The organism is Reichenbachiella sp. (assembly GCF_965223055.1).
In the GTDB taxonomy this organism is placed as follows: Bacteria; Bacteroidota; Bacteroidia; order Cytophagales; family Cyclobacteriaceae; genus Reichenbachiella.
The window spans coordinates 288,357-749,729 of sequence record NZ_CBDCVM010000012.1 but is presented as its reverse complement, the minus strand read 5'-3'; the positions used below and the strand labels follow the sequence as shown (position 1 = coordinate 749,729).

The window sequence follows — 461,373 nt, the reverse complement described above, 5'->3', positions numbered from 1 at the left end:
CATGGCTGGCATGGAGCCTAATGCCATTATGGATTCCATAAAAACCGGCATGGGAAATACGCTGGGCTTTGTAGCGACAGTGGTGGGTCTAGGTGCCATATTCGGCGCTATACTAGAGCAGTCCGGTGCGGCCAATGCACTGGCCAACTTCTTCTTGGAGAAAATGGGTGAAGAAAAGGCCCCCTGGGCCATGACCATCACTGGATTTGTAGTGGCTATTCCTGTTTTTTTCGATGTAGCATTTATCATACTCGTACCACTCATTTATTCACTTCAGCGGAGATCCGGGAAGTCATTGTACCTATTTGCCATCCCGCTATTAGCAGGCTTGGCGGCTACCCATAGTTTTATTCCTCCTACTCCTGGCCCAGTAGCTGTAGCGGATATATTGGGTGCTGACCTTGGGTTGGTTATTATGTTTGGATTCATTATTGGCATTCCGGCTGTCGTTATCAGCGGACCAATGCTGGCGAAGCGTCTGACTGCACACACTTTTATCGCCGCTCCGACAATTGAAAGTACCGAAGACAGCCATTCTATCAATCCCAAATTGACACCTGTATTAATCATTATCGCGGTTCCAATTCTACTGATTGTACTTAATACCATTTCAAAAACCTGGATTGAGGAAGGTTCAATCAAAATTTGGTTAGAGTTTTTTGGACATCCTTTTTCCGCATTGATCATAGCCAATTTGTTGGCCTGGTATTTTATGGGGATAAAAAACGGTTTCTCTAAAGAGGCATTATCTGAAATGAGCACCAAATCATTGGCACCAGCTGGTATAATTATCCTTCTGACGGGTGCCGGCGGAGTGTTCAAGCAAATACTCATGGATACTGGCACAGGTCAAATGCTCGCAGATGCGTTTGCAAATAATTTGTCATCGCCCTTTATTTTCGCATTCGTGATGGCGGCTTTGATGCGTATTGTACAAGGATCCGCTACGGTCGCAATGATTACCTCTGCAGGCATGACTGCCGCACTTATCGCGTCGGCCAATTTGTCTTCTGCCCAACTGGCCCTTTTAGTGATAGCTATTGCCTCTGGAGCTACAGTTCTTTCGCATGTGAACGATAGCGGCTTTTGGTTGATCAACCGTTATTTAGGTTTATCTGTGAAGCAGACCTTTAGATCATGGACGATAATGACAACTTTGTTAGGGATTTCTAGCTTCGTTTTCACCCTTATACTGGCTTATTTCGTATAAAATTGAAAATTAGGTAATTCTCCTACAGTAATAAAGTACAATTATTTATTGATTTTATCATATATTTGGAATTCATAAAATCAGCAGCTATGAAAGATTTATCAACTAAGGACCTGGTCTATATGGCCATGATTGCACTTATTTCATTGTTTTATTTCTTCCAAGGATCGATCAGCCTGGATCTACTCAAATAAGTGCTAACGTTTCTTCTTTTTCTTCTTAGGCTTATGTGGATTTGCCTCAGCTTCTTTGATTAATTGTTTCCAGTTGTCTGTAGTATCCGCTGTGAGATCGATAGTATCCTGATAGGTATTCCATTCGATATCCATCACTTGAATGGGTGTATGAGTATATTTTTCTACTTCAATTAAGAGTGACTTTTCTTCAGGGCTACAAAAGCTGACAGCTTGCCCCTTTTGATTACCTCTACCTGTTCGCCCTACCCGGTGCACATAGTTTTCCGGCTCATCGGGCATGTCATAATTCACCACGAAATCTACATTTGGAATATCTATCCCTCTGGCACTGACATCAGTAGCAATGAGTATTTTATTTCTACCGGCTCGGAAAGCACTCATCACTCGATTACGTTCATCCTGATCTTTGTCTCCATGAATAGTCTGTCCAGAGATTTCGACTCTAGCCATGGCTGCTAGCACGCGCTCTGCTCGCACTTTGGTTCTTACAAAGACCAATATTTTCTTGTCCGGATTCTCTCCAATCAACCTTTCGAGGAAGTATCGCTTATCATCCATCTTAATGAAAGCCACTGCATGCTCTACGTTTTTTGAGACCGGGTCTTTAGGTGAAATTTGAATCCTTATTGGTTTGTGCACCAAGGAATAGGCTACCTTCTTTATCTTCTCATCAATAGTAGCTGAGAAAAACAGGGTTTGTCTTCGCTTCGGTAGAAATTTCACCAAGTCCTGAATATCCTTTATAAAGCCAAGGTTGAGCATATGATCGGCTTCATCCAATACTACTGTTTCTATATGGTCGAGTTTGATAAACCCTTGACTTACCAAATCAAACATTCTCCCTGGAGTAGTCACGATAATATCGACGCCCTTGGCCAATTTAGCTATCTGTGGATCTTGTTCTACTCCACCAAAAATGCTCAAGGCTTTGACTTTTGTACCTTTCGATAGTTCATCAAATGCTCTGGTAATCTGAATGGCCAACTCTCTGGTCGGAACCATCACAACGCATCGGATATCATCTCCACTCCTATGCTTCTTTGAACGCTGCAAGCGGTCTATGATTGGAATGGCAAAGGCCGCTGTCTTTCCAGTCCCTGTTTGGGCTATAGCCAATACATCCTCTCCCTTCAATATTGCCGGTATTGATTTGAACTGGATATCTGTGGGACGTTTAAAGCCTTGAGTTTCAAGGTTTCGTTTCAGTTCGGGACTAATATTGTAGGCTTCGTATTTCATTGGCAGCAAAGGTAGTCCAAGAATCGGCAACATGTTTATAAAATAAAAAATCCCGATTGTCTGGTAAACAATCGGGATTCAACTCCTTTTGGTGTGAAGCTAAGGGTTATACCTTGTACACCCAACCATGGGTATCTTCTATTTCACCTAACTTAATCTTGTCTAAGGTATCGAACAATTTGTCGGCCAAAGGCTTTTCTTCCGGCAAGACGTAGTCCGTACCGTTGTATCCAATCTTATGAATTTTGGCAATAGTTGCGGCAGTACCAGCTCCAAATGCTTCTTTCACTTCTCCAGCCTTCAAAGCAGCCTCAAGATCTTTAACGCTTAATCGTTTTTCTTCCACCTTCATGCCCCAGTCTCTGGCCAAAGTCAATACGCTGTCTCTCGTGATTCCATTCAGGATAGAATCGCCTGTAGGTGCGGTCACCAAAGTTTCATTGATTAAAAACAACAAGTTCATCGTACCAGCTTCCTCTACAAACTCATGTGTTTGTCCATCCGTCCAGATCAATTGATGGTATCCTTCTTTCTGTGCTTGCAAAGCTGGGTACAACGAAGCAGCATAGTTGCCTGCTGTCTTTGCATATCCTACACCACCAGCTACTGCTCTGGTGTATTTCGTTTCAATTTTCACATTTACCGGTTCGGAATAGTACGCTCCAACAGGCGCTGTAAATATCAAGAATTTGTACGTTTCAGATGGTCTAATACCTACATAAGGATCATCCGCAAATACCACAGGTCGGATGTACAAAGAGGTGTTTTCTTGTCCTGGCACCCAGGCGCTATCTACCTTGAGCAAGGCACTCAGCGCAGACATAAAAAACTCCTCAGAGATTGGAGGAATACACATGCGCTCCGCGCTCACTATCATCCTTTTGGCATTAGCCTCAGGTCTGAAAATCAAGATTTCTCCTGCTTTATTCTTGTAAGCTTTTAAGCCCTCAAACACTGACTGTCCATAGTGCAATGTGGCATTGGCTGGACTTATTGCTAAGTCTCCATAAGGCTCAATTCTCATGTTTTTCCATTCGCCATCTTCAAAGTCTGCCACGAACATATGATCCGCGTACACTTTACCAAATGGAATGTTATTGAAGTCAACTTCACTAATTCTAGACCTCTCGATCTTCTTGATTTCAAACTCTGCAGTTTCAGTCATTTGTTAAGCAATTTTGTTTTGGGTAATGAAACGCAAATTTAATGAAAATAGTCATGGAAAGCACTCCTCAAAAGCAATTTGAAAAGACAATCCAGCTATTTATTTAAGGTTTCCAAGGTACCTCTTCAGCCTTTAATTCTTTTGTCATCCATCTACACAAAACGAAAAGATAGTCTGAGAGCCTATTCAAGTATGTTGTGATGTTTGCGTGAACTTCTTCTGTTTCGGATAATGCGATCGCTAATCGTTCGGCCCTCCTGCAAACACATCTAGCTATGTGACCTGCAGATACAGATACATGACCTCCCGGCAAAACAAAGTTTCTCATTTCTGGTAATTCGCCGTCCATTCGATCGATGGCCGTCTCAAGCATTTTAATAGACTCATTAGTGATATCTGGTATCACCACTTTCGATTTTTTAGGGTCTGAAGCCAAATGAGAACCTATGACAAATAGTGTATTTTGAATTTGGATCAATTCATTGACAATAGGTTCATTTACTTCCTGATCACGTACCATTCCCATGTGACTATTCAACTCATCAATAGTTCCATACGAGTCTATTCTTAAATCAGCCTTGGAGACTCTAGTTCCTCCTAGAAGCCCTGTCGTACCTTTATCACCAGTTTTTGTATACACCTTCATAATTGAGTATTACCGTTGCCAAATATTTTTTTGATTATTAGCTACAAAAATGGTAAACTTAATGTTCTAACCGGTTTGATTAATTCAATTTTTAAGCAGCATAATGCGCTCTACATATTATCTCCTGGCCCTTGCGGCTATCATTCTGCAATTTTCTTGTGCAGACAAGCACCCAAAAGCTGATTTGGTTCTCTTTAATGGAAACATTTATACCTTAAATGAAACCGAGCCAAAAGCAGAAGCCGTAGCGGTGACAGATGGAAAAATCGTATATGTAGGAAACAATGTAAACGCCAATCAGTGGGTAGCAGATACCACTCAAATTGTAGATTTAGAAGGCAAAACTCTGACTCCGGGCTTTATTGAAGGCCATGGTCACCTGATGGGTATTGGAGAAAATCTTATCAATCTGGATTTATTAAATACCAAAAGCTATGATGAAATCATTGAAATGGTAAAAAACAAGGTGAATGAAGTAGAAGATGGTGAATGGATTTTAGGCAGAGGCTGGCATCAGGACAAATGGTTCGTGTTACCGGAAAATATGATAAATGGCTTTCCTTCACATAACAAATTGTCAGAGATATCTCCAAATAACCCAGTAGTACTTTCACATGCGAGTGGACACATGGTATTGGCCAACGATCAGGCCATGAAGATAGCAGGTATAAACAAGGATACTCCAGATCCTGAAGGAGGTACTATTTTCAAGGATTTAGGTGGTAACCCTACAGGTATTCTAAACGAAACAGCAGAATTACTCCTTGAGGATGTGATACCAGAAGATTCCGACGAAAGAAGAATTCAAATACTAAACATGGCCATCGAAGAGTGTTTAAAAAATGGAATCACCAGTTTTCATGATGCGGGTGCTGGTCAAAAAACAATTGACCTTTATGAATCATTTTTAAAAAATGACCTGTTAAAAATCAGACTCTATGTGATGTTGGATGGACTCGACGAAGAATTACTGAGCAACTGGTATACCTCAGGTCCTCGCATCGGTTTAGGAAATGACTTCTTAACTATCCGAGCTATCAAATTATATGCTGATGGGGCTTTAGGTTCTCGTGGGGCGTTGCTGCTTGAGGACTATGAAGATGCTCCCGGTGTTCAAGGACTAAGACTAACTCCTGCGGATTATATCATGAGAGTAACCGAACAAGGCACAAAAAACGGTTTTCAAATTTGCACGCATTGCATTGGCGACAGGGCTAACCGAGAGGTTTTGGATATGTATGAGATAGTATTGAATGCAGATACCACGAAAGCCAATCCGCGATTCAGAATAGAGCATGCTCAGCATATTGCAGGTGACGACATTCCAAGGTTTGGTCAACTTGGTGTAATTCCATCTATGCAAGCCATCCACATGAGTTCTGACCGACCATGGGCCATAGATCGCCTAGGAGAGAAAAGAATTGTTGAGAGTGCTTATATGTGGCAAGATTTAATATCAACAGGAGCGAATGTTATGAATGGGACTGATGCTCCTGTGGAACCTGTGAATCCACTGGCTAGTTTTTATGCCTCAGTAACAAGACAAACTTTAAAAGGTAAACCAGAAAACGGATTTGAGCCTGACCAGCGAATGAAAAGAGAACAAGCGCTCCAGGCCTACACTATCAATAATGCTTTTGGAGCTTTTGAAGAAGACATCAAAGGAACCATTGAGATTGGAAAAGTGGCAGACTTTACTGTATTGTCTAAGGATATTATGAAAATTGAGGCCAAAGAAATACTCACAACGGAAGTCGAATACACCATTGTGAATGGTCAGATACTTTATCAGAAATGAAAAAAGAGGCCGAAGCCTCTTTTATGAATACTCGCTTAATATCCCTAAAATCTATCAACCAAAAATCAAAGGGCTCTTAATAATGATCAATTCTCAACTCTTGCTAAGCAGCATTCGCTTACATAACATCCCATAGATTCTCAGCCCCTAATTTTTTAGGAATTGTTTTATAAAGACGACATAAAATTCAAACTGAAACTTTTTCAGCCATCGCTATGTTGATCAATTATGAAAACGCTCATAAAAATTTTCCTCTTATCTTTTATGGCATTATCCTGTCAGGAAGATCCGATCAGCAGTGGGGTAAACGCCAATGATCCATCCAACAAAATCAAAGCATTCTTATCTAATAATAACGACGATACTTATGTGGTCGTTAGTAAAAAAGCCGATGATCAAGTGTTTAATGAAGGTGTGGTGATTTCAGCTGGCAATACAAATGAACTTGAACTCTCCTCCTGTTGCTCACATGTCATTCGTGCCTATATCAAAAGCGATTTGGTGAATCATAAATATGAATGGTATATCAACTTAAGGGACGAAGATATATTTATAAATTTTTAAGCGCTCTTCAACTCTAAAATAGTAATCTCAGGCAATATCCCAACCCTCCCAGGATAACCTAAAAAACCAAAACCTCGGTTGACATACAAGTGCTGATTTCCTTCTGTATACAAATCGGCCCACTGCTTGTACAGGTACTGAGACGGACTCCAACGAAAATTGCCTATTTCCACTCCAAATTGAAAACCATGTGTATGACCCGAAAGCGTAAGGTCTATATCGCTATGGTTTGGTCGGATTTGAGCATCCCAATGACTCGGATCATGTGAGAGTAAAATTTTGGTATCAGCTTCTACATTTTTTGCCGTTTCTTCCAAATTTCCATATTTAGCAAATCCTCTCGCTCCCCAGTTTTCCACCCCCATGATGGCCAATCTCTCTCCATCAACCTCCACATATCTGTGTTCGTTGAGCAATATATCCCAGCCCATATCTTTATGGGATTGTACCAATTGTTCTAGATTCTTTTTCTTCGCTTGTTGAGATCCCCAAGCTTTGTAATCGCCATAATCATGATTTCCTAAAATCGAAAACTTTCCCGCACTCGCTTCTACCTTTGAAAAAATATTGAGGTAATCCTCTACTTCTTTGGACTCATTGTTTACCAAATCACCAGTAAACAAAAAGAGATCGGGCTTCTCTGCGTTAAGCAGATCAATCCCTCCCTTAACTGCCGTCTTGTTATAAAAACTCCCACTATGAATATCAGAAAGTTGGGCTATTCTAATTCCATCAAATGCCTTAGGTAAATTTTGAAGTGTAATTGTTCTACGTCTTACTCTGTAATCGTATGCACCAGACAAAATGCCATAGCTCATAGCAGCCATTGGAACGGCACCTGCTATGAGTGCAGACTTAGAAAGAAATTCAGATCGAGATATCCCATTATCCGTCGTTGGATTTGGTACGCCATTTTGAAATAACCCTTGGTAGGCGTATTTCCCTAAACGAACAATATCATCCGCAAACACGAATAGTCCTGCCGTAAGTTTACCAAGGATATTCATAAAAACTGCTGTGGCTAGGAAAGTACGCAGGTTGTGATATTTGGTAGGGTCTACACTACCAAAAACCACTAAAGCAAAAAATGAAAATACAGTTAAAGACCAGTAGATTATCGAAACAACCAACTTTCCCGTATTAGAGAAACTACTAACAACTACTTTAACCGCCTGAAAAACGTAATAGTCGAGAAATGAATAAACAATTAGGAAAAGAATAAAAAAACTCAATCTGTGCATAAGAACCCTCATACGCAGATTGAGCTGTTGAGTTGTGTCTGATTATCTAAAGCGGATATCGCCGTAGCTTGTGTCTATGTTTACGTAACCTCCTTTTCCACTACCCATTTTCCCCTTGTACCGCGAACTAAAATCTTCTTTGACCTTGTAATCAAAGTCTAAGGGCAATCCGGAATAACTAAAATCACTAAAGCTTAGCTCTGTATCAAAAGTAAAGTTAGCGCCCTCATCAAAGGAAATTCTGTAATCTCCAAATTTGCCATCTATAATGATTTTGGTAAAATCCTTTGCTACTTCGTCTATAGTAAATCCGCCACAATACTGAGCTTTCATATCCAATTCAACTTCCAAACGATCAATTGAAAATTCCGAATACCCCACATATCCTTTGATGCCTTGAACCGTTCCAATCTCCACATCTCCATATTTACTGCTTAAATCTATCGTTCCGATTTTTTCTATTTCAACATCTGAAAATCCTTGTTCCATCTTTACCACGCCAAGTTCATCGATTTCAACATCTGAATACTTTATATCTATTTCACCCTCTTTTACCAATTGTATTGCTCCATCACTAAAAGAAATCCTCATATCAGTCAGTCCATAAAGTTTTTCAATCCTGAAGTCACCATAAGAGATATTAATCTCGCTTTCACCCATCAAATCCCCGATAAAATTTCCTCCAAAACTATTTTTTAGTCTCAGCGCATTTTTCTTAGGCATATTGACTTTGTAATTGATTTCAAACTCTTCTCGATCGCGATTTTTCAAATTACTCAATCGGGTCTCAAACGAAATCTCTGAACTGCTTTCTTCTATCTCCACTTTGATTTTGTCCAATAAATCCTGGGCTCGATTTTCATTATTCATTCTGGCAATGATTTCAATATCCACCGTCATCTTATTTTGATCCCAAGTGTTGATGTGGACGCGACCGAAACTATTTTCTATAGATAGCCTTATGTTCGAATTCACATCAAAGCTCTTCGATATTTTTCGACTTTTTTCATAATCCAGCCCCTTGTCTTTTCCTAATAGTTCTCTTGTTTGCAGACCAACTAAAGCCAACAATACGATCAGGTTATACACTAATTTTTTCATCTTGCTCATGTTTACTTATCCGTTCTAAAATCCTCAATTGTTTATTTAGAATTTCGACTCTCAATTGTAGATTTTGAATCATGGCGTTGATCAGCCTTTCATCATTTTGATTTCTTTTCAAATCCTTTTTTAGCTTAGCGTACATGTTGTCTAATTGCTGCATATCCTCAAGCAATTCCACATCTACCAAGCCTTTCTTATCTATCACACTTTTAATTTCCGAGCGCTTCTGCGAAATCAGTTGGGTATAGTAGCCTTCCACCTCTCTTAATTCTGATGATCGACTTTTCTGCGATTGATTGACCGCTGCTACTTCTTCAATATCAGCGTTCATCGTGCGATCCACAGCCAATCCAACTGAAATACATAAGAATATTACAGCTGCTGCTTTCCACAGCCAGGTATAATCCTTCTGTTTGTTTTCCTGCAACAATTCTTGTTGAATTTTCGACCAAGTGTCACTCCTTGGTTCCAAATCATCAAAACCTTCTCGATTCGATTTGATAAAATCTTCTAATTTATCTTTCATATTGATACCTTTCTTTTAGAATCTCTCTTAATTTTTTCTTAGCTCGATTGAACTGAGATTTTGAGGTCGATTCTGTAATACCTAATACTGTTCCTATTTCATTGTGATCATAACCTTCCAACAAATAGAGGGTCAATACCGCTCTAAATCCTTCTGGCAATTGCATGATGGCTGATTTGATGGCTGGTAAACTCAACGATTCTTCATCTTCTTCAAATGACTCATCGATCTTTCCTCCAGCTTGATCCATTTCTACCAAATCCAACTTTCTCTTCTTGAGCACATTGATAGAGGCATTCACCACAATCCTTTTTACCCAAGCGCCAAAAGTGGATTCCCCTCGGTATTTGTGGATGTTTTTAAACACATTCACAAATGCTTCTTGAATCACATCCTCAGCTTCATCACGATCATTCACTATGCGAAAACTTACGTTCAACATGGCTTTTACATACAAGTTGTAAAGCTCAAATTGAGCGTTCTGGTCATTGCGCTTCGCTGCTTCGACCAAATGATAATGAATGTCCTTATTTCCTATTTCCAACGATTATCGAAATTCTGTACAAAAGACCAATGAAAACCACGAGGGTTGCATCATAATTGAAATTAGTCTGAATATTTATAATTTCAATACTTTATATACAGGAGAGGTATAAAATGAGTAATTTGACAATAATCATTAATAACCTTTACTTATGAGAAATCAATTTATTGGACTCTCCATTATCACTTCCTTTGCCCTCATTGTTCTTTCACTTTATTGGCCTTGGGTCTGGTGGAGTTTTGCAATAGTCGCTCCCATCATATTCCTTGGTTCTCTAGATGTACTAGATAAAAAGCACACGCTGAGAAGAAATTTCCCTCTATTAGGTGCTTTTCGGTATATCATGGAAGACCTTCGCCCGAAAATCTATCAATATTTCATTGAGTCAGAAACAGATGGTGCACCAATCAATAGAATGTTTCGTTCCATTGTCTATCAGCGGGCAAAAGGGGCGCTTTCTACCAACCCATTTGGGACCAAACTAGATGTTTATGTAGATGGCTACGAATGGGCCAATCATTCCATTCATCCTATCAACCATCATGACTTGGACGATCACCCAAGAGTTTTAATTGGGGGGCCAGACTGTAAACAACCATACAGCTCCAGTATTTTCAATGTGTCAGCCATGAGCTATGGTGCTTTAAGTGACAGGGCAATTGAAGCATTAAATGGTGGCGCCAAAATCGGGAATTTTGCTCACAACACGGGTGAAGGAAGTATTAGTAAATATCATTTGAAACATGAAGGTGATTTGATATGGCAAATTGGAACTGGCTATTTTGGATGTAGAAATAAAGACGGCTCTTTCAATGAAGACATGTTCAAGGAGAAATCCGCCCTTTCTCAAGTAAAAATGATTGAAATAAAAATGTCTCAAGGCGCCAAGCCTGGGCACGGTGGTATATTACCTGCCATCAAAAATACTGAAGAGATTGCGGCTATTCGAGCAGTAGATCCGCATACTAGAGTTGACTCTCCTCCTGCCCACAGCGCATTTCGGAATCCGGAAGAATTGATGCATTTCATCAAAAAATTGAGAGACTTATCTGGGGGAAAACCTGTAGGATTTAAACTTTGTGTAGGCAACAAAATTGAATTTACGGATTTGTGTATTGCTATGCAGAACACGGGTATCATCCCTGATTTTATTACTGTAGATGGTGGCGAAGGAGGAACAGGAGCTGCTCCTCTCGAGTTCTCCAACAACATTGGGATGCCTTTAAGAGATGGACTAGCCTTCGTTTGTGATTCCCTGAGGGGATATGGATTTAAGAAAGATGTGAGGGTAATCGCTTCTGGTAAAATTCTAACAGGATTTCACATCTTTAGAGCATTTGCTCTCGGTGCAGATGCTTGTTACAGTGCTCGTGGTATGATGCTGGCCTTGGGCTGTATTCAAGCTTTAGAATGCCATAGCAACAATTGTCCCACAGGCGTAGCTACTCAGCAGCAACATTTGGTCAAAGGCTTAAATGTGGAAGACAAGATCAAAAGAGTCGCAAAATTTCATAATGAAACAGTGATGAGTTTTGTAGAATTCATGGGAGCGACGGGAGTAGATTCAATTTCCAAAATCAAAAGGCATCATGTTTATCGACGGCTGGATCAAGAGCACATTAAAACCTACGCGGAAATTTATCCAAATATAAAAGTTGGTGAATATACCTAGACCTATTACATTTGTAGGGTATTCATTTTTTCAGTTGTTCAAACAATTGAATATCAATACAGTAGCAGCATTTCAGAGAAGTATATCTTAAAGAGTTAATTATTTTGTATTAAACCTTTTAGAATCTCAAGATTCTAAGTGAGAAAAGGGTAGTTAAGAATAATTATTAAAAAATGAAGAAATTAATAAGATATAAGCGATTCGTTTTTAGTCTTACTTTTTATTTATTCTTCCTAAGTCTCTTAGGGTGTCAAGAAGAACTCGTATCTCTCAACCCGTTTAAAACAGCGGATCAAATCTATGCCAAGTTAGATATGTCGAACGAATAGTATTCGTATGAATTTCCAGATTCATATAGCTGTTGTCCTGGTGGTAAGAAAAGAAATGCGTGGCTTTTAGCTAAGTTGGCCAAATCACCCGAACCATTTCCAGTCTCTGGATATACCTCAATCAAACCATCACGCCCTATCTCACTCCTTACTTGAATAAAATAACCTAAATCTGGTTTAAAAGTTACAGCCTCTCTTAGTATGGCCGTGCGCAACTCCACCTTCCTTCCTAGGTTTTGCATCAACCAAGGGATAAAAAAAGCTCTAAAACACATATAAGTAGAAATGGGATTGCCTGGAAACGCAAAAACTTGCTTCCCGGATTGATTGGCTCCAAACCAAAATGGTTTTCCTGGTCTTTGTGCTACTTTATGAAACAATTTTTCAACTTCCAACTCTTCTAAAATTTCGGGCAGAAAATCTGCCTTCCCTTTAGATACTCCTCCACTCAAAAGCACCACATCAAAATCATTTAAAATGGTAGCGATTTTACCTCTGAGTTCTTCTTTATCATCTAGCAAATGGAAGCACTGATTAGGAACTCTCAATTGATTTAATGACGTCTGAATAGCAATAGAGTTGGATTTCCTAATCTGATGAGGTAAGGGCACTTTATCCACGTCTACCAGTTCGTCTCCAGTCGAAACGATAGCCACCTTAGGCTTATTATTGATGCGCACTTCGTGGTGTCCCACTGTGGCCATGATAGCAACTTCAGCCGCTGTGATCACTACCTCCTTTGCGATTAACAATTCTCCTTTGTTCTGATCACTCCCCTGTCTGTGAACATTCTTCCATCGATCAGCTTCATCCAAATTTATTTTGACCCATTTCTCATCGCCTTCCTCATAAAACTCAAGGTCCTCATATCGAATAATCAAATCACAGCCTTCACTCAAAATTGCCCCCGTCATGATTTCTATGGCGTTCTCGTTACTTTTCAGGCTGGCAGCAGGTACACCAGCCAACTGCACTTCTTGAACTTTGAACTCTCTTTTGCCTTTATCGAATGCATCAAAACTTAATGCAATACCATCCATGGTTACCCGATCAAATGGTGGGAAATCTCGATCCGCTTTGATGTCTTCGGCCAACACCTCACCCATACTCTCTTCCAATGCAACCTTCACTATTCCCCAATTGGCTTGCTGTGACTGAACGATATTTTTAGCTTCTACGACTGATATCATACTAGATTCTCTAATTTTATCATCTCATTGTAAAGTAAAAACAACTCTTCTCCTATCACACACATAAATATGAAAAACGATAAATTTTCTCATATAGATTCAGGAAACAATCCTGCGATGGTCAACGTATCTGACAAGCAAGTGACTGTTCGCACAGCCACGGCCAGAAGCACAATTGAACTGACCGAAGAAATTATGTCAGGGCTGGAACAAGGAGAGATTCACTCTAAAAAAGGTCCGGTTTTTCAAACAGCGATAATAGCTGGAACAATGGCCGCTAAAAAAACAGGTGAACTGATCCCACTCTGTCATCCGATTGGTTTGGACGGGTGTGATTTCACTATAGAAGTAAAAGGTCTGGAAGTTGAAATCGAATGCACAGCGACCATTGCAGCCAAAACCGGAGTGGAAATGGAGGCATTAACCGGAGCTTCTTTGGCAGCATTAACTATTTATGATATGTGTAAAGCTTTGTCGCACAACATCATCATCAAAGAAACCAGATTGACAGCAAAGACAGGAGGAAAAAAAGACTTTAAATACAATGGCTAAGAAACACCAAAAACACGCAAAATTGACAAGGCCTGACATCGGCCATTTTGGACGAAACGAATTAGCCATATTAGGGACTCCTTGCGGTGAGATTAAGAATTTAGCTCGAACAATAAGCGAGCAGCTTTCTGCTCAATACAAAATAGCCTATGTGGATGCTGATCACAAAAGTGCCGATGACGAATCAAATCTTGAAGGCAGTTCGCTGGCCTACGGCAATCAACTAGAGTATGTGGACAAAATAGATTTTCATCGATTTGATCAAATGGGTGAATTCAATACGTTTGATTACAAAATGAAATTTGTTGACCAAGATCTGGTACTCGTCAATGGCAACCACTTTGAAGGTAATCGTCAAATACTGGTCATTGATTCCAGAAAGTCATTGGAGAAGAAATTGCACAAATTGACTCATGTATGTCTCATATTGTTTCAAACTAACGAAACCGAAGTTCCTGAGTATTTAAAAGCACATATTCCAAATTGGAGTGAGATACCTCAATTCCAATTAAATGATATCTCGTCTATTTCGTCCTTGATTCAAAAAATGCAGCAGCAAAATCTACCAGCTATTAACGGTCTGGTACTGGCTGGAGGAAAAAGCACACGCATGAATCGCGATAAGAGTGAAATCGAATACTTCGGCAAAAGCCAAAAGGATTTCATGTTCGATTTGTTGGCGAGTGTATCTGATCAAACGTTTTATTCTGTACGTCAGGATCAAGCTAAAGATGACTCTAGCAATCAGGTGATAGATACTTTTACCGGGCTTGGACCTTACGGGGCCATTTTATCGGCATTCAGATCCAATCCCAATGCGGCCTGGTTAGTGACTGCCTGCGATCAACCTTTTCTAACCAAAGAGACGTTGGAGTTATTGATCTCCAAAAGAAATCCTTCAAAAATAGCTACTGCATTCTACAATCCTGAAACAGAGTTTCCTGAGCCACTGATTACCCTATGGGAACCCAGGGCTTATTCGCACCTTCTGCATTTCCTAAGCTTAGGCTACTCTTGCCCAAGAAAAGTGTTGATTAACACAGATATAGAACTAGTACATTTGGATGATGCGACGGTACTGAAAAACGTGAATACACCAGAAGAATACGAAGAGGCTATTAGGATTTTAGGAGATTAGTTATTGGTTATTTAGTTAAATGAAGTATTCCTAAGCCCAACACTGTCGATGGACTATTAACTTATAACTTTTAACCAGTCACGGGTGTGCAGCCACCCACACATCTCCATCTTGAAATATTTCTTTTTTCCAGATAGGCACGGTCTTTTTGAGTTCGTCAATGATAAACTTGCACGACTCAAATGCTGCTTGTCGATGTGGAGTGGATACAGCTATCACAACTGCTTCTTCTCCTATCTCCACCACCCCTATTCGGTGTGAAATGGCATATTTCAGAATTGGCCATTGAGACTTCGCTCGATCTACGATCTTTTGGAGCTCTTTGATCGCCATCGGCTTATATGCTTCAAAATCAAGCCTCACTACAGCTTTATCGGAAGTCTTGTTTCTTGTAGTTCCGATAAATACATCAGTAGCCCCAGCTCCTTCGTGTGAAACTGCGGCAATTAGAGCTGCAACATCAATTTTTTGTTCTGTAATCTTAATCATAACTATCAACCTCCACTTACAGGTGGAATAAGGACTAATTCATCTCCTTCCTTGATCACATGGTCATCATCCACATATTCTTCATTAATGGCCAGTTGGAGAGAGGTAAGCTGTTCGAAAGCAGGATATTTAGATTTCAATTGGTGCATAGCCTCACGAGCTTTGACACCTTGCGTCAATCTCAAATCCAGTGCTTTACCTCCTATGATATCCCGGGCGATTCCGAATGCTACCACCTTTATTTGAATTTCGCTCATAATTTTCAAAGTTATCCAAACAATAGAAATCCATTCCGATCAGTCTAATAAATATTCCAGTTCTTTAGTGGATTTAGTAGGTTCAAACTCTATTACCTCATAATCGGCCAACTGATGAATGTGAAACGGATCCTTTTCGATCCATTGGCTTACTTCTTCTTTACTTTTGGCTATAGCCAATATAATACCTCCAATTCGAGGAATTTTCTTTCCAGACATTAGGAAATATCCTTGCTCATATTGAGCATTCAAGAAGGCCACATGATCTGCCAGGTGTTGATCTATATTTTCCAAGGGAACCTTGTAAGTCAGGGATATGATATACATTTATAAAAGGATTTAAAATCTTCATAGACATACGGAAATGAGCACGGTTGGTATAGCAACATCTGAAATTTTAAAGATTAAAAATAGGGGAAGTGAATTGACCAATGACCTTTTGGTCAAAGAAGAGCCTCTGGAAATCAGAGTTGGCTATGGACAAGAAACCAAAAGGAAAGAATTTTCGCTCGCAGTCACCATGCGAACGCCTGGAGCGGACGAAGAATTAGCCCGAGGCTTTTTACTATCAGAAGGAATCATCTATTCTCCCACAGACATTCTATCTGCCAAATATTGCATGCAAGCCAAGCAACCGGAGAATACATTGAAAGTAGAATTGGGTAACGATGTAGCATTTGACCCTGAAAAATTCAAAAGGAATTTTTATGTCAGTTCTAGTTGTGGGGTGTGTGGAAAAGCTGCAATTGATGCATTGGAAGCTGAATTATCAAATAAGCAGTACCCAAACCAATATGTTACTCAAACAGCCATTCTATCTCTTACAGATCAGTTGACCCCTCATCAAAACACTTTCAAATTTACTGGGGGCCTTCATGCAGCTGCCTTGTTTGACCCCAACGGGAAGTTGCTGATCATAAGAGAAGATATAGGTAGGCACAATGCATTAGATAAACTCATTGGAGTGAGCGGATTAAAACAAATAGACCTGTCTGACAAAATACTTTGGCTCAGTGGAAGATTGGGGTTTGAGATGATTCAGAAATCTGCTATGGTCGGCATCAGAACAATTGCAGCGCTCGGTGCTCCCTCAAGTCTTGCAGTAGAATTATCCCAAAAGCAAAGCATTACCCTTATAGGCTTCCTAAAAAAAGAAGCTTTCAATATCTACTCAGGAAAAGAAAATGTAATTTTGGATACTTAATTACTAAGCAATGAAAATCAGAATCAACGGAAATTTTGTACGACTCAGATTGAGTCAAAGTGAAGTAGATCAATTTGCGTCGAAAGGCCAAATAGGCGACGCCATTCAATTTGGTACTCGATCATTGACATACCAGCTGGTAACTTCACAACAAGAAGAGGTTTCTGTAGACTTCGATGGCACCAAAATTTCTGTACAAGTTCCAAAAAATATGAGTGAGCAATGGACCGAAACTGATTTGGTCGGATTTGAAAATGCAGATCAAACCCATGTCAGAATCTTAGTAGAAAAGGACTTTCAATGCTTGCATAAAAGACCTGGGGAAGACGAATCAGACAACTTCCCCCATCCAGCTGCCGACTAAGCGCAAGACACCGTAATGCTGTGAGTATGGCCATCCCCTGTCGTGGAATCAATATTCACACTACTATTGTCTTTAAGAGATGTAAAGTTGGTGCTTGAGACTGTCACGCTGTGAGAATGACCACTAGATCCTGTAATATCATAGGTCTTTGCAGTTCCTGCGTCAACATCTGCTTTTGATACAGTCAGGGAGTGCCCGTGATTACTTCCTATTGATACTGAGGTTCCATTCTCCAAACAGTTCTTTGAGGAGTCTCCATCCATATCCATGTCCATATCATCTTCTGAGCTATCAGCACAATTCCACAATGACAATAAAGGAATACCGGCTAGAAGTGCAGCGCTTACCTTGGTTAAGAATACTTTTCGGTTCATGGTTGTTTTTGGTTTTAATGTATATACATATAATTTAGCGAAAAGCTTGAAGATTATTAATTACTCCTGATCCAAAATGTCTTCACGCAGACATTTTACATTCACATTGGTTGAAGAAAGTATGATCTACGCTTTGCTTCTCTCTAAATATTGAGAGAGCTTAAAAAAGTGTTTGTGCATCATTTCGGTCGCTAATGAGGCGTTGCTTGCTTGAATCGCTAAAAAAACATCTTCATGCTTTTTAATCTCTGCATGCGCCTCGTCTCCCTCACAAACTTCATCACGTTCGTAGCTGGAAAGAATCGGTGGTATCAATAGAAGCATAAGTGATATCATCGTGCTATTCTTGCTGGCTTTGGCTATGGCTAAATGAAAAAGTAAATCCTCTTCCAGGTAGTTTTCTCCATTAGCAAGTTTCGCTTTGAAAGCATCTAGCGCATCCTTGATCTTTTCTAAATCCTGATCGGTTCGTCTTTGTGCAGCCAGCCCTACCATCTCCAGTTCCAGGGATATTCTCGTTTCTACAAGCTCCTGAAAGGAAGGTGCATTGAGAGAAATAATTTCATCCACCATACCATTGAAGCCGGTTAACCCAATGGCCAGTATAGTACCGCTCTGAGAGACTGATTTGACCACACCATAAAATTCCAACTTTCTGATAGCCTCTCGGATGTGATTTCTTTTTACCTCGAATTTTTCGGACATCATCCGCTCAGAAGGTAGTTTATCTCCTCTTTCCAGATTTCTTAAATTGATCAGGTCTCTGATTTTACCGATCACTTCGTTCTGCAAAATCTTATTCGAGTGCTGATCTATCAAACTTATCTTCACCTCAATAAATTTTTATATAGGTTCAAATTACATTTCAAAAATAAGCCAGAAGTGCACCAATACCATTGTAGGAAATCACTAATGAAAAAAACAAAGCAGCATATAATCCTACATAGACTCCGAAGTGAGTTTTATAATCTTTCATCACCTTTTTGTTCTTCAACATGAGAATAATTCCTAACACTACCAACGGCAAAACAAACACATTAAAGACTTGAGATAAAATTTGAATTTCAATCGGATTGGCTCCAAAAGCTGGCCCTATCAATGCCACCATACTGGCGATCGCTGTGATGACGCGAAACTGCTTTGAGCTAGTATCTAAAACTCCGGATTGATAATCTGCGATAAGCAATGGTGCTATCAACAAACAAGGAAAAATAGAAGACAAACCTGCACTCAAAGCCCCGCAAAAGAATATAGTCACAGCCCACTTTCCAGCTACTGGCTCAAGTGTTCCTGCCATATCCATGACTTGATTCACTTGCTTTCCTTCATAAAACAAAGCCCCGGCTGCCACAGCCATGATCACCCCGCTGATGACAAATATTAGTATAGCAGCTGTGATAGAATCCTTTTTTTGTTGGTCCAAATTTTTGATGGTCCAGCCCTTACCTTTCACAAACAAAGGCCGAGACAAAAAAGTAGCTGCTGCCATAGTGGTACCGACAAAAGCCGCTACCAACATTTTCCCACCTGGCACATCAGGAATGGTCGGAATCAAACCCTTGATTACGTCTATGCCGTGAGGTTGCACAAAAAAGAAAGAAACTATAAAAGATAACCCCATCAAGGAGACGAATACAACCAATATCTTTTCGAAGAAGGTATATTTTCCAACCAGCATCAAAGAGTAAAACGTAAGGATGATGATTACAGCTATGGCTAGCACTATTTCATATTGGAATGGTGCTAACCCTTCAAAGTTGAGCGCCAATATTTCGAACAATATATTCGATGATATGCCCAAAATCCCCATCAGGGAATTCCACTGTCCAAAAGAGATGCCTACTATGATTAATATGGCCATCACTTTACCCAGCCTAAAATGTTTTTTGAAGCCAAAAAGAGCCGTCTCTCCAGTAATCAAGGCATAGTTGCCATAAGCAAACATCAGCACACCAGAAAACAAGCAACTTAGAAAGAGTACCCATAGCAATTGCATCCCGAACTGGCTTCCCGCCACGATCATGGAGGTCACACTGCCCGTACCGATGGTGTACCCAATAGCGAAAATACCCGGGCCAAACCCCAGAATTATGGCAATGATTTTCTTAAGTAGTGACTGATTTTTGTCTGATGCTGTCATGCTTGTTTGTTTTATGTATTACTTGATAAGCCATTCGGTATGATAGAATTTACCGGAGGGATCGTCTTTTCTCTGATAAGTATGAGCGCCAAAATAATCACGTTGGGCTTGGAGCAAATTGGCGGATGAATCAGCTAGAGAAAAGCTATTCAAAAAATTGACGGAATCACTCAGGTTAGGAATGGCCAATTCATTCAACACGCAGTCTGCTACTACTTCCAGCGCACTCGTCTTCAGGTTTTTCAGTCTTTCCGTTATTGTTTTATCCATCAAAAGATGATCAGCTTCTTTAAATACAGACACCAATTCCACCATAAGATCAGATCGAATGATACACCCATTCGTCCAAATTCTAGCTAATTCACTTAAATTCAATTCCCAGTTGAAGCTATTTGATGCCTCAAGAATCAATTTAAACCCTTGATAGTGATTGATCAATCTGGCGAACTGATAGGCTTGTAGCAAGTCTTCTATCTGAATTTTTAAATTGGCCTGACTTTGAGTGAGAAGGCTTTGACTGGCAGCTATTCGTTCGTCCTTGAAAAACGAAATATAGCGGGCATAAAGCGCAGACGTAATCATGGTGCTCGGCATCCCCAGCTGCGCCGAAGCTATGGCTGTCCAGTTGCCGGTTCCTTTGTTTCCGGCTTTGTCCATGATTTTATTGACAAGCCAGTCATCCCCTTCTTTCTTTCTGAGTATATCAATGGTAATCTCCAACAAGTAACTGTTTGAAGTAGTTTTCCACGACTCTAGAATATCAGCCATTTGGTCGGGGTTGTTGCCCATAGCTCGTAGGGCAGTAAATATTTCAGCCAAAAGCTGCATTTCTACATATTCGATACCATTGTGAACCATTTTCACAAAATGACCACTTCCACCCGTACCAATCCAGGCGCAACATGGCAAACCATTGGCATCTTTGGCTGCAATGGACTCCAGAAAAGGCTGCACTTCCTTGTAAGTCTCCTGCTCACAACCCGGCATAATCGAGGGCCCTTTGAGTGCACCTTCCTCACCGCCAGATACGCCAGTTCCAACAAAACGAATGTCCTTTGATTTCAAATACTCGACCCTTTTGTTGGTATCATTATAATTGGAATTGCCGCCATCTATCAAAATGTCTCCGGCGTCCAAATGAGGGAGAAGGTCTTCAATCACAGCATCTACAATCTTGCCGGCATTCACCATCAGCATGATTTTTCTTGGTTGCTGCAGAGAACCTACAAACTGCGCTACATCGTCGAATGGAGCGGCTGACGACAATTCTGAAAACTCACTTTGGAATTTTTTGGCCACATCCACCTCTTGCCCATCCACATGTCTGTTGAACAAAGAAATATTGAATCCCCTGCTCGCTAAATTTCTAGCCAGGCTCTTGCCCATCACGCCTAATCCAAACAGACCGAATGCTGACTTTTCTAATTGATTACTGATCACTTCTACTATTTTTTTAGGTGTTAAATTAATATCTACATGTATGGCCTCCACAGGCTCTTCCAACGTATCAAACTGAGACTGCAACAATCCGGATCCCATAAAATGACCTTCCCGGTTTCCAATCCTTTCTCTTATTTCTTCAAAGGATCCTTTGAGAAATACCCAGTGTACTTTACCCAGAATACCAGTACTTAAGATTTCGCGGTAAGATGTTTTCAATGCCGAACAGGCTATCACAGCACCCGATCTTTCCAATTCCTTTTTGGCCAGATCATTCACTGTATGCAACCAACCCCTTCGGTCTTCATCATTCAATGGCTCACCATTAGACATTTTCCGGATGTTCTCATCCGGGTGAAAATCATCCCCATCAAAAAACGGCATTTCCAATTGCTCTGAAAGTAAGGCTCCTATCGTGCTTTTCCCCACGCCAGAAACCCCCATGATAAAAATAAGATTGTTTTTTTTGTGTTTCATAATATTTGGGCACCCAAATTGGGCACCCAAATATATATTTTTTTATATTTACAAAAAATTGAATCGTGTACTAATTGAGATTTACCATGACAGACAATAATAAAATAGTTGGAAAAAATGTCCTAATCACCGCCGGTGCCCAAGGCATCGGCGAATCCATTACCAGACACTTTATAGATAGCGGTGCTCATGTTGCGATCCATTACTTTTCCAGTGCAGACACTGCCAATCAACTGGTGGATTATGCCACCAGCAAAGGTCAAAAAGCCATTGCCATTAGTGGTGACTTAACCAAGGAAGCAGAGGCCAATGCCCTCATTGAAAAAACGGTAGATGCCCTGGGTGGATTGGATATATTGATCAATAATGCAGGATCGCTAGTGGCCCGCAAGATGCTCAATGAAATGGAGTCTGAATTTTGGCACAAAGTGATGGACATCAATCTTACTTCTATGATGTATGTTACCCGAGCGGCCACTCCACATTTAGAAAAGCATGAGCATAGCAGCATTGTGAATTTAGCTTCTTTGGCTGGCAGGAAGGGTGGTCACCCTGGTTCGCTCGTTTACTCTACAAGCAAGGGTGCGATTTTGACTTTCACCAGAGCCTTGGCTTCAGAGCTGGGCCCAAAAGGCGTAAGAGTAAATGCAGTAGCCCCGGGACTCATTCTCGGCACTTCCTTCCACAATACACATACAAGTAAGGAATCGGCAGACAAAACCACCGCTGAAATTCCTATCCAAAGAGCGGGCAATGCGGATGATGTGGCCAGAGCAGTTTTGTATTTGGCTTCTGAATATGATGGTTTTATCACCGGCGCCACGCTCGACATCAACGGTGGCGTTTACAATATGTAACTTGGCATCATAGTCCATACCCCATAAACACAAAAAGAAGATGTCTCAAAAGTCAATATATACGTCATCACGAGTGGAACGAAGTGTTCTTATTGTTCGGACACTGATCGCATCATAAGATTGCTTCACGATATTCGCAATGACGAACTACTTTTGAGACAGCCTCTTTTTTAGAAGAATAAGGTATGCTCCTATTTAAATCCTTTCTTTTCTAAGAGAGGATCGATTTCAGGCGTCTTGCCTCTAAATTCAACATACAGATCCATACCTGGCTCAGATCCTCCTTTGCTCAACATGGTTCTATACTTTTGTGCTGTTTCCTGATCAAAAAGATCACCAGTTTCTTTGAAGGCCTGAAAACAATCTGCGTCTAACAGTTCAGACCACAAATAGCTATAGTAACCCGCAGAGTAGCCGCCTGCAAAAATGTGATTGAAATAACCACTTCTATATCTAGGTATGATTTGATCAATCAAGCCAATTCTATCCATGGCCTCTTTTTCAAAAGTTCTGGCTTCTATACCATCAGCGCTAGTAAGTGTATGCCAAGACATGTCCAAATAAGCTGCTGCCATGTACTCCACCGATCTGAATCCTTCGTTGAAAGCATTGGCGTCATTCATCTTTTTAACCAATTCATCCGGTATCACTTCACCAGTTTCATAATGCTTAGCATATAGTTTCAATACTTCCGGTTCGCTCATCCAGTTTTCCATTACTTGCGAAGGAAACTCTACAAAATCCCTTGGCACGTTTGTGCCTGATTGAGAAGGATAAGTCACATCCGAAAGTAAACCGTGCAGTGCATGCCCAAATTCGTGAAACATCGTTTCTGATTCTGAAAATGAAAGCAAAGAAGGACCATTCTCTGTAGGTGCTGGGAAGTTGAAATTATTTGTCACAATCGGTGTCACCGTGCCATCCATTTTAGATTGTGATCTCAATGCATTCATCCAGGCGCCACCTCGTTTACTATCTCTGGCAAAGAAATCCATGTACAGGATACCAATGTGTGTACCATCTGCTTCCAGCACTTCAAAGACTTGCTGATCTTCATGCCACTTAGGCATATCCTTCAATTCGTTAATTTGAATACCAAAAAGTTTAGTAGCTAGCGCAAAGGCTCCATCCCTTACCGCATTGACTTCAAAATATGGACGCATGGCATCCTCATCAAAGTCATATTTGGCTTTTCTCACTTTTTCCACATAGTACCTCCAATCAGACCCTCTCAATTCTTCTTCTATTCCATCATTTTTCATCTCCGATGCCAGGGCATCTCTTTCAGACTTAGCCATATTCAAGGCAGCTGGCCATACTTTATCCATGAAATCCATCACTGCTTTTGGGGTTTGAGCTACACTGGATGACAGTTGAACATCGGCGTGCGTTTCATAACCCAAAAGGTTAGCTCTCTCTATTCTTAGCTTTACAATTTCTTCAATGATTTTCTTATTGTCATTTTCATTGTCATTGTCGGCACGCATCGCGTAACCTTGAAAGAGTTGTTCTCTCATTTCACGATTTGGAGAGTACTGCAAGAATGGGTTGATACTTGGTCTTTGTAAAGTGAATGACCATCCTTCCTCGTGACCTCTTTTCTTCGCCTCCTCTGCAGCCAAAGAAACCAAACTGTTAGTCAAGGTTCCATAATCTTCAGGATTGGTGGTATGTGCTTCGAAGTTATTAGTCTCAGCCAACACATTCTGTCCAAACTTGGTAGTCAATTCAGAAAGTCGGCTGTTGATTTCCTGCAGCCTCTCTTTTTGTTCGCCCTCTAATCCGACACCAGATCGAACGAAACCCTTGTACGATTCCGTCACCAATCTCCTTTGTTGTGCATTGAGATCACTGTTTTCTAATTCGTTATAAATAGCCTCCACTCTTTCGAATAAACCTTTATTCAAATTGATGTAATCATAGTGCTTCGAGAGCATAGGAGACACAACCGTTCTCACCGAATCCAATACATCATTGGTATGCGCCCCTGCTACTGCATAAAATACTCTAGTGGTATTGTCCAATATAGCACCAGACCTTTCCAATGCTTCCATGGTGTTTGCAAATGTGGGAGCCTCCGAACTGTTTACTATAGCATCAATTTCAGCTTTGTGTTCGCTCATACCTTGCTCGAATGCCGGCAAGTAGTGCTCGTTCTCTATCTGATCAAATGGAGGTACTCCAAATGGGGTATTCCATTCAGATAGCAATGGGTTATCATTCATTGGTTGTTCGTTCGTTTGCGGAGTTTGACAACTGGCAAAAGCCATCACACTCGCAGTAAACATAGCTATGGTTTTTCTCATTGGGTTAACTTTTAGGTGTTAAAATGGAAAAGCGATGATATCCACATCGCTCCTCCAAAGAATTTCAATTTAGCAGACTTTTCAGCCCCATTCAATATATTTCTGTTGATTGGTATTATTAGTTTATTGCTGGCCTTCTCGAATCGCTTTAAACTCTGAACCCTCTTTCCATTTTGGGAAAGCGGACTCATTAGCTAACGTATAGCCAATATCGAACATTACCTGCATATCCAACTTAACTCCTTCTGCATTGAAATCTTCAGAGTACTCATCAGAAGGCTTGTGATAGTTTTCGCTGGTGTATTTCTTGTACTGCTCTTCTCCCCATTCTTTTCCATGGGCATCACTATCAGTCGCCCCTTTTCCATAAAGGGCCGGGATACCAATACTGGCAAAATTGAAATGATCTGATCGGAAAAAACCACCCGACTCAGGATGTGGATCTGGCGTGATGTATCTGCCTTGCTTCTCCACCGCTCTCTGAGCATAATCATCCAATTCAGATTGACCATATCCTACAATCGAAAAGTCATTAACTCTTCCAATTGGACGTATGGCATCCACATTCAAATTGGCCACCGTTTTGGCAGGATCATAAATAGGATTGACTGAATAATGTGCAGAACCTAGCAACCCTTGCTCCTCAGCAGTAACTGCCATAAACACGACAGATCGTTTGGTTGGAATGTTCAATTTGGTAAAGGCCTCGGCCACTTGTACAATACCAGCTACGCCTGTACCATTATCTACAGCACCATTATATATAGAATCACCATCCACAGGTTTTCCTATTCCAAAATGATCCCAGTGCGCACTATAGATGATTGTCTCATCTGGTCTTTCTGAACCTTCATATCTTGCAATCACATTATTGGATTTTGATCTTTTGATGCTATTAGTAAGTCCGACTGACAATTGTTGATTCATAGAAAAAGACTTGAACTCGCGTTTGCGTGCTTCTTCATAAAAATCATAACCTTTCATACCCATGTTGGCAAACATCTGATTGGCACTTTCTTCTGATATCCAGCCCTCAATCACACATCGAGACATGTTGTTATCCGGATTTTCAAGATACAAATTGGCTCCAGACCATCCGCCTTGCACTACTTCAAAAGGATAGCTGGCATGTGCCGTTTCGTGCACGATGATAATTCCAGCAGCACCTTGCCTGGCTGCTTCTTCATACTTGTAAGTCCATCTTCCGTAATAGGTCATTTCGTTTCCCTTGAAGAAGGACTTGTCTTCGGTGCCAAATCCAGGATCGTTGATCAGAACCAAAACAGTTTTTCCTTTGACATCTAATCCCTGATAGTCATTCCAATCATACTCAGGAGCGATCGTACCATATCCTGCAAATATGATCTCAGAATTATCTATTCGTACGGAATCGGTTACCCTTCGGGTCAAGGCTACAAAATCATCCCAGTAGTTTAGGTTGATTTCATTATTCCCGCCAGTAATTTTCATTTGAGGATCGACCTTAGCGGTCAATTCTACTAGAGGAACCTCCTGGAAGTAGCTATCTCCATTACCAGGTTTCAGACCCAGCTTTTTGAACTCATCTCTGAGGTAGTTGATCGTTTTGGTTTCCCCTTCTGTGAAAGGCATTCTGCCCAAAAACTCATCTGAAGCCAAGGCCTTAATTCGAGTTTTTAAGCCCTCTTCATTGATACTATCATAAGCTTCCTGAAAGTTTTCCTTAGGTCCACAAGCAAAAGCTAATATGGCAATAACAAGCGCGTTTATAATTTTTTTCATTGGATTAATTAGATTAATAAATCACCAATTTAATTAATCCCAATGAAGCAAAAGTGGATTACAAACTAAAATCGCAATAAGTGTTCGCCTTTCCTAAATCAATTTCCTTCCAAACCGCTCAAAAGCTGCTCGATCCAACGCTTCACGATGATCTGGATGGGCAATATCGATCAACAACTTGGCACGTTCCTGCAATCCTTTTCCATACAAATCAGCTATACCGTATTCCGTGGCAATGTAATGAACATTGGCTCTTGTTGAGACAACACCCGCACCTTCCTTCAATGTTGGCACAATCTTAGACAAACCTTTACTAGTGGCAGATGATAAGGCTATTATTGGTTTCCCTCCTTCAGAGTAGGACGCTCCTCGGATAAAATCAATTTGGCCGCCCACACCTGAATATTGTCTGGTTCCAATCGAATCTGCACAAACCTGACCTGTCAAATCAATTTCTATGGCACTATTGATCGAAGTCACTTTATCGTTTTTCCGAATAATGGCGACGTCATTCGTAAAGGCGACATCCATCATCATGACACCAGGGTTATCATTTACAAAGTTGTAGAGCTTTTCAGTTCCCATGATAAAGGCAGACACAATCCGACCTGGGTAGAGCTTTTTCATCTCACCGGTGATAATTCCTTTTTCCACTAAAGGAATCACCCCATCAGAAAACATTTCGGTATGAATGCCTAGTTTCTTGTGGTTAGTCAAACTGGAAAGCACAGCATTTGGAATGGCGCCAATCCCCATTTGAAGGGTTGCACCGTCTTCCACCAAGCCAGCCACATAGTTACCAATTCGTTTTTCTATATCTGTAGGCTCTGGCACATCTACGGTGTAGATAGGGCAGTTGTGTTCGACAAGAATATCAAAATTACTGATGTGCATCATGCCATCACCATATGTACGAGGCATATTCTCATTTACTTGAGCAATAACCAATTTGGCGCACTCCACGGCCGTATGAGAAGCATCTACAGAGACACCCAGCGAACAAAAACCATGTTTGTCCGGTGGTGACACTTGAACCAAAGCCACATCCAGTGGCAGCGTCTCCCTAATCATTTTGGGAATCTCACTAAGAAAAACTGGAATGTAGTCAGCAATTCCCTGCTGAGTGGCTTTACGTACATTAGCCCCTACGAAAAACGATTTTACTCGGAAACTACCTTGATATTCTTCCTTTAAATATTTGGCTTCGCACTCTGTATGGAGGTGTACAATTTCTACGTTCTCCAAATCCGAAGCACGATCCGTTAATGCGTCAATCAAAATTTGAGGAGCTGCGGCTACACTGTGAATGAAAATTCTATCATTTGATTTTACATATTCCAGCGCCTCTTTGGCAGACAAATATTTACTCATGGTGTCTTTTTTTGTTGTAAAAGTAGAAGGGTGAAAATATTAAATTCATGACCTAAATCATCTTTTGCAGTAGTTCTTATCATTGGCTGATCTAGTCAGCTAACATCAACTTTTTTCACTGATAAAAGATAAATTAATTCTTAAATCATTATAAAAACATAATTTAGACAACTCTTTCCCTAAACGGGAGTACATCGTACTGAAAACAATACAGATTCTAAATATATGCTGGACAAAAAATCGTTTAGAAAAGAAGCCCACAAGCTCGTCGACTGGATGGCTGATTTTTATGAAAACATAGAAAATCTCCCCGTCAAGTCATTATCCAAACCGGGAGAAATCATCAATCAACTACCAAAAAACCCTCCAGCTAAAGGAGAGTCATTTGATCAAGTTTTTAAGGATTTTGAATCCATCATACTTCCTGGAATGACGCAATGGCAAAGCCCTAAATTTCACGCTTACTTTCCTGCCAATTCAAGTTATCCATCTGTACTTGGTGAAATGCTGACAGCTACATTGGGAGCCCAATGTATGATCTGGGAGACTTCCCCTGCAGCAGCAGAATTAGAAGAACTTATGATCAATTGGCTCAAGCCGCTAATGAATATTCCGGCAGAATGGACTGGCTGTATTCAGGATACTGCTTCCACTGCTACCTTGGCTGCTATGATTTCGGCCAGAGAGAAAAAATCCAATTGGTCAATCAATCAAAGCGGATTTGACAATCAAAAATTAAAATTTTACTGCTCTGCAGAAACTCACTCTTCTATAGATAAGGCCGTAAAAATTCTTGGTGCCGGCGTAGAAAATCTGGTGAAGGTAGAGGTTGATGAAAGTTTGGCAATAATCCCTTCTTCCCTCGAGTCTGCGATAAAGAGTGACATTGAAAATGGATTTATTCCATGTGCCGTGGTAGCTGCAGTAGGCACTACCGGTACGCTCGCCATTGATCCAGTGGATGCTATTGGAGACATCTGCAAAAAATATGACGTTTGGCTTCATATCGATGCGGCGTATGCTGGCACGGCGCTTATGCTTCCGGAATATCATTCGATGATTACAGGAATAGCGAAGGCAGATAGTTTCGTATTCAATCCTCACAAATGGATGTTTACCAATTTCGACTGCACGGTGTACTTCATCAAGGACGAAGAAGCGCTCATTAAGACCTTTGAAATTTTACCTGAGTACTTGAAAACAAGCACTCGAGGACAGGTCAAAGATTATCGGGATTGGGGAGTACCTCTCGGTAGAAGGTTTCGTGCACTCAAACTTTGGTTTGTCATTCGTGATTTTGGCATAGAAGGTATTCAAACGAGACTTCGAGAGCACATGAGCTATGCGAAGTGGTTCGCCAACCAGGTAAATGAAAACCAGCATTTTGAGCTTGTTATTGAGCCTAAGCTAAATGTAGTTTGCTTTAGAATAATCGGTTCGGAAAAAAATGAAGAACAATTGGATGAGCTGAATGCAAAACTAGTAGCAGCAATCAATAATTCAGGAGAAGCATATTTGACACACACGAAAGTAAAAGGCAAGTATGCGCTTCGCATGGTCATCGGCCAGACCTATGTTCAACAACATCATGTGGAAGAGTCCTGGCAATTGATACAAGACAAAGCCAATGAGTTGCTTTAGTTATCTTTAAACCCGAAAAATGCCATTGCATTTTCAGGAGATAATGAAAAATAGTTATTGAGTTATTAGGGAATTGTTTGAGTGTTAAAACGGTGATTTATAAAGTTACCTAATAGGTTTCTAGCCAGTATTTGATATTTTATTAATTGAACCTGATAATCTTTCTATTAACTAATTTAAAATCACTATTAACTTCTGAATTGCATGATTCAGGTTAAATCAAAAAAATTGAAAAAGATAGTAGTACTCACCGGTGCAGGAATTAGTGCTGAATCGGGCATCAGTACCTTTCGCGATGCTGATGGTCTCTGGGAAGGTCATGATGTGATGGAAGTAGCCTCACCGCAAGGCTGGGCTGCCGATCGTGACTTAGTGTTGGATTTTTACAATCAAAGAAGAAAGCAAGCACTTACAGCCGAACCAAACAATGGTCATCTAGCTCTTGCTGAATTGGAGAAAGATTTTGAAGTGGTTATTGTCACACAGAACGTAGACAACCTTCATGAAAAGGCAGGGTCTTCGCAGGTAATCCATTTACATGGAGAATTATTCAAATCAAGAAGTACAGTTGACGAATCTTTGGTCTATGACATGGAAGGTTGGGAACTCCATGTTGGAGATAAGTGCGAAAAAGGTTCTCAACTTCGTCCACATATTGTTTGGTTTGGCGAGATGGTTCCTATGATGGATGTGGCCATCAAGGAGGCAAGAGAAGCAGAAATCTTCCTCATTGTAGGCACTTCGCTTGCCGTTTATCCGGCTGCTGGACTGATGCACCATACTCAACACCACGTGCCTAAATATATCATAGACCCTAATATGCCTGAAGTTCCTTCGGAATCCAACCTTCATTTGTTTGAGGAAAAAGGTGGCACTGGAGTGCAAAAAGTAGCCAACATTCTCAGAGAAAAATACCTATGAGTCATAAAAAGATCATCAGTGCTGAAATTGCCAATAAAACTACTGCCTCTATCATTTGTACTAATTCTGATACTCAGCTGGATCAGCCATTATGGGCTATTAATTGGTTTGACCTAAAAAGAGGTTGGCTCTATGAGTTATATAATCGCCTCGCTTTCCAGCATGTGAAAGGTGTAGGAGCTTACCCCATTTTTAAGGGGCAGTTAGAAAAGGTATTGTTGAGCAATGAGCGGTTGCAAAGAGACATGCTGTTGGTGGTGCGATACCCAAAAGCACAAAGCCTTTTGGACATGCTATCTGTAAAGCTCTTTCAACTCAAAAGCCTACTACGAAATGCTGCTGTCAGACATTTTCAGTTTGGCTTTATGAAACAAGGCAACCAACCTAAGGAAGAACCTCCTTCATTGAAATATATGGGCAAACTGAAATTCATGGTTCATGTTTGTGAAAACGAAGATCATCGGCAGATTGATCAGTTAGTAGCTTATGCGAATTCTAACGAAGTCTTTCCTTATTTCATTGGCAGTAAATCGGCTATCATGGGTTTACAACAAGGAAAAGGAAGGATAAGAACCATCGACTTTATACTTAGTCATGTTTTGATCTTCAGCGCCTTCGATGATGAGACTCTGGAAGCTTTTGTGAACTCAGCCCCATACCAACAACTCATTCAAAAGAGCGAATCGAGTTTTTCTGGGATTTATCGAAGAAAAATATGACTCCGGAGCATTGCTCCGAAGCCATCGTTTTGGGTTATGCTAAATCTAATGCCGTTGCCAATGCCTGCTCAATATCCCAAATCAAATCTTTCGGATTTTCAACGCCTACCGACAGTCTGATCAAGTTTTCTTTAATCCCAATTCTCAACTTCTCATCAGGGTCTACTCCAGCATGAGTCATGGTACCGGGATGCTGTATCAAAGACTCCGTACTGCCCAAACTAACTGCTAGCTTGATCAATTTCAATCTATTCATAAACTGAAACGCCTCTGCTTCACCTCCTTCGATTTCAAACGAAATCATCGCACCTGCTGCGCTACACTGTCTTCTATAAATTTCATATTGTTCAGGGTCATCTTCCTCAAGAAACCCCATGTAATACACTTTCCTGATAGAGGAATGACCTTTTAGGAACTCGGCCACTTTTGAAGCGTTCAATGCCTGTAACTCCATCCGAGCCTTCAGAGTCTCAAGACTTCTCATCAGTAGCCATCCTGTCCACGGCCCTGCCATATTCCCAAGGAAAGTCCTCAGCCCTTTAATTCGTGCCATGTTCTCTTTTGAACCTAAACATGCCCCTGCTATGACATCACTATGCCCACCGATATACTTAGTGGCTGAGTAGAGCACAAAGTCAGCGCCATGCTTCAAAGGATGCTGCCAAAGCGGTCCCATATAGGTATTGTCTACTGCCAGATAAACGGGTTGATCTTCTTTGGAATACTGATCTGCAAGTTGTCGGCACATTTGCATGTCAATCAAACTATTCGTAGGATTGGCTGGAGTTTCGATATAAATCATTGCTAATCGATCCGCATGACCTGAGTCCTTTATAATATTTTCAATTTCTTCCTGTGTACTGTCAGGATAAAACCCAACTACATGAATACCAAATTTGGTTAGTATATGATTGATGAAATGATCCGTACCACCATAGACCGGTGAACTATAAAGCAAAAGATCACCAGGCTTTAAAAATTCCATCAAACAGGTAGAAATGGCCGACATACCACTTTCAAAAACTGCACAGTCCTCAGCTCCATCCCAAAGGCACAACCTATTTTCCAAAATTTCAAGATCAGGATTATTTAGCCTACTATAAATCAACCCTAATTCCTCACCTTTTTCTTGTTCTCTCAAGCCATAGGCTACTTCAAAGAAGGCCTTGCCCTCTTCCGCTGAGTTGAATACAAAAGTTGAAGTTTGAAAAATTGGACACTTGATGGCACCTTCAGATAATTTGGGGTCGTATCCATGGGACATCATCAGACTTTCGGGACTAAACTGTTGTTTCATTGTTGCTCTTTATGACAATAATGAATAATCAATCTATATTTATTATATCTTATAGATTATAAATCTACATATTAGGCTAATAGTAGATAATATATCTAAATACGATGCATGTTTGACTACACAAGAGAAAAAATGATCATAGACAACACAGACATTCAAATATTGGAAATCCTGCAAAGGGATTCTAAAACCAAAATGAAGGATATTGCCAACAAGGTCGGCATGACTATTACCCCTGTATACGAAAGGATAAAAAAGATGGAGCGAAATGGGATTATCGAAAATTATACGATCACTGTTAATCCCAAGAACTTAGGATTTCAGTTAGTGGCCTATTGTAGTGTAACATTAAAAGAGCACTCAAAGGAAAATCTCAAGAAATTTGAGGAAGGAGTTCAGGACCTTCAACCTGTATTGGAGTGTAATCATCTATCTGGAAATTTTGATTACCTTCTCAAAGTTGTGGTGAAAAATATGGAGGATTATCAAGTCTTCATTTCCGATCAATTAGCCGCGTTAGACAACATTGGTCAGGTTCAAAGTTACTTTGTCATGAAGGCGATCAAAGAAAGTACTTTCTCTTGTAAAAATGCAATCTCAAGCAATACGTAAATTACCTACGTATTCAGGGTTTTACCTAAATTTTGTTCGGCAATACACTTAATCTCATCCGCCCAATTCATAACACCCTGATATTAAGGTGTTTCAACTTGCATATTTAAATTAATTTTTACAACTTACTAGTGCTATTGAGAAAAGTTAAATTGATTGCTCTCAGCAATTATCAACCAGAATCCACTATGTCACGAAATTTAGAATTACGTAGCACTTTCCAATTTTCCGGAGAAGGGCTAGGTACACTAGCCCAACCACAGGAAAGCCTAATGAATTCCAAATCACAGGCTTCAGAATCAACAGAACATATCAACAAAAACAACTATGGTGTTGCTACTTTAATGAGCAAAGCCATTTTTTCTTCCCTAGGTCCGGAAATGCAGAAAATGACCGAGTCTTACTGTTCCAAGCGATTAGCCTCGACAATAAACAAAGGATTTGACTCTTCTAATAATTTGCTTTCTGTAAGAGGTGCTAAAGAGTCGCTAGAAAACTTTGAGTTCAATACTGAGAATGCCTTTACAGCGGGAGTTACATCTAAATTTTATTTAAGAGAAGGTGCTCATAAGGGTCATGTGATTTTACATGTGCCGGCTTTTGTTCCCGAGCAAGAATTGAACATTCCAAAAGACGCCACTAATTTCAAAATTTGTGCGCGTTTGATATCAGTTTCTGATTATGAAAGAAATGGAGAGCATGTAGCCATCTGCAACAAAGTACAACACACGAAAGTGGGTATATATGAAACCACCATGTTGCCTGTACTTAGAATTCCAACGCAGCCACTAACGGCTCCTTTGACTATACCCACTGAAACTTCCATCCAAAATGACGTTTCGGCTGTTTTAGTCCTTGGCATTAAATTCTATGCATACGAAAATTCAAAATTCAGCTTCAAGCCAGAGCATGGTATGATGAAGATCATGACAGTGCATTGATCAACCGCCAATAGAAGACATAGATTCAGATATATTCTTATCTACTCTCCTGTTTCGTTCCGCTGCAAAACCATCCTTTTCTCTTTTTTGCACCGTTGAAATCAAAATCTCTCGGAGATCGTCATCACTTTTATTATTTCTCAATAAGCCTTTTATATCCAAAACCCCTTCGTCGTACAAGCAATTTTTAATAGTTCCTGTAGCCGTCAGGCGAATTCGGTTGCATGCACCACAAAATGTTCGTGAAAATGCCGGAATGATACCAAGGTTGCCGCTATGGCCTTCCACCTGATACAAAGTGGCCGGATTGCTTGGGTGGGAATCTAGTTTTTTTAAGGAAGGGAATGCTTCTTTAAGTTCTTCAAGAATACGTACGTGACTCCAGTTTTTCTGAGAGGCTGACATATCGGATCCATTGAACGGCATTTCTTCAATAAATCTGACACTAATTTTACGATCTCTTGCCAAGTGGGCCATGTCAATTACTTCATGGGTATTTTTCCCATGCATAACTACCATATTGATCTTAGTATTAAAACCACGAGCTGTCAGACCATCCAGTGTCTTCATTACCGTTTTGAATTCATCTCTCCTAGTAATTTTATGAAAGTTTTCTCTGTTCAAACTATCCAAGCTTAAGTTGACCCCATTTACCCCTATCGTTTTCATCTCTTCTAGATAAGGTTGAGTCAGCACACCATTGGTGGTAATATGAACTGCTTCTATCCCAGGAATTTCTTTAAGATTCTTAAGTAATGAAATGAAGTCCTTTCTTAAAAATGGTTCTCCTCCAGTCAGTCTGATTTTCTTAATTCCTAAGGAAGCAAAAATGGTTGCTAACCTTATAATCTCTTCGAATGTCAGCAACTCTTTCTTTGGCAGATAATCAATTCCCTCCGCCGGCATACAATAAAAACATCTCAAATTACATCGGTCTGTAACAGCAATTCTGAGGTAATCAATCTCTCGATTCCATGAGTCCACCAGTTTAGTAATAGGATAATTTGTCATTTATTAATATTTGATTGGAGTCATCGGTGTTGACCTCAAAGATAAGACGGATTATCTATGAAATTGGTTGAATGGCAAATCTTCAGTACTTATTTTTAAGGATGCGCCAAAACCTATTCTTATTTGTTATTACTCTTCTTGCCACTGAGCTAATGGCTCAGCAACATAAAATAGATAGTCTAGAAAATGCGGCTGTCTCACATCCTTTCCAAGACTCTGTCAAAGTAGATTTATACAATCTCTTTGCCTTCGAAGTCATAAATACCAATCCAGATAAAGGAAGGAAATATGCTACGATGGGATATGAGTTGGCGAAACAAATAGGGTATCAAAATGGATATGCACGCGGTCTAAATCTTGTAGGTAGTTCGTTGCTCACCATAGGAGAATACGACACCGCACTTGAATTTTATCTGGCCTCGCTGAAAGTCTACGAACAATCACAGTATCAAATGGGCATTTTCATTACTTACAATAACATTGGTGAGCTATATGAAAAGAAATTCCAATACCAGGAAGCGTTACAATATCATAAAAAGTCTTTAGCCCTAAAGAACAAATATCTGAAAGGCAGAAAACCAATAATGTCGTACGTCAATCTTGGGCAGATATACTTCAGACTGAATTATCTGGATTCGGCCATCAGTCATTTACAGATTGCAGAACAAATGGCCAAAGAAGAAAATAGGATTCGTTTGATTGCCTATGCTCAGACAGGATTAGGAAAAGTATTCGCCAAACAAAAGAGTTACACTACTGCGCAAAATTATTTCAATAAAGCGGATCAAGTGTACAGACAATTAGAAGACTATCCAGGCATATCTGGTATTGCATTGGAAAGAGCTAAGATTGCTATAGCCAATAGAAATTTTGATCACTCAAAAGCCCACTTGAAAGAGGCCATTCAGTATGCTGAAAAAGTAAATGCAAAGGAACTAAAACTGGAAGCATTGGCTTTGCAGTATAAAACAGACTCGACACTTAACGATTTTAAAGCTGCTTTCGTCTCGATGAGAAAAATGCATAAACTTTCCAGTGAGATATTCAATTTGGCAAAAGAAAAGCAGCTGCAAACTATTCAGGCCAAATTTGAATTTGAAGAAAATCAGCGACTTCAAAAAGAATTACAAAAAGAAAAAGAAACCAGTCAGAAAATCGTGCAATATCAGCGGACAATTATTGCAGGCATAGTCGTCATTTTAGTTCTAATTAGCATCATTGCCATTTTGTTTTATTACCAAGTCAAAAAACAGTCTCGTCTGAATCGACTACTCAAAGACAAGAATCGTGAAGTCAAAGAAAAGGCGCTTGAACTGGAAATCCTCAATAATAATCTTGAGCAAATTGTGGAAGAGCGAACCAATGTAATTCATAAGAAAGATGTAAAACTCAAAGAATATTCCTTCCTGAATGCCCACATCGTAAGAGGTCCATTGGCCAACATCCTCGGCCTTACCAAACTCCTGAAGGGCGAAATTGAAGAAAATGAAAAAAGAGAAATGATTGATCACCTCTACTATTCCGCAGACAAGCTAGATGACGTACTCACCGACATCAAAAAGAAGCTGGAAAAAGGAGAAATGATCAATTAATCAATCTACTCTGATTGGAATCAGCTCATCGAAGAAAATATCATCGTTGGGTACATCAAAGGTCATCCGTTCGATCATAAGATTGTTATCCATATTGAATTGTACAGTTCCAAAACTGAACCACGCATGTTCTATGTCCCAGTCGATTTCCCACACGTCATAGTGCCAATGCTTGAGTGTAGCTGAAAGAGCTTTGGCATTTGGAAAGTTCAAACGCAACTCCCCATTCTCGAGAGTTACTTTGATATCACCATAAATGTTTGCCTTGTAAGTTCCTGCGTACTTATTCAAATCAAGTGAAGGCTTCGTTCCTTTCACACGTTTAGCCTTGCGCTCTGTGATTCTTGGATCTTCTTCAGTTGCTCCCATGGCATTTAGATACCGCTCCGACCAATCCGGTCCATTAATACCTAAGAATTGATCCAAAGCGTAATACGTCGCCGCCATCATTGGGCTTTTCATTCCATTGGTCAAGACTATTACACCTAGTTTTTGGTTGGGTAGCATATTGAAAGCTGTGAGCATACCATCGTAGCCGCCAGTGTGCCCAATTCTCAGATTATTGTGGTAATCACTAATTCCCCAGCCCAAGCCGTATCCACTAAAGTGACGACCAAAATCGTTGGTTTTGGTATGATCCACTACAAAATTATTGTGGGGTGTCCACATGAGATTTCTGGAGCTTGCGTTAAAAAGTGTATCGGACCCACTCACGCCATGGTTCATATTTGTTATCATCCATTTAGACAGATCTTCCACACTTGAGATCAATCCTCCCAAGGCGCCAATTTCTTCCCAGTCCTCCCAAACAATGGGGATGTTTTTTTCATCATTTCGTGCATGCGGTGTGGCGTAGTTTCCAACAGATTCTAATGCGCTCGGACCGGTGATGGTACGATCCATACCCAATGGCATTAATATTCTTTCTTTCACATTCTCCGACCAGCTTTTGCCTGTTACATTGCGAATCACTTCGCCGGCCGTGATATACATGAGATTGGAGTATCCATATCCTGCTCTAAAATCAAATGAAGGAGGTATATTCTTGATTCTGGCTAGGATTTCCTCATTGGTAAAATCGCTCTTGTACCATATCACATCCCCACTAAAAGTCCCCAAACCTACACGGTGGCTCAAAATATCTCTAATCGTAGTATGTGCAGTCACCCATGGGTCATACAACTCAAATTCAGGATAATAATCCTTCACTTTACCGTTCCAATCCAACTTGCCCTCCTCTACCAACTGAGCAATAATAGTTGCAGTAAAAGCTTTTGAATTGGAGGCGATGGCATATAATGTATTTTTATCAGGAGCACCTTTTCTGCCTACTTCTTTGACGCCATACCCTTTCGCAAAAACCAATTCACCATCTTTCACAATGCCGATGCTCATGCTGGGTACATCCCAGTCTTTAGTCATCTTTTCGAAATAAGCATCAAGTGCTTTCAGATCAACATCCGTAGTCTGAGCGAATGATTGAAGGCATATAAAAAGAGTAAGTGCCAATGAAAGGAAGGACTTTTTCATGTGTTTAATTTTAGTTTGAGCCGAAATTATGAAATCTGGAAATCAAATTCCAAATGAGACGTGAGTTCAGGTGTGGATACAGGATGAACGGTTGCCCTTTTGAGCGAATAGTTGAAGACAAAAAGTCAAAAGGTTAATTTATTCTGCAATCTCCACCGAATAAACCATAGGCAGGTCGGAGGAAAGTTGCTTCCAATTTTCTCCGAGGTCATTTGAGTAATACACGTTACCGGTAGTGGTACCAAAGACCAAACTACCTCCAGATATATCCAGACAGTGTCTATAGACAATATCAAAACAATTTTCTTGCGGTAAGCCTGCTCTTTGTTCCTTCCATGTCACACCCCCATCATCCGTTCTACAAACCACCAAGGCTTGATCCACCGCCACCCGTATTTCATCACTGATGCCTGGCACTACCCAAGCCTGATCGGGGTTATCGTGCTTGATAGCTACCGCAAAGCCAAAATTGGCAGGGCCTTCTTTTTGACTCACCTCTTTCCAGTTTTTTGCACCATCAGTGGATACAAATATACCACAGTGATTCTGCTGCCATAGTACATCAGGATTAGTCGGGCAAGCTTTGAGTATGTGAGGGTCCTGGCCGATTTCTGAATTCGGATCAGGCAGGAAGTCTGCTTTCAATCCCTTGTTAGCCGACTGCCACGTCTCCCCCGCATCAAAAGATTCGAACACCCCGGCACAACTTACCGCTACGTAGATATGATTAGAGTCCCGCGCGTCAACTACTATCGAATGAATACCTGGATTGTCGCGACCTCCTCCAAACCACTTCTCTCTGGACGGATGATTCCACAGAGACTCCACGAGCTGCCAGGTATCACCATGATCCGTAGACTTAAATAAAGCTCCCGGATCAGTACCAATATATAAAACTCCTGGTTTATCCTCACCTCCATGTGCCATGGCCCAGAGATACTTTACAGCCGCCGGCACTCCCTCCTTCACTTCCATGCCTTCAACAAACTTTGGTGCTTCTATTTCTTCCCAGTTTTTTCCTTGATCTGTACTTCGATGCAACTTACACCCCCAGTGTCCGTGATCTAGGCAAGCCCACCAGGTGTCCGAACGTTCGTCCACCAAAGTGAGCGAAACTGGGATGCCTAAGAAATGGGTAGACTGATGAGTCCAATCCTCCCCATTCTGTTGATAAATGATCAATCCTTTTCGTGTTCCGAGTAATAAGTTAGTTTTTGACATGGGTTTAAGTTTTTGGTTTAGCCGCCGGATAAGGCCTGCATAATATAGATTTCGTCCGTAGGTTTTACAGTATCGCTAAGCTTGATGCGATCCTGAATCAATTCATCTCCGATAAAAATATTGACATGCTTGCGCAATTGGCCTTGCTCATCTACCACATAGTCCTTGATCCCTTTGAACTTACTTTCTAGCTGATCGAGGATTTCATTGAGGTCCAATGATTCCAGTTCTATCTCTGAAAGTTCAGGATAAAACCGTTTAAGGTTCGCGGTGAATTTGATGGTAGGCATTGTACGTTAATGTTGCTAATTGTCTGCTTCGAGTACCTCAGCATGACAATACAATTTAATAAAAGACGAATGAAAGGTGAAATTGAGGATATGATAGACGAAAAAATGACCTCAAGACATGGTATTCCTTACAGTAACAACCTAAGCCAAGTTTAGATATTTTCATTTTTTGGCTTGTTCCAAAAAACGAAACAAAAAAGAACAAGGCGATGAATAAATTTCTGAAAATCAGGTTGTTCTATATGTTGAAATGCAAACTCTCCCGATTGGCATCGTGATCAAACAATGGATTTCATTACGATATTCAATGCCTGAATTTCTTAACAAAATTTATTCAAGGCCGGAGTTAGATACTACCTCAAACTCAAATGCAGAATAGGAAACGGTTCTCCCTGGCCATCGAGGGGTGAGCGTCAGCGATTTTAAAGCCCATGTAAAGGTAGAAATCTACCGCTTGTTTGTTTTGCTCATTCACATCCACTTTAGTACAATTCAACTCTTCGATGGCGTGTAAAAGCAATGCTTTGCCGACGCCCTTTCCCCTGGCTTCCGGATGGGTAAAGAGCATTTCTATATCTACTTCATGTATCCCCAGAAAACCTAGTATTCGTCCTTCTTCTTCGATACCAAACAACTGTACCGCATCAAAATACTGATCCAAAATCAGTGGTTTTAACTCCAGGATTCTGGACTCTGGTAAAAAATCATGAGTAGCTCTGACAGAACCCTCCCACAATTCTATCATTTCCTGGTAATCGGACTTGTCTAATGGGCTAATGGTATACATGCTGCAATATTAAAAAAGATTATTTCTTTGTGAATAGCACGCTTGAACGAAATAGATCTGTAATAGCCACCTGTATGAAGATTAAAAATCCATTTGATTTGGGTAATACATAATGGATATATAACACACTATGTTGCATATTAATATGTTTCATGAAATGAGCAAACTTGCGCATTGTACCATTTTTTGGTACTTTTAAGTATGAGTAAAAACACATCCATATCGCTTGGCAACTATTTCGATGAGTTTGTTCAACATAGTATTTCAGAAGGAAGATACAAAAACGTAAGTGAAGTTATTCGAGCTGGACTTAGGTTACTCGAAGAGGAAGAAAGAAAAATCAGTGCTCTAAAGGCAGCTATACACAAAGGATTGGAAAGCCCAAGAATAGAAAACTTCGACTTTGATCAACACTTAACGTCATTGAAAGACAAGCGAGCAAAAAATGGCTAAGCTTATATTGAGACAGGAAGCCATCAATGACCTTTCTGATATTTGGGAATACACTTCTGAAACTTGGTCTGAAAATCAGGCAGATAAATACTATCAAGCAATTAAATCAGCTTGCTTAGACATTTCTAACGAACCTCACATTGGAAGGCTGTATGATGAAATTTCATCCAAGGTTTTAGGCTACAGTATTAACAAACACATTATTTTTTATCACAAGATCACAGCAGAAGAAATTGAGGTAGTGAGAATCTTACATGAAAGGATGGATTTGAAACGTCATTTGTAATAAATCCATATATCAAGACGTTCCATGAATAACGATTACACTATCTATGACTAGTCCTAAATAAGCGTTACAGATTTTAGGATAAAATATTTAGATAGCGTCGGGTTTTAACCCGATGCTATTTTTGTTTCTGTAGTTTCTGATCCTGACCTTGTCTTGCTGGTGCATAAATTCTGGTGTATTCATTCAACAACTCCAATGGATAGCATACTTTATAGCTAAGGTTTATCAGAAGGTGTATCGCGCGCTCAAAATGCCGTTGATACCTGGGGCACTAATGCCCGAGGAATATGGACGATAGTGCTTGTCTAGAATGTTCTCTAAAGCAGCAGTGGCACTCAGCCGCTCATTGATCTGATAGGAGGATCGAATATTCAAAGTGTACCAAGCCAGCGAGCCCTCAGGGGTGTAGAGATGGGTTTTGGCTTGTTCGCTAGGTGCTAAATCCTCCCAGGTTCTTTTGCCCTGGAAGTTGGAATAACCTTCCAGAGTCAACTTGTTCGTTCGATAACTCAAAGACACATTACCAAACAAAGGGTTGGTATGACGTAAGGGCACATGCTCTATTTCGTCTTCTCCATCATTGTTATTTACCCGAGCCTTAAGTACCATTCGATTCGTGAGATTGGCAGAAAGCCCAATGGAATAACCCCAAATATAAGCCTCCCCTACATTGACCAAAGCTTCTACTTCACTTACTACGTCATCGTAGATAATAGTGGATTGTCCATCGAAAGTAAAGGGTCTTCTTACCATAGCATCTCTGAGTTGCGTATAATATAAACTTCCTTCTATCGTAATTCTATCTGCAATTTTCCAATTGACTCCCGTTTCGTAATTGAGGGTATACTCAGGTGACAGGTCTTCATTGGGCACCACCACATGACCAGGCTCGGAATCGAAAACCTTTCCTACATCATCTACATTGGGTGATCGAAATCCTGTAGAAAAAATCAAATTCCACCTCAAACTGCTAACTGGACTCACAACCAAACCAACTGAGCCACTCAAAGCATCATTATTCAATTCAATCTTGTCGTAAGGAAAGTCGAAAAATGTCTTATCCTCAAACTTAGCTTGGAGATGTACAAAGGTATATCGAAGGCCTCCGGTAAATACTACCGACTCACTCAAGCGGGATTTGAAATTACTATAGGCAGCTGCAGAGGCATATGTACTACCACCATCAGGGTAGCGAGTGGATGCCGGAGACACTACCTCAGTAACTATGTCTTTTTCAAAAGCAGAAGAGGCTACATCATTGTACAATAACTCAAGGCCATAGTACAGTTCACTTTTTGTCGACAACTTTTTATCCAGGTCTATATTCAATGCATATACTTTCACTTTTTCAGTTCTGGATCTAAAAGTATTGGATTGATACTTCCTATCATTTCTACTTTCCTCTACTAATTGGTTGGAGAATATTACTTTCGCTGCATCATAAAAGGCATTAGCACTATAGTTGGTGAAGGTGAGCGCATTCAATAAGAATTGCTGAGGACCGTAGTACCATTCTGCATTTTTTAGCACTCCATTTTCATCCCTTTCTATCAATCGATCATATCGAGGAATATCTGAAGAGGTCGTAATGTAAAACGTATGCATCAATTCCGATTCCTTTGAAATTCTATAACTCAGCTTATTCATTATGTTGTACTGATGATAGCCAGAGAACCGCTGCTTGTTTACATTATCATTTTCTACAATTACATCCTGGCCTGCCATTCGTTCTATGTATTCTATTCGTTTACCAAAATCAGGGTAGTTGGAAGGACGGTTACTTCCCGCTCTCAAATCTTCATAATCGCTATAGGTCACCCCCAAAGTGTTACTCCATTTATTGTTTTGTAGATTCACATGGAAGTGGCTTGTTTTTTCAAGGTTGGCAGTGGAAAAACGCATCATCCCAACGCCATGCGCTTCCAGTGTTTTACTATCAGTATACGCGGGCCTAATGGTATGAAAATCCATCACTCCTCCCAGGGCATCACTACCATAGACTGAAGAGCCGGGCCCAAAAATGACCTCTGAACCTGACAGCAAATTTGGATCGAGCATAATGATATTTTGCAGATTGCCTCCTCTATAAATAGCATTGTTGATCCGAATGCCATCCAACATAATGAGTACCGCATTCGCCGAGAATCCACGAATCATCGGGCTTCCTCCTCCGAGCTGACTCTTTTGAATAAACACCTGCCCGGATTGCCCCAACATATCTGCGGAAGTCTGTGGATTGTTCCTTTCGATTTGCTTCGCTGAGATAGTCAGTATTTCATTCGGTACTTCTTCTCTATCTTGCTCCCATTTATTTGCAGAGATAACGACTTCGTCAATTTCAATAATTTGTTCGGTGAGGTATATGATGGTATCTGCAGTAATCCCCACAAGTAGCACAGGCTTGTAGGATGGATGATCCACAATTAGTCTTTCATTAGCCACTTTAGTCTCTAAAGTTACCCGACCTTGATCATCAGTTGTTAGGCTATTTTTTGAATTCTGGGATAAAATGGTAGCCTTTGAAATCCCAAGCTGAGTAGCCTTATCACGTACTGTGAGCTGCTGGGTATGAGCTATAAAAGCGCTTAATAAAAGTAAAATCAGCAGGGGTAATCTTGCCATCATAAATCATTGTAATTCCAGCCCGCTAAAAGCAAAAATTACGCCAAGCTTGTATCCTTATTTTTTTGAAAATTCTTCCCATCCCAATGCCCCGGCTCCAAGGACAGCGGCATTCTTATCCATAAGGGAAGACGGTAGAAGTTTTACAGTTTTTTTGAAAGGTTTGAACATGAATTTTTCCATGTAGTATAGTGCAGGGTCGAGTAAATAATCTCCGGCATTCACTAATCCTCCAAAAAGGAAAATGGCCTCTGGACTGGTATGTACGACCGTATCGGCCAATTTCTGTCCAAAAATCTGACCTGTGTATTCAAAAGCTTTGATAGCAATATAATCATGTTCCCTAGCCGCATTAGTGATCATTTCAGCTGTCATGTCATTATAACTGACATCTCTCAACACGCTTGGTCGAGTATAGTCAGCCATCATTTTGAAAACTGTTTTTTTGATGCCGGTAGCAGATACGTAGGTTTCCAGACATCCTCTGCGGCCACATCCGCAGTATCGACCATCTGGATTTACTCCAACATGACCAATCTCCCCTGCAAACCCACTGTGGCCATAAACAATTTCACCGTTGACTACGAAACCACTTCCCAGGCCAGTACCTAGAGTAAAAACGACAAAGTCCCTCATGTCTTTGGCTCCACCGAATTTCATTTCACCAATCGCGGCAGCACTGGCGTCATTAGTCAAAATGGTGGGTAAATTGAATATCTCTTGGATAAGCTTGCTCAAGGGCACATCATCTCCCCATGAAATATTAGCGGCTTGTTTGATTGTTCCATCAAAATGATTGGCATTAGGTGCACCGACTCCGATTCCTAAAACGGATTTTCCATCAAGTGCCGGAAGCACCTGTTTCTTCAATTCATCTAGAAAAATTTCAACCTTCTCATGTGCATGAGTATTAAAAGAACCTTCGCTAGTGACATTACCTTTTTTATCCACTAGACCAAATTTGGTATATGTACCTCCTATGTCAATTCCAAGAATATAATCAGCCATGTTTTTTCCTTTAAGCTCTCAAAAATAGAGTATGATAAGATGACTAGAGTCAATAAAATATACTTTTTTAACTGAAAAATGGAAGATATCGTAGAGTTGAATGACCAAACCGTTAATCCTCTATCAATTTATTTGATATAGCTAACCAACTTTGTATAAATTGTATTGAGAATTATGTCTATACTCGGTTACTCCTCATACAATTCCCCCAGGGATTTCTTCAAAAATGGCTACTTACAGACCATTATCCCTAGCCTATTCCGAAAAGTAAAAGGGGTCAAATATGATCGTGAAAGAATTGACACGCCTGATGGGGATTTTTTAGATTTAGATTGGATTCGTTCCGGATTCGAAAGATTAGTGATCATTTCTCATGGCTTAGAAGGAAATTCGAATCGCCATTATGTGAAGAGCTGCGCCAGACACTTCAACCAAAATGAATATGATGTTTTAGCGTGGAATTATAGATCATGCAGCGGTGAAATCAACAGAAACCCTCGACTATATCACCACGGAGATACGGAAGATCTCGAACAGGTCATTACGCATGCCATCGACACCCGAAAGTATAAAAAGATTGTATTGGTTGGTTTTTCCATGGGGGGCAGTACTACTTTAAAATATCTTGGAGAATATGGACCTAGCGTTCCTAAGCATGTTGTAGCTGCAGCCACTTTCTCTGTGCCTTGTAATCTTTGGGACAGTGCCCACCAGCTAACGTTCCGCGAGAACTGGTTTTTCAAGCAGCGCTTCCTCAAAAAAATGATCAAAAAGGTCAAGCAAAAACACAAACAATATCCAAAAGAAGTGAATATTGATGGTATTGATGAGATTGTTTCTTTTGGCCAATTCGATGAACGGTACACCGCACCTTTGCATGGCTTCAAAAATAGCAGGCACTTTTATCGAACGGCCACTTCGGATCTCAATTACCCAGGCATTCGATTACCTGCGCTGATAGTCAACGCAAAAAACGACCCCTTGCTCGGCGAAAAATGTTATCCATACAAAGCCTGTAAATATCATGAATACCTACATCTTGAAACTCCACGAGCAGGTGGCCATGTAGGCTTCTTTAAATTAGGTTCTAAAAATTCTTGGATGGATGAACGGGCCCTCGAGTTCGTCAAAAACTACGCCAGATTGTAATACTAATCTTCTGGTTTTGATAATTGAGCAATCTGTTTGTGCATCACCAAAAACCACAATGGCGGCACCATAGACAGCAACATCATGCCTGGATACCCTGTTGGCATTTGGGGACTAGCTTCATGATGCCTCAATATTTGATATTTCCGTACCGCCAAATAATGATGATCAGAATGTCTGGATAATTCAAAAAGGAATAATCGGCCAAGTGTATGATTCGAATTCCAAGAATGCCAGGGTTGCACTCTTTCGTATTGTCCAGAATCCTTTTGTGTACGGCTCAATCCATAATGTTCAATGTAGTTGACAGTTTCTAACTGGATGACACCGATCAGTGCTGCAGCTAAAAAACACAACATTGGCAGCCATCCAAATACCCAATATATCAGTGCCAGAAATGCCAATTGTATGAGTTGAAATCGGAGCATTTCATTTTGAATGCTGATCGGGCTTAAACCTTTCTTTTTTAATTGACTGTATTCAATCTTCCAAGCTGAAATATATCCCATGATCATTGAACGAAACCAAAAGAAAAAGACCCATTCTCCGCGTCGAGCTGAAGATGGATCTTCATGCGTTGATACATTCTTATGATGCCCCCTGTTGTGCTCTATATTAAAGTGCATATAGAGAGAGGTTAAAAGCAAGGCCTTGGCGAGGAATTGCTCGAACTTACTTTTTCTGTGACCCAACTCATGGGCTACATTAATTCCCAATGCACCACAGGTGATGCCCATGGACAATACCCTTCCGATCAACTCTACATTGGTGCTTTCTATCACTCCTATAACAGAAATGAAGTAATACAAGAGACCAAATTGCACAGGAACAACCAAATAAAGTAAATAATCATAAACCCGATCGTTGGCAACCAATTCTTCTTCTGCCTTTTTCAAATTTTCCTTGCTAGAAGAAAAGAAAAACTCAAACAACGGCAGCAGAATGTAAACCAATATCGCTGTGCCAAAAGTCCACCATCCAGAGGCATTGATAGAAAAGTAAGCTACTAAAGGAATAATAAAAACAATGGTGTACTTAAGAAATCGAATATTCATATGGCGGGTTGTGGTATGTATCACCCATAAATATAAAACTGAGTATTGAAGAATCCTATAATTCGCCGAAGGAGAACATATAAGCTACTGAAAATCCTACAACAATGTTTTTTGATGTGTTAGGCACACCTGTATCTAAGGACCCAAACTCAAGAATATCACTCAAGCTATAAGTAATGCTGGTCTCTACAAGTAGTGTTCCAAAATCGAAATCATAAAAAGTTCCTACTCCACCTCTAAAACCATAACCTAACTTATGATCTCTAGATTCGTCAAATGCATATACATTGGATTGGTAATCCGGAGTTTCACTTTGTGATGAGCTGGCTAAATATTCAAAGAAACAGCCCCCATTTGCAAAAAAGTGAAGCTTGTCCTTTCCTGTGTGGATATTCACCAACAATGGCAATTCTATATAATTTAATTCTGTATTTAAGTTTGGAGACCCATCATCAAATTCTTGAATCCATCCTTTTTGAGTGAAGTTAAGTTCGGCCTGCAAGCCAATATGATTCCGGATATAATTCATGGCAATGATGCCTCCCTGAAACCCGCCTATCATTTTAGTATTGATATCAGAACCGAAAAATGAATGAAAGAAATAGGCCGTCGACAAATTATAACCTGCCTTCAATCCTACGTAGGTTTTTCGCTGAGCATTAGCCTCTGCAACCAACAGGATACTCACAATTAGGAAAAATAAGAAAATTGATTTTTTCATTGGGATTCTTTCGAACCGCTAAATTATGAAAATGGATTGGATTTGTGAGTGGGATAAAAAAAATCCTGTCCCGATATCCTGATAATTATCGGGACAGGGAACAGGATTATTTTTTCTTTTTGGCTTTCGACTTAGCCTTAGGAGCCGGTTCGGCAGCTTTCGTTTTATGCGGTCTGCTTACACCATAAGATCCTTTACTAATCTTGCCTTTTTTTGTTTTTACATCTCCTTTACCCATGGTCTTTGTGGTTTTGTTGTAAAGGAAAAACTAAAAGAAAATTAACGGTTTACCAAATATCGACTCGTTCTTCTTCTGATCTCCACAACGAATCTCCTTCTTTTATTCCAAAAGCTTTGTAAAACTCCGTCATACTAGACACTGGACCATTCACTCTAAACTTGCCTGGTGAGTGCGTATCCTGAATTAATAATTGCTGCTCTAGCTGTGGACGATACTTACCTCTCCACAAGGTTGCCTGTGACATAAAGAACCTTTGTTCTGGAGTCATTCCATCAATATCTTCAGGACGTCCGTTCTTTTCGAAGTTCATCTGAAGCGCATCATAAGCGATTAGCATTCCTCCCAAGTCAGCGATATTCTCCCCTAATGTCAGTTTTCCATTCACATTGAGTGTGTCTTGTACTTCGAAGCCATTGTATTGTTCTACCATCACTTGCGCCCTTCTTTCGAATTCAGCGCCATCTTCTTCCGTCCACCAATCTTTCAATTCACCTTCGTGATTGTATTTTCGGCCACTGTCGTCAAATCCATGTGTGATTTCGTGACCGATCACAGCTCCTATCCCACCGTAGTTTACAGCATCGTCTGCTTTGTAATTATAGAAAGGTGGCTGAAGAATGCCAGCAGGGAAAACGATCTCGTTGGCCGGAGGATTGTAGTAAGCATTCACTACAGAAGCCGCCATATGCCACTCGTTCGGATCTATGGGTTGACCCAATTTACTCCAATTCTGTTGATTGTCAAAGGCACTTGTATTCCATCTGTTTTGAATGTAGCTATCTTTCGTCACCTCTATACTGCTATAGTCTTCCCATTCATCTGGATAACCAATTTTCACTTTTAGTTTAGTCAATTTGGTGTGTGCTTCTTTTTTAGTTGCCTCACTCATCCAGGTCAATTGATCAATACGCTTGTGCATAGCCTCTTTGATGTTGTTCACCATTTCCAAGCATTTCTCTTTTGCCTCAGGAGGGAAAACTTCATCTACATATAATTTGCTCAATGCATCTCCTAAATTATTATTGGTTGAGTTAACCATCCGTTTAGCTCTTGGCCTCATCTCTTGCTGACCCGACAATTGTTTGTTGTAGAAGTCAAATGCCGCCATCACAAAATCATTAGACAAATAAGCTGTATTAGGACTAATAAATCTCACTTTAAGATAATCCTTAATATCATCGAGTGCTGAGCTATTGATCACCTCTGACAATTGAGAAATGTATTCCAATTGATTCACATTGATCTCATTAATTTCTTCTACATTAATGCCAGCAAAAAATGAGTCCCAATTGAGCCAACTACTTTTTTCTTGCAATTCAGCAAGTGATATTTTATTGTAATTGGTTTCTGGATTTCTTCTCTCCAATCGAGTCATCGAATTGGCTGCCAGCTTGGATTCCAATGCAAAAATATTTTCAGCTTTTGCAGCTGCCTTTGCCGAATCCTCACCCACAAGGACAAATAATTTGGTCATATAGGCTTTGTATCCGGCAATGATATCCTGCCCGGTTTGATCTTCTCTGAAATAGTAATCTCTATCAGGAAGTCCTAATCCCGACTGAGTCACATTCATGATATACCTATCTGTTTGTTTATCGTCGATTCCAACAAAAACGTTAAAGAAAGGGGTGACACTAATTTTTTGTAATGAAGATAGAATATCACTAAGTTCTTCTTTCCCCTGCAACTCATCAATCTTTGCCAGCATGGGCTTAAGCGGCTCGGCACCTTGAGCTTCAATTCCTAAAGAATCCATTCCGGACGCATAGAAATTAGCAGCTTTAATTTCATTTGAGTTCTCATCGTACAATTCACCCTTAGTCGCTTCCTCAAGCACGAAGCTCAGGACTTTCTCATTGTATTCAAATAGTTCGTGAAAGCTACCCCAGGCTGATCGGTCGGAAGGTATTTCCGTTTTGTCTAACCAGCCACCATTCGCATATCTATAAAAGTCGTTGTTGGGAGCTACAGTTGTATCTCTAAGGTTAAGGTCTAGGCTTGCCACCTCAGGTTCTTCTTGAGCAGTGTCCTGAGTTGGCTCACAGCCCATCAATAAGCCCGCAGTAGCCACTGCTCCTGCAAGCATATAATTTTTGAGTTTTATCATTTTCAATTAGTTAATTAGTTCAATCCGCCAAGATAATTTAAAAAACACCTTTGTGGTAAATAAAATACATAATCGGTCTTATTCAGACATAAAAAAGCCGCCCTAATCTTCCATCAGGACGGCCATCTAACCCAAATTCTTTATTCTATTTCTTTTAGCTTTTCTTCAAGCCAATTTTATGCCCGGAGAAAGCATAGAATAATATCACTGCGTAGCAGGGCAATAATATCCAATAACTGCCAGTAGCTGCTGTGGCCGCAGCATCAGCCGCTCCTTCCGCTGTTAAAGCAGCCTTCTTTGCATCTTCAAGTGCACCATACAAGGGAGGAATAATCGCACCACCTGAAATACCCATCACTAAGAGCGCTGAAGCAGTTTTGGTAAACTTTCCTAAACCATTGAGTGCAAGTGGCCAAACTGCTGGCCAAACTAATGCATTGGCTATTCCTAAAGAGGCCACAAATAGCACAGAAGTAAAACCAGAGGTAAATAGTATACAAAAAGAGAAAACAATACCCAGGCCTGCACTGATCTTTAGTGCTGTCTCCTGACTGATATATTTCGGAATCAATACCACGCCAAGTAAATATGTCAATATCATAGCACCTAAGGTGAATGAAGTGAAAAACTCAGCATTATCTAAACCTAGTGTAATGCCATATTTGATTATCGAATCACCAGCTATGACTTCTGCACCTACATATGTAAACAATGTCAATACACCCAGCCACAAATGTGGAAATTGAAAAATACTGGTTTTGGCTTCTCCAGAATCTGATACATCCTCTGACTCCGGCGCTTCGATATCTGGTAAGGGTGCCAAATTGATCAGTACTGCTAGAAGTCCTAACACACAGGCGATCACAATGTAGGGTGTCACCACACCACTCGCCATGGTATTAAGTAAGGTTTCTTTCTCAGCCTCTCCTACTGAAGCAAGCAATTCGTTCTTTTCGTTAATTCCAGATAGTAAAAGTGTGCCTAGAATAATAGACCCTAATGCACCAGCTGCTTTATTACAAATTCCCATGATAGAGATTCGTTTTGCAGCGCTTTCCATAGGCCCTAAGATTGTGATGTATGGATTCACAGCTGTTTGCAAAAGTGTCATACCAGCCCCTTGGATAAAGATCCCTGTAAGAAACACAAAATAAGTTCTTGAAGAGGCGGCTGGAATAAATACCAACGCTCCCGCTGCCATAAGAAGTAACCCTAAAGACATTCCTTTTTTATATCCAGTTTTTTGAAGAATAAATGAGGCTGGTAATGCCATCACACAAAATGAAATATAGGAAGCTGAAGCCACCAAGAATGACTCCGCATCGGTCAATTCACAAATAGATTTCATGAAAGGTATCAAAGCACCGTTCACCCAGGTAACAAATCCTAACGTGGCAAACAATCCTGCTACTATGGCGATCGGAACGATCATACTCCCTTTTTGCTCTGACATAATCTTTCTTTAAATTATTTTAAATTATTCGGCACTTTCGTTAAAAAAATATACCGTACACTCTTTTGAGTTTGCCAATATAGCAATTATTCTAAATCGGAAAACTTTTATATTCCCTCCCATTTTATTTTTTCGCTAAAGCGTTAAGGTTAGTCTCTTAAATGCAAGCAGAGTTTTGTTTGAAATGTCAATATTGCTCGTTTCTTTGTAGCGAATTTGTGAACCAAAAAACAAATAATGATTAATACAGAAAATATCAAAATGCTGGTACTGGATGTAGATGGCACCATGACAGACGGGCGTATCAACGTCACCGAAGAGGGCCATCAGTTCAAGCAATTTCATGCCAGAGACGGACTAGGTATCCGTATGCTTATCAAGAAAGGCATAAGAGTAGGCATCGTCAGCCACAGTTTTTCGGGTGGAGCCATTCAGGCCAGAGGGAAAATGTTGGGTATCTCACATATCTATACAGGACTCGAAGAAAAGGATGTCATTCTTGCCAAATGGTGTCAGGAGCTTGATTTAGAAATGAATGAAATTGCCTTCATTGGTGATGACTTGAATGATATACCGGCCATGAAAAAAGTGGGGATTTCTGCCTGCCCTGCCAACGCTGCCGATGAAGTAATTAATTATGTAGACATGGTTTTGACTAAAGATGGTGGAGAAGGTTGTGTTCGAGAATTTATCGATAAATATATGTCTGTCAGATATACGAAAACTGCCTGATTATTAGATGATCAGTTATCTAATAATTAAAAGGCCAACATGTATCTCCAATTAATATTCAAACCTTGACCTCAACTCTGCTTTAACCTTTGGTTATGCCATATATTATCCTATTTTTGCACCAAAATTGAAATAGCATGAGCGTATTAGTAAATAAAGATTCAAAAATCATAGTTCAGGGCTTTACAGGCACTGAGGGTACCTTTCACGCAACGCAGATGATCGAGTACGGAAGTAATGTTGTAGGTGGTGTGACACCAGGTAAAGGTGGTCAAAAGCACCTAGACAAACCCGTTTTCAATACGGTAAAGGAAGCGGTAGACCAGGCCGGCGCTAATGTTTCAATTATTTTTGTTCCTCCAGCATTTGCTGCTGATGCGATTATGGAAGCAGCTGACGCTGGAATTTCAGTGATCATTACCATCACAGAGGGTATTCCAGTGAAGGACATGGTAGCTGCTAAAAAATATTTAGAAAACAAAGATGTGACTTTGATCGGACCTAACTGTCCAGGTGTAATCACTCCGGAAGAAGCTAAAGTGGGGATTATGCCAGGTTTTGTTTTCAAAAAAGGAAGAATTGGTATCGTATCTAAGTCTGGTACTTTGACTTACGAAGCTGCTGATCAAGTAGTAAAAGCTGGTTTGGGAATTTCTACTGCTATCGGTATCGGTGGTGATCCAATCATCGGCACTTCTACCAAAGCGGCTGTTGAGTTATTAATGAATGACCCTGAAACTGACGCTATCGTGATGATCGGTGAGATCGGAGGAAACTACGAAGCTGAAGCAGCCCGTTGGATCAAAGCTGGCGGCAACAAAAAACCTGTCGTAGGGTTCATTGCTGGACAAACTGCACCTAAAGGTAAAAGAATGGGACACGCCGGTGCGATCATCGGTGGAGCCGACGATACAGCAGAAGCTAAAATGAAAATTATGTCAGAATGTGGCCTACATGTAGTAAGATCTCCTGCAGACATAGGGGAAACTATTGCAAAGGCGATTGGCTAATTCTAGCTATCGAACAATAAAGTAACAAAATAGGCCTGAAAATTCAGGCCTATTTTGTTTTCATGCCTACTTTGAACATTTTTTTGCCCACAAAAGACCTCGCTACACAATATTTTTTATGAAGATAGGGGAAACCGTATTGGTGACTGTTAGCAAGTCATATTAAGTATTATTCGAGAAAGACCCGCGCCTTAGTCAAGTGTGGGTCTTTTGATTTTAATGGGTAATAAGGTAGTCTCATAAAACACAAATATAGTGCATCCATTCACCACGCCCCCCTATATAGAATATTTCAAAACCACCAATAGGGGTGCTGATATTGAGCGTTGTTTGTTTATTATATTATTCTAAGCATTCAAAAATCCGCAAACCTCTCAATTGCGGATTTTTTTATTTGGCTTTTCAAACACCCAAAAGTCTAGCTAATACGAGAATTTTCTTGCAATCGCGTTTATCTTGCGGCTCAAATACAATTTGAAGCTTTAATAATATCCATGATTACCATCATCTCTAGCACCAACCGCAAAAATTCTGTGTCAAAAAAATTGGCCCATATTTATCGGGGTATATTAAATGATAAAGGCGTAGATACAGAAATGATCTATTTGGATGAGTTGCCTGCAGATTTTACTGCCACGGCTCTTTATGATCAATCTGGAAAAAACGAGTTGTTCAACACCTTCCGAGAAAAAATGGTAAAGGCTGAAAAGATGGTATTCATTGTGCCTGAATATAATGGTTCATTTCCAGGCGTGTTGAAAGCTTTTATTGATGGACTGGCTTTTCCACATACTTTTAGAGATAAGAAAGCGGCGTTGGTAGGCATATCGTCAGGGGTACAGGGCGCTGGATTGGCCCTGAGCCACCTAACAGATATTTTCAACTATTGCGGGACGCATGTGCTTGCTCAAAAGCCCAAACTATCCCGCATAGAAGAAAATTTGACAGAAAATAATCTTTCAGAATTGTATCACAGTCTGCTCGAAGAGCAGGTGGATAAATTATTAGACTTTTAGTATTGAGTATCTAGTATTGAGACTAGTAGTAATTGTCTCAATACACATTACTAACTACTCAATACTAACCTCAATCCGGTCTATCGTGTAGAAATTTGTTGTTTCCCAATTCGCTCTCGTCGTCGAGGTTGTATTTGGACACCAGACTCTCTGAAGAAGCAGGCACATTTTTCAAATTCACCTTTTTTCGTTGATATGCAGGCACATCGAACTTCTCTTTGTAGCTATTTGCATCTACACTGTCTTCATTATTAATACCATCTAACCTTCGACGTCTCTCTTCAGATTGCTCCATTAGAAGAATCTTTTTTGAAGGAGGGTGGGCCATACCATCCAATTCTTCCAAAGGCTCATCATAAGACACTTTTTTAGATTCTTCGAAGAGTTGTCTCATTTCGATTTCGAATGGATCCTCTTCTTCTACAGTTTTTTGATCCGGTTCAGGGGCTCTCTCCGGTTTCTCGAAAGAAAATGACTTCATTTTCAATTGGAAATCCTCTTCGAATGTATCCTCCTTTATTTCCTGTGGTTCGCTAGTGAAAAGATTGGTTTGAACATCTTTATCCAAATCAAAAACCGTTCTTGAAGGTACTTCAGTGGAATGATTGGACTGGTCGGACGACATTTCAGTCTCTTCTTCTTCATTTTCAAATCCCGTGGCGATAATTGTTACTCGAATGCTATCTCCCAACTCAGTATCCACACCGTGGCCAAAGATAACCTCGGCATCATCACCAGCTAATTCTTGCATGAAATCTGTAATTTCAGTCAATTCATCCATTTGAAGCTCTGCCTGATCACCAGATATGATGGAAAGTAAAATCTTCTCAGCCCCTTCGATATTCTGATTGTTCAACAGTGGTGAATTGATCGCCTCTTCGGCCGCTCTCCTAGCCCTACTATCTCCTGAAGTCTCTGCAGATCCCATCACAGCTCCACCTGAGTCTTTCATAACTGTTTTAACATCTTCAAAATCGACGTTTACATAGCCCGGTACTGTAATAATTTCAGCTATGCCTTTAGCCGCTGTTGTCAATACATTATCCGCCTGAGCAAATGCTTGATTTACAGATAAACTTCCGAAGGCCTCAGTCAATTTATCGTTGAGGATCATAAGCACTGTGTCGCAATTGGCTTTCAGTGCATCTACACCTTCCATCGCTTGACGCATCTTTTTCTTTCCTTCAAACTTGAAAGGAACAGTAACGATACCTACGGTCAGAATGCCCAACTCCTTAGCCACTTGAGCGATGACCGGAGCTGCACCTGTTCCGGTACCACCACCCATACCAGCAGTAACGAATACCATCTTAGTATCCTCGCTGAGCATGTTTCTAATTTCTTCTTTGTTTTCAAGTGCCGCGTTTTTTCCTTGCTCAGGATTTGCGCCTGCCCCCAGACCTTCCGTCAGGTTTACTCCTATTTGGAGCTTATTTGGAATCGGACTGGTATTCAAGGCCTGTGCATCTGTGTTGCACACGATGAATTCAACACCGGTAATGCCTTGGTTATACATGTGGTTGACGGCATTACTACCGCCTCCGCCTACACCGATCACCTTGATGATCGACTTATGATGTGTAGGCAAATCAAATTTAAAACTACTTTCTGTCATGATGTGTTTTGTTTAATCTGTTTGAAATAGCCGAACCAACGGCTACCTACTGTTTTCTATTTTCTTTTCTGTTTGTCTTCACTATTTGTCATTTCGACTTTTTCTTTTCATTTCGACGAAAGGGAGAATTCTTAATGTCACTTTTTAACCTCAATGAGATTTCTCCTGCGTCGAAATGACAAAATAGACGTCACTCGACAACTGAATCAGATTCTTATTATCGAGCCGAACCGTCTTCAAAATCATCTATTAAAATGCCCTTGGTTTTCTCCAAAATCTTCTTCAAGATGTTGTCTGAGCTCCCCGCTGGCTTCTTTCTCTTGTCATAATCTTTCACCACAGAATCCTCCAGGAAGTATCTGTTGTCTCTGTCGTCCAATGCTTTGAATCCACAAAGCACCAATCCTACGGAAGTCGCAAACATTGGACTCTTGATAGTTTCTACTTTACTCTTTCCTAAATGCTCGTTAGGGAAACCTACACGTGCATCCAGTCCAGTCATGTATTCAAACAATTGTTTGATAGACACCAGCTGCGAACCACCGCCTGTAATCACTATACCTCCAGCCAGTCTGTTTTCATAACCACTAGTAATGATCTTAGTATGAACCATCTCGATAATCTCTTCCATTCTGGCTTCGATCACTCTGGCCAGATTTTTCACAGAAATCTCCTTCGGATCTCTGTTTTTCAATCCTGGAATAGAAACTACCTCGTTTTCATTGGCCATTTCGGCCAAGGCCTGACCAAACTTGGTTTTCAAGATTTCCGCCTGATGGTTCAGGACGTTACAGCCATCTTTGATGTCTGAAGTGATGATGTTGCCCCCGAATGGTATCACAGAGGTGTGACGGATAATGTTTTCGTGAAAAATGGCGATGTCTGTAGTTCCGCCTCCAATATCCACTAAGCACACGCCAGCTTCTTTCTCTTCGTCGCTCAATACCGACAAGCTTGAAGCCAATGGCTCAAGAATTAAATTATCAATCTCCAAACCAGCTCTTCGAACACACTTATTTATGTTTTGAATCGCATTGGTCTGCGCCGTGATCACGTGAAAGTCCGCTTCTAATCGAACCCCCGACATGCCTACAGGATCTTTAATTCCCTCTTCATAATCTACGATGTAGTCCTGCGGCATCACATGAATGATTTCACTCCCAGGTGGGATTACGATCTTATACATATCATTCGTGAGTCTGTTTACATCTTCGATGGTAATCTCATCATCAGACGAATGCCTGATGATCGAACCGTGATGCACAGAACTCTTGATATGCTGACCGGCGATCCCTACATTCACCACGCGAATGTCGATGCCTGATTGCTCTTCAGCTTCAGTGACGGCTTTCTTAATTGCATTAATAGTTTTATCAATGTTCGTTACAATGCCTCTGATCACTCCATCAGAGACAGCTTTTCCCATTCCTAAAACTTCGAGTTTTCCATACTCGTTTTTACGCCCAACGATAGCACAAATTTTGGTTGTACCGATGTCGAGACCTACAATGATTTCATTTGTTTCCATACCATTTATCATTTACAGACGATTTGATTCTTAAATTTGAGGTTGACCGACTCATAAGTATTCCAGCCCTTGTAGGGCAAGATTTGCTTATAAAAGGTCATTAATTTTCTAAATTTCTTTTCGATATCTTCAGGTTTACCGAAGATGATTTCTTGTTTGGTCACTTGTGGCTCCAACACGACTTCTTGATTCTTTTCTACTCTGATAGCCGATATCTGCGCACTCCAAAATTCATCCTGACTGATGAACTTCAGCAGTTCATATATTTCCAATCCTTGTTGAGAGTTTTTGACATTACCTTCATTGATCCAGTTGTCTTTGGCCAAATGCATCAATACCACTCGAGCGGTGTAGTGATCAGACTCTGGTAAAATATCGCCTTCCACACCGATGTAATAATCCGGACCATTATTTACTATAACCCGAGCAATCGGACGATTTTGAGTAACCTCAATGGACATGTTGCCTTCTAGGTCAATATATGCTTGAGCATCATTCACAAATTGATGAGATTCAATTCGATTCTCTAATTCCTTAAGATTGAGGCTTCCAAAGTCGCTACTCAACAAGTAATCTTCGCCTCGATCATTGATCAAACTCAATACATCTTCCTGATTGATGAAATAGTTTTCAAACTGATTATCAATCAAAATATGCACATCATTGATGTAGCGATCGTTTTGACGAGAATTGGTAAACCCAATAATGATGGCCAAACCGAACAGCACCAAACCAATCTTAAAAGTCTTCCATATGTGAATCAGCCATTTCATTTATTTTCCAATAGGTGTTTAATCGGTGAAACCAGCGTATCTATATTTCCTGCACCTATAGTCAATATAACCTCCGGTGTATTTTCTTCGAAATGACCTAATACATCATCTTTAACATATCTTTTGACATTTTTCAAAGTCATTTTTTCTTTAATTAAATCAGAAGAGACTCCCTCAATTGGTAACTCTCTAGCTGGGTAGATGTCCAGCAAAATCACTTCATCGGCCATAGAAAGGCTATCCGCAAAACCGTCAACAAAATCTCGTGTTCGAGTGAATAAATGAGGCTGAAAAACAGCTGTAATCTTTTTGTTAGGGTAAAGCGCTTTGACTGACTCAAGTAGTGCTTTAATCTCTTCTGGATGATGGGCGTAGTCATCTATAAATATGAGATCCGTAGTGTTAATGATGTACTCAAATCGACGCTTGACACCACGGTAAGAATTCAGCCCATTCACTAAAGCGTCATTGTTATCAATAGTTTGACTCACAGAGGCCAGTGCTGCAATCGCATTAGACACGTTGTGATAACCAGGCAGCGCCAGTTCAAAACCTTGAATGCTTCTTTCCTCACTTTTGTATGTGAAATTGAATTTGGCCTCCGCTACTTTTAAATGGTCGACTGTGATATCGCCACCATTCAATCCATAAGTTTCAACCCCAATGTTTCCATTGGGATTGAGTTCCAATTCGTGTGCTACCTTTTCCTCAATAAATAGCTTTCCATTGGCTTTAATGTTTTTAATGAAATCATTGAATGAGTCTTTCAATGATTGTTTAGATCCATAGATGTCCAGATGATCTGCGTCGGTGGCGGTGATAATAGCCACATCGGGATGAAGAGTGAGAAACGAACGATCAAATTCATCAGCTTCTACTACCATCACTTCGTTGTTAGTTCCAATCAGCAGATTCGAATCATAGTTGGTCATGATACCTCCCACAAACGCCGAGCAATCCACACCAGCAGATTTGAGCAAGTGAGCGATCATGGATGAAGTAGTGGTCTTGCCGTGGGTACCTGCTACAGCAATCGTAAACTTCGACTCCGTGAGCATGCCTAAAACCTGAGACCTTTTATACAGCTCATATCCATTTTCAATGAAATACTGATATTCACTTAAGTCTTTGGGCACGGCTGGAGTATAAATGATTAGAGCTCCCGCCTTCTCATTTTTCACCTTTTCAGGAATGAGATTAACATTGTCTTCAAAATGAATGGCGATGCCTTCTTCAATGAGCTTTTCAGTTAAAGCCGTTGAAGTTTTGTCGTAACCTGTCACGGTGTAGCCATTAGCATGGAACCATCGCGCTAGGGCGCTCATGCCGATTCCCCCAATCCCAATAAAATAGACGCTATGTATATGCTCTAGCTTCATTGGATCATGGTTATGATTTCGTGAGCAATATCTTTAGCCGCATTGGGCTTAGCCATTTCTTTGATGTTGGCACTTAAGTTCTTTTGTTGCTGCTCGTTACTCAGCAACTTTAGCGTTTCATCGATCAGATGTTCACCAGCATCTTCATCGTGGATCATTTCAGCAGCTTCTCTGCTTACAAGGGCCAAAGCATTTTTGGTTTGATGATCTTCAGATACATTCGGTGACGGAACAAAAAGTACTGGTTTGCCCACCAGACAAAGTTCTGAGATAGACAAAGCTCCAGCTCTGGAAATCACTACATCAGCAGCTCCATAAGCACGATCCATTTCTTTTATAAATGGTACAACTCTTAGCTTCTCAGAATCGATATGAGCAGTACGCTCCTTCATCTCTTCAATGTAAAATTTACCCGTTTGCCATAGCACTTGTACATCTGCAGCTAGCAGTTTTTCAACTCCATCGGCCAAAGTATTGTTGATTGTACGCGCACCTAGGCTTCCACCAATAATGAGTACAGTTTTCTTATCACTTCTAAAACCAAAATGTGAGAGTCCTTCCAGCCTCACCTGATCAGCATTCATGATATCTGTACGTACTGGGTTTCCAGTTTCAATGATCTTTTTCTTATCAAAAAAGCGTTCCATTTCAGGATAAGCGACGCAAATCTTGTTGGCCTGCCCGGCCAATAATTTGTTTGTAATTCCTGGATAGGAATTTTGCTCTTGAATCAAGGTTGGAATTCCTTTTTTATTGGCAGCAAAAAGTAAAGGCCCACTGGCATAGCCACCTACACCTACCACTACATCTGGTTTGAATTTACTTAGCAGTGCAAAAGACTTCCACACACTAGAAATTACTTTGAAAGGAAAGGATAGATTACTAAGAGAAAGGCTTCTTTGCAATCCACTAATCCATAGACCTACAATATCATAACCAGCCTCAGGCACCTTCTCCATTTCCATACGCCCCTTAGCTCCTACGAAAAGAATTTCCGTATCCAAATGGATTTCTTTAAAGGCATGAGCAATCGCTATCGCAGGATAAATATGTCCTCCGGTTCCTCCTCCACTGATCATCAAACGATATGTTTTCTGCTCCTTCATTTATGCGTATGCTGCTTCTGAATCTTTTCTATATTCGTTGGAACCAGACGTTCCCATTTCTTCTATTTCTCCTCGACTTACACTCAAAATGATGCCGATGGCAACACCCACAAACAATTGAGAGGTACCACCCATACTCACAAGTGGTAAAGTCAAACCAGTAATGGGCACTAATCCCACGGCTACGGCCATATTGACCAAAGCCTGCATGACCAAGGCAAAACTGAGCCCTGCAGAAAGTAATCCTCCATAAGTTCGTTCGCTGGTAGCCACTACACGTGTGCCACGATATAGCAAGGCGAGATATAAAAAGAGCACCACTACTCCACCTACCAGACCATATTCTTCGATTATAATCGCATAGATAAAATCTGAATAAGGATGTGGTAAAAAGTTCTTTTGTTGGCTTTTGCCTGGTGCAAAACGCACTGTTCCTCCGTTCGCAATGGCGATAAAAGACTGCTCCGCCTGAAACGGAATGTCATCATCCGACATGAATGATTCAATCCTACTGATGGCTGTACCGGCGCGCTGCCCAATGGCTAAAGCGGCTGCACCTGCTATGGCTCCAACTAAAACCAACATGGCCAAATATTTGACAGGCACCCGACCAATGAACATGACGACCATACAAGTCACAAAAATTAACGCTGCACTTGAAAGATTGGTCATAGCGATCAAACCACAGATTAAACCAATCCACAACAACATAGGAATTAACGATTCCTTGATGTTATCAATATTTTCTTGTCGCTTGGCCAGCATAGAGGCTAGCGTTACAATTAGTGCAAAATTGGCTAGATCCGAAGGCTGAAAAGCCTGATTGATAAATGGCACGGTAATCCATCGAGAGGCCTCATTGATATTCACCCCGAATTTCCAAGTAATGAAAAGTAAAGGCACAGAAATGTACAATGCTAGTTTTGAAAGCTTGGCGTAGTACCTATAATCAATTTTGTGCGCCACCCACATTGCAAACCAACTCAAAAGCACCAGTGAAGTGTGCTTAAATAGATAATGTTCGGTATTGCCCTCCATTTGGTTGTAAGCCAAAGTACCCGTGGCACTATACACCACCAAAATACTGAGCGCAGACAAGGCGATGACTATGAACCAAATCACTGGATCTCCATGCAGGTTTCTATGTGTCCAATCTCTGATCATGCTTTGATTACCTCCTTATTCTTTTTCAACTTCAATACTTCTTCTCTATATGCATCTCCACGGTGCTCATAGCTATTGAATAAATCGAAGCTTGCACAGGCCGGTGACAACAACACCACTTCTCCTGGTTGAGCCAACTCATTCGCACGAGTAACAGCTTCTTCAGCGCTTTTTACTTCTATCAGAATAGTGACGTCGTTTTTAAACTCGTCAATCAAATGCTTATTATCATTACCTAAGCAGATCAAGGTGTTTACTTTGTTTTTGACCAATGCCTTGATCTGAGCATAATCATTGCCCTTATTCACTCCGCCAGCTATCCAAACGACCGGCTTGGTCATGGCATCAAGTGCGTAGTAGACAGCATCCACATTGGTAGCTTTTGAATCATTGATATATGGGATATCCTGAACATAGCCAACCAACTCCATACGATGTGGTGCATTTTGGAAAGTCGACAACCCTCTCATGATGTCTCCGAATGCTACATCCAGTTGGATCGCAGACAAAATAGCTGCCATCTGATTGTATTGATTGTGTCGTCCTAAGAGCGGCAAATCCTCGATGGGCACAATTTGAATGAGTTTTTCGCAATCGAAAATCAAATAGCCTTCGAGGAAATATGCTCCGTTACTGGTTTTTGATCTAGTGGTAATTTGAATTTTGTCGAAAGGCAAATCATTACGATCCACCCTTTTGGTAATCATCTCATCATCTGCGTTGAAGATGAAGTGACTGCCCTTTTTCATATTTTGTACGAGTCTCCATTTGGCATCAGCATACAACTCCATGTCATGATCGTATCGATCCAGATGGTCAGGTGTAATGTTCAATATCACGGCGATATCCGGTTTAAAATCGATCACTCCATCCAACTGGAAACTGCTTAATTCCAAAACGATTACCTCTGGAGTATCGTCAATTAGTAAGTCTGAAAAACTGTTTCCTACGTTGCCAGCACTTGCTACATTCAACCCTGCTTCTTTTAGAATATGCGTGGTTAGCAAGGTTGTCGTGGTCTTGCCATTAGACCCTGTAATTCCGATAATCTTAGCGTCGGTATATCTACTTGCAAACTCTATTTCGGAGATAATTGTCTTACCTGCCTTTTTTAGTTCTACAATAACTGTAGCTGTATCGGGAATTCCCGGACTTTTGATGATTTCATCGTATTTCAGCAATTTATCAAGGGTATGAACACCTTCTTCACAACTCGCCCCCATTGATTCGATCAATCGCTGCTTGTGTACCGGAATAGTCTTCGAATCTGAAAGGAATGCTTTCAAACCATGCTTCACGGCTAGACGCAACGCTCCCATGCCGCTTTCGCCGCTGCCTAAAATTGCTACACTATGGTTTTTATTGCCTTTCAATTATCTCAGTTTCAATGTCACTAGTGTGAGAATGGCCAACAGAATCCCTGTTGTCCAGAATCGGGTAACGATTTTGGTTTCGTGCACACCTTTTTTCTGATAATGATGATGGAGTGGAGACATTAAGAATACTCTTCTGCCTTCTCCGTATTTCTTTTTTGTGTATTTGAAATAGCTCACCTGAATGATTACAGATAAGTTTTCAATGACGAAGATTCCGCACAGGACTGGAATCAATAACTCTTTTCTAACCACCAAGGCCAACACGGCAATCACTCCTCCAATAGATAAACTGCCGGTATCCCCCATGAAGACTTGCGCTGGGTAGGAGTTGTACCATAGAAAACCGATACAAGCACCAACAAACGCCGTACAGAATATCACCAATTCACCAGAACCGGGGATGTACATGATGTTTAGATATTCGGCAAAAATGAGGTTACCCGATACGTAAGCTAGAATCGCTAGTGTAATTCCAATAATCGCTGATGTTCCTGCTGCTAGTCCATCCAATCCATCGGTAATATTGGCTCCATTGGACACGGAAGTGACAATAAAAATGACAGCAAGGATGTACAAAATATTGGTGTAATCTTCCAAGAAGTCCGGCAACAACCACTTGTAATTGAATTCATTGTTTTTGACAAATGGTATAGTGGTGATGGTACTCTTTACGTCCTGATAATCTTGAGACTCGACAATTGCCGTTTCCACCGTCTGATCTGAACCGCTAAAATCGCGAACGACAATATCCTGATGAGAAACCATGACAATTCCCACAATCAATCCTATGCCAACTTGGCCTACGATTTTAAATTTCCCGGAAAGGCCTTCTTTGTTTTTCTTTTTGATCTTCAGATAATCATCCAGGAAACCAATCAAACCCATCCATAATGTGGTTACGAGTAAAAGAATGACATATATGTTGTCAAGTTTTGCCACTAACAAAGTAGGGATCACAATGGCGCTAATGATTATAATTCCACCCATGGTCGGGGTGCCTTTTTTCTCCATTTGCCCTTCCAAGCCTAAATCTCTAATAGACTCTCCCATTTGCTGCTTTTGAAGCAACTTGATGAAGTGCTTTCCAAAGAAAATGGTAATCAGAAGCGACAGGGCAATACCAACACCTGCACGGAAGGAAATGTATTGGAATACACCTGCTCCAGCGAGATTAAATTGTTGATCTAGATATTCAAATAAGTAATACAGCATCGCTTAACTTCTAAACAGTTCTAACATTTCCTTCAAGATCTTTCGATCATCGAAAGGCATTTTCTTTCCCTTTATTTCCTGGTAATCTTCGTGCCCTTTTCCAGCTACTAAAATGATATCGTGGTCATTAGCCATGGAACAGGCCGTTTTTATGGCTTCTTTTCTGTCAGGTATCACCAATGTTTTCTTCACAAATGATTTCCCTACACCTTTCATCATATCATCAAGGATGTCCTTGGACTCTTCATCTCTTGGATTGTCATCGGTGAATATTACCTTATCGCTCCATTTTACAGCAATAGAGGACATGACGGGTCTTTTATCCTTGTCTCGATTACCACCACAGCCTACCACAGTAATCACTTGCTCGTTTCCAGACCTGAAGCCATCGATGGTTTGCAAAACATTTTCTAAAGCATCCGGAGTATGGGCATAATCTACCAAGGCAATGATGTCGGAACCTGCTTGCACCACTTCGAAACGGCCTGGAGCAGGTTCCAATCCAGAAAGCATCATCAGCACTTCTTCTCGATCTTCATGCAGCAATTCGGCAACCGCATAGGCCGCCAGTAGATTGTAAGCATTAAATTTTCCTATCAATCTGAACCAAACACTCTGACCATTGATATCCAATTCCAATCCCTGATAGCTGTTGGTCACCACCTTGGCTTTGTAATCAGTCATGAATTTCAAGCCGAAAGAATAGTGAGTTGCTTTTGTATTTTGGAGCATGATTTGGCCACGCTTGTCATCCAGGTTGACAAGGGCAAAAGCAGACGCTGGCAATTCATCAAACAATCTCTTCTTGGAATTGATGTAATTCTCAAATGTGGTGTGATAGTCCAGGTGGTCATGACTAATATTCATGAATACTGCACCGTCAAACGAAAGTCCTGCAATTCGATTTTGATCGATCGCGTGAGAACTCACTTCCATGAAAGCAAACTGACATTTTTCTTTGACCATCTTCGCCAAAAGCTCATTCAAACTCAAGGCATCTGGCGTGGTATGACTAGATGGAATAATATTGTCATTGATCACGTTTTCTACTGTAGACAACATGCCGACATGGTAGCCTAATGATCTAAAAAGCTTGTATAATAAAGTTACTGTTGTCGTTTTTCCATTCGTACCAGTTACCCCTACCAACTTCAATTTATCCGATGGATTGCCATGGTAATTGGAAGCAATAATTCCGAGTGCATGACTAGAGCTTTTGGTTGCCACGAAGGTCACCTCCTGAGAAGGCTCGAAAGGCATGTCCTCACATACTACTGCTACCGCTCCACTCTTTATGGCCTTGTCGATATATTCATGACCATCTACCTGTGTGCCCTTTACGGCCACAAACAAATTTCCTTTTTTGACTTTTCGCGAATCAAACTGTACACCGGTGACTTCCAACCCCATGTCGCCTGCGACTGAGGTCAAATTCACTTTGTACAATATGTCTTTTAAGAGCATTTTCATCCGAGGGTTAGGTTTATTTCATTCGCACTATTGGTATTGGCTCCTGGCACCACAGATTGCTGTGTCACACGTCCGCTACCTGAGTAAGTCACTTTCAAGTTTTTATTTTCCAAGAGATACAGCGCATCTCTCAGCGTCATACCTCGCACATCTGGAACTACAGATTCTTTGGTATCCAGTTTCGACCAATCAATAGAATTGTTATTGATTCTTGCTTTTACCCATTTCGACTCTTCGGTCAAGTGATTAGAAATCCCTATCTCGTTACAAATCATAGAAAGGTCCTCATGCTCGCCCGCTCTGATCACGGGAAAAATGCCTTCAACTATTTGTTGTCCTTCAAATGGATCGTTCAATTCCATATCCAACGCATAGATTTTATCCGCGATTTCCTTGAAAACCGGTGCCGAAACATCACTGCCATAGATTCTGTATTTCTTTGGGTTGTCGATCACGACGATACAGCTATACTTGGGATTGTCAGCTGGAAAGTACCCGGCAAATGACGTATAGTATTTATTAATATATCGACCGTTTTTTACATGCTTGGCTGTCCCTGTTTTGCCAGCAATTTGATAATAAGAATCATTGATGTTTTGAGCAGTACCTCGTTCTACTACGCCTTCAAGCATTTCTCTCACTTTATTCAAAGTGATTTGAGAACAGATCTTTTTGTTGATCACTTTTGTTTCAAAAGTCTCGATGGTTTTGTCCGCAGACATCACATGTTTCACCAATATTGGTTGGATCATTTTGCCATTATTAGCTACGGCATTGTACAAGGCCAGTGTGTGCAATGGTGTCATCGTCAGCTCATAACCATGCGACATCCAAGGCAACGAAATCCCACTCCAGGTTGAGTCTGATGGGCTTTTGATATAAGGCCTACCTTCACCAATCAACTGAAAACCAAGCGGTTTGGTCAACCCCATACTAGTGAGGTAGTTGATGTACGTTTGTGGCTTATCGCCAAATTCATCTACTATTAGTTTGGCTGTGCCGATGTTAGACGATTTTTCGAAAACCTGCTGCACGGTCAACGTACCGTATCCCCCGGGTTTATGATCTTTCATGACCTGATCATAGAATTGCATTTTACCATCGCCTGTATAGACCGAATCATTGAGCCCAACACTCGACTCTTCGAACAAAGCGATCATACTGGCTAGCTTGAAAGTAGATCCCGGCTCTCTTGATCCCTGGCTTCCTACTGCATAGTTGTAGTTTTCGTAATATCCTCCACCGTTTCTCTTACTAAGATTTGAAATGGCTTTGATTTCTCCGGTTTCCACTTCCATGACCACCACACAGCCATAATCCGCATCATTATGGGTCAAGGCTTTGAGCAGCGCAGACTCTGCTACATCCTGCAAATCCACATTGATGGTCGAGACGATATCCAATCCATTTTGCGGTTTTACTTCTGTGCCGTCATAAACTGGTTTCCAGGTACCTCCAGATATTTTTTGATACAATGCTTTTCCATTGCGTCCCATGAGGTCTTTGTTGAAGCTATATTCCAACCCGACCACTCCTCGGTCGTCCTCATTGATCGTTCCGATGGTGCGATAGCCTAAATAAGAAAAAGGTCGAAACCTTTTGTCCACCTTTTCAAATATTACCCCACCTTTCATTCGCCCTTCTTCGAAGATGGGCCATTGGGACATCTGTTTTTTGGTTTGATAATTTATCTCTTTCCGGTTTAGTGCCAGATATCGCCTACCAGACTGCCTGGCATCTATAATACGACGTTTATAATCTGTAGCCGAGTAGTCTCGGAAGTGCCTGGCCAGTCGCTGCGACAACTCATCTATACCACTATTGAATATCCGATCACTAGACAGAGATGGATCAAAAGCTACCTTATAAAAGGGTAGTGAAGTAGCCAACAAACTACCGTTGTCAGAATATATATTGCCCCGCGTAGCTTTTACATTTCTGTATTGTAGTCCGATACTCTCTGCTTTCTTTTTCCACTTGCCACCATCCAGATTCTGGATTTCTACTATTTTGTAAATAATAGCAACGGAAAAAAGTAGCGCTACCAAATAGGCTACCCGAACTCTGAGCAATATGTTTGACTTATGGCTCATTCCTGATGTTCGACAATTTTAAATGGAGGTTCGATGCTTTCCTTCAAGCCCAGTGTCATGGCCTTTTTCGCCACTTCAGATTGCTTGCTGGTATACATATAATCTGCCTTGAGCGTGGTATAATCTGCCCTTAGGTCTTCTACAGCTACACGTAGTTTCGCTGCTTTTCTGATATTCTTTTCTGCGTAATGAAGGTTGCCTATGTAGATAATGCAAAGCACCGTACTGAATAGAAACGGCATCAAAAACTGCACAGGAAGTCCTTTGTCGAAGAATTTTTCGACGTTGATGAGGTTTTCAAGAAGAGAAAAAAAGCTCCTCCGACTTCCGCCGGTGCCCTGGGAGTGTTTGTAAGTGTTAGATGCCATGGTCAGATTTTTTCTGCTATTCTCAATTTTGCACTTCGTGCACGGTTGTTTTCATTTATTTCATTATCGCTTGCCGTTACTGGTTTTCTGGTGATTGCCTGAAATGGTTTATCTACATTTCCATACAAATCCTTTTCTAGCTCACCATAAATCTTTCCTTTGTTTATAAAATTTTTTACCGGCCTGTCTTCCAACGAGTGGTAGGACATAATCACAAGTCTTCCGTTTTCATTCAATACTTCCGCACTCTGTTCCAGCATCTCTTCCAATGCCTTCATCTCTTCATTCACTTCTATCCTTATCCCCTGAAAAACCTGAGCGAAGTATCTGTTCTCTTTTCTTCGAGGCGCAAACTTCCGCAACACATCGAGCAATTGCTCTATGGTTTCGAAAGGAGCTAAATGCCGTTCTGAACACAACGCTGCAGCCAAGGTCTTTGCATTTCGCACTTCGCCATATTGCCCCAAAATCCTGTGCAACTCACGTTCCTCGTAAGTATTCAAGATTTCAGCGGCAGATACGCCTTGTTGCTGATTCATACGCATGTCCAAAGGACCGTCGAATCTTGTGGAGAATCCTCTCTCTGCGGTGTTGATCTGATGAGATGAAACACCTAAATCTCCCAAGATGCCGTCGACCTTCTTCACGCCATGGAGGCGCAAATATTTTTTCAGGTTTCTGAAATTGGCTTGAACAAATGTGAAAGAACGATTGTCTATAGCTTCAGCATTCAATCGGGCCTCATCATCCTGATCAAATGCGTACAACTTCCCTTTCTCGCCTAAGTGCTTTAGAATTTCTTTGGAATGACCACCACCACCAAAGGTGATGTCCACATAGATGCCGTCCGCTTTGATCGCCAACCCTTCAATACATTCTCTCAGCATTACGGGGTTGTGATATTCACTCATTCATCTAAAAATTTCTTGGCCAAATCCGAATATTCCTCATTGTCCTCGATCAAGTATTCTTCATACAAGCCAGGACTCCATATCTCTATCGTATTGCCTGCTCCTACCACCATCACGTTTTTTTCAAGTTTGGCGTGATCTATCCAGCCTTTAGGTATCAAAAAACGGCCGGCACTGTCCAATTCGACCGGGGCGACACTACGAAAAAAGTTTCTTTTCAATTTTCTCTGGGCGGCATCAAAATCACTCAATGAAGCGAACTTGTTGTGTATTTTCTTGTACTCCAGCATGGTGTACAAGACCAAGTTGGGATCAAATCCCTTCATGACAACGAGCTCATTGCCAGACACTTCGGGCAGATTGGCTTTAATCTTTGCAGGTAAAACCAATCTACCCTTAGCATCTAACTTACACTCATATTCGCTTGTAAAAAAAGCCATAGAGTTATAGAAAAATATAAACCACCGATACAAACTTAATGAAGTTTTGGAATAATTCACCACTTTCCTCCACTTTTTACCACAAGATGGAAAAAAATGAATTTTTATGGGTAATTCAGCCAAAAAAGGGCATAAAAAAACCACCCATTGGGTGGTGGTTGGCTGGGGATACAGTGGAAATTTTGTGATTGCATGGTTCGTGAGTACACGAACCAGAACCTAAAGACTCGAACTAGGGCTTAGAGTAAAGAGGTTACTTCAAGTAACCTCTTTACTTATTCCCATCAATCCTCCGCCTTCTCCACGATGCCGGAGCTTGTCGCGTTGACTTTCAATTTAGGATCGCCCCTATAAATCACTTTTCCCTCACTTACTACATTGGCTACCAGCGATTCAGAAACCGATACCTCAGCACGGCCATTGCCATGCGCCTGGGCTGTCAAGGACTTGCACTGCAAACCAAAACCCTTGTATACGCCCGAAGAATTAGCATTTACCTTAAGAATCTCAGCTTTACCGGTAATCTCTAATTTTCCTTTTCCTGAGGTGGTGGCGTCTAATTTAGTCGCTTCAATAGCCAATTGAGCTTTTGCTGATCTGCCTATAGACACGATGGCCGACTGGGTTTTGGCAGTCATATCCAGCCTGGCACCTGTAGTTGCCACTAACTTCAAACTGCTTGCTGCCGATACATCTTTCACACTAAGGGAGGACTTATTTCTGACAGTAATTCCTTCTATGGCACTCGCGGTGTAGATTTTGGCACTGACAGATACCCCTTCGAGCTTCTTTGTGTTTTTAAATGTCACAAGCAGCTGACCTGCTTCGACCTCAGTGATGACATTATTTTCCTTAGTGCCACTGATGACCAGTACTACTTTATTGGAAGTGCCCTTGAGCAACTCTGCCTGGATACCATAGTCTACAGAAACGGCTTTAAAATCTCCTAATGCTCTCTCTACTTCCTGCTGAGCAAATAGCGGGGTGCTGCAGGAAGCGATCAGAAATGCGAATAGTACGATGATGTTTTTCATAATTGATAGAGGTTGATGTAAATAATTTTCTTGGTTAACGACAATTTAATCTAAATATTTTACAACATTAAAGTTCGTAGGTTTGTGCAGAGCTTTGTTGGGGACAGCTGACTACCAACAGGCAGAACTCCAACAAAGGCAATTGATTGTGGGTTCGTTGAGATACGAACCAAGGCTTAGTATCCATTGGTAGGTTTCGTTGAGACACGAACCTGGGCTGGAGTGGGTTATTTAACGGCATAATGATTCCTGCGTAAGTAGAGACACGAACTTGGGCTTAGATTTATAAACTAATTAAACCAAACTGCATATCGTTTTCTACGCAATTCCAAAGCCAACTTTTCTTCCATCTTTAGCGCTTCAGTTCTGGTTGCCATGGGCGCAATATGATTGTATAAATTTGGACGAAGGTAGGCGCCATATTTCTGAACGATACTAGAGGATAACTTATGACCTTTCTTGCTTAAGGTTCCTTTTTTATGTTGTTCAAACCGTTCCTTTGGGTCTTTGCTTGTCATCCCAACATACAAGCATTCTAGCACCCCATTGAATTGTGGGTTGGCCGTACGAAACCGCGCATTTTCGGTAAAAACACGCTTGGACAATTCTATCACATATACGCGGTATGTTAATCGAGGCATAATTCCTTCCTTTTACGAGGCTCATTAATATGAACTATATAAAATAAAAGCATGACTTATCCTGTTTATTCATGTTATTCTCTTGAATGCTATGGAATGTCATATTGTTTTTGGTGCAAAACAGCTGCAAAGGTTTGTTGGAGACAACTCCAACAAAGGCGGAGATTGTTAGGTTCGTGAGGACACGAACCAGAGCCTTAGCGGAATTCTATTCTCTCAATTCTACCTTCTCCTGACGCGTCCAATAGATGTTTTCACTCAAATTTCCTACGAGATTGAGATATGTATCTCCATATCTCATTTCAGTTGTGGACTTAAACTCATTTCTTGAATAAACAATTTTATAGTAGCCAAATTCATCATGATAATAATCTGCATAGATCAGGCCATTGTCATTCTCTATTTTATGCCCAAACTTATGAATCAAAGCTAAAAAACGAGTAAACTCAGCTGCATCCATATCTAAAAAACTAGCAACTGACTCTGGTATTTGATTAGCCTGTACTCCACTTAAATTATAAATCCACCTTATGTTATATGGATGATGATCAAAACCGGCCTTGATTAATTTCCCATCAATAATTTTATCATGATTAGCGACTCTCTTAGTGCCATATCCTCCATTGAATCCTAAATTAAAAACTTTACCAGAAACCTTAGATGTATCCACAGATGGGTGCTGGATTCTCAAATCATATTTACCAGACCATTTGTAATATTCTGCGCTTATAAATTTACCTGAAATTTGTTCTATTTGATGAAATAATGGGGCTAGGTATTTTAAATCTTTGATGTATAGTTCTCGAAAATTCTCTTCTTCAAATTTTTCTTTTCGATAATTATCATATGGTTCTTGTAGAAAGACCGCCCAGACAATACTAATGCCAATTATAATAAAGCAACAAATTCTAAGAATCCGATAGATTTTCGATTTATAAAATGGCTTGTATGTATGCTTTTCATAAGATATTGGAACCTCATTGGACTTCGGAAGATTGGACTTTGGAAAATCAGGTTTCTGACCATACACCTTTTTCAAAATTTTGAACGCCTTTTTTGGCTTCCTGGTGTAATTCTCTTTTCTCATCCCAAAAACCATGTACCCCATACGACAATATTTTAGCTTCTATAAAACAAAAAAATCAATATCAATTCTTTACTTGTTCCCCTCCCTCAAAATCTTCTCGATCTTCTTGCCTCTGGCTAGTTCGTCGACAAGTTTGTCGAGATAGCGGACTTCTTGCATCAGAGGTTCTTCGATTTCTTCTACACGGATGCCGCAGACGACGCCTTTGATCAGTTTGCGGTTGGGATGTAACAGCGGTGCCTCCTTGAAGAAGTCCTCGAAGTTGGTTTTGTTTTCGATCACCTGCTTCAGCGCTTTTTGATCATATCCAGTCAGCCAGTGGATGATTTCATCCACCTCGGCTTTGGTTCTTCCTTTTTTCTCTGCTTTGGTCACGTAGTGCGGGTAGACTCCGGCAAAGCTCATGGTATAAATTCGGTGTTTAGACATTGTAATAGCTTACTCGATCTAACCTAAACTTAACCATGATTTGTCAGTTAAGCAATTGCACAAGGTAAGATCTGTAGCTCACAGTTGAACTAAACATAAACCTCAAGAACTATTTCTTTGTTATTTTGAAGCATGAAAAAATCAGACAAAATCTTTTTGATCGCAGCGTTCGTGTCGTTTCTGCTATCAGTTTCCTTATGGTTCAACGGACAATCTGAAGCAGGAATCTTCGTAGGACTCTGGGTACCTTCCATCATCTGCAGTGCCAATTACATCAAACTTATTAGCAAAAACACGGACCAATCATGATCATCACTGGCGAATTTATATTTATTGTGGGCGTGGTTGTTTTTAGTCTATTCGTATATGCGGCCAATGTAGAACTGAACAAAAAAGAGGAGAAATGATTTGTAGAATTGCACCGTAAGACGACGTACTAGTACAATTCACAGTAGTTTTCAGAAAAACCGGCTGATTGCTTTTTCTGCTAATGAATCTTTAGGAATTTACTAGAACTAACTTTTACCTACTTGTTCATGAAGAAAAAATTGGTGCATATTCTAATTGCCTTTTGGTGCATTGGATACTGTCATGCCGAACAAGTAGATGCCTTAAAAGTCAAGCTTCAAAACAGCACTTCAGACACAGCTCGTGTAAAGCTCCTTGCGAAACTGGGCTTCGAATATGCTTTTATTCATCTCGATTCCTCCAGGCGGTATTGCGAGCTGGCGGTACAACTTGCTGATGAAATTACTTTTAACCGGGGAAAGGCAGATGCACTCAATAATCTGGCCATTTCATATGACGTGGAGGGTAATCACGAAGTGGCCATTACCTATTTCTTGATGGCGCTGGATATTTACGACGAACTGGGAGCCAAAGATGGACAAGCAAGGATATACAACAACTGCGGCATGGTCTATCAGAGCTTGGGTGATACTGCCAAATCACTTGAATTTCATAAGCGCTCTCTTCAAATTGAGAAAGAATTGGGAGACTCTCTGGGTATTGCCTACTCCATGACCCAGGTGGCCGCACTACATCTGATGGTGAAAGATTATGAACATGCTCTCCCCCTCTATTTGTCCGCGCTGAGCATACTCCAGTCTGAAAATGATATACAAGGGCTGGCTTATGCACATTGGGGATTGGGTGAACTATACATGGAAACAGGACCATCTAATTTGGCCTACAGTCATGCCAAAGAAGCCTTTTCATTTTTTGAAAATGAAGAGAACAAAAAAGGAATGTCTGAGACCTCACTTATTATTGGCAAAACATATTTCAATGAAAATCAATTAGTGGAAGCTGAAGAATACTTACTCATGGCCCTCACTCTTAGTCAAGAATTAGGTACTCAAAATGTCACGCTGGAGTGTTTGTTAAATCTCACAGAAGTACATAAGGCTCTGGGTAATTACGAATCAGCACTTGGCTTTCAAGAAGAATACTCAAGGTTGAGGATTGAAATTCGCAAAAGCGAAATGACCAGCAACATCAAAGAAATAGAGTCAAAATACAACTTTGAGCGGCAGCAACAGGAAATAGCTCTCTTGAATAAAGAAAACGCCCATCAAACCACTGTCAGAAATATCATCATTTGTGTGCTCGTTGCAATTGCTATTCTTCTGCTATGGCTGTACTGGGTTTACTTGTCTAAAGCGAAGACCATGGAGGTCTTAGCTGATAAAAACGAGGAAATTATGCGCAAGAATGAGATCATCGAAAAAGAGAAGCAAAACGCGCTGATTGCTGCAAAAGCAAAAGCTGACTTCTTATCGGTGATGAGTCATGAAATTCGTACCCCCATGAATGTAGTTCTAGGCTCTATTCATTTGCTTCTGGAAGACAGGCCCAAACCGCACCAGATTGAGACGCTCAACATGCTCAAATTTTCTGCAGAAAACCTGCTCACGCTTCTCAATGATATCCTTGATTTGAATAAGTTGGAAACGGGAAAATTGAAGCTAGAATCCACAGCGTTTGACATCAACATGCTCTTAAAGGGAATTCAAGATGGGTTTGGTGAAGAGGCGAAGAAAAAAGGTATTGACCTGAAACTGGATGTAAGTAAGGATGTACCCCACCAACTCGTTGGTGACCCAGGAAGATTGTCGCAAGTATTGAACAATCTACTGAGCAATAGTATAAAGTTTACGGACTCAGGTTATGTAAAACTTAGGGTGGAAGCACTAAAAAAGGGTAAGAAAAAAACCAGTTTGAAATTTGTGGTAGAAGATACAGGCATTGGTATCGAGCCAGAGAAACAAAGCGTTATTTTCGATAAGTTTATTCAAGTCGATTCAGCTACGACCAGAAAACAAAGTGGAACCGGTCTTGGCCTGTCTATTACTAAACACATATTAAAGCTTTTTGGAAGTGATATGAAACTGAAAAGCACACCCGGCAAAGGGTCTAGGTTTTCTTTTAAATTGAAATTCCAAACCGAACTTATTCCCATTATAGACTGCTCTTAATATAAGTCTTTACCTTCAACTCAAATGAGGAAAATGCTCCACATTCTTCAAAACACATTGTTGATCATTCAGTAACAGCTATCTGTCGGTTGTCACTTCTATAGATTCCACCTATGCTATATTTTGAATGTATCAACCATACGATGACTATGAAAAATGTAATACGCACATTTGCTCCGATACTGATTTTATTGTTAACTACAGCCTTTCGAGGTGATGATAGATTAAAGTTTTACTGGGGTGAAATGAAAATTGAATTCGAGTCTGGCATTAGCCTATCTAAGGTCATTCAATCCAAGCCTACAAAAAAGTTGCATTACATCATTCGAGAAGACTTGATCCAAGAAGTTGGGAAGCGAACAACAAAATTAGAAATCAACCTTGTCAGAAGGGGGACGAGCATTTACGCCAACCGGTACGACGATTTATTGTCTGATCAGACCTTAATGTTTGATGATATTTACTCCTCCTTGCGTGTAGGAGATACTATTCTGCTACAGTTCACAGGAGTGGAAGGGATTTTACCTCAAATCGTAGGACTCAAAATCAAAGAGTAATAAATATCTTCTCCGATCCATGCATATTTGCGCCAGACTATTCGCGTCAAAATTATGCAGAACAACCATCGTCACTGGAATATCAAATTAGCGAAAGCCCCAGAACGCCAACCATTGCTATCTGGCTTGTTGGACAAAAAGTATAGCGAGGAATTTCAATGGCTACAGGATAAAAAAGTCCATATCCTGTCTCCAAAGACTATTCTTCGATTCGTAGATGAAGAACTCATTCATGACAACGACACTATTCTCAAACAAAGTGGACAATTTCTCCACTCCATGTCTTCAGGAGAGCGCAAACAGGCTTTTCTGCAATACTCACTTGGTCTCCGGCCTGAGGTAATCATATTTGACCATCTATTAGACAATCTGGATGTAGCTGCCAGAAAACGAATTGTGGATCAGCTAGCCTTTCAGTCTGAAACTTTTAGCATCATCAATATTTATTCTCGCGATGATGATGCACTGCCTTTTTTGTCAACACAATATATCTACGAAAACGAATCCCTCTCTTTAAATGATGGGACTGCAGCAGTGCATTCACCTTCTAAAAATCAACACCCCCTACCTCCACCACTACATCCAGTTACTGAATTTGAAAATCCGTTGGTATCGTTCAATCAAGTGAATGTTTCCTATCTGGATAAAGGCATCCTAAAAAACATCAGTTGGGTGATCAACAAAGGCCAATTCTGGCACCTCTATGGCCCAAATGGCAGCGGCAAAACTACCCTACTCACCATGATTACAGGAGATAATCCCAAAGCCTACGGACAGGACATCAAGCTATTTGGAAAGCAAAAAGGTAGTGGTGAGACGATCTGGGAGATCAAGCAAAAAGTAGGCTACTTCACCACCAATATGACTTTTCAATTCAAGAAAAGACAAAACGCCAGAGATATGATAATCTCAGGTTTTTTTGATTCCGTCGGTCTTTATCACATCCCCTCAGATCAGCAGATCAAACTGGCCAATGAATGGCTGGCATTTATAGGTCTAGCAAAGATAGCAGACAAGGCCTTCATAGACTTGTCTATGTGCCACCAACGCATGGTGATGATCGCACGTGCGATGGTGAAGCACCCTCCGCTACTGATCTTGGACGAAGCTTCTGTGGATTTAGACGACGAGAGTACCGCACAAATGACCAATCTCATCAACAGAATCGCGCATGAAGGAGATACCACCATGATATATGTATCGCACAGGGTTGAAGCAGGGCTATCACCCACACATAGTTTTGAGCTAGTGCCCGGAGATGGTGGGTCTCAAGGCATTGTTCATAGCCTCGGTTAGCATCTAGAAAGAGCATTCGGGGAATCGGTACCAGAGGTACTACTAGTCAATAACCGTACTGTCGATTCGTTTGCTAAATGAGAAGCGCTTAAACAGTTGAATCCGTTAAAGAAGAGTCGTTCCTCCACACAAAGCTTAGCCAAGAACTATTCATCAATGGTCATTTCGTAGCAATAGCAGAGAAAGTCCTCAATATATGGCACTGCAGCTTAGAGAAGTTGAGTATGCCTCAAAAGTCAAATCATTCGTCATCACGAGTGCAACGAAGTGATCTTATGCTTCGAATACGTATCTATTCATAAGATTGCTTCACGATGTTCGCAATGACGAACAACTTTTGAGACATACCAATGTGGATATCTGCATGGTGACTATCTTTACCCCCAATGAAAGGCATACCGGTATATAGCATCGACAAGTTTAAGGCAGAAGGAGAAAAACCATATCAGGTCGAAGTATTCGATGCCAATCGACACTTTGAGGTGGAGTACCCTCATTGTCATGATTTTTTCGAAGTGCTTTTTCTGACCCGGGGCTCTGGTGTGCATATCATCGACAACAACAGCTATGAGATTCAGCCGCCTTGTATTTTCTTTTTGAGTCCGGGGCAGGCACACAAACTGGAGCTTTCCGAAGACGTAACAGGTTATATCTTTTTGTTTACCGGCGAGTTTTATTTGCTCGACAAGAGCAATCAGAATAAACTACTGGAGTACCCCTTCTTCTTCAACGTGAAGCAGGACAATCCTCCACTTTTGATCAAGGACAAATCAGATCAACTCTTCTTAGAGTCCCTATTCAAAAAAGGATGTGAAGAGATGAATAAGCCGGACCAGGGCAGCTATGAGTTGTCTCATGCGCTGCTGGAACTGATCTTGTGCAGCTGTGAACGATTGTATCCTCCAGAACACCTAAAAGGAGTCAAGCAGAAAGGTCATGTGTTAGTCAAACGCTTTCGAGAACTCATCGAGGAAAAATACCAACAAAACCTGAGTATCAAAGACTACGCAGATTTGCTCAATGTCAGTGAAAACCATTTGACGCATTTAGTCAAGGAAAGAACATCAAAAACCTCAAAAGAGCTGATCCGAGAGAAACAAATCATAGAAATCAAGCGACTTTTGAAGTATTCAGACTACTCTATCACGCAAATCGCTGATCACCTCAATTTCAAGGACCAGTCTTATTTCACGAAGTTTTTCAAGAAATCAGAAGGCATCACTCCACTCGACTACAGAGAGAATCGTTGAAAAGTACCTAAACTTTTCATTTTTCCACCACAATTGTTGGCGAAAGCTCCATCATCTTTGTAATGTGAGAAATGTCGCTTGCATTAGGCTTGTTAGTGACGCCAATGGCATCCCTTCGGGACAACACCAACAAGGGCATGGAGCGTTCTCTCCGAGTAACTCTGATGGATCCAGAAAATAGGATTCTTTGTCATTTCGAGCGATAGAGAGAAATCTAATCGCGACTGATTAAAAAAAGATCGATAGGGTTTCTACTGATGTCGAAATGACAAATGAGGGAAACAGCACAGAATAAAAGCATTTAAAAAAGAAAAACGATATGGGAAATTATTTTAACACATTACCGCTAAGAGAGCAACTGAATCAGTTGGACCAGGCGGAGTTTATGGACGGATCTGAATTTGCAGACGGCGTAGACGCACTCAAAGGAAAGAAAATTGTAATCGTAGGTGCTGGCGCACAGGGATTGAACCAGGGATTGAACATGAGAGATTCTGGTTTGGATATTTCTTATGCACTTAGACAAGCAGCAATCGATGAGAAGAGAGCTTCTTATGTGAATACCACTGAGGCTGGATTCACCGTAGGCACTTACGAAGAGTTGATCCCTTCAGCTGACTTGGTAATCAACCTGACACCTGACAAGCAGCACACCAACGTGGTTTCTGCTGTGATGCCTTTGATGAAAAAAGGTGCTACGCTTTCATATTCTCACGGATTCAATATCGTGGAAGAAGGCATGCAGATCAGAGAGGATTTGACGGTAATCATGGTGGCGCCTAAGTCTCCTGGCTCAGAAGTAAGACAAGAATATTTGAGAGGATTTGGCGTACCGACTTTGATCGCTGTACACCCAGAAAACGACCCTGAAGGTAAAGGATGGACGCAAGCTAAGGCTTATGCTGCTGCGACAGGCGGACACAGAGCAGGTTGTTTGAAGTCTTCTTTCGTAGCGGAAGTAAAATCTGATTTGATGGGTGAGCAAACGATCCTTTGTGGATTGTTGCAAACTGGATCTATCCTTTGTTTCGACAAAATGGTAGCTGAAGGCGTGGACGCTGGATGGGCTGCAAAATTCATCCAGTACGGATGGGAAGTAATTACTGAATCTCTGAAGCACGGTGGTGTGTCTGGTATGCTAGACAGACTATCGAACCCGGCAAAAGTAAAATGCTTCGAGGTTTCTGAAGAATTGAAGCAAATCATGCGACCATTGTTTCAGAAGCATCAGGACGACATCATGTCTGGAGAGTTCTCCTCTACGATGATGGCTGACTGGGCCGATGACGACAAAAATCTATTGGCATGGAGAGCCGAAACAGGCGAAACTGCCTTCGAAAAAACGGCTCCTTCTGATGCCGACATCTCTGAGCAAGAGTACTACGATAAAGGTTTGTTGATGATAGCGATGGTGAGAGCGGGTGTAGAGCTAGCTTACGAAACAATGACTGAAGCAGGTATTCAGGGTGCTTCTGCTTATTATGAGTCACTTCACGAGACGCCACTGATCGCTAACACTATCGCAAGAAAGAAATTGTTCGAAATGAACCGAGTGATTTCTGATACGGCTGAATATGGATGTTACCTATTCGATCATGCTTGTAAGCCATTGTTGGCCGACTTCATGAAAACGGTTGACACCAATATCATCGGTAAAGACTACAACGAAGGCATCGACAACGGTGTGGACAACGTAACATTGATCCAAATCAATGAAGTGCTAAGAAGCCACGACATCGAGTACGTGGGCGGCGAGCTAAGAGGTGCGATGACTGCCATGAAGCAGATCGCTCTGGGATAAGACTAATTGAATATTAAATGGATTAAACCCCCAAGGTTTTGAAAACCTTGGGGGTTTTTCTTTTTTATATCCATAACAATTTATTTTGAATTCCGTTCGCAATAACGTACGTTTATGATATGAAAACACTGTCTGCCACCGAAGCACGTAAGAATATTTACAAATTGGTTGATGAAGCTAATGAAACGCATGAGCCTATTCAGATTTCAGGTAAGCGAAACAATGCAGTATTGGTAAGCGAGGAAGACTGGCGATCCATTCAAGAAACTCTCCACTTGTCTTCCAATCCAGAATTGAGAAAATCAATCATTGATGGACTAAACACTCCTCTGAGCGAAACTTCTGAAAAACTAGAATGGTGAAGTATAAATTGGTTTACACCAATCAAGCTTTAAAGGACGCTAAAAAAATCTCTTCGTCGGGCTTAAAACAAAAAGCTGAAAAACTGCTTGATCTACTAGCCAACAATCCTTTTCAAGATTACCCCCCATTCGAAAAATTACAAGGCGACCTCTCAGGTGCTTATTCTAGACGAATCAACATTCAGCACCGACTGGTATATCAGGTCTATCACGAAGAGAAAATCGTGAAGGTCATTAGGATGTGGACGCATTATGAGTAGCATTCAAACTAATAAGTTTTGAAAACCTTATAGGTTTGTAACGGGTTACTTCGATCTTAAGACATCCACAAGATTGATTCTCTTGATAGTTCACTAGAAAAATATTTTTAAACAGGACAAAAAAAGGTTCGGGAATATCCCGAACCTTTTACATGTTCATCAATCATTTATCTTTTATTCATATCTAAGTGCTGTCACAGGGTTTACCTGAGCGAACTTAAGAGTTCTCAAACTTGCTATAGTCAGAGAAACCAGTACGATCGTTGCGATAGGTGTTGCAAAAGTGAGAACATCCATGTTTTTGTAGTAGGTGAAAATGGACGCTATCAAACCATCTATTAGAAAATATCCTAGCGTGACACCTAAACAAGAAGAAATCAAGAGCAACAAGAAATAATCCTTGTTGATTAGATACACGATATGTCCCAGTTCACCACCTAACACTTTTCTTACACCAATTTCTTTAATCCTTTTAATAAGATTGATAGAAACAAGCGTGAACAACCCTAAGGATGAAAGGATAAAGGCAACAATTCCTAAAAATGTAAATATGGTAGTAATATTACCATTCACCTCTTTGGCCTGTTGCAAGATCCGGTCTTGATAAAAGCCTGAAAATACCTTAGTAGTAATCTTACCATTCCACTCCTTTTCAAGATATTCATACACCTCAGTCACTTTATTGACGTTCACTTTGGCTACAATATAACTCTGCGAAGTATCATCCGAAAAAACAAGACTTCTCAGGCGGAATCCAACCGGTTCTATAGGTCCCCAAAAACCATTTTTGTAGAAATTTTTCACCACGCCTACTACAGTCAATGTGGTAGAATCATCAATAGCCAACCGTTGGCCTATGGGATCACTCCAATCAAATGCTTCGACTAATTTTTCATTAACTACAATGGACCCATCACTGTCCGAAGCTTCCAGTTCTTTTAAGAAGGATCTTCCTTCTATAATTTCAAGATCCATCGTCTCCAAATAACCGATACCCACGTCGAGCATGTCAACATTTACATCCACGTCCTGATTTTTGATTGTCAATCCATAATTCCCAAATCCGATATTGTTTTTTGCACTAGCCACAGATACAATATCAGGATTGGCCATCATCGAACTGAGTGTTTTTTGGTATTCGTTGTCGTTCAGGATACTGACTCCAATGACCTGGTCTACATTAAAGCCCATATCCAGGGTGTCTTGATATTTTGCATTTTGGACGAAGGCCACACTAGCAAAAATGGCGATAACAGTAAATGTATATTGACAAGCCAATAAAAATTTGGTGAGTCTACCAGAACCACCAATGCTCAGACTTCCTCTTAGTATACTTACTGGCTCATATTTACTCACATATAGCGCTGGGTAAAATCCAGCTAGCAGAGTGGTGAAAATCAGTAGTCCGATTAAGAAAAGGTACAATTGATAATCTTCGACGAAGTTCATTTCAAGTTCCATTCCTCTCCACATAGCAGCGTATGCTGGTATTAAATAAGTTGCAATACCAATAGACATGATCACCGCTAAAAAGCAAATGGTAAGATTCTCAGCCATAAACTGCGCAATGAGTTGTCGACGACTTCCTCCTAAAACTTTTCTTACACCTATTTCTTTTAGCCTTCTATTGGAAGTCGCAATGGCAGTATTTGTAAAATTGAAGCAAGCTACGAGCAAGATAAGTAGTGCCATAATTTGTGGCGTGAGTATCGCAGCATCATCCATAGCATCATTGAGTCTGTCCCATCGGATATCATTTGAAATTTGCGCGTGATTGTCCATTGGACTCAGTAAAAATCCTGTTGTCTGATGCTCAGGATTGGCTTCATTCTGCAAGCTGATATATTTATCCATGAGCTTAGCAACTTCTCCAGCCCTACTGGGGTCATCTAGGTATACGAAAGTATTAGGAGTGAAATACGACCAATTTCCTTTGGCGTTATCCTCGTACATTCTAAATCTATTTTCGAAACCGAGAAGAATTTCAAAATGTAAAGATGAATTTTGAGGTGCTCTCTGCACCACACCTGCAATTACATAGTTGAAGCTTACGCCTTTATCGTCAAAAACGGTTAAAATCTTACCCATTGGATCCCCGTCACCATAAAATTTTTGGGCGTATTCCTCAGTGACAACCGCCTGCTCCAAGTTGTGGTAGGCAGTCAAGTCTCCGTGTACCAAAGGAAATGTGAAAGATTCGAGCAAACCAGGATCTGCATACGATACTGCGGTTTGGAAAACTTTATCTATCTGTACATCCCTAACAGTGAAGGTGTGGTTTTCGAATCGAAAGATCTTATCTATACCTACAATATCACTTTTCACCCTATCGGCGATCGGCATAGGAACCATACCATATTCACGTACGTCACCCTGATTTTCTCTCATCTGATGAAGATGAAAAACATGATCAGCCTGAATATGATTTTTATCAAAATCCCAACTGTATTTGGAATTGAGATAAGCCACGATACAACAGGCCAACGCTAAACCTAGGCCTACAATGTTGATAGAAACAAAAACTTTGTTTTTGAGAAGGTTACGCAGGGTAACCTTAAGATAATTTTTGAACATGAGTATTGAGTTTTTTGACTTTTGGTTTTTATTATGATGAATGTCAACTCAAAAAAGTTGCAGTCAATTATAATTTAGTCAAAAAATAATCCTCAAAAAAGGCAAAATGGCCGAATAACGAGGTTCAGCACCTAGAAACCCAAACTCAATGAAACAATGTGCGGTTTGTCATGAAGCCAAAAGCAACAAAACAGCAGCCACCACCATCAACCAAAATTTGTATGCGGCCAGAAATGGAATAATAATAAAATTTAGCTGCATGGCTACCATAAGCAACACGATTACAATGGCAATTAATTTTAAAGTAGACTTAGTACTTGCACTCATACTGATTGTTTTTTTGAATTGAGCATCAATGTTAATGACTTTTTAAGAATTATAAAATCCCTCTTCATCAAGACCTTATGCTCTTTCCATTTTTTAGGCAAAATACACTAAATTCGAGGTTGCAATTGAGAATAGTTTTAAGGTTGGCATGAATAGGTCTCTGGTTATATTTGGATGGGTAGCACTACTTTGTCTATGGACAAATGTAACACTAGCAAAAACTGCCCAATCCCAAAAAAGCATAGACAGTCTCAAAGACTCGCTTGGCATTTCTTCTGGCATCCAAAGAGCTGAAATATTAGCTCAGCTCAGCTGGCAATACCGAAATGTAAATTCTGATTCAGCGCTTTATTTTGGTGAGCAGGCATACGAACTCTCAAAAAGTCATAATTACGAAAGTGGCATCATCAAAAGTCTCAACTTCCAAGGCATTGCCTATCGTAATAAAAGCGACTACTCCAATGCATTTAAGTACTTTGTTGAAGCGCTCAAAGCTGCTGAAGAGGCCCAAAATCTAGAGCAGATTGGTTATTCCAATATCAATATTGGTAACATCTACATCTATCAAACCAACTATGAAGGAGCGTTAGAGTATTTCGAAAAAGCGCTCATTCCTGCTCAAGAGCTCAATGACCAAAACATGCTCGCCTATGTTTATCTCAATCTCGGACGTACCTATTCACGAATGGATGAATATAGTCGTGCAGAAGACAACTACCTCAAAACTCGAGCTATTCGCAAGAAACTGAAAGACCAGGAGGGCTTGGTGACTATTGCTGTTGACTTGGCTGAATTGACCATGAGGAAAGGAGATCTCGATGGATCATTGAAATATTTTCATGAATCAATCGACGCCATCAATCAAATCAAGAACAAAGGTGCATTGGCTTTCAGCTTATACAACATTGCCGTTATTCATCGTCAAAAAGGGAATTTGGATTCTGCAGAATATTATTCAAACAGAAGTCTGGAAGTAGCTAAAGCCAACAACCTCAAAAACGATATTCGAAAGATTCATGAAAACCTGTCGATCATTGCCGAAGGTCGAGGCGACTATGAAAAAGCCTTGCATTATTTCAAGTTGAATCAGGAAAATGAAGATTCCATTTTCAATGAACAAACCACCCGTACCATTGAAAGCTTGAAATCTCAATATGAGGCCGAAAAAAAGGAAGCTGAAACCATGTTTCTCCGTGAAATCGTAGAACGCCAGCAAACGATCATAATTCTGGCAGCGGCTGCTTCATTTTTACTTTTGGTCATTGCTATTATCATATACATGAGAGCAGTTGAAAGAAGGAGGCTGAACAAACAAATTTCGACTCAGGCAAAAAAGCTAGAAGAATTAGATTTTGCGAAATCCAGGTTTTTCGCCAATATCTCACACGATCTACGCAGCCCTTTGAGTCTGATTTTAGGCAACTATGATCAAATCAAACAAGACAGCGAAAGCTATTTGACTACAGATTCAAAGCAAAATCTGGAAGTGGCCAACAAAAATGCGCAACGATTATTATTCCTAACCGACGAGATTAACGAATTAACGAAATTAGAAGAAGGTAAAATAAAGCTTAGCCTCAAAGACGTTCCTGTCAACCCTTACCTCTCCACCCTGGTTGCTTTGTTTAAATCCTCTGCCGAATTTAAGTCAGTGAATTTAAGTTTTAATTCTAGTGTGCCGGAAAACGTAGCCATCTCGATTGATCCTAATCAATTTGAAAAAATCATTTTCAATCTGATTACCAACGCGTTGAAACACACACACAAAGGTGACACCGTAGTAATCAACACTGAAACCCAGCAGCAAAATTTAATCATTTCCGTGACCGATTCTGGAGAAGGTATACCTGAGAAAAGTCTGCCCTATTTATTTGACCGATATTACCAATCACCAAAAAACAATTATCATGTCTACGAGGGACTGGGCATAGGTCTTTCACTTGTCAAAGAACTAGTAGACGTACATGGAGGAGAAATTCAGGTTACATCTAAGGAAGGTGAAGGCTCTACTTTTATACTGACTATGCCATTTATGGTACTAGAGCATTCGGATAATCAAATCCCTGAGACCTCCGATTATATCCAAACTAAAAACAAACTTTGGGGAGAGTTGTGGGAGAAAACATACAACCCTGACCCTAACATTGAACTGACCAGTAATGGTCAGGACAAGGACAAGCCAAAACTACTCCTAGTCGACGACCACCCTGAGGTTCGAGAGTTTATAGCTAAACTTGTGCAGTCGGAATATCAAGTTACAGAAGCTGAAAATGGAGTAATGGCCCTCAAAATTCTGAAAAATCAGCCGATCGATTTAGTCATTACCGATTTGATGATGCCCTGGATGGACGGATTTGAATTGTTGGAAAAAATGCAGGAAAACGAAGATTGGAAATCCATTCCAGTTCTCGTTGTCTCTGCCAGAAACACTGCCGATGACCAGCTTCAAGTGCTGACACGGGGGATAAACAACATTTTGCAGAAACCTTTTAGCAAAGAAGACATTCTACTGAGAATTAAAAATTTGCTCGATCAAAAAGAGAGATGGGTCAAGGAGAACGGCAATTCGATTATAGTAAATGATAAGCCATTGATCAATGACATTGAAAAGGAATTGCTTGAAAAAGTAAAGAATTTGGTCATTGAACAAATCGACAACCCTGATCTTACGGTTTTGGTATTAGCAGATGCTATGGCAGCCAGTGAGCGAAAAGTATACCGTATGATCAAAAAACTTACGGACCTCACTCCTCACGAATATATCAAAGAAATCAGGTGGCACTATTTAGAGAATCTGATTAAGAACAAAAGCCTCAAAAACCCAACAGAGGCCGCCAAGGCTATTGGAATGAAAAACGTGACCAATTTCAAAAAACAATTCCATAAAAGATTTAACCGGAGTATTGAAGAAATGATGGCCAAGAACGCTTAATTTTTTCTTATCTTCAGGCCATGATTCTAAACGACAAAAAGACGATCAATGCCTGGTGTTCGTATGACTGGGCCAATTCAGTTTACAACCTTATCGTAACCACTGCCATTTTTCCTATTTATTACAATAGTGCCACCAAGGCGGCCTTTGATGGAGAAATAGTTAGTTTTTTTGGATTCTCGATTAACAGCTCAGTTTTATACTCCTACGCCATCTCTTTTTCGTTTTTGATCGCTGTTATTCTCTATCCTATTTTATCCGGAGTTGCTGATTACAGAGGCTCAAAAAAGGCCTTTATGAGGTTCTTTACCTACCTTGGTTCATTGGCTTGTATTGGACTGTACTTTTTTGAGGGAAGCAATATTGAATACGGAATTTTACTAGCCATCACAGCGAGCTTAGGCTACGCTTCCTCAGTCGTTTTTTATAATGCTTTTCTTCCCGAAATCGCTTCAGAAGATCAAATGGACAGAGTCAGTGCCAGGGGGTTTTCTATGGGATATATTGGCAGTGTATTGCTCTTGATTGTCAGCTTGGTCTTAGTATCCATTCCAGAAACCTTTGGCTTTGATGGTGCAGGCAGTGCCACTCGCTTCGTGTTTTTGTTAGTGGGTATTTGGTGGTTTGGGTTTGCACATATTGCCTTTGCTGCTTTAGAGGACAAACGCACCCATGGTAAAATTACAGGAGAAGTGCTCAAATCTGGCTTCAATGAATTGAAAAAAGTCTTCAGCAGTCTCAAAGAAAATGTAAACTCTATACGTTTCTTGTACTCATTCTTTTTCTACAGTATGGGTGTCCAAACGGTCATGCTTCTTGCTCCTTTGTTTGCCGCAGAAGAAATAGGCATGGAATCCAGTGAAATGATTATTGTGATATTAATCATTCAATTGGTTGCAGTAGGAGGCGCTTACTTGTTTGCTACCATTTCCGATAAAAAAGGCAACAAAAAATCTATTTCGTTAGCCATCGCTATTTGGTTTACGATTTGTATTCTTGCCTACTTCATAGGCGATAAGACTGTATTTTATGGATTAGCCGGATTACTTGGTTTGGTGATGGGCGGCATTCAATCGATTTCCAGATCTACTTATTCTAAGCTGATCCCTGAAGGCACAAAAGATACCGCATCCTATTTCAGCTTTTATGACGTGACAGAAAAGTTCGCTATTGTATTAGGGACCATGGGCTTTGGATATATTCTTCAGCTTACTGGCACGATGAGAAATTCCATGCTTTTCATGGGGCTATTTTTCATTATTGGATTTTTCATATTATCTAGAGCAAAACTGAATAAAGGCAACACTTGATTTACAATTTTCTCAAAATAGTAGTACAAGTAGCCCTACGGATTTTTTTCCGTAAGGTAACTATTCATAAATCAGTAGAATTGCCAAGCAAAGGGCCACTGATCATTGTAGGCAACCATCCGAATACATTTATGGATCCTTTGATTCTGGCTACGCTCTTCAAGCAACGAGTAGGCTTTCTGGGCAATGCATCCATTTTTGTGCACCCCATTGTAAATGCCATTTTCGCATATTTCCGAGTCATTCCTGTCTATAGGGACAAGGATGTTGCACCTGGAGAGAAAATAGACAACGAAAAGACTTTTCGGGATTGCTATAAATTCCTGGAAGGCAATAATTCATTGATGCTCTTCCCAGAAGGAACCAGCTACCACGAATTGAAACTTCGCAAAATCAAAACTGGAGGTGCCCGTATTGCACTAAGTGTCGAAAAGAAAAATGACTTTGAATTAGGTGTGAAAATCATTCCTATTGGCCTGTACTACAGCAACCCATCCAAGTTTAGAAGTAAGATTTACGTGAATACCGGGCAGCTGATAGATGTACGAGATTTTAAGGAAGCTTATGAAAAAGATGAAGTAGTGGGCGTTCAGGCATTAACACGAAGAATCAAAGAATCCCTCGAAAGCCTTACCATTACAACAGGAGACAAAGAACAAGAAGATCTCTTCTTCAAGATAAAAAGAATCTATAAAGACCAATTGGTCAAGCGATTAGATAGCAAAGAAGAAGAATTTCAGCTTACTAAAGAGATCGCTAATGCCATTCAATATTTCAAGGTTTCATTCCCAAATAAGTTTGAAACCATCAAAACCAAGATTGACAGATGCAGTCAGCTGCTCGATGAATTTCAGACAACCACCAATAGAACAAAACCACTCCAAAGCAGACTAAAAAAAATCAGCATTTTAGTCTCTGGCTCGCTGTACTTGATGGCAGGTTTTCCATTATATGTTTATGGGTTAATTCAAAACCTCCTTCCTTTCAGGGCTCCATATTGGCTGGCGAAAGTTTTCACTAAAGAAGTCGAGTATTACGCGCCAATCATGATGAGTCTCGGTATTGTAATATTCCCTGCTTATTATGCGTTGTCAGTGTTTATTTTTGATTTAAAACTCTCCCCTGATCCTATATTTCTTAGCTTGTATTTCGCTACCCTTCCAGTCTCAGGCTATTATGTACTTCATTACTACAATTTCTTTCGTTCCGGTCTCTCATTTCTAAAAATTCACAATTTCATCAATCCGAAAAAGGACTTGTTAAAAGAGCTTGAAGAATTGAAAATTTCTATTTTTGAAGAACTGGATCAAGCCAGAGAAATATATCTAAAACGACTTTAGTGAAATGACCAAAATATATCACAATCCCAGATGTACTAAAAGTAGACAGACCCTTGCGCTACTCGAAGAAAAAAACGAAGAAATCGAAATTGTAGAGTATCTAAAGACGAATCCTACCAAACAAGAAATTACAGAGCTGGTGAGTATGCTTGGCATCAAACCGCTTGAGTTGATACGGAAGGGAGAGAAAATTTTCAAAGAAGAATTCAAAGGCAAAGAAATGAGTGATGCACAATGGATCGATGCCATGGTTGCTCACCCAATTCTCATCGAACGCCCTGTAGTAGTAAAAAATGGAAAAGCAGTTATTGGCCGTCCCATCGAAAATGTGATTGACATTCTATAGAATAAATTTTCTCAACCAGATTTTACATCGAAAATCAACATTCCAGAAAATATTTCAATTTTCTAATGCTTTTTTCAAAGACCCGTTGGAGTTCTAAAATATGTTATGCTATATTTGCATCTCGTTTTTGAGGAGCACCAAAAAAACGAGGGGAAAAACGTTCCGAAGAGATGAGATTTCGATCCATTTCTTGTAGTTTGGTATCCACTGGAGAGGTGGGTGAGTGGCTGAAACCACATGTTTGCTAAACATGCGTGCGAGAAATCGTACCGGGGGTTCGAATCCCCCTCTCTCCGCAAGAAAGAAGAAAAAGTCTTCTTAGAATATTGATGGTCTGCTAGCTCAACTGGATAGAGCAACTGCCTTCTAAGCAGTAGGTTTCAGGTTCGAGTCCTGAGCGGATCACAATAGTTATCGTCAATACCGGAGATAACTTAGAGTACGGGGTGTAGCGCAGCCCGGTTAGCGCACCTGGTTTGGGACCAGGGGGTCGCAGGTTCGAATCCTGCCACCCCGACACAAGAAAGCCACTTTTAGGAGTGGCTTTCTTATTTTCCAGCCCTTCAACACTTACTTCTAAAGAACTCCCCAAAGCATTCTTCTCTACTCTTTTTAAACACGCTCCAAATGGGCTTGGCGAGCGATAGGTCGAGTTCCAAAATATGTTATATACTACTCTCATTTCTTCCTGTACCTAACCCACGTAATAACCCTCCCCATTTCATACTCTTTTAGGTTATAGTTCTTGTTCAACTCTGATAACTCCTCTATAATCCACTTTAGCAAATCAGGACTTATATAAATGGGGTCTAATAAGAGCCAATCTGGTAAAAACTTAGATAGCGCAACTTTTTCTGTCCTTCTATAGATATCTAGATAGGTGGAGAAAAACTCCCATACTTCATCCCATGTACTGTGATAGGTTTCCTTATAGATTCCCATAGTTACACCATCCCGAAGATCAAATAAGTTGCTGGTGTTTGTATAGTACTTCACAATCCCATTATCCTCTGTGATTGCATGGATTTTACAAAATCTATCTTTCCTCCTCACATTTAGTATGAGCTTGCTGTCCATAATTTCGTTTCCCCTTGTTTCTTAGGTACAAAAAAAATTATCCGAAGCTCCACGGACAATACTTTAGCATAGTGGATGAATCCCTCAGGGATACATAAAAAAATTGCGGTCTTGCAAGACCGCAATCCTCATAAAACCATTTGGAACGAACAAAAATATTGTTCGGGGACACTCTTTGTATTTTCTTTGTAATGGGAGCAGCTTATGGACTTTCAGTATTTTGAAAGTAACTTGAGTGCATGGAAGGTATCTTCCTGTGTTTCGGAAATATATTTTGAACTAAACGAGAATCTATAGAAGTAAACTAGAGATTATAAAGACATATTAAGAGAAGCGTAGCTTGTCATTTCTGCACTGAAAAACGCCAAAATTTTTGCACAATAGAAATGATCGAAGTTCACGCCCCACATGGGGTGTGTCCTTGGTATTATTCTAATTGTGCGGGCATTGGCGTGCCTTCAGTGATATGAATATAAGCTGAGGTTCACGCCCCTCTTTTTTTTTGCTAATCCTGCCTTTTGAACCTCAAGGCCATTTAAACCTTGAGACATGAAAATCAAACTAATTACATTATTCGTCCTATTATCAGGACACCTTGGAGCCCAGCAGCTCGTTGAGAAAAAAACATATTATGATTATTACGGAAAGTATCTCCACGAAGTATATCACGTTTTAGCAGGTACACCGACCAAACACGGGAGCTATAAAGAGTATGACCAGAATGGTGATTTGCTAGTAGAAGCCAGCTTCAAAAACAATAAATTAAATGGTCTCCTAACTAGATATTATTCGACCTCTACCTATGATTCAAATCCGATTAGCACAGGGGTCATTAAGGAGAAACTATCATATAGTGATGATGAGATTATAGAAGAATGGTCATTTACAGAAGATGGCAAAAAATTATTCCACCGGAAGGTAACTGGTCAATGTACCTACTGGCACGCTAATGGCGAAATTTCTGCAATTGCCTTATTGTACCCTAACGAAAGATGGCCATCTGGCACAGGCCGATTGCCCAAGACCAAGGAGTTCTTCAAGCAAACTACTTGGGGTAACCTGACGAAGTTTAAAGAAGTCAAGTGGTATTATGAAGATGGCACTTTGGGTATAGAAAATTACTTCAATGAAGATGGCGTAAGTACAACCTATAAGGAATATGATCCATCTGGTAAAATGACTTTCGAATGGTATTCTGAAAATGGTAAGTATACTCAAGTCTTGTATTATGAAACAGGGGAAAAAGTAATAGCCTATGATTTCAAACTTGAGCCGAGAGGTGAACAATTACCTGATTATCTCAATGCAGTATTCGAAGGAGTTTCTACCTTGTGGGATACAAATGGGAATATATTAAATCAAGGAGAATACCATAATGGCTGGCGTGTTGGAAAATGGACTGTCTATTACGATAGTGATTTCTCCAAAGAGGTAGATTTTCCATCCGAGGCAAGCTACTACAGGGTGGTAAACTATGATGAAAATGGCAAGCCAGTTGGTATAGTCAAAGACCATTCTATTTCAGGTCAAATACTATGGGAAGGTGGATTAAAAAGTGAAACGCCTGATCGGCCTATTGGAGAGTGCAAAAGTTATTATCAGAATGGTCAGTTAAAGAAAATAGGAAACTATAATGCGAATGGTGAAAATCATGGTGAATTTCTTGAATACACAGAAGATGGTGTTCATTCTTTGACTGATTTGTACAACACTGGACAGATAACGAACAGAATCATGTATTACGAATCAGGAAAAATAAAAGAAGAACAGATTTATGAAGAAATCGAATATGTTGATCCAGCTTTTACTAAGATGTATGGAAATTCAGCCCCAAAAACCAAAATGCGTGTAGCCAAAATTAAAGCATATTATGAAAATGGAACTCTCTCCACTACAGGCACTTGGAGATTAAGTTCGGACTCTTCAACCAAACTTGGGGAATGGATTTTCTACTATGATAATGGGGAGTTTGGCAAGAAGGAGGTTTATGATGCTTCTGGACTATTGCAATAAAATGATCAATCGCAGGCTATTAGCTGGTAGCCTGCTTGTATGTTTCTTCGGAAGTATTTTTAATCTTCCCATAACACACTCATCACCAAGTTTTGCGTGTCTGCATAAATGCATTTTTCATACAGCGTCCTATTATAATCTTCCCCAATCTTATACCATTCCTTTGCTTCAACTTCCTCCTTGTCTGATATCCGCTTTATTTTTTTAGTATAATACTCACCTGCAACAGTCCATGGAGATATATTTTCATCATATCCTTTCAAATATTTAAAACCAAAATCATTGCTTGCTCTATGCCATTTTACTCGCCCATTTTGAGAGCAAATAATACAAATTGGATGATTAGAGTTGATGGAAGCATAGCGAATCAAGGTAGCGGATAAACTTGTATTAAACTTTTTACTTATCATATCAACAAGGTTAAAGCTAAATATCTTTTTTTCTGATAATTCAACAAACCTTGACTTTGGCATCAATAGACAGGCAGCAAATAAATCTGCTTCCAATTCGATTGGATTATTAGATTGAAAATTATTGTAGCTAGGATGAGACGGCGTTTTACCATTTTTTAAACTAACCCGATGTTCATCTATGAAATAATGCCCAAGTTCATGGGCAAACGTAAATCGTGTTCTAGGCGAAGATTCATGTACCAACCTATTATTTAAGCTAATGAAAATATGAAATTTACCAAACCTGTGTTCTAACATTCCATCAAAACATAACCCATAATTATTATAGCTATAGGTAATACCATTTTCATCAGCAATTATTTCTGGTTGAATTACATTCTTTGGACAATAATCCTCTGCAACACTTTCAGCAAGTTCTTCGATAAATTCCTTCCTAGATTTCTGGATTAGAGTTCTTCCTGTCATTCTCCATTTTCTTTTTTATATCGGCAGGAACTTCTCGACCTTCTCTTGCAGCTTGAGCTAGATTTTCTTCAGTACCTGAATAATTTTCATGATGGTTATTATTTTTATACTCGGCTCTTTTTGATTTTGAATCAATATTGAGCTCAAACTGTTCCGGCAATTGCTCAATTTTATTACTCTTCAGATAAATCTTGATCTCCTCGATTGTAGACGGAACAAGGTTACCTGTTTCCACTAGAGATTTGGTCAGTCGTTTGTTAAATTTTTCCATGATTTATCTATTTAACTACTTTTAACTTTTCTGATTGATCAACGTACTCCATTATTTTCTTCAATGCCCGTTCTTTAATTTTTCTAAGGGCTTGTTTGGTTGTATCATAATAGTTGCACATTTCAGTTAATGCCTCTGGAGGAGTCCAATTAGCCTTTTCGAAATTTATGTTTTCATGTCGGTAGAAATCCAATAAAATGAATCTATTTCGATCACTCAGAGAGGCCAATGCTTTCTCTAATGTTTTTCTCTCAATAGATTGATGCTCAGATAATCCTTCTTCTGGAACATCATTTAATAATTCGTCAGTATAGCTTATTTCCAAAGAGGAATTTTTAGAACTCTTTAAATAGGTTAACCCTTCATAATTCACAAAGCGACTAATTATTTTTAGAATAACAAATTCTTTTTCATCATTAGGCACTGAGCTATCAATTGAAATATCGCCGGCTTTCTCATATATTTTCAAGAGCACATTGTGAAAAAAACTTTTTAAATCCTCTTCGTCAAATCGATTTCTACTTATAAAAAAATCCCTGCACACTGAAAAAGTGTAATTCTTGAAACGTGAATAAAACTCATTAAAGGCCAAGTCAGCAGTTGTAGGATCTTCATCTCTACACGCCATATAGAAGAACAACTCTTCGTCACTAACATTTTGAAACGACTCTTCTTTTTCTTTCTCCATCTATATAAGATAAAATGTATAAAGTGTGACAGGATCTAAGTGTCACACTTTGAGCATTATGTAAGTAAAGAAAGGAAAATTTTGTTTAATTAAAAGTAATACCATGTTAATCACATCAGATTCACACACACAACTAGAAGACACCTTGGCCAAAATGGCAGAGGCTGCAGAGTTGGATCAAACTCGCTGGAACAGATTGAAAAGTGCCTACGAAGCAATAAGTAAATGGCTCAGTGAAGATCCTGATTTTTTCGGTGATGCTGAGATCGAAATATACCCTCAAGGATCTGTATCCATTGGGACTACCACGAAACCAATTGGTAAGTCAGAGTTTGACTTGGATGTGATTATCCACATCCAATTGCTTTCCTCAAACTACGAACCTGAAACTATTTTTAATGAAGTGGTTCGTAGACTTAACGAAAATGAGACCTATAAAAAAATGAGTGAATCTAAATCCCGATGTGTTAGACTGAATTATAAAGGAGACTTTCACCTTGACGTTGTTCCAGGGTGTATGGTTGTAGTTTATGATAAAAACCTGATTGATATACCTGATCAAAAGCAAAAAATATGGTTAAGGTCATGTCCAAGAGGGTATCAGGCATGGTTTCTAGATATCGCTAATAGGGTTCAGATGACGTTTCTTGAAAAAGCCTTTTCAGCTAGCAAAATTGAAATCGAAGAATATGCTAGGAAGAAGCCACTTCAAAGGGCTGTACAATTGATAAAAATGAGAAGAAACATCTACTTCAATGAACAACTTGAAAATGCACCAACTAGCATAGTCCTTACAACATTGGCAGCACATTTTTATGAAGGGCAATCATCCATTTCTGAAACGTTTGAAGGAATCTTAACGCAGATACAAAATCATATCGAAACACTATATCCTAACAAACCATTTAAACTCCCTAACCCTGTAAACGCCGAAGAGAATCTTGCAGATATGTGGGAAGACAAACCTGAACTATATAGACACTTTATTGCCTTTATTCAACAGCTTAGTATTGATTGGCAAGAATTAAAAGCATCGCATGACATAGTAGACGAAAGTAAACTCATGAAAGGCATGTTCGGTGAAGAGCCATACATCAAGGCTATGGACGCGAAGGCTAATGAGGTAAATCACAGGAGAGGTAACGGACTTGGAATACTTCCTTCGGGTATCATGGTCGGAAAAGAATCAAAAGAAAGTCTTCCAATAAAACCAAATACATTCTATGGAGATTAAAGATATTCCAATACATCTTCAGCAAGCAGCATTGAAGTCAAAAATTCCCGAGTGCGATCTTTTTTTAGATAAGAATTACCTAAGAGCAAGAGGGCAACTAAAACCCTCTCCCAGAAGCTGCTGGTACAGCTATGAAATCAAGTATAGATTTCGAGATAATATCAAAATATTCATTTTAAACCCTAAAATAAAAATGGAAGTAAATGGCAAGAAGGCAGAGCACCTATATAAGGATGGAAGCCTTTGCCTATTCTTTCCTAAGGCAAAAGAATTTAATTCAAAAAAACTAATAGTTGACTACATCATTCCTTGGGTTTCCTTGTGGCTGTTTTTCTATGAAATATGGTTAGTAACAGGAGAATGGAAAGGAGGAGGTATTCACCCAGAACAATAAAACTTATGAACTCAAATAGAAATCATATAGCTGGTAGAGCTATCACACTTATATTATTACTTCTTTGGTTTTTTTATCCAGAACTGACACAATGGGAACCTATTATTGGTGTTTGGGTGGTACTACAAGGAGCCGTGATTTATTTTCAAAAGCGTCGAATAGAGAAGTTAGAATTCTCCCCAGCAATTTCTTTGGCTCATGGCTATGTCAATAATTTCTTAGAACCAGCGATTAGTGAACTCCTCCAAAAAAACGGATCCTCTAATCTAGATTTCAAAGTATATATCCCAAGTGAACTAGAAGAATTATCAGATCAGCAGATAGAGCGAATGAAACTTCAAATACAATCCAAAGGATATCAACTGAACCAAATTAAGCTGAAAAGAAAAACAGGAAGACCACACGATATATTGACTGTTGAAAAGCAAGAAGGGTCAGTTTCTTATTTTGATTTCCCAAGAACATTATTGTCCCTACAGTCTTATATAGATTATAAAGTGGCATCCTCACGTAATGAATCTACAGATTTTAAAAAGCAGGTACTAGGTAATAAACTAATAGAAGCCTTCAATAAGGAAGTACGACGACTGATCGAGAAAAAGAACTTGACCGATGCAGTGAGCTTTACAGAGAAGTCTTTGTCTTTTTAGTTCTGACTTATCGATACAAGGTGGAATAGCTGACCCTAGAATTCGCTCCAATTGAAATGACCATAAATCAATTTATAAACCTCCCCTCATGGTTTAAGCGGATCATGAGGGTATAAACTATAATTTATTATGAATAGTAATATTTTCAAGGTCGATAACCTTCTTAAGGTTATCCCTGGTGTAATTATTTTTTATGGGTTCATATACGCAGATGATTATTACGGTTACTTTCACATTGGAATTAGAAGCATTTATACTTTTGAAGAAATAATACTCGGATTCTTACCAATAATACGCCCATTGTTTATTCTGACCTTCATTGTGTTAATAATTCCTTTGATGATGTATTTGATACCTAAGTATTTTGATATGAAATATCATTTTAACCAGATTGAAGTGTCATGGGATGACGCTTACGAGATAAGAAATGCAAAGTCGGTTTTAGCCTTCATATTTTCCTGTATTAAACCACCTGTTATAGTATTTTACCTTGTTGGCAAAATCCTTTCAGCTTATCGGGACAATTCGAACTTAGACCCTTTTTTCGATTTGTTCCTAGGTTACACCATCAACATCATATTTATATTATCAGCTTATCAAGCCCTAATCCTAGTTAAACATTTGTATTTCAAAAGAAAGCCTATTCCACTAACGACTTTTTTCTTGATAATCACATTCTTTATAGGCGCAAAGTTCTTTTCAGAATTAGGTATTGTTGCTGCACAAAACATGAAGTACGATTCTATAGTTTCATTTAGCTATGAAGGTGAGTGTATTATAACTGGCCAAGAGTTAATAAGCCTTGGTGATACTAAAAAGTATATTGTTTTAAGAGATACAACCACTTCAACTAACTACTTCTATGAAAGAGACAAAATCACTCAGCTGACAATTAAAAAACGGAAAGTTAATCTGAAGTAAAATAGAGAGTGTTTCACTCTATATTCTCCCTAATCAAATGAGTTAGTAGCTCCTCTCTTTTCTCAATAAACTCTTTGAAATTTGACCAGTCCAAATCAATATTTTCAGGAATATACAACTCATTCCGGATTCCCTTGTTGTGTTTCTCCTGCTCTTCGATCCATGGCTTTAAAGCAGAGCTATTCTTTGATTTGTTCTGTTCTTCTGACAATAGGGCAAGATTCAAAACCGTATTCCAATGTTTCTGATAAAACTCTAATTCTTCTCCCTCCAAAGTATCATAGGCATCTTGATTAAAACTTGATTTTGGATGTAAGTGATCTAGATTTGGATTTTTGAATTCAAAATTGAAATTTGGAAAAAGCAGTGAAAGGACATAAAAGCTATCCAAACTGTCATATGATGTCCTTAATACTGAAGCGATTCTTTCTTCATCCATGGACAAACTTCTGTTACCACCACTTAGATCTTCTCGTATTGCCACAAATGGAAAGTCACCTTGTAAATTCTTGTCCAGTACATTTTTCAATTTCTTCAAAAATCCATCTGAACTTCCTCCAAACGATTTTTTAAGTAAGGTGATGTGTAAAAATCTTTTTATTAATCTTCTATTTTCAACATGTTCATTATCCTTATTAATGGTACGAAAAGCATCAGTTTTATACAAATAATAAATGATAGGTATAGCCGCGTTTTTAGCTCTTAAAGCCTGATTTGTAAATGATAAAGATTTTATCAGCTCAAAGCATGACTTAATACTTAGACTAATTTCTGACCACTTTACCCTTATCCTTTCAATTAAATTTGCGTCAAAATTTTTCAGAGAAAATCGAATGTCATCTGAGAAAAGCACCAAACATGTTTTGAGAACAAAATCCTGATTTACGCCAAAGCCCATACCACCTACTTCTTTGATCAAAGCATCTATTTTTTCTCTAGCCCCGTCATTTGTTGAACCACTCTCCCATGAAGCAGTAATAATAGACATTAGTAGATCAGCAAATGACAAAGTGGTTCCACCCGAATTAGTACGTATAAATTCATATAAAACCTTATCAAACTCCTGTTCCTTCTCTAAATAGAAATTAATAATCGGCTTTTCATTAATCAATTTATACAGCCTCAATAGTGTCTTTCGAGTATACCCTTTCACACTTAACCCTTGTTCTTCAAGGTAAGTAATTACATCCTCCTCGTCTTTAAACCCTAAAACCTCTTCCATTGGAAACCAAAAACAATCCGTTTCAACAAGTTGTCCATTTACAGACTCAGTTTGCTTAATCTTTTCTAGACCTTCATTCTTATGCTCATTATGAATCAAAAATCTGAAATCATAAACTTTCTTTTGCTCATTATCTTCTAAAGGATTTAACAGGTCTAAAAAAAGCTTCCGACTAGGGAAATCCTCCTCATTCTCTTTATAGTTCCTTTTACGGTAGACATATTGTTTCATGGCATAGCTACCTTTCAATCCAAGATATAGACTATTCAACCTTTGTTGCCCATCAATAACTGCTCTAAAATTTTTATACCCTTTAGTAACTAAATGTTCATTATTTCCTCCTTTATACTCAATATACTTTCTAAGAAATGAATAAAATCGAAAGTTATCTTTTAGGGCATCTTCATTCACTTCCCAGAACATGAAAGTATTTATGGGGTAATCTTGCATTATTGAATCAAAGAGGAATTCTATTTGATCAGTAGTCCATACAAATCGTCTTTGAATTGACGGGAGCAGCAAATCCCCTCCATCAATCATTCGAATAGCGTCATGCACCGTTATAGACTTTTCTAATTCATTTGCCATAACATTTAGTCAGTTTAGTTTGGTCGAATTGTTAGTTTGATTCATCCCACCCCTGCATTTTCATTAATCCCATCAATGATAGAAATAATCTTGGTGGCTTGAGCATCATCAAATACACCTACCAATCCCTCATCATTGATATGGGTAAAAGGTGGTTCAAAGAGCATACTCTTATCAATGGTTCCGTTGACAGTCAAGTATTGAATAATGGTATTTAGGAATGTGATTTGATCAGCTTTTAGACTTCCTGTACGAATGAAATCACCAAATGCTTGATTCGCTGCTTCTACTTCCAACCCTAGGATGCTTCTTATAAATTTTTCTAACGGCTCATCGCCATAGGCAGCAATAAAATCTTCCTTGGTGCCACGTTCAACCCCATCAAATAAGATTTCTTCTAACCTTTTTAGTTCTTCTTGGGTGATCTGCTCATTAGCATGTAGTTTGTGAATAATTAGTTGATCCTTATTCTCTCGAACAAACCGTTCTACTCGACTTCTGTAAGGCTCAAGTCCATTTGCAGATAGCGACTTACCAACTGACATTTCCACATCTGCATCTAGGATGTCGGTATAAATTGGCCTAATTCCTTCAAATTCTAAATATTGAATCAAATCACGGATTTCAGTTCGAATCTCTTCCAATTTCTTCTGCTTTAGATTAGCATAGAAATTAGGGTCTTTCATACTATCAATTAATTTCTTTGATGCTTGCACCTGAGGTATGGTGTATTTCTTACTTAGCAAAGTCGCAGTATTCATGAGTTTGTCACTATACGCTTGTCTTGATGAAAGCCCTTCTAAAATTGATATTTGTAGATTTAGCATCAGCAGATCAAATCGCCTAGCCCCCTCATCAATTCTCTCAGGTATAGGCAAGCCTGACAAATGTGAGGTAATCTCATGGACATCATCTGCGCTAAGGTTATTCCATTTATCTCTTTCTTTAAATTGCTCGACTTGACGAAGATGCATTTTTACCTGAAACCTTTGATCATCCAATGCACTGATTGCTGAATGTAGTATATCAAGTAGCTCTACAGAGAGCTGTAAATTTTCTTCTTCGCCAGTCTCCGCTAATAATCGACTCAATTGAAGTCTGGCCTCAAATATCTTTTGTGTAATCGGTTTGACTACACTACTTACTTTACCCTTGGTATTAACACCAAAGAATTCAAAATTTTGGCAAACATCAAGTATGAGAAACTCCTTTTTGTCTTGATCTGGACCAAATACATTTGGACATAATCTAGTACCACGACCTATCATCTGCCAAAATTTAGCATAAGATCTCACCACTTTAAAGAATACAAGGTTCAATACCCTTGGTGCATCTATACCAGTATCCATCAAGTCAACAGAGACAGCTATCTGCGGATTGTTCTCTTTGTGATGATCACAGAATGCATCTATCAAACTTTGCTTGTGCGAGACCTTATTGTGTATCATGCCAATAAATCCTGAAGGCTTATCCGGATATCGATCATTGAACTGATCAACAATAAACTTGGCATGACGTTGATTGACTGCAAAGATGATGGTACGACCTATTTTATCTCCTCCTTCTATCTTCAGACCATCAGTCATTAGTTTGTCCAATACCTTGTTGACCGTATCCTTATTAAAGAGCCATTTGTTCATGGCGCTCGATTCTATTTCCTCAGGAAATAATCCAGTCGCCTCATCCTGAAATGTTTCCTCATATTTCACCTGCTCATCCTCAGATAAATCAGCATACCGAATACCTTCTCTGAGAAACTTGGTCGACACATCATAGTTTTGATAATCCACCAAATAACCGCCATCTACTGCTGATTTCAACTCGAATGAAAAAGTAGGGTCCTCATCCGCACATTCGAACAATTCAAAGGTATTGTGATCGATGCTGTCTTTGGGAGTGGCAGTCAGCCCCACTAGCATTGCGTCGAAATATTCAAAAATTGCTCCGTACCGATTGTAAACAGATCGGTGTGCCTCGTCTATAATGATGAGATCAAAATGACCTACACCATAAAATCGTTCCTCGGCATTTCTAGCTGTGTCAATGAGATTCATCATTGTCGGATAAGTACTAAATACCATACGAGTAGTATCATTTTCCTTTTCCTTGGTAAGATCAACAGCAGATACTGATGGCAAATGTTCATTGAAACTATTCTTGGCTTGTGTAACCAATGCATTTCTATCTGCGAGAAATAAAACGCGCTTCGCCCAATTGTTTTTCATCAAAACATCTACTAAAGCAGCAGCTGTTCTGGTCTTTCCACTACCAGTAGCCATGACTAACAATGCACTTCGTTTGTTTCCTCTCAGCCCTCCTTTCGCAGCATCTACGACAAAGCTCTCTGCAACTCGCTGAATAGCCTCTGACTGGTAAGGTCTCCCCGCAATGTCTTTATTAATCTGGGCTTTTCGAATGTCTTTTCTTTCTGATCTATGCTGAATAAGTAACTGTAACTCATCCTTAGTATAAAATCCATGTACACGCCTACTCGCACTATAAAACGTATCATCCCAAATATGGCTTTCAAATCCATTGGTATAGAATATGATTGGTCGCTGACCATGCATGATTTCCAAACAATCCGCGTATAAGAAGGCTTGATGCTTCCCTTCCTCGGCATCTTTTGAGGTTCGTTTAGCCTCTATCACAGCGAGTGGCTTGCCATCATCACCCCAGAGCACATAGTCTGCAAATCCATTGCCGTGAGGATTGTCATTGGTTTGAGGCATACCCTTGACAGGGTATTCAATCTCATGATCTTGGCGTAAATCAAACCATCCAGCTTCGTTCAAAGCAGCATCGATAAAGTGTTGACGGGTTTCATGCTCTGTGTATTCAGAAGCAGGCTTATAGGCTCTAGTTTGACGCTGGAATTGCATCGTGTCTCGTGCCTGATTGATTTCCTCTTTATATTTCCTGAAGGACTCCTCACTTTGCAACGCTGCTTCTGCTTGCTGTCTGTTTTGTTCCTTTAATTCTTCAATTTGCTTGAGTAGCTTGGCTTGCTCTTTTGCACTTTCTTCTTGAAGTAACTTGACTTGTCTCTGTTGTGCACCTACTTTAGGAATGTAAGTCTCATCAAATCTATCAGGCAACCCTTCTGGTTCATCGCTATAATTTCCTGCAAACCATTTGAGAAAAGTATAGATATGCTTGATGCTAACCAATGCATCATATTTTGTAACACGGTTTCCATGATGTACTGCCTTGTTACCAGTTTTTCTGACTACATGAAGGCCATCAAGAATATGATAGGGAATGATACTTTTGATTTCTTCCTGTGTCATCAAGTTGGCCAGCTCAGTATTATAAGGCAACTCGATATAATCCTTCTCATACAGGACATGAATAGCTTCCTCAAGTGCCATACGACAATAGGTCGCAGTGGAGACTGGTTCATTATTGACCCGCTCCTCAGCCTTCTTCATTTTTGCATGAAGATCAGGCCACTCGTTATGAAGGAAGGTAAAGTTGGACATGCTTTTTGCTTACGCCATTCTATTTCTTTTATCTAATGTTTGAATATAACATGATATTTTCACTATCAACTGACCAATTCTCCTTTAAAAGCACGCTGAAGTAAACAATTGAATAATTCTTCTGATTTATCTAAGCTTCTTTGCGTGTCCTTCTTCAAACGTTCTACTGCTCGCAAACGCTCAACAAATTTCTGTTGTAATTTCAACGGCGGCCATATAATGGGAAAGTCTTCCAGATGATCTTTGTTAAGTTGACGCTTATCGATCCCGCCCACACAGACTCTCCTTATATGTTCTCTATATTCATTAGTCGTAAGTATGAATAGAATAAACTCATTGATCACATGCTTTTGAAGCCTAATCAAATAAACATGGCCATTTAGATTTGCCTTATCATCCTCACCCAAATACATTGCAGCCCTGCCTAAACTACTATTTTCGGTATTAACCCTTCCCGTTTTAGTCATCAGTATATCCCCATTCTTAAGACTACTTTTTCTCATATTTTGATGAGTGCCTTCGTCTATATAAGCCACATCATCAAGCTCTAACCTATTTTTCCAGACGTTCTGGCTTCTAAAGAAGGCTATTCCTTTCTCCACATAAATCTTACTTCCTCCTTTGGGTGTATTACCACTTCCAATTTGGGTTGACAACTCCTCTAGTCTTTTGACTTCCCATCCATTGGTATTTCTAATCGGATCCCCAAACATGTCTAAAAAAAGTGAATGAGACAATTCATTGTACTTAGCTATGAGTTGCTTATTGAACTGATGTAAATTATCGGCTTTGTCCAAAATCGCTGCTATCTTTTGCTGGATTTGCAGCTGTGGGAGAGGGATTTTGAATTTTTTTACATTCGATGCAGACAGGTTTGGTTGAGTCGTACCATTATCAGACTTAATTACTAACCGTTGACAATTATCACTATTAAGGTAATGTGCTAAATATGATTGATCTATTTTTTTTCCAGCTCTTATAATTACTAAAGAAGAGGCAATAGCACCCCTTTCAAATTGAGTATTGACGCCAATTTTACCAAGAGAACCTCTTAAACAGAAAAGAATGTCACCTATTTTAATTTTTCCACTTCCAAGTTTATCATATGTCTCAACTGATATGTAGTTCAGTTTTGAGATTGATATCAACTTGTTTGAAAGGTCTCCTGCATTAATGAAAGGAATTCCAATATTTAAAAATGACCCTTGGGATGGGTAATTTTTGCCTCTATCACCATTAATAAACTCACATACACTACCTAGCTCAACAGATTCAATCATTTCAGTAATCCCTCCAGAGTTTTCAATGCATTTTTCCTTTGTTCATCCAGCTTTTTGATGTCGGCAATAATGTCTCTGGGCTCCTCGAATTCAACTTCGTCATAGACAATTTCTTTATAGCTTTTGATACTCAAATTCCAATCATTTGCTTTTATCTCATCTAACGGCACCATAAAACTACAATCCGTTCTATCTCTACCCGTTTCCTTATCAAGTGTCTGAAATCTTTTAATTATGTCAGGTATATCACTGCCCTTAATAGCACTTCTCTTATCGTCTAGACTGTAGCCGTCTGCCTTCATGTCGTAGAACCAAACATGATCCGTACCGCCACTGCCAGTCTTAGTAAAGAAAAGCACTGCCGTACTCACCCCAGCATAGGGTTTAAATACCCCACTTGGCATAGACACTACAGCATCCAATTTATGGTTGGCTATAATTTCTTCTCTGATCTGTTTGTGCGCCTTACTACTCCCAAATAGTACTCCATCCGGAATTATCACAGCACATCGTCCTCCTTTCTTAAGCATTCGGAGCATCAATCCTAAGAAAAGCAATTCTGTCTTTTTGGTCTTGACTGTTTTAAGTACAGAATCCTCTACTGAGTCATAATCCAAACTACCCTTGAATGGTGGGTTGGCTAAGATCAAGGTGTATTCATCTCGAATGTCTTTGTTGCTTTCACTCAAAGCATCTTTGCCAATCAGATTGGGTGTTTCGATTCCATGCAACTGCAAGTTCATCGCTCCTATTCGTAGCATGGTCGAGTCAAATTCGATACCATTGAACATCTTTTTATTGAAATGTTCACGAAAAGAATTATCCATGAATAGATCCTTGTGGTTTTCTTGAAAGTACTCGCCAGCAGCTACCAAGAACCCTGCAGTACCACATGATGGGTCACAGATGATTTCGTCTTTACTTGGCCTGATCATATCCACCATCATTTTGATGATATGTCTCGGGGTGCGAAACTGACCGTTAGTTCCAGCAGTAGCAATCTTGGACAACAAATACTCATATAAATCCCCCTTCGTATCTCTATCCTTCATATCGATCTTGTCGATCATCTGCACTACCTGATCAAGTAGTCTTGCCGTAGGGATCATAAAAGTAGCTCCTTTCATATGTTCAGAAAAAACACCTCCAGTATCCCCTACCTCTTTCATATGATCAAAGACTGTCAAAGGTCTATCCTCAGTCGTCTTGGTAAATAGCTCGAACATTTTTTCGGCATCTATGTTCTTGAAGCGACTCCATCTTAGCTCTTGCTGCTTGTCAGTAAATACTGGGCTCTTTATGGCTATTTTGGCCACATTCGCTTTCTTCTCTTCCAATAGCTGCTTTTCGTCCAACCTCCTCAAGAAAAGTAAATAGGTGAACTGCTCGATCACCGTTAATGGATTTGCTACTCCACCAGACCAAAACGCCTCCCAAATCTTATCTACCTTGGATTTTAATTCTCCTGTTATCATATACTTTCTCCTACACTTTTATAAACACTCAGCAAGCTAAATAGCGATACACTTGAAACATAATTTATATCCAACAAACCATAAATTTTATGGGTTTAACCACTCCCTATCTGGTTTGGCCAATAACCGAGCATTATTGTACGCCTGATCCAGCGTAAGTACTGTATGTGCCTGATAAACATGTTCCTCTTTATTGACTACTAATGCTAAATCAGCATCTTTCTTGGAAAGCATACATAACGGCAATAGAAACTGAATCTTCCCTTCATATGAGTGGGGAATAGCCGTTTTATAATTCCTTTTGATACGTTTAACAGCAAGCTCAATAGACTTTTCTATGGCATCAAAAAAGTGTTCATCATCTAGCTGATTAATTTGATCTGGAAAACGAGCCTTTCTATTCTTGATGTGTTCCTTATCAATAATCACTTTGCCGGTATTCAAGGAAGTATCGAAAATCAACTCATGAACTTCTGCCTCTGAAAAATATGATGCAATTGTTGGAGAATTAGGAAAGTACTTTCTATATCTCGATTGGTCGGTTTCAAATTCTAAGAATTTATAAACTGGCTCAGATAGCCCCCACTCTTCACTTGGGGTGATTTGTATTTTCTCAAAATACCCATAGATTTCATCTTGATAGGGTGTTACCAATCCAGTATTGAAATATAAGTACTCAGAAGAGTCTTTCGAGCTTTTTCCTTCAACCCCCTTATTCTGTTCCATGATTCTTTCGAACGTATGGTTTATATAGCTATAAATTACTGGTATACCTTCAGTAGGTTTTGTGATATAATCCCAATTCTCAGGTTCAGCCAAACTCTTGAGATCATATAATGACTGTCTGAAATCATCAAATTCCGCAAAAACCTCTAACGGACATCTTGTATCGATTTTCACAACATCGAGGGCTTCCTTTCCTTTTTCATTTTCAGATGGAGTAAATACCACCGGATCATTTGCTCCGACTGATATAAACTTTCCCATAGACCCTTTTAGTTTTGAATGATGCATAAAATACATTTCATCAGAACCATACTCTTTAATCCATCCATATCCTTTATCGAATTCAGTGATATGCCCAACACTTCTAGAGTTTAAATCCAGATTAACATCATAGGCTTCAAACTGTCCAGGTTTCTTTTCTGAAGGTCTGGCTTCAAATGATACAGGTTCATCCTCATACTTGTAAGCAGCGAAAAGCTCTGACAATTCCCTTTTAACATCGCTAATATGGAAAAAGTATGCTTTCTCAGGATCATTTGGATTTTCTATATACCCATACCCTTTTTTAGTGTTGTAGAATTTTAATTTACTGACCATTTTAATCGGTTATTTTATTGTTATGAATTTAGAAAATAACATCGCCAATGCAATATGTTTCTTCGATTAACTGATTCCATAATTGACCATGCTATTTTCTGATAATATTTAGATCAGGCCGCTTCACTACCATCTCCAAGTTCAAGGCCGTTGATCGGACCAAGTGCATTTCCCGAAAGACCATCTATCGACCCTATGACATCTAACATCATAAAATTCATTTGATCAATCTGTACCTCTTGCTTCTTCCAAAAAGCTAACATGGACTTTCGTTCCTTTTCGACGTTAGTTTTCATATTGCTCGCTCCTTGAATTATACCTTCTACACGTTGTTTAAATTCATGGCTCATGAGGTAATTATAAAGCGCATGAACTTTACCTTCTTTGTTTTCTTCTGAAGCTTTTATTGTGGTTTCTGTGATGCAAACCTGACGTATTGCTGCTGTCAAACCTATGACCTCCTTGAAAGTACAAACCCAGACCCCATCTCGCAAGCCAAAAACAGGCATGTCTTTAGGCATAGTCCCCGTTACAATGATTCCATGTTTCGCTCCATGAGTTCTCATATCATTTTTTAATTTCAATACCCACTTTTCATCAAACCGCTTTGCATTTTTACTTTCAAAAGCAATCATACCACATTCTTTCCCGTACTGAGTTCTTACGGTTTGCAAGGTATCGGCTCCACTCGTCCCTTTTGGTACTTCTTGAATTGAATCAAACCGAAACACACTTTGTAATTCCTCCTCCAAGGCCAACTCTTGTACTTCACCTTGTGTTTGCATTGACCCTTGCTCCGCCTTGCGTCGTGCTTCATCAAGCTGCTTCCTAAGATCAGATAGCTGTTTCTCTTTTTCCGCCAACTTCATATCTTGGCGCTGACCTTCTCTTGCAATGATCTGTTTTTCAAGTTCAACAGCGCGATTCTGCATTTCCTTTTCCACTTGAAGGCGAATATCAGCTTCTTTCTCTTTTGCTTCTCGCTTCAATCGTTCATTCTCTATTTCTATTTGCTTTGATTTATTTAAATTAAGCTGCTTTTCCTCCAATTCGGATTTAAGTTGCAATAGTTCAATATCCACGTCCTTCTTTGCTTTGACAACAGCCTTCTTTTCTAAAACCAGTTTTTCTGATTCCAGCTTTTGTTGTACTATTTCGTCGACGGATGCTTCTTTCTTTTTTAGTTCTTGCTGACGCTCAACCATAGCATTCTCCTTTTCAATAAACTCTTTTTCAAGTTTGGTTTTTTCAATTTTCAACAAATGATCCATTTGATGTCTAAGTGATTGATCAGGTGAAAACTCGTGGTGGCACTCTGGGCATTGTATCATTCCTTTTTCCATGATTTCTGTTATTTAAATTTTTCTATGATACAAGTTTACTTTCCACCAGTTCACTCATTGTGAACTGGTGGAAAAACTTTATATTAGCTTATGCCTGTTAACAAAAATGCCTACGTGAGGTACCTAGCTTATGACAAATGTTTGAGAAATAGAACAAGAAAGTATAATTGGAAAGATCTTCGGAGTGCCGCTAACCGTTCTTTGGATTCTCAATTTTCAGATGCTATCGGAAAGACTCAATTTTTTAAGGACATGAAAGCACTAAAGGGTCCACCTTGGAATGCTCCTATTATTAGTGAAAAATCATACTATAGGTATACCGACCCCGCGTACTCCATAGTAAATCAACCTTTAAATGAATCTGAGGCCGAACAAATCAAATCCGCGATACTTGTCCTAGGTCGCTTCAAAGGTCTTCCTCAGTTTGAATGGATTCATGAGATAGTACCCAAAATAGAAAAGGAGTTCGGCCTAGAGTCTCAAGAAAATGAAATCATAGGTTTTGATCAAAACCTTGATCTCAAAGGACTTGAGCACTTCAACGATCTTTTTAATGCAATCAGCAATAAACAAGTATTAGAAATCAATTACCAATCGTTCAAAAGTAAGGATCCAGTATCGATTAACCTTCACCCATATTATCTCAAACAATATAATAATCGATGGTTTCTATTTGGGTTTAATCCTCTATACAGCGACTTAAACAATTTGCCATTAGACAGGATCAAGTCCATTGAACCCATTATTACTGAAAAATTCATAGACAACACTACCTACGATTTTGAGGAGTATTTTGATGACATTATTGGTGTGACAAAATTCAACAATGTGGATAATCAGAAAGTCAAATTGTGGTTTGCACCAATGCAGGCACAATACATTGACACAAAACCATTACATGGAACACAAAAGCTATATTGGCAAGATGATGGTTCAGCTCATGTGACTATAGAAGTAATTCCAAATGTAGAACTAGAACACCTCATTTTGAGGTTTGGAGAAAGTTGTAAAGTTTTGGAACCTACCTCTCTAGAGGAAAATATCAAGACTAAAATAAGTCTCAGTTTAAGCAACTATACTAGTTGAGCTATCAGTTCCTCGTCCTACAATTTATAGACTTTATTCTATGCACTATTTCACCTCTTCACAAAACCTTGAGCTTGCAAAAATAATTGAACAAGAGAACCCAAAAGAGCTTATGGTCTCCAAGAAGCTAATCCAGCCACACCCTTTGATCAAGGAAGCTCAGACATATTACCGTGTCAATAACAAAGTGAAAAGGTGGCAAGGAAATACAGTTGATTTAGGAGAACAAAATCTTTCAATACATGTAACCAAGCCGGTCCTCAGCAGAGCGATTATCTTGTTTGATGCACTTATCAAATTGGCCATAGTCAGAAAACACAAAGTTTATATGGATGGGACGAAAACCATAATTTCCATACAAAACATACCTATGAACATTCATCTGAGGGAAAAAAACAAAGCAAATTACGACAATGCAGATCGATACAACTCCAGAACCTTAGAGCCAACAGGGATTTTATGCATTAACCTTTACTCATATTATACAGAGAAAGAATGGTATGATGCAAAGACTATCAAACTTGAATCAAAGCTGGCGACTATAATGGCATTCCTAGAGTTAAAGTCAGATGAGGAAGTCCAAAGCAATATTCGAAGGGAGGAACAAGCTCGCATAAGAGAAGAGGAAATAAAGCAAAAACAAGATCAAGCAAGACTAATAGAGCAAGAGCAAAAGAAATATCAAGACCTCTTAAACAGAGCAGACCGTTGGGATCTACATCAAAAAGTTATCAAGTACATTTCCATGATAGAGCAACAAAAACTTGAATCACCTGCATGGATCGACTGGGCTAAAAGAAAAGCTGAATGGCTTGATCCTAGGAGTGACAAACAAGATCAAGTATTAGGAGCTTTCAATAATTCTAATGAATAATTTTCACGCTTCGGGGTTCCTCTGAAGATATGAAACTCAGCCCTCTCCTGTCCAAGAAATGCAGCTTTGAAGTATGTATAAATAAGCTTGGCGATTCCCAGACCGAGTAGAAGTACATTTCTACAGAACTTCATTTCATCTGAACGAAGAAAAGAGGTCAACCAGAGTATGAGCATTTAAGTCCTTTTTATTGAATGGTGTTCAAAGTAAGGAATATCTTGAATTTCTTAAATTCTCTTGTGAGTTCGGGGCTAAGGTCGGTGTGCTGAAAAAAAGGGTGAACTCTATTTTTGCATAATTAAGTTCACCCCACATAGCATTACTTCATAAACTTCAAGTCTAATCGCGGTGATAAGAACTCAGAGTCTCTTCGATTTCTGTTGAGAAGGATAAACGAATTTTTTCATCATAATTTTCCACCTTGCTCTTTGCTCTCATCATCATTTTCTTTGCTTTATTAAACCTACACCAAGGATTCGAAATGCCATTGTGTAAATCCCTCAACAAGGTCTTCAATACGAAATATTGTGCATGGACATTTGTTTCTTTTGTCAATTCCCTGCACATCATATTGACCGTTTCGTCAAGGCTCTTCGAATACATTTCATCTTGACATGCTTCAAAGAGCCTTGCATGCAACTCAGCACTAAAACTTTTTTCAGACATAACTTTTAGAATTATCGTTAAACTTTTCATTTAGTAAAGATTCCACCCTAAGGATTCCATTCACCCAACCAGATAGCCAAAATACTTTAAATGACTCTCCTTTAATTTTTTCTCGACTCATGGCCATCAGCAGATAATAAACGAACGCTATTACTTCCATCCTTATCTCATCTGGGAGCATCTCAGCAAAATCCAAGTAGTCATCAACTACGCATGAAATGACTTCTGATAAATGATCTTGCAGTCGATCACTATCAAGATCTCGCCAATTGTCATTCCCATGAAATTTTCTTATCGGTAAATATTCTAATTTATATAACTTCTCCTGCATGATGTCCTGCAGCGGAGACAGCGTTCCTACCATATATTTTGTTACAGTTTCCATAGATCCTTTTATTTATAGGTTTCCAACAATTCGCCAAACACATTTTTGTACACAGGATCCGACATTTTTGAAAGACTCCTTAGCTGAATATCTGACAAACAATGCTCAGTAGTAGTCACTTCTCGCTGATATGTAATTCGAGCATCCACCAACATATTAGCATACCTCCAACCAGGCAAAAGACCTGTCATGGAGGACCCCGTGAAAGGTTGAGAATCATACATGTAACGTAACATATCCCTAGCTTTCATCAACGCCGATAAAACCCTAACCTGAGGCAAATGCACGTGAGTTTCTCGAACTATACACATCGCTGCTAACTTGATTGCATTTGATGTAAAATTATCTGGGTCGTATTTCCTTGATTTCAGAAAATCCTGATAATACTCCCAGTTGCAGTCACAGGTATCACGCTCTGTTGCTATTTCTATGAATTGCAGAACTGCTCGATCAGCATATGATGGCTCTTTACACTCCTCTCTCATTTATCTGTTTTTTTATATGAATCAAATAATTCAATCGTAGCAAGGTCTATAAGTTCATGTACTCCTTGAATTTCACATTGCTCATCCCACAAAAGGCTGGTTAATATGTGGTATAACTCTCCAGCTTTCATGAATCGATGGTAAGGAGAATTACAGTTAGCACTAATCACATGATTAGTGATATAAACGTCCAACTGTTGCTCTGAGACTGGCTCCTTACCAACAAATTTGCTTCTGTAAGGATACCGGTGCCCTGAAAAAAGTTGAGGAATAAATCTTTGATCTCTTTGTCCATCCATATAGAGATCAGTTTCCTCGTTAAAATGTAAGTGTGACATAATATAAATATTTAATTATTGATTGCTTTATGGTTATCGATTAAGCCGGAATATCTCTCATTCAATTTGAATAGAGAGAGTAGAATACTTTACATTTATTCGACTTGTAAGGCATTACTTCACTACTCTTCACCCAGCCTTCTTAGCTTGAAATCCTTGGATTTGAGAAACTCATCTCGTCTGTATCGTGCTTTACTCAATTCTTGTTTTAAAATCGATCTAGCTTTCTTCCAACCAGCCAATCGATCCATGGTCTTCGTTGTGGTGAACATTTTTTCACCCTCACATTTTCCTAGTGACTCAAGGAGGTATTCCAACCTCTGGACGTGACCTACAACTTCATCTCGTTTTATTTCTAGAACTCCATCTTCTACTCTTTTCAATATTCGCTTGGATAGATACTTATCAAGGTCTTCTGGTTTATCAAAATACTTGTCTCTGAGATAATTCCCCAAATAAGTGGAATTGTAGAGTCGAATTGGTCCAATGAAGGATAGTGTCCTACTGTAATCATCGAGGCTTTCTGGAAAATCTATTGCATCTTTTTCTTCAGGTGTCCTGTCTAAGAACCCTGATTTGAATGATTGATTTGTTTCTTTTTGTTCCATTTTTACATTTTATCCTAATTGTAAGATCAGTACAAGCCGAATGCATTTAGTTATTTAAAAGCTCTTCACACTTCTCCTTTAGCAGTCTATTCATTTGGTTTTTGATACACTCCTCATTTGAGTATCGCTTGACTAACCTTCGAAAACGCTTGTATTCTATATTAAATACCTCTGGGTCATTTCTAAGAAGTTTTGCTGTATACCTTGGGTTATACCAATTAATAATGAACTCTTTTTGATCTTCTGTTTTAAGGAGGCTAAGTAGACTGTCATCGGCTAAATCGACATAATTCCAAGTTTTTAGCAGACGATATTTAAGACCGCTATAAAATGATTGGTCCAGTAGCAAATCCAAGGTCAAAATTCCCCCACCAGTCAGATATTGCATACGCATAATCTTCACCTCGAAACGTATCAAGGGATGGTCTTCTGGAAAATTGCTCTGAGCCCCTTTGTCGTACATTTTTAGCCCCATTTGTGAGAGAAAGACAGAGCGACCAATTTCATTTTTCGCACTCTTAGAAAGTGACATAAAAAGTCTTTTCTTATAAAAAAGGACACTTTCCAAAATAACCTTAGGTGAAAAAGGGAGTTGAATGTTTGATCCAAATTCTAAGTTTGCAACTTGAACGTCCTTTGGATTCACTCTTAATTCAAGACACAACTTCCTCACGGTTTCGATACATTCTGAAACGGTAAAATCATCGTAATTATTACCGTTCCAATGTTTATGCAAGGACCCTCGGATTTCGATAAAACACCTTGCGATTATTCTAATGACTAATGATCTCCACTTGACGGTTTTGGTATCATATTCTTCACCTGTCTTCTCGTTTACCCTTAATTCGAATTCGAATTTCTCCTCTAAATAGATCAGGCAATAAAGGGGCAACCTTAGTTTTACATAATCAATCATACGTCAAATTTTAGTAACTCATTACCATCTATATTTCTCACAGAAATGCAGTTTCCAGAAACTTCATCAAAAACTAATCGCACACGTGCTCCTATACCAAAAACAAAACCATCAAGTACGTTCCGATAAATGCAGTCCCAAAAAAGCTGTTTAGAAAGAAATTCACCTTCTTCACCTTTAGCTTCTATGTAAATTTGGACTTCCTGAATAAAATCCATTAAAACGCCCTTTGCCTCATCAATACTCCCCTCATCAACTCTTGATTCAAGTTTGGTAAGAAGTTCTATTTCTATTTCATGCTGCATTTCATGCGATGCGCCTAAACTAAGTGCCTCTATTAGAAGAATTATCTCTTCAATGCACATCTTACTATTGATATGTCCTATCATTTTTTACTGATTTTAGTAAGAAGTCTCATCAGTGCTGAGTATTCCGAACGTTCAATCCAAGAAGAAATTAAGACCCTGCCATCTTGAAACTGCCTTATTAAAATGTTCGATTTTTTAGCTCTAAATATTTCTTTTTCAGTACTTCGAACAATTTGGTACTTATGATCCTTAAAAAACTGCTTCAGTTCTTCAGACCTCTCTGGATTTATTTGTATCAACATATTTCAGAATATCTGTGCGGACAATATTCAAATGCCATGTACCACAATTTTTTATAAATGTTTTTCCATGAAGCAGGTAGTTCTCCAAAGCGATAAGTATGAGCCTTTATTTCATTGCAAATTGCTCTAAGAACAAGTTCTGGATCTTTTGCTGTCGGCACCCCTTTGATTTGTTGCTCCAAGTAAGCCTTAGATAGCTTGCGATTTGATGACCTTCTTTTCATAGATCCTCCTCCTGACTCAAAGAGTCAATGTATGCAAGCACATCAGATCTCTTAAACTTAAGAGTTCCATGTACCTTGCAAGATTTAAGATTTCCCGAGGATTTCAGGCGATGCAGAGTGCTTCTAGAAATACCCCCAAGTTCCTTTCTGACTTGGTTGGAGTCTAGTAGCAAATTACTATTGCGATCATCTAAAATATCTTTTAGGATTTCAGGGAGACGATAATTCAAATAATCGTCAAGTGCTTCTCTTATAGCGGCCTTAAAGAAGAGACCTAATGAAGCTATGTTTTTTGATATATTATTGAGATTCATACTATCCTTAACGACAGCATTTTCTCAAAGACGAAAGGTGGGAAATGGTATTTAAAATACCTTTTAACAATCTGATTTTCAGAATAAAAATCACTGAAAGGTTTTCGTATTTCTCAGTCAGTCATCAAAATTACTATGATGATTTTTGGTGATTCTTTTGGAAATAATGAGTACATCTCTATCCACTCTAGACGATCCTGACGATTTACCTGAATCTAAAAAGTTCATCCAGCTAGAGCATTTTTCCAAGGTATCTAAATTAATCGCCTCATTTGAGGCCGAAATAACAAAGCACTTTATCTTTTCATTGAACACTTTATGCTCATCTTTAACTAAACCTAAACGGCAAAAAAGACTAACTATACAAAAGAACTTTTGCTGTTCCTGTCTTTTAATTTTAACACGAATTTTGGGTTTGTTTTTTGATAAAAAAGCCAACTTTAAATCTTCAGGGTTCTTTACATATGACCTTAAACACATCAAAATTTCCTCAATAGAAGAATTAAATTTAGGGTAATAGTTAAGGTACCCAGCAACCCCATTATTAGAATTGGTACTTAATTTTTCATTGTGAAACCGATAATTATGATATGCCTTGATCGCAGATTTCAACAACTTTACTTTTTTAACCCAATACTCAGATAAGTCATACGCCATCCCATTCAAATCTCCACCTTCATCCTTATAGTAACAATCCTCAACCAAACTATTAACTTCGCTCAAAGAATAATCTTTAAGCCATTTCTTCACTACAGTTTCGGCAAAAAGGACGTCTTTATTCTCTTCAATATTATCAAAATGAAATTTTATCGCTTCCAAACAATCTGAAGAGTTGCAAAAAATTGCGAACTCCAAAAATGCCATTCTTAGATCAGAATTATAAATGGGTGCTCTTTCTACTCGTAGATAATAGCCTTTGGTATCGTCTTCATAAGTCTCGTTTAGAAACTTATATTGAAATAGTATTATATTTTGATTATCAGACTGCATAACTACTTGATTTTCCATACTTCTGATTTCTGCATTTCTTCGATTAAACTATTTGAGTTTAGAGCATTATATTGGGATGTTACTGATAGGTCAGAATGCCCTACAAGGTCAGCCACTATTTTAGGAGACATCTTCACCAAATTCATAGAAATGAAAGATTTTCTCGCTGTCTTACTAGAAATTATTTCATTCATCTCTACTTCAGAAGTAGAATCAACTCTTCCCTTATATGTGGTTACACTTCTTTTATTATTTAATTTCGCCTTTTTTGCAGCCTTTTTTAATTGCTTATTAAAATTTTGATTCGAAAATTTAGGCAATTGGTAGTCATATTTTTCAAGAATAAACTTAGAATACTCATTTAAAGGAACGCGGACAATTTTTTTAGTCTTAGCCATTTTAATTTGAAGAATACTACCCTGAATATTACTCTTTAAAACCCTCGTAAAATCAGAATACCTAAGACCTGTCGCACACGCAAAAACAAACAAATCCCGAACTCTCTCTAAATGAATATCTGATGACAGGTTAGCACTAAATAACTGTCGAAATTCACTTTCATCCAAGGCTACTGGTTCAGATGACGATCGGGGTTTTACAAAATATTGATATCTATCATTGTCAGAGTAGCCCTGTTTTTTACAGTATGACAGGTAGGCCTTTAAATTTTTAATGAGAGCTCCAGCTGTAGAAGGACTTACCTCCAAATAATCAAAAAGATAGTTCATCAGATCATCGTAGAATTTCTCATCAATACTTTCAAACTTGACTTTTCTTTTTCTGTATCTCTGAAAATCTTCTATTCGGTTAAAAAATGATTTTATATGACGAATCGTACCATTTGCGAGCCCTTGTGTCTTTTCCTTATATTCAATGTACTCACCTTGGAAATCGAAGAAATCAAGATTACTCGGCTTTTTCGGTTTGAGACTATCTTCATATTCATTCTTCACAGATGAAACAGATTCTTCTCCTGTTTTCAAATAAAGTTGCCTTCGAAGCTCGTCTATTTTAGACTTCTTCAATTCCAGCACTTTGTTGATTGTACTAAAACCTTTATAGCTACCTTTAATCCTACATTTTACTTTATCCCAATATTTAGGATGGATTTTCTCCCCAGTTGAAATGTAAATTGATTGGCTCCAGTGCGTGTAGATAATATATATTACACAGATTCCTTCTTTATTAGCCTTTTCAGCACGAATCACCAACTTTGTACTTGCCATTATAAGTAAACGATATAAAGTGAAGATTGTTAAATTCTTTTTGAATGATTTTGCAAAACTCTTCTTGCCGATTTCTAGGTCGAGCTTCAGTATGTAGCGACCAAATTCTAGCATTTTTACATGGTATATTTGATGTCCCAAAAAATACCAAGAAGTGCCTTTCTGTATTTCTCGTATTCAAAATTTTCCTTCCTGAGCGGATCACAAAGATTGTCAATAGTACCGGTGACAGTTTAATTGATCGGGATGTAGCGCAGTCCGGTAGCGCACCTGGTTTGGGACCAGGGGGTCCCAGGTTCGAATCCTGGTATCCCGACAAAAGAAAAGCCACTCAAATGAGTGGCTTTTTTGTTTTTGGGTTGGATGAGCAATGCTTGCATTAGCGAAAACAGCGTGAAAACAAAAAATGACTGCGTAACAGGCTTTTCTTTTAAACCCCCTTAAAGGATCAGAGAACATCGTGAGGCAATCCCACTCCAAAGTGCCATTCGATTAAAAAAGCAGAATTTCATTTACTTAAAGCATATCTAGTAACAGGGCCCTGGCGGTCTAACGATTCGATAGACAACCGACGCTGTTGAATCCACTGGCCGTGCACTTGGCATCCTGACATCGAAAAGCTCAGCAGTTTTACGGGCTTTTTTACTTCATTGGTTGAGCAAAATCAAAGTGGTATGATAAATGAGCTTGCAACGACCAATCAAAGCCCTGTAGTTTATTTGATCAGATGTATCGGTTGTTTTATGATATTCATCATGAACTCCTCCAAAATAGAAAATAGATGGCACACCCTTCTCAACGAAACTCCATTGATCTGAGCGCTGATATATCTGAAGCGGATGAGCCACGTCATTGTAGGTATAATCCAACGTAAGCTGAGTAAATGTTGTATTGGCGTATTCGCTGGACTCATGTAATTCCGGGGACATTTGATCAGAACCAATCAAATAGACATAATTCTCATCATCCTCATACTCAGGACTTACCCGGCCTATCATATCTATGTTCAGTTCATATTTTACATTGAGTTCGCTGAAGATCCCAGAGTTAACAAAATACGCCGAACCCAAGAGCCCTTGCTCTTCTCCGGTGAAAGCTATGAACAAAACCGATCGTCTCGGTCGATACCCTAAATTTGAAGCCAGCCGAATAGCTTGGGCTATTTCCAGCATCGCCGCCACACCAGATGCATTGTCATCCGCACCATACATGATTTCACCATCCTCAATACCTAAATGATCGTAATGAGCAGAAATAACAATCCATTCATTTTCTAATCCTTCACCCTGAACATAGCCTAACACATTCTCTGTCTGAACCAGATCTTCTTTCCTTTTGATTTCAAAGGATGCACGAACATTTTCACAAGAAGCTTTATCTCCAATCAATTCAGACCATCTATTCTCATCCATATAGAAAATCCCAAATTCTCTTCTAACCCCAAATTCGAACCGCAAGTACTCCCCCCTTTCCCCACTGATTTTTTGATGTGTATTCAGCCCCTTATACTTTTCACTTTCCATTAAAACCACAAACATCGTGAAGCCATTCTTTCGTAATTTTTCTATTGTTAGATGAATATCTGTATGATCAGTCAAGAGCAAAATCTCGTTTCCAATAGCAGGCACTAATGTTTCTAAGTCTCTTTTTCTTATATCCAGAAGATCAATTTCAAGTTGCTCTGCCGAATTTAACTCCCCTAAGAAAACATAATCTTTGTCTCTTTCGAGGGTTATGTCGTTGACTATTACCTGATGATAATCAGGTACAGATTTCACAAGATTAAAAGTTTGCATGTAGTCCTTATACTCATCAAATGCAGCTAGACCAAGCTGCCCAAATTGTCGAGCAACAAATTGAGCAGCTAATCGCTGGCCAGGCTCACCGGATTTTCTGCCTGCCATTTTTTCAGAAGCTAAGGCCGACACGATAAATTGCAAATCAGTTGAATCTATAGCTTCTACAAATTGATGCCCATCAGCAAGCTTCTGAGCATGACTCAAACTCGACCACTGTACCAGAAATATCATTAAAAAGACCCTCATCAAGATTTCTTTTAGCCCTGATCACTTCTTCACTCTCATCCTCATTCGCATTGAATAATAAACTGATGATCTTATTTGTTTTCTTACTTCTTGTGAAATGTACTTTGATGAAAGGATTTGATTCAACATAAAATTTGTCCGGATATTGTGGTATAAGCGTGGATTGCCTGGTGACTTCCATATCTCCCTCTAATTGCTCTAGATCAGGTATAATGATTACCATACGGTCCGCAGATAACTCGACTGAAATCTCAAGTGATTTTTCTATGTCAAATGAATACTTCCCACAGTATTCATTGAGTTTTTCAGTTGGCACATCAATTGACATTAACTTTTCCATAACCACTTGGGCTTGAACTATGGTCGTATTTAATATGACCAGAATGAGAATGATCTTTTTCATTTTATTAATATTTAGTTTCCCAAATCATGGAAATAAAAGATCATTAAGGAAGTAAATAGAGCATACAACTCAATTTGTGAATTGAACTACATGTTTTCGCAATTCGGTGGTCAAATTGCCGTTTAGGGTCATTCATAACATAAAACCGCCATACATCACACAGTTCATACATTTTAGCCCGAATCGATTAACTTCCTGCATGCGAAAGAATTTTCACAAATACACCGAGCCCCTCATACATATTGTCGTTTGGGTTGGAATTATCACGATCAACACTCAAGGTGAAAATGAATTATTAAGTGTAGAGCAACATCAGACGCTTATAGAATTCAATGTAAAAACACTCTCTCTATTTGCCTTTGTAGGCAGCGCAGTATTATTCTATGTGAATATTCTGCTATTGAATCGTTTCTATTATCGTCGTGAAAAGTTCTTAGCATTTACCTTGCTGATAGCAATCGTATTTATAGTATTCTATGTTTTAGAATATTTTATACTCCATAGTTTTCTGGGCCCAATTGCCTCTGTGTTTCAAAAAGATTTAATCATCAATCACTTTGTGTTTCTCCTATTTTCTATCATCTATATCGTTGTTAAAGACAGATTTAGAATTGAGTCACAGAATAAATTAGCCACAGCCGAACAATTGACCAATGAACTTCAATTTTTAAAATCTCAACTTAACCCTCATTTTCTGTTCAACTGTATCAATAACATTTATGCCACTTCTGTAGAAAATGGTGATGAAGAAGTAGCCAAGCAAATTGCAGATCTCACAAAAGTCTTACGATACACATTGTATGAAAGCAACCAATCCAAGGTACCTCTTGATCATGAAATTCAATTTTTGAAAGGCTATATTGATCTGAATTTATTGAAATTCGAAGTAGGTGAACTGGATTTTTTATTCGACATATGTGGTGAGACTTCACAAATTAAAATTACTCCATTGGTGCTTGTTCCACTGGTAGAAAATGCATTCAAGCATGGTACACATCCAGACAACAAAAGCCATATTCATATTGACTTGTCTATTAAAAAAGGCATTTTACTTTTGAAAGTAGAAAACTCCATTTCAAATGGAAAAAATAAGCCAGAATCAAAAGATGGTGGAGTAGGATTAATCAATTTGCGACGTAGATTGGAACTGCTTTATCCCGATGCACATAAACTAAAAATCAAAAAAGATACTGACTTTTACCAAGTTAAACTTCAGCTAAGATTAAATACTACAGATGAATAATCTAAATGTCATAGCAGTAGATGATGAATATAGAGCTTTGAATTTGATTGAGAATTACTGCAAGCGCGTTCCTTTCATCAATCATATTAAGAGTTTTAAAAACCCTCTGGAAGCCATTGATTTTCTTGGTAAGAATTCCGTTGACCTTATTTTACTTGACATCAATATGCCTGATCTTTCAGGTATTTCTTTCACTAAACTTATCGGAAAGCAACATCAAATTATTTTGACTACAGCTTACTCGGAATATGCTGTTCAAGGATTCGACCTAAAAGTGACTGATTACCTCCTAAAACCTATCACATACGAACGTTTTTTACAAGCTTGCCTGAAAGCAAAAGAATTATCCAACCAAGTTCAATTCTTTAATACAGACCCTACGACATCAAAAAAGCTACAAATCAAAAGTGGTACAGACATTCATTTCGTTGATCTGGACAAACTCCTAGTAATGGAAAAACAAGGAAATAATATGCTATTTCATTCAGAGAATCAAACTATTTCTAGTAGAATGAATATGAAGGAATTACTAGAACAATTGCCAGTTGAACTATTTATTCGTGTACACAAATCTTTTGTAGTGGCCATAGAAAAAATAGACCAAATCAGCTCATTTCATGTAATTGTAGGTAAACATGAAGTACCTATTGGTAGAATGTATAAGGAGGATTTTATAAGAACAATTTCGTAGTGAAGCTCAAACAAAAAAACCGAAGCTTTCACCTTGGTTTTTATTTACTATTGTGAAATATTCTATTATTCTATCCGAACCATATACACAGCGGCATCATCGTCTAGTGGTCTTCCATCCTCATAAGCCACAAGGACATCATCTTCAAATATCCAATATTCATCATTTCCCATCTGAAATGAGTCCGAATCATCTATAAACAACTCCCCCTTTCCATTGATATACCATTCAGAGTACTCTACCTCTTCTTCACCGAAAGCCGAAACATATATCCTACATTCGTGATCATCACGAAATTCCATTTCAATGTCAATTTCATCAAGTATCCCTTCGACAAGATTCCCTGTAGCACGAAGAATCAGTCTTGCAAACGCATTATCTTCATCGTTCAGTTCTTGTTCGAATACATCTTCATCCAAATTAATTTTCATTTTCCACACACCATCCAGGTCACGCTCGCGCACCCTTCCATTTTGTGCATCGGCTGATTGAAATCCTATCAATAAGCCAACAAGTAATATGAGTTTATTCATGAGTTTTTGATATTTGGTTTCACTAATATGTTATACAAGGTACAATCTTTAATATAATACTGCCTCAGGTCTAAAAAAGTTACATTCCTTAGTTATTTATATTCACTACTTACCTTTCGATCATTGCAAGGGAATCATTAGCTTTGCAAAATATTTAATACGAATCAAGAATTATGTTTGATAATCTTAGTGTAAAGCTCGATAAGGCCTTCAAAACACTGAAGGGACAGGGAAGAATAACTGAAATTAACGTGGCAGCGACCGTCAAAGAGATTAGACGTGCACTTATTGATGCCGATGTTAACTTTAAAGTTGCGAAAGAGGTCACCGATTCCATCAAAGAAAAAGCCCTTGGTCAGGATGTATTAATTGCTGTTTCACCTGGGCAGTTACTCACAAAAATTGTTTCTGAGGAATTGACAGAATTGATGGGAGGAAGCAGTGAGGAAATCAACCTCAAAGGCGATCCAAATGTCATTCTGATTTCAGGTCTTCAAGGCTCGGGTAAAACTACTTTTTCTGGAAAATTAGCCCGTCACCTTAAAGCTCAAAATAGAAACGTATTACTTGTAGCCTGTGATATTTATAGGCCAGCTGCGATCGATCAGTTGAAGGTGTTAGGAGAGCAAATCGAGGTGGATGTTTATGCGGAACCTGAAAATAAGGACGCACTGAAGATTGCCAAAAATGCACTTAAATACGCAAAAGAAAATAACAAAAAAACAATCATCGTCGATACTGCTGGTCGTCTAGCAGTAGATGAGCAGATGATGAATGAGATAGAGGCCCTCAAAAAAGGCCTCAACCCTGCAGAAACACTATTTGTAGTGGATTCTATGACTGGTCAGGATGCCGTGAACACTGCCAAAACCTTCAACGACCGCTTGGACTTCAATGGCGTCGTACTAACAAAGTTGGATGGTGATACTCGTGGTGGAGCTGCCTTGACTATCCGAAAGGTTGTTGAAAAGCCAATTAAGTTTATTAGTTCTGGGGAGAAAATGGATGCATTGGATGTATTCCACCCTGACAGAATGACCAATAGAATTCTCGGCATGGGTGATGTGGTTTCTTTGGTAGAGAAAGCTCAAAACACCTTTGACGAAGAAGAGGCTAAAAGAATTCAAAAGAAAATCCGCAAGAACCAATTCGGATTTGACGATTTCCTTTCTCAGCTGGAGCAAATCAAGAAAATGGGTAACCTCAAAGACTTGATGGGTATGATTCCAGGCGTAGGAAAAGCCATTAAAGACATTGATATAGATGACGACTCTTTGAAGCCTATCGAAGCGATCATCAAATCTATGACGATGAAGGAGAGAGAAGAGCCAGATATTCTTAACGGCAGTCGTAAGCAACGTATTGCCAAGGGAAGTGGCACATCGATCCAGGAAGTCAATCAATTACTCAAACAGTTCGATCAGATGCGCAAAATGATGAAGACCATGAACAAAATGGGCGGAGCCAAAAGGGCGCTATCTGGTATGAACATGTTCAAATAGAAATTGAAAGACGTACACGGAGAAGCCATATTTGACTTTTATAAAGGAGACCATTCGGTAGTCCTAAAAACCTACAACTCCTATGGCGAGCCAGAAGAAATGCCTGTAGAGGTATTCTTTAGAGACCACCAGGACTTTACTGACCTAGAAAATTTGGCCATCACTTCCTGTGAAGGCGAAATTTTGGATGTAGGTGCGGGTGCCGGAGCTCATGCCCTTTTCATGCAAGCCTTCGAAATGGATGCTACTGCTTTAGAGAATTCACCAGGATGCATTGAAACTTTACGACATTCAGGAATGGAAAAGATCGTGGAAGAAGATTTTTTCGCACATCAAGGCAAATATGACACCTTACTTTTTCTAATGAATGGTCTCGGTTTGGCAGGCAAACTGGACGGTCTCCCCTATTTTTTTAAACATTGTGAAAAGCTATTGAATAAAGGCGGCCAACTGATTCTGGACTCTTCTGACATTTCTTATTTGTACGAAGATGGTCTTGAAAAGCCTGAACATTATTTTGGTGAAATACAGTACCAATACGAATACAAAGGCAAAAAAGGAGACTGGTTCGATTGGCTGTATGTTGATCAAGAGTTGCTTATCAAAGAAACTGAAAGCCTTGGGTTAAAAACAGAGATACTTCTCACCGATGAGTTTGATCAATACCTGGCCAAAATCACCGGTTTTTAAAAATATATCGATTAGATAAGACATGAAATCTGGCGAGGTGCAAAATCGCCGCTAGCGTGAGACCTATTAATAGAGCAATCCATATCCCTTTTGCTCCCCAACCCAAATAAATACCTAAAAAATACCCTAACGGTATGGCCATAAACCAATAAGCAAACAAGGTCACATAAGTTGGCACTTTCACATCGGCTATTCCTCTCAACACACCTAGTCCTACAGCTTGTACTCCATCTGAAATCTGGAAGAACGCAGCGATAACCAATAAGTTTCCAGCCATTCCTATCACTACTGGATCATTGATGTACCAGGTGGGTAAATAGGTATTCCCAAAAATAAATCCAGCTCCAAACATGGCCATCATACCGGCTGCCATAGCAAAACAAGTCATACCAGCTGTTCTAAGCGTTGGATAGTCCTTTCTCCCCAGTTGATTTCCTGTACGAATGGCCCCAGCAGCCGAAATGCCCGTAGCAATCATATAAGTAACAGCTGATAAGTTGAGTGCAATCTGGTGCGCAGCCAAAGCCTCCGCTCCAATCCAACCAACCATTACAGCAGCCATGCTAAACGCTCCAATTTCAAAAATGTACTGCAAGCCAGAAGGCACACCAATATTCAGAATTCGTCTCATCACAAATGGTCGTAATTTGATCTTTGACCAAAGCACTACATATCTTTTCAAAGGCTTATACGTCATTACAAAGACAACCATAGCCACAGCCATAATAATTCTGGAAATCAAGCTGGCCCATCCAGCTCCAACTAGTCCCATTTCCGGCATACCTAATTCTCCATAGATCAACCCATAATTGAAGAAGATATTTAGAAGATTGCCAGAAACAGAAATATACATGGCTTGACGTGTCATGGAAAGCCCTTCCGCAAACTGACGAAAAGCTTGAAAAACCATAAGTGGTATGAGACTAAACACTAACGTATTGAAGTATGGCAAGGCACCAGCTAATACTTCCGGGTCCTGATCGAGTAAGAACAAAGATTGACCTACAACCAATCCAACCAACATCAGTACCACACCCAAAGCAGAATTGAGATAAACTCCATGCTTAAAGAATTTGGCACCCATTCGTTTGTCGTTGGCTCCATCCGCTGAAGCAATCAAAGGGGTCATGCCATATGAGACACCAAGGCCAAAAAGCATGATCACAGAAAATACACTATTCGCCAGGGACACAGAAGCCAAAGGCACGGTACCTAATCGACCCACCATCATACTATCAGCGACAGCCACAAGTATATGGCCCATTTGGCTGAGCATGACTGGGTAAGCCAAGGTAATATTCGTACGGAAGTGTTCTTTTAAAGTCAAGGGTTTGGGGTTAATGTTTTATCTAGTTGGCGTTAGTCAAAGCTTTCCTCCATCAATTAATAATTTAGCTTTCAGCAAGCCGGCAATACTTAAGCTGTCTGTGATTTCATTATTCATCACCAGCCTAACGGCATCTTCCAACTTGAGTTTTCTTATTTTTAAATCTTCAGTTTCTTCAAACGATGTTTCTCCGTATGTTAAACCTCTGGCCACAAAAACAAACCCCTCCTCATCAGTAGCCGAGTTTGATGTGTGTATGCGCAAAATATTATCCCAACGCTGAGCGGAAATACCAGTTTCTTCTTTCAATTCCCTTTGGGCCGAAGACAATATATCATCCTCTAATGGCCCACCTCCCATGGGGATTTCCCATGAATACTCATCCAAAGTATATCGATATTGACCTACTAGCCAAGTGTTCATTTCTTTATCCAAAGGCACTATACCGAGAGCCTTATTTTTAAAATGCACTTTCCCATAAATCCCTTCATTTCCGGAAGGATTAAGCACTTGATGTTCTTCTACAGATATCCATGCATTATTGTATACTTCTTTACCAGAAATTTTTTTCCACGGGTTGTGAGGTTTTTCGTTTTTCATAGCTATAAAAAAATCCCGTCCCGATGAGCATCGGAACGGGATTTCAATTTTTTCAGTTAGAAATTATTAAACTTCCTCTTTATGCTCTTCTTCGTGTTCCTCTTCTTCTTCATGACCGTGTCCGGTTAATCCGTGAGGATAAGAATGAATGATTTTTTCGGTATATCCTAGCAACAGTGCAGAGAAGATGAATACCATGTGAATAACGATTTCAATGATGATTCCTTCAGAACCGGCTTTCTCAGCTGCTTCCCTGTAATTCACAAAAGTCTTCAATAACTGCACCCCAGAAATAGAAGCTAGTGAAGTTGCCAATTTGATCTTTAGCATACCTGCATCTAAACCTTCCAACCAGAGTGGCTTATCGTCATGCATATCTACATCTATCTTACTGGTAAATATGGAGTACCCACCGATAGTCACCATGACTACAAGGTTCATTACCATAGAGATATCTACCAAACTCAACAGCGTAAGCATTACTTTTGATTCAATATCACCGCCAATTACTTGATGATACATGTGCGCCAATTCCTGGAAAAATTTCCACATGTATAGAAATGCTCCGATTATCAGGCCACCATACATGGGAGCTTGTACCCATCTACTCCAAAAAATGAAACCTTCGAAGAAATTCTCAAATTTGTCAAAAAATCTTTTCATACCTGATTTATGCTAATGCGAGTTGGTTTTAATACCATTTAATAACAAGTGCTAAAATTAAAATTAATTTCCATACCGCACAGCGAATAAGTCACATTTTTTAACGCTATCGTATTAATTATGAGTTTTACCTATCTCTTATCATGTTAACCCCTATCAACCACATAGGTTTTGGCCACTAAGTCATGTAACCCTTTTCTGTCTCTTCTGAAATAGATCATGAAAAAACCGCCAAAAAATAGCAATAAAGACAGATATTTTGTAACAATTCTTAGCAATGACTGGCCAAAAGAAAGGCCATCTCCTTGCTCATTCACCACTTCAATATTGGAGTATTTTTTACCAAAAGTTGCACGCCATCCCGAACCCTCTAAAATCGCATGGTATAAACTAACTAGGACCAAAACCACCCCCCCAAAAGTTAGATCATCTTCAATCAGATAAGATAAAGGAGCCATTAGGATTAGAATGAATAAAAAGTCGATATTGAATGCAAATAGTCGCTGAGGAAAGGTGGCAAATTTAGTTTCTGAAGGTAAACTCATATGATTGAATTAGTTGATGATAGAGCAGGCTGTATCCTCTTGCGCCTTTGAACGGAAATTACATTTTATTAACTTGTCTAGACAAAACTAAAACACTAAACTATGAAAATACTAAAATCAGCGCTTTTGGTAGTCGTCGTTCTGATCGTACTACTACTTGGTATTGGGTTCGTCATTTCAAGCGAAGTTACACTCAAACGAAATACCGTCGTGAATGCTAGTCCATCTTCTATTTATGAAGAAATCTCAAGTATGAAGAGATTCAATAAATGGTCTCCATGGTATCGCATTGACCCTGAAGGTACCACCTACATCTTTAGTGGCCCCGATTCGGGCATAGGCAACAAAATGGAATGGGCCAGCGAACATCAAGACGTAGGCACAGGTTCTCAAGAGATTGTTGAGGCAGTAGAAGGACAAAAAATCAGATCCGAAATGTATTTTGGTGGATTTGATGAGCCTGGTTATGCAGATATAATTCTGGAAGAAACTGATGGTGGAACTAATGTGACATGGACTTTTGAAGGAGATATGGGAAGCAACCCAATATTTAAACTAATGGGATTAATGATGGAATCTATGCTTGGACCAACATATGAAGAAGGTCTAGCCAATCTTAAAGAAAGAGTAGAGTCAAAGCCACTATTTTCTGTAGAAATCAATGAAATCAATGTAGAGCCGATCAACTACCTCGCTATCAGAGAAACGTTTGACACTACAAAACCCGAAACTATTGGCCCACGGATGGGAGAAATTTACGGCCAGTTGTTAGGCTATATCAACACCAATGGTGTAATGGGAGCCGGTCAACCGATGTCTGTGTATGTAGACTATAGTGATACAGGCTGGACAGCAGATATAGCCATACCCGTGGCCGAGACTGGTGAAGTAAGCGATGAAAGTATTATGGCGGGTCAAACCGTATCAGGAAAAGTGGTGCAAGGCATCCACATGGGTGATTATCACAACCTAGATGATACGCACAAACAACTTCAAGCTTATATGCAATTCAACGAACTAGAGGCTAACGGAAATGGCTACGAAGTGTATGTCACAGACCCAACACAAGCCGATACCGCCCAATGGAGAACTGAGGTTTTCTACCCAATTAAATAATTAATTTTATGACAACCATTAAAGCCATCCCGATAAGGATCGAGATGGCTTTTTTGTTTCACTCCATTAAATCACAAATTACATGGCTGTAAGAGGAAATTTTTCAAGTAGACTAGGCTTCATAGCCGCAGCAGCAGGTTCCGCGGTTGGACTGGGTAATATATGGGGATTCCCGTATGAGGCCGGCGCAGGAGGTGGTGCCATATTCGTGTTGGTTTACCTTTTCTTCTGTTTTGCACTGTGTTTTCCTGTCATGCTCACCGAATTAGCCATTGGCAGAAAGTCGGGGCGAAATGCGGTAGGTGCTTTTGAAGCACTAGGCCACAAAAAATGGAACTTTATTGGAAAGTTGGGGGTGCTCAGTGGTGTCCTCATCCTTTCTTTTTACAATGTAATTGCTGGCTGGGCCTTTGGCTATACCTTCGAAATGGCAGCTGGAAACTTCGAGGTAACCGAACATTTTAGCGCATACACCACTGATGTCTTCGCGGTAGGGAGTTATGGCTTGTTATTTATGGTAGTCACCGCATTTATTGTTTCTAAGGGTGTATCTGGCGGCATTGAGAAAGCTGCTAAAATATTGATGCCCTCGCTCATTATCATGATGTTTTCGCTGATTGTTTATTCCTTATTCCTTCCAAATGCTATGGCTGGGATCAAATTTTTTCTACTTCCAGATTTCAGCAAACTGACACCTAATGTCGTATTTAACGCCATGGGACAAGCATTTTTCTCCTTATCCTTGGGCATGGGTACATTCATCACCTATGGCAGCTATATCAAAAAAGGCGATAACTTGATTGGGTCTGCTGCTTTAATCACCTTGACCGATGTAGGTATAGCCATCACTGCTGGTTTAATGATCTTTCCATTAATCGGTTTTATTAGTGGCGGGTCACTTTCAGGTGTAGGTCGCGGTCCCGAACTTATATTCGTTACCCTCCCGCATATCTTTGGAGAAATAGGACCTACAGCTGGTGCTATTGTGGGAATGGTATTCTTCCTTTTACTCTGTTTTGCGGCACTGACTTCTACCGTTTCATTGCTAGAAGTTCCAGTGTCTTATGTAATAGATGAATTTAAACTTTCAAGAAAAAAGGCCGCTTGGCTGATGTCCGGGATCATCTATCTCATAGGAATTCCCTCTCTGCTGGGCAACGGCTACTCATCCTATTTCACAGCGTTTATCACTTACATAGGAGCTGATCAACCAACCGATTTTCTCTCTTTTATCGTCAACATAGCCAATGATTCCTTTCTTCCACTAGGCGGGGCGCTGATGGTGTTTTTTGCCGTTCACATTTGGAAAAAGGAAAATCTGGAAGCTGAGATAGCGGTCGGCTTTGAAAATTATGAAAAATCCTGGGTTAGAAAGTACTTACGGTTTGTAATGCCCGTCTTGCTTCCAGGGGCACTGTTCATCATATTTAGTATGATCGTCCTGTCTACTTTCTTCGGATTTTAGATCAGTAACTCATTTCATCTACCGACTGTAGAAGCATTTTGATATCATCGGCCTTTTTGTATTCTCCCAATTTCTCAAAAGAAGAAATCAAATTTCTCAATGCACGTGCTACAATATCCACATGACTACACGGCTGGTAATAAATGTCATTCTTTTCCAGCTTCAGCTGATCAATATAATTATTGATATCATCGGTAGTAAAAATGATACCATTATTGAACACATTGATGTAGAACTGAGTGTCTTCTGTTTTATAGGTCACAATAAACAAGTTGGGTAAGTTCACCCCATAGATTGGCATCTTCAGTCGCTGAGCCAAGAGCATATAAACTACACAAAGACTCAGTGGATTACCACGCTTTGATTCCAGCACCACGTTGATCATTCCATTGGCAGGCGAATGAAAATTTTTGGCATTGGGTCTAAACTTCATCTTGTTGAAAAAGACGTCATTGAGCACTTTGATTTGCTCCATGGGGGACAACTCTTCTGAAAACTCGCGCCATGCATTGTGGTAGTACTGCTCGAATTTTCTGGTCAGAAATTTCAGGTTGAGATCTGGATATTGATAGTTGGCTACCAACATCATACCTTCTAGTAGATCTTCTGCTCCGCCTTCCTTCCAGGCAATCAACTTCTCGCTTAAAAGGTCATATTGAAGGTTGTGAATGATGTCCTCAATTTTTTCGCGAACGCTAGGAATCAAACTGTTATTCATCCATTCCTTTTCCAAAAATGGAATCACCTCTGTTCCCAAAGAAAGCAGCTTTTCTTCGACATGCACGAGAATTTCATGATCGTCATCTTCCAATAATGAGATCAAAGCCTTGAGTTCTTTTTCGTTTATTTTCTCCAATGTTGTTGATTCAGAAATCGAAATACCAAAATAACTAGTTGTTAAATTAATATACGAAAAAAGGCACTCAATTCATATCGACTTGAACAGAATAATTTGATTTAGGTCTGAATCACCCCCACATTGAATGGTTTTTCTATAGGTGCATGATTGGCTGCTTCTATACCTGCAGAAATGATCTTTCTCGTTTCCAACGGATCTATCACGCCATCGACCCAAAGCCTGGAGGCCGCATAATAAGGGCTCAATTCTTCATTGTACTTGTCAGTGATTTCTGCCAAAAATTTCTTTTGATCTTCTTCAGACACTTCTTGTCCTTTGGCTTTCATAGCAGAAACTTTGATTTGCAACAAAGTCTTAGAAGCTGAGGCACCGCTCATTACCGCCAGTTGAGAAGTAGGCCAGGCGTAAATCAATCTTGGATCATAGGCCTTTCCGCACATCGCATAGTTACCTGCTCCATAAGAGTTTCCAAGAATGAACGTGAATTTAGGCACCACCGAATTGGCCATGGCATTCACCATCTTGGCACCATCTTTAATAATCCCTCCATGTTCAGACTTGCTACCAACCATAAATCCACTCACATCATGCAAGAACACTAAAGGAATCTTTCGCTGATTGCAGTTCATGATAAAACGAGCTGACTTGTCTGCCGAATCGGAGTATATCACCCCTCCCATTTGCATTTCGCCTTTTTTGGTCTTTACCACCTTGCGCTGATTGGCCACAATTCCCACAGCCCAGCCATCGACACGTCCATATCCACAAATAATAGACTGACCATAATCCGCCTTGTATTCATCAAATTCAGAGTCATCTGTCATCCGCTTGATGATGTCACGCATCTCGTAGGGCTTCACGCGATCTACAGGAAGCAGACCATAGATTTCCTTTTCGTCTAGTTTAGGCTTCTTTGGCTCTTCGCGGTTGAATCCAGCTTTATCGAAGTCACCGATTTTATCAAAGATCTTTTTGATCGCCTCCAGGCAATCCTGATCCGAATCGTACTTATTGTCGGTTACCCCTGAGATTTCACAATGTGTAGTCGCACCTCCTAATGTTTCATTATCTATGGTTTCACCAATTGCGGCTTTTACCAAATAGCTTCCTGCCAAAAAGATCGAACCGGTCTTGTCTACTATCATGGCTTCGTCCGACATGATCGGCAAATAAGCACCACCTGCTACACAGCTACCCATAATAGCAGCTACCTGCACAATACCCATAGAGGACATTTTGGCGTTGTTTCTAAACTGTCTACCAAAATGTTCCTTGTCAGGGAAAATCTCATTTTGCATGGGTAGATACACCCCCGCACTATCTACCAGATAGATAATTGGCAATCGATTTTCCATAGCAATTTCCTGTGCACGAAGGTTTTTCTTGGCTGTGATGGGAAACCAGGCTCCCGCTTTTACGGTGGCATCGTTGGCCACTACCACACACTGCCTGCCTTGCACATGGCCTATCCCCATGACCACACCACCGGAGGGGCAGCCACCTTGCTCGGCATACATGCCATCGCCTACAAAAGCACCTACCTCAACAAAACCTTTCGGATCATCGATCAAATAATCGATACGCTCCCTCGCGGTCAACTTGCCCTTAGCATGCTGCGCTTCGATCTTCTTTTCTCCTCCTCCGAGTTTTACTTTTTTGAGCTTGTTTTTCAGCTGTGAAACCAGCTGCTTGTACTCGTCTTCGTTTTTGTTGAATTCTAGGTTCATGGGGTATGTTGTTTGTAACAAAAATAGAAAAACCAAACATTTAGTTCTTGTTTCCCAATACTTTTAAGACGCTGATTGTCAATTATTAAAAAAAATCTCTTTGGACATGATTCCGAAGAATTCCCTCCCAAAAAGCACTTCTTTCCAAATAATATTCTTGAGGCGAAATAGTCAACCAATCCAAACTATCGACTTCGGGCTTTAACCTCAAATAAGATTTTTGTGCAAATCCATAAAGCAGGACTATCATTTTTTCATAACGCCATTGATCTGACGCGTGAATCTGATATTTTTTATCCTGAGTAACAGTCAACTTAGACTTAAAATGCAATGCGCTAATCATAACAATATCCTTCCATTGGCCCTCATTTCTCCACAACATAGAAAGCACAGCCAATTCATCTGCCAGCAATTCTAGCGACTTTCGGTCTTCGTTCGACCCTAATCCATATTGATCCATCAGGGCATGAGCCATCTCATGCCAAAAAGTGAACATAACATTCTGATAGACGCGACGGACAAATGCCTTTTTGGAGCTAGCCCTTTCGGGATAATCGTAGATTTTCTGATAAAGAGATTCATAACAAATGACGATCGAGTTTTGATCCGGCAAATACCGGGAGTCTACTGCACCACACTCGGTGACCAAAATATTAATATCACTTTGCCATTGATACAAACCATTCAGGTAGGCGATAGATTCACCATAAATCAGGCGATGCTTTGACTTGAGTACTTTGTAGATCTCGAGATATTTAGATGAATTGGGCTTTACGTATTCAATAGAAACTTTAGCTGCCAACGAATTACCCATCAAGCCGAAACTTATCCATGCGAAAAGCACCCACTTTATCCTATTATTTACTATCAAATTGTACACCTTTGTATAAGAAAAATGCAATATATTTCGGATTCGTAGAACGAAAATACCAAAAGCCTAAATGTTTGAAGCCCAAACACAAACCAGAGTAAGATACTCTGAAACTGATCAGATGAAATATGTGTACTATGGCAACTATGCCATGTATTACGAAATTGGAAGAGTAGAAACACTTAGACAGCTGGGGTTTTCCTACAACGAAATGGAGAAAAGTGGAGTGATGATGCCAGTCATCAACATGCAAACCAACTATTTGCAGCCTGCGAAATATGACGAGTTGCTTACGATTAAAATCAAAATACCAACATTCCCTAAAGCTCGAATCCAATTTGAATACAAAATCTTCAATGAAGCTGAAGAATTGATCAATACTGGTGAAACCACGCTGGTATTCGTAAATATGGAAAGTAACAGACCATGCCGAATTCCTGATACACTAGCTAAGTTCTTGGAGCCCTATTTCGCATGAAAAGAAAAAACCTTCATAAGCACCTCCTCTATTACGAGTGGTATCTAAACCTGATCAAAAAACTCAAGTTGATCAAGCTGAACAAGCGGCAAACCAACTTGTACAATACACTGGACTTGTTTTTTGAAAACACAGGCAAACATGGCCTGATCAACAAAGCGAACGGTGTTGCCTTCAGTTTTACACTGGCTATCTTTCCTTCGATCATCTTTATCTTTACGCTGATCCCATACATTCATTCGATAATCCCTCATATCGATACGCAGAGCATCATGAACTTTCTAGCCACTGTGATGCCAAAAGCCATGTACGAAGCGGCGGATGGAACTATCCATGATATTGTGAGTAATAAACGTCAGGGGTTGCTCTCTTTTGGTGCACTCCTGGCTCTGATTCTAGCCACCAACGGCATGCACAGCCTCATGGCCACCTTCAATAGCATTTACAAGACCAATGAAAAAAGAGGTTTTTTTAGAACCAGAATTATTGCCACTGGCCTGACTCTGGTGCTTTCTTCTGTCCTGTTCTTTTCTATCATCCTGATGGTAATTGGAAAACTGGTGCTTAATTATCTATCGACCGAAGGGTTTATCACACAGGATTACATCATTTATCTACTGACTGCCCTAAAGTATGTGGTGATTGTCATCGCATTTTTTATTGCGATATCCACGATTTATTACTTTGCACCGGCCATTCACGACCGTTGGACTTTCTTTTCATCAGGAGCTGTGTTTTCTGCAGTGGCCTGTGTGGCTACTTCCTATGCCTTTTCCTTTTACATCAACAACTTTTCGAATTACAATAAATTCTATGGTTCGTTAGGGATGTTGATTGCATTAATGGTTTGGTTGTACTTGCTGTCATTAATTTTGCTCGTAGGATTTGAGTATAATGCCAGTGTAGACCGGGCGGTAGTATCGGATAAAATTGAGACGACGACATCAATTTTTGAAGAGTAAAAAATATTTTCCAGCTCAGCCTTGTCAAAAAAAATTATTATTCTACATTTGCACTCCCATTCAACGGAATGGAAATAATTACGACCTAGAGAAGTGCCCCAAAGGGATCCCTTCGGGAGCAGAGTGGTCGTCGCTTAGCGATCCCTTCGGGAAATGCACTGGTCTTGCCACGTAGTGATCCCTTCGGGAAAAACCAGCGTGCCGCAAGGTACTGGGGATTGTAAAAGGAAAGAAAAATGTTCTTTACCTATATTTTGAAAAGTGAGATTGACTGTAGTTATTATTACGGTCATACCAAAAATATTGAATCACGGCTTCAACGTCATAACAGCGGAAAAGTCAGATCAACAAAAGCCAAAAGACCTTGGATACTTCATTATCAAGAAGTGTTTGAAACAAAGTCTGAAGCTTATCGTCGCGAGATGTTTTTTAAATCAATCGACGGATACAATTTTCTCAAAAGTGAGAAAATTACATAACGACCTAGAGAAGTGGCAGAGTGGTCGAATGCACTGGTCTTGAAAACCAGCGTGCCGCAAGGTACCGGGGGTTCGAATCCCTCCTTCTCTGCAAAACAAAAGCCTCGTACATTGTACGGGGCTTTTTGCATTTATAGCCGACCGAAACTTAGTTTCGGGGAGGTGATAAATGAAAAAAGAGCCAGCGAGTGAAGCGAGCGTAGGCTTTTGGTTTGAGCCTCCCCCAATCGGGATCAGCGAAGCTAATCCAATAAATCATCAAGCAGAGTCGTCGGACCACCCGCAACCTGGCCCATCGCTAGATAATTTGGAATTATCCTGAACGCTCTGTCCCCTTCTCTACAAAAGCCTTACACAAAAGTGTGAGGCTTTTTTTATGTTCAAATTCAGCCAGTGTGTCGCAAGGTACCAGGGGCCGAGGGTCGGTCCCATCGAATCCCTCCTTCTCTGCAAAACAAAAGCCTCGTACATTGTACGAGGCTTTTTGCATTTATAGCCGACCGAAACTTAGTTTCGGGGAGGTGATAAATGCAAAAAGAGCCAGCGAGTGAAGCGAGCGTAGGCTTTTGGTTTGAGCCTCCCTCAACTAGGATCAGCGAAGCTAATCCAATAAATCATCAAGCAGAGTCGTCGGGCCTCCCGCAACCTGGTCCATCGCTAGATAATTTGGAATTATCCTAAACCCTATGTCCCTCCTTGCAGGATAACCGATAGTAAATTCTTTATCCATCGCCATTCTGAATGAAGTAGCATATACTTGTACTTATGATAGCAGTCAACATCGTAGGTGCAAGTGTGTTGTGTATTATGCTTTTGTTCGTCTTTACGAAGAAGGGTAAAAATACCAGCGACTATTGGTTGATCGCCGTCATTGGTCTACTGGCCTCTTACTTCCTGATCGATCTTTGGATTCAACATGGTCTGACACATACCAATCTGATCATCCGTAGTTTACTCGCTCCTTATCTTTTCGCCTCCTTTCTGACCTATGCCGCTTTGCTCCTGGATGAAGGTCACCGGCTGAGAAAAAAATGGTGGTGGTTTGGTTTGTACGCAGTAATCTGGACCGTAATTTTATTAACAGATTTTAGTGTGTCTGACTATACGCTTGCCGATCTTAAAGAAATTTATAACACGCCAACTACTGCCAATAAAATTCTTTTCATTATCCACGACGTCTTCAATGTTGGCGCACTCTTCTGGCTTTTATCGAAGACCAAGGATTACGACCAGACCCTCAAAAACAACTACTCAGACATCACACAAGTCAATCTTCAGTGGCTCAAAAACTTCATCTGGACTTATCTCATGCTCAAATTCACGGTCTTTTTAGCTTGGGGTGCCTTGGGTTTAGGCATAGCTACAAGTATTGCGGATATCCGTCCGGTTTTCAATATCTGGTTTGTAGTGCTCATGATTTATCTCAGCTATCATGGTATTCGACAATATGCAGTGGCTGAATTTTACGATTATGATCCAGCTAACAAGTCTGTCGTTTTGAAAGCAGATAAGCCTGGTCAAAAGTATCAATCTTCCACACTGAGCGATGATGACCTGAAAGAACTTCAAACTCAAATCAATCAGCTATTCGAAGAAGAGTTGCTCTATCTCAATGCAGAGTTGAAAGTACATGATCTAGCCAGGAAACTGGAAGTCACTACACACAAAATTTCACAGACATTGAACAGCCAAGCTGGACTTACTTTTTATGACTATGTAAATCAATACCGTGTCAATCATTTCAAAAAGCTGCTGATCGACCCTACCAAACAAAAATTCACTATTCTCGGATTAGGATTTGATAGTGGCTTCAATTCCAAGGCTTCTATGAATAGGATATTCAAACAACTGGCTGGCATCACGCCCAAAGAATATCAGTCTCAATCCTCCGCTTCAAGTGAAGAAACATCGCAAGGCTGATATAAAATCAAAAGCTTGTAACCAGTTATAAAGCTTATTACTCGACAATAGAAAAATAATGTCTCATATCATCGCATGAGTCGCTTGGGGTTCATGAGCCCTACATATTTGCTCTCAACTTATGAATCATGTGATCGCAAGATCCATTCATTTAACTCAAATAAAAACCAAAATTATTTCACTCATGAAACAACAATTTTCTATTAAACTACGACTTTGTTTTTTTCTACTCAGCCTAACTATAATTAGCTGTTCCGAAGATGCAGGTATAGCCATCGACAAAAGCCTACTCGAAGAAAAAGTTGAAGAAGCCACCTCTATCTTAACTGCTAGTCAAGAAGGTGACGCAGTAGGTCAGTTTCAGTCTGGCTCGAAAGATGAACTCAGCGCAGCTATCGACGAGGCCCAATTGGTCTTGCAAGATGAAGAAGCTATTCAGACCATCGTAAACAGTGCCTATCAAAGTTTAGATACAGCCATAGATCAATTTCGCCGAAAAGGAAATTTTGAGGTACTGACGAATTGGGAATTCATTCGAGATTTAACCGGTGATGAACTATATGACTTGGTGCAATCGGATGAGCCTGATATTTTTTCTATCATCGATGGTGCTACGCTTAAAGATGTCAAAATATACAAAATCGAGTATCAGACCAATCATGTGGACGGCACAAGTGTCGTAGCTTCTGGTGCTATACTATATGCCGACCACGACGCCAGTCATCCCCTGGCTTCTTTCCAACATGGTACCATCTTTACTCAGGATGATGCACCTTCCAAATTCAATACCGAAAGATTATCCGCAGTATTTGGTGCTGTGCTGGCAGGATCGGGCTATGCAGTAGCCATGCCTGATTATTTGGGTTTTGGATCTTCGAGTCAGGTGCCGCACCCTTACGAACATGGCAAAACACTCGGTTCGGCTTCCTTTGACATGCTCCGCGCAGCGAAAGAGTTTTATGCCGTCCACCAGCAGACGCTATCCAGCAAACTATTTATCACTGGCTATTCAGAAGGTGGCTATGCGACCATGGCGCTACATCAACACATCGAAGCCCACTCCGATTGGCAGGTGACTATGAGTGCCCCAGCTGCTGGTGCTTACAACAAATCCGCCTTTTTCAAAGAAATGATGAGTATGACCGCAGACTACGATTTCCCTGGCTCACCGATGTGGGTAGTGGATGCCTACGACTGGATCTACGATTTCAACAAGGATTGGGATGAATACCTCAACGAACCTTATGCCACCACCATGAAAGGTATTTCGAATCCATTCGACTTTATCTCTGCAGACTTGGCCAAGAGTCCAGAAAAACTTTACACAGAGAGCTACCGATCCTCTATTGCTGAAGGCACTGATGCCACGTACCTTGCAGCCATCGCAGCAAACGACTTCTTCGATTGGAGCCCAAAAGCACCAATCACCTTATATTATGGCACGAAAGACAGTTGGGTATTTCCACTGAATAGTACGTCAGCGTATGAAGCCATCATGGCGAATGGCGGAGAAATAGAAATTGTGGCTTATCAGGGAGAAGATCATTTCACTTCAAGCAATATTTATGTACGAGATGTCTTCGAACTATTCGAATCACTGAGATAAAACCAAAAAGAGAAAAACCAAAATATAAAGCAATGATTAGAGCATATAAAACAACAGATACTGATTCCATCGTCAATGTATGGTTTCAGGCCTCCTCACTGGCCCATCCTTTTTTGGAGTCGGACTTTATGGAGAATGAAAAAAAGAACGTCCGGAATATTTATTTGCCCAATACCGTCACCTGGGTAATATCAACCGGTGAAGAACTAGATGGGTTTATTAGTATGATTGGTAATGAGGTGGGTGCCATTTTTGTTCATCCGGACAAACATGGACTAGGGCTCGGCAAGCAACTCATGGATCATGTGAGTAATAGCCACCCAGAACTCGAAGTTGAGGTGTTCAAAGAAAACAGTATAGGCCGAGCCTTCTACGACCGCTACGGATTTGAAGCCATCTCTGAATCTGTGCATGAACCCACCAATCAAAAGCTCATCCGCATGAAATACAAAAAACAACAACCATGAAAAAGATGATCACTTATATCATAGGCGTCGTAGCGGCTTTCATAGTATCCATCGCGATATATAGCCGATCGCAACCGAAACATGTATCTGCTCAGATCTTTATCAACGCTCCTACCGATCAGGTTTGGGCGCTCTGGTCAAAGTTCGACAACGTGGCTGACTTTGTACCCATGGTGCACGAATCGCATACTGTGGGTGATATCACCGAAGGCCTGGGACAAGCCCGACGGTGCAACATCCAACCGGGCGTTTATGTAGAAGAGCGGATCACTGCCTGGGAACCGGGCAAAGCCTACGCCATGGAGGTTTATCAATCGGCCGGCGTGATGATCGACCAAATGCTGGTAGACTATCAGGTGAAACCTTCGGGTACGGGTACCCTAGCTTTAGTACACATGAGCTATCAGATGCAAGGCCTGGCTGAATTCTTACCTGTCTATGACCTAATGAAGAAACAGGCCATCGATCAACTAGTCGGCATCAAACACTTGTCGGAGACCGGAGAAAAGATCACAGCCGAACTACTGGAAATTCTCAAAAAGAAATACTTCTCCGACTACAGAATATTACCCTAAGGTCAAACAAAAGCGGTTTGGTATCAGTGCCAAACCGCTTTTCATTTAATACTGGCAAGAAAAATTTTATTCCACCAAATTAGGCACTCCTTTTCCTGTTTCTAGATACTGCTTTAGGCTAGTACAGATAAAATGAGTCCAGCCTGCATCGCATATTTCGTAGCAGTTCAGCTTTGGTGTAAGCCCTTGGTGTTCAAAATTCAATTCAATTGTGTCTTTGTCCAAATCCTTGAATAGGAACACGATTTCACTATCCAACCATTCTTCTTCAATGTCTTTGAGATTAGAAAAAATGGTGGTTGGCGTAGATACATTTCCAACGCACCTCATTGTATTGATCTAGAACGGTGGCTTCAAAACGCCATTCTGTTTCTTCTTCAAAAAAGATCGAAAATTGATCTCCTACTTTTGCTATGGTTGCGTTGCTATTGCCCCACCAGTTTCTGATGCCGCTCGTCACTGCATCATAAGCTTGTTCTTTGGTAGCTCGTATTTTTACAGCCTTATTGAAATTCATCTTATTTCTTGATTTACTGGTTCTACATCATTTCCAAGACCTCTCTGATCTCCAATTGCCAACTGGCATCTTCGAAACGAGGGTCCTTTTTCAAAGTCTCGATCAGTGCATCCTGATCGTTGGCTTGAAGTGTATAAAACCCGGCGATGTCCACTTGATCTACAGTCTCTGCGGCCAATGAAGTTTTATTTCCAGAAAGCAGCGTACCGAAGGGCTGCAAGGGTTGTGCATCCAGCAAGAGTCCCTTTTCTTTTAACTCACCCAGGTAAGCCCCTACTTTATGCATGTGCTTTTGCTGGGTTTCTTCAGGAAGACTAAAGATTGATTCACCCTGAGGGTAAATGAATACCATGAATTTTTTCATTTTTTACGTTTTTAAGTTTGTACTATTTATTCTTTAGACTTCAGAACAATCAAAAACGGTTGTGAAAAATGAAATTTTATAAATCTTTACACGCTTTATCTACATTGGGGTAGGTCTTGCCGTTGGCATGATCGGTTTGATTCAACAAGAAATCGTGGAGTTGAAAATTACTGCTTTGCAAAGGATCAATGCCTTTGATCAGGGCCGTTCTCATCTTGTAGAGCTTTGCGGCGTTGGCCTGTTCTTTTGCTTTTACTAGTTCCAGTGCTGCGATTTTTCTTTGGGTTTCGGCTTTTGAATTACCCGTATTGCTCATTTCAGAACATTTCCAGCAAGCACCGGTTTTATGAATCAAGGTGCAGTCTTCATCAAACACCTGCTTCATGGTTTTGCGTGAGGTGAAGAGCATGTGCTTGACGCTGCCCAAGGACTTGTCCAGCACCTCTGCAATTTCATTGACCTTAAAATCATAGATGTCTGCCATCATGATGGCAATGTGCCGCTCGAGCGGTAGGTATTTCATCACACAGGTAAAACAATAATCGATGTGGTTCTTGATTTCAAAGTCATCCTTAAAATACACCTCCATGACTTCTTGCTGCAGTTCCGGAGCATTTTTGATAGATTGGCTGCAGTTGTCTTGCGCATTTCGAGTCCATCTTTTTTGGGCTTTGAAATGGTCTTTGATCAGATTATTAGCGATGGCAAACAACCAGGTTTTGAAAGAAGACTTTTCTTGAAAGGAATGAATGTTTTTGTAGGCCTTGATAAAAATCTCCTGACTCAAATCTTCCACATCTTGTGTGTTGGTCACCAAGCGATAGATGAATGATTTCAGCTTAGGCTGGTTTTCCTTAAACAAACGATCAAACTCGGCGTCAGTGATTTTCATGATAACTTACTTTGACACTTGAAACGGAATCAAAACATACTGGTTCTCAATTAAGTATTTGAAGGCAATAAGAAATACCGGTAAAGGCGCATTTCAAATGCTAAACAAGGTTTCAGTCGCATTGGGAAATGCGACCAAGCGGGGCGGGTTATTATGAATTTTAGCCTTTGTTGAATGTAGTTATTATTATTCATTTTCTACCCAACTAAATCATCGAATGTTTGACCACCTTTCCATTCTTCACCAAGGTCAAGGGTATATTTTTGATTTGCTCCATTAAAATCAAAAAAAGAACCAAGGCTCTCATGAACAACCTTATCCTTTTCAACAAAAACTTTTACAAGTGCATATGGTTTCACATTATCACTTTTAGTGATTACAAATAGTTCTTTTTTGTTCTCTTTTACTTCTGACTTTTCAACAGTTGATACTCCATATTGATTCATTGAGAACACAGTTCCTATCAAGAGCCTTTCTTCATAATTTCTTAATGTTTCTTCTGTCAATGATGATGGGCAATTTGGAAATTCATTTGGAGTTTTCCAGTTTTTTTGAATCGCAATTGGAGTAAGTGATTCTGTTATCAGGTTTTTTTCAGTGTCATTGACAAGTTCATTTCTAATATTTGAAAATATCCACTCTCCTAATTGACCACCTTCTGGAATGTTACCTTCTCGTGACCACTTTATTAAATTCTTCCTAGTACTGTCTGATTCTTCTTTTGTCACTGTCCTCATCCAATCAAATTTTTGTTCAAGCTCTCCATTCAATGGTTTAGATGGATTTTCAAGAAAATTATCAATACTTCCATACTTGAAAATAACTCGTGAAAGAGTGATTGGATTGAGCAAAATGTTTTCCAATCTTGTTAACCATCTTAAGTTTTCTGGTCTATTGTTTTTTTTGTTAGTGTCAATATGGTCTACAATATGTTTTTCAGATGGTTGCTTTCCATGAAAAGCGGTAGCCACAATTCTATGCACAGTTTCTGAAGAAAAATTTAAATAACCTTTTTGAACATCGGGTTTTCCGAATGTCCATTTTTCATCCAATGGTCTTCTTCTTTTGTTTTCCTTTCTGCACCTAAGAATGGCTCCATTATCTCTAACGTGATATTCTTCACCTCGATAAATACAAGTCTTCTCAGTTTCAAATATTTCAAGTAATTCATTCAAATTTTATCCTCTCTTTAACAATTAGTCAGAACGCCTATGTATCAATCGTGGCGTGTGATTTAGATTACGTTTCAGCTACAAGATACCTAACCTCTGATTTAGTCCGAGACACGCGGTCTATTCTTTTTTTGATTCCACAGAGTTACGCTTTATACCAAAAATGGCTAGACGCTTTGTCGTAATACAAACGTATTTTCAAATGCTAAATAAGATTTCAGTCGCATTTGGAAATGCGACCGAGCGGGGACTCTGTTAGAAACTTTACTTCATGAGTTGTCAATTAAACTGTGCGTAATACAGCAATAGACTCTCCAAGGCTCCGGCAAAAACACTGATTAGAATTTCCTTTAATGACAGTTTTTTAGACTTAAATGAATTCGCATGAGAAATCCAGAAGGCTGCCAGGCCACTACCTATAAACATCAGCGTTGGATAGGTTCCTAAACTATTAGGAACAATGCCCAGCCAATCTAAGACAGTTATTTCTAACATCGTATACCCGAAAACCGCCAACGCGAAATTCAATTTCGGATTCTCCCTAATGAGATACACGCCCCCATAAAAAAGCATGATGCTTATGAAGTATGGGGCAAACTGCATGTAATATTTGAAGCTTAACCAGGCTTGGAGTTGAAAACTAAATTCAGTTCTGGTAATAAAAATACCAAGCGTGATCAGGGCTATCGCAGAGAATACTATTCCAATGATTTTTCTTACTTGCATCTTAGAATTTTAATAGAGTAATATACAAAATTTCAATGCGGTCAAGTGGCGAATGATAGTCATCAAAATGCATACTGTGCTTGATGCCGTTTTAGCTATTGTTCGTGATTGATGATTTTTTTTCTGAAGTTACGCTAAACAGTTCTTCTTTCTTATTTCTTCCTTTCAGTTCTATCTCTCCTTTAGAACCATATTGATATTCAGTTTGGGGTAATAATTCTTTGACTGCACCTGAGATCAGTAAGTCAGATTTTAGTTCATTGCAAAGACTTTGGATTCTAGCCGTTGTATTTAAGACATCCCCCGTAAATACGATTTCCTTTTTTAGGGCACCAATTTCTCCAATAGTGACTTCACCGAAATGAATCCCTGCTTTGAATCCAATTTCAAAACCAAATTCACGCAATAAATCTTCTTTTTGTTTATTGAGGTGATCTCGTATATCAAAGAAGCATTTGATGCAGTTGGCTTGGTTGATTCCTCTATCGGGTTTCCATGATATCACGATTTCATCTCCGATATACTGGTAGACTTCACCAAATGAATTGATGATCGGGTCTGACATGATATTGTAATAAGCGCCCAATAATTTGAAGTATTTGATGTGACCCAGCTTCTCGGCTATTGTTGTTGAAGATTTCATATCTAGAAACATGAAAATCCGCTTTTCAATTTTGGGTTGATGGTATTTCCCGGAAAAAAAATTTAAAAGCACCTGATGTCCTAAGCTTTCACTTATAGCTGAATATATCAAACTAACCATAAGTTTTACAGACAAATGAAATAAAGTAGTAAGGAAAGAGATGCTTATTACGAATCTACCCAATTTTTGCCAAGCATCAACTTCAAGTAAACTTATGCCTGTTTCGAGCGAAAATGCCACAGGAAATAAGAGGACTATAATGATAATGAATAAGGTAAGGTAGGTTAAGAATTTGTAAAAAAATTTGGCGCGCAGTGTTCGGTTTGAGAATCTCTTTTCTAAATAAACCACTTCTAAAACCCCTACAATAAGTCCTACCAGGACATTCGCCAGGCTAGCAAAAATCAGTACTGGGATGGTGAAGGAAATATCAGTATCTGGATTGAGGTTTTGGTTACGTGTTACATCATACACTGTAATATCAATGATCCACCCAATCAGTAACCAGATAATCGCGAAAGGAATAATCCTTGAAATGTTTCTTTTCGCTTTTGGAGTTAATTTCACGTTACGTTGAAAATGTTAGTTTAAATGTAAGGAATGATGATTTATAATCACTTACGTTCAACTAAAAAGAGTATGTGATTATATCGTTAGAAGCCCTGCCTGGCGCCAGTGGGGGTCATAGAATGCGCCAGTGGGCGTCCGTTTTTATTCAATTATATTTTCGATATCAGAATCTGTCAAGTTCTGAATATTCCTTGTGATTTTTTCTATATCCCAATTCCACCATTGAAGCTCTAAAAGTTTTGTAATTACCTCTTTTGAAAATCTCTTTTTAATTTCTTTTGCTGGATTTCCTCCAACAATCGAATAAGGCTCAACATCTTTAGTAACTGTCGAGTTTGTGGCAATAATTGCTCCGTCTCCAATAGTCACCCCAGCCATAATAGTTGCGTTATAGCCAATCCAAACATCGTTGCCAACATTAATATTTCCTTTTTTCGGATAGTTCTTTCCATCCATTGCATTTTCCCAACCGTTCCCAAAAATTGCAAAAGGATAAGTGGACAACGAGTCTGTCAAATGATTTGCTCCGTTCATGATGAATTTAACGTCAGAAGCAATCATGCAGAATTTCCCAATGATTAATTGGTCACCCACAAAATCAAAGAGGTATTTTACGTTTTTCTCAAAGTTTTCTACATTTTCAAAATCATCATAATAGGTATAGTCACCTACGATGATATTGGGGTTCTTCACCACATTTTTTAAGAAACAGAGCCTGTCATAGTTCTCAAGTGGAAATTTTATGTTTTTATCTGGTCCTGTCATTCAGCTATAGTCTATTTAATTGGAAATGGTCTTTAATTACACCACGCCAAGATATGGTATCGTGGCGCTTGATAGAATTTAAGTCTCGGCTACAAGATAGCCAAATCTCTGATTTGAGTCAGGACGTACTATCCATTCCTTTTATGAAAATTGAGTGGCGTGATATACCAAAAATGACTAAAAACGTTGTCGGGATACAAACGCATTTCAAATGCTAAACAAAGGTTTCAGTCGCATTGGGAAATGCGACCGAGCGAGTAGACCTCCTCCAATAATTACAATTTGCGTTTTTGTCTATTTGAAAAATATAAGATCACCAGAAGTGGTTGATTGTCCTAATTTAGTTAGGCCCCCAGTCTAAAACATTTTCATCGATTAAAATTGATAAACCAGACCCAGATTCACATCTATGGCATCATTTACTTTTTGGCTCGTGACAAGATCTCCGAAATCGACATATATCCCACCAACCATCAAGCTGACATTGAGTTTTTCTCGAATCACCCGCTCTATGCCCAGCCCATAACGCAAAAAATATTGTCCATCCTTCTGATGATGGGTAAACCCTGTATCTTCAGTGAAGGTGATGTCGAAGGAGCGATTTGTGGCTCTGCCATAGGTATACACCAATGTGTTTTTCTTCGTTCCAAGTACCACTCCAGCAGACAGACCATAGCCATGCTGAAAGCTATTTTCATATCTCACCTCCCACTGATAGCGGGGGTTGTAGGTCGTCATGTCTCCAGCTGCAAAACCAAATTGCAACTCAAAACCGATCATCATTCGATCATTGAAGAGTTGCTTTCTAAAGCCCGGATAAACCTCCAATACAAATGTGTTTTTCTGCGCCAATAGATCGAGGTCATCGATATGAGCTCCTCCGAAAATATTTTGAGAACCTATACTTACACCGAAGTACAGGCCATCAAAATATTTGTTATTGTCCTCTCCTTGAGCCTTGGCATTTCCTATAAGAGACAAAAGGATGAATGAGGTCAATATTGCTTTTTTCACGAACATCATTTGGCCGATCAGAAAGTCAAAGAATAGCCTACGCTTACATTGACAATGAATGGCGAGTTGGCAATACCAATATTCATGGCCTCATGCGTTTCTGCCTGGTTAGTGTTTCTGTTTTCGTACTCAAACGCATCCCCGTCCAGACTGGTACTCACGTTTGGCCAGTAGCGCAAGCTTGGCGCGATCATAATACCTCTAAGAAAATTGTCCTTGTTTTTGAATGGTAGCCAGGTGACATAGGCACCCAATCCCAAAGTGAAGGTATTGTATGCACCCACTTGATTGGCTTTGGTCTGTGCGTCTCCATCGTAGTAAATTTCGAATCTATGCCACTTCGGCTCTACACGTAGATTGAACCATTCAGTAAAACGATAGCCTACCCCAAATCCGGTAGAATAAGGCAGATGCACCGCCAAGCCCTGATCCGCTGGGTCCCCGGTGAGAAGATCATTGGAAAAGTCCAACGAAATTCCATGCGAATAGTCAAAGGCCAGTCTTTTGTAAAATACATTGCCTTCTACATTGAAACCACCTACCATCAGTTGGTTGACCCCAAAAAGCAGGTTGACACGGTTTGTCAGTTCTGTTTGACTAGACTGACCATACGCCATAGTACCTAGTATCATAGCGATGAATAAAGTTGCGATTGTTCTCATTTGTTTTGTGTTTTTTTAGCAAATGAGTTCAATCCAGGTGTCTCAAACGCCTCATACGTTAAGTTGAGACTACTTTGTTCTGAAAAGTTTCGTCTAGGCTATTGGGTCAAGCTTTCCCTTTTAATCTTTTACTTTCTGGCACTCTGGATATTTAGTTGTATATTACAACTAATAAACTGACGCGTAATCAAAAAAGAACAATACCATTCATCGTCCAGATTGATCAGTGTGGCTTCACGTCTTTTGGCCGCTCGATTAGAATCTTCGCTCAAACGGCCAAGCTTGAACATGACCGTAGAAGAGTGGCGCATCCTATTCTATCTATGGAATGAAGATGGCATCAATCAACAAGAACTGGCCAAACGAGCCAATAAAGAAAAGAGCACTATCACGAGACAAATAGAGGGATTGGTCAAAAAACAGCTCGTCATCAAGCAAAATAGCGGTACTGACAAAAGAGACAAGCTCCTCTTCCTCACAGAAAATGGAAAAAAGGTAGAAACGGAAGCGCTGAGCGCAGCAGCAGACATCACCCATGAGGCCGAACAAGGAATTGAAAAAGACGAGTTGCTGATATTCAAAAAAGTACTCCAGCAAATCATAACCAACGTGCAACCCTAATATGACTGACTTTTACACCTCTGACCAAATTGCACAACTGCTTCCTATGAAGGAATGCATCAAAGCAATGGAGGCATTGTTTTCACTAGACCCTACTGAGTTGATCAACCCCCTACGATCAAAGATGGTACTGCCAGAACAACCTGTTGGTATTTTAGGCATGATGCCCGCCTACATCAGGGCCTATCAACTTATGGGCATCAAAGTATTGAGTGTGTTTCCCGAAAACTACAAGAAAGGCCTGAGTTCGCATCAAGGAGTCTTACATCTGTTTGAAACTCAAACCGGAAAGATGCTAGCTAGCTTCGATGCAGATATGATCACGGCGATCAGAACTGCCGCGGTCAGTGCACTGATGACAAATCTACTTGCTACAAACAACGCCTCAAACTTATGTCTGCTGGGCAGTGGTAAACAAGCAGAGATGCACCTGGAAGCAATCAATGAAGTAAGAACGATTCAGAACTTGACCATCTGGAGTCAAGACAGTTCCAACGCCACAGCTTTCATATCGCGGTTTAGTTCGACATACGAGCATATCCGTTTTACCGCTTGTCGAACTGTGGAGGAAGCGACAGCAGAAGCAGATATCATTTGTACTGTTACAGCAGCACAGCAACCTATTTTGCAACATCAATCACTGAAAGAAAATGTGCACATCAATGCCGTGGGTGCCTGCACACCAGAGGCAAGAGAGTTGGCTTCCGAGGTGGTATTGCGTGCCGACGTATTTGTTGACAACTATCTCGCTGCCACACAAGAAGCGGGAGATTTGATCATTCCAGCTGGAGAAAAAGGACAAGCCTTGGAGACACTCATCCAGGCAGACATTCATGAGTTATTAAAAACACAGTCTTCAGCGTACGCTTCAAAGCTGACTGTTTTCAAATCAGTAGGTGTGGCCATCGAAGATTTAGCGGCGGCTTATCACTGCTATAAAAAAATGAACTAAATAAAGAGAACGATGATAGAAGCTTATTTAGATTTTGTGAAAAACTACCCCTTGCTGTCTAGTGCGGTACAGATCGGGATATTAGGTACTATGGGCGAACTACTGGCTGTTCGTATTCGCATGAAAAAGTGGTATTTCTTTGGGCCCGGGCCTATGAGACTATTATTGAAAGCGGTTATCTGGGCCTTTTTAGGCGTTACCTTCAAATATGCGTTCACAGGATTCTTTGCCTACATGGACGCCATTATTCTCAAAGGCTGGTGGTTCAATTTGGAGAAGGGGTCGTTCTTCTACGCGCTTTCGGTTTCTATTTTTGCCAACATCATCTATGGGCCTGTCTTTGTCACTTTTCACAGATTCACGGACAACAAAATAGAAGGCAAAGAGATGGATTGGGAGAGCCTACAAAAAGCCTGGTGGTCACTGGTCTGGTTTTGGATCCCTGCGATGACTACCGTGTTCATTCTTCCACCTCACTTGCGTATTGGTCTCTTGTCACTTTGGAATATTGTCCTGGGAGCTATGCTCGGTTACTTCGCCGTGAAAGCGCAAAAAAACTAGCAAACTATGCTTGTCTACTAATTAAACAATCAAATCCATTGATCATGAAAAATGTAATACTTCTTGTCCTCCTAACCGCTGCATTTAGCCTTTCTGTCCATGCTCAACCTACTCCGGAACTGGGCGACACCACAGCCAACTATGTGGTCTTAAAAAATGCTACCATTATTGATGCAGTGGCTGATACAGGGAAAAAGGGAAGCATTCTGATCAAAGAGGAAAGAATAGTCGCTATTGACTATTCGAATTCGCTGTCTATTCCGAAAGGTGCCATTAGCTATGACCTGGAAGACAAATATATCATCCCCGGTCTGATAGACGCTCATGTTCATATCACACATGGCACTTTAAAAGAAGCTCAAGAGCACCTTCAAACCGCACTGAAAAAAGGAGTAACTGGGGTCAGGGATATGGGTGGAGATGGCAGAATGCTTACCCTTTTACAGAAAAACATGAAGATTGGAGAGGACATTGGACCAGATGTCTTCTTTTCTACCATCATCGCAGGGCCGCATTTTTTTGAGAATGATCCAAGACCACAAGAAGTTGCGAAAGGAGCTATTGCAGGGGAAGTGCCGTGGCTACGAGCCATTACGGATGAATCTGATTTAAGACAAATTGTGGCGGAAGCTAAAGGCATAGGAGCTACTGCCATCAAGGTATATTTAAACGTAGACAAAGACTTATTCAAAAAGGTGTCCGATGAAGCCAAAAGACAAGGGCTAAAAGTTTGGTCGCATGGCGTGGTGCCGCCCACCAAAGCATTGGACATTACCAACGGCGGCTCTGAAGTGATGTCTCATGCCGGACACTTGGTTCAATACGAATTTGCCAAAGGAGACATCAGAGGCAGACATTCCTTCGACAGTAAAGATGAAGCTATGGCCTACAGAAAAAAATTGAGTGATAAAAATTGGGACAAAAACACCAAAGAAGTAAAGCAATTGTTCACGGCCATGAAAAACAACAATAGCATCCTGGATGCTACCTTGTTTGTATACACTTTTGGCTTAGATCCGAAAACCAACGTCGAAGTAGATTCCACCATATATCACCTGGCCATGAAGGCAGTAAGAACAGCTTATGAGTACCAGGTGAAAATAGGGGCTGGATCAGATCATATGATCTCTGAAGATGGCACCATCAATATTCATAAAGAACTAGAACTGCTGACTACAGCGGGACTATCTAATATCGACGCGATCAGAGCAGCCACTATCGTGAATGCAGAAGAATTGGGAGAAGAAAAAAACATTGGCACCGTCGAAAAAGGGAAACTGGCCAACCTGGTGATCCTGAATAGCGATCCCTTGCAGGACATCCGACATACTACAGACATCAAATACGTATTCAAAAGAGGTAAGCTAATAGAGTAAACAGCTCAGAAGACTTTTTAGTATTTCTCCTCCAATAATGCTTTAGCTTCCTGCTCTGTACCGAGAAAAATAGCAATTGGTCTGGTAGCTGGGTTATTATTCAATATGATTTTAATGATCATGGTCAGTGGGACAGACAAGAACATACCGATAGTGCCAAGTACAAACCCCCAAAAAATCAAAGCGAAAAATATGACGAAAGTTGATAGGCCTAAACCCTTTCCCATCACCTTGGGTTCTACTACATTTCCTACCACTACATTGACCACCAAAAAAATGATCATAGTCCATACAGCTCCTCCTACACCGAGTTGAACCAGGGAAAACAACAAGGCCGGCAAAGCGGCAAGAATCGAACCAATATTTGGAATGTAATTCAATAAGAAAGCCAACAATGCCCAGAGAATAGCATAGTCTACACCTACAATCAAAAGAGCCACATATATCAGCAATCCGGTAAGTAAACTGGTCAAGGTTTTGATACTTAAATAGTGACGAATGCTTCCCACCATTTTTCCGATATACCCTTGTGTACTTTCTTTATCTAGTACAACTGCTGAAATTTTGATCACCACACCATCTGCTTCCAGTAGTAGAAAAAGGACAAGAAAAAAGATCGTGAATGCATTGCCCATAAACCCTCCCAATTGCCCTAAAAAGGTCGCTGTTAGTCCCATTATTTTTCCTGGATCTAACTGCTTGGAGAGCATCCCAGAGTCTAGGCTAAATCCTCTCGCATTCAACATTTCAAACAAAGAATTTCTTATTTGCCGCAAGTTGTTGGCATATAACGGAGCATCATTGGAAAACGAAGACAACGATTTACCAATCAAGCCTCCAAAAAACAAGAATAAAGTGGTGATAAAAAGTAACACAAGCGCTATGGCTGCTCCTTTTGGAACTTTTTTTGACTGCAGCCAACGAATGGGCTGAATGCAAATAATGCCAATAAACAAGGCCAGCAGCAATTGAGTGATTAAAGTTTGGGCATACATCACCCCAGCTATTATGATGATAAAGGAAGCTGTGGTAAGCGCTGGGTTGGTATAGTTTTTATTTGCAGTCATAGGCTGAAGATAGTTTAATTCTGAATTGAATAAAAAGATCTTTGCATTGGAATATCTTTTCATCTGATTCAACCTGCTATTCATCAGGAGCAATGAGAAACTTTTGACACTCTTCGTATCTTACAAGATACAATAACGCTAGACATAACATCAAAGTGATTGGATGGCACCGCCAATTCATGTAAATTTAAAATTATGGCTCAATTCACTTTAAACATAAACAACAGTACCCATCAAGTAGACGTAGCACCGGACACTCCGCTGCTCTGGGTACTGAGGGATCATATAGATCTTGTAGGTACGAAATTCGGTTGCGGTATAGGGCAATGTGGGGCTTGCACAGTCCATCTAAACGGTGTGGCTACCAGGTCTTGTTTGCTACCAATTTCCAGTATCGGAGACAAAACCATTACCACCATCGAAGGACTTTCTGAAAACGGAGATCATCCTGTTCAGAAGGCTTGGATCGAACATGATGTAGCGCAATGCGGCTATTGTCAATCAGGACAAATCATGAATGCTGCCTCACTTTTGGACCGAACACCGAACCCTACGGATGAGGATATCGCTCAAGCAATGAATGGCAACATTTGCAGATGCGGTACCTACACCCGGATCAAAGCAGCCATCCAGACGGCCTCCAAGCAGGTTTAATCCTTCCCTTTTCTTCAGTTCCACATTCAAACCTTCATTACGATGACCCTGATCAAAACAAAATATAACAGACGATCTTTTCTAAAAGTATCTTCCGCGGCCAGCGGTGGTTTAGTACTTGGATTCAGCTGGTTGGCATCCTGTACCCCAACCTCCAACCAACTGAAAGACCTGCCCGAGGAATGGTTTGACATCAATGCCTTCCTAAAAATTGGTGATAATGGCATTGTTACGATCATGTCTCCTAATCCGGAAATAGGACAAAATGTAAAGACATCCATGCCCATGATCGTGGCTGAAGAATTGGATGTAGATTGGAATGATGTGGTAGTAGAGCAAGCCGGTTATGACAATCAAAAATATAAGAGACAGTTGGCCGGAGGCAGCCAATCCATCCGACAAGGCTGGCAGAGTCTGAGAATGGCAGGGGCCACTGCCAGGCGAATGCTTTTGGAAGCTGCGAGCAAAAAATGGAATGTGCCAGTTAGTGAATTGAAAACCGAAAACGGCATCATCAGTGATGGCTCGGGGCAAACCATTAGCTATGGTGCCATTGCTTCTTCGGCTGCCAACTTAACTGTACCTGAAGAAGTGGAGCTCAAAGACCCAAAGAGTTTTAAAATCATAGGTCAGCCCACCAAAAACGTGGACGGCCCAAAGCTGGTCAAGGGAGAGCCCCTCTTTGGACTGGACTATAAAAAAGAAGGCATGTTGATCGCTATGATGATTCATCCTCCAGCCTTTGGTATGAAACTAAAATCTATTGATGAAAACGAAGCACGATCTATGCCCGGCATCAAAGACATCTTTGCCATCAACTCGCTTCCAGAAGGTGTGGAGAAACAATGGTCTGATGTGAATGCCTTTCCGGAACTGGCCGTTGTAGTGGGAAATACTACCTGGGAAGTTTTGGCTGCAAAAAAGACGCTAAAAGTAGAATGGGAAAAAGTTTCTGAAGGCGAAAACACAGCCGATCACATTCAACAACTCTCGGATCTGGTGGATCAAGTAGAGAAAGGTGAAGATAAAAGAATTGATGGTAATCCAGATCAGGCTTTCAAAAATGCCAAGCAAGTGATAAGTCAAAAGTACGGGGCACCATTTCTTGCCCATAATACTATGGAGCCCATGAACTTCTTTGCTCATGTAACCAGTGAGAGAGCAGAACTGGTGGGACCTATTCAAACACCTGAATATTTACACAAGACTTTAGCAAGCGTATTAGGCATGACTGAAGACAAAATCTCGATCATGATGACGCGAATGGGTGGTGGATTTGGCAGAAGACTTTACGGAAACTTCGCTGTAGAAGCAGCTGTGATTTCACAAAAAGTGAATGCACCTGTAAAACTGATCTATACCAGAGAAGATGATATGACTCAGGGTACCTATCGCCCTGCCTATCAGGTCAAATATGAAGCTGCGCTGGATCAAGACAACCAGCTCACAGGATTTAAAGTACGAGGTGCCGGCGTAGAAGGAAGCCCGGTCTTTGACAATCGTTTTCCCGCCGGTGCAGTGGAAAATTATCAGGCCGAAGATCAGATTCTCAATTCAAATATATCCGTAGGAGCCTGGCGTGCTCCCATGTCAAATTTCATTGCCTTTGCCGAACAATCATTTTTGGATGAAGTAGCGGAAAAGGCTGGTAAAGACCCTATCGATTTTAGGTTAGAATTATTCGACAGAGCCATAAGCAACCCCGTAGGAGAAAATAACGACTATGACCCCAAGCGTTATGCTGGTGTATTGAAACTGGTCCGAGAAAAATCTAATTGGGGTCAGGATACTCCTGGCCTATACCGTGGTGTATCTTCCTACTACTGTCACAACTCCTATGTCGCACAAGTCGTCGATATCAAGATGGAAGGCAATCTGCCTAAAATACAAAAGGTTTGGTGTGCCATCGACTGCGGTATTGTTGTCAATCCTGAAGGTGCGAGAAACCAGGTGGAAGGCGGCATCATCGATGGTATCGGCCATGCCATGTACAGCCAAATGACTTTTACAGATGGTCGACCGGATCAGAGCAATTTCAATAAATACAAACTTATGCGGCATCAGGAAGCACCTCAGAAGATAGAAATTTTCTTTGTGCAAAATGGTATTGACCCCACGGGATTGGGTGAACCATCGCTACCTCCGATTGCAGCGGCATTGGCCAACGCTATTTATGCAGCAACTGGTAAACGTGTGCGACAACAGCCATTTATTGAAAATTTGGGTTAGTTCTAAAGATGATCTGTAATTATTGATTCAAATAATTATTACCTTTTCATCTAAGACTAGTAAAAGCTAACACTTGCAAATCCAGGAATCAGAGTTGGTTCGTCTATTGATTGCAAAAGACGAAAAGGGGTTTGAGTATTTGTATACCAATTACTCAGCGGCTCTGTATGGTGTCGTTTCAAGGATTGTGATCGATCAAGACATTGCAGACGAAGTACTCCAGGATGCCTTTCTAAAGATTTACCAAAAGATCAATTCCTTTGATCCGGCAAAAGGAAAACTATTCACCTGGATGCTCAATCTCTCTCGAAATCTCGCCATTGATAAGTTACGCTCGAAAGAAATGAGTCAGCGTCGCAAATCCGATCAGGTGGGTGATGCCGTATATAAACTGGATCGCGAAATTACACCTTCTCAAGAAGATCGCATTGGGGTTAGAGAGTTGTTGGGTCAGCTGGATGAAAATCAGAGACAGGTGATGGACTTAGTTTATTTTGGAGGATTCACTCAAGCCGAAGCAGCTGAAGAATTGAACCTCCCACTTGGTACAGTAAAAACCAGGGTGCGTTCGGCTTTGATTTATTTTAGGAAAACATTAGACGTCAGATGAATATCGAGGAATACATATCATCCGGTATTTTAGAGCTCTACGCACTTGGAGAACTCTCTGATTCTGAAAGATCAGCGGTCGAACAAATGTGTATGGCGAATGAAGAAGTCAGCGTAGAGCTGGCTAATATTGAATCTACTATGGGCGCGCTGGCTCAGTATTTGGCGACAGCGCCTCGCCCAGCGTTGAAAGATCAAATCAAATCACAATTAGATTTGAAAAAACCTGCTGCGAATGAAATTCAATTGCCTGTCGAAAAAACTGAAAAACCTCTTAGTCTAGCCATAGCAGCATCTATCACTATCGCTATTCTAACTTCAGGTCTGGCCTTCTACTTCTATGCTCAATGGCAATCTGCGGAAGATCAGTTGGCTGTGATGATTGCACAAAATCAGGAAGTGGCTGACAACTATCAATTTGTCAATCAAAGGTTAAAAAGTCTGGAATCAGAAGTCGAGATTTTAGGCAATCCGAACTTTGCCAAAGTAGCTATGAATGGCACCGAAAATTCACCAGAATCTTTAGCTACGGTATTCTGGGATAGCCAATCACAGGATGTCTACTTGAAAATTCAAAACCTTAAAAACCTGAGTCAAGATCAGCAATATCAACTTTGGGCCATAGTAGACGGCGTACCAGTAGATATAGGCGTATTCGACAATGGATCTGATTTGCTGAAAATGAAATCAGTGGCTTCTGCCGCCGCATTTGCTGTTACCATCGAGCCTCGAGGAGGTAGTAAAGATCCAAGTCTAGAGACTATGCAAGTAGTAGGCACTACCGAAGTTTAACTAAATATTGAACCGCACAAAGGCGAATAAAAACTTATCTCATTCATGTTCAAAACCGTTTTACTTTCCAGCATTTCGTTGATCCTGTCATTTCAATCTATCGCTCAACATGACTTTGATGACTTGTATAAATCAAATACTTCCTTCAAAGATTATATAGAATCGCACATGGATGAATATGATCTATTCAATAGTGATTCTCTTATTGACTTGAAAATCAAATCAGATTTCAAGGTATTGAATAGAAAAAAAGATACCTCCAAATATCAGAAAGCAATACTTGAATATAACTTTAATGATACCGTAACCATTCACAGGAAAATTGGCATTAAAGCCCGAGGAAATTTCAGAAGGGAAAATTGTTTTTACCCACCACTCAAATTAAACTTCCCAAAAAAGAAAGTGAAATTGGAAATGCTCAAACGTTTTGACAAAATGAAAATGGTGGGCAATTGTAAATCCGGAAGTATCTATGAACAGTATTTACTCTCTGAATATTATGTGTATAAAATGCTCAACGTGCTTACGGATTCTAGCTTTCGCGTCCGATTGATTCGAGTAAATTATTACAATACAGGTAAAAAAAGAGGTAATGCAGAATCTCAGCGATACGCTTTCCTAATAGAGCCTACAAAAGCCATGGCCGACCGGATCGGCCGTCACATCGATGATACTTCTACATTCCATTATGGTCAATACCCACCTGAAAACAGGCATATGATCACCATATTCGGTTACATGATCGGCAATACTGACTTTTCTATTTTGGCTCGTCACAACATGAAAACCACCATGCCAAACGAAAAATCCAATTACATTCTTCCGCTGGCGATTCCTTATGATTTTGACTATAGTGGGATAGTTGATCCACCATATGCAATTCCAGCGGATGTACTACCGATCGATGATATAACCCAACGCCTTTTTCGTGGGCCGTGTGAACCGTTTGAGGTATATCTCCCCACACTGGCTAAATTCCAATCCAAGAAAACTCAACTATACAACTTGATCAATGAATCGACGCTACTCGATAAAAAATCAAAGTATCGGATGATTAGCTATCTCGATTCATTTTATGAAATTATTGATGACGAAAGTCGTGTGAAAGCAGCGTTTGGAGTGAACTGCAAATAACCTTCTGGGTTGATTCTCAATAGAGGTTTATTTGATTTTAATGCCAACCATATCCTTTATTCGCCCTGTGACTAACCATCCTCCGAAACTTTCAGATACCGCCAGCAATAAGGTATTCTTTCCTTTTTTCAAATCGAGATAGACGCCATCAAACAACCCAATAGTCCCTAAATACCTATAGTCTCTGGACCGCCAAAAATTTGTGCCTTTGTAGATCGGCCTACCATTAAGAATGGTTACCACTCTATCACTGTATCCGAATTCGAAGTACTTCAATTGATCTTTGTCTGACTGAATGGTGACTCTCGCAAATACCGTTTCGCCGGGCTCCCCATTATACAAATTTTGAACTCTAGATATATTCGCTGCCGTACCTTCCTCCACTTTCACGAATCTCCCCCATTTTCTAGCTTCAATTACTGAGGACAGTTCAGCAGGGTCTTCCAATAGTTTTTCTTCAAACATATCAGAGATCTCCCATTGAGGTACTAAGCCTTCAATCGGCTCCCTCTTGATCGGATTGAAATTCTTGATCTCACTGACATTTGGATCCACTTTTACGTTGGCAATATGCAACCCGGTGACTCGTCCTCCCCTTAAAATAATACTCCCTGGCTCCACTGGCATAGTCAGTTCCCAAGACAAATTGGGTTCTTCTGCATAGTCGAGATACACTTGTGCTTGCTTTCCATTGACCACCAGTTTGACATGGGTCCAACCCTCATAATTATAGTCATAAGCAAAAGAATAACGCTCCCCAAACATCAACTGCCAAGGCGTAAGATTGTTGACCAATGGAGCTGCTTGATTGGCGTCTTCCAGACCTGACAAATGAAGTCTAAGAAAGAACTGCTCACCATTCCCACCATCAGTCATTCTAAAATAGACTCCTGGATAGCACCTTTCTTCTTTCAGGAAGATATCATATTCGATTGTGCCATTTAAAAAGTGAACATTCTTCAGGTTCATAGCGCCGATCAGGTAGACCGATTCCTTGCCTTTGAATTCTTCGATCACATATCCTCGGCCTTGAAAATCCCAATTATTTGTATCAATAGGAATGATCTCTTGGCCATAGAGTGAAGTCCATGGGAGCGTAGTAATGAGTAGTAAAAAGATTGTTTTTTTCATTGCTTTTTATTTTGGTTACTACAAACTAGAACCAAAATGGCAAAGTCAATGAGTCAACGCTGTTCAATTTGGTTCAATCCTATTCAGCGGTATTTCCTTTTCGCAATTGGATAGCAAATGCAGCCAAAGACATCAAGGCAGCCACGAGCCAGGCGTATTGAATGTATTGTTTCCCTGCCAGTGTATAGTCCCAAGAAATAGATCCAGCCACCACCACATTCATTAATAGTATCAACAGATTGATGATATGACGTCTATGACTTTTTCTTGTCCCTATGAGTATAGCGAAGTTACAAGCACCTGCTACGATCTGAATGGCTCCAAAAAACACCTTACCCTCTCCTAACAATCCTGCTCCTCCCAGGAAAAACAAAATTCCATTAACAATAAATACGATAGTTGAAAGTTTGTGCTTATTCATAGACTTAAAATGTTAAAGTAAAGTGCTCCATTCGAGCCATGGTAATTTAATCATTAACTAGTCTATTTCCTTTCCAAAATGCCCTTATAATGAGACCGATATCGATAGGCTAAAAACAGATTGGCCAGCATCACAAACCATGCGATAGCCAAACCCTCTGGAGCCATAAAAGTATGCACGCCTAGAATATTGACTGAAATCGGAAAAATAACCACTGTGGCCAATGGTACGAAGCGCCCCGTAAGGAAGGCCAGCCCACAAATCAGCTCCAATGTTTTCACCAATGGCATGAGGTATCCGGCAGCTAATATCCCTTCATTAAACACTTTCATATTGCCTGTCAATTCTGGTTCTGGCACCAGGTCGAGAAAATAAGTACCTGAAGCAAACACGAACAACAGGCCAAAAAGTATTCGAATGATAATAGTCGCAATCTTCATGATTAATAAGGTTTGTAATTAATTTTTATTGTTTTTATAAAACTGAACAATCAAATTGGCCAGCTCTTCGCCTTTTTCTTCCTGAATAAAGTGACTGGCATGCAAAATTTGATGTTCCTGGTTCTTGGTTCCGGGAATCAGTTTCTGGAATATTTTTTCAGCGCCCTTCATGATTCGGTCTTCATCACCGAAAATGGTAAGAAATGGTTTCTTCCATTGCATCAGTTTTTCCCAGGCCTGTTGGTTTTTTATTGCTTCCGGTTCATCCTCTTTTATCGGCACCAACGTTGGGAAAATTCTAGCTCCCGCCTTAAACTCTTCTGAAGGAAAAGGAGCATTATAAGCTGCAATTACTTCCTCAGAAAGGGGCTGGACTGTGCCCATGTCGAGTACCTTTCCAATATCAAACTCCGGCGAATGCTGTGAAAACTCCCGCCACTGAATGAAACTATCTGGCATTGGTAGGTTTCCAGTAGGTAGCGCTGTATTCGATGCCACCACCCGTGAGAACCGCTCTCCAATTTCTGTAATTAATCGCAAGCCTGTTAAACCACCCCAATCCTGACAAAAAAGCGTAATCTCATTCAAGTCCAATTTCTCAATAAATACAGTAAGCCAGTCTAGATGATTTTGATAACTATACGATTCTTTATCTACCCATTTATCGGATTTTCCAAAACCAATTAAGTCTGGTGCAATTGCTCTGAAATTGTTTTCAACCAATCCAGGAATCATTTTTCTATAGAGATAAGACCAGCTGGGTTCGCCATGCAGCATCAATACCACCGGGCCGTCTTTTGGCCCTTCGTCCAAATAGTGCATCTGAAGACCTTTTTCTACTTCTAAATAATTAGCTTCAAATGGATAACCAACAAGATTAGCAAATCGGTCTTCTGGTGTTCTTACTATTTTATTCATACGGAATGTAATGGAAATGTCTTAAGTAATTTACAACTTTCAGACCCTAAGCACAAAACCAATAAAACCTAACTATCCATGTCTGTTTGATCTCTTCCACTCGAATGTGACCAACGCAAAAATCACAATCAGTTCGGCAACGAAATAGGATACTCCAAGGGCAGTAAGCGCATCATAATGACTGTTGACTAAAATGATAGTATATATGCAATAGCAAAAATTGGCCAGAGCAATTGCTCTTAGAAATGGTCGCCAATTATCTGGTTTTCGCCAGAAGCAAAGGAATGAGTACATAGCAAAAACACAGGCCGCAATAGCTAATTTGTGAAGGACTGGCGAAGGCATGCCAATCATCGATTCTAATGTCGTCAGCACAAGGCCCAACATAGCGGCGGATACTACAGCCCCACAAGCATCCAGTAAAAATACGTTCTTAGGGTTCAGGTCCAGGTTAAGTTTCATGGTTTAGTTCTTTTCAAAAATGATGTATTCAAATATACATCACTCTGAAAAACAAGCTAGCGTCTGCGACCCGAATAGGTCATCGCTTCTCCTTTGCCAAACCCATAGCTAAAACCTACCGTGATGAACCGACCACGTAGTGAATGATCATACAGATTGAATTCAGGTTGGTTGACGAAGCTCTCTCTAATCCTCGAAGCAAAAACATCTCGCACACTCATATTGATCACACCTTTACCATCCAGTATCTTCTTTCTGGCACCTAAGTTCAAAAATGCCATTTGAGACACATGGCCCTGCACTGTCTCGTAGGAGCCTCGGTAATTGCCCACTACTTCTATATCTAAATCGTGTGGGAGTTTCAATTTAGCCGTCCACTTAGTGGTCCATTGGTCCGTGGTAAAGTCAAAAATTTGTCCTTCCAATTCGCCATTCCTCACGAAATAGTTGTAATTGAAATCTCCATTGAAAGTCAACCATTTGAATGGTTCATACTGAGCGTTTATCTCTAACCCTGTGGCATTGTTCGTTCCTATGTTTTCCGGTCGGGTAACATTCACATTGTCTTTAAAATAGGATATGCGTTCAATTACTCCTGTAGTATATCTGTGATAGACAGCGGTACTCAACGATATTACATCTTGGTTGTACACCGCACCTATTTCATACGAATCTGTATATTCTGGCAATAAATCAGGGTTGCCTTGTCTTATATTGTAGTTATTACGAATGTTGAAAAATGGATTCAAGTCCCACAGCCTCGGGCGATAAATTCTTCTAGAGTAACCGCCCTGTACGGAAATGTTTTCTTTCACTTTGTACGAGGCATGCACCGTTGGGAAAAAATTGGTGTAATTCTGATGGTTCTTTTCACCTGTATTCTCCAATAGTGTATTCAATTCTGTATTCTCAACACGTAGACCAAGCTTCAAGCCCCAGTTCTTTCTTTCATAGGCCATCGTACCATAGACCCCTAATACATCTTGATTGTATTCGAAATTATTGGTTTGAGTGGTGTCTATGACATAAACTCCATTTTCCAAAATTCGTACGGCATAATCATTCCCGACATCGTTGAGTAAATATTGTCCTCCTGTTTCTAAGGAAAACCCATCTGAGAATGGTTTAGTGTAGTCCAACTTAAAAGTGTATTTACCCTCATCAAAATCAGTTTCTGTTTGTTGGATTGAATTTTGATTTTCACTACCTGAAGTAGTTTGGTCTAAAAAGTCGGATGACTGAGACTTACCAAAAAAGCTACCAGTAGCTGAAACCAATAGATCATGATCTTTATGGTCATCAAAATCCCGCTTATACTGCAAGTCAAATTGATACTTAGGATTGGTGGCATCTGTATCCTCTGACCTGTTCCATTGAGACACCACGTTTCCGGTGCTATCTACCTTTGAAAAATCTGTACTTGAAGGTTGATCTTCCAACTCCAGCGCATAGTTACCAGACAAAGTGATTACATTTCGGTCATTGATGTGGTAATCCGTACCTAATATGATATTGTAAAACTTCTCATTTCTATATTCTTCTCCTTCGGAGTAAATAGTAGTCCCTTTCACTAAGTCTTGATTGTAAGCTGTTTTATCTCGAGGCAACTCTCTATAACCCACACCAAACTGGGAAAACAAATTAAATTTTTGTGTTCTATGATTCAAGCTGAAACCAAGGCTATGGTTGTGCGGCACACCAGCGTTGAGAGATATAGAACCATTGGTTCCTTTTTTCTCTTCTTTTTTCAATACAATGTTTATGATACCAGAAGTACCCTCCGCTTCATATTTAGCCGACGGATTCGTAATGACCTCGACGCTTTCGATCATATCGGCAGTGATAGAACCTAAAGCATTGCCATCGTTACTGGCTGTAAGAATGGAAGGTTTGCCGTCAATGAGTATTTGTACACCAGCACTGCCACGCAAACTTACCTGCCCTTCAATATTCACATTCACTGAAGGAACATTGGTCAAAACATCCAATGCACTGGCTCCTGCAACGCTCAGGTCAGACCCGACATTAAACACTCTTTTGTCAATCCTAAATTCAGTTTGAGACTTTTCGCCCTTAACTACAATTTCCTCCAGCTGTTTACTATCGCTTTTAATAGCCACAGCGCCCAAATCCACTCGATTGTTGGTGATCTGAAAATCGCTAATTACTCTTTTTTCAAAACCAATAAAACTAATCTCAATTTCGAAATTCTTCTCAGTAGTATTCACCGCAAAGGCTCCCTCCAAGGAAGTAGTTGCACCAGTAATGGGTTTCTTGGTTTCAGGATTAATGATAGCCACCGTTGCAAATTCAACTGGTGCATTACTACCCTGTTCTACTACCTTACCTACAATTTGTATTCGCGTTTGCGCTTGAATCGTCAATGAAGTTAATGCCAGCAGCGCGATGAATAATGTTCGTATCATTAATTGAATCCTATAATTTGATGATACAAAACAGCTTCAAATTACCGAGAATGTACTATTCAATTCTTTGAACGACAGGACTTTTGGTATGAACGACAGATGCTATTAGTCAATTAGAGCTCGTATAGCTAGATGTCATAATCCGCCTTAAGTTTTTCTCTTACCTCTTTGAGTGAGGAGTGATGAGTTTTTTCTGTCACAGTAAATTTTCCGCTTTTGATTTCTCCTATTACTTCCATCACACATACCACTTCGTCATCCAATACAAAAGCAAAATTCTTTCCCGTGTAAATTTTGGACATGATAGCCAATTTTTTCTTGCCTTCCTCAGACATGAGGACAGAAAATTTTCTAATTCCAAGCAATTCGTTTTCTTCTATCGGGCCTACATCTACGAACTCCTCTACTCCGATGAGCGGGTTGTCTAAAACACAAACGGTCGTCTTGGTATTGGCTAATTTCAACTTGCTGTAATAACATCGCTCCTCTTCCACTTCCAAATAGAGACCGTCAGCGTTTTTTTGAGCAATAGTTGCTAAAGGTACATTAAATAAAAGCAGTAGACTAAGGTAAAATTTCATGATGTCATTGAAGAAATAAATCGTCTTAAACAGATTGGTTGTAGGCTTCCAGAATCCAACTTTTCAGTTCATCATCAATGTCCGAATCTTCTGAAATCATTACTCTGTGTGTACACATAGTACCAAAAGGTCCTGAATCACCTAGCCTTTCATTCGTCGGCTTATCTTTTAATTTAAAACCCAGATCTATCCTAGTCTTCGTGGCTGGTTTTATCAAAACAAATTGTCGTTTTCTGATAATACTCACACTACCCTTTTTGGGAGTTATAGTCACATCGCTGCCCAGTGTTTTAATGAATTTGATCAGTGCATCATACATGGGCACTAGATTTTCTTTGCCCTTGTATTGTACTTCCACTAAATCCTCAGCAGATTGATTGTCTTCTTTAGAAAGTGTAACAATAGTATTGGCAAACCCATGAGTAACACCATGCTCAGTTTTTAAGTACTTTACCGCCTCTCCATGCTTAGCAAAGTTTTTTTCTTTAAGTAGTTTTTTCCATGCTTCTAATGACTTGCCTGTCTTATCGGGCATATTGTCAATCATGGTTTTGAGCGCCTTATCCATCGATTTAGAAAATTGATTCTGTTTACTAAAATAATAGATTCAGAATAACTAATCGAGAAAATTGTTTTTGGCATCAGACCAAATTACGTTCACGACAATGCGCTTTAGAATTTAATCTTGACAAATGCTCTTAGAGAAAAAGGAGTACCTGGGGTGAAGTGGATTTCTTCTACAGATGCAGGTTCGTTTTGCAATCGTGATTCCGTGGCAAACTGAGTTTCGTTCCATTCTGTATTAAATAGGTTTTCTATGTTTACTCCAAAAGTGTAGTTTTTCATCTGGTAACCCATATTCATATCCACTACCAGGTACCCTGTGGCAACTATAGAATTATCTTCATTGGCCGGTCGATCAGCCATGTATCTATACCGTATTCCTCCATAAATACCTTGAGACCTAGCTACACCTAACCCACCTGAAGCTGTGAGGCTCGGTGCAAGTGGTATATAATTTTGTCCTTCTGCCTCCTCCACGCTGCGTGCATGCGTATAATTCAAATCTTGGTTGAAAAACAACCATGGTGTCAATTGATACCTGTAACTCAAATCCACACCATAACGTTTGGTTTCCCCTCCTCGCTCCACAATACCTGCATCTCCAACATACACCAGTTCTTCCTCCAAATCAAGTGACCAAAAAGCTACATTCAGAAAAGACTTCGTCGTAGGCTTCAAAATAAACCCTACATCGTAACCAAACGCTCTCGGCAAAATAAGGTCAGTCAGACCAGTGGTAATCGCCCTGGCATCGTTAGAATGAAATCCAAATCCACTCTTGAAATATAGCTGTAACTTGTTTGAATGATTGTATAGCACATTCATTTTTGGGCTAGCTATACCTTGAGAATCAAAATGTTGTATGCCAGTCAGACCATCGTCGTAGTTAAACTTAAAATAATCATAGCGAAGCATCGGGCTCAACAACCACTTGCCTAACTCAATATCCCATTGTACAAAGGCAGATATATTGGTCTCGTTGATGTTTCCGAATTGAAGCTGATCTAAGGTAGTGATTCTATTGGCTGTATGCGACAACTCCACATCTTTCACTACATCATTTCTTAGGCTACCTCCAATTTTTAATAAATTTTCGTATGACCCCATGTCAAAACTTTTGTTCCATTCGCTAGTGGCCATTAGGATTTGACGACTTTCTTTTTGCCTGATTTGATCTCCGTTGACTGGATCTTCCAAGAAGAAAGTGAAATTCGAATACAGCTCAAAATCATATACTCCATAGTACAGTTGGTTAGAAATAAAGGAGCGATCATCTATAGTTTTGACAAAATCCAATTTTACATTGGAGCGACTTGTGTTTCCACCTTCGGTATCATCTATGGCTCCAAATCTTGTGATCTGCCCTGAATCAACTGCTCTCTGAGGAATTTGACCTGAAGCCGTCCAACTACTGGTAAAGTGAGAAAACTGAATACCGATGCGGTCATCACCAATAAGAGCGTTGTACTTCCCCATTACATTGAATCGATTAAAATTCTGGGAACTCTCGAATGGTCCATCCGACAAACTGTATTCTGTAGCCAAATAGGCAGAATGTTTTTTCTCATCCAAAAGATTAAACAACCCAACGGTTCTGAAGGAATTGAATTGCCCCCCTTCCACTTGAATAGAACTAGCATCCAGACTGGATTTTGTACGAATATTGGCATATCCTGCTGTGGTGAAATTGCCTTTGCTTGCATCGTAGGGACCTTTACCCCAATGGATGTCCTGAATCAACTCCGGAATAAGAAAGTGTAGGTCAGAATATCCTTGTCCATGGGCATGAGAAACCATATTCACCGGCATACCATCCACAGACATATTGAAATCCGTCCCATGATCAATGTCAAAACCACGCAAGAATATCTGCTCAGCCTTACCTCCTCCGGCATGCTGTCCAATCATCAGTCCTGGAACGGATCGGAGGATTTGTTGAGAAGAAGTAACAGGTGCTGTGTTGAGGTCAATTTTGGTCAATGCTTGAATGGCATTCAAATCCGGTGTTACAGTAAGTTCACTCAGCTCTACTACTTGTTCAGTCAGCTCGATTTCAAACTTCGCATCAATATCTGACACTATCAATTGCAGTGTTTTAAACCCTACATAACTCACAGCAAGCGTATCTCCTACCTTGACAGATTCCAAATGAAACCTACCCAGTTCATCTGTATGGGCATGAGTTCCATCCGTTATATTGGAAATATAAGTTCCGGGTAATGGATAGTTTTGCTGATCGGTGACTACTCCTCCCATTTTTTGCCCAAAGGCCCAAAAATTCATACACACTAATACAAGTAGACAAATTGATCTCATGATCACTTTTATAATTTTATTTAAATTCCTTTTCAATCATTCAAACGGTAAGTGTCTATATATACCCTACCATATTTTCGAACTTCTTGCAAATTTATAGTCATCGAATCCTACCTCTCGCTATATTTACTCCAAAAAATATCTAACTATGGCTACAATTACTCTCAAAGGCAATCCAATCAATACCATCGGTAATTTGCCTTCAAACGGTTCTCAAGCACCAGACTTTGATCTGATCAAAAACGACCTTTCACATGTTTCATTGGCCGACTACAAAGGCTCAAAAGTAATTTTGAACATATTTCCCAGCATAGACACAGGGATTTGTGCCGCTTCTGTTCGAACATTTAATGAAAAAGCTGCGGGATTAGCCAATACAAAAATTCTATGCGTTTCTAGAGACCTGCCTTTCGCGCAAGCAAGATTTTGTGGAGCTGAAGGGATTGACAGTGTAGAAACAGTTTCGGATTTTGCCACAGGTCAATTTGGAAAAGACTATCAGGTGTCAATTGCTGATGGCCCAATGGCTCATTTACATTCGAGAGCAATCGTCATCCTGGATGAAAATCATCAAGTCATATATTCTGAGCAAGTACCTGAAATTGTTCAAGACCCCGATTTCGAAAAGGCATTGGCTGCATTATCATAAAAAGCAGCCATTAAAAGCCTTGGGCCAGCCATTGAGCTAAATAATTGATTCTTTTGAGTTGTGTAGATTATTTTACTCAGCTCATAAAGAAGCAATAAATGACAACAAAAGAAAACTTATACAATGGCCGCATCGTCTCCATTGATGCCTTTAGAGGGATTACCATTCTGGTGATGATTTTTGTGAATGAGCTGGCGGGTGTGTCCAATGTGCCTCAGTGGATGAAGCACATGCCGGCGGATGCAGATGCCATGACCTTCGTAGACCTGGTCTTTCCTGCCTTTCTATTTATAGTAGGTATGTCTGTGCCTTTTGCATTCAATGCTCGACTCTCCAAGGGCGACCAACCAATTGTGATTTGGAAGCATACGCTTAAGCGTTCGCTTGCTCTCATTGTTATGGGTCTGTTTATGGTAAATGCCGAATACGGCTACAATGAAGCTCAAATGCTCATATCTCCTGCACTTTGGGCATTTTTTGCTTACACACTTCCTATTCCAGTATGGAATAAATACAGCAAGGAATTTCCGACTCTATGGAAAAGTATACTTCAGTACGGCGGAATCCTGGGTTTTGTAGTCCTTTATTTTCTCTATATCCAAGACAATGGCCAGGTGGGTATGACTCAAAAATGGTGGGGTATTTTGGGCTTGATTGGTTGGGCCTATCTGTTTACTGTAGTATTCTACTGGTTCACTAATGGCAACTTAAAAGCGATGATCGCCTTTTTTATTGTCAGCATACTTGCCAACTGCCTCATACAGACCGATGGTCTGGCCATCAACGAATTGGGAGGGTTCAAATTCATAGGTGGTCACCTGATCCACGCCACTCTCGTTAGTGCAGGCGTCATTATTTCACTTCTTTTTTTTGACGGAAAAAAAGAAAGGAGCATCAACTGGGAAGTTATTGGATTTGGCTTGTTATTCTTTTTGGCTGGTTATTTACTTAGACCTTATTTCGAGGTATCGAAAATCAGAGGCACACCTTCGTGGACCTTATATTCGGCTGGGTTATGCACCTTTATTTATTATGGTTTTTATTGGCTGATGGAGACCAAAAAGAAAACCGAATGGAGTGATTTCTTTATGCCTGCCGCTGCCAACCCTCTATTGATCTATATCCTACCCGGCATTATCATCTATTTCAACCGTACAGTGGGACTCAGTATAATTCCTGATTATTTCAATAGTGGAATCCCAGGTATTCTCTATTGTACTGGATTCTCTATTCTGATGCTTTATCTGATGAAAGTATTTAACAAATTCAACATCCGCTTACATTTATAGTTTCATTTCATAAAGGAGTGATAAGAATTAATTGTTAGAAATAACAATGTAATAACATACAACCTACTTGGTTATATGTAACTTACTCAGAACAAATGGGAGTCTAAGCCCATTTATCATGCTTTTTAATGCCGCTGCCTTCGGGCAGGGGCATTTGTTTATCATATGAGAACATTATTATATAGTTGGAAATACTCCTTTAACTATCTCCACTATTCGGAGCAGATCATTTTCTGTTAAGCTGCTCCCAGAAGGCAAGCATAATCCTTTTTCGAACAATCGTTTCGACAAACCATCCCCATAATAAGGGTAGGATTCAAACACAGGTTGCAAGTGCATGGGCTTCCAAAATGGTCTGGCTTCTATATTTTGATCAGCTAACTTCTTTATGACCTGGTCAGCAGTAACTCCACCTGATTGATCTGGATCGATCAGCAGGGCCGTCAACCAATGATTAGAGAAATATTCTGCAGAGGGTTCAGTCAAGAATTGAACACCAGGCAAGGAATCTAATTGCATTTTATAAAATTGATTCACCGCTCTTCGCATTGATATACGCTGATCAATTACCTCCATTTGTCCCCTTCCAATACCTGCCAATACATTACTCAATCGATAGTTATAACCAATCTGGCTATGTTGATAGTGATGAGCTTCATCTCTGGCTTGTGTCGCCAGATGAATGGCTTGATCTATCCACTTCTTATTATTCGACACTAGCGCACCACCCCCTGAAGTAGTGATTATTTTATTTCCATTGAAAGAATAGACTCCTAAATCTCCAAAAGTACCAAGCATTTTACCATTGTATTTGCTACCAAAAGCTTCTGAAGCATCTTCGATAAGCGGAATATCAAACTTATTTGCAACTTCCTTTATTTTTTCGATTTTACCGGGCATACCATAGATATGAACAAATAGAATAGCCTTGGGCTTTTTGCCCTCATTTACTCTTTTTGAAATGGTTTCTTGAAGGAAGTCAGGAGACATATTCCAACTACCCGGTTCACTTTCGACCAATATCGGAGTAGCCTGCTGATAGATGATAGGATTGATAGTAGCTGCAAATGTAAAAGTTGAAGCTATGACTTCGTCCCCCTTTTCAATTCCCAAAAGAAGCAGGGCCAAATGAATAGCTGCCGTCCCTGAAGACAACGCAGCACAATATTTACTATCAGTATACTGACAAATCTCCCTTTCAAATTCATTTATGTTGGGCCCAACAGGTGCAATCCAATTGGAATCGAAAGCATCGTCGATGTATTTCCTCTCATCACCACTCATGTGCGGGGGTGACAGATATATTTTTTTGTTCATCTATTGAGTGGTTCCCTTAAACTTTTCCATTGTAATAAAACTGTCTGACGAGACACCTTCTCTCAAGACTACTTTTTTCACAGTCAACAACAGTATTCTTATATCTAACCAAAAACCGATATGATCCACGTACCACAAATCCAACTTAAATCGCTCTTCCCATTTGATAGTGTTTCGTCCATTCACCTGCGCCCAACCAGTTATGCCCGGCAACACCTCATGGCGTTTTTTCTGCTCTTCATTATACAGCGGTAGATATTCTGCTAATAAAGGCCTAGGGCCAACCAGACTCATTTCTCCTTTTATCACATTGAGCAACTGCGGAATTTCATCCAAAGATAGTTTTCTCAGCCAATGACCCAACCGTGTTATTCTCTGATCATCTGACCGTAATTCTCCATTTGCATCTTTGGTGTCATTCATTGTACGAAATTTAATCAATCGGAACATACTTCCATCTTTTCCAGGTCTGGCCTGAATAAAGAATGGAGATGAAAAATGCTCTGTCAATAACAATCCGATAATAAATAGACCAATAGGGAGCAATAAGACACACAAGATCATAGAAAAGACCTTGTCAAATAATGGTTTGATATAATAGCAATACAAATTCAATCCTTTCCCTAATTGAAGGGTGTAATTATTACTTACGAATTTAGCTACAATTGCCTTATTCATAAGCCCTTCAATCTAATTCAAAGGCATGAAAAGGGTTAGAGGACATCAATAATGATTGCAGCTAATTATCTTTCTTCCCCCAATCCACTACTGGCGATCGATAGAATTCTATTCCTGCTGACTCGAAACGAGGCGCATGGGCTGCCAACCTGCTTCGATATTCCTCCCAATTTCTAAGAGACTGCGGTGACCAACCTATCTCGGCATAGCCGGGTAGTCGCGGAAAAACCAAATATTCAATATCCTTCATATTTTCTACGGTCTCGGTCCATAGTGGAGCTTCTACGCCGTAGATCAGTTCTGCTGGTACGGTAGCATTTACAGTATCCGGATCCCAGTTGTAAGCCCGATCCACTTCAATCAGGGCAGCCCAGTCATAGCCAATTCTACTGGTGCTATCGTATTTCATATCCATATAAGCCAGCTTCGCTGGCGAAAGAATAATTCTGTTACCATTTTCCGCAGCTTTGGAGGCATTGCCTGCACTATTCCACTGTTGCACGACAGTTTCCTTTTCTATTTCGCCCTGAGCGATTTCATCCCAACCCATCATGGTTTTGCCATGTTTAGACACGATTTGCTGCACCCGGGAAATGAAATAGATATAATCCTCCTTCTCCGTGGCGTGACTCTCGTCCCCACCGATATGAATATACGGACCAGGCGTGATAGCCTCCAGCTCCTGAATGACAGCATCTACAAACTCATAGGTAGCTTCGCTATCTGTACATAAGGTGCTAAAACCAACTTCGGTACCCGTATATAGCTCTCCGACCTGACCATCGCAGTTCAGCTCTGCATAGGAAGCCAATGCGGCCTGAGTATGACCTGGCAAATCGATTTCGGGAACAATGGTGATGAATCTATCCGCTGCGTATTGCACAATATCCTCATATTGCTTCTGAGTGTAGAAACCACCTGCTCCACCACCTACTTCGGTAGATCCTCCGATGGTTGTGAGTTCAGGTTTAGATTTTATTTCAATCCGCCACCCCTGATCATCTGTAAGATGCAGGTGCAAGACATTAATTTTATAAGCCGCCAGAAAATCGATGTATCGCTTCACATCCTCCACACCAAAAAAATGCCTGGATACATCCAGCATCGAACCTCTGTGTCCATATCGGGGATAATCACGTATCGTACCCGTGGCCAACTCAACCAATTCTTCTGCATTAACTGGAATGAGCTGAAGCAAAGTCTGCAGTCCGTGAAATACGCCATGAGGATGATTGGCCGATATGACGACACCATACTCTGTAATCTCCATTAGATAACCTTCCTCTCCTAGTTCTTCGTCATTAGCACCTAGCGCTAGTTCGATATCAGCCTTTTGATCCATGGCCATCTTCATTCCTGATTGTACTTCTATGAAATAGTCTGCCACACCTTGTAGGGAAGGATCTGAAATTTGAAGGGTAGCCTCCCTGTCTAACAGATAGCGCCCACCAGTACCAGAAATCTCTACTGGGTGAGGAATTAGGTTATGATCGGCAAGGTTAGTGGGTCGTTTGGTTTCGCAACTGGCTAATAATATGATCGCTAAAGCCAAAACAAAGGCATAGGAATACTTCGATTCTAAATTCATAAATTCGATTCGTTTTAATTGTAAGAAAATTAGAACTAGAAGTTTTGGAGTGGAAATGAAATCGAAATACACTTTTGTATTTCGATTTTCAGACTTTAAATATCGCTCATTTAGACGAAAAAAATGAGCGATATCATTTTTTCTAGCAGTGACTCCCCATGATTTCTTATTAACTTTAAGATTCACTCTACCGATCTACAATGACCGCGGGATACTCCTCCACACGTTTGGCCAAGAAGCTTGGCATCAAATCGGCTTTTAAAGTTCATCTTGTCAACGAACCTGAGCACTACCACCGCCTCTTCTCCGACTGGCCAGAGCTGGTGGAGCAAGTAAAGACACCCGAGACGGAGTCACTGGATTTTATTCATGTGTTTTGTAGAGAAGAGAAAGACCTACATGAAGCCGCCAAACAAATACCACTACTCAAGAAAAACGGCTCTATGTGGATCAGCTGGGTAAAGCTCTCTTCTAAACTCCCCTCTTGCTTCAAAGAAAACCACATCCGGGACTTTATGCTAGACGCCGGACTAGTAGACGTAAAAGTAGCCGCCATAGACGCCGACTGGAGCGGGCTCAAGTTTATGTATCGGCTAAAGGATCGCTAGGTGATTTTGGATTCCTTTCAGCAATCAGCTATTATTGTTAAGCAGCTCTTCTGAGAAAAATCAAAGTTTAATATGTATAAAATAAACTCCCCTGAAAATCTGGGTAGTTGAAAGGTAAATAACAAACACTATGTGGTTGTATATACCTGATTTTTAGAAATAAAACATATAGTGGATAATACACATTATGTTAGCCACATGTTATCCATCATAACTAATCAAACAATGTCAGATAAAGAAAAGGAAAATAAAAAACCGAAAATTGAAATTACTTCAGATCTGAAGGAGGTAAGAAGTCAAATCAACGAAAAAATAGTGTCAAAATCAGACCCAAAATCAAAGAAATAGGGAGAAACGTTAAGACTTGAAGAACTTTTGAATTCCTTTTTGTCCTTGTTGCATTATTCGCTTTGTTAAGATCAATTCTATCTTGATAATTATTTATTTGATTCAGAATTAGCAAAACATACTGTTCTTCTGATGTATAATCGTTATCGATGAATTGATTGTCTGATATGATTCTTGGAGTTTCGCCTGCGATACGTATCTCATACGGCTTCAAATTTTTGACTAACATGGTTACGCAATAACCTAGAATAATAATGGCAAATACAGATGAGTTCACAAACACATCATTTGACCAAGCAGAAATACTTTTACTAACAACATATCCCAAAATTAAAGTGGCGAAAGTGAGAGAAATCCCAAGAAGTCTGTCTGTTCTTAAAGAAATCAGTTCTGCTGTTTTTGTTTGCTCTTTTAAGACTAATTCAGATTGTTTCAAATACAGATCTGCAACCTCCTTAGAGACTTTATCCCAATTTTCAATATTATTCTTCCAATTTGACATAATTTCAAATCTACTCAATTTAAGTATTCATTATGATGCCCTTACTTTGAGACATGCAAAAATGCTCAACTCATGAACCGACAAACTATATTAAGAATTTTCGCAGCTTGCGATATACTAACTTTCTTAAGTACGACATCACTTTTAACTAATCTGCTAACCAATAATTTTTCCGGTTTTCTTCCTTTAACAATTGTAACAGGCGCATTACTGATATCATTACCTTTCAGTGCTTATTTTACTTTCCTTCAAACAAGAACGGGATTTATCATTTACTTCTTTCAATTTCTACCTCGCCTAGCATTTGTAGTATTAACTTTTGGCTTTCTAACATATGTAAACACGTTTTTAGGCTTAGACATTGACCAAGAATTAACGTACTTAGCTATGATACTTGAGCTTGTAAGATTGATCTACAGCATACGAAATTATAAAGCATAAAAGATGGATAACATTCTGTATCAATTCATGGCGAGACAGCAGTAATACAAAGGTCTCTGCATTCAGGAAGCCTCGCCATATCTCGGATTAGCTCTATGGAATCAAAAAAGGGATAGCTCAAATAAGAGATTTGGCTATCTTGTAGCCGAAACTTAAACTATATCAAATGCCACGATTGATAGTGTGGCGTTTCTATGGTAAAAACAAGCTGTAGGGCCTTTTTTTAATCCAATTTCTCAATATAAGGTGTTCCTCTTTTGACAACAGCCACGACTCTTTGAAGCAATTTGTTTCTTACCGCATTAAGTGCACTCATTTTACTTTTCCCTTCTTCTGTTTTTCTTAAATAATACTTTCGAAGCTCCTGATGACATTTCACAGCATTCATGGCACACATATGAAGGGTATGTTTAAGCTGCCCGTTGGCAAAACTTGATGTGCCAGGGGCTGAATATACACTAGTCCCACTTCGATACTCGAAGGGCGCAACTCCACAGTAACAGGCCAGTTTCCTACTGTTCAAGAGCCGAGTGAACCCATCGGTATACACGATCAGAGCAATAGCCAAGACCTTGCCTACACTTTTTACTGAGGTGATGAGTTGATACAAGGCTCTTAGGTTTTTATCGATAGTAACCAGCTCTTCCATTTTTGATTCGACCTTCTCCAATGACTTCTTCATTCCAGCGATCGCCTCTCGGCTCACACGTTCTATTTCCTTGCCCGCCTTTTGGTCTACTCTCATCAACTCATTGATGGCTACTGTTTGACTCTGAAGGCTCTTCATTAAGCGTACACGAGTCCTCATCAAGTCTTTGAGTCGGTTTAAAGTAGGATGAGACAGTTTGATAAGTTTGGCCTCTCGTTGATGGTCGAAGGCGAAATGGGCGATGCGTTCAGCATCAATTTTGTCTGTTTTGCCTCTCACAAGCCCCATACTCCTTTTGATATGTAAGGAGGATTCAAGCCAAACTTTACAACCACGTTTGAGCAAATATTTGACGATGTTTCGGGTGTAGATGCCCGTGTGTTCCATGCAGAAAAGAATGTCCTCTCCACAATCATTACCTTGTTGTTTAAGCCATCTTTTCATCTTTTGGAAACCATCAGAATCATTGCTGAATAATGCTGAGCTGATCTTCATCGTTGAGCTACAGATCACCGCCACATCGATACTCATTTTGCTGATATCAACCCCCACGATATGAGGGTAGAAGATTTGTTTAGGGTAGTATTTTCCATAATTTCAATGATAAGTTCGAAACCTTGATGTTAGGGCATCCCGACAAGTCGGAATCCCTGAATATCTATCTAAACATTTAACATGAAAGAGCAGGCCCCGAATCGCCCGATAAGTCTCGAAACCTGGTTAGCGCGGGACGCGCAGTCGTAGTTCTGGCCACCTCTTTTTGCTATTAAAATTAAGACCTTTATCTCTTTGAATAATTATAGATAGGAAAGCTAAAGGTTACCATGAATTGCCGAATATCGAACGAACTGCTAGATTTTTCGTAATTTTGTAATATGAGTAGAGAAGAAGTCAGAACTGCAATCAATGATCTTTTAAGTAACACGCCTGAACAAGGCTTACTTGAAGTATTGGCATATCTTAAATCTTTACAAGGCAAAGCTGAGCAGGACATAGCAACAGCAAATAACCTTAGAACAATTCTTCAGGAAGATTCTGAACTTCTTAAGCGTTTAGCTCAGTGATATCGCTTGAAAAAGCACTTGAAATTCATTCTATATTAATCGAGCAATTTGGTGGAGGTAATGGTTTACGTGACTCTGAACTACTTGAGTCAGCATTAGGAAAGCCATATCAATCTTTCGATAACCAGGAACTTTACCAAACTCCAATAGAAAAAGCAGCAGCAATTATGGAGAGTATTGTTAAAAATCATCCTTTTGTCGATGGAAACAAACGAACTGGTTACGTTCTTGGCAGACTACTCTTGATGAACAGCGGAATGGACATTCATGCGTCGGAAGATGAAAAATACGAATTTGTAATCAAAATCTCTGAAGGCCGAATCGACTATGATGAAATCAAAGGTTGGCTGAATGAAAAATCATGCTAACATGGTCTTCCATGAATAACACTGCAAGTCTAGGATGGCCTTAGTTTTTCCCTTCTCTCGGGTCCTAGGTTAAACGTAGCGTTCCTAGGGTCTTCTAAAGGACGCTACTAGCAACAGGGTGGGATTGGAATCTCCACCACAAGCTTTATATTTAAATCAAGGTCGGGCCATGTAGGCATGGCTATGAGTGAAACGAAAGGTTAATGCTCCCGAAAACTATCGGGACTAATCCCCATGCAGCATAGCTGATTGTTGTACACAATTACAATAAAATGGAAACTCAACAGTACATTAAAAAAGGTCAAGGTGAAAATTATAATTACTCGCAAGATCATTGCTTTGTTAAACTTTCCTCGAGAGATACAAATGGTGAATTATGCTTAATAGAAGACACCTTAAAGCCAGGATTTCATCTAGAACGGCATCATCATAAAACTATGACTGAGGTATTTTATATGCTAGAAGGTAAAATGGAACTTGTTTTTGATGATGAAACAATAGTCTTAAATGAAGGTGATACCATTACAGTTCCTCCTAATGTATGGCATGAAGCTTTCTGCGAGCACGGAGGTAAAATGCTCACAATATTTAAAAATGGACAATTTGATATCTTTTTAGAAGAACTATCGAAAATGACCGAAGAGGATTTCGCCAATAAAGAACTGATGAAGTCTGTCTCAAACAAATTTGATATCTACGAAGAATAAGACAGGCTTAATAATTAATACACTAAAAATTGTTGAATACCTGTCGTAGGTGAAGCGAATCTACCCTAGAATCTACCTTTGAAAAAGGGCCGGCTGATATATTTATCAAAGATTTGTAATTCTGCTCTCAATCGAGCGGACGCTCTAAATGATTTGAGTCTTAGCTGACAATACAGCCAGAGGATATAATTGTTTGGCAGCCCTTCTTAGAGTGGGCAAACCACAATAATACCTGGAAAGTTGTATGGCATATAACTATCCTGCCGCAATCGTTTATTTTTATATTGGAGGGATTTACGACAAAAGTGCCGTTATTTACTAGTAATCAATTACTAAAAAGAAAACATGAAATTAAATCACATCCACATAGTCCTGCTGCTAGGAGCCATTGGAATTACTTCTTGTAGCCAGAATTCATCCCAGAAAGAAAAACCGGCAGAAACTGAAACTGCAATTCCTAACATGGAAATGACAACAGAAATTCCTGATGGAATTAAAAGTCCCAATACAATAACCTCAGAACAACTCGGTGAACTCACCTTTTTTGACGGTGTGCCTACGCCAAAAACAGAAGCGCAAGTCTATGACTACATAGATTTAGTGAATGCTGTTGATGCTTATACCAAAGGAATCCATATCGCTTCCATGGAAGCGATGAAGAAAGGCATTTTATCTTTTGGACCCGCTAACACAACAGCCTTGATATTCGAAGAGTTAATGGATTCCAAAGCCTTATTTCTTACGGCCAACACAACCTCTGTTTACATGATGTCTTGGTTGCAACTTGGAGATGAGCCTATGGTAATTGAAACTCCTCCAGATGTATTAGGTATCATAGATGATCATTATTTTAAATACGTAGCGGATTTTGGAAGGCTGGGACCAGATAAGGCCCAGGGAGGCAAGTTTTTGATCCTTCCTCCTGCCTATGAAGGAGATATTCCAGAAGGCTATTTTGTCTCTAAAGCCAATACTTATGGACATTGGGTGATCTGGCGAGGTTTTCAAAAAGATGGAGATCCACAGCCGGCTGTTGTAGCAACCAAAAACACCTTTAAAATCTATCCACTTTCACAAAAAGACAATCCCCCTTCAATGAATTTTGTGAACGTTTCTGGAAAAGAGTTTAACACCATTCATAAAATGGATGAGCGTATTTATGATGAAATAAATGATGTTATACAGTCTGAACCAGCTGCAGGGGAAAATGCGGAAATATTGGGAACATTAGCAGCCATAGGTATTAAAAAAGGAGAAGAATTCCAGCCAGATTCAAGAATGCAAGGCATACTCAAAGAGGCTTCCAAATTAGGTAGCGCCATTGTGAGAACACAAATGGCTAAACCTCGAAGTGAATACCTATATAAATTCCCTGGCACCCAATGGTTAAATCCTTTGGCTTATAAAAGCTATTTATTTGAGCATGAAGGAGCAAGATTGTTAGATGCACGAAGTGCCTTCCACTTTTATGCCACTGGTATTACACCAGCGATGTCAATGAAGATTATTGGCAAGGGTTCTCAATATTCAATCGCTTATTCAGATGTGAATGGAAATACTTTTGACGGTAGTAAAACATACAAATTCAATGTACCTGCTAATCCACCCATGAAAGATTTTTGGTCTTTTACCATATATGACAATCAGACCCGTTCTATGCTTCAGACCGATCAGCAGTTTCCTGGAATTGATAATAACAAGAAAGGTTTGATTCAAAATGCAGATGGCAGTTGGGACATATATGTCGGACCAGCAGCACCAAAAGGATTTGAGAATAACTGGATTCAAACCATACCTGGAAAAGGATGGAATACCATTTTTAGGCTTTACGGACCGCTAGAGCCTTGGTTCGCAGGAGAATGGTACCCGTCTGATGCAGTAGAAGTAAAATAAAAATTTGCTATAAACGTATAAAGGGCATTAAAACGCCCTTTATACTATTTGGCTATTCTGCCTCCATAAAGGCAAGTACTTCTATAACTACGTGTAATTTTCACCACACCCTACTCTAGCCTTAGCTTAAGCTAATCGATCCTAGGATTTATCTTGGAAAACGGCCCGGTTGTTATATTTATCAAAGATTTTCAACTCTGCTCTTGATCGAGCGGACGCTCCAACCAGAGGGTTAGAAACACTTTCTTTCACTAAAAACCAAAACACAGGCATAAATTTGAATGTCCAGATGTACGGTTTTCGATTTTTTGGGGTGTTGTAGCATCAGTCATAAAATGTATACTTTATGGAAGCATTGCCTAAGCTACTGATCAATCTAAATGTTGTATTCTTTACCGCGATATTAGGAGCTGCCCTGATTCAGAAGGGCAAGTTTCATCAGAAATTTACTTTCTTGGGTTGGTATTTTTTTAGTTGGGGTTTTTACGTCATCTCAAACCTCCTTACTACCCTTCAGAATAGCGACATCCTATGGATTCGCAACTTTACTTTTCAAGGCATGTGGTTTTGGGGCCCACTAATTTATCTATTCACAGTAGCCAATTCAAATGTTGAAATTTCGGCTCAAAGACTGAAAAGGATCATATATCCCGCCATTGTTCTTTCTATCCTCTGTGTATTCATTGAGTTCGCTTTTGTAGAATGGTTGAATCAACACTGGAAGCCCTATTTTCAAGCCATTATGGTGTATCAGCTATATTATATCTGGAAAGCCATTGTTTGCTTTAGAGGGCATCGATCTTCAGAGGGAATGCGCTTATGGGAGTCCCTGCTTATATATGGGTGCCTGGCTGTAGTGGTCATTCGAATTGTCATTACCATCCTGCTTTACTTTGAGCCCATAGGTGATTGGGCATACATGGTTTTTTTCAGTATAATCAGCAGTTCAGTTATTAGTTATTTAGCTTTTGTTCTGATATTAACTGTAGGCAAATCAGCTCATTTTCCAAAAAATAGAAGCAATCGATCGGACAATGATCCAGCATATAAACAAATACTCAATGAGATAGACAGCTTTATGCAAAATGCCAAATTGTTTAAAAAATCGGATTTGAGTATCAATTCACTTGGAGATTTGACTAATCATAAGCCCTATTTGATCTCCAAAGCGATAAACACTGTAAATCAGAAGACCTTTTTTGAGTATGTGAATGACTACCGAATAAATTATGTCTTGGAAGAGTTGAATGAGCAAAACCCTGCCAAGCACACCATCGAACAAATCATGTACTCAGCCGGGTTTAATTCCAGATCGTCTTTCTATACAGAATTTAAGAAACGCACGGGGGTGACACCCCTCAAGTACCAAAAACTCGTGTGTTAACTTTAGTATTCAATAAGAAAGTAAAGTCTGTTTGCATCGCGCAAATCGTTCCATTGACCTGCCGTACCTAACGGCCAATCGGTAAGAGCCAATCCCAGGCCATCTTGGTTGTCGTTAAAATCATCAGGTTCATCACCCCAATTGTTGTATAATCCTCCAACAACAGATCCGTCTGCTAACCCAGCCCAAAACTGGGCACCACTGCCATCATCATTTCCATCCCATTTCCATTCACCTTCTTCATTGATATCATTTCCACCTATCCAAACATAGGAGGCTCCCCCACCATCACTTGCTGTGGTTCTTGTTAGAGTTATACCAGCGTTATTTGAAACTTCTGAAAATATCCCTCTTTGCTCTTCATCTGAATTAATTTCAGCTAAATAGCCCCCTTTTTCCTTTGCATAAGCGGCAGCATCTTTCCATGACATCTTCTCCAGAACCACCTCGTATTCCGTATCATTGTACGTAAAAGAATAACTTTCTAAAGTTGAAGTTCCATCATCTTGTGGTTCGTTCTCTTCGTCGTCGGAGCAAGAAATCATGGCCATTAACATGGCCATCGTAATGAGTCGTAAATTGTTCATATTCATAATAGTTATAGTTTTTTTGAACAATTTTAGGCTCACGGGAGCGTGTATCAGTTCGTTTTTAGAAACTCGAACAAATAAATTTCATCTGTTTTACAGCACATAACCTGGAGGATGTCAAATGCTGAATTCCATCCAGCCATATCTAGATAGCAGTCACTCCTAAAAATGACCCATTGAATATAAAACCAGCCGGATTGATAACATTCCTAAGCTTGAAAACATGATAGCTACGACTAGCTATATTCGAACAACTCGCTCAATTGCAGCAAGTGATATAAAATGCATCCATTAAATAAGCTAACCTCTACTTCCCCATGAATGCAGTAATCATTGACAAATTCAAGATTCACTTTACCCAAATGAAATTTGATAATCCAGATGCCCTAAACGAAATCTATGCAGATCAAATCATTTTTAAAGATCCAATTCATGAAATAGAAGGGATCAAAGATCTTAAGGCATACTTTGATAAGCTTAATAGCAATCTGATAGAAGGTTCCTTTCAGTTTACCGATGATACATTAGTAGAGGATAAAGCCTACTTAAGCTAGAAAATGCAAGTACTACTGAAAAGACCAAAAAAAGTATCGTGGCCTCTGGAACATCTGTACTTACCTTCGAAGAAAAAGTGATTCATCAAAGATGATTACTTTGATGCTGGAGAGATGTTTTACAAACATATCCCACTTCTATTAAGTATCCTCCGATCGCTGAAAAAGAAAATAGCCAATTAACGAACTTTCTTACTGCACCTCCCAAAGTCTGGCGGTGCGATCACTCGATCCAGTAAGAATTTTTCTACCATCAGGAGTAAAGGCCACATCATTAATTTGGCCTTTATGTTTGGTGTATCTGCGAAGTTCTTTGCCGTTGAGTGTCCACAGGATAGCAGTATGGTCTGCGGAGGCGGTTACTACCTTTTGTCCGTCTGGAGAGAAAGCCACGGCATTGACAGGTTTGGTATGGCCAATGAGTTTTTTGTTTTTTCGATCTTTTAATCTCCAAATCCTTGCTGTTTTATCTCTCGACCCGGTAATGATAAACTTGCCATCTGGAGAAAATGCCACTGAGGTTACCCAGTGTATGTGCCCCGAAAACTCTGCCACCATATTTCCATTCATATCCCACATCCGAGCTGTGTGATCATTGGAAGCGGTAAGAATATGCTTGCCGTTGGGTGAGAAAGCTACGGCATTGACCCACTCTGTGTGTCCTTGAAAGGATTGTATAAAAGTGCCATCCAGTTTATACAATCTCGCAGTTTTGTCGAATGAGGCAGTAGCTAAATATTCTCCATCAGGAGAGAAGGCCACATCACTGATATGAAAGGAATGTCCATTGAACTCTCCAATCATTCGTCCATTCACGTCATAAAGTTTGGCTGTCTTGTCCCATGAGCCTGTAGCCATCCGATTGCCATTCGGTGAAAATACAACTGAAGTTAGCCAATCCGTATGGCCTTTGAGTTCTTCTATCAGATTCCCATTCAAATCCCAAAGCCAGGCTGTATTGTCCCAGCCTTTGGTGAGAATACGTCGGCCATTGGGTGCTACCGCTACACTCAACACTTCCTTTGGTGCAGAGAAGGTTTTTAGTAAAAAAGAGCGCTCGACTGGCTTTGCTTTGGCTACAGCTTTTGGTCTGGTGCGCTCAGTGATAATTTTTTCTGCTTCGCTCGCAAACTTGCCATTGGGTGAAAGCCTCAAATAGACCTTATAGCTCACCACCGTATTCTCTTCACTAGCCTCTTGCCAGGCCTCCTCATCTTTAAGCTCGGCTATTCTGGCGAAGGCTGCATCTTTATAAGTTCCTTTTGGGTTTTCTTGAATATAGGCTTCCAGCACTGCCACCGAATTAGCAATTAAAGCTTTCTCCCAACTTTCCGCTTCGTGTAAACTATCCACTTTGAACTCAGCAGTTCGGACATGTTTGCCTTCAGGATAGAGCATTAGATATTCTTTATACCCCTCGTTTTTGTTTTCATTCAGGAACTTTGTCCAATCTCTCGACTCCTGAGTTTTGTTTTGATACTGAATAGACAAAATAAAAGTACTCCATACCACTAAGAGCATAATAGAAACGAACGTGACCAAATTCCTAAATATCTTATCTCTAGTCTTTTGAGGAGGGTGGCCAATCAGGTCATAAATATCACCCAATAGAATTCGGATATTCTTATCCGCAGCGTCCCCGTTCCAATGCGATAGATTAGTATAGGTAGCTGACGGTAAGGCGTGGGTTTTCTGTACTTCATCGTAGGTCAGAGAAACCAGGTTATTCTTCTTTATCCCTAATTGGGCTTGCTCCAATATAGTTTCGTTGCTGATTGCATTCGGAGACCAAAGTACAATGATGCAATCCGCCCCTTTCAATGCAGATTGAATTTGAGAGTCAAAATGTTCGTCGTCAGCAATGGCAGACTCCCACCATACAGACCAGCCAAACTCATCGAGTACCTCTGCCAATTGGCGAGCTCGGCGTTTGTCTTCTGGAATATAGCTAATGAATATTTCGCTCAAGGTCAAGAAGTTGTATTCTAAAATTGAATATAAAGATTAATTGGGATAATTACTGAGCAATTTAGCACCTGAGGGCAAAACAAATAAATATTATCCCCTATCTTTTCAATAGAATAACACCAAATTTTACCACAAGACATGCGACTTACCTTTGCTCTTTGTTTGCTCTCTTCACTACTTGTACGATGTGCAGAAAAAACTACCTTTTGCAAGATTGAAACCTCACTGGGAATAATCGAAGTAGAACTCTATCCAGAAAAAGCTCCTCAGACAGTAGCCAACTTTTTGAAATATGTAGATGCAGGATTGTATTCAAATTCCAGTTTTTTTCGTACCTGTACACCAGCCAATGAAGCCGGGCGTGACGTGCGAATAGAAGTGATACAAGGTGGAGATATTCCTCCAGAAAAGGAAATGGAACCCATTGAGATTGAAACCACCAAACAGACAGGCTTGCTGCATAAAGATGGCACATTATCCATGGCCCGTGATACGCCCAACTCAGCTACTTGCAGCTTTTTTGTATGCATTGGAGACCAGCCAGCACTGGATTACAATGGTCCCCGAAACCCAGACGGCTACGGTTTTGCAGCATTTGGTCAAGTGACGAAAGGCATGGATGTAGTGAAAAAGATACAAGGAAAGGAAGAGGAAGGTCAGTATCTAATCGAACCCGTACAGATTATTAGCATCACAAGATTTGATTGATTGTATCAATATTTTTCAAGGATATTAAGCACTTCTTACATTTCTAACCTCCACTTTTAAGGAATATTCAAATACTATGATCAAACCAATAGACATTCTCAGTGCCAAAGAGAGAATTGCGCCCTATATCAGACAGACGCCAGTTGAACTCTCACGACCGCTGCAAAAAGAACTTGGGTTAGACGTACACTTCAAACTAGAAAACTTACAAGTGTCCGGCAGTTTCAAACCGAGAGGTGGGTTTAATAAAATACTCAAACATTCATCAAGTGAATTTGTTGCTCCTACCGCCGGTGGGCATGGCGTGGGATTGTCTTATGCAGCCAGCCAGTTGGGAGCCAAAGTGCATATCCTTATGCCTAAATCTGCAGACAGTGATCGAATCAAGGACATTGAAGCCAATGGCGCTACTATCCAGTTTTTTGATAATGTACCTGAAGCTCGAGCGAAAGCCAGAGAGCTCGAAGCAGCTAAAAACTATGTTTTTGTATCTGCTTTCAATGATACGGAAATGGTAGAAGGCGGCGGAACCATAGCCGTGGAATTGCTGGAACAGCTTCCCAGTATGGATTGTTTAGTCTGTGGCGTGGGTGGCGGTGGATATATCGCAGGTATGGGCATATTGCTGAAAGCCATCAATCCGAATATAAAAATCTATGGTGTACAACAAGAAAATGCTCCTTTTCTAGCCGAATGGTATAAACACAAAACATACCCAAAACAGCTGAATATGAAGCCATCGATAGCTGAGGGCATAGGTGCTGAAGTGGAGTCTGACTCTATCACCTGGCCTTACATAGAAAATTTAGTAGATGATTTCTTTGTCGTAAGTGAAGATGAGATTCGAGAGAGCTTACTTTGGTTGCTCAAGGAGCACAAACACTATGTAGAACCATCTGCGGTTGTTGGTCTGGCTGCCATCAGGAAACATGTCGATCTCTTCAAAAAATTCAATTCAATTTGTACAATCATTACGGGAAGAAACATGTCATTCGAGAAGTTTCAATCCATATTGACTGAGTAGTGTACTTCAGATTGTTCATTGATTCGTTGTGCGGCAAACTCAGGAGTAATGTCGCGTTGAGGATTACCTAACATTTCGTAACCTACCATAAATTTTTTCACCGTTGCAGATCGTAACAATGGTGGGTAAAAAGTCATGTGCCATTGCCACTCTTCGTGTGGCTCTCCATCATAAGGTGCCTGATGGATACCGGCAGAATATGGAAATGAAGTTTCAAACAGATTATCGTATTTGATAGCCAGATAGCGATAAGCTTCAGCCAATGCGGCCCGTTCTTCTTCACTCATTTCGGTTATTCTTGCCATTTTCCGCTTTGGAATGATCATGGCCTCATAGGGCCAAACGGCCCAGAATGGTACCAATACTACCATATGATCATTTTCGAAAATGATTCTTTCCTTTTGCTTTTTTTCTTGAGCCAAATATTCTAACAACAAATTGCTTCCCTCTTTTTCAAAGTGAGCTAATTGCTGCACTTGTTTTTTGGCTGGTTCTACCGGCACGGATTCCTGCGCCCAGATTTGCCCATGTGGGTGAGGGTTAGAACAACCCATCACGGCACCTTTGTTCTCAAAGATTTGAATGTGATTGATATAATCTAAGGAACCTATTTCTTGACATTGATCGATCCATAGGTCAACCACTTTTTTAATTTGATTGGTTTCCATTTCGGGAATAGTCAAATCATGACGAGGAGAAAAACAGATCACCTTGCAAACACCTCTTTCGCTTTTGGATTGCATCAAGCCATTTTCTTCACCGCCGGATGGAATGTCTGATTGCAAGGCTGCAAAATCATTGGTAAAAACATACACATCCTTGTAGTCTGGATTGAGCTTGCCTCCTATTCTTTCATTGGTCGGGCACAGATAACATGTATCATCATACTTAGGTCGTCGATCCATGGACAACTTTTCTACCTGCCCTTGCCATGGTCGTTTAGACCGATGTGGTGAAACCTGCACCCATTCGCCTGTCATTATATTCAATCGCCTGTGCGAATGATCATTTGCATTAAATTTCATTTGATCTTTTATTTATGTCGTCCCACTCCGTCACCAATCGCTACACGATATACTTTGGCATCAATTCCAGTAGACTTTTTATAGCTACTTACCACTTGCTCAATGACATCATCCACTTGTTCTTTTCTAATCAAGTTGATGGTACATCCTCCAAATCCACCGCCCATCATACGACCGCCTATAAAGCCATCGCAGCTCATGGCAATTTCAATGAGCAGGTCAAGTTCACTGCAGCTCACTTCATAATCTTTGCTTAATCCATTGTGGGTTTCTAGCATGATCTGTCCCACTTTTTCTATCTCACCAGCAAGCAAAGCCTCACATACTTCTTCTACTCTAGTATTTTCTTCGATTACATACTTTGATCTACGAAAAACCACTTCATCGATTGAGGATTTAGCATGAGCCAAGTCTTCCAATGTAGCATCTCGAAGGGACTTGATAGCTGCATTAAATTGTTGAAGGATTTGCACTCCTTCTTCACATTGGTTTCGGCGTATGTTGTATTGGGAATCTGCGAGGTTATGCTTCACATTGGAATCAAAAAGCACCAAATCGTATGCCTTAAAATCTACAGGATAATATTCGTATTCGAGACTTTTGCAATCCAGTTTTACTACATGACCGTCCCGACCCATACAGCTGGCAAACTGATCCATGATACCACACTTCACACCAGCGAATTTGTGCTCTGCAGATTGACCGATTTTAGCCAATTCCATTTTCTCTACACCAATCCCAAACAGGTCAATCAATGCCTCTCCGAAACCACATTCTAATGCTGCGGACGATGACAATCCCGATCCTATCGGTATATCACTCGTGAACATTAGGTTGAATCCTTCTAATTCATGACCTGCTTGCTGTAGTTGGTCAATGACCCCTAAAAAGTAATTCACCCAACCCTGACCCACAGGAGTCAAGGACTCATCAATACTAAAAGAGTAAGACTCATCTAAATCCACTGAAATAAGTTTCGAGCGATCTGATCCACTCTTCTGGATAAACACATAAACAGCTAAATCAATAGCCGCTGGCAAAACAAACCCATCATTGTAGTCGGTGTGTTCTCCGATGATATTGATTCGACCAGGTGCCCGAAATACCTCGGGCTCGATACCAAAGATTTCAATAAATGTATTTTTAACGTCGGCTATATTTCGTGACATGATTGCAAATTATATTAAACGTAAATTTAACGTTTATAAATCAAATAGCAACCGTATTCAATACATTTATTAATTTAGCGAGAAACCACAGATCAATGACTGAAGAAAGCACCTCCACCTATATTGTTGCGCAGCCCATACTTGTAGCCGTGGATAACGTAATTTTCGGATTTGATACTGAAGAGGAAAAACTGAAGGTGCTGCTATTCAAAAGGAAAATTGAACCATTTTCAGGTCAATGGTCTTTGGTTGGGAGTTTTATTCAACCTCATGAATCAGCTGTCATCGCTGCGTCAAGAATTCTCACAGATTTTACGGGATTAAAAAGCGTTTATCTCGAACAATTGCACGCTTATAGCGCTATAGATCGAGATCCGGGTGATCGTGTCATTTCTATTGCCTATTACAGCCTTATTCAACTTCATAAGCATCGAAAGGACTTAGTGGCCACCCATGATGCCGGATGGTTCGAAATCAATAACATCCCTGAAGTAGTCGTGGATCACAACCACATTATCACGGATGCTTTGATCAAACTACAAGAAAATGCCAGAAGAAAGCCGGTAGGTTTCAATCTATTACCTTCTAAATTCACTCTTCCACAGTTGTTCAAACTATATCAGGAAATTTATCAGAAGGAAATAGATGACAGAAATTTTCGTAAGAAAATTCTCGCTACAGGCTTACTGGAAAAGCTTGCCACAAAAGACAAGACAGCCTCTAAAAAAGGAGCTTTTCACTATAAGTTCAATAAAACAAAGTATCAGGAATTGGAAACCAATGGATATGATATTCTATTCCATTGAAAACGTCATCAATTGACCACTCTATTGACCACTGCTACTAAATCTTCAGAAGTAAATGGTTTTACAATATATTCAGACGCACCCAGATCAATTCCTTCATTGATCACTGACTGCTGACCTACTGCGCTCACCATAATGACTTTTGAACTGACCCCTTGATCTTTGAATACTTTCAAAATATCCGTTCCTATCATATCAGGAAGAATATTATCTAGCGTAATTAAGTCAGGGGAAAGTTCCAAGGCCAAATCAATAGCTGTCTCGCCATTAGGCGCTTCGCCTACTATTTCGAAACCTTCAGACTTTAGTGTATCTTTTATCAATGTACGCATGTACATTGAATCATCCACTATTAATACTTTTTTGCTCATCGCTTTATAGTTTGATTTTCTTTTTCTTATAAATTCTGGTCTTCACATCAAAAACCTCAAATAGTGCCTTACCAGAGTCTGGCATGATATCATAATAGCCTATGACCAAAAAACCGTCGTCATTTAGGCTCTTATGAAAAAGCTCAAGTACTTGAAGTTTGAGTTTTTCATCGAAATAAATCATTACATTTCGACAGAAGATAATATCGTGTTTGGTATTCATGCCGTCATGAACCAAATTATGTCGCTCGAAAGTGACATGACTCTGGTAGGCCGGCTTTATGGTGGCGTGAAACTCATTGAAATTGAAGAAATCGGCCATCTTTCTATTTGGGTAAAAAGAAAGAAATGGTTTTAGATATTGCTCCAATATAATTAATGAATAATCACCTGCCTTTGCTTTTTTTAGTGCTCTGTCACTCAGGTCAGTGGCTATGGCCTTCGTCTTTTGCAGCATGCCTTTTTCCTCAAGTACAATTGCCATGGTATAGACTTCTTCGCCCGTAGAACAGCCTGCATGCCAAATATTCAGTCTTGGTTTGGTTTTATAATGATCAAGGATTTTATCCTTGATGATTAACCAAGCGTCCGGGTTTCTAAAAAGCTCTGTTAGATTGACCAGCAAGTCATCAATACCTCGTTCGAAGAACTCTTTGTCTTTAATGATTTTAGCCCACAGTTCGAGCATTGAACCCATCTTGTGCTTCATCATTAGACGTACGATACTCCTTTTCAAGGATTTTTTTTCATAATTAGTGAAATCCAATCCATACCTGTTTTTCAAGGCTTGCATCAACGCATCTAGTTCTTCATCTGATATGCTATCTATCACTATTGCTGTGGTTTACGTACCATTTAATTCATTGATTATGTCAACTCTTTGGCAAGCACGTCTTCTGCGTTGTCTTTGACTTTGTCTATAAAATTTTCTTGAAGCAGCCATACAAATTCTGGCTGAACATCCAGGTCAGGGATACCAAAAACTGCTCTAAACTCTACTTTTGAATTGTATACCACGGTCTCTGCTTTGATATATTTGTTTACTTCTTCGGCTTGCATCACGTGCAATGAAGGCACGTTTCCGTAAATTTCCAAATCAAGGAAATTAGCCAACTGAGTCACTACCGCACCAGCTACCATATTATCAATCTCCGTCAGAAACTCAAGTTTCATCAAGCGTGTCTCTGGATTGTTATTCATCAATACCTCTTCAGGCAATCCAGCACTTTGAATTTTTTTCACTTCTTCTTCTGAGAAGATTAAATGACATAATCCTTTGATATCTCCTACCAGCTCAGTTTTAAGCAAATGAACCTTTCCTGTTGTTTTTGTGCAATACTGAGGTACATCACCTATCTGATCCAGAGGAGCATCTATGCTTTTGAGGTTTGCCTCAGTGCCTAATATGCTTCGAAATGCAAGTGCCGCCTTAGATAATCCAAAATCTAGTAGCTTATTGGTAGCGCTGCTTTCTCTTTCTGACAAATTATTAAACATGGTATATGAGTTTATATCTAGTTTTCGCTTTCTATGGTTTTTTGAGCTAACGTTTTGAACATTAGATCCGAAATAGTGGTCACATCGATCACGAGGCAAACCTTCCCATTTCCTAAAATTGTGGTACCACTCAATAGTTTGGTTTTTTCCAGTGGACGTACCATCGATTTTTCTATTATTTCTTTTTGTTGGAGCAATCGATCCACGACAACTCCAAGCAGTTTTCCTGCATAGGAAAGAACAATAACATCCAATTTAGCATCATCTTCTACTTCTTCAAATGACTGATGCAATACGCCTTCCTTATGGCAATCAGCTAAATTCTCTAAATTGACAATATCTTTTAAAAATATGATTGGAATAGTCTGATCAAGATATTGTGCCATCAAACCATCCGTAATCAGATGTATTTCACTTTTTGCTAATGAAATCACAGCTTCGGTATAAGATAAGGCTACCGCATATTCTTGCTCCTCTAAGGCAAATAACAGTGCTCCCTTCAGCGCCATGGAAGAAGGAAGATTTAGCTTGATCGTGGTACCCATACCTACTTCGGTATCTACGTTGATCTGACCTCCAATGGACTCTGCCGCCTTTTTAACCACATCCATACCTACCCCTCGGCCAGAGATTTCTGTGATCTTTTCAGCATTTGAGAACCCGGGTTCGAAGATGTACATGATGACTTCCTCATCTGATAGGTGTTGCGCCAATTCTTTGCTGGCCAATCCTTTCTCTACAATTTTTTTCCTGATGATATTGGCATCAATACCATTACCATCATCTCCGACTTCGATTACAACATTGTCTTTTTCATAATGGGCACTTAATATAATGGTGCCCTTATCAGGTTTGCCTTTAGCTTTTCTTACTTCACTTTTCTCGATCCCATGACTTACCGCATTTCTCACCAAGTGAATCATGGCATCACTCATAATTTTGAGGATGTTTCTATCTATTTCACATTCAGTACCTTGAAGAACTAACCCTACATTTTTGTTTTCGATAGAAGCAACATCTCGTACGATTCTATGGAATTTATTGAACAAAAAACCTACAGTTACCATTCTTGCGTTCATTACGCCGTATTGCAAGTCAGAAGTAATTCGCTGCAAACCTTCAAATTCTGACGTTCGTTTACCGTCTACACTATTGAGTGTAATCAATCGATCTCTTTCTATAATAAGTTGCCCCACCATAGTCATCAATTCATCCATTTTTTTGACTGGAATCTGAATCACATCTGTAAAAGTGATTTCAGACTTTACGGCTTGCGGATTTTTGGATGTGTCTCCAGTTGGCACCAACACTTCATCCTGTGAACTGTCAATTTCTTCTTTTTGTTCTTCTTTGGCTACCTCCTTTGGTGTAGGCTTTTCGGCTGCTGGCTCATTAGTTTGTCCACCTTCCTTTTGGTAAGCTTTTAATTCAGCTACTTTCTGGTGTTTCTCCAGCAGAACGAAGAGTTTTGTTTTGATACCTAAATAAGAGACCCGCTGACCGGTTTTCAACGCATCAATCAAGGCCCCCAATTTGTCATTAGCTTTAAAAAGGCTATCAAAAAGGTCCTTGTTCAATGACATAGTGCCTTGCTGGACCGATCCCATTACATCCTCCATCACATGAGTAAGGGCAGCGATATCATCGAATCCCATACCCATGGCATTACCCTTTAGTGTATGTACGATTCTAAAAATTGAATTAATAGCATTGAAATCTGTGTGATCGTTTTCAAGATCAGTAAACAGACGATTCAGCTCTTCAAAATTCTCCAGCGCTTCGGCATGAAAGAGTTCTTTATATTCTTCTTCTTTCGACTTCAACTTTACTTTTTTATAAACTACTGACTATAAAACTCCCTATCTCTTTAATATCGATTGACTTGTCAATCGCACCACATTGCACCGCTGCTTTCGGCATTCCATAAATAATGCTCGATTTTTCATTTTGTGCAATGGTATAACCACCGGCCTCTTTAATGGCCTTCATTCCTTCTACACCATCTTTACCCATTCCGGTGAGAATTACACCCAAGGTTCTTGCCCCGTAAGCTTTCGCTGCTGAAAGCATAATTGAATTAATAGATGGATTATTATATTCTTTGTACTGCTGATCTGTGAAATCGACCTTGCACCTTTTCCCTTTCCGGGTCAATACCATGTTGGCATTGCCAGGAGCGATGATCACATTGCCTGCTGTGGGCTCCATATTTTTAGTTCCCACCACGACATTCAGCGGACTCAACTTATTCAATCGCTTAACGAACGGTGCTATAAAATTGGTAGGCATATGTTGACCAATCACTACCGGAACATTGAGGTTGGAAGGTAGCGAAACAATTATTTCCTCTAATGCACTCGGGCCACCCGTAGAAGCACCAATCACGATCAGATCAAATCTTCCGTTATCATCGAAAGTGTGTTGATGTGTGTTTTTGTTGTTAGGCTTAACCGCCATAGGCTTAGCCCTAGTTACGCTTCTGATTTTTTGAATAAGCTCGGTCTCGATCAATCGCATTTTAGCATTTCCTCGAGATGGTTTATTCAGATAATCCACTGCACCTTCTTGTAGCGCATCAAATATTGGTTGTAGGTTAGTATTGCCAACCGAACTCAAAATGAGAATCGGCAAGGGGTCATTTTTCATGATATTTTTGACCGCATAGATCCCATCATACTCCCCCATGTTCATATCGAGAAGAAGTACATCTGGTTTAAGCTCTTTCACTTTCGCCACAGCATCTTTACCATCCACAGCAGCTCCAACCACATGCAATCCTTCATTTTCAGATAATATATCTGAGATGAGTAGGCGCATAAAGCCTGAATCGTCCGCTATGAGCACTCTTGTATCTTTCATTCTAGTTGCCGTCTTCTACCGACTCTGCAATCATTCTTACTTCGTCACTTTCAATTAATTCAATTATGTCCAAAAGGATAATCATCCCTTCTTCTTGCTTGATGAGTCCTTTGATGAAAGTCTCATCTAATACTGTATTGCTCATGATTCCTGATGAGCTTTCAATGATGTCACCTTGTACTTTCAGGGTAGTTGGAACTTCATTGACCAATATCCCGACTTTGAATCGTTCATTTTTTATAACTAGTGCAAAAGTCTTTTCGACAGTTTCTTCTGATTTGAACAATTCAAATTTTTCTTCCAAATCCATAATCACCATGACAGAGCCTCTGATATTGGCTACGCCTTTCATGAATTTTGGTGCTTTAGGCAGTTTTGAAATGGAAGGCGCTGGGACAATTTCTTTTACTTTATCAATTTCAAGTGCATATCTCTCTCCTCCAAGCTTAAAAACAATCAATTGAACGCTCTGGCCACGAAGGTTCAAAATATCCTGGTCGTATTTCGCTTTGAGTCTTTTTCTCTCTTCCATTTCTTCCTTGGTCAGGAAATTAGCCGGCAAAACTCTTTTGGCTTTAGATAGTATCGGGCTGTCCGAAGTTTCCTGATCTATCACTGGTGTTTTCGCCTCTTCAACCACTGGTTGTTCAACCACAGGAGTCTTCACTACCTTATCTATCACTGCAGCCTTTTTTGTCGGTTTAGGCGCACTCTTTTTTGCTGGCTTTTTAGCCACTTTTTTCTTGGCCTTCACAGCTTTTGATTCCTTCTTTGGTTTGGAAGGGATCAGCTTATCTTTCTTAACATTCTTACCTAAAGCCATTAGCTATCAATCGTTTGTTATCACTTTGATTTCAATATTTCATTCGCAAAATCCATATAGTCTTTTGCTCCGTTAGAAGTGGGCGCATAGCTTATTAAGCTTTTGCCAAAAGAAGGCGCCTCACTTGCTCTCACATTTGTTCTGATGCGAGAATTAAATATTTTAAAATTGTAATTCTCTTCTATATGTTCATAGATTTCTCTACTCAATTTTCTTCTGCTATCTACCATCACAGGTAACAGTCCTAAAATTTCCAAATCTTCATTCAGTACTTCTTTGATCTGATTGATCGTAGAAATGATTTGATCAAGGCCCTGGAGACTTAGAACTTCCATTTGCAATGGTACAATCACCCATTTGGCCGTATTCAATGCATTTATAGTCAATAAAGAAAGAGATGGAGGACAATCAATTAATATATAATCATACCCTTTGGTATTCGCCAGGATATTTTTCAAAATAGACTCTCTTGCCAATTCTCCTGCAATATTGATCTCTACATCAGCCAGATCGATCTCCGCCGGAGCAACATCCAATCCCTCTGCAGAAACCAAAACATCCTTAAAATCAGCCTCACCCATGATCACCTGACCGATGGATTTCTCTATTTCCAAAATGCCTAGCGAATAGCTCAAATTGCCTTGGGCATCCAAATCGACCAAAAGCACTTTTTTTCCCTTTTTAGCTAAAGCGCAGCCTAGATTCACCGTGGTAGTGGTTTTACCAGTTCCGCCTTTTTGGTTCACTATAGCAATTATTTTAGTCATTAGATGAGCTGGTTAAATGATTACCTTCTTTCAGTGCAAATTTGCTTATACCGCTTTTTAGCTCCTCAGCTACTTTAGCCAATTGTTGTGATTTCTCCGTATATCCCATCATTCCTGATGACAACTCAGTCGCTGAACTTGCCACTTCTTCGGTACCTGCGGCAGTTTGTTCCGCAATAACCACTACATTTTCAGTGATGGCTACCACTGCATTAATATCCTTGACTTGTAGCTTTGTAGCTTCTAAAATTTCTTGTGAATGACGGAATGTCCTATCCGATGTATCTGATATTTCTTTGAATACCTCCGAAGCTTCTTTAGAAGCCTGCTCACCATTTTTCACACTTTCACTCATGATGGCAATGACTTTAGCTGCTTCTGTAGTATCTGCTTGCACATCATTGACTAGTTTCTCGATTTCTTTAGCGGAGTTTCTTGAATCTTCTGCCAATTTTCGGATTTCCTCCGCTACTACTGCAAACCCACGACCTGCATCACCAGCTTGAGCTGCTTCTATGGCTGCATTCAAGGCTAATAAGTTGGTTTGTGAAGCTATTTCCGTAATCACACTGAGTACTCTTGTAATCTCGGCAGAGCGCTCGGTAAGCACTTGAATCGAGTGATGTGTCTTGGTAGAATATTCAGAGATATCAACCATGTTGAATACCACTTTATTGACCATATCCATACCTTTTTCACTACTAGCCACACCTAGTTTAGCTGCTTCGTTAATGGTCTCGGCCCGATCTCCCATTTCGTTGGAAGACCGAAGAATTCCTTCTACCAGATTAGACGACTCGTCCACTTTGGTCACTTGAGTCTGAGCTCCATTACTCATTTCAGAAATTGCCGAAGCGATTTCCTTGGTATTGGTGTTCATTTCTTCACTTACCACACTCATTTCTGCAGATGACTCATCAACAAAATTGGCGTTCTTTGAAATGCTTTCGAGTAGTTCGGTCAAGCTATTCAATGCCTTATTCAGATTACCCGACAGTCTAGCCATGTCACCTGAAGCTTCTTCATCAAAACGCTGAGTCAAATCACCTTCTGCCATGGCATTAACGATAGCATTCACACGCATCACTGGAGTGGAAACTGATTGCAAGAGGTTGTTGACTGATTCACTTAAATCTTTCCACCCGCCTTGAAGATCACCCGTATCAATCCTTGCGCTGAGGTTACCGGCATCACCAGCCTCTACGACAACTTCCTTTACTTCGTCTAGCACATTTTTCAAGCTATCGCGCATCTTCAGTAAAGAATGACCTAGAATATCTTGCTCACTTGCTACATTAAAACTTGAGTCCAGGTTTCCTTCACCTATTTCTTTAGAAAACTCAGCTTTCTTACTCAACTCATCCACCAATACATTGACCGAATTTGCCATTTCTCCAAGCTCATCAGTTGAATTAATTTCCAATTTCTTGCCTTGATTTAGTTCACCCAATGCTAGGTCCTTTAATAAGTCATTAGATTTTTCAATGGAGGAGGTGATGTGATTAGAAATCTTTAGAATTACCACAAATAATATGACCAGACCTACTATACCTACCAGAATTGTAATGAATAAAGTTTTGTTAAAAGAAGATGTAATTTCTGATACCGGAACAATGGTACCCGCCCACCAGGCACGCTCCGTCTTACCCAATAAAATAGGAGAAAAAGATACATATACATCTTTTCCATAATCCTGATCAAAAATGGTAAATGAGAACATCTCTCCTTCTCCAATTTTGTCCATGATATCAAATTCTAGATCCTGAACAAAGCCTAAGGATGCCAATGGCGCATTGAATAATGTAGAATCTTTGTGAGATATAATGACTCCACCAGCAGAAACAAGAAATGCGAATCCATTTTCATAGAATTCTATTTCTGACATAGAACTAAAGTCGCTTAGAGACAAATCTGCTCCTATACAACCAACGAAAACATCATCTACCATTAATGGTATAACTGTAGAGGCACCTAAAATGGAATCACGCTCACTCTCTGCTTTGCTATAATCATAATCGGCATACAAATAAGGCTCGGACAATTCTTCTTCTTTGCTCAGTTTCAAATTATGATATACACTGCCTATATCATCTCCATTTGTATTGGCTAATTCAGAAGAAGACCGTAATTCACCATCTCTTACATAAAAGTTCTTTCTTTCCCTGCCATAGGGCAAAGTCCAGGTAGGGTCTATGGCACTTAACTCCCAACTCATGAATATAGCAGCGTATTTCGGATTGGCCAATAAAGCAGAACTCATGAGTTCTCTTCTTACTTCATCTCTTTTCTCCTTTGGTTCGTAAACAAATTTCTCCAATGCATCACCAATGGTCCGAGCAATAGCCAAATCCTCATTCAATCTTGCTTTTATTTCATTCGCTTTTGCACTGGCATAGGTATCCGCCAGCAGCTTAGCTTCACTGACCGCTTTTTCTTTAAGGCTAAATCCAATGTAACCCAAAGTAACTAGGTAAATCACTACTGTGACACCTAGAATGAATAGCATCATTTTTTTCCTTACTGTAATATTCTCAACCATTAGACTCAGTTAACTGTTTGATAAATTAAATTTTCTCAATCTTTCTTTCAGTTGGTTGGCTACATCGGCTAGACCTTGAGATTTTTCGGAATATCCCATCATTCCCGAGGATAGTTCGGTTGCAGAACTCGCAACTTGCTCTGTTCCGGCCGCTGTTTCTTCAGCAATTACTACTACATTTTCTGTAATAGCAACCACTTCATTGATGTCTTTCACTTGCAATTTGGTGGCTTGAAGAATTTCTTGCGAATGGCTAAAAGTCTTATCCGAAGTTTCCGATATTTCTTTGAACACTTCTGAGGCTTCCTTCGAAGCCTGTTCACCATTCTTCACGCTGCTCCCCATGATTTCAATGACTTTGGCTGCTTCTGTCGTATCAGCTTGTACATCTTTGACTAGTTTCTCAATTTCTTTTGCTGAGTTTCGAGAGTCTTCTGCCAATTTTCTGATTTCCTCAGCCACTACAGCAAATCCTCGACCGGCATCCCCAGCCTGGGCTGCTTCTATAGCCGCATTCAAAGCCAAAAGATTTGTCTGTGAGGCAATTTCAGTGATCACCCCGAGCACCCTAGTGATTTCGGCAGACCTTTCTGTAAGTATTTGTATAGACTCTTGAGTCTTATTAGAGTATTCAGAAATGTCAGTCATGTTAAACACCACTTTATTGACCATTTCCAGTCCTTTTTCACTACTACTTACTCCTTTTTTCGCAGCTTCATTTATCGTTTCAGCACGATCTCCCATTTCTGAAGACGACCTCAAAATACCTTCAACCAAATTGGAAGATTCATCCACTTTGCTTACTTGAGTTTGGGCGCCATTGCTCATTTCTGATATGGCAGACGCAATTTCTCGAGTATTGGTATTCATTTCTTCAGTCACTACTCGCATTTCTGCTGAAGATTCATCTATTAGTTCGGCGTTGCCAGCAATATTTTCCAGCAATTCATTTAAGCTTTCAAGTGCTTTGTTTAGGTTATTAGAAAGTCGTTCCATGTCTCCATGAGCTTCTCCAGAAAATCTTTGAGAAAGATCACCATCAGCCATGGCATTTACAATTTTGTTCACTTCCATAACCGGAGTCGAAACAGAACTTAAAAGGTTATTAATAGATTCTGTCAAATCTTTCCATCCGCCCTGTTTTCCTTCTGCACTAATTCTGGCACTCAAGTCGCCATCAGTCCCTGCTCTACCTACAACAGCATTCGTTTCATCCAATACATTTTTTAGATTATCACGCATTTTCAATAGAGACAGGCCAAGGCTATCCTGATCACTTGCTACCTTAAAGTTGGTATCCAAATTTCCTTTCCCTACTTCTATAGAGAATACTGCCTTTTTATTTAATTCATCGACCAACACATTGACAGAGTTTGCCATTTGGCCCAACTCATCTCTCGAATTCACAACAAGTTTCTTGTTTTGATCAAGGTTACCCAAGGCCAGGTTTTTCAATAAGCTATTTGAACTTTCAATAGAGTTGGTGATTCCATTAGAAATTCTCAAAATCATTAGAGAAAGCAAGACCAATCCAATGACACCTACAACAATAGTAATCTGGAATGTAGTATTGAATGGAGCCGTTATTTCTGACACAGGCACTATGGTGGCTGCAGACCATGGAAAGCCGGTTTGACCGATTGCTATGGGTGCAAAAGACACATAGACATCTTCGCCAAATGAATCATCATAGACTGTGAAAGACTTAGGTTCACCTGCTTTAATAAGTGATTTGATTTCGTCAAGATCTATTCCTTTGGTGAAACTCAAAGTATCAATAGGAAGTGAAAAATTATCAGCATTTTGATGAGCAATAATGACACCTTCATGTGAAAGAAGAAATGCATAGCCCTCATCAAAGAAATCAATTTTCGACATAGACTGAAAAGCCTCCAGCGTCATGTCCGTACCAATAACTCCAGAGAATTGACCATCTACCATAATGGCACAACTTGGGGATACACCGAGTAATGAATCCGCTTGCGTATCTGTGTAATTATAATCTTGATACCAATAAGGCTCGGAAAGCGTTTCTATGATATCATCGTTGTATTTGATTTTATGATATAGACCTCCCTCTGGGTCTGCATCTAAATTTGCCAATTCTTGAGACGAAAATATCTGATTGTTTCTTTGATAGAAATTAACACGTTCTCTACCATGTGATTTAGTCCAAGTCGGATCAATGGCCGACAGCTCCCAGCTCATCCATGTGGCTGCATATTTAGGATACCTCTTTAAGATTTCCGTCATCATTATGCTTCTCAAACTGTCTCGAAGCGGGTTTTGCAATTTGGTATACCCCTGAACTATGACGGCCATGTCCCTAGACACAGCCATGTCTTCATTAAGGATGGCCTTGATTTCATTGGCCTTCTGAGTAGCAAATGTATCAGCGAGTCTTTTCGCTTCTACAATAGCTTTTTCTCTCAGCTTAAACCCAATATATCCCAAAGTAATTACATAGATCACCACCGTCATCCCAAGGATAAACCCTAACATCTTTTTCCTAACAGTAATGTTCTTCATCATAATACTCCTTTCGCTGCTTTACTTACCATAATTATATTTCCAGGGCTATTCCTGGAAATTTGTCCTTAAGCTCAGTGATATAATTTTTCTCTTTTATTTTATGTTCTTCCACTTCATTTTGAATCACTAATAATCCCCAATCTTCAAATTCCGGAATTAATATCGGTACTTTCCTAATGAACCAGTATTTCACTTCATTTTGAAGTTTTACTTTCTCCAGACTAATCACCGGTTCACGCGTGGCAACAAGTTCTTTTTCTTTTTGCTTTATTTTTTCTGCAAAATCTTTATCATAGAAATCAAAATCGCTTTTTCCTATAATTTCTGAAGGAGGGCTATTAAAGTCTTTTGCCACAGCATCATTGACCAGATAAATCACTCCGTTCGGGTCTTTAAGTGCAATTTTATAATCAACTAAGTTTAATATGTCGCCAAACAGTTCATTCTGCTTTTTGATCATCGTTAAATGCCGTTGCATTTGCTGCTGCCTGTTCTCAGCTTCTCTATTAGCCGATAGCTTGATCTCCGTGATATCTCTAGTGATTCCATAAGTTCCTATGGTGTTACCATCTTTATCTTTGAGTGGAAGTTTGGTAGTAGAAACATAATATTTCTCGCCATTTTTGGTATCCACTTCTTCTTCCATATTTAATATGGGTTCTCCGGTTTTGATTATTTTTTGTTCATCATCAAATGCTCTTTGGGCATGATCCCCAAAGAAATCAAAATCACTTTTGCCTTTTAATTCAATTGGATCATCTAATCCCATTTGTTTGGCATGAGACATGCTATTTCTTAAGAATTTGCATTCCAAGTCCTTAAAGTAAATGGTATCGGGCATGTAGTCGAGTAGCGCATCTAATAGCATTTTTTCATGCTCAAAGGCTTCCCTCATTTCGAAAATGGCCGTGTTATCGCTGGCTGTGCCTGAAAGTTTAACCATGCTTACTCCATCTTTCAGTGTTTCAGCTACAGTAGCTAAACTTAAGGTTTTGTCATTAAATGACTCCATACCTGATGAGAGTTCAGTCGCGGAACTTGCGACTTGTTCCGTACCTGCCGCTGTTTCTTCGGCAATGACCACAATAGATTCAGTCAGTGAAACAACCTCATTAATATCACCAATTTGCAATTTGGTGTCATTCAGAATCTCTTCTGAATAGTTGAGATTCGCGGTAGCTGATTCTAATATCTGTTTAAATACGTCTGACGCCTCTGCAGAAGCCTCACTGCCATTTTTTACACTGGCATTCATAATTTCAATTACATCAGCCGCTTCCTTTGTGTCTTTCTGTACTCCACTGACTAATAATTCGATCTCTTTTGCAGAGGCCCTCGAATCTTCCGCCAATTTTCTAATTTCTTCCGCTACCACAGCAAACCCTCTCCCTGCGTCACCGGCTTGAGCTGCTTCAATGGCAGCATTCAGTGCGAGCAGGTTGGTTTGAGAAGCAATTTCGGTTATTACCCCAAGTACCCTGGTGATTTCCTTTGATCTTTCAGTCAGTACTTGAATCGAATCCTGAGTTTTGGTAGAATAAGCTGTAATATCGTCCATATTGAACACCACCTTATTCATCATTTCCAATCCTTTGCCACTTCGTTCTGCGACATTTTTCGCTGAATTATTAATCGTCTCAGCCTTACTTGCCATTTCATTAGAAGAGCTCAATATTCCTTCTATCAATGTAGACGACTCATCCACTTTAGAAACCTGATTTTGAGCGCCATTACTCATTTGTGCAATAGCAGAAGCAATTTCAGATGTGTTTGTCCGCATTTCCTCAGTAGTCACTTTCATTTCAGCAGAGGCATCATCTACGACTCCTGAACTTTTGGAAATCTGATGTAAAAGACCGTCAATATTGCCTAAGGCAAGATTGAAATTATCAGCCATTTCTTTAATTTCCCCTTGAACGTCATCATCATATCTCTTGGTCAAGTCTCCATCAGCCATCGCCTTGATGATTTTATTGAGTGTAATCAATGGCGCCACAAATGATCCGAGTAGATTATTGATAGACGCACTAAGCTCAAACCAGGCGCCATGTTTTCCTTCTTCTTGCACTCTTGTACTGAAGTTGCCATCCTCTGCTGCATCTCTTATCACACCATTGGTTTCATTGATTACAGTTTGAAGATTATCTCTCATCTTCATCAGTGAAACGCCGAGTACATCCCGAGCGCTTGCTACTTCAAATGGAGCATCTAAATTACCCTCTCCTATTTCTCGTGAAAATTCAGCCTTTTTACTCAATTGAGCGATCAAGTCATTTAGAGATCCTTGCATTTCACCAATCTCGTCACCGGTCTCAATTTGAATATTGAGAGCGTGGTCAAGATTCCCAAACGACAATTCCTTCATGGCATTATTAGTCGCCTTAATTCGATTCGTAAATCGACCTGCAATATTCCATATGATGAATCCCAGCAGAACAAAGCCCACAATTCCTGCACTTACCAAAAAGTTTAGTGCTGTCAGGTAAGTATTTCCTATATCATCCAATGGAATAACAGTTCCTACGGACCATGGGGTTGAAGAGCCATTCAACTCTATTGGTGCAAAAGAAACATACACGTCTTCGCCAGTCGCTACATTACGGGTTGTATAAGATACGAATTGGCCTTTTTTTATGCTTTCGATAACACCATAGTCTTCTTGGTGATAGGGCAGCTCCGTAATCGACTTAGTGATCATTAGATCACTTCCATTCGACGCTATCATGCCACTATTGGCAATCAGATAAGATTTCCCTTGTTCATGCTTCGAGTCGGTTATTGCGTCAGCGTAAATTGACACATTGTAATCAGTCCCGACCATTCCAATAAACTGATTATTTTTCATGATTGGAATACATGGAGAGGTGATCAATTTTTCATTGGACACCCCATTTTCATAATCCTCACTAATGTAAGGCTCGGACATTTCTTCAATCAAATCTGATTTCAGCCTATAATAATCCCCAACCAGATTGGTCCCATCTGTATCGAGTATTTCCAGTGACTCTTTGATTTGCCCATCTTTTCTATAATAAGTTACTCTCTGTCTACCTGACGGAAGGGACCATTCCGGGTCAATAGCGCTCAATTCCCAATTCAACCATATGGCGTCATAAGCTGGATACTGCTCGAGAAAACTAGTCATCAATGATTCCTGCATAGCCTGACGAGTGTCGCTTGGCAAATCAGCATAATCACTTAATATGATGGCCATAGACCTGGCTACCGACATATCTTCTTGCATGCGTGCATTCACATTGTTTGCTTTCTGCAATGCATCCGAGTCAGCTAGTTTTAGCGCCTCTTTTTTTGATTCTTCTTTTAGCCTGGAACCTACATATGTAAATATTGCTACATACAATAGCGCTGCCGCGCCCATTATATAAAGCAACATTTTCTGTCTAATTTTTAATTTTTTTAATGTCTCCATGCCACTTAGACTTCGATTTACTCCTGGTCTCCATCGACCATTTCTAAAACGTCGATGAGTACAATCATTCTGTTGTCCTTTTTAACTACTCCATTAATAAAATTTTGCTCTGTGTTGGTTTTTCTCATCACATCTGCTGTACTATCTATTTGACTCTCAGCAATCATAAGAGTCTCTGGTACTTGACTAGAAGCCACTGCTACCTTAATTTCTTCACTCTTGATTACAATTACATAATTGATGTAATCCTCTTGTTCCCCTTTCTTCCTTCCAAATTTTTTGGCCAAATCAATAACTGCCAGCACGTTTCCTCGCACGTTGGCTACACCAAGAATATATGGTCTAGTCTGAGGTACCGGAGAAATAGGTGGCACTGGAACCACTTCTTTTATTTGTCCAATTTCAAAAGCATACTCTTCTTGGCCTACAGGAAAAACCACTAACATTCTGCTATTTTCTTCCACCTGCTGAACCGCCTCTAAATCATGATTAAGTTGATTGAGAGATTGCGCTTGATTCTCTTGTTTGGCTTTTGCTTCTGATTTCGCCTTTACTGATTCTTTTTCTACCACTGCTTTCTCCGGTGATTCTGCCTTGATTTCTTTCTCTGCAGAAGTCTCTTTTTTGTTTCCCTTTTTAAGATTTTTACCTATTGCCATTTTTCTATATGCTCAAATTTTGATCGATCAGGTTTGTTCCTAAAAGCGAACGCCAACTAAACTTTTGTACTTATACTCAAGTAGCAGTTTTGATTGCATGATCATTGGAAATTTATGCAGTTCTTCAAGTAACAATTGTGTGCTTAATAGTGCAGAGTTACTTTCAGATTTTTTTGTACTATCGTCTATAACATTGTTAGAAATGAAATACAATTCGCTCACCTCAAAGGTGTCGAACTGCAGCACATTTACATCAGGTTCCACACCAGGAATTAATGGTGCTATGTTTCCAGAAAGTGTTTTAAATTCACCGCCTTTGTTGAATGAATATAAATTATGGTTGGCACCTCCAAACAGTAAAGATTCATCTTGCTTGTCATAGACAAGCAGAGCTATATCGATGGAGCAGATGTTCTCATCATATTTCTTACCAAAAAATCGATTTTGGATTCTAGTGGATAAACTGGAAAGTATTTCTTTTGGATCAAAAACTCTATCCTTGTACATCAGCTCCATCAGTGTAGCACAAATGAAAGTATTCAAAGTCAAGGCATGAATAACTCCGGAGTTCGTGTTGAATGATGTGATTAGCACTTTATCGTCTACTTCACCAAACCAATATCCATTATGATTCACTCGATTGTGTTCGTACAACACAAATGCATCATCTAAATACAGCTTTAGTTCTTCTTGCCTTGGTAAAAGTGATTCTCGCAACGAAACATTAAACTCGATGACCTGATCCATATTGACCGTGGACATCATGTTTTTTCGAGCTTCCACAGATTTGATGATCTCCTTTTTCAACTCTTGTTTGCTCGGGTTGGCTGGAGTGGTCGCCTTAGGTTTTTCTTCTGCTGGAGCAGCGACCGGAGGTGGTTCGACTACGTCCTCGGTTGGGTTTCTTAGTTCAAGTGCCTTGTCAAATTCTTCTTTTAGGTCTTCTTGATTCCAGGGCTTTACTAAAAACCTATCGAGTCCTACTTCTTTATCTACGCGAATGATCTCGTCCTCATCACTAAAACCGGTCATGATCATTCTCACTATGTTTGGATACATAGGAACTATCTTGATGAGCAATTCAACACCTGTCATTCCAGGCATTCGCTGATCAGACATGATTAGGTCGATCTGATTATCTTCTAAAATCTTGATGGCATCTTTACCGGATTCTGCTGTAAATACATTGTAGTGCCTTTTGAAAGCACGTTGAAAAATACGCAGATTGACCTCTTCATCATCGACATATAGAATGTTGAATCGCTTTACTTCTTCGTCTTTATAAGTTCTATTTAGTACTCCTTCCACAATTAAATTATGCTAAAGCTGAATCCATTGATTTATTTACTTTTCGTAGCTTCTTTGGTATAGTGATCACAAATTCAGTTCCCTTTCCTTCTTCACTTTCTACAGTGATTGAACCATTGTGCTTTTCAATTATGCCATAAGTAATAGCTAGTCCTAATCCGGTACCCTTCCCCACTTCTTTGGTGGTGAAAAATGGATCAAAAATTTTCTTTACAGTATCTTCAGACATCCCTTTGCCATTATCCCTAATGGAGATCTCTACATTGTTATCATCGACCTCCTTGGTCTTTACATTGATGGTACCTTTAAAATCAATGGCATCGCAGGCATTGCCAATCAGATTGACCAATGCTTGATTTAACTGCCCTGGCAGGCATTTTATCGGAGCAATATTGGAGTCAAAATCTTTAAGCACTTTGGCCTTTTTCTTGTACTTAGGTTTGAGGATTACAATAGCATTTTCAACAACTTGATTGAGATCGGCTTCTTTTATTTCTACTTCATCATGGCGAGCAAAAACTCTCAATCCATTTACAATCTCTGTAATTCTGGTAGTGCCATATTCTACATCATCTAAAGACTCTTCGGTGGAAGTCTGAAGGTCATTGAAATGGTGATCGTCTTCTCTTTGAATTTTATAATACTTCTTTATCTCGTCCAGACTTTCCAGCTCACATATTCGCTTATAATTTTCAATGAAAACATTCAACTGCTTGAAGTTGTCTTTCAGGGTATTTACTCCATTGGCTACGAAGTTGACCGGGTTATTAATTTCGTGGGCGATGCCGGCAGTAAGCTGACCCAGTGAGGACATTTTTTCAGACTGCAGCAATAATGCTTGTGTTTTTTCCAGTGTCTTGCTAGTCTCTTCCAACTCCTCTCGTGCGGCCTGCTGCTCGGACAGTTTTTCTTTTATTTTAGATAACTCTTTATACTTGACTACCAGCTTATCATATTCTTTGGCAAAGACCTGTTTCATCTCTTTCTTCTGACTTACAGTCTTTTGATAGGCTTGTTGTAATTTGCCTACGTGAGCCTCCTTCGTTTTTAGTTGACGATGGAAGTCATTGAGCTGAATATCTTTTGAAAAGACGTCTTTTTTTAATTTAGAAACATAGTAATACGCTCCTCCTGATACTCCTAATAACAGAACACCTAGAAATACCATTATGACAGTAGCGCTTTTTGAGTTGGGTTGATCTACATTTTCCTGAGGAATCACCAAGGTGGTTACATGGGAAGTAAGACCAAACATTTCAATATTAGCCTTCACTTGAAAGCTATTCAAACCGAAGAGTAGGGCAATCGCAACAACAAATAAAACAAACTTTCTTTTCATACTCTGTTTCACACCGACACTACACATCGGTTCTATTGATTGTAGTTAAAAATTCAGGTCTAATTGGTTTTTTCTAATATACATGATTCTTCAATTAAATGATAACTTTCAAATCATTTAGAGGGGTATAAATTGTCACAATCGACCTCCTCCATTTTTTAAACAGAAAACCTTCTTACAAACCAATAATGTGAATAGAATATTAAGAATCTTGATTTAAGATGCTTGACGCAACTGATCCTTAATCTTGAATACCTCTACAAACTTAAAAGGATGACTATAGTGTTCACTAATTTCACGTCCGATTTCTAGGATGTTCGTCCGATTTTTCTCATAATACCAAGTGATATTAAGTGGCCTTTTTTTCGAAGAAAGTGAGATTAACTTTTTTACAAGAATGTGGAGATATGTACTAGAGTCTTCAATGTTCTTAAGGGCAAAATTGACGTTAATAGCTTCCAGCTGCTCATTGTCTAAGGCCGGTAAATGGCTAAAAACATGGCCATAGAAACTTAACGGATCATCCGGCATAGAATTTCCCCGGAGTTCTAGCTCTCCATTTCCAGGTCGGAAATTTACCGATGGGGTTGATCCAGTAGGTCTTATAAAATATCCATCCATTGCCGTAATCGAACTATTCTAAATTCCTATTTTATTAAAATGGTCTATAATTATTCTAAGATTCAATATTAGAGATTATTATATCCCATTTCAATCCGTTTTTGTACCTAAATTTTATATTAGGTAAAACCACTTACCTAATTAGAGCTCATAAATCGCTCAATACGGCATGGTTCACTATATTAAATTAATGAATTTTTTATTGAAAAGAAAGCAGGTTTTCCAGGCCTTGACTGAATAGACACCAAACTACCAAATTGCACTAAAGCTCTAAGCGTCCTCTTTCCTAATCCGAATAGTAAGAATAAAGAAACAATGTTCTGCGTCTAATGGCTCAAAATAATACTCGTACTCTGTACCCGTACGTTTTTTGATATCTATAAACCCTAGTCCAGCTCCTCCTTTTTCCGATATGGTCGTATTTTCCATGGTAGTTTTATGCAGCGATCTCAGCTCCTCTTTGTCCAAAGAGTTTACACGGTCAAGTATATCTCTCAGTCTAACTGCATTGTCAAGCGAAATCTGATTGCCTGTGGTCACATAATACTCATAATCATTATCTCCAATAAGGAAAATACCATCTTTCGCTAAACCATCTTCCAGGCTATCAGAGGCATATTCTGCTGTGCTGTCTGCATGCTTACATATATTCTGCAGCGCTTCAATCATCACATGATAAACCCGACGAGATACTTTTTTATCCTCTTTTTTATCAGTCATGTCTTCCTCAGTCATGGCAGTGATACCATTGATCGTGTTTTGGGTGATTTTTCCGAGATAGACAATATTTACATCAGAGCCCTCCATCAAATCTCTGAAGGCCACTATATTTTTAAGATGGTTCAGTTGGTTGGTCTGCTTTTTTCTAAGATTATTCATGCGCTGTTTGATTCAATTGAGAAAGGCAATATGCCCAAAACGCTGCCTAACAATAAATATAGAAATATTTTAGCAAGCAGGGTTGTAAAGGATTCTGAAAATATCAGGAAATATTGGTGCTCAATTTGCCTTCGCCTGAATTTCCAGCATTTTTTTGTAGATATCGAGACATATCCAGGCATCCGTAGCTGCGTAACTAATTTGAGAATCTGTCAATACTTCGTTTTCCCAGTTAGAGACTTGTTGACTTTTGGATATTCGGTGATTCATGAACATGCCAGCATAATTTCTTGCTCCGATGCTCTCAAACCCAAGTTCACCACCTAGTTCATTAAGGTCTACAAATCCATGCGGTTTGAATTTTCTGAGTTTCTGTAAATCCTTGATATCATCCCGAATACCTATGCCTACAATCTTGATATTTGGATCTTCGAAGAGGCTCACTATGTCTTCTGAAAGGTCAATTTTGTTGAGTCTAAAAAGAAACGCCATATCTGGCAATGACAACTGCAATAAGGCTACAGGATAGGATTCACCTTTTCTGAAAGCTGGTTTAGTTTCTGTATCAAAGCCTATGATTTCGGCATTTTTGAGTGCCTCAACTGCTTTTTTTACTTGACTTTCCTTGTCGATTATTTGATACTCCCCCTCATATTTCATCAATGGAAGTTCGTTCACTTCCTGCTTCGTAATCTTCCTAATCTTCATTCAAGTTCTATTTTTTGTCACTCAGTTTCCGAATCTTAATTTTTAAATATCCGAATAATATAGTCATAAATGGGCTAATGATATTGAAAAAACAATACGGAGCAAAAGCCAATACGCCTACGCCTAAAACGCTGGAATGATACGCCCCACAGGTATTCCAAGGCACAAGTACTGAAGTTACCGTACCAGAATCTTCCAATGTTCTACTCAAATTTTCGGGAGCCAGATCCTTTTCCTTATATAGATCAGCATACATTCTTCCAGGCACCACGATGGCCAAATATTGATCAGAGGCCGTAGCATTGAAAAACATACAAGTACCAGCTGTAGAAGCAATTAGAGCACCGCTCGACTCAATTTTTTTCATGATGGCCTGTGCAATAACTTTGAGCATTCCTGCGCCTTCCATTACTCCACCAAACATCATTGCCGACATGATTAACCAAATCGTATTTAACATCTTATACATTCCGCCTGAACTTAAAAGCTCATTCACCATTTCGTTTGAAGTGGTAACTCCAACATGGCCGTAAAGTGCCTTCATTACTCCCACAAACATGGTTTTCCAATATGCCCCAGAATAGCCAGACACTTCGCTAATTACTTCTCTTTGAAAAATGAGCGCAAACAAAATCCCTAGTAAAGTTCCTACCATCAAAGCCGGAAATGCAGGCACTTTTTTAACTATTAGCACAATAACGACAACCGGTACGATAAACAACCAGCCGGATATATAAAATTTTGATGAGATAGCATCTAGCACATCTCCGGTATTTACGTTTCCTTCAACACTTGTATTGAAGAATCCCATGATGAGAAAAATAACCAGTGTAATTCCAATTGAAGGAAAGGTGGTATACACCATGTATCGTATATGGGTAAACAAGTCTGTACCTGCCATCGCTGGTGCCAGATTGGTAGTATCCGAAAGCGGAGACATTTTGTCCCCAAAATATGCGCCTGACAAAATAGCTCCTGCTACGATTCCTTCATGTATGCCCATGGCCTGACCTATGCCAATCAATGCAATACCAACTGTGGCTGCTGTAGTCCATGAACTGCCTGTAGCCATAGAGACGATCGCACAAACTATACATGCGGCAAAAAGAAATATTGTGGGATTTAGAATTTGAAGCCCATAATAAATCATGGCTGGCACCACCCCGCTTATCAACCAACTTCCAGCTAAAGAGCCAATCATCAATAAGATCAAAATAGAGCCCATGGCTGAAGTAATACTCTTAACCATAGACTTTTCAATGTTCTTCCATTTATACCCCAACCTTGCAGCCATAATTGCCGCCACCATAGCCGATAATATCAAAACGATTTGATTGGAACCGGAAAGGGCGTCATCTCCAAAGATGGAAACATTGACAGATAAAAAAACTATGAGGAATATGATAGGTATGAATGCCTCAAAAAGCGAAGGCTCTCTCTTCTCACTGCTTGTACTCATTCGCTAGCGCATTTTTGGTATTAAAAACTCGGAAGTTAATCATTTTTAATCAACCAAAAAGCTGTGATCTGATTTTCGAAGAGAAATATTTGATGAGGGGTAAAATTGTATTAGTCCGTATTTTACATCAAGATCAAGGCTTAAAGCTTAACCTTTGCATTAAAAGTATTATCAAGCTATTTTTCGTCTAGCCATCTCATTTTTCACCAAAGTAAACTCTCTGCTGCTTTGCCCTGCGATAGAGGTATTTTCTTCTGCACGCCTCATCAAATAAGGCAACACTTTCGCTACAGGACCGTATGGGACGTATTTTGCCACATTGTATCCTTCATTAGCCAATGTGTAGGAGAGATTGTCGCTCATACCATACAATTGGGCAAAATACACTTTGGTATCTGCTTTAGCAATGCCATGATGCTCCATAAGTTCAGCCGTTTTTCTACAGCTATTCTCATTGTGTGTACCAGCACACAGATAGACTTCATTGATATTCTCTATACAGAAAGTTACTGCTTCATCATAGTCTCTATCAGAAGCTTCTTTGTTGGGCTGAATAGGATCCTGATATCCTTTGTCATTTGCTCTTTCTCTCTCCTTCTCCATGTAAGCGCCTCTGACCAACTTAGCTCCAATTTTGAATCCCTTGTCTAATCCCAATTGATGTGCATCTTTCAAGTTTTGTAAAGAAGCTGTACGATACATTTGATAGGTATTAAATATGTATACCGTCTCCTTATTGTACTTCTCCATCATGGTATATACCACCTCATCGATCACATCCTGAATCCAGGTTTCTTCCGCATCTATAAATAGGTATTTTTTAACTTCTACTGCTTTGGCACAGATCTGATCTACTCTTTCGAGAAAAGCTACATATCTATCAGATTCGTCGTTTGTCAGCTCATCACCTTGCTGTTTTTTTTCTAATAAATCAAAAGCTGTAAACCCAGTGAGTTTCATCACTCCAGTAGGTATATGCTGACTGGTAGCTGCCATTTCCAACGAACGAATAATCTCGTCACGATTGTAGTCAAACACTTTTTCCGACTCCTCTCCTTCGACTGAATAGTCCAAAATGGTGTGGATATTTGAAGCGGCCAGTTTTTCTACTGTTCCTTTCGAATCACTAAGTGATTCCCCTCCACAAAACTGAGCAAATATAGTTTTCTTAATCATCCATTTAATTGGTAAATGAATTTTCAAAGCAAACACAGTCAACCAAATACCAATCTTAGCAATAACTGGATTGTTCATGGTAAAAAACAGAAAATACATCCTTTTCAAATCAAAATTCGACTTGTCAGCGAATGCTACTTTGGTATCATCGAAGTTTATCATTTTTAAATTATTGTTGCTCATTTTTTGGATGACAAATATATGCATGAATTCCATTTAAAAAGATACAAAAAAAGCGAGACCTTTTGCAAGACCTCGCTTCTATTACCTTTTACTTATAGGATATTAACTTATCCCCAATTTTCGATTCAGTTTCGCAAAGAACAAGTACATCACTGGTACAATGAACAAGGTCAGGAATGTGGCGAATGTTAAGCCGAATATGATCGTCCATGACATGGGTCCCCAAAAGGCTACATTGTCTCCACCCAGATAAAAATCTGCATTCAAGTTTGTGAAGAAATTGATAAAATCAATGTTGATCCCGACTGCCAATGGAATCAAACCAAGAATGGTTGTGATGGCTGTCAATAATACTGGTCTCAGACGAGTAGCTCCAGCCGTTGCGATCGCACTAATGATATCACTCATTTCGAGTTTATCGACTCCCTGATCAGCTCTCAATTGATTTCTACTCAATTCTATAAAGTCGATCAATACAATCGCATTGTTCACCACAATTCCGGCCAGCGAAATGATACCAATCATGGTCATAATGACCACGAAATTCATTTGGAATATCACCAGTCCAAGGAACACACCAATGGTACTTAGCACTACGGACATCATAATAATAAATGGTGTGGTGATTTTGTTGAATTGTGAAACGATGATCAAGAAAATCATGAATACAGCAATCAACAAGGCTTTACTCAAAAAGGCCATTTCTTCTGCCTGCTTCTCTTGCTCTCCACCAAATCTGAACTCATATCCTAAGGGCATTTTAAAATCAGCCAACAGGGCTTTCAATTGATCATTAATCAGGGTTGCATTGTATCCACTCACTACATTAGAAGTAAGCGTTGCCACCCTATTTAAATCTTTCCTTCTGATCGAGCCATAGGTAGAACTTAGATCTGCAGTGGCCACTGAAGAAATCGGCACGCTCACAATCTTTCCGTTCGACTGATTTCTATAAACAATGCTCTTGTTCATTAAAGCATCCATATCATACCGATACTTCTCTGCCAATCGCACTTGAATTTCATAGTCGTCCTCGCCTAGTTTGTATTTGGAAACCTCTTTCCCAAAAAGAGCCGTACGAATCTCCATAGCGATGCCCTGAGTGGAAAGCCCAAATCTTCTGGCTTTTTCACGATCAATGTCAACGACCAATTCTGGTTTTCCAGTTTCTAAATCTGACTTGAGTTTTTCGATTCCTTCTATACCAGATTTATTGATAAAACTTTTCATTTGATCAGATAGATCTATTAGAGTAGCAAAATCATCACCTATGATTTCGATACTGATTGGTTTACCTACTGGAGGCCCGTCATTGTTTTGATCCACTGTTACTGAGACTCCAGGATAGCCTGCCATAGAGGATCTGATTTTGTCCAGGATATCATTAGTAGAAACCCCATTTCGATCTCTGAACTCTACGAAGTTGGTAGTAATTCTGGCTTTATTAGGTGTATCACTTTGCCCAAAGGCGGATTGATCCATTGGATCAGCAGCTCCGGCCCCTACATTCACTGTAATGGATTCTATCACTTCTCCATATGGCTTGACCAAAGCGGCCACTTTCTTTTCGAGCTTAGAAGTGAATGCATTTGTTGTTTCCACATCTGTGCCTATTGGATACTCCACAAAAACATTGACATATTTCGGTGGTGTCTTAGGGAAGAATTCGAAATTCGGCTTCCTTGGAGACTCAAGTACTGCCCCGAAAATCCCCGCTGATATAACTAGTAAAACAACAGTTCCCCAGAAGAATACGTATGGCATCCACCCTGCCAATGCAAACTGCATGGATTTGGCATACAATCCTTCCAACCATGGCAGGAAGGATCTTTGAAATTTTCTAGAAATAGGGATTAGTACAAAGACATTCAATAGAATTACAAGCCCAAAGGCTATCGATAATCGGCCTAATGGTGCGATATCAGTAAATAACAGTATTAAACCTAATCCCAGGGCTATTCCGAAATAGATAAATATTCTCTTTTTATCGACTGGTTTTCCATCATCCAACTTCATGAATGCGGTAATTAACACAGGGTTGATTACTAAGGCTACAAAAAGAGAAGAACCCAAAGTCACCATCAGAGTAATGGGTAAAAACTTCATGAATTCGCCCATGATTCCAGGCCAGAAAGCCAACGGTAAAAAGGCAGCCAAAGTAGTCGCAGTGGAAGCAATAATTGGCCATGCCACTTCTCCAACCCCTCTTTTCGTAGCCTCATAAGCTGAAAGTCCTTGCTCTCTCAAACGATAAACATTCTCTACTACCACAATACCATTGTCCACCAACATTCCCAATGCCATGATCAATGAAAACAGCACCATCATATTAATGGTGATTCCGAACATGCCTAGAATCATAAATGCCATGAACATGGAAAGCGGTATCGCCACTCCTACAAATAGTGCATTTCTAGTTCCTAAGAAAAATAGCAGTACCAGCACCACAAGCAATACACCTGAAATGATGTTGTTTTCCAGGCTGCTTACCATATCTCTGGTTTGTTGAGATTGGTCATTGGTTTTGGTCACCTCCATACCCTCTGGAAACCTATTAGCCTTGAAATCTGCAATGATCTCATCAATTCTGTCGGTAGCAATCAATAAATTTTCTCCACTTCTTTTCACGATGTCAAGCATCACTACTGGCTTGCCATTGAGACGGGCATAATTCTGCTTTTCTTTATAATCAAATTCGACTTCAGCAATATCTCCCAGGTACACGATATTACCTTTTTCGCGTTTGACCACAACTTTGAGTAAATCTTTTGGATCTTTGAATTCACCTACTACTCGGATGGACCTTCTGATCTCTCCTTCTCTGAGATTTCCCCCTGAAAGTGTGATATTTTCTGAACGAATCGCATTTTCAATATCTCCGAAATTGACCAACCGAGCTTCCATTTGATAAGGATCGACATTTACTCTGACTTCTTTCTCATCAACTCCTCGGATATCAACTTTGGATATCTGACTCACTTTTTCAATTTCATCTTCCAAATCCTCAGCATAATCATTGAGTTCTTCAATGCTGAAATTTCCTGACAAATTGATATTAAGTACAGGAAACTCTGAGAGATTCATCTCAAAAATGTTTGGATCCTTTTCTAAGTCACTGGGCAATTCTGGTTTCGCCTTATCTACCGCATCTTTTACTTTGGTCAATGCATCTTCGATCAAAGTAGTTGAAGTGAATTCAACAATGATAGTAGAATAATCCTGAACAGAAGTAGATCTAATTTCCTCTACAGAAGAAATAGTATTCAGTTCTTTTTCTATCGGCCTGGTGATTAAATTTTCCATGTCTACAGGTGAATTACCTGGATGTGGCGTTCCTATATATACTTTGGGTTGCCTAACCTCTGGGAAGCTTTCCTTCGGCAGATTAATATAGGTTGAAATTCCCATCAGTACGATCAGGGCACTAAGTACAAGAACCGTAGTTCTGTTATTGATCGAGAGTGTGGTCAATCCAAACTCCTTCTCTATTTGCTTATTTTTTACATTGCTATCAGCCATGTCAATTTCTTTTGAGTTTAAGATTATTTGGCAGATTTAGACTCTTTAATATTGACTATCACTCCTTCTGATAGCTCGCGGAATCCCTTGTTTGCCAGACGTTGGTTTGCTTTCAACCCAGATTTAATTTCTGTCTCATTATTATAAGTCACTCCAGTTTCCACATATACTTTTTTAGCCACAAGATTATTTTCTTCTTTCACAATTTCGAAGACAAACGATCCTTTGTTATCCTTCTGGATAAGCTGAGTAGGTACCACAATAGCTTGCTCATTTTGATAATCACGTAGATTTAAAACTACCACCTGATTGGGTTTGACAGGAAAATCCAACCTCGGCAAGAATACTTCCATTTCAAAAGTTCTATTCTGGCTATTGATTACCTGACCTACAGATGAAACCTGGCTGATCATTTTCCTATCCTGAGAGGGGAAGTACACATCAACTTTATCAGCTTTTTTGAATTTGCCAATAAAACGTTCTGACACATCTGAACTAATATGTACATCATCTGGGTTGACGATTCTAACCAAAGGCATACCTGGCTGAGCCATCTCACCCACCTTAGCTTCCATGGCATCAACAGAACCTGAAAAAGGAGCAATTACACGAGTCTGATCCAATTGAGATTTTACAGTAGCCAGTTTCCGTTCCAAAGATTCTCGGTTGTTTTTGGCTTGTAAATATTGTATTTCTGTGCCTATATTCTTTTTCCAAAGATTTTCCTGCTTATTGGCCAATATTGTAGCCAGCTCCAAAGAAGTCTCTAGTTCAGCAATATTGTTTTCAATGATTTCACTATCCAGCGTAAACAATACTTGGCCTTTTTTCACATTTTGGCCAGCCTTTACATTTACTCTTTCAATCTTCCCAGGAATCTCAGGGCTCACAGTTACGTTCGTTCTTGATTCAACAGCTCCACGTACTTCAATTTTGTGTTCGAAATATCTAGGAGATATATCCAATGTCGTAATCAGTGTTTTATTCACAGCTACCTTGCCATAAGCAGGGTCTTCTTTTCTTATTTCTTCTTCGAGAGCTACCAATTCACTTTTTAGGTCTTGAATTTCAGTTTTGAGCTCTTCTGCTTCTTTTTTCTTAGTTTCCAAATCACTAGAACAGCTTACCGCCAAAGCAAAAACTAAAGGAATTATATATGTTGATTTTTTCATTTTTAGAATGATTATTAGCTTAGAGCAAAATGCCATAGGCTTTTTGCAGGTCAATTTTTGAGATCAGCGCGTCGTATAGCGCATTGTAATAGTTTATTTGTGCTTGTTTATAAGTGGCATCAGCGTCGATAACTTCAATATTCGAGCCTACTCCTTCATTGAATTTTAATTTGGCTACTTCATAGACTTCTTGAGACAATTCCATGTTTTCTTTTTGAGCTTCCATCATCTGAATCTGTCGATTGTAAGAAGTCAATGCTTGTTCAATTTCTATGTCTATGTTATTCTCAAGCAAATTCAAAGAATAGTCTATTTGCTTTTCCTGTAGTTGTCTTTGCTGTACTTGGCGACGCTTTCTTAAACCGTCGAATATAGGCATGGACGCTCTTAACCCAATGGCACCGGCTCCAAACCAATCATCAGAAAAAATCCCGCCCAACGAAGTATTACCAGTATTTCTACCATAATTGGCCACAAAGTCAATTTTTGGATAATATTTGGCTCTCACATTTTTAATGTCTAATTGCTTGAGTTCCTTCCTAATATTCATTTGAGAATATTCAATCCGCTTTTCATACGTAAAGTCTTTTGATTCCTCGAAATCAAAATATTCAATCGAATTAATTTCTGTAGTCAATTGCACCGCAGTATTGGGTTTCAACCCCATCTGAAACTTTAGAATCGATTCGGATAAATCAACGATTTGTTGATAGTTCTCCTTTTCCACCTTCACATTGTTAAACTGTACTCTGATTCTGCTTACATCAATTTTCTCTGCAAACCCATTCTCATACATTACTTCAGTTTCCTGAAGGAGTGAATCGAGACGAGAATAGTTACGTTCCACCAGGGCCAATCTTTCAACATTCACAAGAACACCAAAGTAAGCTTTAGATACAGCCTCAGCGATGTCTATTTTCGTTTTAATATGATCCTTTTTGGAAAGCTGGGTAAAAGTCTTCGCCGCTTCGAGTCCAATGAAAAACGATCCATCAAAAACCATCTGCGAAACGGACGCCCCCCATTGACTTGTATAATCCGCACCAAACGGTATGAACAAAGTTTCATCTAGCGGTTGACCCGTAGCAAAATCACTAGTTACCGGGGTCACTGGAATTTTATAGTTATGAGTCAATTCAGCATTCAAATTAACCTGGGGCAATCCATCAGCGAGAATTTCACCCACTTGTTTGTCTGCTATTTCCTCTTCTAATCTGGCATTTATTACCTGCTGATTATTCTCTAACGCAAAATTAATCGCCTCCTCGAGGGAAACGCTCATCAACTCGGAGTTTTGGCCCATGCTCACCTGGTGAACTGCCACAAAACCCATTGTAAGTAGTAGTAAAAGTATTGGTTGTTTAATTACTCTCATAAGATTTAGCATCTATCAAGCTATCATATAGTTCTTGACCTTTTACAGTCATTAATCCGTGTACGAAATGATCAAATAAGGCCATTTGCACATCAGTAAAATCAAATTTATCTCTTGGAAATATTCTTTCATCAAAACTCAACTCTATGGATTCAACACGGAACGTTGAGATTATTTCCGCATCTAATTCTTTTCTAAAGTACCCTTCGCTTTTACCTCTCGCAATCACATCCAGAATCGTGTTTTTAATAAAGACGCTTTTATATTCTAACCATAGTGCCCAGGCATTAGGATGATACTTCTGAATATCGAAAAGCATGGAAGGATTAATTTCCTTTACATGTTCTCTGATACAGTGAGAAAGTTTGAACAGTTCGTCAATGGCATTTTCTGCAGTTGATTTTACAGTGCTCATCTCAGCGCGTTCTCTGTCTATGTGTCCTTTTGTAATTAGTGTAACTAATTCGTCCTTGTCTTTAAAAAACTGATAAATCGTTTTTTTAGAGATCGAGAGTTCTCTAGCTATGTCATCCATAGACACACTGCGAACCCCATATTTATTAAAGAGGGCTTCGGTGTTTTCTAATATTTTCTCTTTTGTATTATTGATCATTGTAGCGCAAAGAAACCAAGGAAACTTTATGATTACTAAAAGTTTCCGAAGTTTCTACGAACGAAATCAATATTTGTTCGAATTTTTCTGGTATTTTTTTGTCCGCAATGAACAATTCGCATCAACTATACATTCACTCCCCTTCTATTCAACTGGAATATTTATGCTTCGGAGAAGGAGAAAAAACACTGGTTTGCTTCCATGGGTTTGGACAAAACTTGATGGTATTCAAGGACTTATCCCTAATGTTAAGTAACTATCAAGTAGTGAGTCTTAATTTGTTTTTCCATGGGAAAAGTGATCGAAAAGGAGGACTAAAATATTTATATCAAAAAGAATGGAAAACTATATTTGATGGATTCCTGCATCATTTAAAAATTGATCGATTTTCAATTTTAGGATACAGTTTAGGAGGAAGATATACGACAAGTACTTTAAAATCTTTTGAAGAATGTATAGATCATTGTATCCTCATTGCTCCAGATGGCATCGTCAAACGCAGTTCTTATGAGTTCGCAACATTTCCATTAGGTTCTGAGCAGATATTCGGGTTCTTCATGCGAAATCCCAAGCCATTTTTTACTTTTCTCACTCTTCTCGAAAAAACCAAACTATTTAACCAATGGACCATTGATTTTTCACGCGCTCAACTTCAAGACAAGGACCAGCGCATGAGGGTCTATCATTCCTGGATCACCTTGAGAAAATTTAGAATACGACTGGCCGAACTCATTGATAAAATCAACTCCGGCACATTTCAAACTACCGTAATTTTCGGACAATATGACAAAATCATTCAACCGAAGCGACATTTCTATTTCTTAAATCAAATACCAAAAGCTAAAGTTATTATCTTAGACACAGGACATACTAAACTCTTGAACGAATCATTTGTGAAAGTATCAGATGTACTCAAAAAAGCATAATCTCTTTCTACTCATTGTCTTTTACCTTCTTTTTCTTGGTATCAGCTCGGCTCAACCTACACGAACTCTTTATTTTGATAAAGCAGGAAATCAAGTAGATCAATCCTTCGCTTTCTATTCTTCTACAGGCGCTATACCAACAGGTAAGAATTATTTTGTTGGAAAAGTCATAGAAAAATATACATCCAACGGGAAAACGAAAGCCAAAAAAACATTTGATAAATCTGGTCAGCAAGTAGGCATTGGGGTGGAATACTATGAGAATGGCCAGGTCAAAGAAAAATACCAATTAAAAAACGGACATATATTCGGTGGCTATGTTCTCTGGTACCCCAATGGAGTGAAAGCCCTTGAAAGAGAGTACACAAATTATTCCACATCAACAGAAATTAATCACCGCACCTACAATGCCTGGGATTCACTTGGCAATCAAACGGTCAAAGATGGCATGGGCAACCTCGTTGAATATCATCAAGATCTGAGCATTTCGGCCAAAGGAAAGATCTACAAAGGCATGCGAAGTGGAACATGGAAAGGATATTATCCAAACGGTAACTCATTCTATACTGAAAAACACAAAGGAGGAGAACTCATTAGCGGATCGAGCATTAAACTAGACAGCTCAAAACACAACTACACTCAAATTAATGTTCTACCCTCACCAAAGATTGGTTTTTCAAAGTATTATGAAAAACTAACCAAGGAAATGAAATACCCCAAAAGTGCCAAGAAGATAGGACTCCAGGGCACGGTTCATATTGCCTATACGATCGATAAATCTGGTCAAGTATCAGATTATTACATCATCAAAGGCCTCAGTCAGGAATGCGATCAAGAAGCACTAAGAATATTCAAAGAAATACAAGTCGAGTGGATTCCGGGAACTTCCAGGGGCAACCCTCAACCCTTTATTCTTTCGCTCCCAGTTTCATTCAAACTGTAACCAAAGAAAAAACCACAATTATACTATATCCCATACCCAAATTTTAAGTCAATCCTCTTACTTTTGCGGCTGATAAACAGTCCTTCTTCGATGATCTTTATATTCAAGAAAAACCCCACCACCTATTACCTTCTGAAATCAAAATCCGACCTCAACGCTGCAAGCATCGCAAAACTCCAGTGGCTTTTTGGAAATGCAGAAGTGTTGAGCGATAAGAACCTAGCTGGTTCATTTATCGGGCCCAGACAGGAAATGATTACTCCATGGAGTACCAATGCTGTAGAAATTGCCCAAAACATGGGTATAGAGGGTATTGAGCGAATTGAAGAATTTCATACTGAAGGCCACTTCGACCCTATGCTCAATCAAAAATATGAAGCCCTCAGCGAAGAGGTATTCATCATCAATAAGCAACCAGAGCCTATTCAGGATATCGAAGACATCCGAAGTTACAATCAAAGCGAAGGACTGGCGCTTAGTGAAGAAGAGGTAGTTTACTTAGAAAGTGTAGCATTAAGACTGGGCAGACCTTTGACTGACAGTGAAGTATTCGGTTTTTCTCAAGTGAATTCTGAACACTGTCGTCACAAAATATTTAATGGCCAGTTTATAATAGATGGTGAAGAAAAAGAGTCTTCACTTTTTAAATTAATTCGAAAGACTTCGGAAACACACCCAGGTCAAATTGAGTCGGCGTACAAAGACAATGTAGCTTTTGTCAAAGGTCCGAAAATGGAGCAGTTCGCACCCAAAACGCAAAACAAAGCAGACTTCTTCGAAACCAAGGACATTGATTCAGTGATTTCGCTTAAAGCGGAAACCCACAACTTCCCTACCACAGTAGAACCATTCAATGGAGCAGCTACAGGATCGGGTGGAGAAATCAGGGACCGCATGGCGGGTGGACAAGGCAGTATTCCGTTGGCAGGAACAGCAGTATACATGACATCTTATCCTCGCTTAGAAAAAGGGAAAAAGTGGGAAGAAAACATTGAAGCAAGAGATTGGCTTTACCAAACACCTCTAGACATTTTGATCAAAGCTTCAAATGGAGCCAGTGACTTCGGAAACAAATTTGGTCAGCCGGTGATTTGCGGAAGTGTATTGACTTTCGAACATGAAGAAAATAATGAAACCCAAGCTTTCGACAAAGTCATCATGATGGCTGGAGGAGTAGGATTCGGAAAACTTTCTGATGCACAGAAAAAGCCATTGACCAAGGGAGACAAAATCGTAGTAATGGGAGGTGACAACTACCGCATTGGCATGGGAGGTGGCGCAGTTTCTTCCGTATCAACTGGTGAGCATTCAAATGCCATCGAATTGAATGCCATTCAGCGTTCAAATCCTGAAATGCAAAAAAGAGTAGCTAATGCGCTTCGTGCATTGGCTGAAAGCGACGACAATCCCATTGTTTCAGTTCACGATCATGGCGCTGGCGGCCACTTAAACTGCTTGTCCGAATTGATCGAGGATATTGGTGGACAGATCGACATAGATCAACTACCGGTTGGAGACCCTACTCTTTCCAACAAAGAAGTAATTGGAAATGAGTCCCAGGAAAGAATGGGATTGGCTATAGCGAATAAAGACATCCCTGGTCTGAAAGAAATTGCAGATCGGGAAAGAGCGCCACTTTTCGTAGCTGGCGAGGCAACTGGTGAAATGAAATTCACCATGAAGCACAAAGACAGTGAAAAAGCTGCCATGGATTGGGGATTGTCAGATATGTTTGGATCAGCACCAAAGACGATTTTAAAAGACAATAAAATCGATAAGAGCTATCAGCCAGTAATTGCAAATGACACAGACTTTGTAGATGACTTAAAACAAGTGCTTCAATTGGAAGCAGTGGCATGTAAGGATTGGTTGACAAACAAAGTAGACCGATCAGTAACAGGTCGTGTTGCCAAACAACAAACTTGTGGAGAGATACAGTTGCCACTAAACAACGTGGCGGTGATGGCCCTTGACTTTGTGAACAATAAGGGGATAGCTACTTCTATTGGTCATGCGCCTGTAGCCGCGATTGCCAACCCAGCCAAAGGTTCGCAACTCGCCATCACTAAAGCTTTAACCAATATCATTTGGGCTCCATTAACTCATGGATTAGATGGTGTATCATTAAGTGCCAACTGGATGTGGCCAACCAAGACAGATGGTGAAAGAGCTAGATTGTATGAAGCAGTTGAAGCAGTAAGTGAATATGCAATTGCCTTAGGCATCAATATCCCTACTGGCAAGGACTCCTTGTCGATGACTCAAAAGTACAACGACGGCAAAACGGTGGATTCACCTGGTACGGTGATTATATCCACTGTAGGCGAAGTATCTGATATCCGTCAAACAGTCACTCCAGACATCAAGCCAGTTGCAGATTCTACACTATTATACATACCATTATCAGATGGTGCGTTTTCATTGGATGGATCTAGTTTTGGGCAAATAAAAAATGCTATAGGTACCGACCCCGCTTCATCACCTGAAGCAAACTATTTCAAGAATGCATTTTCGGCGGTTCAACAACTGATTATAAGTGGAAATGTATTGGCGGGACATGATGTATCAGCGGGTGGTTTGATCACTACCTTACTGGAAATGCACTTCCCTACTACACAAAGTGGGGCAAACATCGATTTGAATTCCTTAGGTTCAAGCTTAGCGCAAATTGCTTTCAGCGAAAGTCCTGCTTTGATCATTCAAGTGGCCAACGATATTTCACTAGATGCTTTGTCTGGCATTTCTTATGAAAAAATTGGAACTGTAAACCTCGATAGAACATTCTATATAAATGATCGTTCGCTCAATGTTAATGAATTAAGAGATACATGGTTCAAAACCTCTTATCTGCTAGAACAGCACCAGACTGAAGCGAGCAACGCCAAATCCAGATTTGAGAGTTATAAAAACCAAGCACTACAATATACATTCCCTTCAGACTGGAGCGGAAGCATGAGTAGTTTAGGCTTAAACCAAAAAAGAAATGAATTATCTGGTTCAAAAGCTGCTATCATCCGTGAAAAGGGGGTGAATGGTGATCGAGAAATGGCCTACGCACTACACCTAGCAGGATTTGATGTGAAAGATGTTCACATGACAGATTTAATCTCTGGCAGAGAAGATTTGTCTGATGTCAATATGATTGTATTCGTAGGTGGATTTTCCAACTCGGACGTGCTTGGATCAGCCAAAGGTTGGGCAGGAGCATTTTTATATAATGAAAAAGCCAATACTGCACTAAAGAATTTCTACGCTAGACCCGACACGTTGAGTTTAGGTGTTTGCAACGGATGTCAGCTTATGATGGAATTGGGATTAGTTTTTCCTGAAATTGAAACCCATCCGAAAATGGCGCACAATGCATCAGGAAAGTTTGAGTCTATCTTCTTAGATGTTACCATCCCACAAAACGACTCCGTGATGTTAGGCAATCTATCCAACACCAGAATGGGTATTTGGGTAGCACACGGCGAAGGGAAATTTGAATTGCCACAAGCGGAAAGTGACTACACCGTCTGTATGAAATATGCACACGAAGCCTATCCTGGCAATCCAAATGGATCTGATTACAATGTAGCTGGAGTGCATTCGAAAGACGGGAGACACTTGGCCATGATGCCGCACTTAGAGCGCTCGATCTTCCCATGGAACTGGGCGCACTATACGGAATCTTCGAACGAAATTACCCCTTGGATTCAGGCGTTTATTAACGCCAAGGAATGGGTAGAGGGTCACAAGTAAAAAAAAGTAAATTAATTTGTCTTTTTTATCGTCAAGTGTTGGCATTATTCAGGCAAATTTCTACTTTTGTGTTCCCAAAATAAGAGGGGTACAAGATTGGCCTATGGTGTAACTGGCAACACGTCTGGTTTTGGTCCAGAAGAGTCTAGGTTCGAGCCCTAGTAGGCCAACAAAAAAGAAGCTATCTCTATTGAGATAGCTTCTTTTATTTCACTAACGCACGAGACATGTCTGCAGTTAAAATCTTCGCCGGAAACGGTTCCAAAGAATTAGCCACTAAAATCGCTAATAGTTATGGCAAACCGCTAGGAAATTCTACTTCCAAGAAATTCAGCGACGGCGAACTTTCATTCAGTTACAATGAAACTGTTCGGGGCTGTGATGTATTCATCATTCAATCTACTGGTCCTTCGGACAGTCTGATAGAGCTTATGCTCATGATTGATGCCGCCAAAAGAGCGAGTGCCAAATCTGTAACTTGTGTTGTTCCCTACTTCGGTTATGCACGACAAGACAGGAAAGACAAGCCAAGAGTATCTATTGCCGCCAAATTGATGGCCAACGTATTACAAGCGGCAGGTGCGGATCGATTGATGACATGTGATTTACACGCGGATCAAATTCAGGGCTTCTTTGATATTCCAGTTGATCATTTGGTGAGTGCCTCCATTTTTGTTCCTTACATCAAAGATCTTAAGCTAGACAATCTGATGTTCGCTGCTCCTGACGTAGGAAGTACGAAAAGAGTTAGAGAATTTGCAAAATTCTTTGAAGCAGACATGGTCGTTTGTGACAAACACAGAAAAAGAGCGAATGAAGTTGCCTCTATGCAAGTCATTGGAGATGTTGAAGGCAAAGACGTCATCTTAGTGGATGATATTATTGATACAGCTGGTACATTGACAAAGGCTGCCAATCTATTGAAAGAAAAAGGAGCTTTATCCGTAAGAGCATTTTGTACGCACCCTATCCTATCTGGTAATGCCTACGAAAATGTTGACAATTCTGAATTGGAAGAATTGGTCGTTACAGACAGTATTAAAATAAACGAAGGTCAGTCTTCGAAAATAAAAGTGGCAAGTATGGCAGAGCTTTTTGCAAAAGCAATTAGAAAAATACATGACCACGAATCAATAAGTTCATTATTTATTCATTAATATAAAATAGTATGAAAACTATAGAGATTGTAGGGTATAAAAGAGCGAATCTCGGCAAATCAGAAGCTAAAAATCTTCGTGCCGAGGGTCAAGTACCATGTGTAATTTACGGTGGCGAAGAGCAAATTCACTTCTCAGCACCAGCCATTCTTTTCAGAGAATTGGTTTATACTTCAGAAGCTCACTTTGTAAAAGTGAATGTAGAAGGAGCTGAATATAGCTGTATCATGCAAGACATTCAATTTCACCCAGTAAGTGAAATGATCTTGCACGTTGATTTCTTGCAGTGGTTTGCAGGAAAACCAATCAAAATGGACATTCCAGTTCACTTAACAGGTGTATCTAAAGGTGTATCTAATGGAGGTACTTTGATTCACAAAAGAAGACTTTTGTCTATCAAAGCATTACCTAAGAATATGCCTGAGCATATTGACCTTGACATTACTGCACTGGACTTCGGTAAGGCAATTAAAGTAAGTGATGTAATCACTGATAACTTTGAAATTTTGGATACTCCACAAGCATCTATTGCTGTTGTAGAGGTACCTAGAGCATTGAGAGGTAAAACTGCCGATGAAGAAGGTGAAGAAGGCGAAGAAGGAGTTGAAGGTGAAGAGTCAGCAGAAGGAGCTGAAGCACCTGCAGCTGAATAAGCTACTGAATACAATATTTAAAAAATCCTGCTCTTCGAGTGGGATTTTTTTTTGACTAAATTTTATAAGTGTTAAATTTCTTCTAAAAACTAACGAATGAAATATCTCATAGCAGGCCTTGGCAATATTGGCCCGGAATATGAACTCACTCGTCACAATATCGGCTTTTTGGTACTTGATCGATTGGCAGAAGCACAAGGCGCTAAATTTGAACACACGAAACTGGCCAACAAATGTGAATTCAAATACAAGGGGCGAACCATCCATTTAATTAAGCCCACAACTTATATGAACTTAAGTGGGAAAGCAGTAAACTATTGGATGCAAGATTTAAAAATTAGCAAAGAGAACTTGCTAGTAATTACTGATGACATTGCACTCCCCCATAGCAATTTACGAATGAGAGCTAAAGGAAGCAACGCAGGTCACAATGGACTAAAAAACATTGACGAACAAACGGGCGGCAATAATTATGCACGATTAAAATTCGGTATTGGCAATGATTTTCACAAGGGCCAACAAGTAGACTATGTATTAAGCCAATTCTCAAAGGAGCAACTGGAAAACCTGCCATTTGACATGGATAAAGCCTGCGATATGATACTTTCCTTTTGCTCTATTGGAATTCAAAGAACAATGAATCAATTCAACGACTAAATTACAACTTATTGCATATCAACAACTTGAGTCAAACCGTTAACAAACATTAACATTTTTTCTTGGTAAAGTGAAATTATCACCCTAGCTTCAAGTTTCACTAAACCAATTCGTATTTATGAAGTTTTTAAGAAACCTTAGTTTGATTGCTGCGGCAATGAGTTTTTTATTTGTTACAGGATGTGGCTCTACAAGCTCATCTGAAAGCACTGAAGAAGCTCCAATGGAAGAAGCAACTGAAGCTGTAGAAGAAGTATCTGACATGGCCGAAGAAGCGGTAGAAACAGTTGATTCTTTGGCTACTGAAGCTGTAGAAGCTGTTGACAGTGTTGCTGCAGAAAATTAAGAAAGGCTTACGGGAGAAATTAAAAAATTGAAATCAGCTATTTAAAACTAAAGATTTCATAATATCCTGGAAAATTTGAAAGTCCCAGAACGATAGCCATCGGGATGGGACTTTTTTATGACCTAATCGCAATGACTGGATCCATTTTCGCCGCTAAGCCAGCAGGTATTATTCCTGAGATTACACCTATCACTACTGACACAATAAGCCCTATCAAGATATTCTTTAAATTCATAATCAACTCCAACGACCCCAAATCCATAAACGTCAATAAATAAACCAACAGGATTCCAAACATTCCTCCGAACAAGCTTAAAAATATGGACTCAAACAAAAACTGATAGAGGATAAAATGATTCTTCGCCCCCAAAGACTTTTGAATGCCAATAATATTGGTTCGTTCTCGAACTGAAACAAACATGATGTTTGCTATACCAAAACCACCCACCAAAATAGAAAAACTACCTATAATCCAGCCGGCGATATTCAATACATTAAACACCTGACTTAAAAAAGTAGCGAAAGCCTCTGGTCGATTCATAGCAAAATTGTTATCTTCTTTTGGCTTAAGTCCTCTCTTCTTTCGGATCAAGCCTGTGAGTTCACCTTCCAAGCGTTCTTGACCAGGGTCATTCGACATTCCCTTAATATTGATAGACGAGCCCAAACCTTTGTGTTTACTCACTAAATAAAATTTGCTTAGGGTTTTATAAGGGATTAAAATATTATCATCATTACTCGGTGTGTCTAACAGGGCCTCACCTTCTTCTTCCATCACCCCTATCACTCTAAACTTAGTGCCCTTGACCTTCACCTCTTTCCCTAAAGCAGACTGGAATGGATACAATTCATTTGCAACACGCTGACCAATAAGCGCGACATTAGTAGCGCTCTCGGTTTCCTGAATACTAAAATATCGTCCAGCCTGCAGCTGTAAATCATTTATATCCTTGTAGCCATAAGAGACACCAATCATATTTAAGCCCGAGCTACTGCTGCTTCCCTGCTTAGCGGTAATATTCGATTTGTAAGCATATATGGCTAACCCGTCATGATTTACCAGGTTAGCTTGCAAATACTTAAACTCTTCATAATCTGGATTTGGCCTTTGATAATACTTCCACCATGGGTAGAATTTTCCTCCAAATTGGTAAGGCCATTTTTCAAGTATGATATTATCAGCTCCTAGAAAATTGAGACTATTATTAATATTGCGTTGTAAAGAATCAACCAATGTAAAGACAGAAATAATAGCAAAAATCCCGATAGTGACACCCAAGAATGACAAGATCGTTCTCATTATATTCATCTTGAGGGCATTAAAAGCAAATCGAAAACTCTCCCAGATCAAACGAAAAACTAGCATGTCACAATAATTTTATTCACAAGCAATATTTATCAGAACAATTTACTAATTTTGCCCTCTTATTTTGACGTATTGGTCGTACAATCGTTACTTTTATTACATGAATGCAATTGAATATTTTAAACTTCCTTTTTCAGCCAATTATTCAATTCAGAACCCATTCCAAAAAACAGATTTAGATGAAGCCATACACGAGTGTAAGATATTGTACTCGCGCGTTTCATGTACTGATTAAATTAAATACAAACAGATGAAATTATCAGAATTCAAATTTGACCTCCCACCAGGATTGCTAGCGCTTTATCCTACTGAAAACCGTGACGAGTCTCGACTGATGGTCGTGCACAAGGATACAGGGGAGATCGAGCATAAAGTATTCAAAGATTTAATCAGTTATTTGGACGAGGGTGACAGTGTAATCCTCAACGACACCAAAGTATTTCCAGCCAGATTGTATGGCAACAAGGAAAAGACTGGGGCTAAAATTGAAGTTTTCCTTTTGAGAGAACTCAACAAAGAACTTCACCTCTGGGACGTACTGGTAGACCCTGCTAGAAAAATCAGAGTAGGCAACAAATTGTACTTCGGAGAAGGTGATTTGGTCGCTGAGGTAATCGACAACACAACTTCTAGAGGAAGAACTATCAGGTTTCTATTTGACGGAACGGATGAAGAATTCTACAAGTCTATCGATGAGCTAGGAGAAACACCACTCCCAAAAGAGATCGCAAGAAAAACCGAACCAGAAGATAGAGAAAGGTTCCAAACTATATATGCGGATAAAGTTGGTGCAGTTGCCGCGCCTACTGCAGGTATCCATTTCACCAGACAAATGCTCAAAAGATTGGAGCTACAAGGTGTTGACACTAAGGCAATCACTTTGCATTTGGGTCTAGGAACATTTAGACCTGTTGACGTGGAGGATTTGACAAAACACAAAATGGATTCTGAGAATTATATCGTTTCTGAGGATACTGCTACGTTGGTCAATAAGGTGTTGGACGAAAAGAAAAAAGTGTGTGCCATTGGCACGACTACACTTCGAGCATTAGAATCTTCTGTTTCAGCCAATGGTAGATTAAAAGCTAATGAAGGATGGACGGATAGATTTATCTTTCCCCCTTACGATTTTAAAATTGTAAAATCATTGGTCACCAACTTCCACTTACCTGAATCCACACTTCTCATGAATGCCGCAGCATTCGGCGGTTTTGATTTGATTATGGAAGCTTACCAGGTGGCTATTAAAGAGAAATATAGATTCTTCAGTTATGGTGATGCCATGTTGATTATCTAATAGCTGAAAAAGAAATATAATTTCAAAAACTCCGAAGATTCCTTCGGAGTTTTTTTGTTTTATAGAATCACCTAATATTGTTGTGATGAAAAATTATGCTGTGATAGTCGCTGGGGGCTCTGGTAGCCGAATGCAATCCAATCAGCCCAAGCAATTTCTTGAGCTCGATGGCAAACCGATATTAATGCATACTCTGGAAGCCTTTGCCAACGGCGAGCTTGACATGCACATCATACTTGTACTGCCAGCTGATCACATTGACACATGGCAAAAGCTGGTCAGTTTACTTCAATTCAACATTCCACATCAAATTACACTAGGAGGAGAAACACGGTTTAATTCTGTTGAAAATGGACTCAAAGAAATAAAAGGAAAGGGCATAGTAGCCATTCATGATGGTGCTCGACCTCTTGTCACTTCAGGTGTCATTCGAAGAACCGTAGATCAGGCAAAACAGTCCGGCAATGGGATTGCTGCTGTTCAAGTCAAAGACTCCATACGACAAATGAAAAATGGCCAAAGCCTAGCAGTTGATCGTAGTCAATTCTTTTCCGTCCAAACACCTCAGACTTTCGATGTGGATTTGATTAAAAGAGCTTTTGAGCAAAGTCAGTCTAATCAATTCACTGATGACGCAAGTGTGGCAGAAGCGTTTGGTGAAAAAGTAGAACTGGTAGAAGGAAGTTATGACAACCTCAAGATCACGACTCCTGAAGATTTAATCATTGCAGAGTCCATTCTGAAAAAGAGAAAATAAAAGGCCTGACCTTTTCTAAAAAGCCAGGCTTAATTTCTTATATATAATTGGAACGCGTATCTAATACTCGTCTTCGTTAAAGAAGAAGTCTTCTTTGGTAGGATAATCAGGCCATATTTCTTCAATAGTCTCAAAGGGATGTCCGTCTTCTTCTAACTCTTGCAAGTTCTCTACCACTTCCAAAGGAGCCCCTGATCGAATGGAATAATCAATCAATTCATCTTTTGAAGCAGGCCAAGGTGCGTCCTCCAAATACGATGCTAATTCTAATGTCCAATACATAATTTACTTCCTTTAATTCTGGTGTTTTATATAATCGTGCAAAAATAAATTTTTCAAGCAATAATCAAACTATTGACTGCTTTATCTAGGGATTTATTTTAACTGAATATAATCCGTATCAAAAAAAAATACAACTGATCTTAAAATGATTCTGATGTTTTTTTTGATCTGCTAACGCAACGGACATTAGAGTTGTTTTATTTTCTCTTGACATTCTTTCAAGAGATTTTTTTTCAGTGCTACCTTTTCTTGTTGAGTTTTAAGCTTGTCATTAAGCATGTCCACAAATGAACCTTTGTTGATATGCATATTTCCCATATTCTCATTAAAGGATTTTAGCTCTGTCTCATCTCTATGTAGCAAATCTCGAATCACTCTGGTCAAGTCCTTCAATTGACCCTTCTCATCTTTTTTGGCAAAACCTTTATTCTTTTTGTTTGTCAGGTTCCAGATAAATTGTCTTTCCTGCCACTCTCTGGAAAGCTGTATAAAAGACTCGTGCACTTCTGGATGTGCCTTTTTAGAAACGTGCCCACTATTTTTCCAATTTGCTTTCAAGGCCTCGAAAGCCTTTACATCACTACCAAATGCATTTTCCACAAGTGCTTTCAACTCAAGAAGGATTTCTTGTTTTGCTCTTAAACTTTGCTTTTCATCTTTTGCCTTTAATTTTCGATCTGAGTTCCTTCTTTTCTTCTGCTTATCAAAATAGTCTTGGGTGACCTTCCAATAAGTATCGTTGATTGCCTTAAACTCTTTTTCCGGGATACGCCCTACATCCTTCCATTGTTTCTGAAGCTCTTTTACTCTATCTACTGTCGATTGGAAGTCCTTTTTCTCAATAAAGGATTTGATTTCTTTTATTATTGATTGATACTCATCCAAACGAGCCTTCACCAACATTTTCTTGTCTTCCGTAAAAGCGTTTCTTTTTTCGAAGAAGCCATCTACGCCAGATTTAAACTTTTCTTCTAATTCTGCTCTGACAGATTGATCGGCGCTGCCTGTTTTCAACCACCTGGATTTCAGATCTTTGATTTGCTCGAAAGCCTCTTCCTGATCATTGTTAGACAAGATGGCATCCAGCTCTAAAAGCAAGGCTTGCTTAATATCCGTATTTTTCGCTCGATTTTTCTGCACATAGTCTTCCAGCAATGACTTCAAAGGGGTTATTCTATCTAGCAAAAGTTGATAATCCCCTAAACCATCGTGTTTAGGAATGGAGTCCTCTATATTCTGAAGACTAGATAGAAATGACCCTTTGTTGCTCTGCGTATTGATCTTCTCTTCTATCTCATCCAGTTTATTTTTAAGCTTTTCGTACCGAGTAGTGAAATAAGCTACTGCGGCTTCTATTTCATCCTCTTTGATTTCTTTTAACTGGAGTGCCTCTACCTGACCAAAAGCTGATCTAAAGAGGGTATTATTTTCTACGTGACCGAATGGTATTTCCACAATATTTGGCGAATGCCTTTTCTTTGATAAATCGGCTGCAAATTTACAAAATCAGGCCAAAGGCAGAATATTTTTTGCATATTTGTCGGAAAAATTACTACCCATGAGCGACGAAAAAATCATCTTTTCAATGGCTGGAGTAAATAAAATTTACCCACCACAAAAGCAAGTACTCAAAAACATCTACCTCTCCTTTTTTTACGGAGCCAAAATCGGTGTTTTAGGTCTTAATGGTTCTGGAAAGTCGTCGCTACTAAGAATCATTGCTGGTATCGATAAAGAATACCAGGGCGAAGTGGTTTCTTCCAACGAATACAGCGTGGGGCTACTCGAACAAGAGCCACAATTAGACCCTTCCAAAACGGTGAAACAAGTCGTAGAAGAAGGTGTACAGGAAATTGTAGATCTCCTGCAACAGTTCGAAGATATTAATGCCAAGTTTGCAGACCCTGAGGTACTGGACAATCCTGATGCGATGGAAAAGCTAATCCAGGACCAGGCCGTAGTGCAAGAAAAGCTAGATGCTGCCAATGCCTGGGAATTGGGTAGCAGACTGGAACGAGCCATGGATGCTCTGAGAACTCCACCTGGAGATGCAAAAATCGAAAACCTGTCGGGTGGTGAGAAAAGAAGAGTAGCGCTATGTAGATTATTGCTCCAAGAACCCGACGTGCTTCTCCTGGATGAGCCTACCAACCACTTGGATGCAGAGTCGGTACTGTGGTTAGAACAACACCTTAACCAATATAAAGGAACGGTAATCGCCGTTACTCACGATAGATACTTCCTGGACAATGTAGCTGGCTGGATCCTAGAATTAGACCGAGGAGAAGGCATTCCATGGAAAGGCAATTACTCTTCCTGGTTAGATCAGAAACAAAAAAGACTGGCTCAAGAAGAGAAAACAGAGTCCAAAAGACAGAAAACTCTCGAACGAGAATTGGAATGGGTGCGGATGACACCAAAAGGCAGACAGGCCAAAGGGAAAGCCAGATTGGCGGCTTACGATAAGTTGGCAGGGCAAGATGCCAACGAAAGAGAAAGCAAGCTAGAGCTTTACATCCCACCAGGGCCAAGACTGGGAGATAAGGTAATAGAAGTGGAAGGGGTGTCTAAAGCATTTGGAGACAAGTTGCTTTATGAAAATTTGACTTTTTCATTACCACAGGCTGGAATCGTGGGAATTGTCGGACCCAATGGAGCTGGTAAAACTACTTTGTTCAACATGATTACTGGAAAGGAAAAGCCAGATAGCGGAACATTCGACATAGGATCTACTGTTCAAATCGCCTATGTAGACCAGGAACATGATGATCTTGATCCGAACAAATCCGTTTGGGAGGTTATTTCAGAAGGCAACGAGTTGATCGAACTAGGTGGTAAGCAGATGAATTCACGAGCTTATGTAAGCAAGTTTAACTTTGGAGGATCAGATCAAGGTAAGAAAGTCAGTGCCTTATCTGGTGGTGAGCGTAATCGTGTACACCTGGCCATGACCCTCAAACAAGGCGCTAACTTGCTCCTACTAGATGAGCCTACCAACGACTTGGATGTCAATACCCTTCGAGCGCTCGAAGAAGCTTTGGAAAACTTCGCAGGATGCGCGGTTATTATCAGTCACGACAGATGGTTTTTGGATAGAGTGTGTACGCATACTCTGGCCTTCGAAGGCGACAGTCAAGTATATTTCTTTGATGGGCCCTTCTCTGCTTATGAGGAAAATCGCTTGAAACGTCAGGGTAATGTGGAGCCTAAAAGGATCAAGTATAAAAAATTGAAGTAAGAATTATGCAGGGATTATTTAGTGTTAATCCCTGCATATAATCTCTTCAACATTGCGAATGCCCAGATTATTCCGCATATTTAACCTATGCGCTTTTTCTTAATAAGTCTAACCTTCTTCCTACATTTTTCCGGCAACCTTCAAGCTGATTCTTGGCAGCAGGCTAAGCTTGACAAAAAGGCTGAATTAGATTTATTGTGGTTTACTTCCAGACCTTTTGTCCAAGAGAATACAAAACAAGAACTGATTGGCGTAGAATATGAACTCATCGAGACTTTCCGAGAATACTTACAAGAGAAGCATAGTATTGAGTTGAAGTTGAATTGGATCAAGGATAAGAGCTTCAGTGATGTTATTACCAATATAAGCACCTCTTCAAAACTAAATAGATTAGGTGTATCAGCTTTTTCGATTACCGAAGAAAGAAGACAACAGGTTAAATTCACTAACTCTTATCTTCCTGATATAAGCGTGCTTGTTTCCAGTCAAGGCATTCCGATCATTAGAGATTTAGAACAAGTAAACGAACTCATGAATGGCTTGGTAGCAGTGACCATAAAAGGCACTACTTATGAAAAACACCTCCTTCAAATGAAGGAAGAACTTCAGATGAATTATGAGATCATCTACATTGATAGTGACGAAAACTTACTAGACCATATCAGTAAATCTGATCATAAGTTTGGCTTTATTGACTTGCCCATTTATCTCATTTGGTTGAAAAATGGACGTGACTTAACCCGTCAAAATTTCTTTACCGTTAGAGGCATAGGCTATGGATTTATTATGCCTCAGTCCAGTGATTGGGATATTCCATTTAATGAATTCCTTGTAGATGAGGATTATAAGGCCAAAATATCGAGAATTATATCCAAGTACCTTGGTAATGAGTTGTACCAATTCATAGATAATGCATACGATCGAGAACAACTAGGTACCTATATCCTCACCAAGGAAAAAGAAATACAGTTGGCTTTGATCAAAAATGCCAACTTAAAACTGGAAGAAGAGAAAACATATAAAAGAATACTGTTGTTAGGAATCGGCGTTGTACTTCTATTCTTAGTTATCATTATGTACTTTTTTTACAACAACCAGAGAACCACCAAGCTTATCATTACCCAAAAAGATCAAATTGAATTGCAGCAAAAGGACATCCGACAAAAGAACGAGCAATTAATGAATAGAAATGCTCAACTCCTGGCGTTAAATGAAGATAAGAACAATCTAGTCAACATATTGGCACATGACCTAAGATCACCTCTCAACAACATCCTGGGCCTTTCAGGAATTATGGTGAATGAGAGTCAAAATTTGAATGAGGAGCAAAAAGACTATTTAGACAAGATTGGGGTAACGGCCAATCGCATGAATCACATGATCTCCAAAATCCTAAACCCTCAGAACCTTGATGGCAACAACAAGGAGATATTAAAAGAGGAAGTGAAGGTAAGTCAATTGATTAATGATCTGGTTTCAAGGTATACGCCAGCAGCTACCAACAAAGACATTGAGATTCAATTAAAAAGATCAAATGAAAATTTGATACTTGAGACTGACCATATGCTGCTTTTTCTTGTTCTCGAAAATCTACTTTCAAACGCAATTAAATTTTCAACTTCGGATACCATAGTATCATTGAATGTCGATAAGAAAGATGATCAAGTCATATTCAAGGTAAGTGATCAAGGGCCTGGATTTACCGAAGAAGATAAACAGTTGGTATTCCAGCGATTTCAAAAATTAAGTGCGGAGCCTACCGGCAATGAGTCCTCCACGGGTCTTGGACTGTCGATAGTAAAAAAGTATGTGAAAGATCTTGGCGGTAAAGTTTGGCTAGAATCGGAAGAAGGCCAAGGCAGCTCCTTTTTTGTAAGTCTACCTATCTAGGATTCTCTCAATATCGTTTGGGTATCAACAATTTCAGCAAACTCTCCTTTCAATGCAGCTAAGGAAGTAAGATGTATCGTTTCTGCCTCCCACCTTTCACCTTGAATTCCAATTTTGTTAAACGCAGCAGTCGCATCCGAAACTACCTGTACTTGATATCCTAGATCCGATGCCATTCGAGTGGTACTGGCCACACAATGCTCTGTAGTGAGTCCTATTATGACCAAATCCTTGATCTCTTGTTGGTCGATTAGCTCTTTTAATTCTGTATCAATGAATGCGCTGTTCGTTTGTTTTTCTATAACAGGTTCACCCTGGATAGGAGCAACAATTGCCTTTATCTCGTTACCAGGATTAGAAGGGTGTAACGGCGAATCTGTATTGGTCGAGTTGTTTTTGACATGAAAAATTGGTCGATTTTGATCTCTGAACCTTTGCAACAATCTACAACAATTTATTTCTGCATCAGGATTGTTTCGTTGCCCACCATAAAATTCGAGTTGGTCCAGTCCATCTTGGATATCGATAAGGAGTAAGGCTTTTTTAGTCATGATTTAAATCAATTAAAACAGTAAATACCTGAGCATAAGGGCATTTACAAATAACACGAAGAATTACCTAAATTGAAGTCAAACAAACATAAAACTTACCAATGAAACTATTAAACTCAACGATATGTACCTTGTTAGTACTAGGTGCCTGTCAACCACCCCAAGACAATGCATCGAATGAAGCCTTCGAGAGAAATTCGAAAGTGATAGAAGCCTATGTGGAAGGCTACCAAACCGAAAAACTAAATTATGACGTCTGGTACGCAGATGATGTAGTGATCCTCGGAACAGGATTTGGTGGACCTGATTCTGTTAGTCTCCAACAAATAAAGGATCAGGATAAAATGTTTTTGGCCGATTTTGACCTAGAGTTGACCACAGATCTTGTACTCCTGCCTGGAGTAGATGTAGAGACCAAAAAAGCTGATGGTTCCGTACGGTACTATGGTGATTGGAAAATGATCATGCAAGCAACTGACTCGACAGAAGAGAAATCCGTAGTTGTGAAAGTGTACGAATCTTTTGATTTCAATGAAGAGGGAAAAATTGTCTTCCAACAATCTTATGGAGACATGTCTGCGGCGTTTGACTATTTGGTGAAAGGTGATGCGAAAGCAGACGATGAAGAAATGTAATTAAATTAAAGTTGATGATTCTGGCCGTCAAGGATAGTATTCCTGGCGGCTTTTTTTAAGGAGCATAAAATGCTAAAATCTGCTGACTTAATTCACCATAACTCTCATCATTCGTCAGTGCAGCCATATAATAAAATGCATAGGCCGTCTTTTCCACGTCAACCTTCTTCTCCATTCCTCCTAGTGATTCGCCACCTGGATACACCCGGGTATTCCCTTCTGTACTTATCTCCCCTGACTCCAGTACCCTTGAAGTCTGCCAGTCTGTTGCACATGAAAGCCCTTCCATCAGTGTGGTCTTTAGAGTCGACTCTGAGCCTAAAATAGTAAACATTTCCAGACCAAGCTTGATCGAAACGCCATTATAACTAGAATCCCAACCTCTGGCCTCAATAAAATAACCTGCGGTCTCTTCTTTAAGAGATATGGCATGACCAGCCATCCCTGTACCAATTTCTTGTGCTTCGCTATCATTCAGATACTCCCCTAGTGTGTAAAATGCTAAAGCATCAAAAAATAAACGGTTAGGAGAAGCTTTATCATATTCTTGAATGAGTGCCATATCTGATTTCAAATAAGTCAATAGGCTTTCAATGTTGGATTGAAAACCCGCAATGGATTGTTTGGCGCTATGATCATTTGCCAAGCTCTGATACCAAACTGAATTGTTCAAGGCATGAAGACTAATGCCTAATCCATAAGAAAAGAAAAACGTTCCACTGGCTAAGTCTTCAGGCTTTGGTTGTCTATCTGTGGGTGCTTCGGGTGGTGCCACAAACTCGAAATCACCATCCTCCGCTTGATAGGTGAATGCATAATCGATACTATTTACCAAAGCCACTAGGGCTTCTTCATCTTCGAAAGCTACAGTGTAGTTAGCCAAATGAGTCATGGCTAGTTGAAAACGAGCATGCTCATAGCCATTTTTATTTCTTCCCAGCGCACCCTGCTCATCTGGTTGCTGAAGAAAGCCGGAAAGGACTTCAGCAGGAACAGATTCAATGAGATCAATATAAGAAAATTTGCTATTGAGTGCGACCGACTCACAGTTATAGGTGGAGTCATTTTCCTCTTCTTTGCAAGAGAAGAACATCGTACTAATAAGAATAAAAAATGCCACTGATTTCATAGCTGCAAATGTATGAACAATTTGAAAAACCAATAGAGAAAATAGCTATTTGGAAATTCTATTTCCACTTCAATAATCCATTCTATAATCTCACATAAAATATTATTTCTTGTACAAAAGCACAACTAATTATTTTATTTCTTGTATAATTGTACAACAAACTACTCATGTTATGAAAGGAGAACATTTAGGTGAATTGGAGGAATTGGTTCTACTGACCATAGGTTCCCTGTTTCAAGAGGCCTATGCAGTAGCCATTCTGGAAGAAATCAAGAAAAACACCAACAGAAGAATGGACGTCACCGCCATCCATTCAGTACTCAGACGATTGGAAAAGAAAGGCTATGCCCAATCCGAAATGGGCGGGGCCACAGCCGAAAGAGGCGGTCGACGAAAACGCTTTTTTGTATTGACGCAAGTCGGTAGAAAAGTTCTTGATGACACCATGCAACTAAGGGTTTCCCTATACAACAAACTTCCTAAACTGGCTTTTTCAGGAATATAATGCAACCTCAACCTCCAAAATGGGCTGATAGATTTTTAGCCTGGTTCTGCCATCCAGATCTACTCGAAGACCTGCAAGGAGATCTTTATGAGCTCTTTGCGCATGAGGTAGATAAAGGGCAGACTACTAAGGCTAAATACCTCTACGTCTGGTGGGTACTTCGCTCCTTTCGTTGGTCAGCTTTAAAAGAAAATCAAAAACTCAAAAACTCATTTTTTACCATGACAAAAAACAACATCAAAATCGCCATCAGGGTACTATGGAGAGACAAATTCAATAGTGCCATCAATTTGCTAGGACTTACCCTGGGCATTACTTGTTTTCTACTTCTAGGACTATATGTCAAGCAGGAAGTCACTTATGATCATTTTCATAGCAAAAAGGATCGCATCTATCGCAGTTGGGTCAAAGAGGATTATGGAGACGGACGGGAGTTTTTTAATTCACACACTCCTTTGCTATTTGAAGCATTGTTTGAAGATAACTTTCCGGAAGTAGAGAGAGCTGTCCAGTACATTGAACATGACTATTTGGTCGGGCGCAATGAAAATCGAATTGATGAAATCATTGCATTGATAAGTCCTGACTTCTTAGAAGTTTTCGATGTTCCGCTGATGTATGGAGATAAATCTACTTTTCTACCTTCAAGAGAACATATTGTCATTTCGCGAAGTTATGCCGAGAAGTATTTTGGTTTGGAGAACCCCATGGGAAAAACTATCGCTGTAGAAGTAGACACTTTAATTCATGACTTAACTGTCTCCGCAGTATTTGAAGACTTTCCTGTCGAATCTAGCATCCGTTTTGACATGGCTATTTCAGCAGAAAACGGACGTCGAATTTACCGAGATAGACTTTATACTTCATGGTTCAACATCATTCCAGAGACCTATATTCTTATAAAAGAAGGCACATCTATTTCGTCGATGGAAGGTAAAACACAAGATGTGGTGTTGAGCCAGGGAGTGACTTATGGAGATGCACCACTGGAGAGAGGTCAATACCAAATCGGCTTTCAACCTTTGACGGATATTCATTTGAATCCAGATATCCCACTAGGTACAGCACCGGTAGGCAACCCGCAATATGTAATCATCCTAAGTGCTATTGGCTTGCTCGTATTGATCATGGCCTGTGTTAATTACACCACCCTGTCAGCAGGTCAATCTCTCAAGAGGTCAAAAGAAGTTGGAATGCGGAAAGTACTTGGTGCTTCCAAACGTACTTTGATCTATCAATATTTGAGTGAAAGTTTGGTACTGGCCATCATTGCTATGACTGTCGGTACAGTCTTCACATTTTTCTTAATCCCAACATTCAATGCCCTTACGGGTACCGAGATTTTCTTCCAGTTCGAATGGTGGCATACAGGTGTTTACCTGGCCATAGGACTTATCATAGGACTACTGGCTGGCACCTACCCGGCACTCATTATTACTGCCTTCAAGACTATCAACATTATTAATGGAAGCAACCAAACAACAGGGAAACTCACTGCACGAAAGGGCTTGGTCATTTTGCAATTTTTGGTGACAGTTTTTCTAATCAGTACAGTTCTGATCATGCGCCAGCAAATAGACTTTCTCATGGATAAGGATCTTGGCTATGACTATAAAGCTGTCATCTCTTCCGAGTTGCCCATAGACCCCAACGGCCGTGGAATCCGTGATGCCCTTCAATCAGGTCTGGATAATGGAGAGCTGCTAAAAGCAAAACTTGAAAAACATCCTAAAATATCGAAAATAGCTATTGGAAATCACCTTTTCGGCTCGAATGGATGGACACACGTGGCATTTAATGATGACAATGATGACTTTAAATGGTTTCGTTTGCTGGTAGTCAATGCTGAGTATTTAAGTGCCTTTAATATTGAACCGGTTCAGGGAAGAAATTTTGAAGTAGGCAACGGATTGGACAAAAGACAGTCGGTAATCATCAATCAAAGTGCAGCTAAATATCTCGGTTTAGAGAACCCGGTTGGAGGAAAATTGCCAGGCCCTGAATTTGGTGAACACCAAATCGTTGGGGTGGTTAAAGACTTTCACTATTCTTCCCTACACACTGAAGTAGAGCCATTGGTGATCGTTCAAAACATTTTGCCAATATTCGCTGGTGTTACGGATGCGGATGTGAAGGATTCTTACTCCCCTAAAATCGTGTTTACTTATAATGGAAACAATTTACACGATGCCATTGAGGTCTTGGAAAAAGAGTGGGAAGCCACATTTCCATCCGAAGCTCCAAACTTCGAATTCATAGATGATCGTATCAGTAGACAATATGAAAGCGAGGCACGCCTGAATAAGCTAATCTTGATTGCCACAGTACTCTCTATACTAATAGCTGGACTAGGCTTGTTTGGGTTGATCATGTTGGTGGCCAATAGTAAAATCAAAGAGATAGGTATTCGAAAGGTAATGGGAGCCTCTCCAGTATCTATATTCAGGCTGCTCATCAAGGGGTTTGTTGCTCAATTGATTCTGGCGATTGCCTTATCGGTACCGCTAACGCTCTACCTAATCAATCAATGGCTGGAAAACTTTGCCTATAGGGTAGATGTCGGCAGTTTGCCTTTTATTATTAGCGGACTAGCGACGCTTCTCATTGCTGTGGCTGTGGTGGTATATCATACTATTCAGGCCACACGGATCAACCCGATTGAGTCATTAAGAGTGGAATAAAAAAGAAAGTCAGCCGTCAGTAAAGCAATTACCGAACGGCTGACTTATTTTATAACCTCAAACTTTATTTTATTGTACTATCATTTTGTACATGCTTTCGACTTCTCCTTGTTGGTAATGAATCATATAAATTCCTTTTTTCCAGTTTCCGACAAATATGGAAAGTTCAGTGAAGGTCTCATTGACCTCATAGACGATGCGTCCCGACAAATCCATAATTTCCAATCTTGATTTTTGTCCATCAAACTGAATACGTTTAACATTCAAATACTCAACTACAGGATTAGGGAAAACTTCAATCGTACTAGCGAATCTCAAGTCTTCTTCCAAACCTTCAGCATAAGACAATTTATTTTGCCCCCAGCTATTGTTTAAACAAGTAATTAATCCAAAAAATAGAATTACAATAAACCTTTTCATTTTTTACATCTTTTCCGTGCGTATAACGATTGCATGGCACCTTACCCTACTCCATCACCCCTGAGTCCAAAGATTGTTCCAAAAATTCACCTGGTGTTCTTTTCGTATATCACAAGGTGATTATATTTGGATTTTAATACTCCATAAAACTATGAATCAACCTTCTGTTTGTGAAGAACAGTCGTTTACTCGCTTACATCAATCTCATGCTACCGCTCTTCAGAATTTTTTATTCTATCGCTTTGGTAGTTTAGAAAAAGCAAAAGATTGTGCTCAAGAGGCCTTCGTCAGACTTTGGAACAACTGTAGCAAAGTAGCGTTTGACAAAGCAAAAAGCTTTCTATTCACTACGGCTAACCGTATTTTTTTAGATGATACAGCTCATCAAAAGGTAGTATTGAAATTTGAAAAAAGAAGCGATACTGCAGAGGCTCAATCAGAAACCAACCCTGAATTTCTATACCAGATCGATGAATTCAAAGAACAGCTCGAATCTGTTGTTTCAAACCTTCCTGAAAAACAAAGAGTGGTCTTTTTGATGAGTCGAATAGACAAAATGAAAAACCAAGAGATTGCCAATACCTTAGAGATTTCAGTAAAAACAGTTGAAAAACACATTACTTCGTCTTTAAAATCGATTCGGGCAGAATTGGACGAACTAAATCATTTTTCAATATAGGTAGGGTTTCCAAAACGTTAGCCGTCATAACATCAGACAAAAGAAAAAGTCATGAAAGATAATCACAAAGACAAAGATGCAATTCTTGCCCAATGGCTGAATGGAGACATCTCTGCAGACGAAGCTGAAAAGCATTTGTCTCGTGATGAGTTCATGAAATACCAACAAATATTAGGTGAAGTAGACTCCTGGACGCCTAGTTTAGAAACATCGACCATCGAACTAAACGAAATTTTAGAATCAAAGAAAGAGACCAAGGTAGTACAAATGACTACCTGGAAATATATTTCCATAGCAGCAGCCATTGTTTTAGCCGTTTTTGTAGGTCCGAAACTATATGAGTCTATCACTACGGTTACTTATGAAACGGCTTATGGAGAAATCCGGACTATTGATTTACCAGATGGCAGTTCAAAACTGTATTTAAGTGCCAATTCTAAAGTGAGGTGGAAAAAACGAGATTGGAAAAAAGGTAAAAGAACCTTGAATCTGGAAGGAAAAGCCTATATCGAAGTACCGGAAAAAGGAAATTTCGATGTGATCACTTCTGAAGGAACCGTTTCTGTACTTGGCACTAGATTTACAGTATATCAGATGGATCAAGCCCTGCATGCCGTATGCTACGAAGGGCGTGTAAAAGCAACTGCTCCTAAAGGTGAAACCATCGAAATTGCCAAAGGAGAATCTAGCCTGTTTTCCAATGGCTTATGGAGTGCTAAGCGATTCTTTGACATAGAGTATCCAGAATGGATTCAAGGGTATTTGGCCTTTGATAACGCACCACTCAAACAAGTGCTGGATGAACTATCTAATAACTATGGGATTAAAATAGATGTCGGAGGAATAAACCTGGCTAGACGCTTCACTGGATCTATCCCAAAAGACAATCTTGATCAGTCTCTGGAAATCATCTTTCCTACTTTAAGCATCACTTACCGATTGGACGACAATACTCTATATTTGTCGGAGTAAGAGAGAAAAGTTGAACATGCGATATTTATTAATCACACTTTGGGTGTGCTTAGGGACAAATGTATTACGCGCGCAGCAGAGTGTAGCATTCTTAGAATACATCAAACATTATGAAAACACATTTGATGCAAAATTCTCTTACGACCCAGTCATTTTCTCACGAATTCAACAAGAATTAGATACCAATTTAAGTCTTCCTCAATTCATTGCACAGGCCGAATCTCAATTGCCCATTAAGATTCAAAGAGTAGGTAAGAATTATTATACAATTGCATTGGTCGAAAGTGAATACACCTTGTCGTTATCGGATTCATTAGCCTCTACAGATATAGAACCTCCCTTTTTCTTTCTCATCAATGCTGTTTCTGCAGACATAAAACTTGATGAAGCAAAAGCCACTTTTCAATACAAACCCAATTTGGAAGACACCCTGATTGTGTATGTGCCCGGATATGAGAAAAAGGTAATTGCTGTCAATCAATTATTGAATTCGAGAACTCTCAATATACAGCTGATGACGCAGACCTATCTATTGAGCAATGTGGTAATCGAGGAATATATTACTAAAGGAATCAATTTAAACCCCTCTAATCAGAGTATTTCTATTGACGTGACTGACCTTCCCTTAATGCCTGGAGAAACTGATGGAGATATTTTTGCTTCTTTAGCTGCGCTGCCTGGAGTTACAACACCTGATGGGAGACCTGGAAATCTATTTATTCGAGGAACGTCACCAGATCAATCGCTCATTTTGTTCGACAATATTCCTATGTATCATAGGGGGCATTATTTCGGAACAATTTCACCTTACAACCCTAAAACGGTAAACAATGTGGAAGTCTATAGAAGTGGCTATCACCCAAGAATGGGTGGAAGAGTAGGTGGAGCCGTCTTTATACAATCAGAACAAGAAGTAAATAATAATTCGCAATACGGAATTGGCGCAAATACACTTTATGCCATGGCTTATGCCAAAACTCCCCTGGCTAACAATAAGATGGGATTAGTAATTGGTGCCCGACATTCTTATCCTCCAGGTGTCAATTCGCCTAAGCTTGATGCAATCACTAAATCAGTATTTGCCGCTACAGGAATATCAGATGACGAAGGGAACATTGGAACTGATGTCAGAGTAAAATTCCAGGACTACCACGCCAAATTGATATTTAAACCCAATGAAAAACATAAAATAACAATATCTGGAATTTATAGTGACTCTGACCTCAAATATGAATTGATTCAAGCCGGCCCATCAGGGGGTGATGAGCATATAGTTTTCGAAAACTATGGGGTAAATGCTGACTGGAGCTTCAACATTGACCAAAATTGGAAGGGATCAATAATTAACACACTCGGTCGATATACTTATTCTACAGAATCCCCTGTACCAATGGGCGAACGAAAAACAGATAATTCAATAAAAGATTATAATGCGCGATTGGAGTTATCTCGAACAAATCACGAATCGAATCAACTTCAGCTAGGTGTGGACTACCAACTACAGTCATCATCATTAGCATACAGCAATATAACGAGTCAAATAACCAGCGGAAATATGGAGTCGGTAATTCGCAATGAATCCGTTGACGCACACACTCTTTCCCCTTTTGCCAATATGCATTGGTATGGACAGCGAATAAACTTTCAGGTCGGAATCAGAGGAAGCTATTTCAGTCCTAAACAAGCTTTTTATTTATCCCCACGTATCTCAGCCAACTTTTCAGTGAATCAATCACTTGATTTTAAGGCTTCAGCGGGTCGTTATCATCAGTTTCTCAGTCAAGTCCGGAATTTGCAAATAGGTACCGGTGGATTTGACAACGCCCTTTGGCAACTAGCTTCTCAAGAGCAAGGAGAAGTGATTTCTGGTTCTCAGTTCATGACTGGATTTATGATAAACAAAAATAAATGGCTATTGGATGTTGAAGCGTTTTATAAAAATGCAAATGATATCACTTACTACGAAAGTCTATTCTTTGACAATACCAGCGACTTTTTTACGGCTGACAATGTACTTTATGGTCTTGACACCTATCTCCGAAAAGAAATCACCTCAGCCACCTCTGCCTGGCTAGGTTATTCCTATGGAGGATCCAAAATTACATTGGACACCACCAGTCAGACCACATACAAATCAAAATATGTTCAACCTCATGTCTTTTATATCGGTAGCGCATACCAAAAAAACCGATGGAAATTCTCTGGGGTTTGGAAATACGGCTCTGGACTAAATGCTCAATCCCTGGAAATAGCCTATGTGCGAGAAATATATGAACTAGCACAAGAAAATCGGCCTCCTGGTTCACCAAGAGCGGCTGATCCATTTGCAGATCAGCCAGAGCGCTACCCCAACGTACATTCCTTGGATTTATCCGTTTCTTACAAAATTCCACAATCTGAACAACGCCCGTGGTCTGCTTCATTCGGCTTATCTGTAATAAATGTATATAATCAGAAAAATCTAATCGATCGAGCGTTCAGAGGAAACCCTCCTCCTCCTCGTTGGATAGATCGAAATGCCCTGGGTTTTGCCCCCAACCTGATGATAATATTCGAATGGTAAATATTCCAAATAACTCTATTATAGGTTTGATAGAATAAGGGAAAGCATTTATATTGATTCTTTCTAAAATTAGATTTTACATGCTTAAAAAGCTAGTCAAGCAAACATTCCATTTATTATTAACATTTTCTGTTTTTTGGGCTACACCTTATCAAAGTCGAGGGCAAGGAAAAATAGATAGCCTTAACAAACAACTCAGCCTACAAAACCCAGATAGCTCAAAAGTTAAATTGCACATACAACTCGGTCAATTCCATAGACTCATTGGCCAACACGACTCTAGCCTGGTACATTTTCAACAAGCACTTGACTACTACCAATCGAAGCAGAATTCAAAGAAAGAAGCCGATATCATTGTTGAAATTGGAGAGACGTATAGAAACAATGATGTTCCGGATCGAGCTATGGATTATTTTCTTCAGGGAATTAAATTTTATGATTCGCTAAAATTGATCCATGCTCAAGCCACTACTTACAATAGAATGGCCGACCTGGTCATGCGGCAAAATGATTACCCAAAAGCCCAGAACTACTCTAAAAAAGTCAGCGATATATTGGATCAATCTCCCTTTCCACCAGCCAGGGCGCATTGGTACATGAATAGGGGTAGAATATTCAATAATGAAATGCGCTTTGATAGCGCCATCCACTATCATCAGTTGGCCATAGACCTTTTTGATTCTCTTCACATGTATCACGACAAAGGCCGAGCATTACACAATCGTGCCAATTCGCTTCGAGAATTGAAGCGATTCGATGAAGCGATGGAGTTATGCCAAAAGGCGCTTGACATCCCTGAACTTAGAGCCAATATCAAAAGTCAAATATTTACCATCTTGCTGATCTCAAATATTTATCAGGACACCAACCAACTAAAAAAATCTATAAAATATTGCCTAATCGGGCTAGAATTGGCTTCCAAACACAACTTCTTGGATCGCAAGCGAGTTGCCCTGCTCTACCTTTCTCAAACTTATGAAAAAGCCAAATCTTATGATTCAGCCTATTTTTACCATAAGCTTTACGCTTTTATGATAGAGTCCATTTTTGACAAGGAAAAATACGAACAAGTCAACCGTTTAAACACGCTCTATGAAACAGAAAAGAAAGAACAAACCATCGCTGTACAACAAGCCAACCTCGAAGCTAGAGAAGCAACGATAGCTTTACAAAAGAGTCGCCAAAATCAGCTCTACTATGGCATTGGGTTTTCAATTTTTATAGGAGCCTTACTTTCGATTGCCTACTTGCACAAGACACGTACAAACAAGCTTTTGAGTCAACAAAAATTGGAGATTGAAAAACAAAACAGCGAAAGAGAAGTCTTGTTGAAGGAAATCCATCATCGAGTAAAAAACAACCTTCAGGTAATTTCTAGTCTGTTGAGTATGCAGTCCAGAAAAATGAAAGATAGTGATGCGAAAGTAGCAGTAAAAGAAGGACAGAGTCGTATCAAATCCATGTCACTCATACATCAGAAACTGTATAGTGAAGGCAACCTGTCAAGAATCAATATGAAGGAATATATTGATGACCTAAGTGGTTTTTTATTTAAAAGCTACAAAACAGATGCTCAAATCCAGCAATATGTAGAGGCTGAAGACATCTCCTTAGATGTAGATACCGCAGTGCCCTTAGGTTTGATTATCAACGAATTAATTTCAAACGCATTAAAATACGCATTTGAGCCAGAAGAAGAAGGACAAGTATCCATTAAACTTCATAAAAATCAAGAAACATATGAGCTCAAAGTAGCTGATACAGGAAAAGGATTACCTGAAGGCTTTGACAAAAAACAGAGCATGGGAATGCGTTTGGTACATATATTGGTAGATCAGTTGGACGCAGATTTGCAAATTGATCAATCAAATGGTCTATTATTTACAATTGTTTTTAGTGATAAAAGAGCTGCATAGTATATTTTAACAAAATGATAAGCGTACTCATAGTTGAAGATGAATTGATCATAGCCAATGATCTACAGGATATTCTGGAATCCAACGACTACCATGTCATTGGCATTGCCAAAAGCTATGATCTGGCTATCAAAAAGCTTTCGTCTGAACTTCCAGACATTGTTCTTCTTGACATCCAAATTGATGGAACTAAAGACGGCATTGATTTAGCCAATACGATTAAAAATGAGTACGAGCTACCTTTTATTTTTATATCGTCCCATACGGACCGAGCGACATTGGATCGAGCCAAAGAGTGCAAACCCTATGGTTTTTTGGTTAAACCCTTCGAAGATGATGATGTTTTTGTGGCTGTAGAGATGGCATTGAGCAACTTCTCTAAAGAACAAAACAACAGCGAGGATAATCAAGATTTCACCATCAACGATAGCCTTTTTATTCGACAAAAAAATACAGCGGTAAAGGTTGCATACGACGACATCTTGTACGCGAGTTCAGATGCCAACTACTGCACACTTTATACAAAAGACAAAAAGTTTGTCATGCGATCGACGCTCAAGGAATTAGAAAATAAGCTAGATGACAAAAGGTTCTTCCGCTGTCACAAATCCCATGTGGTAAACTTGAAACACCTCACCGCAGTGAATAGTGAGTGCATCACAATCAGAGACATTGAACTTCCCATTGGGCGTGATCAACAGACATTGCTTATGAGCCAGATTAATAAGATATAAAAAAGGCCACTTATGTGGCCTAAAAATCTTTGATAGAATCTCATTAATACGCTCGTACCGTAACCCCTTTCATAAAGTTGACAAAAGATTTGTTCACCACTCTATTACCTCCAATAGTTGGGAAATTTCCAGTAAAATACCAATCTCCTTTGTGGTCAGGACAAGCTTTATGCAGATTGTCTACGGATTGGAAAATCACTTCCAATTCTGCCTTCATACCTTTTGGTCGTACGATATCTGTAATCTTTGCCGAAACTTCGTCTGCCGTAAATGGCTCATATAACTCTTGTACGTGATTTGGTGCATCAGGATTGCCGACGGACTCTTCACACTTAGCAAGTACTTCATCTAGCATGTAAGACTTGTTGTTCTCTTCCAACAGTTCTAACACGGCTCGGAAAGCCACGAAATCTTTCATTTTACTCATATCAATTCCATAGCAATCAGGGAATCGAATCTGAGGAGCCGAAGAAACAATTACGATTTTCTTTGGTTCTAATCGATCTAGAAGTGTCAGTATACTCTTTTCGAGCGTAGTTCCGCGAACGATAGAATCATCAATGATCACGAGGTTGTCTATCCCTTTGTTTACCACCTCATATGTGGTGTCGTATACATTAGCCACCAATTCGTCTCTAGAGGAATCATCAGCAATAAACGTACGAAGTTTGGCGTCTTTGATGACCATTTTTTCTACCCTCGGACGGAAAGAAAGCACATCCTCCAAATCTCCACTGTGTGGTTTGCCTTCCAGTATTATTTCCTTTCGTTTGGCAACCAAGTACTCATCCAATCCACTCATTAGGCCCAAAAAGGCAGTTTCTGCCGAATTAGGAATAAATGAGAAGATGGTGTTTTTCAGATCAAAATTGACAGATTCGAGCACTTTCGGAACAAGCAACTCACCTAGCTTCTTTCTTTCTCTATAAATATCCGGATCCGAACTCCTCGAGAAATAGATTCTTTCGAAACTACAAGATTTCTTTGGCAGTATATCGATAAACTGTTCTTCCATAAACGACCCATCCTGATTGATAATTAAGGCGTGACCAGGAGTAATCTCTTTAATTTCATCATAGGCACAATTAGTAGCTGTCTTGATTGCTGGCTTTTCAGAAGCCACGATTACCACTTCCTCATCTGCATAATAATACGCTGGGCGGATACCTGCTGGGTCGCGTGCCACAAAAGAAGCACCATGACCTACCATTCCTGCCATTGTATACCCACCATCAAAATCTTTACAAGATTTCTTGAGGATGTTGATCATAGAAAGCTCCTCTTCTATCTTTCTGGTAATGTCCTTATTGGAAAGTTTGAATTTATGTTTATCAAAAATCTCTTGATTTTCTTCATCCAAAAAGTGACCTATTTTCTCCATCACCGTGACAGTATCGGTCTTCTCTTTAGGATTCTGACCCAATGAGATAAGAATATCGAATAACTCATCCACATTGGTCATATTGAAATTTCCAGCCACTACCAGATTCCTAGATCGCCAGTTATTTTGACGTAGGAAAGGGTGACAGCTCTCAATGCTATTCTTGCCATGCGTACCATAGCGCAGGTGACCGAGCCATACCTCTCCAGTAAATCCGTAATTCTTTTTGAGCCACTCTTCGTTAAGAAATTTCTCTTTACCTCCTTCTTTCAACGCCTTATTGAATTTCTTAGCGACCTTATCAAAGATCTTTTGCAAAGAATTGGCATCAATAGATCGATAACGACTGATGTATCGGTAACCAGGTTCAAGTCCCAGTTTGATATTGGCAATACCTGCCCCATCCTGACCTCTATTCTGCATTTTCTTCATCAGAAGCAGCAGCTTATTGGCTCCGTAGAGGGGCGTGTTGTACTTGTCAATGTAGTATTGAAGGGGTTTTCTCAAACGGAGGTGCGCTATCCCGCACTCGTGTTTAATAGGGTCGCTCATATCACTGATTAAAGTGCAAAGTTAAACTGATTTAATACGTTCAGCAATAGGTCGGCTTTAAAGAATGATAATAAAACTAGGAACACGAGGATAGCCACAATAGTGCCATCTTTCGCGGTAAAATTAATTTCTTTTTTTTCTTCACTGGTGTGAATGAATAAATAATATGGAATCTTGAGATAGTAAAACAAGGAGATGGCGGTATTCAATAGCCCAAGGCCAAACAACCAAATCAGATATTGATTGCCTTCGGTTTGATAATAATCCCACAACGCCGTAAACATCAACAACTTGGCCGTAAAACCTCCTGTGGGAGGTAAGCCTGCCAAGGCAATCATAATAATAACTGCTGAAATGCCCATCCAAGGCGCCTGCCTTCCTAATCCAGATAAGTCTTGGATCTTGGTAAATCCTTGTTGCTGGAAGACATCAATAAGATAGAAAGCACCCAAATTCATAAAACCATAAACTATGGCATAGAATAGCATGACTTGCACCCCAAAAGCATTACCTACGATCACACCTACTACCAACATGCCTGAGTGGGCAATAGATGAGTAAGCCATCATGCGTTTGGCATTGGATTGGTTGAGTGCGGAGAGATTGCCGACAAACATACTAATCACGGCCAACCCTGCAAACACCATTTTCCAATCGAAACTCAAGGCAACCAAATGAGCAGAAAGCGTCAATTGGGCAAAAAAGATCAGCACCGCCACTTTGGGCAAAATGGAGATAAAGGCCACCACAGGTGTAGGCCCTGCTTCGTAAGCATCCGGTGCCCAAATATGCATAGGAACCAATGACAGCTTGAACCATATACCCACAAAAAACAACACAAAAGCTATGGGCAACCAAAGACCCAAATCTGGCTGCTGACTGATAAACTCTCCTATCAGATCTATTTGTAAAGTGCCTGTGAGTCCATAAATCAACGAAAGGCCATACAACATGAGTCCACTTGCCATGGCTCCAAACAACAAATATTTGATTCCTGCCTCAAATCCTTTTCGATCGAAACTAAAAGTGATGAGTATATAAGAAGTGATAGATATCAATTCCAGAGACAAATACGCCAACAGCAGGTTGTTGACTTCTATGAGCAACATAGCGCCGAGTAGGATCATCAAAAGAAGGAAGTGATACTCTCCTCTTTTGAGTAGGTTTTCCCCTTTCGGGAAAAGCAATATCACGCCTGTGATCAATATGAAAAAAGGTTTAGCGAGCCCTACCACGGGAGTCAATGCAAGCAATCCATTGAAATAACTGCCAGAAATACTCGTGGCAGACACAGCCATGGCAATGAGACCCAAGGCAAACAAACTGAAAGTGGTTTTAATCGTGCTGTTCTTGTCTTTGAAGATCAACTGTAGAATGATCAAGACAAAACTGGATACGATAAGCACCGCTTCGGGGAGCAATATGCCGAAGTCGCCAAGGATGGATTGTATCTGTTGATTCAACTGCCCCTCACTCATCGAATTGTTGCGTTTATTATGTCAAGGTTGGATTGTCCTTGGGTGGTAACAAATTCCACAAACCCAGTTACCGTTTCGTTAGCCAAATCCAACAGCAAGCCAGGGAATATTCCAAAAAGCAGAGCCAATATCACCAAAGGCACAATCATGATCCACTCGCGAGCATTCAAGTCTGGCAATGACCAGCTTTCTTCTCTCACCCAATATTTGCCAAAAAACATGCGCTGTATCGTCCAAAGAAAATAGGCTGCTCCTAGCACCAATCCCAGTAAGCCAAGAATAGGCATAAAAGTATCGACTACATTCCCATTGATAGCGCCATCGAAAGCGCCAACCAACACTAAAAACTCTGCTATAAATCCTGAGAAGCCTGGCAATCCTAATGCCGCAAAAAAGGATATAATCACAGCCACACTGTACCAGGGCATTTTGCTGGCCAGGCCACTGTAGTTGGCAATCATACGATCACCCGTTCGGTCGTACAGCACGCCCGCCATCAAGAATAGTAAGGCGGAGATAATCCCGTGACTAAACATCTGAAACAAGGCACCTGCGCTACCTTCCACAGTCAGTGCCGCCATGCCCAGCATCACAAATCCCATGTGTGATACAGACGAATAGGCGATTAATCTTTTCAAGTCAGCTTGAGCCATAGCCACCAATGCCGCATATACAATGGCTATCACTCCGATGAGCCCAATCCACCAGCCATATTCAATCGCTCCATCAGGAAATATGGTATAGCCTATGCGGTAAAACCCGTAACCTCCGATTTTCAACAAGATTCCGGCAAGAACCACGGATATCGGCGTAGGAGCCTCTACGTGGGCGTCTGGCAACCAGGTGTGAACAGGCACAGCCGGCAGTTTGATCGCAAAGCCAATGATCAGCAAAATGAACGCCCAAGCCCTGTAAGTCAAGCCAAAAAGCGAACCATCAAAGTCTAGAGCTAGCAGTGAACCTGGAATGAAATTCTCTGGATTCATCATTTTCATAATGTCGAAAGTATGAATCGTTGAGTCTGGGCTTTGTACAACCGAGAGGTTCAGCCCGATCATCACCATCAAAATCAATAGCGAGCCAACCAGTGTATAGATGAAAAACTTTATAGAAGCATATGCCCTTCGTTTGCCTCCCCATATACCGATTAAGAAGTACATCGGTAAGAGCATAAACTCGAAAAACAAATAAAAGAGAAAGAAATCTAAGGCTACAAAACAGCCGATCACACTGGTACTCAACACCATATAGAGCAGAAAGTACCCCTGCACACTTTGTTTGATATTCCACGAAGAAATGACACCTATGAACAATATGATGGCTGACAATAGGACAAGCGCCAAGCTCAATCCATCCACGCCGACATGATACTGTACCAGCATGCTTCCAAAAGAGCCAATATTCAACTGTATCCAATCCAACTGCTGAGTAAACTGAAGGCTTTCTGCCCCGTAGCCACTCACGCTCTTATCGAACGAATAAGCTAGCACCACAGAAAGAACTGTCACCACGCCCAAGGCACCCAAGGCCACCCATTTGTACAGGTGTTCTCGTGATTTGGGAATTACCAGCATCACTGCAGCCGCCAGGAGCGGAAGGAAGACCAACCAGGAAAGTAAATGATCCGTTGCCATATTTATCCAATCAATAAATTAAAAAAGTAAAAAATGAGCAGCACACCAAAGACCGCCCATACCAAATAGCTCTGCAAATTGCCCCCTTGAATCTGGCGCGTTCGATTGCCCGCAAAATTGACCGTCCAGGTCAGAAGCTTCACCCCACCGTCTACAATACTTCGGTCAAACCAGCCTGTAAAATAGGCCAAGACTACTTGTGTTTTTCCGATCAAGTTGACGACACGGTCCACGACTTGCTGATCCCACCAGTAGGCAGCTTTCGCTAAAAGCCATGCGCCTTGCACCAAGGCTCGTTTGTAAAATTTATCCAAATAAAAATTCTGATGAGACAGCTGATAGGTCAATGACTTAATTGTATTCACGAGACCCGTCATTTGATCCTTTTCTACATATAGATAAGAAAACAACAGCCCACTCAACGCCAAGCCAATAGATAGAACAGGTACAAGCGTAAAGTGCTGGGCAATAGCTATTCCGCTGAAATCAGCTAAAATCGGCAGCAGCCAGCTACTATCAGGGTTCAAAGGATTGGCTGAAAACACAAAGCCTATAGAAAGCAGCGAAAGGATGAATAGCGGTACTTTTACAGCTGCCGCTTCTGTATATTTCTGATCCTTGAATTCGACATTGAAAAAGACTTTGAAATACAAACGAGCCATATATGCAGCGGTCATAAATACCGACGCAAAGCCAAAAACCATCACAAATGATGGTAAATGATCAGCCGAAGCCAGACCATTCAAGATCATTTCCTTGGACAAAAACCCAGAAAACAAGGGCAATCCCGCCAGTGAAAGCATACACAACGTGAACGCAACAAAGGTGATAGGAAGTACTTTGCGCAATCCTCCCATATTCCTAATATCCTGCGGATCAAAACCACTTTCGTGCTTTGTCTCATGATAGTAGTGAATGATACTACCTGAGCATAAGAAAAGGCCAGCCTTAAAGAAAGCATGTGTGGTCAAATGCACAAAGGCAGCCACTGGGAAGCCCGCCCCAACCGCCATGATCATATAACCGAGCTGGGATACCGTGGAGTAAGCCAATATTTTTTTAATGTCGTTTTGCGCGAAAGCGGCAAATGCGCCCATAAAGGCTGTAATCCCGCCAACCACTCCAATGACAGTCAATACCTCTGGTGCCAACAAGGGAAATACACGCACCATCAAATACACCCCGGCAGCCACCATGGTAGCGGCGTGTATCAGAGCCGACACGGGTGTAGGACCTGTCATCGCATCAGGAAGCCAGGTCTGTAGCGGAAACTGAGCCGACTTGCCCACCGCCGCAAGAAATAGTCCAACACCCATCAGTACGAGCATAGTCGTGGGGAGTCCAGCATTCAGCGGGTCTAGCCCAATGAGCGTTTGGATGTTCAATGTTTTGAAATATGCAAATAGGATAAAGATGCCTAATAAGAAGCCTATGTCGCCTACTTTATTCATCAAAAATGCCTTGAAAGACGAAATCGGTGGTGCTTCTTTTTCAAACCAAAATCCGATCAACAGATAAGAACTAAATCCCACCAATTCCCAAAAAATGAATGTCAATAATAAATTGGATGACAATACGATGCCATACATAGAGAAGGCGAATAGTCCAAGCAATGCAAAGTATCTTGGTTGTGCCTCGTCGTGCTTCATATACTCCAGAGAGAATATGGCCACCAACAAGGCCACTACAGCCACCACGATCGCCATGATGCCTGCCAGCTGATCGTAATACAGTCCCACTTGAAAAATATTTGAACCCGCTACAATCCAATCTAAATCCAACCCAGAATTGAAAGGGATGTTAAAGAATCCACTAACTGAATAGATGAGCACCAATATAGAAACAATGACTACAGACAACCCTGATCGCTTTGCTGGGACTAACAATGACAGCAATCCTCCAAGTAAAGGAAGAAATAGAATCATCAATGGTAATATGTCAGTGTATTTCAACATCATCCTTTGAGTTCGTTGAGTTGGTCCATGTCCGATACGCCTTGATGTCTGAAGATCTGGTAAACGATGGCCAGGGCCACCGCCGACTCCGCCACAGCCACCACAATGACAAACAAAGTCATCATCTGCCCAGATAGATTGGGGTCGTTTTGAGAGAAGGCTACCAGATTGATATTCGCGGCATTGAGAATGAGTTCGATCCCGACGAGGATCATGATCACACTCCGCTTGATCAGCACGATCATCAGCCCGATTACCAAAAGCAGGGCACTAAATATGATATAATGCTCAATCGGTACCATGTTTCTTTTTTAAGTTATGTCCAGCAATATAGGCGGCGCCCACAAGCGCCATCAGGAGCAACACGGCCGTTACTTCCAAGGCGATGAGTTCGGTGGTCATCAGATGTACCCCGATCTGCTCAGTCACATTCAGTCCGCTCTCACCTCCTTTTTCAAAATCAAATAATGGGAAGCCCTCGCTGAGTGGGTAGAGCAATACACCAAGCAGCCCGAACCCCAACAAACTGGCTGCAATCACTCTTCGGTTTTGCGTTTCCAGTCTTTTGCCGTCTATCCTATGCGTGAGCATGATACCAAACATCATCAGAATCAACACGCCTCCGATATAAATCATGATCTGAGTCACTCCTACAAATTCTGCATTGGAAATGATAAACACGCCCGCTATGCCAAGAAACACCAATACCAGCATAAACACAGCATGCACCACATTCTTGGCAAAAAGAATCCCCAAGGCCGAAAACACAGAGAATCCTGCCAGGATATAAAACGCTATGACATTCAATCCTTCCACTTAGTCTTTCTTTTTGGGTTTGATCTTAGGTCGGAATACGGGTTTTGAGCTCTTGGCTTTTGGCTCCGAGCTTTCATCCGCCTTCGGACTTTTTTCTTCTTTTTTCTTCACTACCGGTTTCACCTTAGGCTTAAAAACCGGTTTTGGTTTTTGGGTCTTGGCCTTCGAGCCATCTTCCGACTTCGGACTCCTGACTTCCGACACCTCACTCGCCTCTCCCGACTTCTTCACCACCGGCTTGACCTTGGGTTTAAAGACAGGTCTTGGACTTTGGGTCTTGGCCTTTGAGCCATCTTCCGACTTCGAATTCCTGACTTCTGACACCTCACTCGCCTCTCCTGACTTCTTCACCACAGGTTTTACCTTAGGTTTAAAAACCGGTTTTGCCGCTTTTGGCTTATCACCACCATCTGAATCAGCTGCCGGTTTAGTCACAGGCTTAACTTTCGGCTTAAAGACCGGTTTTGGTTTTTGACTTTTGGAATTTGGAGCTTCTTCTGGCTTCTGAATTCCCGTCTCTTGATTCGCTTCCCCTTGTGTTTTGATACTTGGATTTTGAGGCTTGGCTCCAGCAGCCTTCATCTTGGGCTTAAAGCCTCCGGCCTTTGGCTTGGCTGGCTTATCTGCAGTCTCCGATTCAGCAACTGACGCCTTCTTCGCGGCCGCAGCCGCTTGTTTGACCTTTTCCTTCTCCGCCTGATGGGCTTCGAATTCTGCTTTTTTCTCCGCAACCAACTCAGGGCTCATTTCACCAAATTCAAAATTGTGTTCCTTCAAATCAAAGACACTAAAATCGTAATCTTTGGTCATGGTGAGACACTCTGTAGGGCAAACCACCGTACAGAGACCACAGAAGCAGCATTTCGACATGTCGATGTCGAACTTGGCCGCATAGATTCTTTTAGAGGTACCATCGGAGGTTTTTCCGATTTCTTCCACTGCACGTACCGGCTCGATATCAATACAATTGACCGGGCATACCTTAGCACATTTGTCACAGACGATACAATCGTCAATCTCATTGTGCAACTGGTAGCGACCGGTATCAGGCACTGGAAGTTCTTCAAACGGATATTGCAGCGTCACAATACCATCCTTTTGCTCAAAGTAGGTTTTGTCCTCCACACCCACGGGCGTGCGAGACTTCCTGGCCTGCCAAAAGTGGCGCATGGTGATCTTCAGCCCATAAGCCAGGGATGAAGTCGTTTGGATAATATTTTTAAAATATTGTTTCAAATCTTTCAGTCGGTTAGCCTATCCACAATTTCCAAATGCCACAAACAAATACCATCAGCAGGCCGATAGGCGTCAGATATTTCCAGCTCAGCGCCATCATCTGATCTACACGAATTCGAGGATATGTCCAACGTACCCACATTTGCACAAAGACCAAGATCATGGCTTTGCTGATGATCCAGAATATGCCAATGGCATCTCCCAAGATCGTCCCATGCGCACCTGAAGTCCAATCTGCGAGTTTCACGGCTCCCAGATTCGGCAACGGTGTATTCCAACTGCCAAAAAAGAGAACCACTGCGACGAGTGATACCAGCAGCATCATGCCATACTCACCGAGCATAATGATCGCCCATCTAAATCCTGAGTATTCGGTATGAAATCCGCCGATCAATTCGGACTCAGATTCTGGCAAATCAAAAGGTGTACGATTGGATTCTGCCAAAGAAGCGATGAAGTAAATCAAGAACACCACCCAAAGCATCGGGTAGCGCATGACGTTCCAAGCTAGAAATCCGCCGTAAGTATTTTCTTCATGGAGCAATCCCTGCTGAATAGACATCTCTTGTAGATTCAAAGTTTGTGTAACCATCACCACACAAAGTATAGATAATCCCAATGGGATTTCATAAGACACGATTTGAGCGACCGCTCTGAGTGATCCAAAAAGAGAAAACTTACTATTCGATCCCCAGCCAGCCATGAGTATGCCAATGACATCGAGTGAAATCACTGCCATGAGGAAATAAATCCCCGTTTCTACCTGAGATCCCGTAATGTCTGAAGTGAGCGGCAACACCGCAAACCCTGCAAAGATCGCCGTAAAAATCACCAACGGAGCCAGTACAAAAAGTATTTTGTCTGCTGACTTGGTGATGATATCTTCTTTTTGAAGCATTTTCAAGACATCTGCCAAAGTCTGTAGAATTCCGTACTTACCCACCACCATAGGCCCGAGTCGATCTTGCATAAAAGCAGACACCTTGCGTTCAGCGTAGACTGCCAAAAGCACAAATACCAACAGGAATGGGAGATAGAATAAGAAGGCTATCATCAGTGATTAAATAAAAAAGTAAGTTAAGAATTCTCTAAGGAATTTCCAGACTATAAAGCCGTCCGGTAGGCAGAAAAGAATGATCCTATTTTTGGGATCAAATTAGCAACAACAACAGCAACAATTACTCCCAGAGAGGGTACTTCTCAAGGTGAATTTCCTTGTTGAAGAAAAGGCGCGCTGCTTTTTCAAAAGCTGGGGTGTAATCCGATACGAGAAATTGGTCGTTGCCATCTGTCTTGTCGCTTAGTAAATTCAGGGCCTTTAATTGCTGTTTTAAGCTTCGAGCCACAATATTAGCAGAATCAACTAACTCTACCTTGCTTTTGTAAAATTCTTTTATGTCTTCTTTGATAATGGGGTAATGCGTACATCCCAATATCAATGCATCGATATTCGCTAACGAAGGGTCACTAAGATAGTTGGCTATAATCTCATGACTAACCGAATTATGAATAAACCCTTCCTCGATCATCGGTACTAGCAGAGGAGTGGCTAATGCGCTAAAAGTTACTTCTTTGTTTAATTGATCAATTTTGGATTCAAAGACTTTTGAATTGACGGTCTGCAACGTGCCTATCAATCCAACATTCTTTCCTGGTAAATTTTGTTCTACGTGATCCACCACAGGATCAATCACATTGATCACATGGGCTTTGCTGCCTACGTAGGCTTTGATTAAATCAAAGGCGGCGGCAGATGCGGAATTGCATGCTATCAGGATCACTTTGCATCCTCTTTGGAGTAGGATGTCCGTGATTTTTATGGAATAGGCCTGAATAGTCGCTGCTGACTTATCGCCATACGGTAAATGCGCACTGTCCCCAAAGTAGATCATGTCTTCTTCAGGTAATAGTCGTTTGACAGCCTGAGCCACTGTAAGTCCCCCTACGCCGCTATCAAATATGCCAATGGGTGCGTTTTTATTCAATGCCTTTGGTGTTGAGTTGCAAATATGTCTCTAATAAAGGAATTGGCAAATCAAGCTATTACTTATTGCTAGAAGCAGATGGATTCTCGATCAATTCATTAAGTAGTTTTTTAGCATCAATACTTCCCAGGTCAGCTGCTTTCTTTAAATCAGCACGTGCGCCATCTATGTTATTGAGTTTATATCGAGTCCAGCCTCTCCAATAAAAACCATTCACATCTTCCTTTTGTACGGTGAGCCAAAAATTAAAATCAGCCTCTGCATTCTCAAATTTTCCTGCATTAAAATAGGCTACTCCGCGATTGAAATAGGCCAAGTAAAAATTTGGGTCAAATTCTAAAACTCTATTAAAGTCGACAATGGCTTTTGCATATTGATTGCGTTGAAATTCTAAATTTCCTCGTAGGTTAAAGGCCTGGTATAAGGGAAGTTTATCATTTGTAATAGCTCTTCTTTCTAATATACGATCTATCACTTCGTCAAATACTGTTATAGCAGCTAAAGTATCACCCTGATGAAGCTTGATAGCGGCGAGATTTAAATAAGCATCCCCTTGAATTATTTTCGGACTCAATTCAATGACTTTATTAAAATCCTCTTCTGCTAATTCAAAATATCCCATTTGCAAGTAGCATCGAGCACGCTCCTCTAACACTTTTACACTGTATTTATTATCTAAGGACAAATAGATGTTAAAATCTTGAACCGCTTTCTTGTACTGTCCACTCTTTAGTCTATTTGCACCTCTAATCTTATATCCCGATGCAATGTTTCTATCCAAATTCAACATCTTGGTATAGTTCTTTTCGGCCTTGATATATTCCTTAACTCTGCTATAATAGTTACCCAAACTCCTATAGACATCATAATTTGTGGTGTCCCTTTGGAGAATTTTTAAGTTATCAGTTCTCCAATATTTAAGATCATTGTTATTTTCAGCAACAATAGAATGTAACAAATACAAACCGGTCGGTACGGGATTTTTAGAATACCATAATTTATTGTAAGATTTAAAATTTGGAGGTCCTAGGAATCGAGTGCCTGAATTTAAAAATAGGTCAATGGCCATCTTTTCCATTTCTTCGGAATAACCATCTATCTCCGAAGCCACGAACAAGACCGCAGGAATTTGCCGATATTTATGACTTGTAATAAAGTTATTCTGAGTATCAGATAAATTCAATAAAGATTTCTCAATTGCCTTGGCCATTGATTTAAACCCTTCAACTCCTCTACCCTCTTCCAAATACAGCATTCCAACCATAAATAAAGCATAAGAGTTGTCAGGATTTTGTCCTAGTAGTTCTTCCAAAACGGAAATTCTTTTTTTCACTTGACCCTTGTATGGGTATAAGGCTGATTTAAAAATCAGCGCATATTCGTCAGTAGGATAAATTTCTAAGAGATTATCAATTGCCTCGCGAGCCAATCCCAGCAAACCTTCCTTCAACCTGCACTCAGCCAATTGATAATAGGATCGATTGTTTGACCGATCCAGTTTAATGCTACGCTTCGTGAATTTCACTGCATTTGCGTAGTCAGAAGTTTGAAGGTACAAATACCCCAAAGCATAATTAACTTGAGCATTATTTGGGTTCAATTTGTTAGCAAGATCAAAATGCTCACGAGCACCATCATAATTACGGTAATGATTAATCTGAATAAACCCTAATTCTACATGACTAGGAACAAAATACTCTAATGACTTTGTAGATAGAGCCTTCTCCAAATCCATAATGGCAGAATCTATTTTTGCGAGTGCTTTGAAACTCAATGCACGATAATAATAAACCCCTCCGAAATCAGGATTGTGACTAATTACGTAATCAAGATCAACTTTAGCCGATTCCGGTTCTCCATGTTTCAACTTTTCTACAGCTCGTAAGAAGTACCCCTTGATATCTTCTGGACCCGTAACCTCATCTACCGGATTATCATCTAAATTTTCATAATTAAAACTAGGTTTAAATCCAGATAATTGAAGCTCTTCTAACGTGTTTAATGATTGTGCTAATACGGGAGAAAGGTCAATGAAAGAGATTATTGTAAAAACAATATACAATCCCTTATTTAAAAGGTTGGGTAGCTTCATAAACAAAATATGATCGGTTCGGCTACAAGTATAACCTCTATTTAACTACTAGAACAAAAAAAATGCATCTAACCTAAATGATCCATTATATCGCTATAAGCAAATTAGTTTTCCTAGTCAAACTGGAGGACTATTCATCAATTACTCCAATGACCTCTAGTAAGTCATCATTGCTCGATTGTTGATTTCTTCGGGCTGGCTGAGGGTCATCTTCTACGTCACAAGCTGTTAAGGCCATCATCAGAAACAGACCAAGAGACATCCATTGTTTTGTTTGAGTTTTCATACAAACAAAGCTAGTATCCGCATATCTACTAGATTTTAACCCACCGTGACGTCTTGATTAATTCTCCCACCTAAAGTCAAGAAATTGTTAAGACCTAAACCCTCTTCGTCCACCAAGGGTTTGGTAATGAATAGATAGCAGCCAACAACCTTTCATTTCGATATATAACCAGTTAACAAAATGATAAACTTTCCACTGGATAATATTTTACTTTAGTAGCCCATAAAACTCAATAAACCAATGCAAAAAATCGCAACTACTATTTTAGCCTGGACATTGGCCTTTAACAGCTTTGCTCAGCTTACTAAGCCTCTTATTAATTTTCCAGCACTAAGTCTTGATGGAAACCAAATAGCCTTTTCTTATCAAGGGGACATTTGGACTGCAGCGGCAAACGGAGCCAATCCGCGTAGATTGACTATTCATGAAGGATATGAGACCAAACCTTTTTGGACATCAGATAGCAAAGGGATTGTGTTCAGGAGTGATCGAAATGGCAATAATGACATCTACTATATCGGTTTGAATGGAGGATCTCCTAAACAACTCACTTTTCATTCTTCAAGTGATACACCTAGTGATGTGACTCAGGACGGAAAAGTCATATTTCACGGAAACAGGAACTACCGTCAAATAGAATGGGATAACGAGATTCAAGTAGTTAACCTATCTGGAGGAACTCCTTCTAGATATTTGGATGCGTTGGGTTTTCAAGCAGTGCAATCACCGAACGGACGGTTTGTAGCCTTTGTAAAAGGATCGTGTAGAAGCGAAAGAGAAGCATATGATGGCCCAGCCAATACAGATATATGGTTGTATGACTCTGAAAATGGCACATACGCTCAACTAACAACTGATACACATAATGACATTTATCCTAAATGGGGTGATGACCAAACCCTGTACTTCCAATCTGCAAGAAGTGGCAGGTATAATGTCCATCAGATTAATCTTGATACTAATGGCGCTAAAACTGAAGATATTGAGTCTATCACCTCATATACAGATATGGGAATTACGTCATTTAGCGTTGGAAATAAAGGGCAAACTATACTCCTTGATAAAGGAGATGAATTGTTTAGTATCAATGCAATCTCCAAACAAGCCTCTCCAATAAATTTAGTAATTGGATCTGATTATAGATTTGACCCGATTGAGAAAAAAACTTACCGAAGCAAGGTAGATCAAATCATTCCTTCGCCTAGTGGGGACTATAGCGCTATAGTTATCAGAGGTGAAATATTCATCACTGAAAATGACAAAGAAAAAAGTAGAACCATTAATGTTTCAAACTCTCCCTACAGAGATTTAGAACCTCAATGGGTTAATGATTCTACTCTTATTTTTCTTTCGGACAGAGCAGGCAACTATGACATTTATGCTGTCCGCTCTGCAGATGCCAAACAAGGTGATTTGTTCAAAACTTTAAAACTAGATGTAATCAAAGTAACGGAAACCAATGAAGAAGAATCCGACTTAGTAATTTCTCCTGATTTCAAAACCCTTGTATTCAGACGAGGTAGAGGTCAATTACTAACAGCATCCATTTCCAACACTGGAATTATTTCTAATGAGAAGACTCTACTAGATGGCTGGGCTCCACCATCCGGACTATCCTGGTCTCCTGATTCTAGGTGGTTGGCTTATAGCCAGCAAGATTTAAATTTCAACGAAGAGATTTACATTCTTAAGGCAGACGGAAGTAAAAAGCCGGTCAACATTTCGATGCACCCAAAGTATGATAGTGATCCAATATGGAGTCCAGATGGAAGCAAGCTGGTGTTTACTTCTGCCCGTAGCAACAACGACTATGACATCTGGTTTCTTTGGTTGAAAAAATCAGATTGGGAGAAAACAGCTGACGAATGGAAATATGATGACGAAAAAGAAAAACCACAATCAGATCCGGTTCCGGCTAAGAAAAAGAAAAAGGGTAAGTCAGATAGCAAGGAAATAAAAAATGAAGTAGCAGCTATTCAAATTGACTTTGAAAACATACATGAAAGACTCCAACAAGTAACTGCCTTTTATGGCAATGAAATAAGCCCCTTGATTTCTAAAGATGGGAAAACTATTTATTACAGAACTAGTACTGACGGATGGGGAAAGCCTGCAAAAGTAGATATCGATTTGTTCAAAATTTCCTGGGACAAAAAAGATCACTCAGCCATTACATCAGGTGGAGTAGAACCTACCGGACTCGTAATGGACGCTAAAAATGAATTCATTTATGCCACGCTAAAAGGAGGAAAGCCTGCTAGATTTAAACTTGCAAGTGACAAAAAAGAATCTCTGCCGATATCTGCTAAAATAGATATAGATTTCAAAGAAGAATTGAATCAAATATTTGAAGAAGCCTGGATGGCGCTGGACAAAAGATTTTATGACCCAAATTTTCATGGCCAGGATTTTGATCTATTAAAAAAAACCTACAAACCTCTAGCGATGAAAGCCTCGACCAGAGAGGATTTTAATTCAGTATTTAATCAGATGCTTGGGCAAATCAATGCGAGTCATATGGGACTATACCGAGGAGACCTAAGAAAAGATACTCAATCAGCCAGCACAGGACTTATCGGGGTTGAATTAAAGCCTAACACGACAGGTGTAGAAGTTATTGGCAAACTTCCTCAAATGCCTGCGGATAGAGAAATTAGTTCAATCGATATAGGAGAAACTATCACTGCTGTCAATGGCACTTCAATAGATTCTAATACAAACTATTTTGAATTGATGAATGACACCGCAGGAGAAAGAGTATTACTAACTGTTCAAAACACAAGTGGACAATATAGAGAAGTTGAAATCAGACCTGTGTCCAGCAATAGTAACGCTCGATATAAAGCCTGGGTGCAAGAAAAAAAGAAACTAGTCGAAGAATATTCGAATGGTCAACTTGGCTATATCCATATCCAAGCCATGGGTTGGGCAAGTTTCGAACGATTTGAAAGAGAACTTGCTGCAGCAGGGTATGGCAAAAAAGGTATTGTGATCGATGTTAGATTCAATGGAGGTGGGTGGACTACTGATCACCTGATGGCTATTCTCAACGTCAAGCAACATGCCTATACAATTCCTAGGGGTGCCACCGAAAGCTTAAACAACAATACTGAGTTTACTGAGTACTATCCATACAGCGAAAGACTGCCTTTGCCTGCATGGACGAAACCTTCCATCGCATTGTGTAATGAAAGCAGTTATTCCAATGCTGAAATTTTCTCGCATGCGTACAAGCAATTGGGTATAGGCACATTAGTGGGTAAACCTACCTTCGGGGCAGTTATATCTACCAGCGGCAGAGGATTGATCGATGGTAGTTGGATACGGTTACCATTTAGAGCTTGGTATGTAAAAGAAACAGGAGAAAATATGGAATTAGGACCCGCTGTACCAGATATTGTATTGGACAATGCACCTGATGAACGCAGCAGAAATGAGGACAGTCAGCTGAAAAAGGCAACAGAGCAGCTACTCAAAGAAATCAATAATTAAGACAGTTTTCAAATAATTACACTAGCGTAAAATAATGATTAACATCATTAGGAACGCTAGTATTCTTAAACCTAAAATCCAGTACTTCATTTGAACATTGGTTGGTTGACGAATTTTGAAATACAAAAAGCAAGCCAAATTTTAGACTAATGATAAAGAAAGCCCTTTCCACGATTTGGAAAGGGCTTCGTTATAAGTGTAGTAATAATTTTCTCAATTCGTCAATCTCATCCATATATGAATCTATAAAAAAACGCCCTTGCAAAGCAAAGGGCGTTTAATAAAACCAGAGGCTGTTTAGAATTTAGGGCATCATTTTTCACAAACCTTTAAACGGCTTTCTGATTAGTCTTTATAAATAGTAAAAAAGGAAAATTCTGCATCGGTAGCCACTCCACTACTATTGTATGTTCTCACATAAGCCACTAAATCAGAACCATCTGAACCCCATGAAGAAACTGTTGCCTTATTGTTATTGTCCCCAAGGGCAGTTACTAGAATCGTATTACCTGTTCCAGCTTGATTCTTAACGATCAATTTATAGTAACCAGTGGATTGTCTTTGTGATGTTATACTGTTGCTGGTAGTAGAACCGGAGTTTAGCAATCTAAGTGGAGTATAACTAGTCGATGTTTCTAAATCTGCCCAGCAATATGCTCCGGTGGTTTTGGTCAGGCCTTTGGTATATAGCAGATTGAACTTAGCATCTATCGGAGCTCCAGACCCTGAATGATAGGTTCTCACTTCTACAACCAAATCACTTCCTTCAAGTTTCCATTCTTTGATTTTTGCAATAGAACTAACTGAACCAGCCGCAGACACCTGAACATTTCCCAAATTCACAGAGGAAGAGCCCACACCAGGAATGGTCACTTTATAATTACCCTTACTTGGACTGTTGATTGTTGGTGAACCTCCACTACTATTATAAGCAAAGCTTGTATTTACTGTATATGTACCAGATTTCGTTTCCTGATCCGAATAAAGATAGGCTCCGTCAAAACCAGTTCCTGTAACAAATATTGTGAATGCTTTATCTGCCAAATTTGCGTCTTTATCAAAAGTCCTGATATTAGCCACTAAGTCATTACCAGAATTACTCCATGAATGCACTCTTGCTGCACCTTCAGAAGTACCATACATTGAGGCATGAACATTCACGTTAGTCATAGCCATGCCCGCAAACCTAACGGCATAAGACCCTGTGGTAGACCTTGTAATGGTAATCGATCCTCCTTCGGAATTGAAAGAATAACTTGCATCAGCCGTATAACTTGCAGACGTAGAATTACCACACCAAGCGAAACCTCTCATAACAGCTGCAGATGTTACTGTAATGTGTTCGGTCTTGGTTTCGGTATCAGTTCCTTCACTGTTTGTTACTGTTAAAGTAACATCATATTTACCTGCAGTGTTATAAGTAACCGTTGGATTTTCACTTGAGGAGCTACTCGGGCTTCCGCCTTCAAATACCCATGAATAAGAACCATCTGCACTAGAGGTATTTGTAAATGTTACAGATTCTCCTTCTAGAATAGATTGAGCTGAGGCCGAAAAATTGGCTACCGGTGAGATCACAGGAGGAGTTTCGAAATAATTAGCAAACCCGGAACTCGCACTGACCTGACTGATTTCTATTTCTCCAGAAGAGTCTGATTCTCTCAAATAGAAAGTCTTATCACTTCCACTATCAGGCTCTCCAACAACGATATAAACATCTCCATCAATTTGATACTCATCATAGACATAATATACTCCAGGATTAATACCAATATAATGCTCTGAGTCCTCTGTCAATATATGATATTGGAGATTGCCCAAGTCGTCATACCAATACCCACTAAATTTTGAAGGAAGGGCTCCTGATTTGAATACTTCCTTATCATCATCGTCATCCTTGCCTGTTAAATCTTCGAGGTCACAAGACTGAATAAAAAAAAAGCAAGCCTATCAATGCCAATAGTCTGGCTCCAAGTGTTAAAATTTTCATGATTATCTAAATTTTAGTTTGTGAAAAACATAAATGTAGATAGCTATTTCATGAGATTCCGTGAGACTGGGATGAACTGCGAAATTTTGTAAAAGATCCGCATAAAATTGTATTTACGGGCTTACAAGGTTCTTTGAACCAATCAAACCAAGCACACTATTGATTCACATTTCAGATAGCTTATAGAATGTAAATCGCCACCCAGTTCGAGTGGCGATTCATTGACCTGTTGTGTGGTAATATTATATTATCTCTTGATCAATCTAAATTGATAAGACTCTTCTTCAGAAGAAAGACTCGCAAAGTATATTCCTGGCTCCAGACTTCTTAGACTAACTATTAAACTCTTTTCGTCGCGGTGGATCTGCCCCACCTCCACAAAACGACCTTGTGAATCATAAAATGAAATTTCAAAGTCTTCAATTTTTTCTATAAACAACTCATCTGCCGTAGGATTAGGATAAATCTGAAATCGTTCATGAGGCTCGACTCCAAGAGGCAGAGCCTCTATGATAAGCGTTCCTGACTGATAGCTGAAGTTGTATTTAGCGGACTCACCACCTGAAATTGTGATTGGGTAGCTTCCTGCTTCACTCGATTTTTCAGCTGTTGTAGTGGCTACGGGTACGGCGTCCAAGTCATTTTCCGTGTCTCCATATACAAATCCACTATAAGTAAAGGTGAGCAGAGGGTTAGCCTCACCTTCGGATTTGACTTGGTCAGACGCGCTTACAGTAAGCTGTCCTTTGCTGATAGTAACCGTAGATTTTGCGCTGGCTTCATAGTGAGTGGCAGATTCTGCCTGATAAGCCGTCACTTCCACTTCACCTATTCCATGAATGCTACCTTTTTCTTGATCGGTGATTTGAAGAACTGCAGCATCCGATGTCGCATAAGTGATGGTACCATCGGAATCACTGTCCACAGAAAATTCAAAATCTTCATCTCCATAAACCTTATCTTCATCAGCTAAAGACAATGCAGGAAACTCTTTGATTTCAACCACAAGTGGTGTGGTATAAAAGGGTCGACTGCCCAAGCCATCTGTTGCCCAGTTGAAACTATGCAACCTCGTTAGCTCCTCCGATGTCAAATCATATTTGAAAAAAGTCCCGTAATTACTGTTTGCTCCACCACTATAGGTGGTTCCATACAAAACTCCTTCAAGTTCAATCATTCCTCCCCTTGGATTTTTCCCATGATTTACTCCATCAAAATTAAATTTAATAGAAACGTCGCCTTCCTCTTCGTCAAACTCAAAAAGTACCCCAGAGCTATTAGTCCCACCACTATAGGCAGTGCCATACCAGCGCCCATTAGACGCTAGAATGAGCTTATTCGTTGAACTTCCGGATGGCAATGTACCGATGGAAGTATACGAATCGTCCGCTGGATCAAACTTAAAAATTTCATCGTATCCCGTACCATATAATTTCCCATCATGTGGGACTAAATCACCCGTGACATATGAAATTCCATCGAATTCATGGCGAACGGTTACTTCAAGCGTATTGGGATCAACAGAATATATTGACCCTCCTCCATTAGTCCCAGCAAAAGAGGTGGTGCCATAAAGTAGACCATCCAATTCTACCAAACTACTGATGGCCTGATCTCCAATAGCCTCTTCTTCATTAAAATCATGAAATTTCTCAAAAGTGTTCGTTTCGAGAGTATATCGAAATAAGGCGCCATCTCCGTTTGCTCCGCCATTATAAGTGGCACCAAAAAAGATTCCATCACTCATTTCGGTGAGTCCTCCGTAAGGCTGACCACCCGCCTCATCAAATGAGTGTAGTGCAGTATGCGTATCAGCAAAGGGATCATATTCGAAGATAACTCCGTCGCCGTATTCTCCACCAAAGGTAGTCGTACCATATATTTTTTTGTTGGAGGCTTGAATCAGCCTAGCCCGTGGTCCTTCTCCTTCCAATGCAACAAACTTATGCTCAACAGCAACTTCAGAATCCATCAGATCATAAGAGTACATTACGCTATAAGAAGGATAGCCATTGGATGCGAATCCATAAAGTTTGTCATTATATAATAAGGGGGTTCCCGTAAAAGTACCTATCCCTGGCCAGACGTCTCCTTTGTATAATTTGGTAAATGTGTTTCCAGAAATTTCAAATTTGAATACCGAGCCTCTATCATGATCTTCAACGAACACATCATCCTCGTAGTAGCCCGAACCATAGTATGTCACCCCATACAGGTTTCCTCCATCGGCGATCAAGCTACCATAGGGATAATCGCCAGTTTCGTTGTGCAAATCATATAGTTTAGAGAAAGGGACCTCCAATTCAGGTGCATACTCAAAAATAACTCCGCTTACTCCAAGAATCGCTCCACCACCAGATTGAGTCATGCCATAGAAATTTCCATTGTCTGCTTTCACCAGTGTACCTTTCGGGCTACTCCCGTTTGTATCATCAAAATCATGAAGTTGCGTATACCCATCATTCAAATCAAATTCGAAAATACAGCCTTTTCCATTGACACCGCCAGCAGAAGTCAAGCCTAAAAATCTTCCCTCATCATAAAGCAGCCCTCCAAAGGGGTTAGCACCATCTGAGGTGGTGCTGGTGAATTCATATATCGCACTGTAGCCGTCTGTAAAGTCATATTTGAAAATAACACCTACACCTGAGGTGCCCCCCTTGTAAGTCATACCATAGAGCACTTCGTCTACTTCTATGAGCTCACCATAGCTTGACCTTCCATCTTCATCGTCAAAATCATGAAGCTTAGTAAATATTTTCGTTAATAGGTCAAACTCAAACAAGGTTCCTTGGGAATTTGAACCTCCGCTTGAGGTGGTACCGTATAGCTTTCCATTTGCTCCCTGGGTCAAACGAGCGTAAACAAACCATCCGCTTGCGTCATCAAAATCATATAATTTTTCATACACTTTAGTGGTTGGGTCAAAGCTAAATATGACTCCTTTGCCATTGGTTCCACCATATGCGGTCGCTCCATAAATCTTATTATCACTGGCAAGCATTGGTCCGCCATATGTATAGGGACGAAGACCATCTGTCCCCATAAAGGAATGAACTACTTCTACATTCAAACCATTTTCATCTGTTTTGTAGATGGTCCCTAAGTCACCGAGACCTCCCTCTGAAGTTACTCCCCATATTTCGGTGGACTGACCAATGAGAACAGTGGGTGATAAAACAATAACACAATAAATGATAAACTTTCTTAGCATAGCTTATTTAATAGTATAATTATCAATAGACTCTTTTCTTTCAAAAGAGAGTCGCTTTCAGCATTCAAAAGACAAACAACGTGCTGAATTTTTGAATATCTACGTTTGAATTGGTTTCTTAAGACCTTTCAATATTAAGAGAAGGGAATTGGGACGGGCATCTGCCTTGAACTGGTAAATTCAGCATACATTCGTTGTTTTTAGTTTGTGAAAAGCCTAAATCTATATGACAATTTGATTGTATGTTCTAATGTTGGGATGAACTGCAATAATTTGTAAACAAAAAGCACATTACTGTAGTATGACTCCAAAAGACAAAAGGTCTAATCTACCTAGGCGGCATGTTTTTCGAAAGTAATCATAAATGATGTTCCTTTCGAATTGTCAATTTGTAATTCACCCTCCAGCTGGTCGACAAGAATTTGCACCAGCCTCATGCCCATATTTTTTCTTTGCTCCCATTTCGGTGGCAGGCCTTTACCATTATCACTCACCATGAGTTTATATGCATTTCCGTCTTCAGCAAATTGCACTTTCAATTGACCATCCTTCTTGTCATCAAATGCATATTTTAATGCATTGGCTATCAATTCATTAATGATAAGACCCAGAGGTACGGCAGTATCCACATCCAATTGAATTTCCTCTGTCTCCAAAACCTCTTTGATAGATTCACCTGTATTGTAGCTCTTGAACAAATACTGACTTAATTCAGAAATATAGTCTTTCATGTTTATACGAGACAGCTCATCCTGGCTGTATAGCTTTTGATGAATGAGCGACATAGACTTGATTCTACTCTGCCCCTCACGGACAGCACTTTTGGCTTCACCTTCATCCATTTGTCGAGATTGCATGCTCAATAGACTAGAAATCACCTGCAGGTTGTTTTTTACCCTATGGTGAATTTCTTTGAGCAAAGTTTCTCGTTCCTTGCTGGTTTTTTCAATCGTTTCTTTCTGCTCATTCAACTGCCTATTGACCACTTTTTGTTTTTTCGCATTTCTCCATACAATCACCGCCATCGTCACGACGGCAAGTAAAACCAACAATATGAGTACTTGAATGATACGCTGCTGATCTATTAATTTTTGCTGAGCAGCGAGTTGTTCTTCCTGAACCTGAATTTTCATTTCTTTTTCCTTGGTATCAAATTTAGTCGTCAATGCAGCAATATGACGATCCTGAGTTTCTCCTAATTGTTCGTCTTTCACCTCCTCATACAGGAGTCTGGCAGCATAGGCCTCTTTATAATTACCAACTAGTTCAAAAGCCTCTGCTTGATATTTGTATATCTCTTTCAATGATCCTTCATGATTATATTCTTGCGCCATTTCGGATGCCACCTCACAATGCGAAAATGCCTGATCTACTTTTCCTACTTTACCATAAATGGTACAAAGAAGTGTGTGAGACTTCAATATTCCATATTTTGAATCAACTGCTTCAAAACCTTCAAGAGCCGCTAATGCAGATCCCAATGCTTTTTCATGTTCTCCATTATCATTAAATAAATCACCCAAATTATGATAAGTAGTTGGCTCCTGATATGGATCACCCAAAGCTTGCGCCTCTTTAAGAATTTCATTAAACCCGGCCAGGGCCTCATCATAACGATCGAGGTTTCCCAAGGCTAAACATTGACCTGTGCGTGCGTACCACTTGGTTCTGGTATAATCTGTGTCTTTCACCAACTCATATGCCTTCGCTGAATACTCTTCTGCTTTTTCAAAATTGTGATCTTCCAGATAAACAGAACCAACATTGGCTAAGAAATTAGCTTGTTTACCTGCCTTTCCCAATTCCAGATTAATTTCAGCCGCTTCCAAATACTGACTGATGGCCATCTCAAACAATCCTTGTTGACGATATACATTTCCTAAATTTCCTATAGCTGAGGTAGACTTCTGTATCTTATTGAGAGACTTGCCCATGGCAATGTTTTTCTTGTAGGCCCATGCTGCGCTGTCAAGATAAGATTTACTATCATAAACAATACCCAAAGCCAGATAGCCGTCCATTTCGCCTTCAGGATTGTTATTTTCAACAGACTCAGAAATAGACCGCTTCATTAGAATCATGGCTGTATCTATTCTACCTTCATCAAAATACGAGTAACCAATGTTGACATAGGATTTAACTTTTCCATCCAGGTAGTTTAATTGAGTGGCTTCACTGTATGCGATCTCACCATAGTACCTGGCGGAATCAAATTTAGAATACCCGAAAGTGAAGGCAATTTTATTGAGGACATCTACGCGTTTTTCACCGGTAGCGGTTTTCAGTTCTAACTTCAAACTGTCAAGTTGGGCATAACCGGTAAAGAAAATAAGTAGAAAAAAAAGGACTAAGAGAATACGCTTATTTAGGTTCATACTGAAAATTACTTAAATAATACTTCGAGTGCAATGTCGGCATAAAACCAAGTTTGTATGCTAGAAACAAAAAAACCACTTCCCCAATGGAAGTGGCTCTAAAATCTTATATTCAATTGATTCTATTTAGTCAAACTCACCAACAAGTCCGTTTGTGTGAGTATATGAACTCTATTGTTATCATCTCTCACCAGTAGAGCTTTAGTGTCTTTATCCAGAATTTTAGACATCACATCTACGGTATTATCCAAGGCAATAAACTTAAACGACGCATCCATGATCTCTGAAATTGGCTGATCCTTCAATGATGGGTTTTCTATTAACGCTTTTAAAATTTTAGCATCAGAGATACTTCCTACAAACTGGTCATCCTTCACCACTGGCGCCTGATCTATACCATGATCATTCATAGTAGCAATCACACCACCAATTTTAGCGTCACTTTCTACGGTGAACACTTCACCCTGGCCATTTTTGCTAGCTACAATGTCTCTGGCTGTAGCAAAACTGCCGGTTTCAGTAAAACCATGATCCTGCATCCAATTATCGTTATAAATCTTACCTAAATATCTGGTGCCGTGATCAGGCATGATGATCACCATCACATCGTCTTCCTTCAAGTTTTCTTTGGCGTATTCAATGGCACCATGCACAGCTGAGCCACAAGACCATCCGACAAACATGCCTTCTTCTTTGGCCAACCTTCTGGTCATCAATGCGCCATCCTTATCTGTCACTTTCACAAAGTGATCAATCACACTAAAATCTACGTTTTTTGGAAGAATATCTTCTCCGATGCCTTCAGTCAAATAAGGATACACCTCGTTTTCATCGAATTGACCTGTTTCTTTATATTTCTTAAAAACAGAGCCGTATGTATCAATCCCAACAGATACCACATCCTTGTTTTGTTCTTTGAGGTACTTAGCTACACCACACATAGAACCACCTGTACCAACACCAGCTGCATAGTGAGTAATTTTTCCTTCGGTGTCTCTCCAAATTTCAGGCCCTGTACTTTCGTAATGCGCCAAGGCATTGGACTCATTATCGTATTGATTGGGATAAAATGAATTTGGAATCTCTTCGTTCAATTTTTTAGCTACAGAATAGTAAGAACGAGGATCTTCGGGCTCTACATTGGTAGGACATACATGTACTTCTGCTCCCACTGCACGAAGAATATCCATCTTCTCAGGGCTTTGCTTATCAGCCAATGTAAATATACACTTGTAACCTTTGGAAATGGCTGCCAAAGCCAAACCCATGCCTGTATTGCCAGATGTCCCTTCTATTATGGTTCCCCCAGGTTTCAAAACACCATTTTTCTCAGCATCTTCAATCATTTTCAACGCCATTCTATCTTTCATAGAATTTCCTGGGTTGAAGTATTCAAGCTTAACCAAAATGGTACCTTTTACGCCTTTGGCCACACTATTCAACTTTACCAAAGGAGTGTCACCGATTGTATCGATGATAGAGTTATGGAATTTCATATGCTTATTTTTTGACGGCCACAGTTAGTCTATTTGCTACTATCGAACTTTTGCCAATTTAATAGACGTCTATAAAACCAACCGTCGGTTTCATAATTGAGAGTTAATTGTAACCGCAAAATTAGGAAGATAAATAGGTATTCCCATACTCAAGTCGAAAATGAAGGAATTTAGTTTGAATAGCTTTCTACTATAGTGCTGCCATTTTGCGTATAGGTCAACTTTAAAAAAGTAGAAGTCAGTTCGTCCACCTGCATGGAGCCAATGGTCTGAAATTCTTCTTCTGTAAGACTGATTGAATTCAAGAATATATTCCTTTCGTCCCCGTCCAATGTATATTTTGCTTGATACATGATCGCTAGAGGGTCAGGTGAACCACAGGTCGCAGGACGCCCGGTAATGTATAGAGAATCTGTGGTGGCCTTCACAAAAGTGAGTGTGTTGTTTTCTGTACAAGGCCCAAAAGCATCTTCTCCATTTTGCTGCCGACTTATTAAAGACCAAACTTTTGTGGAATCCGCAGAAAGCAACCTATTCGCATGAGTTGTTTCATAGGACTTCGTGATGTCTTTGGTTCCGCACGCGGAAAACAAGATTAGAAAACCTACACCAAGAAAAAAGGAAATTTTATCTAACGTTACCACTTCTATCCACAGCAAAATACCCAGGATCGTTTGGATCCCCTCCTCCATTTTCTAATTCTTCCTCTGTTTTGGTATAGAAGATGGTCTCTTTCACAATATCGTTAAACTTCACATCCACTGGAGCTCTGCTAATTTTTAATGAATTTACCCAGTTGGTTTCACCTTCTGGGGTTACAGACACAGCCACTATGTTTTTCTTTGACTCAGGCACCAGTGAATAAATATAAACGGCAAGTGTTCCTTCTTGAGATGGGATGAATTTTCCGTCTACCAAAAATTCACTGTCGCTGTAAGCGAATCCTCTGATATCAAAATTTCTTTTCCAAAGTATAGTTCTGGCATTATTTACTCGGGCAATAAACCCTTGATCCGAAGCACCTTGAAATTCAAGCCCCACTACATACGTATTAGACGAATCATCTTTCATCGAAACAATGGAGTAAAACTTAGAGAAATCTCTAGCCACATAAGTACTGTCCATACGAGGAATAAGATACAGGGATTCACTACCATCTTCACTTATACCCCAGCGAGCTCGAGATTTGTATTTTTCATTGTAAGTCATCCATTCTTCTCTATCATCCATCAGCTCATTTTCTAATGATTGACGATACTTGATGAGCCCCATTTCTCCACCATATTGCTCAGTGATCAACTTATTGTATTTTTTGGCACCAATGGTGATTCCAGGCTCTACCAACTTCTCCACGGCATTTTCAATAATGTCCAAAAGTTGCACCAGACTATCAGACACTGCTAGTTGATAATCTACATCATCCAAATCGGCCAATCGTTCATTCAATGTTTCGCTGGTCAAATAATCAAACTTGTTTTTACTCACCAAGATATTTAGTAAATCGATGGCCAAAGCATTTTCATCAAACTTGCTTATATCTGAAAGTAACTTTGCATCAATTTCTGTGATCAAGTCTTCATTCAATATCCCTGAACCACCATTAATACTTTCTCCTTGAGCTTTTAGGTCTTTATTTGTCTGAGATATCTGACTTTTCAATCTGGTAATATCTCGCTTGATAATGTCTTCAACACCTTCGGCCCATTCTCCATAATTCCATGCTTCCACATCGTTGATGAAAAAATCTACAGAAGTCAGCCCATCTTCACCATATTCAGCAATTTCTTTCCATTCTAATTCTGGGCTATAACCTTTTTTGCCTATTCGGCTCACTGCATCTCTAACGTTGGAAAACTTCTCTTTGATCTCTGTGTTTTTATCTACGACCGCAGCCAGACTATCTTTTAATCCGTCATTTGCCATTAAATACAGATCATTGATATTGGGATATTGAGTAGCAAAAGCTTGATAAGCTGCCATCGAAAATTCGTTGGCGCTGTTGATGGCGTATAGATCCGAATAAATAGATTTTGAATATTTGTTGATGTTTCTTAAGCTCTGTAGCTTTTTCTCAATATCCAATTGAACATCAGAAATCTTGATCCCAAAATCTCCAGTCCTCAAATCTCTTCTATAAAAATCCTGATAAAACTCATCGTTCTTTTTTAGTTCCTTTTCAGTAATCAATGTTTTCGCCTTGGTGAGGTATATCACCGCAGTATCAGAAGCTCCCAATATAGCAGTGGAGTCAGAAATAATATGATAGTTGTTTACTAAACCCTCGTAATACAGCCCAATTTGCAAATTCGGATTTGGTTCTTCTGCATTTTTTGGGTCAGCCAAATAACTCCATAACATCGGCATAGCCTGATCGTAATTTTTAGCTTCTATAAGGGGAAAAATGTCTTTATCATATTTAACTTTTTTCTGAGCAAAAGAAGTGTGGAACACACCACATGATAAAATAATAAGTGCGAATAGGATTGATTTCTGCATTTCTATCTCTTTTCGATTGATTTTCTGGTTTACCACAAATGTAGTAAAAGATTTTTCCCAGATTAAATTATAGTTTTCCGAGGAAAAATCCTTAACAATATTGAAAAACGAAGAACTAGCTATTAAATTTTCCTTTGAGCATGGACAATTTGGACTGAAGGTCTCCTTGAACCTCTTGTTTTGCCTCTTGCTTCCGTTCAAATTTCTTTTTGGGTTTGCCAAAGGGATCTGCTTTCATAGATAAAGAAATCCTTTTTTGAGCAGCATTTATTTCGGTAACGGTAACCTGCACTTGTTGCTGAAGTTTAACAACTGCAGCAGGATCGCTCACAAATGAATCTGACAACTGACTCACATGTACTAGTCCATCTTGATGCACTCCAACGTCAACGAATGCTCCAAACTTGGTAATATTAGTGACTATACCCGGCAGCTTCATACCAATCTTCAAATCGCTGATTTCATTCACTCCTTCCTGAAAACTGAATGCTTCATATTGCTCACGCGGATCACGACCAGGCTTGGCCAATTCATCCATGATATCTTTCAGTGTCGGTAATCCTACGTCATCGGTAACATATTTCTTCGGATCAATTTTCGCTCTAACAGATGAATCTTTTACCAAATCAGATACTGTACTGTTTAAATCTGCAGCCATCTTTTCTACTGTAGTATATCGCTCTGGGTGTACAGCGCTGGCATCCAATACATTTTTACTTTCACGAATCCGTAAGAAACCCGCCGCTTGTTCAAAGGCTTTATCCCCCATGCGAGGCACTTTTTTTAGAGCCGCTCTATTTTTGAATGGTCCATTTTCATTTCTGAATTTCACAATATTATCGGCTAACTGGGGACCAAGACCAGAAACGTAGGTAAGCAATTGTTTACTCGCAGTATTCAATTCGACACCGACTCCATTTACACAACTTTCTACCACATCATCTAAAGAGTGTTTCAATGAGTTTTGATCCACATCATGCTGATACTGTCCCACTCCAATCGATTTGGCATCCAGTTTCACCAATTCAGCCAATGGGTCCATCATTCTCCGACCGATGGATACGGCTCCTCTAACTGTCAAATCCTGATCTGGAAATTCTTCTCTTGCTACTTCTGAAGCGGAATAAATCGATGCCCCACTTTCGCTAACCATGGCAATAATGATATGGGATGGCAATCCTATAGACCTAATAAAACTTTCTGACTCTCGACTGGCGGTTCCATTGCCAATGGCTATGGCTTCTATGTTATACTTGTCAACCATGTGCTTGACAATAGCAGTAGCCTCGGCTGTTTTTCTTTGCGGTTCGTGAGGGAATATCGCTTCAAATTCGAGCAACTTCCCTTGTTTGTCAAGACACACCACTTTACAACCAGTTCTGAAACCAGGATCAAGCGCCATCACATTTTTCTGACCCAATGCCGGTGACAAGAGCAATTGTCTTAAATTTTCTGAAAATACTTGAATGGCCTCATCATCAGCTGTCTTCTTAGAAGACACTCTAGTTTCCGTTTCCATAGAAGGCTTCAGCAGTCGTTTGTAAGCATCTTTAAGCGCCATTTTGACTTGCTTCACATTGGCATTTTGCCCGGTAATGACTTTTTTCTCCAGCAAGAAATTGGCATCATGCTCATCAGGAAATATATCTAATGAGAGTACCATCTCTTTTTCTCCACGCCTCATGGCCAACAGTCTATGGGACGGGCATTTTTTCAAAGGCTCTTCCCACTCAAAGTAATCCTTGTACTTCTGTCCTTCCTGTTCTTTGCCTTTCATGACCGTAGATTTAATCACGGCTTTGTCTAAGAACAATTTTCTCAATCCGGCACGGACTTCTGCATCTTCACTGACCCATTCCGCGATGATATCTCTCGCACCTTGCAAAGCTTCTTCAGCATCTTTCACTCCTTTTTCGTCATTGACATACTTCAATGCCAATTCTTCTGGATCGCCTAACCCCTGATCGAAAATGGATTTCGCCAATGGCTCCAATCCCTTCTCCTTCGCCATGGAACCTCGCGTCTTTCTTTTAGGCTTGTAGGGAAGATAGATATCCTCCAATTCGGTCATGGTCAACGCTGCTTCAATTTTCTTTTTCAACTGATCCGTCATCTTGCCCTGCTCATCAATTGATTTTAGAATCGCCTCTCTTCGCTTGTCCAAATCACGCAACTTGCCAATACGGTCTTTGATATAGGCTACGGCCACTTCGTCCAAACTTCCGGTTTGCTCTTTTCTATATCTAGAGATAAATGGAACAGTCGCTCCTTCATCCAAAAGGGCCACCACGGCTGCTACTCCGGATACTGGAACATGGTGCTCTGTAGCGATCAAAGAAATATGCTTTTGACTCATACGATTCTGAATTCTTTTGTTTGTTGAAAAATTGAGTGCATCAAATTTAATCACCCGTTGGAATTAATATCACTCTACTTTTGTATATGTTCAAAGAAGTTTTCCACATCCTTACATTAGGTTTGATTTACAAAGATTTATGAAAAAAATTCTCAAAGACTGGTGGTTCATCATTGGGTTGGTTTGCTCCATATATTTTTTCGGATACGCCGAAGTGGCTGGTTTCTTTCAGCGTTTGATTCTATCGACGGGAATTATCCAAGCCGATGTTTTAAATGAAAATGAACAGTATGAAGCTGACTATAATTTTAAACTCTTGGATGAACAGGGCCAAGTTATTGACTTCAATCAATTCAAAGGGCAGACTGTATTCTTGAACTTTTGGGCTACCTGGTGCCCACCATGTATAGCCGAGATGCCAGACATTCATGATTTATACAAAAAAATGCAAGATGAAAATGTGGTTTTTGTATTGATCAGTCGAGATGACAATTTTGACAAAGCCAAGAATTTCATCGAAAGGAAAAGTTTCTCATTTCCAATCTATCAAGAAGCTTCCGTGATGCCCAAAGTTTTCGAAAGCCAATCGATACCAGCCACGTTTGTTATTTCTCCTGAAGGGAAAATCATAGCCACACGAACTGGCATGGCAAAATATGATACGGAGGAGTTTAGGGCTTTGCTCAGAATCGGAAAGGTCAATAACTAATCAACTGTAAAATAAGCCTGCTGGCTAATGGCTTTCCCATCATTGGAAATCCCCTCCACTTTAATTTCGAATTTCCCCTTGACCTCGGAGGTCATGAACTCCAATTTCAACGGCCCACCATCGTGGCCTACTTGTGGGTTCCAATACAGAAGATCCTGAAAAGCAGGCACTTTTTGTTCTTTCACCTGAGAAACTTGAATCACTTGTGGACTTTTTTCTATCTCCACAGGAAGCAGGTCAGCCTTTACTCCTTTAGGCTCTAATTCTCCTCTGTCGTTAGCTACTGTATGTACCGACAATATTCCGTTGAAGATACTTTTTCCAAAGTAATATTTATGATTGATGACATCGATCCGTTCCACTACATAAGGTGATAGATTCATCAATTCTTTAGAAGAAACAAATGCTCCATCCAGCAATAGTAGAGTGGGATACTCCTCATAGAATCCATTGACTAAATCCTGCGAGCGCATATTGAAATCAAAATTGCCCTCATTTTTACTTACACCAACTTCTACAATTAACTCAATAAAAGTATCGCGCATCGTAGCAAATCGAGTGTAATCATCCAGCTTATAGCTTTTTACATCGCCAAATTGAGAAATATAAGTATTGTTTTTATCCTCTTGGTTCGGAGTAAAATAGGCATTCATAATTTGATTATGTATGCTTCGCTTTACAATAGCAGCAATTTTGGCAGAGTCAAAGACAACAGGAAAATGGGTGAACGATGGATAAGAACTATAAAACTCAGGCTCAATAACTATTTGTGAATTTGTTCCTTCAGCTAGTACATCAATGACAGGTTCACCAGCAGATACTTCTGGATCATAGGTCAAAACAAATCGACCGAGCGAATCCGTAATAGAAGCACGCAATTGCCTATGGACACCTGAAAAAGCCAATCCTATGGGCAAATTAATACCAGGCTTTCCTTGGTCGTTGGTCACCTTACCTTGCACAATGCCCGAACGAAATTCTGGCAAATATTTCACCTCTTCGGGATTTTCTGATCCGCCTGTATAGCTCGAAGTGAGCAACATATTGTCGAGACTTTCTACAGTAGCCAGTTGAAAAAATGCACTTGGCAGGTTTTGATCAATCTTATTTCTAAGAGCGGAATACCATAGAACATTCAATGCCTCGCGCTTCGAATCTGTCTGTTCTACGGAAATTGAAAAATGCCCGGCCGGCAAATCGGGGAATTGCACATCGACCTGAGCGCTGCTTTCATAGTGGCCCAAAAATTCGATTGGGTTAGCTATCATATCACCATTCCAAATCAATCGTTCTCTTACATCGTCCCCATTGCCAGAGAAAATCACTCGAAGCAATCCTTTCGGTAAATTACTTTTGTGAATCGAGAGTGCGGTATTCAAAACCACAGGGCTTGAAAAAACACTTTTTTGATTTTTGAATATGTCTACTTGGACTTGGGTCAATTCTTCTGGGTCACTAGTCTTTGACTTGACCACGAAAAAATCAGCCGTCTGTATTACTCTAAATTGCGTGCAGTCCTCACACGGCTTCGGTAAATCAAAAAACTCAAATCCTTGATCTTTTTCAAGAATCAACTGATACGTTTCGTCAGATTCTGGTGTGATATAAAAACTAAAAAATCCAAAATCATTAGTAACCACCTGCTTAGGCTCCTGCTCTTTGTTTGACACTATTTTTCCTTTGGCCCCAAAGCCTCTTTGAAACTGATCGGTAACCCTTAGCACTACTTTGTTTTTTGCGTTTGGCAAGAGTTTCCCGCCTTCCACAGTAATCTGAACATTGACCTCCTGATCTGGAAGAGTGAGGAATTTTTGATGAATATATGGGTTGATAATAGCGAATGACTCATGGAAAAACTGATCAAAATTCTTCATCCATCGAGTATAGGCTACAAACTGATAATTACCTGTCTCTAAGTCCGTAGGCACAAAAATGCTACCTGAGCATTGTCCTTCGTTTATGGCCAATTTGGTTTGATACACTGGACTGCCTAAGTCATTCAATATTTCGATATACAAGATTCGGCTCAAGCCTGACAATTTGCCTGTTTGCTCACTGTATACATAACTTTTGAATTGTAAGGTCTCTCCAACCAATAGTTCCGAAGAGCTAAGATGAGTAAACACAGACTCTCTGATGTTGTTTTGTGCAAACAACATATTTGGAATCATCAGCCATAAAATGAAGGTGAGTTTTTTCATATCAATCCCAATAATCTGGCTTTACATTATCTGCATAGACTCTACAATCACTACACGGCACAGTGGCTATAATGGCACCATTCGGTACGGTCACTGGAAACTCAACGATATTGTATGAAGACAACAATTCAGTATTCAAATCATTTATTTGTACGGTGTCAAGCGCTGTTTGAGGATTGCATTTTTGGAAATCGTAATTGGGAATAAAACCTTGATCTCTAAAATCACTTGAATTGAAAAATTTAGTAATCATAGAAACCCCAGCGACTTCAAAAAAACCTAAAATAGGCTCAGAAGAGTTATTTTCATTAAAAATATTGCCGGCGATGGTTCCCTTTTGTTTGTCAAAAAAACTTCCGGAAGACACATTATTCTCTTGCAGATTCTTGTAGTATTGATAAGCACTGGGATTCAGCATATACTGTACTACAGTCAACGCATATCTATGCTCAAGTTGAGGGTCGTCTACGCCAACCATTTGAATTGGAAAAGCATTCAACCTGTTTTCAGATAGCCCACTAGTGCTCGCAATGATTAAGTTTCTATTTTGACCATCACCGTAGCAGGTTCCAATATCTTCTGATCTAGGCCCAAAGGTCTGTGTGTTTGAGTCCCACTCATATCCGGATGGGTATGGGACTTTAATTTCAAAATCTTCCTTGTATTCATATCTAATGAATGAAACATCGTTTGACTCATCGTGCGTGTCTACGAAAAACTGAATGCCTTTTTTAATTTCCGCATTCTGATCCGAAGGAATTTCAATATAATGACCATAAACGCTGTCTATTGGAACGGATGGAGACAGAACTTGCGGTGTAGACTGATAGGTATTTCCGTTCGACAATTTGATGTGTATGACATACGAGCTGCCAGTCTTTCCCATAACTGATGGATGAGTTTCATAAACGCCAGGATTAGATTCATTAAAACTGATTTCCAAGCTTCCATCTTCAACAATCCGTACATCTGCACCTGTAACTTTAGTGGAAGTATCGCTATCTATGGCACGAGATAGGGATAGCTCGACTCGATGTGCTTTTTGCTCATTAGTCAATTGTGCATCTACCACCAAAACCTCTACAGTTTCAGTGACCTGAAAATCGTAAGGCTCTACACAACCCGTGAAAGCAAGTAATAAAACGATTGCACTTATGTTTCTCATTTTCATTAAAAAGAAAAGTTGTAAGTGATAGTTGGAATCGGGTTGGCAAAGACACTCATTTTGTATCCATTCACTTCACCCTCTTCTACCCTAAAAAAAACAGAGTATACATTGTCTCTACCTAAGAGATTGTAGATAGAAAAATTCCAAGAAGAGTGAGCCAATTTTTTAATTTTGTGGCTTCCTTCAATATTAAAACCTAAATCCAATCGGAAATAATTGGGTATGCGAAAAGCATTGCGATCTGAGTAAACCAAGTTTTCTGAATTTTTGAAGTCCCATTTACCAATCGGATAGGTAACAGGTACACCAGTAGCATATACTGCACTCAAAGTCATGGTAAATCTTCTGGAAAACTTGTAGTTGGTTACTGTATTGATATAGTGCGGTTTGTCGTAGCCAGTTGGGAAATACTCACCACCGTTGATCGTCTCCTCAGGAAACTCTCCTTTCAGCTGAATCAACGAACGTGAATAGGTGTAATTAATCCAGCCAGTCAGCCATCCCGATGATTTCTTCACTGACAATTCCAAACCATACGATTTACCCGGTCCTTGCAGCAGATCTGTTTCAATCGCTTGGTTGAATTGCAAATCAGCTCCAACTTTGAAATCGACAAGATTTCGTATTTTCTTGTAATAGGCCTCACCTGACAATTCGATGGTATGCTTTCCATAAATATTTTTGTAATAACCCACGGCCCATTGATCTGCAATTTGCGGTTTGATATGTGTGCCCGACAATCTCCAAATATCGGTAGGAGCTACTGAAGCTGCATTCAGTAATAGATGAATATTCTGTCTGGTCCTTCCGTAACTGGCCTTGATTGAGCTCGTCTCATTCAAGGAATATTTACCCGCCAACCTTGGCTCTGCTCCATGATACGTAGTGATTCGTTCTCCTTGGCTATATTCTTTTGTTCCTATGACGTAACTCAAATCTTTGGGAGAGTTTTCGGCATATTCTCTGACGGTCGCAGGGCCAACTGCCGTGTAGATATTATACCTCAAGCCAGCATCCAAAGTGAATTTTTCAGATGGGCTATATCTTGCCGAAACGAACATGGAAGTAGATCTGCCCTGTTCTTTACTCAAAGCATCTGGTGAGATCAAAGAAGCCTCTCCAATAGGCTTCTTATTACCTGGTTGTACATCTATGAACTTGGCCTCAGCTCCAAACTTCAAATTCATCGTTTCTGAAATGTATCGATCAAATTTTAACGAAGCCAATCGTTCTCTTACCGCAAAGTCTATTCGAAAGGCCTGCGTCGGCAATACATCATAACCAATATTGTAGTCATAGTTGCTTATTCCTGTATGCAAATGTCCTTGCCACTTGTCATTGAATACGTGTTTCCAATTGAGTGCAAGTATCTGATTGGTATAAGAAAAATCTGTGTAAGACAATAGGGTATCTGATGACAGTTGAAATTTGTCATGGCTGTAATAGCCTGAAACGGAAATCTCATCTTTCTCACTTAATTGATGATCTATTTTGCCTACCAAATCATAAAATGAAGCATCATTATTCTTCAAGGGAGAGTCTTTGATTTTTTTCAAGACATAATCGGAATAAGTCGCTCTACCTCCAAGCATAATAGTAGGTCCTTTTTTTCCAATTGGTGCTTCCAAAGTCAATCTTGAGGTCACAGGACCAATGCCTCCAGTCCCTGAAAACTTTTTTTGATTTGCTTGCTTAGTTCTCACATCAAAAACAGAAGACAATCGCCCACCAAATTCAGAAGGAATACCACTCTTGTAGAGTTCCACACCAGAGAGTGCATCACTGTTGAAAACAGAGAAAAAACCGAAGAAGTGATTGGTATTGTAGATGGGTGTTCCATCGAATAAGAACAAGTTTTGATCTGCTTTGCCTCCTCGGATATTGATGCCCGCTGAGCCCTCTCCCAAATACTGAACTCCCGCCGTAGTAGTTGATACCCGGATCAGATCCTTTTCTCCAAGGAGTGCAGGAACAATCTTCATGCTTTCAGGGTCAATTTTGGTTAAACCCATTTGGGGGCTTTGTACGTTCACTTCGCGGTTTGCATTCACCACTACGGCGTTTAGCGCAATTACATCTACCTCCAAACCTATATCCAGTTTACCATCAGAATAAACCATCAGGTTTCGGGTAGTGTTTTTCATATTTACCGATTGTACAAACAGATTATTTTTTCCGCTGGGTACTGTCAAGGAATAAAATCCTTGGGCATCTGTGGATGTACCTAGATAAGGACTAGGGATATATACAAACGCACCTTCTACAGGTTCACCAGATTGGGCATCCTTGATGTATCCGGCGATGGTACTTTTTTCTCCTTTTTCGAATCTGCTTCTTACTCCAATAGCATGCAAAATTTTCTCTACGTTCAATTCTTTGCTTCTTTGGTCTTGTGCAAATACCACCTCGCCATCATCAACCTCGCGCTGCTGATCATAAAACTGCATGATGGCTGGATTAGTAATTATAGAAGTATTGTTTAATAAAATAATTTGATCGTCTTTGATGAAGTAGTCCAAGGATGTCTCGGCAAACAGGGTTTTTAGTTTTTGCTCTAAATCCGGCAATTTCAAAAGGGCTCTTTCCACTTTGTAATCGCTTATCCATTCTTCCATATAGAAGAATTTTACTTCATTAGATTGTTCGATAGAATAAAGTGCCTCCTTGATTGTGATAAAGTGAGTCGAGCCTTGAGGACTTTGAACTTGAGCATAACTTTCCTCAAAAATCAAACAGCCCAGAAAAACGAAGAGTAATAGATTTTTCATTTTTCCATCAATAATTTATCACAATGAATCAACAGCTGGAGCATACCTTCTTCTTCACCACGTTTCAGTTTCGTTTTTAAGCTGCTCCCATAAGATTTTAATGAAGACTTTAAGTCAGGGAATGTTTTATAAAGACTATTCTTACCAGCATATTTGACGTATTTATGGCCATCAAATAGAAAATACTTGTCTTCATCTAAGAATTCGACCTTACTGGATCTTACATATTCGTTTTTAATTCTTTTTATAAAAAACTGAATGGTATCGCCTTCATAAAATTTCTCATAAAAACCATCACCATAACTTGGTACGAGTGAGTCTTTTAAGTGCACAAACTGTCTTTTATGAATAGTAAATCCATCGACTTTTTGTTGGTTCAGTAGAGTGGATTGTATAGATGAATACTGCAGAGCAGAATTTCTAATGAGTAATAAATCTTTGAATGAGTTATAGAGCAAACTGACCCCTTTGTAGGACTGTCCATTGAACTGCAACTCACCCTTTGCCCAATGCGCCCCCTTGAAGTAAGGCGTTTCATCTAGAGCGGTGTATTCTAGTTTGTAAAATGTACCCTCCAATATTGGTGACTTTCCCGGCCCAATAGCTGCATCGTACCAAGCTGCCATATCACCATCAAGATCAAGACCAACTGTGGAATATTGGGCAAATAGATCTCCCAAGCTCACAACACAAAGTGCTGTAAAAAGAATGTACTTTAGTCTGGACAAGTTTTATACTTTATTGAACTACTAAATTCAATCTATTTTTTAGCAGAAAAGGAGGGTAAATCTCACAAATAGCAATGTATTTCAAATCGGTGTATTGCAAGGTCTTTTTGATGACACTTTTTGTCAACCCTATCCAAATCGGACTGAGTAGAAACATCAATGAAATCACAGCCAACATACTTGTAATTAAATGTAGAACAGTTCCAACTACTGACATTCTACGCATGGATTCGTTAACTTTTAATACTTATCATATTTAGCTGAACGGATGAGAGAAATAATTTTTTGAAAAATAAATTTTAAAAATGTCCTAAATGAATAAAACCAATCGTCGTATCTCTAAATAATCAATTATAAAACTTAAAACAAACGACTATGAATGCAGTATCCTGGTTTGAAATCCCTGTCAACGATATGGACAGAGCCAAAGATTTCTACGAAAAATCATTTGACATCAAAATTGAAATTCATGAAATGGGCCCTGCACTGATGGGATGGTTTCCAAACAACCCAGAAGCGCCTGGTGCTGCGGGCACCTTGCTGAAAGGTGACACTTATGTACCCTCTCATGACGGCACTTTAGTATACCTAGGTGTGGAAGACATTGAAGCTACCTTAGTGAAAATAAATGCCAACGGAGGGGAAACGATGCAGCCCAAAATGAGCATAGGTGAATATGGATTCATTGGTGTGTTTGAAGACTGTGAAGGTAATCGTGTGGCATTGCATAGCCTTACCTAAAAAGAAGCTGAATCACAATTGGCTAGATCAATATCAGTCCTCGACATGAGCTAGATCATATGAATTGATTTTTGAGGAGGGTAATTTTAGATAGAACAAACAACCTGAAACTATGAAAAAGTCTATCAAAACTACCCTCCTGTTGATTTGCACTACTGTTTTGACGCATTGCATGTCTCCTTCCAACCCCTGCGATCCGATGCAAAACTTAGGAATCGGGCCGATTGAAAAGCTGGATTTACAACCAGTAAACACCAATATAGCTGCCGAAGGCCAGAAGATTTATGATCAACTTTGCCGTGTGTGCCACAATGAAATCCGACAAATGGAAGGCCCTGCACACTGGGGAATCATGAATAGAAGGACACCCGAATGGATCATGAACATGATGCTAAATCCAAAGGAGATGTCTCAAAAGGATCCCATTGCCAAAATTTTGGCAGAGCGCGTCAATGGTGTAGAAATGGCCGATATGAATCTATCAGAAGATGAGGCACGAAAAATTCTGGAATATTTTAGGACTTTGCAATAATCAAAACGCTCTCATAGAGATATAGAATTTTCAATCCAGAGGATAGACCTTATATTTAGGAAAAGATTTGTTTTCCTATGTACACCAAAAGAAATTATGGTTTTTGGATGACCTTTAATTGGTCTAAGAAACCTTTTATCCTTGGACTTATTTATTCCCTGCTTATATACGGTGCCTCGCACCTCATCGATTTCCATATTTATATTCCGTGGCAACCAATAAGCATTCTGGGTATTGCTGTTGCCTTTTATCTGGGGTTCAAGAACAACAGCTCTTATGACCGTACCTGGGAAGCCCGTAAGATTTATGGAGGCATAGTGAACAGCAGCCGCAGTTTCGGTGCGGCTATAGTCGCGTTTGTACAGGGAGCAAAGTCTGATGAACTAAAAAAGGAACTGATCTATAGACACGTCGCTTGGCTAACCGCTTTGCGCTACCAACTTCGATTGAGTAGACCATGGGAGCATAATGAAGATAGGCTTTCAAAGTTGTATGCGCCTACAGTCTGTGAGGCGTATACCAATAGTTTGGACCAGGAACTCGAGAACTATATTACCAAAGAGGAAATAGTAGAGCTGGACGGCAAAACCAATACAGCCACCCAAATTATGAAAAAGCAATCACAGCGTCTACAAGAATTGAGAGATCAGGATGCTTTCGAGGATTTCAGACATATGGAATTGCATCAGTTGGTGGTCAGTTTCTACACTGATCAAGGCAAAGCAGAGCGCATCAAGAACTTTCCATTTCCTAGGCAATACGCTTCTACTGCTCTTTGGCTTACTTTAATGTTTGCGCTATTCGTGCCGCTGGGATTACTAGACATCGCCAAATCCACTAGTGGTTGGGTTTATTGGGTCTGTCCAGTTTTATCAGCACTCATCATTTGGGTCTTTTTCCTCATGGAAAAAATTGGTGACTATTCAGAAAACCCATTCGAGGGCACCTACAACGATGTGCCTATCACTTCTATTTCAAGAGGCATTGAGATAGACCTGAGAGAAATGATTGATGATAATGACATTCCTCCTGCTATACAGGATGAGAATGGGTTTTTGTTGTAACAAACAAACTTAGCTTCTTTTCAAGAATCACCTTTTGTTTTCTCAGTTGAAGCAAACGGATTAGGAATACCTACAATTTCCAGAAAACCTTTCCCTGCTATGCCTTTGCTTCTGTTTTCTTCGGCTTTGAGGTAGCGCTTGAGGGCTTGTTCTAGTGGGAAAATACAGAAAGCAATCATCACATTGATACCTAAATCAATAACCGGAGAACTCTCTATATTAAGGTAGTTGACTGCGATGGCCTGCATAAACTCAATGATCAAAACCAACGCAAGCACGGTAAGTGCTTCTGTAATGATGATCAGTTTTTTATCAGCACGGCGATTCATATAACCTGAAATAGCCACCAATAATATCATGACCAGAATTTGCAAGCTGTAAAACCATAAAGTCTGCCAATAAGGCGGTTTGATCTCAAAATCAAAAGATTCTAGTTGCTCAATGTTCCCAAAGGCATCCTGCGTTCGAATATCCAAACTATAAGTACCTGGCTGTAGGTAGCTCAGGGTAATTTGTGGATTGCTCATCCATTCGGACCAGCTATCGCTGATACCCGTCACTCTATACTGATAGGTAGTATTCAGAATACCTCGGTAATCCGGTTTGCTCAATTGGAAAAAGAACGTATTTTCATCATAGTCAAATATCATGGCATCACCCAAATGAATGTCACCTTTGTTGCTTGTTGCCCTTCGGATAAAACTACGGCTCATGGTAAATAAGCTATCATCTTGGGACTCGTGGTATTCGAGCAACTCATTGGCACCATCGATTACCCACAGTCTATCGTCATAGGCGGACACATAGGACATGTCAGGAAATAGCCCAAAAACATCCATTAATTCTATGTTCTTTTCATGGTCTATTCTATACCAGTTTTTGCCATTGAAGACCCATACCTCACCGTCTCTTTGCTGTAGATGCTTGAGGGGTTTACCCAATATATCCATCAGAGATTGATCCGGTACTACTTTCAGCTTGGCAGAGTCTAGATAAAAATAACCTTCGCTGTTAATCAAGTATAATCGGTCTTTCAAAAAGGTCAGTCTTGGGTTGTCGATGAACTGGTTTTTGTACTTGAATATTTTGTAATCGAAGTGATCTACTGTGATGTCATCAAACTCGATTAAAGCTGTCGGAGTGGCAAACCAGGTACGCCCATCCTGATCATTAAAGGCTGTTTTCACCAGGTCTCCATGTAAGTTGAGATTTTCTGTCTCTACCCACTCTTCATCTTGTTTGTAATAGATTTTGACCTCATTGTACATATTACCCACGATCAGGCGGTCATGCTTTTTCTCTGGCGTAACAAAACGTATCGGTTCGTGAATCACCATCTCTGCACTATCACCTTGAATCAGAAAAACCCCACTGGTACCCGCAGCGTAGAGATCTTCCTGGTAGACGAAAAAACGCTCTGTCTTGAAATGAATACCATCTACATGCTTGAACACCCATTCTTCACCTACCAACTGTTTACGCATCTTGCGTAATCGTACGTTTTTCGAAATGATGGTGACTTCTTCAACAGGTTTAAATATTTTTTGAGAAGGTTTGTTTTTGTGTTCTTCTTGAGGTTCTTCCACAACTTTTTCTTCACCTCCTTCTTTTTCAGCCTTTTTCTTCTCTTTTCTAGCTTTTCTACGAGCTATTCTCTGCTCTCTCTTAGAAAGGACTCGCTGTGGTTGTTCCTCTACCTTCTCTTCTTCCTGCTCCTCATCTTCGGATAAGTCCTCTGGCGCAGGCTTAGACGGTATTGATTTTACAATCTTCTTTTTAACAGTCTCATAATAGGGAACATTTTTGTATCGCTCCACTTTCGTTAAATGGTAGACCCCTTCACTGGTAGCCACATACAAACTTTTGTCATAGAAAAATGCTTCATAAAGATGTCCATGTAGACCTTGAAAATTGCTGAAGGTTTTAAAAGGTATTCCCAACTCCATTCTCGACAATCCGAATTCATGCGAAATCCAAAGGCCATGTTCTCGATCTATACCTATCGCATGCACTTCATTATCAGGCAGGCCTTTTTCTCTATTGATTACTTCTACCGTACGGTTTTGATTATTATTATAGAGAATAGCACCATTCTCTAGTGTGCTAAGTGCAAAATGATTGTCATCTACCCATATCCCATTGTCGACAAAAGAATCGTTGTCATACAATAAATCAGACACCTCACTCCTGGTAAAAACACTATCTTCATAGATGTAGATGGTGTTGTCGGTCGTACCAGCTAAGTAGATATTACTTGAAGGGTGTTTTTCAAAGAAGATGAATTCACTGGAATTATACTCAGGCCATTCAAAACCAACCAATTCATCATTTAGAAATTCATACAGTTCCTTATCTGTTTGAACCAAAATCTTTCCTTCCACCACAAACAGTTTAGAAAAGAAATCATCGTAATCTACTAGCGAGGTTCTTGTTATAGAATTTGTAGGAATATCATATCTAACAATCGTCTCCTCATTTACAAAAAACACAGAAGAACCAAGATATAAAGTCTGAAAATAGAGCCCATCATCATTGGCCACGGAATCGAGCGATTGGTATTGCAGTTTTTTATCTACAATACTCAGCAGCCCAAAATCACCTACACAACCTACGTACAATTGATCTTGATTATTGAGGTCCAATGAAACCGCCGCACTAGGTGTAGAAATGTGACTCCAGGAGTTTCCGTCATACTGAATCACTCCGGAGCGGTTAGCGATGTAGAGCTGTCCTTTGCTATCTGACTTTATTTGATAGTTGACATCATCTATTCCAGGAAGGTTATGATGGTGGTGAGTCAGGAACAAATCTCCTTCCTGAGCAGAGGTAACACCAGCAATCAACAACCAAACACCCGTAAATAAGAATCTAATTACCCTTCCCATCCACAACAAGATTATTCAAATAAAAAATATTAATTTTCAAATATACAGTTTGTTTGATAATCTGTGCCTGACTTAATATTAATATATAGGGTTTATAATTTATTCGATTATCAATCAGATTCAAAAGCATAGGAATCAATTGACCAAAAACCTGCGAAATAACAGTTCGGTAACTTGAAGACTCCAGCACATTTTAAATATTTTTAGCAAAATTTATTAAGTTCCAAAATTCTTCAACATCAATCCAATTTGAATAAATTAATAATTCACCTAGTATACTAAATAATCAATTGGATCAAAACATGAATGCAAAGCTGCCTCAGGCAGTATTAGCGTTGAGCGATATTGCGGAAATTGTATCTCTCGAAAAGGGCGCCATAATAAAAAAACAATTTGAACGAGTGACACATTTCTACGTGCTTCTCGAAGGCACCGTGCACTTTCATCAGCTTTTATCGACAGATGGCGAGGAAATATTAGCTGGCAAAAGCCACTCGGCCTATGCACCGATAGGAATGGATGCCTTTATTTCACCTTATAGAAATGAAACCACAGCTGTCGTAGATTCATCTTTCGCCAAACTCATAAAATGGAACACAGACACGCTCGTCCAAAGACTCGAACAACATTCAATAACAGCAATCAATTTCTTCAAATTCATCAATCACCACTCCAACCGATTTATAGGGGATACAAGCGGCTTGTTCTCTTCCGGTTCCAATGTGGCAGTCTCAGTGATCAATGAGCAGGAAACCACCGCTGACTTTGTCGAACTGGAGTCTGAAGCGACTCCTGATTTGATATTATTCTTACTTCAGTCTCCTTTTTTTGAAATATTTGAAGAACAGGACCTGAAACTCCTAACGGCTAATATGCAAAGACGACATTACCAAAAAGGTGATTTAATCATTGATCAGGGAGAAGTCAAAAAAGGAGTATTCATTCTCGAATCCGGCGTCGTGCAATATGCCCGACAAATATTCGACATAGAATCCGGGAAAAAATTTAATGTCCCCTTTCGATCAATATCCACGCCAGGATATTTGGTCAGCTCATCAACGTTGCTAGGTGTTGTAAGTGCCATGAATGCTTTTGCCACTGAAGATTCTATCATACGATATATTCCGTCAGATACCCTCTCAAAAACTTTTGAAGACCATATCGAATTCGAATTACAGTTTCAAAAAAGAATACTTTGGCTCATCAATAATCAACTACGTGCGGTTCGCACCAGATTGATTACTTCACAATTTAATGATGAGGAAATAGTAGCCAATACACTTATTACTGGAAATAATACAAAAATATCGGTACGATCAGATTTACACAAAGTCCCGGCCCTGCTGACCAACAAAAATACTATCCCTATTGCATTAGACATCTTGCATGAAGTGGAAATAAAAGGGCAACCAGCAGAGAAGAATCTGGCTTCACTATGTTTAGACAATCTCCTTAAAACTCAGAAAGAATCAGAATTTTATCAGGCACTTTTAGGTGTATACAGCACTACGGTAGAAAGTGATAACACATCTAACAAAGCCCTGCTACACGAATGTATGCAGGCGTGCAAAAAGGCATTTACTATCCCGTCTATCTATGTGAAGGGACTGGAAAATATACCGGCCAAACCTGGGGCCATTTTCATATACAACCATCTGAGCAACGACGAATATTACACCTTACCCAATCAATTTCAAATCACCCTAGACTCCCACTATTTGAGTTATCTCCTTTATGAGATTTATGGCCAGCTAGCCCAGCGAGTGGTGAGATTGGGCAAGCGAGAAGAATTTGGTCATGAAGATTATTACAACAAGTTCAACTTCATCAATGTAATCACTCGAGACTCAGATCATTCTGATCAATCCAATCAGTCGAAAAAGGAAGCTCTGAAAAATTTCAACGCTGCCATAAAATATACATTGGTGCAAGGTAAAAACATCATCATTAGTCCTGAAGGAGTATCGCACTCCACAGAAATGTCTCCGACCCAATTTAAAGCCGGGATATTCAAATTGATTCAGGCCTTGGACTTCGAACCTCTGATTGTCCCAGTAGTGATGGCCAATTTCGACAAGCGCATCTCAGACAAAAAGTTTGCCTGCGAAATCAAGAAACCTTTTAAGCTATCCGCTAAGCTGAGGCAATACAAGACCAAAGACCTTTCAGTGTTTTTGAAAGCCTATCAGGCTGAATACCGTGAATATGTAGAACAGCTGGTATCAACAATTGAGACTGAGAATAGTGCACAATTCGAATTTGACCAAGAAGTAAAAGCCTTGAGACGAAGGATGCTGTCTAAAAGAAATGAAGAAGGCCTGATGGCATTTTATGGTAGTAGCACACTTCGGCTGTGGGAAAATATGCCATCGGATTTAGGGTATGACAAAGCGATCAACTTTGGATTTGGTGGGTCTACCTATGAATGGTGTCTGCACTACTTTCGCCAACTATTCAAAGGCATCTATCCCAGTGTATTCGTATTATATGGAGGTGACAACGATTTGGCTAATGGTCGAACACCAGAGGATGTTTTGAGGACAGTAAAGTTGTTGATTGAACGAATTAAGCAGCATGTCCCACAATCACCTATTGCCATCATATCAGTAAAACCAAGCCCAAGCCGCACCCACTTACAGCCTTCTATTATTACGCTAAACGAGCAACTGAAATCCCTTACCCATACAGATACGCAGTTGCATTGGATAGACACATATACAGATATGCGAGATAAAAACGGCAAAGTCAGAACTGAACTGTTCGTAGAAGACATGCTCCATCTCAATGAAAGTGGCTATGAATGCTGGAGTGAAGCGGTAAGAACGCAGCTCCTTGCAGCTCATCTTCTAAAAAAACAAAACCCCTGACAACCAGTAGATTATCAGGGGTTTGAGTACCCAGGGCCGGAATCGAACCGGCACGGCCGTGAAGCCACTAGAGTTTGAGTCTAGCGCGTCTACCAGTTCCGCCACCTGGGCATGTGAATGGTCAAAATTACTTTAGCTATTTTAACCTCTGGTAGCCTCTCTTTCAAAAGGGATGCAAACATATCTAAAGATTTTCAAGAAATCAATAAGAGAGGGGCAATCAATCCAATTTTATTTTTTGAAGATAGGAATGAGCTACTGGAGGCGCTGCAAACAATTGCTTCGTTTCGGGCCAAACCTTTCCAAATAGCGCTGAATTTCGGTATATGTTTAAGTCTTCTTCTTTTTCCCAAATGCTGTATGTGGAAAAGACATTTTTAGCATGAGCATCTTCAAGTAACTGTAAGTGTTGACAACCGGGAAAGGATCTGATCTTTTCTTTGCTATTATCAAATATTTCCAGGAACTGCGCTACAGCTTCTTCCTTGAATGTCATTCTTACTATCCTTATGATCATGTGTCTAATGTAAAGTCGATGAATACCTGATCTCCTATCATCAAGCCAAGAAGCTCTGAGCCCCTCCCTTGATTGATTCCAATCTGCAATCGTCCCATCGAGTTGAACAATACAAAGCACTCTCCAGAAGTGACGTCTGAATAATGATTATGCAACTGCAAGACCTTCTCTCTTCTAAAATTGATTACATAAGGAAAATTATCGTTGATTTTCCAGATGGCGTCAAAGTCTGTCTTCATAATATTGGTAATCAAATTACCATAATGATCAATGCGAATCACATTACCAGCAATTTGCTTCTTGGTAGCCTTGGCTCTTGATGGCATCAATCTTTCAATATCTTCTAATCGCTTTCCAAAATCCTGAATATCCTTGCCGCTAGCTACTTTTCCAGCCAAAGGGCCAAATAACGTCTTCGCAATAAATGGTGACCGGACAGGTTTAACCCCATTAATATCCACCACAGCAGATGGTCGTTCTTCACTTAGCAAAGATATCAATCCCGAATCTTCTCCGATGAAAATATGATTTTCCAATTTCACTGCCACATTTTTGACCTCTCGCTTCGTAGTATTTGACACTGCAAAAAGATGCACAGTACCTGCTGGAAAATCTCTAAAAACAGCATCCAGTACAAAAGCGGCATGTCCCACATCCCCCACGGCAATCTGATGTGAAATGTCCACAATGTTGATATTAGGGTTTTCTTTCAAGATGCTTGCTTTTACAGCAGCCACGTAATGATCGGATTGTCCGAAATCAGAAAGAAATGTAACGATGGCCATACAAGCTATTGAAAAATCTGTTTATTTTGTCTAGCAAAAATATAATTTGACCGCAAATTAGATACTTCATTTGGTAGAAAAAATTATTACCCTAGAGAACATTCCACTCACTGAATTTTTGGGTGTTGAAAACCAAAATATCAATGAAATTGCGTCGGCTTTTCCTAAGTCGAAAATAGTGTCACGTGGTAACGAAATTCGAATTCAGGGTTCTTCTCCTGAGATCATCCAAATCAATGCTATCCTCAACTCACTGGTCGAGCATTATCACAAATTTGGAACAATCACTAACGATCAAATTAAAACCTACCTTAATCAAGAAGAGGACAAATTTATAGACTCTGATGCCGATGTATTGGTCTATGGCACCAAAGGGTTTAAGATTTCGCCAAAGTCCAAAAATCAAAAGAAACTGGTTGAAGCTGTCAATAAGAAAGATTTAGTCTTCGCTATTGGTCCTGCCGGTACAGGAAAAACATACATCTCTGTTGCGTTGGCCGTGAAGGCATTGAAAGATAGAGACGTCAAAAAAATCATCATTACTCGTCCAGCGGTTGAAGCTGGCGAAAATTTAGGGTTTCTTCCTGGAGATTTAAAAGAGAAAATCGACCCTTATTTACGACCTATATATGATGCTCTACACGATATGGTGCCAGGAGAAAAGCTTCGATACTATATGGAAAACGGAGTAATAGAAATAGCTCCATTAGCCTATATGCGTGGTAGAACCCTGAACGATGCATTTATCCTATTGGATGAAGCTCAAAACACTACCCCCATGCAGATAAAAATGTTTTTGACACGTATGGGGCCCAATTCAAAGGTCATTGTTACTGGAGATATGTCTCAGATAGATTTACCTACCAAGCAAAAATCTGGGTTAGCCGAATCGCTCAAAATTCTAAAAAGTATAAAGGGTATCGGTTTTATTGAACTAGATGGTAAAGACGTAATCCGTCATAAGTTGGTACGTTCTATTATAGAGGCCTACGACAAGGAAGAAAACTCATAAAAGCAACTTTCATTATCCATTAATTAAGTAGATTTAGGTCAGCAGCATTTCATTTTAGCTTACGAAATGTCTCTTTGGACCAACCTACCATTCCTTAGAATCACCCTGGTATTCGCACTTGGCATCATAGTCGCGCGCTTTAATCTTGCAACTCATGAAGTTTCATGTACCTTATTAGCTTGTGCATTTTTAGTAATAGCCTTCATTGGAGTGCTGTTTTTCAAAAAAACACCTAAACTCCTATGGGGCAACCTATTATTGATTTCAATTTTCCTACTAGGCAATCTAAGTCATGAACAATACACACTTTCCAATTCAAAAAAAACAGACTTATCCAAATGGACTGACAGCCAGGTTTACATCGGAATTGTAAGCTCCTTTCCTAGTAACAAAAAGAATTTTATTGTTTATCTGGTAGATATTGATCTAGGTCTACAAGATTCTACTTTTATACAGTCACCTGTAAGATTATTACTCTATCAAAGAAAGGATAGCATACTTACCTCTGGTTTGAATTACGGAGATAAGATTCTTGTCAGTGGCTCACCATCTCAATTCGAAAAAGCCAAAAACCCATACGAATTTGATTTCAGTCAGTACATGGCGGATCAACATGTCCATTTACAACACTTCGTCACTTCCAATCAAATTAGATTATTAGAAAAAAACCAAGGCAACCGACTCATGAGTGCTGTTTACAGAATTAGGTCGCACTTTGAAGAAGTGATAAAATCACAGATCAATGGAAAAAATGAACAAGCCATTGTACTAGCACTTCTACTGGGTATAAAAGATCAGTTAGATACTGAAATCAAAGCTTCTTATGCTGCAGCAGGAGCAATGCACGTGCTCGCTGTATCTGGACTTCATGTATCAATTATCTATTTTATTTTAATTTGGCTATTCAAGGGTTTGCCAGAAGGAGAACTGAAACGATATCTTGTTCCTTCAATCAGCATTGCGGCACTCTGGCTTTATGCCTTATTAACAGGTTTTTCCCCATCGATCTTACGTGCCGTTTCTATGTTTAGCATTATCATATTTGCTCAAGTATTGAACCGAAAGAGCCAAATTTTTAACTCATTAGCCTTTGCCGCATTTGTCTTGCTTTTGGTAGACCCTTTTTATTTATTCAATATTGGCTTCCAACTTTCCTTTCTAGCTGTAGCAGGAATTGTATATGTATATCCCAAACTATATGCCATTTGGGATATTAAAAGTTTGCTGGGTGATTACTTTTGGAAATTAACTTGTGTATCTATAGCTGCCCAATTAGCTACCTTCCCACTAAGTTTGTACTATTTCAATCAGTTCCCTTCCTTTTTTTTATTAGCCAATATTGTTGTGATTCCTACGGCTTTCGGGGTTATGATTTTGGGTATTTCAACTCTGATTTTAAGTCCAATCATTAATTCTATAGGGTGGCTCTTGGAAAAATTGGTTTTATTCATGAGTTGGTTCGTACAACAAGTGGAGCAACTCAATGGCAGTGTCATCGATTGGATTTATATATCAGAATTCCAAACAGTGATGATATACGTGATCATACTTGCTTTTTTTGCATTGCTAAAATTCAGAAACAAATCTTACGTTTGGGTAATTTGTCTGGCTGTCATGGGCTTTAGTTTCCATCGAATTTCCATTTTGACTAAACAGTTTAATGCAAGGGAGTTAATTTTCTACTCGGCCAATCAGACCCCGATCATTGATCAGGTGCAAGATTTCGAGGCGAATCTATTCTCTATTGATTCAGTCTCAGATTTCAATAGTCAGATTCATCACATCACTCCGTATCGAATCCATCACTCTCTACCTAAACCAGAACCACCCATATTATTATCTACCCACTTGGATGAATTTGCCAAAATTGAAGTGTTTCAAGGGAAGAAGTTACTTTTCTTTTCCAGTTCTTTTGATAATGATGAAATCAAGTTTCGTCTACACGCTGATATAGTTATTATATCAAATGAGTCCATTCATTCTTTAGAAGAACTAGATGAAATTGTTGACTTTAAAGAAGTAATTCTAGATCGATCAAACAGGCATTTCTACTCCAACCAATTAGCCAGGGAAGCTAAAATTATGGGAATCAACTTATACGACTTGAGGGATCAGGCACATCAGATATCTCTATCAAGGGATGAGGAACTCTTGAATTTGCTTTTTTAGAGATTCTTTGTCTGCACAAAGATCTGGATCCGCGTAGATTTTGAGCATAAGCTCAAACAAAACATCTTCTTCATAACCCAGTTTAGCAGACATTTTTGCACAAAACTTTATCTCCTCGTTGTAGAGTTTACCATCGATTTTCATCAATTGTACAATTGAATAAATCAAATCGTATTTCTTATCATCAGTCAGTGTAGACAAATCTCCAATAGGAAGCTCTTCTTCAAAGCAAGAGGCTATCTCCTCTTCAGTCATTCCATTCGCCTTTCCTACCTCATTGATGAGGTCAACCTCCTCTTGCACTACAATGCCATCCACTTTAGCAAGTTGTACAAGAATATTAAGATGTGATTTTGACATGACCAGCTGGTTTTGATTTTAACAAATATAAGAAATCAGCGGAAAAGCCCTATATTATCTTGGAATGAACTATCTATCCCATTTATACTTATCATTTGGTGACGAATCGATTACTATTGGCAATTTCATTGCAGACTTTGTGAAAGGAAAAAAATACCTGGATTATCCTTTGGGAGTACAAAAAGGCATTTTGATTCACCGCGAGATCGATAACTACGCTGACAATCATCCCATATTTTTGGATGGGAAAAGGAGGCTGGCAGTAGAATATCGTCACTACGCCGGTGTGATCATGGATGTCTATTATGATCACTTCTTATCTAAAAACTGGTCGGATTATTCCAAAGAGGATTTGAAAGTATTCTGTCAAAGACATTATAAACTTCTGAATGACAACCAATCACTACTGCCTGAAAGATGTAGCTATTTGCTCAACTATATGGAATCTGGAGATTGGTTGTACAACTATCAGTTTTTAGAAGGTATTCAGTTCGCGCTTAGTGGAATGGCTAAAAGAACTTCCTTTAAATCAGGCATGGAGAAAGCTGTCAAAAACCTCACGGATGATTACGATAGGTTTGAACAGGAATTTCAGGCATTTTTTAAAGAAATATTAGACCATATCCATAATTTTACCGATCAAATAAAAAGTAAATGATCGTTTCGAAACCAAAAATAGGCACGCTGTTTTCTGTTGGCATTTTCATATTCATTGCGTTTGGTATATTCTTTTATGGGGTCGTTCAAGTTCAGTCGACTTCAGACAAACTTTGGTGGTATATATTGATTTATACTTCAGGCCCTATCGGACTTCTTGTACTTATGAAAATTCTTTTTTCATTGAAGACCATAAAAATTTCCAAAGAAAAATTCGAAGCACGATTTCCATTTAAGTTTAAAAAAATCTCTTTTAATGGAAAAGAAATTGATCATTGGTTCCATACCTCTATCAAAACCTATGGGGGAATGTATGAAGAGCTAACCATAAAACTAGCTTCAGGCAAACAGCTAATCCTCAGTAAACAAGAAAATACGGAGTACGATAAAACTCTCAATTACCTGAAAAAGAAATTCAAGAAACTAGAGAAATGATCAGATTAGCACTTTTTGTTGGACTTGGCGGCATGTTGGGTAGTATGCTTAGGTTTTTAATTTCCCAGTGGTTTTTAAAAATAACACCAGGCATCGCTCCCTCAGGCACGCTACTTGTCAATATCATTGGCTCATTTATATTGGGGTTTCTGTTTCACTATTTTGGTAAAATGGACAGACCTTACTACGTATTATTGACTTCTGGCTTTTGTGGTGGATTTACTACTTTTTCTACCTTTAGTGTTGAGAATATTGACCTATTGGTTACCAATAATATAGGTTCTGCTCTCTTATACATGGGGCTCAGTCTTATTCTGGGATTATCAGCTGCAGCGTTAGGCTGGTATCTTGGGAAACTTTATTTAGCTTAAAAAATTATGATAAAATCTGTAACCAGCTATTTACTCGCTTCAATTATTGGACTTCTCCTACTCTCTGGTTGTAGTTCTGAGCGCGAACCTTATGTCCCATTTACAGCTGCAGAGGATTCAGCTTTTGTATATAATAATTACACGAAAAAGGAAGTTTACATTCCCATGCGGGACGGTACCAAGCTCTTTACCGCCATTTACACACCAAAGGATTCTTCGCAACAATATCCGATCATTATGTATCGCACACCTTATGCGATTCAACCGTATGGTGAGAACAACTACAAAATTGACTTGGGGCCCAATATGCGTATGACTCGAGACAAATACATATTTGTTTATCAGGACGTTCGGGGTAAGCAAATGTCTGAGGGAAAATTCGTCAATATGACTCCCCATAAAAGAAATACAAATGAAAGTCTGGATACGTTTGACACCATAGAATGGCTATTGACCCATGTAAACAACCACAATGGAAAAGTAGGTCAATGGGGCATTTCTTATCCAGGCTTTTATACAGCTGCAGGAATGATCAACTCTCATCCTGCTTTAGTAGCGGTCTCCCCTCAAGCACCCATCGCAGACTGGTTTTTCGATGACTTCCATCATCACGGCGCTTTCTTTTATCCACATGCATTCAATTTCTTCTCTAGATTTGGTAAGCCACGTAAAGGGCCTACCAAAATAAAAAATCCAAAATTTCAGCATGGAACCGATGATGGCTATGCCTTCTTCAAAGCGATAACTCCAGTTTCATTAGCAAAAGAGAAATATTTGGGAGACAGTATCGCTTTCTGGAATGATTTGGTCGCTCATCCGAATTACGATGATTATTGGCAAGACAGAAATATCCTTCCACATCTTAATAATATAAAGTGCGCTGTACTAACTGTTGGAGGCTGGTTTGATGCGGAAGATTTATATGGTCCATTAAAGATTTACGAAACGATAGAAAAAAACAACCCTGACATCATCAACACATTGGTGATGGGCCCCTGGAGTCATGGTGGCTGGCGAAGAACTGATGGAGACGTATTAGGTGACGTTCATTTTGGAGCTAAAACATCCAATTTTTACAACGACAACATCATAGAACCATTCTTCGCCTATCACCTGAAAGGAAGAGGGGAAAATAAAATACCAGAGGCTTATATGTTTCAAACTGGCACAAACGAATGGAAAACTTTTGATCAATGGCCTCCAAAGAATTTGAAAAATGTAAAATTCTATTTCAAAGAGAAAAAGAGATTATCTCAAAGTCCTCCGGCCGACAATAAATTCGGAGTGGATATTTTTGAAAGCGACCCGTCCAATCCGGTTCCTTTCATATCCAATGACGACATTGGAATGCCCAAACCATATATGACGGCAGACCAGAGTTTTGTAAACGATAGACCTGATGTACTCTATTATCTTTCATCACCACTCGAAGAAGAACTGACTATTGCAGGACCCGTTTTAGCCAACTTAGTAGTCAAAACGGACCAAACTGCCGCAGACTGGGTAGTGAAGCTAATTGATGTATATCCAAGCAGTCACCCACCCTACCCGCATCAACCCGAACTCTCTATGAAAAGATATCACCAAATGGTCAGAAGTGAAGTAATTAGAGGTAGGTTCAGAAACAGTTATGAACGCCCGGAAGCATTTGAACCTAAAAAGGAAGCAGTTATAAAGTTACCCTTGCAAGACGTCTTGCATACCTTTAAAAAAGGGCATCAAATCATGGTTCAAGTTCAGAGCTCTTGGTTCCCGATGGTGGACATCAATCCACAGACCTATGTCGAAAATATTTTTGAAGCGCAGCCAGAAGATTTTGTAAAAGCCAAACATTTCGTTGGCAGATCCGGATTGGCACCTTCCTATATTGAAGTGGGGATTTTAGAAAATCTTGAGCAAAAATAAAACCATCCTGGGTGGGATGGTTTCATAAACTGAATTAGGTCAGTCTGATTTTTGGAATTTTGTGATTCTAAAGTATCAAAAAAATGGGAGGAATCAAACTTTTTCTTCGACGAATTGGTTGTTTTCTTCGATAAATGAAAAATACTCTAAGGAATTAGTGCAATTCGAGTCTATTTGACAATATCCCTTTTGATATTCTTGCCTTCAAAATACTTCCTTAGCAAAGGATACATAATAACAGAAAGCACAATAATGGAAGTGCCCCAGTAGAAATTATTATCCATTTTTTCATCACCACCAAATAAAAAAACAGCTACTGTTATTCCATAAACAGGTTCCAGGTTAATAGTCAGATTAATAGTAAATGCAGTCAATCGCTGCATCAATTTCACGGCAATCGAATAAGCATAAACTGTACAAACTAAACTCAATATTAAGAGATAGATGAAATCGCTAGACGTAAGCGCCATCGACAAACCATCCTCTGTAAACCAATAGCCATATGCAGGAAAGAATAGTACTATCGTTGCGCAAGCACCTATCATTTCGTAATAAGTAATGGTAAAGTGATTCTGTTTTGCCACTAGTTTTCCATTGATCACAGTAAAAATAGCAGCCAAAAAAGCAGATATAATTGCTACTATGAAGCCCATAGCAGCGTCAATTGTAGATTGAAATACAACCACAATTCCGACAACAGAAACAATAGCAACTATTGGTTCATAAAATTTAACTTTTCTTTTGTTGACGATTGGATCAATAAAACTGGTCCAAAGTGATGCGGTGGCCATTCCTGCCAGACAAACCGAAACGTTAGATATTCGTGCAGCCAGAAAGAAAAGAATCCAATGCACAGCAATGAGAAGGCCAGTGCCCAAAATGACCCAAAGCTCCTTTCTTGGCACATGAATGGGCAATTTTCTCCATTTCAAAAGAATGAACAACCCTACACTGGCCATCAAGGTTCTATAAAAAACCACCTCAACAGGCGGTATCTGGATCAATTTGCCTAGAATCGCAGTAAATCCCCAAATGAACACGATAAAGTGTAACTGAAGATACGCACTCAACATGGATGGAGTCTTATTGGCCGACATAAGGGTTTATTTAGGAACGAATCGATACATAATAAGTGCTGCAACTAAGCCCACCATATTAGGTATCCAAATGGCCAAAATCGGATGCATAGATCCTGCCTCTGCAATAGCTTTTACAAGCACAAAGAGTAGGATAAACACAAAAGCGATCACGAAACCTAGTGCAATCTTGAACCCTGCGCCACCTCTTGTAGATTTTTCTGCAGATACAGATACCCCCATCAGTGTTAGGATGATCGCTGTAAATGGAAGCATATACCTTATGTATTTTTCTATCTCATAAAGACCTACTTCACTAGAACCTCTTGATTTTAGCAAAGCAATGTACTCCTCCAGCTCATCCATGTTCATCGTTGCATTGAGCTGGTATTTTGTGTCAAAATCTGACGGAGATAAATTAAATGCTGAATCTAGATTCGCACCTTTTGTTATTTCCTCTCCAAAGCCTTTCAGTTTCCTTTGCTCCCAGTTTCTAAACCTCCAAGATTGCAGCGAATCATTCCATGTCATTTTCTTAGCAAAAAGCTTGGCCTCAAGTCTGTTGTCAACGATCCTTTCCATAGTGACCCTATATGCAGATTCTGTTCGATTGTTGTATCGTTGGATATAGATGTAATCATTCTCCGCCACTTTGAGATGAATATCCCTCTCATTGAAATAAAATGGCTTTTTTAGATACTCTATTTCAAAAGCAATCCTATACTTTTCAGAATTGGGAATAAGCCAACCATTGGCATAGAAACTTACTGAAGCAATCAAACAAGCACCCATAAGATATGGAACTAACATCCTTCTAAAACTTACCCCTCCTGATAAGATGGCAACAATCTCCGTTTTCACTGCCATCCCTGATGTAACCAATACAGTTGTGATGAATACAGTAATCGGAGATATTAAATTGGCGATCCATGGAGCAAAAGCCAGGTAGTACTGCATGATGGCTTCAGCTGGCACATCATTTTTGATGTACTTTTCATTCTTTTCAGTGAAATCTATCACCATGATGACTACCACCAAAAGCCCCACAACAAAAACGTAGGTTTTCAAAAATTTGGATAGTATGTACTTATCGAGCAGTTTCAATTTTCAATTTTATAGTCTTGTCGAAAGCTTGGGTAATATAGTGTTTTTCCAAGAGGAGAAATCTCCTTGCAAAATGTGTGCCCTAGCCTCTTTCATTAGCCACAAAAAGAAAGAAAGGTTATGAATACTTGCAATTTGAGCACCTAGCATCTCACCTGTTCGTATGAGATGTCTCAAATAAGCTTTGGAGTAATTCATATCCACATGTCCAGCCAGATTTTGATCAATTGGGGAAAAGTCTTTTTCCCACTTTTCATTTTTAATATTGATGATACCTTCGGAAGTATATAACACACCATGTCGCGCGTTTCTCGTAGGCAAAACACAATCAAACATATCCACACCTAGGGCGATACATTCAATCAAATTACTAGGTGTGCCTACTCCCATCAAATACCTTGGTTTGTCTTCTGGTAAAATACTGCAAACCAAATCCGTAGATTCATACATCATTTCTGCCGGTTCACCCACAGAGAGGCCACCGATTGCATTTCCCTCTCTACCAAAAGAGGCTATCTTCTCAGCAGATTCAGTCCTAAGGTCATGATAGGTACTTCCTTGGACAATGGGAAATAAGGTCTGATCATAACCATATTTTGGTTCAGTTTCATCAAATCGATCACAACACCTCTTTAACCATCGATGCGTCATCTCCATTGAATTTTTGGCGTACTTCTTGTCGCATGGGTACGGTGTGCATTCATCAAATGCCATAATAATATCCGCACCTATGGTACGTTGAATATCCATTACATTTTCGGGTGTGAAGTGGTGCCGAGACCCGTCAATATGTGACTGAAATTTGACTCCTTCTTCAGTAATTTTCCTTCGATCTTTGAGTGAATAAACCTGATATCCTCCGCTATCTGTTAGCATAGGTCGATCCCACCCATTGAATTGATGCAAGCCACCAGCTGATTCTATCACATCCAGTCCAGGGCGCAAGTACAAATGGTAAGTATTGCCTAAAATAATTTCAGCCTTCACATCTTCTTTCAGTTCTCGCTGATGCAAAGCTTTAACTGTACCTGCAGTACCTACTGGCATAAAAATCGGCGTTTCAATCTCACCATGGTCGGTAGTGATTTTGCCGGCTCTCGCTTTCGACTTAGGATCTTTTTGAAGTAATTCGAATTTCATGTTGCGGGCAAAAATAGGTTGATTTATAAAATAATCTTTTCCCTTAGAGGCATATCTTTGCCTCCCATTTTAAAAAGAATTTTGAATGTTGAAAATAGAATTGGTGCTGGCGGCAGGTTCGTTAACAATTTTGACAATTTATTGGTTGGTTATTTTGATTAAAACTTTGGCTTACAAACCCAAAGCCAAAAGAGAACAACCTGTTTCTGTGATTGTCTGTGCGCACAACGAGCTGGAGAATCTGAAGGTACTCATTCCTGAATTACTCAACCAAGAACACAATGATTTTGAGGTCATAATAGTAGACGACAGATCCGATGATGGCACTTACGACTACTTATTAGAACACAAATCCGATCAGCTCAAGTTTGCCAGAGTAGATCAAGTACATGATCACATCAATGCCAAGAAGTTTGCCCTTACTATGGGCATTAAAGCCGCTACTCATGATATTTTATTAATGACAGACGCAGATTGCAGGCCCTCTTCTTCGCAATGGATCAAAGAGATGACAGGTGTGTTTACAAAAGAAACAGCATTTGTTTTGGGGCTATCTCCTTATGAAAGAACAAGTGGTTTGCTTGGCCATTTTATTCAATTCGAAACGCAATGGACTGCTATGAACTATATGGGTTTCGCTCTAGCCGGCAACCCTTATATGGGTGTTGGTAGAAATTTAGCCTACCGCAAGTCAACATTCCTTAGCAACAAAGGCTTTAGCAAGATTCAACATATCACAGGAGGAGATGATGATCTACTCGTCAATGAATTGGCTAATAAAAAAAATACACGCTTCGCACTAGGTAAAGATTCACTCACCTATTCCATTCCGAAAACATCCTGGAGTGAATATTTGAGACAAAAAACCAGACACTGGTCTGTGGGCAAATATTATCGTCTGAAAGACAAAATTCTCTTAGGCCTACAAAATTTATCTAATCTAGTTTTTTGGTTGGCTTTGATTATTTTAGCCGTACAAACCAATAACTATTTCATCCCTGCTGGATTGTTGATTTTCAGACTGTTATTTATAACCATTTTGGTGAATTTGACATCCAAAAAATTCGGCTACCGTATGAACATTTGGCTTGTACCCGTGATGGACATTTTGTACGCAGGATATGCATCTATTTTCGGCACAATTGCGTTATTCACTAAGAAGGTTAGATGGAAGAAATAAAAAAACAATTTTCAGATAAGGCGCTTAAGGATTTTAAACTCATAGATCATGCGGTAAATGAAGGTGACGAGCAAGCTTTTGCTGAGCTTATGGAGCGCTACAAAAGACCAGTCTACCACATGATTCTTAAAATGATCCGAAATACTGATGACGCAGAGGATCTAACCATAGAAGCATTTGCCAAGGCATTTAAGAATCTTCATAAGTTCAAAAAGGATTATACTTTCAGTACATGGCTTTTCAGAATTGCTACAAACAATACGATTGACTTTATCAGAAAGAAAAAGCTCAACACTTTTAGTCTAAACACATCATTTACTGATGATGGAGGTGAAGCTGTGACGATTGATGTAGAGGACAAAAACAGAAATCCTCAAGACGAAGCCATCAATACACAGAAAAAAGAATTGGTTCAGATGTTTGTTTCAAAGCTTCCACCGAAATACCAACGTTTGGTGAGATTAAGATACTTCGATGAATTGTCCTACGATGAAATTGCCAAAACTCTGGATGCACCTCTAGGTACTGTGAAAGCTCAGCTTCATAGAGCACGAGAACTGATGTACGATTTGGTTAAAGACAAAAAGAGACATATCTGATCTGTTTTCAAGTTAGTATCTGAGTAGTTTTGCCTCATGTCTGACGTAGAAGTAATCTTTAAATATTTTCCTGATTTAACTGATCGACAAACAGAGCAGTTTGAACAACTCATGCCACTCTATATGGAGTGGAACGCAAAAATCAATGTTGTTTCCAGAAAGGATATTGAAGAATTATACATTCGTCATGTGCTACATTCTTTGGGAATTGCAAAAATTCAATCCTTCAAATCAGGAAGTAAAATCCTTGACATAGGTACTGGAGGAGGGTTTCCTGGTATTCCATTGGCCATTCTTTTCCCTGGATCAGATTTTTTACTCGTAGATAGTATTGGCAAGAAAATTAAGGTTGTAAACGGAGTCGCTAAAAGCCTGGGACTCACTAATGTCACGGGTATTCACTCGAGGGCGGAAGATATAGACGATCAATTTGATTTCATCGTCAGTAGAGCGGTTACCCGCATGAAAGGATTTTATAGTTGGACTAAAGGCAAAATAAAAAAGGAGTCCAATCACGAACTCCAAAATGGCATTTTGTATTTGAAAGGTGGGGATCTAACAGAAGAACTACAAGAATCTAAACTGAGATTCAAGCTTTATGAATTGCCAGCATATTTTAGTGAAGGCTTCTTCGAAACTAAGAAAGTAGTCTATATCCCTCGTCAATGACTAAATATAACCCCATTCATATTCAACAGTAAATACTACATTACCACCCATACTATCACCTTCTTCGATGATGTAGTCTACAGATTCATCGTCTTGATAAACTTCAAATTCTACTCGCCATCCATTTCCAGACTCACAAGTGTGACAAAGAGCATTAATCAATTTTATTTCAACTATTGGGTCGATTTTTCCTTTGATAAATGGATTTAAATCGAATTCAATTTCTTCATCCAAATCCCCCCCTGCAGCGGCTTGCTTAAAAACTTGTTTCCCATCTACAAATACTTCCACCCAATCATCTATTTCAAAAAAAATGATAGAATTTCTTTTAGGTGCGTCAGCTTTTAACTGTAATGTTCCTAATGTGAAAAATAAAAGAGTAAGTAAGAATTTATAGAATGAAGTTTTCATGGTTCTGCTTTCAGTGAAATAATTTATAAACAAGCTATTCAAACACCGTACCAAAATATTTCAAGTACAGTTAGCTGTTGTCGTACATTCTAATGATCTCACCTGTGTTTTTGCCTTCCAGGCTTTTGATGTAGCCATTCACAACCTTTCGCATGGGTATCGCATTATGGCCTGGAAAATGATCTTGATACTTCTCGATAGCGTCTTCTACTAAGCCAGAAGAGACCGCATTAATTCGTACACCATCAGTCATTTCCAAAGCAGCTGCTCGGACAAAACTGTGTATCCCACCGTTTACCATAGCCGCACTTGTAGTCAAGTCCACAGGATGATCGGCTAAAATACCCGTAGTAAGGGTAAAGGAACCATTGGGCTTGATGTATTCCATACCTACACGTACCAAATTGACTTGCCCCATTAATTTGCTCCGAATCCCTACATAATAATCACCCTCTTTCATTTCTTTCATTGGCGCCCATTTAGCCTCTCCAGCAATGCTGATTACTGCATCGAAATCACCAACAGTTTCATATAACTCACGTATAGATTCGATATCAACTAAATCTACATTTACGTTTCCTTTGGATCGGCTAGCGGTAATGATGTCATGTTTTTTGGCTAAAACGTCTACTACTCTACGTCCAATAGATCCGTGACCTCCTACAATAATTATCTTCATACTATTACAAATTAATAAATAAAGTCAGGCGCCCACAGACGCCAAACTCGTAATTTATGAATTATCATTAATTATTCCATTTCAGGCAACATTTCTTTGGGAGTTACCGGACTGCTCAACAATACACCTAGTGGCTTCCATCGATCTTCTAAAGTTTCTGATTGAGATTCAATATACGCTTTCACCATATCCTTGCCATAGTTATAATTTACAATGTAAGTACGGTTCTGTTTTATGAATGGGCGTGATGTTGTGGTCAAAGCAAAATCCTCCAGCCAATGATCAATTTCGGACTCTGACATCGTTCCATTGATTATCCCTCTTGCCGCTTCATTCCTTGCATAATTCAATTTTTCTCTAAGATCAATATACTCGAAGTAAACAGATGCCCCTGCGGTATCTAACCCTGCCAATGGCATCAAAACCTCAGTGGCAAATTTGTCATATTCCTCTTCTGGAAACGCCATTTCGATACCATAATTGGCACTACCCTCAGCAATCAAAGATTGAGGGCTAAACAATGGGTACAAAGATATTTCCACCCATCCTTTTTCATTGTACAAGTTTTTTTCCAACATCATGTTGTAGACGTGATGGCCAGGATAGCCTTCATGACAAGCCAAGTCAATCGCACGATCTATGCCTAGAGGATTGTCCGTATTGATTTGAATCAAACTGTTGTAATTGCCCTGATACCAGTTATATCCTCCCCAAACTTTATCTTGAACATATTCGAGTGTAAATGTTTCCTCCTTGGGCATGTCAAATTTCTCTGAAGTTATTCTCCTTGCTTCGTGGATAGCCACCTGAAAAACAGTATCCAAACGATCCTCAGGAATTATGAATTTACCCGTCAATATTTTAACCCGCTCAGTAATGTCTCCGGTTCCCGGTAAAATACGATCCAATTTTTCTATTAATTTGATAAAGTGAGTAGAGTCATAGGTCGGGATTTTCACACCAAACAACTCCTCAGCTTCTTCATCAAAAGTGCCATAATCCTCTGCAAAAATTCTGATTCGTCGATCAAATGCGGTCAGCTGAGATGAAATCCAATTGGCTCTCATGGCTTCCTCTTTGGTAGCCGCTGGCGCATTAGCTAGTGTTTCCAACTCTGCTTTTAATGAAGCAACTTTTTCTCTAAATCTTTCCTTTGGAAATGAATCCGTGACCTCTCCAGTGTAGGCTAAAGAATCCGGCCCATAGTAGGCATCTACAAACACAGGGTCATATTTTCCAATCTCCAATCCAAGCCTCACATAATCTGTGGCTAGATCGTTCAGGTTCTTTTTCCTTACGGTAGGCTGGCAAGCTGCCAAAAGCGCAACTACTGTAATAAGGCAAATAGATAATTTTCTCATAGTTTGATACGGTTAATGAACGAATCTACAATAAGCCCATATCAAATTAGAAATGCAAGTTTATTTTGGGAATGGTAAGTATGGTACAATCAACGGAAAGTATTGATTAAGCCTTCACTTTGTTTGAAAGTAATGAAATATCCCAATTATACTTTTTCATCAAGACGATAAAGAAAACAACACTCAATACCACGAGTGTTATAGTGTCACGCATAGGATATACTTCCAGTTGCTCGAAAACAGCAGGTGTTTGCAGAACCGAATCTTTGTTCGTGAGAAAAAGAGCCAGAAAAACGTTATTAACAGCATGTGCACCTATGGCCAATTCAATACCATCATCCAACACTGAAATAAGTCCAAATAAAAGTCCAAAAGTGATGTACTGCGGCATTACAGTCCAAAATCCATGCGCTTCTACTTCAGGATTGAAAGCATGTAATAGGGCAAAAACCAACCCCGGAACTAGCACAGCTAGCCACCTATTTTTAGTAAGTCCAGCCACGCCCTGCGCAAAATACCCCCTAAGGATATACTCTTCAAAAGTGGTCTGTATAGGAATGAGCAAAACGGCTATTAGTACCAACGGCAAAAATGAAGTCCAGTTCAATTGAAATTTAAAAATTTCCCGGATCGATCAAATACTCGAATATCAGATAAACGATCATCAATATTGACCACACAGCTACTGCATACCAGATCCGATTCCACCTGATATCGCTCCCTCCATTAATTACTTGATGAAATTTTCTCTTATGCAACCACTTAACGAGTAGCAAACAAAGCAGGAAGGAAATCGCAAAAGGCAGAATCATCAGTACCAGTCCAAAATTGGGATCAAGGCCCATCTCAACAAAATTCAGGGTTTGGACACCTGATTGACCCGCATAGAAAAGAAAAGGAATAGCCCCTAAAAACTGCCCAAGGACAAAGCCTAATACAATCACAATGATAAACTTCCATGCTTGATTATTGCCATCAAGCCCTTGCTCTAAAAATTTCATATTTATTCGTATGATTTAGCGGACAAGATACTCAAGTGCTTCCTTTTCTGTATCAAATGGCTGAAGTCCTTTCTTTCCTGCAAATAACCTGTTGAACACTTTGAGTAAAACCTTTTTTCCTCCATTCAATCCAACAATAGCTCCTTTAACTGTCAAATGCTCAGTTTTCTCTCCTAATCTTCCAGCTTGTTGCAGAAATTTCTTGGTGGCAAATGCATCAGAAATATTTGTTAAAGTCAGATATGGTTTGTTTTCATCAAGAATAGTTTGTTCAGCTTCTTTGAGATAACCAATCATTTGTTGTTCTGATTGACCTCGGTAGTCTAGATAGATGATTTCCTTTCCTTGAAAATTGATTTTTTGCAATCCTGGCATGTGTAATAGTGCTTCAATTAATTAAGATTTTCTAAAATAGAAAAATTCATTTTTCTACGCAATATCATTCGCTGTTTGGGTTGGAAACCAATGACGATTAGTCCTATTTTTGCCGCCTTTATTTTCAACTTCAAAAAATTATAAAACATGAAAATCTGGTATCAGTGTAAGGCAAAATATTCAAAAGAAAACGAAGAAGGTATATTAAAGCAAACTTCAGAATTGCATTTGGTAGATGCTGTTTCGTATACTGATGCTGAGTCCAGAATATATGGTGCGATGGAACGTACAGTAAGTGGCGAGTTTCAAATCATGACCATTTCTAAGACCAATATCAGCGAGGTAATCAACTTTGAGGATGCTGATTATTGGTATAAATGTAAAGTCCAGTATTCTACTGTAGACGGAGACTCAGAAAAGGAAGTGAAAATTACGACTTATATCTTAACCAGTGCTGAAAGTGTGAAAGATGCCTATGAAAAGGTTGAAAAAAGTCTGGACAACATGCTTGTGCCGTTTGAGATTTCTAGCATTGCAAAAACTAACCTTGTAGAGGTATTCCCAGCAATGGATGAGGAAGAAATCCCTGACAACCTTACTCCAGTTTCAGAGATTCAGGAGGAGGAATCAGAAGAGGAAGAGGAATTAATCGATTGATTCAAAATTTCCTCAATATCATCATTGTCTATCAAGGTATCTTTTTTTAGTCGCTGATTGATATCAAAAAGAACAGCATCTACATCTTCTACCTGCTCTTTGATTTTTTCAATATAATCTTCTTTTTCTTTTGGCGTTAGATCTAGATTCATCAATTGGATTAATCCCTTGATATTGGCCACAGGAGCTCTCAAGTTGTGCGCATTCAAAAAAGCATAATCTGAGAGTTTTTTATTTTTCTCAACTAGCTCGTTCGTACGTTCTACTACTGTTTTTTCCAGATTTTCATTCAACTCGTTCAAAGAATCATTGAAGGCATTGAGCTCTTCTGCTTGCATAGATATCCGCTCGTTTTTCTCTTCTAGTTCCTTGGTGCGTTTTCTAACCAGTCTTTTGAGTTTCACTTTTTGAGTAATTAAATAAGAGGTGCGCAGTCTAATGATCGCCAATATCACCAAAAATATAAATGCCGCAAAAATTGCATACAAGGTTTTAGTTTGCCACCAGGGAGGGTGAATTATAATATCCAGTGTTCTAATGTTACTACTCCACAAGCCAGCATTGTTAGTCGCTCTTACTTGAAATTTATATTCACCTGAAGGCAAGTTTGTATATGTAGCAGCTCGTACATCTCCTACATCATTCCAGCCGGGGTCGAATCCTTCCAATTTATATTGATAACGGTTTTGCTTTGGAAAATTATGCTCATCCGCTGCAAATTCAAGAGTGAAAATATATTGTTGATAGTCGAATTCGAGTCTTTCAACCTGATTAATTTCCTTTTTCAATAACCCATCAGCATCTATCTCAACTAGTTTATTGAATAGTAGAAAATTGGTGAATAGAACTTTTGGTTCTGTAGTATTGCTTCGAACTTCACTTGGGAGAAAGGTATTTAACCCATTTACACCACCCATGAGAATTTCTCCACTTGAGATTTTTAAGCCTAGGTTATAATTAAACTCTTTTCCTTGCAATCCATCAGAACCATTATACTTTACTATTTTTTTAGTTTGTGGATCAAGGCTAAATAAGCCATTATTGGAGCTTATCCAAAGTACTCCCTTATCTTCAACTATTCCTTTTATTACATTGCTGGCTAATCCGTCCGATTGAAAGAATTTTTCAATTTTTTCAGTTTTTGGATCATACCTATTCAACCCTAATGTGGTACCTATCCAAATATTGCCATCTTCACTTTGACACATAGAACGAACCTCCCTATGACTAAATTTATAAGGATCTTCTAAATCTGAATAAAACCGTTTAGACTCTCGGGTTTCAGGGTTATATCGCAGAACTCCATGACCTCCAGTTCCTAACCAAATATTTCCTTGATCATCTTCCAATAAGCTAACAACATTAACCGCTGTGATGGACTCGTCATCGTCATACACGGTATAAATTTTTTGAATGCTCTCGGTTTCTTCATTCCAAAGATGAAGTCCACCTCCCAAAGTCCCAATCCATAAATTTCCTTTTCGGTCATTGAGTAGTGACCAAATATTACTGCTCTCCAATCCAGAATTTTCGGAATGAAAACATTTTACATTTTTAAAGTCTTTTTCAACTCTTGTCAGACCATCATTAAAAGCACCAACCCAGAGCACGTTATTGGCATCAACCACCACGGATTTAACAACCGAACCCCCAATATATCTCTCTTTTTTAGATAGAAATTCAAAACTATTAGTCCTGGGATTAAATAGATTGAGTCCGCCACCATCAGTACCTAACCAAACATTTCCTTGATTGTTTTCGGCCGCTGATAGAATAGAGCTATGGCTTAGTCCTAAAGGATCATATTTATTCTTACTATAATGAGCAAAATTCTTACTATTCACATTGAGAACAAAAATTCCATAGCCATAAGAACCTATCCATATATTACCATTCTTATCTTCATGAATTTCATATGACTTCTCTATTACATCTGTATCCAAATTTGAATTATCCAAAATAGTATGGAACAAACCGGTTTCTCTATCCAAAAATTGGAATCCAAATCCATCCATCCCAATCCAAAGATTGTCTTGACCATCTATAAACAAACTCCTGATATATGCCCGACCTAAGGAGCCTTTTGCGTTTGGTTTTACACCATAAAATGTAAATTCTTCACTTTCAGGTTCAAAGCTTAATAAACCTTTACTCTCCACACTTATCCAAACTGTGCCGTTTTTATCGGCGATCATATTCCTCACCTGCCCTTCAACCAATCCCTGAGATTCTCCGCCTTTAAATGTCCTGAGGAGCGTGCCAGACAAATCGAAAACAGAAATCCCTGTGTCTGATCCTACCCACATTTCTTGATTAGAGGTTTCCAAAATAGAATATACACGATTGTCTAGCAAACCACTGACTATTGAAGAGTCGGCTATGATTCTTCTGTTCGATTCTTTGATTGGGTCAAAAATATTCAACCCCCAATTAGTCGCAATCCATAATTTGCCATCACTCGACTCAACAATGCTTATAACTGAATTATGACTAAGAGAAGCACTATCCAGGTCATCATTCATAAAACATTTAAAATCATCACTATCTTTATTATATCTACAAAAACCGCCTTGCCTGGTTCCTATCCACAGAGTTTGATTTGAATCCTCAACAATACAGTTCATCTTGTTGTCAGATATCGAAGTACTATCGTCTGTGTCGTATTTGTATACACTGAAATTATACCCATCAAACCGATTAAGTCCATCATCTGTAAGGATCCAAATGAACCCATCGATATCATCAATTATTTGATAAACATTGCTTTGAGAAAGACCATCCTTGGTTGAAAATTGATTGAGATTAAATCTCTGATTTACTCCAGCCAACTGCGCAAACCCATAGTCAAAAATGAATAGGCTTCCGAGTACAAACAGATGTCTGAAATAATTTGCAATCATAAAAAAAGGGTTAGACTATAAATATAGTCAATCTTGATTCAATGATTTAAGATCTAGAATTACCTCATTCCATAAAAGTTAAGAAGACTCTAAGACAGAAATACTTACTACATCAGAATTCTACATGACGTAAAAATCACCTTTCTCAATGGCTACAGGAAGGTCGGTACTATCCATCAATTGCCTAATATTTGTGTGAATAGAATTAGCAATCAGGGTTACAGAAATATCTGTTGGTCTGTTTTCAAATGGGTCCTGAAGGAAGTAAGCTGTTTTTTCTAACAGAAAAAACGGAGCTGTGATGAGCATAAGGAGAGGAATATCTCCATACCCATCAGTTTCAGCCAACGTAATGGATAATAAAATAACAAAGATGTAAATAAACCAGTGTAGAAAAAGTCGATATGTTGTCGGGAAAACGGTGTTTTTAATTCGTTCTGCTTTTCCCATTGATTCACACAACCTCACTATGGTTTTATCCAACTGCATCTGCTGATAATCATTGATGCTTTTCGACCCATGCAAGGTGCTTAAATCCAGAGAGTGATAATCCAACAAACCTAGAGGAACATTCTTGTGCTTTTTTACTTTTTCTAGCTCGTCAGGCAACAAAAAATCATCTACTCCTTCTACAGGCGACAAATTTCTAAGAGATTGACCCAATGAATAACACCAAGCAATTTGGCGTTCGGCCATTCTATTTACAACTTCTGATTCCTGACTTTTAGTAAAGCTGCGAAGCTGTAGCACTAATGTTCTAGAATCATTGACAATAGCCCCCCAAATCTTTCGAGCTTCCCACCAACGTTCATAAGACTGACTTAATTTGAAGGCGATAACCAAAGATATAGAGGTACCCACCAAACCAGTAATATTGGGGGGAATGTTGGCTATATCATAATAACGATAGATTAAAACAGTAAGCACCGCCACACAGAAAACAAAGAACATATCTTTCTTCGTGTTCTTAAAAATATAACCTATTGGAATCTTGGTAGTAAGTAGCATAACGATCGCAACTTACAAAATAAATTGACTCAAATCCTTATTTTCTACCATTCCATCCAGCTTCTCTTGAACCTTCGCTTTATCGATTACAATTTTTGCGTTTGGGCCAATTTTATCTGGGATGTCAAATAAGATATCGTTGAGCAATCTGCTCATCACTGTGTGCAGCCTTCTAGCGCCTATGTTTTCAATTTCGGCATTGATATTGAAAGCAATAGAAGCAATTTCTTCTACTGCTTCAGCATTGAACGTAATATCCACGTCTTCAGAGCCAATTAATGCCGTATACTGTTTGGTTAAGGCATTTTTAGGTTCATTCAAAATTCTGACAAAATCTCCTTTTGTGAGATTTTCTAGCTCTACTCTGATAGGAAAGCGCCCTTGAAGTTCTGGAATCAGATCTGAAGGTTTTGCAAAATGAAATGCTCCGGCTGCGATAAATAAAATATGATCCGTGTTGATTACACCATATTTAGTGTTCACAGCACTACCCTCCACGATAGGTAGCAGGTCTCTTTGTACACCTTCGCGACTAACATCTGGGCCGCCTTTTTTAGAAGCTCCCACTGCAATTTTATCTACTTCATCGATAAATATGATTCCAGTATTTTCAGCCTTCTCAATTGCTTCTTCTTTCACCTCATCCATGTCAATCAGACGAGAAGACTCTTCTTCCAAAAGCAATTTTCGAGCATCGGCTATGGTCACTTTTCTTTTCTTAGACTTTTTAGGCATCATTTGCCCAATCATCTCCTGGATATTCATCATAGAAGTTTCATCCATTCCTCCTCCTCCTATCATACCCACACCACCTGTAGAGTTTTGACTCACACTGATGTCAATCTTGCGATCATCCAATTCTCCATTTCTAATTTTCTCGCGGAATCTCTCACGTGTTTTTTCGTTGAGTTCGGCATCGTCCACCGGAATAGTCTCCGTACTTTCTGAATTTGTAGTCAATGTAGATGGTGCCTTCTTCACTGGAGGAATCAATGCATCCAGAATAATGTTCTCTACAATCTCTTCAGCTTTTTCCTTTACTTTCTCTTTTTGGGTATGCTTGACCAAGCTGACAGACTGCTCTACCAAATCACGCACCATGCTTTCAACATCACGACCTACGTATCCAACTTCTGTAAATTTCGATGCTTCCACTTTCACGAATGGTGCGTCAGCGACTTTTGCTAACCGACGCGCAATTTCAGTTTTCCCTACTCCAGTTGCTCCAATCATCAAAATATTGTTCGGAACAATTTCACCTTGAATTTCGGTTTTCACATTCATCCTTCTCCAACGATTTCTGAGTGCAATGGCCACATTTCGCTTGGCGTCCTTTTGCCCGATGATGTATTTGTCCAACTCGGATACAATTTGCTTCGGGGTAAGATATTGGTCTTTATTTAACATTTTATATAATTGACTTTTTCTTAAATACTCTATTCAAATTACTGGTCAGGGTGAAATAACTACGCCCACTATCTACATGATAAGTAGTATACGTATATGAAAATTCAAAGGCTTTTATTCTCGCCATCAACCCCATAGACATACCTGACAACCCTGATTTTTCTGACAAACTCAATTCCTTTCTCACGAGATGGTTGTAGCCCAAACGCACATTTACATTTCTACTGAGTAAGACTTCTGTACCAATGTTGACATGCCGAAATATGCGATCCGCGATTCCTGGCTTACTACCGTTTGATGAATTTTCATCAGTGTAATTTTCATTTGGGTTAAGCAGATTATGACCTGTAAATGAGAACCTAAACGGCATGTGCTCGGGTTTGAATGTTACTCCTATTTGTAAATCAGTGGGCAAAGAAGAATTCGACGTGTCAGAATACTCAGACACCACAAACCCAAGGTTCTTAAATAGCACTGAAACCATGAATTCCTTCTCAGGATGAATGAATGCACCTCCGATATCAAAGGCTAATGCTGAGCTATTGTAAGTATAAATTCCTGAGTAAACGTACTTCAAATTTGCTCCCAATTTGAATACACCCAATTGATGACTATGCGAAACAATCACCGCGGTCTCACTGGCATCAAAACTACCTACTGAGTTGCCTGAAGGGTCATAACTATCGATGGAGCCATACCCCAAATGCTGTATCCCTATACCAAAAGTGCCTGCTTTGTCAAAGGTCTTAGCGTAGGCCAATGTGTTGTATTTTACATCAGCATAAAATCCTAAATAACTCCAAGAAATATGATTGTCATTGGCAGAATCTAGTAGCACGGGATTGGATAAAAATAAATTCACGTCATCGTCAGTAGACGAACTAATCACCCCTCCCAACCCGGCGACTCTCGCGCCAATTGGAAGGTCTAAATATTGAAATGAACGATCTACTTGGGCAAACAAAAAACCTGCTTGTATCCATAATAAAAAGACAAAAGCAAGTTTTTTCATATTCATATCTTTAAAGAGAGGTGTGTTCTAACTACGCTTTTTGTTCTGTAGTTACAAGTTCCATGGCATTTGGAACTTTCTGAGCCAGCAAAGCTACTTCCAAAACTTCTTCTACAGTTTCTGCGAAATAAAACTTCAAGTCCTTTACATACCGCTCATCTATTTCATCTATGTCCTTCTTGTTCTTTTGACAAAGAATGATCTCCTTAATGCCCGCTCGTTTAGCCGCCAAAATCTTTTCTTTAATTCCTCCGACTGGGAGCACTTTTCCACGAAGCGTGATTTCACCGGTCATCGCTAGCTTCTGCTTTACTTTTCTTTGTGTAAATACAGATGCCAAAGAAGTAAGCATGGTGATACCTGCAGATGGACCATCTTTTGGTACAGCTCCAGCTGGCACGTGTATGTGCAAGTCATAATTATCAAATACTCGATAATCCAAATTCAACTTCTCCGCATTGGATTTCAAATAAGAAAGTGCGGTCATAGCAGATTCTTTCATTACATCACCTAACTGACCAGAAAGTGTTAGTTTACCCTTTCCTCTGCTCAAACTAGATTCGATAAATAAGATCTCTCCACCGACAGATGTCCAAGCCAAACCAGTAACCACACCGGCGTGTTTGTTGTCTTGATAGAGTTCTTTGTCAAACACCTCTGCACCAAGAATTCTTCGAATTTCATCAGGAGTCACCTTTTTCTGATATTCTTCTTCCATAGCGATACTCTTCGCAGCATCTCTTACAACTGCTCCAACTTTTCGCTCTAAGTTTCTTACCCCTGATTCTCGTGTATAGTCATCGACCAATTTGGAAAAGGCCTTTTTATCCATGGATAGCTGACTTGACTTTAATCCGTGCTCCTTCAACTGCTTTGGCAGTAAATGTTTCTTTGCGATCTGAATTTTCTCTTCAAGCGTATAACCTGTGATTTCGATAATCTCCATTCTATCACGAAGAGCTGGCTGAATAGTATCCAATGAGTTAGCCGTAGCTATGAAGAGCACTTTAGACAAATCATATTCCACTTCAAGAAAATTATCCTTGAAAGTTTCATTCTGCTCAGGATCTAAAACTTCCAGTAAGGCTGATGATGGATCTCCCCTAAAATCAGAAGACACTTTATCAATTTCGTCTAAAACAAATACCGGATTCGAATATTTAGCCTTATTGATATTTTGAATCACCTTGCCCGGCATAGCGCCAATGTAAGTTTTTCTGTGACCTCGAATCTCTGCTTCATCATGCACACCACCTAATGACATTCTTACATATTCGCGATTCAATGCTTTGGCAATAGATTTTCCTAAAGAAGTTTTTCCTACGCCAGGAGGACCAAATAAACAAAGTATAGGCCCTTTCAGGTCGTTCTTCAATTTTCGCACCGCAAGGTACTCGATGATCCTATCTTTTACCTTTTCAAGTCCAAAGTGATCCTGATCCAATATTTTTTTAGCTCGCTTAAGGTCGAAATTGTCTTCAGAAATATCATTCCAGGGAAGCTCCACCAATAGCTCAGCATAATTCATTGCTACTGGGTACTCAGCAGCCATAGGATTCATGCGCTCGATTTTCCCCAATTCCTTATCGAAGTGCATAGCTACTTCTTCCGGCCAGTTTTTCTTCAAACCTTTTGACCTCAATTCATCCAGTTCTTGCTCTGCTCCACCTTGTCCCAGTTCATCTTGCAACACTTTCATCTGCTGTCGCAAATAATAATCCCTCTGTTGCTGGTCGATGTCAGTATTCACCTTATCGTGAATCTCGTGTTTGAGCTCTAATACCTGGATATCTTTCAACATGTATTTCAAAAGCGCCTCAGCTCTTTTGTTTCCATCATTGATTTCAAGCAATTTCTGCTTGTCCTTTACTTCAGTATTTATGTTGGAGCATAAGAAGTGCGTAAGGAATTTGAAACTGTTGATGTTCTCCAATGCAGCTTGTGCTTCTTTTGGAATCTCAGGATTGAGCTTCAATATTTTTTTCGCTGCGTCTTTCAACGAATAGATGATTGCAACAGTCTCCTTGTTTTCGTCTTCGACAAAATTTTCTGTTAACAAATCTACTTTGGCAGTCAAGTATGGGTTTTCTTGCACCACCTGTTTAATCTCCATTCGACTTTTGCCTTGTATGATGATCGTGGTATTACCATCAGGTAATACCAACATCTTCAATATTTTGGCAACCGTACCTACTTTGTATATCTCTTTCTCACCAGGATCTTCTGCGCTCGAATTCATCTGAGCCGCCACTCCTATGATTTTGTTTGTTCTGTACGCCTTTTTGACGAGTCTAATAGACTTAGACCTCCCTACAGTAATAGGAATGACTACGCCAGGAAACAAAACGGCATTTTTTAAAGGTAAAATCGGCAGTTCTTCAGGAAGGTCAGCCGGGTCCAATTCATCATCTTCTCCTGTCAAATCCAGCGGAATTAACTCCTCTGCATCCTCACTTGCCAGTTCTGAAAAAAGATAAGAATTATAAAAATTATTCAACTCCATAAACTATTCGCTCCAAAGCTGTCATATTGGCACAATTGCACGTAAACAGCTGGTCTATTTTTTAGTCGTACTATAATTACAATCGGTATGCCAAACTAACTATATTTAATCGTGGCTTTCATTCGTTATCAAAGTTGCCTGTACTAAATTTGAAAAACCTGATGCCATCCTAATCTAACTTAAGATAGCCGATGTGCATGTAACGAAAAAAGGAATTTTAATTGATTAAATTTTTATCTCAAAATATCTTCTTGCTTCTGAGTGTTCTGACACTGACCTGCACATCGTCAAATGCTCAACTATTGGGCAAAAAGAAGGAAAGCAGTGCACTTTTGCAGATAGACACGCTGGGCACAGAAGGCCAGTTCAGCATCTACAATTTCAAGAACATCAACAAAGTCAATGAGTACTATGATAAGTCCAAACTCAACCATATTCAGAAATTGGAATCAGAGAAAAAATGGTCTGAGCTTTATCCTGCGTTACAGGAGTATGTCATGCAATTCGGTATCAGAAATTTTTATATTGACACCTATTGGATTTGGCGACTAGCCAAATTGACAGAAGTCTATGGCACAGAAGAAGAAGCAACGGCGCTGTATAAGCTGGTACTTAGACACCACCATCAAAGTATAGATATTCGAGAGATCGAATTATACTACGACTCGCTCAACACCCAAGAGACTGATAATTTTGTTCCGCTCGATTACTACTACAAGCTGGTAGAGCATAGAAAAGCTATTGACACCATACGTCCGCCACGAGGTGTGTTGCTCAACATGGGAAGAAAGATCAATTCAAGACAAGCTGATTATGCACCTACACTGGGTATGGACAACCAAGTAATGATTTTCACCTCCAAGAGAAATGAACGATTTCAGGGACTGACCTACAGAAAAAACGAAGACCTGTTTATCTCTAAAAAAAATGATGGATATTGGGAATTGAGTACGGACTTGAAGGAAATCAATACGCAATTCAATGAAGGCTCGGCTTGCATATCGAAGGACGGCAAAACGCTTTTCTTCTCACGATGTGATTCACCAGGTTCCATGGGCAACTGCGACATATTTGAGGCAAAGCTTAATGAGGATAGCGTCTGGACTGATATTCAAAATATTGGCTTTACCGTAAACAGCGTAAGTTGGGATTCTCACCCAAGTTTATCGCACACAGAAGACACCCTCTATTTTGCTTCTGACAGGATCGGAGGATTTGGATTGTCGGACATCTATTTCACTTACAAAAATGACAAAAACGAATGGATGCCAGCCCAAAATTTAGGCCCTGTGGTGAACACTCGTAAAAATGAAGTGAGTCCATTCTATCACCCGAATTATGAAGTATTGTTTTTTAGCTCCAACGGCCAACTATTCAAGTTTGGAGAGTTCGACATTTACAAAACCTATCACGAAAATGATCAATGGAGCGAACCCATCAACATAGGGCCGCTGGTAAATGGCCGCGGTAGTGAGTTCTACTTCTCGATTGATTCAGAGTCTAAGGATTTATTTTATTCCCGATCTGCTACACATGATCTAAACATGCTGGACTTATACTCCTTCCCATTGCCTATGGAGGCGCAGCCAGAGGCATTAACTAAAATTTCAGGTTCTCTTACAGATTCATTGACTGGCAAACCGTTTACAGGAATCGTATCCGTCATAGACCTTGACGAAGGTACCGCCGTGGCTCCAAAGTATTTACGCCCTGATGGCAGCTTTGAGTTTGATTTGATCAATCACAGAAACTACTTGTTGATTATACAAGGGGATGAATTCTTCAGAATTGAAGAGATGTTCTATCTGGACGGACCGGTTCAGTTTCATGAAGTCACAGAACCTATCGCCAGTAAAGTCAAATTCGAATCCATTGAGTTCGATGCAGGACAAGCCACATTGAAAGTAGAAATGTATGGTGACTTGAACAAGATCATCAACTTCATGTATGACAACCCGGATTTCTATCTAAGAATCTCCGGACATACCGATAAATATGGTTCAGATGATTTGAACTTACAGCTGTCCAAGGACAGAGCACAGACCATACGAGATTATGTGGTCATATTTGGAGGTGTAGGCTCCAATAGGGTAGAACACAATGGCTATGGCAGTTCGCAACCTATCGTAGAAGAAGTGACTGAAGAAGATCGCAAACTCAATCGAAGAGTTGAGTTTGAAATTTATCGTCCGGCCATCAAAATAGAACAAGATATTGACAGTCAATTTGACGATCAGTAATCTATTATTGTGTATTACTTATCAGCTGATAAACAAATTCCAGTTCTGGCTTTTCTCCCGTTAAAATATCTTGAATACTCCTATCTACCACAAAATCAGGAATCACTCCCCTTCTTGAATCCTGGCCTTTAGAATTGATTTTGAAACGCCAGACAGGATAGGAAACCAATACCTCTGAAAACGGTAAACTGAATGTGGCTCGCCATCTACCATCAATATCACTGAACGTACCACCAGACTCTTGTCCCACGATTGCCCCAACTTTATGAGTCTTAGCTAATGCGAGCAAAATATTGGTAGCTGATCTCGACCTTCCACTAGAGATGAAGAAGACATTTCCGTCAAATCTATATTCTTGTTTTGGTTCGAAGGTTTGAAGAATATCCCCTTTTTGCAACGCAAAGCACGAGTCAGTGTAAGAGAAATTCTTCTTCGAAAATTTTAATTTTGAAGAGTTAGGTAGGCTGTTAGTAAAGCTATAATCGAGTGTTTTGGTGCTGACTTGACGGTAGATGTCAAAAGGATGATCGATCAAATAGGTCAACAACTCCGCTCCTATCATTTCCTCTCCTCCACGATTTTCTGAGACATCAATAATCAGATTACTGATGTTGTTTTCAGTCATGGATGAAAAACAATTCTTAAAGAAGGCTTTATAGTCATTGATGCTCTTATCCACTACCCAATAAGCAAAAGTGGTGATGGTAATCCGAGCTAGGTTCGCTTCTTTATCAATAACAAAAGTATATGGAGGGATGGGCTCCTGAGGAAACTTTGGAAAATCATCCGACAGTTTTTCACTACTTCCATTCAGCGTTAGGCTTTGAGCTACTTCTCCATCATCATAGACGACTTTAAACTGATTGCTCTGGCTAATATTTAAGTAATAAGCAAAGGAAAAGTTGTCATAACCAGACAATTCCTTGTACATGGCCGAATTATTACTCCCTGAATTCAGTAAGGAAAATTTTTCTAATGATCCAATTATAGATTTAACAGATTGGCCATTGATACTTTCTATCTCTTTTCCTATTAGATAATTATATCTCTCATTTCTGATTCCAGTCACGAGAATCTTGTCTTCCGTTAACAAAACTCGCAAAGGAAAAAGCTCAGCTTTGCTAGCCTGTCTCATTAAGCCATCTGGAGCACCCAGGTATGAGTGACTCTCACGGATCATGGCATGGACACGAGTCAATGCGCGGAAAAACTCCCATTCGCTTGTTTCAGCATCTATTGATTGCTCAATAGAATCTAATTGATCCCTAGGTGTGAATCTGTATAATGAAGGGTGTGTGTCTAATAGTGCTTTTTTGTAAAGCTTAAAATCTTCTTGAAAACTGACTGACTTTTGCGCCGATAAGTTCAACGTTAAAAGCAATCCAACAAAGAGATAAATCAGCTTCACAAAATTCAAGAAAGTATTACAGACCCAAACTCTTCATGTAAGCCTCATTATTTGAAGGACGACCAAGGAACTCTTCAACCGCTTCGACAATATCTCTTTGCGAACCATTGGCTAAGATCAGCTTGCGGTATTTCACGCCAGTGGCCTGGTCTTGCAAGCCGTTCTTTTCGAATACGCTGAACATATCCTGCGCATACACATCTGACCACAAATAGCCATAGTAGTACACCGGATGGGTATTGATATGAATCCAGCTGGCTTGAGGGTGCGTGCCTTCAACATATATGTCTTTTACGCCCAACTCAGCATCGATCTTCTTCCAGAGATCATCCGTAGGTATTTTGTTTTCCGGATTATATAAGTTGTAGAGGTTTAGATCATACATACATCCTCTCAATGAGCTAATGGCTGAATAGCCTGATCCAACGTTTTTCGCTTTCAGCATGTTGTCGAAAGTTTCCTTTGGCAACACTTCACCCGTTTCGTAGTGTTTGGCAAATGAACTTACCGTTTCGTAGTCCCATATCCAGTTTTCAAAAATCTGAGACATGGCCTCGGTAAAGTCAGACTTGGAATCAAACTGTAGCGAATACTCACCTTCATAAGCCATCTGATCCATGATATGACCAAACTCGTGAAACAAGGTACTCAACTCCCCATGACTCAATAATGAAGGAAGGGTTTCTGTAGGTCTGGTGAAATTGCCTAGCAACATCGCTTCCGGCACTTCGTACCCTCCAGGCTTTTGCTTCCCACTCACTAGAGGCACACAATAGAACCAAGTCTCCTTGTTCGGTCGTGGATAAAGATCCAGATAGAATCTGCCTTTAAGCTTTCCGTCCTCAAACACTTCATACATGTCCACTTCCTCATGCCACACACTTCCGTTTTCTACTTTTCTAAACTCATAGTTAAGCAGGTTTTGATAGACGGAAAACATGCCGGCCAGACAATCATCCATTGGTAGATAATTTCTAATCTCCTCGGAGTCAACATTATATTTAGTTTTCAATATCTCATTCTTATAAAAAGAAACATCCCAGGTATCGAGCGCCTCGTCGGTTCCATCATTGTAGGCTGCTCTGACTTGATCCAATTCTTCTAAATCAGTAATGGCTTTTCCTTTACTGGCATTTACCAGTCCATTCACAAATTCCCAAACATTCGTAGGGTTTTTGGCCATCTTGGGCACCAGGTAGTAATCGGCATAAGTATCATAACCCATCAACTGACCCAGTTCATATCTTTTTTGAACTAATTCGTCAAGAATGGACAAGTTTTTATCTGCTGCCCTATTGTAGAATTTGGTATAGTAATTTTTTCGAGTCATTTCTCTGGTGGCGTTCTTCATCACCGGTCCATTGGTCGCGTTGATCACCGGTATCTCATACCTTCCTTCTCCAGCTGCATAAGTTTTTTTAAAATTTTCTGGCAGGCCTTCAGCGCCTGTTTCATTCAGCACCAACAACTCATTGGCTGTATTCATATTGGTAGAATACTCAGCAGTCAGGTCATTGATTTCCTTATTCAATCTCTTGTAGGTCGCCAGATTCTCTTCACTCAACCCAACACCAGATAATTCGAATCGATCGATCAGATCATCTACCAACAGCTTCTTTTTGGCCGACAGACTCTCGTACTTTTCGGTTTCAGTATAGTCCACCATTTTGTTGTACAGGTCTTTGTCTGAATAGATACTGGTAAAGAGAGAATCGATTCGTTTGTATCCTTGCAGCCCGGTGGCTCGTATGGCTGAATCAGGAGATGTCCAGTGCATTAAATGGCTTTTGCTGTATGCCGTGGCAGCACTATTGCTCAAATCATCAAAAGCACCAAATATGTTATCAAAAGTTGGATTGCTGGCCGCTTTAATTTTGGAAACTGCGGCAGCCGATTGACTGATGGTGTATTCACCGTAGGCGGCTACGTCATCCGCAGTGACTCTTGCAAAATCAACTGGTTGGTTGAGTTCGACAACGAACGGGTTGTCTATAGTTTCGGTAGTTTCTGATGGCTGACACGCCGATACCAGCGCAAGGATAGAAAGACAGTATAAAAATCTCATTTTGGGAATGGTTTAAAGTAAATACTCGTTGGTCATGCCAAAGGCATCCCCTTGGGACAAGACCAACAAGGGCTCGAATGGCTCTTAGTCTAAGCAATCCCCAATTTACAACCAAAATGAAAAACTACCTTTCTTCGGGTGGGATATTCTGATTTTTCTCTACGAGCGGTCGGAAAGCGACTTGATCGACAGGTTTAAACACTACCACCTCTCTTGGCGGGTATTTCTTGAGTCCTGACTTGGGTCTGACTGGTCTTTTTTCAAATCCTCCACCGCAGTTAGGACAGACATTTTGTAGTACTTCATTTACGCAATCTGAGCAGAACGTACATTCATAACTACAGATCATGGCCTCGGTACTTTGAGGCGCTAGTGGTTTATTGCAGTTTTCGCACGTGGATAGAAGGGATAACATAATTCAATCAAGTAGTTAATTCAATATTATTCAATTTAGGAAATATTAGAAATTGATTTAACTAAAAATATAAACCCTTCCAAAGTTCTAAACTTTGGAAGGGCTTAAATGTGATTGAATTGAGAACTTTCCAAAAAAGAAAACTTAGGCTTCAAAAGCCAACCTTCAGCGAGGCATAAAAATTACGCCCGGGTCGTAAGACACCTCCCCAGTCGAGATGTTCCCGATAGCTTTCGTCCAGAAGATTCTCTATGCCTAAAGAGGCTCCTAAACTGATTTTGTCTAATGACCAGTCTTTGCTGGCACGGAGATGCAGCAACTGATAAGCCGGAGTAGCAATTTCACCTGTATTTTCACTGATTTGGTTTTGAGCCATGGACCATTCTCCTTCAGCTTGAATTTTGAAACCTTTCACTCGGCCTACGACAGTCAAGTTATTTTTGAGTGGAGGAATCAATGGCAATGGTGTGCCATGACCATCAGTGGCGTATGTAGCCTTCACAGAATAAAGTAACTGAACAGACTTAGAAGCACTATACAAAACCTGTGCATCAAACCCTGAAAATGTCACTCCATCCACATTTTCATATACTTTTACCCCCTTGGCCCCAATGGTCATAGCATCCAGCGAATTGTCGATATACCCAATGATATAGTCATTAAACCAATAGTGAAAACCACTGACGTTTAGCTCCAGTTTTTCTATTGGTTGGAATTTGAATGAACCGGTGAGTTGATAGGAGCTTTCCTTTTTGATTCGAGGATTTCCCACATAGTCATATCCATCAAAATTGTTGTACAAATAGAAACCATACATCTCAGACACAGACGGCAACCGCTCGCCATAGCTGCCCCCAATTTTTGTAGAGAATTTGTCCGTCCACTCATAATTCAATGTGACACCAGTATTCAATACAAAATGATTAACAGAAAAGTCATCTTCATCATATCCAAACACGGCAAACTGTCCTTTGCCCATTTGGCTTTTCATTTGAGTGAAAGCTTGTTCTCCACGAAAGCTGAGCTGAGTAGTTAGTTTGTCCGTTGTTTGCCACTGATCAGCAAGGAAAAGACCAATGTCCTGTCTGTCTACATCTGGCCAAGTAAGCATGAACATATCCCGTTCGTTAGGAATAAACATGGTCATTTCGGCATAAGCATTGGTAGCATAGCCATCTAACTTTGTCTGCAAGGTATGGACTCCGTGTTGTGCGCTAGCTTGTGCGTAACCACCATATGTTTTGGTGTCTCCAGGCATGTCCATACGAACAGGTACATCCATGCGTTTGGAGTCATCCATCAGATGATCAACAGCATTTGCATAAGCTTTGAACTCAAGTTCTGAAAGCCAGTTTACCGGTTCAAATATCGTATAACTAATGGCTCCTATTTTAGCTTTAGCAAAAGCCACATCCATGGGTAAACCTGGATATCCAATGTCTCGAGCATCATCGATCAGAATGTCGAAATTGATCAAGTCGTTTCCCTTCATACGATAAGCTCCACTTAGTGAATAATTGAATTTCTTATAACCAGATGGATACACTTCATTGCCATTGCCGTCGGTATAGTCTTGATAGTTTCTATAACCACCATTCATTCTAATGGCCAATTTGTCTGTACCATAACTCAGACTAGCAGACTGACTAAATCCATTGGATACAGATTCATAGCGCGAATTCAAACTACCACTTAATGCATTATTGAATCTAGGGCGTTTCAACTTAAAATCTACTGCTCCGCCCACTGTACTTCCATGTGCACTTCCCGCCCCTCCTTTTTCAATCACTATACTTTCCAGATTGTTGGGTTCGACATAAGATGACACTGGATCCATCTTATCAGTACACGCACCAAACATGCGCATGCCATCTATAGCCACATTAACCTGGCCACTGCTCAAACCATTGATCGTAGGTTCCCAGGCGTAATTTCCTCTTCTGATCATACTCATTCCAGGTAATCGGGACAGCACTTCTTCTGTACTATTCAAAGGATTATTTTTATAAAAACCAAAAGCAGCAGACTCATCAGAATGCCTAGTCTCAGAAAGTTCCAGGTCATCCAGCCACACTTCCATTCCTATATAGGAATCACTCTGAATAGAATCCAACCAGGCCTCTTGAGAGATTTGAGCTTGGGTAGCTATTACAGTCAAAAAAATCAATAAAGGAGTTAAAATATGCTTCAGCATGGCCATATGAAAGCCTCATGGAATTCATGAGGCTTTCTTTAAGTTTATAAGACTACTTCAAACAAATCTTCCAAAATGACGGTATCTCCATCTTTCACTACTACATTGATTACCCAATCGCCAGTCATAGTGAAATTCACTGTACCCTTGTAATGTCCATTTCCTTCGTGAGTTGGATTAACATTGTTCGGTGACCCATGACCCATGGCAGGCATTTCAGGCTCGATTTCGATCGTTAGATTTTCAACTGCTGGCCAGCTCATCATAGTCTCACGCTTATGCACAGTAAACTCTATGTCATTGCTATCGACAGCAAAATCTGGATTATCAATCATAGTTATAAAATAGCTAGTTTCTTCACTTTTCACTGATTTCAGTCTGGTTGGTTCAGGAGCTGCTACCGTTACCGGAATAGATACTTCACCTTGGAAATCAGAGTCCATTTCCATGACACTAACATCAAGTGTCCAATTGCCCATGGTCGATGGCATCACGAATACCGTAGCGAATGATTGAAGCATATCCATGCTGGCATCATGCTCCTCAGCTTCGAACGGAGCACTGTGCATCATGTCCATTTCTGTCATGTGCATCATTGGTGTGATGCTCAAATGAGCATTACTCAACCACTCACCGTCATTAGTATATAGGCCCAACGAAAAATCATTGTATCCAACTATCGGGCTCATTCCTTCTTCCATATACATGACTACTTTGTAATCTGAATCTGGTACGGCTATTGAAGCTACTTCTACCATGTTATCAGCTGGATTCATGATTTCGTCATCATCAGAACAAGCTTGTACAAGTACTAAAACAACTAATAAAAATATGTTATGTAAAGTTTTCATCGTTTGAAAAATTGTGTCGTAGCGATATTATTAATCGCACTTCGTTTATTAAAGAATAAATAATTTGTGACTTTCTCTTATACAAAGAGAAGTTCTAGATACTCCCTATGAGTAGGAGATTTAAAATGTGAAAACGGTTGTCTAATTAGACAATATCAAACGATGGGTGGGTGAAAAACAGAAGCCAAATATCCTTTGATGACATCTGGATCTTCTGCTGATTTTAATGAAACAAAATCAGTATTGAAAAAACCATATTTGGTTATCTCTTGTACATTCATCAGTTCAATTTTACTTAGCTGGGTTAGCTGCTTAGCCCGATGCTCCTGGCTGTCATGCATCTGATTTTTGAGTTTGGTCATCAAGAAACACTTACCTTGACATTCCAGCTCAGGTCGATCTTGGTTTTCACAAAGATAGGTGGATATGTAATCCCTATTCATTGCAAAATCAACAACTGTCCAAGTACACAAGATGGGCTTGTACATCATGACTGAAATGAGCAATATGGAGATTAACCGCAATGGCATGATGCAAATGTAGATAAGTATCTGAATTGAATCATGATTTAAGTCATAGTTTTAGATGAAATTGATCGTCAATGACTAGATTCACAATTGTTAAAAAAATTCTATATATGTCATTATCCCCATTTCAAGCTCGATACAGAAAACGCATGCTCAATGCGTGGATATTCCGATCCTTTTTATTTTTCAAAATTCCATTAGGGTGGGCTTCCGGCATGAAAGTAATTGAACTAGAAGCGGACCATGCTACAACAACAGTAGCTCATCGTTGGCTCAATCAAAACCCATTCAAGTCGATGTATTTTGCAGTGATGGCTATGGCAGCTGAATTGTCTACCGGAGCACTGGCACTCATGGCCATTGAGGGAAGTAAGCCAAGTATCGCTTCTATCATAGTTGGAATGGACGCCGAGTTTGTAAAAAAAGCTACTTCAAAAGTAAAATTTACTTGTTGCGAAGGGAAAAATGTTTTTGACGCTGTCGCAAAGTGTAAGGAATCTGGAGCCTCAGAAACGGTAAAATTGAGAACAGAAGGGAAAACTGCTGATGGAACATTAGTAGCTGTCTTTCACTTTACATGGTCCTTTAAAGTGAGAAAAAAATAAGCCTGACTTAAAAAATTCAAGCCAGGCCTATTTAGGTTAATTTTCATCTTCTATCAGCTCTCCGGTATATGACTCCACCAGGCCTAAAACATCTTCAAAGAAATCTTCAAAATAATTGAAGGCATCTTCTTTGGTTTCATCCTTGAAAATAAGATAAAGTATGTCTTCGGAACCATTATACTCCACATCTGCCACTTTAAAGTCGTTAATCAACAAGTCCAAATCTACCAACTCATTAATCTCTTCCTCAGTAGGGTCCTGAAGGCTAAACAATGCAGATAAATCTGAGGCAGTTACAACAGATAAATGTTCTAGGTGTATACCGGCTGTCAACGACTTGATATCAGTGTCAATATCTATATCATCATATTGGTTATGTGCTAGCTCAACATCTACTTCTACTCCATAACCACATCCCTCTTCATTAGATACTTCCAAATTTAGATTAAACTTAGTATCCACCGGGCTTTCTAATACAATATGGAAATTGGAAGGTTTTAAGAAAATATCAACATCCACTTTGGTTGGCAGAGGCACGTTGCCGGTACCATATACCACTTCATTGATAGACAAACCGACGACTTCTATTGCATCAACTGATAGACTTAAGGAGGCTGATGTAGGAAGATAGTAGGTACTATCATCCGTCGTAAACGACTTGTCTGTATAATTATCTAATACCAACACAGCATTGTTAGCTGCATTCTTTGAGGTTGGGAAATGCAATTCAATTTTGGAGGTAGAACTATTGGTTTCGGTCCAACTACTGTCAGATTTATTGAATTCGAATACACCTCCTATATCACTCATCACAAGTCTGAATGACTCCTCTTCGTCTCCGGTGTCTATGGTTGATCCCAAGTTTTCCATCACGGCATTCATCCACACTTCATCAGGCGTATCACCATTACTCAATTCCATCATGTCGTCGAGAATAGTACCTATGGCATCGCCATTTTTCAGATTTCTAATACAATTGTAGGTTCCATCTAGTGCACTTTGAATGTGCGTCTTGTCTTCTTCTACTGTGGTTTCATCACAGACATCTCCGATTCCATCTTCGTCAAAGTCCTTTTGATCTTCATTGGGAGTTTCCGGGCAATTGTCTAAATAATCTAAGATTCCATCTTCATCAGTATCACCCTCACAGACATCTCCGATACCATCGTCATTGGCATCGGCCTGATCCGGGTTGGATAATCCCGGACAGTTATCGACAGAATCTTCAATTCCATCGCCATCTTCATCTGGCAAATCGCCTGATTCATCTGCATCACATGATTGAAAAATTAGCGCTGAGCATAAGACATATGTGCTCCATCGCAGAGTTAGTTTTGGGAAGTGCTTCATTGTTCCTTTCTTTAAATAAACTGCCGCTGGTTATGTAAATATAACTATTTCAACATTAATTTATATTATATGAAAGGATCTAAATGTCTTTCAGCAGTTTGTTTTCCTTTTGATTTTTCAACGTCCTTATTTAACTCTTTCAAGGACTGTGATATTTCCTGCAGGGCCTTGACTTTAGAATTGTGAAGAGTTGCATCCCCGTCTTCATTCAACTTTTTGTATACCCAATTGATATCTATTTGGTTGATGTCCAAAGCTGGCTAATAGACGTAGTTAACTCCTTTATCGCTCAAACTCCTAACTAAAACACCTGCATGAACTAGTTTGTTTACTGCATTACTTACAAATCGGTGAGGGATATCTAGTTTAATAGACAACTCCCTTTTGGTCCATTGATGTTCGTCTTGTTCAAATGACTTTACAATTGTGTGCACAATCAAGAGAGCAATTTTATTCTTTTCTGCTATGCTATACCTAATATTTGTTTCATCTGGAATGTACTCATCGGACTTTTGAATGGCAAAAGACAATTCGCCGCCAATGCATACGATAATCCAACTGAGTTGACAGAATATGAAAAATAAAGGAAGCACAGCAAGGCCGCCATATACGGCTCCATAATTGCTCATTAAAAAAGAAAATGTGATAAATCCTTTTTGCACTAATTGAAACATGGTTCCGGCAATGACACCCGCTATTAAGCCATTGATCAATTTCACCTTGGTATTTGGTATGATAACGTAAATCATGGTAAACAACAGCCAAATCAGCACGTATGGTGACAGCTTAACGAAGAATGCAGCAAGTGGCGTAATTAGGGCTTCAATTTCGCCATTTTGTCCAATTACCTTCAATTGATTTTGTACAAAAAATGTGACTCCGCTTGAAAGTATGATCAGTATGGGTGAGATCACTAGCAAAGCCAGGTAATCAGTAAATTTCCTGATTAAATTCCTACCTTTTTGTTTTCCCCAGATACTATTGAATACCACTTCTATATTATTCAAAAGCTTCATCACTGTGAAGAATAATACGACGATGGAAACACCTATGATCACACCTCCTTTTGCATTAGCCAACAGGTTATGAGCAAATTCAAATATTGTTTCTTTTACGACTTCCTGACCGAGAAACATTTTGTCCAATTCATTGCGAATGATATTCTCAATCCCAAACCCTTTGGAAATACCAAATATCATGGCTACCACAGGCACTATGGAAAGGATAGTCAGGTAAGTCAGGGCAGATGCCTGAAGGACAATGTTGTCTTTTTTGAATTCTTTTGCAGTGATGACAAGGACTCTGACCACCCTAAGCCAAAAACCCCTCCACCCTTTGGCTTCTGTGGCTATCCAGATTTCACTTTTGACAAATTTAGAAATTGCCTTGATCTTCGTTATTAAGCTCTTCACGGCTAAAAGATACTATATCTTTTTGTTAAGCACATTCTTGTCGTAGAGATAACTAATGATTCCATCTTTGAGCCCTACATCTGGCACCATGATCTTTTTGGCACCAGCTTTTTTCATAATCGTAATATAAATCTCAGAAGCGGGAATAATCACATCAGCCCTGTCTTCATTTAGTTTGAGGTTCACTATACGTTCTTCATATGGCATATTCTTTAATATATGGAGCTCTTCTTCCAACTTCTTGATGCCAATATATTTGCCTTTCTCCTTATTAGTCAACTCGTAAAGTTTACGAATGTTTCCTCCTGTGCCTATGGCATTAAAATGTGACCCTTTGCCTTTGTGTTCTTGAATCCACAGTAGCATTTCATCCCATGTGTCCAGGTGTTCCGATTTTTTCAAAAGACGTACAGTTCCAATTGGAAAAGATTTCGAGATCACTTTTTCTTCTCCATGGTAGATGGTGAGTTCTGTACTACCTCCACCGACATCTATATGTAGATACTGTTCTTCGGTTTGGAGATTGAATGCAATCACTCTATTAATAAGCTCAGCCTCCAAATCACCACTAATGATATTAATGTCTAAATCACAGGCAGCCTTTACAGCCTGAACTAAGGCATTACCATTATCTGCTTCTCGCATAGCTGAAGTTGCGCAAGCATAATATTCATCAACCTGATAGAGATCAATCATATTTTTGAAAGCCTGCATCAATTTGACAAACTCGCGAAATTTTTCGTCTCCAATTTGGTTGTTTTCAAATACATCCGAGCCTAATCGTAATGGGAAACGAATGTATTGAAGCTTTTTAAATATCGTTACCCCATCGTAAGTAATCGGGCGGTTGATTTGGAGCCTTACGGCATTCGAACCAATATCAATGGCTGCTAGTATCATTTATTCAGATTCTTGCCCTTGCCCCATTAAAAAGGCTTTGATGTAATCCTCCAAGTCACCATCCAATACATTCTGCACATCTGTTCGCTCCACACCTGTACGAGCGTCCTTTATCAATTTATAGGGGTGTAAAACATAGTTTCTTATTTGGCTTCCAAAATCGATTTTCATTTTGCTGCTTTCTATCTCGTCGCGCTTCTCATTACGCTTATCCACTTCGATTTGATAGAGGCGAGATTTCAGCATCTTCATGGCATGCTCCTTATTCGCTAACTGAGATCGCTCAATTGAACAAACAATTACAATCCCAGAGGGCTTGTGTGTCAATTGCACCTTGGTTTCTACTTTGTTTACATTCTGACCTCCGGCTCCACCAGATCGAGATGTTTGCCATTCGATATCACCTTGATTTACTTCAATTTCTATCGAATCATCTACAATTGGATAAACATAAACAGACACAAAAGAGGTATGTCTCCTTCCTCCAGAATCAAACGGAGAAATCCTAACCAATCTATGAACACCGATTTCAGACTTCAAATATCCATACCCAAATTGTCCATCGAATTCCAATGTAGCCGACTTTACTCCTGCAGTTTCACCTGCCTGGTAGTTCAATTGTTTTACGGAATAGCCATTTTTTTCTCCCCACATGATGTACATCCTCATCAGCATGGAAGCCCAATCCATACTCTCGGTTCCTCCGGCACCAGGGTTTATCTCCATCACAGCACCGAGTTGATCCTCCTCTCCACTCAGCATGCGTTTGAATTCTAACTCTTCTAATGCTACAATAAATTTGTTGTACTCAGCATCGATCTCAGACATTTCTACTTCATCCGCTTCATAAAACTCATAAAGCGTTTCCAAGTCTTCGCACATAGCATTGACTTTAGCAAAACCATCCGTCCAAATTTTCTTGGCTTTGATTTGCTTCAACATCGCTTCGGCTTGTTTTGGATCATCCCAAAAATCGGCTTGAGTAGTGATAGATTCTTCTTCTTCTACTTCTTTTACTTTGATATCATAGTCAAAGATAGCCCCGGAGATCACTCACTCGGGCCTTTGCTTCTTTCAATTGATCTGATGTCATTGAATATGGTTTATTTAAATGGTTGGCAAATTTATCAAACCATTGCATTTCCATTCATGTATTATTGACTTTTTCATTCGAGACATACTAGTTTATCTTTTTCATTTGGATTAATTTTGCGGTCCGCCTTTTCTCAAATTATACAACCAGAATTAATATTTCGTATGAAAACTCTTTTTGAAGCAGAAGACGCTATTTTCCAGTTTGATGAAGACCATACAACTTTTCAGTTTGGATGGAAAGGCACCGTAGGATTACCATCGATGCAAAAAGTCATGCGTATGGCTTCTGAAATTGCCAAAGAACATGAAAATGTACATTGGCTCGTTGACAGACGCGCATTAGAAGGTTATGATGCCGAGTGCAGAATTTGGATTAAAAACGAATTTGTAAATAAGGAAGGCACCGACATGCTGAAGAAGATAGACAAAATAGCAGTGCTTGAATCTGATTCTCCGATGGCAACCATTTCTTCTAACGTACTAGCTGAAGCCATCAAAAAAGTAAACCCTTCAATAGAATCTAAAGTCTTTGATTATACTCAACCGGCGTCTAACTGGCTCGCAGGAATTGTAGTAGAAGCACCAGTCGTTGATAAAAAATCAAAGCTTAAAAGGCTTTTCGGTAAGAAATAAGATTTCAAACCAAGGACATAAAAAAAGCCATCTTGATTATTATCAAGATGGCTTTTTACTTTCAATCGAACAACTAATTATCCGATGGTAATTCTTTTGAATTCAGCAACTGTCAACCCTTTGCTCACGCTGTCTAGGTATTGAGAAATATTCATTCCGCTATCCTTTACAAATGCCTGACTTAACAAGGTGTTCTCTTTGTAGAATTTATTCAGTTTACCCATAGCAATTTTTTCCAACATAGCCTCTGGCTTGCCTTCTTGTCTCGCCTGATCTTTTCCGATCTCGATTTCTTTCTCCACTACAGAAGCATCTACACCGTCCTTATCCAAAGCTATTGGATTCATCGCAGCGATTTGCATTCCTACATCTTTACCAGCGCTTATTACGTCAGCACCGTTGGTGTTTTTCAGAGAAACCAAAACCCCTAACTTGCTACCCGCGTGGATATAAGGTACAACAGCCTCACCTTCCATCACTTCATAGGCAACAATGTCAAGTTTTTCTCCAATTTTACCAATCAATTCAGTGATTTTATCAGCAAATGTCAAGTCTCCTTCAGCTTTTAATGCTTTTAAAGCAGCAGCGTCTGCAGGCTTGTTCGTAAATGCCGCAGTAGCCAATTGCTCACCAAGAGCTACAAATTCTTCATTCTTAGCTACAAAATCAGTTTCACATGAAAATGCTACCAATACACCTACAGTGTTATCTTCGTTAGTTTTAACGATTACGATACCTTCGTTAGTTTCTCTATCTGCTCTTGAAGCAGAAACCTTCTGGCCTTTTTTTCTAAGAATCTCGATCGCTTTGTCAAAATCTCCTTCAGCTTCTACCAAAGCCTTCTTACAATCCATCATACCAGCTCCAGTCATCTGACGTAGCTTGTTTACATCTTGTGCAGTAATTGCCATTGTTAATGTATTTTATCTTATTAAAATCTTTTTAAACAAAAATTGAACACCGTCCCGATAGTTATCGGGACAATGTTCAATTGTATATTCTAACACCCAATAACGGTTGTTTTATTCTGCTGTCTCTGCTTTTTCGTCAGCTGCTGCTTTTGCTGCTGCCTCTTCCTGATCCTTCTTCTCGTCTCTATCTTTCTTTCTCTCAGCAAGTGCTTCTTCCATTTCTTTGCCGATGTGACCGATAATCAATTGAATTGATTTGAACGCATCATCATTTGCAGGAATAGGGAAATCCACTTGATTTGGATCAGAGTTTGTATCAACCATCGCGAAAACAGGAATATTCAATTTCTGTGCTTCTTTGATAGCGATATGTTCTCTTTTGATATCCACTACGAAAAGTGCTGCAGGCAATCTTGTCAAGTCAGAAATTCCTCCAAGGACTCTTTCCAATTTGATTTTCTCTCTGCTGATCATCAACTTTTCTCTCTTCGCAAGATTTTTGAAAGCATCATCTTTCAACATCTTGTCCATTGAAGACATCTTCTTAAGAGATTTTCTAATTGTCGCAAAGTTGGTAAGCATACCACCCAACCATCTATCGGTTACGTAAGGCATTCTTAATCTCTTTGCTTCCTCAGTTACGATTTCACGCGCTTGCTTTTTAGTAGCAACGAACATTACTTTTCGTCCTGATTTCACGATCTGCTTGAGTGCATTTGATGCTTCTTCGAGGCATTCAAGCGATTTATGTAGATCTATAATATGGATACCATTCTTCTCCATGAAGATATAAGGCGCCATACGCGGATCCCACTTTCTCGTCAAGTGTCCAAAGTGAACACCAGCATCAAGTAAGTCTTTATGCTTTAATTGAGCCATTAAGTTTACTTATATATAAAAATAAAATATGATTAACGCTTACTGAACTGGAACGCTCTTCTCGCCTTTCTTCTACCCGGCTTCTTACGTTCCACCATTCTAGGGTCTCTTGTCATAAACCCTTCTTTTTTCAATGCTGGTCTGTGCTCAGGATTTACTTCTACCAATGCTCTTGATATAGCTAATCTGATTGCCTCAGCCTGACCTTTATAGCCACCGCCACCAACATTCACTTTGAAATCAAAGTTTCCATCCTCTTCAACCAATACTAATGGTTGCTTCACGATAGTTTGATAGATTTCAAATGGGAAATATTCTTTCAATTCCCTATTATTAATTCTTACCTCACCTTTTCCAGGTGTCATAAACAATCTGGCTACAGATGTTTTTCTTCTTCCAATGGTGTTAGTTACTTCCATCTAGATTATAATTTTATCTCTTTAGGACTTTGAGCTTCGTGCTTGTGCTCAGCGCCTTCATATACAAACAAGTTACCAAACAAGGCTCTACCTAGTCTGTTTTTAGGAAGCATACCTCTCACGGCTCTTTCAACAAGAATAGTGGATGACTTTGCTAACACTTCATTAGGCGTCTGCTCTCTCTGTCCTCCTGGATATCCAGTGTGAGAGATATATTTCTTATCTGTCCACTTTTTACCAGTCATTTTTACTTTGTCAGAGTTGATAACGATTACATTATCACCGCAGTCCACATTAGGAGAATACCCCGGCTTGTGCTTACCTCTTATCATCTTGGCTACTTCACTAGCCAATCTTCCCAATACTTTTCCATCAGCATCTACAACTACCCAGTTTTTACTGGCAGTTGCTTTGTTGGTCATCGCTGTTTTATAACTTATTGAATCCACTTTTTTATCGATTTTTTCTAGTCAAAATCCTACTCCCCTCAAAAAGGGACACAAAAATAGAAGTTTAATTTTTGAAATGCAAAGCCTTGTGTAGAAAAAGACTGAATTACACCAAGTTAAAGACTAAGCTTCATTTAAAACAAAAAAAAACCGGAAGACGAATCTTCCGGTTTTTAATATAATTATGCGAATATCTCGCAAGATTAATCAAATATTAAGGAATAGTGTTGTCCACGTTATATGAGAACTCACCATTCTTGTTGTATTGTAGCCTAGCACTATCAATATCACTAGCATTACCTAATTCATCAACAGCGATCCAAAACAAATCATAACGAGCTGAATCGGTTGACATCAACTTACTCATTGTTTCAGACTCATTTAGCTCACTACTAAAGTCAGCCAATGATTTAGGTCCAGCGTTATGTACTCCTGTAGCAGTTGTATCGCTTTCATATGCCTCTTTCAACAAGTAATGATAACCTGCCACTCCTGCTAATCCAACATCAGTAGATGCGGCTCCTAAAGTAACCCATCTTTGATTACCTACTCCCTCAGGCATTGTAGTTGGCTCCATTGCAGTAGTTGTAGGCACATTCGGCCCTTCTCTATCTATAGTAAAACTACCTAGAGATGCAGCCACACCAACAGCTACTTCGTTTCCAGCCAAATCTAAGAATTCTCCTCCTGTTTTAACATAATTAAAACCATTACCGTGAGAGATACTATCAGGTACCGTCAAAGTAGCAGTCCATGTAATCATGTCTTCAGAGACTAATTCAACAGAATCTTCCTTAGCAGTAGCACCAGCGACCATGTCTCGAGTGTAACCATAGTACACCCAAATCGCTGTATCAGCAGCGTCAGTCATTGCTGCACGAACTGCCTCATTAAAAGATATGGTTGCTGAAACATCCATACCCCAAGATACAGCTCCTGCAGCCATTTGATCAAACGTCTCCATTGCAGGCGCAGTATTATCAGTCGTGTGCATAGCAACCTCTAGAGTATCTGCCTTATCACCACCAAATGCATCAGTAACGATAACGTCTCTTAAGTAGGCCATTGCCGTACCGTTTCCTTCACCACCAGTTACGCCCACGGTGTATTTGTCAGCGCTTCCTGCCAAAGTACCAACCGTTATCAATTTAGCATCGCTTGTTCCTTTCAAACCAAATAAAGGAGCAGAAGCTAAAGGCGCATCAAAAGTGAAAGTTACAGTACCAGTACTATCCTTACTTAAGAAACCATAACTATCATAAGATACAGTCACACCAGCATCAATGCTAGATACTCGTACATCTACATATCCTGTCTGAGATCCAACAGTAGCTGTAACTCTTACGTCTCCAGGACTTAAGAATGTTACACTAGCCGTACTACCACTTCCTGAAATAGATGCCACAGCAGCATCACTTACAGTCCAAGTTGCAGATCCGGCATCTCCTACGCTATACTCCTCAACATCAGTTGGAAGAGCGGTAGTAGCACCAGTCACATATATTTGAGGAATACCTTCCCCAGCAGGTAAATCGTCTTTACATGACACGATGGTCAAAGTAAGTAAAGCAACGATTGCTATATTAAGTATTGTCTTCATTTAATATTTATTTAAAAGTTAGTGATGATTTATTCATTCCTGAGCTCATGTCAAGCTCAGGAATGAAATATAAAGCTATAAATAGCCTCTCATCAAAATTTATGGCATGAACCACAGTTTATCATTCAGTGTATTTGAACCACCATTAGCAGCTGCAAGGTTATCACCATTTGTACCATCCTCAGTATTAGGGTACAACATTCTTGAAGGAATGCCTGTAACACCTGCCACTGCCTCAGCACTTGGAACCAAAGCTGGGTGACCCAATCTTCTCCACTCAGCATAAGCTTCAACACCGTTAGTATAAAGTGCAATCCACTTCTGCTCAGCTATCTCATTTAGCTTATTAGTGCCATAAGAGATAGAAGCGCCATATCCAGGGCTAGAAGCACCGAACTGAGCTACAGAATGATCAATAGCAGCAGCAAAAGCAGCAGCATCGTCACCAGTGATATATCCTCTTACGATAGCCTCAGCTCTGAAGAATTCAAGCTCAGCCATAGAAAACAAATAAGCTGGAGCTGTAGGATCATCCTCAATATTAGTATGAATATCAGACGTTGAGTTTTTCCTTGTAAACGCATCCCCATCACTCAAACCATAAGGCATACCAACGATAACATCAGTACCAGGTGCTGGCATTGCATAAAACTCTAATCTCGGATCAGCCTGTGCATTCATAGCTGTAACCAATTCCTCTGAAATTCTAAAGTCATCTCTTGAAGAAACAACTTTATCCTGATAAAAAGGATTAGATACATCTTGGCTTTCTTGAAACACCAATGCAACATCACTAGTAGGAAGTGAACCACCAAATCCGGCAGCAACAGCAGCAGAATTACCACTTCTCATTCCCATTCTAATCAATAATGCATTTCCAAATGCTTGCCAATCAGCCATATCACCTTCAAACAGAATATCACCAGAAGTGAATCCGTCAGCTGATGTTGTGATACTGTTCACAGCATTAGTCACTGTGCTGATCATACCAGTATAAACAGCTTCTTGAGTATCATATGCTGGGAAAGGGTACTCTCCTGGCTGGAATGCCTGAGAATATGGAATATCACCCCACATATCTGTAATCATTTGGAATCCGAAAGACATGTAAATGTCAATCACTGCCAACTGATTTGCACGTTGTGCATCAGAAAGATTCTCATTTGCTTCTACCAATGCTCTAGCCGCAGCAAGATCATATAGTCCTCCAGTCGGAGCAGCTACATTTTGTCCAGAATAAAGGTTACCCCATCTGAAGTTAAAATCTGATGTAGCAAATGAATAACGTTGCTCTTCAGTATACTCATTTTGAGCCATGTGCTGAACCATTAGTTCACCAAACTCAAAGTTCAAATCTCTATCCCAATAAGTATAGCCAACATTGAATATACCATTAGTTAATAGTGTGCTTGCTGGAACTGCAACTGGAGAGTTAGGATCAGTATTGATCTCATCAAATCCATTTTCACATGCACTCACAAATAGCGTGAGCATAGCAAGTCCTATATATTTTAATTTATTTATTATTTTCATAATCTTCGATTCTAAGCATTAAAGTTTAAATGAAACGTTGAATCCAAATGAACGAGTAGAAGGCACCTGAGCATTTTCAAGTCCTTGTCTGTTACCAGTACCCGTAGCTCCTTGTGGATCCAAGTATGGAAGATCACTGCTCAATACAGCCAAGTTTCTACCAAACGCACCTATAGTCAAATCTCTAATTGGGAAACCACCCATTACATTATTAGGAATTGTATAGCTTATAGAAGCTTCTCTCAATTTAACAAAGCTAGCATCATACACATATGGTGCAGCAACATTCCAGTAAGACTGGAAGTAGCCTTGAGCATCAATAGGAGTAGTGTTTGCACTTCCATCAGCATTAACACCTGGGAAAATGTATCCATTCTCTCTAATGTCTATACCATCTTGCCATACACTCTCAGGAGTCATACCAGAATAGTTAGCCCACTGCAAAGAAGTAGAGTGAACTACTCCACCTTTTTGGAAGTCAATCAAAGCAGAAGCAGAAATACCTTTCCAAGTGAAAGTGTTTCTGAATCCTCCAGTATAATCAGCAATAGCTGAACCTAAGTTAGTTCTGTCATCTTGAGCAATTGGGTTTCCGTCAGCGTCAACCAACACTCCACCGTTTTCATGTCTCTCCCAAGCTTGACCGTAAAGTCCCATGTAAGATTCACCTTTAACAATTCTCAAATCAGCAGCCCAAGTACCGCCCATTGCGATTTCATCAACTCCTTCTGCCAACTTAACAACTTCGTTGTTGTAAGTAGCCATGTTGAAGTTAACATCCCACTGGAAGTCACCTATTTTCACAGGAACCGCGTTGATCATCAACTCAATACCTTTGTTTCTCATTGAACCAGCATTTACCCACTTAGCAGTGTAACCAGTCGCAGAAGAAGAAGCTACTTGCATGATTTGATCATCAGTAGTTCTGTCATAATAAGCCAAATCGAATCCAACTCTGTTGTCCAAGAAGCTCATTTCAATTCCTACTTCAAATTCAGTTGTCAACTCATTAACCAAGTCAGGGTTATTTCTTGTATCCGGAACTGTATATCTAGAGTAAGGTCCAAAGTTTGGAGTCAATGGATTGTAAACGTCATCTAACTGGTAAGCACCAGCATCGTTACCCGCTTGACCAAATGCCACTCTAACTTTACCCATTGACAACCAAGATGGCTGAACAACTTCAGAAAATACGAAACTTGTAGTAGCTGATGGGTAGAAGTAAGATCTGTCTTTCTTGCTCAAAGCTGAAGACCAGTCATTTCTAGCTGTCAAATCCACAAAAACAATGTTTTTGAATCCAAGAGATGCAGAAGCAATAACTGAGTTAATCGCTTTCTGATCTGCATAAGTATCAATTTGAGGAGACTGAACAGAGTTACCCAAGTTCCAGAATCCTGCCAATGACAAACCACCAACAGTTTCGTTGATTGTTCTGTTGTAGTTCTGACGCATGATGTTACCTCCCAATCTAGCATTGATAGAAAGATCATCCAACGTTTTATTGTATGTGATAAAACCCATGTAGTTCATTTCTGCGAAATGACGAGTAGTTTCTCTGTACTCAGACTGATCTACCCCTCCTGGAGCAATACCTTCGTATGCTTGAGAAGAGTAACCATCTCTCATTACTTTACCACTGACTGAAATATCATCAGTGATGTCATAAGTTAATTCCATGTTTCCAAAGAATCTATTACGATTATCATTCTGAAGATTTTGGTAACGTACCCAGTAAGGGTTATCGAAATAGTTTGGCGCATGGTTATAGCTCAACAAGTTGCCAGAAGCATCTTTAGTAATACCTCGAGCATTCCAAGTTTGTTGCGTTACACCATCAGCTAAGGTATAATTTTTCATTCTGTCCATGTCCAATTGAACTTGGTACCATTGAGTAAATGCTTGCATTGGGTTTTTGTTGTCATACCCAGTTACATTTCTACCTTTAACGTCAGTATATACATAAGATCCAGAGAAATTAGCTGTTAATTTCTCGCTCAATTTCTGAGTAGCACCAAATGAGATCGTATTTCTGCTCAAATTAGAATTTGGCAAAATACCATCTTGATTCACATTTGTGTAGCTCAATCTGAAAGATCCATTGTCATGACCAGAAGTAATAGAAACAGAATTGTTCAAAGTCACACCTGTTTCGAAGAAGTCTTTGTAGTCTCCTTTTGCAGCAACCCATGGTCTAGTTTCACCATACTGAGCATTTCCTGGATCCCAAGAATCCCAATGTCTCACGTATCTAGTTCCATCATACTTAGGTCCCCATGAACCATCTTTACCATATGCAGGTGCATAGTTCAACTGTCCATTTTCATAGAATTCGTTGAATCCAGAAGCTGTTGAATAAGATGCACCCCCACCATAATCTCTTTGGTGATCGATCAATCTAAAAGCATTGTCGAATGTAACTGCCGAATTAACGCTTACTCCGATACCGCTACCTTTAGATCCTTTTTTAGTAGTAATAACAATTACACCGTTACTACCTCTAGATCCATAAAGTGAAGTTGCCGCAGCACCTTTCAATACAGACATAGTTTCAATATCCGCAGGGTTTATATCAGAAGCAGAGTTACCATAATCGTAAGAACCGCTACCAAATCCTCTTTGTTGAGAAGAAGTAGCAAAGTTTCTGTTATCCATTGGTACACCGTCAACTACAAATAATGGCTGGTTGCTACCAGTCAAAGAGTTTACACCTCTAATAGTGATTCTTGAAGAACCACCCAAAGCACCAGTAGTACCATTAATTTGTACACCTGCTACTTGTCCTTGTAGTGCATTAACAATGTTTACTTCTTTTGATTTTTCTAGGTCATCTCCTTTAACTTCTTGTACAGAGTATCCCAATGAAGCTTTTTCTCTAGAAATACCCAATGCAGTAACAACAACTTCCGTCAATTGCTGAGCATCTGGCTGCATTACTAGATCAATAACGCTTCTAGAACCAATTTCAACCTCTTGAGTCGCAAGACCCACAAAAGAATAAACTAGAGTTCCACCTTCAGAAGGAACTGATAACTTATAGTTACCATCCAAATCGGTAGTGGTACCGGTTGTTGTACCTTTAAGTACAACCGTCACGCCTGGAAGTGTAGAATCGTCTTCTGCAGACGAAACCTTACCAGAAACTGTCCTGTCCTGTGCGGATGCTTGTGCGATCAAGCCCGATACGAACAAGAAAATCAGTAATAGTTTTCTCATAATAAAATATGGTTTAGTTAAAAAAATAAAATAAAAAATCTTCTCTCATCAAATGATGCTTGAAGTTGGTTTAATTCTTTATTTCAAAAAGCGAATCAACTGCGCTGAAATTGCTAATATCTCAATACAGCCAATTCTAGTAAAGGCAATATTACTATTTTGGCAACATTTATGAAACTTTATTGATAATATTTGAAGCCATGTTACATTTGGCGACATTTATAAATCAGCTAATAAAAACATAATATTTTTCAAAAAATTGAAAACTAATTGAACTTATTAAGTTTTTTCATAATTATCTGCATATCCTTTGGATAATCACATAATTTCAGAATAAAATTTTTATTAACATTTGTTAGTTTAATAGAGTGTGAGTGTAATCCAACTCGACTAAATAATGGTCTTTCCTCTTCATTTTCTTTCTTTTTGAAGTCCTTCTTGAGGGATGAAAGGAAAATCGGTTCTCCCCCATATAATGAATCTCCTGCGATCGGAAATTCGATATATGCCAAATGCGCTCTGATTTGATGGGTTCTACCAGTCAGTGGTTTCGCTTCAACTAGTGTATAGTTTTTAAAAAATTGTTTAGGTCGAAATAAAGTAACTGCCTCTTTCCCTCTTCGTTTGTCAAAAACCACTTTTCCAGATCCTGAAGTTCTCAATGGAACGTCCACTTGGATGGCTTCATTTACAAAACGGCCCTTCACTAGTGCGTGATAGATTTTCTCTACCTCTCTTTCTTGAAATTGAATAGCTGCATGACGATAGGCCTCATCATTTTTTGCGAGCAACAACGCTCCGCTTGTTTCTTTATCCAATCGATGACAAACCTGATAATTTCCATCAATTGCTCTAAACAGGCTTAAAACATTTGATTGATCATTTCTATCCTCTAATGTGGATAAATGTGGCGGTTTATTAATTATGGTGTAATTATCGTCCTCAAAAATTACCATTTCTGCCGCATTCCATTCATTCTTTTTCATGCGAGCAATGTAGTTATTGAATTCAAAGAAAATGTAATATGGGTCGAAAAATCTACTGCGATTTGTAACGTTCCAATTCAAAACTGAAAGAAGAGCCCTGTCCTACATTGCTCACCACTTTAATTTCACTCAAATGTGCTTCAAGGATGTGTTTAACTATGGAAAGACCGAGGCCTGTACCTCCTTGTGCTTTAGATCTACTCTTGTCTACCCGATAAAACCTTTCAAAGATTCTATTGAGGTGTTCTGGTGGAATACCAATACCATTGTCTCGGACCGAAATTTCAATTTTCTCAAGTTTAGGAGTCAATGATACAGTGACTTCTCCATTTTCATCTGAATACTTAATAGCATTAGAGATAAGATTGACAAATACTTGATGAATTCTTTGATTATCAGCCAAAACCAATATTCCATTCTTTTCTCCACTATTCAATTTTAGTGCGATTCCCTTTTTAGCCGCTCGATCTTCAAGCTGATCAAAAATCTCTTCAACCACTTCTAGAATGTTAGTAGGTTCTAATTGCATGGTTATATCACCAGCTTCCATATGAGAAACAGTGAGAAGGTCTTGGACTAATGCATCTAAGCCATCTAAATTTTTAGCAGCTTTTTTCAAAAATTTCATTCTGATGGACTTGTCGTCTATCGCACCATCCAGCAAAGTATGGACAAACCCCTGAGCTGCGAAAATCGGTGTTTTCAATTCATGGGATACATCAGCAAGGAATTGTCGCCTAAATTTCGCCATTTGTTTCAACTCCTCTATCTCTGACTGTTTGACATGTGCATAAGAATAAATCTCTTGTTGGATTTGATTCAGTGAGCTGTGACCATATGAGCGTTCAGGTTTTAATGTAGCCAGATCATTGTTTCGAATTTTCTCAAACATCTCATAAATGTTTCTTAATTCCTTAAAAAACAAGAATTCAAGTACTACATTGATTAGAATGTAGCTGGTGCCAAAACAGATGACTGGAACCATCCAAAAAACAAAATCAGGAAGATCTGGTATAAGAAGAAGGCTTGCTCCAATAATAATAGCAATACTAGCTGCCAATATCAATGCAAGTCCCTTAGAATTCAATAACATCTAGCGATATTTAGTCTAACTCAAATTTATATCCTACACCTTTTATAGTGGATATATAGCCGTCCCCAATTTTCTCGCGAACTTTTCTTATGTGCACATCAACAGTTCTAGCCAAAACAAATACGTCTGTCCCCCAGATATTGATCAACAAGTCATCTCTACTAAAAACTTTTCCTGGATGCTGAGCTAAAAAAAACAAGAGTTCAAACTCCTTCTTGGGCAGTGTAAATTCCTTACCATTTTGAGTGACCACATAGCTTTGTCGATCAATGACCAAATCGCCAGCTGTGATTTTCTCATCAATATCTATTTCTTTTTTGGATCTTCTGAAGATAGCATTTATCCGACTCATCAGCGCACGAGGTTTGATAGGCTTGGTCAGGTAATCATCTGCACCACTATCAAAAGCAGCAATCTCAGAGTACTCTTCTACCCGTGCGGTTAGAAACAAAATAAACGTATTAGCAAGCGATTTAACTTCTCTCAATTGTCGACAAGTCTCTACTCCATCTTGACCAGGCATCATAATGTCCAAAAGAATTAAGTCTGGAACGAAAGCCTGAGCTACCTCGACTCCTTTAATTCCATTATCCGCTACCTCCACTTGATACCCTTCCTTCTCCAAATTGTATTTAAGGAGATCCAGGATATCAATTTCATCATCTACTACTAGGATTTTTTTATTCCCTGACATAATTAGAAAGTGATTACGTTATAGGTGAAAATTATAACAATAATTTTTACTTGCAAATTCCCAAATTATAATTACTTAACCAGCTTATCAGCAAAGACATAACAATTATTTAATACTTAGGAAATATAATCAAAGCCCATCGCTGTTGGCGATATAGAATCTAATAAACGCCTTCAAATCATTGTCAAACTCATTTGTTAGTTGTAAATCAAAAGTACTTTTTTTAGAGTCATAGCGCTCAAAAGCCATAAAAAAGGCATTATTGGGTAGTTTGTCTTTAAATCTACCTGTATAAACTTCGGGATTGTTAAAAGGAATTGAATCCAATTTTAAAACCCAACTTTTCATGAAAGAATCCTTCATACTCTCCTTTTTCTTCTGAGTCATTTCACTTGTAAATCCAGAATATAATTTTTTTAAATCCGAGACTCCCTTTAAGCAGTGATTCACAAAATTTTGCGCATCATTTTCAGATTTCAAATACTCCTTTAGTAGTGTGCTTTGACTCCCATATTTTTTTGTTAAAAACAACAAAGCTCCTTGCTCCCCAATAAAGGATGCCAAATTCTCATTGAACGTTACTGAATCTTTAAGATAGACATTAGCATGGGTGATTTCATGAATAAATAACTCTACCAATCTACCCTCACTTCTTTTCAAATTATTTGATAAAATAGGATCTTGAAACCATCCAAGTGTTGACCATGCATTTACTGGCCTAATGCGTGTATCATAGCCTTTTTCCAATAAGTTTAGCTCTTCATCTTTTGCCTTTTTCAGATCAAAAAAACCTTTGTAGGAAACGGTGCCTACAATCGGAAATGACCACTCTACCGACTGCATAGCAAAAGGTTCACAAGCTGTAAGATTCCATAAAATTTCCTCTCCTTTTTGATCATAAATAGTGGTATAAAGCCCTTCAGAATCCAAACCCAATTCAGATTTTGCAAAGCGCTTAACTGCCGCCACAATTAATAGTTTTGTTTTTAACTTTTCATCGTTCGATTCATTCAAGAATTCTTCAATAGATGTTGCATTCCACAGCACTTCTATTTGGCCCTGCCCTTGCATAAGAAGATAGCTTATCAGGTGGGCGTTGGCCAGTAAAAAAAACACCAACGACACCAGAACTAACCATTTCCACTTTTTCTTCATAAGACTACCATTTCTTTTACACTTCATCTATTCCTTCAGTAAAACTATAGTGTTCAAATTTCAAAATTGAAGGAAGAAATTTTTACTAATTTTTTTAGTATTTACTTCTATTTGTTAAATAATTGAATATATATTTGCTAATATTTTTATAATCAATGTGTTGAGCAAATTATTCGGATAGTCATCATTTTCAAATAACTTGCACTTCCATTTAGAACCTGAAAACAATCTCATCATGAGTGAAAATAACGAAAAACTAAAAGCACTACAGCTTACCATAGACAAACTTGAGAAATCATACGGAAAAGGTGCCGTTATGAAATTATCTGATGAAAGTGTGGTTGATATCCCTTCCATCCCGACAGGCTCTGTAAGTCTTGACGTTGCACTCGGAGTTGGTGGTGTTCCAAGAGGTAGAATAGTTGAGATATATGGGCCAGAATCATCAGGAAAAACGACTCTTACGTTGCACTGTATCGCTGAAGCTCAGAAACAAGGAGGCATGGCGGCATTTATCGATGCAGAACACGCTTTTGACAAAATCTATGCTGAAAAACTTGGTATCGATACTGAGAACTTACTGATCTCGCAACCTGATAATGGAGAACAAGCGCTCGAAATTGCAGAACATTTAATTCGTTCCGGCGCTATTGACATCATCGTTATAGATTCTGTTGCTGCTTTAGTTCCAAAAGCTGAATTGGAAGGCGAAATGGGAGATAGCAAAATGGGACTTCAAGCACGATTGATGAGTCAAGCCCTGAGAAAGCTTACTGGTGCCATTAACAAAACAGGTTGTACTTGCATTTTCATCAACCAACTACGCGAAAAAATTGGTGTAATGTTCGGCAACCCAGAGACAACAACGGGGGGTAACGCACTCAAATTCTACTCTTCTGTTAGACTTGATATCAGGCGAATTGGACAAATCAAAGAAAGTGCGGACAACGTACTTGGAAACAGAACCAGAGTAAAAGTTGTTAAAAACAAAGTAGCTCCTCCTTTCAAAGTGGTAGAATTTGACATTATGTATGGCGAAGGTATTTCTAAGGTAGGAGAAATCATTGATTTAGGAGTAGAGCTTGGCATCATCAATAAAGCAGGTTCATGGTTCTCGTATAAAGGTAACAAATTGGGTCAAGGCAGAGATTCTGTAAAGAACCTACTGCTGGACAATCCAGAATTGATGGAAGAAATGGAACTAGGAATCCGAAATAAAATCAGCGGTGTAGAAGAAGAGGTTTCAGTAGAAACTGAAGCTTAATCCCATCAGTACAACGAATTGAAAAGGAACGCTTTTGAGGCGTTCCTTTTTTTATTACTCTCATATCCAAAATACCTCAGACATTAGCCCCTAAAAAAAATGGCTATGCGCCGAAATTTTATAATTTTGCCGTTCAATTTTTTTAATGACGAGCAATGTCCATTTCTACAAAATACAATCCAGCAGAAGTTGAAGGAAAAATCTACCAAGAATGGCTAGATAAAGGTTTTTTTCATTCAGAGCCCAATCCGGACAAAGAGCCCTATACGATCCTTATCCCACCTCCAAATGTAACTGGAGTGCTCCATATGGGACATATGCTCAATAATACTATTCAGGATGTACTGATCAGAAAAGCTAGAATGGAAGGGAAAGAAGCTTGCTGGATACCTGGAACTGACCACGCATCAATTGCAACAGAAGCTAAAGTAGTGGGCAAATTGCGAGAACAAGGTATTAAAAAATCTGATCTCACAAGAGAAGAATTCCTTTCCCATGCCTGGGAATGGAAAGAAAAATACGGCGGTATTATTCTAAATCAACTACAGAGACTAGGTGCTTCCTGTGACTGGGACAGAACTTTTTTCACCATGGACGAGAAAAATTCTGATGCTGTTCAAGAAGTTTTCATCAGTTACTTCAAAAAAGGGTTGGTTTATCGTGATTATAAGATGGTAAACTGGGATCCTACTGCGCAAACTACCATTTCGAATGAAGAGGTAATATATCGTGACGTAGATGCTGCACTTTACCATGTAAAATACGCCATTGAAGGTTCAGATGAATTTGTCACCATAGCAACCACACGACCAGAAACCATTCTTGGTGATTCAGCCATTTGTATCAATCCAAATGACGAAAGATATGTTCACCTCAAAGGCAAAAAAGCTATTGTACCTTTAGTCAATCGCGTGATTCCAATCATTGAGGATGAATATGTAGACATAGAATTTGGAACTGGATGTTTGAAAGTAACACCTGCTCATGATACCAATGACTATGATTTGGGTCAAAAACACAACCTAGAAACCATCGACATTCTAAATGACGATGGAACGCTCAATGAAAAAGCACAATTCTACATTGGCGAAACAAGAGAAAGCGCTAGAAAGCTTATTTCCAAAGAATTAAAAAATTTAGGTAGTTTAGTAAAAACGGAAAACCTCAGACATAAAGTAGGTTTCTCAGAAAGAAACCCTGATACAGCCATAGAACCCAAACTTTCTCTTCAATGGTTTGTAGATATGCAAAAATTAGTGACTCCCGCACTGGAAAACGTAATGAATGATAATGTTGAATTTTTCCCTGAGAAATTCAAGAACACCTACAAACACTGGTTAGAAAACATTAAAGATTGGCCAATTTCCAGACAACTATGGTGGGGACAACAAATTCCAGCCTACTACTATGGGGAAAACGGTGTAGCTGTTGGTAAAACACCAGAAGAAGCGCTAGAAATGGCTAAAAAAGACACTGGAGACCCGTCACTCACTCTTGATGATTTAAAACGTGACGAAGATGTGGTAGATACCTGGTTTAGTAGTGCTTTGCTTCCTATTTCCATATTCGATGGATTTAGAAATCCAGACAATGAGGAATATAAATACTACTACCCAACTCAGGTACTTGTGACTGGATGGGATATTATTTTCTTCTGGGTGGCTAGAATGATCATTTCAGGTTATGAATTTGGTAATGATAAGCCATTCGAAAAAGTATATTTCACAGGGATGGTTCGTGACTTGCAACGAAGAAAAATGTCCAAATCATTAGGCAATTCGCCAGATGCCCTCGGCCTTATTGATCAATATGGGGCTGACGGCGTAAGAGTAGGCATGCTCTTAAGCTCAGCGGCAGGTAACGACCTACTTTTTGATGAAAAGTTGTGCGAACAAGGACGTAACTTCTCCAACAAGATTTGGAATGCCTTTCGATTGGTTAATTCCTGGGAAGTTCAAGACATTCCTCAAGATCCAGCTGCAAAAGTAGCTGCATCATGGTTCGAAAATCGATTTAATGAGGCTCTGGAAGAAATCAACGATTTGTTTTCCAAATTTCGATTGTCGGAAGCGCTTATGGCAACATACAAACTGGTTTGGGATGATTTCTGCTCTTGGTACTTGGAGATGATTAAACCAGCCTACCAGCAACCTACTGATCAAAAAACTGTAGATCAAGCTATTGGATTTATAGAACAACTGATGCGAGTAGTACATCCATTCATGCCATTTATCTCTGAAGAGATCTGGAAAAACATTAAACAGCGAAGTGAAAATGATTATTTGATTGTAGCTCAGTGGCCTTCCCAAGCTTCATTCAACAAAAATGAATTGAAAAGGACATCTGAAATATTCGAAATCATATCTAATGTAAGAAACGCTAGAAATAGTGCCGGTATTTCGCCAAAAGAATCACTTGAATTGTTTATTAAAAAACAAGACACGTCAGAATACGACACATTTGAAGTGGTAATTAAAAAACTCGCAAATGTGAATAAAATCGATGCGACGAGCGAAAAACTTGAGAAGGCCGCTAGTTTTATTGTTAATCGAACAGAATTTTTTGTGCCTCTAGGGGAACACGCCAATACTGAAGATCAAAAAGAGGATGCTGAAAAGGAAATCAAAAGGTTGAAAGGCTTTATTATAGGCATTGACAAAAAGCTGGGTAATGAAAAGTTTGTAAATAATGCTCCGGAGCAAGTGATAGCGATGGAAAGAAAGAAAAAAGCTGATGCTGAAGCGAAAATTGCAATATTAGAAGCTCAATTATAATTTAAAGCCAAAAGCAGGTGTTTTCATTGGAAGTATTCCAATTTATAACTACTTTCAACAAATATAAAAATCAATCCTTCTCAGAATGAATATTAAACACACCTTCCTGGCAACTGCTTTAGTTTTTGCTTTTTCTTTATCTTCTTGCACCGGAGAGCTCGAAGCTGAAAATGCACAATTGAAAACGGAACTTGAAGAAATCAAGCTACAGCTCCAAGAACAAACTAAACGATCTGAATTTGCAAAGGAACAAGCGACTACTGCAAAGCGAAGAGCTGACGAAGCTGAAAAGGCTCTAGCCGAATGCAACGAAGAAAATTAATCCTTAGAATCTTGCAGCCATTAACAAGTTAAGGTCTTTGAACCTTAGCTTGAACTTTTCTGATAAATGGTAGTTCGTCATATAACCTTTATAAGTATATACTCCCTTCATAAACCATTTATTTTCAAAAATCATCTGATCCACACCACCATTCTGCGCGATACTATTCAAGATGGGAGTGAAAATATTGCTTAATACTTTTGTAGAAGTCCTTGGTACTTTTGAGGCAATATTAGGTACACAATAGTGTTTAACATCAAATTTTTCAAATACTGGGTTCTTTAAGTTTGTAGGTTTTGAAGTCTCAAAACAACCTCCTTCATCAATACTAACGTCGACTACTACAGCGCTACTCTTCATAGCCTTCACCATGTCCTCACTTACAATTTTTTTGAGGACCCCTTTGTCTGCTCTCACCGCACCGATAACAACATCTGCTTCCATTAAAGCTTTCTTGAGTGCTACCTGATCAATAGTTGATGTAAATATTGGAGAAGACAGAATATGCTTCAACCGATGAAGTTTATATAGATGTTTGTCAAATACTTTTACCGAAGCACCTAGTCCCAGAGCTGTTCGAGCAGCATATTCAGCTACTGTCCCTGCGCCGAGAATAACTACATTCGTGGGTGGCACCCCTGTAATACCGCCAAGAATAATTCCAATCCCACCTTGATTTGTAGTTAAATATTCAGCAGCTGTAGGTATGACTACAGCTCCCACTATTTCACTCATGGCTCTGACAATTGGCAGACCGCCTATTTGATCCTCGATAAATTCATATCCAATTGAAGTAGCTTTCTTTTGATTCAGAAGAGATAATCGTTGCCCAAGGTCCTTATCTGCATGAATAGTAGAAATAATGGTTTTTCCCATACTCATCATTTCTATTTCCTTTTTAGTAGGAAATTCAACTTTGATAATTATATCTGACTTGAAAACCTCACTCGCACTTTTCGTAATATTTGCTCCTGCTTCTGTATATTCCTTATCAAAAAAATTGGCTGCATTGCCAGTACCAGACTCTATAAGCACTTTATGCCCATGATTAGTCAATGCACCAACAGCCTTGGGAGTAAGCGGAACTCTATTTTCATAAGTCGAATTTTCTTTCGGAATTCCAATATTCAAAGACTTATTTCCTGAGCGGACGGCGGCCAATTTTTCCTGAGGGTACAGTTTAGATTCTTCGACTAGCGCAGATACGCTACTTCCCATCAAATGCTTATTCATGCTTACTGAGGCTGATCATACGATTCCTTTCAGCATCTAAGTTAATACTAATTTTTAGGTTTTTTTGTGGGGTTAGCGAAGGTATCTTTTCGGACCATTCGATAAAGCAAAGTCGGCCAGAGTAAAAATACTCGTCAGCTCCAATATCGATGGCTTCTACCTCATCATTGATTCGATAAAAATCAAAATGATAGAATTCTTCCGCTTTTTCATTTTCATACACATTGACTAAGGCAAAAGTCGGTGAACTCGTTTCATCTACTATTCCCAATTGCTTGCATATCGCTTTAATCAAAGTGGTTTTCCCAGCTCCCATTTCTCCTTCAAAAAGCCAAACAGATTCTTCTCCTGCATATTCAATGATTTTCTGAGCGACGATATCAATTTCTCCCAGATCAGATAGTATTAATTGCACTGTATTTAACTCTTAGGTGATAAGTGAATCAAAGGAACAATCATTTCTTCCATGGAAACCCCTCCATGTTGAAAAGTATCCTTATAATAATTAACAAAATGATTATAGTTGTTTGGATATACAAAGAAATCATCCTTCATTCCAAAAATGTAGGAGCTAGATACATTTTCTTTAGGCAAATGAAGTTCTTCCGGATTTCTGCAAATAAATACACCTTCAGTATCATCTACATTCAGATTCTTACCCACTTTATATCTTAGGTTTGTATTGGTTTTTTTGTCTCCGACAATTTTGTAAGGTTTTTTCACTCGAATGGTTCCATGATCAGTCGAGATTATCACTTTCACGTCTTTTTGAGCTAAAATTTGAAGCAACTCTAACAATGTGGAATGCTTAAACCAGGAAAGCGTTAAAGACCTATAAGCCGGCTCATCTGGCGCCAATTCTCTAATCATTTTCATGTCAGTACGCGCATGTGACAATACATCTATAAAGTTGTACACAATTGCATTCAGATCATTATTAAGCAGGTTGTTCACATTGGCAACAAGTTGCCTTCCCTGCTGTTTTTGTAAAATTTTGTGATATGAAAAGCTAATGTCGTGATTATTTCTTTTCAAATTCCTTCTCAGAAATTCTTCTTCTTGCATATTCTTTCCTTCTTCCCCATCTTCAGAAATCCAAATATCACTGTGTTTTTTTGCCATTTCATCAGGCAGCATTCCACTAAAAATCGAATTTCTCGAATAAGCTGTGGTTGTCGGTAAGGTTGCGTAGAATGGGATTTCTTTTTCTACATTGTAGTATTCAGAGATGATGGGTTCAAGAATCTCCCATTGGTCATATCTGAGGTTGTCAATTAAAAAGAAAAACACTGGTTTTTTCTCTTCCAGCAAAGGGAAGACTTGTTCTCGCATGATACGATGAGAAAGCAAAGGTTTTTCAGCATTTGGATCATTTAACCAAGTCGCATAATTGGAAGCAATGAATTCACAAAATTCTGAATTAGCCTCATCTTTTTGCATATTAAGTACTTCAGCCATCGCACGTTCTTCCGTATCATCTATCTCAAGTTCCCAATAGACCATCTTTTTATAAACGTCAATCCACTCCTGAAAATCCAGATTTTCATTCACTGCAGAGCTAATATTCCTAAAGTCTTGCTGGTAGCTCATATTCGTCTTCTCAGTCACCAGACGTTTATTGTCCAGGATTTTCTTCACAGATAGTAAAATCTGATTTGGATTGAGGGGTTTGATCAGGTAATCAGCAATTTTTGCACCAATCGCCTCCTCCATAATATGCTCTTCTTCGCTTTTCGTGATCATCACTACTGGAACATTAGGGTGATGCGTCTTGATTTCTGCCAGCGTTTCCAAACCACTGAGTCCCGGCATGTTTTCGTCAAGAAAAACTACATCGAAAACACTTTTGTTCATTTCGTCTAATGCATCTGAACCACTGTTGACGGGTGTGACATTGTACCCTTTGTTATTCAAAAAAAGTAAATGGGGCTTTAAGAGATCAATCTCATCATCCGCCCATAATATTTCATAATTTCGCATATTGTATATTTCTTTGAATAAATCGATGGTCTAACTTGACTGAGGTTCAAAATAAGGGAAACCGGACACAACTACCTACTAATCACATCTCAATTTGATGACTAACAAAAACAAAATCATTAATGATCCGGTCTATGGCTTTATCACCATACCCAATGACCTGATTTTTGAAATTATAGAACATCCCTTCTTCCAACGCCTTCGACAAATCAAACAACTTGGTCTTACGAGTCTCATTTACCCAGGAGCTCTACATACTCGTTTTCACCATGCTATAGGGTCAATGTATTTAATGCAACAAGCGTTGTATAGCTTAAGGTCAAAAAAAGTTGAAATATCAGATGATGAATTTGAAGCTTGCCTGATTGCCATATTGCTACATGATATAGGACATGGCCCTTTTTCACACACACTCGAATTCAATCTGCTTAAAAACGTCACCCATGAGAAAATATCCGTTCTTTTTTTTGAACGTCTTAATAAAGAATTTAATGGCGCCTTAACTAAGGCGTTACAGATATTCACCAATCAATACCCTAGAAAATTTTTCTACCAATTAGTGTCTAGCCAACTGGACATTGATCGCTTAGACTATCTCAAAAGAGACAGTTATTTCACCGGTGTGTCAGAAGGGCACATTGGTTCAGAACGCATCATCAATATGCTCAATGTGCATGATGATGAAATTGTAGTGGAAGAAAAAGGTATTTATAGTATTGAAAATTTTCTAAGTGCACGTCGTTTGATGTACTGGCAGGTTTATCTACATAAAACAGCAGTGAGTGGAGAAGAAATGCTGATTAAACTAATTACCAGAGCTAAACACCTCACACAAAAAGGAATTGAAGTAGAAGCTACTCCAGCACTCAAAATATTGCTAGAGCGAAACATAGAATTGAAACATTTCAAAGAAGATCCTGAGATTCTGGATCTGTTTGCGCTGCTCGACGACAGTGATATTTGGGGATCTATGAAATTCTGGAGAGAACACAAAGACACTGTATTATCAGGCCTGAGCACCAAACTACTTGAACGAAAAATTTTCAAAATCATCTTAGCCAGTGAAAAGCCTCTGGATGAGTGGGTAGAAACCTTGAAGAGCAAAGTAAAATCCAAATACAAACTCAACGATGAAGAGTTGGAGTTTTATACAGGCTCAGGTCAGATTAGCAATTCGGCTTATATTTCTAGTGGTCAGAAAATCAAGATTTTAACCAAGAAAGGACATGTTCTGGATATTGTGAAAGCCACAGACCTGCCCAATATTAAAGCCATGAGCAAAATTGTGACCAAGCACTTCTTCTGCTGGCCTGAAGTATGAGCTGAACAACATGGAACATACGACAGCATTATTTTTTACACCCAAAGTCATCTCCCCGTGCAATGAAGAGAATTTCGGACACATTGACTAATGAGTCTTATCTCGATTTGAGTAAAATCAAATTTCAAACAGCACCTACATATCTTGAATAAATTTCCACTAAATTGCCACCTTCAAATCAAATCAAACAATAGTTAATAAAATTAGAATGGAAAAATCCGAATCAGTAGTTCCGGTATATGATCCAACAATGCCGGCGGCTTTTGACATCAATCAAATCACAAAAATTTTACCTCACCGCTATCCTTTTCTATTAATAGACAAGATTTTTTATAAGGATGATACAAAAGTAGCAGGTATTAAAAACGTTACTTTTAACGAGCCTTTCTTTCAAGGTCATTTTCCTGACAACCCAGTAATGCCTGGAGTTCTTCAAATTGAAGCTATGGCTCAAATTGGCGGTATTTTAGTCTTAACATCGGTACCAGATCCAGAGAATTATTGGGCCTATTTTTTAGGAGTTGAAAAATTCAAATTCAGAAAAATGGTACTGCCAGGAGACACCCTTGAAATCCAGTGTGAGCTTCTAGCTCCTATAAGAAGAGGAATAGCTAAAATGAAAGGAACAGCCAAAGTAGCTGGCAAAGTGGTGTGCCAAGGAGAGATGACGGCTACGATTGTAAGAAAAGACGCCTAATCAAAATAAGAAGTATCTTAAGTCTGATATTTATTCCCATTATGATCAATTATTGATCGAAATGTGTGTACCTGATTAGGTATAATATCTAAAATGATATATTTTTGATCAATTAGGATTTTAATTATTTTAAAACACACAACAACAATGAAACATTTTTTAAACATTTTTAAGTACTCGCTGGTTCTATCACTCGTAGTAGCCATGGCGAGCTGTGGAGGAGGAGATGACGGTGACGACCCGATTGATGTAGATGCGAGAATTGCTATCGCAGAAGCACTAACAAAAGGGCAAGCATCATTTAGCAGTGTGACACCTCCAGATGGTGCGACTACTTTAGATTGGTCTTCAACGACATTAACATTTACAGGCGGCGTAGATGGTGGTACATATTCTACTACTAATTCTGCAAATACTGATGTATGGCCTGCAAATGGTTCTTGGGCATTTAAAGACGGTACAGATGGAAAAGTAATTGTAAGAGATGGAACAACGGACGTTACTGTTGCAGTTGGAGCAACTGAGCTTTCAACAACTTTCACTGTAGTTCAACCTTCAACAGGAGGAAGAGTCAAAGTAATTGGAGGAGAGTGGGATTTTACATTCGGTTTCTAATTTGATAAAAATGACTAGTCCTAAATAAGCGTTACAGATTTTAGGATAAAATATTAGATAGCATCGGGTTTCAACTCGATGCTATTTTTGTTTCTATAGTTTCTGATCTTGACCTTATCTTGCTGGTGCATAAGGGCTGGTGTATTCATCCAACAGCTCCAATGAGGCCGATCATGATTGTAAATATAAATACTCTGCTCAATGAGTTTGTCCATTAGTGTTACATCTGATGTGGTGATCCCTAAGATAAATTCATGTTTCAATATCCCATTCACCCTTTCGGCTATAGCATTTTGATACGGATCATAGGTTTCTGTCATACTACAAGTAATTGCTGCCTCATCAAGCAACTGCTGATAAGCATCGCAACAATACTGCAACCCTCTGTCTGAGTGATGGATCAACATTCGCTCAGGATATATACGATTGGCAATAGCCATATTAAGGGCTGATATTGCACCTGAAGCATCTAGGCTTTTCGATACATCATAGCCCATGATCCGCTTTGAATAAGCATCCGTGACCAGCGATAAATACATCGGGTTTTTCCGTGTTCCAATGTAGGTGATATCCGATACCCATACTTGCTCAGGCCTTTGTATGGAAAGCCCATCAATAAGGTTTTTATGTTTTCTAAATCGATGATGTGAGTCAGTAGTAATATGATATTGTCTCTTAGGTGCTATTTGGAGGTGATTTGCTTTCATAATAGCAAATAGCCTGTCTCTTCCAACTCCCAGCGGCTGAAGTTGGTCATAAAGTAAATGATACAACTTTCTGGTACCGATACGAGGCATTTTCATACGCACCTTTTCAACCATGATTACTACCTTGGTGGCTATTTCTTGCTTTTGTTTACTCCTTCTGATAGAGCGGTAATAGATTTGCCTATTCATCCCCAACAGTCTACAGATCTGGGTTACCCCTTCTTTTTGTTCAACCTTGAATCGATCAACTGTTGGGGTAAAGACTTTTTTCTGATAGGGAGTTTGAATTCTTCTTCGGCTATGTCGATCATCATATCAAAGAAAATAGCTTTCTTATCTGCGTTTTCAACCTGCTGTTCAAGCTCTTTTTTCTGTTTTTCCAACAGCCGTACTTTCTGTTCGAGTTCGTATAGTTTTTGGTCTTTAGATTTTGGCATCCGAAGTGTTGATTTATTGACCCAATCAAAGTTACCGTATTTCCGAAGCCAATTGGTAACTGTAGAGTGTGACTGAATACCATACTTGCGAGCGGCGGCTTTTATACCTAACTCTCCGCTTTCAACTTCTGACACAACTGACAATTTAAAAGCGTAGCTGTAGTCCTTCTGTGTTCTTTTAACATACTTGTTCTCTGTGAGTTCGTTCATGACGTCGTTTTTTGTGTAACGCTATTTCAGGACGAGACAAAAAATATAAAAAAAACCTCTTGAGTTAGCTCAAGAGGTTTTTTTATGCCAATTCATTTCCAAGCTCATTTTAAATCTATTAGATTTAACCATAGCCCATCGATTATGAAAACATACCCTTTTAGCAATGGAGATCAAATACCAGCTCTTGGACTGGGCACATGGAAATCTGAGCCTGGCGAGGTCTACAAGGCCATTCGCACTGCAATATCTTTAGGATACAGGCATATTGATTGTGCCTATATCTATCAAAATGAATCAGAGATCGGTGCTGCACTGAGTGACGCGATCATGACTGGAGAAGTAAATCGTGAGGAACTTTGGATCACCTCCAAATTATGGAATACACATCATCGTAAAAATGATGTCAAAGAATGTCTGAATATGACCCTAGAGGCACTGCAACTTGACTATCTCGACCTTTACCTCATACATTGGCCTGTTGCCCATCAAAAAGACGTGATTTTTCCTCAGGAGGGAAAACAGTTGGTTAGCTTAAACGAAATTCCTTTAGAAGATACTTGGGCTGGCATGGAAGAAGTACATGATTCAGGTCTTGTCAGGCATATTGGTGTATCAAACTTTAGTGCAAAAAAAATAGCAAAGGTCAATGAATCAGCTTCCAAAAAAATTGAAGTCAATCAGGTAGAACTACATCCTCTACTGCAGCAAAAAGATTTGTTAGATTTTTGCAAAAAGGAAGAGATCATCCTTACCGCCTACTCTCCCCTGGGGTCTAGAGATCGGATTCCACAGATGAAGGCCCAAGATGAACCAGATTTGTTCGAAATTCCTACGATAAAAGCTATAGCTGAAAACCATAACTGCTCTCCTGCGCAAGTGTTAATTGCATGGGCAGTAAATAGGGACACCGTAGTTATCCCAAAATCCACCAACGAAGCCCGATTAAAACAGAATCTGGAAGCTGCAGAAATTTCACTTTCATTAGAAGAAATGGAACAAATTGGACAGTTAGATAGAAAATATAGATATGTAACAGGTGCATTTTTTGCTTTACCTGGATCAGATTATACATTGACAAATCTCTGGGACGAATAGGCACAAGGAATAAAAAAAATGCATTCAGAGCCCTATCGCTACCATTGAGCGAATAGCTTTTTGACTGAAAGTTGTATGATTTACCTTCATTGGTGAAGATTTATTTATATCATTTTTTCACTCAATAAGTTCATACATGCATTCTCTAAGAAATCTCATATTCATCGCTATTTCTCTATTTTTCGTGGCTTGTGGCACAAAAAAAACTGCATACAATGAGTCCGTAACTGACACTACCTCTACTCTAGATATTATCGCCTACTACAGCGGGGATGGTTCTGAAATCAACGATTACCCTATAGAAAAGCTGGATCAGATTATTTTCAGCTTCATGCATCTCAGAGGCAACCAATTGACCATTGACAATGCTGAAGATAGCATATCGTTGCTGCAGATCACCGCTCTTAAAAATCAATATCCTGACTTAAAAGTATTGGTTTCTCTAGGCGGATGGGGAGGTTGTGAAACCTGCTCTCCAGTTTTCTCAACTTTAGAAAATAGAAAAGCATTTGCATCTTCTGTGGTAGATGTTCTAAAACAGTATAATGCTGATGGTATTGATCTCGACTGGGAATACCCGGCTATTGAGGGCTTTCCAGGGCATGAATACAAGCCAGATGACAAGCAAAACTTCACTTCTTTGGTACAAGAGCTCAGAGCAGCCATGGGTGAAGGATATGAACTGAGTTTTGCCTCCGGTGGATTCGACAAATTTCTTATCGAATCCGTAGAATGGGACAAAGTAATGCCATTGTTTAATCGGGTAAATTTGATGTCTTACGACCTAATCAATGGCTTTAGCACCGAAACTGGACATCACACAGCATTATATTCCAATTCATCACAAGAAGTATCTACAGATTATGCAGTGCAGTTTTTAGATTCAATAGGCGTTCCATTGAATAAAATTGTAATTGGTGCTGCCTTTTATGCACGTGTCTGGGAAAATGTACCGAGTGAAAATAATGGACTTTACCAATCTGGGAAATTTTTGACTGGTGTAAGCTATCCAAAATTGGACAGTACACTTTCCAAAGAAAATGGTTTTCAAACTTATTGGGATAGTGTAAGCATGGCACCTTATGCCTATAGCGAATTATTAAATCAATTTGCCACGTATGACAACCCACAATCGGTCGCTGCCAAAGTACAATATGCAAAAGACAAAAAACTGGGCGGTATTATGTTTTGGGAACTTCGCAATGACAAAAAACAAAATGGTCTTTTGGATGAAATTTTTGCGGCCGTCAACAATTAAACAGATAATTTCTGAAGACAAGAACAGCCATTATGGGTAAAGCCAAATCAAATTACTGATTTGGCTTTACTTTTCTAATCCAATTCTTTTAAATTGCCCCAATTGTTAAGAGACGATCATTAAATCAATACTATGAAAAATATTCTAAATATCGTATGTATCGCTGTTCTTGCAGCTAGCATTGCGGCTTGTAGTTCAGGAAAGAAGTCTGAAGAAGCAGACAAAGCAACTTTAGAAAATGTAAAAGAAAAAGTAGAAAAGGAATTCAAATACCCCATCCCAACATCTTTCGAAGTAACTGAATTACTTCAGGATGCAGGAGCAGCATTTGTTTGGAATATCACCAACCCTGTCGAAAATGTAGATAAGTACGAGACACAAAGAGACAAAGCGCTCAATTTGGGTATTTATGGTGCTGATTTGAGTTATGCTTGTACATATAACAGTCAGGAGGAAACCATGCAAATGCTAAAAGCCTCTAAAACTTTAATTGACGGATTAGAAATTCCAGGTGTATTTGATGACGCAATGGTAGCAAGAGTTGAACAAAACCTTGGCAACAAGGATTCATTGATACTTATTGTAACCAAATCGTTTTACAATACTTATTCTGAACTCAACAAATCAGGGCAAGACAAAATGTCTTTCTTGGTGGTTGCAGGTAGCTGGATAGAAGGTATCTACATCACCTGTCAATTGGCTATTTCCAGTGACTATGATCCAAGAATGCTAAACATTGTGGCAGAGCAAAAAAAATCTGCCAATAAATTAGCTGAATTCGCTACAAAATATTCAGACGACCCGGACATTGAAGCTGTGAGACCGTTATTGCAATTCATGCAAATCATATATGAAGGCATCGACCCAGCTACTGGAATAACCAAAGGTCAGCTTGATGATATTTCCAGCAATGTGGAAAGCACAAGAAATGAGATTATTGGCTAAGACCAATTAATCAAAATGACTAGTCCTAAATAAGCGTTACAGATTTTAGGATAAAATATTAGATAGCATCGGGTTTCAACTCGATGCTATTTTTGTTTCTATAGTTTCTGATCTTGACCTTATCTTGCTGGTGCATAAGGGCTGGTGTATTCATCCAACAGCTCCAATGAGGCCGATCATGATTGTAAATATAAATACTCTGCTCAATGAGTTTGTCCATTAGTGTTACATCTGATGTGGTGATCCCTAAGATAAATTCATGTTTCAATATCCCATTCACCCTTTCGGCTATAGCATTTTGATACGGATCATAGGTTTCTGTCATACTACAAGTAATTGCTGCCTCATCAAGCAACTGCTGATAAGCATCGCAACAATACTGCAACCCTCTGTCTGAGTGATGGATCAACATTCGCTCAGGATATATACGATTGGCAATAGCCATATTAAGGGCTGATATTGCACCTGAAGCATCTAGGCTTTTCGATACATCATAGCCCATGATCCGCTTTGAATAAGCATCCGTGACCAGCGATAAATACATCGGGTTTTTCCGTGTTCCAATGTAGGTGATATCCGATACCCATACTTGCTCAGGCCTTTGTATGGAAAGCCCATCAATAAGGTTTTTATGTTTTCTAAATCGATGATGTGAGTCAGTAGTAATATGATATTGTCTCTTAGGTGCTATTTGGAGGTGATTTGCTTTCATAATAGCAAATAGCCTGTCTCTTCCAACTCCCAGCGGCTGAAGTTGGTCATAAAGTAAATGATACAACTTTCTGGTACCGATACGAGGCATTTTCATACGCACCTTTTCAACCATGATTACTACCTTGGTGGCTATTTCTTGCTTTTGTTTACTCCTTCTGATAGAGCGGTAATAGATTTGCCTATTCATCCCCAACAGTCTACAGATCTGGGTTACCCCTTCTTTTTGTTCAACCTTGAATCGATCAACTGTTGGGGTAAAGACTTTTTTCTGATAGGGAGTTTGAATTCTTCTTCGGCTATGTCGATCATCATATCAAAGAAAATAGCTTTCTTATCTGCGTTTTCAACCTGCTGTTCAAGCTCTTTTTTCTGTTTTTCCAACAGCCGTACTTTCTGTTCGAGTTCGTATAGTTTTTGGTCTTTAGATTTTGGCATCCGAAGTGTTGATTTATTGACCCAATCAAAGTTACCGTATTTCCGAAGCCAATTGGTAACTGTAGAGTGTGACTGAATACCATACTTGCGAGCGGCGGCTTTTATACCTAACTCTCCGCTTTCAACTTCTGACACAACTGACAATTTAAAAGCGTAGCTGTAGTCCTTCTGTGTTCTTTTAACATACTTGTTCTCTGTGAGTTCGTTCATGACGTCGTTTTTTGTGTAACGCTATTTCAGGACGAGACAAAATCGATTAATAAAAAGGCATCCTGATGAATCGGGATGCCTTTTTTTCTATATTTAAATTCTGAACCCTTAACAAATTACAATACTGCATGAGTGAATCGATTATCAACGCTTTAATGCGCTTGTTTGCCATTATTGAAAGTGTAAAAGACGAAGTAGTAGATTCGGGCCATATCATAGTGAAACCCTATCTCGAAGCTCAGTTGAATCATGACCTTGCAGAACAATACCTCAACTTATATCAAGACTATGTTGAATTCTACAGAAGGGAGGCTTCTTCATCAGAAGAGGAACTAGAGAATGAAACTAAAAATATCATTCAGGTCACTAAGATCTGTCAACAGCTAAATAAAGAACTCCTCCAACACGAGCGTGTTATTGTTTTTATCCAGCTGGTGGAATTGATTAACACGGATAAAAAAGTTTCTGACAAGGAAAATGACTTCATGCAACTGGTAGCATTGAACTTCAATCTTCCAAAACAAGAAATCAACGACATTACATCTTTCATTCTCGACCCAGACGTTAAAGAATTGTCTAAAGCCAATGGCATGATCATCGATAACAAGGTGACTGAGTGGCCAGAAGAGATTGCCTGGATGATGAAAAACAAAAAGGAACCAGGCATTTCTGAATTTAGACATATCCATGTAGAAAATTTGTTTGGCCAGGTTAAGGTACTTTTTATTCAGAGTATTGGCACATTCGTCATCCAATATGACGGTCCTCTCAACTTATATCTGGAAGGAAATAAAATTTCTAAAAACAAAACCTACATACTGAAGTCAGGGGCTATTATTAAAGGCAATTCCATTGAGCCGATTTATGAATCTGAAATCAGTAAAAAATTCCTTCTTGACCTTAAAAAGGTAAACCTTGTTTTGCATGGGGATGAGATGCAGTTCAAGTTTAAGAATAGCAACAATGGAATTCAGCCCTTCAGTTTTTATGAAGAGTCTGGACAGCTCATAGGCATCATGGGAGGCAGCGGTACCGGCAAGTCGACTTTAATTAATTTGCTGAACGGAAAAATAGAACCCTCTGGAGGAAAAATTAAAATTAATGGACACAGCATTCCACGATGTGTACAATCGGGGGTCATTGGTTATGTGCCGCAAGATGACCTCTTATTTGAAGAGCTTACTGTATACCAGAATTTATTTTTCAACGCTCGCTTATCATTTAGTGACTTCTCTAAAAAAAGACTAGATCAAGCCATAAATAAAGTGCTCGAAGATCTGGACATAGACGAAATCAAAGATCTACAAGTAGGGAGTCCGCTCAATAAATTTATCAGTGGGGGTCAACGTAAACGTTTGAATATTGCACTTGAGTTGCTACGTGAACCTTCTGTGCTATTCGTAGACGAACCTACCTCTGGGCTGTCTTCTATGGATTCCGAAGTAGTAATGAATCTACTAAAAGAACAAAGTAGAAAAGGCAAGTTAGTGATTGCTATTATTCATCAGCCGTCTTCAGATATATTCAAATTATTTGATAAACTCTGGCTTTTGGATAAAGGAGGGTATCCCATTTACAATGGAAATCCAGTGGACGCCGTGGTGTATTTTAAAACCATGAATACACAGGTGAATGCGGCAGAGAGTGAATGTAGGGTCTGTGGTAACGTAATTCCCGAGCAAATTCTGCACATCATAGAAGCAAAGGAAATTAATGAAGTTGGTGAAGCCACCAAACAAAGAAAAATTTCACCTGCCCAATGGTATGATAAGTATCTTGAAAATTTGGCACCCAAGCTTAAGAAAATCAAATTTCAAACAGCGCTTCCTCCTTCCAATTTCTTAATTCCGAATTTGGCTCAGCAGTCCAATATTTTCTTACAAAGAATATTACTTTCCAAAAAAACTAACCTTCAATATATTCTGCTCAATCTACTTGAGCCCCCACTCCTAGCTTTGATTTTAGGGGTGCTGGCCAAATACTCTGTAGGCCAGGAATATATCTTTAGTGAAAACAAAAACATACCGGTTTATCTCTTCATGACCGTAGTGGTTGCCCTTTTTCTGGGACTTTCCGTGAGTGCAGAGGAGATATTCAAAGACAAAAAAGTTCTGGAGCGGGAGTCCTTTTTGAATCTCAGCCGATTTAGTTATATCAATTCCAAAATCATATATTTATTCTGTTTGTCCGCCTTACAGATGTTTATTTTTGTTTGGTTTGGCAATTATTTGTTAGAAATCCGAGGCTTGAATTTCAACTTTTGGGCTGTCCTATTTTCTGCTGCCTGTTTCGCCAATATGTTAGGACTGAATATTTCCTCAGGACTGAATTCTATTGTAACCATCTATATTCTCATCCCTTTGATACTGGTGCCACAGCTGCTGCTGGGGGGAGCTATGATCAAGTTTGATGAACTGCATTACAACATAGGCGACAAAAAGAATGTACCTATTGTTGGAGATGCTATGGTTTCTCGTTGGGCTTATGAAGCACTAGCAGTCCAACTATTCCGCAACAACAACTACGAAAAGCATTTTTTCGATTATGACAAGCGAATGAGTGATGCGAGCTTCAATTCCGCCTACCTTATTCCAAAAATACAAACCAAACTCAGACTCGTATATCAGAATATTCAAGCTGGAAATAGATCTAATGCACTACAGCATGAGATAGATATCTGCAAAAAAGAACTAGAAAAAATGCAGGCTAAAGATGGCAACACTCAGTTTTATCGATTGAGGTTTTTGAACATGGAAAAATATGATTCAACCTCCCATCATCAAATCCTGGCTCAACTCAATTTGCTGAGAAAAAAATATAAAAACCTAAAAGATGAGGCCGTTTCGGAACGCGAATCACATTACTATGAAATGGTGGAAGCCATAGGGAAAGACGGACTGTTAGCACTTAAAAATGCTAGTCACAATAAGACGCTTGAGAATCTGGTCACAAATCGAGACGAAATAGAAAAAATATATGAGGCAGAAGATGAGTTGATTCAAAAAAAGGATCCTATCTTCAAAACACCAGACTCCAACTTCGGTAATGCGCATTTTTATGCTCCAGTTAAAGTTTTTGGCCATTTGCAAATTGACACCTTTTACTTCAATATCATTATTATTTGGCTTATGACTGCATTTTTCTATATGACCCTCTATTACGATGTGCTTAGAAAAAGCCTCACTTTTATTACGAACAAATTCACTAAATACTAATCTCAAACATCCCAAAATGAAGCTGAATTATTTACTCGTCTTACTCATACTACTGCCATCGATTGGGAGTGCTCAAAAAAAGAAAAAGAATAAATCAGTGTCATCGACCATTGAAGTATATGATAATATCACCAAAGGTTTTATTAGCTATTCTATTGATGAAGGGCTTGATCGAATTTACTTTTATGTATCTAGCCTGGATGAGGAATTTTTATATCTTCCTTCTTTATCCTCGGGGGTTGGGTCAAATGACATTGGACTCGATCGCGGTAAACTAAGCAATGAAAAAATAGTAAAGTTCAAAAAAGCTGGTAACAAACTACTACTTATCCAGCCCAACTACGATTACCGAGCAATCAGTGATAATCCGGATGAAACTCGTGCAGTTGAAGAAGCTTTTGCTCAGTCTGTCATCTGGGGGTTTGATATATTAGAAAACAACAATGGACTTTTCAAAATTGACATCACTGATTTTATCATTAGAGATGCAGTAGGAATGGCGAACACCTTAGCGCAAACAAATCAGGGAAACTACTCCATTGATCAAAGCAGATCTGCTCTGAATATTGAAAGAATTAAAAACTTTCCAGAGAACACAGAAGTGGATGCCATTTTGACATTTACAGGAAACCCGAAAGGTGACTGGATTTATTCTGTAACCCCTTCAGCAGAAGCTATCACTGTCACTGTCCACCACTCTTTTCTGAAGCTTCCAGACAATAACTACCGAACGAGAAAGTTTGACCCACGAGCTGGTTATTACGGGATAGAGTATTACGACTATGCAACTCCAATTAGCGAGTCATTGTCTAAAAAATATACTTGCAGGCATAGACTCGAAAAGAAAGACGCGGCAGCATTAGTATCTGAAGCCGTAGAGCCAATCGTCTATTATTTAGATAGAGGAGCACCAGAGCCTATCAGAAGTGCACTGTTAGAAGGTGCTTCTTGGTGGAATCAAGCCTTTGAAGCCGCTGGTTACAAAGATGCCTTTCAGGTGAAGTTATTGCCAGAAGGTGTAGACCCAATGGATGCCAGATACAATATCATTCAATGGGTTCACAGATCTACCCGTGGATGGTCTTATGGAGCGAGTGTAGTCGACCCAAGAACGGGCGAAATCATTAAAGGCCATGTAACACTTGGATCCTTGCGAGTCAGACAAGATTATCTGATTGCTGAAGGTTTGCTCTCTCCTTACGCAAATGATTCAGTAGACCCTACTATGGAAAAACTCGCGCTAGCTAGACTTCGCCAATTGTCTGCCCATGAAGTGGGACATACCTTAGGGTTGGCACATAGTTATGCGTCGAGTGCTGAAGGTCGTGCTTCAGTGATGGATTACCCTCACCCTAAAATCGACCTTGCTGACGGAAAGATTAGTTTAGATAATGCATACGACAACAAAATTGGCGCATGGGATAAAGTAGCCATCGCCTATGGTTATTCGCAATTCGAAGATCACACCGATGAGGTTGCCGCACTAAACAGCATCATTGCTGATTCCTTTTCCAATGGGTTAACTTTCCTTTCAGATCAGGATGCTCGTCCTCGGGGCGGCTCTCACCCATATGCACATCTTTGGGACAATGGTAAAAATCCGAGCGATGAACTTAATCATCTTATGGATGTTCGGAGAGTTGCTTTGAATAATTTAGGTGAAAACTCCATACGTACAGGCACGCCCTATGCTCAGCTTGAAGAAATATTAGTTCCCATGTACTTTTTGCACCGTTATCAAATAGAAGCAACTGTAAAACTCATAGGAGGACGAAATTACAGGTATGCTATTAAAGGCGATGGTCAGTTAGTCACAGAAAAAATACCGGGGAAAACCCAAGTAGAGGCAATAGACGCTCTCCTGAATACCGTACAACCTGAGTCTCTTGCTTTTCCTGAAGATTTACTAAACATCTTACCTCCTCGAGTTCTTCACCAAGGCAGAACTAATGAAGTTATAAATCTAAGAACCAGTCCTAATTTTGATGCGATTGGCGCTGCAGAAACTGCTTCAGACTTAACCTTGTCCCTTATGCTACACCCTGCTCGTGTGTCACGCATGATAGAATATAACAGTCGAGACAATTCTCAACCAAGTCTAGAATTCTTGTTGAACAAAATATTAGATGCTACCTGGAACCAAAAACCAAAAGTCGGATATTTAGGAGAGATTCAGCACGTAGTAAATTTGAATGTTCTCGTTCATTTGATGAATCTGGCAACTAATGAAGCTGCAAACCCACAGGCCAATGCCTTAGCCTATCAAGCCATAGATCGATTAAAAACTAAATTGGAATCTAGGTCAAGTGCTAGTCAAAATACAATGGCGAATCGCCAATATGGGCTCAGGCTTATCCAATATTTTTACAAAAACCCTTCTAAATTCAGTGTAAAACCAGCCCAACCAATTCCCGCTGGGTCCCCCATCGGGTCTGCTTTTAGTTGTGGCTTCTAAAAGCTGTATTTGAACCTTCCAAAGATCATAGTTCCTCCATCACCATAAAGCGTCATCGGGTCTCCCCTAAAAAGCTGCGCGGCCACAAGAAAATCAAAATTTTCAACCACTGACCATGTTACATTTGGCCCAATAAATAGCGAACCATCTTTGGGATTGAGCATAGTTGCTAATGCGGTATTTAATATAGGAGATAGTGCACCTGATACTTGAAAAAACAAGTTATGCATTGCAGGACTTAGCGTCTGAGCACTCAAAGTTCGATCTAAATAAAATGCAGAATAGTCTCCAGACTTTACATTCAACCCTCGGGAGTTGAATAAATAGGCAGTTTGAAAGTACAGCCCATTGGTGAAGGTATAGTCAACCTCAATTGAACCAACGAATTGGGTTTCCCCAACTTTATTGTTTACTGGCAAGAAATAAGTGCCCTCTCCTCGAAATCCTGCTCCCTTTATATCTCCAGCCCAGCCTCCACCTACTACGAAAAATTCTTTCTGGTACCCCGTCATAAATTGGATGTCGTAGGTGTTGGTATTGAACTTATATTTGGCTGCGAACGTGCTCCCTGAAAGACTATCAGCTAAGGCATAAACTACACTTAAAGAAGAAGCTGCACTGGTGTAATAATTCACCTGAATTGCATCTGTACCTGGTCGTTCTTCATAATCAAAATCAAAGAATGAATAAGAGTTGAAAATATCATTAGGGTTCCAAATTAAAGTCGTTCCCCAGTTCACCCGTTGACGCCCTACTATCATTTCAAGGTCATTTTTCTGGTAGGTGAAATTCATACGATCGAATATGGTATGCAATACAGTACTCGAGCTATTGCTCCATAATATACTCATATCAAAAAATCCTGGATCTTCTCCCAAGGAACTATAGGCAAATGGCACATCACGCACCAGTTCGCCCCAGAAAAACCGATTTCTCATAGAAGCCTTAAAAGTGAAATGATCATTCAGATACCAAGTATAGTTCAAGCGGTTATGAAGAAAATTATCAGTAATCATACTACTATCTCCAGGAGGAACAATAACTGTATGCATATACTTCATATAGCCATTCAGCGTCATGTTTTCATCCTGTGCTAATGCGACAGTGCAGACTGACCAAGCAAGGATTAGAATTAAAAATTTATTTAGTCTCATTGGCTATTTTGCCATCTTCCAGCTTGATCAACCTCTTGGCACGTTTCATTACGCGATCATCATGAGTAGAAAAAATAAATGTCGTTTCCTCTTTTTCATTCATCTTAAACATCAAATCCAACAGGTTGGTTGTTGCTTTGCTATCCAAGTTAGCTGTTGGTTCATCTGCAAGTATAAACTTAGGCCGAGAGGCTAATGCTCTAGCTACAGCTACTCGCTGTTGCTGTCCTCCTGATAGTTGATTCGGTCTTTGATGGGCCTTATCGTCTATCTCCATGGCTTCTAATAATTCCATTACACGTTCTTCGATGCTCTTCTGAGGAAATTGCTGTAATTCCATAATAAAAGCTACATTTTCATAGGCGCTCATAACAGGAATAAGATTGTATGCTTGGAATACGAATCCAATATTGTGCAACCTAAAATCAGTCAATTCAGTACTTGTCAACTTAGAAATGTCCTGCCCGTCCACCTCTACAGTACCGGTAGTTGGCGACTCAAGTCCTCCCAAAAGGTTTAAAAAAGTGGTCTTTCCACACCCAGAGGGGCCAACTATGGCAGAAAACTCTCCTTTTTCGAAAGAAAGTGAAATGCCATTCACCGCATGTACAGGAACCGTGTCAGGGTTATAAATTTTTGTTACATCAATGGTCTGAATAACGCTCATAATTAATCTCTTATCGCTAGTGCGGGGTTTAACTTAAATGCCCTGATTATTGGGAAAATGGAGGAAAAAATAGCCGTACAAACAACCATCCCTGTAATTATTGCATAAAAACTATAGTCAAGTGTAGGGTAAACAATGGCTGACATACCAAATTGTTCCATGCCTTCTTTAAAACTTTCGAAATGCATGCCAACCAAACCAAAGTATTCTATGGATACAAGCGCTAGCAGATTGCCCAAAATTCCTCCGACCAAGCAGAGGAATATGGTTTCCAAGGTGATCATTTGAGCAATTTTACTCTTTCTCATGCCCAAAGACCTGAGCATTCCAATTTCTTTGGTGCGCTCTAAGATCACCATCAACATGGTATTGATGATTCCGAATATCAAAGCGATGAGAACTATCCCTACCAATATGAAATTAAACATTTGCATCAAAGATCCACTCATACTAATGGTTGGGTTAATTTCCTTCCAATCCTCTGTTTTGTATTTGGTAAATGTATGTTGCAATACATTGACTGTGCTAGCTAACACATCTTGATCAGTTACTCTAATGGCCATTTCATGGACCTGACCGTTAGCTAGTTTTAAGATATTTTGCAGGTCTTTTTTTCTAACAAACACATTTCGGTCATCAAACATTGAGCTGTTAGTATCAAATATTCCGCTCACCTTGAAGTTCTCATAAACCATGTTTCCAGTTTTGTCAGCTAGAGTAAAAATGATTTTCGACTTTAATTTCACTTTTAATTTTTCAGCCAAACGCTCAGAAATAATGATTGGCTTAAACCGTGATTCTGTTTCCAGATATTGTCCTTCAATCATTAAGTTATGTACTTCTGTCACTGTCTTTTCAATGAATGGATCAATTCCGTATATCGCTACTTGAGCACTATTATTTGCCGTCATGGCCATTGCTTCTGTTTTTATTCTAGAAGTGAATGATTTCACATGATCATTATTCTCCAATACACTCTCCAATTCTTCCACATCCATCGTCAGTTCCAATTCTTCCATGATGAGGTATTCGGCATGATGGATCTGAATGTCAGAAATTTCATTTTCAATAGTGCTTTTTATCCACTTATCTACCATACCATTAGACATGCTTGCAATAAATAGTGCACCAAACAATCCTACGGTTAGCGCCAAAATCACTGCTGAACTGCGTGTTTTATTTCTCCATACGTTGCGCCAAGCGAGAGATATTATCATTGTCTTCCTCTTATTATGTCCACAATATTAAATTTCATAATGTTGTTGAGCGGAATGACCGATGCCACAATACTCACCCCTAACACTATAGCAAACTGCAACAACATGTAGCCTGGCTTGATTGATATTTGAAGAATCGGCTCCATGTTCATCTGTCGATACATTTCAGCACTTTCTTCTGGCACGGGTATAGGGTTGAGATAATAAAAATAGACCACTGGAAAACTGATAACCAAACCTGCCAACGCTCCTATTCCTGCAATTAACATAGACTCCAAAATGACTTGCATCAAAAGCTTGGTTCTTCTCATTCCAATTGCAATCATGATAGAAAACTCCTTTTTTCGCTCCATGGTCATCATCAGTATGGTACCAAACAACCCAAATCCGATCACCATATAAAGTATTCCGATCATGATCTTCCCAAAGAAATTATCAGACTCTATGCCTGATAGAATCTCTCTATTCATCGACCGCCATCCTCTAGCCTCCAAAAGAGAGGTGTCCATTTTCGATTCGTAGTAAGCCTGAACCCCTTCTACTTCATCATTATCCTTCAGCACCAGATTCACGTTAGTCAATCGACCCTCCATAAAAAACAGGTATTGAGAAGCAGCCAGTGGCAAGAAAATCATGCGTTTATTGAACTCCGCCATTGGGTGATCGAAAATTCCTTTGATCGGGTACTTGCCGGCAGCTGTAACTCCCATATATCCTTGGCCTAATAGTACTAGTGTATCGCCAACTCCGATCCTCAAGAATTGAGAAAGTTCTTTGCCAATTAACACTGATTCATCTGTATCTTTTAGATATTCCCCCTCGATGATTTTATTCGCCAGTCCAATCTGGCGGTCTTGCACTTCTGGATCTACCCCATGGATTAATACACCTCGAGTATGAGGACCAGAAGATGCTAGTACACCACTCATCAATTGTGGCACCCATAAATCAATCCTTTCATCTTTATCTAAAGTAGCTTTCAAATCCTCAGGAAATTCCATGCTGTTAAGCAATGTTTTGTCATCCCAATACAGCTTATCCATCAATGCCACATGGCCAGTAGAGGCTGTGATTGCATCATCCAGCATTTTGTCGTAAGTACCAAGCTGTAAACCTCGCATCATAGTAGCAATGACTACAGCAAAAGTCACTGAACCTAAGGTTATAAAGGTGCGCTTCTTATTACGCCAAAGGTTTCGCCAAGCCAGTGTAATCTTTCTTCTCATCTCACCCGTTTCATATTTTGTTGAGAAAAAAAGCTTTCCTTCAAATCGGTGTCAAATTTCAAATTTTTATTAATCATGATGGTCTGATTACCAGGTTTGTTGATGGGCGTCATCACCATTTTTGCAGGCAATTTCCGATCGTCAAATTGAGTGATATTTGAAGCCTCCATAGTACTCACCAATTCGAAATCTTCATCATAGTATTCTGCCTTCATCTGGTAGTATTCATCCTTCCCTATCCAAATATTGATCTTACCCCAAACAACAGAAGAGTTTGGTTTTGGAATCATCTCTATTTGATAACAATCGATGCCATCTATTTTTTCTTCACCAAGCAATTTATGCGTATAATCATCCACCAAACTATTCATTTTTACCAGATCATCATTGGTAAAATCTGAGCCCATCCAGTTTTGTCCCATCATCGACGGTGGCAGCTTAATCATCCGACTGATATTAGGAATCCAATTCCACATGTCGGTCTGTCGTTTTAAAAAAACCTGACCTTTGTCTCTTGCAGGCCCAGTGATATAAATCAAGAAATATTCTCTACCCAGACTCCAGGATTTCATAGTCATAGTGCGTGTATATCTAGGTCGAACAATAGTCATTTCCATTTCACCCTGACTACTCTTACCATTTACTTTGTCCAGAGACTTTTGAATAATGTCCTTAGGGTCTTGCGCTGCTGCAGAATAAATGAAAATGCAGATTAGGCTCAGTGATTGTATGGTTTTAATCATGAAATGAATTTAAATGATTTTTATTTAATTGTATAGTCGTAAACCATCAGAAAAGGTTCAATTTATTTTTGGTGAGAGATTTAATTGAATCCAAAATTCAAATCAATAGATAGAATGACTTATAAAAAAACACCAGCAGATTTGCTGGTGTCTTTTTCAAATGATGTATTAAATTTTCTTATTATCAACTCATCGATCAATAGATACCCAAGAGTAATTTCCAATTCTTGCTTTATCTGTAATTCTTCCGCTCAGCACACTTATAATCGACTTGGTTTCTATTTCTTTGTTGCCTTGAAATACTCTTGCTGTAGCAGTATAGGCTACACTAAAGAGTTCTCCATTAGTCTCAGAAAACAAAACTTCTACTCTGCCAAAAGAAAGGGAAACATTTTCTCCTTGCATTAAAACATCTAGCTGCTCTTCAAAGGTTTTGTAGTTGCTCTGTTTTGCCCAGGGAATTTTATTTTGATCAAAACGAACAGCATTTATAGAATACTTTTCTAAAAAATTACTCATCAGTGCGTCTTTTGATTTGTTTTTCCCAAGGTCTTCCCAGCCCGCATGCAAGTCACTAATTAATTGTCTAATTTCATTTGGCGCAACGACCTTCGGCTTCATTTTACTTTCCGCCTTTAACAGATCTTCTTTAAGGTTATTAATAAGAGATACTTGATCATCGTTTTCAGATAATAGAACTTTTATTCTTGCCTGACTTTCAGAAAGAGACATACTTAGAGAATCAATTTGAGCAGTTAATTCTATCCTTTCCATTTTGTCCTTTTCGGATGTACATTGTACAGATATTACAACGAGTGTAATTATTGCAATTGATTTGATAATTTTCATAGTTGATATTTTAGAATGAACGATAAAAATAACAATTTTAAAATTGATCATCTTTGTTCATGAAACCAAACATCATTCACGATGTTGATATTCTGCAAACCAAATTAGATCAGTTTGACTCTATTAAACCTCCTTGAAAAATGAAACCACTCTCGATTCTATTCTTAAGTATTCTTTGTATTTCCTGTGTAAGTGAAAAGAAAGATACCACTTCGGAAACAGAGAATATTCCACCCAAAATACAGCGCCCAGTTGCAGCTGATAATGGTAAGTTTTTCAACCGTTCCAGTTTGCGTATGATGTATGGTGGAGAAGATAGCACGCAGCACTTCGATGTATCCAATCTCACACTTCAGGAAAGTCAATTTCATTATGGCATCGGTAGAGAGGCCTTTCCAGCATTACTCGCACCTGAGTTTATTTCTATAGAAGCAGCGGATACAATCTGGAATGACAGCACTCGTTTTTTGGTAGGCTCATTGAATGGAGAAACCAAAGCCTATTCAGTACCTGACCTCACCCATCACGAAATAGTAAATGACAGTCTGGGAGGAAGACCAGTAATGGCAGCTTACTGCGTTCTAGCTGATTTGGGTGCAATCTATGAACGTGACTACAATGGCAAATTGCTGACTTTCGGACTGAGTGGCTATACTTATTTTGATGAACAGGTATGGGATGGCCTCGATGGGTTTGTGTTTTGGGATAGAGAAACTGAAAGCCTTTGGTGGCCATTGATAGGCAAAGCCGTATCTGGGCCATTAGAAGGAGTGGTGCTTTTTGAATTGGATCAGCAGTACTGGGAAGATATTTCTTGGAAAGAGGTAAAAGAGAAGTATCCTGACGTAAAAGTATTGGCATCTGGTCAGGATTTCGAAAGACCAACCAGTTGGCCAAAGTATGGGGATGTACAATCTCTGGTCGAGCAGTTTAGAAAATAGTCCGGCTAGATTATTTATTTTCCAATGACTATCTTACACAAACTATTCAAAATCAAAGTATGAAAAATTTCACTTTATTAGTTCTAATCACTGTTATGTTCATGAGTTGTGAACCAGTCAAAACGAAAGACATGATCAGTGGTAAGTTTGCACATTCCGTGCTCATTTGGCTCAACAACCCCAATAGTGAGGCTGATCGGCAAAAAATAGAAAAAGGGCTAAAAGAACTAATCGAAAACTCAGACTATATCCGTTCTGCGCATTTGGGTGTACCGGCACTTACGGCCAGAGATGTAGTAGACAACTCCTACACTTATCATCTTATGGTCACTTTTGGGTCAAAAGAAGAACAAGACAAATATCAAGTGGAGCCTGCTCACAAAAAATTTCTTGCTGATTGCAAAAACCTATGGAACAAAGTACTGATTTATGATTCTATGAATGTGCTCGAAGAAGGTGAGAATCTGAAGTAATTTTTACTTCTCTTTTGGCAGCAGAAACTTGGGAGGATTAAATCTTTTCCCAATAAAGAATTTGGCATTACTCACTCCTCTTTCTAGATAGTCTTCGGTATCGTCGCGTTCTCCAGCATAAACGCCAGCAGCGGAAAACCCACAATAAAATTTGGGCGCATTATAGCCCAAAGCAATTCTGGTTGCTGCTCTTCCAGTAAACTTTGATTCGGTATTCTTGGGCACACCATTCAGTTTAGGTGTTTTTTTTATCTCAGGCCCTAATCCAATAACTACACTCAATGAAATAAACACCCGGTGACCAAGTACCAAATTATAGCCATACCCTCCAGCTATGCCATATCTGATATACTCACTGCCTCTAAAATCTTGAGAAAGGTCAAATTCCGATTCTGCTTCAGAAATGATTAGGCTTGAATCTGCATCCATACGAAAATAGCTGAAAAATGGCCCTGCCAAAAAAGATCCAGTACTCTTTATTTGACGCTGGTTATATATAAAAGCTGATCTAAAGGAAAATTTTCCATGATTAAAAACATATAACAAACTAACCCCATATCGTCGAGTATTTATATCAGGACGGGTAGGATACGGGCCATCAGGATCGAAATTTGAAATATACTCTTCAGGGTTATCCAGATAATAGCCCTTGTATCTTTGAATTGAAAGATCCCCAGCAAATTTTCTGGTGTACACACTTGATTGAAAATCAAACCGTTTCGTGTGACCAAATTTATCGTCATCGTGATTCACTCCTCGAAAATTGAATGCAACATCAAGCCCAAACCACCGATATCCTACACCAAAACCCAAGTTTAAACTCTCATTGGGCTTATACTCTAATTTCTTTTTAGTTTCGTGATTCACGTGCGCAATCGTATTCGATTTCATACTACCAAAAAGTTTAATAGATAGCTTATCCGAATAGTCCACAATGAATTGTTCATTTACAAGACGCGTTTTAAAAAAGCCATACTCCTTATTCTGACCAAATGAGATCAGAGGAATTAATAGAAGCAAATATGTGAGGGCGGCCTTGCACATTTCCCTAGTTAATCAATTTGGAAAATAAAGACAAAAGTGTATTTACAAATTCCAAAGCATGCTATATTCATATAATATATAACCTTTGCAGAATTTCTTTTTAGCAAGAAAATTACCTATGTAATTTTAGATTTAAAAAAATGTAGCAAGCTTTCAATCATTTTTCAAGTTGCTAGAATATAAAAACTCATGATGTCAAAACTTAAGACGATAGTCGCCTCAATAATAAGCATTTCTATGCTTGCATTTCAAGCTCAATGCCAAATCAAATATCAGAACCTTGTAGGTGAATGGATTCTTACAAAGGTGACGAACGAAAAAGATGGAACTCCTGCCAACGGCAAATACTCAATAGATAACTCCTATCAAAGGTTTACATTTGAGAAGAATAAGATATTGCGCCCTTCGAGCGCGCCTTTCGAAAGTGGATTTGGTATTTACGTAATTCTCAAAGGAGATGAATTTAAACTATCTGCTAATGACCTCCCTATATTTAATGAAGGTACATTTAAAATACTTAAAGTTGATTCCGAACGACTTAGTCTCTCAACTGTCAATGAACAGGGGGAAACAATAATCTATTATTTTGTAAATGCCAAATTTCTTAATAGCCCTTCTGACATTACATTTGAGAATGTTGTTATTGATAATTATTTCTACCAAAACACAAGAGGACAAAACACTTCTAATAAATATTATTTGACAATGGACAACTATCAGTTCAATGTGCCCAGATATAAACAGTCTTATTTTTGCTCAAGACTGTCTGATGTTGTTAAATACAAACCAGATAAAAATGAGTCATTTAATCTAGTATTTCAACTCATATTAGATTCTCAAGGAAAAGTCAATTCAGTAAATATGTTAGAAGGCAAAAACGCCAAAATTGACAAACGTGTGATCAATTTTTTACAAAAGACCAAGTGGCAATTTCCTAACGACCAATTTGAACATCCTGTAAGTTTAACATTTGATGTTCAGTTTAATTATGTTTTCACAAACTTCGACAAGTCTGTATTAAGAGCAAATTAGTTATACTGTCCCGTACTCAACATGACCAAGGTACAGCCGAATACAGTTTCAATACCTTGTGCCTGAGCAGCTTGTGCCAGCTCCATGTTTTCTGTACCAGGATTGAAAATGATACGTTTGGGTTGTAGGCTCAAAATATACGGTATCCATTCGTCCAGTCGAGTAATTCCAATATACAAAGTGACTGTATGAACGCCTTCAATTTTTGGTTTGGTGCTCAAATCCAGAAATTCTTGCCCAAAAATTTCGCCTTTCTTGATACTTACGAGTTTGAATGGTACACCATGATTTTTCAATCTTTCGGCTGCTAGATAGGCATATCGTGAGGATTCCGTGGTAGCTCCTAGCACCACGGTCAATTTTTTCTGTTCAGACATTTATGTATTGCTCAATTAACTTTTCAGCGCATTTCTCTCCATCAATCGCCGCAGACATAATGCCTCCAGCGTATCCTGCACCTTCTCCACAGGGGAACAATCTTTTTAGCTCAATATGTTCCCACGTATCTTTTTTTCTTGGGATATGAATTGGAGAAGAAGTTCTGCTTTCTACTCCTACTACCACGGCATCATTCGTTACATAGCCTTTAGACTTTTTTCCGAAATCTTCGAAACCCATCTGAAGGCGGTTGTAAATAGAATCAGGCAACACTTCGGATAGCTGAGCTGACACCAGTCCCGGCTGATACGAACAATCAGGAAGATTTGATGAAAGCTTACCAACAATAAAGTCGCCGAGTCTCTGAGCAGGCGCTTTTTGTTGTCCTCCTGCTACTTCACAAGCCCTTTTTTCTATTTCAGACTGAAAAGCCAAAGCAGAAAAATTGCCGTGATTCTGATACTTCTTCAAGTCCACATTTTCAACCGCAACGACTATACCGGAATTAGCAAATTTAGAATCTCGACGAGATGGACTCATACCATTAACCACCACTTCACCGGGAGCAGTAGCAGAAGGGACGATGAATCCTCCCGGGCACATACAAAATGAAAATACACCCCGTTTTACATCGTTTATTCTCGTCTGTGTAGTAAGTGCATAAGGAGCTGCTGGCAGGTATTTGCCGCGATGATCACAATGGTATTGAATGCTGTCTATGAGCTGCTGAGGATGCTCTACTCTCACCCCTAATGCAAATGGCTTAGATTCTATGGTAACGGCCTTTTTTTCAAGCAATTCAAAAATGTCTCTGGCCGAATGGCCGGTGGCTAAGATTACACCTTCTCCGATATGTTGGTCGCCAGTAGCCAGGACAATACCCTTGGTTTCACCATTTTTAATGACAATGTCTACCACACGACTGTTAAAATGGATCTCTCCGCCTCGGGATGTTATCGTTTCACGAATATCAGCTATTACTTTTGGCAGTTTGTTGGTACCGATATGCGGATGGGTATCCTTTAAAATATCTTCACTGGCCCCATGAGCTACCAACATCTCCAATATCCGGCGTACATCTCCCCGCTTCTTCGATCTGGTATACAATTTACCATCTGAATATGTGCCTGCTCCACCTTCGCCAAAACAGTAGTTGGAATCAGGATTGACAATATGCTCTTTGTTTATTTTGGCCAGATCTCTACGACGATCTTGAACGTTTTTTCCTCTTTCAAAAAGCACCGGTTTTGCTCCCATTTCTAAGCAGCGCAGCGCTGCAAACAAACCCGCAGGCCCAGTACCTATGATCAATACGACAGGTCTATTGGACACGTTGGTTTCGGGTTTTTCATAAGCCAATGACCAGGGGTCATTTTCTCCCTCATACAAACCAATTTCTACATCTACAGAGACTTTACGTCCTCTAGCATCAATAGATCTTTTGAGTAGTTTCCAATGGGCTCCGCCTTTTACCTTAGGAGAAATGAAAGCGTCCAATTGATTTTCATCTAAAGCAATTTCAGGCTTGAGCCTATATTTCAGAATTTTGTTCATGCACGGAATTTATCGAGACGAAGGTATGGGATTCTTTGTCTTTTTGAATCCGAGATAGCCAATATTTATTCCAAAGAAGATTGGCACATACGTACCGGATTGCTCAATGTCTTCGAATATGGGATCATAGGTGTTGCCACTGTATTGCGCCGAATAATCACGTTTGCCAATTCCTATACCAAAATATACATCGATAGTTAGTCCAGCATTAGCAGGATCTTTCAACCATCTGTCACCAATGAAAACACCATAGTAGTACCTGTTTTCCTTGGACTGCACTTCAGAAGTGTTGAGCGTACCTCCCTGACTTACATTTGCAGCATGCTTAATGAAATCTGCTCCAATTAAATGTCCGAAATAAAACATGCCAAGTGTCTGATCCTCGCTATAAAATTTTTGTCTGAACATTAGACTAGAACCCTTCGAAAACAATTCTCCCGTTGACATATTGCCATGATTCTCGAAAAACGGCTTCCTATGATAGGTGTAAATCAGTTCATACCCCTGCCGTTCTTGTAAATAGTATTCAACAGCCAGTGGCATGTAACCAAGCAGAGTATATAGTGGATTCGAGCCAAATATTACACCCTTGTATTCGTTGACTCTAGGTGTGAAGTACCGCGATTTTTTATTCTTAAACTTGTATTCAGGCTTTTCATAGTCTTCATCATTTGCCTGCTTCACGAAGGTCTCGCTTTTCAAAAATACTGGATTATTTTCCCCATAAACTGGCAAATAAGTTCCAGCTACTTCGCCATTCCGTTTGTACAATGTCCATTCTCCTTCTCTTCTTCCTTGAGATAATTGACCTTTCATTTTGAGGTTGCCATTGAGATAATATCCTTCATATTCACCTTTGCCCGTCTCATCAAAATTGGCTGATCCTTCTATATTTCCCTCCTCGTCGTAATAAGTCCATTTCCCAAAATTATAATCTCCTTTAAATTGACCACTGACTTTGAGATTTCCACTGATATAATATTCTTTGTATGCTCCGGTACCTTCATCAAACTCCCCTACACCTTTAGTCTCTCCAGACTCATAAAACATTTTCCAATAGCCATCTTTGATTCCATTTTTTTGAAGGCCTTCGGCACTCTTAGCACCATCCGGGTAATAATAAATCCAATTGCCTAGAGTCTGCCCTTTTTCATAGCCACCCTCTGCAGACAGATAGCCATTTTTATAGAAATATTTCCATGGTCCGGTTTTTAAACCCTGTTTGAAGTAACCTTCAGCCATTTTCTCCCCAGATTCAAAGTAATAGACCCAAAGACTGTCACTTTTACCTGCCTTATTAAGTCCTTTCATCTTTAATTGGCCTGACACATAATATTCTTTGTATATACCACTACCATTCTTGAAATCAGCTTGAGCTTTCAATCCACCCCCTTCATAGTAATAGCTCCAAACACCGACCCTAATACCGTCGTCATACTGACCTTTGCTTTTTAGGCTACCTGCTTCATAATAGTAGGACCATTCCCCACCCTTTTTGTTGTTGGATAAAATGCCTTCAGAACGCAGGTTGCCGTTTTCAAAATAATCCGACCAAATGCCGACTGTCCGACCGTGCAAAAACGATCCCGTTTGTCGGACTTTTCCATTTTCGAAATAGTAAGTCCAATCACCAGACGCTTTGTTTTTCAAATAGCTCCCTTCAGATTTTTTAGTTCCAGAAAGGTAAAACGAAGTATAAGGACCATTAAGTTTATTCGAAATGGTATCGTCAACAGTCAATATTTCTTTGAGCACTTGGCTGTCTTGATCGTAGTATGTCTTAATTATCACACCTTGAGCGCACGACAAAGCACTTATTAATGAAAATGATATGTAAAGAAATAACCTCAACCTTTGTTTTTAAAGACAGTCTCATCTACCCAACTCTTACCCCAATTGTCTTTTTCTTCTTGGCTCCATAACTCAGGAAAGAAAATGACTCGCTGAAATCTTGGCGGTAAGTACTTTTGCCAATTGGTTCCACCTGTAGCTGCAATCACTTCAGGGTCCCTTTGTAAATACCGTACGGCAGATTTGTAATGAGCCAATCTCCATTGGACATTCGACAATTGATCCAAATTTCTAAGTGCTTCTATTATAGTAGAAGCATTCTCAGCCGATCTGTAGTTCGATTCATACTTTTTCCAAATATTAGCTGTCTTATACCTACTTGCAAGCTGTAAAAACTCTTGTGAGTACTTGTTTTCAAACTGCTTGAGCGTCAGCGTTTTTTTTCCAGTTGCCAATTCAGTAGCTCCCCTTTTCCAATAAAGGTGATCGTACATCTCCTCTAAATCATCAGCTTTCATTTCGGGTCTTTTAGACTCTTCCACTAGATTCAATAAATCAGTACATGATATTTCAAACATCCTGATCTGAGCAGACTGAAACCCACTTGCTGGTAACAATGACATTCTAAAATCCAAAAATTGCCTCTGATCCATACCTTCGATCATCACATCAAAGGAATCCACTAAATGCAACAGATACCGATTAATACGATTGATCCTCAATAGAAATTTGTCAGCATCTACCTTATCATCAAAAGCAAGCTGCTCGATTTCATTCAAAATCAACTTGAAGTACAATTCCGTGATCTGATGGTATAGGATAAATATTTTCTCATCAGGAAATTGCGTTTTTGGATTTTGTAAACTGAGTAAAGTATCCAAGTGGATGTAATCCCAATAGGTGAGATAATCCGCATGCAAAAGTCCATCAAGATAGGATGATAAATCCTGCCCCATGGCTTCATACTTTTCTTCTAGTTTCTGGAGTTGATCCAATATTTTGCTATCAAATTTCGAATTTGTCATCTGGGTATTGTGTCGTTTAATGTTGTAAATTTGGGTCTAATTTTGAACAACCTACAAAGATCAAAAGTAATTATTAGGCAAACTACATGGAATCCATGTGATAATTACTCAAAAAATTGCCCTAAGCTGACATAGATCATTTTTTCATACAGATTTAAATTTGTCATTGATACGATTTTAACTTGTTAGAAAGAATATGACAGATTGCGAGCAGCAAATTTCATAATTACCTAAAACGGTAATATTTTGAGCCCTGAATGATTTAGTAAACAATTTTAAACAACAGCCCTTCTTATGAAATCAAATTTCACTGACGAATTCGAATCTCCAGATTTTTATCAAATCGATGATTTATTGACCGATGAACACAAAATGATCCGAGGCTCGATTCGGGATTTTGTAAAAAAAGAAATCACACCAAACATCGAAGATTGGGCTGAAAGAAACCACTTCGAATATCCGATGGTCAAAAAATTTGGAGACATCGGAGCCTTTGGCCCCACGATCCCTACCCAATATGGCGGTGGTGGCATGGACTACATCTCTTACGGTTTGATCATGCAAGAAATCGAAAGAGGAGACTCAGGCATGCGCTCAACCGCTTCCGTTCAAGGATCCTTAGTGATGTATCCGATCTACAAATTCGGAAACGAAGAGCAAAGAATGAAGTATTTGCCAAAACTAGCTTCGGGGGAATGGCTGGGATGCTTCGGGCTTACCGAACCTGACCATGGATCCAACCCAAGCGGTATGGTGACCAATTTCAAAGACATGGGAGACCACTACTTGCTAAACGGAGCCAAAATGTGGATTTCTAATGCACCCAAAGCAGATGTGGCCGTAGTCTGGGCAAAAAACGAAGAAGGCAGAATTCACGGACTTGTAGTCGAGAGAGGCATGGAAGGCTTTTCTACTCCTGAAACACACGGCAAGTGGTCCCTTCGTGCAAGCTGTACTGGTGAGCTGGTATTCGATAACGTGAAAGTGCCTAAAGAAAATTTATTACCAAACAAAAGTGGCCTCGGTGCGCCTATGATGTGTTTGGACTCAGCCAGATATGGCATCGCCTGGGGTGCTGTCGGTGCAGCGATGGATTGTTATGATTCGGCTAGAAGGTATTCACTCGAAAGAGTACAGTTTGACAAACCCATCGGTTCGTTCCAATTGATTCAAAAGAAATTGTCTGAGATGCTGACTGAAATCACCAAAGCACAACTGCTCAATTGGAAATTGGGAAAAATGTTTGAAGAAGGAAAAGCTACAACTCCAATGATCTCTATGGCCAAAAGAAATGCAGTAGCTACTGCATTAGACATTGCCAGAGAAGCGAGACAGATTCATGGTGGCATGGGTATTACTGGAGAATATCCAATGATGCGCCACATGATGAATCTCGAATCTGTGGTAACCTATGAAGGCACCCATGACATTCATTTGCTCATTTTAGGAAATGAGATTACAGGTATTCCTGCTTTTAAGTAAAAATCACTGATTAACTCTTCCAAAATTTAAAACTTTGGAAGAGTTTGGTTTTTAAAAACCATAACTTTCAAACCCTGCTGCAAATTCCGCCGGGTCAAATTTTGGATTGATAACGACTTCAGAATACACATACTGCTCGTAAACCCCCTTTTCATCAATCACCTCCATTTTAAGAGGAATGAATTTTTCAGCATCAATAACTAAATTGAGTTTTGGGGAATAATCATTGGGGATTTTGATGACCTGTCCTGGGTTCACATCCTCATAATCTTTGATTTTTGGATTGCACTCAAGAATCATATAGGCACTAAGCTTATATTTTGTAGCTACATCTTCTATAGTCTCTTGGTCGCTAATAGTGTAGTCTATAATTTCAAAGTAGGGATTGCTAAAAGAGATTTCAAAACTTCTCCGCCCTTGCTGATCGACCTCTCCATTGTACATCACCATTTTTTCAACCTCATGTTGATATTTATCACAGAGGAACTCCAAAATAGCAACTACATGATCAAATCCTGATTGGAAGATAGTATGGTGCTGATCATTGCGCATGATACCATCTCTAGGGTCTAGTTTTAGATTAATCCACGGAAAGCCATTAGGGTTGATCAAGGCTTTGTCATTATTTTCATTTTGTACATAGAGCACTTCCATGCCATCATTGGGAAATGACTGTCGTAAGTATACTCGATATGGGTTTTTCTGCATTTTGGTAAATGACACCTGTTTTTTCAGCTTGCCATCTATTCGTTCATGCTTGGTAATAGTATATGTCAAGGACTCAATTTGACTTGACGTTTCGAACATTCTCTTTGCAATACCATAGCCTGTTAGAGAATCCGATAATTGACCTGAAGAATAAAAATTAACTAAAAACAGTAACAGCGTGCAACAGCCAGTCCTTGTCATAATATGTTATTGATTAAGAAATCTGGCCCGTCCAAATTTGAATTGAATCACAAGCTAAGGAAAATAGCTGGCACATCGGTAATTGCCATAAAAAAACAGGTACTATTTGAATAGCACCTGTTTTTCATTTTTAACTGTTTTTGACCATTGGGGTTCAGAAGCGTCTCTTCTGACCTCATTTTATTATGAGTACATTTATAAGATGACACTTAACCTCAAAAAGTTGCACCCAGGGCCGAATTTTTTAAATCTTTATTGGAACAACTACTTTGGTGAAATCCCATATCATGGCTAAGTCTGCTCCGTCTCTGTTTTCAATTAACTTGATTAAAAACTGTTCTGCACATGAATCCGATTGCTGCACAGGCACTGTAACTTTTGCAATATCTAAACTATAATCCGGTTCCCATAATCCCCACTTTTCAGTCTCTGCATTGAGTACCACATCCCATTCCTCTGCTCTTGGTATAGTGTACAATCGATAACTTCCGGCATGGACAACCTTCGTACCGAAGGTGAAATTTTCAGAAAAAGTAATGATTGTAGGTTCATTGGCACCAGTTCGCCAATAGGTATCATAGGGCAAAAGCTCTCCAAATATTTCTCTACCCTTTTTAAAAGGTCTGCAATAATTCACCTTGATTTCAAAGTCCTTGGTTTTAAGTTGTGCCGTAGCGGAGGGGCTATGTTTCCTGGTGGTGGCTATCTGGTAAATAACTACTGTGGCAAATAGTAAAACAGCGGCTCCAACCACCCAGAGTAATTTTTTAATCATTATTTAGTTTTAGCGATATAGATAGAGTTAGTACTCCAAAATGAAAGGCTTAGTTTCAACCATCACACATTATCTAGTTGAATTGCTCAAATCGTCCGTTTTTTGATTGAAAAATATATTCAGTGCTATGTTATATTAATTAAAGGGTTAATTTTGAACCTTGCATAAAGCGCAAATCACATCTCATGATAGAATACAACACAATTAGAGAAGATGTCACTCTAAAAGAATACGGACGAAACGTCCAGGACTTAGTCGCTCATCTCAATACGATCGAAGACAAAGAAGAAAGATCGAAAAAGGCTGCTACAATGGTAGAATTGATGAAACAAATCAATCCTGCCATGCAAAACACACCAGAAGTGGAGCAAAAGCTCTGGGACGATCTTCATATCATTTCAAACTTTACTATAGATATTGACGGCCCGTTTCCTACCCCAAATAGAGAAATATTAGAAAAGAAGCCTGAAAAAATGGGCTATTCTAACAATGACATCACATTTCGACACTTTGGCAAAAACATTGAGCTATTGGTTGACAAAGCCATAACTCTAGAAGATGCTGAAGAACAAGAAGCTGCCATTATACATATTGGCAAATTGATGAAAACATTCATTTATTCTTACAATAGAGACTCTATTGAAGATGATGTGGTATACAAAAATATCCGAAAGCTATCCAACAACAAATTGGATATCGATATGGAAAAAGTGAAGGCTGGAAATCTATTTGAGCCTATCAGAAAAGAAAGACGTAACGATCGTGACAATAACGACCGAAACAGAAATCACAGAAACAAAAGAAATTCCAATCACAAAAGAAGAAGATAAATGGCTTCATTCCGGGTCGTTGGAGGTCATGCTCTAAATGGCGAAATAACCCCTCAGGGTGCCAAGAACGAATCGCTTCAAATTTTATCCGCAGTACTTCTAACTAAAGAAGTCGTTACTATTCATAAAATTCCTAATATCAGGGATGTCAATAAGCTGATAGAATTACTCCAGGAAATGGGGGTAAAAGTTAAGAAATTAGGAGAGGAATCATATTCCTTTCAAGCTGACGATGTAGATATTCATTTTCTGGAAACCGAGAAGTATCGTCAAATGGCGAGTTCTCTTCGAGGATCTATCATGATTCTTGGACCGATGCTCGCTCGATTCAAAAAAGGAAAGATACCCCAGCCTGGCGGTGATAAAATTGGCAGAAGAAGACTAGACACCCACTTTGTTGGATTTCAAAAACTTGGTGCCAAATTCAAATACGAAAAAAAGACGAGTTATTACAATATAGATGCCTCCCACTTGGAGGGCACGTATATGTTGCTCGACGAGGCCTCTGTCACCGGAACAGCCAATATTGTTATGGCGGCTTCTTTGGCCAAAGGGAAAACGACCATTTATAATGCAGCCTGCGAGCCTTACTTGCAGCAGCTTTGTAAAATGATCAATCGTATGGGCGGCAAGATCAGTGGAGTAGGCTCTAATCTATTGACCATAGAAGGTGTAGAAGAACTTGGAGGTACAGAGCATACTATGCTTCCTGATATGATAGAGATTGGAAGTTTTATTGGCTTAGCAGCTATGACAAAATCTAATCTCACCATCAAAAATGCCGGCATTGAACATTTGGGCATTATTCCTGACATATTCAAAAGGTTGGGCATTAAAATGGAATTTAAGGGAGATGATATTCATATCCCTGCGCAAGATCACTACGAAATTGAGACGTTTATTGATGGCTCTATCATGACCATCGCTGATGCCATCTGGCCAGGATTTACACCTGATTTATTGAGTATTGCCTTAGTTACTGCTACCCAAGCGAAGGGTACAGTCTTGATTCATCAAAAAATGTTTGAAAGCAGACTGTTCTTCGTTGACAAATTGATCGACATGGGAGCACAAATCATACTGTGCGATCCGCATAGAGCGACTGTCATCGGGCTAAACAAATCTGTGCCATTACGTGGAATTCAGATGACTTCTCCCGATATTAGGGCTGGTGTTTCCTTGTTAATTGCTGCGATGTCAGCCGAAGGCGAGAGTTTGATTCACAATGTGGAACAAATAGACAGGGGGTATCAGAATATCGATCAACGCCTAAATGCTATTGGAGCTATGATAGAAAGGGTTTAAGCTTATTAAATCTTCAGTAGCGTAAAATGAGAACTTTAACCTTAAGCCTGGTATTAATACTAAGCAGCCATTGGATTAGTACGCCAAAAGTGAAAAACGGGCACCCAATGCTCGAGCTCCTTTCAGTACATCAACTAGAAAAAAGCGACACACTAAATTTTGACTTAAGCGGAATTGCGCAAGTGTACAACTCCATTTATGTAGTCGCCGATAAGCCATGGAATACATTTCTTTACTCCCTATCATTCGATGAAAATAAATGGAATGCGGATAGTTCAAGAGAATTTTCAAGCACCGAGCGCTTAGATTTAGAAGCCATTGATTATTGCAAAGGAAATTTCTATTTAGCCAATGAATATACAGGATCAATCAATCTATTAAAACCAGAATCGAACGACTTAATTAAACTCCCCATCAATTTTGAAAAATACAACCTGGAACCTGGAACCTGGAAAAATGCAGGATGGGAAGGACTAACGATCGATTGTGATAGGCAAATCATGTACCTGGTGAAAGAACGCCAGCCCAGAAATATTATTAGCGTAGATATGAAAAACTGGAAAATTATAGAGCAGTTTGACATTCCACAACAGGATAGCAACGATTTTTCGGATGCCAAATTTCAGAATGGATACTTATACCTACTTGAGAGAAACGGGAATTATATCACCAAAGTGGATGTGATAAAAAAAGAAGTGATAGAAAAATATCATTATCAACATGTGGCGAGCCACCCTAATGGCAAACTCTATGCTAGAGAGAAATATGGAATGGCTGAGGCTCTTTTGCTATTTGACAAAGAAATTTGGATAGGCCTAGACAACAACGGTCATGAAGTTAGCGATCATGCAAAAAAGACCTATCAGATGAAAGGTAATACTCCAGTGATTCTAAAATTCAAAAGACCGGAAGGTTTTTAAAAGTAGAATCTAATATGCTTAAAAAGTAGGATTGGCTGGCTAAATGCTTTGACCATCCATTTAATAAAAATCAACTTTCTGGCTAATACACTGGTGTAAGTCATTTTAATAAAACAAAGGTTTTGGATCACCTTGTTTCCTTCCATTTGGGACAAAAGATCCTCATAAAATCGCATTTTAGAATAATGATCTGCCTCTTGAGTAAGACTTCTTTTCTGCAGTCTATATTCACTTCCTACGAAATTCAACTTTTCGCATCGCAAGCCCTTTTTCACTAGTGTCAACCAAAACATCATGTCTTCCCCATAATTCAAATTTTCTGGAAATCGAGTGCCTCCAATAGCTGTCCTTCTGACTAAAAAAGTATGAATTTGAGGGGTGTATAAAAAAAGATGTTCCATCGGTTGACTGTTCAATTCATAGACATTTAGCAGCCCCTTTTGCTGTAGATTATACCTCTGCATTTTCCGGAAGGAAAGGCCATTGCCAACCACTTGTGATCTACATGACACCAGATCCAGATGATTTTCATTGATAGCATCTAATGATAGTTTTAACATATCAGACAATAAGATGTCATCATCATCCAGGAACAAGACAAACTCACCTTTAGCCCATTCTAGTCCCTTGTTTCTTGAAGCTGCCACGCCAAGGTTGTTTTCGTTTCGAATGATTTGAATTTGATCATTGGCAAGCGCCAACTGTTCGATCTCAGCTAAGCATTCTTCATCAGAAGAATCATCTATGATTAAAATATTTAAATCTTTCACCCCTTGTCTCAATACGGAGTCAATAGCCATTTTTAACGTGACAGTTCGATTATAAGTAGGGATGATGACAGATACTTTACACATGATTGACTATTGTCACTCAAAAAAAGTCAAAAAATCGAGAACCTGTTACTTTTGCGCTATGAATAGCATCCAGAATTTTGTAGAAAAAGTGAGTGAGACCATAGATTCAAGTCAGTTCACCAAACTCACTTTGAGTAAACCAAGATACAAATCCAATGGGCTACAGAATATTTTCATTCGAGTGATAGATTTGAAGGGAGACCAAAGACTCACTTTCAATTATCGTCACCTAACTAAAGATCTCACAAAAAATTTTGAAGTAAACGAGGGGCTAAAGGAAATAGAAAGTCTACTGGATGACAAATTCAAACATGCTACATTACTCACGAGACAGGCCACCTGGCAGTTGATGATCAATAAAAAGGGCAAAGTAACAGTTATTGAATCAGAAGCCTCAGCATCCTCAAAGGCCAGCTCACACAACAGAGAAAAGCTAAAAAGAGCTCCACTAAACACTCCGTATCTATTCGAATTAGGCATTACCACTTCCAATGGTGATCTGATTCCAAAAATGGCAGATAAATATCGCCAGATCAATAAGTATCTGGAAATTATGGAGCACCAAATAGAAACGAATGTCAAAAAGAAAAAACTAAAGCTAGTGGATATGGGGTCTGGTAAAGGCTATCTAACATTTGCTCTTTATGATTTTTTACAACGAGAAAAGGGCTATGATGTATCAATCACCGGCATTGAACTCCGCCAGGAACTCGTTGACTTTTGCAACGAAAAAGCTAAAAAATGCGATTTCAAAAAACTACAGTTTATTAATCAAAGAATTGAAGAATTTGATGATGGTCATATTGACATCTTAATTGCTCTGCATGCCTGCGACACAGCTACAGACGATGCATTAGCGAAAGCCATCCTCGCAAAATCTGATCTCATTGTATGTGCTCCTTGCTGTCACAAACAAGTTCGTCAGCAAGTAAAAGGTAAAACGCAGGAAAATCCATTATTGCAATATGGCATTTTTCAGGAACGGCATTTCGAAATGGTCACAGATACATTGAGAGCTCTCATTCTAGAACAACATGGCTATGAGTCCAAAGTCTTCGAATTTGTATCGAACGAACATACTAGAAAGAACATCATGCTCATAGGCGCTAAATCAGAAAAGGTCAATACTCAACTAGCCGCTGAAAAAATTAATGAGCTAAAAAAAGAATATCACATCGACTTTCAATACTTAGAGCAATTGGTTTAAATTAGTACTAACCAGTTCAACCAGCGAATCAAGCTTTTATCTACTTGAAAAGGAAATAGCCATGTTCGCTTATCGCTTAATAAAATTTCCAAGATCATTATGGTCTATGGTATTTCTGTTTACGGCATTAAATACTACCTCAAGTGCCCAAGGTCAAACCATTGACCAACTGACAACATACATTTCAAATTGCGAGGAATCTAAATGCTTAGATACGTTGCTGACTGTTGACTTACAGTCATTTACAAATGATACGGACAAAAGCAAAACCTTACTAAAATCAGCTTTGGATAAGGCTGATTCATTCAATTATGCTTCAATCATACCCAAATTAATCAATCAACTGGCACTAATTTTCTACTATCAAGGAGCATACGATTCCAGTTTTCATTACCGAATAACCGGCATCAAACAACTTGAAGAAATGGAAGATTGGACAATGGCAGGGAGGCAGTATGCAGAACTGGGATATCAGTACAAGCGAATAAACTTGGATAAGGGATTTGAATACATGCGCAAAGGAATAGATCTATTAGTCAGTACGCGAGACTCCATAGGACTAGCAAATGCTCACAACAACTTTGGGGTGCTTCACGAAATGGACCATAACCTAGATAGTGCCATGTTTTACTATACTTCAAGTTTGAACTACAAAATAATCCTAAATGACTCGCTGGGCATACCGTACAGCCTTGAGAATATTGCCAATATTCAAATTGCGCAGCAATCGTACAAACAAGCTGAAGACAATTTGAGTAAAGCACTTCAAACTCGTTTAGAAGTCAATGACCAGCAGGGTTTACTCGGGAACTACATCAATTTGGCCGAACTCTACTCGCATACCAAAGACTACAACAAGTCTATTTCATTTTTTAACAAAGCATTGCAAATAGAACAACATATCGGGCATCCCTATGCTGCTCAATATTGTTATGAAAAGATAACAGCGGTCTATCGCAGACTCAATCAATTTGAAAATGCACTTGACGCTCACATTCAATATTCATTGATAAAGGACAGTATATCCAATGTGCAAAATATTAAAAATGTAGAATCACTAACAATTCAATATGAAACCGAAAAAAAGGAGAAAGAAATTGAGCTGCTATCTGTAGAAAATCAGTTAAAGGAGACTGAAATCCAAGCAGCCAACAATCGCTTTTTTGCTACTGCTGGCACTTCTGGGCTTATACTTCTATCCGCCTTTCTATTTTTTAACAGGTATCAACACAAGCAACGAGCTCTTCTCGCAGAAGAAAAAGCAAATAATCAGAAACTTGGGTTTAAATCACTCATTGAAGGGGAAGAAAAAGAACGAAAACGAATTGCTCAAGAATTGCATGATGGACTTGGACAGTTATTATCTACAGCGCGACTTAATGTATCTGCTATGGAGGATAGGGTTGAAAACATAGTAAATCAGCAATGGGAAAATTCTATCAAACTAATTGATGAAGCCGTCACAGAAGTCCGTCACATATCTCATAATATGATGCCAAATGCCTTGATATCCATTGGTTTCGAAGCAGCAGTCAAAGAGCAAATACATATCATCAATGGAGCAGGTAAAATACATGTCCATGCTCATTTCCCAGAAGAAAAATTGAGCCTCGGAGAAAGTGAAGCAATTGCACTTTATAGAGTCATACAAGAGGTGTTAAATAATGCCATCAAATATGCTGAAGCAAAAAATATCTGGTTGAGCATCACAATAAACGGTGAAGTAGAAATCTCTATTAAGGATGATGGAAAGGGATTCGACACCGAATTGATTCAGGATAGTAGAGGTATTGGCTGGAACAATATAAAATCGAGAATGGAAATATTAAATGGAGAAGTGCGAATCAAATCAAAAGTCAACGAGGGATCTGAAATCTTCTTAAAACTAGCCATCTAATGGAAAAGGATACTTATAATATTTTGATTGTAGATGATCATCAAATGTTTATTGATGGTATACAATCTTTGCTTATTGGCCAGGATAAATATGTTATAATTCACAGCGCTAATGACGGGCAAACAGCATTGGATCTCTTGGCTGCACATGAAGTGGACATTCTGATTTCTGACTTAAGCATGCCTGGAATGAGTGGTGCAGAGTTAGTTAAAATAGTAAAAGAAAAATATCATGACATCAAGGTATTGGTCCTATCCATGCATAACAATAGAGAAACTGTAGGAGAAATTCTCATGTCGGAAGCAGAAGGATATGTACTCAAAAACACTGGCAAAAAAGAGTTACTCCTAGCCCTAGATCGCATTACTGATGGAAGTACTTTTTATAGTAAAGCAGTGATGTCTTTGATGCTGGAAAAAATTCAAAAACAAAAACAAGTAATAGAAGAAACTCAATGCCTTACTGAACGTGAATTGGAGATTTTGCAACTCATAGTTCAAGAATTCTCTAGCGAAGAAATCGCGGATCGTTTATTCATCAGCAAACGTACAGTAGACACGCATAGAAAACACATATTAAAAAAAACAGAGTCTAAAACTATCGTTGGTTTGATCAAATTTGCTTTCAGAAATGAGTTGGTATCCCCTACTTAGGTCACGGTCTCCATTTGCTGCAATACCTGCTGAGCTTGAATAATATGTCGCTGATTGTGACCAATTAAAAACCTAAAAGCATCTCCTAACTTAAAAGTTACTATGGACCCTATAGCAGAGGTGATTTTAATTTTATTTAGGTCTAAGGTTTTGCTTTTTTCAAGCGCATCAATTAGATAGTCCTGATCTTCGATAAATTTTGACAGCGTATCATGCTGGACATTGATTTCAGGAACGAACTTTCTCATCGTTTTCATGGGTGAAGGGATGGTTCCATCGTCTTTGGGTTTAATCATTTTCACAAAGTAATTCCCCATCCACCCCGGTTTGAAGTCTGATCGATCCGATGGAGCCGCATTCGTCAGCTTATTATCAAATTGCGCAATGTAATGTGCATCCGCTATATTGAGATGCTCTATGCACTCCAATACACACCACTTTTCTGGACTTGGCTTAGATAGTAAATCAGATTTGCTTAATGAAGAAAATTTTAATGCTTCATTTTTTACTTCTTGTGTATCAGCAATGAGTGAGTTGATTAGTTCTAATTTGTTCATGTCGCTTATTTTTTGGTAAAAGTAGATGGTCATTCGCTTTGAAAAATTGATCTAAATCAAGAAAGTCAACTCATTCTCTTTTTTCTAGTTTTTGCTTTCTCATTCGACTAAACGTCTCAGGTGTCATGCCGACATAGGAAGCCAGATGTTTTTGTGAGACCAATTGAAAAATGTGAGGGCTCTGTTCAAACAAACGATCAAACCGCTCTTCAGCTGAAAAGCTCCTCACCTCCACCTGCCTTCTTCCTATACCGATGAGCATTTGAGCATTAAATATTCTCCCCCACCGCTCTACGGATTTGTACAGATCAAACATTTGCATTAAATCTGAATAACCAATCCTCAACAGTTCTGTATCTGTTGTGGCCTGCATACTCCAGTCGGCTGGCTGTTGCTCCAAAAAAGAGTCATAGGCACCCGAAAAATCGCCATCATAGGTAAAACCAACACTCACGTCAATGCCATTATTAATCATAAAAGCCCTAAGCATACCGCTATGAACAAAGTAGAAGTGTTTCTCAGTTTGCCCAGCTTTAATAATGTACTCTCCTTTTTTAACCGCGAGCGGTTTCCAGCGGGCAGAAAAATCCAACCACTCCTCATCGGTGAGCAAGGAAAGCTGACTTACCTTTTGTTTTAAATGTGACTTGGCATCCATAGGTAACAGTAAATCTAAAGCGAAAAGATGTTTTCTGAATACAATAAATGAGTAGACTTAAATATCCCTATCAATACGGATTGCAGTCTATCAGAGATCTAACAATATTTGATAACCCATAAGATTTCCTCTTAATGAAACTATCTGATCGCGAAAAAGAAATCCTATCCTTGATAGTCAAAGAACTGTCTTCTCAGGAAATTGCCAAAAAATTAAAAATCAGTGTGAGAACCGTGGATACTCATAGAAAACACATCGGCAAAAAACTACAAACCAAATCCTTAATTGGGTTAACCAAGTACGCCATTCAAGAGGGTATGATTGAAGGATTTCGCTATTCAGGGAAGAAATAAGCTAAATATACCTACTTCTAGGTATTCCATTTAGCTCATTCCGGGCTTAATATTACTTAAGCAAATTCTTATGAAGCATGAAAATCTTAAAGCTGGTATTTTCAATCCTTATCTATTTGCTCACCATCACAATACTTGTATGACGTTCAATCTTGGTGAGTAGAAATTGATTTAGTGGCTCTAAAGTTACAGGTGGAGCTAGTGAGAACCTCCTGACTGCAAAGTCGGGAGGTATTTTTTTACCTTTCCGATTGTTTGTCAGACTGACCCAAAGGACTAAAGAACATAATCAATCCCTGGCATAAGGAAGCAATTAGTATCAAATACAAATAATCTTCAAACGACATAAACGTAGTTCTTTTGATTGAATAAGGTCTAATACCCCAAAAACCACTACGTTCGCATTAAATTCCCTTTCCATTTGCTCAAAGAAGACATTTTACTCAATTAAACATTGGGTCTAAATAAGGGCAGAATTATCAAATTCCTACCATTCGCATAATATATCCTTACTCCGTTTTATTCCTTATCAGTTTTTATATTTTTGTCTGTCACAACTAAACAAAAAATATTTAACCCCGGCTTATGCAGCAACTCAACGATTTTTTACTTCTCATCGATAGTTTTATAGGAAGTGCCTTCTGGTTTCCTTATGCCCTGCTCGGCACGGGACTTTTCTTTACCATTTATTTAAAATTTCCGCAAATCAGATATTTTGGATTCGCAGTCAAGGTGGTCAAAGGAAAATTTGACAAATCTGATGATGAAGGAGACACTTCCCACTTTCAAGCTCTTGCTACAGCATTATCCGGCACAGTAGGTACTGGAAATATCGCCGGAGTGGCATTGGCCATTCATATTGGTGGGCCTGCCGCGCTTTTTTGGATGCTAATGACTGCTGCAGTAGGTATGTGTACAAAATTTGTAGAAGTCACCCTTTCACATAAATACAGAGAAAAAACAGCAGATGGCACCATGGCCGGTGGCCCAATGTACTTCATGAAGAATAAAATGAACATGAAGTGGTTAGCTGCTGCGTTTGCTGTTGCAACTGTTCTTTCTTCATTTGGTACAGGAAGTTTACCACAGGTAAATAGCATATCAAATTCACTCAATGCCACTTTTGGCATTGACCATATGGTAACAGGGGGTGTATTGGCCTTTCTTTTGGCCATTGTTATTATTGGTGGTATCAAAAGAATTGCAGCGGTAACAGAAAAGCTAGTACCAGGAATGGCATTGATTTATTTCATTGGCGCTTTTGCTGTGATTTTCTATAATATCAGCAACGTAGGCTCATCTTTTGTTTCAATTTTTGCCGATCTATTCACGGGTTCTGCTGCTTCAGGTGGTTTCTTGGGTGCGTCTATCGCTTTTGCCTTCAATAGAGGTGTGAATCGTGGACTCTTTTCAAACGAAGCTGGACAAGGTAGCGCACCTATCGCACATGCCTCAGCTAAAGGCCATGAACCTGTGTCTGAAGGTATGGTAGCCATTCTGGAGCCTTTCATCGATACGATTGTGATTTGTACAGTGACTGGTCTTGTGCTGCTCTCTTCAGGAGTTTGGAATGAAAAACACGTCAATGACTTTCAGGTATCTGATATGAGTATCGTAGTAGGGTCTGAATACACTGATCAAACAGAAGCTGGTAAAACTCAATTATTTGGTCATATTTCAGGTGAAGCCCCACTACCAGTTTTCTCAGGTGAACTTGAAATTGACAATGGCAACATAAAAAATGATATTGCTATTATCCATGCCCGATCATTAGCTGAGGACGTAAGTATATTGAAAGATGGTAAGCCATTTTCAGGTTCAGTAAATATTCTAAATGGTAAGCCTAACAACCTTAGTGTGACTTTTACAGGAAAATCACTGGTGCATAGTGCTCCACTTACCACTATAGCATTTACACGAGGATTTTTTGGAGATTGGGGACAGTACATCGTATCTATTGGTTTGTTATTGTTTGCTTTCAGTACAGCCATCTCGTGGTCTTACTATGGAGATCGTGCTATGACTTTCCTTTGGGGAAGTGGATCTGTGAAATACTATAGGATGGTATATGTTGTTGCCTTCTTTTTTGCGGCCTTTACTGACACCACCATTATTTGGACACTCTCAGCTATCACCATTGCGGTAATGACACTACCTAACTTGTTTGGGTTGATCTACCTGAGAAAAGACATGAAATCAACCCTTGACGAATTTTGGGTTAATTTCAAAAAAGAATATCCGGACGAAAAGACACCAGAATGATATAACAAGAAGCTGTCTCAAAAGTCATTGTATACGTCATCACGAGTGCAACGAAGTGATCTTATTGTTCGGACACGCATCGAATCGAAAGATTGCTTCACGGAGTTCGCAATGACGAGCTACTTTTGAGATAGCTTTATTTTTTTTGATCTAATATCATGAAAACACATACCTTCCAAAGTCAACTCAAATGGACTGGTAATAGAGGGCAAGGAACCAAAAACTATAAAGCTTATGATCGTTCTTATACCGTTCAGGCAGAAGGTAAACCTACGATCCAAGGATCTTCCGACCCCGCTTTTATGGGAGACCCAACTAAATACAACCCAGAAGAGTTGTTCTTATTTTCATTGAGCAGCTGCCATATGTTATGGTACCTACATCTCTGCGCAGTAGAAGGTATCATAGTTACGGACTATCAAGATCTCGCTGAAGGTATGATGATGGAAGACACTGATGGAAGTGGAGCGTTTAAAGAAGTTTTACTTCGACCGAAAGTTACAATTGCTGATCCGTCTAAAAAGGAATTGGCCTTGCAGCTTCACCACAAGGCCAATCAAATGTGCTTCATTGCAAATTCTTGCAAGTGTGCCGTCAAACACGAAGCATTGATCCACTAAATTCCAAAATCAGCTATTTCTTTGCAGTGATGCGATCCCAAGTGAAAGTGTGTACTTCCACAGGCTCACTGTCATACATATTGTCAAAAATTTCTTCTACTACTAAAAAACTGGCTTCATTCTGTTCGTTTTCGTATCCTAGCATGAAAAACTCCCATACTTCTCCGTCCAATTCAATATCGAGCTCATATACCGATAAAACATTCAAATCCCCACCAAATTTATCAATGAACTCTTTGGCCTTATTTTCCTCCACTATTTTTGCGGTACTGCGCCACAATTCCCCTGATTTCACAAATGCCCTAACATCCAATGTACCACCATATTTATGATGATGAGGGTGTTGATGAACCACAAAATGATCAAAATCCTCAAGCACTGGTTCACTTTTGAATTTGCCCGAATAAAACTGTCCTTGGACATTTACAACGGTTATCAGGCTGATGATTAAAATTGTGGCTAAGGTTTTCATCTTTTGATTGCTTGAAAGATTATTTATTAGGCTTTCAAAACGCTTAATTAGCTAGCTCATACAAATCAGACAATTTTTTGTCATTCGTTATGGGTGCAATCGATGAATGAATAAAATTATTCGACGGGAAATTAACGTATATTGATATAATGCAATTTTTTATTGCTTTTATTATCATAAAGGCAACTGATTACAGAAATAATACTGAATGTTATCTTATTCCAAACCAGTGATCTTTCCAGTATAGGATATCAAATTTCTTTGGGTGCTCCTAATAGAAAGTGTGGCTGATTTATTCGCTTGAATAGTAAATACACAACTCAGCAGTTCTCCCCTTGTAGACCCGACTTGGAAGCTATAAACTATTCTAAACTTCTTTTCATTAATTTTTACTTCTTCTCTCTCTAAGCGCATATTTTCTATGGTAATTCCAGCATCGCCACTCAAAGTAGCCACTTGCGCAACTCCGAAATACGGTAAGCGAGCATTTATCGTATCTCTCTTTTGAACGTATGCATTCGGATTACTCATTAAGTCGATACGCATGCCTTTTTGAGTATCTGCCCAATCTGCTTCAAAACGAAAGTTTTTCTCTTCAAAAAACTCTTTTAACTCAGCAAAGGACTTGGCTTTCAATTCTTTCTTTTTCTGTTTCTTTTCTGCTCTAGATTGAGCTTCTGACACGTGAGTAAACCCTAGAATTAATGTAAAGAAGATTAAGTATTTCATATGAATAGAATTAAAAACATTTAAAGGCCCATGGATTGGATTTTCAATCAATAAAACAACAATCAAGCCTAAACCAACAATTGATGAAACAATAAAAAGATTCAATAATGACCAAATCTATTTGGCATTAGTTTGGAAAACCAATTTCTGCTTATCCGTGTGGTCTGATAAAGCATCTTCTATGCAATCATGAATACGAGCCATACCCACTTTGTCCATCAACCCAGTTTTGAAAAGCTTATCACGAACTGGCCCAATGATACTCACCATATGAAACTCAACGTCACAATCATTTAGGTGATTGATAATATCCTCAAGCCCTTCGATACCACTTGAATCAATGTCTATCATGCTTTGCGCATCTAGAATGAACTTTTTCGTGGTTGGCTTTTCTTTAATAAGCTGTTCAACCTTCGATTTCAATGATCCCACATTGGCAAAAAATAATCGAGCATCAAACCTGAGTATACTCACATAAGCATCATCAATGGCTGCATCAAACCGATCCAAGTTTCTAAAAAAATTCGTACCTGACACTCTTCCCAAAACAGCCATATGAGGAGCAGATGTTTTATATACCAACACTACAAGTGATATTAGGATACCAAAACCTATGCCCCACTCGATGCCCAAAATCAATGTCCCTAGAAATGAGGAAAGTAACATGACAAAATCGTATCTGTCAGTCTTCCACAAGTTCTTGGCTAGATTAAAATCAATCAATCCCAATACTGCCACGAAAATAATTGCTCCCAGCACCGCATGAGGCAAAAACTGAAATACTGGCATCAAGAATAACAATGCCAACACTACAATAATAGCCGCTATCACAGAAGCCAAAGTGGTTTTAGCACCTGAAGATTCATTCACTGCTGATCGACTAAAACTTGCGGTAGAAGGAAATGTCCTGAATAGCGATCCTATCACATTCGCTAATCCCAAACTAACCAATTCCTGATTGGCATTTATGTCATATTCAGCTTTGTGTTTGGATTGTAGCCTTTGGCCGATTGAATATATTTCTACAAAACCCATCAGAGCTAATGTTATGGCCAATGGCAAGAATTCACCCCAAGGTAAGCCACTGACTGTTGGGATTGAAAATTCGGGTAGCCCACTAGGCAAGTAACCTACTAAACTGATTCCTAGTTTATCCAATTGAAAATAATAGGATATACCCATTCCCAAAAGCACTACAACTAGACTCAATGGAATCTTTGAGGTTATTTTTTTCCCAATTACCAAAATCAACAGACTTACTAATGAAATCCAAAGTGTAGGAAAGTGAATTTGATCAATATGCAGGAAGTAATAAATAAATTCATCTAGAAGGCCAGAAACTCCTTCCAATTGAACCCCAAAAAGATATTTGAGCTGCTTGATTGAAATAATAACAGCCGCAGCAAACGTAAATCCCAGGATGACTGGTTTCGAAAGAAAATTTGCTATAAAACCCAATTTGAGAATTCCCATACTCAATTGAATAGCACCTACCAATAAAGTTATAGTAGCTACTACCAGAATGTACTCGCTAGTTCCTTCAACTGCAAAAGCGCTCGCTCCAGCTACTAATATGAGTGAGTCCATCGCCACCGGACCTACGGATACATGCCTGGACGAACCTATAAGTGCGTAAATGATGGTCGGAACAATAGCGGTATACAATCCATAAATTGGAGGCAAACCTGCGATCATCGCATAAGCCATTCCTTGCGGAATAAGCATCACACCTACTACTAATCCAGCGAACAGATCTTTTTTAAACCATCCGACAGAATAGGACTTGAGTGAATCAACAATGGGGAATGGGTTCTTCATTTACTAGTTGGATTAACAAGGGCAAATGTACTGGTTCAAAATTTCACTAAAAGTAACCATTGTTACACTTAAAGTACTTCGATCATATTTCTATGTAATTCTATTTGCCCTTCTTGTTCTAGCTTTTTAAGCAATCTGGATATCACCACCCGAGATGTATTCAAATCTGTCGCAATCTGTTGGTGAGTTTTTCGAATACTAAAATCGCCTGCACTTTGTTTGCAATCCAGTAAATAACTCATCAATCGTTCATCCAACTTCATAAATGCCAAGGAATCCACTGCGTTTAGCATTTCTTCGAATCGGTCATTATATGAACCAAACACGAATTCTCTCCAGGAGGCAAACTTCATCCAATCATCCATACAGTGCAATGGAATCATTACAACTTCCGCATCTTCTTCCACGACTGCTTTGATTTCACTTTTCTTCTGATTCATGCAACAGGTCAAACTCATCGCACAAGTGTCACCTCCACCCAGAAAGTATAAAAAAAGTTCTCGCCCTTGAGAATCTTCTCTGACTACTTTTATTGTTCCGGACAATACCAAGGGAATATCTTTCAAATAGCTCCCAAAGTCAATGAGTACCTTGCCTGCTTTATACTTTCTTAAGTGGCCCATTTGGCTGATTTCTTCCATCAACTCTGGTTCTAATCTTTGAGTATATTGATCAAGAGCTTCGTACATTGTATTTGGTATTTCTTCGTCCTAATGAATTCCTTCCAAATTTCTGGATAAGATTTTAATTATTAACAATATATATCTAAATTTGCGCACTCATTTCCTATATAAGGAAAAATGAAAGAAAACAGACAATATAAAATCGACATTTTCGGACTCAAAATAGGGGTTCATGAATTTGATTTTGAGTTTGATAAGAAGCTCTTTGAAAATATTGAAGACAGTGTAATTGAATCTGGTCACGGAAAATGCACCGTGGTACTGGATAAGAAAGAAAGACTGATTTCAATGGATTTTAAAATTGAAGGAGTAATTGAATTGATTTGCGACAGAAGTCTTGAGTCATTTGATTTCCCCGTCAATATCGAAGAAAACTTGATCGTGAAATACGGTGAGGAATACGACGACAGCGAGGATGAACTTTTGGTGATTCCAGATACGCAAGAAAGTCTCAATGTAGAATCAAACATCTACGAGTACTTAACGCTAGCTGTCCCGATGAAAAAAATTCACCCGGATTTTCAAGATGAAGAAGAAGATGAAGAGTATGAATTAGCTTTAGTGTATAGTTCGGAAGAAGAAGACACTAGTAGCAAAGAAGAAAATGAAGTGATTGACCCAAGATGGGCCGCACTCAAAAATATTAAGGATTTAAAGAAATAAAATAATAGAAAGATGGCACATCCAAAGCGTAAAACCTCGAAGCAGAGAAGAGACAAGAGAAGAACGCACTACAAAGCAGAAGCTAAAAACTATGTAGTTTGCGCTACAACAGGTGAATCTCACTTGCCTCATAGAGCTTACTGGCACGAAGGCAAATTGTACTACAAAGGCAAAGTAGTGATCGAAAAAGAAGTATTAGCTTAATATTTCTTTTGAACTTTATTAAAATATATGGAGTCTGCTTTTTTAAGCAGACTTTCTGTGTTTTATATGAGGTATGCACGCATACTATTTTGATAATCCAATCTCACTACCAAAAGCCAATTAATTCATTAAATTGCCAACGCTTTTTGGCTATTCGCCAAATGGCTTGACCAGTTCAAAAGAATAAAAATTTCAAATGACTAAAATAAGAGCAGCAATTACAGGTGTTCAAGGTTATGTTCCAGACTATGTGCTGACGAACCAAGAACTCGAAACCTTTGTAGATACTAGCGATGAGTGGATCACTTCTCGAACCGGTATCAAAGAAAGAAGAATCCTAAAAGGAGAAGGACAAGGTACTTCTGTAATTGGCATTGAGTCATCTAAGGTTTTACTCGAAAAAACGGGTACTGACCCCAAAGACATTGATCTTATCATTTGTGCAACAGTCACACCTGACATGCCATTCCCAGCTACCGCAAATATTATCGCGGATCAAATAGGAGCCATCAACTCTTTCAGTTATGACATTGGAGCTGCCTGTTCTGGATTTCTTTATGCACTAACTACTGGTTCTCAGTTTATCGAAACTGGCAAATACAAAAAAGTCTTGGTTGTAGGTGCGGATAAAATGTCTTCGATCATCAATTATAAAGACCGCACCACCTGTATCATATTTGGTGACGGCGGTGGTGCTGTACTGCTAGAACCAACTACTGAAGAATTCGGTGTGATGGATTCTATTTTAAAAGCAGATGGGTCTGGAGCTCAGTATTTGAATATGCCTGGTGGTGGAAGTAGAATGCCGGCCACCGTTGAATCCGTGCAAGCAGACAAACACTACGCTTTTCAAGAAGGCTCTGCGGTATTCAAATTTGCAGTGACTAATATGGCTGATGTGGCTGCAGAAATTATGGAGAAAAACAACCTGACTGGTGACGATATCGCTTGGTTAGTTCCACATCAAGCCAACAAAAGAATTATTGATGCCACGGCTCGACGAATGGAAGTCGATGAAAACAAAGTAATGCTCAATATTGAAAAATATGGCAATACCACCAGTGGCACATTGCCTCTCTGCCTTTGGGACTATGAGAAGCAATTGAAAAAAGGTGACAATGTAATTCTCGCCGCTTTTGGTGGGGGATTCACTTGGGGTTCTATTTATTTGAAATGGGCCTACGATTCTAAATAAGACAACATTAAAAAGTAATAAAATGGCTTCAACCGCTGACTTTAAAAATGGCATGTGCATCGAATACAACAATGGGTTGTATTTCATTATCGAATTTCAGCATGTCAAACCAGGTAAAGGTCCAGCCTTTGTCAGAACAAAATTGAAAAACGTCAAAACTGGCAAAGTAGTCGACAACACTTTCACATCAGGTCATAAAGTAAATACCGCTCGTATTGAAAGAAGAAACTATCAGTTTCTATACAAAGATGACTTGGGGTATAACTTCATGGATAACGACACCTACGAACAGATCAATATCGAAGAAGAATTGATCGATGCTCCGCAGTTTCTTAAAGATGGAGAAAACGTTGACGTGATCTTTCATGCTGAAGAAGAAATGATTCTTGGTTGCGAACTACCTAACCATGTGATCATGGAAATCACGTATACTGAACCTGGATTGAAAGGTGATACAGCAACTAATGCTTCAAAACCTGCGACTACTGAAACAGGTGCTTCGATTCAGGTCCCTTTATTTATTGACCAAGGGGATGTAGTTAAAGTGGAAAGCAAAACAGGAAACTATGTAGAAAGAGTAAAGAAGTAATTCTTACTCTTTTTTTATAAGTATCGGCCAATTTTTATATCAGCTGATTCTCATTAATTTTAACTAAATAAAACAATTGAGGGCTACAATGCTCCTTTAAACATCACTAACTAATTGATTTGGTTTGATCGATCAAACTGAAGTAAAACGAATAAACACTTAGCAGATGAAGGTAAAAGAAATCAAAGATTTGATAGACTTCTTGTCTAATTCAGGGCTCGAAGAAGTAAAAATAGAAACTGAAGAGTTTAAAGTTAATATCAAGAGAAGCAACGAAACTCAGGTAATTGAAAGAGCCGTTTCAGCAGCACCTGCACCAGCACCTGTAGCTGCCGCGCCAGCAGCGCCAGTAGCAGCTCCGGCTCCGGCTGCTGCAGCCCCTGCCGCACCAGCTGAAGACAGTGCTCCAGCAGGCAACTATGTAGAAATCAAGTCTCCAATGATTGGTACTTTCTACAGAGCGGCAAACCCAGAGTCTCCAAATTTTGCAAATGTAGGTGACAAAATATCTGCAGGCTCTACTGTATGTATCGTAGAAGCTATGAAGCTTTTCAATGAGATCGAATCTGAAGTTTCTGGTACTATAGTAAAAGTATTGGTAGATGACTCTCAGCCAGTAGAATATGATCAGCCATTATTCTTGGTTGACCCGTCATAATTGATTTTTGAAATTAAAGACTGACACGTGTTTAAGAAAATATTAATTGCCAATAGAGGCGAGATTGCATTAAGGATCATTAGAACTTGTCGTGAAATGGGTATTAGTACTGTGGCTATTTACTCTACTGCCGACAAGGAAAGTTTGCATGTAAAATTCGCTGACGAAGCGGTATGTATTGGACCTGCTCCTAGTAAGGATTCTTACTTGAATATGAAAACGATCATATCTGCGGCAGAAATCACTAATGCAGATGCGATTCACCCTGGGTTTGGATTCTTATCAGAGAATGCTGAATTCTCTCAGCTTTGTGAAGAATACAACATCAAGTTTATCGGTGCTAGTGCTGATATGATCAGTAAAATGGGCGACAAAGCGACAGCCAAGGACACCATGAAAAAAGCTGGGGTTCCCACTATCCCTGGTTCCGATGGCTTGCTTAGTTCGGTAGAAGAAGGCAAGAAAATTGCCAAGCAGATCAAATATCCAGTGATCCTAAAAGCAACAGCTGGTGGTGGCGGCCGAGGTATGAGAATCGTAAAAGATGAAAGTGGTTTCCAAAAAGCCTGGGATGACGCTCGTCAAGAATCCAAAGCTGCTTTCGGAAACGACGGCATGTATCTTGAAAAATTCGTTGAGGAACCTCGCCACGTAGAAATTCAGATAGTTGGAGATAGCCGAGGAAGAGCTTGTCACCTTTCGGAAAGAGATTGCTCCATCCAAAGAAGGCATCAAAAACTTACAGAAGAAACTCCGTGTCCTGCAAAAAAAATGACCCAGGAACTTCGAGAGAAAATGGGCCAAGCAGCCATATTAGGAGCAGAAGCGATCAAATATGAGGGAGCCGGAACCGTAGAATTTTTGCTAGACAAGCATGGTGACTTCTTCTTCATGGAGATGAATACACGTATCCAGGTTGAGCACCCAATTACGGAAGAGGTTACGGACTTTGATTTGATCAAGGAACAAATCAAAGTGGCTGCAGGAATAGAAATTTCTGGTCAAAACTACTTTCCTCAATTGCATGCCATCGAGTGTAGAATTAATGCTGAAGATCCCGAAAAAGACTTCCGTCCTTCTCCTGGAAAAATTACACACTTGCATATGCCGGGAGGCCATGGTGTAAGAGTCGATAGTCATGTGTATGCAGGCTACACTATTCCTCCAAATTATGACTCCATGATTGCAAAATTGATTGTTTCAGCTCAAACCAGAGAAGAAGCCATTGTAAGAATGAAACGAGCTTTAAGTGAGTTTGTAATTGAAGGAATTAAAACGACCATTCCATTTCATATCAAATTGATGGATGATGAAATCTATAAATCAGGTCAATTCACTACTGCTTTTATGGATACTTTCGACTTGACTGATTTGTAATTATTTAATTCGACATACAATATTTATTTTAGTAACCACGCTATCCCTTAGCGTGGTTATTTTTTTGCTATGAAAATGAAATTTCTCCTTTTCCTATTTTTCAGTTCCTCTTTGCTGAATTCCAATCTTCAGGCACAAGACTCTTTGGCAAAGAAAAAAAGAGAAGTACACCTTGGGATTGGCCCAGCGTACTACAATGGAGACCTCGGCAAACCATATTCAAGTGGCTCACTTCTGTTCAATTTTGGTCTTAAACTAAATAAAGACAAAAAACTGAACGGCAACTTCAAAGTATCCATTGGATCCGTGACAGGCCAAGAACTCGATTATTCAACGATCGACAACAGTGGAGCCATCGCAACTCCCAATAGATTCTTTAGAAGTAACTTCTTTGGTTTAAATTATGAGGTGCAATACAATTTTGTTTTTAAGGAAAAACTGAATGTTTACGTATCACAAGGAATTGGACTGTTTAGATTTAATCCAAAAGATGAGAATGGTGATAGCCTAATAGATCAACCAAACACTAGACCTGTTGGCGAAACTTATCGAAACATGATCATCCAGCTGCCAACTCAATTAGGAGTTAAATACTATTTACCCAATGAGTTTGCGGTTGGTATTCAAGTTGGTTTCATCAACCCAATCACTGATCATTTAGACAATTTGAGTATTTGGGGTAAAAAAAATGGAAACGATAACATTCTATCGATTCAGTTTCAAATTCATGCGCCAATATCATTCTGAACTGTATGTTTGATTATATGAAAAATGTAAAGCCTTACCTTCTCATACTCTTCATCCTGATATGGGCCAGCGATTTACAGGCTCAGAAAGCATTAGGTATTGCTATAGGTTCTGTAACGAATAAATTTGAAGGTGATCGTGTAAGCAAATTTTTTGATGTGGGCTTTCGAATGCACAGTTCATTATTGGTTGGGCTTGTGCTTGATGTTCCGATAAAAGAAGATGTATACATCACATTTTCACCTGGATACAAAGAGATTTCAGGGACTATATACGAAGAAAATGAAGAGTATATTGATCAAATAGAACAAGGAATCGAAGAACCAAATGTACCTAGATTTATCGATGTTTCTTTTCTCGAAATAGACAACTTATCCTTACCCATACTTCTGAAAATAATTTCTGACAACAAACGATGGCAATTTATGGCGGGCATTGAGACGTTGTGGAATTTTAGATCTGAACTGACTATTCTTGATACTGGAGAACAAATCAATGTTCGTTCTTTTATGAAAAGTGTCAATTATACAGCCATATTTGGATTAGGCTATAGATTCAAAATAAAGAAGGCACGTTTTGCATTCGATTTAATGTATACACAAGGTTTAAATAATATGTCAAGTGGGCGGGAGTTGCCCAATGGCAGTGTGCCGAGAATAAAATCAACCACAGGAGAAACTAGATTGACTTGGTTTTTTCTGAATAAAACCGACAATAGCAAATGATCAAATCTATAGGGCTCCTTCTTGTTTGCATCGTAGGCAGTTTTCAATCTCTGTCCCAACCATCAAATTCGACCTTAAAAATACCAACACTCAATGATCATCTATATGTGAATTTTGAAGGAATGAAATCTCCTTATACAAATACTTCATTTTTCCTTGAATTGGGCCTTGGGGAATCGGGTGTATTTTCTACGGATGGGGTTCCGGTAGGAGATTCTACAATTTTTAATCTAAATGGCGAATTGCTATTTGTAAACCTGCGTTTCGGCTATACCCAACAAATCAAAAAATGGATTTGTTTTTTCGTAAATGCAAATTACTCAGCGCGCACAGGAAATAATGCGGAAAGTCTATTTATCAGTGGAGTCAATACACTAATCTCCATTGAACCTGGTATACTTTTCAAAATAAAACACACCAAAAAGCTATCTCTTTCAGGATATTTTAAACTTACTAACACTGAATCTAGTATTGTGGATATTCAAAGGTACTTTTCAGACCTGATCAAAGGAAATCCATACGCAGACATTACTCGTGATGTTCCCGCACTTAACGGAGGAGGTGGACTTGTAGCCTCCTATGCCATTGGACCCAGTCTGGCCTTCAATTTTGATGGTCAACTTGTTTATGGAGAAACATTAAAAAGAGAGTCTCCTTCTATGCAATACTTTGTAAGTTCTAATGTTTCTTTAAATTTCAAGAAATGGATCAATTTGCCCATTACTTTTATTGTAGGTGGATATGCTAATACTTTGACAAATGTATTTTCAACAGAAGGCAGTCTAACTTCTTCGTTTATGACAAAGTTGGCATACACAGGGTCTGACAGTTTTATTCTATCCATAGAAACTCAATCTGGGAGGACGCCGATAGAAGAAACCAATAATCGAGTACAACTCAAAGCAATATCTTTCGCTGCCAAGTTTTATTTTTAAAAAAAAGACAGCCCATAGACTGTCTTTTTTAAATACACTTGAAATATCCTTATCTACCCATGCTCTGCATGTTGATTTGCTGTTGCTTGTAACCCGCTGGCACTTTAAACTGATCAGCTGAAATATCTTTCTTGTTCAATGACTCTACAACATTTTCGTTGGTCGCCTTACCATCTTTGTAAGCAATTGTTTTGACAGGAATGCCATCTTTCAATATGGGGCTATTCTCATCGAAATTCAATTGCGAGAATGAGCCACCTGTTGGCAATAAAGCTACTACTTCCTGAAGGTTTTCCTTGAAGTAATTCATCATCTGCTTCATCACACCAAATTCACTTTCAGATACACCTAAAGTGTTATACGAAGCAATATTCAACTGCAACAATTTATTTCCTTCGTTAAGCCCATCGTACCCTACAGTTTTCCATGATCCTACTTTGTTATTCATTCCATTCACCTTATAGGTCATTAAATCCCCAGAATTTGGATTTAAAATCTGATCAAATTTTGCCTTTTGCTCAGCTGGCATGTTAGAAGCAAACTGCTGCATCATTTTTGCCATCATTTTTATTTGCTCTTTGAGTTGAAGTAAGGTCGGTTTGTCAAATTGATAATATTCTTTTCTTTTGTTATCTATGAATGTGAAAACCTCTGTTTTCCCATCGAATATAATTGAGCTATTATCTGCGCCGGAGTTTTTCACCAGCATTTTATCGGCAGTCAGAAATATTTCTGAAGTAGCCACCTTGCCATTTTCAAGTGTCTTTGTTTTAGATAAAATAAATATGCCGTCTTCTGCATTTGCAGACACACTCATACATACCATCAATCCAATTACGAATAGTCTTTTTATTGCTATCATTATATATAAATTTTTAGTCTTTATAGTTCACTGGTTCAAACGAAGTAAATGCCTCTTTTGGCACCTCATTCAATACTCTTATATCTGTCAGCTGGCCTTTTCCTCTTCCGCCTGACAGCATTATATTTCCATATTTTTTATAGCCTTCCCACGGCGTAATGAACGAAGGATGTGGCTGCTCAGAGGCCTCAAAAAATGCCCATTGGGTGATCAAGTTACTTTCTTCATCCACCCACACATTGTAAATATTGTTTGGTGTGTCGCCTACATTTTCAAAAGCCAATTGAAGCACGAAGGATTCTCTTCCTGTTTCTGTTGTATCATTTCCCAAATAATAAAGCGATACTCCTGAATCTTTCAGCTTATATGGCATTACCAACCAATACGAGTCATTGATCCAAATACTTTTTGCCTTCTTCAAATAGCCTGCCAAAGAATCAGACTCACTGATTTCAATTCCATCAATAGCTGCTCTTCCATTCATACTATTGATGTTGACTAAGAGTTTTTCATCGCAATCTAGGTAATCAATTCTTACATCTCCAGTATACTTATCCCAAAGTAATTGGCGTTTGCCAAAAAAAGTCCAACTTATATATCGCGTCTCATCCCAGGCTTTCCTACCTCCCATGGCAGTCATTACCTTATCCGCTATAACAATGGCTTCAGGATCCGAAGCTTCATAGTTAAACCCCTCAGCTGGGTGATTAACATCTTCATCAATCTTCAAATTGTTTTCTGGTTCACTTTTCTTGGCACCGCAAGCTGTCAATAAAACGAATACCATCACAACAAATAAATTTTTCATAGAGTTAAAAATTGTACATTTCTGTTTTCTTAAATACCATCCAAAGACTGAGTTTAACGATCTCTCCCATATTACGACATGTCATAAATTTAGGTTCATGATAAAACTCTGCTAAGTCTTTCTTCAACGAAGTCACATTTTTAGGAAACGATATAGTGTCATCTATCATCGCTCTCATCAAATCGACCACTCGATATTTTGCAACACGCAAACGATTGGCAATCAAAGACCTTTCCTCCTTTTGATACTGACGAACCGTCTCTGGAGTCATATGCTTTAGTCCCATATTTATGAGCGCATTGTTTTGTTTAAAATATTGCGGCAAGTAAATATTCTTCCTGCCCTCATATGACTGCTGGTCAAAATCAATAGCCTTCAGGCGATACGATATTTGTTCAAAATCAGGGATGATATTCACTACAAAATTACTAGAATGCATATCTCCCAACAGTCTCACAAAGCAACGTTCATTGAACTTGACAAACTCTTTAGCCAAACGAATCTCATTTAAGTTTTTGTCCTTGAGATATTCTTTGATAAACTGATCTCCAGGGATTCCTGCAATATGTTCTTCAATCAATGTGTTTTTATGCACCACATAATTGATTCTATTTGGGGAAAGCAGGTGCTCCAATTCTAGTCCATAAATTCGGGAAGCATCAGCGTTTTTGATGTAGAAATAATCAAAATTGTCATTGATACGATTGACAATCCGAACACGGAATGGTTTGGTATTGCCGTATTGGCAAATATCCACTCTCTCCACCATCAAGTGGTCCATCACACTTACATCTCCATCGGCCTTGATTTCAGAATAGATCTGTTTCAAATCATGATGAATCATGGCCATATCAGACTGTGGGTAGAAGACCGTTTCCCAAAGTGTATCAACTCCTTGGTTGTCGTAAAGCGGTATGGAATTATCATAACGCAATAAGGATTCATACTCGATGGGTACAGCGATCGTCCGCTTGTACTTATGCAAGTAGGTTCTCAGTTTTTGACTGATCGTAAACGGAATCTTTTTCTTACTAATAATCGCCATGACGAGGTAATCTAACCACTAATATAAATAGGGTAGTTACTTACCAGACGTATAAGATTGAAAATTATTCTATCTAGGGAAACTAAGTGTAAACTCGGTTCCCTCATTGACAACAGACTGAACGGAGATATTGCCATTGTGCTTTCGCATAATCTGCTTGGACAAGCTAAGACCAATTCCAGACCCAGATTTTTTTGTAGTAAAGAACGGAATAAAGACCTTTTTTAGGGCTTCTTCGTCAATACCAGTACCATTGTCTTTGATTTTTACTATGACACGGTCATCGCTCTCCACAGCAGCACATACAGAGATTTCCTTTGGTTTCTGCAGCTCATCATTCTCACCCATGGCCTGGATAGCATTTTTAATCAAGTTGATTAATACTTGTTCGACCTGTTCTTTATCTACCCGAACCATCAATTGTTCTGGCTCCACACTTAGGTTGATTTTAATGTTGTTTTGTTCAATGTCAAATCGAAGTAAATTCAATATTGGATTAATCAAATCACTGATCAATATATCTTCCAATTGAGGGATTGGAATTCTGGTCAAATTTCTGAAGTCACTCACAAATTTGATGAGACCTTCACTCCGCTTATGAATGGTCTGAAGCGCCATGTGAAAGTCAGAAAGATCATCTTTAGAAATATTCTCAACTTTGAAGTCATCGGCATATATCTGTGACTCCAATTCTGTTTCTACAGTGGCGGCCAACGAAGAAATCGGCGTCACCGAATTCATGATTTCATGCGTCAAGACCCGAATTAAGTTTTGCCAGGCATCCATCTCCTTTTCTTCCAATTCACTTTTAATATTTTGAATCGAAATCAATTTAAATTCTTCATCTCGCCGCATGAGTTCAATAGCATAAATTGCCAACTGAACTTCCTCTCCTTTCTTTTCGATTTTCAACAGGTCACGTCCACCTGTCTTCAGTTCCAAAAGACTATTCACTAGTTCTTCGCTAACACTATTCAGTTGCTTTACATTTTTCAAAAGCTCCACCCCTAATAGGGACTTAGCAGTAGAGTTTATGATCTGAATTTCACCAGACTTGTCAAATGTGATAATACCGATACCTACGTGTTGAACAATCGTTCTCAGGTAGTTATGCTGAGCTTCCTTTTCTGCTCTGATTTCGCGGAATTTTTTGATGACATTGTTAAACTGCACATACAAATCATCCATTGACGTTCCTGTCTTCTTTGTGGTATAAGTGTGGGTGAAGTCATCGTATTTTATGGAATTCAAGAAACCAGCCAATTCTTGATTTGTCTTATCCAAATACTTGATAAGCACGTAGATCTCATAAATCAACAGGGATCCAACTAACACTTTGGTAAGCGTATAGGAATCTGTATAAAATAGATCCACAAGGAGAATACAGGTACAAAAGATGAGAAGTACCCGTACTACAAGATTGACCTTGAAGTTATTGCTATAGGCCATGCTTTTCCAATCGGCGATAAAGTGATGCTCTGGTAAGACCTAGTTCTTTAGCGGCTTTTGAGATATTTCCATCGTGGCGATCAATGGCCTTTTTGATTACATTTTTCTCTACTTCATCTAAGTTGAATGTATCGGAATCTCCATCAGATTGCCCTTCTGGCTTATGGTTCAAAAAGAAAAAATCATCAGGCGTCAATGAAGATTCATCACTCATAATCACTGCTCGTTCGATCGCATGTTGCAACTCTCGGATGTTGCCGGGCCAATGATACTTTTGTAGTTTTTTCAGCGCAGCAGCTCCAATTTTCTTTCCGCTTTTTCTGTATTTGGCGCTGTAGGTTTTCACAAAATGATCTGCAAGCAACGGTATATCTTCAAGTCGCTCGCGCAATGATGGCAGATGAATTTCAACAGTATTTATTCTATACAATAAATCTTGTCGGAACGTAGAATCCTCCACCATGTCATATATAGGCATATTGGTTGCGCAAATCAACCGGATATCAATATTGGCCGGTTTGTTCGCTCCGATTTTTGTTACCTGACGATTCTGAATCACTGTAAGTAGTTTAGATTGTAGAGGCATGCTCAGGTTGCCGATCTCATCTAAAAAGAGTGTGCCTTTGTTAGCCACCTCAAATCGACCAGTACGGTCTTCCTTTGCGTCTGTGAAACTTCCCTTTTTGTGTCCGAACAGTTCACTTTCAAATAGCGTCTCGGTAATGGCTCCCATATCCACACCGACAAAGACATTGTCCTTTCTTAGAGACTGCATGTGTATGGCTCTTGATATCAATTCCTTCCCCGTTCCATTCTCTCCTAAGATGAGAACATTTGCATCGGTCTGGGCCACTTTTTCAATGATCTTGAATACATCTTTGATCGCCTGGCTTTCACCAATAATTTCTTTGAACGGTTGGTTGATTTCTTCCTCTAATTGTTTTTTCGCAGACTTTAGTTGGTCAACCTCTTTGTAGGATTTTTTAAGTTTTACTGCGGTATTCAGTGTGGCTAGTAATTTTTCGTTTTGCCAAGGTTTCAAAACGAAATCAGTGGCGCCTTCCTTCAGCGCTCTTACTGCCATCTCCACATCTCCAAACGCGGTGATCAGAATCACTACAGCCTTTGGGTCTCGTTCTAATATTTGCTCCAGCCAATAAAAACCCTCCTTACCACTAGTGATGTCCTTACTGAAATTCATATCCAATAAGATCACGTCGTATGTATCGTTATTCATTAAGAAAGGAATCTTCTTAGGATTCTTTTCAATGATTACGTTTTTCGCATGTTTTTTCAACAACATTTTGGCCGCAAACAATACGTCCTCATCGTCATCTATAATTAATATATTTCCTAGTTCTTTTTCCACGGTTTTTTCTTTATTGGTCTTGTACTATTCAGAATATGTGCCAAACATATAAATACAGGTCAGCAGCAATTAAAGGACATTTTCATTTATACTTTAATAAAAAAGCGATCCATATTGAACAAAAAACTGTATCAATATCGGACACAATATAAACAAAAAAGTAACGGGAAAAGGATATGCTTTAAGTGATTACCGGGAAAAGTTAAGATATCTTAGAGGTTGATCTTTTTGGTGAGGTTTTCTTTACCGGATTTGACTTTGATCACAAATATTTTTGATTTGATTTCATCGAACTGATATTCCAATTCTGAATCTTTGGCTTGCTTTACGCTTTCCTTCAAAATTAAATTACCAATCACATCATAAATCTTAATGTCCAGGTAATCAGAAGGCTGGTTGATGAATTTAACCTTAAAAGAGTTGTCACCTACCACTGAAAGCTCATAATCCAGAGGCTTGACGGCCAGCTTACTGTTATAATTTAACGTACTCTCCTCTGGCCTTGTAAAATTCAAAGCAGTCTTCTCTTCATCAGCCACCACTGCCTCCTGCCCAATGAGCACTGAGCAACAGATTAAGACTAACGTGAAAAAGAGAAGTAAAGGTTTTTTCATTGATTGAATTTAAAAAAAGATCAAGCCAAAACCTTGCCAAGCTAGGCTTTAACTTGATCTTATAATGATATATTTTGAAATGCGGTTGCCCGCTTCAACTTATGCTTCTACTACCTCTTCAAATTCCTCCACAGGAATACAACTACAGAACAAATGTCTATCTCCGTAAGCATTATCTACTCTTCCTACAGAAGGCCAGAATTTATTCGTTCTGAGGTATTCTAAAGGATAAGCGGCCTCGGCTCTGGAATAACCATGGCTCCATTCTTCAGACAACACTGCATCTGCTGTATGGGGAGCATTTTTGAGCACATTATCATTTGCATCCATGGTTCCATTTTCTACAGCCTCTATTTCCTCTCGGATTTGCAACAAGGCATCACAGAACCTGTCTAATTCTTCCTTATTTTCACTTTCAGTAGGTTCGATCATTAGCGTACCAGCTACTGGGAATGAAACAGTAGGCGCATGAAATCCATAATCCATTAGTCGCTTAGCAATGTCTTCCACTTCAATACCAAATGATTTGAACGCTCTACAATCCACGATCATTTCGTGTGCACATCTTCCATTGACACCTGTGTACAGGATTGGAAACTTGGACTCCAAACGGGTCTTGATATAGTTGGCATTCAAAATGGCCATTTTCGTAGCATTCAACAATCCATCAGGGCCCATCATAGCCACATATCCATAAGAGATAGGTAATACACCAGCACTACCAAATGGTGCAGCAGAAATTGATGAGATGGCTTTTCCATTATCGATATCAACTAACGGGCTGCCAGGAAGATAAGGTGCCAAATGTTCAGCCACGCCAATTGGCCCAATTCCTGGACCACCTCCACCATGTGGAATAGCAAAAGTTTTATGTAGGTTCAGGTGACAAACATCTGCACCAATATGACCAGGGCTTGTCAAGCCTACTTGTGCATTCATATTGGCACCATCCATATACACCTGGCCACCATTTTGATGAATAATATCACAGATTTCAATTACACTTTCCTCAAAAACACCGTGAGTGGAAGGGTAAGTAATCATCAATGATGATAAAGTGTCTTTGTATTGCTCAGCTTTCGCCTTCAAATCTGCTACATCAATATTTCCTTTCTCATCGCACTTTACAATCACCACACTGTTTCCTGCCATTACAGCACTTGCTGGATTTGTACCATGCGCAGAAGATGGAATCAATGTCACGTTTCTGTGACTTTCTCCCTTATCCTCTTGATATGCTTTGATAACTAATAATCCAGCATATTCTCCTTGAGCTCCAGAATTTGGCTGAAGCGATGTAGTATAGAAACCTGTGATTTCTGACAACCATTCTGTTAAGTTAGTGATCAATTCTCTGTACCCTTCTGTCTGATCTACCGGAGCAAACGGATGCATTTGAGCAAACTCTGGCCAAGTAATTGGAATCATTTCTGAGGTAGCATTCAACTTCATGGTACAGGACCCAAGTGAAATCATAGAATGTGCCAATGACAAGTCTTTGTTCTCCAATCTCTTCAGGTACCTGAGCATTTCATGCTCAGATTGATATTTTTGATAGACTGGGTGCTCCATGAATCCAGATGTTCTATCAAAGTCTCCATTGAACTCAATTTCAACATGATTAGCAGCTTCAACAACTGCAGTCTCTTCAATTACTTTGCTACCAAACTTTCCAAAAATAGAAACAACCTCTACTAGTTCAGCTACAGTATGCGTTTCGTCAAAGGCTACTCCTATTGAACCATTATTGTAATAATTGAAATTAATGCCACGAGACTCAGCTTCTGTTCTCACCTTGTCTTTGGTTGAGTCATCTACCTTGATATTCAAAGTGTCGAAAAAGACCTGATTTTTCTGCTCAAACCCCATCTCACCAAGGTACTGGCTGGCTAGTTGAGCCAGTCCATGAATTCTTGATGCGATTCTCTTCAATCCATTTGGACCGTGATATACTGCATACGCACCTGCAATTACGCCAAGCAAGACCTGCGCCGTACAAATGTTGGAAGTGGCCTTCTCTCTTCTGATGTGCTGCTCTCTGGTTTGTAAAGCCATCCTGTAAGCTTTATTGCCATGGCTATCCTGAGAAACGCCAATTATTCTGCCAGGAATCTGTCTCTTAAAATCTTCCTTCGTCGCAAAAAATCCAGCATGAGGTCCACCGAATCCCATCGGCACGCCAAATCTTTGCGTAGTTCCTATCACTACATCGGCTCCCATTTCTCCTGGAGGGGTAAGCAATACCAAACTCATGAGGTCAGCAGCTGCCGTAATGAACACCTTGTTTTCTTTAGCTGCAGAAAACAGTGACCTATAGTCTTCTACACTTCCTTCTGAATTTGGATACTGCACAATAAGTCCAAAAAATTCAGGAGAAGCGATATCAATGTTCTCGTACTTATCTACAACCAATTCTATACCTAAAGGCAATGCCCTGGTCTTGAGTACATCCAGAGTTTGTGGAAAAATTCTTTCGTCCACAAAATATTTTTGCGCAGATTTTTTATCCTTTTTTCTAAGCGAAAATTGCATAGACATGGCCTCCGCTGCTGCAGTGGCTTCATCCAAAAGTGATGCATTTGCAATCTCCATTCCTGTGAGGTCAGAAACCATGGTCTGGAAATTAACCAGTGCTTCTAGCCTTCCTTGTGCTATTTCTGCTTGATAAGGCGTATAAGCAGTATACCACCCCGGATTCTCCAAAATATTTCTTTGGATAACTGCCGGAGTCACACAGTTGTAATATCCTAACCCAATAAATGATTTGAAAACCTTATTCTTAGATGCAATCTCTTTTACTGACCTTACATAGTTAAATTCATCCAGCGCTTCTGGAATATTTAGATCAACTCTTTTTCGGATATTTTCTGGAACTGTCTGGTCAATTAAATCATCTACAGAATTGACACCTATGGTGTCGAGCATCTGTGAAATATCTTCTTTGGATGGCCCATTGTGGCGGTGCTGAAAATGGGTGCGCTCGTTAAGATTTGCTATCATTTTGGATTCGTGGTTTACGCTTTTCAAACAAATTATTTTCCCTACGAAAATTTGCGCAAATCTAATCTGAATTAGTCAAAAAAATACGAACTAATACCCTTAAAATGATACTTTATTGTCTTCTGTAAATTGTGTGATTTAAGGCTGGAATTTTAGAGGAGAGGAATCGATACTTGTGGGATTAGGTACCGATGTACCTATTCCCCACAAGATCTTTTCAACCAGCTATGGAAAGAAAGACTATTTAATCCATCTTTCTGTAGCAATAATAACCTCTTTCTTTATTCTGTTAAATTAAATTCTATGAATCAAAATGTTTTTTCGACGAATCTGTCAATTTCATAGACGAATGAATGGAATTAACTAGCGCCGTTTTTTAGCCTTTTTCGACTTATTCTCTTTTTTGTCATGAAAAGCCCCTTGATAGGTAGGGTCTAGTTTCTTTTTGCGGTAGTCAATTTCTCTTAATTGCTCTTGTTGCTCAACAAATGGAGTCTTTTCTATTTCAACCTCAGTAGGAATGGATTCCAATTCGATTTTTTTATCAATTAACTTCTCAATTTGCTTGATATGATACTCTTCAGCCTGATTAGCAAATGTGATGGCTATACCTGTATTCTCAGCTCTTCCCGTCCGGCCAATTCGGTGCACATAATCTTCATAAATTAATGGCACATCAAAGTTGATCACATGGGAGACCATACTCACATCTAGACCTCTCGCAGCTACATCTGTAGCAACGAGAATTTTAATCTCTCCATTTTTAAATGATTCAATAGAATTCAGTCTGGTATTTTGAGCTTTGTTACCATGAATCACCTTTACTGACTTGGTGATTTTTCTTTCAATAAACTTGAATATATTATCAGCATTAGCTTTTGTTTTCACAAAAATGATGACTCTTGTTAGTTCTTCCTTCGCTAACAAAAAGTCCAGCATGTTGATTTTGCTCTTGAAATTAGGGACTAAATACAAGGACTGTGTAATTGTATCAACGGTAGACGACTGCGGGGTAACTTCCACTTTTTCTGGAAATTCCAAGAACTCAGCGGACAGATTTTCAACAATTGTTGACATGGTAGCGGAGAAAAGCAGGTTTTGCCTTTTGACAGGAATGATTTCTAAAATTTGTCGGATTTGTGGCATAAACCCCATATCCATCATTTTATCAGCTTCATCAATAACTAAAGTCTTTAGTTGCTTAGTAGTGAAAGCTCTTTTACGATAAAGATCCATAAAACGACCTGGCGTAGCCACCAAAATATCAATTCCTTCTGCTAGTTTTTCTTCCTGGGCTTTCATGCCCGTACCCCCATAAATCGCCGTATATCTCAGATCTACATAAGTCGAGTATTTTTTTATGTTTTCATTGATCTGTAAAGCCAACTCTCTGGTAGGTGCAAGAATCAATGCTCTTGGGTCTTGCCCTTGGGCATATTTTAGTTTCATCAACAATGGCAAAACAAATGCAGCTGTTTTACCTGTACCAGTCTGTGCTATACCCATTACGTCGTGTCCAGCAAGCACCAGCGGAATGGCTTTCTTTTGTATTGGTGTTGGTGAAGCGTACCTCGCCTCTTCAACAGCATTGAGAACTTGCTTATTGAGCTTAAAATCTGAGAAATTTTCGATGTTATTCGCCATGGATAGCAATTAGAAGCGGAAGCCAATTAATTTTGTCCTGCAATTTATCAAGATTCATTCGATTCTTGATGTTAATTGCATCAAACAGACTTTCATCGCATAAAATCAGAAGAATGGCTAAATACACGCTAATCAAAAACGCAAAAATGGTAAATGAAGGAGCAATACTAGCTCACGATGTATTAATCAAAGATCAGCGTATAGAAAAAATAGGTTATGGTCTTTCACATGAAACGGCAGAAGTAATAGATGCTGATGGTAAGTTTTTACTTCCTGGGCTTATCGATGACCAAGTACACTTCAGAGAACCAGGGTTGACTCACAAGGCCAACATCTACACGGAAAGTAGAGCGGCAGTAGCAGGAGGAATTACTTCTTTTATGGAAATGCCCAATACTGTTCCAAATGCGCTGACACAAGAATTACTACAGGACAAATATGACATTGCTTCCAAATCGTCCTTGGCTAATTATTCTTTTTTTATGGGCGCCTCTAATGACAACATAGAAGAAGTGATGAAAACGAGTCGTCAGGACGTGTGTGGGATCAAAGTTTTTATGGGGTCTTCCACAGGCAATATGCTGGTAGACAATGAAAAAACGCTAACTGAATTATTTTCTCGAGCGGAACTAATCGTAGCAGCGCATTGCGAAGATGAAAGCACCGTAAGAGCCAATACGGCATTATTCCGTGAGAAATATGAGGATAAAATTCCATTTACTGCTCACCCTTTGATCCGAAGTGAAGAAGCTTGTTACCTTTCTTCTTCTAAGGCAGTCGCATTAGCCAAGGCCAACAAAACTAAATTTCATGTGCTACATATCTCAACTGGAAAGGAAACCGAGCTTTTTGACAATTCTATTCCCTTAAAAGACAAGTTAATCACTTCAGAGGCCTGTATACATCACATGTGGTTTACCGACGAAGACTATTTAACAAAAGGTGGATTGATCAAGTGGAACCCAGCGGTAAAAACAGCCTTTGACCGAGACACCATCTTTCAAGCGATGCTAGATGATAAAATCGACGTAATAGCTACAGATCATGCGCCACATACCATAGAAGAAAAAGACAATGGCTATTTAAACTGCCCTTCTGGTGGGCCATTGGTTCAGCATGCTTTGCCCGCTATGCTTGAGCATCACCTGAATGGAAAGATCTCTTTAGAACGGGTAGTGGAAAAAATGTGCCACAACCCTGCCATTTTATTCGAAGTAAAAGAAAGAGGGTACATCAGAGAAGGCTATTATGCTGATTTGGTATTGGTTGACACAAACGACAACTGGACTGTTCAAAAGGAAAACGTACTTTCAAAATGTGGCTGGAGTCCTTTTGAAGGACAATCTTTCCGAAGTAAAATCACCCATACTTTCGTCTCCGGGCACTTGGCCTATGCCGGTGGTGAGATGAACGAAGGGGTGAATGGCACGCGCTTATCCTTCGATAGAAAATAAATGCAAGATTAGTTTTGGAAATTAAGAATACAAATTTCTAAATTTGCACTCCTTTTTAAGGGATCGACCAACGGGTTGATCAAAAATGGTGATTGTAGTTCAGTTGGTTAGAACGCCTGATTGTGGTTCAGGAGGTCGCCGGTTCGAGTCCGGTCTTTCACCCAGAAAGCTTCACAGAAATGTGGAGCTTTTTTCATTTTAGAGAGTTGGATCTAATGGTAGTTCAGCAGGTCGCCGGACTAGGCGTCCCCGTTGACTCCGGTCTTTCACCCAGAAAGCTTCACAGAAATGTGGAGCTTTTTTCGTTTTAGAGAGTTGGATCTAATGGTAATTCAGTAGGTCGCCGGACTAGGCGTCCCCGTTGACTCCGGTCTTTCACCCAGAAAGCTTCACAGAAATGTGGAGCTTTTTTCGTTTTAGAGAGTTGGATCTAATGGTAGTTCAGTAGGTCGCCGGACTAGGCGTCCCCGTTGACTCCGGTCTTTCACCCAGAAAAGCAGCATTTGAAATTCACTTGCTGCTTTTTTTTATGTCTTAATTCGTTTACATACTCTACTCCAAATCTCTGGACAAATTCTACAAAGGCCAGTCCTCAGATCTGGACAATAGACTTTTTCGCCACAATGCCAAACAAGATACTGCTACTAAAAGCGGAGCGCCTTGGCAACTCCTTTGGGCCACAGAAAAGAAATCTAGGTCTGAGGCACTGACTCTGGAAAAAAGTTGAAAAACCTGTCAAGAGACAGACTGATCCAGTTTATGAACAAATACAAAAGCGAACGTGATTCAGGAGGTCGTCAGATTAGGCAACTCCTTTGACTCCAGCCTTTCTATTATAAGTAATAAGTAGCCTTAAGACTCAAAATATTTTCATGACTACTGAATGATTCCTCGATCTGATTTCTAGAATGCTGTCGATAATAGGACATGATCAGTTTCCATTGATCGCTTAACCTATAGCTCAATCCACACTCCAACCGTATTCGATTCGAAAATCGTTCTCTTTCATTATCCTGCTCAACCAAAAAAGCCTCTAATGACACCAACAAATTCAACGATTTATTCATAGTTGGGCTTTTTTGTGTCAAAGCCATGATCATACCTAATTTGTTGCGGACACGTAGCGAACCAGAGTTTAATTCAGATGAACTGAAATAGAGTTGTCTCCATTCAAATTTTAAATGATCGTATAATATAAACCTACCTCTATTTAAAAAATCCCATTTAGCACTTAAAACCGGCCTTAATTCTTTTCTGCTCAAAGTATCATTTTCATTTGTTAAGAGGCCTTTTAGTTCACCTCTCAATTCTAAAGTAGGAATTAACAAATAACCCACTTCAACACCTGCAATCCAGTTTTTCCAATCGTTTTCACTTTGATACTCACCCTGGTACTCAAGTTCGCCATTTATTATAAAATTTGACTTCGTATTATATACTACCTGCCCGGCAAGCCATATTTGATCTGTATGCTCTTTAGTTTGAGCATTCACATTTGTACATGTGAGACTGTATAGTAATACAGCATTTCCAAATAATATAAATGCTAGTCTAAACATGGCTCTCCATTCATCTTCCCAATGGAAAATCAAATATTCTTTATTCAATTATTCCGTCCTTGACAAGGGCATTCACGAGCATTTTCGAATAGGTTTTTGTAATACTTTTTGAAGGGTCTGTGATCTCACTTTGAGAAGCCCAAATTAATGCTTCTTCTTTGTTTCCACCTTCCTTCAATTCATAAAAATGGTTTTCAAGCAAATAGGTTGTTGATTCTGAATAGTAGCCAGGATCATAGTACCCAGGGCCATATCTATAACCATAGTATCCACCAAAACCATATCCATATCCACCGTACATATAAGTGCTAGTGCCATGATTATAGTTTATAGACTTTTCTTTATCAACCAATGCTACAGCAATCACAGCATCTACTCCTTCCTTTAATAAGACATTCGCTATCTCTTCAGGCTCCAGGGATTCTGCTTGCATCGGATTAAGAATGGACATACCTGAAACTGCGGTTATTCCTCTATCTCCCAGGTATTCCACCATCGTATCCTGAAACCCTATAGCAGTTTGAAGATTTCTGCCACTAGAAAAAATTGCAATTTTCTTATAATTCGTAGATTCATAATTTGGCTTCGTCCATGTAAAAGACAATTTTGGCGCACATGATCCGATGAATAAAAGGGTTGCAATTACTGCTATTTTATATTTCATAATTAATAAAGTTCAATACTATTTTATCAGAAAGAGTAATACTCATTCAAATCTACTTGGAAATTAGGAAGGAGCCACATGTTTACCCATTCAAACTCTTTGAATCAAAACCAAAGGGCAATAAATCTCCTACTGTTGTTTTCAAAATTTTATCATTGGGTTGAACAAAGAGTAATTGAATAGGCTTCTTTTGTTTACTTTCATATTCCATCATGGCTTGTCTGCAGTTACCACAAGAAGAGGCCATAACGAAGTCATTCGCTCCAAGAGGCTTGGCTACAATGGCGATCTTTTTTATGTCAGCCTTTGGATAGTTCGACCCTGCGCTAAAAATAGCCACACGTTCGGCGCATAACCCAGAAGGGTATGCCGCATTTTCCTGATTGCTGCCCTTTACAATCACTCCGCTTTCCAACAAGACTGCAGCCCCCACATGAAATTTAGAATAAGGTGCGTATGCTTGATCCAGCATTCCCTTAGCTTCATCAACTAGTGCCTTCTCGTTTGAATTCAATTCCGAATAATCGAATACCTCGGCTTGTATCTGCTGAATAATTTTTTTGGCCATGGTCGGAAATATGGGTTTAAATGCACTAAAGCAATGTGGACAATTTAATACTTATTTTTTTAACTAAATGTTTTGTTAGTGGGCTTGAAAATCAAATAATTTGCTCTTTTTTAAACCAACCCAAGACTTAAAAACAGCACAATACCCAAAAACGTAATACAATAAAAAATGAAAAAAGTACTCGTACTTGGTGCAGGAAGATCTTCTTCTACATTGATAGAATTTCTACTAAAACATGCAGAGCCAAATAACTGGCAAGTGGTGGTGGGAGATCTAGATGAGTCTCTGGCCAAAGAAAAAATCAAAGATAATTCACGGGGAGAAGCCATATCTTTTGACATATTCAAAGCTTCTGATCAGGGAATATTAACCTCAGGTTTTGATTTGGTTATTTCCATGATGCCTGCTTCTTTTCATATTCATGTAGCAAAAATATGCGCGGCTAATGGCATCAATATGCTTACAGCTTCTTATGTTACAGAGGAGATTAAAGCGCTCCATGACGAGTTTGAAAACAATGGAGCAGGATTGATCATGGAAATGGGACTAGACCCAGGCATTGATCATATGTCTGCGATGAAGGTACTAGACAGAATTCGAAATGCAGGACACGAGCTGCAGGCCTTTGAGACATTCACAGGTGGTCTTTTGGCCCCCAGTGAGGACGACAACCCTTGGGAATATAAGTTTACCTGGAATCCGAGAAATGTAGTATTGGCCGGTCAAGGTTTTGTTAAATTTATTCAAGAAGGGCGATACAAATACATTCCATATCAAAGATTATTTAGAAGAACAGAAGTGATTCATATCCCAGAGTATGGATACTTCGAAGGGTATGCCAACAGAGATTCTCTGAAGTACCTTGACGCCTATAAATTGAGAGGAATCAAAACACTCTATCGAGGCACTTTGAGGCGAGTGGGATTCTGTAAAGCCTGGGACGTCTTTATCCAACTTGGTGCTACAGACGATACTTATGAATTGCATGATGTGTCCAAAATGACTCATCGACAGTTCATAAACTCATTTTTGTCTTACAACCCTGATGACTCAGTAGAACTGAAATTGGCCCACTATCTGAATCTTGATTTAGAATCTGATGAAATGTTTAAGCTCAAATGGCTCGGCATGTTTGAAGATGAATTGGTCGGATTAGAAAAGGGAACCCCTGCTCAGATATTAGAACATATACTTAAGAAAAAATGGACCATCTCACCGGATGAAAAGGATATGATTGTCATGTGGCACAAATTCGTATATAATGAAGGGAATGAAACGAAACAAATTCAATCCTATATGGCGATAGAAGGTGAAGACGCAATCAATACTGCCATGTCAAAAACAGTTGGCCTGCCTCTCGCGGTATCTGCCCAACTCATTCTTCAGGGTAAAATGAGTCCAAAAGGCGTTCATATACCTACGGAAAAAGAAATCTATGAGCCAGTACTAAATGAACTTGAATCTCATGGGATCACATTTAAGGAATGTGAGATTGAGTAATTCAAAGAGTCTGCTAAAAAGGCCTTGTGATAGAGCAAGGCCTTTTTATATATTTGCAAACGATATAAAATAGATCGCCATGGGAAGAGCATTTGAATTTAGAAAAGCACGTAAAATGAAACGTTGGGGAGCAATGTCTCGAACGTTTACTAGAATTGGAAAGGAAATTGTTATTGCAGTTAAAGCAGGCGGTCCTGACCCAAACACTAATTCTCGTTTGCGTGCAGTCATGCAAAATGCCAAATCCGCCAACATGCCTAAAGATAATATTGAACGCGCGATCAAACGTGCTTCAGATAAGGCTCAAGGTGATTTTAAAGAAACCCTCTTTGAAGGTTATGCACCACACGGCATTGCGGTACTGGTAGAAACTGCCACGGACAATAACAATCGAACAGTGGCCAATGTAAGAAGCTACTTTACGAAGTGTGATGGGAATTTGGGTACATCAGGTTCTGTAGAATTTATGTTTGAGCATCAATGCAATTTTCGATTGAACAAAGAAACTTTAGCTATGGATGCTGAAGAATTGGAATTGGAATTGATTGACTTTGGAGCTGAAGAAGTTTTTGATGATGAAGACGGCATGATGGTCTATGGTGGATTCGCAGACTTCGGTTCATTACAGAAATATTTCGAAGAGAATAATATCGAAATCTTATCTTCAGGTTTTGAGAGAATCCCAACTACAACCAAGGAACTCAGTGAAGAGCAGCAAGAAGATGTAAATAAGCTTTTAGAAAAGCTCGAAGAAGATGACGATGTACAAAATGTCTTTCATACCATGGCTTAGATTAAATGCCTATGGGGAGAGTGAATTCAAAAATAGAACCTTTGCCTTCTTCACTTTTGACATTGAACTTTCCCTTATTCAGTTTGATAAACTCTTTAGATAGCACCAATCCTAAACCTGTGCCCTTTTCATGTTTAGTTCCTAAAGTAGATTTCAAAGAGTTTTTTTGAAGAATAGATTCTATCTGATCTTGAGACATCCCGATACCGGTGTCTTTGATTTGAACAACTACTGCCTCACCATTTGGTATCGCATCGAGACTAATCGTTCCTCCTTCGCTAGTGTATTTAATTGCATTGTTGAATAAATTGGCCACGACGCTGTTAAAGATGGACTTGTCGGCATGAACAACTATATCCGGGTTGATTTCTACTTTAACTCTTAATTTTTTCAAATTAGCATTGATTTGATAGGCTTCAATAGCTGAGTGTACTAAGTCTCTCAATGGATAATTTTCAGGGTTTAATTCTATGACTCCTCGTTGAGATAAGGCCCAGTTTAGCAAGTTATCCAATAACCGATAGACACTTAAAGAAGAGTTGGCGAGCAAATTGAGTGCATTCTGGTGTACTTCTATATCACCTTTTTGCATTTTGAGCAACTTGGTAAGCTGAAGGATATTTGCAATAGGCCCTCGGAGATCATGAGCAATTACCGAGAATAGTTTATCTCTTGATTGCAAGGCATTTTTTAGTTCTACTTCAGAAGCTTTCAGCGCAGTAATATCTCTGGTAAAACATGCCACACCTACGGTTTTACCTTCAACCAAAACGGGATTATAGGATATAGAAATATGCGTGGGTGGTTCTTCAAATTCATGTGTTTCTACTATCTCAAATTTTTCTCCCCCTAATGAGCGGTCATATCTCTCCTTCCAAATCGTGCGGTGGGGCTCTGGTAAGTAATCAATAATTACATCTCCCAATTTTAGATTAGTCCTAAATACTCTATCAAACTCACGCTTGAAAATAGAATTCATAGTAACAATCGCATATTGGTCACTTACAGACCAAATACTATCCGTAGTATTTTCTATTTGCGCAAATAGATTTGCTTCACTTTCCTGAACACGGATTTCTGCTCGCTTACCTGCAGATATATCCTTGGAAGAACAAGCTACACAGAGTATCTCTCCATCTTGTAGAACCGGGTTAAAAGAGACTTCTACATACTCAGGCACACCTTCAATTTCAAACCGATCGACAACAGTAAACTTTTCACCTCTGAGTGCCTTTTGATATCGATCAAACCAAATGGAATATATTGGTTCGGAAACGTTGTGTAGGATATTCATCCCAATTTCTAACTTATATCCAAAAGCACGCAGATAGTCATCGGCCATATTCTGATTGACGTATGTACAGACCAATTCAGAATCATAAGACCACAATCTATCATTGGTGTTTTCAAGTTGGGCTATTAAGTATTTCTGATGCATTACCGGAGATTCTTATTAAAAGTTAAGCATTTTCTGTAAGAATCAGAATGAGAAGGAAGGGTTAACTGATTTTACCTCTTAAAAAGCCTACAAGAACACCTAATCCATTCTTCAAAGAGTCGTTGTTGTTTGGGATAATTATATCTGCATCTTGCTTAAAAGGTTTGATATACTTCTTATAAGTAGGCATTACATGCTTATCAAACCGATACAATACGTCATCCAAGTCATAGCCCCTTTCTTTGGCGTCCCTCAATATCCTTCGTTTCAGCATTAAAAAATCTTTAGCATCCACGAATACTTTCAGATCCAATGAGGCGACGACTTCTTTGAGGTAAAATACAAAAATACCTTCCACTACTATGATAGCTGAAGGCTTAAAAGTGAGCATTTTAGGTTCTACTTTGGGGTTGTTAAAAGTATACTCCTGACGCGTAACGGTTTCCCCTCGCTTCAACTTAGCCACATCTTCAGCAAAGGCCTGTTGGTCGATGGATTCAGGCTTGTCAAAATTCTTAACACCATTTTTATCTACTGGCTGCTCATGTCTTGGTCGATAATAATTGTCTTGAGAAACAATACAAAGTTCATCTTCATTGAAAGATTTTTTCAATTCATTCAGTAATAATGTTTTTCCTGAAGCGCTACCGCCTGTAATCCCAACAATATAGGGTGTAGTCATGAGTATAAATATTAATCTTAATTTAAAAATATATGCAATTTTAGACAAAAAATAAGTTCACGAGATGGAAAACTAAAGTATCGATATTCAGTATATTTAGCTACTTTTAGTTTTAAACAATTACTACCATGAGCACAGATCATCAAGGACAAGTAGAAAATATCTTAAAAGAATTAGGAAAGCGAATAGATGAGTTGATTGTAGAAGCCAAAGGAGCTAAAGATGACATTCGCGATGAAGTGGAAGGCAAAATCAAAGAACTAAAAAAGAAAAAATTTAAGTTAGATGATGAATACCAATCTTTTAAAGACAAAAACGAAGGAAAATGGGATGAAATAAAGACACACCTTGTTGCAGCCGCTGATGAAATCAAAAGAGCAGCTGAGGCCGCATTCAAGAGCAATAAATGAGATATTCCTTTCATGTATTTCTTGAATTTTATGTTTGATTAATTATAACACTGATTATAGATTCATAAAATATTTTAAAAAGTTAAATCAATCAGTCACTTCCATTTTCATTCCTCTTCTTTGAATAATATAGCTTCTATATTTGCATCTGCATTTTAAAAAAAGCATATGCCTCCTATTGCACTTTCTGTTGAAAAGCTCACCAAAAGCTTCAACGACAAACAACTTTTTGAAAACATTACATTCGGTATAGAGCAAGGTCAAAAAGTAGCTCTTGTAGGTGTGAATGGCTGTGGCAAATCCACACTTCTAAATATTGTAGCCAAACAGATGAACCCAGACGAAGGAGTGGTCTCCTTTGCTAGAGATCTGAAAGTATCTATTTTGGATCAGGCGCCAGATTTGAGTGCTTTTCACACCGTGCTTGATTCTATTACTGGTGGAGATCACCCGGAAGCCAAAGTGCTCAACGAATATTGGAAGCTCATAGAAAAACCAGACCCATCTGACAAAGATCAGGAGCGTATGCAGGGCCTGATAGAAAAAATCGACAGCCTCAACGCCTGGGACTATGAACATCGACTAAAAGAAGTACTGGGCAAACTAGGTATCAACGACCTCAATCAATCCATCAAAGATATGTCCGGGGGTCAACAGAAAAGAATTGCTTTAGCCAAAGCCCTGCTCGACGAACCAGATTTTCTGATTTTGGACGAACCAACCAACCACCTAGATCTGGACATTATCGAATGGATGGAGGAATATCTATCGTCTCAAAATCTAGCGATTCTTATGGTGACTCACGACCGCTACTTTCTCGACAAGGTCTGCAATCAGATATTAGAAATTGATCAAGGCCAAATCTTCAAATACAATGGCAACTATAGCCAGTTTTTGGAAAAGAAATCTGAGCGGGAAGAATGGCAACAGCAAGCCAAAGACAAAGCAAAAAACTTACTGTCAAAAGAACTCGAATGGATGCGCCGACAACCCAAGGCGCGAGGTACAAAGGCAAAATACCGCATTGATGCATTCTACGAAACAAAAGAAAAAGCCAATGTAGATCTTCGAAAATCGGAGATGGAAATCAAAATCAGCGGCAAACGTCAAGGCAAGAAAATACTCGAACTAGATAAAGTCTCCAAGTCCTTTGGTGAAAAGACCATTTTTTCTGGGTTTTCTCACATTTTCACTAGAGGAGAAAAGGTGGGCGTAGTCGGAAAAAATGGCACTGGAAAATCCACTTTTTTAAACGTACTGACTGGAACATTAGAAGCCGATTCGGGAACAATTGATAAGGGACTTAATACTTCCTTTGGTTACTACACCCAAGACACCATCCAGGAAGATGGCGGTAAAACAGTCATCGAAGCCATTCAAGAAATAGCTGAAGTCATTACCTTGGAAGATGGCAGCACGGTGACAGCCTCACAGTTGCTCAATCAATTTTTGTTTCCTCCGAAATCGCAGTACTCGCACATTTCGAAATTAAGCGGCGGTGAGAAAAGAAGATTACAACTACTTAAAGTACTCATGGCCAATCCCAATTTTCTGATTCTCGATGAGCCTACGAATGATTTAGATATTGTAACGCTCAATATCCTCGAAGACTATCTGCAGAATTTTGGAGGATGCCTCCTTATTGTTTCTCACGACAGATACTTTATGGACAAGTTGGTGGATCACCTATTTGTATTGGATGAAAGCACATCCATACGCGATTTTCATGGAAATTACACAGATTTTCGCCTCGAACCTACACGGCCAAAGGCTACATCCAAATCGGCCACATCCTCTCCAAAAGAGGAGCCAAAACAAAAATCTGAAACCAAGAGAAAGTTGAGCTATAAGGAAAAGCAGGAATTCGAGTCCATCGAAAAAGAAATGCCAAAACTCGAAGCGAGAAAAGAAGAATTGGCTGGACTACTAAACTCTGGTGAAACCGACCATATTCAACTCACCGAATGGTCAAGTGAAGTAGAGCAGATCGTAGAAAAGCTAGATGAGATGGAAATGCGCTGGTTGGAATTGTCGGAATTGGGTTAAACCGATCATTGGAATCATAGACCGCTAAACAAGTATTTTTTCTTTCTTCTCATTATTTATCTAATTTCCAGCTCGAAAATTAAACGTCAAACTATGAGAAAATTACTAGTTGCCACCCTCCTTTCCTCTGCTACACTATTTAGTTGTAACAAAACACAGGAAAAAGCGCCTGAAGAACCAGCGCTGGATATCAAAACGCAGGCCGAAGAACTGGCAAAAAAATTCATCATTACTGATGGTCACATTGATCTGCCATATAAGCTGGCTGAAGAAGGCTATATGGCCATCGGAGAAATCCCAAATTTGTCTGGAGAAATAGATGGCAATTTTGATTTTGCAAAAGCGTCACAAGGTGGATTAAATGTTCCGTTCATGTCCATTTACATTCCTGCATCACTACAGAAATACGCAGGAGCCTCCAAAGCATTGGCAGATTCATTGATCACAATGGTTGAGCAGATCACCACCACGTATCCGGACCACTTTGCATTAGCAGGCAGTCCTGCAGAAGCACAGCAAAATTTTGAAAAAGGCTTGATCTCTTTACCCATGGGGATGGAAAATGGCTCCGGCATCGAAGACAACATAGAAAACGTGAAATATTTCTTCGATCGAGGGATCAGATACGTGACATTGACGCATTCTAAAAACAATTTGATTTGTGATTCTTCTTATGACCCATCAAGAAAATGGAATGGATTGAGTCCATTCGGAAGAGAAGTAGTCAAAGAGATGAATGCGCAAGGCATCATGGTAGACATTGCACATGTATCAGATAGCACTTTCTACCAAGTAATGGAAATGACGGATGTACCTTGCATAGCTTCTCATTCTTCTGTGAGAAAATTCACACCAGGATTTGAAAGAAACATGAGCGATGAAATGATCAAACTCCTGGCTCAAAACAAGGGTGTCATTCAAATCAATTTTGGTTCTACATTCTTATCACAAAAGTCACGTCAATTGTATGATACTGCCAAAATTGCGCTTAAGGAGTTCAAGATGCAAAATCCAAATGCCAGTGATTCGGCCATCACAGCCTTTAGTAATCAATGGCTTATTGACAATGATTTCTTTGCCGATGTAAAGGATGCTGCCGATCATATAGACCATGTAGTTAATCTAGTAGGCGTTGATTATGTAGGACTTGGGTCAGATTTCGATGGTGTGGGCAACTCATTACCTAATCGATTGAAAACTGCCGCTGATTATCCTAAGTTAATTGAAGAGTTGCTCAACAGAGGATATTCTGACGAAGACATTGAAAAAATCTGCTACAAGAATGTATTCCGGGTTTGGGATGCAGTATTGACAGCAGCAGGAAAAAATTAAGGTCAAAATAGCTTCCTGAATAACTTCAGGAAGCTATTTCATTCTTGCTAGAATGTATCAGATAAAAGCAGACACAAATCAAAATCTCTACTGCTTCATCTCGAAGGTTTTATGACCGATCAAGAATTGAAAGAAGCTGCTCAAATCTGCATTGATGAAATCAAAAAACTATCACCTGGCTTTGCTATCATTAATGACATTTCAAAACTAAAACCAGCATCACCACGAGGTGCTGCTGAGATCAAAAAATGTTCAGTTAATTGCTGCACAACACGGGGCAGCAAAGGTGATAAGAATTACACATCACATTATCACTCGATTACAGTTCAATAGAACTAGTGAAGAAGCAGGATACCAAGCCTTTGAAGTACAAAACATGTCAGAAGCCATGGAACTTCTGAAGGATTAATTAAACCGATCACATTTGAGTCAAAGAGTGTCCGTATTCGGGACACTCTTTTTCTATTTTAAAGCTCACGAAATTACTTCTCCCTGATTATCTGATAGTTACAAAAGTTGGCACAGCGATTGCCAAAATGTGAGTAAGGTCAAAAACTCAAACTTTACTCAAGAATTTAAACCTACTGTAATGAAGAAATTGAATGGCAGATATTCCAAAATACTCCTGATTTTATTGGGTGTGTTGGCGGCTATCGTGATTGGGTTTCAATCCAATGCAGTAGGTTTCGATTCTGAGGCTGATTTAGACCAGCAAGAGTCCCTAGAGCAGACCCCAATATTTGACCCTTCAAGTAAACTTCATATTAAACTGTTGAGTTTACTCAAGTAACAGTTTAAAATAATACTGAAGTATCTTTTTAGATTTTAAAAGCATTTTTAAATTACTAATCAAACACCAAGATTATGACTAGACGACTTACAAGATCATCAGACAAAATGCTAGCCGGCGTATGTGGCGGAATTGCTAACTACTTTGATTTAGACCCAACACTGGTCAGAATAGGCTATGTAGTACTTTCCATTTGTTCAGTTGGATTTCCAGGTATGCTCGTTTACTTGATACTTTGGTTAATCATGCCAGAGTATTAGTTATTAGTAAATAGGAACTTATTTAATAGTCACGAGGAGGTCATTCCAAATCACTGATAAATAGTAACTATTAATCAACCACCGTCCTTAAGTCATTTTTGAATAAGTATCGATCCAGCGTTCAGGCACTTCCCCTTTAGTCGCCAATTCGTAATCTGAATAATCACAAGGCACAATATAGTGCCGGTCATAGATGCCAATGTGTGTGGCATTGGGCACTTCCATCCACCATTTGTCCGACAATCTACTTTTGTAAAACACAATAGCCTCTGGTTCTGCATCCATGGCTACTACATATTTCATATAGTCATTGGTCTGAAAGCCCTTTTCGTCTTTTCTATTTTTAAACCCTTCTATGAAATACCAGAGCATTGTCGCTATAACCATAGCCGTAGGATTTTCTGCAGTTTCCTTTTCTGGATTGTATTCGTAGATACCGACAGAACTCAGTTTGTCGTTCATTCCGGCATACCACATGATTTGGCATGCTTCTTCACCCGTCAATCCAAATATCTCACTTCGGTTACCTCCAGGGCAATAGATTGACTGAAGGGCTGATAAGTCGAAACTCAACATATCTGCCTCCCGAATGAGGGGCTCCATTCTTTTGATATCATCTCTCAATGCACCTAATCGGATAGGGTTAAAACTTAGTTGCTGCAGCACTTTGGTAGCAGATGCATTCACCAAATAGGACTGATGCGCCAACTGACTATAGTTGAACAAAAAATTGGGTTCATGAGTAAAAATCCTATGCACATGGTTTTCATTGGGGTCAGATTCAGCTTTGTCATTTAAATCGAATCGAGAATCAACGTTCAGAATACTCACCATTTTTTCTTCTTCTTCATAGGCTAAGTACTGGCCTATATCCAAATCGTGTGACCCGCCTATGAGGATTGGCAAAATATCTTTAGACATGAGAAAATGACATACAGATTGAACCCGCTTATAAGTTTCATCCAAATCTGGACCATTTCTAAGATTGCCCAAATCCACCACATTGCAGGTGCCTTCCCCCTTCTTCAATCCATAGAGCTTCTCTCTAATGAGCTTGACTCCAGTTTCATTCAATGCGCTACTACCACGGGTTTCTAATAATCCAATAATCGCCACATCCATCAGATTGATGTCGGGTAATTTGTTTTCATTGAGATAAACAGATTGAATAAAAGAGTCAGGAGAAAATTTTCGATTGGATAGGCTTTGATCTACGGGATCGAAATAGAGCTTCAGGTCCATGCTTCAGGCATTGTTAAGGTGATGACTTTGTCAAAACTACATAAAAAAACCCTGACTCCCGATAGTAATCGGATGCCAGGGTTTTTGATTTTTTCCTATGACTTGGCTTACAAATTATCCACCAAAATCATCAAATGATACATTCTCATCAGGCACACCCCAATCGTCACACATCTTAAGAACCGCTTGGTTCATCATTGGAGGTCCACAGAAGTAGAATTCAATGTCTTCAGGAGACTCATGTGCTTTCAACTGATGGTTGATAACCGCGTCATGGACAAATCCTAAGAATCCATCGCCTTCTTTGTCATCTATAGATTTTTTCTCTGTCCAATTATCCTCTGGAAGAGGCTCTGACAATACTATTTCGAATTGGAAATTAGGGAACTCTTTTTCGATTTGTCTGAAGTCATCCTCGTAGAACAATTCTCTTTTAGACCTACCTCCATACCAGTAAGTCACTTTTCTTCCAGTCTTCAATGTGTGGAACAAGTGGAATAAGTGAGATCTCATTGGTGCCATACCTGCACCCCCACCTACATAGATCATTTCAGCTTCAGTCTCTTTGATGAAAAACTCACCATAAGGTCCTGAAATAGTTACTTTGTCACCAGGCTTTCTTGAAAATACATATGAAGAACAGATACCTGGATTTACATCCATCCATGCGTTCTTTGCTCTATCCCAAGGCGGAGTGGCGATACGAATCGTCAACATCACGATGTTTCCTTCTGCTGGGTGGTTTGCCATCGAGTAAGCTCTAAAGATCTCCTCATCATTTTTCATTTTCAAATCCCAAAGACCGAATTTATCCCAGTCTTCCTTGAATTTGTCTGGCCCTGCAGGATCGTTCGGATCAGGAGCAATATCTATGTCTTTGAAATCAACTTCCACTTTTGGTACATCGATTTGTATATATCCACCAGCTTCGAAGTCAAGGTTTTCACCCTCCGGCAATCTTACGATAAATGCTTTGATAAAAGTAGCTACGTTGTAGTTGGAGATGACTTCACATTCCCACTTTTTGATACCGAAGATTTCTTCTGGAATCTCGATGTCCATATCCTGCTTCACTTTTACCTGACAAGCTAGGCGAACGTTTTCTTTCTGCTCCGATCTACTCAAGTGACCAACCTCCGTAGGTAGCACGTCTCCACCACCATCAGTAACTGTACACTTACACATGGCGCAAGTACCACCTCCACCACAAGCAGAAGGTAAAAATATTTTTTGTGCACTCAAAGTAGTCAATAAGGTAGAACCAGCTGAGGCTACTACAGGATTCGCTGAATCACCATTGATTACGAGATTTACATCCCCTGACTGTACTAGTTTTGATTGTGCAAAAAGTAGAATAAATACCAATAGAAGGATTACGATTGTAAATGCTACTATTGATGTTAATATGATAAAGGACATCTTTCTTTAATTAAATTTTCTGTCTCCAATTTTCAGGCACAAATATAAAAGAATTAATAGTAAAAAATCCCTGTGCCCTACCCAATTAAATTAGGTCTTTACTGCTTTTATTTCAACTAAAAACGACTTTCGAGTCAAATCCTTGCAAATCATACTTTTGGGTGAACAGGGAAATTGTGCAAGGAAGTATATTTGACTAAATCAAATCCAATAAAAATGAAAAGAGTCACTGGAATTGGGGGTATATTCTACAAAAGTGAGGATCCCAAAAAAGCAAGAGATTGGTACAGCAAACATTTAGGATTGGTCACCAATCAGTATGGTTCATTATTCGAATTCCGACAAGGAGCCAACCCAGATCAAGTGGGCTACTTGCAATGGAGCCCAATGGAGGCAGACACCAATTATTATGCTCCTTCAAAAAATGAATTTATGATCAACTATCGTGTAGAAAATTTGGTCGAATTACTGAAGGTTCTTAAATATGAAGGTGTGGAGATCGTAGGAGAAATGGAAGAATATGATTACGGGAAGTTTGCTTGGATTTTGGACCCTGAAGGGCATAAAATTGAACTCTGGGAGCCGGTTGATTCCGTTTTCACAAAAGACAATGAAGGAAAAACAACTATGTAATTGTTAAATTGTAATTCTTAAACACACAATCATGAATCCTATACTCAAAAACATTTTAGCGCTAATTGCAGGAATAATAATAGGCAGCATAGTGAATATCGGTTTGATCATGCTAGGTCATACACTTGTTCCTCCTCCGGAAGGCATGAATCCTATGGACATGGAAAGTCTAAAAGAATTTATGCCCATGTTTACTCCTTCACATTTCGTAGCTCCATTTTTAGCTCATGCGTTTGGAACCCTGGTAGGCGCATTTGCAGCGGCAAAAATCGCCGCCAATCACCAACTAAAGTTTGCTCTAGGTATAGGGGTTTGGTTTTTATATGGCGGTATATCCATGATCATTGATTTTCCAAGTCCCTTGTGGTTCAATATACTGGATTTGGGGGCGGCCTATTTGCCAATGGCTTGGTTAGGATGGAAATTTGCAAAAGTCGAATAAAGCGGATTTTGAATGTCAAAAAATTTCACTCTTATTCCTACTTCTAGGAACCTTTTCTTGTATTTCTACTAATGAGTCCAAAGTAACTATTGCCGTAGCTGCCAACATGCAACATACGATGCAAAGTTTAATTGCTGAATTTGAATCCTCTCATGATATAAGGGTAGAAACATCAAGTAGTTCCTCTGGAATATTGACCACGCAGATCAAACAGGGGGCGCCTTTTGATATTTTTTTATCCGCAGATATGAATCACCCAAGTATGCTTCACAAAGAAGGTTTTGCCTCGGCTCCAGCAGTTTATGCAGAAGGAAAATTGATCTTTTGGACAATGAATAAGGAGTTAATTCTCGATTCTGGAATTGACATATTGATTCATCCTGAAATAAAAAAAATTGCGATAGCTAATGCCGAAACAGCTCCGTATGGTTTTGCAACAGCTGAAGCTTTAAAATCATCAGGCCTATTTCATCAATTAAAATCAAAGCTTATAATTGGAGAAAGCATCAGTCAAGTCAATCAGTATGTCCAGACTAAAAACGTAGACATTGGGCTTACGAGCCAGTCTGTGCTATATTCTCCTCACTTATCTGTTCATAGCAATTGGAAAGCACTGTCCGATACCCTTTATTCTCCTATTCGTCAGGGAATTGTATTATTGAATCATGGTAAAGAAAATAACCTTTCTAACTCAGAAGAGTTCTATAATTTCATGTTTTCAAATAGGGCTAAAGAAATTTTGTTGAACTATGGATATCAGGTCTCGAAATGATTGAGTGGGGCACATTATATATTACGCTCAAGCTTGCATTGATTACCACTTCACTGCTGCTTTTCATAGGTATTCCAATAGCCTATTGGTTGGCCTATGGTTCTTCTAGACTCAAATTTATTTTTGAAGCATTGATTGCCCTACCACTTGTGTTACCGCCATCTGTATTAGGTTTTTTATTTGTTGGTGGCATTTGGGGGACAAAGCGGATTAGGAAAATTCCTAGCTTCTACATTTGATCTTAGTATTGCATTTACTTTCACTGGTTTGGTGATTGGTTCTGTGATATACAGTTTGCCTTTTATGATTCAACCTATTCAGTCAGGTTTTCAGCAGTTGTCACCGTCGCTCAAAGAAGCCTCATACACTTTAGGAAAATCCAGGTGCCAGACTTTAACTATGGTACTTCTACCCAACATAAAGAATTCTTTATTGACTGGAATTGTCTTGAGTTTTGCTCATACGATCGGTGAGTTTGGAGTGGTATTAATGATCGGTGGAAACCTAGATGAAACCAGAGTGGCTTCGATAGCGATATATGACAGTGTAAATAAACTGGACTATGCGGCGGCGCACTCCTATTCACTTTTATTGCTATTATTCAGTTTCATTATTTTGACTTTAGTCTATTCATTCAACAAAAAAACCGTTACCTCTTTCCAATGATAGATTTCAGTCTACATAAGAAGTTTCATTCTTCGCAAAAAGAAGTCGACATTTCGGCAAGTGCTCAACTAGAAGAAGGGAAAATAACTGCTATCTATGGAAAATCAGGTGCGGGAAAAACCAGTATACTGAGAATGTTGGCTGGATTATTAAAACCAGATAAAGGGACAATTACAATTGGAAATGATTGCTGGTTCGACCATCAAAACAAGCTCAGTGTACCACCCAATAAGAGAAACATTGGAATGGTTTTTCAAGACTATGCACTCTTTCCCAATATGACGGTATTGAAAAATATTCAATATGGATTGAATGGAACCGGAGATAAAGAATTGGTTCAGCGTATCATTGAAATCTCAGATCTGGGTAATTTGCTGGATCGAATGCCTTCTCATCTTTCTGGTGGACAACAGCAGCGGGTGGCACTTGCCAGAGCCATCGTTAGGAAACCCAAATTACTACTGCTCGACGAACCACTTTCTGCCCTGGATACCAACATGCGCGTAAAACTTCAAGAGGAAATTTTAACCATGCAAGAATTAATACAAACGACCATTGTAATGGTCAGCCATCATTTACCCGAAGTCTTCAAATTAGCAGATCGTGTATTGGTCATGGAAGAGGGTCAATTCATACAGCGAGGGACTCCATCAGAAGTGTTTTTGGGTGAAAGTCATACGCAACTTTCTGGAGAATACCTGTCGAGCACCAAAAAAGATGGGCATACAATTTTGCAACTCATGGTGGATAAAAAAGTGGTTAGTGTCGAAATCCCTAATGAAACCCAGGGTTAAACAAGCAGCTCTTTCCAAGTTCCTTTCTCCCAATTGTATTTAACTGTGCTTGGCAGTGATTTCCAGAAATATTTGCTGGTTTCTACCGAAAAAGACGGCTGCATATAACAGTTGATCGTACAACCTTCACAGGCAGGGAGTTTACCTTCTGTCGCGATTTGATTTTGAACGGCTTGCGATTGGTACAACAACTCTAAGTTTCCTTCTATTGAAAAGGATTTTTCTCCTAAATGATAGCAGGGTAAAACCAATTCGTTTTCAGGGCTGATCACTAGTGTGGTACTAGCCGCTTTGCAGACCGGATCATGAATATGATTTCCTCCGTCCCGTCTCAATTCAATAAAAGCCTGATTGAGAAATATATTTTTCATTTTACCCCATTCTTCCAAATCGTCAAGGGTTTCCTCAGAAAGACTGTCTCCCACTTGATTGTACTCAAAGGCAGGATTGAGAATCAACACTAAATCATTGGGAAGACAAATTTTTTCGTAGACTGCTTGAATATCTTCTTTGTTTTCTTCGAAAACGGTGAATAGAATATCTGGTCTTTCTCCTATTGACTTCGCCAATTCTATTGACTCCATCACAAAATCGAAGCAAGCCACGCCACGCATCGTGTCATGCTTTTGTTTATCTGCAGTATCCAGGCTGAAGTGTAGCATATCGACATTTCCTTTTAAGCGTTCGGCAAACTTGGGATAGAGCAAAGCATTAGTGGTCAGTGTGGTAATGAAATTCATCTCTTTAGCAAGAGCCAAAAACTCATCAATTTGCTGATGCAGCAGCGGCTCCCCCCCAGTAAAATCGATTACTTTGACCCCGAGTTTTTTCAGTGCCAATAAGTTCTCACGGACATTGTCGAACGTCACGTATGGTGAGGGTTTTTCCCAAATATCACAAAAACCACACTTGGCATTGCAGCGATAAGTAACGTAATAATTGCACAGCACGGGATGCTTGATCAGTTTCATCCCTTGTGGCTATTTTTTGGTATTGTTTTCAAATATTCCCGTAATGGTCAATGAGGAATTTCGAATTTTATAGAACAGTGTACATTGACCACAAGTAGTTTCTCTCATACCTGAATAACTAGACTCTATCCCTGCAAAATTGTAATTAGAAAGAAATTTCACATTAGAACGGATAAGAAAAGCCAACTTTTTACACTCGTTTTTATGACCATCCCTTTTGAAATATTTTTCCAAAATTTTCTGTCTTTCTTCACGCGCAGTATTAGTCCAAATTACTTGCTTAGCCATTCGTCTTCTTCTACTTGGATCGCTTTTTCTGGAACTACTGTTTTACCTGCCATTTCAGCTTCGCTCAAAGCGAGCAATTTCTTCTGAGTTTCATTCAGTTTGACAGCTTTTGTTTCTTCTCTAACAATACCAGAGGCATCTACATTCTTTAAAAGTTGAGCCAACTCAAAATCGTCACGATCTTTCTCGCTGATTTTCTTTGCCTCTATATCTAAAGAATGCAAAAGCTCAAGTACATACTTAAGCTCCTTTTCTGTTGTGGGGCTAATGAGAATAGAATCCATTAAGTCAAAATTATGGATTTTTATTTGAACAAAACAGCCTATTGCCATCCATTCATTGAATCTTTAGATTTAGCCAAATCTCTAGAGTCTTCAAAAGGTTAATTCTTTCCTTTCACCTATTTTTGCGCCATGACAAAAGAGGCGCTCTTCGAACAAATCCAACAAAAGAAATCCTTTCTATGTGTGGGTTTAGATACTGATATAAAAAAAATACCTACGCATTTGCTTGACCAAGAAGACCCGATCTTCGAATTCAACAAGCAGATTATTGACGCAACGAAAGATTTTGCTGTTGCCTACAAACCCAACATTGCATTCTATGAAGCCATGGGAGCATCGGGCTGGGCTTCTTTAGAAAAAACGATAAACTACATTCCACAAGACATCTTTACTATAGCCGATGCCAAACGTGGAGATATAGGCAATACTTCTTCGCTATATGCCAGGGCATTTTTCGATAACATGAATTTTGACTCGGTCACTGTAGCTCCTTACATGGGATCGGATTCGGTGAAGCCATTTCTTGAATTTAAGGATAAATGGGTGATTCTTTTAGGCGTAACCTCAAACGAAGGCGGAAAAGATTTTCAATTTTTGGAATCTGAAGGCAAACCCTTGTATCAACATGTGATGGAATCTTCTTCACAATGGGGTTCCGACCAAAACATGATGTATGTAGTTGGCGCCACTAGACCAGAATATTTGCAAGACATCAGAAAAATCATCCCAGACCATTTTCTACTCGTACCTGGCGTAGGTGCGCAAGGCGGTGACCTCGAAGCTGTATGCAAAAATGGAATGAATGATCAATGCGGACTTTTGATCAACTCCACCAGAGGGATTATTTATGCCTCATCGGGCGAAGATTTTGCTGGAGCAGCGCATATAGAAGCTAAAAAATTACAAGCCGAAATGGCACCGTTTGTTGAAAGTTTAAAGTAGAGAGTCAAAAGTGCTGCTCGGCAGTTTAATCAAGACTTTATAACTTTCAACTTTAAGAACTTTAGACATTTAACATCAAAGACATTACAACTCATAAACCCGCAATATGAAATCCATAGACTATATATCAGAAAACAAGCAGAGATTCCTAGATGAGCTATTCGACTTGCTCCGAATCCCATCAGTTAGTGCTGACTCTAAATTTGACGGTGATGTACGTAAAGCCGCTGAATTTATCAAAGCCAAATTCGAATCCGCAGGCGTGGACAAAGCAGAAATCTGCGAGACCAAAGGACACCCAGTAGTATACGCGGAGAAAATCATAGATGTCAATTTGCCTACAGTATTGGTATATGGTCACTACGACGTGCAACCAGCAGACCCATACGAACTTTGGGACTCGCCTCCATTCGAGCCGGTGATCAAAAATGATAAGATCTATGCACGTGGTGCCTGTGACGACAAAGGCCAGATGTATATGCATGTAAAAGCATTCGAGGCCTTGATGGCTAATGACGAATTACCTTGCAACGTCAAGTTCATGATTGAAGGTGAAGAAGAAGTGGGCTCAGAAAACCTGGGTGTATTCGTAAAAGAAAACAAAGAAAAGCTCAAGGCCGATGTGATCGTAATCTCAGACACTGGCATCATCAGCAACGACTGTCCTTCGATGACGGTTGGTCTACGTGGACTCAGCTACCTGGAAGTAGAAGTCGTTGGGCCAAATCGAGACCTTCATTCTGGCATGTACGGTGGGGCTGTGGGCAACCCAATCAATACGCTTTGTGATATGATCTCCTCCTTGATCGATGACAAAGGACACATCACCATACCAGGATTCTACGATAAAGTACTGGAGCTTACCCAAGCAGAAAGAGAAGCTATGGCTAAGGCACCATTTGACCTCGAAGAATACAAAAGAGAATTAGACATTGCCGATGTAAAGGGAGAAGATGGATTTACCACACTCGAAAGAATCGGTATTCGTCCTACACTTGATGTTAATGGCATCTGGGGCGGATATACTGGCGAAGGTGCCAAAACAGTACTACCATCAAAAGCCTATGCCAAAATCTCTACTAGATTAGTTCCAAATCAAAATAGCGATGAGATTACCGAATTAGTTAAAAGCCATATCGAAAGTATTGCGCCAGCTCACGTGAAAGTAAAAGTGACACCTCATCATGGAGGAGAAGCTGCCGTGATCCCTACTGATTCTGATGGTTTCAGAGCAGCCAGCAAGGCCTTCAAAGAAGCTTGGGGCAAAGAGCCTATTCCTATGCGCGATGGTGGCAGTATTCCAATTGTAGCGCTATTTCAGGATGTGCTAGGACTTGATTCTGTCATGCTTGGTTTTGGTCTGGACGAAGACGCCATTCACTCGCCCAACGAAAGCTATGGTGTTTTCAACTATATGAAGGGCATTGAGACCATTACCTGGTTTTATAAATATTTTGCTGAAACTAAATAATAAAATAGTTTCAAAAGTGGCGTCATTGCGAGCGGAGTACGGCAATCTCGACATCGGGTACGTTCTCGAGTTTAAGATCACTTCGTTTCACTCGTGATGACGGTTTTTATGCTTTTGAAACAATTACATAAAAAAATGAATTGTGCGTAGATCCAAACTAGTCATCAACTGTCAACCCTCTCTCTCTCCATTTCTCAAGAAAGAAGTGCAGGGATTGGGATATAGAATACTTAAAGCTGAGAAAAATGGCGTGACTGTAGAAGGTGGCTGGAAGGAAGTAATGCACCTCAACTTGAATCTTCGAACGGCCTCTCGCGTGCTTTGGTTGATCAAATCCTTTGAAGCCAATCACCCAGACAAGATGTATGAAGAAGCCAAGAAAATTCCTTGGCATAAACTGTTGCCTGAGGGCACTAAAATATCTGTGCAATCGTATGTGAAAAACGACTACATCCGTGATGGGAGGTTCGCCAATTTGAAGTTGAAAGATGCAATCGTAGATAGAATGCAGGAAGAAACCGGAGTTCGTCCCGACTCAGGCAATGAGAAGGATCAAACGGTCGTTTATCTATTTTGGCATTTGAACAAAGTCCATATCTACTTCGACACTTCTGGAGAGACAATTACCAAACACGGGTATAGAAAACTGCCATTCAAAGCACCGATGTTAGAATCTCTAGCCTCTGCTTGTTTGATATCTGCCGGTTGGAATGATAAAAAAGGAGCCTTTATCAACCCCATGTGTGGTAGTGGTACTTTAGCCATAGAAGCTGCCTTAATGGCGGCAGGCATTCCTCCAGGGTTGCATAGAAAGAATTTTGGCTTCATGCATATCAATGGATACGACTCTTCGCTATGGAAAGAAACATTGGCAAAAGCCGAATACAGAGACCGAATAAAGTCAAGCATCATCGCTACTGACTGGAATGGAGATGCCATAGAAGCAGCTCGAGCCAATGCCCGTACTGCTGGCGTAGAGAAAATGATCGACTTTGATAAAGTTTCGTTCGAGAAGACCTTTGTTCCTTCTGGGCCGGGCATCGTGATGCTCAACCCTGAATATGGGGAAAGACTCGGCGAGGAGTCCATGCTCAAATCTGTCTATAAAGACATCGGCGACTTCTTCAAACAATCTTGTGGTGGCAAGATGGGCTACATTTTTACTGGTAATTCAAACCTTGCCAAGTCTATTGGGTTACGTACAAAATCTCGTACAGAATTTATGAATGCAAGGATCGAATGTCGACTGCTGGAATATGAGCTGTATGCGGGGAGTAGGAGATAGTTCCCTTCGTCATTACCCTGCGTAACGTCAGGAGCGTCAGGGTAATCTGCCCATACAAAGCTCTGCAATTTCAAAACTCCAGCACTTACCGAACTAGGTCACCGGATCCCGATAACTATCGAGACCGAGCAATGACTTTTACGATTCATGAATATTCAATAATTGCCTCCTCCTCCCCTTGCATTCTCCCTCTCCTATCCATAATTTGCATCAAAAGCACTAGTTTGAAAAAAGTACTAATTGTTATCGTTATTGGAGTCCTTCTGGCTGGAGCCGGATGGGGAGGTTTCTACCTCTGGAAGCAAAGTAGAATCACCATTTGGTCCTTTGTACCTGACAACTCCATCCTTGTCTTTGAACCTAACGATTTCACCTATCTATGGCGCCCGGATGACACCCGAAAAATTATCAAAAACCTTAAATCACTGCCTGAGTTAGACTCTGTTCAACAAGTGATCAGTCAACTCGACTCTGCGACCAATCATCAATTTTCTAAAGTCGTAGATCAGGGGCATCTGCTCATATCTTTTCATCAAAACACCAATGAGTCGCTGGCCGCGCTATATATTTTGGAAGTTCAAGAACTTCAACAGCACAGCTTACTGAGTGATCTGCAAGAATACCTCAAGGATAGTCTCAACTTTGAGAAAAGTGAAAGAGTTTATCAGGATTACGTCATTACAGAATTCAAAAATAAGAAAACCACACTTACCTATATTTTTCATAAAAACTACTTGATTGCCAGCTTGTCTCCCTTTTTGGTTGAAGATGCTATTCGCATGATTACAGATAGCAAAGTCAATACTTATCAGGAAACCGAACTACGAGTAGCTCAAGTGGCGCAGGGTAATTCTGGCGCAGGTCGGTGCTACATCAACACCAATTATCTGAACAAGTTAGCTGGCATTTTTGCCAATCCAGTTGAAATCGATACATCGCCCATGAAATGGTTGACTCATCTCATGTATCTAGATTTAAACATCGACAATGACAAAATAGATCTTTCGGGATTTGCTGTAAATGACACTTCTAAAATCAACTACCTGTCTGCGTTTGATGGTATTCGTGGTGTAGGGTTTGATATGAAAAATATCGTTCCTGCCAGCACTTCTTATGTACTACACGCTTCTGTAGAGGATGTAAGCCAATGGCACATCGGCTTAAAAAATTATTGGCGAAAACATGAACCTTCGCAACTGACCCAAATTGGAGAGCTTGAAAATAGATTCGATTTCAATATTCGGGATTTTTACGAATTCATGGGCAACGAAGTGGGGTACTTTGTATTGGAGTCCAGCCGATCTTTCAACTCAGATTTGATATTCTGTATCGAACATAAAAGTCAGGAACTAGCCACGCAATTTTTTGAATCATTAGCTCAAAAAGCCAACACAGACTCTACATTATATCTGGAAAATTATGCTGAAAGGCAAATCAAACATATCAATATTGATGAGATTCCTGCCCGACTGTTTGGATCTATGTATAACGGATTCCCGTCAGTGTATTACTTCGTGGATGGCAGCTATGTGTATTTTGGCAACAGTCAGCAAGTGCTGGAAATATTGATTGACGACATTGATCAGGAAAATACATGGAGACGATCTGTACGGACCAATGCATTCTTAGAATCTACACATGAAGACGCCAATTTTAGCATGTTCGTCAAGTCTAGAGGAGCTATCAATAAAGTGGGCAAAGTGCTCAATGACAACTGGGCCAAATACCTGGAAAACAACAAACCTATTCTGTCGCAGATCGAATATGGAGCGGTTCAATTCACCCATGTGGATGGAGAATACTATACGAGTTTGCTACTTCAACATCCAGGAGAATTGGTTAAACAGGTCAAACCACAATCATTTGAGGTTCAAAATCAACAAGGCTTTGCGAACAACTTAATTTCCAAACCATTTGCAGTTCGTAATCACAACGACCGTACCCTGGAAATGATGGTACAAGATGAAGCATTCACCCTTCATCTCTTAGATGCCAATCTTAAACCTACGCTTCAGATTCCCCTAGAAGGCCAGTTGAAAAGTAAAATTTATCAAGTAGACTACTACAAAAATGGTAAACTCCAATATCTGTTTGCTCTGAACAAAACCATTCATATGATCGATCGCAATGGCACCTACATTCCTGGGTACCCTTTCAAACTTAAATCTGAAAACCTCATCAATGAATTGTCTTTAATTGACTACGATAAATCAAGAAACTATCGGATCATGATTGCGGATAGCAAAGGCAATTACTATCTATACAACAAGGCTGGTAAATTGCTCGACGGTTGGAATCCAAAGAAAATGGGTAGTAGTCCGGCGACATTAGGCAGACATGTACGTGTACAGAAAAACGACTATATGCTCTTGGTTCAGAAAAATGGCATTTTCCAAAATCTCAATCGTAGAGGAGAAACCAGAGACGGCTTCCCCATTGATCTGAAAGGAAATATCTCACAGGACTATTTTATCAGCAAAGGCAGCAAGCCAGCCAATACAGAAATTTCTGCTTTGACTGACTTTGGCGAATTGGTGTCTTTCAATTTGGCCGGGGTGGTAACGAACCGAGGACAATTGGTGAGAGAGAATGAAGAAGTTACTTTTCACTTAGTGAATTCTGGTACGCAAAAAGAATTCATTGTCATTAAGAAAAATGCGACTGAGCTCACCATATTTAACGAAGCGCTTGTTGAACAATTCAAAGTGGAATCAAAAGCTGAACAAATAGTTTTGCAATATTATTACTTTGGTGTTGACAATCAGTTGATCATTCTCATCGACCAAGAAAGAAGACAAGGGTTTATCTATAATCAGGATGGAAGGTTATTGCATGATAATCCATTAAATGTCGGTCATGAGTTAGCAATTCTTTATCAAGAAAGCAAAGGTCAATTTGACCTATATTGCAGTACAGGCAATCAATTAAACCTTGTCTCCCTGAAAAAATAAACTATGAGCAACCTCCTATCCAAAAAGGCCAACTTTGGTACTTTACCGGTTTTCCTCACAGCTATCTCGACCATCCTGGGCGCAGTGATGTTCTTACGTTTCGGGTTTGCCGTAGGAAGTGTAGGATTTCTAGGCACAGTAGCCATTGTAATCATAGGGCACATGGTCACGATACCTACGGCCATGTCTATCGCCGAGATTGCCACCAATCAAAAAGTAGAAGGCGGTGGAGAGTATTACATTATTTCCCGCTCTTTTGGAATAAACATAGGCGCATCTATTGGGATCGCACTTTACCTTTCACAAGCGATTAGTGTAGCCTTTTATGTCATTGCTTTTGGAGAGGCCTTTGATCCAGTCATTACTTGGGCGAACGAAGCTTATGGTTTGGCTATCGGCGACAAAAGATGGATAACGATTCCTGCAGTGCTTCTTCTTAGTATTCTGATGCTAACCAAAGGGGCAGATTTGGGGATGAAAGCCTTGTACATAGTTGTCGCTACTTTGTTTGTGTCGTTGACATTTTTCTTCTTAGGCAGTACAGATTACCATGCCAGTTTGGAAAAATTTGACTTCATGGCACGGGTCACCGAAAGTCAAGACTTCTTCATAGTGTTTGCCATCATCTTTCCCGCCTTTACAGGAATGACTGCTGGAGTAGGCTTGTCTGGTGATCTGAAAGATCCCAAAAAATCCATCCCCTGGGGAACGCTTTCCGCTACGCTGATTGGTATGGTCATTTATGTATTTATCGGATACAAACTCGCAGTCAATGCAAGTCCTGAAGATTTGGTGAATGATCAATTGATCATGTCCAAGATCGCACTCTGGGGCCCTATCATTCCTATAGGTTTGGCAGCAGCTACCATCTCTTCGGCTTTGGGTTCTATCATGGTGGCTCCTAGGACACTACAAGCATTAGCTGCAGACCATATATTCCCTACTGTTGGCATCAACAATTTTCTATCTAAAGGCAAAGCCAACACCAACGAACCTGTGAATGCCACTGTGATAACCGTAGGGCTCGCGCTTTTCTTTGTAAGTATGGGGAGTATTGACTCGGTGGCTAAAGTGATCTCCATGTTCTTTATGGTAACCTATGGTGCGATATGTACCATATCGTTTTTTCAGCATTTTGCGGCAGATCCGTCGTACAGACCGGCTTTCAGATCGAAATGGTACATTTCACTCTTGGGGGCTGTCATGTGTTTATTTTTAATATTTAAAATGGACCCTGCTTATGCAGTAGCCTCTTTAGTCATTATGATTTTGACCTATATTGGATTGTCCAAATTCAATGAAGACAAAGCTGGAATGGCCAATATTTTTCAAGGCGTGATTTTTCAGTTGATCCGTCAGATTCAGGTTTTCATCCAAAAAGCGGATAAAGACGATGACAATTGGAGGCCATCGGTCATTTGTATTTCGGGTTCTTCTTTCGAAAGGCCTACTGCTTTCGAGATGATGAGTTGGATATCGCACCGCTATGGATTCGGCACGTATTTACACTATATCAAAGGTTATTATTCAAATGAAACCAATTTAGAGTCGAAAGAAGAACTAGCACGTCTAATCCGAGTAGCTGATATTTCAGAAAGTAATGTATATGTGGATACGTTAGTATCTCCATCATACACGACAGCAGTAGCGCAAGCGCTACAGCTTCCTAGTGTTTCTGGAAAGGATATCAATATGATGCTCTTTGAGTTTTCAAAAAATCAGCCAGAAGGATTGCAAGAAATCATGGCTAATTACGCCATGGTTCGAGCCTCGGGATTTGATACTTGTATCCTGGCCAGTAGTGATAGAGGATTAGAATCCAAAGCTGAAATCCACATATGGATCAAACCTTCTGACTTCAATAATGCCAACCTGATGATTCTCCTTGGGTTCGTTATCCTAGGTCATCCGCAATGGAAAAAAGCGGAAATTAAAATCTCCGCCATCGTAAATGATGAAGAATTGGAGGAACAAAAAGAAGAATTACTCGAACTGATCAAAACGGGTAGACTGCCCATCTCTGCAAACAATGTTCGTATCATCGAAAGGTCTGAGGGCATGGACAATCGTCAGGTTATCAATGAGCATTCTAAAGATGCAGATTTGACCATTCTGGGATTCCGATCTGAGGCCGCTAAGCAGTTAGGAGAAGAATTATTCCAAGGCTATGATACCATAGGAGATGTTCTTTTTGTAAACAGTACAAAATCCAAGGAAATAAAATAGGACTTTCTCAATGCTAAGGAATTCTATCTCAACCTAAGCCAATGCAAATATCAAAAGTGTAATCAAGCCAACTAGGGCCAAGCTGGTCAACCCGATATAAAAACGGTCATCATTCTTTTTGACATCAGAGTTTTTAGCATCTACTGATTCAGAAATATAAGACTCTACTGAAGGGTTAGTTTTACCGGTAGTCATAATATTAGTATTTAGTTGATTTTAACTTTTCTCTGCTTGTAGAAAGGTCAATATCAATAATACCCTACCTGTGGCTAATAAAGAACGGAAAGACTAAAAGTAGATAGGCAAAAAATAGAGCAAAGGCAGCCAAATGGCCAAGATAGCAAACGCACTATGCCTGAAGTGTCGACCCATTCTAGGGTCATCCGGATGAATTACTTTGGCCAAAGTATAGTTTACAATCCCAATCGCAGGAATACCAACCCAAAGAAATAGAGCAGACTGTTGATGGTCTGAGAGATATTTAAAGGCCATATTATAGATCAACCAGGCATTGGTGAGGTATATAATGGATTGTAGAACTGTGGTCTGAAAAAGCTGGAACATGGCGCAATGATAATGCTAAACTGTGAATTATTCGCTTTGTTCTTTTGAACTATTCTCCCTTTGAGGCAAAATTGGCTTTTACCAAAAATAAAAACAATGCCACCGAAATACCGGCTGAACCAAAGGCCATACACATCACCATGATTTGATAACGAACGGCAATCAAAGGTGAAACACCTGATAATATCTGCCCTGTCATCATACCTGGAAGTGATACCAAGCCTACAGCAAATAAGGAATTGGTGATTGGAATCAATGCTGCTCTCAAAGCGGTATTTCGAGCTTGATTGTAGGCCATGCCTCTTTCCAGCTCTGAAGTCAATCGCTCACCCGCCAAGCTGACACTATTCATAGAATTGGCAAAAATCATCCCTGCCAATGGTATCAGATATTGGGGCAAATACCAAGGATCGAGCATCAGAACACCTTGTGTGATTAAAACCAATACGGCTAAACCTCCTGCCACAATAGCTGCCAATGCTTTAAGCAATAATTCGTTTCTCTTATCACTCAATGTACGTAAGGCAATCCAGCTTGAAGAAAACAACATAACCGCTAACACACCAATCACCATCCAAGCACTGTCAGACTCAAAAATGTAGGTAAGCACATAACCTACTAAGACCAATTGTATGACCATGCGAGCTACCGCCCATATGGAAGTTTTGACTCCCTCCTTCCACTTCCAAAGCACAAATAAAACAGCCAGAACTGGCACAAAAGCTACCAGCAAATTCGGTATATCGATAATTTGAATGGATTTGTCCATTTATGTTTAGGAATAAACTTTAATCGATGGAATATAGCAAAATGTCATTTTCTCAATTCTAGTATAATTATCCGGATATTTTTCAGCTTCTTTAAGAATTGTACTACTCAACTTGTCTTTCCAGAATTTTAACAATTCTATTGTTTATGATCTCTGACAAATTCCAATTGTACAGTTCTGGATCCGTTGTATTATAGAATTCAACAACAACAGCATCCAGGTCTTCATGATATGCTGCAAAACTCTGATATCCCGGCACCCAACCTGCATGCTCATATACATAAATGGAAGAATATATTTCCTGTTCTCCTGGTTCAAACAATGACCCCTCTTTCAATGCTCGTAGGAAAGTACCCACATCTTCGGCTGTGGCTAACATACCATGTTCGTCTGCCTTTAAATCATAAGGATGACCCACATGATAGCCACTCATCACATCGTCTAGATTCACATCATTGAGTGAACCGAAAGTATTGTTAAGATTTAATGGAGTTAGAATTGTTTCCTGAATGAATAGAAAGTTATCGTACCCTAGAATGTCATCCATTATCTTATTGAGTAAAAGATAATTTGTATTGCAATACTCATAATCAGTACCTGGTTCAAAATTGGCTGGCTTGTCCAGAATCAATGCAAGGCTTTCCTCAAACGTTTCAGTAGGTGCGCCCCAAAAATTCGGCGTATCGGTGAAATTAGGAATGCCACTTCGATGCTGAATCATTAGTCTCAACGATATTTTATCAACGTTTTCAATTCTACCTACAAGTTCCGGTAAATAATCCGCAATTGTTTTATCTAGAGAAAGTCTTCCATCACTAACTAATTTGGTTACTGCTACGGCATCATATAATTTGCTGATACTTGCAATTTTGAAAAGAGCATGAGGATTGGCAGGAATTTTGGTTTCTCGATCATGCCAACCAGAAGCCAAATAACGGGGCGGTTTGCCTGACTGATCTACATAAACAATCACACCGTCAAATCCATGTTCAATAGCCTCATCTAACTGTTCTTGAACTGTATCAGGTAACGGAAGTACCCACGCCTTGACCAAGAGCCAAGGAACGAAGAACAAGGACACTACGGTCGCCCCAATTAATACTATTCTAAAAATTACTTTCTTTTGTTTCATAGTCGTTCTATTTCAGGGACTGAATTTTTTATATACTCACACCGCGGATACTTCATTCGTGCGTTTGCTATGAAATTACTCACATATATGCTACGTAACTCTAGACTTATTAATATCTACTAAAGTATCGGATATGCTCAGAAGTTTCAAGTAACTAGGTAGAGCCTTGTGATATATCGATTGTTAGACTCTATAATATGTTTATCGTCTTTTTTATACTTTACCCGATAAGGTATAATTACTTGCATTTTCATATTTATACCTTAAGGGGTATAGCGTTATAAGGATAATGCAAACAACATGAGCACAGTTCATCAAAGGAAAAAGAAATTGAGAACGATTTTAGTAAATTAGATAGCGACAGGGTTATTCATGGAACACCTTGTTACCATCATTTTAAAGATTTAATGTGTACAGCAAACTGTCTGAACTAAATTCATACACATCTAATACAGGGTTCGAATACTGAGTTGAACCAGCGTTGATTGCTCTAACAGGAGAATTGGTGTCAATACCAGCGTTAATCGTTGGATAAAACACCCTTGGTTTAATAGCAATTTCACAGTTCTTGGGAGCCTCTAAAATTGGAATAACAATCCACTTAATAGAATCGTTGGTGTATGCAGATTTATAAAAACCTTTAAAAAAGCCAAAGTTAGGTCTACTGCGATGTTCAAGCCAAGGTATACCGATTCTTACTATTTCTCCTGTTGAGGTAGTTAGAGAAATTTCTTCAGCTTCATATGTTTTGATGTGCAGTTGTTCAGCAATGGATTCGTTAATTGATTCAGAGTTGCAATTATGTTCCACCATTGAGTTATAGAAAAAGTGCCATTGCCAATAGAATAAGCTATACGCCGTCAACATCATTGCTAAAACACCTATGACTATTTTTCGTCGACTTGAGAGCATGCTTGGTTAGTTGATGGTAACGCCGCTGTTTCATTCGTGGCGTGTGATTTAGTTTAAGTGTCGGCTACAAGATAGCCAAATCTCTGATTTGGTCTATCCTTTTTTCAATTCCATAGAGCTAATCTGAGATATGGCGGGGCTTCCAGAATGCAGAGAATTTTCGTCTACATCTGAATCGCCGTGATTTGATACAGCATGTTATGTTCATATTTTTAAAGGTGCTAATATCAAAGAAATTGCTGAGCTATGTAATTAATCCTTTATGCACCTTACAGAAAGACCATTTCCTTTACCATAACTGAAGTTATCGACCCTACTTATATTATAGAACATTCCAAAATTCTTAGCTTCAGTTGATGTGCTTTCAGTACTTGTCCACCAATACCCAAACTTTCCTAAATCTAAAAATTCAGCTAATGTTGAATAATCATGTCTTCCTCCAGCAGGAAGAGCAGTGAACCCTAATTCATCTGTAGCTGAACTATTCGGAGATGCCCAAAAATCATTTCCTGTATCTTTCAATATTCCCCCTGCAATTTCACTTCCCCCGGCATATTCTATGAGAGTTAACCATTCGGATTCCGTCGCTACATGCCAACTTGTTGGACATAGCATATCAGTTTCTACAGCATACCAATTATAAAGTATACCATATTCTTCGTATGTACTTTCGTCATTCGAATTCCAACTATATGCTGCATTATTTGATAAAATCCAATCCTCCTGGTTAATGATGTTTTCAATTGGTGTCCCGTCTGTTAATGATGTCGCTTTAAGATTTTCTCCCATCCAAACTTGATCACCAATTTGAACTGTCTTATATATTTTATCATCTCGAGAATCGATCCAATCTTCGCCAGCACTCCAACCTTCAGGTGTTAATTCAACGGTTAACGGAGTCGTTCTATGTTGGAATAAACTATCCCTAGATATGGTAGTAGTGAAAACGTCATAACCCTCACTTGATATTCTCAAATCATAATTAGAATATCCATCCTTGATTACTAATGAATTGTTTGCAATAGCCTGCAGTCCTTTTGAAAAGGTATAAGTTTCACTAGAAATTTCAACTTCAGCGCTTAACAATAAATCCAAATTGCCTTGTTCGGAAGCATTAATTAAAAACGAAAAAAGATTAACTTCTGACAAATTAAATCCAGCTAACCCAAAATCCTCGAAACTTAACTCTTCCGTTGAAATTACTTCTATCTCTATCCCTGTGATTTCATCCGCTGTAATTGTAAATGAAATCGGTAACGGATCTATGACGTTTTGCGCTTGAGATGAACCTTCTAATGGGGTAATATATATTATGTTGTCATCCGCATCTATGACTAGAAATTCTGTAACATTATAGTCACCAATAGGTAGAGAAATTTTCTGGCTAATATAATTCCCATCAATCTGATACAATTCAATTTCTGTTAAATTGTATTCCGTGGATGACTCATCTCCATTTTCTATTGTGATTAATATGGCGTCTGCATCACTTAACAAAACATTCAAACGCCTCCCACTTGAGTTGTTTGATATTGATTGCAAATCGATTTGAATTTCTCCAGTTAATTGAATAGAGTCATCATTATGCTGATCACAACTGAAAATGGATAATGAAAACAGGATGAGTAAAGAGAATCTATTAAAAAGTTTCATTTAGGATAAGTTTAGTTTTTCAAAAATACATCTATTCGGTCATTGATCATAACGTCTCTGTATAGGGCGTGCCTCTACAGTTTCTAAAAGCACTAAGGTAACCGATACGGTCTACACAGCAAAAGTCGGTCTTCTGGAATTCTGTTGATTCGAGAATGCTGCGGATACAGATGCCCATTCCTCGGTATTCTAGAGATTCCAATCGGATCGGTGGAACATCTTCTTGCATTGATTCGGTAAGTGAGCATGGGCATGACCTTATCACAGACTGTTATGATCATTTTTCGTATCTTTACCGTATGAGTTCAATAGTCATAAATCCCAAAAATGAAAAGGAGCTGCGATTTGTAGCTGAGTTACTTAAAAAACTTGGAGTTGCTTCAAAGGTTTTGTCTGATGAAGAGCAAGAGGATCTTGGATTAGGGTTGTTGATGAAAGATGTTGATCGTTCTGACTTAACATCTGAGGATGACGTTCTAGGTAAGCTAGCCAGTTAATGAACGTCAAATACCTCAAGAAATTCAGCAAGGATCTGGATAAAGTTAAACAGCCAAAGGATAAGAAAGCTCTACTGGCAATGATTCAAGAGGTTAAGTCGGTTGAGACAATTCATGAAGTTTCAGGGATTAAGAAATTGGTAGGTTTTCAAGACGCTTATCGAATCAGAGTTGGTCAGTTAAGAGTTGGAATATTTCTATCTGATGGCGGTACGACAGTTGAGTTTGCTAGAGTTTCCTATCGAAAAGATATTTATAAAGTCTTTCCTTAGACTATCTAAAGAAGGTAGAAATCCAAAGTATTAGGATTACTCCGATCATAACCATAAAAATCATCTTATACGATATTTTATCTCAAGGCATTAGCGGCATTATCTCAAATTTTGTTGATGGTAACGCCGCTGTTTCATTCGTGGCGTGTGATTTAGTTTAAGTGTCGGCTACAAGATAGCCAAATCTCTGATTTGGTCTATCCTTTTTTCAATTCCATAGAGCTAATCTGAGATATGGCGGGGCTTCCAGAATGCAGAGAACTTTCGTCTACATCTGAATCGCCGTGATTTGATACAGCATGTTGTGAGTCGTTTTTTTAAGCTGTTCCTACGTGTAGATTACTGCCAACTGCCCTTAAAACTTTTAAAACTGTTTCAAATTGAGGTTTAGCCCCTTTGGATAATGCTTTATAGAGACTTGGTCTACTAAGCCCTGTTTCAGCTGCTATCTTAGTCATTCCTTGAGCCTTCGCAATGTGTCCAATAGCAGTTAGGATATCTGCTGAATCACCATCTTCCAAAACAGAGTTAAGGTATTCAGCAATCATTTCATCATCTTCTAAATATTCTGCAATGTCGAATTTTGATGTTTTGTTAGTCGCCATGATTAATCAATTTCATTTTTGTAGTCCAACCAAAGTTGTTTCGCTTTATCAATGTCCTTTTGTTGAGACGACTTGTCACCTCCATTCAAAAGAAACACAATTCTACCATTCACATCTTTCAAATAGACTCGGTAGCCCTTTGCATAGTGAATTCGAAGTTCACTAATTCCTTGTCCAACTGATTCACAGTCACCAAAGTTGCCATGTTCTTGTATTCGCTGAATTCTGAAAAGTATTTTGGCCTTAGCTCGCTTGTCTTTAAGCTTTCTAAGCCACTTATCGAATTCACCAGTCTTTTCTATAGAATACATACGCAAATGTATTCACTTGGATACAGTAATGCAATTGATTTGTTAAAATGCAAAGGATGAAATTCGATAACTCACAACGCCTGTGTAGGACGATGTGCCCTCACAGATTGATTAAGGCAGAAAGATAACCGATCCGAGCTCAACCACAAAAGTCTGTTTGGTCATTACGTTTGATTTGGAATGCTACTGATACCACGAATGCTTTCTCGGCATTGTAGAGATTCCGCGAGGAGCGGTGGTGCTGATGCTGGCATTGATTCGGTAAGCTCGCAAGGGCATTCGTTCCTAGTTCCCATGATATAACCCAATGGCGTTAATACTAAAAACCAAAGGATTTATATCATGGATGATTTAAGTAAATACAATTTATTCATTGGCATTGATGTTCACAAGCGAAACTGGTCTGTCAGTATATTTTCAGCCAGTATTCATCATCGAACTTTTAGTCAACCACCCCATCCAGAAGCACTGAAGTCCTATATTGACAAACATTTTAAGGAAGCTAGAGTGATTTGTGCCTATGAGGCATCAAAGCTTGGTTTTTGGATTTTCAGGGTATTGGAGCGTTATGGTTATCGGTGTTTGGTGGTCAATCCAGCAGATATTCCCACCACTAATAAGGAAAGTAGTGAAAAGACAGATCCGGTGGATAGTCGTAAAATAGCCAAGGCACTCAGAGCTGGTTTACTTCGTGGGATCTACGTTCCTCAGGTGGATACCGAAGGGGACCGACAGTTGTTTCGATATCGTAAGAAGTTATGGGGTGATTTGGTAAGAATAAAGAATCGCATTAAGGATAAGTTCTTGTTCGCAGGTATAGACTTACCAAAAGCATACGACAATGCTTATTGGAGTAAACCATTTTTGGCTTGGATTCCTACCGTACAATTTGAGTCTGAAAGCACCAAATTGACTGTTGATTTTCTTTTAGAACAATATCACTTTGTCTACGCTCATTTTCTGAAAACATCAATAGCTGTTCGACGACTACAAAGGCAGGCCAAGTACAAGACAAGAGCAAAACTACTACGAGGAATTCCAGGGATTGGTCCCTTGACTACCGTTCAGCTATTGACTGAAATAGAGGACATCAACCGCTACCCCAACTTCAAACATTTCAATGGATTTGTCGGCTTAAAGCCAATGACGCATTCAAGTGGTGAACGGGACTTAAAAGGCTACATGACTTACCGTCGGCACAATGCCTTGCGTAGCTCATTGATTGAATGCGCCTGGAGCAGTGTGCAAAAGGATCCGGCGATGCTCATACGTTATGAGCAGCTGCTGCAAAACCACACCAAAAAGCGGGCGATCGTAATCATAGCCAGAAAATTATTATCAAGAATATATCATGTACTCAAAACAGGAGA

Annotated in this window: 417 protein-coding genes, 8 tRNA genes and 2 pseudogenes (2 of these 427 running past the window's edge); 175 read left to right on the top strand and 252 right to left on the bottom strand. The window is 39.5% G+C overall.

Going from position 1 to position 461,373, the window contains the following annotated elements:
• On the top strand, positions 1–1,210 hold the 3' portion of the coding sequence (locus ACOQO5_RS18640) for a GntP family permease (protein WP_420583199.1). The gene continues 122 nt to the left of window position 1, outside the view; the window shows 1,210 of its 1,332 coding nt (coding positions 123–1,332); its start codon lies off the left edge, out of view; it ends in the stop codon at positions 1,208–1,210.
• A 197-nt stretch (positions 1,211–1,407) separates the two neighbouring features.
• Here the strand turns inward: ACOQO5_RS18640 and ACOQO5_RS18635 are convergent, their stop codons facing one another.
• The 3 genes from ACOQO5_RS18635 to ACOQO5_RS18625 form a co-directional block, all read right to left on the bottom strand.
• A complete protein-coding gene (locus ACOQO5_RS18635; protein ID WP_420583198.1) occupies positions 1,408–2,646 on the bottom strand; it encodes a DEAD/DEAH box helicase in 1,239 nt (412 codons plus the stop codon).
• A gap of 106 nt (positions 2,647–2,752) precedes the next feature.
• On the bottom strand, positions 2,753–3,811 hold the full coding sequence (locus ACOQO5_RS18630) for a branched-chain amino acid aminotransferase (RefSeq protein WP_420583197.1): 1,059 nt from the start codon (positions 3,809–3,811) through the stop codon (positions 2,753–2,755).
• A 103-nt stretch (positions 3,812–3,914) separates the two neighbouring features.
• Positions 3,915–4,457, bottom strand: a complete 543-nt coding sequence (locus tag ACOQO5_RS18625; RefSeq protein ID WP_420583196.1) for a cob(I)yrinic acid a,c-diamide adenosyltransferase — start codon at positions 4,455–4,457, stop codon at positions 3,915–3,917.
• A gap of 103 nt (positions 4,458–4,560) precedes the next feature.
• On the opposite strand from ACOQO5_RS18625, the gene ACOQO5_RS18620 reads away from it, so the two are divergent.
• Both ACOQO5_RS18620 and ACOQO5_RS18615 read left to right on the top strand, forming a co-directional pair.
• Entirely contained in the window at positions 4,561–6,255 is a 1,695-nt protein-coding gene (locus tag ACOQO5_RS18620) for an amidohydrolase (RefSeq protein ID WP_420583195.1), read from the top strand.
• Between the two features lie 228 nt (positions 6,256–6,483).
• Positions 6,484–6,819: a hypothetical protein gene (locus ACOQO5_RS18615; protein WP_420583194.1), complete on the top strand. Its 336-nt coding sequence runs from the start codon at positions 6,484–6,486 to the stop codon at positions 6,817–6,819.
• On the opposite strand, the gene ACOQO5_RS18610 is transcribed toward ACOQO5_RS18615, so the two are convergent.
• From ACOQO5_RS18610 to ACOQO5_RS18595, 4 genes are all read right to left on the bottom strand, one after another.
• Entirely contained in the window at positions 6,816–7,949 is a 1,134-nt protein-coding gene (locus tag ACOQO5_RS18610; RefSeq protein ID WP_420583193.1) for a metallophosphoesterase, read from the bottom strand. The genes ACOQO5_RS18615 and ACOQO5_RS18610 overlap by 4 nt on opposite strands.
• A gap of 153 nt (positions 7,950–8,102) precedes the next feature.
• Positions 8,103–9,161: a hypothetical protein gene (locus ACOQO5_RS18605; protein WP_420583192.1), complete on the bottom strand. Its 1,059-nt coding sequence runs from the start codon at positions 9,159–9,161 to the stop codon at positions 8,103–8,105.
• Positions 9,142–9,690: a hypothetical protein gene (locus ACOQO5_RS18600; RefSeq protein WP_420583191.1), complete on the bottom strand. Its 549-nt coding sequence runs from the start codon at positions 9,688–9,690 to the stop codon at positions 9,142–9,144. Before ACOQO5_RS18600 ends, ACOQO5_RS18605 begins: the two co-directional genes overlap by 20 nt.
• On the bottom strand, positions 9,680–10,234 hold the full coding sequence (locus ACOQO5_RS18595; RefSeq protein ID WP_420583190.1) for an RNA polymerase sigma factor: 555 nt from the start codon (positions 10,232–10,234) through the stop codon (positions 9,680–9,682). The genes ACOQO5_RS18600 and ACOQO5_RS18595 overlap by 11 nt, the downstream gene beginning before the upstream one ends.
• A 151-nt stretch (positions 10,235–10,385) precedes the next feature.
• Here ACOQO5_RS18595 and ACOQO5_RS18590 point away from each other — a divergent pair, with 151 nt between their 5' ends.
• Positions 10,386–11,906: an FMN-binding glutamate synthase family protein gene (locus ACOQO5_RS18590; protein WP_420583189.1), complete on the top strand. Its 1,521-nt coding sequence runs from the start codon at positions 10,386–10,388 to the stop codon at positions 11,904–11,906.
• Between the two features lie 298 nt (positions 11,907–12,204).
• On the opposite strand, the gene ACOQO5_RS18585 is transcribed toward ACOQO5_RS18590, so the two are convergent.
• The gene (locus ACOQO5_RS18585; protein WP_420583188.1) at positions 12,205–13,425 is read right to left on the bottom strand and encodes a molybdopterin molybdotransferase MoeA; all 1,221 of its coding nucleotides are present in this window, start codon (positions 13,423–13,425) and stop codon (positions 12,205–12,207) included.
• 69 nt (positions 13,426–13,494) lie between these two features.
• Here ACOQO5_RS18585 and moaC point away from each other — a divergent pair, with 69 nt between their 5' ends.
• Positions 13,495–13,977, top strand: a complete 483-nt coding sequence (gene moaC, locus ACOQO5_RS18580) for a cyclic pyranopterin monophosphate synthase MoaC (RefSeq protein WP_420583187.1) — start codon at positions 13,495–13,497, stop codon at positions 13,975–13,977.
• Positions 13,970–15,115 carry an NTP transferase domain-containing protein gene (locus ACOQO5_RS18575; protein WP_420583186.1) on the top strand — a complete coding sequence of 382 codons (1,146 nt, stop codon included), beginning with the start codon at positions 13,970–13,972 and terminating at the stop codon, positions 15,113–15,115. The genes moaC and ACOQO5_RS18575 overlap by 8 nt, the downstream gene beginning before the upstream one ends.
• 78 nt (positions 15,116–15,193) lie before the next feature.
• Here ACOQO5_RS18575 and ACOQO5_RS18570 read toward each other — a convergent pair whose 3' ends face one another.
• The 3 genes from ACOQO5_RS18570 to ACOQO5_RS18560 are packed head-to-tail and all read right to left on the bottom strand — an operon-like array spanning position 15,194 to position 16,188.
• A complete protein-coding gene (locus ACOQO5_RS18570) occupies positions 15,194–15,604 on the bottom strand; it encodes a molybdenum cofactor biosynthesis protein MoaE (RefSeq protein WP_420583185.1) in 411 nt (136 codons plus the stop codon).
• Between the two features lie 5 nt (positions 15,605–15,609).
• On the bottom strand, positions 15,610–15,861 hold the full coding sequence (locus tag ACOQO5_RS18565) for a MoaD/ThiS family protein (RefSeq protein ID WP_420583184.1): 252 nt from the start codon (positions 15,859–15,861) through the stop codon (positions 15,610–15,612).
• Positions 15,862–15,900: 39 nt separating this feature from the next.
• Positions 15,901–16,188: a YciI family protein gene (locus ACOQO5_RS18560; RefSeq protein WP_420583183.1), complete on the bottom strand. Its 288-nt coding sequence runs from the start codon at positions 16,186–16,188 to the stop codon at positions 15,901–15,903.
• 37 nt (positions 16,189–16,225) lie between these two features.
• On the opposite strand from ACOQO5_RS18560, the gene fdhD reads away from it, so the two are divergent.
• Both fdhD and ACOQO5_RS18550 read left to right on the top strand, forming a co-directional pair.
• Positions 16,226–17,065 carry a formate dehydrogenase accessory sulfurtransferase FdhD gene (gene fdhD / locus ACOQO5_RS18555; RefSeq protein WP_420583182.1) on the top strand — a complete coding sequence of 280 codons (840 nt, stop codon included), beginning with the start codon at positions 16,226–16,228 and terminating at the stop codon, positions 17,063–17,065.
• Positions 17,066–17,075: 10 nt separating this feature from the next.
• Positions 17,076–17,429 carry a DUF7009 family protein gene (locus tag ACOQO5_RS18550; protein WP_420583181.1) on the top strand — a complete coding sequence of 118 codons (354 nt, stop codon included), beginning with the start codon at positions 17,076–17,078 and terminating at the stop codon, positions 17,427–17,429.
• Here the strand turns inward: ACOQO5_RS18550 and ACOQO5_RS18545 are convergent.
• From ACOQO5_RS18545 to gndA, 4 genes are all read right to left on the bottom strand, one after another.
• Positions 17,426–17,803: a hypothetical protein gene (locus ACOQO5_RS18545; RefSeq protein WP_420583180.1), complete on the bottom strand. Its 378-nt coding sequence runs from the start codon at positions 17,801–17,803 to the stop codon at positions 17,426–17,428. The two genes, ACOQO5_RS18550 and ACOQO5_RS18545, sit on opposite strands and share 4 nt — an antisense overlap.
• A 126-nt stretch (positions 17,804–17,929) precedes the next feature.
• Positions 17,930–18,634, bottom strand: a complete 705-nt coding sequence (locus ACOQO5_RS18540; RefSeq protein ID WP_420583179.1) for a FadR/GntR family transcriptional regulator — start codon at positions 18,632–18,634, stop codon at positions 17,930–17,932.
• Positions 18,635–18,668: 34 nt separating this feature from the next.
• A complete protein-coding gene (locus ACOQO5_RS18535) occupies positions 18,669–19,943 on the bottom strand; it encodes an Nramp family divalent metal transporter (protein WP_420583178.1) in 1,275 nt (424 codons plus the stop codon).
• 18 nt (positions 19,944–19,961) lie between these two features.
• Positions 19,962–21,860 carry an NADP-dependent phosphogluconate dehydrogenase gene (gndA, locus tag ACOQO5_RS18530; protein ID WP_420583177.1) on the bottom strand — a complete coding sequence of 633 codons (1,899 nt, stop codon included), beginning with the start codon at positions 21,858–21,860 and terminating at the stop codon, positions 19,962–19,964.
• An 86-nt stretch (positions 21,861–21,946) separates the two neighbouring features.
• Here gndA and ACOQO5_RS18525 point away from each other — a divergent pair, with 86 nt between their 5' ends.
• Positions 21,947–22,717, top strand: coding sequence for an SDR family NAD(P)-dependent oxidoreductase (locus tag ACOQO5_RS18525; RefSeq protein ID WP_420583176.1), 771 nt, complete (start codon positions 21,947–21,949; stop codon positions 22,715–22,717).
• A gap of 191 nt (positions 22,718–22,908) precedes the next feature.
• Here the strand turns inward: ACOQO5_RS18525 and ACOQO5_RS18520 are convergent, their stop codons facing one another.
• From ACOQO5_RS18520 to ACOQO5_RS18510, 3 genes are all read right to left on the bottom strand, one after another.
• A complete protein-coding gene (locus tag ACOQO5_RS18520) occupies positions 22,909–25,023 on the bottom strand; it encodes a M3 family metallopeptidase (protein ID WP_420583175.1) in 2,115 nt (704 codons plus the stop codon).
• A gap of 123 nt (positions 25,024–25,146) precedes the next feature.
• Complete coding sequence (locus ACOQO5_RS18515) at positions 25,147–26,784, bottom strand: M28 family metallopeptidase (protein ID WP_420583174.1); 1,638 nt, start codon at positions 26,782–26,784, stop codon at positions 25,147–25,149.
• Between the two features lie 93 nt (positions 26,785–26,877).
• Entirely contained in the window at positions 26,878–28,155 is a 1,278-nt protein-coding gene (locus ACOQO5_RS18510) for an acetyl-CoA hydrolase/transferase family protein (RefSeq protein WP_420583173.1), read from the bottom strand.
• Between the two features lie 225 nt (positions 28,156–28,380).
• On the opposite strand from ACOQO5_RS18510, the gene ACOQO5_RS18505 reads away from it, so the two are divergent.
• The 3 genes from ACOQO5_RS18505 (at position 28,381) to ACOQO5_RS18495 (ending at position 31,436) form a co-directional block, all read left to right on the top strand.
• Positions 28,381–29,796, top strand: coding sequence for a pyridoxal phosphate-dependent decarboxylase family protein (locus ACOQO5_RS18505; protein ID WP_420583172.1), 1,416 nt, complete (start codon positions 28,381–28,383; stop codon positions 29,794–29,796).
• Between the two features lie 228 nt (positions 29,797–30,024).
• On the top strand, positions 30,025–30,717 hold the full coding sequence (locus ACOQO5_RS18500) for an SIR2 family NAD-dependent protein deacylase (RefSeq protein WP_420583171.1): 693 nt from the start codon (positions 30,025–30,027) through the stop codon (positions 30,715–30,717).
• On the top strand, positions 30,714–31,436 hold the full coding sequence (locus tag ACOQO5_RS18495) for a hypothetical protein (protein WP_420583170.1): 723 nt from the start codon (positions 30,714–30,716) through the stop codon (positions 31,434–31,436). The genes ACOQO5_RS18500 and ACOQO5_RS18495 overlap by 4 nt, the downstream gene beginning before the upstream one ends.
• Positions 31,437–31,470: 34 nt before the next feature.
• On the opposite strand, the gene ACOQO5_RS18490 is transcribed toward ACOQO5_RS18495, so the two are convergent.
• Positions 31,471–32,733, bottom strand: a complete 1,263-nt coding sequence (locus ACOQO5_RS18490) for a cystathionine gamma-synthase family protein (protein WP_420583169.1) — start codon at positions 32,731–32,733, stop codon at positions 31,471–31,473.
• A 108-nt stretch (positions 32,734–32,841) separates the two neighbouring features.
• Between ACOQO5_RS18490 and ACOQO5_RS18485 the strand changes: the two genes are divergently transcribed.
• Together ACOQO5_RS18485 and ACOQO5_RS18480 are read left to right on the top strand one after the other, a co-directional pair.
• Positions 32,842–33,345 carry an Lrp/AsnC family transcriptional regulator gene (locus tag ACOQO5_RS18485; protein ID WP_420583168.1) on the top strand — a complete coding sequence of 168 codons (504 nt, stop codon included), beginning with the start codon at positions 32,842–32,844 and terminating at the stop codon, positions 33,343–33,345.
• Positions 33,346–33,533: 188 nt separating this feature from the next.
• Positions 33,534–34,286 (top strand): hypothetical protein, encoded by a 753-nt coding sequence (locus ACOQO5_RS18480; RefSeq protein ID WP_420583167.1) that lies wholly within the window; start codon positions 33,534–33,536, stop codon positions 34,284–34,286.
• Here ACOQO5_RS18480 and moaA read toward each other — a convergent pair whose 3' ends face one another.
• Positions 34,287–35,297: a GTP 3',8-cyclase MoaA gene (gene moaA, locus ACOQO5_RS18475; protein ID WP_420583166.1), complete on the bottom strand. Its 1,011-nt coding sequence runs from the start codon at positions 35,295–35,297 to the stop codon at positions 34,287–34,289.
• A gap of 71 nt (positions 35,298–35,368) precedes the next feature.
• On the opposite strand from moaA, the gene ACOQO5_RS18470 reads away from it, so the two are divergent.
• Positions 35,369–36,889 (top strand): tetratricopeptide repeat protein, encoded by a 1,521-nt coding sequence (locus ACOQO5_RS18470; protein ID WP_420583165.1) that lies wholly within the window; start codon positions 35,369–35,371, stop codon positions 36,887–36,889.
• Here ACOQO5_RS18470 and ACOQO5_RS18465 read toward each other — a convergent pair whose 3' ends face one another.
• The 4 genes from ACOQO5_RS18465 to ACOQO5_RS18450 form a co-directional block, all read right to left on the bottom strand.
• A complete protein-coding gene (locus ACOQO5_RS18465) occupies positions 36,890–38,419 on the bottom strand; it encodes a serine hydrolase (protein WP_420583164.1) in 1,530 nt (509 codons plus the stop codon).
• 138 nt (positions 38,420–38,557) lie between these two features.
• On the bottom strand, positions 38,558–39,640 hold the full coding sequence (locus ACOQO5_RS18460) for a WD40/YVTN/BNR-like repeat-containing protein (RefSeq protein WP_420583163.1): 1,083 nt from the start codon (positions 39,638–39,640) through the stop codon (positions 38,558–38,560).
• A gap of 17 nt (positions 39,641–39,657) precedes the next feature.
• Entirely contained in the window at positions 39,658–39,930 is a 273-nt protein-coding gene (locus ACOQO5_RS18455; RefSeq protein WP_420583162.1) for a MoaD/ThiS family protein, read from the bottom strand.
• 364 nt (positions 39,931–40,294) lie between these two features.
• Positions 40,295–40,717 carry a GNAT family N-acetyltransferase gene (locus tag ACOQO5_RS18450; RefSeq protein WP_420583161.1) on the bottom strand — a complete coding sequence of 141 codons (423 nt, stop codon included), beginning with the start codon at positions 40,715–40,717 and terminating at the stop codon, positions 40,295–40,297.
• Positions 40,718–40,918: 201 nt separating this feature from the next.
• Between ACOQO5_RS18450 and ACOQO5_RS18445 the strand changes: the two genes are divergently transcribed.
• Complete coding sequence (locus ACOQO5_RS18445; protein WP_420583160.1) at positions 40,919–41,170, top strand: type II toxin-antitoxin system ParD family antitoxin; 252 nt, start codon at positions 40,919–40,921, stop codon at positions 41,168–41,170.
• Positions 41,163–41,456 carry a type II toxin-antitoxin system RelE/ParE family toxin gene (locus ACOQO5_RS18440; RefSeq protein WP_420583159.1) on the top strand — a complete coding sequence of 98 codons (294 nt, stop codon included), beginning with the start codon at positions 41,163–41,165 and terminating at the stop codon, positions 41,454–41,456. The genes ACOQO5_RS18445 and ACOQO5_RS18440 overlap by 8 nt, the downstream gene beginning before the upstream one ends.
• A 228-nt stretch (positions 41,457–41,684) precedes the next feature.
• On the opposite strand, the gene ACOQO5_RS18435 is transcribed toward ACOQO5_RS18440, so the two are convergent.
• Both ACOQO5_RS18435 and ACOQO5_RS18430 read right to left on the bottom strand, forming a co-directional pair.
• Positions 41,685–44,084 carry a TonB-dependent receptor gene (locus ACOQO5_RS18435; RefSeq protein WP_420583158.1) on the bottom strand — a complete coding sequence of 800 codons (2,400 nt, stop codon included), beginning with the start codon at positions 44,082–44,084 and terminating at the stop codon, positions 41,685–41,687.
• A gap of 54 nt (positions 44,085–44,138) precedes the next feature.
• Positions 44,139–45,089, bottom strand: coding sequence for an ROK family protein (locus tag ACOQO5_RS18430; protein ID WP_420583157.1), 951 nt, complete (start codon positions 45,087–45,089; stop codon positions 44,139–44,141).
• A 174-nt stretch (positions 45,090–45,263) separates the two neighbouring features.
• Here ACOQO5_RS18430 and ACOQO5_RS18425 point away from each other — a divergent pair, with 174 nt between their 5' ends.
• The gene (locus tag ACOQO5_RS18425; RefSeq protein WP_420583156.1) at positions 45,264–46,238 is read left to right on the top strand and encodes a YheT family hydrolase; all 975 of its coding nucleotides are present in this window, start codon (positions 45,264–45,266) and stop codon (positions 46,236–46,238) included.
• Between the two features lie 2 nt (positions 46,239–46,240).
• Here the strand turns inward: ACOQO5_RS18425 and ACOQO5_RS18420 are convergent, their stop codons facing one another.
• The 5 genes from ACOQO5_RS18420 to ACOQO5_RS18400 all read right to left on the bottom strand — a co-directional run bounded on the left by ACOQO5_RS18420 (position 46,241) and on the right by ACOQO5_RS18400 (position 51,815).
• Complete coding sequence (locus ACOQO5_RS18420) at positions 46,241–47,293, bottom strand: alkane 1-monooxygenase (protein WP_420583155.1); 1,053 nt, start codon at positions 47,291–47,293, stop codon at positions 46,241–46,243.
• A 55-nt stretch (positions 47,294–47,348) separates the two neighbouring features.
• The gene (locus ACOQO5_RS18415) at positions 47,349–48,014 is read right to left on the bottom strand and encodes a porin family protein (protein ID WP_420583154.1); all 666 of its coding nucleotides are present in this window, start codon (positions 48,012–48,014) and stop codon (positions 47,349–47,351) included.
• 106 nt (positions 48,015–48,120) lie between these two features.
• Positions 48,121–48,252 carry a 30S ribosomal protein THX gene (locus ACOQO5_RS18410; protein WP_420583153.1) on the bottom strand — a complete coding sequence of 44 codons (132 nt, stop codon included), beginning with the start codon at positions 48,250–48,252 and terminating at the stop codon, positions 48,121–48,123.
• A 49-nt stretch (positions 48,253–48,301) separates the two neighbouring features.
• On the bottom strand, positions 48,302–50,362 hold the full coding sequence (locus ACOQO5_RS18405; RefSeq protein ID WP_420583152.1) for a M13 family metallopeptidase: 2,061 nt from the start codon (positions 50,360–50,362) through the stop codon (positions 48,302–48,304).
• A 154-nt stretch (positions 50,363–50,516) separates the two neighbouring features.
• Complete coding sequence (locus tag ACOQO5_RS18400) at positions 50,517–51,815, bottom strand: sugar MFS transporter (RefSeq protein ID WP_420583151.1); 1,299 nt, start codon at positions 51,813–51,815, stop codon at positions 50,517–50,519.
• Positions 51,816–52,052: 237 nt separating this feature from the next.
• Between ACOQO5_RS18400 and ACOQO5_RS18395 the strand changes: the two genes are divergently transcribed.
• The 3 genes from ACOQO5_RS18395 to ACOQO5_RS18385 all read left to right on the top strand — a co-directional run bounded on the left by ACOQO5_RS18395 (position 52,053) and on the right by ACOQO5_RS18385 (position 54,573).
• Entirely contained in the window at positions 52,053–52,547 is a 495-nt protein-coding gene (locus tag ACOQO5_RS18395) for a KdsC family phosphatase (RefSeq protein WP_420583150.1), read from the top strand.
• A gap of 137 nt (positions 52,548–52,684) precedes the next feature.
• Positions 52,685–53,557 (top strand): succinate--CoA ligase subunit alpha, encoded by an 873-nt coding sequence (sucD, locus tag ACOQO5_RS18390; protein WP_420583149.1) that lies wholly within the window; start codon positions 52,685–52,687, stop codon positions 53,555–53,557.
• A 494-nt stretch (positions 53,558–54,051) separates the two neighbouring features.
• Complete coding sequence (locus ACOQO5_RS18385; protein WP_420583148.1) at positions 54,052–54,573, top strand: NADPH-dependent FMN reductase; 522 nt, start codon at positions 54,052–54,054, stop codon at positions 54,571–54,573.
• A gap of 70 nt (positions 54,574–54,643) precedes the next feature.
• Here the strand turns inward: ACOQO5_RS18385 and ftsZ are convergent, their stop codons facing one another.
• From ftsZ to ACOQO5_RS18300, 17 genes are all read right to left on the bottom strand, one after another.
• A complete protein-coding gene (gene ftsZ, locus ACOQO5_RS18380; RefSeq protein ID WP_420583147.1) occupies positions 54,644–56,188 on the bottom strand; it encodes a cell division protein FtsZ in 1,545 nt (514 codons plus the stop codon).
• 217 nt (positions 56,189–56,405) lie between these two features.
• A complete protein-coding gene (gene ftsA, locus ACOQO5_RS18375; protein WP_420583146.1) occupies positions 56,406–57,716 on the bottom strand; it encodes a cell division protein FtsA in 1,311 nt (436 codons plus the stop codon).
• 8 nt (positions 57,717–57,724) lie between these two features.
• Positions 57,725–58,489, bottom strand: a complete 765-nt coding sequence (locus ACOQO5_RS18370; RefSeq protein WP_420583145.1) for a cell division protein FtsQ/DivIB — start codon at positions 58,487–58,489, stop codon at positions 57,725–57,727.
• On the bottom strand, positions 58,486–59,868 hold the full coding sequence (murC, locus tag ACOQO5_RS18365; RefSeq protein ID WP_420583144.1) for a UDP-N-acetylmuramate--L-alanine ligase: 1,383 nt from the start codon (positions 59,866–59,868) through the stop codon (positions 58,486–58,488). Before murC ends, ACOQO5_RS18370 begins: the two co-directional genes overlap by 4 nt.
• Positions 59,865–60,974 carry an undecaprenyldiphospho-muramoylpentapeptide beta-N-acetylglucosaminyltransferase gene (gene murG, locus ACOQO5_RS18360; protein ID WP_420583143.1) on the bottom strand — a complete coding sequence of 370 codons (1,110 nt, stop codon included), beginning with the start codon at positions 60,972–60,974 and terminating at the stop codon, positions 59,865–59,867. The genes murC and murG overlap by 4 nt, the downstream gene beginning before the upstream one ends.
• The gene (locus ACOQO5_RS18355; RefSeq protein WP_420583142.1) at positions 60,975–62,138 is read right to left on the bottom strand and encodes an FtsW/RodA/SpoVE family cell cycle protein; all 1,164 of its coding nucleotides are present in this window, start codon (positions 62,136–62,138) and stop codon (positions 60,975–60,977) included. It abuts the gene before it with no gap.
• A complete protein-coding gene (gene murD, locus ACOQO5_RS18350) occupies positions 62,135–63,511 on the bottom strand; it encodes a UDP-N-acetylmuramoyl-L-alanine--D-glutamate ligase (protein WP_420583141.1) in 1,377 nt (458 codons plus the stop codon). The genes ACOQO5_RS18355 and murD overlap by 4 nt, the downstream gene beginning before the upstream one ends.
• Positions 63,512–64,726: a phospho-N-acetylmuramoyl-pentapeptide-transferase gene (mraY, locus tag ACOQO5_RS18345; RefSeq protein ID WP_420583140.1), complete on the bottom strand. Its 1,215-nt coding sequence runs from the start codon at positions 64,724–64,726 to the stop codon at positions 63,512–63,514.
• Positions 64,727–64,729: 3 nt separating this feature from the next.
• On the bottom strand, positions 64,730–66,196 hold the full coding sequence (locus ACOQO5_RS18340; protein ID WP_420583139.1) for a UDP-N-acetylmuramoyl-L-alanyl-D-glutamate--2,6-diaminopimelate ligase: 1,467 nt from the start codon (positions 66,194–66,196) through the stop codon (positions 64,730–64,732).
• Positions 66,193–68,289, bottom strand: coding sequence for a penicillin-binding protein (locus ACOQO5_RS18335; RefSeq protein WP_420583138.1), 2,097 nt, complete (start codon positions 68,287–68,289; stop codon positions 66,193–66,195). The genes ACOQO5_RS18340 and ACOQO5_RS18335 overlap by 4 nt, the downstream gene beginning before the upstream one ends.
• On the bottom strand, positions 68,286–68,657 hold the full coding sequence (locus tag ACOQO5_RS18330; protein ID WP_420583137.1) for an FtsL-like putative cell division protein: 372 nt from the start codon (positions 68,655–68,657) through the stop codon (positions 68,286–68,288). Before ACOQO5_RS18330 ends, ACOQO5_RS18335 begins: the two co-directional genes overlap by 4 nt.
• Before the next feature lie 2 nt (positions 68,658–68,659).
• Positions 68,660–69,568, bottom strand: coding sequence for a 16S rRNA (cytosine(1402)-N(4))-methyltransferase RsmH (rsmH, locus tag ACOQO5_RS18325; protein WP_420583136.1), 909 nt, complete (start codon positions 69,566–69,568; stop codon positions 68,660–68,662).
• Positions 69,565–70,008, bottom strand: a complete 444-nt coding sequence (gene mraZ / locus ACOQO5_RS18320) for a division/cell wall cluster transcriptional repressor MraZ (RefSeq protein ID WP_318170792.1) — start codon at positions 70,006–70,008, stop codon at positions 69,565–69,567. The genes rsmH and mraZ overlap by 4 nt, the downstream gene beginning before the upstream one ends.
• A 284-nt stretch (positions 70,009–70,292) precedes the next feature.
• On the bottom strand, positions 70,293–71,042 hold the full coding sequence (locus ACOQO5_RS18315; protein WP_420583135.1) for a GIN domain-containing protein: 750 nt from the start codon (positions 71,040–71,042) through the stop codon (positions 70,293–70,295).
• A 290-nt stretch (positions 71,043–71,332) separates the two neighbouring features.
• Positions 71,333–71,683, bottom strand: coding sequence for a GIY-YIG nuclease family protein (locus tag ACOQO5_RS18310; RefSeq protein ID WP_420583134.1), 351 nt, complete (start codon positions 71,681–71,683; stop codon positions 71,333–71,335).
• Between the two features lie 208 nt (positions 71,684–71,891).
• Entirely contained in the window at positions 71,892–72,791 is a 900-nt protein-coding gene (locus ACOQO5_RS18305; RefSeq protein WP_420583133.1) for a hypothetical protein, read from the bottom strand.
• A 48-nt stretch (positions 72,792–72,839) separates the two neighbouring features.
• Positions 72,840–73,175: a DUF2200 domain-containing protein gene (locus ACOQO5_RS18300; RefSeq protein WP_420583132.1), complete on the bottom strand. Its 336-nt coding sequence runs from the start codon at positions 73,173–73,175 to the stop codon at positions 72,840–72,842.
• Positions 73,176–73,331: 156 nt separating this feature from the next.
• Here ACOQO5_RS18300 and ACOQO5_RS18295 point away from each other — a divergent pair, with 156 nt between their 5' ends.
• The 8 genes from ACOQO5_RS18295 (at position 73,332) to ACOQO5_RS18260 (ending at position 81,202) form a co-directional block, all read left to right on the top strand.
• Complete coding sequence (locus ACOQO5_RS18295) at positions 73,332–73,508, top strand: hypothetical protein (protein WP_420583131.1); 177 nt, start codon at positions 73,332–73,334, stop codon at positions 73,506–73,508.
• Positions 73,509–73,735: 227 nt separating this feature from the next.
• Entirely contained in the window at positions 73,736–75,676 is a 1,941-nt protein-coding gene (locus ACOQO5_RS18290; RefSeq protein ID WP_420583130.1) for a tetratricopeptide repeat protein, read from the top strand.
• 149 nt (positions 75,677–75,825) lie between these two features.
• The gene (locus ACOQO5_RS18285; RefSeq protein WP_420583129.1) at positions 75,826–76,233 is read left to right on the top strand and encodes a hypothetical protein; all 408 of its coding nucleotides are present in this window, start codon (positions 75,826–75,828) and stop codon (positions 76,231–76,233) included.
• Between the two features lie 54 nt (positions 76,234–76,287).
• Entirely contained in the window at positions 76,288–77,529 is a 1,242-nt protein-coding gene (locus ACOQO5_RS18280; RefSeq protein WP_420583128.1) for an ATP-binding cassette domain-containing protein, read from the top strand.
• Positions 77,530–77,915: 386 nt separating this feature from the next.
• Complete coding sequence (locus ACOQO5_RS18275) at positions 77,916–78,779, top strand: AraC family transcriptional regulator (protein WP_420583127.1); 864 nt, start codon at positions 77,916–77,918, stop codon at positions 78,777–78,779.
• Positions 78,780–79,098: 319 nt separating this feature from the next.
• On the top strand, positions 79,099–80,580 hold the full coding sequence (ilvC, locus tag ACOQO5_RS18270; protein WP_420583126.1) for a ketol-acid reductoisomerase: 1,482 nt from the start codon (positions 79,099–79,101) through the stop codon (positions 80,578–80,580).
• Between the two features lie 119 nt (positions 80,581–80,699).
• On the top strand, positions 80,700–80,942 hold the full coding sequence (locus ACOQO5_RS18265; RefSeq protein WP_420583125.1) for a type II toxin-antitoxin system Phd/YefM family antitoxin: 243 nt from the start codon (positions 80,700–80,702) through the stop codon (positions 80,940–80,942).
• Positions 80,936–81,202: a Txe/YoeB family addiction module toxin gene (locus tag ACOQO5_RS18260; protein ID WP_420583124.1), complete on the top strand. Its 267-nt coding sequence runs from the start codon at positions 80,936–80,938 to the stop codon at positions 81,200–81,202. The genes ACOQO5_RS18265 and ACOQO5_RS18260 overlap by 7 nt, the downstream gene beginning before the upstream one ends.
• Positions 81,203–81,376: 174 nt before the next feature.
• Here ACOQO5_RS18260 and ACOQO5_RS18255 read toward each other — a convergent pair whose 3' ends face one another.
• Positions 81,377–83,776: an FtsX-like permease family protein gene (locus ACOQO5_RS18255; protein ID WP_420583123.1), complete on the bottom strand. Its 2,400-nt coding sequence runs from the start codon at positions 83,774–83,776 to the stop codon at positions 81,377–81,379.
• Positions 83,777–83,944: 168 nt separating this feature from the next.
• Positions 83,945–84,103, bottom strand: coding sequence for a hypothetical protein (locus ACOQO5_RS18250; protein WP_176214683.1), 159 nt, complete (start codon positions 84,101–84,103; stop codon positions 83,945–83,947).
• A gap of 148 nt (positions 84,104–84,251) precedes the next feature.
• Between ACOQO5_RS18250 and ACOQO5_RS18245 the strand changes: the two genes are divergently transcribed.
• The 7 genes from ACOQO5_RS18245 (at position 84,252) to ACOQO5_RS18215 (ending at position 90,548) form a co-directional block, all read left to right on the top strand.
• Positions 84,252–87,035 (top strand): tetratricopeptide repeat protein, encoded by a 2,784-nt coding sequence (locus tag ACOQO5_RS18245; protein WP_420583122.1) that lies wholly within the window; start codon positions 84,252–84,254, stop codon positions 87,033–87,035.
• Between the two features lie 20 nt (positions 87,036–87,055).
• Positions 87,056–88,345 carry an MFS transporter gene (locus ACOQO5_RS18240; RefSeq protein ID WP_420583121.1) on the top strand — a complete coding sequence of 430 codons (1,290 nt, stop codon included), beginning with the start codon at positions 87,056–87,058 and terminating at the stop codon, positions 88,343–88,345.
• Complete coding sequence (locus tag ACOQO5_RS18235) at positions 88,342–89,685, top strand: 1-acyl-sn-glycerol-3-phosphate acyltransferase (protein WP_420583120.1); 1,344 nt, start codon at positions 88,342–88,344, stop codon at positions 89,683–89,685. Before ACOQO5_RS18240 ends, ACOQO5_RS18235 begins: the two co-directional genes overlap by 4 nt.
• Before the next feature lie 4 nt (positions 89,686–89,689).
• The gene (gene arsC / locus ACOQO5_RS18230; RefSeq protein ID WP_420583119.1) at positions 89,690–90,031 is read left to right on the top strand and encodes an arsenate reductase (glutaredoxin); all 342 of its coding nucleotides are present in this window, start codon (positions 89,690–89,692) and stop codon (positions 90,029–90,031) included.
• A 209-nt stretch (positions 90,032–90,240) separates the two neighbouring features.
• Positions 90,241–90,327, top strand: a tRNA-Ser gene (locus ACOQO5_RS18225).
• 35 nt (positions 90,328–90,362) lie between these two features.
• Positions 90,363–90,436, top strand: a tRNA-Arg gene (locus tag ACOQO5_RS18220).
• A 37-nt stretch (positions 90,437–90,473) separates the two neighbouring features.
• A tRNA-Pro gene (locus tag ACOQO5_RS18215) sits at positions 90,474–90,548 on the top strand.
• Between the two features lie 161 nt (positions 90,549–90,709).
• Here the strand turns inward: ACOQO5_RS18215 and ACOQO5_RS18210 are convergent.
• Positions 90,710–91,027 (bottom strand): hypothetical protein, encoded by a 318-nt coding sequence (locus ACOQO5_RS18210; RefSeq protein ID WP_420583118.1) that lies wholly within the window; start codon positions 91,025–91,027, stop codon positions 90,710–90,712.
• Positions 91,028–91,657: 630 nt separating this feature from the next.
• Between ACOQO5_RS18210 and ACOQO5_RS18205 the strand changes: the two genes are divergently transcribed.
• Positions 91,658–93,121, top strand: a complete 1,464-nt coding sequence (locus ACOQO5_RS18205) for a hypothetical protein (RefSeq protein WP_420583117.1) — start codon at positions 91,658–91,660, stop codon at positions 93,119–93,121.
• A gap of 59 nt (positions 93,122–93,180) precedes the next feature.
• Here the strand turns inward: ACOQO5_RS18205 and ACOQO5_RS18200 are convergent, their stop codons facing one another.
• Genes ACOQO5_RS18200 through ACOQO5_RS18190 form a run of 3 tightly spaced genes read right to left on the bottom strand, consistent with a single transcriptional unit; the run spans position 93,181 to position 94,958 of the window.
• Positions 93,181–93,999: an ImmA/IrrE family metallo-endopeptidase gene (locus tag ACOQO5_RS18200; protein WP_420583116.1), complete on the bottom strand. Its 819-nt coding sequence runs from the start codon at positions 93,997–93,999 to the stop codon at positions 93,181–93,183.
• A complete protein-coding gene (locus ACOQO5_RS18195; protein WP_420583115.1) occupies positions 93,968–94,270 on the bottom strand; it encodes a hypothetical protein in 303 nt (100 codons plus the stop codon). Before ACOQO5_RS18195 ends, ACOQO5_RS18200 begins: the two co-directional genes overlap by 32 nt.
• Before the next feature lie 7 nt (positions 94,271–94,277).
• On the bottom strand, positions 94,278–94,958 hold the full coding sequence (locus tag ACOQO5_RS18190) for a sigma-70 family RNA polymerase sigma factor (protein WP_420583114.1): 681 nt from the start codon (positions 94,956–94,958) through the stop codon (positions 94,278–94,280).
• A 103-nt stretch (positions 94,959–95,061) separates the two neighbouring features.
• Here ACOQO5_RS18190 and ACOQO5_RS18185 point away from each other — a divergent pair, with 103 nt between their 5' ends.
• From ACOQO5_RS18185 to ACOQO5_RS18170, 4 genes are all read left to right on the top strand, one after another.
• The gene (locus tag ACOQO5_RS18185; protein WP_420583113.1) at positions 95,062–96,192 is read left to right on the top strand and encodes a nucleotidyltransferase; all 1,131 of its coding nucleotides are present in this window, start codon (positions 95,062–95,064) and stop codon (positions 96,190–96,192) included.
• Positions 96,182–96,586 (top strand): hypothetical protein, encoded by a 405-nt coding sequence (locus tag ACOQO5_RS18180; protein ID WP_420583112.1) that lies wholly within the window; start codon positions 96,182–96,184, stop codon positions 96,584–96,586. The genes ACOQO5_RS18185 and ACOQO5_RS18180 overlap by 11 nt, the downstream gene beginning before the upstream one ends.
• Before the next feature lie 5 nt (positions 96,587–96,591).
• Positions 96,592–97,236, top strand: coding sequence for an STING domain-containing protein (locus ACOQO5_RS18175; RefSeq protein ID WP_420583111.1), 645 nt, complete (start codon positions 96,592–96,594; stop codon positions 97,234–97,236).
• Between the two features lie 129 nt (positions 97,237–97,365).
• Entirely contained in the window at positions 97,366–98,157 is a 792-nt protein-coding gene (locus ACOQO5_RS18170; RefSeq protein WP_420583110.1) for a hypothetical protein, read from the top strand.
• 13 nt (positions 98,158–98,170) lie between these two features.
• Here ACOQO5_RS18170 and ACOQO5_RS18165 read toward each other — a convergent pair whose 3' ends face one another.
• From ACOQO5_RS18165 to ACOQO5_RS18140, 6 genes are all read right to left on the bottom strand, one after another.
• Entirely contained in the window at positions 98,171–99,967 is a 1,797-nt protein-coding gene (locus ACOQO5_RS18165) for a DUF262 domain-containing protein (RefSeq protein ID WP_420583109.1), read from the bottom strand.
• A 41-nt stretch (positions 99,968–100,008) separates the two neighbouring features.
• Positions 100,009–103,449 (bottom strand): DEAD/DEAH box helicase family protein, encoded by a 3,441-nt coding sequence (locus ACOQO5_RS18160; RefSeq protein ID WP_420583108.1) that lies wholly within the window; start codon positions 103,447–103,449, stop codon positions 100,009–100,011.
• 65 nt (positions 103,450–103,514) lie between these two features.
• Positions 103,515–104,729, bottom strand: coding sequence for a restriction endonuclease subunit S (locus tag ACOQO5_RS18155; RefSeq protein WP_420583107.1), 1,215 nt, complete (start codon positions 104,727–104,729; stop codon positions 103,515–103,517).
• Entirely contained in the window at positions 104,726–106,204 is a 1,479-nt protein-coding gene (locus ACOQO5_RS18150) for a type I restriction-modification system subunit M (RefSeq protein ID WP_420583106.1), read from the bottom strand. Before ACOQO5_RS18150 ends, ACOQO5_RS18155 begins: the two co-directional genes overlap by 4 nt.
• 87 nt (positions 106,205–106,291) lie before the next feature.
• On the bottom strand, positions 106,292–107,527 hold the full coding sequence (locus tag ACOQO5_RS18145; RefSeq protein WP_420583105.1) for a DUF3825 domain-containing protein: 1,236 nt from the start codon (positions 107,525–107,527) through the stop codon (positions 106,292–106,294).
• Positions 107,528–107,640: 113 nt separating this feature from the next.
• Complete coding sequence (locus ACOQO5_RS18140) at positions 107,641–108,786, bottom strand: DUF2130 domain-containing protein (protein ID WP_420583104.1); 1,146 nt, start codon at positions 108,784–108,786, stop codon at positions 107,641–107,643.
• A gap of 198 nt (positions 108,787–108,984) precedes the next feature.
• Between ACOQO5_RS18140 and ACOQO5_RS18135 the strand changes: the two genes are divergently transcribed.
• Complete coding sequence (locus ACOQO5_RS18135; RefSeq protein ID WP_420583103.1) at positions 108,985–109,956, top strand: helix-turn-helix transcriptional regulator; 972 nt, start codon at positions 108,985–108,987, stop codon at positions 109,954–109,956.
• 40 nt (positions 109,957–109,996) lie between these two features.
• On the top strand, positions 109,997–110,830 hold the full coding sequence (locus ACOQO5_RS18130) for a hypothetical protein (RefSeq protein ID WP_420583102.1): 834 nt from the start codon (positions 109,997–109,999) through the stop codon (positions 110,828–110,830).
• 339 nt (positions 110,831–111,169) lie between these two features.
• On the opposite strand, the gene ACOQO5_RS18125 is transcribed toward ACOQO5_RS18130, so the two are convergent.
• The 10 genes from ACOQO5_RS18125 to ACOQO5_RS18080 all read right to left on the bottom strand — a co-directional run bounded on the left by ACOQO5_RS18125 (position 111,170) and on the right by ACOQO5_RS18080 (position 117,706).
• Positions 111,170–111,496 carry a hypothetical protein gene (locus tag ACOQO5_RS18125; protein ID WP_420583101.1) on the bottom strand — a complete coding sequence of 109 codons (327 nt, stop codon included), beginning with the start codon at positions 111,494–111,496 and terminating at the stop codon, positions 111,170–111,172.
• Complete coding sequence (locus ACOQO5_RS18120; protein ID WP_420583100.1) at positions 111,489–111,881, bottom strand: hypothetical protein; 393 nt, start codon at positions 111,879–111,881, stop codon at positions 111,489–111,491. The genes ACOQO5_RS18125 and ACOQO5_RS18120 overlap by 8 nt, the downstream gene beginning before the upstream one ends.
• An 8-nt stretch (positions 111,882–111,889) precedes the next feature.
• Positions 111,890–112,366, bottom strand: a complete 477-nt coding sequence (locus tag ACOQO5_RS18115; RefSeq protein WP_420583099.1) for a hypothetical protein — start codon at positions 112,364–112,366, stop codon at positions 111,890–111,892.
• Complete coding sequence (locus ACOQO5_RS18110; RefSeq protein ID WP_420583098.1) at positions 112,363–112,704, bottom strand: hypothetical protein; 342 nt, start codon at positions 112,702–112,704, stop codon at positions 112,363–112,365. Before ACOQO5_RS18110 ends, ACOQO5_RS18115 begins: the two co-directional genes overlap by 4 nt.
• A gap of 122 nt (positions 112,705–112,826) precedes the next feature.
• The gene (locus ACOQO5_RS18105) at positions 112,827–113,312 is read right to left on the bottom strand and encodes a hypothetical protein (protein WP_420583097.1); all 486 of its coding nucleotides are present in this window, start codon (positions 113,310–113,312) and stop codon (positions 112,827–112,829) included.
• Positions 113,313–113,358: 46 nt separating this feature from the next.
• On the bottom strand, positions 113,359–114,228 hold the full coding sequence (locus ACOQO5_RS18100; protein WP_420583096.1) for a hypothetical protein: 870 nt from the start codon (positions 114,226–114,228) through the stop codon (positions 113,359–113,361).
• Positions 114,225–114,617 carry a hypothetical protein gene (locus ACOQO5_RS18095; RefSeq protein WP_420583095.1) on the bottom strand — a complete coding sequence of 131 codons (393 nt, stop codon included), beginning with the start codon at positions 114,615–114,617 and terminating at the stop codon, positions 114,225–114,227. Before ACOQO5_RS18095 ends, ACOQO5_RS18100 begins: the two co-directional genes overlap by 4 nt.
• Before the next feature lie 441 nt (positions 114,618–115,058).
• On the bottom strand, positions 115,059–115,376 hold the full coding sequence (locus ACOQO5_RS18090; RefSeq protein ID WP_420583094.1) for a helix-turn-helix domain-containing protein: 318 nt from the start codon (positions 115,374–115,376) through the stop codon (positions 115,059–115,061).
• 117 nt (positions 115,377–115,493) lie between these two features.
• A complete protein-coding gene (locus tag ACOQO5_RS18085; protein ID WP_420583093.1) occupies positions 115,494–116,384 on the bottom strand; it encodes a hypothetical protein in 891 nt (296 codons plus the stop codon).
• Complete coding sequence (locus ACOQO5_RS18080) at positions 116,369–117,706, bottom strand: phage integrase SAM-like domain-containing protein (RefSeq protein ID WP_420583092.1); 1,338 nt, start codon at positions 117,704–117,706, stop codon at positions 116,369–116,371. Before ACOQO5_RS18080 ends, ACOQO5_RS18085 begins: the two co-directional genes overlap by 16 nt.
• Before the next feature lie 128 nt (positions 117,707–117,834).
• Between ACOQO5_RS18080 and ACOQO5_RS18075 the strand changes: the two genes are divergently transcribed.
• Positions 117,835–117,908: transfer RNA gene (locus ACOQO5_RS18075), tRNA-Pro, on the top strand.
• Between the two features lie 331 nt (positions 117,909–118,239).
• On the opposite strand, the gene ACOQO5_RS18070 is transcribed toward ACOQO5_RS18075, so the two are convergent.
• Positions 118,240–119,637 carry a M20/M25/M40 family metallo-hydrolase gene (locus ACOQO5_RS18070; RefSeq protein ID WP_420583091.1) on the bottom strand — a complete coding sequence of 466 codons (1,398 nt, stop codon included), beginning with the start codon at positions 119,635–119,637 and terminating at the stop codon, positions 118,240–118,242.
• Complete coding sequence (locus ACOQO5_RS18065; RefSeq protein ID WP_420583090.1) at positions 119,570–120,040, bottom strand: hypothetical protein; 471 nt, start codon at positions 120,038–120,040, stop codon at positions 119,570–119,572. The genes ACOQO5_RS18070 and ACOQO5_RS18065 overlap by 68 nt, the downstream gene beginning before the upstream one ends.
• Before the next feature lie 199 nt (positions 120,041–120,239).
• Between ACOQO5_RS18065 and ACOQO5_RS18060 the strand changes: the two genes are divergently transcribed.
• Positions 120,240–121,283 (top strand): sensor histidine kinase, encoded by a 1,044-nt coding sequence (locus tag ACOQO5_RS18060; RefSeq protein WP_420583089.1) that lies wholly within the window; start codon positions 120,240–120,242, stop codon positions 121,281–121,283.
• Positions 121,276–121,974 (top strand): LytR/AlgR family response regulator transcription factor, encoded by a 699-nt coding sequence (locus ACOQO5_RS18055; protein WP_420583088.1) that lies wholly within the window; start codon positions 121,276–121,278, stop codon positions 121,972–121,974. Before ACOQO5_RS18060 ends, ACOQO5_RS18055 begins: the two co-directional genes overlap by 8 nt.
• A gap of 65 nt (positions 121,975–122,039) precedes the next feature.
• Here the strand turns inward: ACOQO5_RS18055 and ACOQO5_RS18050 are convergent, their stop codons facing one another.
• Positions 122,040–122,507: a hypothetical protein gene (locus ACOQO5_RS18050; protein WP_420583087.1), complete on the bottom strand. Its 468-nt coding sequence runs from the start codon at positions 122,505–122,507 to the stop codon at positions 122,040–122,042.
• Between the two features lie 173 nt (positions 122,508–122,680).
• Between ACOQO5_RS18050 and ffh the strand changes: the two genes are divergently transcribed.
• The gene (ffh, locus tag ACOQO5_RS18045) at positions 122,681–124,009 is read left to right on the top strand and encodes a signal recognition particle protein (RefSeq protein ID WP_420583086.1); all 1,329 of its coding nucleotides are present in this window, start codon (positions 122,681–122,683) and stop codon (positions 124,007–124,009) included.
• A 3-nt stretch (positions 124,010–124,012) separates the two neighbouring features.
• Positions 124,013–124,699, top strand: coding sequence for a class I SAM-dependent methyltransferase (locus ACOQO5_RS18040; protein WP_420583085.1), 687 nt, complete (start codon positions 124,013–124,015; stop codon positions 124,697–124,699).
• On the opposite strand, the gene ACOQO5_RS18035 is transcribed toward ACOQO5_RS18040, so the two are convergent.
• The 4 genes from ACOQO5_RS18035 to ACOQO5_RS18020 form a co-directional block, all read right to left on the bottom strand.
• A complete protein-coding gene (locus ACOQO5_RS18035; protein WP_420583084.1) occupies positions 124,686–126,026 on the bottom strand; it encodes an MATE family efflux transporter in 1,341 nt (446 codons plus the stop codon). The genes ACOQO5_RS18040 and ACOQO5_RS18035 overlap by 14 nt on opposite strands.
• A 36-nt stretch (positions 126,027–126,062) precedes the next feature.
• On the bottom strand, positions 126,063–126,626 hold the full coding sequence (locus ACOQO5_RS18030) for an NUDIX domain-containing protein (RefSeq protein ID WP_420583083.1): 564 nt from the start codon (positions 126,624–126,626) through the stop codon (positions 126,063–126,065).
• A gap of 66 nt (positions 126,627–126,692) precedes the next feature.
• A complete protein-coding gene (locus ACOQO5_RS18025) occupies positions 126,693–127,289 on the bottom strand; it encodes a TIGR00645 family protein (protein ID WP_420583082.1) in 597 nt (198 codons plus the stop codon).
• A 146-nt stretch (positions 127,290–127,435) separates the two neighbouring features.
• Positions 127,436–127,834, bottom strand: coding sequence for an RDD family protein (locus ACOQO5_RS18020; RefSeq protein WP_420583081.1), 399 nt, complete (start codon positions 127,832–127,834; stop codon positions 127,436–127,438).
• Between the two features lie 102 nt (positions 127,835–127,936).
• On the opposite strand from ACOQO5_RS18020, the gene ACOQO5_RS18015 reads away from it, so the two are divergent.
• A complete protein-coding gene (locus ACOQO5_RS18015; RefSeq protein ID WP_420583080.1) occupies positions 127,937–128,950 on the top strand; it encodes an SRPBCC family protein in 1,014 nt (337 codons plus the stop codon).
• 82 nt (positions 128,951–129,032) lie between these two features.
• Complete coding sequence (locus ACOQO5_RS18010; RefSeq protein WP_420583079.1) at positions 129,033–130,415, top strand: sodium-dependent transporter; 1,383 nt, start codon at positions 129,033–129,035, stop codon at positions 130,413–130,415.
• 1 nt (position 130,416) lies between these two features.
• Here the strand turns inward: ACOQO5_RS18010 and ACOQO5_RS18005 are convergent, their stop codons facing one another.
• The 3 genes from ACOQO5_RS18005 to ACOQO5_RS17995 form a co-directional block, all read right to left on the bottom strand.
• Positions 130,417–131,271 carry a transglutaminase-like domain-containing protein gene (locus ACOQO5_RS18005; RefSeq protein WP_420583078.1) on the bottom strand — a complete coding sequence of 285 codons (855 nt, stop codon included), beginning with the start codon at positions 131,269–131,271 and terminating at the stop codon, positions 130,417–130,419.
• Positions 131,272–131,372: 101 nt separating this feature from the next.
• Positions 131,373–133,001 (bottom strand): acyl-CoA carboxylase subunit beta, encoded by a 1,629-nt coding sequence (locus ACOQO5_RS18000; protein ID WP_420583077.1) that lies wholly within the window; start codon positions 132,999–133,001, stop codon positions 131,373–131,375.
• An 85-nt stretch (positions 133,002–133,086) separates the two neighbouring features.
• The gene (locus ACOQO5_RS17995) at positions 133,087–133,815 is read right to left on the bottom strand and encodes a DUF4344 domain-containing metallopeptidase (RefSeq protein WP_420583076.1); all 729 of its coding nucleotides are present in this window, start codon (positions 133,813–133,815) and stop codon (positions 133,087–133,089) included.
• Between the two features lie 127 nt (positions 133,816–133,942).
• Here ACOQO5_RS17995 and ACOQO5_RS17990 point away from each other — a divergent pair, with 127 nt between their 5' ends.
• From ACOQO5_RS17990 to ACOQO5_RS17955, 8 genes are all read left to right on the top strand, one after another.
• Positions 133,943–134,350, top strand: coding sequence for an acyl-CoA thioesterase (locus tag ACOQO5_RS17990; protein ID WP_420583075.1), 408 nt, complete (start codon positions 133,943–133,945; stop codon positions 134,348–134,350).
• Positions 134,347–135,312 (top strand): YihY/virulence factor BrkB family protein, encoded by a 966-nt coding sequence (locus ACOQO5_RS17985; protein ID WP_420583074.1) that lies wholly within the window; start codon positions 134,347–134,349, stop codon positions 135,310–135,312. Before ACOQO5_RS17990 ends, ACOQO5_RS17985 begins: the two co-directional genes overlap by 4 nt.
• Before the next feature lie 236 nt (positions 135,313–135,548).
• Positions 135,549–135,791: a GIY-YIG nuclease family protein gene (locus ACOQO5_RS17980; RefSeq protein ID WP_420583073.1), complete on the top strand. Its 243-nt coding sequence runs from the start codon at positions 135,549–135,551 to the stop codon at positions 135,789–135,791.
• A gap of 6 nt (positions 135,792–135,797) precedes the next feature.
• Positions 135,798–135,882 (top strand) — tRNA-Ser (locus ACOQO5_RS17975).
• A 674-nt stretch (positions 135,883–136,556) separates the two neighbouring features.
• Positions 136,557–137,711, top strand: coding sequence for a helix-turn-helix domain-containing protein (locus tag ACOQO5_RS17970; RefSeq protein ID WP_420583072.1), 1,155 nt, complete (start codon positions 136,557–136,559; stop codon positions 137,709–137,711).
• Positions 137,712–137,895: 184 nt separating this feature from the next.
• Complete coding sequence (locus tag ACOQO5_RS17965; protein ID WP_420583071.1) at positions 137,896–139,317, top strand: prolyl oligopeptidase family serine peptidase; 1,422 nt, start codon at positions 137,896–137,898, stop codon at positions 139,315–139,317.
• A 32-nt stretch (positions 139,318–139,349) separates the two neighbouring features.
• Positions 139,350–139,784, top strand: coding sequence for a GNAT family N-acetyltransferase (locus tag ACOQO5_RS17960; RefSeq protein ID WP_420583070.1), 435 nt, complete (start codon positions 139,350–139,352; stop codon positions 139,782–139,784).
• A complete protein-coding gene (locus ACOQO5_RS17955; protein WP_420583069.1) occupies positions 139,781–140,359 on the top strand; it encodes an SRPBCC family protein in 579 nt (192 codons plus the stop codon). The genes ACOQO5_RS17960 and ACOQO5_RS17955 overlap by 4 nt, the downstream gene beginning before the upstream one ends.
• A gap of 66 nt (positions 140,360–140,425) precedes the next feature.
• Here ACOQO5_RS17955 and ACOQO5_RS17950 read toward each other — a convergent pair whose 3' ends face one another.
• The 10 genes from ACOQO5_RS17950 to ACOQO5_RS17905 all read right to left on the bottom strand — a co-directional run bounded on the left by ACOQO5_RS17950 (position 140,426) and on the right by ACOQO5_RS17905 (position 147,684).
• Positions 140,426–140,689, bottom strand: coding sequence for a hypothetical protein (locus ACOQO5_RS17950; RefSeq protein WP_420583068.1), 264 nt, complete (start codon positions 140,687–140,689; stop codon positions 140,426–140,428).
• Positions 140,643–140,876 carry a hypothetical protein gene (locus ACOQO5_RS17945; RefSeq protein WP_420583067.1) on the bottom strand — a complete coding sequence of 78 codons (234 nt, stop codon included), beginning with the start codon at positions 140,874–140,876 and terminating at the stop codon, positions 140,643–140,645. Before ACOQO5_RS17945 ends, ACOQO5_RS17950 begins: the two co-directional genes overlap by 47 nt.
• Before the next feature lie 22 nt (positions 140,877–140,898).
• Positions 140,899–141,240: a YciI family protein gene (locus ACOQO5_RS17940; RefSeq protein WP_420583066.1), complete on the bottom strand. Its 342-nt coding sequence runs from the start codon at positions 141,238–141,240 to the stop codon at positions 140,899–140,901.
• Positions 141,241–141,316: 76 nt separating this feature from the next.
• On the bottom strand, positions 141,317–142,132 hold the full coding sequence (locus tag ACOQO5_RS17935; protein WP_420583065.1) for a sigma-70 family RNA polymerase sigma factor: 816 nt from the start codon (positions 142,130–142,132) through the stop codon (positions 141,317–141,319).
• A 197-nt stretch (positions 142,133–142,329) separates the two neighbouring features.
• Complete coding sequence (locus ACOQO5_RS17930) at positions 142,330–143,307, bottom strand: HNH endonuclease signature motif containing protein (RefSeq protein ID WP_420583064.1); 978 nt, start codon at positions 143,305–143,307, stop codon at positions 142,330–142,332.
• Positions 143,308–143,583: 276 nt separating this feature from the next.
• Positions 143,584–144,030 (bottom strand): hypothetical protein, encoded by a 447-nt coding sequence (locus ACOQO5_RS17925; RefSeq protein ID WP_420583063.1) that lies wholly within the window; start codon positions 144,028–144,030, stop codon positions 143,584–143,586.
• A 91-nt stretch (positions 144,031–144,121) separates the two neighbouring features.
• A complete protein-coding gene (locus ACOQO5_RS17920) occupies positions 144,122–145,240 on the bottom strand; it encodes an adenylate/guanylate cyclase domain-containing protein (protein ID WP_420583062.1) in 1,119 nt (372 codons plus the stop codon).
• Between the two features lie 144 nt (positions 145,241–145,384).
• Positions 145,385–146,008, bottom strand: a complete 624-nt coding sequence (locus tag ACOQO5_RS17915; RefSeq protein ID WP_420583061.1) for a CatB-related O-acetyltransferase — start codon at positions 146,006–146,008, stop codon at positions 145,385–145,387.
• A 375-nt stretch (positions 146,009–146,383) separates the two neighbouring features.
• On the bottom strand, positions 146,384–147,022 hold the full coding sequence (locus tag ACOQO5_RS17910; protein ID WP_420583060.1) for an outer membrane protein: 639 nt from the start codon (positions 147,020–147,022) through the stop codon (positions 146,384–146,386).
• Positions 147,023–147,039: 17 nt separating this feature from the next.
• Entirely contained in the window at positions 147,040–147,684 is a 645-nt protein-coding gene (locus ACOQO5_RS17905; protein ID WP_420583059.1) for a hypothetical protein, read from the bottom strand.
• Between the two features lie 228 nt (positions 147,685–147,912).
• On the opposite strand from ACOQO5_RS17905, the gene ACOQO5_RS17900 reads away from it, so the two are divergent.
• Genes ACOQO5_RS17900 through ACOQO5_RS17885 form a run of 4 tightly spaced genes read left to right on the top strand, consistent with a single transcriptional unit; the run spans position 147,913 to position 151,194 of the window.
• Entirely contained in the window at positions 147,913–148,305 is a 393-nt protein-coding gene (locus ACOQO5_RS17900) for a MarR family winged helix-turn-helix transcriptional regulator (protein WP_420583058.1), read from the top strand.
• 1 nt (position 148,306) lies between these two features.
• On the top strand, positions 148,307–149,257 hold the full coding sequence (locus ACOQO5_RS17895; protein ID WP_420583057.1) for an ornithine cyclodeaminase family protein: 951 nt from the start codon (positions 148,307–148,309) through the stop codon (positions 149,255–149,257).
• A 12-nt stretch (positions 149,258–149,269) separates the two neighbouring features.
• Entirely contained in the window at positions 149,270–149,818 is a 549-nt protein-coding gene (locus ACOQO5_RS17890; protein ID WP_420583056.1) for a hypothetical protein, read from the top strand.
• Positions 149,819–149,862: 44 nt separating this feature from the next.
• Positions 149,863–151,194, top strand: a complete 1,332-nt coding sequence (locus tag ACOQO5_RS17885) for an amidohydrolase family protein (RefSeq protein ID WP_420583055.1) — start codon at positions 149,863–149,865, stop codon at positions 151,192–151,194.
• Between the two features lie 17 nt (positions 151,195–151,211).
• On the opposite strand, the gene ACOQO5_RS17880 is transcribed toward ACOQO5_RS17885, so the two are convergent.
• The gene (locus ACOQO5_RS17880) at positions 151,212–152,261 is read right to left on the bottom strand and encodes an AI-2E family transporter (protein ID WP_420583054.1); all 1,050 of its coding nucleotides are present in this window, start codon (positions 152,259–152,261) and stop codon (positions 151,212–151,214) included.
• Positions 152,262–152,456: 195 nt separating this feature from the next.
• On the opposite strand from ACOQO5_RS17880, the gene ACOQO5_RS17875 reads away from it, so the two are divergent.
• From ACOQO5_RS17875 to ACOQO5_RS17855, 5 genes are all read left to right on the top strand, one after another.
• Positions 152,457–152,915, top strand: a complete 459-nt coding sequence (locus ACOQO5_RS17875; RefSeq protein WP_420583053.1) for a (2Fe-2S)-binding protein — start codon at positions 152,457–152,459, stop codon at positions 152,913–152,915.
• Positions 152,916–152,957: 42 nt separating this feature from the next.
• The gene (locus ACOQO5_RS17870) at positions 152,958–155,144 is read left to right on the top strand and encodes a molybdopterin cofactor-binding domain-containing protein (RefSeq protein WP_420583052.1); all 2,187 of its coding nucleotides are present in this window, start codon (positions 152,958–152,960) and stop codon (positions 155,142–155,144) included.
• Between the two features lie 73 nt (positions 155,145–155,217).
• Positions 155,218–155,754 (top strand): RNA polymerase sigma factor, encoded by a 537-nt coding sequence (locus tag ACOQO5_RS17865; protein ID WP_420583051.1) that lies wholly within the window; start codon positions 155,218–155,220, stop codon positions 155,752–155,754.
• Positions 155,751–156,545 (top strand): anti-sigma factor, encoded by a 795-nt coding sequence (locus tag ACOQO5_RS17860; RefSeq protein WP_420583050.1) that lies wholly within the window; start codon positions 155,751–155,753, stop codon positions 156,543–156,545. The genes ACOQO5_RS17865 and ACOQO5_RS17860 overlap by 4 nt, the downstream gene beginning before the upstream one ends.
• A 45-nt stretch (positions 156,546–156,590) precedes the next feature.
• Positions 156,591–157,679 (top strand): hypothetical protein, encoded by a 1,089-nt coding sequence (locus ACOQO5_RS17855; protein ID WP_420583049.1) that lies wholly within the window; start codon positions 156,591–156,593, stop codon positions 157,677–157,679.
• A gap of 27 nt (positions 157,680–157,706) precedes the next feature.
• On the opposite strand, the gene ACOQO5_RS17850 is transcribed toward ACOQO5_RS17855, so the two are convergent.
• The 9 genes from ACOQO5_RS17850 to ACOQO5_RS17810 all read right to left on the bottom strand — a co-directional run bounded on the left by ACOQO5_RS17850 (position 157,707) and on the right by ACOQO5_RS17810 (position 166,905).
• A complete protein-coding gene (locus ACOQO5_RS17850) occupies positions 157,707–158,810 on the bottom strand; it encodes a hypothetical protein (protein ID WP_420583048.1) in 1,104 nt (367 codons plus the stop codon).
• 79 nt (positions 158,811–158,889) lie between these two features.
• On the bottom strand, positions 158,890–159,231 hold the full coding sequence (locus tag ACOQO5_RS17845) for a hypothetical protein (RefSeq protein ID WP_420583047.1): 342 nt from the start codon (positions 159,229–159,231) through the stop codon (positions 158,890–158,892).
• Between the two features lie 62 nt (positions 159,232–159,293).
• Positions 159,294–159,671 carry a hypothetical protein gene (locus tag ACOQO5_RS17840; RefSeq protein ID WP_420583046.1) on the bottom strand — a complete coding sequence of 126 codons (378 nt, stop codon included), beginning with the start codon at positions 159,669–159,671 and terminating at the stop codon, positions 159,294–159,296.
• An 18-nt stretch (positions 159,672–159,689) separates the two neighbouring features.
• Positions 159,690–160,589: a haloalkane dehalogenase gene (locus ACOQO5_RS17835; protein WP_420583045.1), complete on the bottom strand. Its 900-nt coding sequence runs from the start codon at positions 160,587–160,589 to the stop codon at positions 159,690–159,692.
• A gap of 72 nt (positions 160,590–160,661) precedes the next feature.
• Complete coding sequence (locus ACOQO5_RS17830) at positions 160,662–161,051, bottom strand: hypothetical protein (protein ID WP_420583044.1); 390 nt, start codon at positions 161,049–161,051, stop codon at positions 160,662–160,664.
• Between the two features lie 56 nt (positions 161,052–161,107).
• Positions 161,108–163,477: a TonB-dependent receptor domain-containing protein gene (locus tag ACOQO5_RS17825; protein ID WP_420583043.1), complete on the bottom strand. Its 2,370-nt coding sequence runs from the start codon at positions 163,475–163,477 to the stop codon at positions 161,108–161,110.
• 128 nt (positions 163,478–163,605) lie between these two features.
• Positions 163,606–164,058, bottom strand: a complete 453-nt coding sequence (locus ACOQO5_RS17820) for a hypothetical protein (protein ID WP_420583042.1) — start codon at positions 164,056–164,058, stop codon at positions 163,606–163,608.
• A gap of 25 nt (positions 164,059–164,083) precedes the next feature.
• Positions 164,084–164,626 carry a DUF4287 domain-containing protein gene (locus tag ACOQO5_RS17815; protein ID WP_420583041.1) on the bottom strand — a complete coding sequence of 181 codons (543 nt, stop codon included), beginning with the start codon at positions 164,624–164,626 and terminating at the stop codon, positions 164,084–164,086.
• A gap of 104 nt (positions 164,627–164,730) precedes the next feature.
• Positions 164,731–166,905 (bottom strand): TonB-dependent receptor, encoded by a 2,175-nt coding sequence (locus ACOQO5_RS17810; RefSeq protein WP_420583040.1) that lies wholly within the window; start codon positions 166,903–166,905, stop codon positions 164,731–164,733.
• Positions 166,906–167,086: 181 nt separating this feature from the next.
• Between ACOQO5_RS17810 and tpx the strand changes: the two genes are divergently transcribed.
• Entirely contained in the window at positions 167,087–167,587 is a 501-nt protein-coding gene (gene tpx, locus ACOQO5_RS17805; protein WP_420583039.1) for a thiol peroxidase, read from the top strand.
• 98 nt (positions 167,588–167,685) lie between these two features.
• Positions 167,686–168,876: a DUF5009 domain-containing protein gene (locus ACOQO5_RS17800; protein WP_420583038.1), complete on the top strand. Its 1,191-nt coding sequence runs from the start codon at positions 167,686–167,688 to the stop codon at positions 168,874–168,876.
• Between the two features lie 177 nt (positions 168,877–169,053).
• Here the strand turns inward: ACOQO5_RS17800 and ACOQO5_RS17795 are convergent, their stop codons facing one another.
• From ACOQO5_RS17795 to ACOQO5_RS17785, 3 genes are all read right to left on the bottom strand, one after another.
• Positions 169,054–170,193 carry an aminotransferase class I/II-fold pyridoxal phosphate-dependent enzyme gene (locus tag ACOQO5_RS17795; protein WP_420583037.1) on the bottom strand — a complete coding sequence of 380 codons (1,140 nt, stop codon included), beginning with the start codon at positions 170,191–170,193 and terminating at the stop codon, positions 169,054–169,056.
• Positions 170,194–170,871 carry a sugar transferase gene (locus ACOQO5_RS17790; RefSeq protein ID WP_420583036.1) on the bottom strand — a complete coding sequence of 226 codons (678 nt, stop codon included), beginning with the start codon at positions 170,869–170,871 and terminating at the stop codon, positions 170,194–170,196.
• A 61-nt stretch (positions 170,872–170,932) separates the two neighbouring features.
• Positions 170,933–172,459: a beta-N-acetylhexosaminidase gene (locus ACOQO5_RS17785; protein WP_420583035.1), complete on the bottom strand. Its 1,527-nt coding sequence runs from the start codon at positions 172,457–172,459 to the stop codon at positions 170,933–170,935.
• A 200-nt stretch (positions 172,460–172,659) separates the two neighbouring features.
• On the opposite strand from ACOQO5_RS17785, the gene ACOQO5_RS17780 reads away from it, so the two are divergent.
• Positions 172,660–173,067: a DUF3052 domain-containing protein gene (locus ACOQO5_RS17780; RefSeq protein WP_420583034.1), complete on the top strand. Its 408-nt coding sequence runs from the start codon at positions 172,660–172,662 to the stop codon at positions 173,065–173,067.
• Between the two features lie 301 nt (positions 173,068–173,368).
• Here ACOQO5_RS17780 and ACOQO5_RS17775 read toward each other — a convergent pair whose 3' ends face one another.
• Together ACOQO5_RS17775 and ACOQO5_RS17770 are read right to left on the bottom strand one after the other, a co-directional pair.
• On the bottom strand, positions 173,369–173,917 hold the full coding sequence (locus ACOQO5_RS17775; protein WP_420583033.1) for a hypothetical protein: 549 nt from the start codon (positions 173,915–173,917) through the stop codon (positions 173,369–173,371).
• A gap of 664 nt (positions 173,918–174,581) precedes the next feature.
• Positions 174,582–175,559, bottom strand: coding sequence for an IS110 family transposase (locus ACOQO5_RS17770; protein ID WP_420583032.1), 978 nt, complete (start codon positions 175,557–175,559; stop codon positions 174,582–174,584).
• A gap of 323 nt (positions 175,560–175,882) precedes the next feature.
• Here ACOQO5_RS17770 and ACOQO5_RS17765 point away from each other — a divergent pair, with 323 nt between their 5' ends.
• From ACOQO5_RS17765 to ACOQO5_RS17745, 5 genes are all read left to right on the top strand, one after another.
• A complete protein-coding gene (locus ACOQO5_RS17765) occupies positions 175,883–176,071 on the top strand; it encodes a hypothetical protein (RefSeq protein WP_420583031.1) in 189 nt (62 codons plus the stop codon).
• Positions 176,068–176,439: a type II toxin-antitoxin system death-on-curing family toxin gene (locus tag ACOQO5_RS17760; RefSeq protein WP_420583030.1), complete on the top strand. Its 372-nt coding sequence runs from the start codon at positions 176,068–176,070 to the stop codon at positions 176,437–176,439. The genes ACOQO5_RS17765 and ACOQO5_RS17760 overlap by 4 nt, the downstream gene beginning before the upstream one ends.
• Positions 176,440–176,711: 272 nt before the next feature.
• Entirely contained in the window at positions 176,712–177,146 is a 435-nt protein-coding gene (locus tag ACOQO5_RS17755; protein ID WP_420583029.1) for a cupin domain-containing protein, read from the top strand.
• 345 nt (positions 177,147–177,491) lie between these two features.
• On the top strand, positions 177,492–179,039 hold the full coding sequence (locus tag ACOQO5_RS17750) for a DUF1254 domain-containing protein (protein WP_420583028.1): 1,548 nt from the start codon (positions 177,492–177,494) through the stop codon (positions 179,037–179,039).
• A 346-nt stretch (positions 179,040–179,385) separates the two neighbouring features.
• Positions 179,386–180,423 carry a helix-turn-helix domain-containing protein gene (locus ACOQO5_RS17745; RefSeq protein WP_420583027.1) on the top strand — a complete coding sequence of 346 codons (1,038 nt, stop codon included), beginning with the start codon at positions 179,386–179,388 and terminating at the stop codon, positions 180,421–180,423.
• A 2-nt stretch (positions 180,424–180,425) separates the two neighbouring features.
• Here ACOQO5_RS17745 and ACOQO5_RS17740 read toward each other — a convergent pair whose 3' ends face one another.
• Entirely contained in the window at positions 180,426–181,010 is a 585-nt protein-coding gene (locus ACOQO5_RS17740; protein ID WP_420583026.1) for a lectin-like protein, read from the bottom strand.
• A gap of 320 nt (positions 181,011–181,330) precedes the next feature.
• Here ACOQO5_RS17740 and ACOQO5_RS17735 point away from each other — a divergent pair, with 320 nt between their 5' ends.
• Positions 181,331–181,567, top strand: a complete 237-nt coding sequence (locus ACOQO5_RS17735) for a nuclear transport factor 2 family protein (RefSeq protein ID WP_420583025.1) — start codon at positions 181,331–181,333, stop codon at positions 181,565–181,567.
• 192 nt (positions 181,568–181,759) lie between these two features.
• Here ACOQO5_RS17735 and ACOQO5_RS17730 read toward each other — a convergent pair whose 3' ends face one another.
• Complete coding sequence (locus ACOQO5_RS17730) at positions 181,760–183,535, bottom strand: toll/interleukin-1 receptor domain-containing protein (RefSeq protein WP_420583024.1); 1,776 nt, start codon at positions 183,533–183,535, stop codon at positions 181,760–181,762.
• Between the two features lie 138 nt (positions 183,536–183,673).
• Between ACOQO5_RS17730 and ACOQO5_RS17725 the strand changes: the two genes are divergently transcribed.
• Positions 183,674–184,243, top strand: coding sequence for a peptidylprolyl isomerase (locus ACOQO5_RS17725; RefSeq protein WP_420583023.1), 570 nt, complete (start codon positions 183,674–183,676; stop codon positions 184,241–184,243).
• 76 nt (positions 184,244–184,319) lie between these two features.
• Positions 184,320–185,267 carry a threonine ammonia-lyase gene (locus tag ACOQO5_RS17720; protein ID WP_420583022.1) on the top strand — a complete coding sequence of 316 codons (948 nt, stop codon included), beginning with the start codon at positions 184,320–184,322 and terminating at the stop codon, positions 185,265–185,267.
• On the opposite strand, the gene ACOQO5_RS17715 is transcribed toward ACOQO5_RS17720, so the two are convergent.
• Positions 185,246–186,292, bottom strand: a complete 1,047-nt coding sequence (locus tag ACOQO5_RS17715; RefSeq protein ID WP_420583021.1) for a UDP-glucose--hexose-1-phosphate uridylyltransferase — start codon at positions 186,290–186,292, stop codon at positions 185,246–185,248. The two genes, ACOQO5_RS17720 and ACOQO5_RS17715, sit on opposite strands and share 22 nt — an antisense overlap.
• Positions 186,293–186,300: 8 nt before the next feature.
• A complete protein-coding gene (locus ACOQO5_RS17710; protein ID WP_420583020.1) occupies positions 186,301–187,461 on the bottom strand; it encodes a galactokinase in 1,161 nt (386 codons plus the stop codon).
• 95 nt (positions 187,462–187,556) lie between these two features.
• Here ACOQO5_RS17710 and ACOQO5_RS17705 point away from each other — a divergent pair, with 95 nt between their 5' ends.
• Positions 187,557–188,267, top strand: a complete 711-nt coding sequence (locus ACOQO5_RS17705; RefSeq protein WP_420583019.1) for an NUDIX hydrolase — start codon at positions 187,557–187,559, stop codon at positions 188,265–188,267.
• A gap of 8 nt (positions 188,268–188,275) precedes the next feature.
• Here the strand turns inward: ACOQO5_RS17705 and ACOQO5_RS17700 are convergent, their stop codons facing one another.
• The 22 genes from ACOQO5_RS17700 to ACOQO5_RS17595 form a co-directional block, all read right to left on the bottom strand.
• Entirely contained in the window at positions 188,276–188,638 is a 363-nt protein-coding gene (locus ACOQO5_RS17700; RefSeq protein WP_420583018.1) for a response regulator, read from the bottom strand.
• A gap of 4 nt (positions 188,639–188,642) precedes the next feature.
• Entirely contained in the window at positions 188,643–189,470 is an 828-nt protein-coding gene (locus tag ACOQO5_RS17695) for a CheR family methyltransferase (RefSeq protein WP_420583017.1), read from the bottom strand.
• Positions 189,471–189,505: 35 nt separating this feature from the next.
• Positions 189,506–190,135, bottom strand: coding sequence for a chemotaxis protein CheC (locus ACOQO5_RS17690; RefSeq protein WP_420583016.1), 630 nt, complete (start codon positions 190,133–190,135; stop codon positions 189,506–189,508).
• A gap of 17 nt (positions 190,136–190,152) precedes the next feature.
• The gene (locus ACOQO5_RS17685; RefSeq protein WP_420583015.1) at positions 190,153–191,958 is read right to left on the bottom strand and encodes a chemotaxis protein CheA; all 1,806 of its coding nucleotides are present in this window, start codon (positions 191,956–191,958) and stop codon (positions 190,153–190,155) included.
• A 10-nt stretch (positions 191,959–191,968) separates the two neighbouring features.
• Positions 191,969–192,994, bottom strand: a complete 1,026-nt coding sequence (cheB, locus tag ACOQO5_RS17680) for a chemotaxis-specific protein-glutamate methyltransferase CheB (protein ID WP_420583014.1) — start codon at positions 192,992–192,994, stop codon at positions 191,969–191,971.
• Between the two features lies 1 nt (position 192,995).
• On the bottom strand, positions 192,996–193,817 hold the full coding sequence (locus tag ACOQO5_RS17675; RefSeq protein ID WP_420583013.1) for a chemotaxis protein CheW: 822 nt from the start codon (positions 193,815–193,817) through the stop codon (positions 192,996–192,998).
• A gap of 20 nt (positions 193,818–193,837) precedes the next feature.
• Positions 193,838–194,584: a ParA family protein gene (locus ACOQO5_RS17670; RefSeq protein WP_420583012.1), complete on the bottom strand. Its 747-nt coding sequence runs from the start codon at positions 194,582–194,584 to the stop codon at positions 193,838–193,840.
• Positions 194,577–197,123, bottom strand: a complete 2,547-nt coding sequence (locus ACOQO5_RS17665; protein WP_420583011.1) for a methyl-accepting chemotaxis protein — start codon at positions 197,121–197,123, stop codon at positions 194,577–194,579. Before ACOQO5_RS17665 ends, ACOQO5_RS17670 begins: the two co-directional genes overlap by 8 nt.
• A gap of 9 nt (positions 197,124–197,132) precedes the next feature.
• Positions 197,133–199,655, bottom strand: coding sequence for a methyl-accepting chemotaxis protein (locus tag ACOQO5_RS17660; protein WP_420583010.1), 2,523 nt, complete (start codon positions 199,653–199,655; stop codon positions 197,133–197,135).
• Positions 199,656–199,686: 31 nt separating this feature from the next.
• Positions 199,687–203,085 carry a methyl-accepting chemotaxis protein gene (locus ACOQO5_RS17655; protein WP_420583009.1) on the bottom strand — a complete coding sequence of 1,133 codons (3,399 nt, stop codon included), beginning with the start codon at positions 203,083–203,085 and terminating at the stop codon, positions 199,687–199,689.
• Positions 203,086–203,102: 17 nt separating this feature from the next.
• Positions 203,103–203,744, bottom strand: coding sequence for a chemotaxis protein CheW (locus ACOQO5_RS17650; protein WP_420583008.1), 642 nt, complete (start codon positions 203,742–203,744; stop codon positions 203,103–203,105).
• A gap of 39 nt (positions 203,745–203,783) precedes the next feature.
• Complete coding sequence (locus tag ACOQO5_RS17645) at positions 203,784–205,052, bottom strand: response regulator (RefSeq protein ID WP_420583007.1); 1,269 nt, start codon at positions 205,050–205,052, stop codon at positions 203,784–203,786.
• Positions 205,053–205,059: 7 nt separating this feature from the next.
• Positions 205,060–206,391, bottom strand: coding sequence for an ATP-binding protein (locus ACOQO5_RS17640; protein ID WP_420583006.1), 1,332 nt, complete (start codon positions 206,389–206,391; stop codon positions 205,060–205,062).
• Between the two features lie 216 nt (positions 206,392–206,607).
• Positions 206,608–207,012, bottom strand: coding sequence for a SiaC family regulatory phosphoprotein (locus ACOQO5_RS17635; RefSeq protein WP_420583005.1), 405 nt, complete (start codon positions 207,010–207,012; stop codon positions 206,608–206,610).
• Positions 207,013–207,282: 270 nt separating this feature from the next.
• Positions 207,283–207,891 carry a SiaB family protein kinase gene (locus ACOQO5_RS17630; RefSeq protein ID WP_420583004.1) on the bottom strand — a complete coding sequence of 203 codons (609 nt, stop codon included), beginning with the start codon at positions 207,889–207,891 and terminating at the stop codon, positions 207,283–207,285.
• A 120-nt stretch (positions 207,892–208,011) separates the two neighbouring features.
• Positions 208,012–208,599 (bottom strand): 3'-5' exonuclease, encoded by a 588-nt coding sequence (locus ACOQO5_RS17625; protein ID WP_420583003.1) that lies wholly within the window; start codon positions 208,597–208,599, stop codon positions 208,012–208,014.
• 7 nt (positions 208,600–208,606) lie between these two features.
• Positions 208,607–210,058, bottom strand: a complete 1,452-nt coding sequence (gene nhaC, locus ACOQO5_RS17620; RefSeq protein WP_420583002.1) for a Na+/H+ antiporter NhaC — start codon at positions 210,056–210,058, stop codon at positions 208,607–208,609.
• A 171-nt stretch (positions 210,059–210,229) separates the two neighbouring features.
• Positions 210,230–211,417, bottom strand: coding sequence for a proline dehydrogenase family protein (locus ACOQO5_RS17615; RefSeq protein WP_420583001.1), 1,188 nt, complete (start codon positions 211,415–211,417; stop codon positions 210,230–210,232).
• 102 nt (positions 211,418–211,519) lie between these two features.
• Positions 211,520–214,936 (bottom strand): efflux RND transporter permease subunit, encoded by a 3,417-nt coding sequence (locus tag ACOQO5_RS17610; RefSeq protein WP_420583000.1) that lies wholly within the window; start codon positions 214,934–214,936, stop codon positions 211,520–211,522.
• A 23-nt stretch (positions 214,937–214,959) separates the two neighbouring features.
• Entirely contained in the window at positions 214,960–216,108 is a 1,149-nt protein-coding gene (locus ACOQO5_RS17605) for an efflux RND transporter periplasmic adaptor subunit (protein WP_420582999.1), read from the bottom strand.
• A gap of 19 nt (positions 216,109–216,127) precedes the next feature.
• A complete protein-coding gene (locus ACOQO5_RS17600) occupies positions 216,128–217,390 on the bottom strand; it encodes a TolC family protein (RefSeq protein WP_420582998.1) in 1,263 nt (420 codons plus the stop codon).
• A gap of 79 nt (positions 217,391–217,469) precedes the next feature.
• Positions 217,470–218,096 carry a TetR/AcrR family transcriptional regulator gene (locus ACOQO5_RS17595; RefSeq protein ID WP_420582997.1) on the bottom strand — a complete coding sequence of 209 codons (627 nt, stop codon included), beginning with the start codon at positions 218,094–218,096 and terminating at the stop codon, positions 217,470–217,472.
• Positions 218,097–218,203: 107 nt separating this feature from the next.
• Between ACOQO5_RS17595 and ACOQO5_RS17590 the strand changes: the two genes are divergently transcribed.
• The 8 genes from ACOQO5_RS17590 (at position 218,204) to ACOQO5_RS17555 (ending at position 226,519) form a co-directional block, all read left to right on the top strand.
• Positions 218,204–219,022 (top strand): alpha/beta fold hydrolase, encoded by an 819-nt coding sequence (locus ACOQO5_RS17590; RefSeq protein WP_420582996.1) that lies wholly within the window; start codon positions 218,204–218,206, stop codon positions 219,020–219,022.
• Positions 219,003–219,965 (top strand): TonB family protein, encoded by a 963-nt coding sequence (locus ACOQO5_RS17585; protein WP_420582995.1) that lies wholly within the window; start codon positions 219,003–219,005, stop codon positions 219,963–219,965. The genes ACOQO5_RS17590 and ACOQO5_RS17585 overlap by 20 nt, the downstream gene beginning before the upstream one ends.
• Positions 219,966–220,055: 90 nt before the next feature.
• Complete coding sequence (purL, locus tag ACOQO5_RS17580) at positions 220,056–223,706, top strand: phosphoribosylformylglycinamidine synthase (protein WP_420582994.1); 3,651 nt, start codon at positions 220,056–220,058, stop codon at positions 223,704–223,706.
• Between the two features lie 97 nt (positions 223,707–223,803).
• Positions 223,804–223,876 (top strand) — tRNA-Gln (locus ACOQO5_RS17575).
• A 57-nt stretch (positions 223,877–223,933) separates the two neighbouring features.
• The gene (locus tag ACOQO5_RS17570; RefSeq protein WP_420582993.1) at positions 223,934–224,863 is read left to right on the top strand and encodes a ribose-phosphate pyrophosphokinase; all 930 of its coding nucleotides are present in this window, start codon (positions 223,934–223,936) and stop codon (positions 224,861–224,863) included.
• Between the two features lie 11 nt (positions 224,864–224,874).
• Positions 224,875–225,516: a 50S ribosomal protein L25/general stress protein Ctc gene (locus ACOQO5_RS17565; protein WP_420582992.1), complete on the top strand. Its 642-nt coding sequence runs from the start codon at positions 224,875–224,877 to the stop codon at positions 225,514–225,516.
• Positions 225,517–225,612: 96 nt separating this feature from the next.
• A complete protein-coding gene (gene pth / locus ACOQO5_RS17560; protein WP_420582991.1) occupies positions 225,613–226,173 on the top strand; it encodes an aminoacyl-tRNA hydrolase in 561 nt (186 codons plus the stop codon).
• A gap of 118 nt (positions 226,174–226,291) precedes the next feature.
• Entirely contained in the window at positions 226,292–226,519 is a 228-nt protein-coding gene (locus ACOQO5_RS17555) for a hypothetical protein (protein WP_420582990.1), read from the top strand.
• Between the two features lie 115 nt (positions 226,520–226,634).
• Here the strand turns inward: ACOQO5_RS17555 and ACOQO5_RS17550 are convergent, their stop codons facing one another.
• A complete protein-coding gene (locus ACOQO5_RS17550) occupies positions 226,635–227,819 on the bottom strand; it encodes an ABC transporter permease (protein WP_420582989.1) in 1,185 nt (394 codons plus the stop codon).
• A gap of 316 nt (positions 227,820–228,135) precedes the next feature.
• On the opposite strand from ACOQO5_RS17550, the gene queA reads away from it, so the two are divergent.
• A complete protein-coding gene (gene queA, locus ACOQO5_RS17545) occupies positions 228,136–229,182 on the top strand; it encodes a tRNA preQ1(34) S-adenosylmethionine ribosyltransferase-isomerase QueA (RefSeq protein ID WP_420582988.1) in 1,047 nt (348 codons plus the stop codon).
• Between the two features lie 85 nt (positions 229,183–229,267).
• The gene (locus ACOQO5_RS17540; RefSeq protein ID WP_420582987.1) at positions 229,268–229,939 is read left to right on the top strand and encodes a 2-C-methyl-D-erythritol 4-phosphate cytidylyltransferase; all 672 of its coding nucleotides are present in this window, start codon (positions 229,268–229,270) and stop codon (positions 229,937–229,939) included.
• A gap of 60 nt (positions 229,940–229,999) precedes the next feature.
• Here ACOQO5_RS17540 and ACOQO5_RS17535 read toward each other — a convergent pair whose 3' ends face one another.
• Positions 230,000–230,221: a DUF2795 domain-containing protein gene (locus tag ACOQO5_RS17535; RefSeq protein WP_318170627.1), complete on the bottom strand. Its 222-nt coding sequence runs from the start codon at positions 230,219–230,221 to the stop codon at positions 230,000–230,002.
• A gap of 186 nt (positions 230,222–230,407) precedes the next feature.
• A complete protein-coding gene (locus ACOQO5_RS17530; RefSeq protein ID WP_420582986.1) occupies positions 230,408–231,676 on the bottom strand; it encodes a DUF349 domain-containing protein in 1,269 nt (422 codons plus the stop codon).
• A 103-nt stretch (positions 231,677–231,779) separates the two neighbouring features.
• On the opposite strand from ACOQO5_RS17530, the gene ettA reads away from it, so the two are divergent.
• Together ettA and ACOQO5_RS17520 are read left to right on the top strand one after the other, a co-directional pair.
• Positions 231,780–233,459 carry an energy-dependent translational throttle protein EttA gene (gene ettA / locus ACOQO5_RS17525; protein WP_420582985.1) on the top strand — a complete coding sequence of 560 codons (1,680 nt, stop codon included), beginning with the start codon at positions 231,780–231,782 and terminating at the stop codon, positions 233,457–233,459.
• An 87-nt stretch (positions 233,460–233,546) separates the two neighbouring features.
• Positions 233,547–235,349: an ATP-binding protein gene (locus tag ACOQO5_RS17520; RefSeq protein ID WP_420582984.1), complete on the top strand. Its 1,803-nt coding sequence runs from the start codon at positions 233,547–233,549 to the stop codon at positions 235,347–235,349.
• On the opposite strand, the gene ACOQO5_RS17515 is transcribed toward ACOQO5_RS17520, so the two are convergent.
• Complete coding sequence (locus ACOQO5_RS17515) at positions 235,346–235,900, bottom strand: cysteine hydrolase family protein (RefSeq protein WP_420582983.1); 555 nt, start codon at positions 235,898–235,900, stop codon at positions 235,346–235,348. The genes ACOQO5_RS17520 and ACOQO5_RS17515 overlap by 4 nt on opposite strands.
• A gap of 101 nt (positions 235,901–236,001) precedes the next feature.
• Here ACOQO5_RS17515 and ACOQO5_RS17510 point away from each other — a divergent pair, with 101 nt between their 5' ends.
• Positions 236,002–236,535, top strand: coding sequence for a hypothetical protein (locus tag ACOQO5_RS17510; RefSeq protein WP_420582982.1), 534 nt, complete (start codon positions 236,002–236,004; stop codon positions 236,533–236,535).
• A gap of 55 nt (positions 236,536–236,590) precedes the next feature.
• Here the strand turns inward: ACOQO5_RS17510 and ACOQO5_RS17505 are convergent, their stop codons facing one another.
• A complete protein-coding gene (locus ACOQO5_RS17505; protein WP_420582981.1) occupies positions 236,591–237,664 on the bottom strand; it encodes a hypothetical protein in 1,074 nt (357 codons plus the stop codon).
• 172 nt (positions 237,665–237,836) lie between these two features.
• Between ACOQO5_RS17505 and ACOQO5_RS17500 the strand changes: the two genes are divergently transcribed.
• Both ACOQO5_RS17500 and ACOQO5_RS17495 read left to right on the top strand, forming a co-directional pair.
• The gene (locus ACOQO5_RS17500) at positions 237,837–238,169 is read left to right on the top strand and encodes a PadR family transcriptional regulator (RefSeq protein WP_420582980.1); all 333 of its coding nucleotides are present in this window, start codon (positions 237,837–237,839) and stop codon (positions 238,167–238,169) included.
• Entirely contained in the window at positions 238,169–240,850 is a 2,682-nt protein-coding gene (locus tag ACOQO5_RS17495; RefSeq protein WP_420582979.1) for an ABC transporter permease, read from the top strand. The genes ACOQO5_RS17500 and ACOQO5_RS17495 overlap by 1 nt, the downstream gene beginning before the upstream one ends.
• A 69-nt stretch (positions 240,851–240,919) precedes the next feature.
• Here the strand turns inward: ACOQO5_RS17495 and ACOQO5_RS17490 are convergent, their stop codons facing one another.
• Positions 240,920–241,270, bottom strand: a complete 351-nt coding sequence (locus tag ACOQO5_RS17490) for a T9SS type A sorting domain-containing protein (RefSeq protein ID WP_420582978.1) — start codon at positions 241,268–241,270, stop codon at positions 240,920–240,922.
• 151 nt (positions 241,271–241,421) lie between these two features.
• Between ACOQO5_RS17490 and ACOQO5_RS17485 the strand changes: the two genes are divergently transcribed.
• The 5 genes from ACOQO5_RS17485 to ACOQO5_RS17465 all read left to right on the top strand — a co-directional run bounded on the left by ACOQO5_RS17485 (position 241,422) and on the right by ACOQO5_RS17465 (position 248,134).
• Positions 241,422–241,949 carry an RNA polymerase sigma factor gene (locus ACOQO5_RS17485; RefSeq protein WP_420582977.1) on the top strand — a complete coding sequence of 176 codons (528 nt, stop codon included), beginning with the start codon at positions 241,422–241,424 and terminating at the stop codon, positions 241,947–241,949.
• Between the two features lie 51 nt (positions 241,950–242,000).
• Positions 242,001–242,921 (top strand): FecR family protein, encoded by a 921-nt coding sequence (locus ACOQO5_RS17480; RefSeq protein ID WP_420582976.1) that lies wholly within the window; start codon positions 242,001–242,003, stop codon positions 242,919–242,921.
• A 16-nt stretch (positions 242,922–242,937) separates the two neighbouring features.
• A complete protein-coding gene (locus ACOQO5_RS17475; RefSeq protein WP_420582975.1) occupies positions 242,938–245,484 on the top strand; it encodes a TonB-dependent receptor plug domain-containing protein in 2,547 nt (848 codons plus the stop codon).
• An 80-nt stretch (positions 245,485–245,564) separates the two neighbouring features.
• Positions 245,565–247,400, top strand: a complete 1,836-nt coding sequence (locus ACOQO5_RS17470; RefSeq protein WP_420582974.1) for a tetratricopeptide repeat-containing sensor histidine kinase — start codon at positions 245,565–245,567, stop codon at positions 247,398–247,400.
• A gap of 14 nt (positions 247,401–247,414) precedes the next feature.
• Entirely contained in the window at positions 247,415–248,134 is a 720-nt protein-coding gene (locus tag ACOQO5_RS17465) for a LytR/AlgR family response regulator transcription factor (RefSeq protein WP_420582973.1), read from the top strand.
• Between the two features lie 43 nt (positions 248,135–248,177).
• Here ACOQO5_RS17465 and ACOQO5_RS17460 read toward each other — a convergent pair whose 3' ends face one another.
• From ACOQO5_RS17460 to ACOQO5_RS17410, 11 genes are all read right to left on the bottom strand, one after another.
• Positions 248,178–250,067, bottom strand: coding sequence for an amidophosphoribosyltransferase (locus ACOQO5_RS17460; protein ID WP_420582972.1), 1,890 nt, complete (start codon positions 250,065–250,067; stop codon positions 248,178–248,180).
• Between the two features lie 8 nt (positions 250,068–250,075).
• Positions 250,076–251,545 (bottom strand): NADH-quinone oxidoreductase subunit N, encoded by a 1,470-nt coding sequence (locus ACOQO5_RS17455; RefSeq protein WP_420582971.1) that lies wholly within the window; start codon positions 251,543–251,545, stop codon positions 250,076–250,078.
• Entirely contained in the window at positions 251,542–253,179 is a 1,638-nt protein-coding gene (locus ACOQO5_RS17450; RefSeq protein WP_420582970.1) for a complex I subunit 4 family protein, read from the bottom strand. Before ACOQO5_RS17450 ends, ACOQO5_RS17455 begins: the two co-directional genes overlap by 4 nt.
• Before the next feature lie 2 nt (positions 253,180–253,181).
• On the bottom strand, positions 253,182–255,137 hold the full coding sequence (locus ACOQO5_RS17445; protein ID WP_420582969.1) for an NADH-quinone oxidoreductase subunit L: 1,956 nt from the start codon (positions 255,135–255,137) through the stop codon (positions 253,182–253,184).
• On the bottom strand, positions 255,134–255,379 hold the full coding sequence (gene nuoK / locus ACOQO5_RS17440; protein WP_420583435.1) for an NADH-quinone oxidoreductase subunit NuoK: 246 nt from the start codon (positions 255,377–255,379) through the stop codon (positions 255,134–255,136). The genes ACOQO5_RS17445 and nuoK overlap by 4 nt, the downstream gene beginning before the upstream one ends.
• A 43-nt stretch (positions 255,380–255,422) precedes the next feature.
• Positions 255,423–255,950 carry an NADH-quinone oxidoreductase subunit J gene (locus ACOQO5_RS17435; RefSeq protein WP_420582968.1) on the bottom strand — a complete coding sequence of 176 codons (528 nt, stop codon included), beginning with the start codon at positions 255,948–255,950 and terminating at the stop codon, positions 255,423–255,425.
• A complete protein-coding gene (locus ACOQO5_RS17430; RefSeq protein WP_420582967.1) occupies positions 255,951–257,120 on the bottom strand; it encodes a 4Fe-4S binding protein in 1,170 nt (389 codons plus the stop codon).
• 79 nt (positions 257,121–257,199) lie between these two features.
• Complete coding sequence (gene nuoH / locus ACOQO5_RS17425) at positions 257,200–258,240, bottom strand: NADH-quinone oxidoreductase subunit NuoH (RefSeq protein WP_420582966.1); 1,041 nt, start codon at positions 258,238–258,240, stop codon at positions 257,200–257,202.
• Positions 258,241–258,364: 124 nt separating this feature from the next.
• Positions 258,365–259,171, bottom strand: coding sequence for a glutamate racemase (gene murI, locus ACOQO5_RS17420; protein ID WP_420582965.1), 807 nt, complete (start codon positions 259,169–259,171; stop codon positions 258,365–258,367).
• Positions 259,172–259,229: 58 nt separating this feature from the next.
• Positions 259,230–261,263, bottom strand: a complete 2,034-nt coding sequence (locus ACOQO5_RS17415; RefSeq protein WP_420582964.1) for a tetratricopeptide repeat protein — start codon at positions 261,261–261,263, stop codon at positions 259,230–259,232.
• A 130-nt stretch (positions 261,264–261,393) separates the two neighbouring features.
• On the bottom strand, positions 261,394–261,549 hold the full coding sequence (locus ACOQO5_RS17410; RefSeq protein WP_420582963.1) for a hypothetical protein: 156 nt from the start codon (positions 261,547–261,549) through the stop codon (positions 261,394–261,396).
• A gap of 240 nt (positions 261,550–261,789) precedes the next feature.
• Between ACOQO5_RS17410 and ACOQO5_RS17405 the strand changes: the two genes are divergently transcribed.
• Positions 261,790–265,041 carry a S41 family peptidase gene (locus ACOQO5_RS17405; protein WP_420582962.1) on the top strand — a complete coding sequence of 1,084 codons (3,252 nt, stop codon included), beginning with the start codon at positions 261,790–261,792 and terminating at the stop codon, positions 265,039–265,041.
• Positions 265,042–265,386: 345 nt separating this feature from the next.
• Here ACOQO5_RS17405 and ACOQO5_RS17400 read toward each other — a convergent pair whose 3' ends face one another.
• From ACOQO5_RS17400 to ACOQO5_RS17370, 7 genes are all read right to left on the bottom strand, one after another.
• On the bottom strand, positions 265,387–266,838 hold the full coding sequence (locus ACOQO5_RS17400; RefSeq protein WP_420582961.1) for a PKD domain-containing protein: 1,452 nt from the start codon (positions 266,836–266,838) through the stop codon (positions 265,387–265,389).
• A gap of 440 nt (positions 266,839–267,278) precedes the next feature.
• A complete protein-coding gene (locus ACOQO5_RS17395) occupies positions 267,279–270,245 on the bottom strand; it encodes a choice-of-anchor tandem repeat GloVer-containing protein (protein WP_420582960.1) in 2,967 nt (988 codons plus the stop codon).
• A gap of 332 nt (positions 270,246–270,577) precedes the next feature.
• The gene (locus ACOQO5_RS17390; RefSeq protein ID WP_420582959.1) at positions 270,578–272,542 is read right to left on the bottom strand and encodes a histidine kinase dimerization/phosphoacceptor domain -containing protein; all 1,965 of its coding nucleotides are present in this window, start codon (positions 272,540–272,542) and stop codon (positions 270,578–270,580) included.
• Positions 272,543–272,742: 200 nt separating this feature from the next.
• The gene (locus tag ACOQO5_RS17385) at positions 272,743–274,116 is read right to left on the bottom strand and encodes a pyridoxal-phosphate dependent enzyme (protein WP_420582958.1); all 1,374 of its coding nucleotides are present in this window, start codon (positions 274,114–274,116) and stop codon (positions 272,743–272,745) included.
• 170 nt (positions 274,117–274,286) lie between these two features.
• Entirely contained in the window at positions 274,287–274,808 is a 522-nt protein-coding gene (locus ACOQO5_RS17380; RefSeq protein WP_420582957.1) for a hypothetical protein, read from the bottom strand.
• Positions 274,744–276,612 carry a hypothetical protein gene (locus tag ACOQO5_RS17375; RefSeq protein ID WP_420582956.1) on the bottom strand — a complete coding sequence of 623 codons (1,869 nt, stop codon included), beginning with the start codon at positions 276,610–276,612 and terminating at the stop codon, positions 274,744–274,746. The genes ACOQO5_RS17380 and ACOQO5_RS17375 overlap by 65 nt, the downstream gene beginning before the upstream one ends.
• A 115-nt stretch (positions 276,613–276,727) precedes the next feature.
• Positions 276,728–278,968 carry a Tex family protein gene (locus ACOQO5_RS17370; protein WP_420582955.1) on the bottom strand — a complete coding sequence of 747 codons (2,241 nt, stop codon included), beginning with the start codon at positions 278,966–278,968 and terminating at the stop codon, positions 276,728–276,730.
• Between the two features lie 139 nt (positions 278,969–279,107).
• Here ACOQO5_RS17370 and ACOQO5_RS17365 point away from each other — a divergent pair, with 139 nt between their 5' ends.
• A complete protein-coding gene (locus ACOQO5_RS17365) occupies positions 279,108–279,677 on the top strand; it encodes a TlpA family protein disulfide reductase (RefSeq protein WP_420582954.1) in 570 nt (189 codons plus the stop codon).
• Here the strand turns inward: ACOQO5_RS17365 and ACOQO5_RS17360 are convergent.
• From ACOQO5_RS17360 to ACOQO5_RS17345, 4 genes are read right to left on the bottom strand one after another with little or no spacing between them, the layout of a single operon-like run.
• A complete protein-coding gene (locus ACOQO5_RS17360; RefSeq protein ID WP_420582953.1) occupies positions 279,674–281,878 on the bottom strand; it encodes a hypothetical protein in 2,205 nt (734 codons plus the stop codon). The two genes, ACOQO5_RS17365 and ACOQO5_RS17360, sit on opposite strands and share 4 nt — an antisense overlap.
• Before the next feature lies 1 nt (position 281,879).
• A complete protein-coding gene (locus tag ACOQO5_RS17355) occupies positions 281,880–283,043 on the bottom strand; it encodes a DUF4249 domain-containing protein (RefSeq protein ID WP_420582952.1) in 1,164 nt (387 codons plus the stop codon).
• A 5-nt stretch (positions 283,044–283,048) separates the two neighbouring features.
• A complete protein-coding gene (locus ACOQO5_RS17350; protein ID WP_420582951.1) occupies positions 283,049–285,814 on the bottom strand; it encodes a TonB-dependent receptor in 2,766 nt (921 codons plus the stop codon).
• Positions 285,811–286,542, bottom strand: a complete 732-nt coding sequence (locus ACOQO5_RS17345; RefSeq protein WP_420582950.1) for a hypothetical protein — start codon at positions 286,540–286,542, stop codon at positions 285,811–285,813. The genes ACOQO5_RS17350 and ACOQO5_RS17345 overlap by 4 nt, the downstream gene beginning before the upstream one ends.
• A gap of 375 nt (positions 286,543–286,917) precedes the next feature.
• On the opposite strand from ACOQO5_RS17345, the gene ACOQO5_RS17340 reads away from it, so the two are divergent.
• The 3 genes from ACOQO5_RS17340 to ACOQO5_RS17330 all read left to right on the top strand — a co-directional run bounded on the left by ACOQO5_RS17340 (position 286,918) and on the right by ACOQO5_RS17330 (position 288,879).
• Entirely contained in the window at positions 286,918–287,283 is a 366-nt protein-coding gene (locus ACOQO5_RS17340; protein ID WP_420582949.1) for a VOC family protein, read from the top strand.
• A 112-nt stretch (positions 287,284–287,395) separates the two neighbouring features.
• Positions 287,396–287,815, top strand: a complete 420-nt coding sequence (locus tag ACOQO5_RS17335) for a c-type cytochrome (protein WP_420582948.1) — start codon at positions 287,396–287,398, stop codon at positions 287,813–287,815.
• Between the two features lie 77 nt (positions 287,816–287,892).
• The gene (locus tag ACOQO5_RS17330) at positions 287,893–288,879 is read left to right on the top strand and encodes a bestrophin family protein (RefSeq protein WP_420582947.1); all 987 of its coding nucleotides are present in this window, start codon (positions 287,893–287,895) and stop codon (positions 288,877–288,879) included.
• A 20-nt stretch (positions 288,880–288,899) separates the two neighbouring features.
• Here ACOQO5_RS17330 and ACOQO5_RS17325 read toward each other — a convergent pair whose 3' ends face one another.
• The gene (locus ACOQO5_RS17325) at positions 288,900–291,764 is read right to left on the bottom strand and encodes a hypothetical protein (RefSeq protein WP_420582946.1); all 2,865 of its coding nucleotides are present in this window, start codon (positions 291,762–291,764) and stop codon (positions 288,900–288,902) included.
• Positions 291,765–292,066: 302 nt separating this feature from the next.
• Between ACOQO5_RS17325 and ACOQO5_RS17320 the strand changes: the two genes are divergently transcribed.
• Entirely contained in the window at positions 292,067–294,631 is a 2,565-nt protein-coding gene (locus ACOQO5_RS17320; RefSeq protein ID WP_420582945.1) for a GDSL-type esterase/lipase family protein, read from the top strand.
• 27 nt (positions 294,632–294,658) lie between these two features.
• On the opposite strand, the gene ACOQO5_RS17315 is transcribed toward ACOQO5_RS17320, so the two are convergent.
• The 3 genes from ACOQO5_RS17315 to ACOQO5_RS17305 form a co-directional block, all read right to left on the bottom strand.
• Positions 294,659–294,742: transfer RNA gene (locus ACOQO5_RS17315), tRNA-Leu, on the bottom strand.
• Between the two features lie 109 nt (positions 294,743–294,851).
• Positions 294,852–295,148, bottom strand: coding sequence for a putative quinol monooxygenase (locus ACOQO5_RS17310; protein ID WP_420582944.1), 297 nt, complete (start codon positions 295,146–295,148; stop codon positions 294,852–294,854).
• Positions 295,145–295,933 carry an SAM hydrolase/SAM-dependent halogenase family protein gene (locus ACOQO5_RS17305; protein WP_420582943.1) on the bottom strand — a complete coding sequence of 263 codons (789 nt, stop codon included), beginning with the start codon at positions 295,931–295,933 and terminating at the stop codon, positions 295,145–295,147. Before ACOQO5_RS17305 ends, ACOQO5_RS17310 begins: the two co-directional genes overlap by 4 nt.
• 70 nt (positions 295,934–296,003) lie before the next feature.
• On the opposite strand from ACOQO5_RS17305, the gene ACOQO5_RS17300 reads away from it, so the two are divergent.
• Both ACOQO5_RS17300 and ACOQO5_RS17295 read left to right on the top strand, forming a co-directional pair.
• On the top strand, positions 296,004–296,945 hold the full coding sequence (locus tag ACOQO5_RS17300; RefSeq protein WP_420582942.1) for a PhoH family protein: 942 nt from the start codon (positions 296,004–296,006) through the stop codon (positions 296,943–296,945).
• 66 nt (positions 296,946–297,011) lie between these two features.
• Positions 297,012–299,114: a ComEC/Rec2 family competence protein gene (locus ACOQO5_RS17295; RefSeq protein ID WP_420582941.1), complete on the top strand. Its 2,103-nt coding sequence runs from the start codon at positions 297,012–297,014 to the stop codon at positions 299,112–299,114.
• Here the strand turns inward: ACOQO5_RS17295 and ACOQO5_RS17290 are convergent.
• Positions 299,079–299,474, bottom strand: a complete 396-nt coding sequence (locus ACOQO5_RS17290) for a TerB family tellurite resistance protein (RefSeq protein ID WP_420582940.1) — start codon at positions 299,472–299,474, stop codon at positions 299,079–299,081. The genes ACOQO5_RS17295 and ACOQO5_RS17290 overlap by 36 nt on opposite strands.
• Before the next feature lie 64 nt (positions 299,475–299,538).
• Here ACOQO5_RS17290 and ACOQO5_RS17285 point away from each other — a divergent pair, with 64 nt between their 5' ends.
• From ACOQO5_RS17285 to ACOQO5_RS17270, 4 genes are read left to right on the top strand one after another with little or no spacing between them, the layout of a single operon-like run.
• Positions 299,539–300,132: an ACP phosphodiesterase gene (locus ACOQO5_RS17285; RefSeq protein ID WP_420582939.1), complete on the top strand. Its 594-nt coding sequence runs from the start codon at positions 299,539–299,541 to the stop codon at positions 300,130–300,132.
• A complete protein-coding gene (locus ACOQO5_RS17280) occupies positions 300,129–300,566 on the top strand; it encodes a hypothetical protein (protein WP_420582938.1) in 438 nt (145 codons plus the stop codon). The genes ACOQO5_RS17285 and ACOQO5_RS17280 overlap by 4 nt, the downstream gene beginning before the upstream one ends.
• Positions 300,563–300,937, top strand: a complete 375-nt coding sequence (gene crcB, locus ACOQO5_RS17275) for a fluoride efflux transporter CrcB (protein ID WP_420582937.1) — start codon at positions 300,563–300,565, stop codon at positions 300,935–300,937. Before ACOQO5_RS17280 ends, crcB begins: the two co-directional genes overlap by 4 nt.
• Before the next feature lie 6 nt (positions 300,938–300,943).
• Positions 300,944–302,842 carry a CocE/NonD family hydrolase gene (locus ACOQO5_RS17270; RefSeq protein ID WP_420582936.1) on the top strand — a complete coding sequence of 633 codons (1,899 nt, stop codon included), beginning with the start codon at positions 300,944–300,946 and terminating at the stop codon, positions 302,840–302,842.
• Positions 302,843–303,012: 170 nt separating this feature from the next.
• Here ACOQO5_RS17270 and ACOQO5_RS17265 read toward each other — a convergent pair whose 3' ends face one another.
• From ACOQO5_RS17265 to tgt, 3 genes are read right to left on the bottom strand one after another with little or no spacing between them, the layout of a single operon-like run.
• On the bottom strand, positions 303,013–303,939 hold the full coding sequence (locus ACOQO5_RS17265; protein ID WP_420582935.1) for a DMT family transporter: 927 nt from the start codon (positions 303,937–303,939) through the stop codon (positions 303,013–303,015).
• Between the two features lie 6 nt (positions 303,940–303,945).
• Positions 303,946–305,022, bottom strand: a complete 1,077-nt coding sequence (locus tag ACOQO5_RS17260; protein WP_420582934.1) for an LptF/LptG family permease — start codon at positions 305,020–305,022, stop codon at positions 303,946–303,948.
• A 9-nt stretch (positions 305,023–305,031) separates the two neighbouring features.
• Complete coding sequence (tgt, locus tag ACOQO5_RS17255) at positions 305,032–306,162, bottom strand: tRNA guanosine(34) transglycosylase Tgt (RefSeq protein ID WP_420582933.1); 1,131 nt, start codon at positions 306,160–306,162, stop codon at positions 305,032–305,034.
• A gap of 85 nt (positions 306,163–306,247) precedes the next feature.
• Here tgt and ACOQO5_RS17250 point away from each other — a divergent pair, with 85 nt between their 5' ends.
• The 3 genes from ACOQO5_RS17250 to rsmG are packed head-to-tail and all read left to right on the top strand — an operon-like array spanning position 306,248 to position 308,610.
• The gene (locus ACOQO5_RS17250) at positions 306,248–307,342 is read left to right on the top strand and encodes a glycosyltransferase (protein WP_420582932.1); all 1,095 of its coding nucleotides are present in this window, start codon (positions 306,248–306,250) and stop codon (positions 307,340–307,342) included.
• On the top strand, positions 307,330–307,941 hold the full coding sequence (locus tag ACOQO5_RS17245; protein WP_318170530.1) for an RNA polymerase sigma factor: 612 nt from the start codon (positions 307,330–307,332) through the stop codon (positions 307,939–307,941). The genes ACOQO5_RS17250 and ACOQO5_RS17245 overlap by 13 nt, the downstream gene beginning before the upstream one ends.
• A gap of 36 nt (positions 307,942–307,977) precedes the next feature.
• Positions 307,978–308,610 (top strand): 16S rRNA (guanine(527)-N(7))-methyltransferase RsmG, encoded by a 633-nt coding sequence (gene rsmG / locus ACOQO5_RS17240; RefSeq protein WP_420582931.1) that lies wholly within the window; start codon positions 307,978–307,980, stop codon positions 308,608–308,610.
• On the opposite strand, the gene ACOQO5_RS17235 is transcribed toward rsmG, so the two are convergent.
• The 6 genes from ACOQO5_RS17235 to ACOQO5_RS17210 all read right to left on the bottom strand — a co-directional run bounded on the left by ACOQO5_RS17235 (position 308,611) and on the right by ACOQO5_RS17210 (position 312,437).
• Positions 308,611–309,021, bottom strand: coding sequence for a hypothetical protein (locus ACOQO5_RS17235; RefSeq protein WP_420582930.1), 411 nt, complete (start codon positions 309,019–309,021; stop codon positions 308,611–308,613).
• A gap of 70 nt (positions 309,022–309,091) precedes the next feature.
• Positions 309,092–309,700 (bottom strand): short chain dehydrogenase, encoded by a 609-nt coding sequence (locus tag ACOQO5_RS17230; RefSeq protein WP_420582929.1) that lies wholly within the window; start codon positions 309,698–309,700, stop codon positions 309,092–309,094.
• Positions 309,701–309,771: 71 nt separating this feature from the next.
• Positions 309,772–311,061 carry a hypothetical protein gene (locus ACOQO5_RS17225; protein WP_420582928.1) on the bottom strand — a complete coding sequence of 430 codons (1,290 nt, stop codon included), beginning with the start codon at positions 311,059–311,061 and terminating at the stop codon, positions 309,772–309,774.
• A gap of 106 nt (positions 311,062–311,167) precedes the next feature.
• Positions 311,168–311,668, bottom strand: coding sequence for a CPBP family intramembrane glutamic endopeptidase (locus ACOQO5_RS17220; protein WP_420582927.1), 501 nt, complete (start codon positions 311,666–311,668; stop codon positions 311,168–311,170).
• Positions 311,669–311,675: 7 nt separating this feature from the next.
• Positions 311,676–312,062 carry a hypothetical protein gene (locus tag ACOQO5_RS17215; protein ID WP_420582926.1) on the bottom strand — a complete coding sequence of 129 codons (387 nt, stop codon included), beginning with the start codon at positions 312,060–312,062 and terminating at the stop codon, positions 311,676–311,678.
• Between the two features lie 15 nt (positions 312,063–312,077).
• Positions 312,078–312,437 (bottom strand): hypothetical protein, encoded by a 360-nt coding sequence (locus tag ACOQO5_RS17210; RefSeq protein WP_420582925.1) that lies wholly within the window; start codon positions 312,435–312,437, stop codon positions 312,078–312,080.
• A 147-nt stretch (positions 312,438–312,584) separates the two neighbouring features.
• On the opposite strand from ACOQO5_RS17210, the gene ACOQO5_RS17205 reads away from it, so the two are divergent.
• On the top strand, positions 312,585–313,094 hold the full coding sequence (locus tag ACOQO5_RS17205) for a DUF4494 domain-containing protein (RefSeq protein ID WP_420582924.1): 510 nt from the start codon (positions 312,585–312,587) through the stop codon (positions 313,092–313,094).
• On the opposite strand, the gene ACOQO5_RS17200 is transcribed toward ACOQO5_RS17205, so the two are convergent.
• The 5 genes from ACOQO5_RS17200 to lon form a co-directional block, all read right to left on the bottom strand.
• Complete coding sequence (locus tag ACOQO5_RS17200) at positions 313,052–315,994, bottom strand: ligand-binding sensor domain-containing protein (RefSeq protein WP_420582923.1); 2,943 nt, start codon at positions 315,992–315,994, stop codon at positions 313,052–313,054. The two genes, ACOQO5_RS17205 and ACOQO5_RS17200, sit on opposite strands and share 43 nt — an antisense overlap.
• Positions 315,995–316,114: 120 nt before the next feature.
• A complete protein-coding gene (locus ACOQO5_RS17195) occupies positions 316,115–317,002 on the bottom strand; it encodes a bestrophin family protein (protein WP_420582922.1) in 888 nt (295 codons plus the stop codon).
• A 12-nt stretch (positions 317,003–317,014) separates the two neighbouring features.
• A complete protein-coding gene (hslU, locus tag ACOQO5_RS17190) occupies positions 317,015–318,409 on the bottom strand; it encodes an ATP-dependent protease ATPase subunit HslU (RefSeq protein ID WP_420582921.1) in 1,395 nt (464 codons plus the stop codon).
• A 1-nt stretch (position 318,410) separates the two neighbouring features.
• Positions 318,411–319,421, bottom strand: coding sequence for a type IX secretion system protein PorQ (porQ, locus tag ACOQO5_RS17185; protein WP_420582920.1), 1,011 nt, complete (start codon positions 319,419–319,421; stop codon positions 318,411–318,413).
• Between the two features lie 31 nt (positions 319,422–319,452).
• Positions 319,453–321,924: an endopeptidase La gene (lon, locus tag ACOQO5_RS17180; protein ID WP_420582919.1), complete on the bottom strand. Its 2,472-nt coding sequence runs from the start codon at positions 321,922–321,924 to the stop codon at positions 319,453–319,455.
• A gap of 302 nt (positions 321,925–322,226) precedes the next feature.
• On the opposite strand from lon, the gene ACOQO5_RS17175 reads away from it, so the two are divergent.
• Positions 322,227–324,164, top strand: coding sequence for an OmpA family protein (locus tag ACOQO5_RS17175; RefSeq protein WP_420582918.1), 1,938 nt, complete (start codon positions 322,227–322,229; stop codon positions 324,162–324,164).
• Between the two features lie 4 nt (positions 324,165–324,168).
• Here ACOQO5_RS17175 and ACOQO5_RS17170 read toward each other — a convergent pair whose 3' ends face one another.
• The 6 genes from ACOQO5_RS17170 to ACOQO5_RS17145 all read right to left on the bottom strand — a co-directional run bounded on the left by ACOQO5_RS17170 (position 324,169) and on the right by ACOQO5_RS17145 (position 331,627).
• The gene (locus tag ACOQO5_RS17170) at positions 324,169–325,572 is read right to left on the bottom strand and encodes a S41 family peptidase (RefSeq protein ID WP_420582917.1); all 1,404 of its coding nucleotides are present in this window, start codon (positions 325,570–325,572) and stop codon (positions 324,169–324,171) included.
• Between the two features lie 16 nt (positions 325,573–325,588).
• The gene (locus tag ACOQO5_RS17165) at positions 325,589–327,637 is read right to left on the bottom strand and encodes a M3 family metallopeptidase (protein WP_420582916.1); all 2,049 of its coding nucleotides are present in this window, start codon (positions 327,635–327,637) and stop codon (positions 325,589–325,591) included.
• Positions 327,638–327,761: 124 nt separating this feature from the next.
• Complete coding sequence (locus ACOQO5_RS17160) at positions 327,762–328,052, bottom strand: DUF1272 domain-containing protein (protein ID WP_420582915.1); 291 nt, start codon at positions 328,050–328,052, stop codon at positions 327,762–327,764.
• Positions 328,053–328,203: 151 nt separating this feature from the next.
• Complete coding sequence (locus ACOQO5_RS17155) at positions 328,204–330,246, bottom strand: TonB-dependent receptor (protein WP_420582914.1); 2,043 nt, start codon at positions 330,244–330,246, stop codon at positions 328,204–328,206.
• 44 nt (positions 330,247–330,290) lie between these two features.
• Positions 330,291–331,097, bottom strand: coding sequence for a FixH family protein (locus ACOQO5_RS17150; RefSeq protein ID WP_420582913.1), 807 nt, complete (start codon positions 331,095–331,097; stop codon positions 330,291–330,293).
• Positions 331,098–331,252: 155 nt separating this feature from the next.
• Positions 331,253–331,627, bottom strand: coding sequence for a hypothetical protein (locus tag ACOQO5_RS17145; protein WP_420582912.1), 375 nt, complete (start codon positions 331,625–331,627; stop codon positions 331,253–331,255).
• A 71-nt stretch (positions 331,628–331,698) separates the two neighbouring features.
• Between ACOQO5_RS17145 and ACOQO5_RS17140 the strand changes: the two genes are divergently transcribed.
• Entirely contained in the window at positions 331,699–332,229 is a 531-nt protein-coding gene (locus ACOQO5_RS17140; protein ID WP_420582911.1) for a DUF4442 domain-containing protein, read from the top strand.
• 36 nt (positions 332,230–332,265) lie between these two features.
• Here ACOQO5_RS17140 and ACOQO5_RS17135 read toward each other — a convergent pair whose 3' ends face one another.
• The 4 genes from ACOQO5_RS17135 to prfB form a co-directional block, all read right to left on the bottom strand.
• Entirely contained in the window at positions 332,266–333,579 is a 1,314-nt protein-coding gene (locus tag ACOQO5_RS17135; protein ID WP_420582910.1) for a thrombospondin type 3 repeat-containing protein, read from the bottom strand.
• Between the two features lie 260 nt (positions 333,580–333,839).
• Entirely contained in the window at positions 333,840–334,991 is a 1,152-nt protein-coding gene (locus tag ACOQO5_RS17130) for a YihY/virulence factor BrkB family protein (RefSeq protein ID WP_420582909.1), read from the bottom strand.
• Positions 334,992–335,003: 12 nt separating this feature from the next.
• Positions 335,004–335,891, bottom strand: a complete 888-nt coding sequence (locus tag ACOQO5_RS17125) for a phosphatase (protein WP_420582908.1) — start codon at positions 335,889–335,891, stop codon at positions 335,004–335,006.
• Positions 335,892–336,984 (bottom strand): peptide chain release factor 2 gene (gene prfB / locus ACOQO5_RS17120; RefSeq protein ID WP_420582907.1). Its coding sequence is split into 2 segments (ribosomal slippage): positions 335,892–336,923 and positions 336,925–336,984, totalling 1,092 coding nucleotides; the frame shifts between segments, so codons are not numbered across the junction.
• Between the two features lie 164 nt (positions 336,985–337,148).
• Here prfB and ACOQO5_RS17115 point away from each other — a divergent pair.
• Positions 337,149–337,619: an STAS/SEC14 domain-containing protein gene (locus ACOQO5_RS17115; RefSeq protein ID WP_420582906.1), complete on the top strand. Its 471-nt coding sequence runs from the start codon at positions 337,149–337,151 to the stop codon at positions 337,617–337,619.
• A gap of 77 nt (positions 337,620–337,696) precedes the next feature.
• Here ACOQO5_RS17115 and tsf read toward each other — a convergent pair whose 3' ends face one another.
• From tsf to ACOQO5_RS17060, 11 genes are all read right to left on the bottom strand, one after another.
• On the bottom strand, positions 337,697–338,530 hold the full coding sequence (tsf, locus tag ACOQO5_RS17110) for a translation elongation factor Ts (RefSeq protein WP_420582905.1): 834 nt from the start codon (positions 338,528–338,530) through the stop codon (positions 337,697–337,699).
• 111 nt (positions 338,531–338,641) lie between these two features.
• Positions 338,642–339,409: a 30S ribosomal protein S2 gene (gene rpsB, locus ACOQO5_RS17105; RefSeq protein WP_420582904.1), complete on the bottom strand. Its 768-nt coding sequence runs from the start codon at positions 339,407–339,409 to the stop codon at positions 338,642–338,644.
• A gap of 32 nt (positions 339,410–339,441) precedes the next feature.
• Positions 339,442–339,828, bottom strand: a complete 387-nt coding sequence (gene rpsI / locus ACOQO5_RS17100; protein WP_318170502.1) for a 30S ribosomal protein S9 — start codon at positions 339,826–339,828, stop codon at positions 339,442–339,444.
• A 5-nt stretch (positions 339,829–339,833) separates the two neighbouring features.
• Positions 339,834–340,277, bottom strand: a complete 444-nt coding sequence (gene rplM, locus ACOQO5_RS17095) for a 50S ribosomal protein L13 (protein ID WP_420582903.1) — start codon at positions 340,275–340,277, stop codon at positions 339,834–339,836.
• Positions 340,278–340,491: 214 nt separating this feature from the next.
• Positions 340,492–341,877: an Ig-like domain-containing protein gene (locus ACOQO5_RS17090; RefSeq protein ID WP_420582902.1), complete on the bottom strand. Its 1,386-nt coding sequence runs from the start codon at positions 341,875–341,877 to the stop codon at positions 340,492–340,494.
• A 99-nt stretch (positions 341,878–341,976) separates the two neighbouring features.
• A complete protein-coding gene (locus ACOQO5_RS17085) occupies positions 341,977–343,410 on the bottom strand; it encodes a SusD/RagB family nutrient-binding outer membrane lipoprotein (RefSeq protein WP_420582901.1) in 1,434 nt (477 codons plus the stop codon).
• 18 nt (positions 343,411–343,428) lie between these two features.
• Positions 343,429–346,626, bottom strand: a complete 3,198-nt coding sequence (locus tag ACOQO5_RS17080; RefSeq protein WP_420582900.1) for a SusC/RagA family TonB-linked outer membrane protein — start codon at positions 346,624–346,626, stop codon at positions 343,429–343,431.
• Positions 346,627–346,892: 266 nt separating this feature from the next.
• A complete protein-coding gene (locus ACOQO5_RS17075) occupies positions 346,893–347,612 on the bottom strand; it encodes an RluA family pseudouridine synthase (RefSeq protein WP_420582899.1) in 720 nt (239 codons plus the stop codon).
• 52 nt (positions 347,613–347,664) lie between these two features.
• Entirely contained in the window at positions 347,665–348,705 is a 1,041-nt protein-coding gene (locus ACOQO5_RS17070; protein ID WP_420582898.1) for a sensor histidine kinase, read from the bottom strand.
• 10 nt (positions 348,706–348,715) lie between these two features.
• Complete coding sequence (locus tag ACOQO5_RS17065) at positions 348,716–349,399, bottom strand: response regulator transcription factor (RefSeq protein WP_420582897.1); 684 nt, start codon at positions 349,397–349,399, stop codon at positions 348,716–348,718.
• Positions 349,400–349,528: 129 nt separating this feature from the next.
• The gene (locus ACOQO5_RS17060; protein WP_420582896.1) at positions 349,529–350,554 is read right to left on the bottom strand and encodes an aminopeptidase; all 1,026 of its coding nucleotides are present in this window, start codon (positions 350,552–350,554) and stop codon (positions 349,529–349,531) included.
• 235 nt (positions 350,555–350,789) lie between these two features.
• Between ACOQO5_RS17060 and recA the strand changes: the two genes are divergently transcribed.
• From recA to ACOQO5_RS17045, 3 genes are all read left to right on the top strand, one after another.
• Positions 350,790–351,818 carry a recombinase RecA gene (gene recA / locus ACOQO5_RS17055; RefSeq protein WP_420582895.1) on the top strand — a complete coding sequence of 343 codons (1,029 nt, stop codon included), beginning with the start codon at positions 350,790–350,792 and terminating at the stop codon, positions 351,816–351,818.
• 155 nt (positions 351,819–351,973) lie between these two features.
• Positions 351,974–354,592 (top strand): valine--tRNA ligase, encoded by a 2,619-nt coding sequence (locus ACOQO5_RS17050; protein WP_420582894.1) that lies wholly within the window; start codon positions 351,974–351,976, stop codon positions 354,590–354,592.
• A gap of 85 nt (positions 354,593–354,677) precedes the next feature.
• Entirely contained in the window at positions 354,678–354,914 is a 237-nt protein-coding gene (locus tag ACOQO5_RS17045; protein WP_420582893.1) for a hypothetical protein, read from the top strand.
• A gap of 3 nt (positions 354,915–354,917) precedes the next feature.
• Here the strand turns inward: ACOQO5_RS17045 and ACOQO5_RS17040 are convergent, their stop codons facing one another.
• The 3 genes from ACOQO5_RS17040 to ACOQO5_RS17030 are packed head-to-tail and all read right to left on the bottom strand — an operon-like array spanning position 354,918 to position 358,127.
• Entirely contained in the window at positions 354,918–356,147 is a 1,230-nt protein-coding gene (locus ACOQO5_RS17040) for an alanine dehydrogenase (RefSeq protein ID WP_420582892.1), read from the bottom strand.
• On the bottom strand, positions 356,140–356,562 hold the full coding sequence (gene tsaE / locus ACOQO5_RS17035) for a tRNA (adenosine(37)-N6)-threonylcarbamoyltransferase complex ATPase subunit type 1 TsaE (protein ID WP_420582891.1): 423 nt from the start codon (positions 356,560–356,562) through the stop codon (positions 356,140–356,142). The genes ACOQO5_RS17040 and tsaE overlap by 8 nt, the downstream gene beginning before the upstream one ends.
• A gap of 5 nt (positions 356,563–356,567) precedes the next feature.
• A complete protein-coding gene (locus tag ACOQO5_RS17030) occupies positions 356,568–358,127 on the bottom strand; it encodes a PglZ domain-containing protein (protein WP_420582890.1) in 1,560 nt (519 codons plus the stop codon).
• A 97-nt stretch (positions 358,128–358,224) separates the two neighbouring features.
• Between ACOQO5_RS17030 and ACOQO5_RS17025 the strand changes: the two genes are divergently transcribed.
• The 3 genes and pseudogenes from ACOQO5_RS17025 (at position 358,225) to ACOQO5_RS17015 (ending at position 360,760) form a co-directional block, all read left to right on the top strand.
• Positions 358,225–359,448 carry an HD domain-containing protein gene (locus ACOQO5_RS17025; protein ID WP_420582889.1) on the top strand — a complete coding sequence of 408 codons (1,224 nt, stop codon included), beginning with the start codon at positions 358,225–358,227 and terminating at the stop codon, positions 359,446–359,448.
• A gap of 199 nt (positions 359,449–359,647) precedes the next feature.
• Positions 359,648–360,145, top strand: a pseudogene (gene fabZ / locus ACOQO5_RS17020) (3-hydroxyacyl-ACP dehydratase FabZ); the annotation flags it as partial.
• 147 nt (positions 360,146–360,292) lie between these two features.
• Positions 360,293–360,760 (top strand): hypothetical protein, encoded by a 468-nt coding sequence (locus ACOQO5_RS17015; RefSeq protein ID WP_420582888.1) that lies wholly within the window; start codon positions 360,293–360,295, stop codon positions 360,758–360,760.
• A gap of 53 nt (positions 360,761–360,813) precedes the next feature.
• On the opposite strand, the gene ACOQO5_RS17010 is transcribed toward ACOQO5_RS17015, so the two are convergent.
• Both ACOQO5_RS17010 and ACOQO5_RS17005 read right to left on the bottom strand, forming a co-directional pair.
• Positions 360,814–361,656, bottom strand: coding sequence for an IS3 family transposase (locus ACOQO5_RS17010; RefSeq protein ID WP_420579689.1), 843 nt, complete (start codon positions 361,654–361,656; stop codon positions 360,814–360,816).
• Between the two features lie 23 nt (positions 361,657–361,679).
• Entirely contained in the window at positions 361,680–362,114 is a 435-nt protein-coding gene (locus ACOQO5_RS17005; protein WP_420579690.1) for a transposase, read from the bottom strand.
• 144 nt (positions 362,115–362,258) lie between these two features.
• Here ACOQO5_RS17005 and ACOQO5_RS17000 point away from each other — a divergent pair, with 144 nt between their 5' ends.
• The 3 genes from ACOQO5_RS17000 (at position 362,259) to ACOQO5_RS16990 (ending at position 365,415) form a co-directional block, all read left to right on the top strand.
• Complete coding sequence (locus ACOQO5_RS17000) at positions 362,259–363,212, top strand: aldo/keto reductase (protein WP_420582887.1); 954 nt, start codon at positions 362,259–362,261, stop codon at positions 363,210–363,212.
• Positions 363,213–363,348: 136 nt separating this feature from the next.
• Positions 363,349–364,470 carry a glycoside hydrolase family 18 protein gene (locus ACOQO5_RS16995; RefSeq protein ID WP_420582886.1) on the top strand — a complete coding sequence of 374 codons (1,122 nt, stop codon included), beginning with the start codon at positions 363,349–363,351 and terminating at the stop codon, positions 364,468–364,470.
• 132 nt (positions 364,471–364,602) lie between these two features.
• Positions 364,603–365,415 (top strand): hypothetical protein, encoded by an 813-nt coding sequence (locus tag ACOQO5_RS16990; RefSeq protein ID WP_420582885.1) that lies wholly within the window; start codon positions 364,603–364,605, stop codon positions 365,413–365,415.
• A gap of 58 nt (positions 365,416–365,473) precedes the next feature.
• On the opposite strand, the gene ACOQO5_RS16985 is transcribed toward ACOQO5_RS16990, so the two are convergent.
• Both ACOQO5_RS16985 and ACOQO5_RS16980 read right to left on the bottom strand, forming a co-directional pair.
• The gene (locus ACOQO5_RS16985) at positions 365,474–366,316 is read right to left on the bottom strand and encodes an IS3 family transposase (protein WP_420579689.1); all 843 of its coding nucleotides are present in this window, start codon (positions 366,314–366,316) and stop codon (positions 365,474–365,476) included.
• A gap of 269 nt (positions 366,317–366,585) precedes the next feature.
• Positions 366,586–366,774, bottom strand: a pseudogene (locus tag ACOQO5_RS16980) (transposase); the annotation flags it as partial.
• A gap of 128 nt (positions 366,775–366,902) precedes the next feature.
• On the opposite strand from ACOQO5_RS16980, the gene ACOQO5_RS16975 reads away from it, so the two are divergent.
• On the top strand, positions 366,903–369,989 hold the full coding sequence (locus ACOQO5_RS16975; RefSeq protein WP_420582884.1) for an ATP-binding cassette domain-containing protein: 3,087 nt from the start codon (positions 366,903–366,905) through the stop codon (positions 369,987–369,989).
• A gap of 16 nt (positions 369,990–370,005) precedes the next feature.
• Positions 370,006–372,444, top strand: coding sequence for a zinc-dependent metalloprotease (locus tag ACOQO5_RS16970; protein WP_420582883.1), 2,439 nt, complete (start codon positions 370,006–370,008; stop codon positions 372,442–372,444).
• Here the strand turns inward: ACOQO5_RS16970 and ACOQO5_RS16965 are convergent.
• The 6 genes from ACOQO5_RS16965 to ACOQO5_RS16940 form a co-directional block, all read right to left on the bottom strand.
• Positions 372,441–373,598, bottom strand: coding sequence for a hypothetical protein (locus ACOQO5_RS16965; RefSeq protein ID WP_420582882.1), 1,158 nt, complete (start codon positions 373,596–373,598; stop codon positions 372,441–372,443). The genes ACOQO5_RS16970 and ACOQO5_RS16965 overlap by 4 nt on opposite strands.
• Positions 373,585–374,265 (bottom strand): ABC transporter ATP-binding protein, encoded by a 681-nt coding sequence (locus ACOQO5_RS16960; protein WP_420582881.1) that lies wholly within the window; start codon positions 374,263–374,265, stop codon positions 373,585–373,587. The genes ACOQO5_RS16965 and ACOQO5_RS16960 overlap by 14 nt, the downstream gene beginning before the upstream one ends.
• A 2-nt stretch (positions 374,266–374,267) precedes the next feature.
• Positions 374,268–375,482, bottom strand: coding sequence for an ABC transporter permease (locus ACOQO5_RS16955; protein ID WP_420582880.1), 1,215 nt, complete (start codon positions 375,480–375,482; stop codon positions 374,268–374,270).
• Positions 375,479–376,708, bottom strand: a complete 1,230-nt coding sequence (locus ACOQO5_RS16950; protein WP_420582879.1) for an ABC transporter permease — start codon at positions 376,706–376,708, stop codon at positions 375,479–375,481. The genes ACOQO5_RS16955 and ACOQO5_RS16950 overlap by 4 nt, the downstream gene beginning before the upstream one ends.
• Entirely contained in the window at positions 376,705–377,451 is a 747-nt protein-coding gene (locus tag ACOQO5_RS16945) for an outer membrane lipoprotein-sorting protein (RefSeq protein ID WP_420582878.1), read from the bottom strand. The genes ACOQO5_RS16950 and ACOQO5_RS16945 overlap by 4 nt, the downstream gene beginning before the upstream one ends.
• A 189-nt stretch (positions 377,452–377,640) precedes the next feature.
• Positions 377,641–378,300 carry a hypothetical protein gene (locus tag ACOQO5_RS16940; RefSeq protein WP_420582877.1) on the bottom strand — a complete coding sequence of 220 codons (660 nt, stop codon included), beginning with the start codon at positions 378,298–378,300 and terminating at the stop codon, positions 377,641–377,643.
• A gap of 140 nt (positions 378,301–378,440) precedes the next feature.
• Here ACOQO5_RS16940 and ACOQO5_RS16935 point away from each other — a divergent pair, with 140 nt between their 5' ends.
• Entirely contained in the window at positions 378,441–379,241 is an 801-nt protein-coding gene (locus ACOQO5_RS16935) for a DUF3179 domain-containing (seleno)protein (protein ID WP_420582876.1), read from the top strand.
• A 59-nt stretch (positions 379,242–379,300) separates the two neighbouring features.
• Positions 379,301–379,714 carry a Dabb family protein gene (locus ACOQO5_RS16930; protein ID WP_420582875.1) on the top strand — a complete coding sequence of 138 codons (414 nt, stop codon included), beginning with the start codon at positions 379,301–379,303 and terminating at the stop codon, positions 379,712–379,714.
• 3 nt (positions 379,715–379,717) lie between these two features.
• On the opposite strand, the gene ACOQO5_RS16925 is transcribed toward ACOQO5_RS16930, so the two are convergent.
• The gene (locus tag ACOQO5_RS16925) at positions 379,718–380,758 is read right to left on the bottom strand and encodes a DUF4421 domain-containing protein (RefSeq protein WP_420582874.1); all 1,041 of its coding nucleotides are present in this window, start codon (positions 380,756–380,758) and stop codon (positions 379,718–379,720) included.
• A 237-nt stretch (positions 380,759–380,995) separates the two neighbouring features.
• Between ACOQO5_RS16925 and ACOQO5_RS16920 the strand changes: the two genes are divergently transcribed.
• On the top strand, positions 380,996–381,790 hold the full coding sequence (locus ACOQO5_RS16920) for a hypothetical protein (protein WP_420582873.1): 795 nt from the start codon (positions 380,996–380,998) through the stop codon (positions 381,788–381,790).
• Here the strand turns inward: ACOQO5_RS16920 and ACOQO5_RS16915 are convergent.
• Genes ACOQO5_RS16915 through ACOQO5_RS16900 form a run of 4 tightly spaced genes read right to left on the bottom strand, consistent with a single transcriptional unit; the run spans position 381,787 to position 386,538 of the window.
• Positions 381,787–382,167, bottom strand: a complete 381-nt coding sequence (locus tag ACOQO5_RS16915) for a CoA-binding protein (protein WP_420582872.1) — start codon at positions 382,165–382,167, stop codon at positions 381,787–381,789. The two genes, ACOQO5_RS16920 and ACOQO5_RS16915, sit on opposite strands and share 4 nt — an antisense overlap.
• Positions 382,160–383,722 carry an NAD(P)/FAD-dependent oxidoreductase gene (locus ACOQO5_RS16910; RefSeq protein ID WP_420582871.1) on the bottom strand — a complete coding sequence of 521 codons (1,563 nt, stop codon included), beginning with the start codon at positions 383,720–383,722 and terminating at the stop codon, positions 382,160–382,162. Before ACOQO5_RS16910 ends, ACOQO5_RS16915 begins: the two co-directional genes overlap by 8 nt.
• A gap of 9 nt (positions 383,723–383,731) precedes the next feature.
• Complete coding sequence (locus ACOQO5_RS16905) at positions 383,732–385,513, bottom strand: toxin-antitoxin system YwqK family antitoxin (RefSeq protein ID WP_420582870.1); 1,782 nt, start codon at positions 385,511–385,513, stop codon at positions 383,732–383,734.
• A gap of 56 nt (positions 385,514–385,569) precedes the next feature.
• Positions 385,570–386,538 carry a tryptophan 2,3-dioxygenase family protein gene (locus ACOQO5_RS16900; protein ID WP_420582869.1) on the bottom strand — a complete coding sequence of 323 codons (969 nt, stop codon included), beginning with the start codon at positions 386,536–386,538 and terminating at the stop codon, positions 385,570–385,572.
• Positions 386,539–386,832: 294 nt separating this feature from the next.
• Here ACOQO5_RS16900 and ACOQO5_RS16895 point away from each other — a divergent pair, with 294 nt between their 5' ends.
• Complete coding sequence (locus ACOQO5_RS16895) at positions 386,833–388,020, top strand: acyl-CoA dehydrogenase family protein (RefSeq protein WP_420582868.1); 1,188 nt, start codon at positions 386,833–386,835, stop codon at positions 388,018–388,020.
• 51 nt (positions 388,021–388,071) lie between these two features.
• Here the strand turns inward: ACOQO5_RS16895 and ACOQO5_RS16890 are convergent, their stop codons facing one another.
• Both ACOQO5_RS16890 and ACOQO5_RS16885 read right to left on the bottom strand, forming a co-directional pair.
• Complete coding sequence (locus ACOQO5_RS16890) at positions 388,072–388,797, bottom strand: DUF1571 domain-containing protein (protein ID WP_420582867.1); 726 nt, start codon at positions 388,795–388,797, stop codon at positions 388,072–388,074.
• A gap of 376 nt (positions 388,798–389,173) precedes the next feature.
• Entirely contained in the window at positions 389,174–389,704 is a 531-nt protein-coding gene (locus ACOQO5_RS16885) for a DUF2911 domain-containing protein (protein WP_420582866.1), read from the bottom strand.
• Positions 389,705–389,889: 185 nt separating this feature from the next.
• Here ACOQO5_RS16885 and ACOQO5_RS16880 point away from each other — a divergent pair, with 185 nt between their 5' ends.
• The 3 genes from ACOQO5_RS16880 (at position 389,890) to ACOQO5_RS16870 (ending at position 392,759) form a co-directional block, all read left to right on the top strand.
• Positions 389,890–390,534: a DUF4290 domain-containing protein gene (locus ACOQO5_RS16880; RefSeq protein WP_420582865.1), complete on the top strand. Its 645-nt coding sequence runs from the start codon at positions 389,890–389,892 to the stop codon at positions 390,532–390,534.
• Positions 390,535–391,839 carry a UDP-N-acetylglucosamine 1-carboxyvinyltransferase gene (gene murA, locus ACOQO5_RS16875; protein WP_420582864.1) on the top strand — a complete coding sequence of 435 codons (1,305 nt, stop codon included), beginning with the start codon at positions 390,535–390,537 and terminating at the stop codon, positions 391,837–391,839.
• Positions 391,840–391,946: 107 nt separating this feature from the next.
• Positions 391,947–392,759, top strand: a complete 813-nt coding sequence (locus ACOQO5_RS16870; protein WP_420582863.1) for an SdiA-regulated domain-containing protein — start codon at positions 391,947–391,949, stop codon at positions 392,757–392,759.
• Here the strand turns inward: ACOQO5_RS16870 and ACOQO5_RS16865 are convergent.
• A complete protein-coding gene (locus ACOQO5_RS16865) occupies positions 392,756–393,613 on the bottom strand; it encodes a glycosyltransferase family 2 protein (RefSeq protein WP_420582862.1) in 858 nt (285 codons plus the stop codon). The genes ACOQO5_RS16870 and ACOQO5_RS16865 overlap by 4 nt on opposite strands.
• A 58-nt stretch (positions 393,614–393,671) precedes the next feature.
• Here ACOQO5_RS16865 and ACOQO5_RS16860 point away from each other — a divergent pair, with 58 nt between their 5' ends.
• The 3 genes from ACOQO5_RS16860 (at position 393,672) to ACOQO5_RS16850 (ending at position 397,370) form a co-directional block, all read left to right on the top strand.
• A complete protein-coding gene (locus ACOQO5_RS16860) occupies positions 393,672–394,820 on the top strand; it encodes a class I SAM-dependent methyltransferase (protein WP_420582861.1) in 1,149 nt (382 codons plus the stop codon).
• Positions 394,821–394,926: 106 nt separating this feature from the next.
• Positions 394,927–396,717, top strand: coding sequence for a tetratricopeptide repeat-containing sensor histidine kinase (locus ACOQO5_RS16855; protein ID WP_420582860.1), 1,791 nt, complete (start codon positions 394,927–394,929; stop codon positions 396,715–396,717).
• Positions 396,717–397,370 carry a response regulator gene (locus tag ACOQO5_RS16850; protein WP_420582859.1) on the top strand — a complete coding sequence of 218 codons (654 nt, stop codon included), beginning with the start codon at positions 396,717–396,719 and terminating at the stop codon, positions 397,368–397,370. The genes ACOQO5_RS16855 and ACOQO5_RS16850 overlap by 1 nt, the downstream gene beginning before the upstream one ends.
• On the opposite strand, the gene ACOQO5_RS16845 is transcribed toward ACOQO5_RS16850, so the two are convergent.
• Positions 397,367–397,927: a DinB family protein gene (locus tag ACOQO5_RS16845; protein WP_420582858.1), complete on the bottom strand. Its 561-nt coding sequence runs from the start codon at positions 397,925–397,927 to the stop codon at positions 397,367–397,369. The two genes, ACOQO5_RS16850 and ACOQO5_RS16845, sit on opposite strands and share 4 nt — an antisense overlap.
• 70 nt (positions 397,928–397,997) lie before the next feature.
• Positions 397,998–398,585 (bottom strand): Crp/Fnr family transcriptional regulator, encoded by a 588-nt coding sequence (locus ACOQO5_RS16840; RefSeq protein ID WP_420582857.1) that lies wholly within the window; start codon positions 398,583–398,585, stop codon positions 397,998–398,000.
• A gap of 134 nt (positions 398,586–398,719) precedes the next feature.
• Between ACOQO5_RS16840 and ACOQO5_RS16835 the strand changes: the two genes are divergently transcribed.
• The 3 genes from ACOQO5_RS16835 to ACOQO5_RS16825 all read left to right on the top strand — a co-directional run bounded on the left by ACOQO5_RS16835 (position 398,720) and on the right by ACOQO5_RS16825 (position 401,820).
• Positions 398,720–398,938, top strand: a complete 219-nt coding sequence (locus ACOQO5_RS16835; RefSeq protein WP_420582856.1) for a response regulator transcription factor — start codon at positions 398,720–398,722, stop codon at positions 398,936–398,938.
• 585 nt (positions 398,939–399,523) lie between these two features.
• The gene (locus ACOQO5_RS16830) at positions 399,524–401,200 is read left to right on the top strand and encodes an alanine/glycine:cation symporter family protein (protein WP_420582855.1); all 1,677 of its coding nucleotides are present in this window, start codon (positions 399,524–399,526) and stop codon (positions 401,198–401,200) included.
• 158 nt (positions 401,201–401,358) lie between these two features.
• A complete protein-coding gene (locus ACOQO5_RS16825) occupies positions 401,359–401,820 on the top strand; it encodes an OsmC family protein (RefSeq protein ID WP_420582854.1) in 462 nt (153 codons plus the stop codon).
• Positions 401,821–401,833: 13 nt separating this feature from the next.
• On the opposite strand, the gene ACOQO5_RS16820 is transcribed toward ACOQO5_RS16825, so the two are convergent.
• The 4 genes from ACOQO5_RS16820 to ACOQO5_RS16805 all read right to left on the bottom strand — a co-directional run bounded on the left by ACOQO5_RS16820 (position 401,834) and on the right by ACOQO5_RS16805 (position 405,528).
• Positions 401,834–402,292 carry a hypothetical protein gene (locus ACOQO5_RS16820; RefSeq protein ID WP_420582853.1) on the bottom strand — a complete coding sequence of 153 codons (459 nt, stop codon included), beginning with the start codon at positions 402,290–402,292 and terminating at the stop codon, positions 401,834–401,836.
• A gap of 216 nt (positions 402,293–402,508) precedes the next feature.
• Positions 402,509–403,021: a DUF4251 domain-containing protein gene (locus ACOQO5_RS16815; protein ID WP_420582852.1), complete on the bottom strand. Its 513-nt coding sequence runs from the start codon at positions 403,019–403,021 to the stop codon at positions 402,509–402,511.
• A 117-nt stretch (positions 403,022–403,138) separates the two neighbouring features.
• Positions 403,139–404,839: a SulP family inorganic anion transporter gene (locus ACOQO5_RS16810; protein WP_420582851.1), complete on the bottom strand. Its 1,701-nt coding sequence runs from the start codon at positions 404,837–404,839 to the stop codon at positions 403,139–403,141.
• 68 nt (positions 404,840–404,907) lie between these two features.
• Positions 404,908–405,528: a Crp/Fnr family transcriptional regulator gene (locus ACOQO5_RS16805; RefSeq protein WP_420582850.1), complete on the bottom strand. Its 621-nt coding sequence runs from the start codon at positions 405,526–405,528 to the stop codon at positions 404,908–404,910.
• A 111-nt stretch (positions 405,529–405,639) separates the two neighbouring features.
• On the opposite strand from ACOQO5_RS16805, the gene ACOQO5_RS16800 reads away from it, so the two are divergent.
• The 9 genes from ACOQO5_RS16800 (at position 405,640) to ACOQO5_RS16760 (ending at position 412,615) form a co-directional block, all read left to right on the top strand.
• On the top strand, positions 405,640–406,185 hold the full coding sequence (locus tag ACOQO5_RS16800; RefSeq protein WP_420582849.1) for a YceD family protein: 546 nt from the start codon (positions 405,640–405,642) through the stop codon (positions 406,183–406,185).
• Positions 406,186–406,197: 12 nt separating this feature from the next.
• Positions 406,198–406,389 carry a 50S ribosomal protein L32 gene (gene rpmF, locus ACOQO5_RS16795; RefSeq protein WP_348117827.1) on the top strand — a complete coding sequence of 64 codons (192 nt, stop codon included), beginning with the start codon at positions 406,198–406,200 and terminating at the stop codon, positions 406,387–406,389.
• 196 nt (positions 406,390–406,585) lie between these two features.
• Positions 406,586–407,584, top strand: a complete 999-nt coding sequence (locus tag ACOQO5_RS16790; RefSeq protein WP_420582848.1) for a beta-ketoacyl-ACP synthase III — start codon at positions 406,586–406,588, stop codon at positions 407,582–407,584.
• Between the two features lie 22 nt (positions 407,585–407,606).
• Positions 407,607–408,173 carry an elongation factor P gene (gene efp / locus ACOQO5_RS16785; RefSeq protein ID WP_420582847.1) on the top strand — a complete coding sequence of 189 codons (567 nt, stop codon included), beginning with the start codon at positions 407,607–407,609 and terminating at the stop codon, positions 408,171–408,173.
• 166 nt (positions 408,174–408,339) lie between these two features.
• Complete coding sequence (accB, locus tag ACOQO5_RS16780; protein ID WP_420582846.1) at positions 408,340–408,831, top strand: acetyl-CoA carboxylase biotin carboxyl carrier protein; 492 nt, start codon at positions 408,340–408,342, stop codon at positions 408,829–408,831.
• A 27-nt stretch (positions 408,832–408,858) separates the two neighbouring features.
• Positions 408,859–410,208, top strand: a complete 1,350-nt coding sequence (gene accC / locus ACOQO5_RS16775) for an acetyl-CoA carboxylase biotin carboxylase subunit (protein WP_420582845.1) — start codon at positions 408,859–408,861, stop codon at positions 410,206–410,208.
• Positions 410,209–410,283: 75 nt separating this feature from the next.
• Entirely contained in the window at positions 410,284–410,955 is a 672-nt protein-coding gene (locus ACOQO5_RS16770; RefSeq protein WP_420582844.1) for a hypothetical protein, read from the top strand.
• A 17-nt stretch (positions 410,956–410,972) separates the two neighbouring features.
• On the top strand, positions 410,973–411,680 hold the full coding sequence (locus tag ACOQO5_RS16765; protein ID WP_420582843.1) for an outer membrane beta-barrel protein: 708 nt from the start codon (positions 410,973–410,975) through the stop codon (positions 411,678–411,680).
• A complete protein-coding gene (locus tag ACOQO5_RS16760) occupies positions 411,677–412,615 on the top strand; it encodes a hypothetical protein (RefSeq protein ID WP_420582842.1) in 939 nt (312 codons plus the stop codon). The genes ACOQO5_RS16765 and ACOQO5_RS16760 overlap by 4 nt, the downstream gene beginning before the upstream one ends.
• 49 nt (positions 412,616–412,664) lie before the next feature.
• Here the strand turns inward: ACOQO5_RS16760 and ACOQO5_RS16755 are convergent, their stop codons facing one another.
• The 8 genes from ACOQO5_RS16755 to ACOQO5_RS16720 all read right to left on the bottom strand — a co-directional run bounded on the left by ACOQO5_RS16755 (position 412,665) and on the right by ACOQO5_RS16720 (position 423,406).
• On the bottom strand, positions 412,665–413,477 hold the full coding sequence (locus ACOQO5_RS16755) for a hypothetical protein (RefSeq protein WP_420582841.1): 813 nt from the start codon (positions 413,475–413,477) through the stop codon (positions 412,665–412,667).
• Between the two features lie 13 nt (positions 413,478–413,490).
• Positions 413,491–414,285 carry a hypothetical protein gene (locus tag ACOQO5_RS16750; RefSeq protein ID WP_420582840.1) on the bottom strand — a complete coding sequence of 265 codons (795 nt, stop codon included), beginning with the start codon at positions 414,283–414,285 and terminating at the stop codon, positions 413,491–413,493.
• A 4-nt stretch (positions 414,286–414,289) separates the two neighbouring features.
• On the bottom strand, positions 414,290–415,330 hold the full coding sequence (locus ACOQO5_RS16745) for a hypothetical protein (RefSeq protein WP_420582839.1): 1,041 nt from the start codon (positions 415,328–415,330) through the stop codon (positions 414,290–414,292).
• 69 nt (positions 415,331–415,399) lie between these two features.
• Positions 415,400–416,779: a sensor histidine kinase gene (locus tag ACOQO5_RS16740; protein WP_420582838.1), complete on the bottom strand. Its 1,380-nt coding sequence runs from the start codon at positions 416,777–416,779 to the stop codon at positions 415,400–415,402.
• Positions 416,769–418,148 carry a sigma-54-dependent transcriptional regulator gene (locus ACOQO5_RS16735; protein ID WP_420582837.1) on the bottom strand — a complete coding sequence of 460 codons (1,380 nt, stop codon included), beginning with the start codon at positions 418,146–418,148 and terminating at the stop codon, positions 416,769–416,771. Before ACOQO5_RS16735 ends, ACOQO5_RS16740 begins: the two co-directional genes overlap by 11 nt.
• Before the next feature lie 212 nt (positions 418,149–418,360).
• Positions 418,361–418,762 (bottom strand): hypothetical protein, encoded by a 402-nt coding sequence (locus ACOQO5_RS16730; RefSeq protein ID WP_420582836.1) that lies wholly within the window; start codon positions 418,760–418,762, stop codon positions 418,361–418,363.
• Between the two features lie 99 nt (positions 418,763–418,861).
• Positions 418,862–421,762, bottom strand: coding sequence for an aminomethyl-transferring glycine dehydrogenase (gene gcvP / locus ACOQO5_RS16725; protein ID WP_420582835.1), 2,901 nt, complete (start codon positions 421,760–421,762; stop codon positions 418,862–418,864).
• Positions 421,763–422,125: 363 nt separating this feature from the next.
• On the bottom strand, positions 422,126–423,406 hold the full coding sequence (locus tag ACOQO5_RS16720) for a DEAD/DEAH box helicase (RefSeq protein ID WP_420582834.1): 1,281 nt from the start codon (positions 423,404–423,406) through the stop codon (positions 422,126–422,128).
• Positions 423,407–423,519: 113 nt separating this feature from the next.
• On the opposite strand from ACOQO5_RS16720, the gene ACOQO5_RS16715 reads away from it, so the two are divergent.
• From ACOQO5_RS16715 to ACOQO5_RS16705, 3 genes are all read left to right on the top strand, one after another.
• Positions 423,520–424,860, top strand: a complete 1,341-nt coding sequence (locus ACOQO5_RS16715; protein ID WP_420582833.1) for a dihydroorotase — start codon at positions 423,520–423,522, stop codon at positions 424,858–424,860.
• Between the two features lie 87 nt (positions 424,861–424,947).
• A tRNA-His gene (locus ACOQO5_RS16710) sits at positions 424,948–425,023 on the top strand.
• 384 nt (positions 425,024–425,407) lie between these two features.
• Entirely contained in the window at positions 425,408–425,587 is a 180-nt protein-coding gene (locus ACOQO5_RS16705; RefSeq protein ID WP_420583434.1) for a GIY-YIG nuclease family protein, read from the top strand.
• 106 nt (positions 425,588–425,693) lie between these two features.
• Here ACOQO5_RS16705 and ACOQO5_RS16700 read toward each other — a convergent pair whose 3' ends face one another.
• The 3 genes from ACOQO5_RS16700 to cdd all read right to left on the bottom strand — a co-directional run bounded on the left by ACOQO5_RS16700 (position 425,694) and on the right by cdd (position 427,651).
• Complete coding sequence (locus tag ACOQO5_RS16700) at positions 425,694–426,467, bottom strand: DUF2490 domain-containing protein (RefSeq protein ID WP_420582832.1); 774 nt, start codon at positions 426,465–426,467, stop codon at positions 425,694–425,696.
• On the bottom strand, positions 426,460–427,083 hold the full coding sequence (locus tag ACOQO5_RS16695) for a hypothetical protein (protein WP_420582831.1): 624 nt from the start codon (positions 427,081–427,083) through the stop codon (positions 426,460–426,462). Before ACOQO5_RS16695 ends, ACOQO5_RS16700 begins: the two co-directional genes overlap by 8 nt.
• A gap of 82 nt (positions 427,084–427,165) precedes the next feature.
• Positions 427,166–427,651: a cytidine deaminase gene (cdd, locus tag ACOQO5_RS16690; RefSeq protein ID WP_420582830.1), complete on the bottom strand. Its 486-nt coding sequence runs from the start codon at positions 427,649–427,651 to the stop codon at positions 427,166–427,168.
• 168 nt (positions 427,652–427,819) lie between these two features.
• On the opposite strand from cdd, the gene ACOQO5_RS16685 reads away from it, so the two are divergent.
• Both ACOQO5_RS16685 and ACOQO5_RS16680 read left to right on the top strand, forming a co-directional pair.
• Positions 427,820–429,151 carry a saccharopine dehydrogenase family protein gene (locus ACOQO5_RS16685; protein WP_420582829.1) on the top strand — a complete coding sequence of 444 codons (1,332 nt, stop codon included), beginning with the start codon at positions 427,820–427,822 and terminating at the stop codon, positions 429,149–429,151.
• 79 nt (positions 429,152–429,230) lie between these two features.
• Positions 429,231–429,944 carry a YebC/PmpR family DNA-binding transcriptional regulator gene (locus ACOQO5_RS16680; RefSeq protein WP_420582828.1) on the top strand — a complete coding sequence of 238 codons (714 nt, stop codon included), beginning with the start codon at positions 429,231–429,233 and terminating at the stop codon, positions 429,942–429,944.
• Position 429,945: 1 nt separating this feature from the next.
• On the opposite strand, the gene ACOQO5_RS16675 is transcribed toward ACOQO5_RS16680, so the two are convergent.
• Together ACOQO5_RS16675 and ACOQO5_RS16670 are read right to left on the bottom strand one after the other, a co-directional pair.
• Positions 429,946–431,382 carry a PAS domain-containing sensor histidine kinase gene (locus ACOQO5_RS16675; RefSeq protein ID WP_420582827.1) on the bottom strand — a complete coding sequence of 479 codons (1,437 nt, stop codon included), beginning with the start codon at positions 431,380–431,382 and terminating at the stop codon, positions 429,946–429,948.
• Between the two features lie 61 nt (positions 431,383–431,443).
• Positions 431,444–432,064 carry a uridine kinase family protein gene (locus tag ACOQO5_RS16670; RefSeq protein ID WP_420582826.1) on the bottom strand — a complete coding sequence of 207 codons (621 nt, stop codon included), beginning with the start codon at positions 432,062–432,064 and terminating at the stop codon, positions 431,444–431,446.
• Between the two features lie 128 nt (positions 432,065–432,192).
• Between ACOQO5_RS16670 and ACOQO5_RS16665 the strand changes: the two genes are divergently transcribed.
• The 6 genes from ACOQO5_RS16665 to ACOQO5_RS16640 all read left to right on the top strand — a co-directional run bounded on the left by ACOQO5_RS16665 (position 432,193) and on the right by ACOQO5_RS16640 (position 436,902).
• Positions 432,193–432,474, top strand: coding sequence for a hypothetical protein (locus ACOQO5_RS16665; RefSeq protein ID WP_420582825.1), 282 nt, complete (start codon positions 432,193–432,195; stop codon positions 432,472–432,474).
• Between the two features lie 168 nt (positions 432,475–432,642).
• A complete protein-coding gene (locus ACOQO5_RS16660) occupies positions 432,643–434,520 on the top strand; it encodes an ABC-F family ATP-binding cassette domain-containing protein (protein WP_420582824.1) in 1,878 nt (625 codons plus the stop codon).
• Between the two features lie 93 nt (positions 434,521–434,613).
• Positions 434,614–435,852, top strand: a complete 1,239-nt coding sequence (locus tag ACOQO5_RS16655) for a dipeptidase (protein WP_420582823.1) — start codon at positions 434,614–434,616, stop codon at positions 435,850–435,852.
• Between the two features lie 111 nt (positions 435,853–435,963).
• Positions 435,964–436,185 carry a hypothetical protein gene (locus ACOQO5_RS16650; RefSeq protein ID WP_420582822.1) on the top strand — a complete coding sequence of 74 codons (222 nt, stop codon included), beginning with the start codon at positions 435,964–435,966 and terminating at the stop codon, positions 436,183–436,185.
• A gap of 256 nt (positions 436,186–436,441) precedes the next feature.
• A complete protein-coding gene (locus tag ACOQO5_RS16645; RefSeq protein ID WP_420582821.1) occupies positions 436,442–436,642 on the top strand; it encodes a hypothetical protein in 201 nt (66 codons plus the stop codon).
• Between the two features lie 74 nt (positions 436,643–436,716).
• A complete protein-coding gene (locus ACOQO5_RS16640) occupies positions 436,717–436,902 on the top strand; it encodes a PspC domain-containing protein (RefSeq protein ID WP_420582820.1) in 186 nt (61 codons plus the stop codon).
• An 87-nt stretch (positions 436,903–436,989) separates the two neighbouring features.
• On the opposite strand, the gene ACOQO5_RS16635 is transcribed toward ACOQO5_RS16640, so the two are convergent.
• A complete protein-coding gene (locus tag ACOQO5_RS16635) occupies positions 436,990–438,144 on the bottom strand; it encodes a formimidoylglutamase (RefSeq protein ID WP_420582819.1) in 1,155 nt (384 codons plus the stop codon).
• A 114-nt stretch (positions 438,145–438,258) separates the two neighbouring features.
• Entirely contained in the window at positions 438,259–439,563 is a 1,305-nt protein-coding gene (nqrF, locus tag ACOQO5_RS16630; protein WP_420582818.1) for an NADH:ubiquinone reductase (Na(+)-transporting) subunit F, read from the bottom strand.
• 216 nt (positions 439,564–439,779) lie between these two features.
• Between nqrF and ACOQO5_RS16625 the strand changes: the two genes are divergently transcribed.
• The 5 genes from ACOQO5_RS16625 to ACOQO5_RS16605 all read left to right on the top strand — a co-directional run bounded on the left by ACOQO5_RS16625 (position 439,780) and on the right by ACOQO5_RS16605 (position 442,870).
• Positions 439,780–440,196 (top strand): VOC family protein, encoded by a 417-nt coding sequence (locus ACOQO5_RS16625; RefSeq protein ID WP_420582817.1) that lies wholly within the window; start codon positions 439,780–439,782, stop codon positions 440,194–440,196.
• A 31-nt stretch (positions 440,197–440,227) separates the two neighbouring features.
• Positions 440,228–440,638: a hypothetical protein gene (locus ACOQO5_RS16620; protein WP_420582816.1), complete on the top strand. Its 411-nt coding sequence runs from the start codon at positions 440,228–440,230 to the stop codon at positions 440,636–440,638.
• Positions 440,622–441,410 carry a molybdate ABC transporter substrate-binding protein gene (gene modA, locus ACOQO5_RS16615; RefSeq protein WP_420582815.1) on the top strand — a complete coding sequence of 263 codons (789 nt, stop codon included), beginning with the start codon at positions 440,622–440,624 and terminating at the stop codon, positions 441,408–441,410. The genes ACOQO5_RS16620 and modA overlap by 17 nt, the downstream gene beginning before the upstream one ends.
• A gap of 186 nt (positions 441,411–441,596) precedes the next feature.
• Complete coding sequence (locus ACOQO5_RS16610; RefSeq protein WP_420583433.1) at positions 441,597–442,076, top strand: molybdate ABC transporter permease subunit; 480 nt, start codon at positions 441,597–441,599, stop codon at positions 442,074–442,076.
• The gene (locus ACOQO5_RS16605) at positions 442,073–442,870 is read left to right on the top strand and encodes an ABC transporter ATP-binding protein (protein WP_420582814.1); all 798 of its coding nucleotides are present in this window, start codon (positions 442,073–442,075) and stop codon (positions 442,868–442,870) included. The genes ACOQO5_RS16610 and ACOQO5_RS16605 overlap by 4 nt, the downstream gene beginning before the upstream one ends.
• Here ACOQO5_RS16605 and ACOQO5_RS16600 read toward each other — a convergent pair.
• Genes ACOQO5_RS16600 through ACOQO5_RS16590 form a run of 3 tightly spaced genes read right to left on the bottom strand, consistent with a single transcriptional unit; the run spans position 442,867 to position 444,413 of the window.
• A complete protein-coding gene (locus ACOQO5_RS16600; protein ID WP_420582813.1) occupies positions 442,867–443,841 on the bottom strand; it encodes a radical SAM protein in 975 nt (324 codons plus the stop codon). The genes ACOQO5_RS16605 and ACOQO5_RS16600 overlap by 4 nt on opposite strands.
• A gap of 9 nt (positions 443,842–443,850) precedes the next feature.
• Complete coding sequence (locus tag ACOQO5_RS16595; RefSeq protein WP_420582812.1) at positions 443,851–444,129, bottom strand: type II toxin-antitoxin system RelE/ParE family toxin; 279 nt, start codon at positions 444,127–444,129, stop codon at positions 443,851–443,853.
• On the bottom strand, positions 444,114–444,413 hold the full coding sequence (locus ACOQO5_RS16590) for a hypothetical protein (RefSeq protein ID WP_420582811.1): 300 nt from the start codon (positions 444,411–444,413) through the stop codon (positions 444,114–444,116). Before ACOQO5_RS16590 ends, ACOQO5_RS16595 begins: the two co-directional genes overlap by 16 nt.
• 129 nt (positions 444,414–444,542) lie before the next feature.
• Here ACOQO5_RS16590 and pyrF point away from each other — a divergent pair, with 129 nt between their 5' ends.
• The 5 genes from pyrF to ACOQO5_RS16565 all read left to right on the top strand — a co-directional run bounded on the left by pyrF (position 444,543) and on the right by ACOQO5_RS16565 (position 453,288).
• Complete coding sequence (gene pyrF, locus ACOQO5_RS16585) at positions 444,543–445,355, top strand: orotidine-5'-phosphate decarboxylase (RefSeq protein WP_420582810.1); 813 nt, start codon at positions 444,543–444,545, stop codon at positions 445,353–445,355.
• 106 nt (positions 445,356–445,461) lie between these two features.
• Positions 445,462–446,826: a dipeptidase gene (locus ACOQO5_RS16580; RefSeq protein WP_420582809.1), complete on the top strand. Its 1,365-nt coding sequence runs from the start codon at positions 445,462–445,464 to the stop codon at positions 446,824–446,826.
• Between the two features lie 142 nt (positions 446,827–446,968).
• A complete protein-coding gene (locus ACOQO5_RS16575) occupies positions 446,969–448,111 on the top strand; it encodes a THUMP domain-containing class I SAM-dependent RNA methyltransferase (protein ID WP_420582808.1) in 1,143 nt (380 codons plus the stop codon).
• Positions 448,112–448,335: 224 nt separating this feature from the next.
• A complete protein-coding gene (locus ACOQO5_RS16570; RefSeq protein ID WP_420582807.1) occupies positions 448,336–451,062 on the top strand; it encodes a hypothetical protein in 2,727 nt (908 codons plus the stop codon).
• Positions 451,063–451,065: 3 nt separating this feature from the next.
• Complete coding sequence (locus tag ACOQO5_RS16565; protein WP_420582806.1) at positions 451,066–453,288, top strand: amino acid permease; 2,223 nt, start codon at positions 451,066–451,068, stop codon at positions 453,286–453,288.
• A 33-nt stretch (positions 453,289–453,321) separates the two neighbouring features.
• Here the strand turns inward: ACOQO5_RS16565 and ACOQO5_RS16560 are convergent, their stop codons facing one another.
• From ACOQO5_RS16560 to ACOQO5_RS16535, 6 genes are all read right to left on the bottom strand, one after another.
• Positions 453,322–453,483, bottom strand: a complete 162-nt coding sequence (locus ACOQO5_RS16560; protein WP_420582805.1) for a hypothetical protein — start codon at positions 453,481–453,483, stop codon at positions 453,322–453,324.
• Positions 453,484–453,576: 93 nt separating this feature from the next.
• On the bottom strand, positions 453,577–453,852 hold the full coding sequence (locus ACOQO5_RS16555; protein WP_420582804.1) for a hypothetical protein: 276 nt from the start codon (positions 453,850–453,852) through the stop codon (positions 453,577–453,579).
• A gap of 49 nt (positions 453,853–453,901) precedes the next feature.
• On the bottom strand, positions 453,902–454,621 hold the full coding sequence (locus tag ACOQO5_RS16550; RefSeq protein ID WP_420582803.1) for an ABC transporter permease: 720 nt from the start codon (positions 454,619–454,621) through the stop codon (positions 453,902–453,904).
• 103 nt (positions 454,622–454,724) lie between these two features.
• Positions 454,725–455,753 (bottom strand): serine hydrolase domain-containing protein, encoded by a 1,029-nt coding sequence (locus ACOQO5_RS16545; protein WP_420582802.1) that lies wholly within the window; start codon positions 455,751–455,753, stop codon positions 454,725–454,727.
• A 396-nt stretch (positions 455,754–456,149) separates the two neighbouring features.
• Entirely contained in the window at positions 456,150–456,665 is a 516-nt protein-coding gene (locus ACOQO5_RS16540) for a hypothetical protein (protein ID WP_420582801.1), read from the bottom strand.
• A gap of 252 nt (positions 456,666–456,917) precedes the next feature.
• On the bottom strand, positions 456,918–458,318 hold the full coding sequence (locus tag ACOQO5_RS16535; RefSeq protein WP_420582800.1) for a fibrobacter succinogenes major paralogous domain-containing protein: 1,401 nt from the start codon (positions 458,316–458,318) through the stop codon (positions 456,918–456,920).
• A 299-nt stretch (positions 458,319–458,617) separates the two neighbouring features.
• Here ACOQO5_RS16535 and ACOQO5_RS16530 point away from each other — a divergent pair, with 299 nt between their 5' ends.
• Positions 458,618–458,815, top strand: a complete 198-nt coding sequence (locus ACOQO5_RS16530; RefSeq protein ID WP_420582799.1) for a hypothetical protein — start codon at positions 458,618–458,620, stop codon at positions 458,813–458,815.
• A complete protein-coding gene (locus ACOQO5_RS16525; RefSeq protein ID WP_420582798.1) occupies positions 458,815–459,087 on the top strand; it encodes a type II toxin-antitoxin system RelE family toxin in 273 nt (90 codons plus the stop codon). Before ACOQO5_RS16530 ends, ACOQO5_RS16525 begins: the two co-directional genes overlap by 1 nt.
• A gap of 317 nt (positions 459,088–459,404) precedes the next feature.
• Here ACOQO5_RS16525 and ACOQO5_RS16520 read toward each other — a convergent pair whose 3' ends face one another.
• A complete protein-coding gene (locus ACOQO5_RS16520; protein ID WP_420582797.1) occupies positions 459,405–459,692 on the bottom strand; it encodes an addiction module antidote protein in 288 nt (95 codons plus the stop codon).
• A gap of 2 nt (positions 459,693–459,694) precedes the next feature.
• Positions 459,695–460,003, bottom strand: a complete 309-nt coding sequence (locus tag ACOQO5_RS16515) for a type II toxin-antitoxin system RelE/ParE family toxin (protein ID WP_420582796.1) — start codon at positions 460,001–460,003, stop codon at positions 459,695–459,697.
• Positions 460,004–460,345: 342 nt separating this feature from the next.
• Between ACOQO5_RS16515 and ACOQO5_RS16510 the strand changes: the two genes are divergently transcribed.
• A protein-coding gene (locus ACOQO5_RS16510; protein ID WP_420582795.1) for an IS110 family transposase crosses the window boundary here: on the top strand, positions 460,346–461,373 show its 5' portion. The gene runs 28 nt beyond the window's last position; the window shows 1,028 of its 1,056 coding nt (coding positions 1–1,028); it begins with the start codon at positions 460,346–460,348; its stop codon lies beyond the right edge, outside the window.

Coding starts and splice junctions, on each gene's coding strand:
- ACOQO5_RS18635 (WP_420583198.1), bottom strand. CDS start 2,646: ATGAAATACGAAGCCTACAATATTAGTCCCGAACTGAAACGAAACCTT.
- ACOQO5_RS18630 (WP_420583197.1), bottom strand. CDS start 3,811: ATGACTGAAACTGCAGAGTTTGAAATCAAGAAGATCGAGAGGTCTAGA.
- ACOQO5_RS18625 (WP_420583196.1), bottom strand. CDS start 4,457: ATGAAGGTGTATACAAAAACTGGTGATAAAGGTACGACAGGGCTTCTA.
- ACOQO5_RS18620 (WP_420583195.1), top strand. CDS start 4,561: ATGCGCTCTACATATTATCTCCTGGCCCTTGCGGCTATCATTCTGCAA.
- ACOQO5_RS18615 (WP_420583194.1), top strand. CDS start 6,484: ATGAAAACGCTCATAAAAATTTTCCTCTTATCTTTTATGGCATTATCC.
- ACOQO5_RS18605 (WP_420583192.1), bottom strand. CDS start 9,161: ATGAAAAAATTAGTGTATAACCTGATCGTATTGTTGGCTTTAGTTGGT.
- ACOQO5_RS18600 (WP_420583191.1), bottom strand. CDS start 9,690: ATGAAAGATAAATTAGAAGATTTTATCAAATCGAATCGAGAAGGTTTT.
- ACOQO5_RS18590 (WP_420583189.1), top strand. CDS start 10,386: ATGAGAAATCAATTTATTGGACTCTCCATTATCACTTCCTTTGCCCTC.
- ACOQO5_RS18585 (WP_420583188.1), bottom strand. CDS start 13,425: ATGATATCAGTCGTAGAAGCTAAAAATATCGTTCAGTCACAGCAAGCC.
- moaC (WP_420583187.1), top strand. CDS start 13,495: ATGAAAAACGATAAATTTTCTCATATAGATTCAGGAAACAATCCTGCG.
- ACOQO5_RS18575 (WP_420583186.1), top strand. CDS start 13,970: ATGGCTAAGAAACACCAAAAACACGCAAAATTGACAAGGCCTGACATC.
- ACOQO5_RS18570 (WP_420583185.1), bottom strand. CDS start 15,604: ATGATTAAGATTACAGAACAAAAAATTGATGTTGCAGCTCTAATTGCC.
- ACOQO5_RS18565 (WP_420583184.1), bottom strand. CDS start 15,861: ATGAGCGAAATTCAAATAAAGGTGGTAGCATTCGGAATCGCCCGGGAT.
- ACOQO5_RS18560 (WP_420583183.1), bottom strand. CDS start 16,188: ATGTATATCATATCCCTGACTTACAAGGTTCCCTTGGAAAATATAGAT.
- fdhD (WP_420583182.1), top strand. CDS start 16,226: ATGAGCACGGTTGGTATAGCAACATCTGAAATTTTAAAGATTAAAAAT.
- ACOQO5_RS18550 (WP_420583181.1), top strand. CDS start 17,076: ATGAAAATCAGAATCAACGGAAATTTTGTACGACTCAGATTGAGTCAA.
- ACOQO5_RS18545 (WP_420583180.1), bottom strand. CDS start 17,803: ATGAACCGAAAAGTATTCTTAACCAAGGTAAGCGCTGCACTTCTAGCC.
- ACOQO5_RS18535 (WP_420583178.1), bottom strand. CDS start 19,943: ATGACAGCATCAGACAAAAATCAGTCACTACTTAAGAAAATCATTGCC.
- gndA (WP_420583177.1), bottom strand. CDS start 21,860: ATGAAACACAAAAAAAACAATCTTATTTTTATCATGGGGGTTTCTGGC.
- ACOQO5_RS18525 (WP_420583176.1), top strand. CDS start 21,947: ATGACAGACAATAATAAAATAGTTGGAAAAAATGTCCTAATCACCGCC.
- ACOQO5_RS18520 (WP_420583175.1), bottom strand. CDS start 25,023: ATGAGAAAAACCATAGCTATGTTTACTGCGAGTGTGATGGCTTTTGCC.
- ACOQO5_RS18515 (WP_420583174.1), bottom strand. CDS start 26,784: ATGAAAAAAATTATAAACGCGCTTGTTATTGCCATATTAGCTTTTGCT.
- ACOQO5_RS18510 (WP_420583173.1), bottom strand. CDS start 28,155: ATGAGTAAATATTTGTCTGCCAAAGAGGCGCTGGAATATGTAAAATCA.
- ACOQO5_RS18505 (WP_420583172.1), top strand. CDS start 28,381: ATGCTGGACAAAAAATCGTTTAGAAAAGAAGCCCACAAGCTCGTCGAC.
- ACOQO5_RS18495 (WP_420583170.1), top strand. CDS start 30,714: ATGAGTCATAAAAAGATCATCAGTGCTGAAATTGCCAATAAAACTACT.
- ACOQO5_RS18490 (WP_420583169.1), bottom strand. CDS start 32,733: ATGAAACAACAGTTTAGTCCCGAAAGTCTGATGATGTCCCATGGATAC.
- ACOQO5_RS18485 (WP_420583168.1), top strand. CDS start 32,842: ATGTTTGACTACACAAGAGAAAAAATGATCATAGACAACACAGACATT.
- ACOQO5_RS18480 (WP_420583167.1), top strand. CDS start 33,534: ATGTCACGAAATTTAGAATTACGTAGCACTTTCCAATTTTCCGGAGAA.
- moaA (WP_420583166.1), bottom strand. CDS start 35,297: ATGACAAATTATCCTATTACTAAACTGGTGGACTCATGGAATCGAGAG.
- ACOQO5_RS18470 (WP_420583165.1), top strand. CDS start 35,369: ATGGCAAATCTTCAGTACTTATTTTTAAGGATGCGCCAAAACCTATTC.
- ACOQO5_RS18465 (WP_420583164.1), bottom strand. CDS start 38,419: ATGAAAAAGTCCTTCCTTTCATTGGCACTTACTCTTTTTATATGCCTT.
- ACOQO5_RS18460 (WP_420583163.1), bottom strand. CDS start 39,640: ATGTCAAAAACTAACTTATTACTCGGAACACGAAAAGGATTGATCATT.
- ACOQO5_RS18455 (WP_420583162.1), bottom strand. CDS start 39,930: ATGCCTACCATCAAATTCACCGCGAACCTTAAACGGTTTTATCCTGAA.
- ACOQO5_RS18450 (WP_420583161.1), bottom strand. CDS start 40,717: ATGTATACCATTAGCCCATTAGACAAGTCCGATTACCAGGAAATGATA.
- ACOQO5_RS18445 (WP_420583160.1), top strand. CDS start 40,919: ATGAGTAAAAACACATCCATATCGCTTGGCAACTATTTCGATGAGTTT.
- ACOQO5_RS18440 (WP_420583159.1), top strand. CDS start 41,163: ATGGCTAAGCTTATATTGAGACAGGAAGCCATCAATGACCTTTCTGAT.
- ACOQO5_RS18435 (WP_420583158.1), bottom strand. CDS start 44,084: ATGATGGCAAGATTACCCCTGCTGATTTTACTTTTATTAAGCGCTTTT.
- ACOQO5_RS18430 (WP_420583157.1), bottom strand. CDS start 45,089: ATGGCTGATTATATTCTTGGAATTGACATAGGAGGTACATATACCAAA.
- ACOQO5_RS18425 (WP_420583156.1), top strand. CDS start 45,264: ATGTCTATACTCGGTTACTCCTCATACAATTCCCCCAGGGATTTCTTC.
- ACOQO5_RS18420 (WP_420583155.1), bottom strand. CDS start 47,293: ATGAATATTCGATTTCTTAAGTACACCATTGTTTTTATTATTCCTTTA.
- ACOQO5_RS18415 (WP_420583154.1), bottom strand. CDS start 48,014: ATGAAAAAATCAATTTTCTTATTTTTCCTAATTGTGAGTATCCTGTTG.
- ACOQO5_RS18410 (WP_420583153.1), bottom strand. CDS start 48,252: ATGGGTAAAGGAGATGTAAAAACAAAAAAAGGCAAGATTAGTAAAGGA.
- ACOQO5_RS18405 (WP_420583152.1), bottom strand. CDS start 50,362: ATGATAAAACTCAAAAATTATATGCTTGCAGGAGCAGTGGCTACTGCG.
- ACOQO5_RS18400 (WP_420583151.1), bottom strand. CDS start 51,815: ATGTCAGAGCAAAAAGGGAGTATGATCGTTCCGATCGCCATAGTAGCA.
- ACOQO5_RS18395 (WP_420583150.1), top strand. CDS start 52,053: ATGATTAATACAGAAAATATCAAAATGCTGGTACTGGATGTAGATGGC.
- sucD (WP_420583149.1), top strand. CDS start 52,685: ATGAGCGTATTAGTAAATAAAGATTCAAAAATCATAGTTCAGGGCTTT.
- ACOQO5_RS18385 (WP_420583148.1), top strand. CDS start 54,052: ATGATTACCATCATCTCTAGCACCAACCGCAAAAATTCTGTGTCAAAA.
- ftsZ (WP_420583147.1), bottom strand. CDS start 56,188: ATGACAGAAAGTAGTTTTAAATTTGATTTGCCTACACATCATAAGTCG.
- ftsA (WP_420583146.1), bottom strand. CDS start 57,716: ATGGAAACAAATGAAATCATTGTAGGTCTCGACATCGGTACAACCAAA.
- ACOQO5_RS18370 (WP_420583145.1), bottom strand. CDS start 58,489: ATGAAATGGCTGATTCACATATGGAAGACTTTTAAGATTGGTTTGGTG.
- murC (WP_420583144.1), bottom strand. CDS start 59,868: ATGAAGCTAGAGCATATACATAGCGTCTATTTTATTGGGATTGGGGGA.
- murG (WP_420583143.1), bottom strand. CDS start 60,974: ATGAAGGAGCAGAAAACATATCGTTTGATGATCAGTGGAGGAGGAACC.
- ACOQO5_RS18355 (WP_420583142.1), bottom strand. CDS start 62,138: ATGATCAGAGATTGGACACATAGAAACCTGCATGGAGATCCAGTGATT.
- mraY (WP_420583140.1), bottom strand. CDS start 64,726: ATGCTGTATTACTTATTTGAATATCTAGATCAACAATTTAATCTCGCT.
- ACOQO5_RS18340 (WP_420583139.1), bottom strand. CDS start 66,196: ATGAAAATGCTCTTAAAAGACATATTGTACAAAGTGAATTTGACCTCA.
- ACOQO5_RS18335 (WP_420583138.1), bottom strand. CDS start 68,289: ATGAGCCATAAGTCAAACATATTGCTCAGAGTTCGGGTAGCCTATTTG.
- ACOQO5_RS18330 (WP_420583137.1), bottom strand. CDS start 68,657: ATGGCATCTAACACTTACAAACACTCCCAGGGCACCGGCGGAAGTCGG.
- rsmH (WP_420583136.1), bottom strand. CDS start 69,568: ATGAGTGAATATCACAACCCCGTAATGCTGAGAGAATGTATTGAAGGG.
- mraZ (WP_318170792.1), bottom strand. CDS start 70,008: ATGGCTTTTTTTACAAGCGAATATGAGTGTAAGTTAGATGCTAAGGGT.
- ACOQO5_RS18315 (WP_420583135.1), bottom strand. CDS start 71,042: ATGAAAAACATCATCGTACTATTCGCATTTCTGATCGCTTCCTGCAGC.
- ACOQO5_RS18310 (WP_420583134.1), bottom strand. CDS start 71,683: ATGCCTCGATTAACATACCGCGTATATGTGATAGAATTGTCCAAGCGT.
- ACOQO5_RS18305 (WP_420583133.1), bottom strand. CDS start 72,791: ATGGGGTACATGGTTTTTGGGATGAGAAAAGAGAATTACACCAGGAAG.
- ACOQO5_RS18300 (WP_420583132.1), bottom strand. CDS start 73,175: ATGAGCTTTGCCGGAGTCTACCCGCACTACGTGACCAAAGCAGAGAAA.
- ACOQO5_RS18295 (WP_420583131.1), top strand. CDS start 73,332: ATGAAAAAATCAGACAAAATCTTTTTGATCGCAGCGTTCGTGTCGTTT.
- ACOQO5_RS18290 (WP_420583130.1), top strand. CDS start 73,736: ATGAAGAAAAAATTGGTGCATATTCTAATTGCCTTTTGGTGCATTGGA.
- ACOQO5_RS18285 (WP_420583129.1), top strand. CDS start 75,826: ATGAAAAATGTAATACGCACATTTGCTCCGATACTGATTTTATTGTTA.
- ACOQO5_RS18280 (WP_420583128.1), top strand. CDS start 76,288: ATGCAGAACAACCATCGTCACTGGAATATCAAATTAGCGAAAGCCCCA.
- ACOQO5_RS18275 (WP_420583127.1), top strand. CDS start 77,916: ATGAAAGGCATACCGGTATATAGCATCGACAAGTTTAAGGCAGAAGGA.
- ilvC (WP_420583126.1), top strand. CDS start 79,099: ATGGGAAATTATTTTAACACATTACCGCTAAGAGAGCAACTGAATCAG.
- ACOQO5_RS18265 (WP_420583125.1), top strand. CDS start 80,700: ATGAAAACACTGTCTGCCACCGAAGCACGTAAGAATATTTACAAATTG.
- ACOQO5_RS18260 (WP_420583124.1), top strand. CDS start 80,936: ATGGTGAAGTATAAATTGGTTTACACCAATCAAGCTTTAAAGGACGCT.
- ACOQO5_RS18255 (WP_420583123.1), bottom strand. CDS start 83,776: ATGTTCAAAAATTATCTTAAGGTTACCCTGCGTAACCTTCTCAAAAAC.
- ACOQO5_RS18250 (WP_176214683.1), bottom strand. CDS start 84,103: ATGAGTGCAAGTACTAAGTCTACTTTAAAATTAATTGCCATTGTAATC.
- ACOQO5_RS18245 (WP_420583122.1), top strand. CDS start 84,252: ATGAATAGGTCTCTGGTTATATTTGGATGGGTAGCACTACTTTGTCTA.
- ACOQO5_RS18240 (WP_420583121.1), top strand. CDS start 87,056: ATGATTCTAAACGACAAAAAGACGATCAATGCCTGGTGTTCGTATGAC.
- arsC (WP_420583119.1), top strand. CDS start 89,690: ATGACCAAAATATATCACAATCCCAGATGTACTAAAAGTAGACAGACC.
- ACOQO5_RS18205 (WP_420583117.1), top strand. CDS start 91,658: ATGAAAATCAAACTAATTACATTATTCGTCCTATTATCAGGACACCTT.
- ACOQO5_RS18200 (WP_420583116.1), bottom strand. CDS start 93,999: ATGACAGGAAGAACTCTAATCCAGAAATCTAGGAAGGAATTTATCGAA.
- ACOQO5_RS18195 (WP_420583115.1), bottom strand. CDS start 94,270: ATGGAAAAATTTAACAAACGACTGACCAAATCTCTAGTGGAAACAGGT.
- ACOQO5_RS18190 (WP_420583114.1), bottom strand. CDS start 94,958: ATGGAGAAAGAAAAAGAAGAGTCGTTTCAAAATGTTAGTGACGAAGAG.
- ACOQO5_RS18185 (WP_420583113.1), top strand. CDS start 95,062: ATGTTAATCACATCAGATTCACACACACAACTAGAAGACACCTTGGCC.
- ACOQO5_RS18180 (WP_420583112.1), top strand. CDS start 96,182: ATGGAGATTAAAGATATTCCAATACATCTTCAGCAAGCAGCATTGAAG.
- ACOQO5_RS18175 (WP_420583111.1), top strand. CDS start 96,592: ATGAACTCAAATAGAAATCATATAGCTGGTAGAGCTATCACACTTATA.
- ACOQO5_RS18170 (WP_420583110.1), top strand. CDS start 97,366: ATGAATAGTAATATTTTCAAGGTCGATAACCTTCTTAAGGTTATCCCT.
- ACOQO5_RS18165 (WP_420583109.1), bottom strand. CDS start 99,967: ATGGCAAATGAATTAGAAAAGTCTATAACGGTGCATGACGCTATTCGA.
- ACOQO5_RS18160 (WP_420583108.1), bottom strand. CDS start 103,449: ATGTCCAACTTTACCTTCCTTCATAACGAGTGGCCTGATCTTCATGCA.
- ACOQO5_RS18155 (WP_420583107.1), bottom strand. CDS start 104,729: ATGATTGAATCTGTTGAGCTAGGTAGTGTATGTGAGTTTATTAATGGT.
- ACOQO5_RS18150 (WP_420583106.1), bottom strand. CDS start 106,204: ATGATAACAGGAGAATTAAAATCCAAGGTAGATAAGATTTGGGAGGCG.
- ACOQO5_RS18145 (WP_420583105.1), bottom strand. CDS start 107,527: ATGGTCAGTAAATTAAAATTCTACAACACTAAAAAAGGGTATGGGTAT.
- ACOQO5_RS18130 (WP_420583102.1), top strand. CDS start 109,997: ATGCACTATTTCACCTCTTCACAAAACCTTGAGCTTGCAAAAATAATT.
- ACOQO5_RS18125 (WP_420583101.1), bottom strand. CDS start 111,496: ATGTCTGAAAAAAGTTTTAGTGCTGAGTTGCATGCAAGGCTCTTTGAA.
- ACOQO5_RS18120 (WP_420583100.1), bottom strand. CDS start 111,881: ATGGAAACTGTAACAAAATATATGGTAGGAACGCTGTCTCCGCTGCAG.
- ACOQO5_RS18115 (WP_420583099.1), bottom strand. CDS start 112,366: ATGAGAGAGGAGTGTAAAGAGCCATCATATGCTGATCGAGCAGTTCTG.
- ACOQO5_RS18110 (WP_420583098.1), bottom strand. CDS start 112,704: ATGTCACACTTACATTTTAACGAGGAAACTGATCTCTATATGGATGGA.
- ACOQO5_RS18105 (WP_420583097.1), bottom strand. CDS start 113,312: ATGGAACAAAAAGAAACAAATCAATCATTCAAATCAGGGTTCTTAGAC.
- ACOQO5_RS18100 (WP_420583096.1), bottom strand. CDS start 114,228: ATGATTGATTATGTAAAACTAAGGTTGCCCCTTTATTGCCTGATCTAT.
- ACOQO5_RS18095 (WP_420583095.1), bottom strand. CDS start 114,617: ATGATAGGACATATCAATAGTAAGATGTGCATTGAAGAGATAATTCTT.
- ACOQO5_RS18090 (WP_420583094.1), bottom strand. CDS start 115,376: ATGAATCTCAATAATATATCAAAAAACATAGCTTCATTAGGTCTCTTC.
- ACOQO5_RS18085 (WP_420583093.1), bottom strand. CDS start 116,384: ATGGAAAATCAAGTAGTTATGCAGTCTGATAATCAAAATATAATACTA.
- ACOQO5_RS18080 (WP_420583092.1), bottom strand. CDS start 117,706: ATGCTAGAATTTGGTCGCTACATACTGAAGCTCGACCTAGAAATCGGC.
- ACOQO5_RS18070 (WP_420583091.1), bottom strand. CDS start 119,637: ATGAGGGTCTTTTTAATGATATTTCTGGTACAGTGGTCGAGTTTGAGT.
- ACOQO5_RS18065 (WP_420583090.1), bottom strand. CDS start 120,040: ATGAAAAAGATCATTCTCATTCTGGTCATATTAAATACGACCATAGTT.
- ACOQO5_RS18060 (WP_420583089.1), top strand. CDS start 120,240: ATGCGAAAGAATTTTCACAAATACACCGAGCCCCTCATACATATTGTC.
- ACOQO5_RS18055 (WP_420583088.1), top strand. CDS start 121,276: ATGAATAATCTAAATGTCATAGCAGTAGATGATGAATATAGAGCTTTG.
- ACOQO5_RS18050 (WP_420583087.1), bottom strand. CDS start 122,507: ATGAATAAACTCATATTACTTGTTGGCTTATTGATAGGATTTCAATCA.
- ffh (WP_420583086.1), top strand. CDS start 122,681: ATGTTTGATAATCTTAGTGTAAAGCTCGATAAGGCCTTCAAAACACTG.
- ACOQO5_RS18030 (WP_420583083.1), bottom strand. CDS start 126,626: ATGAAAAACGAAAAACCTCACAACCCGTGGAAAAAAATTTCTGGTAAA.
- ACOQO5_RS18025 (WP_420583082.1), bottom strand. CDS start 127,289: ATGAAAAGATTTTTTGACAAATTTGAGAATTTCTTCGAAGGTTTCATT.
- ACOQO5_RS18020 (WP_420583081.1), bottom strand. CDS start 127,834: ATGAGTTTACCTTCAGAAACTAAATTTGCCACCTTTCCTCAGCGACTA.
- ACOQO5_RS18015 (WP_420583080.1), top strand. CDS start 127,937: ATGAAAATACTAAAATCAGCGCTTTTGGTAGTCGTCGTTCTGATCGTA.
- ACOQO5_RS18010 (WP_420583079.1), top strand. CDS start 129,033: ATGGCTGTAAGAGGAAATTTTTCAAGTAGACTAGGCTTCATAGCCGCA.
- ACOQO5_RS18000 (WP_420583077.1), bottom strand. CDS start 133,001: ATGAACCTAGAATTCAACAAAAACGAAGACGAGTACAAGCAGCTGGTT.
- ACOQO5_RS17995 (WP_420583076.1), bottom strand. CDS start 133,815: ATGGGTAATTCGTTGGCAGCTAAAGTTTCTATTGAATACGTAAAGCCC.
- ACOQO5_RS17990 (WP_420583075.1), top strand. CDS start 133,943: ATGTTTGAAGCCCAAACACAAACCAGAGTAAGATACTCTGAAACTGAT.
- ACOQO5_RS17985 (WP_420583074.1), top strand. CDS start 134,347: ATGAAAAGAAAAAACCTTCATAAGCACCTCCTCTATTACGAGTGGTAT.
- ACOQO5_RS17980 (WP_420583073.1), top strand. CDS start 135,549: ATGTTCTTTACCTATATTTTGAAAAGTGAGATTGACTGTAGTTATTAT.
- ACOQO5_RS17970 (WP_420583072.1), top strand. CDS start 136,557: ATGATAGCAGTCAACATCGTAGGTGCAAGTGTGTTGTGTATTATGCTT.
- ACOQO5_RS17965 (WP_420583071.1), top strand. CDS start 137,896: ATGAAACAACAATTTTCTATTAAACTACGACTTTGTTTTTTTCTACTC.
- ACOQO5_RS17960 (WP_420583070.1), top strand. CDS start 139,350: ATGATTAGAGCATATAAAACAACAGATACTGATTCCATCGTCAATGTA.
- ACOQO5_RS17955 (WP_420583069.1), top strand. CDS start 139,781: ATGAAAAAGATGATCACTTATATCATAGGCGTCGTAGCGGCTTTCATA.
- ACOQO5_RS17950 (WP_420583068.1), bottom strand. CDS start 140,689: ATGAGGTGCGTTGGAAATGTATCTACGCCAACCACCATTTTTTCTAAT.
- ACOQO5_RS17945 (WP_420583067.1), bottom strand. CDS start 140,876: ATGAATTTCAATAAGGCTGTAAAAATACGAGCTACCAAAGAACAAGCT.
- ACOQO5_RS17940 (WP_420583066.1), bottom strand. CDS start 141,240: ATGAAAAAATTCATGGTATTCATTTACCCTCAGGGTGAATCAATCTTT.
- ACOQO5_RS17935 (WP_420583065.1), bottom strand. CDS start 142,132: ATGAAAATCACTGACGCCGAGTTTGATCGTTTGTTTAAGGAAAACCAG.
- ACOQO5_RS17925 (WP_420583063.1), bottom strand. CDS start 144,030: ATGCAAGTAAGAAAAATCATTGGAATAGTATTCTCTGCGATAGCCCTG.
- ACOQO5_RS17915 (WP_420583061.1), bottom strand. CDS start 146,008: ATGACAGGACCAGATAAAAACATAAAATTTCCACTTGAGAACTATGAC.
- ACOQO5_RS17905 (WP_420583059.1), bottom strand. CDS start 147,684: ATGAGAACAATCGCAACTTTATTCATCGCTATGATACTAGGTACTATG.
- ACOQO5_RS17895 (WP_420583057.1), top strand. CDS start 148,307: ATGACTGACTTTTACACCTCTGACCAAATTGCACAACTGCTTCCTATG.
- ACOQO5_RS17890 (WP_420583056.1), top strand. CDS start 149,270: ATGATAGAAGCTTATTTAGATTTTGTGAAAAACTACCCCTTGCTGTCT.
- ACOQO5_RS17885 (WP_420583055.1), top strand. CDS start 149,863: ATGAAAAATGTAATACTTCTTGTCCTCCTAACCGCTGCATTTAGCCTT.
- ACOQO5_RS17880 (WP_420583054.1), bottom strand. CDS start 152,261: ATGACTGCAAATAAAAACTATACCAACCCAGCGCTTACCACAGCTTCC.
- ACOQO5_RS17875 (WP_420583053.1), top strand. CDS start 152,457: ATGGCTCAATTCACTTTAAACATAAACAACAGTACCCATCAAGTAGAC.
- ACOQO5_RS17870 (WP_420583052.1), top strand. CDS start 152,958: ATGACCCTGATCAAAACAAAATATAACAGACGATCTTTTCTAAAAGTA.
- ACOQO5_RS17860 (WP_420583050.1), top strand. CDS start 155,751: ATGAATATCGAGGAATACATATCATCCGGTATTTTAGAGCTCTACGCA.
- ACOQO5_RS17855 (WP_420583049.1), top strand. CDS start 156,591: ATGTTCAAAACCGTTTTACTTTCCAGCATTTCGTTGATCCTGTCATTT.
- ACOQO5_RS17850 (WP_420583048.1), bottom strand. CDS start 158,810: ATGAAAAAAACAATCTTTTTACTACTCATTACTACGCTCCCATGGACT.
- ACOQO5_RS17845 (WP_420583047.1), bottom strand. CDS start 159,231: ATGAATAAGCACAAACTTTCAACTATCGTATTTATTGTTAATGGAATT.
- ACOQO5_RS17840 (WP_420583046.1), bottom strand. CDS start 159,671: ATGAAGATTGCGACTATTATCATTCGAATACTTTTTGGCCTGTTGTTC.
- ACOQO5_RS17835 (WP_420583045.1), bottom strand. CDS start 160,589: ATGAATAAAATAGTAAGAACACCAGAAGACCGATTTGCTAATCTTGTT.
- ACOQO5_RS17830 (WP_420583044.1), bottom strand. CDS start 161,051: ATGAAACTTAACCTGGACCTGAACCCTAAGAACGTATTTTTACTGGAT.
- ACOQO5_RS17825 (WP_420583043.1), bottom strand. CDS start 163,477: ATGATACGAACATTATTCATCGCGCTGCTGGCATTAACTTCATTGACG.
- ACOQO5_RS17820 (WP_420583042.1), bottom strand. CDS start 164,058: ATGAAATTTTACCTTAGTCTACTGCTTTTATTTAATGTACCTTTAGCA.
- ACOQO5_RS17815 (WP_420583041.1), bottom strand. CDS start 164,626: ATGGATAAGGCGCTCAAAACCATGATTGACAATATGCCCGATAAGACA.
- ACOQO5_RS17810 (WP_420583040.1), bottom strand. CDS start 166,905: ATGAATTTTTGGGCCTTTGGGCAAAAAATGGGAGGAGTAGTCACCGAT.
- tpx (WP_420583039.1), top strand. CDS start 167,087: ATGGCTACAATTACTCTCAAAGGCAATCCAATCAATACCATCGGTAAT.
- ACOQO5_RS17800 (WP_420583038.1), top strand. CDS start 167,686: ATGACAACAAAAGAAAACTTATACAATGGCCGCATCGTCTCCATTGAT.
- ACOQO5_RS17795 (WP_420583037.1), bottom strand. CDS start 170,193: ATGAACAAAAAAATATATCTGTCACCCCCGCACATGAGTGGTGATGAG.
- ACOQO5_RS17790 (WP_420583036.1), bottom strand. CDS start 170,871: ATGAATAAGGCAATTGTAGCTAAATTCGTAAGTAATAATTACACCCTT.
- ACOQO5_RS17785 (WP_420583035.1), bottom strand. CDS start 172,459: ATGAATTTAGAATCGAAGTATTCCTATGCCTTTGTTTTGGCTTTAGCG.
- ACOQO5_RS17780 (WP_420583034.1), top strand. CDS start 172,660: ATGACCGCGGGATACTCCTCCACACGTTTGGCCAAGAAGCTTGGCATC.
- ACOQO5_RS17775 (WP_420583033.1), bottom strand. CDS start 173,917: ATGTCAAATTGGAAGAATAATATTGAAAATTGGGATAAAGTCTCTAAG.
- ACOQO5_RS17765 (WP_420583031.1), top strand. CDS start 175,883: ATGAGTAGAGAAGAAGTCAGAACTGCAATCAATGATCTTTTAAGTAAC.
- ACOQO5_RS17755 (WP_420583029.1), top strand. CDS start 176,712: ATGGAAACTCAACAGTACATTAAAAAAGGTCAAGGTGAAAATTATAAT.
- ACOQO5_RS17750 (WP_420583028.1), top strand. CDS start 177,492: ATGAAATTAAATCACATCCACATAGTCCTGCTGCTAGGAGCCATTGGA.
- ACOQO5_RS17745 (WP_420583027.1), top strand. CDS start 179,386: ATGGAAGCATTGCCTAAGCTACTGATCAATCTAAATGTTGTATTCTTT.
- ACOQO5_RS17740 (WP_420583026.1), bottom strand. CDS start 181,010: ATGAACAATTTACGACTCATTACGATGGCCATGTTAATGGCCATGATT.
- ACOQO5_RS17735 (WP_420583025.1), top strand. CDS start 181,331: ATGAATGCAGTAATCATTGACAAATTCAAGATTCACTTTACCCAAATG.
- ACOQO5_RS17725 (WP_420583023.1), top strand. CDS start 183,674: ATGCGACTTACCTTTGCTCTTTGTTTGCTCTCTTCACTACTTGTACGA.
- ACOQO5_RS17720 (WP_420583022.1), top strand. CDS start 184,320: ATGATCAAACCAATAGACATTCTCAGTGCCAAAGAGAGAATTGCGCCC.
- ACOQO5_RS17715 (WP_420583021.1), bottom strand. CDS start 186,292: ATGAAATTTAATGCAAATGATCATTCGCACAGGCGATTGAATATAATG.
- ACOQO5_RS17710 (WP_420583020.1), bottom strand. CDS start 187,461: ATGTCACGAAATATAGCCGACGTTAAAAATACATTTATTGAAATCTTT.
- ACOQO5_RS17705 (WP_420583019.1), top strand. CDS start 187,557: ATGACTGAAGAAAGCACCTCCACCTATATTGTTGCGCAGCCCATACTT.
- ACOQO5_RS17700 (WP_420583018.1), bottom strand. CDS start 188,638: ATGAGCAAAAAAGTATTAATAGTGGATGATTCAATGTACATGCGTACA.
- ACOQO5_RS17690 (WP_420583016.1), bottom strand. CDS start 190,135: ATGTTTAATAATTTGTCAGAAAGAGAAAGCAGCGCTACCAATAAGCTA.
- cheB (WP_420583014.1), bottom strand. CDS start 192,994: ATGAAAGATACAAGAGTGCTCATAGCGGACGATTCAGGCTTTATGCGC.
- ACOQO5_RS17675 (WP_420583013.1), bottom strand. CDS start 193,817: ATGGCTTTAGGTAAGAATGTTAAGAAAGATAAGCTGATCCCTTCCAAA.
- ACOQO5_RS17670 (WP_420583012.1), bottom strand. CDS start 194,584: ATGACTAAAATAATTGCTATAGTGAACCAAAAAGGCGGAACTGGTAAA.
- ACOQO5_RS17665 (WP_420583011.1), bottom strand. CDS start 197,123: ATGGTTGAGAATATTACAGTAAGGAAAAAAATGATGCTATTCATTCTA.
- ACOQO5_RS17660 (WP_420583010.1), bottom strand. CDS start 199,655: ATGATGAAGAACATTACTGTTAGGAAAAAGATGTTAGGGTTTATCCTT.
- ACOQO5_RS17655 (WP_420583009.1), bottom strand. CDS start 203,085: ATGGAGACATTAAAAAAATTAAAAATTAGACAGAAAATGTTGCTTTAT.
- ACOQO5_RS17650 (WP_420583008.1), bottom strand. CDS start 203,744: ATGGCAATAGGTAAAAATCTTAAAAAGGGAAACAAAAAAGAGACTTCT.
- ACOQO5_RS17640 (WP_420583006.1), bottom strand. CDS start 206,391: ATGAAAAGAAAGTTTGTTTTATTTGTTGTTGCGATTGCCCTACTCTTC.
- ACOQO5_RS17635 (WP_420583005.1), bottom strand. CDS start 207,012: ATGGATGGATATTTTATAAGACCTACTGGATCAACCCCATCGGTAAAT.
- ACOQO5_RS17630 (WP_420583004.1), bottom strand. CDS start 207,891: ATGAATAATCTTAGAAAAAAGCAGACCAACCAACTGAACCATCTTAAA.
- ACOQO5_RS17625 (WP_420583003.1), bottom strand. CDS start 208,599: ATGAAGATTAGGAAGATTACGAAGCAGGAAGTGAACGAACTTCCATTG.
- nhaC (WP_420583002.1), bottom strand. CDS start 210,058: ATGAGTACAAGCAGTGAGAAGAGAGAGCCTTCGCTTTTTGAGGCATTC.
- ACOQO5_RS17615 (WP_420583001.1), bottom strand. CDS start 211,417: ATGAGCAACAATAATTTAAAAATGATAAACTTCGATGATACCAAAGTA.
- ACOQO5_RS17610 (WP_420583000.1), bottom strand. CDS start 214,936: ATGGCTGATAGCAATGTAAAAAATAAGCAAATAGAGAAGGAGTTTGGA.
- ACOQO5_RS17605 (WP_420582999.1), bottom strand. CDS start 216,108: ATGAAAAAATCAACATATATAATTCCTTTAGTTTTTGCTTTGGCGGTA.
- ACOQO5_RS17600 (WP_420582998.1), bottom strand. CDS start 217,390: ATGAGCGTTTCCCTCGAGGAGGCGATTAATTTTGCGTTAGAGAATAAT.
- ACOQO5_RS17595 (WP_420582997.1), bottom strand. CDS start 218,096: ATGATCAATAATACAAAAGAGAAAATATTAGAAAACACCGAAGCCCTC.
- ACOQO5_RS17590 (WP_420582996.1), top strand. CDS start 218,204: ATGAACAATTCGCATCAACTATACATTCACTCCCCTTCTATTCAACTG.
- ACOQO5_RS17585 (WP_420582995.1), top strand. CDS start 219,003: ATGTACTCAAAAAAGCATAATCTCTTTCTACTCATTGTCTTTTACCTT.
- purL (WP_420582994.1), top strand. CDS start 220,056: ATGATCTTTATATTCAAGAAAAACCCCACCACCTATTACCTTCTGAAA.
- ACOQO5_RS17570 (WP_420582993.1), top strand. CDS start 223,934: ATGTCTGCAGTTAAAATCTTCGCCGGAAACGGTTCCAAAGAATTAGCC.
- ACOQO5_RS17565 (WP_420582992.1), top strand. CDS start 224,875: ATGAAAACTATAGAGATTGTAGGGTATAAAAGAGCGAATCTCGGCAAA.
- pth (WP_420582991.1), top strand. CDS start 225,613: ATGAAATATCTCATAGCAGGCCTTGGCAATATTGGCCCGGAATATGAA.
- ACOQO5_RS17555 (WP_420582990.1), top strand. CDS start 226,292: ATGAAGTTTTTAAGAAACCTTAGTTTGATTGCTGCGGCAATGAGTTTT.
- ACOQO5_RS17550 (WP_420582989.1), bottom strand. CDS start 227,819: ATGAGAACGATCTTGTCATTCTTGGGTGTCACTATCGGGATTTTTGCT.
- queA (WP_420582988.1), top strand. CDS start 228,136: ATGAAATTATCAGAATTCAAATTTGACCTCCCACCAGGATTGCTAGCG.
- ACOQO5_RS17540 (WP_420582987.1), top strand. CDS start 229,268: ATGAAAAATTATGCTGTGATAGTCGCTGGGGGCTCTGGTAGCCGAATG.
- ACOQO5_RS17535 (WP_318170627.1), bottom strand. CDS start 230,221: ATGTATTGGACATTAGAATTAGCATCGTATTTGGAGGACGCACCTTGG.
- ettA (WP_420582985.1), top strand. CDS start 231,780: ATGAGCGACGAAAAAATCATCTTTTCAATGGCTGGAGTAAATAAAATT.
- ACOQO5_RS17520 (WP_420582984.1), top strand. CDS start 233,547: ATGCGCTTTTTCTTAATAAGTCTAACCTTCTTCCTACATTTTTCCGGC.
- ACOQO5_RS17515 (WP_420582983.1), bottom strand. CDS start 235,900: ATGACTAAAAAAGCCTTACTCCTTATCGATATCCAAGATGGACTGGAC.
- ACOQO5_RS17510 (WP_420582982.1), top strand. CDS start 236,002: ATGAAACTATTAAACTCAACGATATGTACCTTGTTAGTACTAGGTGCC.
- ACOQO5_RS17505 (WP_420582981.1), bottom strand. CDS start 237,664: ATGAAATCAGTGGCATTTTTTATTCTTATTAGTACGATGTTCTTCTCT.
- ACOQO5_RS17500 (WP_420582980.1), top strand. CDS start 237,837: ATGAAAGGAGAACATTTAGGTGAATTGGAGGAATTGGTTCTACTGACC.
- ACOQO5_RS17495 (WP_420582979.1), top strand. CDS start 238,169: ATGCAACCTCAACCTCCAAAATGGGCTGATAGATTTTTAGCCTGGTTC.
- ACOQO5_RS17490 (WP_420582978.1), bottom strand. CDS start 241,270: ATGAAAAGGTTTATTGTAATTCTATTTTTTGGATTAATTACTTGTTTA.
- ACOQO5_RS17485 (WP_420582977.1), top strand. CDS start 241,422: ATGAATCAACCTTCTGTTTGTGAAGAACAGTCGTTTACTCGCTTACAT.
- ACOQO5_RS17480 (WP_420582976.1), top strand. CDS start 242,001: ATGAAAGATAATCACAAAGACAAAGATGCAATTCTTGCCCAATGGCTG.
- ACOQO5_RS17475 (WP_420582975.1), top strand. CDS start 242,938: ATGCGATATTTATTAATCACACTTTGGGTGTGCTTAGGGACAAATGTA.
- ACOQO5_RS17470 (WP_420582974.1), top strand. CDS start 245,565: ATGCTTAAAAAGCTAGTCAAGCAAACATTCCATTTATTATTAACATTT.
- ACOQO5_RS17465 (WP_420582973.1), top strand. CDS start 247,415: ATGATAAGCGTACTCATAGTTGAAGATGAATTGATCATAGCCAATGAT.
- ACOQO5_RS17460 (WP_420582972.1), bottom strand. CDS start 250,067: ATGAGCGACCCTATTAAACACGAGTGCGGGATAGCGCACCTCCGTTTG.
- ACOQO5_RS17455 (WP_420582971.1), bottom strand. CDS start 251,545: ATGAGTGAGGGGCAGTTGAATCAACAGATACAATCCATCCTTGGCGAC.
- ACOQO5_RS17450 (WP_420582970.1), bottom strand. CDS start 253,179: ATGGCAACGGATCATTTACTTTCCTGGTTGGTCTTCCTTCCGCTCCTG.
- ACOQO5_RS17445 (WP_420582969.1), bottom strand. CDS start 255,137: ATGATGTTGAAATACACTGACATATTACCATTGATGATTCTATTTCTT.
- nuoK (WP_420583435.1), bottom strand. CDS start 255,379: ATGATCGTGCTGATCAAGCGGAGTGTGATCATGATCCTCGTCGGGATC.
- ACOQO5_RS17430 (WP_420582967.1), bottom strand. CDS start 257,120: ATGCGCCACTTTTGGCAGGCCAGGAAGTCTCGCACGCCCGTGGGTGTG.
- nuoH (WP_420582966.1), bottom strand. CDS start 258,240: ATGATAGCCTTCTTATTCTATCTCCCATTCCTGTTGGTATTTGTGCTT.
- ACOQO5_RS17415 (WP_420582964.1), bottom strand. CDS start 261,263: ATGAAGCTACCCAACCTTTTAAATAAGGGATTGTATATTGTTTTTACA.
- ACOQO5_RS17410 (WP_420582963.1), bottom strand. CDS start 261,549: ATGAAAACTCAAACAAAACAATGGATGTCTCTTGGTCTGTTTCTGATG.
- ACOQO5_RS17405 (WP_420582962.1), top strand. CDS start 261,790: ATGCAAAAAATCGCAACTACTATTTTAGCCTGGACATTGGCCTTTAAC.
- ACOQO5_RS17395 (WP_420582960.1), bottom strand. CDS start 270,245: ATGCTAAGAAAGTTTATCATTTATTGTGTTATTGTTTTATCACCCACT.
- ACOQO5_RS17385 (WP_420582958.1), bottom strand. CDS start 274,116: ATGAAATTCCATAACTCTATCATCGATACAATCGGTGACACTCCTTTG.
- ACOQO5_RS17380 (WP_420582957.1), bottom strand. CDS start 274,808: ATGGAGGAGGGGATCCAAACGATCCTGGGTATTTTGCTGTGGATAGAA.
- ACOQO5_RS17375 (WP_420582956.1), bottom strand. CDS start 276,612: ATGCAGAAATCAATCCTATTCGCACTTATTATTTTATCATGTGGTGTG.
- ACOQO5_RS17370 (WP_420582955.1), bottom strand. CDS start 278,968: ATGAGTCAAAAGCATATTTCTTTGATCGCTACAGAGCACCATGTTCCA.
- ACOQO5_RS17365 (WP_420582954.1), top strand. CDS start 279,108: ATGAAAAAAATTCTCAAAGACTGGTGGTTCATCATTGGGTTGGTTTGC.
- ACOQO5_RS17360 (WP_420582953.1), bottom strand. CDS start 281,878: ATGAAAAAACTCACCTTCATTTTATGGCTGATGATTCCAAATATGTTG.
- ACOQO5_RS17355 (WP_420582952.1), bottom strand. CDS start 283,043: ATGAGAAACATAAGTGCAATCGTTTTATTACTTGCTTTCACGGGTTGT.
- ACOQO5_RS17350 (WP_420582951.1), bottom strand. CDS start 285,814: ATGAAAAATCTATTACTCTTCGTTTTTCTGGGCTGTTTGATTTTTGAG.
- ACOQO5_RS17340 (WP_420582949.1), top strand. CDS start 286,918: ATGAATGCAGTATCCTGGTTTGAAATCCCTGTCAACGATATGGACAGA.
- ACOQO5_RS17335 (WP_420582948.1), top strand. CDS start 287,396: ATGAAAAAGTCTATCAAAACTACCCTCCTGTTGATTTGCACTACTGTT.
- ACOQO5_RS17330 (WP_420582947.1), top strand. CDS start 287,893: ATGTACACCAAAAGAAATTATGGTTTTTGGATGACCTTTAATTGGTCT.
- ACOQO5_RS17325 (WP_420582946.1), bottom strand. CDS start 291,764: ATGGGAAGGGTAATTAGATTCTTATTTACGGGTGTTTGGTTGTTGATT.
- ACOQO5_RS17320 (WP_420582945.1), top strand. CDS start 292,067: ATGAATGCAAAGCTGCCTCAGGCAGTATTAGCGTTGAGCGATATTGCG.
- ACOQO5_RS17310 (WP_420582944.1), bottom strand. CDS start 295,148: ATGATCATAAGGATAGTAAGAATGACATTCAAGGAAGAAGCTGTAGCG.
- ACOQO5_RS17305 (WP_420582943.1), bottom strand. CDS start 295,933: ATGGCCATCGTTACATTTCTTTCTGATTTCGGACAATCCGATCATTAC.
- ACOQO5_RS17295 (WP_420582941.1), top strand. CDS start 297,012: ATGTCTCTTTGGACCAACCTACCATTCCTTAGAATCACCCTGGTATTC.
- ACOQO5_RS17290 (WP_420582940.1), bottom strand. CDS start 299,474: ATGTCAAAATCACATCTTAATATTCTTGTACAACTTGCTAAAGTGGAT.
- ACOQO5_RS17285 (WP_420582939.1), top strand. CDS start 299,539: ATGAACTATCTATCCCATTTATACTTATCATTTGGTGACGAATCGATT.
- ACOQO5_RS17280 (WP_420582938.1), top strand. CDS start 300,129: ATGATCGTTTCGAAACCAAAAATAGGCACGCTGTTTTCTGTTGGCATT.
- crcB (WP_420582937.1), top strand. CDS start 300,563: ATGATCAGATTAGCACTTTTTGTTGGACTTGGCGGCATGTTGGGTAGT.
- ACOQO5_RS17270 (WP_420582936.1), top strand. CDS start 300,944: ATGATAAAATCTGTAACCAGCTATTTACTCGCTTCAATTATTGGACTT.
- ACOQO5_RS17265 (WP_420582935.1), bottom strand. CDS start 303,939: ATGTCGGCCAATAAGACTCCATCCATGTTGAGTGCGTATCTTCAGTTA.
- tgt (WP_420582933.1), bottom strand. CDS start 306,162: ATGAAATTCGAATTACTTCAAAAAGATCCTAAGTCGAAAGCGAGAGCC.
- ACOQO5_RS17250 (WP_420582932.1), top strand. CDS start 306,248: ATGTTGAAAATAGAATTGGTGCTGGCGGCAGGTTCGTTAACAATTTTG.
- ACOQO5_RS17245 (WP_318170530.1), top strand. CDS start 307,330: ATGGAAGAAATAAAAAAACAATTTTCAGATAAGGCGCTTAAGGATTTT.
- rsmG (WP_420582931.1), top strand. CDS start 307,978: ATGTCTGACGTAGAAGTAATCTTTAAATATTTTCCTGATTTAACTGAT.
- ACOQO5_RS17235 (WP_420582930.1), bottom strand. CDS start 309,021: ATGAAAACTTCATTCTATAAATTCTTACTTACTCTTTTATTTTTCACA.
- ACOQO5_RS17230 (WP_420582929.1), bottom strand. CDS start 309,700: ATGAAGATAATTATTGTAGGAGGTCACGGATCTATTGGACGTAGAGTA.
- ACOQO5_RS17225 (WP_420582928.1), bottom strand. CDS start 311,061: ATGAGAAAATTATCTATTTGCCTTATTACAGTAGTTGCGCTTTTGGCA.
- ACOQO5_RS17215 (WP_420582926.1), bottom strand. CDS start 312,062: ATGAAATTTTTAGAGCAAGGGCTTGATGGCAATAATCAAGCATGGAAG.
- ACOQO5_RS17210 (WP_420582925.1), bottom strand. CDS start 312,437: ATGCCAGGATTGCAAAAAATCAATTTTCAAGGAAAGGAAATCATCTAT.
- ACOQO5_RS17205 (WP_420582924.1), top strand. CDS start 312,585: ATGAAAATCTGGTATCAGTGTAAGGCAAAATATTCAAAAGAAAACGAA.
- ACOQO5_RS17200 (WP_420582923.1), bottom strand. CDS start 315,994: ATGATTGCAAATTATTTCAGACATCTGTTTGTACTCGGAAGCCTATTC.
- ACOQO5_RS17195 (WP_420582922.1), bottom strand. CDS start 317,002: ATGCTACTTACTACCAAGATTCCAATAGGTTATATTTTTAAGAACACG.
- hslU (WP_420582921.1), bottom strand. CDS start 318,409: ATGTTAAATAAAGACCAATATCTTACCCCGAAGCAAATTGTATCCGAG.
- porQ (WP_420582920.1), bottom strand. CDS start 319,421: ATGAAAAAACTTGCTTTTGTCTTTTTATTATGGATACAAGCAGGTTTT.
- lon (WP_420582919.1), bottom strand. CDS start 321,924: ATGGAGTTGAATAATTTTTATAATTCTTATCTTTTTTCAGAACTGGCA.
- ACOQO5_RS17165 (WP_420582916.1), bottom strand. CDS start 327,637: ATGAGATTTTTATACTGTCTTTCTATCCTTGCGCTGGTATCGGCGTGT.
- ACOQO5_RS17160 (WP_420582915.1), bottom strand. CDS start 328,052: ATGTTATCCCTTCTATCCACGTGCGAAAACTGCAATAAACCACTAGCG.
- ACOQO5_RS17155 (WP_420582914.1), bottom strand. CDS start 330,246: ATGCTGAAGCATATTTTAACTCCTTTATTGATTTTTTTGACTGTAATA.
- ACOQO5_RS17150 (WP_420582913.1), bottom strand. CDS start 331,097: ATGAAAACTTTACATAACATATTTTTATTAGTTGTTTTAGTACTTGTA.
- ACOQO5_RS17145 (WP_420582912.1), bottom strand. CDS start 331,627: ATGCCATTGCGGTTAATCTCCATATTGCTCATTTCAGTCATGATGTAC.
- ACOQO5_RS17140 (WP_420582911.1), top strand. CDS start 331,699: ATGACTAGATTCACAATTGTTAAAAAAATTCTATATATGTCATTATCC.
- ACOQO5_RS17135 (WP_420582910.1), bottom strand. CDS start 333,579: ATGAAGCACTTCCCAAAACTAACTCTGCGATGGAGCACATATGTCTTA.
- ACOQO5_RS17125 (WP_420582908.1), bottom strand. CDS start 335,891: ATGATACTAGCAGCCATTGATATTGGTTCGAATGCCGTAAGGCTCCAA.
- ACOQO5_RS17115 (WP_420582906.1), top strand. CDS start 337,149: ATGAAAACTCTTTTTGAAGCAGAAGACGCTATTTTCCAGTTTGATGAA.
- tsf (WP_420582905.1), bottom strand. CDS start 338,530: ATGGCAATTACTGCACAAGATGTAAACAAGCTACGTCAGATGACTGGA.
- rpsB (WP_420582904.1), bottom strand. CDS start 339,409: ATGGCTCAATTAAAGCATAAAGACTTACTTGATGCTGGTGTTCACTTT.
- rpsI (WP_318170502.1), bottom strand. CDS start 339,828: ATGGAAGTAACTAACACCATTGGAAGAAGAAAAACATCTGTAGCCAGA.
- ACOQO5_RS17090 (WP_420582902.1), bottom strand. CDS start 341,877: ATGAAGACAATACTTAATATAGCAATCGTTGCTTTACTTACTTTGACC.
- ACOQO5_RS17085 (WP_420582901.1), bottom strand. CDS start 343,410: ATGAAAATAATAAATAAATTAAAATATATAGGACTTGCTATGCTCACG.
- ACOQO5_RS17080 (WP_420582900.1), bottom strand. CDS start 346,626: ATGAGAAAACTATTACTGATTTTCTTGTTCGTATCGGGCTTGATCGCA.
- ACOQO5_RS17075 (WP_420582899.1), bottom strand. CDS start 347,612: ATGAAAAAGAATGAATGGAATGCGGCAGAAATGGTAATTTTTGAGGAC.
- ACOQO5_RS17070 (WP_420582898.1), bottom strand. CDS start 348,705: ATGTTATTGAATTCTAAGGGACTTGCATTGATATTGGCAGCTAGTATT.
- ACOQO5_RS17065 (WP_420582897.1), bottom strand. CDS start 349,399: ATGTCAGGGAATAAAAAAATCCTAGTAGTAGATGATGAAATTGATATC.
- ACOQO5_RS17060 (WP_420582896.1), bottom strand. CDS start 350,554: ATGAAGAAAAAGTGGAAATGGTTAGTTCTGGTGTCGTTGGTGTTTTTT.
- recA (WP_420582895.1), top strand. CDS start 350,790: ATGAGTGAAAATAACGAAAAACTAAAAGCACTACAGCTTACCATAGAC.
- ACOQO5_RS17050 (WP_420582894.1), top strand. CDS start 351,974: ATGTCCATTTCTACAAAATACAATCCAGCAGAAGTTGAAGGAAAAATC.
- ACOQO5_RS17045 (WP_420582893.1), top strand. CDS start 354,678: ATGAATATTAAACACACCTTCCTGGCAACTGCTTTAGTTTTTGCTTTT.
- ACOQO5_RS17040 (WP_420582892.1), bottom strand. CDS start 356,147: ATGAATAAGCATTTGATGGGAAGTAGCGTATCTGCGCTAGTCGAAGAA.
- ACOQO5_RS17030 (WP_420582890.1), bottom strand. CDS start 358,127: ATGCGAAATTATGAAATATTATGGGCGGATGATGAGATTGATCTCTTA.
- ACOQO5_RS17025 (WP_420582889.1), top strand. CDS start 358,225: ATGACTAACAAAAACAAAATCATTAATGATCCGGTCTATGGCTTTATC.
- ACOQO5_RS17015 (WP_420582888.1), top strand. CDS start 360,293: ATGAAACATTTTTTAAACATTTTTAAGTACTCGCTGGTTCTATCACTC.
- ACOQO5_RS17010 (WP_420579689.1), bottom strand. CDS start 361,656: ATGAATAGGCAAATCTATTACCGCTCTATCAGAAGGAGTAAACAAAAG.
- ACOQO5_RS17005 (WP_420579690.1), bottom strand. CDS start 362,114: ATGAACGAACTCACAGAGAACAAGTATGTTAAAAGAACACAGAAGGAC.
- ACOQO5_RS17000 (WP_420582887.1), top strand. CDS start 362,259: ATGAAAACATACCCTTTTAGCAATGGAGATCAAATACCAGCTCTTGGA.
- ACOQO5_RS16995 (WP_420582886.1), top strand. CDS start 363,349: ATGCATTCTCTAAGAAATCTCATATTCATCGCTATTTCTCTATTTTTC.
- ACOQO5_RS16990 (WP_420582885.1), top strand. CDS start 364,603: ATGAAAAATATTCTAAATATCGTATGTATCGCTGTTCTTGCAGCTAGC.
- ACOQO5_RS16985 (WP_420579689.1), bottom strand. CDS start 366,316: ATGAATAGGCAAATCTATTACCGCTCTATCAGAAGGAGTAAACAAAAG.
- ACOQO5_RS16975 (WP_420582884.1), top strand. CDS start 366,903: ATGAGTGAATCGATTATCAACGCTTTAATGCGCTTGTTTGCCATTATT.
- ACOQO5_RS16970 (WP_420582883.1), top strand. CDS start 370,006: ATGAAGCTGAATTATTTACTCGTCTTACTCATACTACTGCCATCGATT.
- ACOQO5_RS16965 (WP_420582882.1), bottom strand. CDS start 373,598: ATGAGACTAAATAAATTTTTAATTCTAATCCTTGCTTGGTCAGTCTGC.
- ACOQO5_RS16960 (WP_420582881.1), bottom strand. CDS start 374,265: ATGAGCGTTATTCAGACCATTGATGTAACAAAAATTTATAACCCTGAC.
- ACOQO5_RS16955 (WP_420582880.1), bottom strand. CDS start 375,482: ATGATAATATCTCTCGCTTGGCGCAACGTATGGAGAAATAAAACACGC.
- ACOQO5_RS16950 (WP_420582879.1), bottom strand. CDS start 376,708: ATGAGAAGAAAGATTACACTGGCTTGGCGAAACCTTTGGCGTAATAAG.
- ACOQO5_RS16945 (WP_420582878.1), bottom strand. CDS start 377,451: ATGATTAAAACCATACAATCACTGAGCCTAATCTGCATTTTCATTTAT.
- ACOQO5_RS16940 (WP_420582877.1), bottom strand. CDS start 378,300: ATGAAAATTATCAAATCAATTGCAATAATTACACTCGTTGTAATATCT.
- ACOQO5_RS16935 (WP_420582876.1), top strand. CDS start 378,441: ATGAAACCACTCTCGATTCTATTCTTAAGTATTCTTTGTATTTCCTGT.
- ACOQO5_RS16930 (WP_420582875.1), top strand. CDS start 379,301: ATGAAAAATTTCACTTTATTAGTTCTAATCACTGTTATGTTCATGAGT.
- ACOQO5_RS16925 (WP_420582874.1), bottom strand. CDS start 380,758: ATGTGCAAGGCCGCCCTCACATATTTGCTTCTATTAATTCCTCTGATC.
- ACOQO5_RS16920 (WP_420582873.1), top strand. CDS start 380,996: ATGCTTGCATTTCAAGCTCAATGCCAAATCAAATATCAGAACCTTGTA.
- ACOQO5_RS16915 (WP_420582872.1), bottom strand. CDS start 382,167: ATGTCTGAACAGAAAAAATTGACCGTGGTGCTAGGAGCTACCACGGAA.
- ACOQO5_RS16910 (WP_420582871.1), bottom strand. CDS start 383,722: ATGAACAAAATTCTGAAATATAGGCTCAAGCCTGAAATTGCTTTAGAT.
- ACOQO5_RS16900 (WP_420582869.1), bottom strand. CDS start 386,538: ATGACAAATTCGAAATTTGATAGCAAAATATTGGATCAACTCCAGAAA.
- ACOQO5_RS16895 (WP_420582868.1), top strand. CDS start 386,833: ATGAAATCAAATTTCACTGACGAATTCGAATCTCCAGATTTTTATCAA.
- ACOQO5_RS16885 (WP_420582866.1), bottom strand. CDS start 389,704: ATGATTAAAAAATTACTCTGGGTGGTTGGAGCCGCTGTTTTACTATTT.
- ACOQO5_RS16880 (WP_420582865.1), top strand. CDS start 389,890: ATGATAGAATACAACACAATTAGAGAAGATGTCACTCTAAAAGAATAC.
- murA (WP_420582864.1), top strand. CDS start 390,535: ATGGCTTCATTCCGGGTCGTTGGAGGTCATGCTCTAAATGGCGAAATA.
- ACOQO5_RS16870 (WP_420582863.1), top strand. CDS start 391,947: ATGCTCGAGCTCCTTTCAGTACATCAACTAGAAAAAAGCGACACACTA.
- ACOQO5_RS16865 (WP_420582862.1), bottom strand. CDS start 393,613: ATGTGTAAAGTATCTGTCATCATCCCTACTTATAATCGAACTGTCACG.
- ACOQO5_RS16860 (WP_420582861.1), top strand. CDS start 393,672: ATGAATAGCATCCAGAATTTTGTAGAAAAAGTGAGTGAGACCATAGAT.
- ACOQO5_RS16855 (WP_420582860.1), top strand. CDS start 394,927: ATGGTATTTCTGTTTACGGCATTAAATACTACCTCAAGTGCCCAAGGT.
- ACOQO5_RS16850 (WP_420582859.1), top strand. CDS start 396,717: ATGGAAAAGGATACTTATAATATTTTGATTGTAGATGATCATCAAATG.
- ACOQO5_RS16845 (WP_420582858.1), bottom strand. CDS start 397,927: ATGAACAAATTAGAACTAATCAACTCACTCATTGCTGATACACAAGAA.
- ACOQO5_RS16840 (WP_420582857.1), bottom strand. CDS start 398,585: ATGGATGCCAAGTCACATTTAAAACAAAAGGTAAGTCAGCTTTCCTTG.
- ACOQO5_RS16835 (WP_420582856.1), top strand. CDS start 398,720: ATGAAACTATCTGATCGCGAAAAAGAAATCCTATCCTTGATAGTCAAA.
- ACOQO5_RS16830 (WP_420582855.1), top strand. CDS start 399,524: ATGCAGCAACTCAACGATTTTTTACTTCTCATCGATAGTTTTATAGGA.
- ACOQO5_RS16825 (WP_420582854.1), top strand. CDS start 401,359: ATGAAAACACATACCTTCCAAAGTCAACTCAAATGGACTGGTAATAGA.
- ACOQO5_RS16820 (WP_420582853.1), bottom strand. CDS start 402,292: ATGAAAACCTTAGCCACAATTTTAATCATCAGCCTGATAACCGTTGTA.
- ACOQO5_RS16815 (WP_420582852.1), bottom strand. CDS start 403,021: ATGAAATACTTAATCTTCTTTACATTAATTCTAGGGTTTACTCACGTG.
- ACOQO5_RS16810 (WP_420582851.1), bottom strand. CDS start 404,839: ATGAAGAACCCATTCCCCATTGTTGATTCACTCAAGTCCTATTCTGTC.
- ACOQO5_RS16805 (WP_420582850.1), bottom strand. CDS start 405,528: ATGTACGAAGCTCTTGATCAATATACTCAAAGATTAGAACCAGAGTTG.
- ACOQO5_RS16800 (WP_420582849.1), top strand. CDS start 405,640: ATGAAAGAAAACAGACAATATAAAATCGACATTTTCGGACTCAAAATA.
- rpmF (WP_348117827.1), top strand. CDS start 406,198: ATGGCACATCCAAAGCGTAAAACCTCGAAGCAGAGAAGAGACAAGAGA.
- ACOQO5_RS16790 (WP_420582848.1), top strand. CDS start 406,586: ATGACTAAAATAAGAGCAGCAATTACAGGTGTTCAAGGTTATGTTCCA.
- efp (WP_420582847.1), top strand. CDS start 407,607: ATGGCTTCAACCGCTGACTTTAAAAATGGCATGTGCATCGAATACAAC.
- accB (WP_420582846.1), top strand. CDS start 408,340: ATGAAGGTAAAAGAAATCAAAGATTTGATAGACTTCTTGTCTAATTCA.
- ACOQO5_RS16770 (WP_420582844.1), top strand. CDS start 410,284: ATGAAATTTCTCCTTTTCCTATTTTTCAGTTCCTCTTTGCTGAATTCC.
- ACOQO5_RS16765 (WP_420582843.1), top strand. CDS start 410,973: ATGAAAAATGTAAAGCCTTACCTTCTCATACTCTTCATCCTGATATGG.
- ACOQO5_RS16760 (WP_420582842.1), top strand. CDS start 411,677: ATGATCAAATCTATAGGGCTCCTTCTTGTTTGCATCGTAGGCAGTTTT.
- ACOQO5_RS16755 (WP_420582841.1), bottom strand. CDS start 413,477: ATGATAGCAATAAAAAGACTATTCGTAATTGGATTGATGGTATGTATG.
- ACOQO5_RS16750 (WP_420582840.1), bottom strand. CDS start 414,285: ATGAAAAATTTATTTGTTGTGATGGTATTCGTTTTATTGACAGCTTGC.
- ACOQO5_RS16745 (WP_420582839.1), bottom strand. CDS start 415,330: ATGGCGATTATTAGTAAGAAAAAGATTCCGTTTACGATCAGTCAAAAA.
- ACOQO5_RS16740 (WP_420582838.1), bottom strand. CDS start 416,779: ATGGCCTATAGCAATAACTTCAAGGTCAATCTTGTAGTACGGGTACTT.
- ACOQO5_RS16730 (WP_420582836.1), bottom strand. CDS start 418,762: ATGAAAAAACCTTTACTTCTCTTTTTCACGTTAGTCTTAATCTGTTGC.
- gcvP (WP_420582835.1), bottom strand. CDS start 421,762: ATGATAGCAAATCTTAACGAGCGCACCCATTTTCAGCACCGCCACAAT.
- ACOQO5_RS16720 (WP_420582834.1), bottom strand. CDS start 423,406: ATGGCGAATAACATCGAAAATTTCTCAGATTTTAAGCTCAATAAGCAA.
- ACOQO5_RS16715 (WP_420582833.1), top strand. CDS start 423,520: ATGGCTAAATACACGCTAATCAAAAACGCAAAAATGGTAAATGAAGGA.
- ACOQO5_RS16695 (WP_420582831.1), bottom strand. CDS start 427,083: ATGAAATATAAAATAGCAGTAATTGCAACCCTTTTATTCATCGGATCA.
- cdd (WP_420582830.1), bottom strand. CDS start 427,651: ATGGCCAAAAAAATTATTCAGCAGATACAAGCCGAGGTATTCGATTAT.
- ACOQO5_RS16685 (WP_420582829.1), top strand. CDS start 427,820: ATGAAAAAAGTACTCGTACTTGGTGCAGGAAGATCTTCTTCTACATTG.
- ACOQO5_RS16680 (WP_420582828.1), top strand. CDS start 429,231: ATGGGAAGAGCATTTGAATTTAGAAAAGCACGTAAAATGAAACGTTGG.
- ACOQO5_RS16675 (WP_420582827.1), bottom strand. CDS start 431,382: ATGCATCAGAAATACTTAATAGCCCAACTTGAAAACACCAATGATAGA.
- ACOQO5_RS16670 (WP_420582826.1), bottom strand. CDS start 432,064: ATGACTACACCCTATATTGTTGGGATTACAGGCGGTAGCGCTTCAGGA.
- ACOQO5_RS16665 (WP_420582825.1), top strand. CDS start 432,193: ATGAGCACAGATCATCAAGGACAAGTAGAAAATATCTTAAAAGAATTA.
- ACOQO5_RS16660 (WP_420582824.1), top strand. CDS start 432,643: ATGCCTCCTATTGCACTTTCTGTTGAAAAGCTCACCAAAAGCTTCAAC.
- ACOQO5_RS16655 (WP_420582823.1), top strand. CDS start 434,614: ATGAGAAAATTACTAGTTGCCACCCTCCTTTCCTCTGCTACACTATTT.
- ACOQO5_RS16650 (WP_420582822.1), top strand. CDS start 435,964: ATGACCGATCAAGAATTGAAAGAAGCTGCTCAAATCTGCATTGATGAA.
- ACOQO5_RS16645 (WP_420582821.1), top strand. CDS start 436,442: ATGAAGAAATTGAATGGCAGATATTCCAAAATACTCCTGATTTTATTG.
- ACOQO5_RS16640 (WP_420582820.1), top strand. CDS start 436,717: ATGACTAGACGACTTACAAGATCATCAGACAAAATGCTAGCCGGCGTA.
- ACOQO5_RS16635 (WP_420582819.1), bottom strand. CDS start 438,144: ATGGACCTGAAGCTCTATTTCGATCCCGTAGATCAAAGCCTATCCAAT.
- nqrF (WP_420582818.1), bottom strand. CDS start 439,563: ATGTCCTTTATCATATTAACATCAATAGTAGCATTTACAATCGTAATC.
- ACOQO5_RS16625 (WP_420582817.1), top strand. CDS start 439,780: ATGAAAAGAGTCACTGGAATTGGGGGTATATTCTACAAAAGTGAGGAT.
- ACOQO5_RS16620 (WP_420582816.1), top strand. CDS start 440,228: ATGAATCCTATACTCAAAAACATTTTAGCGCTAATTGCAGGAATAATA.
- ACOQO5_RS16605 (WP_420582814.1), top strand. CDS start 442,073: ATGATAGATTTCAGTCTACATAAGAAGTTTCATTCTTCGCAAAAAGAA.
- ACOQO5_RS16600 (WP_420582813.1), bottom strand. CDS start 443,841: ATGAAACTGATCAAGCATCCCGTGCTGTGCAATTATTACGTTACTTAT.
- ACOQO5_RS16595 (WP_420582812.1), bottom strand. CDS start 444,129: ATGGCTAAGCAAGTAATTTGGACTAATACTGCGCGTGAAGAAAGACAG.
- ACOQO5_RS16590 (WP_420582811.1), bottom strand. CDS start 444,413: ATGGATTCTATTCTCATTAGCCCCACAACAGAAAAGGAGCTTAAGTAT.
- pyrF (WP_420582810.1), top strand. CDS start 444,543: ATGACAAAAGAGGCGCTCTTCGAACAAATCCAACAAAAGAAATCCTTT.
- ACOQO5_RS16580 (WP_420582809.1), top strand. CDS start 445,462: ATGAAATCCATAGACTATATATCAGAAAACAAGCAGAGATTCCTAGAT.
- ACOQO5_RS16565 (WP_420582806.1), top strand. CDS start 451,066: ATGAGCAACCTCCTATCCAAAAAGGCCAACTTTGGTACTTTACCGGTT.
- ACOQO5_RS16560 (WP_420582805.1), bottom strand. CDS start 453,483: ATGACTACCGGTAAAACTAACCCTTCAGTAGAGTCTTATATTTCTGAA.
- ACOQO5_RS16555 (WP_420582804.1), bottom strand. CDS start 453,852: ATGTTCCAGCTTTTTCAGACCACAGTTCTACAATCCATTATATACCTC.
- ACOQO5_RS16550 (WP_420582803.1), bottom strand. CDS start 454,621: ATGGACAAATCCATTCAAATTATCGATATACCGAATTTGCTGGTAGCT.
- ACOQO5_RS16545 (WP_420582802.1), bottom strand. CDS start 455,753: ATGAAACAAAAGAAAGTAATTTTTAGAATAGTATTAATTGGGGCGACC.
- ACOQO5_RS16540 (WP_420582801.1), bottom strand. CDS start 456,665: ATGCTCTCAAGTCGACGAAAAATAGTCATAGGTGTTTTAGCAATGATG.
- ACOQO5_RS16535 (WP_420582800.1), bottom strand. CDS start 458,318: ATGAAACTTTTTAATAGATTCTCTTTACTCATCCTGTTTTCATTATCC.
- ACOQO5_RS16530 (WP_420582799.1), top strand. CDS start 458,618: ATGAGTTCAATAGTCATAAATCCCAAAAATGAAAAGGAGCTGCGATTT.
- ACOQO5_RS16525 (WP_420582798.1), top strand. CDS start 458,815: ATGAACGTCAAATACCTCAAGAAATTCAGCAAGGATCTGGATAAAGTT.
- ACOQO5_RS16520 (WP_420582797.1), bottom strand. CDS start 459,692: ATGGCGACTAACAAAACATCAAAATTCGACATTGCAGAATATTTAGAA.
- ACOQO5_RS16515 (WP_420582796.1), bottom strand. CDS start 460,003: ATGTATTCTATAGAAAAGACTGGTGAATTCGATAAGTGGCTTAGAAAG.